The 461,373-nt window shown below is 45.3% G+C and carries 449 protein-coding genes, 4 tRNA genes, 1 other RNA gene, 6 pseudogenes, 2 riboswitches and 2 other annotated features (2 of these 464 running past the window's edge); of the genes and pseudogenes, 70 read left to right on the forward strand and 390 right to left on the reverse strand.

The window, feature by feature from the left end:
• From BM415_RS10740 to BM415_RS10770, 7 genes are all read right to left on the reverse strand, one after another.
• Positions 1-1,197 carry the 5' portion of a putative amidoligase domain-containing protein gene (locus BM415_RS10740; RefSeq protein ID WP_091157759.1) on the reverse strand. The gene continues 39 nt to the left of window position 1, outside the view, so 1,197 of the gene's 1,236 nt are visible here — the first part of the coding sequence; its start codon is at positions 1,195-1,197; its stop codon lies beyond the left edge, outside the window.
• Between the two features lie 109 nt (positions 1,198-1,306).
• Positions 1,307-1,867, reverse strand: a complete 561-nt coding sequence (locus BM415_RS10745) for an outer spore coat protein CotE (RefSeq protein ID WP_091157762.1) — start codon at positions 1,865-1,867, stop codon at positions 1,307-1,309.
• Positions 1,868-1,996: 129 nt separating this feature from the next.
• Positions 1,997-2,962, reverse strand: a complete 966-nt coding sequence (locus BM415_RS10750; protein WP_091157764.1) for an aromatic acid exporter family protein — start codon at positions 2,960-2,962, stop codon at positions 1,997-1,999.
• 179 nt (positions 2,963-3,141) lie between these two features.
• Positions 3,142-3,990: an ABC transporter permease gene (locus tag BM415_RS10755; protein WP_091157767.1), complete on the reverse strand. Its 849-nt coding sequence runs from the start codon at positions 3,988-3,990 to the stop codon at positions 3,142-3,144.
• A 9-nt stretch (positions 3,991-3,999) separates the two neighbouring features.
• Positions 4,000-4,773: an ABC transporter ATP-binding protein gene (locus BM415_RS10760; RefSeq protein ID WP_091159192.1), complete on the reverse strand. Its 774-nt coding sequence runs from the start codon at positions 4,771-4,773 to the stop codon at positions 4,000-4,002.
• A 31-nt stretch (positions 4,774-4,804) separates the two neighbouring features.
• On the reverse strand, positions 4,805-5,809 hold the full coding sequence (locus tag BM415_RS10765; protein WP_091157771.1) for an ABC transporter substrate-binding protein: 1,005 nt from the start codon (positions 5,807-5,809) through the stop codon (positions 4,805-4,807).
• Between the two features lie 187 nt (positions 5,810-5,996).
• Positions 5,997-7,514, reverse strand: coding sequence for a carboxypeptidase M32 (locus BM415_RS10770; protein ID WP_091159193.1), 1,518 nt, complete (start codon positions 7,512-7,514; stop codon positions 5,997-5,999).
• A gap of 260 nt (positions 7,515-7,774) precedes the next feature.
• Here BM415_RS10770 and BM415_RS10775 point away from each other — a divergent pair, with 260 nt between their 5' ends.
• The 5 genes from BM415_RS10775 to BM415_RS10795 all read left to right on the forward strand — a co-directional run bounded on the left by BM415_RS10775 (position 7,775) and on the right by BM415_RS10795 (position 10,347).
• Positions 7,775-8,116: an iron-sulfur cluster biosynthesis family protein gene (locus BM415_RS10775; protein ID WP_091157773.1), complete on the forward strand. Its 342-nt coding sequence runs from the start codon at positions 7,775-7,777 to the stop codon at positions 8,114-8,116.
• Between the two features lie 31 nt (positions 8,117-8,147).
• Positions 8,148-8,723: a beta-class carbonic anhydrase gene (locus BM415_RS10780; RefSeq protein WP_091157775.1), complete on the forward strand. Its 576-nt coding sequence runs from the start codon at positions 8,148-8,150 to the stop codon at positions 8,721-8,723.
• Between the two features lie 206 nt (positions 8,724-8,929).
• On the forward strand, positions 8,930-9,487 hold the full coding sequence (locus BM415_RS10785; RefSeq protein ID WP_091157777.1) for a PadR family transcriptional regulator: 558 nt from the start codon (positions 8,930-8,932) through the stop codon (positions 9,485-9,487).
• A 96-nt stretch (positions 9,488-9,583) separates the two neighbouring features.
• The gene (locus tag BM415_RS10790; protein ID WP_091157779.1) at positions 9,584-10,063 is read left to right on the forward strand and encodes a hypothetical protein; all 480 of its coding nucleotides are present in this window, start codon (positions 9,584-9,586) and stop codon (positions 10,061-10,063) included.
• A 5-nt stretch (positions 10,064-10,068) separates the two neighbouring features.
• Positions 10,069-10,347, forward strand: coding sequence for a YxcD family protein (locus BM415_RS10795; RefSeq protein ID WP_091157782.1), 279 nt, complete (start codon positions 10,069-10,071; stop codon positions 10,345-10,347).
• 68 nt (positions 10,348-10,415) lie between these two features.
• On the opposite strand, the gene BM415_RS10800 is transcribed toward BM415_RS10795, so the two are convergent.
• Positions 10,416-12,026, reverse strand: a complete 1,611-nt coding sequence (locus tag BM415_RS10800; RefSeq protein WP_091157783.1) for a thioredoxin domain-containing protein — start codon at positions 12,024-12,026, stop codon at positions 10,416-10,418.
• A 551-nt stretch (positions 12,027-12,577) separates the two neighbouring features.
• On the opposite strand from BM415_RS10800, the gene BM415_RS10805 reads away from it, so the two are divergent.
• On the forward strand, positions 12,578-13,372 hold the full coding sequence (locus BM415_RS10805; protein WP_091157786.1) for a hypothetical protein: 795 nt from the start codon (positions 12,578-12,580) through the stop codon (positions 13,370-13,372).
• A 143-nt stretch (positions 13,373-13,515) separates the two neighbouring features.
• Here BM415_RS10805 and BM415_RS10810 read toward each other — a convergent pair whose 3' ends face one another.
• On the reverse strand, positions 13,516-14,211 hold the full coding sequence (locus BM415_RS10810) for a Crp/Fnr family transcriptional regulator (protein ID WP_244533297.1): 696 nt from the start codon (positions 14,209-14,211) through the stop codon (positions 13,516-13,518).
• Positions 14,212-14,409: 198 nt separating this feature from the next.
• Here BM415_RS10810 and BM415_RS10815 point away from each other — a divergent pair, with 198 nt between their 5' ends.
• Positions 14,410-15,867: a 4-hydroxyphenylacetate 3-hydroxylase family protein gene (locus BM415_RS10815; RefSeq protein ID WP_091157791.1), complete on the forward strand. Its 1,458-nt coding sequence runs from the start codon at positions 14,410-14,412 to the stop codon at positions 15,865-15,867.
• An 11-nt stretch (positions 15,868-15,878) separates the two neighbouring features.
• On the opposite strand, the gene BM415_RS10820 is transcribed toward BM415_RS10815, so the two are convergent.
• Together BM415_RS10820 and BM415_RS10825 are read right to left on the reverse strand one after the other, a co-directional pair.
• Positions 15,879-16,610, reverse strand: a complete 732-nt coding sequence (locus BM415_RS10820) for a hypothetical protein (RefSeq protein ID WP_091157793.1) — start codon at positions 16,608-16,610, stop codon at positions 15,879-15,881.
• Between the two features lie 263 nt (positions 16,611-16,873).
• On the reverse strand, positions 16,874-17,290 hold the full coding sequence (locus BM415_RS10825) for a hypothetical protein (RefSeq protein WP_139236982.1): 417 nt from the start codon (positions 17,288-17,290) through the stop codon (positions 16,874-16,876).
• 196 nt (positions 17,291-17,486) lie between these two features.
• Between BM415_RS10825 and BM415_RS10830 the strand changes: the two genes are divergently transcribed.
• Positions 17,487-18,350: a class I SAM-dependent methyltransferase gene (locus BM415_RS10830; protein WP_091157798.1), complete on the forward strand. Its 864-nt coding sequence runs from the start codon at positions 17,487-17,489 to the stop codon at positions 18,348-18,350.
• Between the two features lie 4 nt (positions 18,351-18,354).
• Positions 18,355-19,077, forward strand: coding sequence for an RluA family pseudouridine synthase (locus tag BM415_RS10835; protein ID WP_091157800.1), 723 nt, complete (start codon positions 18,355-18,357; stop codon positions 19,075-19,077).
• A gap of 64 nt (positions 19,078-19,141) precedes the next feature.
• Here the strand turns inward: BM415_RS10835 and BM415_RS10840 are convergent, their stop codons facing one another.
• The 22 genes from BM415_RS10840 to BM415_RS10945 form a co-directional block, all read right to left on the reverse strand.
• Positions 19,142-20,656: a DHA2 family efflux MFS transporter permease subunit gene (locus BM415_RS10840; RefSeq protein WP_091157802.1), complete on the reverse strand. Its 1,515-nt coding sequence runs from the start codon at positions 20,654-20,656 to the stop codon at positions 19,142-19,144.
• A gap of 9 nt (positions 20,657-20,665) precedes the next feature.
• Positions 20,666-21,100, reverse strand: coding sequence for a MarR family winged helix-turn-helix transcriptional regulator (locus BM415_RS10845; RefSeq protein WP_091157805.1), 435 nt, complete (start codon positions 21,098-21,100; stop codon positions 20,666-20,668).
• A gap of 204 nt (positions 21,101-21,304) precedes the next feature.
• Positions 21,305-21,736, reverse strand: coding sequence for a MarR family winged helix-turn-helix transcriptional regulator (locus BM415_RS10850; RefSeq protein WP_091157807.1), 432 nt, complete (start codon positions 21,734-21,736; stop codon positions 21,305-21,307).
• A 205-nt stretch (positions 21,737-21,941) separates the two neighbouring features.
• Positions 21,942-24,395, reverse strand: coding sequence for a DNA gyrase subunit A (gene gyrA, locus BM415_RS10855; RefSeq protein ID WP_091157809.1), 2,454 nt, complete (start codon positions 24,393-24,395; stop codon positions 21,942-21,944).
• 12 nt (positions 24,396-24,407) lie between these two features.
• Entirely contained in the window at positions 24,408-26,375 is a 1,968-nt protein-coding gene (parE, locus tag BM415_RS10860; protein ID WP_091157812.1) for a DNA topoisomerase IV subunit B, read from the reverse strand.
• 273 nt (positions 26,376-26,648) lie between these two features.
• Complete coding sequence (locus tag BM415_RS10865) at positions 26,649-27,638, reverse strand: ABC transporter permease (protein ID WP_091157814.1); 990 nt, start codon at positions 27,636-27,638, stop codon at positions 26,649-26,651.
• A complete protein-coding gene (locus BM415_RS10870) occupies positions 27,631-28,596 on the reverse strand; it encodes an ABC transporter ATP-binding protein (RefSeq protein ID WP_244533211.1) in 966 nt (321 codons plus the stop codon). The genes BM415_RS10865 and BM415_RS10870 overlap by 8 nt, the downstream gene beginning before the upstream one ends.
• Positions 28,586-29,446 (reverse strand): GDSL-type esterase/lipase family protein, encoded by an 861-nt coding sequence (locus BM415_RS10875; protein ID WP_091157948.1) that lies wholly within the window; start codon positions 29,444-29,446, stop codon positions 28,586-28,588. Before BM415_RS10875 ends, BM415_RS10870 begins: the two co-directional genes overlap by 11 nt.
• Before the next feature lie 390 nt (positions 29,447-29,836).
• Positions 29,837-30,601: a CAP domain-containing protein gene (locus BM415_RS10880; RefSeq protein ID WP_091157949.1), complete on the reverse strand. Its 765-nt coding sequence runs from the start codon at positions 30,599-30,601 to the stop codon at positions 29,837-29,839.
• A gap of 316 nt (positions 30,602-30,917) precedes the next feature.
• Complete coding sequence (locus BM415_RS10885) at positions 30,918-31,382, reverse strand: GNAT family N-acetyltransferase (protein ID WP_091157951.1); 465 nt, start codon at positions 31,380-31,382, stop codon at positions 30,918-30,920.
• Positions 31,372-32,559, reverse strand: a complete 1,188-nt coding sequence (gene purT / locus BM415_RS10890; protein WP_091157953.1) for a formate-dependent phosphoribosylglycinamide formyltransferase — start codon at positions 32,557-32,559, stop codon at positions 31,372-31,374. Before purT ends, BM415_RS10885 begins: the two co-directional genes overlap by 11 nt.
• Before the next feature lie 134 nt (positions 32,560-32,693).
• Positions 32,694-34,547 carry an ABC transporter ATP-binding protein gene (locus BM415_RS10895; protein ID WP_091157954.1) on the reverse strand — a complete coding sequence of 618 codons (1,854 nt, stop codon included), beginning with the start codon at positions 34,545-34,547 and terminating at the stop codon, positions 32,694-32,696.
• Complete coding sequence (locus BM415_RS10900; protein WP_091157956.1) at positions 34,540-36,315, reverse strand: ABC transporter ATP-binding protein; 1,776 nt, start codon at positions 36,313-36,315, stop codon at positions 34,540-34,542. Before BM415_RS10900 ends, BM415_RS10895 begins: the two co-directional genes overlap by 8 nt.
• A 263-nt stretch (positions 36,316-36,578) precedes the next feature.
• Entirely contained in the window at positions 36,579-40,289 is a 3,711-nt protein-coding gene (locus BM415_RS10905) for a dynamin family protein (RefSeq protein WP_091157958.1), read from the reverse strand.
• Between the two features lie 194 nt (positions 40,290-40,483).
• The gene (locus tag BM415_RS10910) at positions 40,484-40,753 is read right to left on the reverse strand and encodes a hypothetical protein (RefSeq protein ID WP_047911189.1); all 270 of its coding nucleotides are present in this window, start codon (positions 40,751-40,753) and stop codon (positions 40,484-40,486) included.
• Positions 40,754-40,770: 17 nt separating this feature from the next.
• Positions 40,771-41,475: an endonuclease III gene (nth, locus tag BM415_RS10915; RefSeq protein ID WP_091157959.1), complete on the reverse strand. Its 705-nt coding sequence runs from the start codon at positions 41,473-41,475 to the stop codon at positions 40,771-40,773.
• An 89-nt stretch (positions 41,476-41,564) separates the two neighbouring features.
• Positions 41,565-44,288, reverse strand: a complete 2,724-nt coding sequence (locus tag BM415_RS10920; RefSeq protein WP_091157961.1) for an S-layer homology domain-containing protein — start codon at positions 44,286-44,288, stop codon at positions 41,565-41,567.
• A gap of 30 nt (positions 44,289-44,318) precedes the next feature.
• Entirely contained in the window at positions 44,319-44,987 is a 669-nt protein-coding gene (locus BM415_RS10925) for a GerMN domain-containing protein (RefSeq protein WP_244533212.1), read from the reverse strand.
• A gap of 150 nt (positions 44,988-45,137) precedes the next feature.
• A complete protein-coding gene (locus BM415_RS10930) occupies positions 45,138-46,529 on the reverse strand; it encodes an N-acetylmuramoyl-L-alanine amidase family protein (protein ID WP_091157963.1) in 1,392 nt (463 codons plus the stop codon).
• 320 nt (positions 46,530-46,849) lie between these two features.
• The gene (gene leuD / locus BM415_RS10935) at positions 46,850-47,452 is read right to left on the reverse strand and encodes a 3-isopropylmalate dehydratase small subunit (protein WP_091157964.1); all 603 of its coding nucleotides are present in this window, start codon (positions 47,450-47,452) and stop codon (positions 46,850-46,852) included.
• A gap of 59 nt (positions 47,453-47,511) precedes the next feature.
• Entirely contained in the window at positions 47,512-48,933 is a 1,422-nt protein-coding gene (leuC, locus tag BM415_RS10940) for a 3-isopropylmalate dehydratase large subunit (protein ID WP_091157966.1), read from the reverse strand.
• 177 nt (positions 48,934-49,110) lie between these two features.
• A complete protein-coding gene (locus BM415_RS10945) occupies positions 49,111-49,443 on the reverse strand; it encodes a DUF3889 domain-containing protein (RefSeq protein ID WP_091157967.1) in 333 nt (110 codons plus the stop codon).
• 188 nt (positions 49,444-49,631) lie between these two features.
• On the opposite strand from BM415_RS10945, the gene BM415_RS10950 reads away from it, so the two are divergent.
• Positions 49,632-50,546, forward strand: a complete 915-nt coding sequence (locus BM415_RS10950; protein ID WP_091157969.1) for a LysR family transcriptional regulator — start codon at positions 49,632-49,634, stop codon at positions 50,544-50,546.
• Positions 50,547-50,973: 427 nt separating this feature from the next.
• On the opposite strand, the gene BM415_RS10955 is transcribed toward BM415_RS10950, so the two are convergent.
• Positions 50,974-51,819 carry a carbon-nitrogen family hydrolase gene (locus tag BM415_RS10955; RefSeq protein WP_091157970.1) on the reverse strand — a complete coding sequence of 282 codons (846 nt, stop codon included), beginning with the start codon at positions 51,817-51,819 and terminating at the stop codon, positions 50,974-50,976.
• A 539-nt stretch (positions 51,820-52,358) separates the two neighbouring features.
• Between BM415_RS10955 and proB the strand changes: the two genes are divergently transcribed.
• From proB to proC, 3 genes are all read left to right on the forward strand, one after another.
• Complete coding sequence (gene proB, locus BM415_RS10960) at positions 52,359-53,465, forward strand: glutamate 5-kinase (protein WP_091157972.1); 1,107 nt, start codon at positions 52,359-52,361, stop codon at positions 53,463-53,465.
• Positions 53,466-53,535: 70 nt separating this feature from the next.
• The gene (locus tag BM415_RS10965; protein ID WP_091157974.1) at positions 53,536-54,783 is read left to right on the forward strand and encodes a glutamate-5-semialdehyde dehydrogenase; all 1,248 of its coding nucleotides are present in this window, start codon (positions 53,536-53,538) and stop codon (positions 54,781-54,783) included.
• 90 nt (positions 54,784-54,873) lie between these two features.
• Complete coding sequence (gene proC, locus BM415_RS10970; RefSeq protein WP_091157975.1) at positions 54,874-55,734, forward strand: pyrroline-5-carboxylate reductase; 861 nt, start codon at positions 54,874-54,876, stop codon at positions 55,732-55,734.
• A 140-nt stretch (positions 55,735-55,874) separates the two neighbouring features.
• On the opposite strand, the gene BM415_RS10975 is transcribed toward proC, so the two are convergent.
• From BM415_RS10975 to BM415_RS11090, 24 genes are all read right to left on the reverse strand, one after another.
• On the reverse strand, positions 55,875-57,152 hold the full coding sequence (locus BM415_RS10975; RefSeq protein WP_244533213.1) for a multi-tm2 domain protein: 1,278 nt from the start codon (positions 57,150-57,152) through the stop codon (positions 55,875-55,877).
• Between the two features lie 20 nt (positions 57,153-57,172).
• Positions 57,173-57,625 (reverse strand): hypothetical protein, encoded by a 453-nt coding sequence (locus tag BM415_RS10980; RefSeq protein WP_091157977.1) that lies wholly within the window; start codon positions 57,623-57,625, stop codon positions 57,173-57,175.
• The gene (locus tag BM415_RS10985) at positions 57,618-58,154 is read right to left on the reverse strand and encodes an RNA polymerase sigma factor (protein ID WP_244533214.1); all 537 of its coding nucleotides are present in this window, start codon (positions 58,152-58,154) and stop codon (positions 57,618-57,620) included. The genes BM415_RS10980 and BM415_RS10985 overlap by 8 nt, the downstream gene beginning before the upstream one ends.
• A 187-nt stretch (positions 58,155-58,341) precedes the next feature.
• A complete protein-coding gene (locus BM415_RS10990) occupies positions 58,342-59,049 on the reverse strand; it encodes a DnaD domain-containing protein (RefSeq protein WP_091157978.1) in 708 nt (235 codons plus the stop codon).
• Positions 59,050-59,066: 17 nt separating this feature from the next.
• Positions 59,067-60,362 carry an asparagine--tRNA ligase gene (gene asnS / locus BM415_RS10995; RefSeq protein ID WP_091157980.1) on the reverse strand — a complete coding sequence of 432 codons (1,296 nt, stop codon included), beginning with the start codon at positions 60,360-60,362 and terminating at the stop codon, positions 59,067-59,069.
• A 41-nt stretch (positions 60,363-60,403) separates the two neighbouring features.
• Positions 60,404-61,609, reverse strand: a complete 1,206-nt coding sequence (locus BM415_RS11000) for an acetate/propionate family kinase (RefSeq protein ID WP_091157981.1) — start codon at positions 61,607-61,609, stop codon at positions 60,404-60,406.
• Positions 61,606-62,475, reverse strand: a complete 870-nt coding sequence (locus tag BM415_RS11005; RefSeq protein ID WP_091157983.1) for a 3-hydroxyacyl-CoA dehydrogenase family protein — start codon at positions 62,473-62,475, stop codon at positions 61,606-61,608. The genes BM415_RS11000 and BM415_RS11005 overlap by 4 nt, the downstream gene beginning before the upstream one ends.
• 138 nt (positions 62,476-62,613) lie before the next feature.
• The gene (locus tag BM415_RS11010; protein WP_091157985.1) at positions 62,614-64,116 is read right to left on the reverse strand and encodes an AAA family ATPase; all 1,503 of its coding nucleotides are present in this window, start codon (positions 64,114-64,116) and stop codon (positions 62,614-62,616) included.
• Positions 64,109-64,636 (reverse strand): hypothetical protein, encoded by a 528-nt coding sequence (locus tag BM415_RS11015; protein ID WP_091157986.1) that lies wholly within the window; start codon positions 64,634-64,636, stop codon positions 64,109-64,111. The genes BM415_RS11010 and BM415_RS11015 overlap by 8 nt, the downstream gene beginning before the upstream one ends.
• A gap of 172 nt (positions 64,637-64,808) precedes the next feature.
• Positions 64,809-65,330 carry a cell wall elongation regulator TseB-like domain-containing protein gene (locus tag BM415_RS11020; RefSeq protein WP_091157988.1) on the reverse strand — a complete coding sequence of 174 codons (522 nt, stop codon included), beginning with the start codon at positions 65,328-65,330 and terminating at the stop codon, positions 64,809-64,811.
• Between the two features lie 30 nt (positions 65,331-65,360).
• Positions 65,361-66,662 carry an amidohydrolase gene (locus BM415_RS11025; RefSeq protein ID WP_091157989.1) on the reverse strand — a complete coding sequence of 434 codons (1,302 nt, stop codon included), beginning with the start codon at positions 66,660-66,662 and terminating at the stop codon, positions 65,361-65,363.
• A complete protein-coding gene (locus tag BM415_RS11030) occupies positions 66,649-67,308 on the reverse strand; it encodes a redox-sensing transcriptional repressor Rex (protein ID WP_091157991.1) in 660 nt (219 codons plus the stop codon). Before BM415_RS11030 ends, BM415_RS11025 begins: the two co-directional genes overlap by 14 nt.
• A gap of 44 nt (positions 67,309-67,352) precedes the next feature.
• Positions 67,353-70,223, reverse strand: coding sequence for an ATP-dependent DNA helicase DinG (dinG, locus tag BM415_RS11035; protein WP_091157993.1), 2,871 nt, complete (start codon positions 70,221-70,223; stop codon positions 67,353-67,355).
• A 133-nt stretch (positions 70,224-70,356) separates the two neighbouring features.
• On the reverse strand, positions 70,357-70,986 hold the full coding sequence (locus tag BM415_RS11040) for a hypothetical protein (protein WP_091157994.1): 630 nt from the start codon (positions 70,984-70,986) through the stop codon (positions 70,357-70,359).
• A gap of 92 nt (positions 70,987-71,078) precedes the next feature.
• Positions 71,079-71,462 (reverse strand): aspartate 1-decarboxylase, encoded by a 384-nt coding sequence (panD, locus tag BM415_RS11045; RefSeq protein WP_091157996.1) that lies wholly within the window; start codon positions 71,460-71,462, stop codon positions 71,079-71,081.
• Positions 71,455-72,351: a pantoate--beta-alanine ligase gene (gene panC / locus BM415_RS11050; protein ID WP_091157998.1), complete on the reverse strand. Its 897-nt coding sequence runs from the start codon at positions 72,349-72,351 to the stop codon at positions 71,455-71,457. The genes panD and panC overlap by 8 nt, the downstream gene beginning before the upstream one ends.
• Positions 72,348-73,226 carry a 3-methyl-2-oxobutanoate hydroxymethyltransferase gene (gene panB, locus BM415_RS11055; RefSeq protein ID WP_091157999.1) on the reverse strand — a complete coding sequence of 293 codons (879 nt, stop codon included), beginning with the start codon at positions 73,224-73,226 and terminating at the stop codon, positions 72,348-72,350. Before panB ends, panC begins: the two co-directional genes overlap by 4 nt.
• Before the next feature lie 412 nt (positions 73,227-73,638).
• A complete protein-coding gene (locus BM415_RS11060; protein ID WP_091158001.1) occupies positions 73,639-74,616 on the reverse strand; it encodes a biotin--[acetyl-CoA-carboxylase] ligase in 978 nt (325 codons plus the stop codon).
• Positions 74,606-75,919 (reverse strand): CCA tRNA nucleotidyltransferase, encoded by a 1,314-nt coding sequence (locus BM415_RS11065; protein ID WP_091158002.1) that lies wholly within the window; start codon positions 75,917-75,919, stop codon positions 74,606-74,608. Before BM415_RS11065 ends, BM415_RS11060 begins: the two co-directional genes overlap by 11 nt.
• Before the next feature lie 28 nt (positions 75,920-75,947).
• Complete coding sequence (gene bshA, locus BM415_RS11070) at positions 75,948-77,114, reverse strand: N-acetyl-alpha-D-glucosaminyl L-malate synthase BshA (protein WP_091158004.1); 1,167 nt, start codon at positions 77,112-77,114, stop codon at positions 75,948-75,950.
• 69 nt (positions 77,115-77,183) lie between these two features.
• Positions 77,184-77,612: a methylglyoxal synthase gene (locus BM415_RS11075; RefSeq protein ID WP_091158005.1), complete on the reverse strand. Its 429-nt coding sequence runs from the start codon at positions 77,610-77,612 to the stop codon at positions 77,184-77,186.
• 88 nt (positions 77,613-77,700) lie between these two features.
• On the reverse strand, positions 77,701-78,504 hold the full coding sequence (gene dapB / locus BM415_RS11080) for a 4-hydroxy-tetrahydrodipicolinate reductase (protein WP_091158008.1): 804 nt from the start codon (positions 78,502-78,504) through the stop codon (positions 77,701-77,703).
• 21 nt (positions 78,505-78,525) lie between these two features.
• Positions 78,526-79,062, reverse strand: a complete 537-nt coding sequence (locus BM415_RS11085; RefSeq protein WP_091158009.1) for a tetratricopeptide repeat protein — start codon at positions 79,060-79,062, stop codon at positions 78,526-78,528.
• A gap of 50 nt (positions 79,063-79,112) precedes the next feature.
• Positions 79,113-79,442, reverse strand: a complete 330-nt coding sequence (locus BM415_RS11090) for a nucleotide pyrophosphohydrolase (protein WP_091158011.1) — start codon at positions 79,440-79,442, stop codon at positions 79,113-79,115.
• Between the two features lie 198 nt (positions 79,443-79,640).
• Here BM415_RS11090 and BM415_RS11095 point away from each other — a divergent pair, with 198 nt between their 5' ends.
• A complete protein-coding gene (locus tag BM415_RS11095; protein ID WP_091159198.1) occupies positions 79,641-80,507 on the forward strand; it encodes a YitT family protein in 867 nt (288 codons plus the stop codon).
• Between the two features lie 71 nt (positions 80,508-80,578).
• On the opposite strand, the gene BM415_RS11100 is transcribed toward BM415_RS11095, so the two are convergent.
• The 46 genes from BM415_RS11100 to cmk all read right to left on the reverse strand — a co-directional run bounded on the left by BM415_RS11100 (position 80,579) and on the right by cmk (position 119,680).
• A complete protein-coding gene (locus BM415_RS11100) occupies positions 80,579-81,424 on the reverse strand; it encodes a sporulation protein YpjB (RefSeq protein ID WP_170862429.1) in 846 nt (281 codons plus the stop codon).
• Positions 81,425-81,472: 48 nt separating this feature from the next.
• A complete protein-coding gene (locus tag BM415_RS11105) occupies positions 81,473-82,087 on the reverse strand; it encodes a DUF1405 domain-containing protein (RefSeq protein WP_244533298.1) in 615 nt (204 codons plus the stop codon).
• Between the two features lie 124 nt (positions 82,088-82,211).
• The gene (locus BM415_RS11110) at positions 82,212-83,090 is read right to left on the reverse strand and encodes a menaquinol-cytochrome c reductase cytochrome b/c subunit (RefSeq protein ID WP_091158015.1); all 879 of its coding nucleotides are present in this window, start codon (positions 83,088-83,090) and stop codon (positions 82,212-82,214) included.
• Between the two features lie 18 nt (positions 83,091-83,108).
• The gene (gene qcrB, locus BM415_RS11115; RefSeq protein ID WP_047911153.1) at positions 83,109-83,780 is read right to left on the reverse strand and encodes a menaquinol-cytochrome c reductase cytochrome b subunit; all 672 of its coding nucleotides are present in this window, start codon (positions 83,778-83,780) and stop codon (positions 83,109-83,111) included.
• Positions 83,781-83,795: 15 nt separating this feature from the next.
• On the reverse strand, positions 83,796-84,338 hold the full coding sequence (locus BM415_RS11120) for a Rieske (2Fe-2S) protein (protein WP_091158017.1): 543 nt from the start codon (positions 84,336-84,338) through the stop codon (positions 83,796-83,798).
• A gap of 185 nt (positions 84,339-84,523) precedes the next feature.
• A complete protein-coding gene (locus BM415_RS11125) occupies positions 84,524-84,976 on the reverse strand; it encodes a DUF2487 family protein (RefSeq protein WP_091158018.1) in 453 nt (150 codons plus the stop codon).
• Positions 84,977-85,153: 177 nt separating this feature from the next.
• Entirely contained in the window at positions 85,154-85,333 is a 180-nt protein-coding gene (locus BM415_RS11130) for an IDEAL domain-containing protein (protein ID WP_047911150.1), read from the reverse strand.
• 51 nt (positions 85,334-85,384) lie between these two features.
• Positions 85,385-86,476, reverse strand: a complete 1,092-nt coding sequence (locus tag BM415_RS11135) for a hypothetical protein (RefSeq protein ID WP_091158020.1) — start codon at positions 86,474-86,476, stop codon at positions 85,385-85,387.
• A 105-nt stretch (positions 86,477-86,581) separates the two neighbouring features.
• Complete coding sequence (locus BM415_RS11140; RefSeq protein ID WP_091158021.1) at positions 86,582-87,181, reverse strand: histidine phosphatase family protein; 600 nt, start codon at positions 87,179-87,181, stop codon at positions 86,582-86,584.
• Positions 87,178-87,801, reverse strand: a complete 624-nt coding sequence (locus tag BM415_RS11145) for an anti-sigma factor family protein (RefSeq protein WP_091158023.1) — start codon at positions 87,799-87,801, stop codon at positions 87,178-87,180. The genes BM415_RS11140 and BM415_RS11145 overlap by 4 nt, the downstream gene beginning before the upstream one ends.
• Complete coding sequence (locus BM415_RS11150; RefSeq protein WP_047911146.1) at positions 87,798-88,391, reverse strand: RNA polymerase sigma factor; 594 nt, start codon at positions 88,389-88,391, stop codon at positions 87,798-87,800. The genes BM415_RS11145 and BM415_RS11150 overlap by 4 nt, the downstream gene beginning before the upstream one ends.
• 950 nt (positions 88,392-89,341) lie before the next feature.
• Complete coding sequence (locus BM415_RS11155) at positions 89,342-90,454, reverse strand: prephenate dehydrogenase (RefSeq protein WP_091158024.1); 1,113 nt, start codon at positions 90,452-90,454, stop codon at positions 89,342-89,344.
• Positions 90,455-90,462: 8 nt separating this feature from the next.
• Complete coding sequence (hisC, locus tag BM415_RS11160) at positions 90,463-91,560, reverse strand: histidinol-phosphate transaminase (protein ID WP_091158025.1); 1,098 nt, start codon at positions 91,558-91,560, stop codon at positions 90,463-90,465.
• Between the two features lie 49 nt (positions 91,561-91,609).
• Positions 91,610-92,428: a tryptophan synthase subunit alpha gene (gene trpA, locus BM415_RS11165; RefSeq protein WP_091158027.1), complete on the reverse strand. Its 819-nt coding sequence runs from the start codon at positions 92,426-92,428 to the stop codon at positions 91,610-91,612.
• The gene (gene trpB, locus BM415_RS11170; RefSeq protein WP_091158028.1) at positions 92,425-93,621 is read right to left on the reverse strand and encodes a tryptophan synthase subunit beta; all 1,197 of its coding nucleotides are present in this window, start codon (positions 93,619-93,621) and stop codon (positions 92,425-92,427) included. The genes trpA and trpB overlap by 4 nt, the downstream gene beginning before the upstream one ends.
• Positions 93,618-94,304: a phosphoribosylanthranilate isomerase gene (locus BM415_RS11175; RefSeq protein WP_091158030.1), complete on the reverse strand. Its 687-nt coding sequence runs from the start codon at positions 94,302-94,304 to the stop codon at positions 93,618-93,620. Before BM415_RS11175 ends, trpB begins: the two co-directional genes overlap by 4 nt.
• A gap of 8 nt (positions 94,305-94,312) precedes the next feature.
• Positions 94,313-95,104 (reverse strand): indole-3-glycerol phosphate synthase TrpC, encoded by a 792-nt coding sequence (gene trpC / locus BM415_RS11180; protein WP_091158031.1) that lies wholly within the window; start codon positions 95,102-95,104, stop codon positions 94,313-94,315.
• On the reverse strand, positions 95,094-96,143 hold the full coding sequence (trpD, locus tag BM415_RS11185) for an anthranilate phosphoribosyltransferase (RefSeq protein ID WP_091158033.1): 1,050 nt from the start codon (positions 96,141-96,143) through the stop codon (positions 95,094-95,096). Before trpD ends, trpC begins: the two co-directional genes overlap by 11 nt.
• A 16-nt stretch (positions 96,144-96,159) precedes the next feature.
• Positions 96,160-97,710, reverse strand: coding sequence for an anthranilate synthase component I (gene trpE, locus BM415_RS11190; RefSeq protein WP_091158034.1), 1,551 nt, complete (start codon positions 97,708-97,710; stop codon positions 96,160-96,162).
• A 450-nt stretch (positions 97,711-98,160) separates the two neighbouring features.
• A complete protein-coding gene (gene aroH, locus BM415_RS11195) occupies positions 98,161-98,538 on the reverse strand; it encodes a chorismate mutase (protein ID WP_091159200.1) in 378 nt (125 codons plus the stop codon).
• Positions 98,538-99,641 carry a 3-dehydroquinate synthase gene (gene aroB / locus BM415_RS11200; RefSeq protein ID WP_091158036.1) on the reverse strand — a complete coding sequence of 368 codons (1,104 nt, stop codon included), beginning with the start codon at positions 99,639-99,641 and terminating at the stop codon, positions 98,538-98,540. The genes aroH and aroB overlap by 1 nt, the downstream gene beginning before the upstream one ends.
• A 2-nt stretch (positions 99,642-99,643) precedes the next feature.
• Positions 99,644-100,813, reverse strand: a complete 1,170-nt coding sequence (gene aroC, locus BM415_RS11205; RefSeq protein ID WP_091158038.1) for a chorismate synthase — start codon at positions 100,811-100,813, stop codon at positions 99,644-99,646.
• Between the two features lie 180 nt (positions 100,814-100,993).
• The gene (locus BM415_RS11210; RefSeq protein WP_091158040.1) at positions 100,994-101,176 is read right to left on the reverse strand and encodes a hypothetical protein; all 183 of its coding nucleotides are present in this window, start codon (positions 101,174-101,176) and stop codon (positions 100,994-100,996) included.
• A 68-nt stretch (positions 101,177-101,244) separates the two neighbouring features.
• On the reverse strand, positions 101,245-102,045 hold the full coding sequence (locus BM415_RS11215; protein ID WP_091158041.1) for a CheR family methyltransferase: 801 nt from the start codon (positions 102,043-102,045) through the stop codon (positions 101,245-101,247).
• A 36-nt stretch (positions 102,046-102,081) separates the two neighbouring features.
• Positions 102,082-102,525, reverse strand: a complete 444-nt coding sequence (ndk, locus tag BM415_RS11220; RefSeq protein ID WP_091158043.1) for a nucleoside-diphosphate kinase — start codon at positions 102,523-102,525, stop codon at positions 102,082-102,084.
• 137 nt (positions 102,526-102,662) lie between these two features.
• Positions 102,663-103,637: a polyprenyl synthetase family protein gene (locus BM415_RS11225; protein WP_091158044.1), complete on the reverse strand. Its 975-nt coding sequence runs from the start codon at positions 103,635-103,637 to the stop codon at positions 102,663-102,665.
• Positions 103,634-104,497, reverse strand: a complete 864-nt coding sequence (locus BM415_RS11230) for a menaquinone biosynthetic enzyme MqnA/MqnD family protein (protein WP_244533215.1) — start codon at positions 104,495-104,497, stop codon at positions 103,634-103,636. Before BM415_RS11230 ends, BM415_RS11225 begins: the two co-directional genes overlap by 4 nt.
• A complete protein-coding gene (locus tag BM415_RS11235; protein WP_091158048.1) occupies positions 104,494-105,096 on the reverse strand; it encodes a UbiX family flavin prenyltransferase in 603 nt (200 codons plus the stop codon). Before BM415_RS11235 ends, BM415_RS11230 begins: the two co-directional genes overlap by 4 nt.
• A 3-nt stretch (positions 105,097-105,099) precedes the next feature.
• Complete coding sequence (locus tag BM415_RS11240) at positions 105,100-105,966, reverse strand: UbiA-like polyprenyltransferase (protein ID WP_091158049.1); 867 nt, start codon at positions 105,964-105,966, stop codon at positions 105,100-105,102.
• Entirely contained in the window at positions 105,959-106,687 is a 729-nt protein-coding gene (locus BM415_RS11245; RefSeq protein ID WP_091158051.1) for a demethylmenaquinone methyltransferase, read from the reverse strand. The genes BM415_RS11240 and BM415_RS11245 overlap by 8 nt, the downstream gene beginning before the upstream one ends.
• Before the next feature lie 26 nt (positions 106,688-106,713).
• A complete protein-coding gene (locus tag BM415_RS11250) occupies positions 106,714-107,574 on the reverse strand; it encodes a heptaprenyl diphosphate synthase component 1 (protein ID WP_170862430.1) in 861 nt (286 codons plus the stop codon).
• A gap of 147 nt (positions 107,575-107,721) precedes the next feature.
• Complete coding sequence (locus BM415_RS11255; protein WP_091158054.1) at positions 107,722-108,261, reverse strand: hypothetical protein; 540 nt, start codon at positions 108,259-108,261, stop codon at positions 107,722-107,724.
• Positions 108,262-108,375: 114 nt separating this feature from the next.
• Positions 108,376-108,600: a trp RNA-binding attenuation protein MtrB gene (gene mtrB / locus BM415_RS11260; protein WP_047911127.1), complete on the reverse strand. Its 225-nt coding sequence runs from the start codon at positions 108,598-108,600 to the stop codon at positions 108,376-108,378.
• A gap of 83 nt (positions 108,601-108,683) precedes the next feature.
• On the reverse strand, positions 108,684-108,956 hold the full coding sequence (locus BM415_RS11265) for an HU family DNA-binding protein (RefSeq protein ID WP_047911126.1): 273 nt from the start codon (positions 108,954-108,956) through the stop codon (positions 108,684-108,686).
• Between the two features lie 348 nt (positions 108,957-109,304).
• Positions 109,305-110,783, reverse strand: a complete 1,479-nt coding sequence (gene spoIVA, locus BM415_RS11270; protein ID WP_091158056.1) for a stage IV sporulation protein A — start codon at positions 110,781-110,783, stop codon at positions 109,305-109,307.
• Between the two features lie 401 nt (positions 110,784-111,184).
• Entirely contained in the window at positions 111,185-111,946 is a 762-nt protein-coding gene (locus BM415_RS11275) for a hypothetical protein (RefSeq protein WP_091158057.1), read from the reverse strand.
• Between the two features lie 50 nt (positions 111,947-111,996).
• Positions 111,997-112,350 (reverse strand): 2Fe-2S iron-sulfur cluster-binding protein, encoded by a 354-nt coding sequence (locus tag BM415_RS11280; RefSeq protein WP_091158059.1) that lies wholly within the window; start codon positions 112,348-112,350, stop codon positions 111,997-111,999.
• Positions 112,351-112,395: 45 nt separating this feature from the next.
• Entirely contained in the window at positions 112,396-113,010 is a 615-nt protein-coding gene (locus tag BM415_RS11285; RefSeq protein ID WP_091158060.1) for a hypothetical protein, read from the reverse strand.
• Positions 113,011-113,108: 98 nt separating this feature from the next.
• On the reverse strand, positions 113,109-113,288 hold the full coding sequence (locus tag BM415_RS11290) for a DUF2768 family protein (RefSeq protein ID WP_091158062.1): 180 nt from the start codon (positions 113,286-113,288) through the stop codon (positions 113,109-113,111).
• A 155-nt stretch (positions 113,289-113,443) separates the two neighbouring features.
• The gene (locus BM415_RS11295; RefSeq protein ID WP_091158064.1) at positions 113,444-113,719 is read right to left on the reverse strand and encodes a stage VI sporulation protein F; all 276 of its coding nucleotides are present in this window, start codon (positions 113,717-113,719) and stop codon (positions 113,444-113,446) included.
• A gap of 122 nt (positions 113,720-113,841) precedes the next feature.
• The gene (locus BM415_RS11300; RefSeq protein WP_091158065.1) at positions 113,842-114,882 is read right to left on the reverse strand and encodes an NAD(P)H-dependent glycerol-3-phosphate dehydrogenase; all 1,041 of its coding nucleotides are present in this window, start codon (positions 114,880-114,882) and stop codon (positions 113,842-113,844) included.
• Positions 114,875-115,495, reverse strand: a complete 621-nt coding sequence (gene plsY, locus BM415_RS11305) for a glycerol-3-phosphate 1-O-acyltransferase PlsY (RefSeq protein ID WP_091158067.1) — start codon at positions 115,493-115,495, stop codon at positions 114,875-114,877. Before plsY ends, BM415_RS11300 begins: the two co-directional genes overlap by 8 nt.
• 12 nt (positions 115,496-115,507) lie before the next feature.
• A complete protein-coding gene (gene der, locus BM415_RS11310) occupies positions 115,508-116,830 on the reverse strand; it encodes a ribosome biogenesis GTPase Der (protein ID WP_091158068.1) in 1,323 nt (440 codons plus the stop codon).
• A 206-nt stretch (positions 116,831-117,036) separates the two neighbouring features.
• Positions 117,037-118,257 carry a 30S ribosomal protein S1 gene (gene rpsA / locus BM415_RS11315; protein WP_091158070.1) on the reverse strand — a complete coding sequence of 407 codons (1,221 nt, stop codon included), beginning with the start codon at positions 118,255-118,257 and terminating at the stop codon, positions 117,037-117,039.
• A 131-nt stretch (positions 118,258-118,388) separates the two neighbouring features.
• Complete coding sequence (locus tag BM415_RS11320; protein WP_091158072.1) at positions 118,389-118,979, reverse strand: lysophospholipid acyltransferase family protein; 591 nt, start codon at positions 118,977-118,979, stop codon at positions 118,389-118,391.
• The gene (gene cmk / locus BM415_RS11325; protein WP_091158074.1) at positions 118,976-119,680 is read right to left on the reverse strand and encodes a (d)CMP kinase; all 705 of its coding nucleotides are present in this window, start codon (positions 119,678-119,680) and stop codon (positions 118,976-118,978) included. The genes BM415_RS11320 and cmk overlap by 4 nt, the downstream gene beginning before the upstream one ends.
• Positions 119,681-119,876: 196 nt before the next feature.
• Between cmk and BM415_RS25065 the strand changes: the two genes are divergently transcribed.
• Positions 119,877-120,041 carry a hypothetical protein gene (locus BM415_RS25065; RefSeq protein ID WP_170862431.1) on the forward strand — a complete coding sequence of 55 codons (165 nt, stop codon included), beginning with the start codon at positions 119,877-119,879 and terminating at the stop codon, positions 120,039-120,041.
• 40 nt (positions 120,042-120,081) lie between these two features.
• Here the strand turns inward: BM415_RS25065 and BM415_RS11335 are convergent, their stop codons facing one another.
• The 8 genes from BM415_RS11335 to BM415_RS11365 all read right to left on the reverse strand — a co-directional run bounded on the left by BM415_RS11335 (position 120,082) and on the right by BM415_RS11365 (position 125,548).
• Entirely contained in the window at positions 120,082-120,735 is a 654-nt protein-coding gene (locus tag BM415_RS11335; protein WP_091158077.1) for a flagellar brake protein, read from the reverse strand.
• A gap of 125 nt (positions 120,736-120,860) precedes the next feature.
• Positions 120,861-122,204 carry a germination protein YpeB gene (ypeB, locus tag BM415_RS11340; protein WP_091158079.1) on the reverse strand — a complete coding sequence of 448 codons (1,344 nt, stop codon included), beginning with the start codon at positions 122,202-122,204 and terminating at the stop codon, positions 120,861-120,863.
• A gap of 83 nt (positions 122,205-122,287) precedes the next feature.
• Positions 122,288-122,437, reverse strand: a complete 150-nt coding sequence (locus tag BM415_RS25070) for a hypothetical protein (RefSeq protein WP_170862432.1) — start codon at positions 122,435-122,437, stop codon at positions 122,288-122,290.
• 108 nt (positions 122,438-122,545) lie between these two features.
• A complete protein-coding gene (prsW, locus tag BM415_RS11345) occupies positions 122,546-123,241 on the reverse strand; it encodes a glutamic-type intramembrane protease PrsW (RefSeq protein WP_091158080.1) in 696 nt (231 codons plus the stop codon).
• 39 nt (positions 123,242-123,280) lie between these two features.
• Complete coding sequence (locus tag BM415_RS11350) at positions 123,281-123,898, reverse strand: genetic competence negative regulator (protein WP_091158082.1); 618 nt, start codon at positions 123,896-123,898, stop codon at positions 123,281-123,283.
• A 201-nt stretch (positions 123,899-124,099) separates the two neighbouring features.
• The gene (locus tag BM415_RS11355) at positions 124,100-124,459 is read right to left on the reverse strand and encodes a hypothetical protein (RefSeq protein WP_091158084.1); all 360 of its coding nucleotides are present in this window, start codon (positions 124,457-124,459) and stop codon (positions 124,100-124,102) included.
• Between the two features lie 109 nt (positions 124,460-124,568).
• Complete coding sequence (locus BM415_RS11360; RefSeq protein WP_091158085.1) at positions 124,569-124,958, reverse strand: hypothetical protein; 390 nt, start codon at positions 124,956-124,958, stop codon at positions 124,569-124,571.
• Positions 124,955-125,548: a CPBP family intramembrane glutamic endopeptidase gene (locus BM415_RS11365; protein ID WP_091158087.1), complete on the reverse strand. Its 594-nt coding sequence runs from the start codon at positions 125,546-125,548 to the stop codon at positions 124,955-124,957. The genes BM415_RS11360 and BM415_RS11365 overlap by 4 nt, the downstream gene beginning before the upstream one ends.
• A 646-nt stretch (positions 125,549-126,194) precedes the next feature.
• On the opposite strand from BM415_RS11365, the gene serA reads away from it, so the two are divergent.
• Positions 126,195-127,790 (forward strand): phosphoglycerate dehydrogenase, encoded by a 1,596-nt coding sequence (gene serA, locus BM415_RS11370; protein WP_091158088.1) that lies wholly within the window; start codon positions 126,195-126,197, stop codon positions 127,788-127,790.
• 90 nt (positions 127,791-127,880) lie between these two features.
• Here serA and BM415_RS25800 read toward each other — a convergent pair whose 3' ends face one another.
• The 11 genes from BM415_RS25800 to ytfJ form a co-directional block, all read right to left on the reverse strand.
• Entirely contained in the window at positions 127,881-129,569 is a 1,689-nt protein-coding gene (locus BM415_RS25800) for a collagen-like repeat preface domain-containing protein (protein WP_091158090.1), read from the reverse strand.
• Positions 129,570-129,768: 199 nt separating this feature from the next.
• Complete coding sequence (locus tag BM415_RS11380; protein WP_091158091.1) at positions 129,769-131,226, reverse strand: ATP-binding protein; 1,458 nt, start codon at positions 131,224-131,226, stop codon at positions 129,769-129,771.
• Complete coding sequence (locus BM415_RS11385) at positions 131,227-131,943, reverse strand: response regulator transcription factor (protein ID WP_091158093.1); 717 nt, start codon at positions 131,941-131,943, stop codon at positions 131,227-131,229.
• Between the two features lie 89 nt (positions 131,944-132,032).
• Complete coding sequence (ccsA, locus tag BM415_RS11390; RefSeq protein WP_091159201.1) at positions 132,033-133,265, reverse strand: cytochrome c biogenesis protein CcsA; 1,233 nt, start codon at positions 133,263-133,265, stop codon at positions 132,033-132,035.
• A gap of 32 nt (positions 133,266-133,297) precedes the next feature.
• Positions 133,298-134,974 carry a cytochrome c biogenesis protein ResB gene (locus BM415_RS11395; protein ID WP_091158095.1) on the reverse strand — a complete coding sequence of 559 codons (1,677 nt, stop codon included), beginning with the start codon at positions 134,972-134,974 and terminating at the stop codon, positions 133,298-133,300.
• Between the two features lie 24 nt (positions 134,975-134,998).
• On the reverse strand, positions 134,999-135,526 hold the full coding sequence (locus BM415_RS11400; RefSeq protein WP_091158096.1) for a redoxin domain-containing protein: 528 nt from the start codon (positions 135,524-135,526) through the stop codon (positions 134,999-135,001).
• A gap of 209 nt (positions 135,527-135,735) precedes the next feature.
• A complete protein-coding gene (locus BM415_RS11405; RefSeq protein ID WP_091158098.1) occupies positions 135,736-136,485 on the reverse strand; it encodes a pseudouridine synthase in 750 nt (249 codons plus the stop codon).
• 134 nt (positions 136,486-136,619) lie between these two features.
• Positions 136,620-137,153, reverse strand: coding sequence for a spore maturation protein (locus BM415_RS11410; RefSeq protein ID WP_091158099.1), 534 nt, complete (start codon positions 137,151-137,153; stop codon positions 136,620-136,622).
• A gap of 6 nt (positions 137,154-137,159) precedes the next feature.
• Positions 137,160-137,807, reverse strand: coding sequence for a nucleoside recognition domain-containing protein (locus tag BM415_RS11415; protein ID WP_091158101.1), 648 nt, complete (start codon positions 137,805-137,807; stop codon positions 137,160-137,162).
• A 34-nt stretch (positions 137,808-137,841) separates the two neighbouring features.
• Positions 137,842-138,930 (reverse strand): D-alanyl-D-alanine carboxypeptidase family protein, encoded by a 1,089-nt coding sequence (locus BM415_RS11420; RefSeq protein WP_244533301.1) that lies wholly within the window; start codon positions 138,928-138,930, stop codon positions 137,842-137,844.
• Between the two features lie 218 nt (positions 138,931-139,148).
• Entirely contained in the window at positions 139,149-139,589 is a 441-nt protein-coding gene (gene ytfJ / locus BM415_RS11425; protein WP_091158105.1) for a GerW family sporulation protein, read from the reverse strand.
• Positions 139,590-140,203: 614 nt separating this feature from the next.
• Here ytfJ and BM415_RS11435 point away from each other — a divergent pair.
• Positions 140,204-142,522: an AAA family ATPase gene (locus tag BM415_RS11435; protein ID WP_091158108.1), complete on the forward strand. Its 2,319-nt coding sequence runs from the start codon at positions 140,204-140,206 to the stop codon at positions 142,520-142,522.
• A gap of 73 nt (positions 142,523-142,595) precedes the next feature.
• On the opposite strand, the pseudogene BM415_RS11440 reads toward BM415_RS11435, so the two are convergent.
• The 17 genes and pseudogenes from BM415_RS11440 to BM415_RS11520 all read right to left on the reverse strand — a co-directional run.
• Positions 142,596-142,712 (reverse strand): annotated as a pseudogene (locus BM415_RS11440) (sporulation protein YtfJ); the annotation flags it as partial.
• Between the two features lie 99 nt (positions 142,713-142,811).
• Positions 142,812-143,510, reverse strand: coding sequence for a DUF2953 domain-containing protein (locus tag BM415_RS11445; protein ID WP_091158110.1), 699 nt, complete (start codon positions 143,508-143,510; stop codon positions 142,812-142,814).
• Between the two features lie 122 nt (positions 143,511-143,632).
• Positions 143,633-144,268: an SMC-Scp complex subunit ScpB gene (scpB, locus tag BM415_RS11450; protein ID WP_091158111.1), complete on the reverse strand. Its 636-nt coding sequence runs from the start codon at positions 144,266-144,268 to the stop codon at positions 143,633-143,635.
• Positions 144,237-145,034 carry a segregation and condensation protein A gene (locus BM415_RS11455; RefSeq protein WP_244533216.1) on the reverse strand — a complete coding sequence of 266 codons (798 nt, stop codon included), beginning with the start codon at positions 145,032-145,034 and terminating at the stop codon, positions 144,237-144,239. The genes scpB and BM415_RS11455 overlap by 32 nt, the downstream gene beginning before the upstream one ends.
• A 90-nt stretch (positions 145,035-145,124) precedes the next feature.
• The gene (gene ribE / locus BM415_RS11460; protein WP_047911095.1) at positions 145,125-145,592 is read right to left on the reverse strand and encodes a 6,7-dimethyl-8-ribityllumazine synthase; all 468 of its coding nucleotides are present in this window, start codon (positions 145,590-145,592) and stop codon (positions 145,125-145,127) included.
• 24 nt (positions 145,593-145,616) lie between these two features.
• Complete coding sequence (locus BM415_RS11465) at positions 145,617-146,861, reverse strand: bifunctional 3,4-dihydroxy-2-butanone-4-phosphate synthase/GTP cyclohydrolase II (RefSeq protein ID WP_091158115.1); 1,245 nt, start codon at positions 146,859-146,861, stop codon at positions 145,617-145,619.
• 32 nt (positions 146,862-146,893) lie between these two features.
• Positions 146,894-147,565: a riboflavin synthase gene (gene ribE / locus BM415_RS11470; RefSeq protein WP_091158117.1), complete on the reverse strand. Its 672-nt coding sequence runs from the start codon at positions 147,563-147,565 to the stop codon at positions 146,894-146,896.
• Positions 147,566-147,587: 22 nt separating this feature from the next.
• Entirely contained in the window at positions 147,588-148,688 is a 1,101-nt protein-coding gene (gene ribD, locus BM415_RS11475; protein WP_091158118.1) for a bifunctional diaminohydroxyphosphoribosylaminopyrimidine deaminase/5-amino-6-(5-phosphoribosylamino)uracil reductase RibD, read from the reverse strand.
• A 242-nt stretch (positions 148,689-148,930) separates the two neighbouring features.
• Positions 148,931-149,076: riboswitch (FMN riboswitch) on the reverse strand.
• Positions 149,077-149,314: 238 nt separating this feature from the next.
• Positions 149,315-149,749, reverse strand: coding sequence for a peptidylprolyl isomerase (locus BM415_RS11480; protein ID WP_091158120.1), 435 nt, complete (start codon positions 149,747-149,749; stop codon positions 149,315-149,317).
• Between the two features lie 249 nt (positions 149,750-149,998).
• Positions 149,999-151,330 (reverse strand): diaminopimelate decarboxylase, encoded by a 1,332-nt coding sequence (gene lysA, locus BM415_RS11485; protein WP_091158121.1) that lies wholly within the window; start codon positions 151,328-151,330, stop codon positions 149,999-150,001.
• A 149-nt stretch (positions 151,331-151,479) separates the two neighbouring features.
• Positions 151,480-153,039: a spore germination protein gene (locus BM415_RS11490; protein WP_244533217.1), complete on the reverse strand. Its 1,560-nt coding sequence runs from the start codon at positions 153,037-153,039 to the stop codon at positions 151,480-151,482.
• 43 nt (positions 153,040-153,082) lie between these two features.
• Entirely contained in the window at positions 153,083-153,505 is a 423-nt protein-coding gene (locus BM415_RS11495; RefSeq protein WP_091159203.1) for a stage V sporulation protein AB, read from the reverse strand.
• 2 nt (positions 153,506-153,507) lie between these two features.
• The gene (locus tag BM415_RS11500; RefSeq protein ID WP_091158124.1) at positions 153,508-154,152 is read right to left on the reverse strand and encodes a stage V sporulation protein AA; all 645 of its coding nucleotides are present in this window, start codon (positions 154,150-154,152) and stop codon (positions 153,508-153,510) included.
• Between the two features lie 166 nt (positions 154,153-154,318).
• Positions 154,319-155,074, reverse strand: a complete 756-nt coding sequence (sigF, locus tag BM415_RS11505) for an RNA polymerase sporulation sigma factor SigF (protein ID WP_091158126.1) — start codon at positions 155,072-155,074, stop codon at positions 154,319-154,321.
• A gap of 11 nt (positions 155,075-155,085) precedes the next feature.
• Positions 155,086-155,541, reverse strand: a complete 456-nt coding sequence (spoIIAB, locus tag BM415_RS11510; protein WP_091158128.1) for an anti-sigma F factor — start codon at positions 155,539-155,541, stop codon at positions 155,086-155,088.
• Entirely contained in the window at positions 155,538-155,891 is a 354-nt protein-coding gene (gene spoIIAA / locus BM415_RS11515; protein ID WP_047911086.1) for an anti-sigma F factor antagonist, read from the reverse strand. The genes spoIIAB and spoIIAA overlap by 4 nt, the downstream gene beginning before the upstream one ends.
• A 113-nt stretch (positions 155,892-156,004) precedes the next feature.
• Positions 156,005-157,192, reverse strand: coding sequence for a D-alanyl-D-alanine carboxypeptidase family protein (locus BM415_RS11520; protein ID WP_091158130.1), 1,188 nt, complete (start codon positions 157,190-157,192; stop codon positions 156,005-156,007).
• 538 nt (positions 157,193-157,730) lie between these two features.
• Between BM415_RS11520 and BM415_RS11525 the strand changes: the two genes are divergently transcribed.
• A complete protein-coding gene (locus tag BM415_RS11525) occupies positions 157,731-158,606 on the forward strand; it encodes a hypothetical protein (protein ID WP_091158132.1) in 876 nt (291 codons plus the stop codon).
• Positions 158,607-159,102: 496 nt separating this feature from the next.
• Positions 159,103-159,252 (forward strand): hypothetical protein, encoded by a 150-nt coding sequence (locus tag BM415_RS25075; protein WP_170862433.1) that lies wholly within the window; start codon positions 159,103-159,105, stop codon positions 159,250-159,252.
• Between the two features lie 153 nt (positions 159,253-159,405).
• Here the strand turns inward: BM415_RS25075 and BM415_RS11535 are convergent, their stop codons facing one another.
• The 10 genes from BM415_RS11535 to BM415_RS11585 all read right to left on the reverse strand — a co-directional run bounded on the left by BM415_RS11535 (position 159,406) and on the right by BM415_RS11585 (position 168,742).
• The gene (locus BM415_RS11535) at positions 159,406-160,704 is read right to left on the reverse strand and encodes a pyrimidine-nucleoside phosphorylase (protein WP_091158136.1); all 1,299 of its coding nucleotides are present in this window, start codon (positions 160,702-160,704) and stop codon (positions 159,406-159,408) included.
• Between the two features lie 461 nt (positions 160,705-161,165).
• Positions 161,166-162,023, reverse strand: a complete 858-nt coding sequence (locus BM415_RS11545) for a purine-nucleoside phosphorylase (protein ID WP_244533218.1) — start codon at positions 162,021-162,023, stop codon at positions 161,166-161,168.
• Positions 162,024-162,048: 25 nt separating this feature from the next.
• Positions 162,049-162,876, reverse strand: coding sequence for a purine-nucleoside phosphorylase (locus BM415_RS11550; RefSeq protein WP_091158139.1), 828 nt, complete (start codon positions 162,874-162,876; stop codon positions 162,049-162,051).
• Between the two features lie 64 nt (positions 162,877-162,940).
• Positions 162,941-164,134 carry a phosphopentomutase gene (deoB, locus tag BM415_RS11555; protein WP_091158141.1) on the reverse strand — a complete coding sequence of 398 codons (1,194 nt, stop codon included), beginning with the start codon at positions 164,132-164,134 and terminating at the stop codon, positions 162,941-162,943.
• 57 nt (positions 164,135-164,191) lie between these two features.
• Positions 164,192-165,085 (reverse strand): site-specific tyrosine recombinase XerD, encoded by an 894-nt coding sequence (xerD, locus tag BM415_RS11560; RefSeq protein WP_091158142.1) that lies wholly within the window; start codon positions 165,083-165,085, stop codon positions 164,192-164,194.
• A gap of 55 nt (positions 165,086-165,140) precedes the next feature.
• Positions 165,141-165,383 (reverse strand): DUF4227 family protein, encoded by a 243-nt coding sequence (locus BM415_RS11565; protein ID WP_091158144.1) that lies wholly within the window; start codon positions 165,381-165,383, stop codon positions 165,141-165,143.
• A gap of 284 nt (positions 165,384-165,667) precedes the next feature.
• Entirely contained in the window at positions 165,668-166,129 is a 462-nt protein-coding gene (locus tag BM415_RS11570; protein WP_047911079.1) for a ferric iron uptake transcriptional regulator, read from the reverse strand.
• 126 nt (positions 166,130-166,255) lie between these two features.
• The gene (gene spoIIM / locus BM415_RS11575) at positions 166,256-166,873 is read right to left on the reverse strand and encodes a stage II sporulation protein M (RefSeq protein ID WP_091158146.1); all 618 of its coding nucleotides are present in this window, start codon (positions 166,871-166,873) and stop codon (positions 166,256-166,258) included.
• Between the two features lie 78 nt (positions 166,874-166,951).
• Positions 166,952-168,157, reverse strand: coding sequence for an endonuclease Q family protein (locus tag BM415_RS11580; RefSeq protein ID WP_091158148.1), 1,206 nt, complete (start codon positions 168,155-168,157; stop codon positions 166,952-166,954).
• 3 nt (positions 168,158-168,160) lie between these two features.
• Positions 168,161-168,742: an NUDIX domain-containing protein gene (locus BM415_RS11585; RefSeq protein WP_170862434.1), complete on the reverse strand. Its 582-nt coding sequence runs from the start codon at positions 168,740-168,742 to the stop codon at positions 168,161-168,163.
• 96 nt (positions 168,743-168,838) lie between these two features.
• Between BM415_RS11585 and mciZ the strand changes: the two genes are divergently transcribed.
• Positions 168,839-169,009 (forward strand): Z-ring formation inhibitor MciZ, encoded by a 171-nt coding sequence (mciZ, locus tag BM415_RS11590; protein WP_091158151.1) that lies wholly within the window; start codon positions 168,839-168,841, stop codon positions 169,007-169,009.
• An 84-nt stretch (positions 169,010-169,093) separates the two neighbouring features.
• Here mciZ and BM415_RS11595 read toward each other — a convergent pair whose 3' ends face one another.
• Positions 169,094-170,221, reverse strand: coding sequence for a M20/M25/M40 family metallo-hydrolase (locus tag BM415_RS11595; RefSeq protein WP_091158153.1), 1,128 nt, complete (start codon positions 170,219-170,221; stop codon positions 169,094-169,096).
• Between the two features lie 97 nt (positions 170,222-170,318).
• On the opposite strand from BM415_RS11595, the gene prli42 reads away from it, so the two are divergent.
• A complete protein-coding gene (gene prli42, locus BM415_RS11600) occupies positions 170,319-170,420 on the forward strand; it encodes a stressosome-associated protein Prli42 (RefSeq protein ID WP_091158154.1) in 102 nt (33 codons plus the stop codon).
• A gap of 104 nt (positions 170,421-170,524) precedes the next feature.
• Here the strand turns inward: prli42 and lipB are convergent, their stop codons facing one another.
• The 5 genes from lipB to lpdA all read right to left on the reverse strand — a co-directional run bounded on the left by lipB (position 170,525) and on the right by lpdA (position 176,387).
• Complete coding sequence (gene lipB, locus BM415_RS11605; protein WP_091158156.1) at positions 170,525-171,223, reverse strand: lipoyl(octanoyl) transferase LipB; 699 nt, start codon at positions 171,221-171,223, stop codon at positions 170,525-170,527.
• 104 nt (positions 171,224-171,327) lie between these two features.
• Positions 171,328-172,716 carry a dihydrolipoamide acetyltransferase family protein gene (locus tag BM415_RS11610; protein ID WP_091158158.1) on the reverse strand — a complete coding sequence of 463 codons (1,389 nt, stop codon included), beginning with the start codon at positions 172,714-172,716 and terminating at the stop codon, positions 171,328-171,330.
• A gap of 72 nt (positions 172,717-172,788) precedes the next feature.
• Positions 172,789-173,775: an alpha-ketoacid dehydrogenase subunit beta gene (locus BM415_RS11615; RefSeq protein ID WP_091158159.1), complete on the reverse strand. Its 987-nt coding sequence runs from the start codon at positions 173,773-173,775 to the stop codon at positions 172,789-172,791.
• 1 nt (position 173,776) lies between these two features.
• Positions 173,777-174,805, reverse strand: a complete 1,029-nt coding sequence (locus tag BM415_RS11620) for a thiamine pyrophosphate-dependent dehydrogenase E1 component subunit alpha (RefSeq protein WP_280142858.1) — start codon at positions 174,803-174,805, stop codon at positions 173,777-173,779.
• A 160-nt stretch (positions 174,806-174,965) separates the two neighbouring features.
• Positions 174,966-176,387 (reverse strand): dihydrolipoyl dehydrogenase, encoded by a 1,422-nt coding sequence (lpdA, locus tag BM415_RS11625; RefSeq protein WP_091158161.1) that lies wholly within the window; start codon positions 176,385-176,387, stop codon positions 174,966-174,968.
• 148 nt (positions 176,388-176,535) lie between these two features.
• On the opposite strand from lpdA, the gene BM415_RS11630 reads away from it, so the two are divergent.
• Together BM415_RS11630 and BM415_RS11635 are read left to right on the forward strand one after the other, a co-directional pair.
• Entirely contained in the window at positions 176,536-176,826 is a 291-nt protein-coding gene (locus BM415_RS11630; protein ID WP_091158163.1) for a DUF2627 domain-containing protein, read from the forward strand.
• An 81-nt stretch (positions 176,827-176,907) separates the two neighbouring features.
• A pseudogene (locus BM415_RS11635) lies at positions 176,908-177,281 on the forward strand (potassium channel family protein).
• Positions 177,282-177,329: 48 nt separating this feature from the next.
• Here BM415_RS11635 and BM415_RS11640 read toward each other — a convergent pair.
• Positions 177,330-177,548 carry a hypothetical protein gene (locus tag BM415_RS11640; protein ID WP_091158164.1) on the reverse strand — a complete coding sequence of 73 codons (219 nt, stop codon included), beginning with the start codon at positions 177,546-177,548 and terminating at the stop codon, positions 177,330-177,332.
• Between the two features lie 372 nt (positions 177,549-177,920).
• Here BM415_RS11640 and BM415_RS11645 point away from each other — a divergent pair, with 372 nt between their 5' ends.
• Positions 177,921-178,514, forward strand: a complete 594-nt coding sequence (locus BM415_RS11645) for a thymidine kinase (RefSeq protein ID WP_091158166.1) — start codon at positions 177,921-177,923, stop codon at positions 178,512-178,514.
• 152 nt (positions 178,515-178,666) lie between these two features.
• Here the strand turns inward: BM415_RS11645 and BM415_RS11650 are convergent, their stop codons facing one another.
• The 26 genes from BM415_RS11650 to spoIIIAA form a co-directional block, all read right to left on the reverse strand.
• Entirely contained in the window at positions 178,667-179,140 is a 474-nt protein-coding gene (locus BM415_RS11650; RefSeq protein ID WP_091158167.1) for a hypothetical protein, read from the reverse strand.
• A 523-nt stretch (positions 179,141-179,663) separates the two neighbouring features.
• The gene (gene spo0A / locus BM415_RS11660; RefSeq protein ID WP_091158171.1) at positions 179,664-180,476 is read right to left on the reverse strand and encodes a sporulation transcription factor Spo0A; all 813 of its coding nucleotides are present in this window, start codon (positions 180,474-180,476) and stop codon (positions 179,664-179,666) included.
• 190 nt (positions 180,477-180,666) lie between these two features.
• Positions 180,667-181,998 carry a SpoIVB peptidase gene (gene spoIVB, locus BM415_RS11665; RefSeq protein WP_091158172.1) on the reverse strand — a complete coding sequence of 444 codons (1,332 nt, stop codon included), beginning with the start codon at positions 181,996-181,998 and terminating at the stop codon, positions 180,667-180,669.
• A gap of 119 nt (positions 181,999-182,117) precedes the next feature.
• On the reverse strand, positions 182,118-183,839 hold the full coding sequence (gene recN, locus BM415_RS11670) for a DNA repair protein RecN (RefSeq protein ID WP_091158174.1): 1,722 nt from the start codon (positions 183,837-183,839) through the stop codon (positions 182,118-182,120).
• A 142-nt stretch (positions 183,840-183,981) separates the two neighbouring features.
• A complete protein-coding gene (gene argR, locus BM415_RS11675) occupies positions 183,982-184,431 on the reverse strand; it encodes a transcriptional regulator AhrC/ArgR (protein ID WP_091158176.1) in 450 nt (149 codons plus the stop codon).
• 27 nt (positions 184,432-184,458) lie between these two features.
• Positions 184,459-184,944, reverse strand: a complete 486-nt coding sequence (locus BM415_RS11680; RefSeq protein WP_091158178.1) for a hypothetical protein — start codon at positions 184,942-184,944, stop codon at positions 184,459-184,461.
• 120 nt (positions 184,945-185,064) lie between these two features.
• Positions 185,065-185,889 (reverse strand): TlyA family RNA methyltransferase, encoded by an 825-nt coding sequence (locus tag BM415_RS11685; protein WP_091158179.1) that lies wholly within the window; start codon positions 185,887-185,889, stop codon positions 185,065-185,067.
• A 123-nt stretch (positions 185,890-186,012) separates the two neighbouring features.
• The gene (gene dxs, locus BM415_RS11690; protein WP_091158181.1) at positions 186,013-187,920 is read right to left on the reverse strand and encodes a 1-deoxy-D-xylulose-5-phosphate synthase; all 1,908 of its coding nucleotides are present in this window, start codon (positions 187,918-187,920) and stop codon (positions 186,013-186,015) included.
• Positions 187,921-188,018: 98 nt separating this feature from the next.
• Positions 188,019-188,873 (reverse strand): polyprenyl synthetase family protein, encoded by an 855-nt coding sequence (locus BM415_RS11695; protein ID WP_091158183.1) that lies wholly within the window; start codon positions 188,871-188,873, stop codon positions 188,019-188,021.
• A gap of 44 nt (positions 188,874-188,917) precedes the next feature.
• Positions 188,918-189,172, reverse strand: coding sequence for an exodeoxyribonuclease VII small subunit (gene xseB / locus BM415_RS11700; RefSeq protein ID WP_091158184.1), 255 nt, complete (start codon positions 189,170-189,172; stop codon positions 188,918-188,920).
• Complete coding sequence (gene xseA / locus BM415_RS11705; protein ID WP_091159208.1) at positions 189,162-190,523, reverse strand: exodeoxyribonuclease VII large subunit; 1,362 nt, start codon at positions 190,521-190,523, stop codon at positions 189,162-189,164. The genes xseB and xseA overlap by 11 nt, the downstream gene beginning before the upstream one ends.
• Positions 190,524-190,539: 16 nt before the next feature.
• Positions 190,540-191,397 (reverse strand): bifunctional methylenetetrahydrofolate dehydrogenase/methenyltetrahydrofolate cyclohydrolase FolD, encoded by an 858-nt coding sequence (gene folD / locus BM415_RS11710; RefSeq protein ID WP_091158186.1) that lies wholly within the window; start codon positions 191,395-191,397, stop codon positions 190,540-190,542.
• A gap of 76 nt (positions 191,398-191,473) precedes the next feature.
• Positions 191,474-191,926 carry a transcription antitermination factor NusB gene (gene nusB, locus BM415_RS11715; RefSeq protein WP_091158187.1) on the reverse strand — a complete coding sequence of 151 codons (453 nt, stop codon included), beginning with the start codon at positions 191,924-191,926 and terminating at the stop codon, positions 191,474-191,476.
• Between the two features lie 146 nt (positions 191,927-192,072).
• Complete coding sequence (locus BM415_RS11720) at positions 192,073-192,306, reverse strand: DUF2273 domain-containing protein (protein WP_091158189.1); 234 nt, start codon at positions 192,304-192,306, stop codon at positions 192,073-192,075.
• 13 nt (positions 192,307-192,319) lie between these two features.
• Entirely contained in the window at positions 192,320-192,862 is a 543-nt protein-coding gene (gene amaP / locus BM415_RS11725; protein WP_091158190.1) for an alkaline shock response membrane anchor protein AmaP, read from the reverse strand.
• A 93-nt stretch (positions 192,863-192,955) separates the two neighbouring features.
• Entirely contained in the window at positions 192,956-193,369 is a 414-nt protein-coding gene (locus tag BM415_RS11730; RefSeq protein WP_091159210.1) for an Asp23/Gls24 family envelope stress response protein, read from the reverse strand.
• 204 nt (positions 193,370-193,573) lie between these two features.
• Positions 193,574-194,917, reverse strand: coding sequence for an acetyl-CoA carboxylase biotin carboxylase subunit (gene accC / locus BM415_RS11735; protein WP_091158192.1), 1,344 nt, complete (start codon positions 194,915-194,917; stop codon positions 193,574-193,576).
• A 71-nt stretch (positions 194,918-194,988) separates the two neighbouring features.
• Complete coding sequence (gene accB / locus BM415_RS11740; protein WP_091158193.1) at positions 194,989-195,471, reverse strand: acetyl-CoA carboxylase biotin carboxyl carrier protein; 483 nt, start codon at positions 195,469-195,471, stop codon at positions 194,989-194,991.
• A gap of 140 nt (positions 195,472-195,611) precedes the next feature.
• Positions 195,612-196,352: a SpoIIIAH-like family protein gene (locus BM415_RS11745; RefSeq protein WP_091158195.1), complete on the reverse strand. Its 741-nt coding sequence runs from the start codon at positions 196,350-196,352 to the stop codon at positions 195,612-195,614.
• Positions 196,353-196,407: 55 nt separating this feature from the next.
• A complete protein-coding gene (gene spoIIIAG / locus BM415_RS11750; RefSeq protein ID WP_091158197.1) occupies positions 196,408-197,049 on the reverse strand; it encodes a stage III sporulation protein AG in 642 nt (213 codons plus the stop codon).
• A gap of 36 nt (positions 197,050-197,085) precedes the next feature.
• Positions 197,086-197,844 carry a stage III sporulation protein AF gene (gene spoIIIAF, locus BM415_RS11755; RefSeq protein WP_091158199.1) on the reverse strand — a complete coding sequence of 253 codons (759 nt, stop codon included), beginning with the start codon at positions 197,842-197,844 and terminating at the stop codon, positions 197,086-197,088.
• A gap of 1 nt (position 197,845) precedes the next feature.
• Positions 197,846-199,036, reverse strand: a complete 1,191-nt coding sequence (gene spoIIIAE / locus BM415_RS11760; protein WP_091159211.1) for a stage III sporulation protein AE — start codon at positions 199,034-199,036, stop codon at positions 197,846-197,848.
• A gap of 26 nt (positions 199,037-199,062) precedes the next feature.
• Positions 199,063-199,452, reverse strand: a complete 390-nt coding sequence (gene spoIIIAD / locus BM415_RS11765; RefSeq protein ID WP_091158201.1) for a stage III sporulation protein AD — start codon at positions 199,450-199,452, stop codon at positions 199,063-199,065.
• 34 nt (positions 199,453-199,486) lie between these two features.
• Positions 199,487-199,690 (reverse strand): stage III sporulation protein AC, encoded by a 204-nt coding sequence (gene spoIIIAC, locus BM415_RS11770; protein ID WP_091158202.1) that lies wholly within the window; start codon positions 199,688-199,690, stop codon positions 199,487-199,489.
• Between the two features lie 17 nt (positions 199,691-199,707).
• Positions 199,708-200,226: a stage III sporulation protein SpoIIIAB gene (gene spoIIIAB / locus BM415_RS11775; RefSeq protein ID WP_091158205.1), complete on the reverse strand. Its 519-nt coding sequence runs from the start codon at positions 200,224-200,226 to the stop codon at positions 199,708-199,710.
• A complete protein-coding gene (gene spoIIIAA, locus BM415_RS11780) occupies positions 200,219-201,205 on the reverse strand; it encodes a stage III sporulation protein AA (RefSeq protein ID WP_091158207.1) in 987 nt (328 codons plus the stop codon). The genes spoIIIAB and spoIIIAA overlap by 8 nt, the downstream gene beginning before the upstream one ends.
• 317 nt (positions 201,206-201,522) lie before the next feature.
• Here spoIIIAA and BM415_RS11785 point away from each other — a divergent pair, with 317 nt between their 5' ends.
• Entirely contained in the window at positions 201,523-202,260 is a 738-nt protein-coding gene (locus BM415_RS11785; RefSeq protein ID WP_091158209.1) for a 2-phosphosulfolactate phosphatase, read from the forward strand.
• An 87-nt stretch (positions 202,261-202,347) separates the two neighbouring features.
• Here the strand turns inward: BM415_RS11785 and BM415_RS11790 are convergent, their stop codons facing one another.
• The 5 genes from BM415_RS11790 to BM415_RS11810 form a co-directional block, all read right to left on the reverse strand.
• On the reverse strand, positions 202,348-203,601 hold the full coding sequence (locus BM415_RS11790) for an aspartate kinase (protein WP_091158210.1): 1,254 nt from the start codon (positions 203,599-203,601) through the stop codon (positions 202,348-202,350).
• A gap of 249 nt (positions 203,602-203,850) precedes the next feature.
• Positions 203,851-204,408 (reverse strand): elongation factor P, encoded by a 558-nt coding sequence (gene efp / locus BM415_RS11795; RefSeq protein WP_047911040.1) that lies wholly within the window; start codon positions 204,406-204,408, stop codon positions 203,851-203,853.
• 23 nt (positions 204,409-204,431) lie between these two features.
• Positions 204,432-205,502, reverse strand: a complete 1,071-nt coding sequence (locus tag BM415_RS11800) for a M24 family metallopeptidase (RefSeq protein ID WP_091158212.1) — start codon at positions 205,500-205,502, stop codon at positions 204,432-204,434.
• A gap of 39 nt (positions 205,503-205,541) precedes the next feature.
• On the reverse strand, positions 205,542-205,988 hold the full coding sequence (aroQ, locus tag BM415_RS11805; protein ID WP_091158213.1) for a type II 3-dehydroquinate dehydratase: 447 nt from the start codon (positions 205,986-205,988) through the stop codon (positions 205,542-205,544).
• 135 nt (positions 205,989-206,123) lie between these two features.
• The gene (locus BM415_RS11810; protein ID WP_091158215.1) at positions 206,124-206,609 is read right to left on the reverse strand and encodes a YqhR family membrane protein; all 486 of its coding nucleotides are present in this window, start codon (positions 206,607-206,609) and stop codon (positions 206,124-206,126) included.
• A 282-nt stretch (positions 206,610-206,891) separates the two neighbouring features.
• Here BM415_RS11810 and BM415_RS11815 point away from each other — a divergent pair, with 282 nt between their 5' ends.
• Both BM415_RS11815 and BM415_RS11820 read left to right on the forward strand, forming a co-directional pair.
• Entirely contained in the window at positions 206,892-207,896 is a 1,005-nt protein-coding gene (locus BM415_RS11815; RefSeq protein ID WP_091158216.1) for a DUF1385 domain-containing protein, read from the forward strand.
• Positions 207,897-207,905: 9 nt separating this feature from the next.
• Complete coding sequence (locus BM415_RS11820; RefSeq protein ID WP_091158217.1) at positions 207,906-208,235, forward strand: TcpD family membrane protein; 330 nt, start codon at positions 207,906-207,908, stop codon at positions 208,233-208,235.
• Between the two features lie 79 nt (positions 208,236-208,314).
• Here BM415_RS11820 and BM415_RS11825 read toward each other — a convergent pair whose 3' ends face one another.
• Together BM415_RS11825 and mntR are read right to left on the reverse strand one after the other, a co-directional pair.
• Complete coding sequence (locus BM415_RS11825) at positions 208,315-209,901, reverse strand: family 10 glycosylhydrolase (RefSeq protein ID WP_091158218.1); 1,587 nt, start codon at positions 209,899-209,901, stop codon at positions 208,315-208,317.
• Between the two features lie 136 nt (positions 209,902-210,037).
• Entirely contained in the window at positions 210,038-210,463 is a 426-nt protein-coding gene (gene mntR, locus BM415_RS11830; protein WP_091158220.1) for a transcriptional regulator MntR, read from the reverse strand.
• A gap of 205 nt (positions 210,464-210,668) precedes the next feature.
• Between mntR and splB the strand changes: the two genes are divergently transcribed.
• Positions 210,669-211,739 (forward strand): spore photoproduct lyase, encoded by a 1,071-nt coding sequence (gene splB / locus BM415_RS11835; RefSeq protein WP_091158222.1) that lies wholly within the window; start codon positions 210,669-210,671, stop codon positions 211,737-211,739.
• A 99-nt stretch (positions 211,740-211,838) separates the two neighbouring features.
• Here the strand turns inward: splB and BM415_RS11840 are convergent, their stop codons facing one another.
• The 23 genes and pseudogenes from BM415_RS11840 to BM415_RS11950 all read right to left on the reverse strand — a co-directional run bounded on the left by BM415_RS11840 (position 211,839) and on the right by BM415_RS11950 (position 236,309).
• Positions 211,839-212,552, reverse strand: coding sequence for a cytochrome c biogenesis CcdA family protein (locus BM415_RS11840; RefSeq protein WP_091158224.1), 714 nt, complete (start codon positions 212,550-212,552; stop codon positions 211,839-211,841).
• A gap of 52 nt (positions 212,553-212,604) precedes the next feature.
• Positions 212,605-213,408, reverse strand: a complete 804-nt coding sequence (locus BM415_RS11845; RefSeq protein ID WP_170862435.1) for a metal ABC transporter permease — start codon at positions 213,406-213,408, stop codon at positions 212,605-212,607.
• Between the two features lie 20 nt (positions 213,409-213,428).
• Entirely contained in the window at positions 213,429-214,178 is a 750-nt protein-coding gene (locus tag BM415_RS11850; protein WP_091158226.1) for a metal ABC transporter ATP-binding protein, read from the reverse strand.
• Positions 214,179-214,231: 53 nt separating this feature from the next.
• On the reverse strand, positions 214,232-215,371 hold the full coding sequence (locus BM415_RS11855) for a metal ABC transporter solute-binding protein, Zn/Mn family (RefSeq protein WP_091158228.1): 1,140 nt from the start codon (positions 215,369-215,371) through the stop codon (positions 214,232-214,234).
• 208 nt (positions 215,372-215,579) lie between these two features.
• A complete protein-coding gene (metG, locus tag BM415_RS11860; protein ID WP_091158229.1) occupies positions 215,580-217,577 on the reverse strand; it encodes a methionine--tRNA ligase in 1,998 nt (665 codons plus the stop codon).
• 450 nt (positions 217,578-218,027) lie between these two features.
• Positions 218,028-218,279 carry a membrane protein insertion efficiency factor YidD gene (gene yidD, locus BM415_RS11865; RefSeq protein ID WP_091158231.1) on the reverse strand — a complete coding sequence of 84 codons (252 nt, stop codon included), beginning with the start codon at positions 218,277-218,279 and terminating at the stop codon, positions 218,028-218,030.
• Between the two features lie 2 nt (positions 218,280-218,281).
• Positions 218,282-218,743 carry a Fur family transcriptional regulator gene (locus tag BM415_RS11870; RefSeq protein ID WP_091158232.1) on the reverse strand — a complete coding sequence of 154 codons (462 nt, stop codon included), beginning with the start codon at positions 218,741-218,743 and terminating at the stop codon, positions 218,282-218,284.
• A gap of 160 nt (positions 218,744-218,903) precedes the next feature.
• The gene (locus BM415_RS11875) at positions 218,904-221,273 is read right to left on the reverse strand and encodes a stalk domain-containing protein (RefSeq protein WP_091158234.1); all 2,370 of its coding nucleotides are present in this window, start codon (positions 221,271-221,273) and stop codon (positions 218,904-218,906) included.
• A gap of 168 nt (positions 221,274-221,441) precedes the next feature.
• Positions 221,442-223,028 carry a response regulator transcription factor gene (locus BM415_RS11880; RefSeq protein WP_139236983.1) on the reverse strand — a complete coding sequence of 529 codons (1,587 nt, stop codon included), beginning with the start codon at positions 223,026-223,028 and terminating at the stop codon, positions 221,442-221,444.
• Positions 223,019-224,839, reverse strand: coding sequence for a cache domain-containing sensor histidine kinase (locus tag BM415_RS11885; protein WP_091158237.1), 1,821 nt, complete (start codon positions 224,837-224,839; stop codon positions 223,019-223,021). The genes BM415_RS11880 and BM415_RS11885 overlap by 10 nt, the downstream gene beginning before the upstream one ends.
• A gap of 43 nt (positions 224,840-224,882) precedes the next feature.
• Positions 224,883-225,710, reverse strand: a complete 828-nt coding sequence (locus tag BM415_RS11890) for a carbohydrate ABC transporter permease (RefSeq protein WP_091159215.1) — start codon at positions 225,708-225,710, stop codon at positions 224,883-224,885.
• Between the two features lie 2 nt (positions 225,711-225,712).
• Positions 225,713-226,597 carry a carbohydrate ABC transporter permease gene (locus tag BM415_RS11895; protein WP_091158238.1) on the reverse strand — a complete coding sequence of 295 codons (885 nt, stop codon included), beginning with the start codon at positions 226,595-226,597 and terminating at the stop codon, positions 225,713-225,715.
• A 118-nt stretch (positions 226,598-226,715) separates the two neighbouring features.
• Positions 226,716-228,098 carry an extracellular solute-binding protein gene (locus BM415_RS11900; protein ID WP_091158240.1) on the reverse strand — a complete coding sequence of 461 codons (1,383 nt, stop codon included), beginning with the start codon at positions 228,096-228,098 and terminating at the stop codon, positions 226,716-226,718.
• 173 nt (positions 228,099-228,271) lie between these two features.
• Positions 228,272-228,590, reverse strand: a pseudogene (locus BM415_RS25550) (hypothetical protein); the annotation flags it as partial.
• Between the two features lie 109 nt (positions 228,591-228,699).
• Positions 228,700-229,083, reverse strand: coding sequence for a nitrite reductase (NAD(P)H) small subunit (locus BM415_RS11910; protein ID WP_091158242.1), 384 nt, complete (start codon positions 229,081-229,083; stop codon positions 228,700-228,702).
• Positions 229,084-229,292: 209 nt separating this feature from the next.
• Positions 229,293-229,901, reverse strand: coding sequence for a hypothetical protein (locus BM415_RS11915; RefSeq protein WP_091158243.1), 609 nt, complete (start codon positions 229,899-229,901; stop codon positions 229,293-229,295).
• A gap of 222 nt (positions 229,902-230,123) precedes the next feature.
• Positions 230,124-230,831 carry a hypothetical protein gene (locus tag BM415_RS11920; protein WP_091158245.1) on the reverse strand — a complete coding sequence of 236 codons (708 nt, stop codon included), beginning with the start codon at positions 230,829-230,831 and terminating at the stop codon, positions 230,124-230,126.
• A gap of 115 nt (positions 230,832-230,946) precedes the next feature.
• The gene (locus BM415_RS11925; RefSeq protein ID WP_091158247.1) at positions 230,947-231,510 is read right to left on the reverse strand and encodes an FAD-dependent oxidoreductase; all 564 of its coding nucleotides are present in this window, start codon (positions 231,508-231,510) and stop codon (positions 230,947-230,949) included.
• A gap of 51 nt (positions 231,511-231,561) precedes the next feature.
• Complete coding sequence (locus BM415_RS11930) at positions 231,562-231,879, reverse strand: winged helix-turn-helix transcriptional regulator (protein ID WP_091158249.1); 318 nt, start codon at positions 231,877-231,879, stop codon at positions 231,562-231,564.
• Between the two features lie 371 nt (positions 231,880-232,250).
• Positions 232,251-232,979, reverse strand: coding sequence for a ThuA domain-containing protein (locus BM415_RS11935; RefSeq protein WP_091158251.1), 729 nt, complete (start codon positions 232,977-232,979; stop codon positions 232,251-232,253).
• A gap of 21 nt (positions 232,980-233,000) precedes the next feature.
• Complete coding sequence (locus BM415_RS11940; protein WP_091158252.1) at positions 233,001-233,969, reverse strand: sugar phosphate isomerase/epimerase family protein; 969 nt, start codon at positions 233,967-233,969, stop codon at positions 233,001-233,003.
• Between the two features lie 89 nt (positions 233,970-234,058).
• Entirely contained in the window at positions 234,059-235,141 is a 1,083-nt protein-coding gene (locus BM415_RS11945; RefSeq protein ID WP_091158253.1) for a Gfo/Idh/MocA family protein, read from the reverse strand.
• Positions 235,142-235,217: 76 nt separating this feature from the next.
• Positions 235,218-236,309, reverse strand: coding sequence for a Gfo/Idh/MocA family protein (locus BM415_RS11950; RefSeq protein ID WP_091158255.1), 1,092 nt, complete (start codon positions 236,307-236,309; stop codon positions 235,218-235,220).
• A 146-nt stretch (positions 236,310-236,455) separates the two neighbouring features.
• Between BM415_RS11950 and BM415_RS11955 the strand changes: the two genes are divergently transcribed.
• Positions 236,456-237,277: an AraC family transcriptional regulator gene (locus BM415_RS11955; RefSeq protein WP_091158256.1), complete on the forward strand. Its 822-nt coding sequence runs from the start codon at positions 236,456-236,458 to the stop codon at positions 237,275-237,277.
• On the opposite strand, the gene BM415_RS11960 is transcribed toward BM415_RS11955, so the two are convergent.
• Together BM415_RS11960 and BM415_RS11965 are read right to left on the reverse strand one after the other, a co-directional pair.
• Entirely contained in the window at positions 237,274-237,573 is a 300-nt protein-coding gene (locus BM415_RS11960; protein WP_244533219.1) for a hypothetical protein, read from the reverse strand. The genes BM415_RS11955 and BM415_RS11960 overlap by 4 nt on opposite strands.
• A 29-nt stretch (positions 237,574-237,602) precedes the next feature.
• On the reverse strand, positions 237,603-238,553 hold the full coding sequence (locus BM415_RS11965; RefSeq protein WP_091158258.1) for a Gfo/Idh/MocA family protein: 951 nt from the start codon (positions 238,551-238,553) through the stop codon (positions 237,603-237,605).
• 160 nt (positions 238,554-238,713) lie between these two features.
• On the opposite strand from BM415_RS11965, the gene BM415_RS11970 reads away from it, so the two are divergent.
• Both BM415_RS11970 and msrB read left to right on the forward strand, forming a co-directional pair.
• The gene (locus BM415_RS11970) at positions 238,714-239,340 is read left to right on the forward strand and encodes a TVP38/TMEM64 family protein (protein ID WP_170862436.1); all 627 of its coding nucleotides are present in this window, start codon (positions 238,714-238,716) and stop codon (positions 239,338-239,340) included.
• A gap of 91 nt (positions 239,341-239,431) precedes the next feature.
• Complete coding sequence (gene msrB, locus BM415_RS11975) at positions 239,432-240,403, forward strand: peptide-methionine (R)-S-oxide reductase MsrB (protein WP_091158261.1); 972 nt, start codon at positions 239,432-239,434, stop codon at positions 240,401-240,403.
• Between the two features lie 115 nt (positions 240,404-240,518).
• Here msrB and BM415_RS11980 read toward each other — a convergent pair whose 3' ends face one another.
• Positions 240,519-241,316, reverse strand: a complete 798-nt coding sequence (locus tag BM415_RS11980) for a lipid II flippase family protein (RefSeq protein ID WP_091158262.1) — start codon at positions 241,314-241,316, stop codon at positions 240,519-240,521.
• Between the two features lie 83 nt (positions 241,317-241,399).
• Between BM415_RS11980 and BM415_RS11985 the strand changes: the two genes are divergently transcribed.
• A complete protein-coding gene (locus tag BM415_RS11985; RefSeq protein WP_091158264.1) occupies positions 241,400-241,819 on the forward strand; it encodes a DUF2188 domain-containing protein in 420 nt (139 codons plus the stop codon).
• A gap of 22 nt (positions 241,820-241,841) precedes the next feature.
• Here BM415_RS11985 and BM415_RS11990 read toward each other — a convergent pair whose 3' ends face one another.
• The 9 genes from BM415_RS11990 to BM415_RS12030 all read right to left on the reverse strand — a co-directional run bounded on the left by BM415_RS11990 (position 241,842) and on the right by BM415_RS12030 (position 252,084).
• The gene (locus tag BM415_RS11990) at positions 241,842-242,765 is read right to left on the reverse strand and encodes an ROK family protein (RefSeq protein ID WP_091158265.1); all 924 of its coding nucleotides are present in this window, start codon (positions 242,763-242,765) and stop codon (positions 241,842-241,844) included.
• 27 nt (positions 242,766-242,792) lie between these two features.
• Positions 242,793-243,671, reverse strand: a complete 879-nt coding sequence (locus tag BM415_RS11995) for a phosphotransferase enzyme family protein (RefSeq protein ID WP_091158267.1) — start codon at positions 243,669-243,671, stop codon at positions 242,793-242,795.
• 121 nt (positions 243,672-243,792) lie between these two features.
• Positions 243,793-244,656: a DUF421 domain-containing protein gene (locus BM415_RS12000; protein WP_091158268.1), complete on the reverse strand. Its 864-nt coding sequence runs from the start codon at positions 244,654-244,656 to the stop codon at positions 243,793-243,795.
• 88 nt (positions 244,657-244,744) lie between these two features.
• Positions 244,745-246,163 (reverse strand): pyruvate kinase, encoded by a 1,419-nt coding sequence (gene pyk, locus BM415_RS12005; protein WP_091158270.1) that lies wholly within the window; start codon positions 246,161-246,163, stop codon positions 244,745-244,747.
• 384 nt (positions 246,164-246,547) lie between these two features.
• Positions 246,548-247,048 (reverse strand): DUF1854 domain-containing protein, encoded by a 501-nt coding sequence (locus BM415_RS12010; protein WP_091158272.1) that lies wholly within the window; start codon positions 247,046-247,048, stop codon positions 246,548-246,550.
• Positions 247,048-249,054 (reverse strand): ABC transporter ATP-binding protein, encoded by a 2,007-nt coding sequence (locus BM415_RS12015; protein ID WP_244533220.1) that lies wholly within the window; start codon positions 249,052-249,054, stop codon positions 247,048-247,050. The genes BM415_RS12010 and BM415_RS12015 overlap by 1 nt, the downstream gene beginning before the upstream one ends.
• A gap of 218 nt (positions 249,055-249,272) precedes the next feature.
• Positions 249,273-249,539: a CD3324 family protein gene (locus BM415_RS12020; protein ID WP_047910997.1), complete on the reverse strand. Its 267-nt coding sequence runs from the start codon at positions 249,537-249,539 to the stop codon at positions 249,273-249,275.
• 903 nt (positions 249,540-250,442) lie between these two features.
• Positions 250,443-250,820: a VOC family protein gene (locus BM415_RS12025; protein ID WP_091158273.1), complete on the reverse strand. Its 378-nt coding sequence runs from the start codon at positions 250,818-250,820 to the stop codon at positions 250,443-250,445.
• A 373-nt stretch (positions 250,821-251,193) separates the two neighbouring features.
• Positions 251,194-252,084 carry a YitT family protein gene (locus BM415_RS12030; protein ID WP_348272313.1) on the reverse strand — a complete coding sequence of 297 codons (891 nt, stop codon included), beginning with the start codon at positions 252,082-252,084 and terminating at the stop codon, positions 251,194-251,196.
• Positions 252,085-252,634: 550 nt separating this feature from the next.
• Between BM415_RS12030 and BM415_RS12035 the strand changes: the two genes are divergently transcribed.
• Entirely contained in the window at positions 252,635-253,672 is a 1,038-nt protein-coding gene (locus BM415_RS12035) for a nucleotide-binding protein (RefSeq protein ID WP_091158275.1), read from the forward strand.
• Positions 253,669-253,899 carry a hypothetical protein gene (locus BM415_RS12040; protein WP_091158277.1) on the forward strand — a complete coding sequence of 77 codons (231 nt, stop codon included), beginning with the start codon at positions 253,669-253,671 and terminating at the stop codon, positions 253,897-253,899. Before BM415_RS12035 ends, BM415_RS12040 begins: the two co-directional genes overlap by 4 nt.
• Positions 253,900-253,957: 58 nt before the next feature.
• On the opposite strand, the gene BM415_RS12045 is transcribed toward BM415_RS12040, so the two are convergent.
• Complete coding sequence (locus BM415_RS12045) at positions 253,958-254,359, reverse strand: VOC family protein (RefSeq protein ID WP_091158278.1); 402 nt, start codon at positions 254,357-254,359, stop codon at positions 253,958-253,960.
• 237 nt (positions 254,360-254,596) lie between these two features.
• On the opposite strand from BM415_RS12045, the gene BM415_RS12050 reads away from it, so the two are divergent.
• Entirely contained in the window at positions 254,597-254,983 is a 387-nt protein-coding gene (locus BM415_RS12050) for a YhjD family protein (protein ID WP_091158280.1), read from the forward strand.
• A gap of 84 nt (positions 254,984-255,067) precedes the next feature.
• Complete coding sequence (cysK, locus tag BM415_RS12055; RefSeq protein WP_091158282.1) at positions 255,068-256,030, forward strand: cysteine synthase A; 963 nt, start codon at positions 255,068-255,070, stop codon at positions 256,028-256,030.
• A 144-nt stretch (positions 256,031-256,174) separates the two neighbouring features.
• Here the strand turns inward: cysK and BM415_RS12060 are convergent, their stop codons facing one another.
• The gene (locus BM415_RS12060) at positions 256,175-258,151 is read right to left on the reverse strand and encodes an ATP-dependent DNA helicase (RefSeq protein ID WP_091158284.1); all 1,977 of its coding nucleotides are present in this window, start codon (positions 258,149-258,151) and stop codon (positions 256,175-256,177) included.
• A 193-nt stretch (positions 258,152-258,344) separates the two neighbouring features.
• Between BM415_RS12060 and BM415_RS12065 the strand changes: the two genes are divergently transcribed.
• Positions 258,345-259,310 carry a GNAT family N-acetyltransferase gene (locus BM415_RS12065; RefSeq protein WP_091158285.1) on the forward strand — a complete coding sequence of 322 codons (966 nt, stop codon included), beginning with the start codon at positions 258,345-258,347 and terminating at the stop codon, positions 259,308-259,310.
• 272 nt (positions 259,311-259,582) lie between these two features.
• Positions 259,583-260,860: a right-handed parallel beta-helix repeat-containing protein gene (locus BM415_RS12070; protein WP_244533310.1), complete on the forward strand. Its 1,278-nt coding sequence runs from the start codon at positions 259,583-259,585 to the stop codon at positions 260,858-260,860.
• A gap of 71 nt (positions 260,861-260,931) precedes the next feature.
• Here BM415_RS12070 and BM415_RS12075 read toward each other — a convergent pair whose 3' ends face one another.
• Positions 260,932-261,900: a substrate-binding domain-containing protein gene (locus BM415_RS12075; RefSeq protein ID WP_244533221.1), complete on the reverse strand. Its 969-nt coding sequence runs from the start codon at positions 261,898-261,900 to the stop codon at positions 260,932-260,934.
• Positions 261,901-262,059: 159 nt separating this feature from the next.
• Here BM415_RS12075 and modA point away from each other — a divergent pair, with 159 nt between their 5' ends.
• From modA to BM415_RS12090, 3 genes are all read left to right on the forward strand, one after another.
• Positions 262,060-262,896: a molybdate ABC transporter substrate-binding protein gene (modA, locus tag BM415_RS12080; protein ID WP_091158289.1), complete on the forward strand. Its 837-nt coding sequence runs from the start codon at positions 262,060-262,062 to the stop codon at positions 262,894-262,896.
• Positions 262,893-263,570 carry a molybdate ABC transporter permease subunit gene (gene modB / locus BM415_RS12085; protein WP_091158290.1) on the forward strand — a complete coding sequence of 226 codons (678 nt, stop codon included), beginning with the start codon at positions 262,893-262,895 and terminating at the stop codon, positions 263,568-263,570. The genes modA and modB overlap by 4 nt, the downstream gene beginning before the upstream one ends.
• Positions 263,571-263,966: 396 nt before the next feature.
• Positions 263,967-264,104, forward strand: a riboswitch (cyclic di-AMP (ydaO/yuaA leader).
• 5 nt (positions 264,105-264,109) lie between these two features.
• Complete coding sequence (locus BM415_RS12090; protein WP_091158292.1) at positions 264,110-264,970, forward strand: C40 family peptidase; 861 nt, start codon at positions 264,110-264,112, stop codon at positions 264,968-264,970.
• A 147-nt stretch (positions 264,971-265,117) separates the two neighbouring features.
• Here the strand turns inward: BM415_RS12090 and BM415_RS12095 are convergent, their stop codons facing one another.
• The 9 genes from BM415_RS12095 to BM415_RS12135 form a co-directional block, all read right to left on the reverse strand.
• A complete protein-coding gene (locus BM415_RS12095; RefSeq protein ID WP_091158293.1) occupies positions 265,118-265,771 on the reverse strand; it encodes a cell wall hydrolase in 654 nt (217 codons plus the stop codon).
• A gap of 301 nt (positions 265,772-266,072) precedes the next feature.
• Entirely contained in the window at positions 266,073-266,714 is a 642-nt protein-coding gene (locus BM415_RS12100) for a cell wall hydrolase (RefSeq protein WP_091158294.1), read from the reverse strand.
• Positions 266,715-266,861: 147 nt separating this feature from the next.
• Complete coding sequence (locus BM415_RS12105) at positions 266,862-268,079, reverse strand: MFS transporter (RefSeq protein ID WP_091158296.1); 1,218 nt, start codon at positions 268,077-268,079, stop codon at positions 266,862-266,864.
• A 165-nt stretch (positions 268,080-268,244) separates the two neighbouring features.
• A complete protein-coding gene (locus BM415_RS12110) occupies positions 268,245-269,177 on the reverse strand; it encodes a hypothetical protein (RefSeq protein ID WP_244533222.1) in 933 nt (310 codons plus the stop codon).
• A gap of 8 nt (positions 269,178-269,185) precedes the next feature.
• The gene (locus tag BM415_RS12115) at positions 269,186-270,550 is read right to left on the reverse strand and encodes a nucleotide sugar dehydrogenase (RefSeq protein ID WP_091158297.1); all 1,365 of its coding nucleotides are present in this window, start codon (positions 270,548-270,550) and stop codon (positions 269,186-269,188) included.
• 72 nt (positions 270,551-270,622) lie between these two features.
• Entirely contained in the window at positions 270,623-271,429 is an 807-nt protein-coding gene (locus tag BM415_RS12120; protein WP_091158299.1) for a response regulator, read from the reverse strand.
• A gap of 37 nt (positions 271,430-271,466) precedes the next feature.
• Positions 271,467-272,852, reverse strand: coding sequence for a glycosyltransferase family 2 protein (locus BM415_RS12125; RefSeq protein ID WP_091159223.1), 1,386 nt, complete (start codon positions 272,850-272,852; stop codon positions 271,467-271,469).
• 31 nt (positions 272,853-272,883) lie between these two features.
• Positions 272,884-274,080: a HEAT repeat domain-containing protein gene (locus tag BM415_RS12130; RefSeq protein ID WP_091158301.1), complete on the reverse strand. Its 1,197-nt coding sequence runs from the start codon at positions 274,078-274,080 to the stop codon at positions 272,884-272,886.
• Positions 274,081-274,096: 16 nt separating this feature from the next.
• Positions 274,097-276,319, reverse strand: a complete 2,223-nt coding sequence (locus BM415_RS12135; RefSeq protein WP_091158311.1) for a hypothetical protein — start codon at positions 276,317-276,319, stop codon at positions 274,097-274,099.
• Between the two features lie 941 nt (positions 276,320-277,260).
• Between BM415_RS12135 and BM415_RS12140 the strand changes: the two genes are divergently transcribed.
• From BM415_RS12140 to BM415_RS12150, 3 genes are all read left to right on the forward strand, one after another.
• Positions 277,261-278,502: a DNA polymerase IV gene (locus BM415_RS12140; protein ID WP_091158342.1), complete on the forward strand. Its 1,242-nt coding sequence runs from the start codon at positions 277,261-277,263 to the stop codon at positions 278,500-278,502.
• On the forward strand, positions 278,499-278,840 hold the full coding sequence (locus tag BM415_RS12145; RefSeq protein WP_091158345.1) for a YolD-like family protein: 342 nt from the start codon (positions 278,499-278,501) through the stop codon (positions 278,838-278,840). The genes BM415_RS12140 and BM415_RS12145 overlap by 4 nt, the downstream gene beginning before the upstream one ends.
• 127 nt (positions 278,841-278,967) lie before the next feature.
• Positions 278,968-279,642: an SOS response-associated peptidase gene (locus tag BM415_RS12150; RefSeq protein WP_091158346.1), complete on the forward strand. Its 675-nt coding sequence runs from the start codon at positions 278,968-278,970 to the stop codon at positions 279,640-279,642.
• A 66-nt stretch (positions 279,643-279,708) separates the two neighbouring features.
• Here BM415_RS12150 and BM415_RS12155 read toward each other — a convergent pair whose 3' ends face one another.
• From BM415_RS12155 to BM415_RS12170, 4 genes are all read right to left on the reverse strand, one after another.
• A complete protein-coding gene (locus tag BM415_RS12155) occupies positions 279,709-279,996 on the reverse strand; it encodes a stage VI sporulation protein F (RefSeq protein ID WP_091158347.1) in 288 nt (95 codons plus the stop codon).
• An 87-nt stretch (positions 279,997-280,083) separates the two neighbouring features.
• The gene (gene recG / locus BM415_RS12160; RefSeq protein WP_091158349.1) at positions 280,084-282,129 is read right to left on the reverse strand and encodes an ATP-dependent DNA helicase RecG; all 2,046 of its coding nucleotides are present in this window, start codon (positions 282,127-282,129) and stop codon (positions 280,084-280,086) included.
• Positions 282,130-282,146: 17 nt separating this feature from the next.
• On the reverse strand, positions 282,147-283,010 hold the full coding sequence (locus BM415_RS12165) for a DegV family protein (RefSeq protein WP_091158351.1): 864 nt from the start codon (positions 283,008-283,010) through the stop codon (positions 282,147-282,149).
• A 25-nt stretch (positions 283,011-283,035) separates the two neighbouring features.
• On the reverse strand, positions 283,036-284,811 hold the full coding sequence (locus BM415_RS12170; protein WP_091158353.1) for a DAK2 domain-containing protein: 1,776 nt from the start codon (positions 284,809-284,811) through the stop codon (positions 283,036-283,038).
• A gap of 299 nt (positions 284,812-285,110) precedes the next feature.
• Between BM415_RS12170 and rpmB the strand changes: the two genes are divergently transcribed.
• Positions 285,111-285,299 carry a 50S ribosomal protein L28 gene (gene rpmB, locus BM415_RS12175; protein WP_047910965.1) on the forward strand — a complete coding sequence of 63 codons (189 nt, stop codon included), beginning with the start codon at positions 285,111-285,113 and terminating at the stop codon, positions 285,297-285,299.
• Positions 285,300-285,429: 130 nt separating this feature from the next.
• Here rpmB and spoVM read toward each other — a convergent pair whose 3' ends face one another.
• From spoVM to BM415_RS12255, 16 genes are all read right to left on the reverse strand, one after another.
• The gene (gene spoVM / locus BM415_RS12180) at positions 285,430-285,507 is read right to left on the reverse strand and encodes a stage V sporulation protein SpoVM (protein ID WP_091159225.1); all 78 of its coding nucleotides are present in this window, start codon (positions 285,505-285,507) and stop codon (positions 285,430-285,432) included.
• A gap of 168 nt (positions 285,508-285,675) precedes the next feature.
• Positions 285,676-285,939, reverse strand: a complete 264-nt coding sequence (locus BM415_RS12185; RefSeq protein ID WP_091158355.1) for a hypothetical protein — start codon at positions 285,937-285,939, stop codon at positions 285,676-285,678.
• Between the two features lie 7 nt (positions 285,940-285,946).
• Positions 285,947-286,609 carry a ribulose-phosphate 3-epimerase gene (gene rpe, locus BM415_RS12190; RefSeq protein WP_091158356.1) on the reverse strand — a complete coding sequence of 221 codons (663 nt, stop codon included), beginning with the start codon at positions 286,607-286,609 and terminating at the stop codon, positions 285,947-285,949.
• Between the two features lie 2 nt (positions 286,610-286,611).
• Complete coding sequence (gene rsgA / locus BM415_RS12195; RefSeq protein WP_091158358.1) at positions 286,612-287,520, reverse strand: ribosome small subunit-dependent GTPase A; 909 nt, start codon at positions 287,518-287,520, stop codon at positions 286,612-286,614.
• A gap of 109 nt (positions 287,521-287,629) precedes the next feature.
• The gene (gene pknB / locus BM415_RS12200; protein WP_091158359.1) at positions 287,630-289,837 is read right to left on the reverse strand and encodes a Stk1 family PASTA domain-containing Ser/Thr kinase; all 2,208 of its coding nucleotides are present in this window, start codon (positions 289,835-289,837) and stop codon (positions 287,630-287,632) included.
• Complete coding sequence (locus BM415_RS12205; protein ID WP_091159227.1) at positions 289,834-290,610, reverse strand: Stp1/IreP family PP2C-type Ser/Thr phosphatase; 777 nt, start codon at positions 290,608-290,610, stop codon at positions 289,834-289,836. The genes pknB and BM415_RS12205 overlap by 4 nt, the downstream gene beginning before the upstream one ends.
• Before the next feature lie 15 nt (positions 290,611-290,625).
• On the reverse strand, positions 290,626-291,717 hold the full coding sequence (gene rlmN, locus BM415_RS12210; protein WP_170862437.1) for a dual-specificity RNA methyltransferase RlmN: 1,092 nt from the start codon (positions 291,715-291,717) through the stop codon (positions 290,626-290,628).
• A gap of 130 nt (positions 291,718-291,847) precedes the next feature.
• Positions 291,848-293,248 carry a 16S rRNA (cytosine(967)-C(5))-methyltransferase RsmB gene (gene rsmB / locus BM415_RS12215; RefSeq protein ID WP_091158361.1) on the reverse strand — a complete coding sequence of 467 codons (1,401 nt, stop codon included), beginning with the start codon at positions 293,246-293,248 and terminating at the stop codon, positions 291,848-291,850.
• A gap of 44 nt (positions 293,249-293,292) precedes the next feature.
• Complete coding sequence (fmt, locus tag BM415_RS12220) at positions 293,293-294,255, reverse strand: methionyl-tRNA formyltransferase (RefSeq protein WP_091158362.1); 963 nt, start codon at positions 294,253-294,255, stop codon at positions 293,293-293,295.
• 12 nt (positions 294,256-294,267) lie between these two features.
• The gene (gene def / locus BM415_RS12225; protein ID WP_091158364.1) at positions 294,268-294,750 is read right to left on the reverse strand and encodes a peptide deformylase; all 483 of its coding nucleotides are present in this window, start codon (positions 294,748-294,750) and stop codon (positions 294,268-294,270) included.
• Between the two features lie 91 nt (positions 294,751-294,841).
• Positions 294,842-297,424, reverse strand: coding sequence for a primosomal protein N' (priA, locus tag BM415_RS12230; RefSeq protein WP_170862438.1), 2,583 nt, complete (start codon positions 297,422-297,424; stop codon positions 294,842-294,844).
• The gene (gene coaBC, locus BM415_RS12235) at positions 297,411-298,622 is read right to left on the reverse strand and encodes a bifunctional phosphopantothenoylcysteine decarboxylase/phosphopantothenate--cysteine ligase CoaBC (RefSeq protein ID WP_091158367.1); all 1,212 of its coding nucleotides are present in this window, start codon (positions 298,620-298,622) and stop codon (positions 297,411-297,413) included. The genes priA and coaBC overlap by 14 nt, the downstream gene beginning before the upstream one ends.
• 145 nt (positions 298,623-298,767) lie before the next feature.
• On the reverse strand, positions 298,768-299,004 hold the full coding sequence (gene rpoZ, locus BM415_RS12240; protein ID WP_091158368.1) for a DNA-directed RNA polymerase subunit omega: 237 nt from the start codon (positions 299,002-299,004) through the stop codon (positions 298,768-298,770).
• A gap of 10 nt (positions 299,005-299,014) precedes the next feature.
• Positions 299,015-299,596, reverse strand: a complete 582-nt coding sequence (gene gmk, locus BM415_RS12245) for a guanylate kinase (RefSeq protein ID WP_091158370.1) — start codon at positions 299,594-299,596, stop codon at positions 299,015-299,017.
• Between the two features lie 13 nt (positions 299,597-299,609).
• Positions 299,610-299,870 (reverse strand): extracellular matrix/biofilm regulator RemA, encoded by a 261-nt coding sequence (locus tag BM415_RS12250; RefSeq protein WP_006209218.1) that lies wholly within the window; start codon positions 299,868-299,870, stop codon positions 299,610-299,612.
• Between the two features lie 178 nt (positions 299,871-300,048).
• A complete protein-coding gene (locus BM415_RS12255) occupies positions 300,049-300,939 on the reverse strand; it encodes a YicC/YloC family endoribonuclease (protein WP_091158372.1) in 891 nt (296 codons plus the stop codon).
• A gap of 201 nt (positions 300,940-301,140) precedes the next feature.
• On the opposite strand from BM415_RS12255, the gene BM415_RS12260 reads away from it, so the two are divergent.
• Complete coding sequence (locus BM415_RS12260) at positions 301,141-301,536, forward strand: acyl-CoA thioesterase (RefSeq protein ID WP_091158374.1); 396 nt, start codon at positions 301,141-301,143, stop codon at positions 301,534-301,536.
• Between the two features lie 191 nt (positions 301,537-301,727).
• Here the strand turns inward: BM415_RS12260 and BM415_RS12265 are convergent, their stop codons facing one another.
• The 5 genes from BM415_RS12265 to BM415_RS12290 form a co-directional block, all read right to left on the reverse strand.
• Positions 301,728-303,593: a bifunctional homocysteine S-methyltransferase/methylenetetrahydrofolate reductase gene (locus BM415_RS12265; protein WP_091158375.1), complete on the reverse strand. Its 1,866-nt coding sequence runs from the start codon at positions 303,591-303,593 to the stop codon at positions 301,728-301,730.
• 480 nt (positions 303,594-304,073) lie between these two features.
• Positions 304,074-304,448 carry a hypothetical protein gene (locus BM415_RS12275; protein ID WP_091158379.1) on the reverse strand — a complete coding sequence of 125 codons (375 nt, stop codon included), beginning with the start codon at positions 304,446-304,448 and terminating at the stop codon, positions 304,074-304,076.
• A gap of 36 nt (positions 304,449-304,484) precedes the next feature.
• Positions 304,485-305,180, reverse strand: coding sequence for a copper homeostasis protein CutC (locus BM415_RS12280; RefSeq protein ID WP_091158381.1), 696 nt, complete (start codon positions 305,178-305,180; stop codon positions 304,485-304,487).
• Between the two features lie 120 nt (positions 305,181-305,300).
• Entirely contained in the window at positions 305,301-306,134 is an 834-nt protein-coding gene (gene dapF / locus BM415_RS12285) for a diaminopimelate epimerase (protein WP_091158382.1), read from the reverse strand.
• A 165-nt stretch (positions 306,135-306,299) separates the two neighbouring features.
• Positions 306,300-309,089 carry a calcium-translocating P-type ATPase, SERCA-type gene (locus tag BM415_RS12290; RefSeq protein ID WP_091158384.1) on the reverse strand — a complete coding sequence of 930 codons (2,790 nt, stop codon included), beginning with the start codon at positions 309,087-309,089 and terminating at the stop codon, positions 306,300-306,302.
• A gap of 263 nt (positions 309,090-309,352) precedes the next feature.
• Here BM415_RS12290 and BM415_RS12295 point away from each other — a divergent pair, with 263 nt between their 5' ends.
• Positions 309,353-311,098 carry an Rqc2 family fibronectin-binding protein gene (locus tag BM415_RS12295; protein WP_091158386.1) on the forward strand — a complete coding sequence of 582 codons (1,746 nt, stop codon included), beginning with the start codon at positions 309,353-309,355 and terminating at the stop codon, positions 311,096-311,098.
• Positions 311,099-311,258: 160 nt separating this feature from the next.
• Here the strand turns inward: BM415_RS12295 and BM415_RS12300 are convergent, their stop codons facing one another.
• The 9 genes from BM415_RS12300 to BM415_RS12340 all read right to left on the reverse strand — a co-directional run bounded on the left by BM415_RS12300 (position 311,259) and on the right by BM415_RS12340 (position 320,367).
• Entirely contained in the window at positions 311,259-312,107 is an 849-nt protein-coding gene (locus tag BM415_RS12300; protein ID WP_091159230.1) for a PHP domain-containing protein, read from the reverse strand.
• 48 nt (positions 312,108-312,155) lie between these two features.
• On the reverse strand, positions 312,156-313,070 hold the full coding sequence (locus BM415_RS12305) for a selenium metabolism-associated LysR family transcriptional regulator (protein WP_091158387.1): 915 nt from the start codon (positions 313,068-313,070) through the stop codon (positions 312,156-312,158).
• Between the two features lie 129 nt (positions 313,071-313,199).
• Positions 313,200-313,637, reverse strand: coding sequence for a hypothetical protein (locus tag BM415_RS12310; protein ID WP_091158389.1), 438 nt, complete (start codon positions 313,635-313,637; stop codon positions 313,200-313,202).
• A 271-nt stretch (positions 313,638-313,908) separates the two neighbouring features.
• A complete protein-coding gene (locus BM415_RS12315; protein ID WP_047910945.1) occupies positions 313,909-314,175 on the reverse strand; it encodes a YlbG family protein in 267 nt (88 codons plus the stop codon).
• Between the two features lie 211 nt (positions 314,176-314,386).
• On the reverse strand, positions 314,387-314,824 hold the full coding sequence (locus BM415_RS12320; RefSeq protein WP_091158391.1) for a YlbF/YmcA family competence regulator: 438 nt from the start codon (positions 314,822-314,824) through the stop codon (positions 314,387-314,389).
• A 119-nt stretch (positions 314,825-314,943) separates the two neighbouring features.
• Positions 314,944-316,836 (reverse strand): helicase-associated domain-containing protein, encoded by a 1,893-nt coding sequence (locus BM415_RS12325; protein WP_091158393.1) that lies wholly within the window; start codon positions 316,834-316,836, stop codon positions 314,944-314,946.
• Between the two features lies 1 nt (position 316,837).
• Positions 316,838-318,523 (reverse strand): DNA repair helicase XPB, encoded by a 1,686-nt coding sequence (locus BM415_RS12330; RefSeq protein WP_091158395.1) that lies wholly within the window; start codon positions 318,521-318,523, stop codon positions 316,838-316,840.
• A gap of 89 nt (positions 318,524-318,612) precedes the next feature.
• Complete coding sequence (locus tag BM415_RS12335) at positions 318,613-319,047, reverse strand: CBS domain-containing protein (protein ID WP_091158396.1); 435 nt, start codon at positions 319,045-319,047, stop codon at positions 318,613-318,615.
• Between the two features lie 129 nt (positions 319,048-319,176).
• Complete coding sequence (locus tag BM415_RS12340; RefSeq protein WP_091158398.1) at positions 319,177-320,367, reverse strand: M20 metallopeptidase family protein; 1,191 nt, start codon at positions 320,365-320,367, stop codon at positions 319,177-319,179.
• A gap of 163 nt (positions 320,368-320,530) precedes the next feature.
• On the opposite strand from BM415_RS12340, the gene BM415_RS12345 reads away from it, so the two are divergent.
• Both BM415_RS12345 and ftsW read left to right on the forward strand, forming a co-directional pair.
• Positions 320,531-320,878, forward strand: coding sequence for a YugN family protein (locus BM415_RS12345; RefSeq protein ID WP_091158400.1), 348 nt, complete (start codon positions 320,531-320,533; stop codon positions 320,876-320,878).
• A gap of 13 nt (positions 320,879-320,891) precedes the next feature.
• Positions 320,892-322,163 carry a putative lipid II flippase FtsW gene (gene ftsW, locus BM415_RS12350; protein ID WP_091158401.1) on the forward strand — a complete coding sequence of 424 codons (1,272 nt, stop codon included), beginning with the start codon at positions 320,892-320,894 and terminating at the stop codon, positions 322,161-322,163.
• 124 nt (positions 322,164-322,287) lie between these two features.
• Here the strand turns inward: ftsW and BM415_RS12355 are convergent, their stop codons facing one another.
• The 6 genes from BM415_RS12355 to BM415_RS12380 form a co-directional block, all read right to left on the reverse strand.
• Positions 322,288-322,650 carry an Asp23/Gls24 family envelope stress response protein gene (locus tag BM415_RS12355; RefSeq protein ID WP_091158403.1) on the reverse strand — a complete coding sequence of 121 codons (363 nt, stop codon included), beginning with the start codon at positions 322,648-322,650 and terminating at the stop codon, positions 322,288-322,290.
• Positions 322,651-322,874: 224 nt separating this feature from the next.
• The gene (locus BM415_RS12360) at positions 322,875-323,171 is read right to left on the reverse strand and encodes an Fpa/YlaN family protein (protein ID WP_091158405.1); all 297 of its coding nucleotides are present in this window, start codon (positions 323,169-323,171) and stop codon (positions 322,875-322,877) included.
• Positions 323,172-323,312: 141 nt separating this feature from the next.
• Positions 323,313-323,558: an HPr family phosphocarrier protein gene (locus tag BM415_RS12365; RefSeq protein WP_091158406.1), complete on the reverse strand. Its 246-nt coding sequence runs from the start codon at positions 323,556-323,558 to the stop codon at positions 323,313-323,315.
• A 100-nt stretch (positions 323,559-323,658) separates the two neighbouring features.
• On the reverse strand, positions 323,659-324,774 hold the full coding sequence (locus tag BM415_RS12370; RefSeq protein ID WP_091158408.1) for an aminopeptidase: 1,116 nt from the start codon (positions 324,772-324,774) through the stop codon (positions 323,659-323,661).
• Positions 324,775-324,878: 104 nt separating this feature from the next.
• Positions 324,879-325,709 carry a hypothetical protein gene (locus BM415_RS12375; protein WP_091158409.1) on the reverse strand — a complete coding sequence of 277 codons (831 nt, stop codon included), beginning with the start codon at positions 325,707-325,709 and terminating at the stop codon, positions 324,879-324,881.
• 120 nt (positions 325,710-325,829) lie between these two features.
• Positions 325,830-327,848: a sensor domain-containing diguanylate cyclase gene (locus BM415_RS12380; protein ID WP_091158411.1), complete on the reverse strand. Its 2,019-nt coding sequence runs from the start codon at positions 327,846-327,848 to the stop codon at positions 325,830-325,832.
• Positions 327,849-328,306: 458 nt separating this feature from the next.
• On the opposite strand from BM415_RS12380, the gene rpsD reads away from it, so the two are divergent.
• On the forward strand, positions 328,307-328,906 hold the full coding sequence (gene rpsD / locus BM415_RS12385) for a 30S ribosomal protein S4 (protein ID WP_091158413.1): 600 nt from the start codon (positions 328,307-328,309) through the stop codon (positions 328,904-328,906).
• A gap of 164 nt (positions 328,907-329,070) precedes the next feature.
• Here rpsD and tyrS read toward each other — a convergent pair whose 3' ends face one another.
• Entirely contained in the window at positions 329,071-330,321 is a 1,251-nt protein-coding gene (gene tyrS, locus BM415_RS12390; RefSeq protein WP_091158414.1) for a tyrosine--tRNA ligase, read from the reverse strand.
• A gap of 71 nt (positions 330,322-330,392) precedes the next feature.
• Positions 330,393-330,669: a binding site (T-box leader), on the reverse strand.
• A gap of 135 nt (positions 330,670-330,804) precedes the next feature.
• Between tyrS and BM415_RS12395 the strand changes: the two genes are divergently transcribed.
• The gene (locus tag BM415_RS12395; protein WP_091158416.1) at positions 330,805-333,891 is read left to right on the forward strand and encodes a transglycosylase domain-containing protein; all 3,087 of its coding nucleotides are present in this window, start codon (positions 330,805-330,807) and stop codon (positions 333,889-333,891) included.
• Between the two features lie 170 nt (positions 333,892-334,061).
• On the opposite strand, the gene acsA is transcribed toward BM415_RS12395, so the two are convergent.
• Positions 334,062-335,786 (reverse strand): acetate--CoA ligase, encoded by a 1,725-nt coding sequence (gene acsA, locus BM415_RS12400; RefSeq protein WP_091158417.1) that lies wholly within the window; start codon positions 335,784-335,786, stop codon positions 334,062-334,064.
• Between the two features lie 284 nt (positions 335,787-336,070).
• On the opposite strand from acsA, the gene BM415_RS12405 reads away from it, so the two are divergent.
• Positions 336,071-336,703, forward strand: coding sequence for a GNAT family N-acetyltransferase (locus tag BM415_RS12405; RefSeq protein ID WP_091158419.1), 633 nt, complete (start codon positions 336,071-336,073; stop codon positions 336,701-336,703).
• A 73-nt stretch (positions 336,704-336,776) separates the two neighbouring features.
• On the opposite strand, the gene BM415_RS12410 is transcribed toward BM415_RS12405, so the two are convergent.
• From BM415_RS12410 to BM415_RS12425, 4 genes are all read right to left on the reverse strand, one after another.
• Complete coding sequence (locus BM415_RS12410) at positions 336,777-337,472, reverse strand: 5'-methylthioadenosine/adenosylhomocysteine nucleosidase (RefSeq protein ID WP_091158421.1); 696 nt, start codon at positions 337,470-337,472, stop codon at positions 336,777-336,779.
• Positions 337,473-337,582: 110 nt separating this feature from the next.
• Positions 337,583-338,587 carry a catabolite control protein A gene (gene ccpA, locus BM415_RS12415; protein WP_047910927.1) on the reverse strand — a complete coding sequence of 335 codons (1,005 nt, stop codon included), beginning with the start codon at positions 338,585-338,587 and terminating at the stop codon, positions 337,583-337,585.
• Between the two features lie 93 nt (positions 338,588-338,680).
• On the reverse strand, positions 338,681-339,028 hold the full coding sequence (ytxJ, locus tag BM415_RS12420; RefSeq protein WP_091158422.1) for a bacillithiol system redox-active protein YtxJ: 348 nt from the start codon (positions 339,026-339,028) through the stop codon (positions 338,681-338,683).
• 127 nt (positions 339,029-339,155) lie between these two features.
• Positions 339,156-339,575: a hypothetical protein gene (locus BM415_RS12425; RefSeq protein WP_139236984.1), complete on the reverse strand. Its 420-nt coding sequence runs from the start codon at positions 339,573-339,575 to the stop codon at positions 339,156-339,158.
• 251 nt (positions 339,576-339,826) lie between these two features.
• Here BM415_RS12425 and BM415_RS12430 point away from each other — a divergent pair, with 251 nt between their 5' ends.
• The gene (locus BM415_RS12430; RefSeq protein WP_091158426.1) at positions 339,827-340,354 is read left to right on the forward strand and encodes a type 1 glutamine amidotransferase domain-containing protein; all 528 of its coding nucleotides are present in this window, start codon (positions 339,827-339,829) and stop codon (positions 340,352-340,354) included.
• Between the two features lie 142 nt (positions 340,355-340,496).
• Here BM415_RS12430 and ptsP read toward each other — a convergent pair whose 3' ends face one another.
• From ptsP to aroA, 4 genes are all read right to left on the reverse strand, one after another.
• Complete coding sequence (gene ptsP, locus BM415_RS12435; protein ID WP_091158428.1) at positions 340,497-342,221, reverse strand: phosphoenolpyruvate--protein phosphotransferase; 1,725 nt, start codon at positions 342,219-342,221, stop codon at positions 340,497-340,499.
• On the reverse strand, positions 342,218-344,104 hold the full coding sequence (locus BM415_RS12440) for a glucose PTS transporter subunit IIA (RefSeq protein WP_091158430.1): 1,887 nt from the start codon (positions 344,102-344,104) through the stop codon (positions 342,218-342,220). Before BM415_RS12440 ends, ptsP begins: the two co-directional genes overlap by 4 nt.
• Positions 344,105-344,288: 184 nt before the next feature.
• The gene (locus tag BM415_RS12445; protein ID WP_091158432.1) at positions 344,289-344,714 is read right to left on the reverse strand and encodes a CoA-binding protein; all 426 of its coding nucleotides are present in this window, start codon (positions 344,712-344,714) and stop codon (positions 344,289-344,291) included.
• 46 nt (positions 344,715-344,760) lie between these two features.
• On the reverse strand, positions 344,761-346,050 hold the full coding sequence (gene aroA, locus BM415_RS12450) for a 3-phosphoshikimate 1-carboxyvinyltransferase (protein ID WP_091158434.1): 1,290 nt from the start codon (positions 346,048-346,050) through the stop codon (positions 344,761-344,763).
• A 150-nt stretch (positions 346,051-346,200) separates the two neighbouring features.
• Here aroA and BM415_RS12455 point away from each other — a divergent pair, with 150 nt between their 5' ends.
• On the forward strand, positions 346,201-346,509 hold the full coding sequence (locus BM415_RS12455; protein WP_091158435.1) for a rhodanese-like domain-containing protein: 309 nt from the start codon (positions 346,201-346,203) through the stop codon (positions 346,507-346,509).
• A gap of 75 nt (positions 346,510-346,584) precedes the next feature.
• Here the strand turns inward: BM415_RS12455 and BM415_RS12460 are convergent, their stop codons facing one another.
• On the reverse strand, positions 346,585-347,097 hold the full coding sequence (locus BM415_RS12460) for a shikimate kinase (RefSeq protein WP_244533223.1): 513 nt from the start codon (positions 347,095-347,097) through the stop codon (positions 346,585-346,587).
• Positions 347,098-347,248: 151 nt separating this feature from the next.
• Here BM415_RS12460 and BM415_RS12465 point away from each other — a divergent pair, with 151 nt between their 5' ends.
• Complete coding sequence (locus BM415_RS12465; RefSeq protein WP_244533224.1) at positions 347,249-347,575, forward strand: hypothetical protein; 327 nt, start codon at positions 347,249-347,251, stop codon at positions 347,573-347,575.
• Positions 347,576-347,632: 57 nt separating this feature from the next.
• Here the strand turns inward: BM415_RS12465 and gndA are convergent, their stop codons facing one another.
• Positions 347,633-349,045, reverse strand: coding sequence for an NADP-dependent phosphogluconate dehydrogenase (gndA, locus tag BM415_RS12470; RefSeq protein WP_091158437.1), 1,413 nt, complete (start codon positions 349,043-349,045; stop codon positions 347,633-347,635).
• A gap of 249 nt (positions 349,046-349,294) precedes the next feature.
• Positions 349,295-349,894 (reverse strand): hypothetical protein, encoded by a 600-nt coding sequence (locus BM415_RS12475; protein WP_091158438.1) that lies wholly within the window; start codon positions 349,892-349,894, stop codon positions 349,295-349,297.
• Positions 349,895-350,216: 322 nt separating this feature from the next.
• On the opposite strand from BM415_RS12475, the gene BM415_RS12480 reads away from it, so the two are divergent.
• Positions 350,217-350,849 carry a YktB family protein gene (locus tag BM415_RS12480; protein ID WP_091158440.1) on the forward strand — a complete coding sequence of 211 codons (633 nt, stop codon included), beginning with the start codon at positions 350,217-350,219 and terminating at the stop codon, positions 350,847-350,849.
• 128 nt (positions 350,850-350,977) lie between these two features.
• Positions 350,978-352,453 carry an aminotransferase class I/II-fold pyridoxal phosphate-dependent enzyme gene (locus tag BM415_RS12485; RefSeq protein WP_091158441.1) on the forward strand — a complete coding sequence of 492 codons (1,476 nt, stop codon included), beginning with the start codon at positions 350,978-350,980 and terminating at the stop codon, positions 352,451-352,453.
• A 70-nt stretch (positions 352,454-352,523) separates the two neighbouring features.
• Here BM415_RS12485 and BM415_RS12490 read toward each other — a convergent pair whose 3' ends face one another.
• The 7 genes from BM415_RS12490 to BM415_RS12515 all read right to left on the reverse strand — a co-directional run bounded on the left by BM415_RS12490 (position 352,524) and on the right by BM415_RS12515 (position 355,372).
• Positions 352,524-352,838 (reverse strand): DUF1292 domain-containing protein, encoded by a 315-nt coding sequence (locus BM415_RS12490; protein ID WP_091158442.1) that lies wholly within the window; start codon positions 352,836-352,838, stop codon positions 352,524-352,526.
• 126 nt (positions 352,839-352,964) lie between these two features.
• Positions 352,965-353,522 carry a copper amine oxidase gene (locus BM415_RS12495; protein ID WP_091158443.1) on the reverse strand — a complete coding sequence of 186 codons (558 nt, stop codon included), beginning with the start codon at positions 353,520-353,522 and terminating at the stop codon, positions 352,965-352,967.
• A 185-nt stretch (positions 353,523-353,707) separates the two neighbouring features.
• Positions 353,708-353,902, reverse strand: coding sequence for a hypothetical protein (locus BM415_RS25555; RefSeq protein ID WP_091158445.1), 195 nt, complete (start codon positions 353,900-353,902; stop codon positions 353,708-353,710).
• Positions 353,903-353,930: 28 nt separating this feature from the next.
• Complete coding sequence (locus BM415_RS25805) at positions 353,931-354,053, reverse strand: hypothetical protein (protein ID WP_280142859.1); 123 nt, start codon at positions 354,051-354,053, stop codon at positions 353,931-353,933.
• Positions 354,054-354,231: 178 nt separating this feature from the next.
• Entirely contained in the window at positions 354,232-354,471 is a 240-nt protein-coding gene (locus BM415_RS12505) for a DUF3892 domain-containing protein (protein ID WP_091158446.1), read from the reverse strand.
• A gap of 118 nt (positions 354,472-354,589) precedes the next feature.
• Complete coding sequence (locus BM415_RS12510) at positions 354,590-355,033, reverse strand: GNAT family N-acetyltransferase (protein WP_091158448.1); 444 nt, start codon at positions 355,031-355,033, stop codon at positions 354,590-354,592.
• 117 nt (positions 355,034-355,150) lie between these two features.
• Positions 355,151-355,372, reverse strand: a complete 222-nt coding sequence (locus BM415_RS12515) for a hypothetical protein (RefSeq protein ID WP_091158449.1) — start codon at positions 355,370-355,372, stop codon at positions 355,151-355,153.
• Positions 355,373-355,513: 141 nt separating this feature from the next.
• Between BM415_RS12515 and BM415_RS12520 the strand changes: the two genes are divergently transcribed.
• A tRNA-Val gene (locus tag BM415_RS12520) sits at positions 355,514-355,586 on the forward strand.
• A gap of 135 nt (positions 355,587-355,721) precedes the next feature.
• Here BM415_RS12520 and BM415_RS12525 read toward each other — a convergent pair.
• The 5 genes from BM415_RS12525 to BM415_RS12550 form a co-directional block, all read right to left on the reverse strand.
• Positions 355,722-355,994, reverse strand: coding sequence for a hypothetical protein (locus BM415_RS12525; RefSeq protein WP_091158451.1), 273 nt, complete (start codon positions 355,992-355,994; stop codon positions 355,722-355,724).
• Positions 355,995-356,651: 657 nt separating this feature from the next.
• The gene (locus BM415_RS12535) at positions 356,652-356,954 is read right to left on the reverse strand and encodes a hypothetical protein (RefSeq protein ID WP_091158455.1); all 303 of its coding nucleotides are present in this window, start codon (positions 356,952-356,954) and stop codon (positions 356,652-356,654) included.
• Positions 356,955-356,977: 23 nt separating this feature from the next.
• Positions 356,978-357,112 (reverse strand): AgrD family cyclic lactone autoinducer peptide, encoded by a 135-nt coding sequence (locus tag BM415_RS24725; protein WP_139236985.1) that lies wholly within the window; start codon positions 357,110-357,112, stop codon positions 356,978-356,980.
• Positions 357,103-357,648, reverse strand: a complete 546-nt coding sequence (locus BM415_RS12540; protein ID WP_091158457.1) for an accessory gene regulator ArgB-like protein — start codon at positions 357,646-357,648, stop codon at positions 357,103-357,105. Before BM415_RS12540 ends, BM415_RS24725 begins: the two co-directional genes overlap by 10 nt.
• A gap of 610 nt (positions 357,649-358,258) precedes the next feature.
• The gene (locus BM415_RS12550) at positions 358,259-359,692 is read right to left on the reverse strand and encodes an O-antigen ligase family protein (RefSeq protein ID WP_091158460.1); all 1,434 of its coding nucleotides are present in this window, start codon (positions 359,690-359,692) and stop codon (positions 358,259-358,261) included.
• Positions 359,693-360,316: 624 nt separating this feature from the next.
• Here BM415_RS12550 and BM415_RS12560 point away from each other — a divergent pair.
• From BM415_RS12560 to BM415_RS25565, 4 genes are all read left to right on the forward strand, one after another.
• Positions 360,317-360,556 carry a hypothetical protein gene (locus BM415_RS12560; protein ID WP_211753657.1) on the forward strand — a complete coding sequence of 80 codons (240 nt, stop codon included), beginning with the start codon at positions 360,317-360,319 and terminating at the stop codon, positions 360,554-360,556.
• A gap of 99 nt (positions 360,557-360,655) precedes the next feature.
• Positions 360,656-361,054, forward strand: coding sequence for an ImmA/IrrE family metallo-endopeptidase (locus tag BM415_RS12565; protein ID WP_348272326.1), 399 nt, complete (start codon positions 360,656-360,658; stop codon positions 361,052-361,054).
• Between the two features lie 190 nt (positions 361,055-361,244).
• Positions 361,245-361,922, forward strand: coding sequence for a site-specific integrase (locus tag BM415_RS25560; RefSeq protein ID WP_244533225.1), 678 nt, complete (start codon positions 361,245-361,247; stop codon positions 361,920-361,922).
• Positions 361,923-361,937: 15 nt separating this feature from the next.
• Positions 361,938-362,306, forward strand: a complete 369-nt coding sequence (locus BM415_RS25565) for a tyrosine-type recombinase/integrase (RefSeq protein WP_244533226.1) — start codon at positions 361,938-361,940, stop codon at positions 362,304-362,306.
• Between the two features lie 224 nt (positions 362,307-362,530).
• On the opposite strand, the gene BM415_RS12575 is transcribed toward BM415_RS25565, so the two are convergent.
• The 6 genes from BM415_RS12575 to BM415_RS12600 all read right to left on the reverse strand — a co-directional run bounded on the left by BM415_RS12575 (position 362,531) and on the right by BM415_RS12600 (position 366,043).
• On the reverse strand, positions 362,531-362,932 hold the full coding sequence (locus tag BM415_RS12575; RefSeq protein ID WP_139236986.1) for a hypothetical protein: 402 nt from the start codon (positions 362,930-362,932) through the stop codon (positions 362,531-362,533).
• 97 nt (positions 362,933-363,029) lie between these two features.
• Positions 363,030-363,731 carry a hypothetical protein gene (locus tag BM415_RS12580; RefSeq protein WP_091158466.1) on the reverse strand — a complete coding sequence of 234 codons (702 nt, stop codon included), beginning with the start codon at positions 363,729-363,731 and terminating at the stop codon, positions 363,030-363,032.
• Positions 363,732-364,062: 331 nt separating this feature from the next.
• Complete coding sequence (locus tag BM415_RS25570; protein WP_091158468.1) at positions 364,063-364,479, reverse strand: WGxxGxxG family protein; 417 nt, start codon at positions 364,477-364,479, stop codon at positions 364,063-364,065.
• Positions 364,480-364,729: 250 nt separating this feature from the next.
• Positions 364,730-365,149 (reverse strand): hypothetical protein, encoded by a 420-nt coding sequence (locus BM415_RS12590; RefSeq protein WP_091158470.1) that lies wholly within the window; start codon positions 365,147-365,149, stop codon positions 364,730-364,732.
• A 29-nt stretch (positions 365,150-365,178) separates the two neighbouring features.
• Positions 365,179-365,847, reverse strand: coding sequence for a uracil-DNA glycosylase (locus tag BM415_RS12595; protein ID WP_091158472.1), 669 nt, complete (start codon positions 365,845-365,847; stop codon positions 365,179-365,181).
• A gap of 110 nt (positions 365,848-365,957) precedes the next feature.
• Positions 365,958-366,043 (reverse strand) — tRNA-Leu (locus BM415_RS12600).
• A gap of 759 nt (positions 366,044-366,802) precedes the next feature.
• Between BM415_RS12600 and BM415_RS12605 the strand changes: the two genes are divergently transcribed.
• On the forward strand, positions 366,803-367,021 hold the full coding sequence (locus BM415_RS12605; RefSeq protein WP_091158473.1) for a hypothetical protein: 219 nt from the start codon (positions 366,803-366,805) through the stop codon (positions 367,019-367,021).
• A gap of 134 nt (positions 367,022-367,155) precedes the next feature.
• Positions 367,156-367,377: a DUF2905 domain-containing protein gene (locus BM415_RS12610; RefSeq protein WP_091158475.1), complete on the forward strand. Its 222-nt coding sequence runs from the start codon at positions 367,156-367,158 to the stop codon at positions 367,375-367,377.
• Between the two features lie 8 nt (positions 367,378-367,385).
• Here BM415_RS12610 and BM415_RS12615 read toward each other — a convergent pair whose 3' ends face one another.
• The 22 genes from BM415_RS12615 to lspA all read right to left on the reverse strand — a co-directional run bounded on the left by BM415_RS12615 (position 367,386) and on the right by lspA (position 391,666).
• The gene (locus tag BM415_RS12615; RefSeq protein WP_244533227.1) at positions 367,386-367,676 is read right to left on the reverse strand and encodes a hypothetical protein; all 291 of its coding nucleotides are present in this window, start codon (positions 367,674-367,676) and stop codon (positions 367,386-367,388) included.
• Between the two features lie 6 nt (positions 367,677-367,682).
• Positions 367,683-367,883 (reverse strand): hypothetical protein, encoded by a 201-nt coding sequence (locus BM415_RS12620; RefSeq protein WP_091158479.1) that lies wholly within the window; start codon positions 367,881-367,883, stop codon positions 367,683-367,685.
• A 213-nt stretch (positions 367,884-368,096) separates the two neighbouring features.
• Positions 368,097-369,167 (reverse strand): hemolysin family protein, encoded by a 1,071-nt coding sequence (locus tag BM415_RS12625; RefSeq protein ID WP_091158480.1) that lies wholly within the window; start codon positions 369,165-369,167, stop codon positions 368,097-368,099.
• Between the two features lie 76 nt (positions 369,168-369,243).
• Entirely contained in the window at positions 369,244-370,548 is a 1,305-nt protein-coding gene (locus BM415_RS12630) for a hemolysin family protein (RefSeq protein WP_091158482.1), read from the reverse strand.
• A gap of 630 nt (positions 370,549-371,178) precedes the next feature.
• A tRNA-Ile gene (locus BM415_RS12635) sits at positions 371,179-371,252 on the reverse strand.
• Positions 371,253-371,297: 45 nt separating this feature from the next.
• Positions 371,298-371,371 (reverse strand) — tRNA-Met (locus BM415_RS12640).
• A gap of 95 nt (positions 371,372-371,466) precedes the next feature.
• A complete protein-coding gene (locus tag BM415_RS25095) occupies positions 371,467-371,631 on the reverse strand; it encodes a hypothetical protein (protein WP_170862441.1) in 165 nt (54 codons plus the stop codon).
• A 123-nt stretch (positions 371,632-371,754) separates the two neighbouring features.
• Positions 371,755-373,230 (reverse strand): ABC transporter substrate-binding protein, encoded by a 1,476-nt coding sequence (locus tag BM415_RS12645; protein WP_348272314.1) that lies wholly within the window; start codon positions 373,228-373,230, stop codon positions 371,755-371,757.
• 21 nt (positions 373,231-373,251) lie between these two features.
• Positions 373,252-374,106 carry an ABC transporter ATP-binding protein gene (locus tag BM415_RS12650; protein WP_091158486.1) on the reverse strand — a complete coding sequence of 285 codons (855 nt, stop codon included), beginning with the start codon at positions 374,104-374,106 and terminating at the stop codon, positions 373,252-373,254.
• A 1-nt stretch (position 374,107) separates the two neighbouring features.
• Positions 374,108-377,065 (reverse strand): ABC transporter permease, encoded by a 2,958-nt coding sequence (locus BM415_RS12655; protein ID WP_091158488.1) that lies wholly within the window; start codon positions 377,063-377,065, stop codon positions 374,108-374,110.
• Positions 377,065-378,171, reverse strand: a complete 1,107-nt coding sequence (locus tag BM415_RS12660; protein ID WP_091158490.1) for an efflux RND transporter periplasmic adaptor subunit — start codon at positions 378,169-378,171, stop codon at positions 377,065-377,067. Before BM415_RS12660 ends, BM415_RS12655 begins: the two co-directional genes overlap by 1 nt.
• Positions 378,134-378,877: an ABC transporter ATP-binding protein gene (locus BM415_RS12665; protein ID WP_091159234.1), complete on the reverse strand. Its 744-nt coding sequence runs from the start codon at positions 378,875-378,877 to the stop codon at positions 378,134-378,136. Before BM415_RS12665 ends, BM415_RS12660 begins: the two co-directional genes overlap by 38 nt.
• A gap of 322 nt (positions 378,878-379,199) precedes the next feature.
• Positions 379,200-379,841 (reverse strand): orotate phosphoribosyltransferase, encoded by a 642-nt coding sequence (pyrE, locus tag BM415_RS12670; protein WP_091158492.1) that lies wholly within the window; start codon positions 379,839-379,841, stop codon positions 379,200-379,202.
• The gene (gene pyrF / locus BM415_RS12675) at positions 379,838-380,572 is read right to left on the reverse strand and encodes an orotidine-5'-phosphate decarboxylase (protein ID WP_091159236.1); all 735 of its coding nucleotides are present in this window, start codon (positions 380,570-380,572) and stop codon (positions 379,838-379,840) included. The genes pyrE and pyrF overlap by 4 nt, the downstream gene beginning before the upstream one ends.
• 113 nt (positions 380,573-380,685) lie before the next feature.
• Positions 380,686-383,904, reverse strand: coding sequence for a carbamoyl-phosphate synthase large subunit (gene carB, locus BM415_RS12680; protein WP_091158494.1), 3,219 nt, complete (start codon positions 383,902-383,904; stop codon positions 380,686-380,688).
• 1 nt (position 383,905) lies between these two features.
• Positions 383,906-385,048 carry a glutamine-hydrolyzing carbamoyl-phosphate synthase small subunit gene (gene carA, locus BM415_RS12685; RefSeq protein ID WP_091158496.1) on the reverse strand — a complete coding sequence of 381 codons (1,143 nt, stop codon included), beginning with the start codon at positions 385,046-385,048 and terminating at the stop codon, positions 383,906-383,908.
• Positions 385,049-385,146: 98 nt separating this feature from the next.
• Positions 385,147-386,451, reverse strand: a complete 1,305-nt coding sequence (locus BM415_RS12690; protein ID WP_091158497.1) for a dihydroorotase — start codon at positions 386,449-386,451, stop codon at positions 385,147-385,149.
• Between the two features lie 87 nt (positions 386,452-386,538).
• Positions 386,539-387,453, reverse strand: a complete 915-nt coding sequence (locus tag BM415_RS12695; protein WP_091158499.1) for an aspartate carbamoyltransferase catalytic subunit — start codon at positions 387,451-387,453, stop codon at positions 386,539-386,541.
• Positions 387,450-388,004: a bifunctional pyr operon transcriptional regulator/uracil phosphoribosyltransferase PyrR gene (gene pyrR, locus BM415_RS12700; RefSeq protein WP_091158500.1), complete on the reverse strand. Its 555-nt coding sequence runs from the start codon at positions 388,002-388,004 to the stop codon at positions 387,450-387,452. Before pyrR ends, BM415_RS12695 begins: the two co-directional genes overlap by 4 nt.
• A gap of 763 nt (positions 388,005-388,767) precedes the next feature.
• Positions 388,768-390,021 carry an LL-diaminopimelate aminotransferase gene (locus BM415_RS12705; RefSeq protein ID WP_091159238.1) on the reverse strand — a complete coding sequence of 418 codons (1,254 nt, stop codon included), beginning with the start codon at positions 390,019-390,021 and terminating at the stop codon, positions 388,768-388,770.
• Positions 390,022-390,228: 207 nt separating this feature from the next.
• A complete protein-coding gene (locus BM415_RS12710; protein ID WP_091158502.1) occupies positions 390,229-391,170 on the reverse strand; it encodes an RluA family pseudouridine synthase in 942 nt (313 codons plus the stop codon).
• Positions 391,171-391,174: 4 nt separating this feature from the next.
• The gene (gene lspA / locus BM415_RS12715) at positions 391,175-391,666 is read right to left on the reverse strand and encodes a signal peptidase II (protein WP_091159240.1); all 492 of its coding nucleotides are present in this window, start codon (positions 391,664-391,666) and stop codon (positions 391,175-391,177) included.
• A gap of 223 nt (positions 391,667-391,889) precedes the next feature.
• On the opposite strand from lspA, the gene BM415_RS12720 reads away from it, so the two are divergent.
• Positions 391,890-392,624, forward strand: coding sequence for a TraR/DksA C4-type zinc finger protein (locus BM415_RS12720; protein ID WP_091158503.1), 735 nt, complete (start codon positions 391,890-391,892; stop codon positions 392,622-392,624).
• A 41-nt stretch (positions 392,625-392,665) separates the two neighbouring features.
• Here BM415_RS12720 and BM415_RS12725 read toward each other — a convergent pair whose 3' ends face one another.
• The 37 genes from BM415_RS12725 to BM415_RS12905 form a co-directional block, all read right to left on the reverse strand.
• A complete protein-coding gene (locus BM415_RS12725) occupies positions 392,666-392,962 on the reverse strand; it encodes a DUF5665 domain-containing protein (protein ID WP_170862488.1) in 297 nt (98 codons plus the stop codon).
• Between the two features lie 219 nt (positions 392,963-393,181).
• Positions 393,182-396,271 carry an isoleucine--tRNA ligase gene (ileS, locus tag BM415_RS12730; RefSeq protein ID WP_091158507.1) on the reverse strand — a complete coding sequence of 1,030 codons (3,090 nt, stop codon included), beginning with the start codon at positions 396,269-396,271 and terminating at the stop codon, positions 393,182-393,184.
• A 73-nt stretch (positions 396,272-396,344) separates the two neighbouring features.
• Positions 396,345-396,620 (reverse strand) — a binding site (T-box leader).
• A 77-nt stretch (positions 396,621-396,697) separates the two neighbouring features.
• Positions 396,698-397,207, reverse strand: a complete 510-nt coding sequence (locus BM415_RS12735) for a DivIVA domain-containing protein (RefSeq protein WP_091158508.1) — start codon at positions 397,205-397,207, stop codon at positions 396,698-396,700.
• Positions 397,208-397,343: 136 nt separating this feature from the next.
• A complete protein-coding gene (locus BM415_RS12740) occupies positions 397,344-398,126 on the reverse strand; it encodes a YlmH family RNA-binding protein (RefSeq protein WP_091158510.1) in 783 nt (260 codons plus the stop codon).
• A gap of 34 nt (positions 398,127-398,160) precedes the next feature.
• A complete protein-coding gene (locus tag BM415_RS12745; RefSeq protein WP_091158511.1) occupies positions 398,161-398,430 on the reverse strand; it encodes a YggT family protein in 270 nt (89 codons plus the stop codon).
• Between the two features lie 7 nt (positions 398,431-398,437).
• On the reverse strand, positions 398,438-398,905 hold the full coding sequence (locus BM415_RS12750) for a cell division protein SepF (protein ID WP_091158513.1): 468 nt from the start codon (positions 398,903-398,905) through the stop codon (positions 398,438-398,440).
• Positions 398,906-398,910: 5 nt separating this feature from the next.
• On the reverse strand, positions 398,911-399,600 hold the full coding sequence (locus BM415_RS12755) for a YggS family pyridoxal phosphate-dependent enzyme (RefSeq protein ID WP_091158514.1): 690 nt from the start codon (positions 399,598-399,600) through the stop codon (positions 398,911-398,913).
• A 6-nt stretch (positions 399,601-399,606) separates the two neighbouring features.
• Positions 399,607-400,476, reverse strand: coding sequence for a peptidoglycan editing factor PgeF (gene pgeF / locus BM415_RS12760; RefSeq protein ID WP_091158516.1), 870 nt, complete (start codon positions 400,474-400,476; stop codon positions 399,607-399,609).
• Positions 400,477-400,559: 83 nt separating this feature from the next.
• Positions 400,560-400,895, reverse strand: coding sequence for a YlmC/YmxH family sporulation protein (locus tag BM415_RS12765; RefSeq protein ID WP_091158517.1), 336 nt, complete (start codon positions 400,893-400,895; stop codon positions 400,560-400,562).
• 212 nt (positions 400,896-401,107) lie between these two features.
• A complete protein-coding gene (gene sigG / locus BM415_RS12770; protein WP_091158519.1) occupies positions 401,108-401,890 on the reverse strand; it encodes an RNA polymerase sporulation sigma factor SigG in 783 nt (260 codons plus the stop codon).
• 102 nt (positions 401,891-401,992) lie between these two features.
• On the reverse strand, positions 401,993-402,715 hold the full coding sequence (gene sigE / locus BM415_RS12775) for an RNA polymerase sporulation sigma factor SigE (protein WP_091158520.1): 723 nt from the start codon (positions 402,713-402,715) through the stop codon (positions 401,993-401,995).
• A gap of 12 nt (positions 402,716-402,727) precedes the next feature.
• Entirely contained in the window at positions 402,728-403,693 is a 966-nt protein-coding gene (gene spoIIGA / locus BM415_RS12780; protein ID WP_091158522.1) for a sigma-E processing peptidase SpoIIGA, read from the reverse strand.
• Positions 403,694-403,887: 194 nt separating this feature from the next.
• Entirely contained in the window at positions 403,888-405,006 is a 1,119-nt protein-coding gene (gene ftsZ / locus BM415_RS12785; RefSeq protein ID WP_091158523.1) for a cell division protein FtsZ, read from the reverse strand.
• Between the two features lie 87 nt (positions 405,007-405,093).
• Positions 405,094-406,365: a cell division protein FtsA gene (gene ftsA / locus BM415_RS12790; protein ID WP_091158525.1), complete on the reverse strand. Its 1,272-nt coding sequence runs from the start codon at positions 406,363-406,365 to the stop codon at positions 405,094-405,096.
• Positions 406,366-406,707: 342 nt separating this feature from the next.
• Positions 406,708-407,478 carry a cell division protein FtsQ/DivIB gene (locus tag BM415_RS12795; protein WP_091158526.1) on the reverse strand — a complete coding sequence of 257 codons (771 nt, stop codon included), beginning with the start codon at positions 407,476-407,478 and terminating at the stop codon, positions 406,708-406,710.
• Positions 407,479-407,603: 125 nt separating this feature from the next.
• On the reverse strand, positions 407,604-408,875 hold the full coding sequence (murA, locus tag BM415_RS12800) for a UDP-N-acetylglucosamine 1-carboxyvinyltransferase (RefSeq protein WP_091158528.1): 1,272 nt from the start codon (positions 408,873-408,875) through the stop codon (positions 407,604-407,606).
• Positions 408,876-409,142: 267 nt separating this feature from the next.
• A complete protein-coding gene (gene murG, locus BM415_RS12805; protein WP_091158529.1) occupies positions 409,143-410,249 on the reverse strand; it encodes an undecaprenyldiphospho-muramoylpentapeptide beta-N-acetylglucosaminyltransferase in 1,107 nt (368 codons plus the stop codon).
• Between the two features lie 5 nt (positions 410,250-410,254).
• Complete coding sequence (gene spoVE, locus BM415_RS12810) at positions 410,255-411,352, reverse strand: stage V sporulation protein E (protein WP_091158531.1); 1,098 nt, start codon at positions 411,350-411,352, stop codon at positions 410,255-410,257.
• A 49-nt stretch (positions 411,353-411,401) separates the two neighbouring features.
• Positions 411,402-412,823, reverse strand: a complete 1,422-nt coding sequence (gene murD / locus BM415_RS12815; protein ID WP_091158532.1) for a UDP-N-acetylmuramoyl-L-alanine--D-glutamate ligase — start codon at positions 412,821-412,823, stop codon at positions 411,402-411,404.
• A 3-nt stretch (positions 412,824-412,826) separates the two neighbouring features.
• Positions 412,827-413,795 (reverse strand): phospho-N-acetylmuramoyl-pentapeptide-transferase, encoded by a 969-nt coding sequence (gene mraY, locus BM415_RS12820; RefSeq protein WP_091158534.1) that lies wholly within the window; start codon positions 413,793-413,795, stop codon positions 412,827-412,829.
• A 12-nt stretch (positions 413,796-413,807) separates the two neighbouring features.
• The gene (gene murF, locus BM415_RS12825; RefSeq protein WP_091159242.1) at positions 413,808-415,217 is read right to left on the reverse strand and encodes a UDP-N-acetylmuramoyl-tripeptide--D-alanyl-D-alanine ligase; all 1,410 of its coding nucleotides are present in this window, start codon (positions 415,215-415,217) and stop codon (positions 413,808-413,810) included.
• The gene (locus tag BM415_RS12830; RefSeq protein ID WP_091158535.1) at positions 415,217-416,704 is read right to left on the reverse strand and encodes a UDP-N-acetylmuramoyl-L-alanyl-D-glutamate--2,6-diaminopimelate ligase; all 1,488 of its coding nucleotides are present in this window, start codon (positions 416,702-416,704) and stop codon (positions 415,217-415,219) included. The genes murF and BM415_RS12830 overlap by 1 nt, the downstream gene beginning before the upstream one ends.
• A 92-nt stretch (positions 416,705-416,796) precedes the next feature.
• Positions 416,797-418,779, reverse strand: coding sequence for a stage V sporulation protein D (locus tag BM415_RS12835; protein WP_091158537.1), 1,983 nt, complete (start codon positions 418,777-418,779; stop codon positions 416,797-416,799).
• A gap of 169 nt (positions 418,780-418,948) precedes the next feature.
• Positions 418,949-421,177: a penicillin-binding transpeptidase domain-containing protein gene (locus tag BM415_RS12840; RefSeq protein ID WP_348272315.1), complete on the reverse strand. Its 2,229-nt coding sequence runs from the start codon at positions 421,175-421,177 to the stop codon at positions 418,949-418,951.
• 20 nt (positions 421,178-421,197) lie between these two features.
• A complete protein-coding gene (locus BM415_RS12845) occupies positions 421,198-421,620 on the reverse strand; it encodes a hypothetical protein (RefSeq protein WP_091158539.1) in 423 nt (140 codons plus the stop codon).
• 24 nt (positions 421,621-421,644) lie between these two features.
• The gene (gene rsmH, locus BM415_RS12850; protein WP_091158541.1) at positions 421,645-422,595 is read right to left on the reverse strand and encodes a 16S rRNA (cytosine(1402)-N(4))-methyltransferase RsmH; all 951 of its coding nucleotides are present in this window, start codon (positions 422,593-422,595) and stop codon (positions 421,645-421,647) included.
• A 39-nt stretch (positions 422,596-422,634) separates the two neighbouring features.
• Entirely contained in the window at positions 422,635-423,072 is a 438-nt protein-coding gene (mraZ, locus tag BM415_RS12855) for a division/cell wall cluster transcriptional repressor MraZ (protein ID WP_047910860.1), read from the reverse strand.
• A 268-nt stretch (positions 423,073-423,340) separates the two neighbouring features.
• Positions 423,341-424,606: an adenosylhomocysteinase gene (locus tag BM415_RS12860; protein WP_091158542.1), complete on the reverse strand. Its 1,266-nt coding sequence runs from the start codon at positions 424,604-424,606 to the stop codon at positions 423,341-423,343.
• 13 nt (positions 424,607-424,619) lie between these two features.
• The gene (gene bshC / locus BM415_RS12865) at positions 424,620-426,254 is read right to left on the reverse strand and encodes a bacillithiol biosynthesis cysteine-adding enzyme BshC (protein WP_091158544.1); all 1,635 of its coding nucleotides are present in this window, start codon (positions 426,252-426,254) and stop codon (positions 424,620-424,622) included.
• A 299-nt stretch (positions 426,255-426,553) separates the two neighbouring features.
• Positions 426,554-427,492 carry an ABC transporter ATP-binding protein gene (locus tag BM415_RS12870; RefSeq protein WP_091158545.1) on the reverse strand — a complete coding sequence of 313 codons (939 nt, stop codon included), beginning with the start codon at positions 427,490-427,492 and terminating at the stop codon, positions 426,554-426,556.
• Complete coding sequence (locus tag BM415_RS12875; RefSeq protein WP_091158547.1) at positions 427,489-428,484, reverse strand: ABC transporter ATP-binding protein; 996 nt, start codon at positions 428,482-428,484, stop codon at positions 427,489-427,491. Before BM415_RS12875 ends, BM415_RS12870 begins: the two co-directional genes overlap by 4 nt.
• A 12-nt stretch (positions 428,485-428,496) precedes the next feature.
• On the reverse strand, positions 428,497-429,447 hold the full coding sequence (locus BM415_RS12880; RefSeq protein ID WP_280142860.1) for an ABC transporter permease: 951 nt from the start codon (positions 429,445-429,447) through the stop codon (positions 428,497-428,499).
• 3 nt (positions 429,448-429,450) lie between these two features.
• A complete protein-coding gene (locus BM415_RS12885; RefSeq protein WP_091158549.1) occupies positions 429,451-430,383 on the reverse strand; it encodes an ABC transporter permease in 933 nt (310 codons plus the stop codon).
• 193 nt (positions 430,384-430,576) lie between these two features.
• On the reverse strand, positions 430,577-432,241 hold the full coding sequence (locus BM415_RS12890; RefSeq protein WP_091158551.1) for a peptide ABC transporter substrate-binding protein: 1,665 nt from the start codon (positions 432,239-432,241) through the stop codon (positions 430,577-430,579).
• A 155-nt stretch (positions 432,242-432,396) separates the two neighbouring features.
• Positions 432,397-432,783 carry a DUF3397 domain-containing protein gene (locus BM415_RS12895; RefSeq protein WP_311285463.1) on the reverse strand — a complete coding sequence of 129 codons (387 nt, stop codon included), beginning with the start codon at positions 432,781-432,783 and terminating at the stop codon, positions 432,397-432,399.
• A 6-nt stretch (positions 432,784-432,789) separates the two neighbouring features.
• Entirely contained in the window at positions 432,790-433,761 is a 972-nt protein-coding gene (locus tag BM415_RS12900; RefSeq protein WP_091158552.1) for a ketopantoate reductase family protein, read from the reverse strand.
• A 127-nt stretch (positions 433,762-433,888) separates the two neighbouring features.
• Positions 433,889-434,533, reverse strand: a complete 645-nt coding sequence (locus BM415_RS12905) for an RsfA family transcriptional regulator (protein ID WP_091158554.1) — start codon at positions 434,531-434,533, stop codon at positions 433,889-433,891.
• Positions 434,534-434,816: 283 nt separating this feature from the next.
• Here BM415_RS12905 and BM415_RS12910 point away from each other — a divergent pair, with 283 nt between their 5' ends.
• Complete coding sequence (locus BM415_RS12910) at positions 434,817-435,053, forward strand: DUF2626 domain-containing protein (protein ID WP_091158556.1); 237 nt, start codon at positions 434,817-434,819, stop codon at positions 435,051-435,053.
• A gap of 182 nt (positions 435,054-435,235) precedes the next feature.
• On the forward strand, positions 435,236-436,321 hold the full coding sequence (locus tag BM415_RS12915; protein ID WP_091158557.1) for a hypothetical protein: 1,086 nt from the start codon (positions 435,236-435,238) through the stop codon (positions 436,319-436,321).
• A 9-nt stretch (positions 436,322-436,330) separates the two neighbouring features.
• Here BM415_RS12915 and BM415_RS12920 read toward each other — a convergent pair whose 3' ends face one another.
• The 7 genes from BM415_RS12920 to BM415_RS12950 all read right to left on the reverse strand — a co-directional run bounded on the left by BM415_RS12920 (position 436,331) and on the right by BM415_RS12950 (position 444,704).
• Positions 436,331-437,635: a hypothetical protein gene (locus BM415_RS12920; protein ID WP_091158559.1), complete on the reverse strand. Its 1,305-nt coding sequence runs from the start codon at positions 437,633-437,635 to the stop codon at positions 436,331-436,333.
• 183 nt (positions 437,636-437,818) lie between these two features.
• The gene (locus BM415_RS12925; protein WP_091158561.1) at positions 437,819-439,150 is read right to left on the reverse strand and encodes a PhoH family protein; all 1,332 of its coding nucleotides are present in this window, start codon (positions 439,148-439,150) and stop codon (positions 437,819-437,821) included.
• A gap of 373 nt (positions 439,151-439,523) precedes the next feature.
• The gene (locus BM415_RS12930) at positions 439,524-440,591 is read right to left on the reverse strand and encodes an LCP family protein (protein WP_091158562.1); all 1,068 of its coding nucleotides are present in this window, start codon (positions 440,589-440,591) and stop codon (positions 439,524-439,526) included.
• 188 nt (positions 440,592-440,779) lie between these two features.
• The gene (locus BM415_RS12935) at positions 440,780-441,082 is read right to left on the reverse strand and encodes a YlaH-like family protein (RefSeq protein WP_047910846.1); all 303 of its coding nucleotides are present in this window, start codon (positions 441,080-441,082) and stop codon (positions 440,780-440,782) included.
• 78 nt (positions 441,083-441,160) lie between these two features.
• Positions 441,161-443,002, reverse strand: a complete 1,842-nt coding sequence (gene typA, locus BM415_RS12940) for a translational GTPase TypA (protein ID WP_091158564.1) — start codon at positions 443,000-443,002, stop codon at positions 441,161-441,163.
• A 297-nt stretch (positions 443,003-443,299) separates the two neighbouring features.
• Complete coding sequence (locus tag BM415_RS12945) at positions 443,300-443,800, reverse strand: LiaF transmembrane domain-containing protein (protein WP_091158566.1); 501 nt, start codon at positions 443,798-443,800, stop codon at positions 443,300-443,302.
• Between the two features lie 238 nt (positions 443,801-444,038).
• Positions 444,039-444,704, reverse strand: a complete 666-nt coding sequence (locus BM415_RS12950; RefSeq protein ID WP_091158567.1) for a TerC family protein — start codon at positions 444,702-444,704, stop codon at positions 444,039-444,041.
• Positions 444,705-444,851: 147 nt separating this feature from the next.
• Between BM415_RS12950 and BM415_RS12955 the strand changes: the two genes are divergently transcribed.
• Entirely contained in the window at positions 444,852-445,535 is a 684-nt protein-coding gene (locus BM415_RS12955) for a TerC family protein (protein WP_091158569.1), read from the forward strand.
• A 135-nt stretch (positions 445,536-445,670) separates the two neighbouring features.
• On the opposite strand, the gene thiI is transcribed toward BM415_RS12955, so the two are convergent.
• The 12 genes and pseudogenes from thiI to BM415_RS25580 all read right to left on the reverse strand — a co-directional run.
• A complete protein-coding gene (gene thiI / locus BM415_RS12960) occupies positions 445,671-446,891 on the reverse strand; it encodes a tRNA uracil 4-sulfurtransferase ThiI (protein ID WP_091158570.1) in 1,221 nt (406 codons plus the stop codon).
• Between the two features lie 4 nt (positions 446,892-446,895).
• Positions 446,896-448,047 carry a cysteine desulfurase family protein gene (locus BM415_RS12965; RefSeq protein ID WP_091158572.1) on the reverse strand — a complete coding sequence of 384 codons (1,152 nt, stop codon included), beginning with the start codon at positions 448,045-448,047 and terminating at the stop codon, positions 446,896-446,898.
• Between the two features lie 130 nt (positions 448,048-448,177).
• Positions 448,178-448,942 carry a lytic transglycosylase domain-containing protein gene (locus BM415_RS12970; RefSeq protein ID WP_091158573.1) on the reverse strand — a complete coding sequence of 255 codons (765 nt, stop codon included), beginning with the start codon at positions 448,940-448,942 and terminating at the stop codon, positions 448,178-448,180.
• Between the two features lie 175 nt (positions 448,943-449,117).
• Entirely contained in the window at positions 449,118-449,492 is a 375-nt protein-coding gene (locus BM415_RS12975; protein WP_091158575.1) for a protein-disulfide reductase DsbD, read from the reverse strand.
• 62 nt (positions 449,493-449,554) lie between these two features.
• The gene (locus BM415_RS12980; RefSeq protein ID WP_091158577.1) at positions 449,555-449,770 is read right to left on the reverse strand and encodes a DUF1540 domain-containing protein; all 216 of its coding nucleotides are present in this window, start codon (positions 449,768-449,770) and stop codon (positions 449,555-449,557) included.
• Between the two features lie 606 nt (positions 449,771-450,376).
• Positions 450,377-450,943 carry an NADPH-dependent FMN reductase gene (locus BM415_RS12985; RefSeq protein WP_091158579.1) on the reverse strand — a complete coding sequence of 189 codons (567 nt, stop codon included), beginning with the start codon at positions 450,941-450,943 and terminating at the stop codon, positions 450,377-450,379.
• Complete coding sequence (locus BM415_RS12990; RefSeq protein ID WP_091158581.1) at positions 450,940-452,016, reverse strand: LLM class flavin-dependent oxidoreductase; 1,077 nt, start codon at positions 452,014-452,016, stop codon at positions 450,940-450,942. The genes BM415_RS12985 and BM415_RS12990 overlap by 4 nt, the downstream gene beginning before the upstream one ends.
• Positions 452,017-452,112: 96 nt before the next feature.
• Positions 452,113-453,201, reverse strand: a complete 1,089-nt coding sequence (locus BM415_RS12995; protein ID WP_091158583.1) for an LLM class flavin-dependent oxidoreductase — start codon at positions 453,199-453,201, stop codon at positions 452,113-452,115.
• 96 nt (positions 453,202-453,297) lie between these two features.
• A pseudogene (locus tag BM415_RS25575) lies at positions 453,298-454,052 on the reverse strand (LLM class flavin-dependent oxidoreductase); the annotation flags it as partial.
• A 332-nt stretch (positions 454,053-454,384) separates the two neighbouring features.
• Positions 454,385-454,960: an IS110 family transposase gene (locus BM415_RS13010; protein WP_348272327.1), complete on the reverse strand. Its 576-nt coding sequence runs from the start codon at positions 454,958-454,960 to the stop codon at positions 454,385-454,387.
• 196 nt (positions 454,961-455,156) lie between these two features.
• Positions 455,157-455,723 (reverse strand): NADPH-dependent FMN reductase, encoded by a 567-nt coding sequence (locus BM415_RS13015; RefSeq protein ID WP_091158587.1) that lies wholly within the window; start codon positions 455,721-455,723, stop codon positions 455,157-455,159.
• A gap of 191 nt (positions 455,724-455,914) precedes the next feature.
• Positions 455,915-456,382 (reverse strand): annotated as a pseudogene (locus tag BM415_RS25580) (DDE-type integrase/transposase/recombinase); the annotation flags it as partial.
• A 121-nt stretch (positions 456,383-456,503) separates the two neighbouring features.
• Here BM415_RS25580 and BM415_RS13025 point away from each other — a divergent pair.
• Positions 456,504-457,257 (forward strand): annotated as a pseudogene (locus BM415_RS13025) (IS3 family transposase); the annotation flags it as partial.
• A 181-nt stretch (positions 457,258-457,438) separates the two neighbouring features.
• On the opposite strand, the gene BM415_RS13035 reads toward BM415_RS13025, so the two are convergent.
• Entirely contained in the window at positions 457,439-457,933 is a 495-nt protein-coding gene (locus BM415_RS13035) for a YpuI family protein (RefSeq protein WP_047910837.1), read from the reverse strand.
• Positions 457,934-458,193: 260 nt separating this feature from the next.
• Between BM415_RS13035 and BM415_RS13040 the strand changes: the two genes are divergently transcribed.
• The gene (locus BM415_RS13040; protein WP_091158591.1) at positions 458,194-460,077 is read left to right on the forward strand and encodes a S8 family peptidase; all 1,884 of its coding nucleotides are present in this window, start codon (positions 458,194-458,196) and stop codon (positions 460,075-460,077) included.
• 49 nt (positions 460,078-460,126) lie between these two features.
• Here BM415_RS13040 and BM415_RS13045 read toward each other — a convergent pair whose 3' ends face one another.
• The 3 genes from BM415_RS13045 to BM415_RS13055 form a co-directional block, all read right to left on the reverse strand.
• On the reverse strand, positions 460,127-460,450 hold the full coding sequence (locus tag BM415_RS13045; RefSeq protein WP_091158593.1) for a hypothetical protein: 324 nt from the start codon (positions 460,448-460,450) through the stop codon (positions 460,127-460,129).
• Positions 460,451-460,665: 215 nt separating this feature from the next.
• Positions 460,666-461,076, reverse strand: an RNA gene (gene rnpB, locus BM415_RS13050) — RNase P RNA component class A.
• Between the two features lie 62 nt (positions 461,077-461,138).
• A protein-coding gene (locus BM415_RS13055; protein WP_091158594.1) for a Nif3-like dinuclear metal center hexameric protein crosses the window boundary here: on the reverse strand, positions 461,139-461,373 show its final stretch. Its footprint extends 881 nt past the window's final position; 235 of the gene's 1,116 nt are visible here — the last part of the coding sequence; its start codon lies beyond the right edge, outside the window; the stop codon is at positions 461,139-461,141.

Genomic DNA, 461,373 nt, shown 5'->3' on the forward strand with positions numbered 1-461,373 from the left:
CTTGGATTCATCCCACGTCTTCCCTTGATAAAGCGCCGTGATCAAGGGATTCACATATTTATGATGCCGGTTGTAATCAGGCAGAGCTGTCAATTCCTGCAGCAAGGGATGAACCAGTCCGCGAAGAATTTCTTTGTTCCCCTTATAGAATGCTTCATGATTCTCGGTGAGATCAAGCGGTCTACGTCGGAGCAGCCGGTAATTTGCAGCTACGAGATAAGCAATGGAGACCACCCCTTTGGCGATCATTGGGGATACCAAGAAGCTCGGAAGTGTTCTATATTCGAATCCGCCATAGGGCTGAATTCTAAAGTCACCCAAGTAGCCGTATTTCGGTCTTCGTCCACTGCTGCGAGGATCTTCCAATATGGCAATCGGGAGCGCCAAGTAGTTATCCAGTGCACGTAAGAGATCAAAGGTCAGCACCACTCTGCTGAAATGGACATGTCCGCCCAGCGGAAGCCCCTTCACAGGAAGTCCGCCTGCTCTCCATAACAGCGTGTGATCGGTAATAAGCGTTGAAGCGGTTAAGAATGCGTGCATCAAATGAGCAAGCAGCTCACGAGGTTCTGAGCTTGGCATGGGTCTAAGTTCCGCGACAGGATAAGATCTTCTACCGCCTCGCGTTATGGCGTCACACCCCGCCTCGCCTGTTCGTTCCAGAAATAAGGAAGCAGGAACAACTCTGTCCTCCTGTTGACTCACAAGCAGAAATTCGGGATCCATACCGAGTACGGGAGACGTGTGCAAATTTCTCTCCGCCTCGAGTGCAAGATGCTTCTCCATCATCGCCTGTTCGTACAAATCAGCTACTCCTTCTCTAATTAACCATGGCTGTGTATGAACGCTGCTTACGTTAATTCCTTGCTGCCCGCCTGCCTGCAGCACAACCTCCGCATGCTCCAGATTCAGTGCATATGCCGCACGAACTGCAGCTCGTTCAATCCGATTGTAGAGCGAAGTGTTGTCCTCTCTATGCAGTACAGTCCTGTTGCCTTCCCGAATTCCGGTAAAGCTTTTTTTGACGATTCTTAACGCACGTAGCTGGCTTATCAAGACTTCGTAAGTCACATGGAACTGAAGCATGTTCTCCTTAGGACGAATTAGGGAAGAACGAAGTCCTGAGCGGGTCAATCTTGCCTCACGCTCCTCCATTGTCATTGACTCATAATGCTCTGGATTTCGAATTATAACCATGGCATCTAGACCGTCCTTCCGCCAAAAAAGAAATAAAAAAAAGGAGGGCTGCCGCCCTCTACGCCGAAGGGTTCGGCGCATATATTGCCATATAAGTGAAGCTCACCATTTAGATCTCGTCATCCAGCAAGTCAGGATCAAGCTCATCAAAATCACCGTCAAGCGAGCCGAAATCATAATCTTTGTCTGCATCTTCACTGCAGTTGTTCGTGCACACGACGACACGAACCTTGGTTTCGGCAACCATTTCAGCTGCAAATTCACGTTCCACGCGGATGACAACACTGCCTCCGCCCGAAGCTACCGTCGCCTCTACACAGCTCGGCTCCTGCGTTGCATCCGCAGAGACCTCTACAGTGGAGGCACGATGCTTAGGATCCAGATAAGATAGTGGAATGTTCTCTACATAGGATATCGTCTTCTTTGCAACATCGGTTTGAGAGTTTTGGTCATAGGAATACCAAATGTTGATATCGTAAGTACCAATAACTTCAATTCCGTCTCCTGCCGGGACCGATTCGTACTCGTGGTTAATAATCCATGCCCCCAAAATACTGGTAGGATTATGTGGCGGAGTCACGGTATGTGTTACGGTAGAGAACTTACGACCCTTGCCGCAGATCGCCTTTGTTATAATCTCTCTACATTGATGTTTATGACTCAATGACATCTTTGAACCTCCTCCATACAATCATTCCATTTATATGTATGCAGGACATGGGCGTTTGTTACCAATTTAAAGATAAATATAATTGAAAAAGATAACTTTTAATTTAAGACGGCTTAGATGTTAATCAAGCTAATTTCCTTTAGCAGGGACAGGGAACGGAGCCTTGTCCTTTTTCGCAATCTTCAAGTACAAAGCGAGTTCTCGGCACAGCTGCCGGATCGAAGAACGAATCTCGAATTCTTCTCTTGTTGTGGGCAGATCCATTGTTCTAAACTCTTGCTCTACCATGCTTAGAAGTTTCTCGGTCCGTCCAGTATAGAATTCATTGCGTACATCATCACTTAGCTGCTCGAACAAATCGGCCACCATTTCCGCATGCGGCATGGTCGTATATACCTGAGATATCAGATGCATCATATGCTGAATAGAATCCAGCTGGGTTTTGCGCATATAAAAATACGCAGTCCACTCCTCATTCGGATGGATCACTTGATTCTCAAGATACAGCTTAGAGGCCGCGACTCCCTTATCAATTGACTTCTCAGCTTCCATCAATTCAGCACCGGTCCACACGAAAGAGGGATCCCTCAGCGTTCGTCCAAACTGTGTGAAAATAACCGAAAACAGCTCATCAATCTCATGACGGATGTTCGAGAGCATGTTATCCGATTTAGGCATATAGGCTAAATTGACAACCATGGCCGAACCAAGCCCAACAATGAGCAGCAATATTTGTGTCCAAATCACTTCAAGGCTCATCTCTCCTCCGCTAAACACGCGGAATACGACGACAGACCCTGTGACAATACCTTCCTTAAAGCCAAACCGAACAATGGCTGGAAATGCCGTCAGAATATAAATCGCAAGCACCCAGTAATGAAATCCAAAGAGAAAAAAAAGTACGGAAGCAAAAAGAAGCCCTACTACGGACGCAAAAAATCGCGCCGAGATCGTCTTAAGGCTTCTTTTACGTGTAACATCGACACCCAGAATAGCAAGCAACCCTGCCGACGTCGGACCTTTCAAGTGCATAGCATCAGCTATTAGCACGGCCATTAAGGCAGCAATAGCTGTTTTAATAACGCGGAAACCCATGTATGATAACCCTCTCTTCTCTCTATAAGGCGAGTACAATAAATAACAATTACATTATATTAGTGCCCAATCAGATCGTAGGTATCAATCGTACACGATTTTTCCTTCTGGAACAATGTGACATGTCACAGACATATTGTTTTGTGCCGGGATACACTAATAGTTCAAATAAGAATGAATTAATGCTCCCTGCCACTCATCAGCTTACGCTCGAGCCAGGCAACCACCTGATACATCACCGTCGCCACTACAGCAATGACAATGAGACTCGACATAACGAGTGTGAAATTAAACACTTGAAAACCATATATTATTAAATATCCCAAGCCTTCCTTCGCGACCAGAAATTCTCCCACAATGACCCCGATCCAAGCCAAACCTACATTCACCTTAAGTGTGGAGACAATCGCAGGGAAGGATGCAGGAAAGATCACTTTGCGAAAAATATGCTTCCGGTTTCCTCCAAATGTGCGTACAACCTTTATATAGTTAGCGTCCACTTCATTGAAGCTGTTATACACAACAAGCGTTGTAATAATAACGGTAATCGATATGGTCGTCATAACAATCGCTGTGAAGCCAGCACCAAACATTACGATAAATATCGGTCCAAGTGCCACCTTCGGCATACTGTTAAGTACTACCAAATAAGGGTCAAGCACCTTCGATAAGAAAGAGGACCACCAGATAAGCACAGCGATGAGCGTACCAAGCAGTGTGCCCAGCAGGAAGCCGACAATGGTTTCAAACACAGTAACTGAGGTATGAAGCCAAATTTCGCCGCTGACCATATCCTTCCACAGCTGTGCACCAATCTTGGAAGGATAGCTGAACAGGAGCACGTCAATCCATTTTAATCTGCCCGCTATTTCCCAATACAAAAACATCATGATAAGAATCGCAATCTGCGTTAGGCTGACATATCTTCTCCATCTTCTTCTCCGCTTCTTGTGCTGAAGATGAATATTTTGAATCCATTGCTCTTCCTGAGCCTTTTCATGAGTTGCTTCCCACGGTTTTGCTTCCATTATGCGTGATCACCCCTTTCCTCCGGAGTCATCAAGCTCTCCCCAAATTTCGTTAAACAGATCGTTGAATCCTACCTGCTCCCTTGCATGAAACGGCTTCGCATCCCTGATCGGTGCAGGAACTTCAAAGGTCTTGCGGATTCGCCCAGGATTTTTGTCCAGCACGATAACTCTGTCGCTTACCGCAATAGCCTCTGACAGATCATGTGTAACCAGAATGGCTGTCTTTCCCTGCTTCTTCAGCGTTTCTGAGATCAGATCCTCAAGCTGCAGTTTCGTCTGATAATCAAGGGCTGAGAAGGGTTCATCAAGCAGCAGCAAATCGGGGTTCGTTGCGAGTGTCCTTACGAGGGCCACACGCTGACGCATCCCGCCTGACAATGCCTGCGGATATGCATCCTCTGTGCCTGAAAGACCCATTTCAGCTAGCAGATTACGTGTTGCTTTCAGCGAAGCTTCGCTAAGCTGACCGGTAAGCTCAAGTCCAATGGATGCATTTGCCATAATCGTACGCCATGGATACAAGTAGTCCTGCTGCAGCATATAGCCGACTTGGGAAGAAGGTGACGTTACCTTTTCTCCGGCCAGACGCACCTCTCCCTTCGTCGGCTGCAGCAGGCCTGCAATCATGGACAGAATGGTTGTTTTGCCGCATCCGCTTGGACCCACCAGGCTGACAAATTCGCCAGTCGCAACTTCCAGACTAATGGAATCAAGGGCCAGTTTTGCCTCCCGCTCCGTTACATACACATGTGTAATTTGATCCAGTTCAATCCGTGTCATTTGTTCACTTCCTTTTTCTGAAGGGCGAACCTTACTTTCCAGCAGCTTCTTCAGCAAAAGTATTGTCTACAATCGCTGACGCAGGAACTCTCTCCTGCAGCTCGCCAGCATTCTCCATTACATCGAGCAGGTTATTCCATTCGTTATCATCAATAATCGGGTCCAATGCATACGTACCTTGATCCTTATAGCGCTGTACACTGCTCACAACAATGTCACGATCTGCGTCTTTGAAATACGGCATGATCACGTCGGCTATTTCTTGTGCTGTATGCTCTTCCACCCACAATTGCGCCTTGTGAATACTTCTAGTAAATTTGCTGACCACGTCTTTATTGTCTTTGATGAAGCTCTGTTTGGTCATAAATACGGTATACGGAAGATTGCCGCTCTCTACTCCAAATGAAGCAACGACCTTGCCTCTGCCCTCTTTTTCAAAGATAGATGCTTGCGGCTCGAACAGCTGTACATAATCGCCTGTACCCGATGCAAACGCAGAAGTAATATTGGCAAAATCAATGTTCTGAATCAGTGTCAGATCCTTATGTGGATCGATCCCCTTCTTACCTAGTGCGAACTCACCAGCCATTTGCGGCATGCCACCTTTTCTTTGGCCAAGGAATTCACTCCCCTTCAGCTGGTTCCAATCGAAATCGGCCGATTGATCTCTGGCAAATAAGAAGGTGCCATCCGTTTGCGTCAGCTGTGCAAAGTTAATGACCGGATCCTCTGCCCCCTGCTGATACACATAGATTGACGTTTCTGAACCTACAAGTGCAATATCAATGGAGCCTGCAAGCAGTGCTGCCATCGTCTTGTCTCCGCCTGCTGTCGTTTGAATCTCCACATCCAGACCTTCTTCCTCGAAGAAGCCTTGCGCGTGAGCGACATACTCGGGTGCATAAAATACAGAGCGGGTCACTTCGCCAACGTTAACCTTAACGTTACCGCTGCTGCTTGAACTGCAGCCGCTTAGGACTACGCTGAATAACAGCAGAAGAACTGCAGCAGGCATCCACCAAGCCTTTCCTTTCATTGAATAGCCCTCCCCTTAAAAATAAAGAATGTATGAAACCATATTTATGCAATCAATCGACATTTGGTTAATCAGCTCGATAAGGACTCTCGTAAATCACCCTATTATTCACGCAAAAAAAAGCTGAAGGACTCTTGTAGAGTCCTTCAGCTTGGCAAGATATATTGAGCGATATCTTGTCATCTCTTTATAGTTTATAGATTTCTTTATATTTATTCTCCAGATAATCTGCAAGGTAATCCGGATTCAGCTCTTCACCCGTAATAGCAACAATCAATTCGGAAGGCTTACGAGATTTGCCATATCGGTATACCTTATCGGTCAACCACTCTTTGAGTGGAGCCAGGTTCCCTTCCTTTATATAATTCTCGTATTCCGGAAGCTCCTTGGCCAGTGTATTCATCATTTGGGCTGCATACATATTTCCAAGCGAGTAGGAGGCAAAATAACCAAAGTCTCCTCCTGACCAATGAACATCCTGGAGAACTCCTGCTCCATCATCAGGAGGGGTAACGCCTAAATACTCTTTATATTTCTCATTCCATACCTGAGGAAGGTCCTTCACGTCCAGCTGTTCGTTAAAAAGCATTTTCTCGATCTCATAGCGGATAATAATATGAAGATTATAAGTGAGCTCATCGGCTTCAATACGAATAAGCGAGCTTTCCACCTTATTAATGGCTTCATAGAATTGATCCAGTGAAACGTTCTCCAGCTGAGCAGGGAAATAATTCTGTAATACCGGATAATAATGTTCCCAGAAAGCCCGGCTTCTGCCAATCATATTCTCCCACAATCTCGACTGCGACTCATGAATTCCCATGGATGTTCCTTCAGCAAGCAGTGTACCTGCCAAGTTCGAATCAATATTTTGCTCATAAAGAGCATGACCGCCTTCGTGCAGAGAGCTGAAGATGGCGCTTGCCACATCTTTGTCATAATAATGTGTTGTAATACGAACATCACCGGGATTCAATCCCATTGCAAAAGGATGTACACTCTCGTCCAATCGACCTGCCTCAAAATCATATCCCATTTCCTTCAATATATATTTACTGAACTCTGACTGCTGCTTAACATCAAAGGATTGATTAAGGAAGGAAGTATCCGGCTTATGTATAGATTGACTAATTGCTTCCTGCAAGGGAACAATTCGAGCTTTTAATCGGTTAAATACTTCATCCAGCTTCTCGACCGTCAAATCAGGCTCATACATATCCAGCAGCGTGTCATAACGCGTATTTTTCACACCGTAATAATCAATAAATTCACTCTGCATGGCAACAATACGAGATAAGTAGGGCTCAAAGGATGCAAAGTCGGCTTTCTCTTTGGCCACTTCCCATTTAGCTTGAGACTGGGCCGTAAGAACACTGAATTCGCGAACCTTCTCTGGTGGAACAGATTGTGTGCGGTCGAGCTCTTTCTCGCAATCATTTATCAATCGCTTATGCACATCTGACAGAGCTGCAAATTCATTCTCTTGTTTCAAATATGAGATCAAAGCTTTCATTTCTTCTGATGTCTGCAGTTTAAAAGCTTCCGATGACAGCATTCCTATCGTTTCTGAACGGGAATCAATCCCTTTACGCGGTGCACCCGTGCTCATGTCCCAGTGCAGGAGTCCAATCGCTTCATTATAGCTTTTGATTTTTTTGTTAAGATCCAGAAATTGCTCTAACTTAGCCTGTAATTGCTGGCTCATAATCGTCACCCCATCCATATATAATTCACCTTCCTATTGATCATACTTTTTGCTAAGATTATAATCAACATTTAAGAACGTTAACTAGGGCGTATCTTAGAACTCTAAAAGAAAACAGATTTGACTCCATTTTGATTATAAGCAAAGGTGCCTTTTCAGCTTTTAGCAGGCTTAGCAGTGGATGAAAGGTATTGAAATCTGCCTTTATGTGAGTTTTAAGACACGCCCTAAATGACCAAGCAAAGGAGTGGGCCTACATTATGAAAATCAATCTTAGTAAGGCAGCTGAAGAACTCCTGACCAAAGTTCTCGGTAACAGGCCAGGCTTCATTCGACTGATGTATGATAGCGAGGGGTGCGGCTGTGCGGTTAGCGGAGTTCCTTCATTTCGTATCGTAGATGAGCAAGAAGATGCGGATATCGTATTGGATACGAACGTTCCGGATCTAACGTTTATTTTGGACAGCCAAAAGGCTGTTTTTTTTGAAGAAGAGCTGAATTTGGCAACCGATCCGGGAGACCTGTCCTTACGTCTATCCAGCAGTGGTCAGCACTATGGCTTATACATTTTTCCACGCGATGAACGTACAGTCAATGCCTGAAAAAATTACTTATTAACTGGGGGTATGAACCATGAACAGTATTAGTCAAATTATGGAGCATAATCGTAGCTTCGTTGAAAAAAAAGAATATGAAGCCTATATCTCCGATAAATTCCCGCAGAAAAAAATGATGATCGTAACTTGTATGGACACCCGTCTTGTCGAGCTGCTTCCCAAAGCCATGAATTTCAAAAACGGTGATGTCAAGATCGTTAAGACGGCAGGCGCTATCATCTCACATCCATTCGGAAGCGCGATGCGAAGCGTACTAGTCGGCCTATATGAGCTGGGTGCTGAAGAGGTTGTCGTTGTCGGCCATCACGAATGCGGTATGGCAGCGCTGAACAGCGAAGCGATGCTCTCTCATATGGTGGAACGCGGCATCGACGAGAAAGTCCTTAAGACGATTGACCACGCAGGAATTAAGCTCGAACGCTGGCTGCGCGGGTTTGACAATGTAAGTGAAGGGGTAATGGAAACTGTGGAGTTGATTCGTAATCACCCACTACTGCCCCCAGGTACTCCTGTTCACGGCATGATCATTGATCCTAAGACAGGCGCTCTCGATCTTGTTGTGGATGGTTATGAGAACCAGGCATCTCTCTAATCCCTTGGGTCTGGATTGCTATATAGCAGTCCAGGCCATTTTTTATTAAATTTCTGTGACATTTATAACAACAGTTTATCCGTCATACGGCAAAAACGGTTGTCAAACCATACAGTTGTGGTGTACACTTTTAAACATATATAGTCCTGGAAAACGCTTTTACGCTATTATTCAAGGCTATAGTTTAGTAAAGGAGACATGTCCACTTGAACATACTGTCTTATGGTTTGCTCGGGTTATTGACACGTGATGAATCATCTGGCTATGATCTCATGCTGAAGATTCAGCCCCACTGGCCTGCTAAACACAGTCAGATCTATCCGCTGCTATCCCGTATGGAAGAAGATGAGCTTCTCTCTTCACGCTGGATCGAGCAGACAGATAAGCCGGATAAGAAGATGTATACGATCACGGATAAGGGAATCCAGGTATTACTGGAATGGATGTATACACCCGTGTCCACATCGCCTATTCGGGACGAACTGAGTCTTCGGCTGATTTGTTTTCAAATCACGAATCCGGAGCTGCTCAGGCAATGGATTGAAGAACGCAGACAGTGGTACCAGATTCGTCAAGAGTATTATGAAGATCTTCTCAAAGCTCTTCCAGACGAAGCAGTGCAGCCCACTCATTCCTATTTCGGTGATTATATTGTCAACACGAAGGCAGCAATGAAAGCCAAGGCAGGAATGGAATGGTGTGATTGGGTATCCGGATTGATCAGTTCCGGTCTTGCTGAACACGAAGCATCCAATTCACATTAATTTATGATTTCTTAAAAAATATGAAACCAACCTATTTTTTAAGCGTATGTAAGTTAGTAAACACTAAAAATCACTCTTAGGAGGAACATTTTACACATGAAAAAATGGTTCAGCTCAAAACGTCTTCTTATGGTCATGATGGCATTTACTTTGATCTTTTCAACGGTAGCCATTCCAGATAACGCAGATGCACGCCGTGGTGGCGGCGGTTTCAAATCCGGTACTAAATCTTATACAAATACACCGAATCGTTCCACTGATAATAATAGCAATGTTTCTAATTCCACTACGAATCGTAATAACAATGCAACAAATTCGACAACGAACCAAAACCGCGGATTTTTCAGCGGCGGATCACTCATGAAAGGTCTAATGATTGGTGGTCTTGCAGGTATGCTCTTCGGCGGATTATTCGGAGGTATGGGCTTCTTCGGAGAACTTCTGGGTCTTGCGATCAACCTGCTTGCCATCTTCGTGTTAATCAGCCTAGGTGTTGGTATCTACAGAGCGATTAAGAAACGTCGCGAAGAGAAAGAGAAATCCCGTAACATCTATGACGGAAACGGACGGTACTAAGCTTTATGGTTATTACAATGGATGAGATTGTTAATGCAATATGTCTTCACATCGCCGAACGTAAGCAGATCAAACCTACAGATGTACAGGTGGAGCTTAGTTGGGAAGAAGATACAGGCTACTCAGCCGAGGTTTGGGCTCAAGGCCGCAGCCAATATCTCATTGAATCTAACATGATTGAAGCTATTCTGCGATATGTTCATCAAGAGTATAATATCCGTGCATACCGTGAGGATGTCACACTGGAGCTTGATGAAGAAATTACAGCCAGAATTCGTACGTAGATTATTAACCATAACAACGAAACCGCCTCGAGCAATAAGCTTGAGGCGGTTTTATTTATTTTTATTCATCAGTTTACAGGCTTGAACTCTTCTCGAAGTTGTTCGGTTGAATTTACAGGGGCACTCCAGGAGAAATTTTGGCCAATGTACACGGTTCCCTCACCATTTATGGAGGGTTTGTCGTCTAAACCAGGAATAAGTTCTGACAAGGCATTCTCTGATTTGCCTTCATAATTAATAATAATGGAAGCATCTGGCGTATATGACTTATGGATGATGGAGATCATCTCCTGCATCTTGATATCATTCGTTCTTCCACTGATTATAATTTGGCGTCCTCCTTGACGTGCATAGGATATTCCAAGCAAATACATTGCATGACTGTCAGCATTGGAACTCGCAGCCCCTGCTATAGTATGGAGCCATTGTTCTCCCCTCTGCAGTAGTTCTTTATCCTGAGTTATAGCTGCCCATTTGGTGATATGGAGGAAGAGCCCCCTGCTACCTGGAGGCAAACCTTCTTTATCAATCCCGTTACTGTGAGTTTGTGGCTGCTCTTGACCTTCTCCTGACATATGGAAGCTCGCTTTTTCGGAGTCCAGGTATAGTCTGAACAGTACATCCTTAAGCTCCAGCGCTTGAGCCAAATAAGCTGGCTGCCCGGTAGCTTCATACAACTCCACTAGCCCCCAGGCCAAATAGGCATAGTCTTCTGCATTCACTGCATCCGTTAACTCTCCATCTTGATAACCAGAGAACAGATTGCCCTCATGATCTCGCAACTTGGTCCATATGAAATCTGCCGCATTCGCTGCAGCATCTACATATTTAGTTTGCTGCAAAGCTTTAGCACCCTTGGCCAGAGCTGCAATCATCAGACCATTCGAGGCTGTAAGTATACGGTTATCATTAACTGGGCGCACCCTCGTCTCACGATATTGGAACAGCTTCTGTCGATCTTCCTCCAGCAAATTGCGTAAGCCAAGCGGGTTTATTCCTCTCCGCTCCGCTTGCTCCTCAGGAGTTCCTTTCATCAGGCTAGGAATGCTCTTCCCTGTGAATTCACCCTGAGGTTCAATTCCGTATACATTACAATATCGATGCATCCCCTCTACACCCAGAACATCTGCAATCTCTTGCCGGGTAAATACATAATATTGCCCTGTCTCCCCTTCCGAATTTGCAGCTTCTGCGCAATAGAAGGCACCTTCAGACGAAGTCATATCTCTTAACACATAGGAGAAAATGGATTCTGCGACTTCCGAATACAGCTGATGTTCTGTCAGCTGATATGCTTCAAGGTAGGCCATTGCGAGCAGGGCATTGTCATTTAGCCTTTTTTCAAAATGCGGGACATGCCCTCTCTCATCTGCCGAATATGTGAAAAAACCGTAACCGATATGATCATATACACTGCTCTGGTACATGCGACGCAGCGTTTGTTCCACCATTTCCATCGCTTTGGGCTGACTATATACCTTGGCATAGTTCATTAAGAACATGAGCTCAACAGGTGAGATAAGCTGGTGCACCGCTTCGGTTCCTCCAAATGCGGAATCAAAGGCATTCTCCAACGAACGGTAGGCCTCGTGCAGAAGTTCTTCGTCAGCTGTAGCCGTGAATTTTTGGTTTTCGTGAAAGAATCGATTTAAATGATGACTTTGCGTTTTTCTAATCATAAAGCTCCTCCATTTCTGCGACAATTAGATCCCGTTATGATGAGTATTAATACGCTTATTCATTCTTCAACAGAAAGTCACAGCATGAAGCATTTAAATTGATACTACAACCATAATTTGAATCCCGCGCTCCCGTACTAATTAGGAACTATAACCCATGACTTCTGATGTTTCAAATCATAGTGGTACGCCGTTTACCTTCGTTATGTACCCTTTGTATCCCATGCAGCAGGAACAGAAATATATTTTTATCATAGTGTTTTTATTTCTAGTTAATAGTTTAATAGTATTTACATTCCATATACAAATGGATATTCAATAAACATCATTCGCCCTAATTAATTCAGCTAAACTAGCTTAACAGCTGAGTAAAGAGGTATATATCTAGTTAAATTGAACCATTTCAATCTAGATATAGTTGACTAATTGTTTTTCTAAGGTATTATGCAAAATCCTTATCTAATTAACTAACAATTTTCACGAATATATTGACCTTTGGTATACCTAAATGTAAAATAAAGTAAATTTGTGAGACTGAGGAGAAGGTGAGTATGGTCGAAGAGCCTGATATACTTGTTAGAGCTAACAATCTGGATTCTCTTATTAAAAGTATCGAAGCACGCTGTGCACACGAGGACTGGGAGGAAGTAATCACTTTATCCCGCGCTTTGTTACATGCTGCTGAACAGGTACATTTTGATATGGTACATCGAAATTGTCCCACCAATATATACAACAAGCATATCATCTACTATTTTAGCTATAGTCACATGATGACCAGCATATCGTACCAAAAGCTGAAACAGTACTCTGAGTCCATTAAATATATCTCTTTCTATTCGGATTTGAGCTGGCTTAGCGACTGTACCGAGGAGGGAGAAGCGGTAATTGAGGAATTCAAATCATTTGCTGCAGTTCACTTGTTAACATTGAAAATATTACGCGGGAATATAAGCAAGCTGTCCGAATTTGAAACTTATCTTGAGAACAATTCAAGTGATGCGTTGCTGATCGGTCTCTCGACATTGCTCGAGTCTGCGATTGAACATGAATACTGTATTGACCGACAATTATCGCTCTTTAAGCAAAATATCAACAGTTACAATTATTATGCAGACCGTAATATGGCGCCTCAATATTTATCTTATCAATACTTGCTCGCTCAGTATGAACAGCTGAACAATCAGCATTCTGAGGCGCTATGCACAGCAGTTTATACATTATGGGCAGCTGACAGACTTAATAATGACAATTATTTCAAAAAGGCAATCCACTTATTTGAGTCCTTGCGCAAAAATGCTTCCGTATCTCAGCTAACGGCATGCTTTAATCAGCCATTTTATTAAGCTAAGTGCGATTGCCATAGATAATGATTACTGATGACAGCAGATGGCTGTCATCTTTTATTTTGATTTCGCACCTGAATCAATTTCATAACTCATTAATACCCTTGATTTAAGCAGCTAAAGGTATTATGAAATTGATTCACCTACCTCTTTAAATACAAATCATCAGGAGCGATTTCTCTCAACTGTTGTTCATTCAACAATATAAGCTCACCTCGCCTGCGTTCGAGTATGCCGATCTCCGTAAAATGTTTGACCACCCTGTTTAGATGCCGATAGCTTGTACCAAGCAAATCAGCAATTTCGTTCAGGCTGCGGCTTGGTATTTTACTTAAGACAACACCCGACTCTGAATCCAACATCATGGATGTCAAATACCCCGCAAATTTCTTATCTAATGGATACAACAAATTAACACTGCTCGCACGATTCAGACTCGTCAGCTTATAACACATTTGTTCCAACAAGAAATGCAGAAATGCCGGCTGACTGATGTAATGCTGATTAAGTGCTGTATAGCTGATCCCAATCAGAATCGCGGGTCTTACACATTCCACTGTCGTACTCGCTTTATTCTTCGTAACCAGCTCCACGTCTCCGATCAAGCTGAGCGGATCGTTGAACCGGAGAGCAAGTGACTTTCCATTCGACATCGTCGTATAGACCTTGAGCCTGCCCTGTACCAGGAAAAACAAATGGTCGATCTCGTCTCCGCTCGAGCATACCCGATCCCCATGCGTAAGCTCATATAACTTCATGTCGTGAACACTTACGGTGTTCAGCAGTATATCCAGTTCATATGTTCGGATGAACTTCATTAGCAATTCTTCGCTATGCACAAGTTTCAAATTCCAGAAGCTCCTCTCGTGTATATGTGTAGGTTAACTATCATAATGCTTGTTATTCATGACCGGACAAACGCCCTTTCTTCTCTAAATAGCCCAGGTACAAGGTACTTATGAACTCGTTCTCCCGTACATTATGCTAAAAATAATAACGGGACGTATTAACGAACAGTACCCAAAGAGGTGAACGATATGCCAATTAAAAACGGTAAACAGTACATTGAACGAATCGATCGCCAAAACATTAATCTATGGTATAAAGGTGAACGAGTTACGGGTCCATTATCTAAGCATCCCGTATTTAGTGGACTTATTCAGACTCAGGCTAAATTGTATGACATGCAGTGCGATAATAAATATAAAGATCAAATGACTTACTTATCTCCTGATACTGGAGAATCCGTCAGTCTATCTTATCTACCTCCACGCAGCTTGGAAGATTTGCAGAAACGAAGAAAAATGATTGAGCTATGGTCAAGGGAGCATCACGGTTTTCTTGGAAGATCACCAGATTACATGAATACGGCCATAATGTCCTTCTATACCGCTGCACATACGCTGGAAGAGCATAACCCGGTATTCGCTCAAAACTTAAGAGACTACTATGCCTACTGCAGAGACCATGACATTACCCTGTCCCATGCCTTTATTCAACCACCTGCAAGCAAGTGGTCCGGACAATTCGATCAGCTCGAGGATTCTATCGCTGCAAAGGTTGAAGAAGTTACCGATGAGGGTTACATCGTCAGCGGAGCCTTTATGATGGCTACACAAGGAGCAACCTGTGACGAAATGATCGTCTTTCCTACCCCTTCCCTTGCACCTCTAGATGAAGTAAACCCCTATGCCTTTGCATTTGCCGTTCCGAATGATCTTGAAGGAATGACCTTTATTTGTCGTGAAAGTCATGCTTCCGTATGCACTTATGATCATCCTCTGAGCTCCAGATTTGAAGAGATGGACACATTAGTTATTTTTGACAGGGTACTGGTACCCCATAACCGTATGTTCTATTATGGGGATGCAACGATAAGCTTCAAGCTTTTTCATGAAGGCCACTTCCATACCCATATCGGACATCAAATTATATCACGTTACATTGCCAAAACTGAATTTCTCCTTGGTTTATTTGAAACTTTGGCAGACGAACAAAATGCTGGGATGGAGTCTCTTTCTATTGCAAATGTCTCAAAAATCATGACAATGCTGGAAAATTTCAAGGCTCTCCGACTTGCTTCTGAGACTTCTGCTGAGCTGGATGCACAGGGCATCTTGATCCCTTCAAGCAGTCCACTACTCGCTGCAAATGTTCAATTCCCCCCATTTTATCTTGAGGTAATCAATATGCTCCAATTGCTTGGATCCAGCGGCATCATTATGACCCCTATGAAGGATGATCTTTCGTCAGAACCAGGTCCATATGTAAATCAATATTTAAAAGGCCACACATCGGACGCCAAGGATCGTATTGCATTATTCAGAATGGTCTGGGAGCTTACTGCTGGCCCCTTTGGAGGAAGACAAAGTCAATTTGAACGCTTCTTTTTTGGAAGCGCCCAAACGGTTCATAATCGTATGTACAACAGCTATGATAATCATGAAGATTATCGCCAGCTGGTTCAAACCTTTCTAGCCCAGCAAGATACATGATCTCTGAGCTGTTAATTGACTTTGCTTGGAGCGTCGTATAGCGGAATATCCGACGCTCCAGCGGTATCTAGACACAGAGGCATAACGAGCTTAACATAGTCCAATGCCTCATTATATCTGTGCTCATCCGGGATTAAGGTTATCTTTCGCCGATCCAGCAAACAATTGACTTCAATTCGTTCCGGAATACGTCCAAAAGCATGGTAGCAAAATACAATCATCATGTTCTGGTAAGCCCGAATGACCTCTTCGTGATAATTGACGATATACTTTTGGATATACAGCCCTTCCTGACCCATTCGATCAGGCTGCCATGCAACCTGGTAGATAACAGACAGGTCCATATCTAAGTCTGATATATAAGCTTTGTGTTCTTCATTCAACAGGACAGGCTGCAATAGCTCGGTATACTGTGTCAGCATCCGGACAAGCTCCTCCGTTACGCCCCATTTCACATTCCAAAAATGATCGCTCGATTCAAAACCTGTAGGGTGTTTAGGCCATCTTTTTTCTAACAAATATTGAATGGGTACTTCTCTGCGCACCTCCGGAGTCAAGCTGTAGTAATCGTTTATCGTATGACTGACCGCATACTGAACACGATGCCTCCACTCCAGAACCTGCTGCTTGCCCTTAGCTAAATTTTTAAGTCGGCTAAGGGACCTTTCAGACCATAGCATTTCCTCCAGCTTATAAGCGGTTAATATCCTTTTATACGGTATCGCTTCAGAAGGTCTCTCCATTGATATCTCTCCTTCTCGCTTAAGCTCTTCTCCCATTTCTGTCTCTATCTAATTAGAGTCTAATTGATTGTCAACATTCAAAGAACGACAGCCTGATCCGCTACTCTACGACAAATGTATGACTATCGCATAGTCTCTTAAATATTCGACACCAAATAAGCCGCTTTCTCTTCGGAGAACACGGCTCAATTTGTCGTCGCCTCTTCTAATTTATTTATATTTATCCATTTATATCCTCTATATCAATACCATTCGCCACAGCATTAAACTCGTTCAGCGGTCATTTTTTGTTCTTTCGTCAGCAGAGGCTCAAATTCGTATACCCAGGTTCCATTCTCGGCAACCTTGATCTTCACAAGTCCTTTTTTTCGTAAGCTCGCGATGATCTGTTCTGCTTCCTTACTGTGAAGGTCAGTGTAGAGCGATATTTCAGATATCGTCAATAAATACTCATGCTTCATGGCAAGCTTCATGAGATCCTTCTCAAGGGCAAGCTCCCGTCTCTTCTTCATGGAAGAGAGCTCATACAGGCCATAAGCAAGCGGTGCAGCACCGAAAAGGAGAAATCCGAGGTCAAATCCGGATTGCATTGAAACAAATGAGTATGTATACAACACGATGGAGAATAAACCAAGGGCTACAAGAGTTACTGCGATCCATGTTCTGCTATTGCTCATCATTTAACCTCCCTTATCTTACTTTACCCCAAAATAGACGTTTAGGCACATTTCCCGTGTATCCAATCCTCTCCGATTCCATCTAAAGCTAATATAACGTAAAAAACGGGGAATACTGGCATGAAAACACGTAATTGTTGTACAATAGAACCTAATTGTAATTATTAAAAGCAAATGAACTTGAAGGATGGATTATTACATGTACGCATCACAGCAATGGAAAGATTATGAACTCATAGATACAGGCGGCGGAGAGAAGCTCGAACGCTGGGGAGATATTATTCTCCGTAGACCCGATCCACAGATTATATGGCCTCTTGAGAAAGAAACCGGAGCCTGGAGAAACGTCCATGGCCACTATCATCGCAGCTCCTCTGGCGGAGGAAATTGGGATATGAAAAAACCCATTCCTGAACGTTGGACAATCTCTTACGATGAGCTCAAATTCTATATTAAGCCAACCAATTTTAAACATACGGGTTTATTCCCTGAGCAAGCAGCGAACTGGAGCTGGATGATCGACAAGATTCAAAATGCCGGCAGACCTATCTCGGTTCTGAATCTGTTTGCTTATACCGGTGGTGCCACTGTAGCTAGTGCCTATGCAGGTGCCAGCGTCGTACACGTTGATGCAGCGAAGGGTATGGTTCAATGGGCTAAAGAAAATGTACAGCTCTCGGGCCTTGGCGACCGTCATGTCCGTTATATTACAGATGATGTATTCAAGTTCGTTCAACGCGAGCATCGCCGTGGTAATCGCTACGACGCTATCATTATGGATCCTCCGTCCTATGGACGTGGACCGAACGGTGAGACGTGGAAGCTGGAACAGAACCTTTATCCGTTCCTGGAGTCTTGTACAGGCATTCTGACAGATAACCCGCTGTTTGTCCTCATCAATTCGTATACAACCGGAATCTCACCAACCGTGCTATCCAATATGTTAACGATGACGATGCAAAACAAATACGGCGGCAAAATTTCAGCTGGTGAGATCGGGCTTCCGATTACAGCATCCAATATGATGCTGCCTTGTGGAATCTTGGGCCGCTGGGAGTCTTAATCCAATGAGTGATTTACAGCCGCTATCTATATTATACGAGGACAACCACCTGCTTGGTGTCGAAAAAATTGTCAATGTGCCAACACAGGCCGATGCATCAGGCGATATGGACATGCTGTCCATTCTAAAAGAGGATATCAAAGTCCGATTCTCGAAGCCGGGAAATGTTTATCTCGGCCTCGTTCACCGTCTGGATCGACCTGTTGGAGGAGCCATGATCTTTGCCAAAACATCGAAAGCTGCATCCAGATTATCAGACGCGGTCAGAACTCGAAAGTTTGAGAAGACCTATATGGCAATTGTTCATGGAGCCCCTCCTGCAAAACAAGGCAGACTTACGCATACACTTCTCAAGAATGAGAAAACGAATACGGTGTCCGTTGTTCCTGAAGGTACGTCAGGCGGAAAAAATGCGATTCTGGATTATTATGTACTGGGACAGACAGACAAGCTGTCACTCGTTCAGGTGGTACTGCATACAGGGAGATCACATCAAATACGAGTTCAATGTATGGCTATGGGCTGTCCTCTATATGGTGATCAAAAATATGGAGCTGAATTAAACAAGCCAGGACAGCAGCTTGCACTCTGGTCGGTGTCCGTAGGCTTCCCTCATCCGGTAACGAAGGAACACGTGCAGCTGATTTCCCTTCCGCCACGCCAGTTTCCCTGGAGTGAATGGCCTGAGAAAATGTATAAAAGTGCGGCTAGTCAGCCTTTTGTATAAAAAACGCATATATTAAAAATCCCGGTCTGCTTCTTACGCAGACCGGGATTTTTTTATTATTTCATTATTTATTTTCGCTCGTGCTGACTTCTGCCACTTTCATTGCCACGCCTTTTGCATCCTTCGGTACGGATCTCTTAATAAAGAAGGCGAGAACCAGTGCCACCACGGTAACCCCTGTCGCAATAATGAATGAGAAGTTTATACCGTTGATTTGCGCCTCATTTGCCAGTTGAAGCATCGCAGCTTGATCCTGTGGATTAATATCTGCCATATGCGTATCAAGAAAATGAGTCGTACGGTTGCTGAATAATGTGATAAAAATAGCAGTTCCGATTGCACCAAATACGGTACGCAGTGTATTTAACATGACCGTTCCGTGCGCATTCAGATTTTGAGGTATATCATTCAAGGCAGCGGTTTGAACTGGCATCATGAGAAGTGACATCCCGAACATCCGCAACGTATACACGATAATCAGCTGTGTATAAGATGTATCCATCGTTAACGTGCTGAATTCCCATGTCGTAATGATAGTAATGACCAGACCGATAATGCTCAGCCATTTCGCTCCAAATTTATCAAACAAGGAACCGGTGATTGGGGACATGATACCCATAACAATTGCACCTGGAAGCATCAGCAGACCGGAATCAAGAGCACTGATTCCACGAATCGTTTGCAAATAAATTGGCAGTAGGATCATGCCTGAGAACATCGCCATTGTTACAACAATGAGAACCGCTGTATTCAGCGTATACATTGGGTTCTTGAACACTCTGAACTCCAGCAGTGGAACATCCATCTTGAATTGACGAAGAACAAACAGCAGCAAGGAGATAGCACCTACGACCAAGCAGGTGATAACGATCGGATCATTCCAACCGTTGGAGCCTGCATCACTGAAGCCGTACAACAGTCCTCCAAAACCGATAGTTGATAAAATGACCGAAGTAACGTCCAAGGTTGGATTAGATACTTCTGTAACATTTTTAACAAACTTCATCCCAACAAACACCGCGATTATAGCAATTGGGAGAATAATATAGAATAACAATTTCCAGCTGTCAAAGGTTTGGACGACCCATCCAGATAATGTAGGTCCAATTGCCGGAGCCAGAATCATGGCAATACCGATCATACCCATTGCACGTCCACGCTGCTCGATCGGGAAAATATTAAGAATAACAACCGATAATAGCGGCATGATGACACCTGCACCTGCTGCCTGAATAACACGTCCGGTCATGAGCACAGCAAAGGTAGGGCTTAATGCACACAGAAGAGTACCTATTGTAAATAAACTCATTCCGGTAATAAAAATTTGTCTTGTTGTAAACTTCGCCATCAAATAAGCGGTAATTGGAATAAGAACCCCGTTCACAAGCATAAAACCAGTGGACAGCCATTGGACGGTGGTTGGGCCTACGCTGAGGTCCTCCATAATCTTAGGCAGAGCAACGTTAAGTAAGGTTTGGTTCAAAAAGGCAACAAACGCGCCAAGCAGCATCGCAAATAAGATTGGACCTTTTTTGAATTCTATCGTCTTCCCAGACTGATTTGCAGCAATACTACTCATATTAATAAATCATCTCTCTTTCTCCATCTTCTCAAGCATCAAGGAATGAATACGAAGCAAATTATCGATATCTTCCCTGGGTAAATCCATCATATGAGATACTTTCGACATCCATAGCTCATAGACTCTCTTCTGCACTTCTCTCCCTTTCTCCGTCACCTGAAGCACCAGCGACCTCCGATCATGCAGGCATCTTGCTCTCTCCACGAGTTCAGCTTTGACAAGACGGTCAACGACACCACTCGTTGTACTACTACCCATATGGCAGAGCTCCGCTAATTCAGCCAATCCAATGTTAGGATGCTCAATTAGAATGGATAATACCAGCATTTGAATACGTGTAATCTCCATCTCCTCTTCCTGTTTCCAGAATAATCGATGAAAGCTCTGGTTCACTTGACGAAAGGATGAAAATATCTGGTACATCTCATCGTATTCCAGCATTGTACTCACCTTTGCTACAAAATGATTATTTTACAAAATATTTCGTATACGAACTATAAGGACTACAAAGTATTATTATAGACCGATTTTAAAAATAGTCAACACCTTCTATATGTAATTATTTTCGTATCACATATATTGCCCAAACAAAAAAGGAATACGCAGCACGTATTCCTTTAGAAGGTGGAAATCGTTCAATTTCTATTAAGAGGTTTGCTTGGTTGGGGAGCTTTGGGAAGTAATCTTGGTCAGCAGGTACACGAGCAGCTGTTGATTGTGTGAAGAAATCTTGCCAAGGGTACCGCTAATAAAATCTTCACGGATAATCATCCCTCGCAGCGCCTCTTGCTTTCCTCTCTCTGTTAAAGTGACCCAAACAATTCGGCGATCGCGATCATCCCTGCTGCGAAGTATAAGTTCATTCTTTTCCATTCGGTCGAGCAGCATCGTTATAGCTGCAGGTGTTGTAGACAAATAAGGAATGAATTCGGACGGCTTCATACGGGGCTGCTCAGATAACAGTTCAAGCACCGTGAGCTGAGCCTCGGTTAATGCAGGAGCAAGGGCTTGATCCATATGGGCTTTGTAGTCCTTCGTAAGCCTTGCCCATAGTTTGGCGAATTCAGAAGAATGCATCTGTTCTTCTCCCCTCTCATGTAGAGAATAAGTGTTGGATCATTAACTATTTAGCTGATGAATCATTTCGCTCTTTTTGATGCAATTCCTTCCCCGTTTTGGCGACTCGACCGGTATCGACGAAGGTTCTTATACTTTGCATTGTAACGTCAAAAAAAGCCCCTGATGCCGTTTCCTGGCACATCAGAGGCTCTTATGACGTATTTTAGGATGTTGAGTCATCCGCCCGATTATATATTACTCGTACAATCGAGTCGTTCTTCTCTATGCTGACCAAGGCTTTGCCTATACTTCTCTTATCAGAGATCGGTGCCGACTCTGTAGAAAATCCAATCATTTTGCCTTGTTCTGTCAACGCGAGCAATTGCAGTGGTTCTTTAACATGGTATGCAGCGACGATACGGCTGCCATTCGGTTTGACACGTTTGCCCTCTTTGAATTCAAAGGTGGCAACACCTTTGCCGCCGCGGGACTGCAGTGGATAATCAAGTAGAAGTGATCTCTTCCCATATCCAAGGTCCGATATTGTAAAGATTTCTCCTTCATCCTCATCAACCCATACAGCGGAGACGAGCTCATCCTCGTCCTTTAATTGAATTCCTTTCACACCGCCGGATACACGGCCCATTGTGTTCACTTCATCCTCTAGGAATCTTACACTTTGGCCCAGCTTGGAGACAAGCAGGATGTGCCTTCCTCCCGTACTGAGATGGACACGAATAACTTCATCATTCGCTCCGACCTTGCATGCGGCAACTGCCGAGGAACGCTTGGTAATATAATCTTTCAGTGCAGTACGCTTGACCTGCCCTCTTCGTGTTACGAACACAAGGCTTGCTTCTTCTTGATCGAAGCTGCGTATCGGTATGATGCTGACGACTCGATCTTCCTTCGATAAGGGAATGACGTTAACGATGGCTGTCCCCGGGTCCTTCCATTTGAATTCCGGCACCTGATGTACAGGCAGGAGGTAGTATTGTCCCCGCTGTGTAAACACGAGCAAATTATCGAGAGTATTTACATCATAGTAAGAAGAAATCACATCGCCTTCAATCACACCCGAACTGCTCCGGTCTCCCCCTGAACGGGTAAAGGAGAGCATACTTGTGCGCTTGATGTAACCTTCATTGGACAATGTTACGAGCACATCTTCAGAATTGACGAGAACCTCAAGATTCACCTTCAGTTCTTCAACCTCTTCCTGAATAGAAGAACGGCGATCTATTCCGTACTTCTCCCGGATTTCTTTGAGTTCCTTCCGAATGATACTGATGAGCTTCCGATCACTTTCGAGAATACTCCGCAGTTCGGCGACTTTCTTCTGGATCTCATCCAGCTCTTTTTGCAGTGTCGTGATCTCCAGGTTCGTTAGACGATACAGCTGCAACGTAAGTATGGAGTCTGCCTGCCGGTCGGTAAAGCCAAACATCCATTCCAGATTGTTCTGGGCATCCTGACGATTCTTGGACGCTTTAATTGCTGCAATAACTTCATCCAGAATATTAAGTGCTTTTACAAGACCTTCCAGAACATGAGCCCGATCCTCGGCTTTTTCAAGATCGTACTGCGTTCGATGGGTTACAACTTCGCGCTGATGTGCAATGTAAGCATCAAGTATCGGCTTAAGTCCAAGCTGATGAGGTGCTTTATTAACAATTGCCACCATATTGAAGTTATACGTGACTTGAAGATCGGTTTTTTTGAGCAGATAGTTAAGAATGCCTTGGGCGTCCGCTTCTTTCTTAAGTTCAACGACGATACGCAAGCCTTCACGTCCGCTCTCGTCTCGAACCTCAGCGATACCCTCGATCTTCTTCTCCAAGCGAATCGTTTCCATCGCGGTAACAAGCCGTGACTTAACGACCTGATAAGGAATTTCGGTAATAATGATCTGCTGCTTACCGCCTCGCAAATTTTCGATATCGGTTTTGGAGCGAATATATATGCGGCCTTTTCCCGTACGATAGGCGTCCAGAATTCCGCTTCCGCCCATAATGATACCGCCTGTAGGAAAGTCCGGTCCTTTGATAAAAGTCATAATCTCTTCAAGAGAGATTGAAGGCTTCTCCATTACAGCAATACATGCATCAATAACTTCCCTTAAATTATGTGTCGGAATCTCTGTTGCAAAGCCGGACGAAATTCCGCTCGCCCCGTTCACGAGTAGATTCGGGAATCGGGATGGGAGAACTACAGGTTCTTTTGCCGTATTATCAAAATTGTCCTTAAATAGAACCGTACGCTTCTCAATGTCGCGCAGAATCTCCATGGCAATCGGTGACAAACGTGCTTCGGTATAGCGCATCGCTGCCGCCGGATCATCATCCTGTGAACCCCAGTTTCCGTGTCCGTCAATGAGCACATGTCCCATCTTCCAAGGCTGTGCCATACGCACCATTCCCTCATAAATGGAGGAATCTCCGTGAGGATGATAATTACCCATGACATCACCGACGGTTTTTGCAGATTTGCGGTACGGTTTGTCAGGCGTATTGTTTGAATCGTACATGGCATACAAGATACGACGCTGAACAGGCTTAAGTCCGTCACGCACATCAGGTATCGCCCGATCCTGAATAATGTATTTTGAATATCGACCGAATCGATCGCCTACGATTTCTTCCAGAAATGCCGGTAAAAATTGTTCAGATAAACTCATTCAAAGCACCTTCTATTCTTCGTACTCTGTAAAATCTACGTTTTCAACGATCCAGCGCTTACGCGGATCAACCTTATCACCCATTAATGTGGTTACTCTTCTTTCGGCTTTGGCTGCATCTTCAATCTTCACCTGCAGTAAAGTCCGGGTATCCGGATCCATCGTTGTTTCCCACAGCTGATCCGGATTCATCTCTCCCAGACCTTTATAACGCTGCAACTCGTAATTTTTGCCGAATTCCTTCAAGTAAATTTGCAGCTGATCCTCAGTAAATGCGTAACGAACCGTTTCAAGCTTGCCTGTCTTGCGGCTAATCTTATAGAGAGGCGGCTGTGCTATATACACCTTGCCTGCATCAATGAGCGGCTTCATATAGCGATAAAAGAACGTCAGCAATAATACCTGGATATGTGCGCCGTCTGTATCCGCATCTGTCATAATAATGATCTTGGAGTAGTTGCTGTCTTCCACTGCAAACTCAGTACCAATACCTGCACCGATAGCGGACATAATTGCCCGGTATTCCTCGTTCTTCATAATATCCGCCAGCTTCGCCTTCTCCGGATTCATGGGCTTGCCTTTGAGCGGCAGAATCGCCTGAATTTTGGAATCCCGCCCTTGCTTCGCCGAACCGCCTGCGGAGTCACCTTCGACGATGAACAGCTCATTACGAGAGTAATCTTTGGACTGTGCCGGTGTCAGTTTACCTCCTAGGTTAGAGCTTTCACTCCGCTTCTTGCCGGATCGCATATCATCTCTGGCTTTACGTGCCGCTTCTCTCGCTTTGGAAGCCTGCACTGCCTTTTTGATCAAGGTCTGTGCAACCTGTGGATTCTCTTCGAGAAAACGCTGCATGCTCTCTGTAACGACCTGATCCACTGTACTGCGGGCAGACGCACTGCCCAGCTGATCTTTGGTCTGGCCGACAAACTCCACTTCGGACATTTTAACACTGATTATGGCCATCATGCCCTCGCGCAGATCATTTCCTTCGAGATTTTTGTCTTTTTCCTTGATCATGCTCGTACGACGTGCATATTCATTCATGATTCGCGTATACGCCGTTTTGAAGCCTGTTTCATGTGTTCCGCCGCCGCGTGTAGGAATAGAGTTAACGAACGATACAATCGTTTCGGTATAACCCGCATTATACTGGATCGCGATTTCGACTTCGATATCCTCTTTTTCCGCATTAAAATGGATGACATCTGTCAGAAGATCCTTGCCTTCATTCAAATAGGCTACGAATTGACTTGCTCCTCCTTCGTAGTAATACTCATCTTGATTCCCGCTGCGTTCATCCTTAAGCAGTATACGAAGCCCTGAGTTCAGGAATGCAATCTCCTGCAGACGCTCAGCCAGCGTATCGTAGCTAAGAGAAATACCGGATTTAAAAACTTTAATATCCGGCTTGAATCTTACCTTGGTGCCGGTTTGTCGAGTATTTCCGATGACCTCAAGACCTGTAACCGGCTCGCCAACATGCTCGGTCCCTTTCTTATCCACCCAGTATTCAAAGCGCTGCCGATGAATTTTACCTTCCCGATAGATTTCCACCTCCAGGAACTCGGATAAGGCGTTCGTTACCGAAGCGCCGACACCATGAAGGCCTCCGGATTTTTTGTAACCGCCTCCGCCAAACTTGCCACCTGCGTGCAGTATCGTGTACACGACCTGAGGCGTAGGAATACCTGTCTTGTGCATTCCTGTCGGAATGCCTCGTCCATTATCCTGCACCGTAACGGATGCGTCTTTATGTAGCGTAATTTCAATCTTGTCACAGTATTTTGCTAAATGCTCATCGACAGCGTTGTCGACAATTTCCCAGACTAAATGATGTAAGCCAGAGCTACTTGTGCTGCCAATGTACATACCCGGTCTTTTTCGTACAGCGACAAGTCCCTCCAGCACTTGAATGTCGTCTGCTTCATAACCGGTATTACCGGATACGTCAGCAGATAGATCCATCTCTTGGGTCATGAATGCTCCCCCTCTTATGCCTTCACTCTTCATGAATGATCACACTGTTAAAATTTATTTAGATAAAATGATGAACTAGAATCAATTTCATAACTCATTAAAAAGGTAAATTTGAAACTATATAGACAAATAAAAATCATTTTGTTCTATATACCCTGATTTAAGCAGCTAAAGGTATTATGAAATTGATTCTAAAGAACGAATAAAGTTGTCTTCAAGCTATGCTGTTCTCATCCTAAAAATGCAAACAGATGTTTCTTATCCTTGTCCATTTTAATTCAAGATATCCCGTTTCGTAAAGACAAGGAATGAAACAACAAGCGAGACGATGCCCCACATGGTCAGCACACAGAGCGAAAATAGAAGCGTCATGCCTTCTATAGGCGGCAAATTCCCGGCTAAATAACCGGTCAGATTCAAATTTACCATGAATAAATATTTTGCGCTGTCCCATGAGGATGCCATATTAGTCAGTATGGTGCCGGCGATAAGAGCCGCCATCATAACGACGATACTTGCGGAAGTGCTTCTCACAAGAGTAGACACCATAAAGGACAGCACCGCAACTATGATACTGACAAACCATATCAATCCGGACTGCATAAGCAGGTACTCCCACTGCTCCACGACATGAACTCTGCTCATATCCACATCAGAGCCATTGATCAGAAACCCGGTAAAGATAGGGAAGGTAAAGCCCTTAAATCCGAAAAACAGACCTGCAATAAGATAACAAATAACAAATACGGCAAGGACAATAAGTGAAACAAACATAAGCAATGTTATTAGTTTGCTAAGCAATATCTTCCACCGTTTGACGGGCCTCGTCAGGAGCATCTTAATTGTCCCAGTCGTCCTCTCGCCCGATACAAGATCAGAAGCCATAGCGACCACGAGCAGCGGAATAAACAAATTGATTGAATTGTTCATGAACTCTCTCGTAAATGTAACGCCGCTCGGTTCATTCGGATTGATATCGTGATCCAAATAGTACTGAAGCTGTTGAATGTAAATTCGCCGATACTGCTTCCACTCTTCCGGTACACGATCACTGCCTAGTGAATTCTGATTATCCGTGATTGCCTGCTGCATTTCAAGCCGCCAGTCATTACCGAACTTTTCACGTTTTGTTTCAGATTCTCTCATCTGAGCATACGTAAACATCGGTGTTAGTACGACTAATACCAGCAGAATGACATAAAACCTCTTTTTCTTGATCATTTTGATCACTTCATTTCGAACAAGAGGCAGCAAACTATTCAAACCTTTCACCTTCTGTCATCTTCAAAAATAATTGTTCAAGCGTAGGGTTCACCTTCTGTACTCCTTCTACCTTAATCCCTGCGCGAACCATGGTTCTTACCAGATCCGGAATTAGTCCTTCGGGCATTTCAGTGATAATTGCGTTATTGCCCAAACTCGCTGTCAAAGTATCATCCAGCATGCTCGCATCCTCAAGCGCTCTAACCTGCGGATGGCTGAGAAGCCAGCGGACTCCCTCGTCCTTGGGAGATAAATGCCAGATCGTGATATTGCTATGATCCTCAATCAGTTCATCGACCTTGCCTACCGTGAGGATCTCACCGTTGCTTATAATTGCAACTCTGTCACACATGAGCTGGATTTCGCTTAGCAGATGGCTGCTGACAAACACAGCAAGTCCTTCATCCGCAAGTTTTCGTATAAAAGCTCTGAGCTCCTTTATCCCTTTCGGGTCAAGGCCATTGGTAGGCTCATCAAGAATTAATAGCTTCGGATCACCAAGAAGGGCTTGTGCAATTCCCAGCCTCTGTCTCATGCCAAGAGAATATGTACTGACTTTCTCGTGAATTCGCTGATCAAGACCTACAATCTCAGCTACTTCATTTATCCGTTCTTCCGTAATGCCTGGCTGCATTCTCGCAAAATGCTCTAAATTTTCAAATCCGGTCAAATAGGAGTACATTTCTGGATTCTCCACGATGGAGCCTACATATTTCAGCGCTTGCTCCGGTTGTCGATGCACAGGATATCCGCATACTTTAACAACACCGTCTGTGGGCTTGATCAGGTCAACCAGCATGCGGATCGTTGTTGTCTTACCCGCCCCATTGGGCCCTAGGAAGCCGAATACTTCACCAGCATGAACTTCAAATGAAACATCCTTGATGATCCACTTTTTCTTGATTCTCTTCTTCAAGTGCTCAACTGACAACACAATCTCTTTAATATTATTCGTCATCTGTTTCCACCCTCTGACCATGTACATCATTAATTCCCAACACTTCTACGATTCGTTCAGCAATTTCTTCATATCCCTGTGCATTGGGATGAAAATGATCGGAAGCCAGCAATTGGGGGACACTATGCTCAAATAGATCAAACGTTTCAGCCATCATCATCTGATCATCCGTATTAATGAGCTGCAGCGCCTGACTATTCCAAGCAGACACCACCGTATTGCCAAGCACCTTCATATCAGGCAAATCACTGAAAGGATTATACAAACCTACATATACAATCCAAGCCTCTGGATTAATCTCCGCAATTCTGCGCAAAATTTCTTTGAGACTAGCAGTCGCCCCCGGCAAAGTGTCATACAGCTCTTCGGCATCAGGAAGCTCTGTCACTCCCTGTTCATACGCCTGCGCAGCCTTGAATAGGTCATTGCCTCCGATGGACAGCAGAATCAAATTTGATTGTTTTAAAACGTACTGTACTCCCGTCTCATCGAGCTGAGGCAGAAGCCCTTCAGTAGTCAAACCATTGATGGCAAGATTGGCAGTAACTCTAACCTCGTTCTCTTCATCCTGCAGCATGCTGACCACACGTCGAATAAAGCCTTTGCCATCGTCATCTCCCGTCCCTTTAGCAAGAGAATCTCCAATGGCTGCTACTTTTATTTCTGTAGTTTGCTCCATAGGCGCTGCTAAGGGTACTTCTCGATCCGCCTCTTCAACTTCCGTAAGTACGGTATTCCCTGATGGAGCAATGATATCCTGCACAGCAAGGACAAAACCGGTAACGAGTACGATGGTCACTATAATCGAAGCAGTACTTACAATTGCCCATATTTTTGTTGAAGATTTCACAAAGGCATTCCCTCCACAACAATTTATTCATTTAGATTCCTCGACAAAGTACTATATAAGGTGAACAGTCAGAGAATGATTTTGTATCATTCGATTTTGATTATTAGGATTGTCAAATTTTACTCCGATTTAACAACCCTATAATGATAAACATAAAACTTCAAGCTTCTATTTGCAAATGACCGCTTTAGTCATTACTAATCAGCCCTTCTCTAAACTCCAAAAAAAAGAACCTCCGGTTACGGAGATTCCAAAACAAAGCATAATATGTTTGCACCTAAAAAATATGGCATTTTGCTTGAGATGACTTAAGGGTCATTTAAAGCCTTACTAACTGAATCCATTTCATAATACCTTATTAATGAGTTATGAAATGGATTCGACAACAACTTAATTTCCGATAAATTCCTGAGCCCAGTAACCATTCACATAACCTACACCAATGAGTGTAAAGTTCTTGTTCATGATGTTGGCTTTGTGTCCAGGACTGTTCATCCATGCTTTAACTACCTCAGCAGGCGTTTTTTGTCCCTTGGCAATGTTCTCACCAGCATAGCTGTAAGAGATTCCGAAAGTTTTCATCATATCAAATGGAGAACCGTAAGTTGGAGATGTGTGACTGAAGTAATTGTTGTCACTCATGTCCTTCGCCTTCGCTACTGCCATTTTTGTCAAATTCGTATGAATGGAAAGTGGTTTGAGGCCACCTGCTGCACGTTCCTTGTTAACCAAGGCAACTACTTCCTTCGCGTATGCCGAAACAACAGAGTTAGAATCTGTAGAAGTGTTACCAGAGTTAGAGTTGGAATCTGAGTTGGATCCTGTGTTAGATCCTGTGTTAGATCCTGTGTTAGATCCTGTGTTAGATCCTGTGTTAGATCCTGATTCAGAACCTGTATTTGAACCTGTGTTTGATCCAGTATCCGGTTTTTGAGTTGGGTTACCACCAATGTTGATTACTTTCCCGCCAATCGTAATGGTATTACCGTCAACCTTCACGTTATGACCATTTTCCTTCAGAAAATCTAAAATCGATTGCTGATAGCTTTCGAGCTTATCCTTAGCTGGAGAAGCGGAAGCTACACCAGCGCCTGGCAGAAGCATTCCTGCTGCAAGAACTGCACTCAAGCTACCAGCGATGATAGTTTTCTTCATAGACGATCTCTTCACAAATATCAGCTCCTAATCTGAAATATTACAATTTTGTAACTGGTACGCTTAGGATTATAACAGCACTTTTAAGATTTGTTAACCCATAAATTTTGGAAAAGGTTAAATTTAAGTAACCAAAATGTAATAATTCCGACAGCTTGAACGTTTCAATTCCATCCATTCAACTAGATCCATATCTCTACCTTAATAGATTCCAATATGCAAAATTGTGAATCAAAAAAACCTAACGATCAGAGATCGTTAGGTTATATTAGCAGTATCCTATTTAGGGCATACCTGGCATATAAATAAATATAACTTATATAGATTGCAGCTTCTTGCTGAACCGGTATCCATGTTTCGTAAAACCGAGATGCTCATAAAAACTGTAAGACGGCTTATGCTGTTCTCGATTGCCTTCGATAATCAGCAGTTTCTGACTGCCGCGCTCGCTTGCCCAAGATTCCGCATATTCCAAAAGTCTACGGCCAATACCTTCTCCGCGATGCGCTTTGCACACAATCAAAGATGTAATTTGTGCCGCTTGTTCTGGATCCGAATGCGTTTGAACACACTGCAGACCTAGCATTCCTACAACCTCTCCATCCATTTCCGCCACCAGCATACAGGTAGTATCATTCACCTGGGCAGATTCAATCCTCTCCCGCATAACTCCCGGCGTCGTTGGATAGCTGACCTCATGCATGAGATGTGTAACACACTCTGCATCCTGCTTCTCACATGAGCGAATGGTCAGAACTGGGGCTTCTACATTACTTAACATGGTTTACCTCCACTTTCAGCAAATTTGCGGCTTGTGTTGCCGTTTGGCGTGCTTCTTCAACACTGCTAGCTGCACTAAGTGCAACAGCCATTCTTCTTCCGGCCTTCGTCTCAGGCTTGCCAAAAATACGAACCTGGGTACGAGGCAAGGAGAGTGCTTCCGGAACACCTTGAATCGTATAAGATTCTGTAATTTCATCTGCCTTTAGCGTTGCAGACGCACCTGGTGTCAGTAGTTCAACACCTGTCACCGGAAACCCGAGAACTGCTCTTACGTGAAGGGCAAATTCCGACAAATCTTGAGTAACCATCGTTACCATCCCCGTATCATGCGGTCGAGGCGAAACTTCACTGAATACGACCCCTTCTTTCGTCAAGAAGAGTTCTACGCCAAACAAACCATATCCACCAAGTTCATCTGTAATTCGCTTAGCGATACTCTGTGCCTGGACCAGTTGTTCCTCGTTCATGAAATGGGGCTGCCATGATTCTACGTAATCTCCATCCTGCTGTATGTGTCCAATGGGAGGACAAAATACAGTTCCGGATGATGAACGAACCGTAAGCAACGTTATTTCGCTTTCAAATTCGACAAAAGCTTCCACGATGACTCGTGTTGTTGCAGCCCTTGCTCCTTCCAGTGCAGCATTCCAGCTTGCTAATGCATCCTCTTGCGCGCGGCATACAGTTTGTCCCTTGCCAGAAGAGCTCATAAGTGGTTTGACAACACAAGGCGCGCCGAGTTCTTGCAATGCCTCCTCTAGTTCCTGAAGACTATTTGCAAAACGATAGGCTGCCGTAGGCAATCCCAGCTCTTCAGCTGCTAACCTGCGAATACCTTCACGGTCCATCGTAAGTCTAGTAGCTCTTGCTGTAGGTACAACTCGAAATCCCTCTTGTTCAAGCTCTAGGAGCGCCTCTGTGGCGATCGCCTCGATCTCGGGAATGATAAAATCAGGCTGCTCCTTTCGAATCAAATCTTTAAGAGCTTCTGCATTCAGCATGTCAATACAGTAGGACCTATGGGCGACCTGCATAGCAGGAGCATGGTCATAGCGATCGACAGCAATCGTCTCTACACCCAGTCTCTGTGCCTCTATAACGACTTCTTTGCCCAGTTCACCGCTGCCAAGCAGCAGCATTTTTTTGGTTTCTGCCGAAAAAGGAGCACCCCACATTTTCTCTCTAATCCCCCTACTTGAGAAATCTATATCTATTTCTCTATTTTCGGGGAACTTGAGACATAATGCAAGAGTGCTCGACTTATTTCTTGTGAATATTACATGGAAATTTTAAATTTCGCGAATAAAATTTACAAAAATCTGAATTGAGCTTCAATCAAGCCATTGTAAATCCCTTGTTTTTGGATAAGCTGTTCATGATTTCCTTGTTCTTTAATTTCACCGTGATCAAGCACAATAATGTTGTCTGCATTACGAATGGTTGACAAACGATGGGCCACCATGAAAGATGTTCTTCCCTCGAGCAATACCTTCAGTGCATCTTGAATCTTGAGCTCCGTTTCGGTATCGATGCTCGCAGTAGCTTCATCGAGTATGAGTATCCGAGGATTCGCAAGGAGTGCCCTGGCGAATGACAGCAGCTGTCTCTGTCCCATGGAGAGAATGTTGCCTCGCTCCTCCACCTCGGTTTCATAGCCTCCAGGCAATTTCATAATGAATTCATGTGCATTTACGGCTTTGGCAGCGGCCTCGACTTCCTTGTCTGTCGCATCCAGTCGTCCAAACCTGATATTGTCGCGGATCGTGCCCGAGAATATAAAAGTATCCTGCAGCACGATACCGATTTGACTGCGAAGGCTGCGGATCGTAATATCCCGGATATTGTAACCGTCAATGGACAGCTTACCATCCGTTACATCATAGAAGCGACTCAGCAGATTGATGATCGTACTCTTCCCCGATCCTGTATGACCAACAAGAGCGATCGACTGACCTGCCTTGACATCGAGGTCAATACCTTTGAGAGCCTGACGTCCCTTCTCATATTCGAATATAACGTTCTCAAACTTGATATTTCCTTGAATCGTCGGAATCGGCTTCGCGCCTTTTTTATCAGCAATGCCCGGCTCCTCATCCATGAATTCAAAGATACGCTCAGAAGATGCCATCGCTACAAGGAGCTGGCTGTACATTTGACCCAAGCGGTTAATCGGATCCCAGAAGTTGCCGACGTAGTTGGCAAACGCCACAAGAAGTCCGATGGTAAGCTGATCTTGCTGAATCAAATAGGCACCAAACCAGAACAAGATAAGGGAGCCTACTCCGCCCGTAATTTCGATCAGTGGACCAAACGATTGGTTCATCGTCGAAGCACGGTTCCAGGATTTACGGCTCGTCATGTTCATTTTGTCAAAAAACTTCATGTTCTCTTCTTCTTGTGTGTACGCTTGGGTCACACGAATTCCTTGAATGGATTCGTTCAAGTGCGAATTGATACGGGAGTTCTTCATCCGTACATCCTGCCAAGCCCGGCGTATCTTCACCCGTAATTTGGTTGAAATAAAGAACATAAGCGGTACTGTCAGAACTACGGCCAGACCCAGCTTCCAGTTAATGAACATCAGAATAACAATAATTCCGACGAGCTGAACACAGTCAATCAGCAGATTGACTACCCCATTCGTAAACAAATCCTGCAGGGAGTTAATGTCGTTTGTAATGCGAACCATAACCGAGCCTGCGGGTCGTTTATCAAAAAACGAGAATGAAAGCTTCTGAATATGCTTAAACAGATCCGATCTTAGATCGTAAATGACGCGCTGTCCAATAATATTCGTATATTTGATGCGGATTGTGGCTGCTCCCCACTGGATAATGTAGAGAAGTAAGATTCCTCCAGCGATCCAATAGAGCAGCGTCAGGCTCGGACTACTTCCATCCGTCGGTGCGATCGCTCTGTCTATCGCCAAACTGGTAAGATACGGAACGGTCAATTTTGTGATTGTTCCTAATACCAACATGACAATAACGATGGGAAGCAGCTGCTTGGCATAAGGTTTCATGTAGGAAAAGAGTCGAGTAAACTGACCCCAGTTAAACGGTTTTTCAATGATTTCATCGTCCTGATAAACAAAACGCTCCTGAGCTTTTTTCTCATTCGCGCCCGGAATGTTTTGTTTCTCGACAGCTATATCGTTACTCATGTGTCACCTGCTTTCCAGGCGCCCGTTTAATACGGGCAATATGATCTGCGTATTGGATATGATATACATCTTGATATTGTCCAGGACTGCTGATGAGCTCTTCATGTGTGCCCCGCTGAACGACACGGCCTTCATTCAGGACAAGGATCTCATCCGCATGACGCAGTGAGGATATGCGATGGGCGATAATAAAGGTCGTTCTTCCCCGCATCACTTCCTGGAATCCGGACTGAATTTCATGCTCTGTCTCCATATCAACCGCGCTGGTTGCATCATCAAGGACAAGAATCTTCGGATTCAGCAGCAGAGCTCTTGCAATGGCGATCCGCTGTTTCTGTCCTCCGGACAATCCCATTCCGCGCTCACCAACAACGGTATCGTAGCCTAATGGCATCTCCATGATGAAATCATGGGCCTTTGCAAGCTTGGATACACGAATAATTTCATCCATAGACACGTCCTTCATGCCATATGCGATATTGTTACGGATACTGGAGGAGAACAGGAAGGTTTCTTGAAATACCGCAGCAATCTGACTGCGCAGGCTTTTGATGTTCATGTCGTTAATGTCTATTCCATCAATCTTAATCGTTCCACTCGTAATGTTATAGGCCCGCATAAGCAGCTGGATAATCGTCGATTTACCTGAGCCGGTGCCTCCCAAGAAACCGACAACCGTTCCAGGTGGTGCATCCAGATTGATATCAACGACTGCAGGAATTTTGTTGCCATAGGCGAACGTGACATGATCGAAGGTAACATGCCCTTTAACTTGCTCCGGCACAAGTGTAATAGGATCTTCTCCATCCTGTACGTCGATTGGCTGGTTTAGCAGTTCAAGCACGCGCTCACCAGATGCTTTGGACTGAGTATAGTTATTGATATGAAATCCGATGTTCCACATCGGTCCGATTATGTACCAAATTAAACTAAAGAAGGCAACAAGCTCACCTAGTGTCAGCTCCTGATGGATGACGAGTCTTCCTCCGATCACAAGCAGAAGAACAACGCTGAGGGATGCCAGCAGCTCCATTATAGGGAAGAACTTGGCCCACAGTGAGGAGGCAAAGATTTGATTCGATTTGTAGCGTTCATTGCGAAGCGAGAACTTATCTACTTCATGAGGTTCTCGGGCAAAGGATTTAACTGTACGTACCCCGGTGATATTCTCTTGGACAGCGGTTGTCAGAGAGCTCATGGCCATCCGCATTTCCTGAAATGCGGGATGAATCTGGGTTTCAAATTTCAGGGCCACGAATACCAGCACAGGCATAAAAATGAGGGTAAGTAATGTCAGCTGCCAGTTGATGGATATCATCATAATGGCTCCAAAGACCACCATAAGCACCATATTGAGAAGCTGGGCAAATCCAAACCCAATAAAGTTGCGAATGGCCTCCAAATCTCCGGTTAAGCGTGACATCAGATCTCCCGTTTTGGCTGTATCATAGTAGCGGAAAGACAAGAACTGCAGTTTCTCATAACATGCATTCCGCAGACGATACGCCAGGTAGTTCCCTAGTCTTGCACCAAAAAATCCGTGTAAAAATTGAAATGATGCTTTGATGATCACTACACCCAGTACCGATAGGGCAAGCATGGGAACGTATTCATAATTCCCTGGGGTAATGACATCATCAATCAGCACGCGTAGAAGGTTCGGGTACACGAGCCCGAGTGCAGTGGCAATGGCCAAACAAAGAATAGACATAAACATCAAATTCCGTTTTGACCAGAAGAAGCCCTGCAGCTGCCTGAGAACATCCATGTTTCTCCTCCTCAAAAGTCTTACTCATCTTGTATAAAATCTTATGAACATTAATGAAGTTTATCACCGGCTTAAACCCCCGGCAAAGCGAAAAAGACCCCATTTTCAGGCTTCTTTTGGTTTAAAAGGGCAATATCAGGAAATAATGGGCAACTCTCAATTAAATAGTCGGATATTCTCAGCTTAGCTAGGTGATGTCAACATAAAAGCATCCCTTTTCGGTTGCCCCGAAAGGAGGGATGCTGTTCAAGGTAATAAACAGTTTAAATTAAACTATCCTCGACATGAGTTAATCGAGAGGCCAGCTCTTCCAGTGTATGAATATCACTTGCATATTCCAGTGCACCGATAAGGCCTGCGATCTCCTCTGACCACTGCTCTTCCATTCGTTCTTGATGATCCAGCAGTGACGCACGAGTTAACTTCTGAAAATAAGTAATCAGATGCTCTTCGTTGTATTCGAGCTCCTGAAGAAGAAGGGCTTTTAATTCCGGCTCTAAAAGAGCCTGCAGCTGTTTTCTTCCAGGTCCTTCAAAAAAATGCTTTGGATTTTTGAAATATTTCCAGACATTTTTCCATGCAATCGGTTCTCTTACATCGGTTCGTCTTAGAGTTGGCGTGTCCCAATGACCTGAAGCTTCGGAATATACTTGAATTCCATCCGATATTTCAGCGAGTCGTCTGCTTGTTCGTTCTGCTTCCTCTTGCGTGAGCCGCTGGCCCTTGCTCTCCATCCGCAGGGTTGTAGCCAGCAATTCCTGCTCAATTTCGAGATACAGCATTCGAAGAAGCTCTCTTCCCGATGCAAGGAATATCCCTTTAAGATCTCCCTGGTCTTCTCTCAATACAGACGGATGAAACGCTTCAGACATAAACTCTGACATCCGGTAGCTGATACGCTGTCCCACATGGAATAGCAGCTCTTTCATTTCCTGGGCAATTTCCGCATCCTTGTTAGAGGAGCCATATGCCGATAACAGCTCAAGTCCGTGCTGTTTGATTTCAGTCAGCTTCTGCTTGCGGGCCAGGCGCTCCGCTTCTCCCTGACGGGCATCACGAATCCACTGCTCCACACGCTGCCGAACATGACCAACTTCCTTGCTGGCTGCATGGATCGCTAGATCAGGGAGCTCATCACCGGCAAAATGACTGAAGGCACGTTCAAATGCCGTGAAACGGGATGCCTCAAGCGCAGCTTCATCGCCTTGTTGTTTGGCCTGAAGCGCCAGCAGACTGGATACCGGATATACTTTAGGAACACGTACACCATTATGCTGCAGCTGGTTTGTTACATGCTCCTTGACCATTCCGAGCTCTTCTTCCGACGATGCCAAGTCTGCTGCATTGATAACAAAGAACATATTATCGAGTGACTTTGCATCCTTCACTCTTCCAAGCTGGTTCAGAAACTGCCTATCACCTTGCGAGAAAGCATGGTTGTAGTAAGTAACAAATACGAGAGCATCCGCATTCTTCATATAATTAAATGTTACTCCGGTATGTCTTGCATTGATGGAATCCGCCCCAGGTGTATCGACTAATATGATTCCCTGCTCGGTTAATTCACAGTTATAGTACAGATCAATTGAGTCCACGAAACAGGACTTCTTCTCCTCTGCCACGTAGGCACGATATTCGTCCATGCTGGCAATCCATGCACTTCCAAGCCTAGGCTCCGCTGCATCATATCCTGCAGCCGCTGCCTTGAGGAAGCTGTAATGCGGCCTTCCTGCCGGGTGTACCTGCTGAGGAGTCAGTGCTGCGACTTTCTCTCTCCAGGAATGCTCTTCTGCCTTCCCTAATCCAAGCAGATCAAAAGAGAAGGCCAGATCCTGCCATAAGGCATCGCGGGTCTTCATTGTGACCCGTGCCGTCCGGTGTGCCGCCCCTTCGGCCGGCGCCATAATCCGGTTGATCGCCGCTGTCGTTGGATGCGGCGATACCGGGAGCACAGCTTCGCCTAGCAAGGCGTTGGCGAAGGAAGACTTCCCGGCGCTGAAGGCACCAAACAGCGCCAGGGTAAAGGTACCGCCCGCAAGAGATGCCGCGCGGGCGGTGAGCCCCCGTACCGCCGATTTCATGGCGGCATACGGGGCTGCAAGGGCAGCCGCCTGCGTAAGGCCGGCTGCCGCTGCGGCTAGCCGCTCGTGCCTGCGAGCGGCCAAGGGCGCATGCGCGAGCCTCGTGCGGGGCTCGCGCCCTGACGCCGGGATAACATCAGCCATGTTCACTGAGGCTGATGTTATTCCGGCAGTGGCTGTGCCGAGGTCCTCAGGCACAGCAGGGGCCGGGACCGCAGGCAGGGCACCTGCGGTCAGCTGATCTTTCGCCGGCAGCAGAGCCTGCACGGCTCCAGACATAGCGGCGATCTCCTGCTCGATCGCCGCTAACGCCTCAGCTGCAGCGGATTGCTTGCGAAGCGCTTCCAGCTCGCTCTTCAACACTTCAAGTTGATCTGCAGCCCGCGACGTTAGTCCCTCCAGCAGCTGTTCGGCAATCTCCAGCGCAGACTTGCGATACCTTGCAGATAGCTCGGCTCGAAGCTCTTTACAATAATTCAAAACATATTCACCCGTCACCGCTCCGTCTGGCGTACTTTTCGAGGTGATTAGTGCTTGTTCGATGCTGTATAGCTGCTCATCAAGCTTGCGATCCCAATCCTCACTCCATAGCCCATGAGCGTTTCCTAATTGACGCAGCAATGTCTTCAAATGGAATGCTGCCTGGCCTTCTGCCTGCTTGCTGAATAATGACCAGAAGTGATTGAAGCGTTCCTGCTTCTCCTGTTCCGTCTTGCCCGCCGAAAAGAGAAAACCCACCTTAAAGCCAGGGCGCCGGCTCTCGATATACTTCCCAGCTGCCTCTCTTACATCAGCAGGAGTCAAATTCGCGTTATGAAGAAGACGATCTACTTCATCGCGAATCCGCTTGAGTTCAAGCTGCGGGAGTTCCCTGACTGCTTCCATTTCCTGTTCAATCGCTTCCTTACAGGCGGCAAGTCTGGCGGCACCCTCTTCTCCACCGATCTCTGTCAGTAGCCCCGCTTTACGTTCCTCACTTCGATCCTCAAACCTCATAAGAAACTGCTTCGAAATATGAATCGCAGAAGATGCCAGACTGTGATTCAACAGCTCAGTTCGAATGGATAGCAGCTCATTTATAATGTCCGGAAGGACACTTATCTGGTTGTATGGGTGCTCAGGTTTCCGTAACGTTGTAAACAGCAATCCAGCGTAAGAAACTTCCCATGCTTTAAATGCAGCTTCTACCGCAGCACGGTACTCCCCAAAAGACAGCTCCTCATCTCGATGCTTGTCGATTTGAGTTACGATTAAATAGAGCGGCTTGCCCCAATCTGACAGACTTTTCGCAAAAGAAAGATTATTCTCGGATTGGACATGGTTGTAGTCCATGACATAGAATACCGCATCGGCCAAATGTAGTGCTGAATCGGTCGCTTGCTTGTGAGCACCATCTGTCGAATCAACCCCGGGGGTATCCAGCAGTACTGCCTGTTCCTGAAGCAGCTTCACCTGCTCCCACACTTCAATAAAAGCATACTGCTCTCCGTTCTTGCAGTACTCGTCCAGCTCATCAGGTGACACTGTTATGGGACCAAGGCTTGCTCCACCAAGATGATTCGGCTGATCTGGAGAATCGACGCGATTTGAACGCGGCGCAGTTCGATAAATCTTCGCTTGCCTTGGCCCATTCCGGATAGCTACTACATTCGCACTTGTAGGCACCGGGCTTGAAGGCAGTACTTTTTTGCCGCATAAACGGTTAATGAGACTCGATTTCCCTGCCGAAAAATGTCCACAAAAGGCCAGGGTCAGTTCACCCGCCTCCGCCTTTCCTTGAAGATCAGCAATAGACGCGGCAGCCTTCGAATCTTCATGGTCCAGGAAGAGCTTCTGCAAATCTTGTAAACGCATACGTAAATCATCGTTCTGTCTCTTTACACTCGTCAGCATGTCCTCTAAAGACTCCTTCTCTTCATCTCGTTAAATATGTATATTTTATCACTGACCTTGGCAGAATTGAACCTCTACGTCTCAAAATCTTCTTCATAACAAATAACCGGGACCTAATGAAAGGTGCCCGGCTATCATATGATCTGTTCCTATAATTGCTCAGCCATAGAATAGCTTAAGCATCAATCGTTAAGTTATACCGCATTTTCCATCGCAGGAAGCAAGATTTCAAACACTTGTCCATGCTGAAGAATGGTAATATTTCTACTCTTATCTTTCATAACAACCACTTCAGGCTTCTGAGACATGCGCTCCAAATAATGCTCAGGTACATCTCCGGAGTGGCTCACCGTAATGCCCTCGATCTCTTTTTCTTCATTCTCGCTCATTTCAGTTGAAACGATCTCTTCAAAAATATCAGAAAAAGCTTCAAATTGGTCAGTATACACGGAAATACATTTCATGGTTAACTCATCCTCTACTATTCATTTGCAATTTTTTTAGGTAAAGCAGATGAACTACGTTCCTTATCTTTCCTGATTTGGGACGTTTTCATACGCTTCTTGCCCTCACGACATACATCGAGAAGCGGGCATACCTGGCATTTGGGAGACTGCGCTTTGCAATGGTATCGACCGAAGAAAATCAATCGATGATGCGTAATCGTCCATTCATCTATTGGAACTCTCTTCATCAGCTTCTTCTCAACCTCAAGCACAGAATCTTTCCAATTCACCAACCCAAGCCGTTTAGATACACGTTCTACATGGGTATCTACCGCTATGGCTGGGACTCCGAATGCGTTTGAAACGACCACGTTCGCTGTCTTGCGACCCACTCCCGGGAGCAGAACCAGCTCATCATGCTTGCTTGGAACTTCTCCTCTGTACTGTTCAATCAGAATCCGGCACAAATTTTGTATATGCTTTGCCTTGTTCCTGTACAATCCGATTCTCCGAATATCCTGCTCGAGCTCTTCGAGCGGGACGGAGACATAGTCCTCCGGTGTTTTGTACTTCTGGAATAAATCGGCTGTCACTTTATTCACAGTCTCATCCGTACATTGTGCAGATAACAATACAGCAATGGTGAGTTCAAACGCGTTGCTGTGGTTTAATTCACAATGAGCGTCTGGAAACATATTTGCGATCGTATCAAGAATGTGACGTACTGTCGCTGCATTCATGAAGAGCTTACCTCCCACAAAAAAAACGTCTTGATACGTTTGGTCCGTATCAAGACGGTCATTCTTTCGCTTGCCGTTTAAAGAAATGACTACTGTTTAGAAATCTCGATAACTACGTTATTGAGCAGATACACTACAATATTATCATTATCTTTGAGAGATTGCACGCTTAAAGTCGTGTCACCTTCATGAATGTAAACATTTGGTGACAAATTAAAGCGATAGTTGTTATCTGACATGGATGCACGCTTTACCTGCAATTCATTTGCTGCAGCATTGTACTTCCAGAACGTTTTGCTGAGCGGAGTCAGCACTTGGAATACAGGTGTTCCATCAGCATCCTTAGTGACAATCACATGGTCTCCGTCAATCAGTGTACTAATGCTATTCGATGTGCTTCCATTCTTGACAATTTTCACTTTACTGCCCGCATTTATCGTCTCATTTGAACCGGTCGTCGTCTTATAGGTTACAACTCCACCATTGATGGAACTGATTTCACCCCATGTTTGCTTGACTACAGATACGGCAGTTGGTGAAGTACCATCAAAAGATACGTTAATCAGCATCCCCTTCTGGAGATCGGAAGGCTTGATAACAGCTCCGTTATCATTGGTGATTGGAAGACTTTCCACATAAATGGAACTGGTCACCCCGTCTTTTTTTACTTCTGCTCGGTAATTTGAACTATTCAGTGATACAAGCTCAAACTGAGCAGCCGATTTGACATACAGTTTGCTTAAGTTATCCTGGTTGCTGCTAAGCATTGCCGTCACTTGATCTCCGATACTGACATCAGACAAGGATGCCGAAGCTTTGCCATATAGCTCAACCGTTGGTGTCGATTGATACGGGATGCTGATGCTTTGCCCATTGGGCTGAATCAGCTTTACTGTTTTGGAGGATGTATTTATCTCCGACACCGTACCTTCATATTTGTACACGATGCTAATGGAAAGTGCTCGAGTTCCAATTGTGGTCAGGTTCACCTTTCTTCCATCCGTCAAATAAGGCTCAATCCCGGATAATGTCGGCTTGGTGCTGTTATAGTCTACTTTGGTTGCATCGTTCAGTGTAAATACATGCGGCTTCTCGCTAGAGTCAAGCACAGTCAGCAATTTCGTCTTGCTGTTATAGGATACGACCGTAACCATATTCAGCGGCTCCATTTGGCGGTTAAGCACTTCTATTTTGGTTACTTGATCCTCTGCATTCAGTGTAAGCTCTACTTCATCGCCAGAGGTTTTGTCAGCGAGTAAATCTGTAAGCTTAGGAGCGTCCATCCCACTAATTACAATTTGCGGATCTGATGCAAGCAGCTTCACTTCAAGTGATCCGTTCCGATCATAAGTAATGGTTGAAAGATTTGAGCCCAGCTCATATAGGGTTCCACGTACCGTACGTTCAACACCAGCTGTAACCTCGATGGTTTGGGTAACACTGTCTTTTATCGAATATTTGATGACAGTGCCTGCTTTAAGCTCAGATAAAGCTACGATCTCGTTATGATAACGAATGACAGTCGTTCCTTCTTGGATCTTTAACACATCCGTTGTACCGGTACTGTTCGTCACTGTTATAGTGCTGGCAGATGGATCAATGGATTGAATGGTGCCCTCTGCCGATTTGTTTACCATACCGGATTTAACTTGTACAACGACCGGGTTCTTAGCTGAAGTAAAGGTTTCACGCTGTAGTTCCACGATGCTGCCGGCTGTCATGTTTTCCGGCTTAATCACTTGTCCATTCTGATCATAGAAAACGGTACGATCCGTATATGCATACTCTTGATACGTATCTCCGGTGAACATCCATAATTTGTTGCCTGATAGACGTTCAAAGCTGCCTTCAATGACTTCGACTTGAGGAGTATCGCTTGTGCTCTCTACATACGCTGCATTGAAATTTGGACCCGATACCATTAATTCTGTGTACAGCTTAATGTCGGATGGCGCAATTTTGGATGATGAAGAATGAGTATAGAATGGTGTAGCTGAATTAATTGTAAAGCTGACATACTCGCTTCCTGTGTACAAAGTTAATTTGCTGTCTGTTCGTTCGGTTATGTATCCTTTGTACTGATTGTCATATTGATAATCGGTGTATTCACTTCCGCGGTTGAAGAACGCAGTTATTTCAGCTCGAGTTACAGTTCCTTGCGGATTAAATTTATTGCCTGTTGTTCCTTGCGCAATTTCAAGCTCTGCTGCCAGATTAACATAAGGCTTGTTGGCTGCAGTGATCTGATTGTCATCGGTAAAGCTTGAGCTCACATTTCCTGCAGCTTTTGCTTCCGATTCTTTACCAATGGCTCTTATGACAAGCTTCGCGATCCATTCTCTTGAAGCTGCCTGTTGTCCCCAGATCCCTTTCTCTGATGAGCCTTGGGATTCCTCAGCTTCTTCTAACAGACCCAGCTCAAAAGCAAGAGATACATAAGATTTAGCATACTCACTCGTGCTAATGCCCGCAGGCAATTTAACACTGCTGCCAGCAGGGAGGCTGGATTTCTGGTTCATGAATCGAATGGCTATCGTTACAGCTTCCTGCTTGGTCACCGCATCTCCTGGCCTAAACAGACCTCTGTCTCCAACCAAGATGTCCAAGGATGCAAGTTTGTATATGTGCTTCTCTGCCCAGTATCCACTCTTCACATCACTGAATGCGCCTTGAGCCGCCGTCGTGACAGCAGCGGGAGCTGTGTCAGCTCCCGCCACTCCCGCACCGGCACTAAGTGCCATCAGACTGGCGAGCATGGCAGATACCATTTTTTTGGAGTGCTTGGTATTGATATCGCTAGGTTTGAAAGTCAAAATTACTTCTCCTCTCTGATTCGCCTAAGTCTATTCTCTTGTCATGGGATGCTCTAATTCAACATGTCCCATTAAACTTTCTTTTTGCTGACCATCGACAAGCAGCTCGAGTGATTCCACTTCCTCAAACTGGAAGAAGGTCTGCTTCAGTGCATCAATGGCAAAGGATTCTCCACTTGAACCCAGATTTGCGGTCGCTGGAATTTTTAGATCAAGAGTAATTTTCCCTCCATCGACTTCCAGCTTATTGATGGCAATCTCTTCAGACCACAACGGAACAAGCTCTTCGCTGTCACTCTTCTGAAGTGCCTTGAATGCAGCTTCATACTTACTCCAATCCGTTTTGTAAGAGATCGTTTGAGTTGCAGACTTCATCTCAAGCAGCTCCGGATCCGTATAATACACCTGAATGCTTGCTTCCTTAGTCTCTACATCCTCAGCTTGCTCACCAGAGCCTCCATTCGCGCCGCCAGAGCTTGTCCCTCCATTTCCAGGGGTATTGCTCTCTTCGGGAGGCGTTTGATTATCAGACGGCTCGGTTTCCCCTTGTGTATCATCGGTTTGCGGGTCAGTTTCACTGCCTGTTTGCTGTTCCGAATCGGAATTCGGTGGAGAGGCGGTTGGATTGTTACCGCAGGCTGCAAGTGTAGTCAGTGATACAGCCAGTAATGCGACCATCCACCATTTTTTTCTCATCATCTCTATCACCCTTTTTTGTCAGCTATTAAATAGTTTGAACGAAAATTTACTGTCTGCTTATTGTAGAGACGTATAAGGAGTTTCATTTCTTCCATTCATTCGATCTAGTTACTACATACATTTGAATTTGATTACTATCTACTGTGAATACTACAACCCCAAGTATTCTTTAATACCTTTCACTACACCTTCAGATACACGATTCTGGAAGGTCGTATTAAAAAGTGCCGCTTCATCGTTCTTGTTGCTGAGGAATCCGACCTCCAGCAATATTGCCGGCATGGTCGTATCTCTGATGACTGCAAAGTTCCCCGTTTTCACTCCCCGGTCTTTAAGACCAGCCGCCTGTACCATGTACTTGTGCACCGTATTCGCCAGTGACTTGCTGTTGGAACGGTTATAGTATGTTTCTGAGCCGGTAGCAGCGGCCGGTCCAGCGTTCGCATGGATAGACAGGAATAGATCAGCCTTCGCATTGTTCGCTACTTTGACTCGCTCTGACAGCTCAAGGAACGTATCATCATCACGTGTCATAATGACGTTGATGCCGGATTCCTTCTTGAGCAGCTGTTCAATTTTTAATGCCATCGACAAGTTGAAATCCTTCTCTCTTTTGCCCGTTACGCCGATTGCACCTGGATCCTGATCACCATGTCCTGCATCAATGACGACCGTTTTCTTCTTCGTTGTCGGTGGTGTCGTTGTACCACTGTCCGTATCAAGTGAGACGGTAATCATACCCGCATTCGAAGATGTCATCTTGTAATTCATAGCGTAGCCAAGATCGATGACAACTCGAACGGTAGAAGGATCATTGCTGAAGAGCGCATATCTTACTTTCTCTACCCCTTCATAACCGTCGACAATAATTTGACCAGCGATACTCTTGGTAATGTCGAGCGCTTGAGTATCTGCGAACAAGCTGCTGAATTCAGCATTTGGTATGTCTACGACAATGCGGTCTGGTGAAGACATTTTGAATGCAGTAGGAGCTGCTCCTCCACTAGTCGCGATCATGAGCTTGCTGTCCGTAAAGCTGATACCGTTGACCTGAATCAAGTCCGTATTACTGCCATTACCGCCTGCAGGAGGTATTTCACTCCCGCCTGAGCCGCTGTTTGAATTGAGGTATACAGTTTTGGTTTGATTGTTCCAACTCACCTGTAATCCCATGGTCTCGCCGACGAAGCGGATCGGTACAAGCGTTGTACCATTTTTGATGATTGGCGCAGCGTCAAGATTGACGGTAGAACCATTGACGGTCGCCGACTTCTTGCCAGCTACCATTTTAATTACTGTTTGATCTTGCTTTATAGTAACCGTCTTCGTCTTCTGCTCCCAACCGACACTGTAACCTAACTTTTCTGAGACGACACGAATGGGTATCATTACTTTGCTGTTAATATTCTCTGCCTTTACGCCAGAGGGAAGACTCAACTGACTGCCATCGAGAACGATCTTGATGTCTGTCGCTGCTTGTCCTAGACCAGGGAAGATCCACATGAAGCATAGCAAAGCGACCCATACTTTTAACTTTTTCATCCGTCACCCTTCCAATTCTGCATTTTTTTGAATTTAGCCTGCTCTCTATCAAATATAGAAAGAATCCAGCTATTAACAAAATATTAGACGACAGAAATGGATAAAAGTTGCGGATCTATCTCATCATATCAAAAAAGTATCCACTGTGGTGCTACGAATTTGTCATATTTTAGTATGCCAGCTATCAACTATGTTACTTTGATATGACATTAACGAGAAATATTGTTCAGATGTGTATAAAAAAACAAGTCCGGATATCTCTACCCAGACCTGCTTACTGAAATGATTATTCTATTAAGGTATTAAGAAAATGGATTCTATTATGCAAACAATTTGGCAGCATGTTTCTGCTCGTATGCGGAGATTGCGTCCTCATGCTGGAGCGTCAAGCCGATATCATCAAGTCCTTGCAGCAGGAATTGTCTGCGGTGCTCATCCAAATCAAATGAGATCGACAAGCCTTGTTGATCTGTAATGGTCTTGTTCTCCAAATCTACATTCAGTTCATAACCCGGGTTCGCATTTGTACGCTGGAATAAATCCTCTACTTGCTCCTCAGACAGCTTAATAGGAAGGATGCCGTTCTTGAAGCAGTTATTATAGAAGATATCCGCGAAGGAAGGTGCGATGACACAGCGGAATCCGTAGTCCAGAATTGCCCATGGAGCGTGCTCACGAGACGATCCGCAGCCAAAGTTGGCTCTGGAAATGAGAACGGACGCCCCCTTATACTGATCTTGGTTCAAGGAGAAGCTGGGAATTTCATTTCCCTGTTCATCAAATCTCCACTCATAGAACAAAAACTGTCCAAATCCCGTACGCTCAATTCGTTTTAGAAATTGCTTCGGAATGATCGCATCCGTATCCACATTCACTCGGTCTACAGGTGCAACACTGCCTGTTAATTTCGTAAAAGCCTCCATGCTTGTATTCTCCTCTCGATTCAAAAGATAGCAATTCCATCCGATTTAACTGCTGATCACTAGCTCGTTACTTCTTCTTTGATCTTCCAGTCACGAACATCGACAAACCGTCCCTCAACAGCCGCAGCTGCAGCCATTGCAGGAGATACCAGATGTGTTCTTCCTCCGCGCCCTTGACGGCCTTCAAAGTTCCGATTGGAAGTTGATGCACATCGCTGACCCGGTTGAAGTACATCCGGATTCATCGCAAGGCACATACTGCAACCCGCTTCCCGCCATTCAAATCCGGCTTCTTTAAATATAACATCAAGTCCTTCACTCTCTGCTTGAAGCTTAACTCGCCCAGAGCCTGGAACAACAATTGCCGTTACCCGTTCAGATACTTTGTAGCCGCGTGCGACTTCTGCAGCAGCCCGTAAATCCTCGATCCGTCCATTCGTGCATGATCCGATGAATACATAGTCGATTTCAATTTCAGACATCGGCGTGCCTGGCACTAGACCCATATATTCAATTGCCTTCTCCGCTGCTTTGCGTTCATTCTCCGTCGGAAGCTCCGCTGGAACAGGCACACGGGAAGTAATATCCGTACCCATACCTGGGCTGGTTCCCCAAGTAACCTGAGGGATAAGGGATTCAACATCAAACTCTACAACTAAATCAAATTCAGCGCCTTCGTCTGTTGTTAGAGCGCTCCATCTTTGTTTTGCTTCTTCGAAGCTTTCACCTTGAGGAACATACTGCTTGCCCTGAAGATAAGCATAGGTTGTTTCATCGGGAGCGATCATCCCTGCTCTAGCGCCGCCTTCAATGGACATGTTGCAAACGGTCATTCTCTCTTCCATGCTGAGACTTCGAATGGCTTCTCCCGTATATTCAATGACATAACCTGTAGCGAAATCCGTACCGTACTTAGCGATAACGCCCAGAATCATATCTTTAGCCGTTACTCCAGGCTTACGATTGCCTACAAAGCGCACTTCCATCGTTTTGGCTTTGGACTGCTGAAGGCACTGCGTTGCCAGCACATGCTCAACCTCACTGGTACCGATACCGAATGCAAGTGCTCCAAAAGCGCCGTGTGTAGATGTATGACTGTCACCGCACACGATTGTCTTGCCCGGATGAGTAAGTCCAAGCTCCGGTCCCATTACGTGCACAACCCCTTGATCAATCGTATCAAGGTCAAACAACGTTACCCCAAAATCACGGCAGTTCTTGGACAGAGTATCAATCTGCTGCTTAGAGATCGGATCCTTGATGTTGAAGCGGTCTTGTGTTGGCACGTTATGATCCATCGTTGCAAAAGTGAGCTCTGGGCGGCGCACCTTGCGCCCGCTGAGACGAAGGCCCTCAAATGCTTGCGGGGAAGTTACTTCATGTACAAGGTGCAAATCAATATAGAGGATGCTTGGTTTTCCTTCCTCCTGCGTAATGACGTGATGATCCCAGATTTTCTCGAACATCGTCTTTTTGCTCATTATTCTCACCTCAAAGTTATTATTCGATCTATTTGTGACGGCAATGTCATGCCGTTCTTTATTAGACCCAATATAACATGAGCAAGACATATTGTTCCAAGATATAAAAACTATAGATGTGATAGGATTGCCCTATAGACAAATTCCAGATCCATGCACTATTTCCACATCATTTCCTTATTCGCTGAATTGTACATCGATAAGCTCATTGCTGCTCGAATTAAATTTTACGATAACCGTAACTGGAAACTCTGTGCCGTCCTTTTTTACTATTAAACGGAACCTTTCTTCCGCCATTTGGTCAGTCAGTACCGTGCGCCCTAGATGCTGATATTCGGTAATCGAAGCATTATAATGCTTCTTTGCCTCCAGAACGGCTAGGTTACCCCACTTCGCGTACTCAGGTACGGATGCTTCTGCCGTTGAGGGACTGATCATAACGTCCGAATAGGCAGTAAACAGACTTATAATCAAGATCCCCGTTACCATGCAGGAAAAGATCATTTTCATACTATATAACCCCTTTGTCAGCTTAATCAGATTATCTGGAAATAATCTACTTATTGTTCTGCAAGGATGAAGATATTATGCCTTATTGATTACAGTGATTAGTTGATTATCGATTTAGAGGAAATTCCTATATAATAGACTTGATGGTATTAGAGATTCGGAAATTTCATTAAGGACGTGACCTTCCCATGGAACTTCGACAATTACAATACGCCTTGCAAATCGCATCCGAAAAAAACTTCTCAAGAGCGGCTGAGAAGCTGCATATTGCCCAGCCTTCACTTAGTCAGCAGCTGTCTAAGCTGGAGAAGGAGCTTGGCGTACTCTTATTTCAGCGCAATACAAGCTCGGTGGAGCTGACACATGCGGGAGCTTCTTTTGTATCCAAGGCAAGCGATATTTTAGATGCTGTGGAGCTGCTCAAACAAGAGATGGCTGACATTTCCCAAGTTAGAAAAGGCAAAGTCATCTTTGGCAGCATGCCGATTACAGGGTCTCATCTATTACCTTATGTTCTCCCGGCTTTTCGTGAGAGTTATCCGGATATTGAAATTACGCTGCTGGAGGACTCTTCCATGAATCTGGAAAAATTAACAGCGATCGGCAAAACTGATCTAAGCCTGCTCTCTCTCCCGCTTCAGGAGCCCTCCCTCTCTTATGTGGAAATCGCGGAAGAACAGATTGACCTTGCCGTTCCGAAGGAGCACCCGCTTGCACGTAAATGGAAGGAACATCCTGACTTAACGGTCGACATCGCGGAGCTCATAGATGAATCGTTCATTGTACTTAAGAAAGGACAAGGCTTTCGCAAGCTGACCTTTGATCTGTGTCAGCAAGCGGGCTTTGAACCCAAAGTCGTGTTCGAGAGCAATAATATGGAAACTGTTAAATCACTGGTCGCTACCGGAATGGGCATTACGCTCGTCCCTCGCTTTATCGCAAGAGCGCCCCGAAGTGAATTTGTTCCAGCTTATCTCCCTCTAACCGCACCTGCACCGAGCCGCACACTCGTTATTGCTTATCGACAAGGCCGCTACTTATCAGGTGCTGCAGAAGCGTTCATTCAGACTTTTAAGGAGACAATGCAGGAGATGTCGGACTAACGCCCCGTACTTTAAGATGATGTGCTAAGAAATTGCAGCATGAAATCAGCACAGGCGGCCCGGGATACATTCCCGAGCCGCCTGTCTATTTTGTTACAGCATATTTACTTACTAAGGACGAAGAGCGTCAATCATCATTTGTAGGTTTGAAATCTTTTACCGGAATCCAATCAGTTTGATTGATTCGAATCCGGCGGTTCAAAGTATTCACGGGGGTGATAAATCTCCCTCACGGCTCTCTAAGAAAGGCCTGTGCCTATCATCTCTTACGAATTTGTGAACCTGTCGCCTGAGTTTGTCTTCCAGATGGTTAGCCTTGCGGTAATCCATGGTGATCATCCTCCTTTGGTGACGGGATACTATTCATTAACCTCTCCCTAGGAAAAGAAACAGCTTCAATCAAACTTTTTTATACAAAATCCTCATTTTAGAAATAGAGTTCTGGTCTTCTATCCTCAAATACGGGAATGCGTTCTCTCACTTCGTCTACCATAGCCGGATCTATGCTTCCCACCAAAATCTCTTCATCCTCATTTCCTTCAATAACAATTTCTCCCCACGGGTCAATAATCATAGAATGGCCGAAAAAGGAAGTGCTGCCGCTTGATCCAACCCGGTTGCAGGAAATAACATACATCTGGTTTTCGATAGCTCTCGCCATAAGCAGAGTCCGCCAGTGATGCAGTCTTGGTTGAGGCCACTCAGCCGGTACAAATAGCATTTTCGCCCCTTTAAGAGCGAGCGACCTTATAAGTTCAGGAAAACGAATATCGTAGCAGATCGATGCTCCGCAGGACCATTTTTCATCTAAGGTAAAGGTAACGTGTTCATCTCCTGCAGCAAGATACTTCTCCTCATCCATTAGTCGGAACAAATGAAGCTTTGCATAACGTGCAATCTGTTCTCCATTCTTGTCAAACACGTACATGGTGTTATATATATTCCCATCCTTTTTCTCCGCAATGGAGCCTGCGACAATGTTCACTTTGTAGCTTGCAGCATATTCGCTAAGCCATTTACGTTCGATTCGTCCCTCATCATCGACGATTTCACGAATTTCGGTCAAGGCATAGCCGGTATTCCACATTTCAGGCAGAAGGATAACATTCACATCAGGTTGCTTTTGCATCGTTTCATGAATCAGATGCTGCATTCGTTCCCGATTAGCTGAGGTATCTCCGATCGTAATATCACACTGCAGCAATGCCAGTTTTATTTTGTCATCCTGCTGTGCTGTCTGTGCTGTTTCTGTATCCAAACTTAGAATATTCATCTTGCACCCCTTCCCAGCTCCCTGAAAACTCTTCATCTCTGTACCGGAGTGATGAAATGAATTCTGCCCAAGAATACTTCACTGCCTCAGCATTTCATTCATTTCATATCGAGCCTCAAGGGTAATGAAGAACTTACCTACTCAATTTTTTGCTGCGCTCGTTCAAAAAGTCAACCAAGAAATTTCTGCAGGACACGATATCATTAATTCAGATTTTTTTTGCATCATGTAAGGTTCCATGGTATTCTATCATTAATTTATATTGCGAAAACGTGTTGACAGGGACCAGTAAGAAAAACGAATTTCGTGAATGCAGAGAGTAAATTCCAGTAGGCTGAGAGAATTTACCACGGATTTTTCTGAAACCTACCCCTTGAGCGGCCTCATTATACAGGACGTTGCCTTAACGTTATAAGGTCTAAGAGTCGGATGATACCCTCATCAATAAAGGTGGTACCGCGGAAGAATAAACTTTCGTCCTTTGCTAAGCAGCCAAGGATGGGAGTTTTTTTATAATACAGAAAGGATGTTGATGCTTCTTGTCATCTAGAATTGTCGTCAAGATCGGCAGCAGCTCACTCACCACCGAGTCCGGATCACTGAATCACAAGGCCGTGTCATTTTACGCTTCCGAAATCGCGGCTCTTCATCAAGCCGGGCATGAAGTTTTGCTTGTCACCTCCGGCGCGGTTGCTGCAGGATTTGGACATATCGGATATGAGAGCAGACCTAAGCTGCTTCATGAGAAACAAGCCGCGGCCGCTGTCGGTCAGGCACTGCTTATGCAGGCATATCAACAGGCTTTTGCGCATCACCACATCAAAACGGCACAGATTTTGCTTACACGTACTGATTTTACGAATCGAAAACGAATGGGTAATGCCGGAATGACGATAGATGAGCTTCTCAAACAGAACGTGATTCCGGTTATTAATGAGAATGATACCGTGTCCGTCGACGAGCTCAAATTCGGGGATAATGACATGCTGTCTGCCCTGGTTGCGGGCCTAACCAAAGCCAAGAAACTGATCATATTAACCGATACGGACGGATTGTACACAGCAGATCCAAGATATCAAGCTGATGCGAAGCGCTACGATCGCATTGATGAAATAACTGCTGAAATTTACGAAATGGCCGGAGGAAGCGGCTCTGCGGTAGGCACTGGCGGTATGCGTTCCAAAGTGGATGCAGCCAAAGTCGCTACCCGGGGCGGTGTCCCTGTATTCGTAGGACGCGTAAGCGAGCCCGGCGATCTTCTCGCCGCTACAGCGGCCCATGGCAAGGGTACTTATTTTGACACGCGCCTGAACTCACTTTCTCGAAAAAAACAATGGCTTGGGTTCATTTCCTCACCATTAGGATCAATTCACGTCGACCAAGGTGCTGAAGAAGCTCTCATCTATGGCGGACACAGTCTGCTTCCGGTGGGTGTCAGACGGGTCGAAGGACAATTTCATGCAGGTGATGTTATCGAGGTCGTTAATCTCCAAGGTTCGCTGATTGGACGTGGTATCGTCAATTATGATGCGGAACAGCTGCGGAGCATCCTCGGGCTGCCAAGTCCTGATGTGCTTAAAAAACTGGAGGGAACTCTTCACAGGCTTGAGGTCGTTCATAGAGATGAGTGGATTACTTTGAAGTGACCGTACTGCTTAGGTACTAATATCTACAAAATGATTATATTCATTTAATACAGTTAGGAGTGTAAATGTGATGAGTGAAGTAAATGATAAAGCAAGACTTGCCAAAGAAGCTTCTCTGGTGCTTGGCCGCTTGAGCTCAGACAAGAAGAACGCCGCTCTGTCGGTGATGGCCGATGCTTTGATTGCTGAAAAGGCATCCATAATAGAAGCGAATGCAGAGGATCTTGAACGAGGCAGACAGAACGGAACTGCTGTACCGATGCTGGATCGGCTCTCCCTCACAGATGAGCGCATCGAAGGAATTGCATCAGGACTGCGTCAAATCATTGATTTGCCAGATCCGATAGGTGACGTTCTGGAAGTCATCAAACGGCCTAACGGGCTTCGCATTGAGAAGGAACGTGTTCCTCTGGGACTCATCGGCATCATCTATGAAGCCCGTCCCAACGTGACGGTTGACGCTGTCGGTTTATCGCTCAAGACGGGAAATGCTGTTCTGCTGCGCGGCGGCTCCTCTGCCTTGTCATCCAATAAGCAGATCATCAAAGTGCTTAAGCAAGCCTTAGTTAAAACAGATCTGCCTTCTGATGCAATACAGTTAATTGAGGATGCGAATCGATCTTCCGTGGATGAGATGTTGAAATGTAATAAATATCTTGATGTCATCATTCCAAGAGGTGGAGCCTCCTTAATACAAAGTGTCGTGCAGAATTCGACAGTTCCTGTCATCGAAACCGGTGCTGGTATTTGCCACACCTATATCGATGCTGCAGCTGATCCAGAAATGGCATTGCAAATTGCACTTAACGCAAAAGTTCAGCGGCCCTCTGTGTGCAACGCTATGGAGACACTGTTGATTCATAGCGATTATGGTAATGACTCTATCATAGAGCTTGCGGAGCGATTCAAAAACGCCTCTGTCGAGCTCCGAGGCTGTGAATCTTTCGTTAAACTGGTGCCTTGGGCAGTAGCTGCAACCGAGGAGGACTATGCTACCGAGTATAACGACTATATCTTAAATGTTCGAATCGTCGATCATATGGAAGAGGCGATTCATCATATCCGAAAATATGGGACGATGCACTCCGAATGCATTGTGACTAGAGATCCTGATGCAGCAGCTAGGTTCATGCAGGAAGTGGATGCCGCTGCAGTGTACCATAACGCCTCCACTCGTTTTACAGATGGGTTCGAATTTGGCTTTGGTGCAGAAATCGGCATCAGTACTCAGAAGCTGCATGCACGAGGTCCAATGGGTCTTCCGGCACTGACATCTACGAAATATCGAATCTACGGTTCCGGGCAAATCAAACATTAAACATAAGGGATTCAGATGAAATGGATACCCACTAGATACGGCAGCTAGAACACTTGCCCAAAATATCGAATTTATGCTGGAGGAATTAATATGAGTGGAACCCAATCTTTGATCAATCGTAAGATTACTTTTTTTGGTGCAGGAGCTATGGCTGAAGCCATAGCAAGAGGTCTCATCGCGCGAAAAGTGGTCTCTCCTGAGAAAATAACGATGTTCAATCGCAGCAACCAAGACAGACTTGTGGAGCTGCATCGTAAATATAACGTCGCAACGGCGGAAGATGCCGCAAGCAAAGAAACTGCGCTTACACAAGCTGATCTAATCATCTTGTCCATGAAGCCTAAGGATGCGGCTGAATCGCTTCGATATTTGGGACCTTTGCTATCGAATAAACAGGTTGTTGTTTCTGTAATAGCCGGGCTTACCATAGAAACAATTCAGAACCTGCTTGGACGTACAGCAGCAGTCGTTCGTACGATGCCCAATACATCCAGTTCCATCGGACTCGGTGCTACAGGGATTGCCTTCTCTCCTGAAGTTACGGAGGAGGATCGTCAAATTGTAAACACTGTATTTGAAGCGATCGGAACGATTACCTTAATTGAAGAAGAACACTTTGAAACCTTGACCGGAATTTCGGGCAGCGGCCCAGCCTATATCTACTATATGATGGAGGCGATGGTGGAAGCAGGCGTAAAGGGCGGCCTGACAGCAGAACAAGCGCATGACCTCACGGTTCAGACCGTGCTTGGAGCGGCTCGCATGGTACAGCAGACAGGCGAGGCACCTGCTACACTGCGGAGGAATGTGACATCACCTAATGGTTCGACCCAGGCTGCCATTGAAGTTCTGGCAAAGGGTCATTTTAGTGAAACGGTTATTGCAGCAGTCCATCGATGTGCAGACCGTTCACGTGAAATGGGAGAAGAATTGAAGGAAGCCGCAAGGTAAGATGCAGAATAAATAAACAGATCATCTTCATGAATCATTACTTGAAGGCTACCCCTTTTCTGGCCTGAATAAATGGAAGACCGGAGGAAGCATCACCATAACACAAGGTGATATTTCCTCCGGTCTTTTTTATTTCTCTCTTATTTGCGATCATCAGAGAATGGCGATGCTTCCAGATCACGTTCCAAATCTCTAAGCAGCTGTTCCCCATCATACTCTCTTCTGCTTGGCTTAAACAACAACTTTATACCTCCTCCAATCAGCAGCAAGGAGACGATAATCGTGTTCATATGCGACTGGATACGATCAATGTAAAATCCAAACTGATCTCCGAACTCAGGAACGACAAGCCGAATTAGTATATAGTAGACACCCAGGAACAAGAGTGCGATCCCGATCCATCTCTGATACCTGGTCCAGCTCTCAATAACCGGTTTATCATACAGAGGCTCTCTTCCGTACTTGCTCGATTGCTGAAGTCCATCAAAAAAGCTATAGAACCATATGATTGGGATGAGAAAGAGAAACAAGGACAAACCTAGTAAGTCTAAAACATAGATGCTTCCCAGGAAGATCAGCATCAGCTGCAGTCCTCTTTTTTGCAGTCCAAGATACATATGCCCTGCTCCTGGAAATGCTGCCAGCAGATTTGCAATGACTTTGCTCTTCTTACCTGTGCTTCTGCCATGTTCAAGCTGTTCAAACAACGTCTTATCCTCCAGAATCTCACCGGCCTGCTTCCGGTTCACATGCTGGACCGCATCAAACATACAGTACAGCCACATGATCGGCAGCAGCAGCAGGAAGAGAAGAAAAATTTCCTGTCTCGTAATAGCAGTGACAAAAAACAGCATAATTCCCAGTCCAAAGAACCCGATGAGGAAGGATAACCCCCTCTGCAGCAGACCGAGATGCAAATGACCTAAGCCTGGAACAAAGGATAGGAGAATGGTGTAGAACCGCTCACTTTCCTTGCCGCGTCCCCTTCCTTGATCCGGGTATACATATCCTTCACGCGGCGGAAATCCGTATGGTGCTGAGGCTTCCGGATCTTCTGGATTATGAAATGGAAGATCTGGTTCACCTTGTGCTCCTGCATGTCCGTAGAACATTTTCTCATGCGGGATATGCCCCTGGTATCCAGGATAATGAGCATAATGCGCCGACGGATCCGGCTCTCGGATGAGCTTGATGACAAGATCAAACATACTAATTAACCATATCATCGCTGCTGCAAAAATAAAGAAGAAAGAAATCCCCTCTTCACCCCCAACGAGCGAAAGAAAACCGATCCCTAACAGCCCGAAAAATATAAATCCATAAATAAATCCCTTCACCCGGCTTCTGTAGTAGTAATACCCCAAGCCAGGTACCATGTTAAGCAGAAAAGCCAGCAGCTTGCTGCGATCTTGCTGCACATCCTTCATTCCTTTCACATCTAATTTTTGTATGGGTCAGGTTTAATTTCATCAAGCCAATGGGTTGCTTTCTTCACCATTTGTTCGCTGTATGGCGGTTTAACGCTTGAATCTACGTTTAGCTGTCCGGGTAACAATCGGTCAAATATGCCTGTAGATAAGAACAGCATCGTAAAGGAGGCGGCAAGGGTATAATGGACCAGCTTGTTATTCAACCATTTTCTAAACTGGATGGTTTTGCGACTAGAACTTGTTTGTACTTTCTTGTACTCACGCTCAATATGACTCATCACTTGCTTCTCAAAGACTTCTGCATCCTGAAGCCTTGCGTCTGAGATGTGTTCAAGGACTGCCATATAAGCCTCAAGAGCTTCACTATCCTCAAGCAGCCGTTTGTCCATGGCTTCACGCTCGTAGTCCGGCAATTCGCCTTGAATATATCGTTTCCAGTCCTGATGTTCTTGTTTATTCACGCCATGATCCCTCCTTCCAATGCGATCTAATCCACTGACGTGCCCGATACAGTCTGGATTCTACTGTTTTTATTGCGATTTGTGATTCTTCTGCAATTTGTTCATAATTTTTTTCTTTCAGATAGAAATCAACAATAATATCACGATGCTGAGGCGGAAGAGAAGATATCTTATGAAGAAGAGTTTCTCTTCTCTCCTTCTTTAACAGCTGATGTATAATATCTGCCTGGTGATCAATAATTTGAACAACCTCATTCTCACGGACGATCACTTCCGCTTCCCTACGATTCAATTTTCTTTTTGCATCAATTGCCTTATGTAGAGCAATGCGGGTGATCCATGTCTTGAATCCTTCTGATCGGTACTGGGGGAGAGATTTAAAGACTTGAATAAATGCTTCTTGTGCTGCGTCCTCCGCATCCTGTGCCTGGTGAAGCACGGAGTAAGTTACCTGATATACATGCCTGCCATAGCGGTCAATAATTTCGCGAAACTTGGCATGGTCGCCCTTCAATATTTGATCGATCAAACTTGCTTCATCAATGGCTTCTCTCCTCCTTCCCCACTTTAATAGACGACCGCTATTTATTTAACCCTGCATGTATTAAGAAAAATGATTTATACCATTTATTTCTCTATGGTTGTTATTCTGAAGTATTGCAACAAAAATAGACACCCCTCAAAATAAGGAATGCCTATCTCTATAAACAACTTGATTAACGGCCTCCATTGCGGAAACGAGCTGCATAAGCCTTAACATCCTGTGGAGTTCTAACCCGGTTGCGGCTCCATTCAAGCAATATACGGTCGATATACGTAAAGTGGACTTTGCCGGCAAACACCGCTTCTTTTAGCGCCAGCAGAATTAATTCATCAGGATAACGATCTTGATCCAACCAGCTGGAAATCCGTTCAAGCTCCATTGGAGATAAGGGTCTACCGAATTCCTTCTCAAAAATACGGAAGATGTTCTTCTCCTCATGTTCTTCAGCAGACGGATTCAAGGCATTCTCCATAGAGCGGCTGCGAACAGATGACTTCGGAAGAGCAGCTGTTCGATCATCTGACAAACACTGAGCCAATATGGTATATAATCCAATCAGATTATATCGTTCATACTGAATGTCTTGCACCGCATCCATGCCCTCATCAATCCGGATAAATCCTTCCTTCATGAGCCGCTGAAGCCGTTTAGCTACTTCATCGGGCATGATGCCCATTCGATCGGCCAGCTCTTGAAGTGTTGGAAATTCATTTCCTTCCACCTGCTGAAATCCAAGCAAATGCTGTATAAGCAGCATTTCTCCTTCTGATAATCCCAGTCGGGCATGATAACGAAGCAGTGCATAGGGAAGCTGGACGCTTCCCATTGCCATGCCGTAAGCGACACCGTCCGCCCAAGTTCCTACGCTAGGTTCGCTCATTCACATTCCTCCTGGACTTAAGGGTATAGACGATACAGCATCCGTGGGAACGGAATCGTTTCACGAACATGATCAAGTCCGCAAATCCAAGCCACCGTCCGCTCAAGTCCAAGACCGAATCCGGAGTGAGGCACTGAGCCGTACGTGCGAAGATCCAAGTACCACTGATAGGCTTCCCGTGAGAGATTATGCTCCTCAAAGCGCTCTTCCATCAGCTTCGGATCATCAATCCGCTGGGAGCCCCCAATGATCTCTCCATAACCTTCAGGAGCAATCATATCGGCGCATAGAACAACCTCAGGCCGATTTGGATCTGGCTTCATATAGAATGCTTTGATTCCAGCCGGATAATGCGTAATAAATACAGGCTTGTCATACTTCTCTGCAATCGCAGTCTCATGCGGTGCACCAAAGTCTTCACCCCAAGGAATATCAAAGCCTTCTCCTTGAAGGAAATGAATTGCATCATCATATGTGATCCGCGGGAATGGAGCTGTAACATTCTCCAGCTTGGAAACATCACGTCCAATACTTTCCAGCTCTGTACGGCAGTTCTTCACTACGGACTGAACTACATGGGAAATGAATTGCTCCTGGATACGCAAACTTTCTTCATGATCTACGAAGGCCATCTCCGGTTCAATCATCCAAAATTCAATCAAATGACGGCGTGTCTTGGATTTCTCTGCACGGAATGTCGGTCCGAAGGAATACACTTTACCAAGCGCCATCGCTGCAGCTTCCATGTAGAGCTGACCGCTCTGCGTTAAATATGCATCCTCATCGAAATATTTGATATGAAATAGATTCGTTGTTCCTTCTGCAGAAGAAGGCGTCAGAATCGGAGGATCGACGATCGTAAATCCGTTCGTATCAAAATACTCCTGAACCGCACGAATGATCTCCGCACGGATAATCATAATCGCACGCTGCTTGGAAGAACGAAGCCACAGATGGCGATGATCCATAAGGAAGTCAACCCCATGCTCTTTTGGAGTAATCGGATAGTTCTCCGTTAGATGAATGATTTCAATATCCGTCACGGTCATCTCATATCCGGATTGACTACGTGGCTCCTCGCGAATCACACCTGTTACATATAGTGAGCTTTCCTGAGTCAGGCTCTTCGCGTTATTCCAGATTTCCTCAGAAACTTCGCTTTTTACGACAACCCCTTGGATATAGCCCGTACCGTCCCGAAGTTGCAAAAACTGTATTTTGCCGCTGGAGCGCTTATTGTTAATCCAAGCACCGATCGTTACCGCTTCTCCAACGTGCTGACTGACATGGCGAATGTCGCTCTTTGTGCTCATGTCTTATCTCTCCCCGTTCTATTAAAATTCTAATTTCGATGTTACTTGGAAGCTTCTACAATACGATTCGTGTCGCGAGCAATAACAAGCTCTTCATTCGTCGGAATGATCAAGACTTCGACTTTGGAATTCGCAGTAGAAATACGGCGAGGCTCTCCAGAACGAATCTTGTTCAGCTCCTCGTCAAGCTCTACACCCAGATAAGTCAATTGCTCCAGAACTCTTTGACGAAGGATTACAGAGTTCTCTCCAACCCCTGCTGTGAAGACAATAACATCTACTCCATTCATTGCCGCAGCATAGGAACCGATGTATTTGCGGAGACGATATTCATACATGTTGAATGCAAGTGTAGAATTCGGATCTCCGTTCTCCATACCCTCTGTAATTTCACGCATGTCACTGCTGATTCCAGAGATGGCAAGCAGTCCGCTATGCTTGTTAAGCATCGAATTCACTTCGTTCAGCGTCAAATCCTCTTTGTTCATAACATATGGAACTATCGCAGGGTCAAGATCTCCACTGCGCGTACCCATCATAAGCCCTTCCAGTGGGGTCATTCCCATTGATGTATCGACAGACACGCCATTTTGAACTGCTGTAAGACTTCCCCCATTACCTACATGGCAGGTAATGATCTTCATGTCTTCGATCGGACGCTCCAAGAATTCTGCAGCGATTTGGCTAACATAGTAATGGGACGTACCATGTGCTCCGTAACGACGAACCTTGTACTTGTTATACAGTACACGTGGAATCGCATATAGATACGCAGATTCTGGCATGGTTTGATGGAATGCTGTATCAAATACGACCACTTGCGGTACACCAGGCATATTAGATTCAGCGGCATTGATACCCATGATCGCAGCCGGATTGTGAAGCGGTGCCAGATCAATCAATTGACGGATTTTAGCTTTGACTTCATCTGTTACGAGGGCAGACTCATTAAAGAATTCGCCGCCATGTACAACACGATGTCCAACAGCTTGAATCTCTTCAATTGAAGACAATACTCCATGCTCAGCATGTACGAGCTTGTCCAATACTTTGCGGATCGCTGTCGTATGTTCAAGAATCTCGCTTACTTCGGTCACTTCTTCTTTGCCTGTCGGCTTATGTGTAAGGATGGAAGAATCCATACCGATCCGCTCAACCAAACCTTTTGCAAGAACAGACTCGTCAGTCATGTCATACACTTGATACTTCAGGGAAGAACTTCCCGCATTAATAACTAGTACTTTCATATCCGGTCACCATCCTTGTCGTACTTGAAGAAGCCTTCGCCCGTCTTAACACCCAGTTGCCCAGCGCGAACCATTTTCTTAAGTATGGTGGAAGGTCTGTATTTCAGTTCACCGAATTCACGGAACATGCTGTCAAGGGCTGCATGAACGGAATCGAGGCCAAAGCGGTCAGCCATTTCAAATGGACCGTGTTGGAATTTGTATCCAATCCGAACTGCTTGATCGATATCCTCAGCCGATGCCACTCCTTCTTCAAGCAGATGAAGAGCTTCATTGATATGAAGGCAAATAAGGCGGGAAGTAACAAATCCAGGGGACTCATAAACCATGACGCCTTTCTTCTCCAATACTTCCTCAGCAAAATTCTTCGTGAATTCAAACGTATTATCTGATGTTTTAAGACCACGGATGATTTCAACAACGTCAATACTCGATACCGGATAAATCCAGTGCAAGCCGATTACGCGTTCAGGATGATTTGTAGCACTCGCAAGCTCAGTCAAGCTCAGCGTAGAAGTATTACTTGTCAGAATAATATCTTCTGACACAATCTCCTCAAGTTGTTTGAACAATTTGACCTTCGCTTCCAGATCCTCAGTAATGGTCTCTATAATCAAATCACAAGCAGACAGATCACTAAGATTCGATCTATGAATTCTAGATAAGATCAATTTCTTCTCTGCTTGGGTAATCGCCCACTTCTCCAGCTTTTTATCTAACCCTGTCTCGATCATTCCGATGGAATAATCAAGCTTATTCGGGGAAAGCTCTACCAGCAGAACGTCGAGGCCTTTAGCTGCCAGCATTTCGGCAATACTTTGACCCATCGTACCTCCGCCGATAACTCCTATCTTTTTAAACAACATGGTTACTGCTCCATCCCTTCCTGGTCTCTTCTAAGTAGTGTGTATCCTTCTTTGTCGAAAAATACATTTTTATGACCCAACATATAATAATATCTTAGCATGAATCAAAAGTAAAAAAAAATAACCAGCATAAATAATTTATGCTGGCAAAAGTGCATTTTTCTTAAATAATTCACGGAATTGACCACCGGACAATACTTCCTCCTTCATGAGGATGTCCAGTGACTTATCAAAAATGTTAGCATGCTCATGCAGCAGCTCTTTTGTACGGGCAAACAGCTCATTCAAAATGTAGTTATTCTCTCGCATCAATTCTTCTTGGGATACCATGTCGAGGTTAACAATCCCGAGCGAAGTCAGTCCAGAGCTGATCATGGTTTTGACAATATCAAGCGATTGTTCAAAATCATTTCTGGAGCCGGTACTGCGCCCTCCATAATAGATCTCTTCCGCAGCCGCACCACCAAGTGCAATCATAATCTGAGCTTCAAGAAATTCCTTAGTATATAAATACTGCTCTTCCTGCGGATTATGTCGAACATAACCCAGAGCCTGCCCTCGCGGACTGAGTGCTACCTGGCCCACGCTGTTCGGTCGAACCGTTTCTGCTGCAATCGCATGTCCCAGTTCATGAATGGCAACCCGCTTCTTCTCATCTTCATTTGACTCACGATCTGTCTTCTCACCCATCATAACCTTATCAATTGCCATGGATAAGTTTCTCTGCGTAATAAACTCTAGACTATCCCGCATCGCATATATTGCGGCCTCGTTCATTAAGCTCTCGAGCTGGGCGCCGGAGAAACCGTATGATTCCTCTGCAATTTTGTCAAGGCTTACATCCTCGGCAAGCGGTTTATTTTTGGCATGAAGCTCCAGAATATGCTTACGCCCTTTCTTGTCCGGCAGCTCCACTTGGATATGCCGGTCAAAACGACCCGGACGAAGAAGCGCACTGTCGAGCATTTCCTTACGGTTTGTCGCCGCGATGATCAGAATCCTTGGTGCATCTGAATTGTATATACCGTCCATCTCTGTAAGCAGCTGGTTCAGTGTCTGGTCATACTCGCGCTGCTGACCGCCTTCTCTTTTGCCGCCGATGACATCGATCTCATCAATAAAAATAATCGCATTTTCTTTATTTTCCTTGGCAGCTCGTGTTCTGGCATCTTTGAATAATTCACGGATACGTCCTGCCCCAACACCGACATACATTTCAACAAATTCACTGCCGGCAGCAGCTATAAATACGGAATTCGTGTAATGTGCAGCCGCCTTCGCCATTAATGTCTTCCCTGTACCCGGAGGGCCTGTCAGCAAAATACCCTTCAGTGGGCGAATGCCAAACTTCTGAATTTCATCGTGCCTTACCAAAAAATCCAGCGCTTCACGAAGCTCCTGCTTGGCGCTGTCCTGTCCTCCAATTTCCTCGAAGGTGAGCTTGGAAGGTCCCGCCTTTTTGCGCTTCTTCTCACTGCTAGCACCTACGGCTAGTCCACCGCGTGTCTGCATCAGGAAGACTACACCGCCTGCGAGCAGGGCAATGAGCAGTACTGGAATGATATTAACTCCTATAAAGACTAGAAACAGAAGTACGACCGGAACAACCCCGATTAAAATCTCCTTTAACCAATTAGGCATTAGGCCACACTCCCATCGTAGCCGGCTGTCTCGGCAGAATAATATACTTGCTTGCTTCTCCATCTGACAAGCTTACATATACGTTCTCATTATCAATATCGTAGTCAACCTGAATGCTGCCTTCACTCATTTCCTTCAGCTTCTCAGGAATTTGCGTATACTGTCTAGTCTCCATTGCTTCGGCGACGGTAAATAAAGCACTGGACCAGAAATCATCAAGCGTTTCCGTCGAATGATCCTTAACCTCCAGCTTCATCGTTCTCCCGTTCAGAAGTTCCTTGCCATCTGTGCGGATATAATCAACAAGACCTCTTATATTGGTATTCGGTTCGAGATCGAGATTCAAAGTAACCTGATTCTGTTTAATATCTAATTGAACATCATTTACGCCGTCATACTCGGCAACCAACTTTTCAATTGGCTTCTCAAGAGCCACCTGACGGTACACAAACCATCCTCCAAACAGCAGCGTAGCCGTAACCATAACTGTAATTGCTATCCGAATAGGACGTAATTTCAAGTGACAACCTCCTCATCTATTTTGCCCACTCTATTACAATCAAAATGGGTATAGATATAGCATACCATATACAGCCGTCCAAATCTAAACTATGAATTATTTTTCAAAGTTTCCAATCCAAATAACCCCGAAATGGCCAAAGACGACCACTTCAGGGTATATTTTATGTGCTTTATTCTGTGACCGGCAGTTGAAATCCGTCATCTAGTTCAGTTCCATCACTAAAACGATAAAAACGATAGTAGTAACGATTATTCTCTTTATAAAACAACTGCCAGACGTATGTCTCATCATAAACTGCGGGCTGAAGTCTGACGATTTCGATACCAGGCAGCTGCGAGCTGATCTTGGACCGCATTTCTTCCTCAGATGTTCCTTCTTCGATCTTCTCACTGTGTACACTATTTTCATCTATCACTGGCTTCTTGTCCATACCGTATCGTACCCACACCATAATGGGTTCATTGTCAGCATTTATACCTTCGATTGTCCAATAAATGGCATCCTCAGACCAAACCGATTTTTGTGTCTTGGTTACCGTAACCAGATCTTCTTTTTCCTTGGCAATGGCTATTGCAGCTTCCTCTTCTACCCATGTATCCTTCATTACATATTCATAAAATAGATAAATGCCTAACAGCACGAGTAAGAAAGCCACAATGCTGATGAGTATCCACTTTCTTTTTTTTCTCAAGGCTGAGCTCCCTTCTTGCCCCTATCTCATTCAGCGGGACGTCAGTCCTTCGAAAGCAGCTTGTGCTTCGTGTTTAATCCGTTCTTCATCCATCGTGAGCATCTCACCGTTCTTAACTAACTGCTTGCCATCCACCCAGACATGCTGAACATCCTTGCTGCTCGCAGAATAGATTACATGTGATATCAAATCGGTATAAGGCAGGAAATGGGCCTGATCCAGATCAATTGCAATAAAGTCGGCTTTTTTGCCTGTTGCCAGCACTCCCGTATCCTTGACGTAGATGGACTGTGCACCATATTCTGTTCCCATACGAAGCGCTTCTGTAGCAGGCACTGCCGTCGGATCGCCGCTGACTCCTTTGTGTATTAATGCAGCTAGGCGCATCTCCTCAAACATATCCAGATTATTATTGCTTGCCGCACCGTCTGTAGCAAGGGAGACGACCACCCCGGCTTTCAACAGCTCAGGTACTCTAGCAACGCCGCTTGCCAGCTTCAGATTGCTTCCAGGATTATGGGCAACCCCCACATTGTATTTGGCAAGCACCTCTATTTCTTCATCCGTTAAATGTACGGCATGAGCCACGAGAGAAGGTCTGGAGAAGAAGCCGAGTTTCTCTAGATGAGCTACGGGACGCAGCCCATACTCTCTTACATTCTGTTCTACTTCAGCGGCCGTTTCGGACATGTGAGTATGGAGGGGTAAGTCCAGCGCATGCGCCGCTTCTACGAACTTCTCAATAAACTGTGGTCCGCATGTATATGGCGAATGCGGTGACAGCATCGTCGTGATACGTCCGTCAGCCTGATTATGCCATTCCCGGGCAAAGGTCGTTGCTTCCTTCAGCTTGAATTCGCGCAGCTCATCTGAACCGAAACCGATTGCTCCCCGCATGAGACTTGCGCGAATGCCAGACTCCTCTACCACTTTTGCCACCTGATTCATCTGATCATACATATCTAGGAAGGCTGTAGTGCCCCCTTTGAGCATTTCCAGCACAGATAGCGATGTTCCCCAGTACACATCCTCAGCTGTAAACTTTTCCTCCATCGGCCACATTTTTTCTTGAAGCCAGACTTGAAGAGCAAGATCGTCTCCATAACCTCGGAGAAGGGACATTGCCGCATGACCATGCGTGTTAATAAGGCCAGGAATAAACAGCTGATGCTTGCCATCGTGAACCGGGAGCCCTTCTGCTCCTTCGGGCAAATCTTCACCTATATAAGAAATACGGTCACCATCAATCAGCATATAGCCGCTGACAATTCGCCATTCAGGATCGCTTACCGCAAATTTACCATTCTTGATGAGCCACTTATGACTTGACATCCTCTTCCTCCTCTTTTCCTGCTTCATTCTCCAGATAATAAGCCAGACTAAGCAGATCCGTAGTGAAATCCGCTGTATGAATCCGGATATGAGCAGGCGCCTTAATAATAATCGGGGCAAAATTAAGGATGGCTTCGACTCCCGCCTCAACCAGGTAATCCGCCACACGCTGTGCTTCCGAATCCGGAACCGTTATAATGCCGATTCTAATGTTCAGATCATTTACTGTCTTAACCAGTTCTTCCATCGGTTGAACAGTTAGCGTATTGATCTTGGTGCCAATCTTTGAGGGCTGAGAATCAAACACGGCGACAATCTTCATATTGTCTTTTACGTATCGGTTATAGTTCGACAAGGCATGTCCGAGGTTACCGGCACCAACAAGTGCTACATTGATCTGTTGATCCAGCTTCAATATTTGTCTGATCTTATCAATGAGATAAGCCACATCATAGCCGATGCCCTTGCGTCCAAAATCCCCGAAATAAGCTAGGTCCTTACGGATTTGCGCCGGATTTAAATCGAGTCTGAGACCAAGCTCCTGTGACGATACCGTGGTCACTTCTCTTTTATACAGCTCTTGTAAATAACGCAGATATACAGGCAGTCTTCTTACGACAGCCTCTGAAATTTTCTCCGACTTCAATTATTATTCCCCCTCACACCTGCAAGCAGTATCCGTGCTTTCTATTACTTCTCTTCATATGTCACATGTTCCTCTAACCACTCGCTTATACGCGGAACCATCTTGTCCGTTGTCATATGTTCCATTTTAGGACCTGGCAGGGAATATAAAAAATACTTGCCATAATATGATTCAATCACTCTTGTATCATACACGATAACGATGCCTCGATCCTTTGCGGTCCGCACCAGTCTTCCAAAACCTTGCTTAAACCTTATAACCGCCTGTGGTACCGAGAGCTTCATAAATGGATTCTTCTTCTCCTGCTGGAGCAGCTCGCTCTTTGCCTCCACGACCGGATGATTAGGCGGCTGGAAAGGCAAACGCACAATGGCCAGACAGGATAAGGCTTCACCAGGAATATCGACACCTTCCCAGAAGCTGCTCGTTCCAAGCAGCACAGAAGCTTTGGCCTCCTGGAATCTTCTCGTCAGCTTTGTCCTACTCCCACTGTCCACTCCTTGTCCAAATACGGAAATATCACTTGAAGCAAGGGCTTCCTTCAGCGGCTCATGTACTTGTCTCAGCATCTTGTAAGAGGTAAACAGGACGAGCATTCTGCCCTTAGTAGCCTGTGCGGCCTCTGACAAAGACTTGACGAGCATACTGACAAAGTGATCATCACCTACACTGCCCTTCACACTCGGGAAATCACGTGGAACCACAAGAAGTGCTTGTTCCCGGTAATTAAAAGGAGAAGGCAGCTGTGAAGTGAGTAATCTCTGCTGCTCCTGCGCCTCGGTTAGTCCAAGCTGATCTATCATAAACTGGAACGATTTATCTACCGATAAAGTAGCAGAGGTTAGAATAACGCTTCGTTTCTTGTCAAAGAACATTTCCTTCAGCTGAGGACTTACATCTACTGGTACTGCATACAGCTGAAGCGACTTACTCTTGAATTGTCCGCTAGCCTCAAGCCAGTATACGGTGCCTGCATCATCTATGCGCATGAAATGTCTTAATTGGTCTTTGAATCCAGCCAGATCCTTAACAAGCCCGGTAACGTCGGTTATTAGGCTGTCCGCCGTATAATCATCGAGTTCTTCTCTTACTTCACCAAGGACCTTATCTGCCTTCCGAACCAAATCAGAAACGGTCACATAGAACTGATTCTCAACCGCTGCGAGCCTATCCCACTTCTTAGGTTTGCTCTGCGGCTTCAGTCTTAATGTGAACTGTCCTGCTTCGCCAGGGGCAGCATCACTTCGTTCTGGAAGTAGACTAAACAGCATCTCACTGAGCTGATCCCAGGTTTCCTTCGCTTCAAGCGCTGATGGAAACAGCTGATCAATTGCAGAGGTCCATTCGACCATCTGCTCATGGCTGGACTGCGCTATTTTTTGACGCAGAGCAGGGAATTGACCGTTCCGACTATCCTTGAACAACCGGGTAAGGGCATGAACCACCGTGAAATATTTCATATGAATTCCAAGATGCTTACCGGCGACCTCCTCGAATTGATGGGCCTCATCTATAACGAGATGCTCATAGGCGGGGAGCAATTGATGACTCGCCTTGACGTCCGTGAACAGCTTGGAGTGATTGGTAATGACCACATCAGCAATTCCTGCCTCATGTCTTGCACGATGGTAGAAGCATTTCTTAAACCAAGGGCAGCTTCGCCCCAGGCAGGAATCGGAATCGCTTTGGACAGTCTCCCAAAAATCACCGCCGCGATGACTCAGATTGAGCTCCTCATCATCTCCGGTTTCTGTTTGCGTGAGCCATACAAGCATCTGCGCAGCAGTAAATACGTCTTCCTTCGGAGTTACAAATTCCTTGTTGTTCAGCTTCTGTTCAAATTTGCGCAGACACAGGTAATGCCCTCTGCCTTTAAAGACAGCTGCTTTGAACGGAAAAGGAACCACCTCCGTAAGAAGCGGGATATCCCGCTCACGAAGCTGCTCCTGAAGATTGATCGTATGTGTGCTAACTGTTACCTTCGTCTCCTGCCTGACGCTATGATAAATTGAAGGCAGCAAATAACCGAGTGACTTACCGGTGCCTGTCCCGGCTTCAATCAGTAAATGCTTATCCTCGTCCATCGCTTTCGTCACTTCTGTGAACATCAAATTCTGGGATTCGCGTTCCTCATAATGAGGCAGCGTCTGTTTCAGACGGAGCTGAACCTCATCCATATATTCTTGAAAGGTCAATTTTTCTAATGGATTGGGTTCATGCTCATCCCTAGGCGGAGCAATCTGTGACCAATCGTCAATCTTGAGAGCGAGCTGTCTATAGTAAGTCTGATTGTCCAGATCGTGAATAGGCTCCATTTCTTTCTCTGCAAGAATCCCATCAAAAAACCAGCCCAGATCACTATCCTCTGCAGCAAACAGATCAGTAAGCCGCTGTAATGTGATCAAAGGCAGGCTCTTCAGCTCCTCAAGACTCTTTAAGAAAATATGCGCTGTAGCAAGAGCATCACTATCCGCCTGATGAGGACGGTCATGAGTAAATCCGAATTCGCTTGCTACATATCCCAGCTGATATGAGGATAAAGAGGGAAAGCAAATTTTCAGTAAATCCATGGTGTCCAAAATCCGGCCTGTAAATGGCAGGTAACCACATCGGTCAAGCGCATTCTGTAAAAAATGAAAATCAAAGCTTACATTATGTCCTACAAGTACCACATCATCCAGCAATGGAACGAGCTCCATCATCGTTTCTTCAAGCACAGGAGCATCCTTTACGTCCTCGTCTGTAATTCCCGTCAAACCCGTAATAAAAGGTGGAATGGAAGCGCCGGGATTTACATAAGAGCTGAACGTTTCTTTAATAGTAAAATCATGATCTATGATGGCAAGTCCAACTTGGATGATTTCACCAAGTGACTGAGTACCTGTTGTTTCAAAATCAAGCACAGCAAATTTCATGATGAGTAAACGTTCCCTTCTACAGTCTCTTTAGTAGCATAGCAAAAAAAAAGACTTTTGAACATGAAACAGACAAAAAGGCGATGTCTTATCAGGACATCGCCTTTTGCGATTGCGCTGTTTCAGCATGTACTTAGGAGAGGGCAAGCAGCTGTGTTCCATACTGCAGCACAGCATTTTTGGAGCGGCATGCTTCCAGATTGTAGAGCGGCTCAGGCAAGGAAGGATCATGTTCCAAAGCAAGTGCAAAACAGGATTGGGCCTGCTTGAGCTCCATTTGCTTCGCATGAACACAACCTAGGGCATTGTACGCCATGGCTTTCATTCTGGGCTGATCACAGGTTAGAAGTATCCGATTCAGCTCCTCAGATGCGGTATGCATCTGTTCCAGGTTGAGATAGCACATGGCCAGGTATAGCCTCGACAACAAGCTTTCCGGATATACTGCTACCACTTTGCCGAACTCCTCTGCAGCATGCTGGTACATGAGCAGTTTGAAATATCCAAGTCCTTTAACAAAGGCATGAAGTTTCAGCTCCGGAATGGAAGTAAAGGGATCTGTGCCTCGGAAAATTCCACTTTCGCGAATTTTGGCCATTTTTTCTTCAAATGACATCCATTCATCGATAATGCCGTCGCTCATTTTCTTAAGCAGGTTCCATCGCTGTCGCATTTCCTGTTTCTTCTCGACTGGTGCGGCAGTGTAGTAATTGGCAATCTCATCAAGCGATTGATTCATTTCCGCAAATAGATGTTGAAACATGGCATGCATCCCACCCTTAGCAAAATGGATTAGTGCAGTAACCTAATCACATTTTTTGCGCTTTGGGCACTTTTCATTCTTCATTCCATGGATTACAAGATTGTCGCGTGAACTTCCTCACGCATCGTTTGAACCGGCTTATTCTGTCCATCTACGAATACAACAGTCGGTTTGTGCTGAACTGCTTCCTCACTCGACATCATCGCATAAGAAATAATAATAACCGTATCTCCAGGCTGAACCAGCCGTGCGGCAGCACCATTAAGACAAATCGTACCTGTACCGCGTGGTCCAGGGATGACATAAGTCTCCAATCTTGCCCCATTGTTATTATTCACAATTTGCACCTTTTCATTTTCCAAAATATCTGCAGCATCCATCAAATTGCGATCAATGGTTATACTACCCACATAATTCAAATTTGCTTCCGTCACCGTTGCACGGTGAATTTTAGATTTCATTAATGTTCTAAACACGGGAGAGCACCTCCGTTTTTTGGAGCCGATGGTTATCGATCAGCCTTGTCTTTCCAAATTTAACAGCCAGAGCAATAATAACATCTTCCGGCTCAGTAATCCGCACACGGTCTTCAATCGGCTCAAGTGCTGGAAACGTTAGAATATCCACATAATCAATAACAGCCGTTTCTGACGTGTTGATCTCATCTATAATAAGCTTGCGAATTTGACCCACAGTAGCATCTTCCTGCTCCTCGGTCTTCATTTGGGCTAGCTTAAGTGAGCGGGATAATGCAAGAGCTTCCTTACGTTCCTTCGAGCTCAGATACACGTTACGTGAACTGAGTGCAAGCCCATCCGCTTCGCGGACAATCGGGCAAGGCACAATATTTATCGGCATATTGAGATCTGATACCATCTGCGACAACACGGCCACTTGCTGAGCATCCTTCATTCCAAAATAAGCGTTGTTCGGCTGTACAATGTTGAACAGCTTCGCTACCACGGTGGTCACACCATCGAAGTGACCTGGGCGTGATGCACCGCATAGGCGGTCTGTAATATCAGCTACTCTGATCTTGGTCTTCGTGGGATGAGGATACATGACTTCTACTGTCGGAATAAACACGATGTCTATTCCTTCTTTGTCTGCAACTCCCAGATCCCGCTGCTCATCGCGCGGATACGTTTCAAAGTCTTCGTTCGGGCCGAACTGAATAGGATTCACGAAGATGCTAAGAACAACAATATCATTATTCTTTCGAGCTTCGCGCATCAAGCTCGCATGTCCATCATGCAGGAATCCCATCGTTGGAACGAGCCCGACAGCCGGTTCTTTCCCACGAATGTTCTTTTTCATGGAGGCTATTTGTGCTCGCAGCTCTTCAATATTTCGAACTGTTATCATGATCTATTCTCCACCTTTGCTTGGCTGCTTCCGTATAAGGAGTCGACTACACCGTCTTCAGCAGTGAACACATGCTCCTCAGCAGGAAAAGATTTATTTTTGACATCCTGTACATAATTCCCGATGCTATCACGAATAATGGTTCCTACATCTGCATAAGTCTTCACAAATCTTTTAGGCATATATGGAGATGCATATTGCAGAACATCGTGGAAGACCAGCACCTGACCATCTGTACCACGCCCTGCGCCAATTCCTATGGTTGGAATTGACAGGTCGTTAGATATTGCCTCGGCAACTGCCTCGGTAACCAGCTCCAGAACGATGGCAAATGCTCCGGCCTCTTCAAGTGCCTTCGCATCTTCAAGCAGTCGTTTGGCATCTGCAGCATCCTTCCCTTGTACCCTGAAACCGCCGATTTGGTTTACTGATTGCGGGGTAAGGCCAATGTGTCCAAGCACGGGTACGCCAGCCTTCACGACGGCTCTCACGGTGTCTGCTATTTCGGCTCCGCCTTCAAGCTTCACTGCATGGGCATGGCCTTCCTGCATAATACGTCGAACGGCTTTTAGGCTCTCATCTATTCCGCCGTGATACGTCATAAACGGCATATCCGTTACGATAAATGTATTCTGTGCACCTCTTGCAACGGCACGGGAATGATATACCATATCATCAATCGTAACCGGGATGGTGGAATTATATCCGAGTACAGCATTTCCAAGAGAATCCCCTACCAGGATCATGTCTACGCCAGCTTCTTCAGCCAGCACAGCAGAAGGATAATCGTATGCTGTGAGCATCGTAATCGGATCTTTATTTTCTTTCATTTTTTTCATTTTAACAATGTTAAGCGGTTTTTTGGTTGCTGCCATACAAGTGGCTCCCTTCTGTTCTGAAATACCGTAAGTATTGATGCCATGTCTAAATCTGTGATCCTACGGATGCTCTTCAGCCAATTTAACGGAGATGGCGCCTAATAAGACTAACGAATAACCAGACGCACAAAAAAACCTTTTAGTATCAAACTAAAAAGGTCCCATAAGTCAAAAAAGAGTCACTTGCGATCGTCCCTTCTGTCTCGGTCCTCTTCGGCTCAGAGCAGAATCCAACAACTTGGCATAAGATTCAATTGTACAAAGCTTAGGTAATCTGACTGACGAGTGCAGTTCGATACAGAATCAATACCGCCTCATCAAGAAAGTATACCAAAAATAAAGGAATTGTCTATGCCTCGAATGAATTTCATAATACCTTAAGATTCCAAGCAGCAGACTTAACAGCATACTACTGCTTTATAATCTCAATCTCACCGGAATAAACTACCCTCTCCTCGCCACTTGGCGCGGCAATAACCAGTCCTCCGCTCGGATCAAGTCGTTTGGCGACACCTTGTATCGTCTCCGTCAATGTCTCCGTCCGTACGGCTTGACCAATAGATACGGAATGCTCCTCCCATTCCACTTGGATAGGTGTGAATCCTTCACTTGTATAACGATCGTAGAGAAGCTCCATTTCGTTCAGAATTTCGGCTATCAATAACGCACGATCTATAGTATGTCCTGTCTCCAGCTTGAGCGAGGTGGCAATCTCCGTTAATTCTTCCGGGTAATCTTCTGTGGAGAGATTGACATCAATCCCAATTCCAGCAATACAGTATTTTACTTTGTTATCCTCGGTGGCCGATTCTAGAAGAATTCCGCACACCTTCTTCCCCTGAATCAAAATATCGTTTGGCCATTTGATTGCTGCTTCCGCTCCTGTAACGCTGCGAATTGCCTTGCAGACAGCAACTCCCGTCAGAAGTGTAAGCTGAGGCATGTATCTGATAGGAAGCTCCGGCCGAAGCACCAGACTCATCCAAATCCCTTTGCCTGAGGGAGAGAACCATTTTCTGCCGAGTCTTCCTCTTCCGGATGTCTGTTGTTCAGCAATGAATAGTGTTCCTTCAACGGCACCGCTCTCGGCCTGGGTCATGGCGTCCACTTGTGTAGAAGAGGTCGTCTCAATTATATAGATCTTATTACCCAATATTTTGGTATTTAAATTCGCCTGAATATCTGTCTCTTTATAAAAGTCCGGAATAAACGTCATTCGATATCCCTTCCGAGATACCGCCTCGAATTCATAGCCCATGTCTCTTAATTGGTTGATTTGTTTCCAGACAGCCGTCCTGCTGATTTTGAGTCTTCTGCTAATCTCCTCGCCCGAAATAAAGGTCTGGGATGAATGCAGGAATAAATCAAGCAGCAATTTATTTTTCATCCGATATCACCTTCTTTGCCGCATCAAGCAAAATGTCATGTTTGTTAACTAGTTGTCCTGTTACTACCTGCCGCAGCAGCCAATTCATCGTTTCACCAAGCCAGGGTCCTCCCTTGCGCCCTGTGACACGGAGCAGATCAGAACCTGACAGCTCAAGCTCCTTCAAGCTGTAGACCCCCATCTCATTCCTCCATACCTCTGCGTGCTCCACCAATTCCTTCAGCAGAAGATATTCTTCCCCAGACATCTCATAGAATGACTGAGGCAACAGACGATGGATGACATGCCAGTCTTCACTTGCCGGAACACCGTGCTTTAGAAGCGATAGTTTCCATTCTTCTCTTAAATGTCTACTGCGAAGTCCTTGCTTGTGATCCTTCGTAATCTTTGAAAGATGGTTCATCACCTCTTCATGAAGTCCAAGAAATCTCGTCATTCTGTCCTTCACTTTTCCGGAATAGGTCCAGGCTCTAAGCTTATGATCCGCATCCGCAGAATTTGCGCCAAGCAGCAATAGCAGCAACCCTAATCGGTATTCCGTAGTTTGTGGCAGTTTATCTAACAGGCTGAGAACAGAACGGTCCAACCTGGATAAATCTACTGGAGCCTTAATATAATGGAGCAGCTCGCTATCCATAAGCAGACCGATTCCTCTTGCGGGATAAGGACCAGCGAGCAATTTGTCCATTTCATTCCGTACTCGTTCCATTGCGATGTGAGAAAGCTTGTCTCGCTCCGCTAGGAGCCCGTCCCAGGTTAAGGAGTCAATGTCAAAATTAAAAATGGATGCAAAACGAACGCCTCTTAACATCCGAAGGGCGTCTTCTCTAAATCGTTCTTCAGCAAGACCGACAGAGCGAACAATGCCCCGTGCGATGTCAGTTACACCATTAAAAGGATCAATGATATGGCCTGCATAATCACGAGCAATGGCGTTCATGGTAAAATCTCTGCGCTTTAGATCCTCTTCTACCTGGTCTACAAAGTGAACCTCAGATGGCCTGCGAAAATCTTCATAACCGCTCTCCGTACGAAAAGTCGTCACCTCAAAATGATAACCGTTCATTCGAACGGTTACTGTTCCATGCTGCAGCCCTGTCGGTATGGAACCCTCAAACAACGCCATCACCTCTTCAGGCTTAGCCGAAGTCGTTATATCCATATCCGTTACAGGCCTCTTCATCATCTCATCTCGAACACAACCACCTACAAAAAAGGCTTGATGGCCATGATCATTAAGCCTTCTAAGCACTTCTTCACCCTGAATAGCCATGGCAGGATCGACATGCTTCCAATTGTTCATTTCCGTTACCCCTTTATAAATCTCCCGATCAATGCTCGAGGCCAACCCCTACATTTTGCTGTGTAAGGACCCGGCGGTATATTTGCTCATACTCAGCTGTAATTTTATCGATATCAAAATGAGAGCTTGCTCTGTCAAGACAAGCCTGTTTGTAGCTCTTCATCATTTCTTCGTTACGCAGCAGCATTAATGCATATTCTGCCATTTGCTTCGTATCTCCAATACCTGAAAGGAGCCCGGTGCTTCCATGCGTAACAAGCTCAGGTATCCCACCGGCTGTTGAGCCGATGGTAGGAATTCCACAAGCCATGGCTTCGAGTGCTACAAGGCCAAAGCTCTCTTTTTCTGATGGGAGCAGCAGCAGATCAGCCATAGAAATGACCTGAGCAACATCATCTTGTTTGCCTAACAAATGTACTCTGTCCGTCAGTCCCATCTCCTGAATTCTACACTGAATCTTGGGCAGATCAGGGCCTTCTCCGACCAAGATAAGCTTTGTCGGAAGTTCTCTATTTACCCGAGCAAAGATGTCAACGACATCCAGCGTGCGCTTCACAGGACGGAAGTTGGAGATATGCATCAGCACCTTCTCTTCCTTGGAAGCGTACTCTGCTCGAAGTGAAGTGCTGTTGCGCGGATAATAAGTTTTGCTATCTATAAAATTGTAGGTCAAGTCAATTTTTTGTTTGATATCAAGGAGTTCATGCGTCTCACGGATAAGATCCTGCGATACAGCTGTCACCGCATCGCTCTTATTAATAGCGAGCTCAATCAAGTCCTTCAGCGACTCATCCTGGGCTAGCACGGTAATATCCGTGCCATGCAGCGTTGTCACTACCTTCAGATCATCAGGCAGCATTTGTTTAGCCAGGTATGCACAGACAGCATGGGGAACTGCATAGTGAACATGGAGCAAATCCAGCTGCTGTGTTTTGGCAACCTGTGCCATCTTGGTAGCTAATGATAAATCATAAGGTGGGTAACGAAAAACGTAATAGTCATTTACTTCCACTTCATGGTAAAAGATATTGCGATGGAATTTGCCCAGTCTGAAAGGTATGCTGTTCGCAATAAAATGAACTTGGTGCCCTTTTTCGGCGAGTCGCTTTCCAAGCTCTGTTGCTACAACTCCGGATCCGCCAAGTGACGGATAACAGGTAATCCCGATTTTTAGATGTTTGCCCGCTTGATTCAAAGGGAAGGGCCTCCTTTATGATAATGTATATAAACAATGCTGGTCATAATTTAATGTGTTAGTAATGAATTAGACTTCTATATCTGAACCTGGTTTATATTTATGTACAAGCTCGCGCCAACCAAAATCACCACGTTCCAAAGCCTTAACAAGTATTTCAGCCGTTGCTACATTTGTAGCCAGCGGTATTCCCTGCACATCACACAGTCTCAGAAGGGCGTTAATATCCGGTTCATGCGGCTGTGCCATTAGCGGATCACGAAGGAAGATAATTAAATCCATCTCGTTCTTCGCCACAAGCGCCCCGATCTGCTGATCGCCGCCCAAAGGTCCAGACATAAACCGATGAATCTTCAAATTAGTGCCTTCCATAATACGTTGACCGGTAGTTCCTGTAGAAAACAAGTTATTGCCTTCAAATGCTTTTTCATAAGCCGTTACAAAGTTAACCATTTCGTCTTTCTTACGATCATGAGCAATAAAAGCGATATTAAGCATATGCATGTTCTCTCCCTTTTGATATCTATATAATGACATATTTATACCTTTAAATGAAGCAACTAAGGGTATTCTAAAATTGATTCAGTTAGTCAATAAAATGATCAAAACCGTAAATCATCCCGGAAAAACCCATGACCTTCTGGATACCTATCTTAACGCCAGGCATGTATCCGGCCCGTTCATAAGAATCATGTCTAATCTTCAGAGTTTGTCCGAAATCGCCAAAAATCACTTCCTGCTGTGCAAATACCCCTGGCAGCCTGACACTATGAATCCGGAATCCGTTGTAATACCCGCCTCTTGATCCTTCAATCGTTTCCTCTTCCTTCGGGTTACCTTGGCGAAGCTCCTCTCGGTTCTGTGCAATCATCTCGGCCGTCTTAATCGCGGTTCCCGAAGGTGCATCCAGTTTCTGATCGCCATGATACTCAATGATTTCGAGATTAGGCATATATTTGGCAGCTTGTGCTGCGAATTTCATCATTAGAATAGCCCCAATTGAAAAGTTTGGTGCAATGAGCCCGCCAATTCCTTTATCTTGGCATTGCTTGTCCAAATCTTGAATTTGCTCTGGGGTAAATCCCGTTGTCCCCATTACGGGTCTTACACCGTATGAAATAGCGAGGGAGGTATGCTCATAAGCATATTGGGGTGTAGTAAAATCAACCATCACGTCTGCATTAGAGTCTCTCAGCGCATCCTCCAACTGATCTGTAACAAGTACGCCGCAGGGCTCTAGACCAACCAGCCTGCCTGCATCCTCGCCTGCTCTGGAACGATTGACTGCTGCAGCCAGTTCAAGTTCTTCATCCAGAAGAACAAGCTTGACGACTTCACGCCCCATACGCCCTCCCGCGCCTACAACTACAACCTTTAACTTCTCTGCCACTTAAGAAACACTCCTTATATTCTAGGTTGATGATTTATTCTTATTAGACTTCATTCGTTTGTGAAAATCCTGCAACAATTGTGTTAATTGATCATTCTGTGGTTCCAGCGATATGGCCTCTTTCAGTACAGCGATCGCTAGGATGTATTCATCCAGTTCGGCATAAGCAATGGATAGCCATACGTAAGCATCTGTGAAGAGCGGATCAAGCTCAATAGACTTCTTCAGCTGTGCGAGTACATCTTCTCTGACCTTAGACAAATTAGACGCAGATGCTTCGATGAGCAATCGTGCACCTGCAGTCAGCTTCTTCGCCTCAAGACTCCCTAGATGCATTATATACTCACCATGGTCTGGAGAAAGTTCTGCTGCTTTTTGAGCATGAAGTAAAGCTTGCTCCAGCTTCCCATTGCGTGCATAGGTAATGGAGCAGCGATAATGGATTTCAGCATTGTCGGGTTCCTTCTCAATTGCAGTCTCGAACCAAAAGACCGCAAGCTCGTAATCACCATGCAAAATAGCTTTGTATGCTTCTTGGATATAAGGATAAGATTTCATGCTTGCTGTCCCTCCCGAATATCGGTTAGTACAGCATATGTAAGGATGGATTATTCGGTGTCCTTTTTGGTCCAGCGATTCGCATCCCTCGTATTAAATTTATGCATCACTTTGTTGTGAGCCTCCGTCAGATCAATGCCGAGTGAATTCGCAAAACAAAGGGTAATAAATAAAATATCCCCGAGTTCAAGCTCAATGGAGTTGTCAGCCTCCGTAGATTTCTTGGGCTTCTCTCCATATTCGTGATTGACCTCACGGGCGAGCTCGCCTACTTCCTCTGTCATTCTCGCAAGCATCGTCATCGGGCTGAAATACCCTTCCTCGAACTGTGAAATGTAACGGTCCACTTCCCGCTGGATTTCTGCAAGACTTTTCTCCATACAAGTTGTAGCTCCTTACCGATAAATTTGCTTTATTCCAATGTTAACGTATTGAGATAGTGAAAACAAATCATTTTTTTAATCTGAGGTTGAAACAGGCATACTATGTTAGTACACCATTCTGTACATGTTTAAAGCGTAAAAATTGCTCTTTAAATGAATGTAAAAGAACAATCATCTAGCGAGGTATATATGATTATGAAGAATAAATGGATTATCCAATTGAGAATCATCCTTCCGATTATGCTGGGAACCGCCATATTTGCTTTTGGACTACTGTACTTCATCATTCCAAATCAGCTTATGGAAGGCGGAGTAACCGGAATTACCGTTCTGCTAAATTATGCGTTTGACATCTCTCCCTCCTTGTCAACCTTGGTGATCAATATCCCGCTATTCATCCTGGGATGGAAGGTTCTTGGGGGAAGACAAATCCTCTATACCGGTATCGGAATTGCCCTGCTTACTTTCTTTCTTGGTCTATTCGAGAGACTGATTGAAGCAGGTTATATTGTACCCTTTAAGACAGAGCATGATTTCCTGCTCGCGGCATTGTATGCAGGCGTCACTATTGGAACAGGTCTAGGAATCGTTTTTCGCGCGGGAGGCACAACAGGCGGCTCAGATATCATTGCAAGAATCTTATCCCGCAGATCGGGGATCAGTATCGGAAAAGTGATGCTCGGTATTGATATTATCATTATTGGTTCTTCCCTTTTTTTCATTCCTCTGGATAAGATCTTATATACGCTGGTGTCTGTCTTCATCAGCTCTAAGGTTATTGATTTTATTCAAGAGGGAGCATACTCGCTTAAATCCTTTACCATTATAAGTGATCAGGCAGATCAAATTGCACAGACCATTACGGTTGAAATGGATAGAGGGGTCACATTGGTGCCTGCTGTCGGGGGTTATTCTAAACAAGCAAAGCATGTAGCCTATTGTGTTGTTGCGAGACAAGAGGTACGACAGCTGCAGGAAATCATCAAATCTGCAGATGCCAGAGCATTTGTTATTATCTCAGAGGTGCACGATGTATATGGCGAGGGTTTTAAAGAGGAATAGCCCGGATAACCGGGCCATTATTAGATGCTAAGTACAGGACAGACATAAGACGGAGTACCGAAATCCCGCAACTATCGTCTTGTAAATGGAGTCGTTTCGGTGCCTTGAAATTTGCGATATCCTACATAAGCCAATACCGCCATAATTGTAGAACCTATAAACAGCTCGGCAGCCCAAGGCTCAGGACCACTCGCAAACGGAGTAAAGGCCGTTTCATCCTTTTCCTTGCCGAACAGGGCATTTACAAATTCATCTCCTTGCTGTAAGGCTTCAGCAACCGCTTCATAATTAGGCTCTGAACGCATGGTCAGTCCTTTTAAATAAGACATCCAGGAGTCAAACCGTTCAATTTCATAAGGCTGCTTCTTTATGATGGCCGCTGGACGAATGGTTTCGTAATGCTGCTCAAACTCTCCATATGTAACCATGAGTGAATCAGCTCGATGATTCAGTGCTCCTTCTTGAACAGCTGCGATATCCTCTTTCAATATTTTATAATATTGCAGCCACAGCGGCTTATCAGGATGAGCAAGACTATCCACAGCCAGCCTTAATTTAGCTGAAGCATGCTGCAGCGAATCAGCAGCTGCATCCGTACTGGCGGATGCCTCCTTGACTTCAACGATCGTTTCGGTCAGTGCGTGCATCCCCTCCACACTTGTCACCCCGTCATAGGACAATTGCCCAACCTGGGTTGTTATTAACTGCACATCCTCCCGAACTCCTACTAAATTGTTCTCGAGGGATTTCCGGTACAATGAAGTTGCTGTATCGTTCAGTTGCTTCATAAGCTCTAGATCAGATTGTGTCTCTTGAACACTTGCAGCAGACACGTTGGATACAATAGCACCACTGAACAGCGTACAGCAGAGCATAGCCGTAATCACACAGGAAGATCGTTTGATAAACGAAAACATGGACATCCCCTCCTACCTTATCGTATGAGGGGATGTGGAAGCCTAGTACTATATTCGTTTGGTTTGTTTAAGTGCGATGAAGCCGGTAAGGATGGAAGCAAGTGAGAGCGCTACTGTAAAATTTCGAACGCTGTTGATGTAGACGTCAATAGCATCCGGAAGACCAGGATATATGCCTTTCGTGTAATCCAACGTATCATTAAGTAACGTCCATACACCAGCAAAGATAAGACTGCCCAGTCTAAAGCCGAAAAATCGAGCATACAGCAGCACTTCAACAGCCATGGCAAGGTGAGAGGCAATCAGCATAAAATCCGACCAGATCATATCTACTCCGAGAGACCAGCCTGCTACAATCATTACAACTGCCCATATACCGTATTTAAATGAAGTGACAAAAGCCAAAGCTTGAATCACATGTCCTGTATTCTTTAACCAAGACGATGAAGCAGGATACAATAAGAACAGAAGTGATATGGTAAAAAATAGGCTGGCTGTAGGGCTGTCAGGAACAAATACAATCAGCCATACCGGATAATTGTCCAATGTGGACTCTAGCTGCCCTCCATACCATATATAACCGTAAACCGTTCCTAATAAGTTACACCCGAATAGTAACCAGAGAAAGCCTCGATGCATGAGAAAGGCCCGGCTCCATAACATAGAAATCGAAAACACCTGTATCCTCCTCTTACAGTTGCAAAGTAAAAATAGTATGTACATTAATTCTATATTCCGAAAAAGCCTGACTGCGGCTGCAGTCAGGCTTTCAGCTATAACCTATATTTTACTGTTCCGCTTTCTGAAGTGCAAGCCACTCTGCCAAGGTGTTGATATCTTCGTCCGTGAGACCTTGGGCAATGTTAGCATCATACTGTGGCTGCATTCCGCCTATGCCTTCTTTAATAATCGTGAGAATTTCTTCCTGGCTATGCTTGTCACCGATTCCAAGCAGCGCCGGAGCACCCTGTCCTTTCAGATCTACCGCATGGCAGCTCACACAGGTTGCTTTCTTATAAATTTCTGCACCCGCAGCATCAGGCTCGACAATCGCGATCTCCTCCTCCTGCTGTGATGGAGCAAATGAGGTGGATTCTCCTGCTGCATGCCTTTCTTCCGCTTCCTTCTCCCGCTGAATATGCTCCGGCTCCTGTTCAGAAGCTTCAAGCTCATGCTTGTAGTGTGTCCAGGCAACATTCGTCAAATAGATAACCGACACAATCGATAACAGCATGAGTGAGGAGGCAATCGGTCTTCTATAGAAGCGGCGTTCCTTACCCGTGTCAAGAAAAGGGGCCAGAAGCAGCGCGCCGAATGCAACCCCGGAAACACCAAGGGTACCAAGAACGACATAATCCCCTGAAGCATACGGATATTTCAAGTATTGGTATAAGAATAAGAAGTACCAGTCCGGCATCGGAATGACGTTAGCGCTTGGATCAGCTGGATATCCGAGTGGAGCAGGCTCCGAAATGGTAAGTACTAAAAAACCAACCAGTACGACAACGCCTACCATCCATTCTTTCAGCAGAAAGTTAGGAATGAACGCTTCGGACTTTCCCGGATATGACGTATAGTCAGGTGGAGTAATAAAGCCCTCTCCCTTGCGAACCCGAGAATCACCAACATACACAACCTTCTCATCAGATTTCTTCCCGTGTGCCATAGGCCTACCTCCCTTCGATTATAGTGGTCCGGAAATTCCTTGTCTGCGAATCATAATGAAATGCCCTACAAGCAGTATGAGCAGAACAGCCGGTAGGAAGAATACATGCAAAGCAAAGAATCTAGTCAAGGTCTCCGCTCCGACAATGGACCCGCCTTGTAACAGTTCTTTGATTACCGGGCCAAGTACAGGTACCGTGTTCGCGATCTCAAGTGTAACCTTCGTTGCAAAATACGCTTTGTTATCCCATGGCAGAAGGTATCCTGTTAATCCCAGTCCAAGCATGACGAAAAAAATCAGCATCCCGACGACCCAGTTCATTTCGCGAGGCGCTTTATATGAACCTGTAAAGAACACCCGCATGGTATGTAGAAACATCATAACTATAACTAGACTCGCTCCCCAGTGGTGCATGCCCCGTACAATTTGACCAAACGCAACCTGGGTTTGCAAAAACTCTACGCTCGCATAAGCGTTAATGATGTCCGGTACGTAATACATCGTGAGGAACATGCCGGATAGAATCTGTATTACCGTAATGAAAAACGTAAGTCCGCCGAAACAGTATACAAAAGCCGAGAAGTGATGGGCGGGATTCACGTGTTCAGGAACTTCATGGTCAGCAACGTCACGCCAAATCGGGGTAATGTCCAGACGTTCGTCGACCCAGTTGTAAATATTCTTAAACATCTACTCACGCCCTCCCTATTGGACTCTAGTATTTGGAACAATGGATCCGAGGTACACCCAGCCTTCCTCTTCCTTAACGGTGTATTCATCAAGCGGCGCTGAAGCAACCTCCAGCTGCTTGCCTTCCTTCGTATAATGCGCACCATGACATGGGCAGAAATATTCGTCTGGATATGTCGGGTTGTTATTGTATCGCACGGTACAACCCAGATGCTTACAGATCGGTGATAAAGCGTAGATAACTCCATCTTCCCCTCTCCTGATCCAGGCAACCAAGGACGAATTGCTTAGATACCAGCCATCTTGCTGCTTAAGCTCAAAGTTCACTTCCTGAGGCTCATCGGTGACCTTGCTCACTTCAATGACTTTCACAAAATCGCCTTCGTCGTCCTTCTGCAGTATCGGGTCTACAGCAAAACGGATCATCGGCAGAGCTGCACCCGCAGCCATATAAGCCGTCGCACCGCCCAAAGTGTAAGTTAGAAACTGTCTCCGTGACATCTCTTTACGACCGGGTGGTTTAGGCAGTTGGTGCTCTTTGTCTTTGTGATTGCTCATCCTCTTCCAACCCCCTTTTTCATCCAAATATTTCATTGTTCATTTAAAATATTCCACAAATTACTAGGACATACATAATCATATATTAGCCTCCATTGACCGTCAAGAATTTGTCACACATTTTAAATCAAAGAATGGAAGCGTTATATTGAAAATGTTGGTATTTTGTCACAATTAATTTAGATCTACTGTAATCCCCATAATCGATACACCTCACGATGTATTTTCTGTGACAATTGATTGATTTTTTCTGATGCCTCCTCCTTACTCTTGCTCACTAAAATTTCACATTTGGGGAATGTAAATATCAAATCTGAAGCAGAAACCGAAGAAGGCTCTATCTCTTGTCCAGTGCTCATTATAATGACAAACCTAAAACCGCTGGACTTCAGCTGTATACATATATTATTCAAGGAATCCAAGCGGTCTCCCGCAGTATAATGAAATGCCGGATAAGTGACAACTCGTCCTTTGAATGGAATTTCTACAATATCAAGAAAATCTCTCAGATTTTCTAAAGCGACTACAGCTTCAAGAGGAGATTCCTGCCCCGTCAGGCCGGTATATGGGATAATACATGTATCCAAATAAGGCTTCCATTCCATCCATTCTTCTTGTCTGATCTCGCTGAATTTCAAGCCTGTATTCCTCCTTCTAACTCTATATTTTTCTATATTATAATATTTGTCTTCCTCTGTTGGAAGAAGATTCAAGTGAATGAATCAATTACATATAAACACAAAAAACCCTCTTATTTATATGGTGGAACTCCAGCCATAAATAAGTAGGGTAATTTTAGAATTTATGCAAAATTCTCAGTTGATTAATCTCAGTTCATCCGTCAGGTTACGAAAAGCCACTTCATCCCCCGATGCCAGTGCTTTATCAATTTCATCCAAGAGCTTTTCACTTCGATGTTTCTTTAATGCCTCGTCCCACACCATCTCAGCAGCCAGTCCTAACATGACCTCGTAAGTAACTTTCATTTTATCCATAGGATGCACCTCCAACCAATTGTTTGTTTTATCAAATTCTTTTTCCGTTAATTAGGGAAGGATGATATAGGAGCTGGATATTTTGCTCCCCCAGGCTGTTATTTGTATAGCCTGCCCTTCTTGTTCGGAATCTCCGCATCGTATCATCCCCAGATGCATTAGCATCTGTAAAATACGCTGCTTAAAAACGACTTCCTTGGAATCATAGTAGAATGGATGTACCAAATCCCCTATACTTTCCATTAGCGAGGATACTGTGACCCACCTCTCAGCACACCTGCCAATCCAATAAACGACGGATGCTACATTTGGTATAGCCCCTTTATACTGTCTTAACCAAAAGCGGAATAGCTGTATCATCTCTTCTTCTAGAGCTTTCTCCATCGAGGCGCTGCCCTCTGCAGTCAGTTCAACCAGTCCATTATGTTCAGATACATAACGATGATGGAACGCATAGTCGTACAGGAGAGCCAATCGGTCCGGGTATTCTTTATAAGTGCGGCCATATCCAAAGCGCCACCCTCCCTTTCCGAGCAGAGATTCCTGAATGTTCAGAAATTCCATCAGCTGTTGTTGAGTACGCTTGTACATAAATCCTTCCTGGTTCAAAGGAATCTCATATTGAGAGATGAACTTTAACATCTGTCTAAGATCCTGGGCCAGCAAGTGATGTTCATCTCGATAAGCAGAAGGTTCATTTATGATTACCATCATCTGTTTAAATCTTTCCTGCAATATGCGAAGAAATTTAACTTTTAAATCGTTCGGTACTTGATATAAATACCGGGTCTGATGAGTCGAGCCATTAAATAACCATCCGGATTTGGTAAAATAGACAATGATCTCTCTAAAGAAAGAGACGGGTTGTCCGCCTTTTGGATCAATAGCTTGTCTGGCCAACGCAGTCAGTTCTTCCATACTGAAGCTGGCTCTTGTGTCGAACAACAACGCATTCAATAAACAAAGATGACTAATCGGAAGCTTCTCCACCTGTTCTTCAACAAAAGATGTGCTGCCGAGCGTAATTAGAATGCTCTGAATCAATTCATGTTTTGAATTGGTCTTGCTTGAGCACTCATAATGGTTCGCAATGCGGTTCAGCTGACCGATATCGGCATATGTGAGAAGATCTGCTAAATTCATTGTTCCATCGCCTCGCCGTTTTACTACCATTATGGGAATTATTACAACATTTATTCCAAATCCGCAAAAAAAATAACCCGAAATATGATCGGGTTACCGTTTAAGCTATTTCTTGTTAACTGAATCTGCTGCAAGTAAATGCTTAGTACAATTATACAATAGTGGATTCCATTCCGACTCCGCCTTCTCCAGAATCGTTAGTGACAAATTGCCAATCCGCTCGGAGTACTGATCTTCATACAAAGCTCTGTACAACTGCGCAAGCAATGCACCATGTGATATCACGAGAATTTGATGATCAGGGTATTTCTCTGCTAAGTCATTCATGAAAGACAAGATTCTTGCCTGCATTGCGGGTTCTTTCTCTTGTCCCAGATCCTGCAGGTTCCAATCCATGCCCCATTTCTCTTCACGCTCTAGAGCAGTAAGGCCTTCAGCCTGCCCAAAAGCTGTTTCTTTGAGTCGCTCATCTGGAGGCAGCATAGGCGTATTCAAAATGCCAGAAATGATCTCACCAGTCTCCTGCGCCCGTGACAATCCGCTCGTAATAATGTAATCCCACTTGTAAGGCTCTTCTAATAGCCTGCTGCCGAGCAATCTTGCTTGCTGCCTGCCTTCCTCGTTCAGCGGAATGTCACTTTGACCTTGTATGCGGCCGAGTAAATTCCAGTCAGTTAATCCATGACGAATCAGACCTATTCTCATTGCTTACTCCCTTCTCTAGAAGTTATCGCCCGTCCATTATGAATGCGGCGAAGAGAGAATAAGGCCACTCCCAAAGCAATTAGAGACAGAATCATCCAATGTTCAGGATATGCCTTCATTCCAACCACCAATGGATCCATTATACCGCTGGTTCTACTCTCTTCATGTTGCCAAATAGATAACGACGGAGAAGTACTTGCTACAGCCGTCGGAACAATACCAGATTGCTGGTTGGCGACTTCGCCCAAGCCAGAGTCCAAACTTGAAGTCATAAAGACAACACTGCACAGAAACAAAGCTAGACATGCAGAAATCCAGATCGACAACCGATGATTAACGGTCTGTGACATTAATGGATAGTTTCTCACAACACTATTCTGAATATTCGGATTGTCCTTATAGATCCGATCCATGACTTTGGTATGCATGGATTGAATCTTCTTCTCAGGTATTTGATCAGCAGTCAAAGGGATCAGCTCATACAATTCAGTCCATTCCTCATACTCTGACCCGCATGCTTTACATCCCTTAATATGCTGCATAAATTCAAGCCTTATTGGGTGATGTGCAGGCAGATCCCAAATCATTGCCATATGCTCCCGGGCATCGCTGCAATTCATTGATTCTTCATCCCCTCGTATTCCTCGTAAATCGGTTCAAAGAAATAAGACTGCAATTGATTCTTGACACTCATTCGAGCACGAAACAACAAGGATTTAACAGAACTTACCGTCTGTCCTAAAATATTTGATATTTCTTGATAGTCTAGTTGGTCATACTCTCTTAAAATGATTGCAGTACGCTGCTTGTCAGGCAAATTGTTGATTGCTTCACGCACCTTAACAACACGCTCACTCGTAAGCATCGCCTGTTCAGGGGCAGTGTCTGCCGAAGCGATTGGCATAAAGCCGCTCTCTTCCAGAGGAATGTTTGCAGTTCGTTGTTTGCGAAGCTCGCTAAGAACCGTATTTCTAGCAATAGTATACACCCATGTAGAGAAGGATGCATCAATTTCACGGAAAGAATGCAAGCTCCGGTAAGCTTTGTAAAAAGTTTCAGATACTAGATCTTCAGCTAAATGTTCAAGCCCTGAACTTCTCAACATGTGATATACAAAAGCATACATTTTGCGCTCATAGCGTTTCATTAATTCTGAATATAAATCAATGTTCCCCTCTTTTATCTCCTTGATCAGCTCTGAATCATCCATTAGGCCTAAGCTCCTCCTTGCCTATCCTTAGCCTGCTCCCATGTAAGGCATCTAAGAACAACTTATAAATGAATTGGGATCACGCATTTCTATAATTACGTCTAACAATTAGTTATGAAGATAGACCGCTTGAAACGGTAATGCATATGACCTTGAAAGGAACTTTCACACCTTCATCTAAATTGAAGAATTATAAATAAATTACAAAAATGTAATGTCCGTAAGGAGAGCCAGCATATTCTTGCTGTATATTTCCATCCCATATGTAGTAACACTTTCCTAAACATGACTTTATGACCAAGGAACATTATACCATACAAGCGACCATAGTTTCCCAATAAAATAGTTAAATTTTTGTAAACTTCGTTTACTACCCTACTTTCAGCCTATGTCAGTCCTTTTCTTGTTATCCCTTCTATTGAACAGTTACTAAATAAGAGACGGAAATCAATTGGAAATAGTTGCAGGTAAATTGGAATTTAATTTTTATCAAGTAAATCAATTTCATAATACCCTGAGTTCATGAGGAAGGGATGTCATGATGATAAAAAAAGCCGCTCGTTATGAGCGACTCTTCTGTAATACAAATATTCAGCTTCTCTTACATGCGACTCTACTTACATTTTCTATTTTATGTGAGGTGTCATGTGTTAAAATGGCGTGTTTATATAGGGAGTTCACTGAAGCGAATGACAACAAGCTCTTCTTCTAAAAAAAGAGGTCGTGAACCGAGTTCACGACCCGTTGCCCATTTTCAGAGCAACTCAGTTATTGGATAGGAGTGGAGAGAAACCATACTGTACTTTTATTATATGTATACGTTTTCATTTTGTCAACCATTATTATACATTAATTTATTTTCCTGTTCATTTGCTCAGTTAAAGCGATTTTATTAGGTTTAAAATGCACGAAAAGATAATATAAAAAGCTAGAAAGCAGCTACACGCTTCCTAGCTTCTAACGGTGTAATTCTTGGAGATAAGCAGCCGGGCTGCACGCTCCATGTCTTCTTCCTGCCTGAATGACAGTCTTAAAATCCCCGGAACGTCCTCCCGGCTTTCGATAATCTGCATATTGCTCAAATTGATAGCCGCCGTGCCTAGCTCAGTTGCAATTTTACCAATAATCCCCGGCGTATCCGGCACATCAATATAAATATCAAACAAAGAGATGATGACGCCTTTTCTTCTCTCTGGAAGCTGATTGCGAAACGCGCCTGCGGTCCGGAATGACTCTTCAATCGCTTCACCATTTTGATGCTCAAGAATATCGGTAAACCGCTGAATTTGCATGTTCCAATCCTTGAATAATCGAAGAAGCACTTCCCGGTTACTCAACAATATATCTCTCCATACGAGAGGATCACTTGATGCAATCCGGGTAATATCCCGGAAGCCTCCGGCAGCAAGCAGCTGATACAACGGTTCTGTCTCGTTATACTCGCTTACCTGATTGACCAGAGCTACCGCGATAATATGCGGCAAATGACTGATGGCCCCAACGATATCATCATGATGCTTCGGATCAACACGAATAACCTGTGCCTTCGTATGAGCAAGTAACGCCTTCAGCGAATTATATACATGCTCAGGAATCCCTTCTAAGGGGGTTAATACGTAGTATGCATTCTCAAACAGCAAGGCAGAAGCCGCTTCAACACCAGATCTTTCTGATCCTGCCATGGGATGTCCGCCGATAAAGTATGCATCCTGAAAATCAAGTGAGTTGGCGGCCGAGGTGACCGAAGCTTTGGTGCTTCCGACATCCGTAATGATGCAGCCTTTCTTGAGTGGAAGCTTGCTAAGAAGTTCAAGATAATAATTCAGCATTCCTACAGGTACGCTTAAAAATATATAATCAGCATCCATTGCCGCTTCTTCAATCGACAACGTTACTTCATCCAATACTCCGCTCTGAATGTAGCGTTCTTTGAGTTCGGGTTCGTGTGCATATCCTACGACGGTAATTCCGGGTTTTCCTCTGAAACACAAGGCAAGGGACCCACCAATGAGTCCCACCCCGAAAATGGCTATTTTTTGTGTATGATTCTCTGATTCATTCATGGGCAGCGTTACACTCCAGTAGTTTCAGCCTTCAGCACATTTTCCAGTGCCCTGATGAAAGCCTCATTCTGCTCTTTAGTACCCACAGATACTCGGATATATGTCGGATATATTTGAAAGCCAGGACGAACAATAATCCCTTGTCTAAGCAAGGCATCAAACATCTCTCCGGCAGGTCTGCCTGCTTCAACCATGATAAAGTTGCCATGTGTAGCAAAATAGTGCAGTCCCAGACGCTCAAATTCGCCCTGCAAATACGTTACTCCTTCACGGTTCAAATCACGGCATTCGGTAACAAAAGCCTGATCACTCAGAGCTGCACGGGCCGCATACTGTCCCAGTCGGTTCGTATTAAACGGCTCTCTTACCTTATTGATGAGCGAGATAATCTCCGGCTGTGCGACACCATAGCCAATGCGAAGCGCAGCAAGTCCATATATTTTAGAAAATGTACGAAGCACCACAAGATTAGCGTATTTAGCTAGAAGAGGAATCGTTTGCGGATACGCTGTATCCGTTACGTACTCATAATATGCTTCATCAAGCACGACCATAATATCCTGCGGCACTCGGTCCAGGAAGGATACGAGCTCGGCTTCCGTTACAATTGTTCCTGTAGGATTATTCGGGTTACATACCCAGATGATCTTCGTATTTGAGGTTACTTTCTCCAGCATTCCTTCAAGATCATGCTTACCGTCGACTAGGGGAACCTCAATGCTAACGGCGCCTTCAATATCAGCATTGCTCTTATAAACGGAGAAGGTTTGATCAGCCATGATTGTCTCATCACCACTCACAAGAAATGCTCTTGTAATAAGCGCAATGACTTCATCCGAGCCTGCTCCAAAAATAATCTGTTCCCTGCTCACGTTAAGATGTTCAGCAAGATCAGCTGTCAAATCTCCGGCACTTCCATCGGGATAAATACTTAAATTCATCAGCTCAGCCTGAATCGCTACTCTTGCTGTGGGTGAAGTGCCATAAGGGTTCTCATTGGAGGCAAGCTTGATAACTTCGCTTAACCCTAGTTCACGTTTGACTTCTTCAATAGGCTTCCCTGGTTTATAGACGGGTATATTAACGATCTGTGATTTAGGTTTCAATGTTAAAGCCCCTCCTCTGTATGCTTAATAAGAATAGCTGCAGCATTCGCTACAGCTTTAATTGTGCCACAAAATTCCGGATTTGCAAAAGCCCCTCTTGCTTGGTCGTAGGGTCTGTCAATAATGGAATACTCGTCTCAATCTGTCTAACGATTGCACTCCCTACAACAACGCCGTCACATAGCTTCGAGAACCTCTCCACCTGCTCACGGCTCGAAATACCGAACCCAACAGCAACGGGGAGACGAGTGTACGATTTTACCGTGTCAATAAACGCCTCGACTTCTTGATGGAACGAGGATCTTTCACCAGTGACACCGAGAGATGAAACACAATATATAAATCCTCTCGCTTTTTTGACGATGTTCTCTATTCTAGTCTTAGAGGTTGGCGCCACCAAAGGTATGAGATGTATATTCGCCTTGTCTGAGTAGGCCCTAATTTCTTCCGATTCCTCAATTGGCAAATCGGGAATAATGATGCCACTGATATCATGCTCTTTCAACAATTCAAAAAAAGTTTCAAATCCGGTTTGAAGAACAGGATTATAGTAAGTGAACAACACAAACGGTAGCTTGGATCCTGCTTCTCTGGCTCTTCTTGCCGCCTCCATGCATGTGCGAATGGTAATATGCTGCTTCAAGGCACGCTCGGAAGCCCGCTGTATAACAGGTCCGTCTGCAAGAGGATCCGAGTATGGAACACCAAGCTCGATGACATCAGCTCCCGCTGCTTCCAGCTCAAGAATAATTTCGATACTCGTCTCGATGTCGGGATCACCAATCGTGAGAAAAGGAATCAGTGCCGTTTGGTTTTCAGATTTGAGTCTTTCAAAGGCAAGATCCATTAAATTTAATTGTATGCTCATGAGAGATGACCTCCCGTGTATTTCATGATGGATTCGACATCCTTGTCACCACGGCCGGATAGACAGATGACAACGATCTGTTCCTTCTCCATGCTTGGAGCAATTTTAGCTACCTCGGCCACCGCGTGGGCTGATTCCAATGCAGGAATGATCCCTTCCGTCCGGCTGAGCAATTGAAGTGCATCCAGCGCTTCCTTGTCTGTAATCGGCACATACTGAGCACGCTTAATCTCTTTGAGATAAGAATGCTCAGGTCCTACCCCTGGATAATCCAATCCGGCTGAGATCGAGTGCGCTTCCTGAACTTGTCCGTATTCATCCTGAAGCAGGAAGCTCATCGAGCCTTGAAATACGCCATGTGTTCCTTTGCTCATCGTGGCTGCGTGAAATTCCGTTTCCACACCTTTGCCTGCAGCTTCACAGCCAATGAGCTCAACGGAGTCATCATTTATAAAAGGATAAAACATACCGATTGCATTAGAGCCTCCACCGACAGCTGCCACGATCTTATCAGGCAATCTTCCTTCGGCTTGGACAATCTGTCTTCTTGTTTCGTCTCCAATGACACGCTGAAAATTACGAACCATCAGCGGATAAGGATGGGGTCCCACAGCTGAACCGAGAATGTAGAAGGTATCCTCCACATTGCTGACCCAGTACCTGAGCGCCTCATTCCCCGCATCCTTCAGCGTCCGAGTTCCCGATGTGACCGGAACGACCTCGGCTCCCAGCATATTCATGCGAAATACATTAAGCTGCTGACGCTTCGTATCCTCTTCGCCCATAAACACCTTGCATTCCAAGCCTAAGAGTGCCGCAACGGTCGCCGTTGCCACCCCATGCTGTCCTGCGCCCGTTTCAGCGATGACTTTTTTCTTACCCATTCGTTTAGCAAGAAGTCCTTGTCCAAGCGCATTGTTAATTTTATGGGCGCCCGTATGGTTCAAATCCTCGCGCTTTAAATATATTTTGGCCCCGCCCAGCTGCTGGGTTAAATGTTCTGCATAATAAAGAGGGGTTTCCCTGCCCGAATACTGCTTCAGCAAATAGTTCAATTCCTCATTAAACTCAGGATCCTCTGAAAAACGCTTGTATTCCTTCTCCAATTCGATTAGTGCATTCATTAGCGTTTCCGGCACATACCGCCCTCCAAAAGGACCAAAACGACCATATTCATCCGGTAATTGCGTCATGCCTTCTTCACCCTCTCCACAAAAGCTGTCATTTTAATGATATCTTTATGTCCATCTGTCTCAACACCGCTTGAAACGTCCACTCCATCCGGAGCATAACGGCGAACAAGCTCTGTTACGTTATCTGCATCAAGGCCGCCGGCTACAAACAGCGGAATTCCCGTATCTTCAGCCCACTGCTGGTAAGGCAGGCTCTTATCCCAAGCAAAGGTCTTTCCAGATCCGCCGCCGTATACTCCATCATAGGTATCGAGCAGAATGGCATCTACCTTACCTTTATACGGGTTCAGCTGATCATGGACGCTAATGTTTGGAGTCTGGTTGTCATGAATCGAGAAAGCCTTAAACACCTGTACACCAAGCTCTGCTCTGACTTTATGACAAAATTCCGGGGATTCCTGTCCGTGCAGCTGAATCACATCGAGTGGAGCTTGATCAAGTATGGCTGTAAGCTCTTCCCATTCAGGATTAACGAACACTCCTGCTGATTTGGGGGAAGGTGCAGCTTCCCATTCACTCAGTACCTTACAGAGCTGTGCAGCATGATCCGCAGATACTTGGCGCCTCGACTTAGCGAATACAAAACCAATAAAATCGATAGTTAAGTGCTTCATTGATTTTAGCACTTCAACGTCCTGAAGTCCACATATTTTTAAAAGCGGTTTACCTCTTTGTATCGTCATTTTCTCACCTATTTCCCTGCACCCATAAGCTCAAGAACAGCCTGGCTCACATTATCCTGACGCATAAACTGCTCGCCTACAAGGATTCCTTTCGCACCTGCCTGCTTCACATAATCCACATCTTGCGGTGTACGAATGCCGCTCTCGCTAATTAAGGTTACATACTCAGGCACAAGTCCTGCGAGCTCAGCCGTCGTCTCCAGGCGAGTTTCAAATGTGCGAAGATTTCGGTTGTTAATCCCGATCAGAGATGCACTGCCGATATCCAGAACGCTTAATAACTCTTCCTTATCGTGGACTTCGACGAGTGCATCTAGACCCAAATCCTTGGCGTAGCTAATATATCTGGACAGTTGTGCAGAACTGAGTATACTTGCAATCAGCAGAACGGCATCCGCTCCAATGATGCGTGCTTCCGCGATTTGTATCTCATCAATTATAAAATCTTTGCGCAGAAGTGGAACGCGCACTTGCCGGCTGATTTCCGTTAAATACTCGGGTTTCCCCTGAAAATAGTTGACATCTGTCAGCACCGACATACAATCCGCACCTGCATTTTCATAAGCCTTCGCTATATCAACAGGATCGAAATCACTCCGAATTAGTCCTTTTGATGGAGAGGCTTTTTTTACTTCAGCAATCAGACCCATTCCTCTTACATGTTCCTTGGACAATGCTTTTTCAAAGCCTCTCGTCGCCGGCAGTGCTGCAATTGTTTTTTCTGCCTCAGTCCTATTAAATAGGCTGGATAAAGCCGCAACCTCTTCCTTCTTCGTTGCCACAATTCGATCAAGATACATATCCATACTCTCCCGTCTTCTGAATAAGCTGCGTCAATTTATCGGATGCTTTACCAGAATCAATGGCATTTTTGGCCAAGTGAACCCCTTCTGCGATACTTCCCGCAAGTCCTGCTACATAGATGGAAGCCCCTGCGTTCGCAAGCACGATATCCCGATATCCTCCCTGCTCCCCTGAGAGCACACGTTTAATAATGTCAGCATTCTCGGCAGCCGTTCCTCCGAGTACCTCCTGCAATGGATGCACCTTGAGCCCCAAATCATCGGGGTGAATTTCGTAGGTTTGGACAGCTCCGTCCTTTAATTCCGATATCTTGGTTCGGTCTGAAATACTGATCTCATCCAGTCCATCATAGCTTGCAACAACGAGTGCTCTCTTCAGCCCAAGTCTGCCAAGCGATTCTGCAATGGCTTCAGTTCGGGATACGTCATATACACCAAGCACTTGGCGGTCTGCTCCAGCTGGATTGGTAAGCGGTCCAAGTAGATTGAAGATCGTCCTTACACCCAGCTCTTTACGCGGTGCAGCCGCATACTTCATGGAAGGATGATATACCTGAGCGAATAAAAAACAAATGTTGATGGCATCCAGGCAATCTCTCGCCTGTTCTTGATTCAAATGGATGTTTACACCTAATGCTTCGAGTACATCAGCACTTCCTGCTCTTCCGCTTGCAGAACGATTCCCGTGCTTTGCAACCCTTACCGATAAAGAGGAGGCGATGATTGCGGAAGCCGTCGAAATATTGAATTTGCTGATCCCTGATCCTCCTGTGCCACAGGTATCCAGCAGATTGTTCTGTTCTGTGTGTACTCTGGCACAGGATTCACGCATCGCTTCAGCAAATCCGGTGATTTCGTCAACCGTTTCTCCTTTTAGCCGCAAAGCCGTTAGCAGTCCGCCAATTTGTGCAGCAGTCGCTTCTCCGCTCATAATGTGACCCATGACATTCCTAGCTTCAATCTGCGTCAGATCTTTGCCTTCCATGATATTCATGAGTCCTTGCTGAACCGCATTTCCTTTTATGATGGTGCTCATCGTGATCTCCTCCTTATCAATTAGGTGTATAAATATAATCTTGATTCGTGTAGCTCTGTATTACAGCCGCTTTAGGAAACATTTGCTCAGCATAACGGATTGCCGTTAGAAGTGCCTTCGCTTTGTTTACCGTCTCTTCATATTCCATTTCGGGAACCGAATCCCATACGATTCCTGCCCCTGCCTGAACATAGGCCTTGCCTTCCTTGAAAATAATCGTTCGAATCGTGATGCAGGAGTCCATATTCCCGCTGAAACCTAAGTATCCGATTGCTCCAGCATAGGCACCGCGCGCTTCACGTTCCAGCTCAGCAATGATCTGCATGGCTCTCAGCTTCGGCGCACCAGATACGGTGCCAGCAGGAAGACAGGATAGAAAAGCATCAAAGAAATCTTTGTCCTCTCTTATCGTTCCGGATACATTTGTCACCATGTGCATGACGTGAGAGTATTTCTCGATCTCCATAAATGAGTCACATTTTACGGTACCAAACTGACTGACCTTCCCGATATCATTACGGCCCAGATCAACGAGCATCAGGTGCTCTGCACGTTCCTTCTCGTCCTGAAGCAGTTCTTCGGCTAAACGTTCATCCTCCGCATTTGTTGCTCCTCTCGGTCTCGTGCCCGCGATTGGCCTTGTCTGTACCCTTCCGCCGTCGACCTTGACAAGCGCCTCTGGCGAGGTGCCAACGATCACTTCTTCTCCCAGCTTTAAATAATACATATACGGCGAGGGATTCAGCGTTCGGAGCACCCGGTATACCTGAAGAGGAGATACCTCGGTCTCAATATGGAATCGCTGGGACAGCACCACTTGAAAAATATCACCTGCACGGATATACTCTTTCGCCTGTTCAACATTGGAAATAAACTGATCTTTTGTCAGATTCGACTTCACATCACCGAGTTCAACTCCACTTGGCATAGCATGGCGATTAGCATTCTCCTTCGGTCCCTCATCTGCCAAGACCCTTGCGAGCTTCTCCAGCCTCTCATCCACTTGTTGATAATTGCGCAGGATATCCTCATCCCGATCACCTGGTGCAACATGTACGTTTCCAATTAAAAGCAGCTGCTGCTTCACATGGTCAAATACGATGACCTGATCACAGAACATAAACTGAATATCATCCATTTGGAGATCATCCACCGCATGCTTCGGCAGCTTCTCGTAATACTGCAGCAGATCATATCCGAAAAATCCGATGGCTCCGCCTGTAAACGGCGGCAATCCGTCCACCATAGGACTGCGATACTGTCTAAGCAGCGCCTTTAGCTCTTCTATCGGTTTACCTTCCATTTGTTGTCTTCGTCCATCATGTTCTACAGTAATGACTCCATTCTTACCGGATATCGTAATGAAAGGGTCCGTCCCGATAAATGAATATCTCGCCCAGTTGCTCCCGCCTTCCACACTCTCTAGTAAAAATGCGTATTCCTGCTCTGCGAATCGGCTGAACAATCGGATTGGTGTCTCCATGTCAGCGAGAATTCGCTTAACGACAGGAATCAAATTATATTCCCTGGCTTGCCTTAGTACCTCTTGTGCTTCTATATTCAACATCCTTATAACACTCCCTTGAGCTTAAGATGGGCGCAAGATGAAGTTCAAGAAGTATGCGTGTATGCAAAAAAACCTCTACGAGATTGTAGAGGTTCATTAACGAATATATGAGTAAGTAAGCATAAGAAACCTAAAGAAAATATACTTACCCCATAGAGATAGCCGAATAATAAAGTACTAGAATATATTCTCAATCCTGTACTTACAGCTAATAAGGGTATCTATATCCTTCATGCTTCTCAACTTTCAAAAGCCTTGCCTTATGCTTAAAGGCCAAGGACTTCTCCCATCTCACCAGCCATGCTACCGTCATGCCTTAGACACTACCGGCCACAGCCTTCTGAAAATGGCTAAGCTCTGCTCTACTCATCAAACGTCTTAACTCTTCTCATCTCTGCTACAGTTCACTATACATAGTTTAATCTGTTTTGGCAAGGTGCTATTTGCCCCTTAGCTTCCAGAGGAAGCGGCCAAATCTGGACGCAATGCCTTCGCGCCATTTAAATATACATGCAGAATATCTTTTTGTGATTTCTCTGTATTCACATGGATCATAAAGCGAATACACTTCTCCAGCGCACCTTTGACCGGAACCTCCAAAGAACACATTAAGGGTACGAGCTCCCATCCAGCCAGTTCACGGATCGCCTTTGCCGGAAATGCAGCATCAAGATCTTGGGTAAGTGTAATCCATACACTGCAAATCGCTTCCGGCTCAAGCCGATTACGTTCTACGATCTCTTGAAGCAGCTTTGAAGTTTCCTTCATGATCTCCACTTCGGTGTTGCTCGTTACCGTCGTTGCACCTCGTATACCTCTTGTGTACATCATGCGTTTACGCCTCTTTCCTTCAGCCCGTCGATAACATCCCTGACGTCCTGTACCCGAACATCATTCGCTACTACAACTTCACCGATCTTGGTCGGGATGATAAAGACCATCAGGCCTTCTCTAAATTTTTTGTCATGCATCATGGCTGCAAGAATATCATCTGTACTCATGTCTGCTGGAAGTGAGGTAGGCAAATTCAATGATTCGAGCATGCGCTTTGTCGTTGTGTATAGCTCCGGATCGGCCCCTCTTAATACACCAAGCCGAGCTGCGCCAACCATCCCGATTGAAATTGCCTCACCATGCAGAAATTTGCCATAACCTGCAATCGCTTCAATCGCATGTCCGATCGTGTGACCCAAGTTAAGCGTTGCCCGAATTCCATTCTCTCTTTCGTCCTGGGATACGATATCAGCCTTGATCGAACAGCCGCGTAACAGACCATACACAAGTGAATCGTTATCTAAGGAGAGCAGTTTATTCGCATGCTCTTCACACCAAAGGGCAAAAGCCTCGTCTTGAATTAGTCCATGCTTTAACATTTCTGCAAGGCCAGCAGAAACTTCACGTGGAGGCAGCGTCTTCAGCGTGTCCACATCATACAGAACGAACTCGGGTTGATGGAATGCACCGATAATATTTTTGGCAAGTGGGTGGTTAACCGCTACTTTGCCCCCTACACTGCTGTCATGAGCTAGGATTGTTGTCGGAATCTGTACAAAGCGTACTCCCCGCATATATGTAGCAGCGACGAAACCAGCTAAATCACCGACTACGCCGCCGCCAAGCGCCAGAATAGCCGAGCTTCGGTCAAGGCCGCCTTCGATTGCCATTGTCATCATTTCCGTGTATACGGAGAGAGACTTGGACGTCTCTCCACTTTGAACTACGGCGGATACAACCTTGTAGCCTGTTTGCTCCAGGGAATCCTTCACGATCTGCAAATAATGAGGAGCTATGTGATCGTCAGTAATGACCATGATCGGACTCTTACTACTCACCCCATGCTGAGCCAGATGGCTTCCTGTCATAGCAAGCAGCCCGCTGCCAATATAAATAGGGTAAGAGCGCTCACCCAAGTCCACATTCAGCGTCTTCATGACTAGTAACGCTCCAATTGGGCGTTATAGTTCTCCAGGTTGGCTCTGATCTCCTCAATGGAATCACCGCCAAATTTCTCCAGAAATGCCTTAGCAATTTCCCAAGCAACCACATGCTCCATAACTACGCTGGCAGCAGGAACCGCACAAGCATCCGAACGTTCAACTTGAGCTGTGAAAGGCTCTTTTGTATCAATATCCACACTTTGCAGTGGTTTGTATAACGTAGGGATCGGCTTCATTACACCGCGTACAACGACAGGCATACCGTTCGTCACGCCACCTTCAAACCCGCCCAAGCGATTGGAGGCACGATGGTATCCTTTCTCCTCACTGTACAGAATCTCATCATGGACCTGTGATCCCGGAATCGTACCCGCTTCAAATCCAATACCGATCTCGACACCTTTGAAGGCATTAATCGACATGACGGCTTGCGCAATACGTCCATCAAGCTTACGATCATATTGCACATAGCTTCCAAGTCCGACAGGAACACCTTCCACGACACATTCTACAATACCGCCGATCGAGTCCCCTTCTTTCTTGATCTGATCAATGTAAGCTTCCATCTTCTTTTCTGTTTCAGGATCGGTTACACGAACCGAGGATGCTTCTGTGCGGCTGCGAAGCTCTTCAATAGACAGTTCCTCATAGGGAGCTTCTATCTCACCAATTCGCAGCACGCGCCCAGCAATCTGTATGCCGAACTCAGCCAGAAGCTGACGTGCAATGGCTCCTACCGCCACTCGTACCGTCGTTTCCCGAGCACTGGAGCGCTCGAGAACATTCCTGAGATCCTTAAGGTTGTATTTAAGTCCGCCATTCAGATCAGCATGTCCTGGCCTTGGACGATGAACTCTGCGCTTCTCTTCATCAGTACCTTCAATCGGCTCAATGTTCATTATGTTGCGCCAGTGCGTCCAGTCTTTATTTTCCACGACCAGTGCAACCGGTGCTCCTGTTGTATATCCATGGCGAATACCGCCAACAAATTCAGCTGTATCTTTCTCAATTTGCATACGACGCCCGCGTCCGTATCCCTTCTGGCGGCGATGCAGCTGAAAATTCAGCTCCTCAAAATCCACTTTCATATTACTTGGAAGTCCCTCTACGATTGCTGTCAATTGGGGTCCGTGCGTTTCCCCTGCGGTTAAATAACGAAGACTCATAATACGTTCCCCCTTTATACTGTTAAGCTTTAAACTGCTAAAATGTTTAATCTTTGCTCATTATAGTATAGCATGTGTTGTTTGACAAGAATGGATCTGATATCGCCTGTTCCGGCTAATCGGATGACGATTACAAAGAAACGCCTATCCTCACATTAGGACAGGCGTTTCTTTGTACGCTCATGACTTGCCAGCAGATAGTCCAGCCCGCCATGACAGCTCATGACGATCAGAGTCAGGCTGAGGCTTGATCTCACCAAGCATCCGCTCCATTTGAAGCGTATCTAGCCCAATGATTTGGGCACATTCCCGGATATTGATAAGCCCTTGTCTGTATGCAGCAATTACAGTTCGTTTATCCAATTCTTTTACCTCCAAAAAGTCTTCAGACAGATAGTTCCAGTATAGGGCAATTCATACTCGAACTATACTTATATAGACTTTTGGTAAAAAAAGGTGTCCACCGAAACGAGATCATATTGGCTGGGAGAAAAGATCTGCTCTGTGCTTCCCACAAACAATATCCCGCCTGGCCTAAGCGCTCTGGCAAACTTCTGATACAGCAAATGCTTGGCCTCTTCCGTAAAATAGATCATCACATTACGGCAAACGATAAGATCAAAGCCTTCTTCAAACGTATCAGACAGTAAATTCTGCTTACTGAAGCGCACCGCCTGTTTAAGCTTACCATCAATATGATACTGAAGCCCATCCTCGGTAAAGTAACGTCTGCATACGGACTCAGGAACCTCTCTCAGTGAACGCTCCAGATATGCACCCTTGCTGGCTCTATCCAATGCACCTTCATCAATGTCAGTAGCAAGCAGATCTGTCTGGCTTAATAAGCCCAGCATATCAACAATCATGGCCAATGTGTAAGGCTCTTCGCCTGTAGAACACGCGGCGCTCCAGATCTTGAGCTTCTCATGATTCCGGCTCAGGCTGGGCAGGATCGTATCCTTAAGTACTTCCCATCTGTTCCGGTTGCGCCAGAATTCGGAGACATTGATTGTCATTCGATCCAGAAATTCAAGAAATAAAGCTTTGTTGCGGGTCATTTCCTCAAAAAAGGATGCAAAGCTCTCATGCCCGTGCTTGTTACGAAGCGTCGTAAGCCTTCGTTTCATTTGGGCTTCTTTGTATTGCGATAGATCAATACCAGTGGCCTGTTTAACATTACGAATAAATAGCATGTAATCGGATGGTGTTGTTGAAACCTCTAGATTGGACACATGAAACCTTCTTTCTTAGGAAAAGAACCGCACATTTTATGTCCAGACAGCAATCGTTTTGTCATACGCAACAAGTTCGTCTTCTTCAAAGAAATTACGGAGTTCTCTGGCCGCACTCTCTGGTGAATCAGAGCCATGAATCAAATTATGTGGTGTGATCGCCGCGAAATCTCCCCGAATTGTCCCAGGAAGCGCTTCTTTCACATTCGTCTTGCCGATGAGCATTCGCGATAGAGTGATGATGTCCTCACCTTCCCATACCATGGCAAATACAGGTCCGGAAGTAATGAATGACACCAAATCATCAAAGAAAGGTTTGCCATCATGCTCGGCGTAGTGACGTTTCGCTTGTTCAACGGTTACCTGCACAAATTTCCCGGCCACCAATTTAAATCCCTTGTCTTCAAACCGGCTCATAATTCGCCCAATCAGTCCACGCTGAACCCCATCTGGTTTCACCATTAAAAAAGTACGCTCCATCGTCTATTCCCTCCAGGCTTTGTTTAAGAATCAGGGCGTGTCTTAAACTCTAAAAAACAGATTTCACTGAGTTTTAAGACACGCCCTAGCTACCTGCATAATGACTTTCGACTTGCTTTCTTGATGTTCCTGCCAGGTTAATATGAACGTTTTACAACAAAATGAGCGATATCCCGTAGATTTTTCTTCGTCTTAATGTCAGGAAGTCCTTCCAGCGCATCAAGAGCTTTATTCATATATCGGTCAGCCAGCGCCTCTGCTTTAGCCATTCCATCGCTTTCACGAATCATGCCCACTGCAGCTTGCACTGACCCCTTGTCTCCATCTTCATGGATCCGGTTAATAAGCTGGAGCAAATCCTCACGAATGCGCTCTTCCTGCAACGCGAAAATAACGGGTATCGTAATATTGCCCTGAAGCATATCGCTTCCCGGCGGTTTGCCGAGCTGCTTCTCTGTGCCTCTTAGATCAAGCAGATCATCCTGGATCTGAAAGGCCATCCCTACGTTGTAGCCGTAGCTGTAGAGTCTCCTGCACACCTCTTTATCCGCACCGGCTGCCACCGCCCCAAGCTGACTGCTGATCGCGATGAGGAGTGCCGTTTTGCGGCGTATTCGCAGCAAATAGTTACGCACACTTTGATCGGTGTTAAAGAAGTCCCTGATCTGTTCCATCTCGCCGATCGTCATTTGTACCATGGCCTTCGCCATCGTCTGATGGATCAGTGGGTTGGGCAGCTCCGCTATAATTGACATGGCACGTGCATAGATATAGTCACCGGTATACATTGCAATCCGGTTGTCCCATTTCGATTTGACGGTAAGCTGACCTCGTCTTGTTTCCGCATTGTCGATTACATCATCGTGAACAAGCGACGAGGAGTGGATCAGCTCGAGTGGAACTGCCACGTGCTTGAGTACCTCGATATCATAGTTTCCGAACTTCCCCCCAAGCAGCACAAAGACCGGTCTGAGGCGTTTGCCGCCTGCTTTGAGTAAGTGCAGCGACGTTTCAGCAAGCAGAGGCTCACTCGTTTCTACACCACGGTATAATTCTTTTTCTATATAACTAATATCCTTCTTTAGTGCTGTCAAAATATCAAGTAGTTTCATTCCGTCACCCGTATCAGCTTATTCTCATTCCAGAGATCCACCTGGACCTCGTGCTCCATGAGACCAAGCTCATGTGCATAACGGAAATACAGTTGCAGCCCCTGCAACTCATTTTCACCAAAATCGTAAACCAAATTTCTGAAATATGCATACCAGTATGCTTCAGAACCGCCAATTTGCTGTATTGCCTGTTTAACAACAGGTGCCAGATCTCGCAGACTTGCTGTCTTACTATTATAAAATGCCTGGACAATCTCTTGAACAGCCTCTCCATTGTTATCCGCTAAGCTGCGACTTACAGCCCACACTGCATAAGTCATGCTGTGTCCGGTATACTGGTACCATAACTCTCCAAGATCGTATACAAAATAATGATGATCTGCCCAGGATGCTTTGATAGCATGGTCTCCAATAAGCAGAGCAGCATCTGCATTCTCCATCATGTGCTCAAGTTCAGGCTCCATCGTAATATAATCAGGTTTACCCTCGTAGAACTTTGTCATAATCACTTTGAGTAAATTAACTGAGGTTGCTGAAGTGTTGGTCAGAGCAATCGTCCGGTTTCCAATGGAATCAATGGGCTCCTTGCTAAATAGCAGGATAGACTTCACTTCTCCCTGGCTGCTGACTGAAATATTCGGCAACAGGAGCAATCGATCAGATGCCATCCCATATGCAAAAGACGACATCGCGCTTAAATCCAGCGTTCCTTCTTGTATACGTTCATTTAATCTTGCAGGCACCTCGGTGATCAGCTCTGCCGGATACGTAAGGGCAGCCGGCTCGAAGAAGTGATAGATCGGCCATGCATTGGTGTAGCTTATTTTCCCGATGGTGGTTGCGTGTTGTAATTCCTTCAATTCTCCTCCCCCCATCTCTTAAACAAGTTATGCTCGATGTGAAGAACATCCAGTACTTTTCCCACCAAGAAATAGATAAGATCATCCAATGTTTCAGGATGATAATAGAATGCCGGCATAGCTGGAATCATTTTGACACCAAGCCGGCTCAGCTTAAGCATATTTTCCAGATGAATAGCATGAAGCGGCGTTTCGCGGGGCACCAATACGAGTGGACGCCCTTCCTTCATCATGACATCTGCTGCCCTGGCTATCAGGTTATCCGAGGCCCCGTGCGCTATCGCTGACAATGTCCCCATTGAACACGGCATGATGATCATTCCGTCCATCAAGAAGGACCCGCTTGCAATGGAAGCTCCTATATCGCTAACAGGATGATATATAAGAGAACCGGGACGGTTCCCGAACTTCTCGTTCAAAATCCCTTCCCGGTCCGAAACATTCCAGCCTAGTTCTTCTTTTAACACACGCCAGCCTGCATTCGAAACGACAAGGTGTATCTCGTAATCCTGATCAAGCAATGTCTCAATCAGTCTGACTCCGTATATGCTACCGCTCGCGCCGGTTATGCCGACAGCGAGTCTTCTTAATCTATTCATAGGTTAGATCACCACCGCGTCGATCAGAGTAAACAATAGAATGACCATGCTGACCCAGCTGTTCAGCGTAAAGAATGCCGTCTGTACTCGGCTCATATCGTTTGGTGACACAATCATATGCTCGTATATAAGAAGTCCGCATGATATTAGTATACCGATTGCATATATCCAGCTCAAATCGGTCATGAAAAATAAGGAAATAAATCCGATAGCCGTTATAATATGAAAATATTTTGCGATATTCAGCGCACCTTGGGTTCCAAATCGCGAAGGGATGGAATACACGCCTTCCTTCTGATCAAAATCGATATCTTGGCAAGCATATATAATATCAAAGCCGGCCGTCCAAAAAGCGGCAGCTAGGTATAGCACAATGGCATCGAGATTAATTTCTCCGGTCACAGCGACCCACCCGCCGAGCGGGGCTAGTCCAATCGTCAATCCAAGCACAACATGGCACAGCCACGTAAAACGTTTGGTGTACGAGTAAATAACGAGCATAAACACCGCGATAGGCAGCAGCTTCACCGATAAGGGATTGAGCTGTGATGCGGCCCAGAATAACAGAATAAAAGATATGATTACAAAGATAACAACCTCACTTATCTTAAGCAGCCCTGCAGGTATAGCTCTTCCAGCCGTACGCGGGTTTTTGCCATCGATAACTCGGTCAATCATTCGATTTAACCCGAAGGCTGCACTCCGAGCTCCCACCATCGCGAGCAAAACCCAGCCAATCTCGGCCCAGAAGGGCAGCCTTCCATTAATCTCTGTAGAGCCAAGAATGGCTCCCATAAAAGCAAATGGCAGAGCAAATAAAGTATGCTCTATTTTAATCATTTCCAGAAAAATACCGATCTTCTTAAACATGCTGACTCTCCTTGCTCCCAATATGTAATGCTGCGATTCCGCCAGTCAGCGGATAGGACTTTACATCCTTAAGTCCAGTTTCTCTGAAGATTTGCTCGAGCTCTTCTCTTCCAGGAAACATCGCTAGAGAGTCAGGCAGCCATTTGTACTGTTCGTAGCGTTTAGCAAGAAGCTTGCCCATAAAAGGCAGAATACGTCTAAAATAAAAATAATAAATCCCCTTGAAAGGCTGCCAAGCAGGCTTAGACAGCTCCAGACATACGACCTTTCCACCTGGCTTGACGACCCGCTGCATCTCTGACAGCACTTGTCTTAAGTCTGGCACATTGCGAAGACCAAAGCCAATGGTTGCATAATCAAACGTATGATCTTCATAAGGAAGCTGCATCGCATTGCCCTGAACGAGCGTTATTTGCTGATCTCGGCCTTGCTGTGCTACCTTCTCCCGTCCGACCGCAAGCATATTGCTGCTGAAATCCAGACCATTGATGTGACCTGTTTCACTTGCTTCTGCAAGGCTGATCGTCCAATCACAGGTTCCGCAGCATACGTCCAGTGCCGTTTGCCCTCGCTGCACATTCATCTTCTTCATTGTGAACTTTCGCCAAGCTTTGTGACGCCTGAAGCTGAGCGTATCATTCATAAAATCGTATTTAGTAGCAATGCTTTGAAATACCGAATGAACGTGCTGCTCCTTCGGATTCTCCCCTTCATGCTGCATGTTCGAACCACCCTTTTATTCACTTATCAAACAACTTTGCCAGGTGCTCTATATGTACGGTACACTTCCATCATCTTCATGATTTCCTGTACAACCACCTGATCAATAACTTCATTCTGAATCAATCGTTCCGTATCACTCACAGCATGACTCAGCTTTTCCGTTAGATATTCCTGTATTCTGTGCTTAAGCGTAAGCTGAATCCATTCATTAGGCTCAAGCTTATTCCCGTAAAGGGCTTCCCTAACACTGGAATCCGTATGGCTTAGAATTTGATAATAAGCGAGACGATAGCGAGAACGATCCATATCCTTCACATGTTCAATCTCCTCAATGAGCATATCAAACAGACTGAATGCACTCAGCAGTCGATCAAACAATGAGACTTCTTCAGCTGCAATCATGCTCTGAAAAGAAAGAAACAGCTGCTTCTTCAGCTGCACTGATTCGTTAACGTATTCCTCTGCTGTAACCAGCTGTCGTCTCATGCGGTTATACAAATTCATTTTCCGTTCGTTCACGATACAAATTCCTTCACTAAGTGATGCGACAACGGAGATTTGCCCTGCTGCAGCCAGCAGTTGATAGAACCTTGCACTGAAATAATCTCCACCGAGTACTTTGAGCTGACGAGATCGCATCTCCTGCTCCTTCAGCTCTTCCTCATGAATATCAATCATCTCATGTGTATCCAGACCCATTTGCACAAGGGCAGTAACAAGGGAGTATAACTCACTATGCTCCGCTGACCGAACCGGTCCGCGATTCAAAAAAAACGCAAGCAGCCGTACACGGCCATCAGGAAAATTCGGAATTTCCGTATGCCGCTGAATCATATCGTAGTTTGTATATTTTTTTGCAAGATTAGGTACGCGGTATGTAGTCATCCTGATCCTCCGAGCCATTAAATAAGTAGCGAATCAATTTCATAACTCATTAAAGGTATTATGAAATTGTTTCAAATAGAATATATTCACAATCTTATCTATTATAGCATACGATCGAAATGATCGCACAAGCATCATTAACCCTTTTCAGCGTAAAATGAACTGTCTGCGCCATAAATTCGTTTCCGACATATGAAACCGTTGTTTGAGGTCGTCAGGAAGCTCAGCGCTTTTCCATGTTTTGAGCAATTGCAGTGCTTCAAGATTCCACTCGCTCCGCCTAATATCTGCCGATAACAGCAAATGACGGCTTCCCATCCATTCATCCTCAGCCATTACCCGAAGCATCAGCTGCTGCACATTGACGGTCTCCTCAAAAGAAAAAGAAGCAACCGTCGCTATATCTTCATAAATATCAGATGGATCACTCGATTCATCTGCTGCTCTCAAATCAATAGTCAGAACACCGCTGTTCCACTTCACTTTGCTGATCTGTGCCGCAAGCTTCAATTCATGCAAGTAATCGACCAGATTATGATCCTCCAGCTTGACCGGATTGCTGCTCTGCAGAACCTCGCGGGAGACCTCCTGCATGGAGTCTTTTTGAATGGTGACAAAAGTGGCCAGCAGCATGAGTGTACTTAATGAGATGGAAAGGACTATGAGAATGACTTTTTTCTTCTTCAAAAAATTCGCCTCCCATTTCCTGTTGTGAGCTCGTGAGACAAGGCCCATACCTCATTGTACAAAGAAAAAAAGCAGGCTATGCCTGCATTTTAAAGTTGAGTGAAAATAAGCCGTTTATTGATCCGTTTCGATCTTCCCATGTTTTGTCATCACTTCTGCTTTGCCCCGTACTTTGATCGCTGAAGTGTGATCTGTGAATTGGGCAATCATGACTTCACCTTTATCCAGCTTCTCGGTGTGATGAAATCTTGTATCATGTCCTCGGGTCAGTCCAATGACGTGCACACCGTTCTCTTTTGCCTTAATCACGATATAATCGCCGCCTAATGGAATTTCCATGCTCACTGCCCCTTTTCAATTAAATGAAAAAAGCCGTGAACGTATTCACGGTCTTTTTGGTTACCTGGTCGTATGTAGAAATCTTATTTGATTCCGTCTTTGAGCGCTTTGCCTGGTTTGAAAGCAGGAATTTTGCTCGCAGGAATTTCGATTTCCTCACCTGTCTGCGGATTACGTCCTTTACGTGCAGAACGCTCGCGTACTTCAAAGTTACCAAAACCAACGAGTTGAACTTTGTCTCCGTTTTGCAGAGCTTCGGAAATAGCTTCAAATACAGCATCCACTGCTTTCGTAACATCCTTCTTCGACAATTCAGTTGCCTCTGTAACTTGTGCAATCAGATCAGATTTATTCAAGTGTATTCACCTCCTGAAATATCTTAAGTGTTATACTGTGTTTCCGTTTTACCGCAAAATATACGTGGCTAGGCTATTTTTATACTAATAGGTTTATATGCCCGGCTCATTTACATCCGCTGCCAAGAGGAGTAAGCATCTAGTCGCAGGACTATATTTCTCTTAAACGGACAAACTTTATAGTAATACAGTCAGAATACAATTTCAAGTGAATTCAGCGCTATATATAGTTAAAATTGATAGAATCTTATCCTTTTTAAGAGTCAATGAGCAATCATACCATTTTTGACAAGCAAAATAACCGAAAAGGATATATCCTTTCGGTTATTTTAGTAACTAGCTCAGGTATTACAGTATGATGGCGATCAGTCCGCCAGAGCCCTCGTTAATAATGCGGCCAAGCGTTTCCTGCAGCTTGTATCTGGCGTTATCAGGCATCATGGCAATCTTGCCTTGAATGCCCTCACGCACGATGGAATGAAGCGAACGGCCAAACATATCTGAATCCCATACCTTGATCGGATCATTTTCAAAGTCCTGCATGAGATATCGAACAAGCTCCTCGCTCTGCTTCTCTGTGCCTATAATCGGTGCGAATTCGGACTCGACATCCACTCGAATCATATGGATTGAAGGCGCTGTTGCTTTCAGTCTGACGCCAAATCTTGTTCCCTGACGGATCAGCTCCGGCTCATCAAGCGCCATTTCAGCAAGAGAAGGTGCGGCTATGCCATAGCCTGTCGTTTTCACCATCTCGAGCGCTTCGGCAAAGCGATCGTATTCTTTTTTCGCATGAGCAAAGTCCTGCATGAGCTGTAACAGATGGTCCTTACCTCTAATCTCAATGCCAACCACTTCATATAGAATCTGGTCATACAATTCATCTGGTGCGTAGAGATCAATCTCAGCAACGCCCTGCCCCATATTCATGCCGCTGAGCCCAGCTCGATCAATGAATTCATATTCCATGAACTGAGAAACAACACGATCCACATCTCTCAATCGGCGAATGTCCTTGACCGTGTCACGCACGGAATTTTCATAATTCGAACGCAGCCAGTGATTCTCGTTCAACACCATGACCCAGCTCGGCAAGTTGACATTCACTTCATGAACCGGGAACTCATAGAGCACTTCTCGCAGTACGCCGGTTACATCATCTTCCGTCATGGTCGCTGCGCTTACAGCCATCACCGGAATATCATATTTCTCTGCGAGCTCGGCGCGAAGCTGCTGTGCTTCTTCACTTTTTGGCTTGATGGAGTTGATGATCAGTACAAACGGCTTGCCGACTTCTTTGAGCTCTGCAATGACTCGCTCTTCGGATTCCACATAAGACTCGCGCGGAATCTCGGCAATTGTTCCATCTGTCGTTACGACAACACCGAGTGTAGAATGCTCTTGAATTACCTTGCGTGTGCCAATTTCAGCAGCTTCCTGAAAAGGAATAGGCTCTTCAAACCATGGCGTGGATATCATCCGAGGTCCATTCTCATCCTCGTAGCCTTTCGCTCCTTCTACGGCGTAGCCTACGCAGTCTACCAGTCTCACATTAACATCAAGGCCATCAGCCACTTTGATCTGCACCGCCGTATTTGGCACAAATTTCGGCTCTGTTGTCATGATAGTTTTACCTGCAGCGCTCTGCGGCAATTCGTCTACTGCACGGACACGATCGGAATCACTCGTAATGTTTGGCAATACGATCGTTTCCATGAAGCGTTTAATGAATGTGGATTTTCCTGTTCGAACTGCGCCGACAACACCAAGATAAATGTCCCCGCCAGTGCGTTCGGCAATGTCTTTGAAAATGTCTACTTTTTCCAAGTGAAATCCCCTCCTAAAAATACTCCGAAGGAAAAATGCTAAAGAGCATCCGCTTCGTTTTCAATCAGACGTTAAAACCCTGTAAGCGGTAGAACAGCTTATAAAAATTGCCCGGAAGTCGTCCGCCGCCGACAATCACATTCTGATCAAAGAGAGAAGATGAGCGGCGTAACTCGTACATGCTTTTGGACTAGTATCATAGTATGTACATGACCACTGCGGTATGACGCCTTTTCTAAAATTTCTATTATCAGACCTGATCGCCCTGATGATAGACGTCACCCTCTGCAGTCCATCCACACTGAATATATGAGTCTCGGCAGCTTTTTAGAACGTTCGGCAAAGTTCCTTCGGGCCACAATAAAAAAAGACCGCCAATCTGGCGGTCATCAGATATAAACTTATTGAAGTACGGCAATGGGGGCAGAGCCATCCCAATGATAAGGCAGTGATTTCACAGGCACATGATGTGATCGCTCCGTGAGCAGCTCTCTGAGATCCTCAGTTTTTGAAGGGGCAAGCTTCTCCCGCTCAATTACCTGCATGATATCAATTGCATAATCGGCATATACGTTTCCATTTTCATCGAGCAAATATGGAAGGGCTTCACCAGAATATACGCTCTGTAATTCCTGCAATTGACTGGCTCCGCTCTGCAGCTTGTCTATATCAACCCGAGATACACCGGGTGATACCTCCTCTGACACAGGCCATTCATCATGTGTAGACTTGTACGTCTGAGCTAAACGCTGAACATCGTTTACACGCTGCACCGTCGTAAGATCCATCACCTTCACAACAGGGTCTGATTCTTCATTCTGAAGCAGATAATACACACTGCCTCCTTTTTCAAAGGCGGTATTCGGTATATCATCCAGGTATCCCTGCTGCTCCAGCTTGTTTAAATCGATTCGAAACTTTTCGTACCTTGGAGTCTCATTGCCTGCAGTAATCATAGGTAATATATGCTGGTCTGTCTGGAAGGAATCAATTGCATGCTGTATTCTGCTAACACTATCATCATAGTTTACAATTACAGGTTCTGATTCACTGCTTGTCCCTGGATACATACAGCCTGTCAGCATGACCAAGACCAAGAAAAGTGTGCCGAGAATTACATATCGAAGCTTACCTATACCGAATCGTACTTGACTCTGTGACATCGCTAAGTCCATCCCATTTCTAGATCATTATAATGATGTACCAATAAGGCTTACCACAATTCATCACGTTCCGCCTGCTGTTTCTCAAGCTGCTTGCGGATTGCGGCCTTTAATTTGTCCTCTGGAAGTTCTACGACGACTGAATCATGGATGACCGCCTGACAAGCAAGCCGGGTTCCATCATTCAGCCATGTTCCCAACTTGTTTATTTCAGCCGTACTCGGCTTACTCAAGTTCTTGCGTTCCTGCTCTTGAACCTTCACCTTGCACATCAGGCAGCCTGCCTTCCCCCCGCAACGGGTAGGAATATGGACTCCTGCTCTTTGCCCAGCTTGAAGCAACGTTGTGCCCTGCTTGACTATAATTTCTTTGCGCGCCGGCAAAAACGTTACCTTCACACTCATAATTAACTTCCTTCCTGCAGCAATTTCATTCCCGAAAACTCGCTTTTAGAGTCTAGTATTCAGGAGCTCCTCTACCCTACTTAAATCTTGATCAGACCATACATTCCTCGCAATGAGCTCTCTAATGAGGGGCAGATGCTCCTTCAAGTCCTCAGTGATTTTTGTTGCAATGGGGATGTAACGATCCTCTCTTTGGCGCAGTACATTGAACAGCAGCTCATGACTGAGCGGAGTTAACTTCACCTTGCCTGCTGCTCCCTGGACGCTGTAAAGCGCTGCATATGAGCTTAGCAGCTCGACTTCTGTGCGGTAAAATGACCCCTCAGTACATATCTCAAACCCTCCGGACAGCTCGATAGCGGAATCCTCGATACGATAATGGCTTAACAGGGAAGTGTAGGTGCCGCTGCGGTCCAGGACCTGTTCGTCTATTTGCCTGCCTGATGCAAGTCTATGCAGTAATTTGGCAACCCGAAGATCAGCATAGATATCAATATCATTGGGTGGTTTAGCGAGTCCAACACCTTGGAGCATTAAACTGCTGCTGCCTCCCAGTAACCAGAGATGGTCATTTGTATTCCATATGTTGATCAACAATCTCAAAGATCTATCCAACACCTCATCATGACTCCAATCATTTGGTGAAAATAGCCCTGCCAATCGGCTCACCTTCCCTTTATCCTCTAAGTACAAATCTTGATGCTTAAGTAAGCTTGCCGCATATATGTTATAGCAGGGATAAATATCATTCATAGCTGCTACATGATTGACACTACGCCGCTAAAGAAACCAATTAACATAATAATAAAAGCGATTACGGATAAAACCCCTTTTATTATACCCTTAGTTTTGGCTCTGGCAAAAGTAATGAGAAAAACAGATACTCCCATAATTAAAATTGCGATAATGGACAGCCACATTTTATCCATTGCACTCATGATCTGCTCCCTTTCACTGCAACATTATTTAGGTACGTTTGTCCATAAACACGACTTATTATATCATGAAAAACGGAACTGAACTTCCAAATAAAAGAAAAAAACAAAGAAACAGGCTGCTGCCTCTCTCTTTGTTTTATATTGATTGTTAGAACTTATTTCTTTTTCATCATCATTTTCATGAGTGCTTCCATGTTGCTTGGATTCATACCGCTTTTTTTAACCGCATTAACGATATCTTTAATTGTTTCTTCACTGACCGGTATATTGGCCATTGCAGAGACCTGCTTGATTAATGTCCGCAGTTGGGCTTCATTTTGCATTGTAGAAGGCTTAACCGTGCTGGCCAATTTTTTGACGGCCCCTTCGGATATTTTCTTACCGGTCTTTTTGTTAATTGCATCCAAAGCATCCTTAGAAAAATCTCCCATTTATTCCCCTCCTTAAGACAAAAACTCAACATATCATATGAGCTGTCTTAGAGAAAGGTGATGACTCCACAATTCAAGAGGCTCCAGCCTACGGAAGAGAGCGAGCCAGCTAAATAATTCAATTATTTATGCCATTGTTCCCAGGTCTCTAGCTTCATAACTTCCATCTCGGTCTTCGGATCACGCCCCATAAGGGCTTCTACCGCCGTACGACTGTCTTTGCCTGTGAACAGCACTTGATAGAGCTGATCGGCAATCGGCATCTGTACATTAAATTTGATTGATATGGCATGAGCGGCCTCCGTTGTGCGGATACCTTCCACAACCATCCCCATCGCTTCAAGCACTTCATTAAGCGGTTTGCCTTGACCAAGGGCATACCCCGCCCGCCAGTTCCGGCTATGCTTACTTGTCGCTGTTACGACAAGATCCCCAACACCGGCAAGGCCAGAGAAGGTGAGCGGATTTGCTCCCATCTGGACGCCTACTCTCGCTATCTCGGCAAGTCCCCTTGTTATAATCGCGGCTTTGGCATTATCTCCAAAGCCCAGACCGTCCGACATACCGGCACCGAGAGCAATGATGTTCTTGAGTGCTCCAGCCAGTTCAACACCTACTTGATCCCGGTTGGTGTAGACTCTGAAGTTAACATTCATGAACAGATCCCTTGCGTAATTCGCCTTCTCATCGTTTAATGCTGCCACAACAATTGTTGTAGGATTCCGCTTCACTACTTCTTCAGCATGACTCGGTCCTGACAAGACGACAATATCGCCCTCCGTACATTCCAATTCTTCTGCAATCACTGTGGACATCCGTTTGAGACTGGGAAGCTCAAACCCCTTGGTTGCATGAATAATGAGCGTATCCTTAGCGTAGTGTGGCTTCAGCTGCTGAACCACAGCCCGCATTGCAGAAGAAGGTGCGACTATAATAATAGCGTCGGTACCCTTTACTGCTGCTTTCATGTCACTGGTGGCTACGATACGATCTGACAGAGTAATGCCGGGCAGGTAACGGCTGTTTGTACGCTGCAGATTGATTTCTGCCGCCTGCTGTTCACTTCTCGTCCACACAAATACATCGTGCCCATTATCAGCCAACACGCTTGCAAGTGCAGTTCCCCAGCTTCCAGCTACCAATAGCGTTACTTTTTTAGACAACCCGGTTTCCTCCTTTCGCTGAACTCGAACCTATCTTATTCTCCTTACCTTGAATTAACTTCATAATATTTGTACGATGTCTCCAAAATGCAAAGATACAAATAATTAGGCTTGACCAAAAAACAGGCCATGGATATAGAAGAATTAGCAAAAATAATGGTGTCAAAAAGACGAAAATTAATGAGCCGAGCGAAACGTATCTTGTGATGAAAATAGACAGAATCGCGATAATCCCTGCATACAAAGCAGGCAGAAAGCAGAGGGTAGCTAGCACACCAATGGCAGTCGCGATCCCCTTTCCACCACGAAATCGGAAGAAAACGGGCCAGTTATGACCTATAATTGCACTGATACCGCAAAGTGCAGGCACCCAGGCTGAATCGCCGCCCAGCGATCTGCCAATCCATACGGCAGCAATCCCCTTTGCAATATCCAGCGCTAGTACAAGAATAGCCGGCCATTTGCCAAGCGTTCTGAGCGTATTTGTAGCTCCTGCATTTCCACTTCCATGATCACGAATATCGATACCCTTCATCATTTTGCCAAGTAAAAAGCTGAAGCTTACCGATCCCAGAAGATAGCTTACGATTACAGCTGTGATTGACCAAACCACATTGATTCTCTCCTAACTCTCATCAGACTTGCGCCGAGTATATATCCTGATCGGTGTACCTTCAAAATTAAAGGCAGCACGGATTTTGTTCTCCAAGTAGCGCTCATATGAGAAATGCATTAATTCTGGATCATTCACGAATACAACGATTGTCGGCGGTTTGACGGCTACTTGTGTTACATAATTAATCCGCAGCCTTCTGCCTTTATCCGTTGGTGGTGGATTAATCGCTACCGCATCGGATACGACATCATTAAGCAGATGTGTTTGTACACGCATAACATGCTGCTGAGATACATGCTGTACAACAGGAAGCAGCTTTTGTAAACGCTGTTTCGTTTTGGCAGACAAAAATACGATAGGAGCATAAGTCATGAAAAGGAAATGATCGCGGATCTTCTTCTCAAATTCATGCATCGTTTTGTCATCCTTGTCTACAACATCCCATTTATTCACAACAAACAAGGAGGCTTTACCTGCCTCATATGCATACCCTGCAATATGCTTGTCCTGCTCGATAATGCCTTCTTCACCATTAATAACGATGAGAACAACATCTGCTCGTTCAATGGCACGCATAGCACGCATCACGCTATATTTTTCGGTCGTTTCATATACCTTCCCGCGCTTGCGCATTCCCGCCGTATCAATCAATACATAACGTTGTCCATCTTTTTCAAACGGAGTATCGATTGCATCCCGGGTTGTACCCGCAATGTCACTGACAATAACTCGTTCCTCGCCCAAAATAGCATTAACCAGTGATGATTTCCCTACATTCGGACGCCCAATAAGAGCAACGCGAATAACATCCTCATCGTACTCATCATCTTCAAGTTCAGGCAGATTGTTCGTAATTGCATCCAGCAGATCGCCAATCCCTGTACCATGACTTCCTGACACACCAATCGGATCACCGAAACCTAACGAGTAAAACTCATAGATCAAATCACTTCGTCCAATGTTGTCCACCTTGTTTACCGCTACAATTACCGGCTTGCCTGAGCGATACAGCATTTGGGCTACTTCTTCATCTGATTGTGTAACACCTGTCTTGGCGTCACACATAAATACAATAACATCCGCTTCTTCGATAGCTAGCTCTGCCTGCATACGGATGGATCTGATAATAACATCCTCACCGTCAATTTCGATACCTCCAGTATCGATGACGCTGAAAGGCTTGCCGTTCCATTCTGCAACACCATACAGTCTATCACGTGTGATGCCCGGCTTGTCTTCCACAATGGCCAGCCGGTCGCCGATGATACGGTTAAAAATCGTTGACTTCCCCACATTCGGTCGCCCGACTATAGCCACAACGGGTCTTGCCATAAATACACTCCTCCTGTCACATCTTACGCTCATATCATAGCAAAAAATAGTTCATTTATATACATAGAACTAAAGATTCAAGACAAAGCGTGAATATTTTAAATTAAAAAACACGTTTCGAACGACAATCGGCGAACCCCGGAGGGTTCGCCAATTCTATTAGCCATTATACACTGCCAGTTATAAATCTTATGTTAAAGTAATGATCATTTAAATTTGCTTAATTTGTCGCCAAAACGCTCACCAAGTGTAATGCTAAGGCCTTGGTTGCTCAGTGATACGTTAGGGTTGTCAATTTCCTCACGAGGTGCATTTTTGGATTTTTCTGCACGAGGAGCAGGAGCAGGTGCTTCTTCTGTTTCCTTGATGCTCAAGCTAGCACGCTGTTCTGCAGTGCTCAATTCCAAAATTTTCACTTGTACTTCTTGACCTTCTTTTAGAACTTCATTTGGAGTTCCGATATGCTTATGGGAGATCTGGGAGATATGAACTAGGCCCTCTACGCCTGGAGCAATCTCTACAAATGCACCAAATTGCACGAGACGTTTAACAACACCAGACACGATGTCACCTGTGTTGAATTGTGCAGAAGCCGTTTCCCATGGACCCGGTTGGGCTGCTTTGATACTAAGGCTGATCTTGCCTTTCTCAGGATCCACTTTCAGAACCTTAACATTCACTTTGTCGCCTTCAGAAAGTACATCAGCTGGTTTATCCACATGATTCCAAGCAATCTCAGATACGTGAACCAGACCATCAACGCCGCCTACATCAACGAATGCGCCAAATTGAGTCAAACGCTGTACTGTTCCTTCAATTTCTTGGCCTTCTTTCAGCTCAGCGATAACTTTTTGTTTGTTCGCTTCAAATTCAGCTTCCAGCACATCTTTTTGGGAAAGAATAACTTTGTTCGCTTCACGATCAAGCTCTTTAACTTTGACGCGAAGTGTGCGTCCTTTGTAGTCGCTGAAATCTTCTACGAAATGGCGCTCCACCATCGAAGCCGGAATAAATCCGCGTACGCCTACGTCTGCTACCACGCCGCCTTTAACAACGTCGGACACAGTAACTTCGAATACTTCGCCAGATTCAAAGTGTTTCTCAAGCTGCTCCCATGCATTTTCGCTGTCAATTGCACGTTTGGAAAGAACAAGTCTTTCTTTCTCGTCATCGATGCTTACAACCTTGCACTCTACCTCTTGGCCTACTTGTACAGCATCGCCAATGTTATCCACATGCAGTGAAGAAAGCTCGCGAACTGGAATCACACCGTCATATTTATATCCAATGCTCACATAAGCCTGGTTATCCTCCAATTTGACAATGGTTCCTTTAACAGTATCCCCTTTTTTCAAAGATACGAATGAATCCAGTTCATCTTGGGTTGCAGCTTCTGTTACTTCTTGATTTTTAATCTCTTCCGACATATCAATACCCTCCTCAATTCAAAAACCCCATTTATTTAAACCTGCCAAGGGCAGAGTTCAAAACAATTACAGCATAAACCTGATCTTTCGTAGCTTTCCATAAAATATAATGAATCATGCATTTGCGTTTATTATGGCTGAGAAGGTATGCCCGTCTTGGTCATCTCGTCAATCTTGGACATGATCTTCTCTGTAGCCCTTTCCAGCGCATCCCCTGAAGGATCATCTTTAAATTCATCCAGATTTACAGGTTTACCGTATACAATTTTCATTTTGCGGAACAGCTTATATTCACCAATAATTGCGGCTGGCACTACTGCTGAACCGCTGCGTAAAGCGAAGCTGGCTGCACCTTTCTTGCCAATTCCTCCATCATTATTGCGGCTGCCTTGAGGAAAAATGCCGAGCACTTGTCCGTCTCGTAAAATTTTAAGGGCAGTTTTGATGGATTCTTTGCTGACGCCTCCACGCTTTACAGGGAAAGCACCGACAGCCTTCAGGACTGGACCGAGCACTGGAATATCAAAGAGCTCGCTCTTTGCCATAAACCTTACCTTGCGTTCAATTTTAATCCCAAGTGTAGGCGGGTCATAATTGCTGATGTGATTACAGCATAACACTACTCCACCCTCTCGGGGAATATTTTCTCTTCCTACAGCTTCTAAACGGAATAATACTGTATAAATGAATCTCAGCAAACCCCGACAGATTGAATAAATCATAAATCGACCTCTCTCCCGACTTCGTAACAGCGTGATACAATATACTCAACGACTTCATCAATACTCATCGAGGTCGTATCTAGTACGATGGCATCATCTGCTTGACGGAGTGGAGAAATCTCCCGTTCCTGGTCAAGCTTGTCCCGAGCAGCAATATCTGATTCAAGCTGTTCCAATGTCAGGTCATCGGTCTTCTCCAATTCATTGAACCTTCGAAGTGCACGTTCCTTAACGCTGGCAGTCATAAAAATCTTCACTTCTGCATCTGGCAACACGGTAGTACCTATGTCTCTGCCATCCATAACCACTCCTTTGCGGAGTGCCATAACTCTTTGCAGTTCAACAAGATGCGTTCTCAAATCTTCAATCTGAGAATATAGAGACACAATCCCGGTTACTTCCCTTGATCGTATAGGTCCCGACACATCTTCACCGTTAAGGAGTACTTTCTGCCCATTCAAATCCGGGACAAGCTCTATGCTGAGCTCCCGTAAGTGCTTGAGGACCGAATTTACATCTTCCGGTTCAATTTCATGGCGAAGCATATAGTAGGTAACCGCTCGATACATTGCTCCGGTATCTACGTATATGTATGAGAGTTCACTCGCCACACGTCTGGCTACAGTGCTCTTCCCCGCACCTGCCGGACCGTCAATAGCCACATTCAATCTCCCGTTCTCTGCTGCTTTCTGGCTTGTCAACGGGCCATTCCTCCTCAAACTTAAGCCTCAAGAAAAAAGCAGGCATTGCCTGCGACGTGAAAATTATACCACACAACCTACGCTGATGCAAAAGCGTTCAATCTTCATTACCCTTTATTTCAGAACGTAAAGCGGGATGAAGTGGAATTCCTTCCATGTTCAATACAGGGGAAAATAAAGGAGCAATTCCGGGAATATGAAGCAATATTTGGATAATAACCAGAAGGGTTATAAGGCTGATGATTACCCTTTTGATAACACACTCCATTTTATTGCTGAATTCGGCAAACAACTTCTCATATTCTTGACTGACTTCCTGATCGCGGCTCATCTGCTATCCCTCCGACTTAAGGTTTGGTAAATTATCCCCTAAGAGAGACAAGCTTATTCCAAATTCTCTTTTATCTTCCTCGAAAATCCAATTGACGTTCAAAGCAGTATTTGATTACTTTTTGTCGCTCCATATTCGTAATTTTAGTAAACTCTATCATTACTAAACGGCGCCCGCTCTCCAGATCTTGGATTCTTACTACTGCAGCTTCAAAGGGAACATGCTCGATCTCTCCATTTTTGTACGGAAGCAATAACCAGCACGACAGACTCTGTCCTTGTTCTACGCTGTAGCTGCTGTGTTCAAAAAACGAAAGTCCGCCTCCGCTCACATCATCTGTATAGGCTATGAATCTTGTGAAGTCATATTTAAATTTGACAGCGATCTCCAGCTTCGCCTGAACGCGTAAATAATTGCGCCGTTGAATTTGAGAAATCTCATCTTTTGAAGGTCTGCGTATCTTGATTAGTCGAATAACATCCTCTTTAAATCCAGTTACATATGTATTAAAAAAATGCTTAACTCCGCCCTCTGTTACAAAACAGGCAGCCAGTTCATCTCCTATTCTAAGTCTGTGCAAATATTTACCCTCAAGCATGGGAATTTCCATACAAATATGGTCTTCTTCAACCTCTGCGATTCTAGACTTGTATTCCAGCTTCTTCTCTTTGTTATCTGTTGAAGGGATTTGAACATATAAAACTTCATTCACTTTCGGATTCAATGCCGATCTCCACCTTAGGTCTTATTCATATCACTAAGGGATATTATACCATGTGATGAAGATCATACGTATATGCAAATAAGCTCCTCTCATTTGCAAGAGAGGAGCTTATTTTTATTGTAAAGCTATAAGCGGCCGGTTTGTCCAGGCACAACTTCTACTGCTTCTTCTAGACCTGTATCACTGTTTAGGTAGATCCGATACTGCGAACCATTGATCTTGCCCACAAACTGATAGCACATCACTTCATCACTAAACTCATTTTTAATGAGCGCCTTACGAACCATGCTAACTTTGAAGTCAGGATTCAGCTTCGCTTTTGCATCCTTCATTTTCATCTTCGGCGCAGGGAATTCCCGATCTTCCTGATGCTCATTTAGAAACTCTGTGGCCTGCAGACCAATGACTTCACCGTTGTCAAGAGCAACACGCACTGTAATTTTCTCTGGATATACCAGTACATCCTCATGCTGACGAACATACGTGAAGTTCCCAAGATTATCGTATTCATTGTAAGCAACGGCCTGCATCTCTCGGTAGCCCTTATTCTCCAGGAATTGATCTGCCTTATTCATTGCCGTCTCACGGTCTACCTTCTTTGGACCCACTTCTCGTTCATCATTGTAAGAAATGAGCAAGCCGCCGTCAGCTGTGAAATCCATACTAACCATATTTCCTCTCGGGTGAACGGCAGAAGCGGTATAAGATCTGTAATCTGTACCCCTCCCGTTCTCCGTCACCTGAATCTCTTCTTGATTTAGGTCTGCGAATTTTTGCGCTTTGCGTTTGACATCGGCGGTTGTTACCGGTACTCCGCTCAGTTTGCGAACCTTGCGCTGCTCATACAAGCTCGATACCGAAGGTCCCCATTCAAGCGGCGGATATTCACCGACTTTTTTATTGACCGAGCGGAATCCATCAACAATTCCGTTCTTGACTTCCTTTTCACTCGTCATTGCCATTTCAGCATCCGACCACTTCAGGTGATCATTCAGAACGCTCATTTGTACATTATCCAGATCCTTGTTAATCTCTTCTGTATTTTTGTACAAGGTTTGCAAGTTCTTTTTCTCTTGATCCGTCAGCGGGTTTTTGGTTAAATCACGAATCGATGCTTGGTAAGCAAATTTGGAGATTCGAGATAACAGCTCCTCTGTTTCATTAAATGGAACCATGCTGAGCGGTAGCTGTGCTATTTCGTTCTGTGCCTCACTGCTCAATCGCCAAACATTCATCAATCCCTTACGGTGCATTCCTTCCGATGCAGAGCTTACCGCAAGCGTATTTCCCAGTTCGGAGTGAATACGATCCATATTATAGGATAAGTCGTGAAACGCTCTTTGATATTGATTTTCAGATTGAATCATGACGCTGTTCCTTTGCTGGTTTATCTGATATCCCCAGATGATAGTACCTATGAGCAGCACTGTCACAATAGGAAACAGAACCGAGCTTAATCGTCTGTACATCTTATTCGTTACTCCTTTCTTCAAGTAAGATGTCCTTATTGTGACAAGAAGAAAGGAAGCTTATGCATCATTGTGCTTAAAATTCAAATAATGTCTTCTTCAATTTCAAACCGATCTTGATTATCGCAAATGCATTGCTTGAAGCCTGTTTCGATCTTCCCCCGTTCCTTCTTTCCCCGAAGTACAAATCTTTCACCACACTGCTTGCAGCGGATTCTCACCTTTACTCTCATTAGTAAGCCTTCCTTCTCATCATGATTAGATAGTTTAGACAACAAAAAAACACACTCATTGTAAGCAGCTATAAAACCGCTCGAATACAACAAGTGTGTCCATATAAATTACAGATTAACCTCTTCTTCTCGCTTAACGAATCGAAACGGAGAGCGATTGTTTGCCCGGTATACCTTGCCCATCCCTCCATACCAAAGAATAACCATAATGGGAACGATAAACCAGTACCAGCCTCCGCCCTTATTAAGCACGATATCATATATTGCATGCCAGAAAACAGGCAGGATGAGAGACATAGCAAGGAACTTATTTCTAAGTTTCTGTGAATCAGAGAACTTGGCTCTACCTGTGTAATATCCCATGATAACACCAAACATCGCATGTCCCGAGACAGGTAATAGAGCGCGAAACAGCATTAGTCCAAATGAAGCATTACCAGCCCATGAATACAATACATTCTCAACTGTAGCAAATCCGAGAGAAATGGCTACCGCATAAAGAATACCATCGTAAGGTTCGTCAAACTCCGTGTGGTGATAAATAAAATGAAACATAACGAGCCATTTAAACCCTTCTTCCACACCTGCTGAAATGAGCCCAGCATGAAGGTACGGATTATGACCAAGCCATAGTTCAAGACCCCGCTGGATAATCATAATTGGGAATACGGTCAGCAGACCGAAAAAGAACATCCGAATAACGATATGAAGCGGCTCTGCATCGTAACGGTCTTTGAGATAGAAATATGTCAGCAAGGCGAGTCCCGGAGCAATTGCTGCGGTTAAGACCGAAAACAGAAGCACCGTTCATCCCTCCAAATTGTTTTCCTTAACATTTATTTATTATGCGTCATGACGATTAAAATGCTCACAAATTGTGGCGATCGCATTCTCCGCCATAACTAGCTTTCCATATTCCTGAAGGACTGCCGTCGTAACTGAGCTTCCTTCTCCAAATTCAGCAAGCAGAGCAATTAACGCACCGTGCTGCTCTGTGTCAACTTCATCCGGTTCAAGGTGCAGGAACCATTTGTCCTGATAATGATACAATTGACCGGCTCCAGTCACTTTATTGCGAAGCATATGGGCTGCTTCAATCAGAACTTCAAAATCCTTGAAAGTGTACATGACTGAATCACTCTGTTCCAATGTCACTTCCATTTCGTAAATTTCATCCGCGATGTCATCCTCATGCCCTGCGCCATAACGTTCGCGATCATATTTCCCCCTGGTCACAATAACGACCATTCCTTGAGCAGGCAAAGCAAAAACTTCAACAGCTAGTGGGCCTGTAGCATCAAATCCAAGTTCTGTATATGCTTGATCCATCATTTCTGTAAACAGTTCGTGAACTTTAGGCTCCTCTTGCCACATATCTTCCTTTTGGATGCCTCGCTCGCTTAAATCATCAAAAGTAAGGAAAATCCGTATCTTATCGTGGCTTAAGCGTTCTATTTTCATACAGGATCCTCCCCTTGTATCATGCATGTGTTAAAAATAAAATATGTTGCTATTTATTGTTGTGTGCTGAAAATGGATTATGTAAGTATGTTATCATTTTATACCCACAATTGCACGCAATAAAAATGACAAAAAAAGAATCATTAGCAGCCCTAATAAAAAGGATCTGTAATGATTCCATGTCAAATCCCTTGCTTCTTTTTACATGCCTGGAATCACAGTATGTGATTCTTTAAGCACTTGCTCCACTTCATTCTTGACATCCGGGTTGGATCTAATAAAGGATTTGATCAAGTTCATGTTCTCTTCTCTTTCCTTCGGTGAAACCTGCTTCTTGACGACTGTGCTGTGGCTGTTTTTTGCATCAATGACATGTGAGTCAATCCCTGCTTTGCTCAGCATGCTTCCCATACCAGGAAAGGACATGTCCATCATCTTTTCCTTCGTGTTGTTCAGCATTCTGCGAGCATCCTTAGACGTAGGCATGTGTACATTTCTTGCGAGCAGCGAGCTTGCGACAGCACCCAGTGTAATACCGAGCAGAAAAGAAGATGTTCTCATATTGATAAAAACCTCCTTGTATGATTGATGCACTTCTATTGTTCGCTTAAGGCGACAAACTCATGCGTAATAAAAACAGGAAGTTCTACAAATTTTAAAACACCATAAGTCAGAACAACGTTCGAAGCGGAGGAGCACCAATAATTCCCCAATACACAAGGGCTCCGGTAAGCAATATAAAGATAATAATCAGTGAATTAACAAACCATTTGCTTAGACGTACTCGTTGCGAAGGAAATACATCAGATCTTGTAGGGAGAATTCCTGCTTCTTGTGTCTGATGCGCTGATTTTTTTGTATTCGACTGCTGTTTTTTCTGCACTCTTGATAGTGTAACTGGCGCAGAAGCTGTCTTCTTTGATAAGTTATGCTTTGTGCTCTGCTCCTTGTCCTTGCTGCGGAGCGTTTTATCAGACTGATTGTCCTTCTTGCTCCGCTGCTTTGTCTCTCTCTTTTTACGATGGCCGTAAGTTTCCGCTCTGCTTAGTTGATTAGTCATTTTCCCCTCCGAAAACGAATGGCGAGTCCGGATATCAAATCGATTAAGAAATGGCACAATATTGGAGCCCATAGTGTTCCGGATTGCTCATAGATGTATCCCAAACCATAACTTGACAAGAATACCCAACCTGTTGGGAGCCAATGATTAAGGTATCTGAAATGAATCAATGCAAAAATAATACTTGTCCAATAGGGACCAAAAGCATGCTGAATTGCTCCTCTGAACAACAGTTCCTCGCAGACGGAGACAATAGCTGCAATGCATACAATATGCCAAATCGGCCTGTTTTGAAATAGCATATTATTAATTCCACCATCATCCATACTGTCCTCTGGCATGAAGGATGACAAGAGAAAGTCAATGACAAGCATGACCGCAGCAAGCCCTAGGCAGTATATTACGAATCTCCACCCATCCGGTAATGCAAGGATATCGAGCGGATTTCGCTGCTGAAAAAAGATCCATACAAGTCCAATGATTAAGGTAAGTCCCTGAGTCAAATACAAGTTGATGAGCAAAAGGCGATCTGTCAGTTGGTGAGGCTCTATCCTTTGTAACCTAAATTTCCTACGCTGTTGTTTCTTCATATATCGCCTCTTCTTACTCCTATTCTAGAAATTGAATATATCAGCTTAATTAAATGATAGCCAAAATAGATGAGAGATTCAAGAAACACATCCAATGAGCTGCCTAAACAAGAGGCAAATCGTCGTTTAAGCAACTTCATTTGATTCGCCCGTCAACTATTGACATGGTGATGTAACCATGATACATTATGAAAAAATTCAATATGAATGCGAAATACGAAGACGGAGAGAAGGCCCGGGTAATATAACAGAGAGCCGATGGCAGGTGGAAATCGGTAATTAATCGGAAAACCTTTAGCACTCCTGAGTTATTGCATTGAACGCTAACGTAGATGCAATCGAATGATTCCCGTTACGAATCCGGTCATACATAAATGACCATTGAGGCTTTTGCTTGTGAGAGCAATTGCGAATTAGGGTGGTACCACGACAACTCTCGTCCCTTACTACGGAGATAGTATGAGGATTGGGAGTTTTTTTGTGTATCCGGAATCTATCCAAATGTTCAAATCCGTGCAGCATGATACTCTATTACTGCGACGCATTACTATTTTACCGAGTTTATGAAATGGCCCAGCTCTAGATCCATATGAGAGCGCCGCTTCTTAATCTATATTAGTTACAATGATCAAGGAGGAAGAGATTCATGTTAAAAGTATTGGTATCTGATCCGATCAGTGATTTGGGAATTCAGCAGCTGGTGGATGCTGAAGATGTAACGGTTGACAAGAAAACGGGACTTAGCGAAGAAGAGCTCGTACAAATTATCGGTGATTATGATGCACTTCTTGTCCGCAGTCAGACGAGAGTAACACGTAAAATTATGCAGGCAGGAAGTCGCCTGAAGGTTGTTGGGCGTGCAGGTGTAGGGGTCGATAACATTGATTTGGAAGCTGCTACGGAAAGAGGAATTATCGTTATTAATGCACCTGACGGCAATACGATTACCACTTGTGAACATACCTTTGCAATGATGATGGCTCTGGCCAGACATATCCCTCAAGCTTATGCCAAGACCATTAACGGGACCTGGGACCGTAAAACCTTCCTTGGCGTTGAACTAAGAAACAAGACGCTTGGCGTACTCGGCATGGGCCGAATCGGAAGTGAAGTCGCGAAGAGAGCAAAAGCATTTGGTATGAACATCCTGGGCTATGACCCATTCCTTACTCAAGAGCGTGCTGAGAAGATGGGAATCACCCTCGCTACCGTGGATGAAATTGTGCGTCAGGCCGACTTTATGACGGTGCATACACCACTGACACCTGAAACCAAGCATATGATTGCCCGTCCTCAATTCGAGGTAATGAAAAGAGGCATGCGTATCATTAACTGTGCTCGCGGTGGGATTATTAATGAAATGGCACTCGTTGAGGCGGTTGACGAAGGCATTGTGGCAGGTGCTGCTTTTGACGTATTCGAAAGCGAGCCTCCTCAAGCGGATCATCCGTTCTTGACTCATCCCAAAATTATTGTAACTCCGCACCTTGGTGCATCCACTGTAGAGGCGCAGGAAAATGTAGCAATTGACGTATCGGAGCAGGTGCTTCATATCTTGCGTAACGAACCGTTCAAAAACGCGGTAAATATGCCTCCTGTTGCAGCAAGTGTCATGAACGTAATCCAGCCTTATTTCAAACTGGGTGAAACTCTGGGTAGTTTTGCTGCTCAAATCGCAAATGAAGCTGTACAGGAGATCCATGTTGATTATGCAGGAGAATTGTCTGAGGTGGACACTCAGCAGTTGACACGGTACATCCTAAAGGGGATTCTTGAGCGTCATCTTGGAAGCGAAGCGAATATCGTTAACTCCCTGCACCTTGCCAAGACTCGGGAGATTAATGTAGTAGTATCTCAAGCACCTCGTACAAAAGGATTTACAAACCTGATTACTGTAACGCTCAAAAATCAGAAGGAACAGGAGCGTCGTATTGCCGGAACCTTACTGGCGGGATACGGCGAGCGGATCGTAAGACTTGATCATTTCCCTGTCGACTTTGCACCGGAAGAGCATCAGGTCTTCATCTCACATAATGATAAACCGGGTATTATCGGCCGGGTTGGTACTCTGCTTGGTGAAAACGATGTTAACATCGCATCCATGCAGGTAGGACGGAAAATTGTGGGTGGAGCAGCCATCATGATCCTGACTGTCGACAAAGAAGTTCCTAAAGAAGTCCTTGAGAAACTAACTCAGTTGCCTGAGCTGAACTCTGCAAAAGAAATTGTTCTCAAAAAATAGGACTAAGCTGTCATATTCATAGATTATGTAGTAAAAGAGCTGGCCAATCGGCCAGCTCTTTTTTTAGATATAACCTATACTTATAGGATGTTACGAAATACGATGAATGGACCAGACAATTCCTGGAGTACCTGCTCCACCAAGATCCAAAGCAGCAGTTAAACCATTGGCTGCGTAGAAGAGCCCTATAACGTCCCCTGCCGTAAGCTCTAAATCTCCTGTTAGTGTGACAGTTCCATTTCCAAGAATAGCTCTTAACGTAAGAACTAAAGCCACGTTAACGTTGAGAACAGGGAACAATCCACTAATGAGCTGTGTAGTTGTTGGTGAGGTTCTTTGTACAACAAATGCGGGATTAACTCCTTCTTCTAAGGATATGGAGAGAGATGCAGCTGTAGAATAATTGATGGTCGCATTAATCGTATAACGACCTGTGGTTGGAACTGTAAAGTTTCCTGTAGCTTCATCAAATGTGGCGCTATCATAATAAGGGGGAGTGACCGTCCAACCTGCCAGCTGAATACTAGTTGCAGTCGACAGCGCAGGAAGAAACGCTGAGAATCCATCTATACCAACGATTGTCCCTGTTGCTCCTGTTGCTCCTGTAATTCCGGTAGCTCCCGTGAGACCCGTTGCTCCGGTTGTACCTGTAGCTCCTGTTAGGCCTGTGACTCCTGTCGCTCCTGTTTCTCCAGTTATTCCCGCTGTCCCTGTTGCTCCTGTACCTCCTGTTAGGCCTGTGACTCCTGTTGTACCTGTCGCACCCGTAACGCCTGCTCCCGTTGCACCTGTACTGCCTGTTGCCCCAGCTCCCGCAAGCAGCGTGTAGTCCGGTGACATACCCGGTATACCCATCGGTGCGGTCACATTGGTTATATACGTACTTCCGAGATACGTAACCACCTGACATGCTGGGTATCCCGGTGCCGCGAGTGGATCATACGTTATTACTCCACTCAAACCTACTCCTGTTGCTCCAGTTATCCCAGCCGATCCTGTGGGTCCGGTAGCTCCGGTTTGACCAACACTTACGAAGAGCGTAAAGTCAGGTGAAATTCCTGGTATACCCGCTGGATTCGCTGTGTTTACAATATATGAGCTTCCTTCAAAAGTAACAATTTGATCCGACTCATAAGAACCAGAATCTACTGGATTAAATTCAACCGTCCGAGTTAAGCCTGGAGGCCCTGCAGGACCGACCGGTCCCGGAATACCTTGCGAACCTGCAAATCCAGGAGCGCCTTGAGGACCCGCAGGTCCTGGAGGCCCTGAAGGGCCGGCAGGGCCTTGACCACCACCGCCGCCTAATCCTTCCGAAGCTGTGGTCAGCGCCACACCTGTGGCTCTTATGATTCCGACCAAACGGTCCTTCTCTTCAGGTAAAATGAACAGTAGCAAAGTAATTTCTAACAAGTCATCCAACAAATCTTGAATATTAATTATGGTATTCAGTTTAACGAAGGGTGTTACCTCTGAACTGGCAATGGAAAGCTCCAGAATGGACTGTAATTGTGCTTTTATGACTCCAGGTAATGAGGAATTGTTGACAAATTGCAGCAGATCCCTCAAATTTCGCTGAAGCGCAGTGATGTTCAATATAATCGACTGTGATATGGCAGCTGGAGCTGTTTTTTGTAAGGCGGTCAAGAGCTGACTGTAACGTTCCAATTCTTCAAGCGGAATCGGGATTCCTACAAATCGGTCATTTGAGGAGTTACCATCAGAGCCTCTCCCTAGAAACGATCGAATACTGACTCGTTTTCGTTTTTTTGACATCATTCTCAACCTCCCTACATCATGACGATGTCGTATTAAATCCAATATTTACCTTCACATGCTGTTCTGAATATATTCGAGAAAATTCAAAAATGTTCCACGGTGAACAAGATTTATCTCTATTGTTCAACAAAAAAAGCACCCCTTAAGGGTGCTTCATAAAATGCATGTACTATATTTCGAATCTAATTGACCTAAAGATCTAAGCTTTGTGATGTAGAGCAGCCTGAACGGGAAAAATTAGACGAAATTCTGTACCTTGCCCTGGGATACTGTCGACCTCGATCGTTCCTTGATGCGCGTCAACAATATGCTTAACAATAGCCAGTCCTAGACCTGTACCTCTGCCCACATCCCGCACTCTTGCCTTATCTGCTTTGTAGAAGCGTTCAAAGATAAAAGGAAGGTCATCACGCGGAATGCCTTTGCCTTCATCCTTGATTCGAATTTCAATGAAGCTTGCGTTGATCTGTTTTGCAATAATTTGAATCCTTTTGTCTGAAGGTGTATGTCTGAATGCATTATCAAGCAGGTTCGTAAATACTTGCTCCAACTTATCTTCATCCGCCGCTTCTAGTACGAGGCTCTCATCTTGATGTGGATACTCTAAGATCAATCCTTGCTCCTTGGCTGCTACACTGAACTTCCGATACACTCTATCCAGCATTTGATTCAGATCAACTCTCCGCAAATTAATATCCGTATGTCCTGCTTCCATTCGGGCCAAATCCAGCAAGTCTTTAACCAATCTGCCCATCCGCAGCGATTCATCATGAATAACCTGTAACAGCTCCTCACTTTCTTTGGGAGAGGCCGCCATGCCATCCAGCAGAGCTTCACTATAGCCCTGAATCATGGAAAGGGGTGTTCGAATCTCATGTGAAATGTTTGCGATAAAATCACTCCGCATTTTTTCCAAATGCGCTTCTTCTGTCACATCTCGAAGCACCGCAACCGCACCTCTGCTTCCCTGTTCGACATGTAATGGCGCCATTTGGATCGACCATACGCTTTGCTTGACATGAAGCTCTGCACTCTGGTCCTGAGCCTCTGTAACTACGGCATAGAACAATGGCCTGAGCGGTGGAGGTACATCCTGAATGTTTGAAAAAGATTGGCCCTGTGAAGTATATTTCTCATCAGATTCATTCCAGTCGATGCCTTGCCATATCGACATCACTTTTGCTCCAGGAGGGTTGGTCGATATCAGTCTTCCTTCTCCATCGAAGGATACGACGGCATCCGTCATGCTCCGTAGGACACTTGCTACACGTTCCTTCTCATGATTCAGATTCCGGATCGTATCCTCCAACTCATCAGCCATATGATTAAATGTACTGGCAAGTTCGCCTATTTCGTCGCTCGTTACAAGCGACAGTCTTGTTCCATAGTTCCCTTTTCGGATTTCATTCGTAGCTTGGATAAGCTGCTGCATAGGCTGGGTAATTTTGGTGAACAAAAACAGCGCAAAGAACGTCGTCAAGCTGAACCCAATAATACATACAAGCACAAACATTCTTTTGATTTCACCGGATTCATCCGCTGAAAAATTAATGTCAATATAAGGAAGTAGAAACACCCCTAAAGTCATTAGAACACAGGCGACGAGCAAAATAATCGTATACCACAGTTTTCCAACGAGTGATTTCCAAAAGTACACTTATTTAGGAACCTCCAATTTATAGCCAACGCCCCAAACGGTTGTAATCATGGAAGCCGCTTCCGGAGATACACGATTTAATTTTTCGCGCAGACGTTTAACATGGGTATCTACGGTACGCAGGTCGCCGAAAAATTCATAATTCCAAACATCCTTCAAGAGGTCTTCACGTGAGAACACCTTGTCCGGAGAAATGGCCAAATAATGAAGCAGCTCATATTCTTTGGGTGTTAAGCTGATCTCTTCTCCGTTCGCTGTGACCCGGTGGGCATCATGCTCGATCAGTAAATGTGGAAACACGATGTTATTGCTGGAGTTATTCTCCTTAGATAGATAAGCTGTTTCAGATGAACGGCGAAGAATCGCCTTAACTCTGTATATGACTTCCCGGGGACTGAATGGCTTGACCACGTAATCGTCTGCACCTACTTCAAATCCTTGAACTCGGTTAATCTCTTCACCCTTTGCTGTCAGCATGAGAACCGGGGTTGATTTGGCTTGCCGCAGCCGGGTACATACTTCAATCCCGTCAATACCAGGCAGCATAACATCAAGCAGAATCAAACCATAATCTTCAGTTGTCGCTTTATGCAGCGCGGTTTCTCCATCCTCAGCTTCGTCGATCTCATAGCCTTCCTTCTCCAAATACATTTTCAACAATCTTCTAATTCTTTCTTCGTCATCGACGACCAATATTCGGTTCTCATGTTCTGCCATTAGCAAGATTCGCCCCACTTTCCCAAAATCCAGTCTCCGTAGTATGCGCTAGTTGAATGTACAATAAATAGAATATGACGGTGATTGCATTATTCTGTTCCTGCATAGGAGTGGAGACCTGAGATAATTAAATTCACGCCAACTAATGTAAACATCACAATTAAAAATCCGATGACTGCAAGCCACGCTGAATTTCTTCCCTGCCAGCCTTTCGACAGACGCAGATGCAGATAAGCACTATAATACAGCCATGTAATTAAAGCCCAAACTTCTTTAGGGTCCCATCCCCAGAAACGTCCCCATGCGATTTCAGCCCAAATCATAGCAAATATGAGTGCCCCGAGCGTAAAGATCGGGAAGCCAATCGCTATAGCACGGTAACTGATTTCATCCAAATCATCCGGATCAATATCTTTCAAGTGAGGACTGATCGTTCGGCCTAGAGTCTTGCGAACAATAAGACGCAATAATCCATATAAAACAAGACCAGAAATAACGGACCATATCACTGTATTAAGCTTGCGGCCTGCATTAACACCATCCATCCAGGAAGGAGCTTCAAATATAGGTTCCTTCATACCGAGGAATGAAGTGTAGCTTTCGGTTTCACTATTGTATGGTGCCACAATCGGCGGCATATGATAAATCACTTTTTCTATTGTACTATTATCGGTCCCCCCAGTGTCAACGTTAGCCGCTTCCTGCTGCGTGAAGACCGCTTCGTATCCACTTGCCCGAAATGCAAACACGGTACCGATAAAGCCTATTACAATAATAATAACAATCAGCGTGAATTCAACCCATCCTTGCTGTCTCTTATCAGATTTCGCAGAACTGTCAAATTTGACGGTCCGCAAAAGATACATAAGACCTGCTGCAAAACCAACGGCAAAAAAGGATTCTCCAAGCGCCGCAAGAGTAACGTGTATATTGAGCCAAATCGACTGCAGAGACGGAACAAGCGGCTGGACCTCCTGTGGAAATACTGCTGCATAAGCCATCAGGATAATGGTAATCGGAAGAGCAAACAGTCCCAGAATTGGTGTTTTGTATATCGCATACAAGACAATAAAAGCGATGATGACCATCATTGACAAGAAAGACATAAACTCATACATATTACTCACAGGAATATGCCCCGCACCAATCCAGCGAGTAAAGAAGTAGATCAATTGACCAACAAGCGCGATAGAGGTTGTAATCAGTCCGATTTTACCCCATTTCTTGACATGGACGATTGGATCTCGATTGCTGAATTTACGGCCCATAATTGCTATCGCATATACAATAAAGGCAGCACAGTATAAGAAAAATGAGATCATAAACGCATTGCTGCTAAGATCGAGTAAGTTGTTCACGCTTTGTTTCCTCCGTTATCCAAGAGTTTTTCGTCAACGATAATATCTAGCTGCTGTAGCACATCCGCTACTTCTCGCCTTAAACCAAACCAGTTCTTGTTCGTATGTGCACCCAGCACGAGAGTTCCGTTATCCATTCGAATCCATACTCTCCGATGCTGCCAGTAGAATCCGAGAACTAGACCAAGCATAACAATGGAAGCTCCAACCCATACAAACGGCATCGCCTTGTCAATTCGTATATTCAAATATGAGGTCGATTCGATAATATCCACATTCTCCATCCCATCCACGTTCAGCTCCAGAGGCATACGGCCTCCGTTAAGACGTTCATTGATAACATCTTGCTGGAAACGCTCCTTATCAATTTCGAGTGGAAAATATAAATATTGAATTCCTTCTTCCGGCAGGTCAGGTCCGGTAATGGCGAATAAAAAGGCTGGTGCATTCGGATTTGGTGACTTAGACACAGGTATTCCTTCATCATTCAGACCAAAATCCATGTACTTCTCTTTCAGTGTTAGTGAATAGGGCCCTGCCTCAAAATATTGTTCCGGATTCTGCATATCCAATTGAATCTTGCCATAGGAGGTTCCTGACGCAAGATCGATGACCTCAGGAGATACGGAGCGAAGGATCGGCGTAAGGTCAAAATCATACTGATAGGCCTTCAATCCCTCATAATCCAGCGGGTCGTTAACTCGAATAAAGTGATGCTTCACCTCTTGAAGCTGAGGCATCTTGGACGGATCTGTACAATCCGCAGTACACTCGTACAATTTGGCTTCCGTTTCAAACAGCTTAGGTACAATCCTGCCGAGATTTCTAAATTCCTCCGGAGTTTCCTCTTCCGAATAATACTCCACTCTAAAATCAATGTTCTCCAGATACAATGTGGTATCAGGAATATTCTTGATCTCTCCTTGCGGAAATGAAATATGCTTGTCCATGTGCAGCCCAGGCAGCCCTCTGGCAAGAACGGCCAGCAGGAATATGATCAGACCAATATGAATGACATAAGGTCCCCAACGGCTAAATCGATATTTCTCAGCAAGCAATGCGGTACCGTCTGTTTTTACCCGATAACCTTTCTTTTTGAGCGGCGCAACCGCTTTCTTAATCCACTCTTCTGCTTCCTCATCAGGAAATTCAGTTTGGTATGTAACACGCTGTCTGGTTAAGAATTGAATATGCTTGGGGATACGTTGTTTGCTCAGTGCCTTGTATAGCGGCAGTACCCTGTCCAAGCTGCATATGACTAGTGAAGCACCGATCATAACAAGCAGCAGGATGAACCACCAGGATTCGTATGTATGAGACAAGCCTAGTAAATAATAAATATGCCCAAGTGTTCCGTATGTCTCTTTGTAATAAACAGATGGATCCATATTGATAAAGGCATTTTCCTGCGGATAAATGGTACCCAGCATCGCTCCGAGTAAAGTTATTACAATGAGATAGATGGCCACTTTGACCGAGGAGAAAAAATTCCAGACGAGATCGACGATGTTCGGATTACTCTTCTGTGAACGTCTGGCTATCCCGTCATACCTCATTTCCAGCGGTTCGCTCGACTCAAGATCCTCCTGCAGTTGAGGTTTGCCGCATGCTTCACAGAGTACTGTCCCTACTGGATTTTGATGGCCGCATTCACATTTTGTATTTTGGATCATGATGTCTCAAATCCCCCTGTTTGCTCAGTTTGAATTCACCAGTTGCTGGATATGATACTCGAGCGTGTCTAAATTCAGCTGACCTTCAAATATTTCGGAGATCTTCCCATCCTTGGCAACAAAGAAAGTGGAAGGCATCGGACCTACAGCAAACCGACTTGTCGCGATCTTTTTTTCGTCGTACATAATTGGAAAATCAACACCAACCTGACGCACAAAATTGTTAACCGTCATCTTGTCTTCACCTACATTGATACCGATAAAAGCAACGCCCTGCTCTTTCCACTTCTCCCACTGCTCCTGCAGCGCTGGCATTTCATCAACACAAGGCTCACACCAAGTCCCCCAAAAATTAATGACCATCGGCTGACCTTTAAATTGATCCAGTGTATGAACAGCCTCATCGATGCCTAACAATTCGAATTCAGGAACAGAGTCCCCTACAACGGGTTTGCCATCCGATTTGGCCGTAGAAGAGAATATTGCATATGCGCCTAAAATGACAATGAATATCAAAATAATAACCTGAACGGTTCTCTTTGATCGTCCCATCGTAAATACTCTCCTTTTATGACAATCTTGTCCAATTAAACTTCTAGCCTAATTATAACGAATATTGTCACAAATCTGCGTCTGTTTTTTGAAAATTATGTGTCTTGGATTTGTTATCCTGGAACGAATACAAAAAAGAACTAAAGCATCAAGGTTAGCTGCACTTTAGTTCTTTTCTGTCAATGTCTTTATTACCGGCTATTTCATTGTTATCTGCGTGATTTCTTCTTCGAAGGATCGGATTTGGCAGCCTGAAGAAGGTTGTTGATCTCCTCTGCTGTCAAGTGGCGGTATAAGCCCCGCTTCAAATTCTGTAGCAGCAGCCCTCCGAAGGAAATCCGCTTCAGTCTGGTCACGGGATGATTGATAGCATCAAACATCCGTCTGACCTGACGATTTCTTCCCTCATGAATTGTTATTTGAATAACAGCCTCATTTTTCTCCGTATCTACATCCTTATACTCCACTTCTGCTGGAGAAGTCATCCCGTCTTCGAGCATAATTCCATCGCGGAGCTTGTCCAGTGATGTTCCATGCGGGACTCCCTTAACCGTTGCAAGATAGGTCTTCGGCACATGGTGCTTTGGATGTGTCAGTAAATGAGCAAACTCACCATCATTCGTAAGCAATAGAAGCCCTTCTGTATCGTAATCAAGTCGGCCTACAGGATATACGCGTTCCTTGATTCCCTTGAGATAATCCGAAACAATCTTTCTCCCTTCAGGATCAGAAGCGCTTGTGATGACACCCTTTGGTTTATTCATGACCAGGTATATCTTCTTCTCGCTTCGAATCGGTTTACCATTCACTGTAATGATATCTTCATCGGGATTCGCCTTCGTACCGAGCTCTGTCACGACTTCACCATTCACTTCTACTTTGCCGGACAGTATGAGCTCTTCGCTCTTGCGTCTTGAAGCAATACCCGCCTGTGCGATAATTTTCTGTAATCTCTCCATTTTAAATAAGTCACCTCAGGGATTAATGATACCCATCAGACAGAGAAATAACAAGGTCTAGAGCAGGAAAATAGCCCCTGAACCTCTCACCCGGTGTGTGAAATGTATTCAGAAGGCCATTTATTGGGCAATTCTTATCCAAATACGAGAAGACAAATCATAATTGCAGCCACAAATCCAACGATATCGGAGAATAATCCTACCTTTAAGGCATATCTGCCATTCCGAATTCCAACGGCCCCAAAATAAACAGTTAATACATAAAGTGTCGTGTCGGTACTGCCTTGGACGGTGGAAGCGATTCGGCCAATCATGGAGTCGGGACCATGAGTTTGGATGAGGTCTGTCGTAAAAGCAAGGGACCCCGTCCCCGTTAACGGTCTAAGAATACCAAGCGGAAGCACCTCCGGTGGAACGCCCATCCATTGAAAGAGAGGTGCTACAAGTCCTATAAAAAAGTCCAATGCACCTGATGCTCGAAATACACTGATGGCTACCATCATAGCGACCAGGCTCGGAATGATCGATATCGCCGTGCCAAAGCCTTCCTTTGCCCCATCGACAAATGATTCGTATACTGGCACTTTTCTAAAATAGGCATATACTGGAATGAAGGCAATAATGACAGGTATTGCCCATGTTGAAATGAGATTGATAAAGGACAACATGATTGCTCACCCTTTCGAGGATGATTCAATGATCGGCTTATTAAGGTGATTTTTTGGGGGCGCTGGTGCTTTAGGCGTTGGAGTTCTGCTTCGGAAATATCGATCAGCTGCGATAGCCGCAAATGTAGCAATGGCTGTCGCCATCAGTGTGGTGCCTACGATTTCAGCTGGATTAGCCGAATGGTAATTCAGCCGAATCGCAATTAGGGTGGTGGGTATAATGGTTATACTCGCTGTATTCAGTGCCAGCAATGTGCACATGGCTGGACTGGCCGTCGTTTTGTCCGGATTCAGCTCCTGAAGCTGCTGCATCGCTTTAATCCCCATGGGTGTTGCCGCGTTTCCGAGTCCAAACAGGTTGGCGCTCATATTGGATAAAATATATCCCATTGCAGGATGCTGTTTCGGAACATCCGGGAACAGATAGGATACAATCGGGCCTAGAAGCTTCGCCACTTTATTCAGCAGACCGGAATCTTCCGCGATCTTCATCATTCCCATCCAGAACACCAGAACGCTGATCAGTCCAAAGCATACCGTAACTCCCGTTGCTGCCCCATCAAAAGCCGCCTGGGTAACGAGCTCAATATTACCCTTTGCTGCGGAAAATACAAAACCGATAACGATCATGGCAAGCCAAATCAGGTTTATCATTCGCGATCCCTCCCACTTCGATCACTTGCTCATTCTAATTAAAGAGCTGGTCAAGCACTCTCTTTAGAGAGCTGAACAGGGAATTCCCTTTTAACTGATCAAAAGGAAGAGCAATAGTTTCTGCTGCTTTGTCCTTTGGAATGAAGCTGCCTTTTTCATAGACTGGAACTTCACCGATCTTAGCTCCATCTAATAGAAATTCAATTCTGCCCCTCAGTCCAAAATTGTTATCCGCCGCTTCGTCCCGAGGGCCTGATTCCTTCTGCTGATTGTAAAGTACCAGCTTGGTTCGGACATCACTCGTTTCAGTCTTGAGAAGCGGATATTTAAACGCATTTCCTATAATGTACTCATATTGCTGAATGGATTGCCCCTTCGCTGCCAGCTCGTTCAGCGGATAATGCTCAAAGCCGTAATCCAGCATATTCGCATGATCATTCCAATCATTCCCGTCATTTAGCGTAACGGCAACTAACTGCTGACCATTTCGTGTTGCAGAGCTTACTAGACAGCGAAAGGCTTTTTTGGTATAGCCGGTCTTCACTCCATCTGCACCTTCATACAAACGAAGCATCTTATTTTTGTTGTGCCAATCGTAGTCCCAGGATTCCTCGGGATTGGGGGCCTTGTGTTCCTGTGTAGCTACAATCCGTTTAAAGTCAGCGTTACGCAGTGCATAAGCGGTCAGCTTGGCCATATCCTCAGCGGTCGAATAATGACCTTCAGCATCCAGTCCATGCGGATTCCTAAACTGGCTATGTACAAGTCCGATCTCGTCAGCCTTCATATTCATCAGATATACAAAGCCTTCCTCCGAACCACCGATATGCTCTGCGATGGCCGTTGCCGCATCGTTGCCTGAACGCAGCATTAATCCATAGAGCATATTCTCAAGCGTCATCTTCTCACCCAATTTCAAAAAAATAGACGAGCCTTCCTTACCGGCTGCATTTTTACTGACCGTAACGGTGCTCTTCAAATCGCCCTGCTCGATCGCCACAATGGCTGTCATGATTTTGGTCAAGCTGGCTATTCGCATTTCCTTTTCTCCGTCTTTGCTGTAAAGAATCCGGCCTGAGGTGACATCAATGAGAGCAGCCGTCTGTGCATGTGTATCGAGCATAGGCGCTTCATGACCAGGTTTATGGTCAGCATGGGCTGTAAATGGAGCAGTAAATAACGATAAAACCAAGGGCAATACAGTCATTTTTTTTAAGAGATTCATTTGCTTCCCTCCGGCTCCTTCGAGTCATCTTGTACTATTCTATGTATGGACAGGCAGATGTATGTCCAACAAAAAGTCCCCTCCAAATGCATGAGCGGCGGAAGGGACTAATCTGATTACACTTCGTAAGTTGGAGCCGTAGACGTTGCCATCCCTGAACCCGCATTGTTCTTCTGGAAAATGCTTTGAATTTGATCAATGACCTGCGGTGCAGAATCAATGATCTTCTCAAACAGATGGGTTTGATTATCCAGAGGTACAATGTGAACACCCTGATTGCCTACAACAAGAAATGCGATAGGTCGGATAGATACACCTCCACCGCTACCGCCCCCGAATGGGTTAGGCTTGCCGTTGCTGCTCTTTGACTCAGCTTCAGCATCGAGATGAAAATCGCTTCCTCCTGCTGCAAAGCCAAATCCAACACGGCTGATCGGCAGTATTACCGTACCATCCGGTGTCTCAACTGCATCACCTACTATGGTGTTGACATCGACCATGGCCTTAATGTTTTCCATGGCTGTTTTCATTAATCCTTGAATTGGGTGATCTGACATAATGATTCCTCCTTTGTGCGATATAGATAAGGACTTACCTACTTTCTGTATTGTGCGCACCGATGAGAAGGATTATGTATTGATCACATTACTCTTGCTGCAACATCGCAATGCGACGTAATTGGTGTTTTAATTAGCTGGATCTTTTACCAACTACACAAATGTTATCAAATCTAAATATGTGTTACCTATGTCATCTACAACAGTATTAACATCTATTACATTTCAGACATTGACTGAATATCCGATCTTTGCTTCGCTTTCATCATTGTTAAGATCTTTATAAATCGTTCACATGCTTCTGGAGATGGACTACCGTTTACAACAAGGATGGAATGATGAAACTCTATAATCGTAACATTATTGATTTCATCAATTGAAACCAAAGCCCCTTTCATCAGTTCTTCCATAAATATAAGTAAGCATTTAATCTATTTAAACTGTAACTCCAATCTCTCTCTCTGCCCATAATTAAATCCCTTCTATTATCCCCATCCCCATGTAATATTCTAGAAAAACGTTCGATAGGATTTTACCCAATGATTTTCTTTATTAGGTATTTCCTACTATGTTAATATAATACAAGAGTAGATTACAGTAGAGGGGTCAATAAGATGATAAAAAAAATTGTCAAAATCAACAACACAGGTAAATTTAGATCATATGCATCTAAAGGTGAAATCCAGTTTAATAAAATGAATCTTATTTATTCTGAAAACGGACGGGGAAAAACTACACTTTCGAATATTCTAAGATCACTTCATGATCAAAACAACGATTTGATATTGGGAAGAAAAACTTTGGGATCCAATGAAGAACAAAGCATAGATATCCTAACAGACAAAGGAATGATTAAATTTAAGGGTAACGTGTGGTCAGAGAAGCCAACTTTCGATATTGAAATATTCGACTCACATTTTGTAAATCAAAATGTTTTTTCAGGATACATTGTTGAACACGATCAAAAGAAAAAAATGTATTTATTCACTATTGGAAAAAAAGGAGTTGAATTCGTAGATCAGCTTGTACATGTTGACGAAGAATTAAAAGTGGCTAACAATTTAAAAAAGCAACTTGAAAAAGACATTGTATCAGGAATTCATAGTGTTATCACATGCTCAGAATTCATATCTTTAAAACCTATGGATAATCTTGATATCGAGATATCAAAACAAAAGATGATTCTCAAGGGAATCGAGAAAGAAACAGAAATCAAAGAGACGCCTACATTAAACCTCATTAACCTCCCTCCATTCGATAAGAAAAGATTTCTATCCAACTTTGAAAGAACAATTCTTAAGCATCTAATGCACGATGCGGAAGTTTTAACAAAAGAACATATACATAATAGGTTAGACACTTCTAAAGGAGAAAAATGGTTAGAATACGGTGTCAAGCAAATTACTAATGATGCATGTCCTTTTTGTGATCAAGATATAAGTCAAATTAACATCGTAAAAGCATTTCAAAGCTTCTTTAGCCAAGAATATAACGGAGCAAAAGAAATTATTGCAAATTTAGAATCATCATTTAATCAAATATTTAGCTCAGAGAAAATATTCGCTTTACAAAATGCTGTTAGTGCCAATATTGAGTTATCAAATTATTGGAAACAATATATTCCTTTTGATAAAAAACCTAATTTCAACCTAGAATTTTCACAAACAACTTGGAGAGCATTCACTGAAGAAATTACTTCATTAATCAAGGCTAAAAAATCAGCACCATTAGAAGAGATAACTATACCTGAATCATTAACAATCCAAATAAGCAATTATTTATCTTTACTTGATGAAATTCAAACATACAATAATGAAATAAATGAAATTAATGTTCAAATTGAACAAAAAAAGAAGAGTATCGATACCATCAACATACAAAACACTAAAACGAAATTAAATTATCTTCTAAATATCGAACTACGATATTTAGAAGATAAAGTAACCATAATAAAAAAATATCAAGAACATCTAGATATATTACGCTCTTTGGAAGAAAGAAAAAAACAAATCAAATTAGATCTTAATGCATATACAGAAACTATTTTCACAAAATATGAGGAAAGAATTAATTTTCATTTAAATAAATGCGGGGCAAGTTTCACAATAACAGGATACAAATCGAGTTTCTTAGGGGGAAAACCAAGCAGTAACTTTGCACTCACAATTAATGGTTGCAAAGTTGATCTCGGTAACGAAAAATCACCAATATCAAGGCCTTCATTTAGCAATACCCTGAGTGAAGGGGACAAGAGTTGCCTGGCATTTGCATTTTTCCTTGCTAAATTGGAAACTGATTCAGATGTTCAAAGTAAAGTTGTGATATTTGATGACCCAATATCGAGTCTAGATAATCACAGAAAAAACTACACCGCTGACCAAATTTTAAGATTTAGTAACTTAGCTAAACAAGTTCTCGTTCTAACACATGACTCTTATTTTGCAAGAATACTATGGCAAAAATTTGCTGATAAATCATCACTGCTTACGCAACTATGTATACGAAGGGATGGGATAACAGATAGCAAAATAGACATCTGGAATATTGAAGAAGAAACAAAGAATGATTACTATCAGGGTTATTTCGTTTTAGCTGACTTTTTAGAAGGGAATTCTAAACTCGATCTTCGAGCAGTTGCCAGATGCATCCGTCCACTAATTGAAGGAAACCTCAGAATTCGCTTTCCAAAAGATTTTAAGAATGATGAATGGTTAGGTAACTTTATAGATAAAGTTAGAAATGGAGCTTCTCCTGCTGTCATTCAAATGCAACCTCAATTATCGGAACTTGAGGAAATCAATGATTTCAGCAAAAAGTACCATCATGATAAAAATCCGTTTGCGGATAGTGAAACATTGAATGAAACTGAATTGCAAAGTTATGTTGAGAGAACTCTAAATGTAATTCGTGGAGTTCATACAATATCTGCATAAAATAAAGGGACATGCTTACTTTTGGCATGTCCTATTTTTTTGGGGTTTAGCACCGCATACTGACTCTTTTGCAGACGACACACCCATCCGGTGTCTCAACTGCATCACCTACTATGGTGTTGACATCGACCATTGCCTTGATGTTTTCCATAGCTGTTTTCATTAATCCTTGAATTGGATGATCCGACATGATGAATTGCCTCCTTATAACAATGGTTTGACATCTATAGGTTTCCCAAGATACAGGAGCAGTATGTGCAAAAAACAAACTGGAAAATAAATTACTTTATTAAGCCTCTTCCTCCAAATCTCTGCGCCAGGATAGAATACCTCCATGAGCGTCTGCTAAACGCTTGGTGAGCATATTGCTGAGTCGCATCGCTTTAACAAAGCGGATACAGGCTTTTATTTCAAAATCCGTCTTCAGATCCCATTGCTCTGTCCAATTCGCCGCGACATTAACCTGTGGTATTTCTAGAAGCCTCACCTTGTGGGACAACCAGCCAAACACGGTATTCTTGATCCCCCACAAGATACCTGTTAATACAGAAGTGAATACAACATCCTCTGTCCCTATACGGGTATTCCATTTCAGTTCCAGAATCCGAATCGAGGCAAACGGAGCCGTATCCCATATCTTCAAAGCATAGGCACTCTTGAGCAAAGCTCCGGACTGATACAATATCCCTTTCTTCCCATGCTTCTCATCAGGCGATTCCTCTTCTTGTTCCTCGTTGCTGCCGGCCAGCTGGCCTGATAATGCACCCTCGAGCTTCTTGAGCAGCTTTGCTTTGAACTCCTGAATTTTCTGTTCTGGGACTTCCTTGGTTATTCTGAGGATCCCGTACATCATTTTAAGCTGAACATGTACCTCCTGCTTATGATTTGTAGACTTCACAACGAGATGGATATGTATTCTTGATACAAGTACGAACACAATAAGTAGAATTATAACGAGCAGTATACCTGCGCTAATCCAGATCCACACGAGACTTCCCCCTGGTATATGTAAAATTAAAACTCCCTTTTAGTATGTTCTCAAATATGGAAAACATGCGAATCCTTTGGCATAAAAAAAACGATGCCCTTTAAAGGGCATCGATTCTACAACTACTCAGCTCTATTACGTTCATTGTCAATTGGAACTTCACTCGAAGACTCTTCCTCAAACATATTCTGCCCCAGCTTGCTGAACAAGAGCTGTGTCTCTTCTTCGAGCGGGTCAGAATCTTCAAATACGGACGGTTCTGGCAAATCTTTGATCGTGCCGAGACCGAAATAATCAAGAAAGGCCTTCGTTGTCCCATATAAAATAGGACGGCCGATGGCCTCTGCTCGTCCAACCTCTTCAATCAAATCCTTACTCGTCAAAGTATGGAGTGCCCGTTCTGCCTTAACTCCGCGGATCTCTTCAATCTCCACTCTCGTTATCGGCTGCCGGTAAGCAATAATGGATAACGTTTCAAGAGCGGCTTGAGAGAGTGAGGATCTGGAAGGGGAGTAAGCAAGCTTCTCAAAATAGACGGCGTGCTCAGGCAAGGTTCCCATCTGATAGTTTCCTGCAATCTTTAATATCTGCAGTCCTCTTCCCTGCTTGGTATATTCCCTTTTCAGTTCCTCTAGCGCATCAGTTACGACTTCTGGACGCTGATCGACAATTTCGGAGAGCTGCTTGACACCTAGTCCTTCTTCACCCGATAAAAATAACAAGCCCTCAATAATCGACTTCAATGCCGGAAAGTCCATCGCTTTCGTTTTCCCCTCTCCACTCCATCACGATATCTTCAAACAATCGTTCCTGGTAACATACAATTTGTTTCATTTTCATTAACTCCAAAATAGCCAAAAAAGTGACGACGATCTCTTGGCGATACATATCCTCATTGAACAGCTTGGAAAATAGCATTTTGCCGCCATATCCTTTACGTCCTAGCGTACCGGCTACATCCCGAATCCGATCCTTAACCGATATTTCATCACGGTGAATCCTAGCCACCGTCGTATTTCTCGAAGCCCGGCCGAGTGCTTTTTGAAAAGCCACAATCAAATCTGATGTATGCAGCCCTTCAACCGGATTCGACGGTTCATGATGAACATAAGGCGTTAAATCCTCAGGCTCTTTGGAGAAAATAAGACTTCTAACCGATTCGCGTTCATGCAGATGACGCGCGATGCTCTTGAATTTTCGGTATTCAATGAGCTTCTGAACCAATTCGGCACGAGGGTCTTCATCTTCTTCCTCCATGAAATGATCGTCTTCAAATTCATGAAATACAGGAGGCTTGGGCAGCAAAATTTTACTCTTGATCGCCAGCAGTGTAGCTGCCATCACCAAAAACTCACTTGTAATATCAAGCTCCAGCTCTTGCATGGTATGAATATAATCCATATATTGGTCCGTTATTCGGCTGATCGGTATATCCTGGATGTCGATCTCATGTTTGTCAATCAAATGTAATAGAAGGTCCAGTGGGCCTTCAAACGATTCAAGCTTATAAGTCACAACCGTCAATGGACGCATCCTCCCGCAAATGTTACAAAATACGTAAAGCCCTGCCCCGGCTAAGAGAAGCCTGAGTACAGGGCTTATATTAACTAAGCACTATTTCAGCTGTTTCGTCAAGTTTGCCATCTCAATTGCTGCAACAGCAGCGTCCCAGCCTTTATTTCCTGCTTTCGTTCCAGAGCGTTCGATGGCTTGTTCAATATTCTCAGTAGAAACAAGACCAAATATGGTCGGCACGCCTGTCTTCAAGTTAATTGCAGCAACGCCCTTAGCCATCTCATTACAAACATAATCATAATGGGTGGTAGAGCCGCGGATTACAGTTGCGAGGGTAATGACCGCATCGTATTTGCCGCTCTCGGCCATTTTTTGAGCAATCAGGGGAATTTCAAAAGCACCAGGCACCCATGCAACATCAACCTCATCATCTTGTACACCATGACGTTTAAAAGCATCCAGGGAAGCGGACAGCAGCTTGCTCGTTAAAAATTCATTGAAACGTCCAACCACAACACCATATCTTAATCCTTCAGAGACTAAATTACCTTCAAAATAGTTAGCCATTATTATTCATCTGCCCTTCTTAACTTAAGATTTGATTTCCTGCTCGTTCTGCTCAATATCATCAAATTTCAGCATATGCCCCAGCTTGGACTGCTTGGTATGCAAATAGGATGAATTATCTTTATTTTCTGTAATTTGAATCGGTATTCTTGACACGACTTCGAGACCATATCCCTCTAGCCCTTTAATTTTTCGCGGATTGTTGGTCAGCAGGTTAATCTTGCGAATTCCCAAGTCTTTGAGAATTTGTGCGCCGATTCCGTAATCGCGAAGATCAGCAGGGAATCCCAGCTTCAGATTCGCATCCACCGTATCAAGTCCCTGCTCCTGCAGCTTATAGGCCTTGAGTTTATTAATCAGCCCGATACCCCTGCCTTCCTGACGCATATATAGCAGCACGCCGCTGCCATTCTCATGTATCTGACGCAGGGCAGCTTCGAACTGCGGACCGCAATCACAGCGGTGAGAATGGAATACATCTCCGGTCAAACATTCGGAATGAACACGCACGAGAACCGGCTCTTCCGTATTAAGTGTGCCTTTGACAAGAGCCACATGCTCTTTGTGATCCACTTCATTCGTATAAGCTATCGCTTGAAACTCGCCAAAATCAGTCGGCATTCTCACCGAAACCTCACGAGTAACCAGATTCTCCTTGGCGTTGCGATACGCAATCATGTCCTTGATGCTGATAAGTTTCAGATCATGCTGCTTTGCAATTTCCTTCAGATCGGGCAGTCTGGCCATCGATCCGTCTTCCTTTATAATCTCACAGATCACACCTGCAGGATAAGATCCACTCATTCTGGCAAGATCTACAGCAGCCTCCGTATGTCCTGCCCGCCGAAGCACTCCGCCTTTCTTGGCGATCAGTGGAAACATATGGCCGGGCTTTCTGAAATCCGCTCCGGAAGCTTCCGAGTCGATCAGTGCTTTGACCGTAATTGAACGTTCATGTGCTGAAATTCCAGTTGTGGTTAATTTATGATCGACGGACACGGTGAAGGCTGTACCATGAAAATCCGTATTTTGGTGAACCATGGGTTTAAGGTCAAGCTCTTCTGCCCGTTCTTGCGTAATCGGCACACATACGAGTCCTCTGCCCTCTGTAATCATAAAATTGATGACTTCCGGAGTAGCTTTATCCGCCAGAGCCACGAAATCACCTTCATTCTCACGGTCTTCATCATCAACGACGATGACCACTTTGCCTTGCTGCAGATCCTGAAGTGCTGCTTCTACTGTATGAAAAATGGATTCCTCATCCATGTCATCACCCTCCTTGTTACTGCTCATTTATATCAGTTAAATCCGTGTGAGCTTAGAAATTCAAAGCTTAATTTCGACTGTTCACCTGTTCCGTCCGCTGGTGAGGCACCTTGTCCATACTGCAGCAAATGATTCACGTACTTGCCAAGAATATCGCACTCGAGATTGACAATATCCCCTGTATTGCGATGAGCAAGCACCGTCTCACCTAATGTATGCGGTATGATGGATACGGTAAATGAGGAAGCCGTCGTATCGACAACAGTCAAACTAATTCCTTCAATCGTGATGGAGCCTTTCGGAATAATAAACCGGAATACATCACTGTTAACCGGTGAAATTTCGAATACGACCGCATTCTGGTCTCGGGATATCGCAGTAATCTTGCCTGTTCCATCCACATGGCCCTGTACAATATGTCCTCCAAAACGGCCACTCGCTGACATTGCCCGTTCGAGATTAACAGGACTGCCGCTCCCCAAATGACGAAGGGTCGTATGACGAAAAGTTTCGGGCATCACATCAGCCAGGAAGCCGCCGGATTCTATGGATGTTGCAGTCAAGCATACTCCGTTGACAGCAACACTGTCTCCAATCTTAAGATCATCCATGATTCGCTTTGCGCTGATTCCAAGGACCATTGCTTCCCCTTTACGGCCAACGCTGCGAATTCTTCCCACTTCTTCAATCAGCCCAGTAAACATGGCATTCACTCCTTAATCAGCCTTACGGCCACACAGGTAAACCTGTCACACAAATATTATCTCCAATGGTCTCGACTTCAAGTTTATTTAATTGAATTGCATCATTCATTCGGTCCACGCCTTCAAATCGGAAGCTGCCTGGTGTCTCGTATCCCCCAACGATCTTAGGTGCAATAAACATCAGCAGCCGGTCGATCAGTCTGGCCTCCAGCATTGCGCCGTTCAAAGTGCCGCCGCCTTCAAGCAATATAGAGCCAATCTCCATTTCACCTAACAAGCTCATAGCTCTTAATAGATCGACCCTCGGTCCCGGACCACACCGGATTACTTCTACACCATAACTTGCCAGCACCGCCTCACGTTCAGCCGCTGCTTCATCAGTCGTCAGGATCAAAGTCATGGCATTTCCATCACGAACCAGCTTGGTATCTATAGGGATTCTCAGTCTCGAATCCACAACGATCCGAATCGGACTAATCCCATCTATAGATAACCGGGTTGTTAACTCGGGATTGTCAGCAATGACGGTCTCCACCCCGACCATAATACCTTGGTGACGATGTCTGAGCATATGAATATGTTCTCTCGCTTGCTCGTTAGAAATCCATTTGCTGTCTCCACTCTTGGTTGCGATCTTTCCGTCTAATGTTGAAGCCGTCTTGAGCGTTACAAAGGGTAGACCCGTCGTAATATATTTGATGAATTTCTCGTTGAGCCGTCTAGCCCGGTCTCTCAGTACACCGACTTTGACTTCGATTCCGTGTCTGCGAAGCATATCAAATCCCTTGCCTGCTACCTGTGGATTAGGGTCTTCGCAAGCGACAACCACTCTTTTGACCTTCTCACTGATTAGCCTTTCGCTGCATGGAGGTGTCTTGCCATAGTGACTGCAGGGCTCAAGCGTGACATAAACGGTGCTTCCTTCCGCCTCACTGCCAGCCATGTTCAAGGCATGAACCTCGGCATGCCCTGTACCCCTTTTCAAATGAGCTCCAAGACCAACCATTCGTCCACCCTTCACGACGACACAGCCGACAACTGGATTGATACCCGTTTGCCCCTGCGCTCTTTCTGCCATATCCAGAGCAAGCGACATGTAAAATTCATCATTCATCATTTCCATCATGCTTACCTCTTTTCAGCAAAGACATTGAATAAGAAACATTTCATTAAAAAAGCCCTTAACCGGTCGAAATGCCGGACAAGGGGCTTGAGAGTTTAATAGAAAGTGCAGCAGAACACTACCGTTACCTCAGGTTTGAACCGTTAAAGGTAAGGCAAATAACCATGTGCATCATCATCACTGACACACAGGCAGAAGTTCCGCTGGGTACGCCAACAAATAGAGTCATCTGTTATGTACCTATTCTCCTTCTCTCATCCAGACTATACTGTCGGTTCTGGAGTTGCACCAGATCCACCGATAGCTTCCAGCTAACGGGTCACGGACTAAGACTTGAGTTCAAGTCATCACCGCCGGTAGGGAATTTCGCCCTGCCCCGAAGGATTACAGCATATGAAACGAAGTAATAGAAAAATAGTAGCATTCCCATTATGAAAAATCAACAGCTGAGCTTAACACCCGCTGTCGTGCAGGCGCTTTTTTATTTGAATTTATTCTTCCTCCTGAACCGAATTCAGCTGCACGCCCCAAGGCTCGAGATCCATCGACTATGTAATAGAACATCCCACATATAAAATATGCGGGATGCCGTAATTTGCTATTGCAACAATTCTAGCAGCCTAAACTTAAGCGTCAAATACGGATACACTCTTCATTTTGTCGCCTTGCTTCACGCCATCAATGTATTCCATACCTTTGACAACTTTACCAAACACGGTATGAACTCCATCCAAATGCGGCTGCGGCTCATATACGATGAAGAACTGGCTTCCGCCTGTATTTTTGCCGGCATGTGCCATAGAGAGTACGCCTTTTTCATGCTTCGTTGTGTTTGTTGCCGTTTCACAATCGATGGAGTAACCAGGGCCGCCTGTACCATTGCCTACTGGGCATCCGCCTTGTGCTACGAAGCCTGGAATTACACGGTGAAAGCTAAGACCGTTGTAAAAACCGCTGTTAGCCAATTTCTCAAAGTTTGCTACTGTATTTGGTGCTTCTTCTGGCAGGAATTCGATTTCTACGGTTCCGCCATTTTCAAGTTCAATAATTCCTTTTTTCATATGCGTCACTTCCTTTTAACTATTTTCTAAGGCAGACCAATGGTATGTACATAAGCCTTGTCCTTAATTCATGCATCACTATCTGATTGTATCTACTTTGACTTCAATTTGCAATTATTCGTAGGCTTCTGAGCAGGAACCATGTCAGCCCGATGTAAAAAAACACTCCCCCAAGCCGTTGATCTAGACACAGCAGCTTGCAGAGAGTGAATAAAAATGTTAGCTGATTCAATGAGTTATAAAATGGATTCAGCTGTTAATTGTTTGTTTGCTGATTCTCGCCGGAATGATATCGTTACGCACGATATCTTCATGACTTTCGCGGCGAACAACGAGATCACATTCACCGTTCTGAACGAAGACAACGGCTGGACGACGTATCCGGTTGTAATTGCTAGACATGGAATAGTTATAAGCACCTGTGCAGGATACTGCCAGCAGATCACCTGTTTCCACCTGAGGAAGCTCTAAATCCCAAATCAGCATATCTCCGCTCTCACATGCCTTCCCTGCAATAGAGACGGTCTCTTCTGTTGCTTCATTCGCGCGGTTAGCCAGTATCGCTTCGTATTTGGAATCGTAGAGAGCTGGACGCGGGTTATCTGTCATGCCTCCATCCACCGATACATACTTGCGTACACCAGGGATGTTCTTAACTGCTCCAACCGTATACAACGTTGTACCGGCTTCGCCTACCATGCTGCGGCCCGGCTCAACCCATATTTCCGGAAGCTCTTCGCCAATACCTGCAAAATGAAGCTTAACTCCATCCGTAATTGCCTTGACATACTGGGATACCTGAAGTGGTGTATCTCCTTCGAAGTAACGGATACCAAAACCGCCGCCAAGATTGACAACCTGGAACACAACGTTCAGTTTACTCTTCACTTCTTTGGTAAAAGAAGCGACCCGCTCTATGGCCATTTGGAAGCCTTCCACTTCGAAGATCTGGGAACCAATGTGGGAGTGGAGTCCAAGGAGCTTAAGGTTCGGCTGCTTCAATGCCTGTTCTATGGCTTCAAAGGCAGCTCCGTTTCCGATATCAAACCCGAATTTCGAGTCGGTTTGTCCAGTGGAAATATACTCATGCGTATGAGCTTCAACACCCGGAGTTACGCGTAGTAAGATATTAACCTGTTGATTCTTCTCACTAGCCATCGCTTGAAGCAATTGAAGTTCTACAAGATTGTCCACGACGAAGCAGCCGATGCGCGCATCTAGCGCCATTTCAATTTCATTCGGCGTTTTGTTGTTCCCGTGAAAGTGAATGCGCTCCGTCGGAAATCCAGCCAGCAGCGCTGTGTAAAGCTCTCCATCCGAGACAACATCCAGAGATAGACCTTCCTGCTCGGCAAGTGCGCACATGGCCGTTACGCTGAACGCCTTGCTCGCATAAGCTACCTGAAATTTCAGACCTGAGGCTCTGAATGCGTCCATATATTCTCTAGCCCGCTTGCGGACAAGTATTTCATCAACGATATATAGTGGAGTCCCATATTCTTCTTTGAGTTGAACTGTATCGCATCCACCAATTTCGAGATGTCCTAAATCATTAATTTTGCTAGTACCGTGTAAATACATAATTCGCTAGTCCTCCACTTTTCCTGGAATGAAAAAAGATTCCATCGAACTTTACATCAGTATAGCAGACTCTTGTTTTTGATAGAAATGGATTATTCGGCAGATCATTTGTATTATATTCATGGACACAAGCCTTATAGCTGTTGGCTTTAGGGCATCTTTGTATTATCCCTAGGCTTGTTAAACGAAGGTCTCTTCTTATTTGTTAGCACTGGGGAACGAACGAATGTGGCAACCAGCCCCTTTGCATTAAAGGGTATAAATGGCCACAGATAGGACGAATTGTAAGATCGATGCAGTGCTAGTCCAATAATGATCGCAGTGGTCCCAACCACCAGCCCAGGCACTTTAAAGATAGCCACGAGTACGAGTAGAATCAGTCTGACCATACGATTTGCCAGCCCAAGCTCATAGCTTGGGGTTGCGAACATCCCAATCGCTGCTACCGCCATATACAGCAGAACCTCATTAACGAACAAGCCTGCCTTTACCGCTACATCCCCGACTAATATAGCCGCAATAAGACCCATTGCCGAGGCAAGCGGTGTTGGTGTATGGACGGCGGCCATTCGCATTAAATCTATCCCCAATTCTACGATGAGAAATTGCAGTATGATCGGAAGCTTTACATTTTCCTGAGGACCAATAATGTCCAGTCCCTCCGGTTTCAATCCAGGATCAATCACAAACAGCATCCATAAAGGAAGCAAGAACAACGAGGCTAATATCCCTATGAGTCTTACTATCCGCAAATAAGAACCCATGAACGGTGTCTGTCTATTCTCTTCGGCATGCTGACACAGATCAAAGAAGGTCGTAGGCATAATCATAACACTAGGGGAAGTATCCACGAACAGTACTACTCTGCCCTCAAGCAAATGGGAAGCAACCGAATCTGGACGCTCTGAATAACGAACAAGTGGATACGGATGCCAACCTCGATTAATGATGATTTCCTCAAGCTGCTTATCGGCAAGCGGAATACCATCAATATCAATGCTCTCAATTTTTTTGCGGATCGTCTCAACCTGAACCTTGTCCACGATATCGTCAATATAAGCAAGGCACACATCTGTTTTGGTTCTTTCCCCGACTCGAAACAGCTCCAGTTTAAATCCGGGGTCATGCAGCCGTCTGCGGACAAGAGACACATTGGTCAGCATCGTTTCTGTAAACCCGTCTCTGGCTCCCCTGACGACTCTCTCTAATGAAGGTTCTTCAGGACCGCGCGAAGGATAACTACGGGTGTCAATGATCAGCGCTGTTGTTTCGCCTTCCACAAAGAAGACGCTCATGCCGCTCATTGCCTGGATGAAGGCTTCGCTAAGTTTCGTTACCTTGGATACTTGGATATGGGGAATGTAGAACTCAAAGTACTTTTCCAGAGCATCAGAAGACATCTCATCCTCGGGCACATAGGACAGCCTTTTTAAAATTTCAGTCAGAATCGTATCTTTGGAAAGTCCAGTTATGAACAAAAGCCCGGTATGACGCCCACCAAAGGTCATCTCACGGAAATTGACATCAAAGCTTTCTCCAAAGCCCATCACATACTTGAGCGTGTTCCGCAGTACGTCAAAATCCGGATCAATGACGTCCTCATTCTGCCAATATTGAATCGATTCCTCAATGGAATCTGACATTTCTCTTTCCTTTTTTTCTTGGAGCTGCTTCTCTTCTTCAGTCATTTGTTGCGATTCATCTGACATTTTATTCTTGATGCCTCCTACTTCTGTTGTATGCATTCAGCTGTTATCTGGTGTACACAAACCAATCAAATAATGAACCGGCTACCTTACCGAATACCATAGCCATTAGTAATCCAAATAAATAAGATTTCATTCCCAGTCTCTTGGCAAGTATGGGCAGGACGTTCAATACCTCAGTTAAGGCTGCCGCCAGCAAACCGATAAATATACCGCATAGCAGACCTACGAATATCGAGATAATCGGGAGACCATATACTTTCAGATTCCATAAGTCAGCGACTGTACCAATGAATGAACCGGCAATCATTGCACCTTCATAGGCGTAAGCCTTGTCATACGAGCGTGTAAGCTGTGCTAAGCGCGGGATCATGTCCAGCACGATGAAGAGAGCAATGACTCCACTCCCTACAGCGATTCCTGATGCAATACCCAGTACAATCAGTATGCAGCCGTCCAGAACCGTCATCATTATTTTTGACCTGAAGGAGCATGCTCTTTTTTGATTCGCTCGTACTCTTCATTAACTGCATATTGATCAACATTTTGCTGATACAGGTACATCTCGACCTCCAGCGGAGTAGGCTCATCATTCCATTTCTTCTTGAACAAATGATTAAAAAAAACAGCCATGCCAAAACCGATACCAATGGAGTATGCTGTCTGGAACAAGTAAGGATTCTCATCCCGATATCCCGTCAGCATTTCAACAATTCGAATATGCACTTCTTTCATGTTTACATCAGCGTGAAAATTCATAATGGTCAGCGCTGAGCCAAAAAAAAGCAGCAGCCAAACAAGCACAAACAGCGATTTGGACGGCGGCCGATCATGAGGGATCAGCTCAACAAGCGTATGGCTGCTGCCTAGTGTTTCAATCGTTGCTCCTGGCACAATCTCCTTTATTCGCCCAATGATCTGAAGAACATCAACTAGCAGCAGGCTCCCGTCCTTTTTCTCAGTCTGCAGCAGCTCCGCTTCCAGCACCTTGTCTTCTAATCCAGGCGGATCTGAGAGCACATGTGCCACATGTCTGATCGTAAGTGTTATACCAAGCTTTATTTTGATCCGGCTATGCAGCCTTACATAAATGATAGGAGTGGATGGTACGGTCATCCTAACCTCACCCCTTTATACTGTGAAATTATTCATAGTATGGAGACTCCTCCTCTTTTCTATTCCCTCTGAGATGGATATCAAGATAAATCAAAAAAAGAGCCTTTTCTCTGACGAGAAAAAGACTCTTATATCATGTTTATTCATTGTTATATGCATTTTGTATTTACTGAGCAATTTGTTCACGGATAATCTGCAGTATTTTCTTCTCCAATCTGGACACTTGAACTTGCGAAATGCCCAGCCTTGCCGCTACTTCAGATTGCGTCTGATCCTTGTAATACCTCAGATAGACGATCAGTCGCTCCCGCTCAGACAGATTTCCAATGGCCTCATTAAGTGCCATCTTGTCAAACCAACGCTCTTGTGATTCATCTGCAATTTGATCCATAAGCGTAATCGGGTCCCCGTCATTCTCAAATACCGTCTCGTGAATGGAAGTGGGAGGCTTATTTGCTTCCTGAGCGAATACAACCTCCTCAGGGGTAATTCCCAGCTCGTCTGCAACCTCCTTGATGGTGGGCAGCCTGTCTAAATATTTAGAGAGCTCATCTTTCTTCTTGCGAACCTTGTTGGCGGTCTCTTTCAGGGAACGGCTGACCTTCAGCGTTCCATCATCACGAAGGAAACGCTGAATCTCGCCGATAATCATGGGAACCGCATAAGTCGAAAATTTGACATCGTAGCTGAGATCAAATTTATCTACGGATTTGAGGAGCCCGATGCAGCCGATCTGAAACAGATCCTCCGGCTCGTATCCCCGGTTCATGAACCGCTGAACGACAGACCATACAAGACGTATGTTACAATTGACAAGCGTGTCACGCGCCACCTGGTCTCCGCTTTGGGAAAGAGCGATAAGACGCTTGACTTCCGCATCTTCCAGATACGTATGTGAAGTTTGTTTCGCTTCTGCTTCCATAGGTCCAACCCCTAATTATACAGTGCTTTCTTGGATTCTATCCGTTTCTTCATCATGATCGAAGTACCTCGCCCAGGCTCGCTCACCACTTCACATTCATCCATAAAATTTTCCATTATTGTGAATCCCATACCAGAGCGCTCCAGCTCAGGCTTAGAGGTGTACAGAGGCTGCTTCGCCAGCTCCAAATCCTCAATTCCCTGACCCTGGTCTTCAATGACAAGTGTGATCATGTCTCCAACAATTTCAGCCTTAATGGTTACAATTCCCGCAGAGTCATTGTTATAACCATGGATGATGCTGTTCGTCACGGCCTCAGATACGACCGTTTTCAAATCACTCAGCTCGTCCATCGTCGGGTCCAGCTGAGAAATAAAGGATGCCACCGCCACTCTCGCGAACGATTCATTCTCCGACTTGGCAGCAAACTGCAAATTCATAAAATTCGATAGCTGCTCGCTACTCATGAGACCACCTCCAGATCCGAGAGGGCGCTTCCCTCGTTTTCGAACACCGGCATGATTTTGAACAAGCCTGACATTTCAAGCAAACGATATACAGCAGGATTTGCTCCAGATATGACCATTTTTCCACCTTTATGATGTATCAACTTATAGCGTCCAAGAATGACACCAAGTCCTGAACTGTCCATAAAGTCAAGGTCTTTCAAACTGAGAATCAGATGCTTGCTGTTCTGCCTTGCAATCGCTTCATCCATCTGAAGGCGAACCAGATCTGCTGTGTGGTGATCGAGCTCCCCCGATAATCGTACAATAAGCACCCCGTGTGCATATTCCATACTGACCTGTAAATTCATGCTTGCTCACTCTCCTCCCTGTCATGACCAACCATTTCTACGCCGATTTACAGCTTTCCTGCACTCCGACAAAACTAGAAGAAAAGTCTCATGAATCAACAAACTTGCTTATTTTAGCGGAAAAGATCAGAGGTTGTCCGTTTAAAGAGCTTCCAGAAGCCTGCTTTTTCAACGTCTACCGCGGCTGTAATATCAAATTCCTTCAGCACCTTGCTATCCTGGGATACAACGAGCTTGCCCAGCACCTGGCCCTTTTTGATCGGGGCCTTGATTTCGGTAGGAACGGTCAGCTGCTGCGTGGTCTCTCCGGCGCTGCCTTTTCTCATAAGCACACTGTAAGGTACTTCGGCCACCAATTCCAGCTCTTTGATGTTTCCTTTCTCAATGTTCACTTTACCGATAACGTCCCCTTGTTTATATATAGGCTTCATCGTATATTGTGAAAAGGCGTAATCGAACATATTCGACACTTCGCTGTTTCTCGTCTTCGTGTTAGGCTCACCCAGCACAACGGCTACCACACGCATACCATCCTTCATCGCTGTGGCGGATAAGCAAAATTTGGCTTCAGAGGTATAGCCCGTCTTCAGGCCGTCGGCACCGGTATAGAAACGTACAAGCTTGTTGGTGTTCACGAGCCAGAACGGCTTGGCAGTGTCTTTCCGCAGATAGTCCTGATAGGCTCCGGTATATTTGGTAATGTCTTTATGTTTAAGCAGCTCTCTGCTCATAATAGCAATATCATGTGCTGAAGAATAATGATTCTCTACCGGAAGACCATTGCAATTGGCAAAATGAGTATCATTCATGCCCAGCTCTTTTGCCCGATCATTCATCATCTGCACAAACGCTTCTTCAGAGCCGGCAATTTTCTCAGCCATAGCTACAGAAGCATCATTTCCAGATGCCATGGCAATGCCCTTTAACATCTCATCCACGGTCATCTCTTCGCCCGATTCCAGGAAAATTTGAGATCCACCCATGGAAGAGGCATATTCACTCGTTCGAACCTTGTCAGTCCACTTCAGCTTACCGGAATCAATTGCTTCCATCGTTAACAGCATGGTCATAATCTTCGTGATACTGGCAGGAGGCAATTTCTCATGGCCATTCTTCTCATAAATAATGGTTCCAGTATCCGCATCCAGCATGACCGCTGATTTTGCATTTTGCGCAAGATCCACTGCCGGAGTCGTATTCTCCGTTTTCGGTCCTACAGGCTCTTCCGCATATGCGCTGCTTGGAACGATCAGTGCGGCCGATAGCATCATAGCGGTCAGCAGCCTTACTCCTTGTTTCATGGCAATATTATCCTCCTCATGTGAATGCTACATTGTAGCTTGAATCGTTATACTGCTAATCATTGTCGTCAAGAATCCTCCAAATTATTCCTAGTCTGTATAATGAAAAATAGCAGTGCCTTCAATTACAAGATAATGAACTGGACATAAGGGGTAAGTACAATGAAGAGGTTCGCACTAGGTGGTTTGAGGGCTCATAACACAAAGCCTGACCCTCCTTGCTGACGCAGGACACACGCTAAGCGCCGGAATCGCGCTGGCACTCGCTCTTTTTGCACGAAAGATGCAATTGAAGGTTAAATGTGAAGACAGAGCTTTTTAAGTCATGAATGACTCACGATATCAAAAAGAAGCTGGAGGGACAGTAATATTGCCCTTCAGCTTCTTTTTGCGTTTATATCTAATTATCAGACAAAATATATTCAATCTAACACCTCCTTAACATTTAAACAAATTAGTTTACATTCTATTGACCTACTGAATTTTGTAATGTAAAATAAAGTAAATTATATGAAATTATTGGTAAGGAGAGGGAGTAATGAATGAAATTTATCCTATTAATGAACCTCTGGACTTAGACACATTAGTACAACATATTAAGGTAAGCTATTCTGTTGAAAATTGGAATGATGTCATTTCAATATCTAATGAGCTCTTGGAACTAGCAAAAGAAATCCACAAAGAGCTTCTTGAAAAAGGTTCAACTTCTCACGTATTTGGTAAACATATAATCTACTACTTCGGATACAGTTACCTAATGACTGGTCTTTCTTATCAAAAGTTAGGTGTATACACCAAGTCCAAAGAGTATATTTCTTTATATGCAAATCTAGATTGGCTAGATGACTCAAGTGAAACTGGAAAACTCATCATTCAAGACTTTAAGTTTTTTGCTTCTGCCAATAGCCTTCAAATTGATGTGCTGGACGGAAAGCAAGAGAAGATAGCTGAATATGTAGAATTCTTAGATAATAATCCCGATCAGGTGCTTCCAGGTATGATAAACATTCTCCGATCAGCAAATCATTTTAACTATAATGTAGATTCAGAGATTTCTCAGTTATCTAAACATATAGATGACTATACTCAATATACTGAAAAAATTAAGTCCGCATATTACCTCTCATATCATTATCAGTTAGCACTTTACAGACACAAAAGGGAAGAACATGAATCTGCAATCGATATCACTCTACATGTCCTTGTTGCTGCAGATAGATTGGGTAACGACAAATATTTCAAAAAAGCTATTTCTTTATTTGAAATTCTTAGAAAATTCGGGAAAACCTCCCAACTTAAGACATGTTATGATATACTTAATGATATAATTATGAGGGGAGACCTATTAAATGAAAAAGACCACACTTTCACTAATGATCACACTGGGTCTGTTAGTTTTTATAACTTATCCTAGTATTATCCCAACTCAGATGTACATATCAGATCATGGTGCTGATTACGAAGGTCGTTAAGCAGCATTTTGACATAATTTAATTACATAATCTGAAACCAATCATTCTTCATTGTGATTGGTTTTTTTGTTTCACTCAACCCATTTCCTATAATTCTTATCCAATACGCCTTTCATCTGACAACAGCTAGCATTTTATTGCCATATCAACCAAATAATCCGTGTTAATTTTTCTCTTCGGTGTATGGTTCATAATATCGAAGCAATTCTTCTTCTGTTATCGGACGAGTAAAGAGTGTCTTCTAATTTAATTTCCATATTAGCTCTCCCTTTTTAATAAAATCTCACTTTCACTTAAATTCTCTTAAATGCACATACTCCATTGTTACAACTTCGTCCGAGGATTTTAGTTGTTGAACGTCTCCTCCAGTTCGCTCTTTACCTTATCTAAGTAAATTCGATTCTGATTATGATTCAAGCGGTCGGAAAAGTATTTGGCTTGGAATTGACCGCAGAGCAATATGATGAGTTGATGATTGCTGCAAATAGTGTTCTAGGTTTTCTCTTGGCTGCAGGTATTATCAATAAGACTGTTAAAACTAATGCCGCTAAAAAAGCAAATACAGACGAAAATCAGCCTTCTGAATAATTCAAATGAATTAGTAATTATATAAAGAAAATAGGCTTAAAAAATGTTGATATGACGCGTTTTTTTGAAGGTTAAAATTGAAAAATGAGTAGAAATACAACTATACCCCTCTTTAGGAAGTGATTTTCCTATTGAGGGGTATTTTTTCGTTTTTTATGAGATTACATCAAAAACAATGTCTTTACTTTCTATTTGCTCATTTGAGATTTCATAAGCATCCAGAATTAGAGTCTTACTCTCGCTGTCCTCGCTGTTGCAATGGAGAATTGCTAAGACATCGCCTTTAGCTACTTTGTCACCAGTTTTTGCTTTCAGTGTAATTCCAACTGAATGGTCTATCGGATCAGCCTTAGTTTTACGACCAGCTCCTGCCATCATAGCAGCGAGTCCAATTTTTTCAGCATCAATGAAACCGACATAACCATCTTTAGGACTTACAATTTCAAAATGGTTCTTAGCTTGAGGTAGTTTGTCAAGATTATCAACAAATTCAGGATTGCCGCCTTGTGCAGTAATAAATTCTTTGAACTTGTTAATGGCTTGTCCATTCTCAATCAGTTTTGACATTTCAGCATATGCCTCATCATAAGAATCGAACTTTCCACCTAAAACAGCCATATGTGAAGCCAATGTTAGGCTTAATTCGGTAAGTTTCTTCTCGCCCTGACCTTTTAAGACTTGAACTACTTCCATAATCTCGTTCGCATTCCCAACTTCATGACCAAGAGGCTCATCCATATTGCTTAATACAGCAACAGTGTTACGATTTAAACTCTTACCAATGGATACCATTATGCTACCAAGTTTTCTAGCTTCCTCAATTGTCTTCATAAAAGCACCTGAACCAACTTTTACATCTAGAACAATTGCATCTGCACCTGAAGCTATTTTCTTGCTCATTATTGAACTTGCAATCAAAGGAATAGAATCAACCGTAGAAGTTGCGTCTCTCAGCCCATACAGTTTTTTGTCGGCTGGGACTAAATTTGCTGTTTGACCAACAAGAGCCATTCCAACATTATTTACGTTATCTATAAACTCTTTATTAGTGAGTTCAATTTTAAAGCCCTCTATTGCCTCTAATTTGTCTAGAGTTCCTCCGGTATGTCCTAAGCCTCTCCCAGACATTTTAGCCACAGGAACGCCCACAGAAGCCACCAAAGGAAGTACGATTAGACTAGTCTTATCTCCCACTCCTCCAGAAGAGTGTTTATCAACTTTAATTCCCTTGATCGGAGACAAATCCACTGTTTCACCCGAAAAAGCCATAGCATGTGTTAAGTTAGCCACCTCATCATCGTTCATACCGTTGAAAAAGATAGCCATCGAAAGTGCAGACATTTGGTAATCAGGAATATTGTCAGACACATAATTTGAAATAATAAACCCAATTTCATCTTTTGACAGTGACTCGTTATTCCGTTTTTTATGAATTAAATCAATCATTCTCATTACGCTTTCACCTCAGTGCTTTTAGCCTTGTACAGGTTTTTGTTCTGCCAGTTCTCGACCATTTTATAATGTCAAAAGTGAGATCTAGTTCTGTAGTTATCTTCGCATACTTTAAAAAAACATCCGGTGTTTGATTTAACCCATTTATAATTTTCAAGAAGTATTCTTTTTGAGGAGCTACATTATAAACAAGATAGCTCTTCATTGAATACTGGCTAACCCCTGTAATCAAAGATAACCTTTTAGGTTTCTGTTCTAATCCTAAATCATTTATTGTATGCATTAGCCATGGTTTAAAGTGTGCCCTTATAAGAGTCGTAGATATTCGTAGCCCATTCTTTGAAGTTTATACCTGCAATAGGAGATAAATCTACCTGATCACCGGATTAGCCATAGTTAAATCTCCGGTTTCCTTGGCTGTCATGCCCTGAAAAAAGACAGCCATCGCCCAATACAAAGACTTACACTCGGCTCACAAAGGCACGCACCAGTCCAATGAATTTCGGCTTCGTCCGGTTTGCTACAGCTACGACTTGCTCATGAGTCAGCGGCTCAAGTTCCTCGCCAATTGCCATGTCGGTAATACACGAGATACCGAGAACACGCAGCCCGGCATGACTTGCGGCGATCACTTCGCCCACTGTAGACATCCCGATCGCATCCCCGCCAAGCAGGGCAAACATCGTGGATTCTTTAGGGGTTGAATACGTAGGTCCACTGATGCCACAATAGACACCTTCCTGGAGCTCAAGTACGGATCCATCCTCACCATGTATATCTTTAGCCAGCTCCTTCGCCAATATGCGATATTCAGGATCATATGCGGCTGACATATCTGGAAAACGAACACCCAATTTTGGATCATTTGGTCCGATGAGCGGGTTAGCGCCTGTCATATTGATATGATCGGATATGAGCATGAGATCCCCTGCCTTAAAGGCACGGTTCATGCCGCCGGCTGCATTTGTTAATACGAGTGTCTGAATGCCAAGGCTCTTCATTACATATACGGGCATAACAACCGTGCGCATGTCATATCCCTCATAGTAATGAAAACGACCCTGCATAATAATGACATCCTTGCCTTCGAGCTGACCGATGACAAAGCGGCCTGCATGTCCCTCAACTGTAGATTTAGGAAAATGCGGTACTTCATCATAAGGAATATATACAGCATCTTCGATTTGATCGCCTAAATCTCCAAGTCCTGAGCCCAGCACCAAGCCAATTTTTGGGGAGTATTTACCCAGCTTGCTTGTTATGTATCCAGCAGCTTCTTCAATATTTCCAGCATACATCGTCGTATTCTCTTGATTCATTGTCATTTTCCCCTCTTCGTCAAATTTACATGTATGGGATCAGCGCCATAACTAATCCGAGGAATTTCCCTTTTACTTGTTCTGCCGTTTCCATAACCTCATCATGCGAGAGAGGCTGATCCAGAATTCCGGCTGCCATGTTCGTAATACAGGAGATTCCGAGCACTTCAATACCTGTATGACGGGCTACGATAACTTCCGCTACGGTTGACATGCCAACCGCATCAGCACCAAGTCTGCGAAGCATCACGATTTCGGCTGGAGTTTCATAGTTGGGGCCGAGAAGTCCTGCATACACCCCCTCCTGAATGTTGAAGCCCTGCGCTTCAGCTGTCGTTTTAGCCAGTTTGCGCAGTCTTTCACTGTAAGCTTCTGACATGTCAGGGAAGCGCACTCCAAATGCAGACTCATTAGGTCCAACCAGCGGGTTGCGGCCGGTCAGATTCAGATGATCGGAAATAATCATAAGATCCCCAGCATTATAATTGGTATTAACTCCACCTGCCGCATTAGTCACCAGCATTTTTTGAACCCCGATCTCCTTCATAACCCGAACCGGAAATGCAGTCACTTCCGGGCCGTAGCCTTCATACATGTGGAATCTGCCCTTCATCATGACGACTGGGCGGCCTTGTATGTTACCAATCAGCAGCTCTCCCACGTGACCCTCGACCGTCGATATCGGAAAATGAGGGATTTCTTCGTACGGAATAGCTGCCGCATCCTCAATCAGCTCGGCTAATATTCCAAGTCCAGAACCAAGGATCAGCCCAATTTCGGGCTTTACACTTGTTTTTTCTTTAATAAATGCTGCTGCCTCTTGTACCATGCTTTGTGTTAGTATTCTCACCATTTTGCTAAATAGCCCCTTTTGCTTGAATTTCAATCCATCCATATTGCGTATTCTACAAGCAGCCCTACTTCAATTCATTCAAGAAGCTTGCCCCGTGAAGCGGTGCGGAAGCACCGAAATTATCGGAGATCGTAGCACCCAGATCCGAATAAGTCTCCCGTACTCCAATCGTGTCACCCTGCTGCTTGAGAGCCGGGCTGTAAATAAGAACCGGTACATACTCACGCGTATGATCCGTTCCGCGATGAATAGGATCATTCCCATGGTCAGCCGAGATAATCAATAGATCCTCTTCGCTGATACGTTCCATAATCTTAGGAAGCTCCTGATCGAATACTTCCAGTGCGCCCGCATATCCTTCCGGATCTCTGCGATGTCCGTATAATGAATCAAAATCGACCAAATTCGTGAACAAGAGACCATTGAAGTCTCTTCCTAGCTGCTCAATCGTGACTTCAATGCCATGCTCATTGCTTTTTGTCGGATAAGCTTCCGTCACACCTTCACCATCGAATATGTCGTTAATCTTGCCAACCGCAATAACATCATACCCTGCGCTGTGCAGCGCATTCATGACCGTAGGCTCTGGCGGCTTGACTGCATAATCATGCCTGTTGGAAGTCCGTTTGAATGCACCCGGAGTTCCGATGTACGGACGTGCAATGACGCGCCCTACTGAATGCTCAGGAGCGAGAGTCAGCTTGCGGGCAATCTTGCAAGCCTTGTACAGTTCCTCGAGAGGAATGATATCTTCGTGAGCCGCGATCTGGAATACACTGTCCGCCGAAGTATACACTATCCAAGCCCCCGTCTTCATCTGCTCTTCACCGTATTCATCAAGCACTTCTGTTCCCGAAGCGGGCTTGTTGCAAATGACCTTGCGGCCTGTCTGCTTCTCAAACTCGGTGATCAGATCTTGAGGAAATCCATCAGGATATGTATTGAAAGGCGTGTCAATCTTAAGTCCCATAAGCTCCCAATGGCCTGTCATCGTGTCTTTGCCTGCCGACACCTCTTTCATCTTGCCATAATAAGCCCGAGGCTCGTCCACTGGCTCAAGCGGAGGAATTTCAGCTATATTACCAAGCCCCAATTTCTGCATGTTCGGCAGCTTCACATGGGGAACACGTTCAAGAATGTGTCCTAATGTATGAGCACCTTCGTCGCCAAATTCGGGTGCATCCGGCAAGGCCCCAATACCAACACTGTCAAGTACGATAAAGCATATGCGTTTGAATCTAGGTTTATTGTTTGTCATGATGTACGTAATACCCCTTCCTCTATTATCAATTCAATCTCAAATTCAAGACATCAATTACGCTCTGGGATGATAATGATCATATACGTCCTTCATATTTCGTTTCACCACATGGCTATACATCTGGGTCGTCGAGATATCTGCATGTCCCATCATTTCCTGTACCGATCTTAGATCAGCCCCATTCTCCAGTAGATGAGCAGCAAAAGAATGCCTTAACGTATGTGGCGTAATCCTTCCTTCGCCAAGTCCAGCACCGGCTGCATACTTCTTAATCATCTTCCAGATTCCCTGCCTTGTCAGCCTTGCCCCATTCGTATTAACGAACAACGCCTCTTCTTCTCCATTCGCCTTCAACAGCGCACTTCTGGCGTTGTTCACATATTCCGCGGTCGCTTGGGCAGCGATACCTGTTATAGGGATTACCCGCTCCTTAGCACTGTTGCTGCCGGTTCTCAAATACTTCAGCTGCGGATTTAAATCCTTCACATTAAGCTGTACCAATTCAGAGACTTTAATCCCCGTGGCATACAGCAGCTCGAGCATGGCTTTGTCTCTGGCCCCAGAGGGTGTTGAAGAGTCAGGCAGGGATAGAAGGCTGTCCACTTCCGCAATGGAAAGTATCTTGGGAGGAGACTTCTCTAATTTAGGTGAGTCCAAATGATACGTGGGGTCTTTTTGTACAACACCCTGATACATCAAATAATGAAAAAAAGAACGGATCGATACCACATTACGAGCAATCGTTGAAGCTGCCTTCTTCTGCTTCTTTAAATATCCCATGTACAGGACAATCTGATTGCGGGTAACGTCCTGAGCCTGTGTTATTTGTTCATTATCCATATACCCAATAAATTGCTCTATATCACGTCTGTAGGATTCCAGTGTACTTAAGGAAGATCCCTTGTCTTCCTGTAAATAATTCATGTAAGGCTGCACATAATTCCTCATCGGCACATTACGCTCCCTTACTACAAATTTTCATTATGACATTAGATAATCGCCTTTATTCACCATACCAATAAAAGAAACGCAGCCGTTCAATCATACTCGTCTTCTCCATAATAAGACCTGCGCCTTCCTCGTGATGAAATACTTTAAGCGCATTTCCCTCTGGAATTTTGTAGTGGTCAACAGGTGTAATCCATTCCGAAAATAGATTGAACACATTATAGAACATGTATACAAGTGCAGCAAATACGATAAGAAACCGAAATAGTCGAAACATTCTGCGGAGTGAAAAAATCATGAATTATCCCGCCTTTCATTCACGTCTTGTCCTTTGTTTACACGGATAGTCTTCCCAGCATACACTTATGCTATGTCTAAGCTATGACCGATCCGCTTGCTTTATGACGAACATGAAATTTCAAGGAAAAACAGGCTTTGTATCACTCTATCTCCATCTTACCTAACGGCAAACTAAATGTATATCTCAGAATAGAAGCTTACCACATATTTATGAATAAGAACGCTAAAAAGCTCCCCCGAACAAAAGCCGGTGAGAGCTTGTCTGATCTGCTAGTCTTTATGTTATTGATTAGGCTTCTGGTCGTTCTTGTCTTTACAGCGGAAGCAAATCCCCTGAAAATCAAGCCTATGGTCGAGAACTGTAAAATTAAACTCACGTTCCAGGCGTTCTTCAAGCGGTCCGAGCCAATCTTCGCGTATCTCATCCATGCTGCCGCATTGAACGCATATCAAATGGTGATGATGATGCTTGTTCGTATCACCGCGCAAATCATAGCGTGCTACTCCGTCACCAAAGTTAATCTTCTCAACGACATGCAGCTCATTTAGCAGCTCAAGGGTTCGATATACGGTAGCAAGACCGATTTCGGGAGCTTTTTCCTTGACGAGCATAAACACGTCTTCTGCGCTCAAGTGATCTTCTTCATTCTCTAGCAAGACTCTTACCGTGGCTTCCCGCTGGGGCGTTAATTTATAGCCTTGGGATTGTAATTGCTGCTTTATTTTCTCGATTCGTGCTTCCATCTTCTCCCTCCCCCTAGGAAATCACTGCATCATGATCGAAAACTCACTTGTATTATTATAGGGTCTCATCTTTAATAAAGTCAACTATATCAAGCGATGAGAGAGAGGGCTGTTCAACTTGTCACATTATACAAACAAAGGTGCAACCCACTGCATAAGCAGTGGCGTAATCCAAGTCTCAAATGATGAGATGGCAAGCATTAATCCGGCCATGGCAACCGTTAGCCCGATATAGCTTGTCAGTGGTCTCTTGACACCGCCGTTTCTGTTCATGAAGAAACGACTCTTGATCATATGAAGCGAGAAGGTGATTGCTGCCACACTGCATATAAGAATAACGGGTATGACGAGCAGATTATGCGGTGCTACAGATACCATGGCGAGGAGAAGCCCTTTCCAGGAATACTGTCCCACCATATAGCCGACGGTAAACCCGATAAGTACTCCCTTTAGAAAATCCAAAATAAGTATACCCGGTAGTCCGATAACGGACAGACCAAGCACCCAGATCAGACCAACCCATTTTAAATGAAGCATCGCAATATCCATATATGTGCTGCCCGAACTATTTCCTTGATTCATCGTAACAAAAAAGTTGTCCAGATACCCTGCCAGGTCTTGCTGCTGATCAAGGGTAAGTGCACCCACCATTAATGCACCAAAGATGACCCCGACTAAAAACAGAACAGCGACAAATACATAGAGCGGAGTTTGATCCCGGAAGGTATGCTTGAGAAATAACATCGTTAAGGTCGTCCCCTTTCTCATTACATACCTTACATTATGAACTTGTCCGTTACTCTATGACTCTAAAGATGAAATCTATAGAGAGACTCTTCCATAGGTTCCTCCGCCACCAGCCGATAAACCGAGCTCACCATTCCTTGCCATGACGATAAGTCTGGCTAACTCGTTACCCACTACGCTTGCCAATTCCAGCTCGGATACACGGTGCAATATAGCCATCTCAGAACCAAAGGCCTCGAGCAGCAATCGGAGCTTCACCTTGCCAAGGCCAGGAATGAACTCCAGGGGAACCTGATAATGATATCGAGGTCTATGATCGGATGTAAGAGGGACTTCGCGGTCCGAGATCGATAGAACACGGTCCAATACCCCGTGAATCAATTTGGTGCTTCCGCAATACGGGCATCGTTCTCCCGAGATTTGCTCTTCATCTAATATACTGCTGCAGAGGCCGCAGTAGGTCCTGTGATATTTACCAAGGCGCGGATTCAGACCGTAGTTTGCTTTAATTCTGCGTCCCGCTTGTGACTGAAGCGCCAGCTTAAATTCATCGAATGAAGCCTGAGCCAGAGCCAGCTCATTATACTCTCTTCCAATCTTGGCAAGGGAGTGGGCATCCGAATTCGTCAAGAAGGGATAACGGTCCAATTCACTAATGTAGCCGGCCATTTCGGTATCCGCACTGAGTCCCAGCTCAACTGCAGAGATCAGGCTTAAATCAAGCACCTCTTCCATTCGATGCGCCGTACTCCCGTAGATCCCTTTATGAGGAGTAAAAATATGTGCAGGGATAAATATCCCACCACGAGATATAATTTCCTTCTGTAATTCAATCGCCGGCACATACACACGCTGCGAGCTGAGATTCACATTTTTCATATAACGAGAAATATAGTCTGTGAAGGATTCCATCTCCTGCAAAGTTCTGAAATAAGCTAGGAGATGAAACTCTTTCCGTCCCGGCTCCCTCACCTCAAGCTCTGTTCCCAGCAGAATCACTGTATCCTTATAACCAATTCCTCCGCCATCGATCTCTGTCATTTCACCCGAATCCAGCGCTTCTCTAATATCCCGCTGAACGACTGGAGAATGGGCATCAATAATGCCAATTAGATCGATGCCCTTGCGGTCAGCTGCCTCCTTGGCAATGCCCACAAAGGTCAGATCACGGCTTCCACTAATCTTTACAGCATCGCCATAACGGGTCCTCCCGATATGAATATGAAGATCAGCATAGTATGTAGTCAGCGCAGGATCAGTCAATGTAACTTTCTGATTCATGATTTATATCTTCCCTGTTAATTGATACAAGTGCCATGCATATACAGCAACAATGGTCTTGGCATCACTAATGCGGCCTTCCCGGATCAGCTCATACGCTTCATCGAGAGTCACCTCGAGCACTTCCAGAAATTCATCCTCATCCGGCTGCATACTGCCTGCTTCAAGCTGCTCTGCCATAAACAAATAGATGATCTCATCTGCAAAGCCTGGTGATGTATAGAAAGCCGGTAGAGGCTTCAGCTCCGGAGCATGATAGCCTGTCTCTTCTCTCAGCTCTCTTCCTGCAGCTTCCATCGGATCTTCTCCAGGATCAAGCTTGCCTGCTGGAATCTCAACCTGGGTTCTTCCAAGCGCCTGTCTGTACTGATCCACTACAAGCATCTTGTCACCCTTGAGCGCAAGGACTGCGACAGCCCCGGGATGCTTAATAATTTCACGTGTACCGGTTTGTCCATTGGGCAGCTTTACGGTGTCTACTTGGAGTGAAATGATCTTGCCGTCAAAAATTTCTTTGCTTGATACGGTTTCTTCTACAAGTGAGGGATTCGATTTCGGATGTTTGATATATGGATTTGAGTTCAAAATAAAGACCTCCCTGGAATTAATTCATGTGTATAGTTCAAGGGCCGTGGGCATACGGTGTAATATGAATCCCAATTCGAAGGAGTGGCCCACCTTATGAAGAGCTATAAGACAAATAATGGCGTGTTTATGATTGGACAAGCGGATGAAATAAAAATGACGCTGAAACACTGGATTTCGGATCACGGACCTGACACTCATCTCAAGGAGCTGATGAAGGGCGGACAAGCCGTATCTCCGCTTATACAAAAAATAAAGAAATCATGATTTCTTATGATTTTCTTTTGTGTTTTCAAAAAGGCCTGGAAGGAAACGCCCCTTTCCAGACCTGCAGATGAACAAGATATCAATTTATCGCTTAGCAGCTTCCTGCACGATGGATACAACGACCTTCGCTGCATCAACAAGGCTGCTTACCTTAATTCGTTCGTTTGTCGTATGGATATCTTCATATCCCAAAGCAAGATTGACGGTTGGAATTCCAAATCCGTTAAATATATTGGCATCACTGCCGCCACCGGATGGGAAAGTCTCCGGTGTCAAACCAACGCTTGAAATCGCTGCTGCCGCAAGCTGTACCACCTCATCTTGTTCAGTCAGCTTGAACGCAGGATAAGCAATTTCGCTCTCAAATACACCTGTTGCACCATACTCGCGGCAGGTATTAAGCAGTGATTCCCTCATGTGATCCACCTGATGCTCCACTTTCTCCTGTACAATGCTTCTCGCTTCGGCAGCAATTTCCGCATAATCACACACCACGTTCAGCGGGCCGCCGCCCGAGAAGCTGCCAATATTGGCTGTTGTCTCATGATCGATACGCCCCAGCTTCATGGCTGCAACGGACTTTGCAGCGACTTGAATGGCACTTATTCCGTCTTCCGGATTAACACCCGCATGCGCGGATTTGCCAGTGATCTTCATCTTGATTTGAGCCCTAGCCGGTGCAGAGACACAAATACCGCCTACTTCTCCGGTTGAGTCCAGAGCAAAGCCCAGCTCCGCATCAATTGCATCACGCTCCATACCTCTTGCACCGATAAGACCCGATTCTTCTCCGACCGTAATGACGAATTGAATCTGTCCATGAGGAAGTTCATTTTCTTGAATGACGCGAATAGCTTCAAACAAGGCAGAAATTCCTGCCTTATCATCTGCACCGAGAATGGTCGTTCCGTCGCTGCGAATATAACCATCTTCGGATACGACAGGTTGAATGCCTACACCAGGCGCTACAGTGTCCATATGGCAGGTGAAAAATATGTTCGGTGCTGACTGCACGCCTTGTGCCTTCCATGTCACAATCAGATTGCCTGCTCCATGTCCTGTACGCCCTTTGGATTGATCCTCTGTAACTTCGAGTCCCAGCTTATTAAATTTGTCTGTCAACACTTTAGCAATGTTTTGTTCGTTTGTAGTAACGCTGTCTACTCGAACAAGCTCTATAAATTCTTCAACAATCCGTTCTTGTTTAATCATGGTTAACTTCCCTTCTTCAATTACTTCCACATCGAGTGCAGATACGTTACAATAGAATTTATTATACCTCATTCGAAATATAAAGGAGCTTTAATGAATGCAACAGAAAAAATGGTTCAAAATCATTGTCTATCTCATGCTCATCGCTATGGTTGCATCTACTCTATTGATTGTCATTGAGCCTCTATTATATGGATAATCAATACCGTGTTCTCATTAGAAAGCTTTCTTCTCGCACTTAGGGGAAGAGAGCTCTTTTATGCGGTAATAAAACTCGGACCCATCTTATCATGCGTTACTCATTTATTTTGAAGCCATAACCTGCACCCAAGTCGGCTTAAATGAGAACAAGCTTGCAAAGATGGTTACCAGCTCATCCGCAACTTTCTTTACTGAGAAGGTTTCGCCTGTGCAATCCTCGAGCGAAGTGACACCATACTCCTCAATTCCGCAAGGAATAATACCCGAGAATCCCTCATTCTGAATCCCTGATTTAATATTAAATGCAAAGCCATGACTCGTAATAAATCCTCTGGTCCGCCTACTACGATTAAATTTAACCCCGATTGCGCATATTTTATGGTTGTCCACCCACACTCCTGTATACTGCTCCTTACGGCCTGCAGCAATACCATATCGGCCTAAATACTGTATGATGACTTCTTCAAGGAGCCGCAGATAACCATGCAAGTCAACATTCTCTTCTCTACCGAGTCGAAGAATTGGATAACCAACCAGTTGTCCGGGTCCATGATATGTAATATCGCCGCCGCGATCGATTTGAAATAAAGCAATGCCCCTGTTCGCAAGCTCTTCTGAGCTATACAGTAAATGCTCTGGATGACGCTGTGTTCCCATTGTATATGTCGGTGGATGCTGCAGGAGCAGCAGATGTTCCTGCTGCTCCTCTTCACCCAACGCATTAACCAGCTTTTTCTGCAAATTCCAAGCCTCTTCGTAATCCATCAACTCTGTGTAGTTCACAACAAGCGGTCTGCTCATGCGCATTTACACCCTTTCGAAAAAATTACGTTTCTAGAATTGCTGTAAAAAGTTATATTGAAACAAATTAATAAAGCTTCGTTTCGAGCGAGTAGCTCTCCATTTTAGTAAAGCTTGGTTTCGAGGGAGTAGCTCTCTAAATTTTCTTTAACCCGCTGCAGGAAACGACCGGATATGACCCCGTCCAGAATCCGATGATCCAGCGATAAACAGAGATTGGCCATTGAACGTACCGCAATCATGTCATTAATGACCACAGGCCGCTTCACAATGGACTCAAATGTTAGAATAGCCGCCTGCGGATAGTTGATAATCGGGTAGGATAGGATCGATCCGAAAGATCCTGTATTGTTTACCGTAAAGGTTCCTCCCTGCATATCATCCAGCTTCAATGTTCCTTCTCTCGTTCTTCTCGCCAAATCGTCAATCTCGTGTGCTAGTCCTGCAATATTCTTCGTATCTGCCCGTTGAATGACCGGTGTCATCACGGAATCTTCTGTTCCTACCGCCAGAGCTATATTGATGTCTCTCTTGACGATAATCTTATCCACTGCCCACACGGAGTTCATAATCGGATAATCCTTGATTGCATTAACGACTGCTTTGAGCAAAAAGGCCAAGTAAGTCAGATTAATGCCTTCGCTGCGCTTGAAATCGTCCTTCAGCTTGTTGCGAAGGGTCACCAGGTTAGTGACATCTACCTCAATCATCGTCCAAGCATGCGGAATTTCAGAGACACTCTGGCGCATATTCCGAGCGATGGCATTGCGTACAGGTGTAACATCAATGTACTGCTCAGCTCTGCCTTGAGGGAAGCCCTCCATCTCGATTTTTGGAATCCTTGGTGTCTCAGACAAGTGAATTCCAGAATGACGAACAGGCATCTCCGATTCTGCTGAATATCCGGTGGTATCGGAAGCAAGACGCGTATCCTCTTGTCTCACGTTAGTCTCTGCTTGGATGGATTGACGGTTCGCATGATTAGATATAGCCGCCTTCTGATTCAGATGCGAACCTTCTTGAATATAACGCAATACATCCTTGCGAGTAATTCTGCCATTCATCCCTGTACCAGGCACATCCTCCAAATTCAGACCATGCTCTGCAGCAAGGCTCTGCACTGCAGGTGAATAGCGTCCACGCATAGAGCCGTTTGATTCTTGATGTTCGGAATCAGACGGAGCAGTATGGCCGCTTTCTTTTGTCGAAGAATCTGCAACAATCCCTGTACCAGCAGCCGCGTGGACCTCCATACGACAGATCAGCTCGCCTACAGCCACCGTTCTTCCTTCCTCTGCTGCAATCTCGCCCATTATTCCTTCGACCGTTGAAGGAATTTCAGCATTAACCTTATCTGTAATCACTTCGCAGATCGGTTCATATTGCTCAACAGGATCGCCTGGCTTTTTCAGCCATTTTGCGATGGTAGCTGACACTAATGATTCAGCCAGCTGAGGCATCACGATCTCAATCCATTTTTTTTGTCCTGCCATATTGTTTCACTCCAATCAAGTCACTTTACCTTAAATGGCCTGCTCATCGAAACCGAGAGTAGGCCATTTATTTTAATACATCGCCAGTTTAAGCATTGCGTCCTTCACTTTGTCTTTACTAAGCATATAAAATTTTTCCATCGGAGGGCTGATCGGCATGGCCGGGACATCCGGACCACATAGACGCGATATTGGTGCATCCAGATCAAATAAGCACTCCTCATTAATTATAGCAGAAACTTCAGCGCCTACCCCGCCGGTTTTGTTATCCTCATGAATAATGAGCACTTTTCCTGTATGCTTGGCGGCTGCAGTAATCGCTTCCTTATCGAGTGGCTGTAATGTACGAAGATCCAGAACATGGGCTGTAATCCCTTGCTCCTTCTCCAGCTCCTCTGCTGCCTGCATAACAAAATGCAGAGGCTGGGAGTATCCGATCACGGTAATATCTTCCCCTTCACGCAGCAGATTGGCGACACCGATCGGTACGATGTAATCGTCCTCAGGCACCTCTTCTTTTGTTAAGCGATACATTTTTTTATTCTCAAAGTAAAGGACAGGGTCGGGATCGCGCACTGCCGCTTTCAGCAAGCCTTTGGCATCATATGCCGTAAAAGGAGCTACAATCTTGAGTCCAGGGGTTCCAAAGAAAATGGATTCTGGACATTGAGAATGATACAGTCCTCCAAATATGCCTCCACCAATCGGGGCACGAATAACAACCGGACAGCTCCAATCATTATTCGAGCGATATCTGATCTTGGCAGCTTCACTGATGATTTGATTCGTTGCCGGAAGCATGAAATCTGAATACTGCATCTCGGCGATCGGCTTCATTCCGTACATGGCCGCACCTATCGCAACACCTGCAATCGCTGATTCGGATAACGGGGTATCCATTACCCGCATTTCGCCGAACTGATCTTGTAGACCTTTGGTCGTGGTGAACACGCCGCCTTTAACGCCTACATCTTCTCCGAGCACAAATACGGATTCATCCCGCTCCATTTCCTCTTTCATAGCCAGTCTAATTGCATCAATATACTCCATAACCGCCATCTTATTGTCCTCCTCCCAAATGATCGTCAGCATACACATGAAGCAGTGTATCTTCCGGTTTTGGATAAGGGGCCGCGTCTGCAGATTCAGTCGCTTCTTTTAATTCGAGCGCAAGCTGTGCCGCCAGATCAGCATCACGCTCTTCATTCCATATACCACAATCAATGAGGTATTGCTTCATTTTGACGAGTCCGTCTTTCTTCCAATTTTCCTCAACTTCCTCTTTGGTCCGGTATGCCAGATCATTATCTGAGGTGGAATGGGGAGAAAGTCTGTACATCATGGCTTCAATTAAGGTCGGACCTTCGCCTGCAACCGCACGCTCTCTGGCTTCCTTGACGGCTGCGTAAACTTCAAGGGCATCGTTGCCATCAACTCTGAACCCAGGGAATCCATAACCTAGAGCACGATCGCTTACTTTACCGCTCAACTGCTTATGAACAGGCACAGAGATGGCATACTGATTGTTCTCCACCATAATAATGACCGGCAGCTTGTGTACGCCAGCGAAATTGCTTCCTTCATGAAAATCTCCCTGGTTACTGGAGCCTTCACCGAAGGTAACGAAAGAAACGAAGTCTTTGTTCTGCATTTTTGCAGCCAGTGCAACGCCCACTGCATGCGGGACTTGTGTAGTCACTGGACTCGAGCCTGTTACAATCCGCAGCTTCTTGCTTCCAAAATGGCCCGGCATCTGCCGTCCCCCGCTGTTCGGATCCTCAGCCTTGGCAAAAGCCGACAGCATCAGATCGCGAGGCGTCATTCCGACGGCGAGAACAAAACCATAATCACGATAATAGGGAAGGAAGTAATCCTTCTCACGATCCAGAGCAAAGGCAGCTCCAACCTGCGCAGCCTCCTGACCGATTCCGGATACGTGGAAATTGATCTTCCCAGCTCTTTGAAGCAGCAAGCAGCGTTCATCGAACTTCCGTGCAAGCAGCATATATTTGTACATATCAATGACTTGACCGTCTGAAAGTCCAAGCTTCGTATGTTTGTGTTGTTTAGATGTCGTGTCTGAATTCAAACTTCAAACCTCCTTTTGAGAGCAGTTCAAGATGAAGTACCGTCTTGTCTTAAAACCTGGTACTAAGACTTGGCTTAAATTCATTATACTCGTTTTCTTTCCAAAAAGAAAAGACGTTTTGAAGTATGTTGATATTTCATTTTAATACAGGTACGAGATGTTACATCCCAATTGCATTACCATCCACGTTCAGCATGGCTTCGCCAATAATTTCGGACAAGGATGGATGCGGGTGAATAAGCTGCCCGACTTCCCATGGAGTAGCATCTAGCAGTATGGCCAGCGCAGCTTCACTAATCATATCCGTCACATGCGTACCGATGAGATGGACCCCTAAAATATCATTTGTGACTTCGTCTGCTATAACCTTGGCAAAACCGTCTCGGTTGCCGTAAACAAGCGATTTTCCAATCGCTTGAAAAGGAAATTTCCCTGTCTTGACCGAGAAACCCAGTTCCCTTGCCTGCTGTTCCGTGTAGCCCACACTCGCCGCCTCTGGTCTTGAGTAGATGGCACGCGGAATGAGGTGGTCAGGTGAAACATGCATGGAAACACCTGCGATGTGATTGACGGCACGAATGCCTTCATGGCTCGCAGCATGAGCAAGCTGAAGTCCTCCTATGCAATCACCGATTGCATAAATATGCGGTTCTCCTGTCTGCAAATGGCCATTCACTTGAATATATCCATTCTTTGTCTTGATATCGGTATTCTCTATACCAATTCCTTCCACATTTGCAGTACGTCCAACCGATACGAGTATTTGAGAAGCAGCAAGCGTTTCCGTACCCTTCTTGGTCTTTATCTCGATAGTAGCTTGCCCATCCTGAATACCATATGTAGCGGGATCGACGGCTGCGCCGGTAATAACCTTCACTCCACGCTTGGTCAAAAGACGCTGCATCTCAGCAGCGATGTCTCCATCCTCCTGCGGCAATATTTGATCCGCAGCCTCCACCACGGTTACCTTCACATCAAAATCATTCAGCATAGAAGCCCATTCAATCCCTATAACGCCTCCGCCTACGATCATTATCGATTCTGGAAGCTCTTCCAGATTCAGCGCCTCGTCACTGCTGAGGATGTACCGACCATCCGGCTCTAATCCTGGTAATATTCTCGGACGGGAGCCTGTCGCAATGATAAGATGGTTGGGAACCACATTCTCCATCTCTCCATTATCCAGCTCCACTGCTACAGCTCCGCTCTTAGGAGAGAAGATGGATGGGCCAACAACTCTGCCTTTTCCTTGCAGCACTGTGATTTTATTTTTGCGCATCAGATACTGAACTCCTTGGTGAAGCTGTTCCACCACCGCATCCTTGCGTTCCTGGACCTTCGAAAAAACAAGCGTTGCCTCTGAGGTCTCTATACCGTAGCTGGCACTTTCTTTAATCTCTGCATAAACTTCAGCACTCCGCAGCAAAGATTTACTCGGTATGCAGCCCTTATGAAGGCATGTTCCGCCTAATTTGTCCTTCTCGATAAGAACAACCTCTTTGCCAAGCTGTGCAGCGCGAATCGCGGCTACATAACCGCCCGTTCCCCCGCCTAATATAGCGACATCGCAATGAATTGCCATGATTATAAAATCCTCCAATCATATCGTTACTAAACATTATTGTACTCTTCCTCTTATTGAATAACAAAAAACCCGTTTCCAATAGACAGTAACTAGAAGACAAGGTATCATATAGAAAATACGTACGTATGAAATGGGGTATTTCCTTATGCGGCTAATGCTTTCCCGATTTATCGCCATTATCATTCTTGTCATTCCAGGTCTTGGAGCCATGAAAGGCTTCCTTATGATGAAAGACTCCTTGTTTCACTATTATGCCGAGCATGGCAATGAGCAGGTAGCGAGACCTGCCTTTGAATGGCTTTCTTTTTCGCTCGGGCTTGTACTATTTGGCTGCTGTATGACGTTTCTTGGCGGCTGGATCTTGTTCCGTGACCGTAAACGTAATTATGTAGGCCCGCGCTTCAAAAGGAAACAAAACACCGATGCTACCTCATAATGAATACATGGCTTAACCTTCTCCTCGTACTCCGGTATAATGTTCTATTAACATCTTATACGGATAGGAGACCGTGTTTACATGATATCCTTCATACTGACCCTCAAAAGATTGCTGCAAGGTATTTATCACGGTTGCAAGGACAAGAAGTTCCTTGCACTTTTCGTTGTCATGCTCGCGACTTTGCTCTCGGGCACCATTTTTTATTCCAGCGTGGAAGAGTGGGACTGGATTGACGCTTGTATTTCTCCGCTGTTACATTAACAACGGTGGGTCATCCAGAGCTTTCTCCACAAACGAACTTTGCCAAAATCTTCACCATTATTTATATGTTTGCAGGCATCGGTATCACATTTGGAATGATCGCGCGAATCACCCTTGGCATCATCGTTCCTGATCGTCTATCCAGCGAACCCAAAGAAGCCGTGCCTGATGAATCTCTTGATGAAAAATAAGTCACACTCCATCTCTTCCACAAGGAAGAGATTTTTAATTGAACAGCCCTATTCCATCAGAGCATCCCGCAATTTCGAATTCATTCTATTGCTGTTCGAGGATTGCTTGAGAATCACTTTTCGAAGCCGTTCATTCTGACCTGCAGCGTGCTCCAGCTCGCCGAGTATCACTTCAAACAATGTTGATGCCTGCTCTGAGAGTTCGCCATGATGGAGCAGCTGTTGATACTTTTCTCGTAACTTCTCTACATTATTGTCGTTATTCATTGTTATTTCACCTCAACTTTAAAACAATACCATGCGGCATGCTTCACTTCCAAGTATTACTTTCTAATTGACTATAAAATAGTGGATTCAACACATTTGGATATGTTAATCTTGATAGATTGAATTAAAGAACTAACAATGCCTTAATTCATTCTATCTTGATAGATTGAATTAAAGAGCCAATAAAACTTTAATTCATTCTATCGGGATAGATTAAATTAAAGAACAATGATATCTTTAAGCATTTGTTCTATCTTAAATGTCACTTTTTATCATAAGTAAATCAATTTCATAGCTCAATAAAAAGATGAAATTGATTCAAGAAAGTAGAGTTTCAAGCGGAATAGTAACAGAGAGAGGAAGATTATTACCGTGCCCAAAGGTCGCATTACTGTCATTACAGGTCCCATGTTCAGTGAGAAATCAGGTGAGCTTATTCGACGCTGTCAAAAATTAATCAAGTATGGCCGACGCAAAGTAGTCGCTTATAAACCCGCAGAAGATGATCGTTTTGAAGTCGATGAAATCGTAAGCCGAATTGGTTATAAGCTGCCTGCCATTCCCATTCCTAAACAGCTGACTCCTGAAATTGTAAAACAAATCATGACTGAAACCGAAGATGCTGATGTGGTTGCTTTTGATGAAGTACAGTTTTTCAGCCGTGAGATTATGGATATCGTGGAGGAACTGGCCTACTGTGGAAAGCACGTCATTGTCGACGGATTAAATATGGATTATCGTGGGAAGGAGTTCGGCTATATCGGCGGATTGCTGGCCATCTCCGATGACATTGAAAAATTAACAGCCTTTTGTGCTGTATGTGGAAGTTCTGAAGCCGTATTCACACAAAGAATTGTTAATGGAGAGCCCGTGACTCTCGGACCCGTCATTATGATTGGTGATTCAGAAGCGTATGAGCCGCGATGCAGAAAATGCTTCGTACCTCCCCATAAGGTAAAGTGCTAGATACCCTTTAGAAAACAATATTTATCCGCTCTTCTTCAAGCCTCGGCAGCGATCAGAGCCCTAATAAAAAGGAGTGTCCGTATGAATGTCGGTCACTCCTTTTTATATCTCAGCTGTCAGACAAGCGTAAGCACCATATTGGCCTCGCATGACTAGTCTCTGGTCACAAAATATTTATTGGTCATGTAATATGCATCTCCCCGCGAGGTTTCCACCATGCCCTTCTTCATATCGAGGAATACAATTTCCTTACATTTAGTGCAGTACCACTTCGTTCGCTTATAAGGAGATTCCGTTACATAAGCGGTTCCACATTTGCAATCAATCTTCATCAGAATTTCGTTCGCACGATATGCGGTAGATAAACGATCCATGTTGTCTTGCTGTACCGGCATGATCACGTTCTGATAATCTGAAAATTGATTATGCACTTTAAAATCCGATACGAGTGTCGGATTCAATCCAAAGAACTCTTTGCCAATCTCTGCGATAAATTTCGTATCACTCTTATAGCAATGGAGCCAATCCTGGATTTGTTTGCTAGACAAAGGAACGGTTCCCTTGATACCGCTGCTTAGTGTGTATGTCATGATGTATAACGTATCGTCTTGTCTACTTGAGTACATTAGAATCCTCCTTATTCTCTGCTAATGTACTACAATTGTAAATCGAAAGCAAAACAAAATGTAATGTAATAACCACCAATAATACCATAACGCTCCTTATGTGGTTAATTGTCATAGCGGAAGCATTTTTTGAGTGTTCATATTCCCTTCACACTCTTTACATATACCGGAAACATTTCCACTTGAATCTGAGTAAAATTGAAGCTTACTTTTTTTGTTACATTTGGAGCACTTTTGTAATGTACGCTGTTTTCGAACATTTTTCAAGTAAATGACATTGTTCTTTTTCTTGGATCGCTGTCTGCTCTTCCATCTCAAGGCAGTAATGATCATAACAACAGCCGCAACACCAATCATCATATACATCATCAGCGTACCCTCGCTCCCTTCTGTCTTTTCCCTAGAAAAAGCGCCTACCTACAATTTCGGCAAGCGCATGAATATTTATTCATTTACGTCTCTCGGTTTCAGAACTAGGGAAAAATGATAAATAAACAGCCAGTGCTTATTTATCTCTATCCTTTCAAGACACTTTATGTTCGATTCTCAGCTTATCAGCTACCATCGCAATGAATTCGCTATTGGTCGGCTTGGATTTACTGATGTTGATGGTGTATCCAAATAAATGACTTATAGAATCAATATTCCCTCTAGTCCAAGCCACTTCAATCGCATGACGTATAGCGCGCTCAACACGCGATGGAGTGGTCTTGAATTTCTCAGCGATGGCTGGATACAACGTTTTGGTGATCGCACCTAGGATCTCAATATTGTTGTAAACCATTGTAATGGCTTCACGCAAATACTGATAGCCCTTGATGTGAGCCGGTACACCAATTTCATGAATAATGGATGTAATGCTTGCATCCAGATTTTTTGTTTTTCCAATTGGAACGACATTTGACTTGTTGGAGGAGGAGATTACTTGTGAGCTACCGCTGCTTGTAATAGTTTGAGTACCAATGAGCTGACGAACACGATTTGCCAACACTTCCATATCAAATGGTTTCAGAATGTAATATGAAGCTCCTAATTGAACAGCTCTTTGCGTAATGTTCTCCTGACCAAATGCAGTTAACATAATGACTCTAGGCTGCGGTGACAAATCCATTTCGCGCAAACGCTCCAGCACACCAAGGCCATCCAAATGCGGCATAATAATATCTAGTATCAAGACGTCAGGAACGGCTCTTCCGTCACTAATCAGCTGAAGAACTTCCTCGCCGTTATAAGCGATTCCTGTTACCTCCATATCCTCTTGCTCCGATATATATTCAGCTAGCAGATTCGTGAACTCCCTGTTATCATCAGCCAATAATACTTCGATTTTTTGCAAGTGTATTTCCTCCCTTAGACAATTATTGATTCGTCATTCCCTTACCCCTTAGATTTTCGACATAGGGGAGGAAATTCCTTCTGTCGAAAATTATTTTTCTTTATTTTTTATATCCGTTGATTTATAATATTGTATTTTATTTCAATTTATGATTAAGTTCTTATTATTTCGACAAAAAAATCTTAAGGCTCTAACTGGCCTTAAGATTTGTTGTTTGTTTTTTCTGAGGAATGACGACTCCAGCATCCTGCAGCATCCACTCAATAAAACATCCATATCCTGACGTCGGGTCGTTAACGAATACATGAGTGACCGCGCCAATTAATTTCCCATTTTGCACGATCGGGCTTCCACTCATACCTTGTACAATTCCACCCGTTTTGTTAATGAGACGTTTATCTGTAATTCGAATAACCATCCCTTTGGTTGCCGGCTGAGACTGATCAGATACATGAACAATATCAACAGTAAAGCGTTCAACCTTCTGCCCGTCGACTACGGTAAGAATTTCTGCCGGTCCTTCCTTTACTTCATGAGCGAAGGCGACAGGAATCGGTTTACCATACAGGCTGTGCTCCGGATTATCTGACATTTTGCCAAAAATACCGAAATGAGTATTGCGCTCAATGTTACCAAGGATTTTGCTCTCTTTGAAGAAATGAGCTCTCTTCTCTCCAGGATCCCCAGACTCACTCTTGGATATAGAGGTAACATTGGATTGTACGATTTCTCCACTTCCTACGACAATCGGTGTTTGTGTGTTCATGTCTGTAATAACATGACCTAATGCTCCGTATACACCTTGATCGGGAGCATAGAAGGTTAAGGTCCCCACACCTGCTGCTGAATCTCTAATGTAGAGTCCGAGTCGCCATGTTTTATCTTCCTCGTCAAATGCGGGGGAAATCTTGGTATTTATGACTTTTCCCTGACGAGTCAGCGTAATCTCAATAGGCTTCTTGGACTTTCCAGCTTCGAGCACTGCATCTGCTACTCCACTTACCCCAGTTAACGACTTCCCATTCATATGAGTGATCAAATCACCGAGCTTGATACCTGCTGTTTCACCAGGAGATATCGGTGTCTCATTAGCGGAACGAACCAAGTGATGACCTACCACTAATATTCCTGCTGACTTGACTTTGACACCAATAGTTTGGCCACCTGGCACAACCTTGAGATCAGGAACGACCGTGACATCCGTTGTTTTGAACGGAATTTTACCGAATAGCTTCCAGGTAAGTTTAGTGGCTCCTTCACGCTGCGGATACAGATGAACAGAGTGGGACTTGGATTCATCCTTAAGACTCTTGCTAAGATTAACTTGCAGAACTTCAGGATGTTCAGACACGCTTGGATCGACTGGAGCAGCTACTTCAAGATCTGTTTCACGTCCGGCCAACAGATGAAGCTCATCCGGCAATGATGCGTAACTAAATACGGGCAATAGGGTCTGTCCAATGAGACAGATAGAGAAGACAACAATAAGACCGATTAGTTTCATTCCAAGGCTAGGCTTCAAGTGGCTGTCACACTCCCTTTGCTTCGTTCGCCTGACGAAAGGTGGTCGCCAATTGCGTAACTATAACATAACCTTGGCCAGGTCCTTTTATTACTGTCAATCATTGTTCCGAACAGCAGTTATGCCCCTTTTTTGGCTTCAGCAAGTTTCAGCATTTCTTGAGCATGATGCAATGTCTTTTCTGTAATTTCAACACCACCCAGCATACGGGCTAGCTCTGTCACTCTTCCCTGCTCTGATAAGGACTCCACCTGAGTCATTGTCCGTTCATCGTGAACATTCTTCTCAATTAGATACTGATGATCTGCCATACATGCAACCTGAGGCAAATGGGTTATTGAGAATACTTGGCAAGTTGAAGACAGGAGAAACAGTTTCTCGGCAATAGATTGAGCTGCCCTGCCGCTGACACCTGTATCCACTTCATCAAATATGAGCACAGGTATTTGATCATGGCGTGCAAATATACTCTTTAATGCAAGCATAATTCTGGACATTTCACCGCCGGATGCAATTTTGCCCAATGGACGAAGGGGCTCTCCAGGGTTGGGTGAAATAAGAAACTCTACATTGTCAATCCCATGCTTAGTAATTCGAATACGCTTTCCTTTCCATTCCACACCTTTTGGATCTTCCATAATGGAGATCTGGGCACGCATTGAAGTTCGCTCCATCTGCAGATCCTTGAGTTCTTGTTCTACCTGATTGGATAGCTCTTCAGCACAAATCTTGCGTGCCTCGCTCATTTCTTCTGCTGTTTCCAACAATCCCTCTAATAATTGATTACGCTCTGCGATCAGTTTCTCCAAGCGTTCATCCTTATTCTCCAGATGATCGGTTTCTCGTTCAATTTGAACATAATACTGAAGTATGGATTCTACACTTTCGCCATATTTGCGCTTCAATCCGGTAATCATATTAAGGCGCTCTTCGACCTCGGATAGCCGAACCGGATTAAATTCAATTCCATCCCGGTAGCTGCGAAGCTGAAAAGCCGCATCCTCCAGTTGATAAAATGCAGATTGAAGCTGTTCCAGAATTGGGTGTATTCCTTTGTGATCGTAATCATTAATATCTTCCAGCTTCGAAATGGCATAGCTCACTGCTTCGAGTCCCTGTGAACCGTGAAGCAGCTCATAAGCACCTGATACCGAATCCATCATCTTTTCACTATGGGATAGTTTGACCCTTTCTTCGGCAAGGGATTCATCTTCACCAGGAACAAGACCTGCAGCTGCAATTTCTTCCAACTGGAATCGGTACATATCAAGCATTTGGTATGCTTTTTGACTGGATTCCTGAAGCTGCCTAAGCTCCTTCTCCACTTTGACAAAAGCACGGTATTGCTCACTATATTTTATTTTGATAGGTCGAATTATCGTTTCTCCATATGTATCGAGCAGACCTAAGTGCTTCTCTGCTCTAAGTAAACTCTGGTGCTCATGCTGTCCATGGATATTGATCAATTGTTCTCCAATTTCGCGAAGCATTGTCAGATTCACGAGCTGACCATTGATCCGGGATACACTCTTACCCGAAACTGTAAGTTCACGGCGAATAACCAGATGTTCATCCGCCTCCGCCTGTATTCCCAGCTCCGAAAGCGTGTTCCATACGGGATGTTGAACAGAAAGCTCAAATAAGGCCTCCATCTCTGCCTTGTCACAGCCATAGCGGATTAAATCTGCTGAGCCTCGTCCTCCCGCTATCAGTCCCAAAGCATCTATTATGATTGATTTACCTGCGCCCGTCTCCCCGGTCAACACGTGAAATCCTGAATTAAAATGTACATCAACTGCTTCGATAACGGCTAAATTTCGGATTGATAATGTGGAAAGCATGTTCCAACACCTCCAATGATAACTGTGTCACCCTTCTACAGCTAGAAGGGAACACTTGTTGCTATTTTCATCTTCGATGTATACTTTACACTATTTCTCACCAAAAAGAAACATACGTTCGTCTGTTTTTTTGAAATTATGATTAAGAAATGTAACTCATGATTTGATTAATGACGGTCTTGCTGTTCTCTTCTGTTCTGCATATCACCAGGATCGTATCATCACCGCTAATTGTGCCCATAACCTCTGGCCACTCAATGCTGTCTAGGAGTGCGGCAACTGAATTGGCTGTGCCTGGCAAAAACTTCATAACCACCAGATTCGTCGTATAATCCACGCTGAGAAAATTATCGACCAAGGCCCGTTTCAATTTCTGCCCCGGATTATATCGTTGATCCGTAGGCAGTGAATACTTATACCTTCCATCATCGGTTGGAATTTTAATAAGCAGTAATTCCTTGATATCGCGTGATACCGTTGCCTGAGTTACCTGATAACCCGCTTGTCGTAAAGCTTCGACAAGGTCGTCCTGCGTCTCAATGTCATTCTGACTAATGATTTCCCTGATTTTAATATGTCGTTGTCCCTTCATACCTGCCTCCATCCAATGATCTATAAATTAATATTCATCTTCATGCTCCCAAATATAATCATCTTCATCAATAAGCGTTATTAGCTTCAAGTTATTATCGTCTGTATCAACATACAATAAACCGTTACAGTTCGGGTACAGCAGCAAATAAGGTAGAAGGCGATCTCTAAGTCCAGAGCCTGTCCATTCTTGCGGCATCCGGCTTCTCGAGGTCTTCACAATGAATACCTCATCCTCCTTCTCAGCTACATAATCAATAAACAGCCGGCTGTACAGCGTTTGCTTGTCGACCTGAAAGGTCAGCGGGACTTTGAGCCTCCCTCCGATCACCTCATAACCCTCTCTTTCCAAAATTTCGAGTGCAGGATGTTCTTGAATTTCTTCATTGAGTACAAGTTCTGGAAGCTGTTCAGGAACCGGCTCCTGAAGCCATCTGCGAATCCCATACAACACCCAGAATACAATAATGATCCCAAGAAACGCGATAACAATTTTATCATATTGGCCTTCCATGCATCTCACCTCTCACAAGGAGATATTCGTTAGCCAAAAAAAATATCCTCTTGAGAAATATGGGAATCAGATGGTTTTATTTATATCCAGCAAAAGAAACCCATCTTTATAAGATGAGTTTCAATGAAAGGTATGGTTCGCTTCGTTAACCACGGACTCAATCAGATGATCAAAATCAGGCTCAGCGGATTCCACACGATCTCCGTTCAGACGCCAATGGGCCAAAAACTCAATATTTCCTTCTCCACCTGTAATAGGCGAAAATGTCAGATCAGACAGTGTAAGACCAAGCTCATGTCCGTATCCCAGAATGGAACGCAGAACCTCCGCATGTACCTTTGGCTCTTTGACAACCCCTGTCTTCGGTACTTTTTCTCTTCCCGCTTCAAACTGCGGCTTGATCAGGGCTACAATATCAGCCGGCTGTTTAAGCAGTTGAATTAGGGGAGGAAGAATTATTTTTAATGAAATAAAGGATACATCAATGCTTGCGGTATCCGGCGTAGGACCCGTCAAATTCTCAGGTGTCACATATCTAAAATTTGTTCTTTCCATGACAGTGACCTGTGGATGGTTGCGAAGCGACCAATCCAATTGATTGTAACCTACATCTATCGCATAAACATGCGCAGCACCATGCTGAAGAGCACAATCTGTAAAGCCGCCCGTTGAGGAACCAATATCAAGCATGGTTCGACCTTCCATTGAAATATCGAACTGCCGAATTGCTTTTTCCAGCTTAAGTCCTCCGCGTCCCACATAAGGATGTACCGCGCCTTTCACTCGAATGGCAGCCTCGCGCGAAACCTTCATTCCCGGTTTTTCAATTCGTTCTTCATTAGCATAGACCAGACCGGCCATAATAGCTGCCTTTGCCTTCTCACGGCTTTCGTAATATCCCTGCTCTACGAGCAGGACATCCATTCTTTCTTTTGGGACTGACATAATTTCTCCTGTCCTAAACCAAAAAGCTATAGAGTCCAATATGAGTATATCCCATCCCATTTGTTGGACTCTATAATTCTCCGGACTTGTAATTTATTCATCTTCTAAATTTTGACGTATTCATCATGAAGGTGTGCTGGTCTTTGGAAGATCATAAGCGAACGTAAGCTTCAACTTACGCAGCTCTTCACTAACCGCCTGCACAGTAAGTCCAACTTCCTCACGCTGCTCCTTAACACTTCCATGCTCAATGAATTCATCCGGAATCCCCATAATATGAATCTTGGTATCGTATAGCGCTGCTTCTGAATAGAATTCAAGAATGCTGCTTCCGAGGCTTCCCGCTGCGGATGCTTCTTCAAGCACAATCATTTTCGTGTCTTTCGCATGTAAGGATATAAGCATTTCATGATCCAGCGGTTTAAAGAATCTGGCGTTAATGACACTAACCTGCATTCCTTCACGTTTCAGCAGCTCTGCCGCTTCTTCCGCAATTGGAATCATAGGCCCTGCTGAAATGATGGCGTAATGCTCTCCTTGCCGCAATGTCTCCCACGAACCTATCGGAATAGACTTAAGCTCTTGATCAAGCGGCACACCTAAACCATTCAGTCTCGGATAACGATAAGCAATTGGACCCTCATTATAATCCAGTGCTGTCTTCATCATATGCCTCAGCTCATTCTCATCCTTCGGCATCATCACAACGATATTTGGAATATGACGTAAGAATGCTACATCGTAAACACCTTGGTGAGTTTCGCCATCCGACCCAACAAAGCCTGCGCGATCAATAGCAAATATAACGTTCGCATTATGCCTGCAAATATCATGAACGATCTGGTCATAGGCACGCTGCATGAAGGTGGAGTAGACTGCAAATACCGGCTTTAATCCTTCCATTGCCAGCGCTGCGCACATCGTAGCCGCATGCTGCTCGGCGATCCCAACATCAACCATCCGCTCAGGAAATTCCTTGCTAAATGGAATGAGACCTGAACCTCCCGGCATGGCAGGAGTAACAGCGACAATCCGCTCATCTTCTCTGGCGAGCTCAATGAGTGTTTCTCCAAATACATCGGTATACATCGGATTGCCTACAGATTTGAGCACTTGTCCAGATTCAATCTTATACGGTGAAATACCGTGCCATTTGAAGGAATCGGCTTCAGCCGGTTTATATCCCTTGCCTTTGGTTGTTAGAACGTGAACGAATACCGGGCCATTAACGTTGTCCGCCTGTCTGAAGGTTTCGATCAGCTTAGGCATATCATGACCATCAACAGGTCCAAGATAAGTAAAGCCCAATTCCTCAAACAATACACCCGGAACCATCATATATTTCAAGCTGTCTTTGAGTCGGCCTGCAGACTTCGCAAGTGTACCGCCGATAGCAGGAATCTTGCGCAATACAAGCTCAACTTCATCCTTGGCTTTCAGATAATGTCTGTCAGAGCGGATCTTGCTCAAATAGTTATGCATGGCTCCGACGTTAGGAGCAATGGACATCTCATTATCGTTTAGAATGACCATTAACTTCTTCTGTTCATGTCCAATATGATTCAACGCTTCAAATGCCATTCCGCCAGTCAAGGCTCCGTCCCCAATAATTGCGATGACCTTGTTGTCTTCGCCTTTGAGGTCTCTTGCATAAGCCATTCCCATGGCAGCTGACAAAGAGGTACTGCTATGTCCGGCTTCCCAAACATCATGTTCGCTTTCATTACGCTTAACGAAACCAGACAGCCCCTTATACTTCTTGAGCGTATCAAATTTGTCCATTCGTCCGGTTAATATTTTATGAACGTAAGCCTGGTGGCCTACATCAAATATCATTTTATCTTTAGGGCTGTTATAAGCGTAGTGCAGGGCGATCGTGAGCTCTACCACTCCCAAATTGGATGCAAGGTGCCCTCCTGTACGAGAAATTGTTTCTATCAGGAACTGACGAATCTCCCCCGATAACGAAACAAGTTCATCCACAGACAATGATTTCAGATCGTTTGGTCCCTTAATTTGTGGAAGGAGCACGTGAACCCCCCGCTTTCCTTCATAAATTTTTGTAAATTAGTTATTCTCATAGGGTATATTATACCACAATCCACTTTAAATCATAAATCTCGCCAACTCTAATGATCTCTTTTCATCAAATAATCCGCCAATTCCAGCAGCCGAGATGGATCAGGAATACGGCCTGTTATCAGTGCTTCTTTTGCGGAAGCCGTTAAACGCTCTACTTCAGCCAGGGATTGGTCCATACCTATAAAGAACGGGTAAGTTACTTTTTGCTGATTGACATCACTCTGTGTCTTCTTCCCCAGCTTCTGCTCATCTCCAATGAGATCAAGAATATCATCCTGAATCTGAAAGGCAAGACCGAGATTTCTGCCGAACGAACGGAGAGCCTCCAGCTGTACATCATCTGCACCGCCAATTCTACCTCCAGCCATAAGAGAGAAGATGATTAGGTCACCCGTCTTATGGAGGTGGATATATTCGAGCTGTGATAAGGATGTCATCCCCTGCTCGCCCTCCATATCTGCCACCTGTCCTCCAACCATGCCTCGTGCACCTGCATGCAGAGAGAGCTCCTCAACAATGGTAAGCACGCGATCTGATGGAATATTGAACCTGCGAGCTGTTTGGATTACACTGTAAAAGGCGTGAGTGAGCAACGCATCACCCGCTAGAATAGCCATCGCTTCCCCGTAGACCTTATGGTTGGTTAAACGCCCCCTGCGATAATCGTCATTATCCATGGCGGGCAAATCATCATGAATCAACGAGTATGTATGTATCATCTCTACAGAAGCAGCAACCGGCAGAGCGGCTTCCCGCTCCACACCAAATGCTTCACATGCTGCGATAACAAGCGCTGGACGAAGCCTTTTGCCTCCGGCCATAAGCGAATACTGCATTGACTCTTTTAAATGTTCAGGAATATCCCAGGCTTCGGGAAATACGGTTCTCAACTCTCGCGCCATTAAGTCAACCACATCCTGAATATACAATTCTATGGATGGTCTAGTCACAAAGAGACACCGCCCTCATCTTCATTACCTCCAAAAGGCTGCTTCCGAAACTCTCCATCTTCTTCTACGATCATTTCAATCTTACGTTCCACTTGTTCGAGCTTTTGATTACAGATCTGAGACAGCTTCATTCCTCTTTGAAACAGCTCGATTGCCTGTTCGAGAGGAACGTCTCCCCGTTCGAGCTGGTTCACGACTTCTTCTAGCTCTGCCATCGCAGCTTCAAAATTCAGCTCCTTCTCATTTGCCATCTTCGTTTGCCTCCTTTATCTCCCAGACCTGGCATGCAAGCTGTCCATCGACCAGTTTAATTTTGACCAAGTCACCAGGAGCGACCTCTTTGGTTGATTTCACTAACTTTTTATCCTGTTCATCATACACAAGACTATAGCCTCTTGACATTACTTTTAGCGGACTCAATGCATCGAGATGCCTCATATTCGCGCCTAACTGCTGTCGACTTGCCTTAACAAGAGAGGCCATCGAGGTCTCGAGCTGCTTTCTATACGAAGTAATCTCCCTCTTCGCAGAAGACACCTGTGCAGAAGGGTTAAAACGAACGAGCGACATACGCATCCGTTCCTGCTTCTCTCTTGCAAACCTTTTCCTCGAATCCATTGACCTTGATAACCTCATATGAAGCTGATCCAATCTCTCGGTATGCTGCACCAAACTTCTGCGTGGATTGATAAGAACGGGTGACTTGGATAAACGTTCGAGCTTATCACGATTGTGCTTCGCTCTTGTTATCAAGCTCTGATTCAGCCTACGCTGGTAACCAGCAAGTTGTTCCTTCAGCTCCATCTGATGAGGCACAGCAAGCTCTGCCGCAGCTGTCGGCGTTGCTGCCCTCACATCTGCAGTAAAGTCAGCGATCGTAAAATCCGTTTCATGACCGACTGCAGAAATAACTGGAATTTGTGATCTTGCAATCGCTCTTGCTACCATTTCTTCGTTAAAGGCCCATAGCTCTTCTAAAGAGCCGCCGCCACGCCCAACAATAATGACGTCAACTTCTGCCATCTCATTGACCAGATCAAGCGCACGTACTATTGAAGGCGCGGCCGTCTTCCCTTGGACAAGCACAGGGTATAAATAAACCTCAGCCAGTGGATAACGGCGAGTAATGGTCGTAATAATATCTCTCACTGCCGCTCCAGTCGGTGAGGTAATCACGCCTATGGATTTGGGATAGCGGGGCAGAGGTCGTTTGCGTAGAGCGGCAAACAAGCCTTCCTCGTCCAGCTTTTGTTTTAATTGCTCATATGCCATGTACAGGCTGCCGACACCGTCAGGCTGCATATGTGTTGCATAGAATTGATATTGTCCATCCCGTTCATATACGGATACATTTCCCCGTGCAATAACACGGGCACCTTCCTTCGGAATGAAAGGGAGCCTGCGATTATGTGTCGCAAACATAATAGACTTAATCCGACTTCCTTCATCCTTAAGTGTAAAATACATATGCCCGCTGGAATGATGCGTGAAGTTGGAGATTTCACCACGGATCCACACATCAGTCAGTACAGAATCGGATTCCAGCTTCATACGTATATAACGATTCAAATCTTTAATTGAATAAATTCGTTCTTCAGCCAGAGGAATCACTCCCTTTTTAGACGAGACCGTGAGCACGCTTAGCAGACAGCAGAGTATTCTGCATCAGCATCGTAATTGTCATAGGGCCTACTCCGCCTGGAACAGGGGTAATGGGTCCTGACACCTCACTAGCACTCGCAAAATCCACATCACCTGCAAGCTTTCCGTTCTCAAGCCGATTCATTCCTACATCAATGACAACGGCACCTTCCTTGATGTAGCTTGCATCGATGAAATTAGCCCGTCCTATAGCCACGACAAGAATATCTGCCTGACGCGCAATTTCTTTCATATTTGAAGTACGAGAGTGGCACATCGACACCGTAGCATTTTCACGCTGAAGGAGCAGTGATACCGGTTTGCCGACAATGTTACTGCGTCCGATGACGACAGCGTGCTTGCCTGCAATCTCAATCCCTGTACGTTTGATCATTTCTATAACGCCTGCAGGTGTACATGGAAGGAGACTATCGTCCCCAATTACCAAATTACCCACATTTACAGGATGGAACCCATCCACATCTTTTTCAACCGCAATGGCATTAATCACTTTCTTCTCATCAATATGACCAGGCAGCGGCAATTGAACCAGAATACCGTTAATGCTCATCTGACGGTTCAGTTTGTCAACAAGAGCAAGAAGATCCTCTTCACTTGTATCACTTGGAAGACGATGAACCTCTGAATAGAAGCCCAAATCATGGCATGCCTTTTCCTTATTGCGAACATACACTTGTGATGCAGGATCTTCGCCTACCAATACAACGGCCAGACCAGGCACAATATCTCTTGCCTTCAGCTGCTGAACTTCTTCTGTAATCGAACTGCGAATATCTTCTGAAATTTGCTTTCCGCTAATAATTGTTGCCGTCATGTCTCTTCTCTCCCTTGAATCCAAACTTTATAAACAACCGTTATTATTTAATAAAGAAATCGTCGTAACTAAGAAATTATTTAACACGAGCCTTCAGAGCTTCAACATCCTGAATCATTTTTCCTAATACACCATTCACAAATTTCCCTGATTCTTCTGTCCCAAAATGTTTAGACAGCTCAATCCCCTCGTTAACAGCTACCTTCGCAGGGACGTCTTCACGATACAACATCTCGTAAGCAGCGAGTCTCAGAATTTGGCGATCCACGCGGGACAAGCGGCTGACCTGCCAGCCCTTCAAATAATCAGCCAGCAGACCGTCGAGTGCTTCTTTGTTCTCCCAAATGCCGCGGACATGCTCAAGTACATAGGCATGCATCACCGGTTCATTCTTAATGACAACTCCACTCTCGTTTTCTTCTGCTGCTTCTTCAAACAGCATATCTACTGCAGCCTTAGCCTCAACCTCATTCATTTCCATCTGATACAGACTTTGAACCACAATTTCCCTTGCCAAACGTCTTTTCATTTCCTGCCTCCTGCTTTCATATCTAATCTATCCCTAATTTGCAATTCATTCTTCACACAAAAAAACCTGTGCTTATGCTATTCTTCCCAAAAACGGGCATGAAGACTGCAGCTCTTTTTTGGAGTAAGAAAAACATATCACAGGGTTCATTTGAACGGACGCCAAACATTCAGCAAATAATCAAGCCAGCTTCGCCATGGAATGACGCTACTAAACTTCTGATCGCTTCTTCTGCCAAGCGTATATCCGATAAACACTACGAGTGCAAAGAACAACATATCCCAAAAACCAACAATCAAATAAATGATACCTAAAAAAATACCACCGGAAATGCCTACAATCCGGCCTTTATAAGTGTCCCAGATTTCCTTCCACGGCATCCATCAACCACCTCTATTCCACTCGACTCTTATAGTTCGGTGATTGCACAAGATTGGCGATGTATACCGATACAACTGCTACCGGAATCCCAGTAATGTCTTGTACATGATCATGTACTGCCTTTTGAAGCTCGCTTGTCAGCTCCGGAATGGAACTTTCACCGTCAACTACAGCACGAATTGTAATTTCAAGACCGGACTGGGCGACCTGGATACGCGACTTCACCTCACGCACGCCACGGAATTTGGATGAAGCTTTCAGACATAGATTTTCAATCGTCTCCATGGATATTTGTATATCCCCATATTCCGTCTTCTGATCAACCGAAGGATAAACGTTATGATCCCTCCGTACAGAAATATAGAAGAAACGGATACTAAGCAGAAACAAGATAATCGCCACCGTCAGGATTACTACCATCAGCATCTGTTCATTCTGAATATATATATCCAAATTAGGTACAAGTCCGCTAAACAAGAGAATGATAATTACTGATACCACACCAACAACCAAGCTGTATATAAATAACAGAAGCCTGTCCAGTATTTTAGCCACGAACGTATTCAACCTCCAACATCAACAACTGAGTATTAAAAAGATGGACTAAACCCCAGGCGCATGACGCCGGGGGTTTATAGTTAAATTATTTTATTTCACGCGCTGAGGGCTGATCTCAGGTTGATCGTCAAGCTTCTCCTGAGTCTTGAATTGAACATCGTGAATTTGAACGTTCACTTCCACGACCGTAAGTCCAGTCATATTCTCGATTGAGCGTTTTACATTTTGCTGAATTGCAGAAGCTACTTCAGGAATACGATGCCCGTATTCAATAATTACGGAAACATCAACAGCAGCCTCGCGCTGGCCTACTTCAACTTTGACGCCCTTGGAGAGGTTCTTACGTCCAAGCAATTCCGCAAATCCACCTGCAAAACCGCCGCTCATGCCTGCCACGCCGCCAACCTCTAGGGTTGCAAGTCCAGCAATGACTTCAATGACTTCCGGCGCAATCTGGATCTCGCCAATGTCAGTTCTCTCAAATTCAGTCGGCACTGTGCTCATCTCATTTAACACACCTTTCATAGTAAGTTTCCTCTCGTCCACAAGAAAGACATGCGCACTTATTATTCATACTATAGCATTCGAGGGACATTATGACAAACAAGCTCAATATGAATCCATTTCATAACTCATTAAACATCTAATTTGTAACTATATAGTCTTGATTGAAGCAACTGAAGGTATTATGAAATTGATTCTTGCCAATTAAATCTCATTTTCCTCCAAAAATTTGATATCAAAATCACCTTTGGAGAAGGCTGGATGATCCAGCAGTTTTAGATGAAAAGGAATCGTTGTAGGGATCCCCTCTACAGCAAATTCGGACAAGGCGCGCTTCATCTTAGCGATCGCTTCCTCACGAGTCGGCGCCCACACGATCAGCTTGGCAATCATGGAATCATAGAAAGGCGGAATGGTGTAGCCTTGATAAGCTGCGCTGTCTACCCGAACACCAGGACCTCCCGGAGCAAGGTAGAAATCAATCTTACCAGGGGCAGGCATGAAGTTCCTGCTTGGATCCTCTGCATTGATTCTGCATTCGATCGACCATCCGTCAATGATGACATCCTCCTGTGCAAAGGACAGCGGACTTCCTTCAATGACCGAGATCATTTCCTTAATCAGGTCAATTCCTGTGACCATCTCGGTTACCGGATGCTCAACCTGAATACGTGTATTCATCTCCATAAAGTAGAATTCCCCGTTCGGACTTAGCAGGAATTCCAGTGTACCCGCTCCAGAGTAATCGACAGCGAGTGCTGCACGAACTGCGGCGTCGCCCATCTTCGTGCGTGTCTCTGTGTCCAGTACTGGACAAGGAGCTTCTTCAATGAGCTTCTGTCTTCGGCGCTGGATTGAGCAATCTCTCTCACCTAAGTGAACCGCATGCCCGTGCTTGTCAGCAATGATCTGGATCTCAACATGCTTCATTCCAGTCAAAAATTTCTCCAGATAAACACCAGCATTGCCAAAAGCCTTCTGAGCTTCCTGCTGAGCTGCCACGATCTGCTTCACCAGATCTTCCTCGTCTTCAGCAATTCGGATCCCTTTACCTCCGCCGCCAGCAGTAGCCTTAATAATTACAGGATAACCGATATCTCTAGCGATCATAACCGCTTCTTCGACACTCTCCACTAGACCATCGGAGCCCGGAATGACAGGAACACCTGCATCCTTCATCGTTTGTTTGGCTACCGCTTTATCCCCCATCTTCGTGATGGCATTAGCGGAAGGGCCGATAAAGGAAATATTGCAGGATTCACAAATCTCTGCAAAATCTGCATTCTCAGCCAAAAAACCGTAGCCAGGGTGAATTGCATCACATTCAGTTAATGTGGCTACGCTCATAATATTGGTTATGTTAAGGTAGCTGTCCTTTGATAAGGTCGGACCGATACAATAAGCCTCATCAGCAAGTCTAACATGGAGTGCGTCACGATCCGGTTCTGAATAAACAGCCACCGTTGCAATACCCATTTCCCTGCAAGCTCTAATAATCCGAACGGCGATTTCTCCGCGGTTTGCTACCAATATTTTTTGAAATTTCATTAATACCACATCCTCCTTTGGAGCATTGACCTGTTCAAGCTGCTTTTTATAGTCATTTCACCAACAGGAGCTTACTCCGGTTTGACCAAGAACAAAGGCTGACCATACTCAACGAGCTGTCCATTCTGTACAAGAATTTCAACAATCTCGCCTTTCACGTCAGCTTCAATTTCATTCATCAGCTTCATCGCTTCCACAATACAAACGGTAGTCTTCTCTGTTACCTTGCTGCCAACATTGACAAAAACGCCAGCTTCAGGCGAAGGTGCAGAGTAGAACGTACCGACCATCGGTGACACAATTTTATGTAAATTGCTGTTTGCAGTCGCTTGTTCCTGTACAGACGAAGAAGCCGGTGTTTCGATAGCTTGTGGCACGGGCTGAATCTGGTTCGTTACAGGATAAGCATTGACAGAAGCCGCAGCTTGGACAATTTCAGTCTTGCCTGGTTTGCGAATGGTCAGTCTGGACCCTTCATTCTCAATTTCAAGCTCCTGTACGGAAGACTCGTCAATGACTTTAATTAATTCTTTGATTTCATTCAATTTAAACATTTGTTATTTTCACTCCTTCGGCATACTGCCTTATTCACTCGGACAGTCATAACTTTATGTATTATATCACAAACGCTAAAAATGGAAAGAGCCCAAGAATTAAGGGATTCTGGGCGCTTCCCAACTTGCTTGCAGCTTATTTATTCTTTGACATATTGAACGCTGACTTTGTCCTGTGTTACATCAAGCTCGCTGATGACCAGATCAACAATATTTACAGCGTCGATCGCCGCAAGCTTCTCACTGATGACAACTACCTTGTACTCATCTTCTTCCTCTTGAACAATCGCGTTTGCATACTGCTGGGAGAGCTGTTCCTCAATACCTAGTATTTTCTCATTTTTTTCCTCTAATATACGCAGTTGCTCCAAAGCTTTTGCATTTTCTTCCGGTGTCTTTGTCGCGTCGGATGCCGCAGCCGTCAGTTCATTCTCAAGCTTGCTATTCTCTGAAGAACGTTCCCATTGATAATTTTCGAAAACAGTGATTGCTGAATTCGCTTCATCTTGAGATTCCAGCTGGTTAAGCACATCCTCGTCAGTCTTGGCTTCCTCCGTTGTTGTGTCAGCATCTGTGCCTTCAGTGCTCGGTACGGACGCATCCGTTTGTTCACCACTTGCAGCTGATTCTTCCGCAGGATCTACCGGTGCTCCCATTTCGTCCGTCTGCTCACCTGTTGCTTGTTCTTCCGTTACAACTTCGTTCAATACAAATCCTTCCAGCGGATTTTGAGCAGAAGCTTCTTCGGCATTCCCCATCTGTCCGGACTCTGCTGTCTGATTGGATGATCCTGAATCATCAGTGAATAAGTAATAAGCGGATAGAACAACCATCAGACTAAGCATCGATACGAGCCATATCGTTTGTCTTTTGTTTTTCATTTTTGAATTCCTCCCACATTGGATCAAGATTAAGGTCAAGCATTAGATGTATACTTTATTGCTGTTTTCTAGGCACTACTGAAATTCTGTACGACGGAACGTTCAGACCTTTCTCCACTGCTTCCACGATAAGATCCTTAACAACTTTGTTCTCTGCACCCTTGGCAACAACGAGCACTCCTCGCACCTGAGGCTTGATCTTCTTCGTAATGATCGGTACCTCATCACCGGATTCGTTGTAAGTAACAATTTCACCGTTGCGGGTATATTGTGTGATATTCCTCTCTCCGCCATTTGCGTCGGTCTCCTCCGTATTTTGCTGAGAGTCCTGCATGTTACGTTGAACGATAATCTCTTCGGTAGAATCAATGGTCACCATAATATCCACGGTTCCCACACCAACGATTTGCTCAAGGATTCCTTTCATTTTATCCTCAAACGATCTTTCGATCGTATCAAAAGGGGTGGCTTCATTAACGGCAGACTCAAAAGCTGACTGTACACTGGTCTCCTGCGGCGGTTCTCGTCCAACGTTCTCTGGTTCAATCTCTTTGACATTAACAAATGAACTGAGGATCACGATGGCAACGCCAATCAGACCCACAATGATTAACCAGCGAAAAGTCTGTCCGCGCTTTGCCGTTCCATCCTCGCCTGATCCAAGCCATTTATTTACTTGATCTCTTAGCTTTCCCATTCTCTCACCTCGCTTATATCATCCTAAGTTCAAAAATCAATTATCTGTAGAAGGAATAAGGACCCGAACCCGCTCAGGATTCACTTCCCATTCCTGTTCAAGCAGCTCTTCAATGAGGTTGATTTCTGTCGTTGTCATGGCCGAAATAACCTCGTCATCCGTAGTTGTTTCTTGGTCAGGCGTACTCATTGTCTCCGATGCATTCACTTGAATATCACTCGTCTCGACAGGCTGAATATAGATGGGTCCAAGCTCATTCGTCTCTTCTAGAGGATTTTGCTCCCCTGTATTGCCCTGCTGTCCTTGCTCTGCCTCCTGCTCCGAATAGGTCTCAGCAATGACGACTTCCACGCTTGTAATCCCTGTCTCCTCTGACTTCCTTCCGGATTTCTCAAGAGCTCCGAGCTGCACAGTAACAGACTTTACGGGCATCTGCGATTCCTGCTCAATCTGTGCCTTCATCTGATCCGCAACTTCGGCGGCTGCCCAGTTCATGGCACTCATTTCATGCTGCTGTGTTAACTCTCTACCTTTGTCCATAATCTCGGCAAGTGTCATGTCCTGCTCCTCTGTAGAGCCTCCGCCCCAATCCGTTAAGGCGGCACTTAATCTCTCATTTGATTCCCGGTTAAATAAATTGATGATCGGTGAAATCAGTGTAAGCAGAATAAGCAGACTCAGCACTAATTTTACATATCGTTCCATGGATTTGTTCGGTAGAAGCATATCCACAAATGTGGAAAGAAGTACCACCAATATTATTTCCCTGAGCCATCCGCTGAGCCATTCCATCATCTCACCTCAACATCACCGTCATATTTCCTGCTGTCAGCATAATCGTAATGGCCAGAAAGAACATGAGACTCACCGCCGCCAGAGCAGCGAATACGTAGATTAAGCTTTTACCTATGGCCTGGAGGCATCCAACGATCGGAGTATCGCCAAGAGGCTGCATGATCGCTGCCGCTACGTTATAAATAAGTGCCAGTGTCAGAATCTTCAACGCTGGAAAAGCACATATGAACAAGATGATAATGACTCCCGCCAGTCCAATCGAGTTCTTCACGAGAAGCGAGGCAGAAATTACAGTATCCGTTGCATCGGCCAGCACCTTCCCCACGACAGGAACAAAATTGCCGGACACATATTTGGCAGCTCTAATCGTCACGCCATCGGCTACTGAGCTGGTAGCCCCCTGCACTGAGATGACACCTAGAAAGATCGTCAGGACCACACCGAGTAATCCTACTCCGATCATGCGGAGCAGATTCGCCAGCTGCGTAAGCTTGAATTTGTCAGTTAATGAGCTGACCAGATGTAAAACCGCTGAGAAAAACAGCAGAGGAAACACAATTTTATAGATCACCATACTGATGGTGTGTATCATGAACACAATCAGTGGATGAGTAACAGATACGGTAATGATATTTCCCATGGAAGCCAGAAGCGCAAACAACAGAGGAATCATGGCAAGCATGAAGTCTATCATCTGATCGATCGCACCTTTTGCATACCCTATAGCAACGTTAAAGCTGTTGATCGAGATCACAACAATGACCATATAACAGATTGCATAAGCCACCTTGCTGATCGTGCTCTTCTCAAAAGCCGTCTGGAGAGTTTCTAGAATCATGCTCATAATGTTCAGCATAATAATGGTGACCAGCAGCTTTCCGTTAAACAAAATTTCATGGAGCAGAAATCTTCCGATAGCGGTAAATATATTTTTAAGGCTTAGTCCTTCTCCGCCGGGAAGAAGCATGTCCATGAAGGAGGGCAGCTGTCCCTCAGGAAAAAAACCGCCATAGTCATTAATTAGGGACTGCCAATATTTCTCGACCTGCTCAGTGGGCAGCTGTTCCAGTTGTTCTCCAGCCCAGTCCGTAACAGGTGAGCTTGCGAATACATTCGTACCCAAGGCAAAGAAAAAACAGATGACAAATACGATAATGATTCGTTTATCCTGACGGTGATGGGTCTTGTTTATCACATCCTTTATCCTCCGCCTCTATTTCAAACCGGCAGCAGCTTCATTACCGTTTCGATAATAATGCTGATAATCGGCACAGCGAGTACCAGAATCAACACCTTGCCGGCAAGCTCGATTTTTGAAGCAATGCTTTCCTGGCCTGCATCTCTTACAATCTGTGCTCCAAACTCTGCAATATAAGCAATGCCTATAATTTTGAGAATGGTCTTCAGATGCACTTCATCCATTCCCGAGGATTCAGCCATTCGTTCCAGCACTCCGATGACGCTGCCAATCTTGCCAATAACGAACAGAAAGATAAGAATCCCGGCTGTGGTTGCAATCAGAAAAGCAAACATTGGCTTTTGCTCTTTAACAATCAAGATCAGGATGGTCGCGACTAGTCCAAGTCCTACGATTTGTATAATTTCCATGTTTTGATCACCTTTTGTTCACCTTAAGCCTGCTTTAATAGAACAAGAATATAGACTTGATCTCCTGAAGCAAATTGTCGAGCATGCGAACAACCATGAAGAGCACAACGACAAATCCGATCACGGTAACCCAGTGTGCCATATCTTCTTTGCCCATTTGCTTGAGCACCGTATGGATCATCGCTATGATAATACCGATGCCTGCGATCTGAAATATTGCGTTTACTTCTAAATTCATTTGAGTATGGCACCTCGCTATAGGATCAGGATGACGATCAGCGCCCCGACCAGAAGTCCAAGACTGCGGCTCATCTTTTCATACTTTATTTGATCGTTTCGGGCCGATGATTCCTCATGATTCAGCTGCTGGATTGCAAGGGTGATATGTTTGTTCTGCTCTTCCCGGTCGCTCGTTCCAAGGCTGTAGCTGAGCTGACGAATCGCTTCTTTTTCCGGCTGCTTCATCGCCGTTCGGCTCCAGTAGCGATTCATCGCTTGCTGGAAGCTTTCTTGGGCTGACAGACCTTGTGAAGAATTCATATATTCGGCAGCAGAGATAAACAAACGTCCCAGCGGTTCACTTGCCTGATTGCCAATTTTGTTCAAGGCTTCTGCAAGCGGTCTGTAGCTGTAATTGATCTCTGTCAAGAGTCGCTGCAGCATCAATGTCAGCTCCCTGATCTGCTTCGGTCGTGATGCAAATTGATTCGCCTGATAAAATCCTGCAAGTGTCCCTGACAATAAAATGAGGACGGAACCTACCAGCTTAAGCATAAGTGCCTCCTGTGGTAATCCCTTGCTGATGCATGCCTTGATGATGCATACTCTTCTGCTTCGTATCGGAAATTTTGTACTGAAACCTTTTTCCTGTTCGATCTAGAATGACGATTAATTGGAAATAATCTTCGCTCATCAGCTCCTGCAACGCAGGTCTGCGTTTAAGCTCGGAAATATCTCTTCCATGGGCTGAAGCGATTATGGATATCCCTGCACCCAGTGCTTCCTTGATCGCCCCTGCGTCTTCCTCCCGTCCGATCTCATCCACGATGAGCACTTCCGGTGACATGGAGCGAATCAGCATCATCATCCCCTCAGCCTTCGGACAGGCATCCATCACATCAGTTCTTGGACCAACATCAAAAGTCGGGACCCCTTTATAGCTGCCTGCTATTTCTGAGCGCTCGTCCACAATGCCTACCTTAAAGCTCTTTCGTTCATTGCTTCCCGCACTGATCTGCCTTGACATATCGCGAAGGAGCGTTGTCTTTCCCTGCTGCGGAGGAGATAGGATAAGAGTATGCTTGATTCGTAAGGACTGTCGGTCCAGAATGTGCGGCATCAGCCTGTCAGCTGCTCCTCTGATTTCCTTCGCAATTCGAATGTTGTACCCGCTAATATCTCTCAGATGCTCAACCTTCCCTCCCTTTAAAACGGTTCTGCCAGCTAGTCCAATCCGGTGTCCTCCTGGAACCGTAATAAAGCCTTTTCTCAATTCTTCTTCCAATGTATAAAGGGAATGGTTGCTGATCAGATCTAGAAAACGATAGGTGTCATCTCTTGAAGGCTTGTACGCTTCACTCGGATTTTTAGACGGCTTACCTTGTTTCGTAACGAAATAATGTTCGCCATTTGTATTGATCTCCATCGGTCTGCCTTCCCGAATTCTTATTTCTTCAAGCGTTTCTAGCAGCTGCTGAGGAATATATTCCAATATTGTTTTTAATGGAGTCGGGAACAGGTCCAACCATTTCATATAAGCACCCCCTTAACTCGTACACTTTTCTGAGAGCTACTCCGGTTCGTTTTTGTTGGTCTTAACCCATATGTATGCCTGTATCTGTTTTTTATGACGGGAATCTATCAATTTTTTATACATTAGTTAAGAGGAAAAATAGCACTGTCTATATCACCTCTATTAATCCGGGAGACATTCTTAGATCCACTGATATAAATAACGAGCAAGAGCTGAGACTCCATAGGCACCTGCCCTGTTCATTGTGCATATGGTAAGTTAACAGACTCCCATTTCATTGACTGAGGTGGAAGAAGCGCGTAAGGGAGGTGATTTTTTTGCGCATTGATGTCGTTGCAAGTGTCAGTGAGATAAGATCTGAAGATCTGGTACACCGAAGCGCCGTCGTTATTGATGTATTTCGAACTTCCAGCACCATCGTTACGGCGCTCGCCCACGGGGCAGCCTGTGTGATTCCGGTTGAAACGGTGCCACAGGCCAAGCAGCTTCAATATGAAGATATGTTTCTTGGAGGGGAACGATTCTGCAAAAAAATAACGGGTTTTGATGCGGGCAACTCACCTTTGGAATATACGAAAGAATTGATACAAGGAAAAAATGTGATTCTGACGACGACAAATGGAACAAGAGCGTTAATAAAAGCCGCTAAAGCTCTAAACGTCTTCTCTGCATCCTTTCTCAATGCAAAGGCGTGCGCTGACGCTTTGGTTCATCTAGATCGCGATGTAGTACTATTATGTGCAGGAAGCCAGGATCGATTTGCCCTTGAGGATGGATTATGCGCCGGAATGCTTATTGATGATCTGAAACATATGACCCAGCAGCAGGTGCGTTCTAACGATCTCGGTATAACGGTCCATCAAGCATACCTTCACAACAAAGATCAGCTGAAGAAGGTACTGTATGAAGGCAACGAAGCAAAACGTCTTATCAAGCAAGGCCATGCCTTGGATGTGGATTACTGTTTGGAGACCAATATCTGCTCTATCGTGCCTGTACTTGAGAGCGACCAAGTGATCAGACCTTGGACAACAAAAAAAGATCTGCACAATTAATGTGCAGATCTTCCAGGCTGTCCGATAAGTTCTTGACAGCTATTAATTAACATGTAACAAGTAAAACGTTGTGCTTCGCACACTTCGTTATCTGCGATCCTGCGGACCACCCACAAATGCCTTGACATCCGTGTCCAGATTATAAGCCGTATGCAGCGCTTGAATGACTTCGTTCAGCTTGTTGCCTTCAATGACACAGGATACTTTAATCTCAGATGTACTCACCATTTTGATGTTGACGCCCTGTTTAGAAATAACATCAAACATTTGAGCTGCAACTCCTGGATGGCTGACCATACCTGCTCCAACGATGGATACTTTAACCAAGTTCTCTTCAAAAGTAACTTCACGGTAAGGAAGCACCAGCTTCATTCCATTGATGACCTCAATTGCACGCTCGCGATCATCCAGGGCTACAGTGCAGGAGAAGTCGGCTTTGCCGTTACTGATACCGCTCTGTACGATAATATCAACGTCAATTTGGGCTTGAGCCAATGCACCGAACATGCCGGCTAGCACACCCGGAATATCCTCTACTCCTAGAATACTGATTCGTGCTACGTTTTTATCATAAGCAATTCCGCTTACCACTACTCCCTGTTCCAATGCAGCTTCCTCCTTCACAACCGTTCCTTCATTATAGTTAAAGCTTGAACGTACAACCAAAGGCACCTTAGAATGCTTCGCATACTCTACTGCCCGCGGATGCAGAACCGCTGTACCGAGGTGAGCCAGTTCAAGCATTTCATCGTATGAAATTTCTTTGAGCTTGCGAGCTACTTTGACGATCCGAGGATCTGTCGAATATACACCATCTACATCGGTATAAATCTCACAGGCATCCGCCTTAATTGCAGCGGCTAGAGCTACAGCCGTCGTATCCGAGCCGCCTCGGCCTAGTGTCGTAATTTCACCATCTGCCGTAATACCCTGGAAACCTGCCACAATAACGATCTTGCCTTCATCAAGTGAACGCAGAACCTTCTCCGGATTAATATCCGTAATTCTCGCTTTGCCATGTACCGGCTCCGTCACAAATCCTGCCTGCCAGCCTGTATATGAAACCGCTTCTCGGCCGAGCTGCTGTATAGCCATGGACAGCATCGCAATTGAAATTTGCTCACCTGTCGTCATCAGCATATCCAGTTCCCGTGCCGGAAGCTTGTTATTTAACAATTTCGCTTGATCAATTAAATCGTCTGTTGTATCTCCCATTGCTGAAACGACAACTACACATTTATGCCCCTCATCCTGTTTCTCGGCAACACGTTTGGCTACCCTCTGCATCCGTTCTGTATCTCCAACAGAACTGCCTCCGAATTTCATTACGAACAAAGACAAACCGAACTCACTCCCTACAGTATGTAACGTAAGATTGTAAACCATAAGCAAGCCTAAAGCTTACCTTGCTTCTAAACAGTATAATACGAATAGCGCTATGTTGTAACCCTTTTTTACGGTAAATCAGTAAAGATGCTGCTGTAAAAATATTGAATTCATCATAATAAAACAATATCCCCTGCCGAATGAATCTTAAGCAGAGGATAGTGCCGCATTATACTAATTGATTAACTTACAAGTGTCCATCATTTACGCGCGGGAGTTATATTTACCTTCGCGAGTATCGATGATCAGAACATCGCCTTCGTTAATGAAGAGAGGAACCTGTACGTTCAGACCTGTTTCCACTTTTGCATTTTTGGTAGCACCAGTTGCTGTATTACCTTTGATTCCAGGCTCTGTTTCAACAACTTTCAGCTCAACAGAGTTAGGCAGGTTAATACCCAGGATCTCACCTTGATAGCTGATGATGTTTACGTTCATGTTCTCTTTGAGGAAGTTGAGTTCCCATTCGAGCTGATCGCTAGTCAGTGTAAATTGGTCATATGTTTCGTTATCCATGAAGGTATGCTCATCACCGCTTGCATAGAGGTAAGATACACCGCGGTTATCGATTTGAGCGCGTCCAATCGTTTCACCAGCGCGGAAAGTTCTCTCTACTGTGTTGCCGTTACGCAGGTTTTTAAGCTTAGAGCGAACAAATGCCGCACCTTTACCTGGTTTAACGTGCTGGAAATCAAGGACCGTAAAGATATCTCCGTCAACCTCTACTGTCAAGCCTGTTTTAAAATCGTTTACTGAAATCACTAAAAAACCCCTCCTAATAATAGTTACAGCTTCAAAAGTTCCTTTTTGGAATGCGTGAGCAGGCGAATCCCTGATTCTGTAATCACGACATCATCCTCAATTCGTACACCGCCGATACCAGGCAGATAAATACCCGGCTCCACGGTAACGACCATACCAGGCTCAAGAATATCATCGCTCAGCTTGGACAGCCTAGGAGATTCATGAACCTCCATGCCTAGTCCATGTCCGGTACTGTGACCGAACTGGTCTCCATAGCCATATTTCGTAATAATATCTCTTGCGAGAGCATCCGCTTCTCTTCCTGTCATACCCGGCTTTATATGTTCCAAAGTATGTAATTGGGCTTCCAATACAATATCGTAGATCTCTAGCAGCTTGTCTGCAGGATTGCCGATTGCAATGGTCCGCGTTAAGTCCGAACAATATCCGTCAAGAAGTGCTCCAAAATCAAAAGTAACAAAGTTTGACGTTTCAATCACTTTGCCGCTGGCAACCCCATGTGGCATTGCCGAACGTTCGCCAGAAGCTACAATCGTATCGAACGAAGATGATGCTGCACCATTTTTGCGCATGAAGAATTCCATTTCCAGATCCACTTCACGCTCTGTCATTCCCGGCTTGATCACATTCAGGATATGTGAAAAAGTCAAGTCAGCCAAATCCGCAGCACGCTGCATGATGGCAATCTCGTTCTCATCCTTGTATATCCGCAGCTTCTCAACCAGGCCGCTGACAGGCACAAGAGAAACTGGCTTCAGCTGCTCTGAATACAACCCATACGTAGAGAAAGTGACCAAATCCTGTTCAAAACCGAGAGACTTAATCCCTTCTTTATCCAGCAGCTCTTTAACTGTAATCATCGGCTTCGCTGCATGTTCCACTACCGTGTAGCCTGCCGCCTGCTGAGGAGCTTGTGTCATGTAACGGAAATCCGTAAGCAAATAGGCTTGCTCAAGCGTAATTAATACATATCCTGCTGAACCCGTAAACCCGGTCATGTATCGTCTATTAATAGGACTGGTGACCAAGAACGCTTCCAGCTGAGACTCTTGCATCGCCTTACGCAATTTCAACACTCGGTTGTTCCCCATGATTATACCTTCTTTCTTCGCCACGTTCCTTCGATCGATCTAACAGTCTTGGATCTCCAAATAGCGGTACATCGCGTTTAGAGCATGTTCATAGCTGTAAGCCCCGAAACCGGAAATTTGTCCGATCGTTACCGGTGCAATGACCGATGTATGTCGGAAAGACTCACGCGCATGAATATTAGACAGATGAAGTTCAATGGCAGGAATTTTAACTGCGCCCAAAGCGTCGCGAATAGCGTAGCTGTAGTGAGTAAAGGCACCTGCATTCAGCAATATTCCGTCAACTTCCCCCAAGGAAGCATGAATTCGGTCGATAAGTTCCCCTTCATGATTCGATTGATAAAAAGTAATGGATACGGAAAGCTTCTCTGCCTGAGCACGAAGCATCTCTTCAATGGATTGAAGACTCTGCTTACCATAAATACCAGGCTCACGCACACCAAGCATATTCAGGTTCGGGCCGTTCATGACCAGAATCCGCTTCATACCCCCGCGCACCACCTTTCCTGCAAATAACCATCTGCTATTTTACCATACCGGATATTGGATTGAGAAGCTTTTTTGCTCCACGTCAGCAGTGATGAGCGTTCGGTGAATAGCATATTACCTACTCGTTTATCATTAGACCATTTCTGGCTCTCTTTTACGTTCATCCGTAAACTCCATCGCGACGCTGTAACCTATGAACAATCCCCACAGCAGAAACAAGCAGACTTCGCTAAAAATGGAATCCCAGGTCAGCTGGTTTAAAGGCTTCATCATCCCTGTCCAAGGGCCAATCCATACAAAGAGAATGATCCACCAGGCAAGTCCATAGATCAGTCCGGGAATAGGCCCCTTCCGCTTTCGGAACAGGTACGTATAAATAATGGAGGCAAGCAGTGAAAAGACGATGAAAAATAACCACCCGATAAAATGTCCCTGAACTTTATATATATAAGCATGCTTAAAGAAAGGCTCCGCCAAAAAACCGATCGGTACGACAGTAAAATTAAAATAGTAAAATATCCACTGAATGCCTCCCCATATCAAGCCTGCAAAAAAGCCGATCTCCAAGGCAAAAGCAAATGGATTCGTAATTTGTCTTCGCTGTTCTATGTGATTCATAAAATCCTCCCGCAGCTTATGTAATTATATATCTTCGATCTAAGAGACCCGCAACTTTTTGTGCTGCAGCTCGTACATAAACACAACCACACTATTGCATCTGATAACCAACAGCTATGTATGACTCGAGCTTCAGCAACTGACAAGAAATACGCTCTCGTGAAGAACCTTGTTACAACTTGTAGTATGTTCAAATTACTGAAGACTAGTCAGAACTAGAAATTGCTGGCGGAATTCGATACAATGTAAACAATCGAAGTTAAGAATAGGAAGGTGAGCTCTTTGCCTCAAGAATCAAAGCCAATGGCTTATGGCGGTCAAGCCGTAATTGAAGGGGTCATGTTCGGCGGGAAGCACGTGAATGTCACTGCAGTACGTCGCAAAAACCAAGAAATCACTTTTCTTGAAGTGCCTAAGCAAGACAAGTCCTGGGTCACCAAATTGCGGAAAGTCCCTTTTCTGCGGGGAATTGTGAGTCTGATTGATTCCAGCGCCAAGGGAACCAGGCATTTAAATTATTCGGCAGATGCATACGCAGACGACGAGCTGACACCAGAAGATCGTGCGAAGTCTCAAGAGGATGAAGATTCTGGCTGGAGTTTGTCGATGATTATCGGCGTTGCTGCCGTGGGTATCTTATCCTTTGTATTTGGCAAAGTGGTATTGACGGCGGTTCCGGTATTTATAGAAGATTTTCTATTTGGCAGCCTGTCGATCAGCCGGTTCGGTCATACTTTTATTGAAGGAATTATTAAGATCCTGCTTGTCTTTGCTTACCTCTACTTCTTATCCATGACACCAACCATTAAGCGATTGTTTCAATATCATGGTGCGGAGCATAAAGTAATAAGTGCATATGAAGCTGGCGCTGAGCTCACACCGGAAAGTGTGCAGAAATTCAGCCGTCTCCACTACAGATGCGGAAGCAGCTTCTTGGTACTCAGTGTTATTGTCGGTGTTCTTGTCTATTCTGTATTCTCGATTCCATTCCCTTACGATAATGTATGGGAACGTGTAGGACAGCGGCTCATGCTCTTGCCGATCGTACTCGGTGTTTCATTTGAAGTATTAAAGTTTACAAACGCAGTAAGAGATATACCGGTTCTTCGCTTCCTTGGTTATCCGGGTCTGTGGCTTCAGCTCCTGACAACGAAGGAACCAACGAATGAGCAGGTTGAAGTATCGATTGCTTCCTTTAACCGTATGCGCGAGCTTGATGCGGAATTTGAAAAATCACCCGCAACGTTCAGTGTAACTAGCGGTAATCTTGATCCTGTGAAAGGATGAGGATCTGACATGATTAAGCATGCTTTGGTTTTTTGGACCATCATCATATTGGCGGTCTTCGGTTTATATGAGCATTTTCAGCGGGGTGAATGGGCTGCCTTGATCTTTCCCCTGATTCTGGGCGGACTCATCTTCTGGTTTTATAAGAGACCACCACGGGCATTGACTGGCAGACATCCCAAGGTTAAGCCTTCCAAGGCAACGATGGCAAAGCTTGAACGGAACAAGTCAGGACATAGATCCGGACCGTCAGCGAATAAGCGCAAGAGCTACCCATTTCATGTCATTGAAGGACAAAAGAAAAGCAAAAATGACGATGAGCTACCAAAATATCATTAGCATAAAGTCCTTTGACCTTAAGCAGGTCAAAGGACTTTTTAGGTTGGGGCTCAAATTTTTAGGAATCCAAAATATCAGTTCATTTGCCGTAATAGTTTTGCAGGGCCTCAACCAAGCCGAGCGGATTCTTGGTCAGATATTGTGCACTAAAGTAAATATCGCCATCTACTTCTGGATATTGCTCATTGTATTTGAGCTGATTAATAATTTCATTCGCTGTATGCCAGCCTGCTTCTGAAGTTCCCAGCTTATATGGTGAGTGACCAATATACAGATCTACGTCCGTCCCTGTCACCTCATCAACCCACCAGTCAACCAGAATATCGTATCTCGCAGCTGGAAGCGACAAGCTCCAATAGATTTGCGGAGCAACATAATCAATCCATTCCTCCTGTATCCAGGTACGAACATCGGCATGCATGTCATCATAAGCTGTCACGCCAGCTTTCGTATTCGAGCCTGTCGGGTCGTCTGCGATATTTCTCCACACGCCGAAGGGACTAATCCCGTACTCGACTCCAGGTTTGGAGGCTTCGATTTGTTCCCCAAGTGATTGAACGAACCTATTAATGTTATCTACACGCCAGTCATTAATATCTTTATAGTTGTTGATATTGTACGCTTTGAAGGCAGCAGCATCATTAAAGGTAACATTTGATGGATAGAAATAATCGTCCAAATGAACCCCATCAATGTCATAGCGATTCACAACTTCCATAATGGCATCAATAATATGCTGTCTTGCTTCGGGAATGCCCGGATTAATGTACATCTGATTCTTTGCTGTAACGATCCATTCCGGATGCTGGTTCACTACATGCTTGGCTGCGTTCTTGCTGCTGTCGGCTGTCGTATTAGCTCGGAAAGGATTAAACCAAGCATGGAATTCCATCCCCCGTTTATGTACCTCCTCAATCATAAAGCTGACAGGATCATATCCTGGATCTACACCTTGTGTGCCTGTCAATACCTTGTTCCAGGGAACAAGTGTGGAAGGATATATTGCATCGGCAGCGCCTCTCAATTGAACAAATACGGCATTGATGCCCATAGATTCCAGCTTATCGAGCTCCTGGATAAAGTCTCTCTTTTGCTTCTCGACATTGTTCACTGAGCCTGATTTCGGCCAGTCACCGTTAATGGTGGATATCCACGCGCCTCTCATATCATGATCCTCCGGTTCTCCAGGTACAATCGGAATTTCCGGATCAGTCGGCCACAAATTTGTAGAAGTGAGGTGAATGGTCTTGGCCGATTGATTCCATTTCACAATAAGGCCCAGATGCTCGCTGACAAAACGAATCGGCACCATCACACGGTTTTGAGTGTTGGTCACATTCGCGGTCAACTGCACCGTTCTTCCATTTACAATCGCCGTGGTCTTCCCTTGTGTCAGCGACAAGTCATTGCCAAACCCCTGAATCCGAACTGTTTTGGACGCCTGATTCCACCCTACCGAAGCGCCAATGCCTTCACTAATTACACGAAGCGGCACCATCGTGACATTGACTTTAGGCACAATATAAGGGGCAACGTCCGTCTCCAGCTTCTCTCCATCCAAATAGATTGTAATTGCTGACGTACTGGCTGCGAATGTTACAGTTCCCCCTTGAAATGCCAGCAAACAGACTAGCAATAATGCGATGCATTGTTTCAATCTCCTCATACAACCCTTGTCCTCCATAGCATTGGTATTTAGAAAAATAAACCATTTCCTATGAATATAGACGCGGGTTATATTCGGTTAGTTGCGGATAAAAAGAAAAACACCGGTCCCGGAATTTAATCAGGACGGTGTTCCTCTATGATTCGTTTGTCAATTCTTTGTGCACATTCTGTAAATCCTCTAACCTGGCGTTGTCTCTGCGAAAATACTCGACAAGTGTTTCGATGCATGTAATGGAATCCCAGCTCAAATGATGCTCTATCCCTTCAACATCTGTATAGATATTCTCTTTCTTGACGCCAATCATCGTTAAAAATTCCTCAAGCAGCTCATGACGGTCCATTAGACGCTTGCCCATCTTTTTGCCTTTTGGCGTCAGCACGAGTCCGCGGTATTTTTCATAGATCAAATATTCGTCTTTATCCAGCTTCTGGATCATCTTGGTTACAGAGGAAGGATGGACTTCCAGCCCCTCAGCTATATCGGATACACGCGCATAGCCCTTCTCGTCAATTAACTTATAAATTCGCTCCAAATAATCTTCCATACTGGGCGTTGGCATTTGCCTTACCTCTTTTCATTTATGAACTAGCGTCTGATTCGATCGCACAACTTTGCTCTTGTAATGATACATGTTATCACTTGCGATTTGCAAGTCTTAAAGCCTGACAAGCGCTCCTTACATGACTTAACTTACCACGCTTAATGTGAACACACCGATGGCACAATAACAAAGAATTGAATATAGGGAGAGGAGCCAACAACCCATGACGTTACTCGTTCCGGAAAAGCCTAAACGCAAGCTTAAGCCTACAGCTCCCTTTGTTCCTGATTTAGTTTATTTTGAACCACAGGCACTTGAATATGATAAAGGCAAACGCATTATGGAATGGGTCAAAGCTCATAATATTGAATATCGAATGACCACTTCGCACAACCGAATTACGAATCTGCCAGGGGAGACGGATCAGGAGAAATACCGTATTGCCAAAAGAACCCTCGTGGTTGGCCTCCGCAAAACGCTTAAATTCGATCAATCTAAGCCCTCTGCCGAATATGCGATTCCGATATCTACAGGATGCATGGGACATTGTCACTACTGCTACCTGCAAACCACGCTTGGGAGCAAGCCCTATATTCGTGTATATGTGAACACAGAGGATATACTGCATGCGGCGAAGGATTATATTGAAGTACGCAAGCCGGAAATTACCCGGTTTGAAGCTGCTTGTACTTCCGACCCTGTCGGGCTTGAACATATTACAGGGAGCCTTGGCGATCTCATTCGCTTTATGGCTGATGAAGAGTTTGGACGACTTCGGTTCGTTACCAAATATCATCATGTAGATCCACTACTTAACATTAAGCATAACGGCCATACGCGTATTCGATTCAGCGTGAATGCCGAGTATGTGATTAAGAATTTTGAGCCTGCCACTTCCCGATTCGAAGAACGTATTGAAGCCGCAGGAAAAATAGCTCATGCCGGTTATCCGCTCGGATTTATTATCGCCCCTATTATTTGGTATGACGGCTGGGAAAAGGGCTATAGCGAGCTGCTGGAACGGCTTAAAGAAAACCTGCCACAGGATGCGACAAAGGATTTAACATTTGAGATGATTCAGCATCGCTTTACCAAGACAGCCAAAAATGTAATTGAGCAGCGCTATCCCAAATCCAAGCTGGAAATGGATATAGCCAAACGCGAGACCAAATGGGGGAAGTGGGGACAATATAAATATGTATACCCCAAAGATCAGCAGCAGGCTCTCCGTGAATTTATTACCGAACGCATCTTCGAAGCTTTCCCTCAAGCAAAGATCGATTATTTCACCTAAGTTCATGGTAAAAAGCCGTTGAATGCATGATCAATCCGCAAATGCAAAAAAACCATCAGTCATCGACTGATGGGCTTCTATACATACCTAAAGTACCATTTAGAAAATCATCCACTCTGGCGTAATCCGTTGCAGCCAAATCGTAATTTGGGTCATTCGGTCTGTAAAGAGCAATATGCCCATCAGCACCATGACACTGCCGCCGACTTTCATCAGTACACCTGAATATTTGCTGATAAACCTTGTTGTTCCAACAAAAAACGCCAGCAAGAAAAAAGGGAGCGCAAACCCTATTGTATATCCTGTAATAAGGGTAACCCAGGTGCCCGGCTCAGTCGCTGCCATAGCAATAATGGCAGTAAGAATAGGACCAATGCAAGGGGACCACCCTGCGGAAAAGCCAATGCCGAAAATAAAGGAACCGAAATAACCGGCTGGCTTCCATTTGACATCAAGCTTTCTTTCCTTCATTAATAACTGCGGCTGAAACAGCCCAATTAGAAATAACCCCATCACCATAATAAGAATCGCGGACAGCATCCGAATCAAGTCCTTATACTCGTGAAAAAATTCGCCAAAGATGCCGGCGCCCAGTCCGAGTGTGTAGAATACGACGGAAAAGCCCAGGGTAAATGCCAGTGTATGGCTTAATGTACGCATACGGACCTCACGCTTGTTCTGCTCATGCTTCAGCTGTTGCACCGATAAACCCGTTATGTAGGACAGATATGATGGATACAGCGGCAGACTACAGGGCGATAAGAAGGAAGCGACCCCTGCTAAAAAGGCTAATAATACGTTCACATCAGGCATGACTACAACGCCCCCCTAAGAACGAATGTAAGAATTCGGACAAGATAATATCTTAAGCCCGAATTCCTTTTTTACCGAGCATAATGACAATAAGCATAGCGATAAGCAAGAGAACAATCGTTGCTCCAGGGGCAAGGTTCCAGACACCTGCAATGACAAGTCCTGCAATGACGGCAATTTCTGAAATTATGACAGATAGTATAATAGAAGATCTGAAGCTTCTCGCAATCAAGAGACTGACAGCAACCGGAATGGTCAATAGTGCCGATACAAGCAGCGCACCAACGATCTTAATTGCTGTACTGATCACCAGTGCCGTCATCACGGTTAGCAGCATGTTCAAAATCTTGGTAGGAAGACCGGTAACAGCTGCCGCATCCTCCTCAAAGCTAAGCAGGAAGAACTCCTTATGAAAAATAGATACTACCGCAATAACAATAACGGTTACGATTCCAACAACCGTCAGATCGGTTGTATCCAGCGTATAAATACTTCCAAATAAATAACTCATTACATCCCCATTATAGCCTTTACCAAGAGTAAAGAATAAGGAAGCAAGCGCTACTCCCCCGGACATAATTATAGCAATTGATAATTCAGCGTAACTCTTGTAGGCTTTACGCAGCTTCTCTATAGCAAATGAAGCCAAGACCGCAAAGATAAGGCCTACTGCAATCGGGTATACACCCAGTAAAAAACCAAGGGCCACCCCCGCAATCGTTACATGCGACAAGGTGTCCCCGATCATCGATAATCTGCGAAGCACAAGAAACAAACCAATCAGCGGGGCTGTGATACCAATAAGTATCCCGCCAGCCAGCGCCCGCTGAAAAAATTCACTCATTAGAATTTCCAATTTCCACGACTCCTTAACCCTTATAACAATGAATGCTGTAAATCTGTCTGAGCACAGTTCTCCAGATCATGTGAATGACGAGCATAGAACTTGATCTTGCCGTTCTGCTGCTCGGGTTCTTTTCCAAGGTATCCTTCAATCATATCAATATCATGAGATACCATTAAGAAAGTCATATGATGATGCTGATGCATGTGGGTAACGAGCTCGAAGAAGCTCGCCTGTGTCTCAGCGTCAATGCCTACTGTAGGCTCATCAAGGATAAGCAAATCTGGACGGTTAATCAGCGCCCGGGCCAAAAAAGTACGCTGCTGTTGACCACCAGACAATTGACCGATCCTCTTATCAGCCAAATCCTGAATCCGCATGACTTCAAGCGCATCATCGCATTGCTGCTTATGCTTTTGACTCATTCTTCGGAATATATTTTTGTTGTTGTACAGCCCCGACTGTACGACTTCTCTAACCGTAGCCGGAAACAATGGGTTAAAGGCGTTCTTTTGCGGTACGTATCCAATGCGTTCCCAATCCTTGAATTTTGCGATTGGTGTGCCAAACATTCGAATATCACCAGACCCTTGGGGCAACAGTCCAACGAGCATCCGCATCAGCGTCGTTTTCCCTGCTCCGTTTGATCCAATCACGCCTACGAAATCCCGTTCTTTCACGGTCATATTCAGATCCTTGATCACTTGCTGTTCACCGTATGAGAAGCATAAATTGTTAAGCTCAAGGACAGGATCATGGCATAGTGCTGTAGCTGGTTGCATCAAGAGTTCCATCCTTTTAATTTATATTAATATAATCCTATCATTTTCTTAGTCTATTTTAAAGCTGTGACTAAATTTTGTAAGTTTTTCTCCATCAAAGTAACGTAAGTTTCACCGTTCTGCAGCTGCTCCTCTGTTATGCCTTCTACCGGATTAAGCACCATCGTATCAACACCCGCTTCAGAAGCAAGCGTCTTGGCCAGCTTATCAGATACCATCTCTTCAAAGAAGATATATTCGATCCCTTCTTCTTCAACCAGATTAGCTAAATTCATAATATCTTGTCCTGTTGGTTCTGCATCAGGAGATAATCCCATAATCGGGTGCTGGGTCAAGCCGTAATCACGGGCAAGATAACCAAACGCTTGGTGAGATACTACGATCTCTTTGTTAGGTACTTTTGAAAGTTCCTCTGTAAATTTGGCATCCAAATCCTCTAACTGCAGTCTCAGTGCCTCATAGCGTTCTTCATAGCCTGCTTTGTGCTCAGGATCTGCTTCAACCATGCTGTCCTTGATATTTTCTGCCATAATCATTGCTGATTTAGGGCTTACCCAAGTATGCGGATCGGTGGAACCATGGTTATGTCCGTCGTCCGATGCTGGAGCTTCTTCTTCATGAGTGTGCTCCTCTTCATGTGCATGTTCATCTTCTTGAGCGTGCTCTTCGCCTTCATGAGCGTGCTCTTCACCTTCATGAGCATGTTCATCTGCAGCTTCCTCTTCACCTTCATGAGCATGTTCATCTGCAGCTTCCTCTACACCATGATCATGTGTATGACCTTCCGAATCAATAAGCTCGATCCCTTCGGTTACTTCTACGGATTTAACATTAGAATCGCTGTCCAATCCCTTCAAGAAGTTCGGTACCCATGCTTCAAGTCCGGCACCATTGTAGAGAAACAATCCTGCATTGGAAGTAGTTACAATATCCTGACTACGTGGAGTCCAGCTATGAGGTTCAACCCCCGCTGGCTGCAAATTAATAACGTTGGCATCTTCCCCGCCTATAGTCTTAGCGAATTCATATATAGGATAAAAGCTCGTAACGACATTAAACTTGCCCTCTTCAACTTGCCCTTGTGATCCGTTGTTCGCTTCATCGCCGCATGCCGCTGTAAATATCATCACAGCGCTAAGCAATATTCCCCCGGCTAAATTCCGTACTTTTTTCCCAGACAAACTATATTTCATAATAACCTCCGCATCGAATTAATCGTAATCATTATGATTACTAACAGATAGTAGTATAGGCATACCTCCTAAGTTTGTCAATAACTATTTAGAACAAAAAAAGAGCGTCCACAAAAGGAACGCTCTTCACATTTATAAGCTTTAAATCCTCTTTTTATGATTATGTGCAGGATGAATCGATTTCATAACTTACGAAAATATAGGCCTCTTACTTCACAATTGCTCCATTCGGCATATTTTCAGGCACCGTAGCCAGCGTCAATTGATCTCCATGGGAGGCAGCAAGAATCATCCCTTGCGACAATTCGCCGCGCAGCTTCACCGGCTTCAAGTTCGTAACACAGATGACTTTCTTGCCCACCATTTCTTCTGGTGAATAGAACTTCGCAATACCGGATACGACCTGACGCTGCTCGTAACCAAGATCAAGCTGCAGCTTCAGGAGCTTATCCGCCTTTTTCACCGGCTCGCACGCGGTAACCTGAGCAACACGCAGTTCTACTTTGGCAAAGTCCTCAATTCCGATCTCCGGCAGATCTTCCGGTGCTTCCACGCTGGCATCTGCTTCTTTGGCCGGCTCAGCTTTGGTCCCTCCGGACATGGCACCCGCAATATAAGCAACCTCCTGCTCTACATCCAGTCTCGGGAAGATCGGCTCGCCCTTGCGAAGCTCATTCCCTTCTGGAACAAGTCCTGCTTGCTTGGTGCTGTCCCAGCTGGTAAGTTCTCCTTCCTGAATGTTGAGCTGCTCCCAGATTTTGCGCGGAGCCTGAGTTAAGAACGGCTGCAGCAATATGGATGCTACACGCAAGCTCTCCACCAGATGGGCCATAACAGAAGCGAGCTCCTCACGTTTCGCCTCATCCTTAGCAAGCACCCATGGCTGAGTTTCATCAATGTACTTGTTGCAGCGGCTGATGAATTGACCAATTAACGTCAGTGCCACAGAGAATTCCAGATTCTCCATTGCCTCTTCCACTTTTTCTACAGTACTCAGCGCAAGCTCTTCAATGGTGCCGTCAAATTCAGTCACTCTGGATTGGTATGCAGGCGTCTTGCCTTCAAAATATTTGTGCACCATCGCCACTGTCCGATTAAGCAGATTGCCAAGATCATTTGCGAGATCCGAGTTGACACGCTCTACGAAGCTCTCGGGAGTAAATGTTCCATCAGATCCGAACGGTACCTCACGCAGCAAATAGTAACGTAGGGAATCCAGTCCGTAGCGATCAATCAGCGTCACTGGATCAACGACATTCCCTTTGGACTTGGACATTTTGCCGTCTTTCATGAGCAGCCATCCGTGGGCGAATACTTTTTTCGGCAGGGGAAGATCCAGCGCCATCAGCATAATCGGCCAATATATCGTATGGAAGCGTACGATTTCTTTACTCATCAAATGAACATCTGCCGGCCAGAACTTATCGTACAGGGAAGCATCATCACTGCCATATCCCAGAGCTGTAATGTAGTTCAGAAGCGCATCAATCCATACATACACCACATGCTTAGGATCACTGGATACTTTGACTCCCCATTCATAGCTAGTGCGGGATACGGCCAGATCCTCAAGACCTGGCTTGATGAAATTGTTAATCATCTCATTCTTGCGAGATCTCGGCTGGATGAAATCCGGGTTCTCTTCATAGTATTGAAGCAGCCGATCTGCATATTTGCTCATTTTGAAGAAGTAGCTTTCCTCTTTGACGAGCTCTACCGGATGACCACTGTCCGGGCTTTTTCCCCCAATAATCTTGCCATTCGCATCTTTTTCGGTATCCACCAGCTGTGTCTCCGTGTAATAGGTTTCATCAGGGATACTGTACCAGCCTTCGTATTCACCTTTATAGATGTCTCCCTGCTGAACCAGACGCTCAAACACGTCCTGAACGATGGATGTATGTCGCGGCTCCGTCGTACGAATAAAATCATCATTTGAGATTTCGAGCTTTTTCCACAAATCCTGAATTCCTGCGACAATATGATCAACAAACTCCTGCGGCGTTTTACCTGCTGCCTTGGCTTTTTGCTCGATTTTTTGTCCATGCTCGTCTGTACCTGTCAAGTAACGAACCTCGTAGCCTCTTAGGCGTTTGTATCTTGAGATCGCATCCCCCGCTACGGTAGTGTAAGCATGACCGATATGCAGCTTATCGCTGGGATAGTAGATCGGTGTTGTAATATAGAACGTTTTCTTGTCTGTCACTTTTGTATACCTCCTAATGTTTAATATGTAACTAAGGGATTACAGCACCATGCAAAACAATACAAAAAGACCCTCATCCCATATGGGACGAGAGTCTGTTAAACTCACGTGGTACCACCCAAATTCCCTGATCCCTCCCATTCAGGTAAGAAATCAGGCTCACACCAGTCAAGATCCATTGCTTAACTGTGCCCGCTAACGCTGGCATGCGCCGCTCCCTTACCTGTCAATCTTAATAGGATTGATATGGCTCGAAAGCAGTTCCTCCAGGACCATTTTCCGAATCTTGCTTCAGACCGGTTTGCAGCTCCCCCGGCTCTCTGTACTAAAGCATATATGATCGTACTTATCCCTTCATAGGAAAAATATGCGTATAAGTTACATCTATAATATTGAGCTTATTCACAAAAATCATACAAAACAGCATCATTAATGTCAAGGCGCAATAGCCTAAGAGGAAGTATTACCTTCGCTGCCCTTCTTGGGAGGTACCAGATCAACTCCCCCTGGGTGCAGAGGATGACACTTTGCTATCCGTCTCGCCGCGAGCAAAGACCCCTTCACAGCACCGTGCACCTCAATCGCTTCGAGTGCATAAGCAGAACAGGTCGGATAAAAACGACAGCTGGGCGGCTTCAGCGGTGAGATGAATTTTCGATAGAATTTGACCGGTGCCTTCGCGATCAATCTAGCAGGCTTCATTATTAATGACCTTTAGAAGCAGACTTTTTCATATTTTTATCGGCTTTACCTTCTGTCTGACAGTCTCTGCAATATCCAAACACTTCAAACTTATGTTCAACAACCTGAAACTGGTCTGGTGTGTCTGTAAGCTTCATTGGACAGAACTCGATCGGCAGTGTCTTCTGACAGTTCAGACATATCAAATGATGATGATGATGACCACTGCTGCACGAAGCTTTAAATTTAACCCCGTCTTCAAAGATGACCTGCTCCAATACGCCGAGTTCCTGCATCACTCTCAAATTGCGATAGACCGTATCAAAGCTTAATCCGCTGTATGATTTGCCCATATATTCGTAAACATCTTTTGGTGACAAATAACCTTCTGATTCGGCAAAAAGTCTTGCCAGCGTCTTGCGCTGATCTGTAATTCGAAGTCCTTGACCGGACATAGCTTCAATAATTTGATCCGTGGACAGCATGACTCTTACCCTCCTGTCATACCTATTTGTGTCATACCCTTATAATGCCTGAAATCAAGAGTCACGTCAACGAACACGTCTTTCGTGGTTCATCTAAGAACAATTCCGTTAACAAAAAAAGAACTCTGATATAGAGCTCTTTCCTTGTATGAACGAATTCTTATTCCTCAACCTGCGGCAATGCCGTAAACAACAGGTTGATTGGAAGACTGCTTGCTGGCGCAGCAGTAAACCAAATTTCGACCTTTTGCTCATAATTGCCTGTCCGATATAATACAACCTGCTCGTTCGGAGCACTTACTCCTCCGCTCTTTGCGAGAGGAATGGGCATTCCATTTACCATCGCATAACCGGAATAGGTCCCTCCGCGTGGATTAAAGGAGATCAATGTATTCGGAGCTACTTTATCCAAAGTGATCTTGTACAGGACACCAAAGTTACCGGAGTTTGAAGCCGTTACTCCTACCATGGGATCTACACCGGACACGTTCGGATCATCCTTGTTATCGCCGATAACAAGACGCTGTGACTCTTCACCAATCGTCTCGCTGTATTTGATAATGCGAGTCGGATTATCATAAGTACCGCGGTTGTGGACACCATCCCGATCAAGAACAGGCAGCTTCTTCACTGCAGTCAAAGGATCCAATTTCTCATCAATCATAATGACCTTATAGTCTATCGGATAATTGCTGTAAACATCAGAAAATAGTGAAATAATTTGACTCTGACCCAAGCTGGACAAGCTTAGATCTGTAAGGATCAGCTTACTTTCACCCGGCTTCAGCTGAGTAGTCGACCATTTTGTGCCATCCTGCATCGTTTCAAAATATCGTTGTACCGCTTTTTTGCCTGCAGCCTGAGCAATGTTGGTCGGACCTGCAAGACCTAGATTCTCAGTGCGGAGTGTAGCTGTTGCCGAGTTGTTATTGGTTGCAACCACGTACATCTTCACTTTTTTACCGGTGTTATTTAGATGGTGGAGCAAAAATCGAGTACTGCCGACTGCACTGTCCTGATATAGAATCCCTTCACGATTGACCGTTTCAGGACTATTGCTTCGTATCAGTGTACCTGGTTGATCCGTGTAAGTATAATTTACTTTGTCCCAAGTAGGCACGATCGAACCGTCAAAGGAGAATTCCTCTCCAATCGGTGTAAAAAGACGGTTAAACTCATTCAATGTATACAGCGTTTCATTTGTGATAATGATCGTTTTTTCGTAGGTGCGGCTTGCACCTTTATTATCCGTAACCGTTAAACGAATCGTCTTGGGTCCAGGTGTAAAAAATGCTGATGCGTTATTGTCCCACTGCGTATCAACAATATACTCGTCGTCGGTGCTCTCGTCCTTGTACGTAATCAGTTCGCCCATCTTGTATTCTTCTTTGTCCGTTGTAAACATCGGGATCGGCGGCTGATTTGGTCGCTCTACATTAATAGTAATTGTATATGGATCACTCCATGTACCGCTCGAATCCTGAACATAATAGCTAACCGTATAGTTCCCTTCCGCTTCAAATACATCCTGTCTGCCTTCCCAGCGCTCATTGATAATGGCAAGGCCCTTTGGAGAATAAGGAGCCGTTACATAAGTTACCGTATCTCCTGCGTACACTGTGCTCGGCTGAATGCTGAATTTAGCAACCGGCTTATTCGACAGATTTAGAATAATCCGTTTATTGATGTTATCCACACTGTAAGTAATGCCAAGTGCTTGGGTGATCGATGTCAGTGGCACCATAAACGTATTGTTCGTCTGGTAGGAAGCACCCTTCATGCTCTTCGAAACGCCGTTAACAGTATAGCTGCTGCTGTTCGTTTTGAAGCGAAGTTCGTTGTTGCCCTGAATAATCAGCGTTTCTTTGGTCGCATAGTTGTACGAAACCTTGTATCCAACACGATCAACCAATGCGCGAATCGGCACATACGAAACACCGCTCTTCACAACCATCGGCTGTGGAGCGTAATAAGTTACACCGTCCTGAATCATCTTGCTGCTATTATAAAATAAGATAAGCTGGCTTGCGTTGACAGCTGTATTCGCTGCTGTATTAGTCTTAGCCGAGCTTACCTGCTGAGATACCGACTGCTGCTCTACAGCTTCTGACTCCGTGCGATCCTCTTCGGAAGGTGAAGTCTGCTCCTTCTTCTCTGTAGATTCTGCAGCTTGAGACTCATCTAACTGCTCACCGCTGTCCTTATTACCAGGTTCAGCATTATTGCCTGATTCTGCTGTATTCCCAGAATTGGCCACATTGCCCGTTTCGGTGTCACCTGATATGTCTTGAGCTCCGCTTACGGATTCTTCTGCGGGTTCTGTGTCCTGATTCACTTCAACATGGGTATCAGAAGAGTTCTCGTTATTCTTTACGTCATGAGACAGGCTTCCTTGCACACTTTCTGTTTGTTGATCAAGGGCTTGTCCCTGCTGAAGTCCGGCATTGTCTGATTGTGCACTCACCGGAAATGCCATCAGTACCTGTGAAGCGGCAAAGACGGTGAGAATAGATAATTTCTTGAAATTCATTCCTCGACTCCTTCTAATCGCTTAGTTGTATCACGCTACATGTCTCATTATTAGACGCAGTTGTAACTAAAAAGTTGCTCTCCACATTCTAAAAAATGACAAAAAGCAACATCCCCCAAATCGGAGAAGCTGCTCTTATGTCGTCATTTACTTATGTTTTCAAAGATTTCAGTTTGTCTTGGCTGCCATCTCACGATATTCAGAAGGCTTCATCCCATAATATTTATGGAACACTTTTGAAAAATATCTCCGTTCCCGATACCCGACCGCCGCTCCGATGGAAGCGATGCTCCGGTCTGTTCCGGTGAGCATCGCTTTCGCAGACTCCATTCTTTCTCTCGTTACATATTCAACAAATGTGACGCCAAAATGGCTTTTGAACAACTGGCAGAAGTAGCTTGAACAGATTCCAAGCTGATCTGCCATCTCTTCAATCCCCAAATCTTTATCAAGTCTTGCCGCGATATAATCTCTTGCGGATGCAACCAGTTCTCCTGCCGTGCGCCTCGGCAGCTCGCTGACGCATGCTTCTGCCAAGGTGAGAGACAGCTCATAATACTCGCGGAGCGTAAGCGTCTGTAACATCACATTCCATATTCGTTCTTCTGCATCTGTCTGGAGCAGCTTCATTTCGTGCAAATCACGGAGCATGAGAACGACAATGTAGTGAAAATACTTAATGGCCTTGCCGTTATTCCCACCATTATCGGTGCACATCAAACTGTAAATCTGCTTCAGTACCGCTATAACCTCATTTTTGTTTTTCTGGCGAACAGCCAGTGTCAATCGATCCGACCACACACGGGACATCCATTCCAGCTCCTCGCCCGACTCCTGCTCATCCCTGATTTCATGCCGTGTGCCGGATTGCTCAGACATCATCATCGCTCGCTGAGCATCTCTGTATTCTTCGGCAAGCATGTAATCATAGACGATCTTGCCAGAAGCATACAATTCCGCGGCCATGCCGGATGCATCTGCAAACTTACGCTCCAAATCTTCAAGTAGAACAGGAATCATAGATCCTGTCTCAGGCAGTAAGGAATCATGTTCAATGACAATACACCATTCCCCATCCCGTGTCTGGATCACTTCTCCTGCTGTCCCAGAGGAGGCCAAATGACTTTCGATTACAGCGCCAACAGACTCATGCCATTCCTTACGCTCCTCCTCAGGCCATAGCAAAGAATTCAGGAAATAATCCTGTGCATCAAGTCGTATTAGAGAATATCGAGATCCATCTGCGGTGGACTTCACATCCATACAAGGATTGGGACTAGGAGACTCTCCAAGCAATACTTCCTGCAGCCATTTTCGACGAATCCACTTGCTCATGTGGAGCTGTCGCACCGTACCCTGCTGCTCCTTGTACTTCTTCTTACTGATACTGCTTGCAAGCACACCAATCTTTGACTCCAGCTCCAAATAATCGATCGGCTTGCATATGTATTCACGAACGCCTTGCTGCAGCGCTAGTCTGGCATATTCAAACTCCTGGTAGCCGGTAAGCAGCAGAATCTCTGCTTCCCCGCCTCGTACACGGTATTGTTCAATGAACGTTAAACCGTCCATGACAGGCATTCGAATATCACATAAAATGAGATCAGGCTGAACATGGGCGCTAAGCTCCAAGGCTTCACTTCCTGTACGGGCAACTCCAGCCACCTTGATTCCGAGCGTTTCCCAGTCGATAAACTCCTTCAAATTATCAAGTATAGGCTGTTCATCATCAATCAGCAGCGCACTCAGTTCCAAGACGAATCCCCCCAATCGTTTTTGGGTAGTACACACCGGATCATCGTTCCTGCCCCACTCGCAGAGCAGATAAATATACCGTAATGATCTCCATATTGAATGCGAATTCGGTCGGCTACACTCCGAACACCAAGACCGCGACGTTCAGACATCGCCGGAGATATAGGTTCATCCTCCATTTCCGTCGTCTTCGCCATGTATTCAAAGCGTTCAAGGACGTTGTTATCCATCCCGATCCCATTATCCCGCACTTCAAGCACAACTTTACCCATATCTTCCCATGCAGTTACCCGGATGACTCCTTTGTAATCAATTCCTTCAAATCCATGCTGAATGCTATTCTCGACAAGGGGCTGCAGGGTGAGCTTAAGGATGGGAAACGTTTCGAGCTTCTCCGGAATATCAATCTCATATTCAAATAGATCAGCAAACCTGTATTTCTGAATCGCCAAATAGTTCTCTAGATGCCTCACTTCCTCCTTGATCGGAATTTCTTCCACTTCCTGAATGCTGATACGTAAAATACTGGCCAGCCTGTTTACCATCTCACTGACCTTCCTTCTTTCGCCACGAAGAGCAAGTCCATTAATGGACTCCAGTGTATTGAATAAGAAATGCGGCTTAATCTGCGCTTGCAGCACCCGAAGCTCAGCTCTTGTCTTCTGCATCTGCTCTGCCTTGACTCTGCGGAACAAGCTGCTGATTTTGTCCATGAGATCATTGATGCCTTGTGCTAGCAGCTGGAGCTCATCGTAGCCTTTGCCCTCGATCCTTGCACTGAAATCTCCGTCTTCCACTCTGCGCATAAACCTTACAAGTACCGCGATCGTGCCTGTAATCCGATTCATAAAAAAGACGTTGAACATAAGAGCGGCAAATAGACAGCAAATAATAATAATCACATACCAGCTGACAAGCTGATTCGTTTCTTTTGCCAAGGTGTTCCATTCGGTTACAGAAACAAGCTGCCATGGGTATCCCTTCATTTGGTACTGTGAAAGTATGCTCTCTCTTCCGTCGAAATTCAGCCTGGTGCTGTTGTATCCTTTTTTGCTTGCAAAAGTTTCGCTCATCAGCTCCGACATATACCGCCCAATATAAAAACCGGATGGATCATATACGACAAGCCCATCTTGGTTTACCATCATGAATTCCGTATCCTGATTGCCGCTCATGCTGAGATTACGGAAGATCCGGTCAATTTCCCAATTCTTTATCTGTACAACCAGAACACCGATGTTTTGAAAAAAGCTAAGCTCCTTTACAAGCCTAATTTGTGTAAATACAGGCTCATATCCTGTGAATTCTGGATGCTCCAGTGGAGCAATCCACAGGGGAACACCGTTTAATTCTTTCACTTGATTGTATAGTGGATGATTGGTGAACTCCCCGAAGGGAAGTGCCTTGAAGTCTTCTTTTGTAAAAATGGAGACGATCCGCTCGCTGGTGGAATGCTCCAAATTATAGAGAAAGGCATAGCTGATCGCAGGGTAATTATAGAGCAGGCTGCGAAAATTCCGCTGACTCGCATTCAGATAGAGCTGATCGCTTTCACCGAGGTTCACAGGCTTCTCAGATTCGAGAGCCATCTGAAACACAGACGTAGCAATTCCATTGTCCGTTACATTGTTCATTTCCTGAAACACGCTTTCGATGCTGTAGCTGATCGACTTCAGCGCATACTCAGCCTGCTCGCTGTATTTTTTCTCAATTGTACTCGATGTCACGAGAAAGGTTCCGAAGCCCATGACACACATTGGGATGATGATCAATGCCAGAAACGCCACAACAAGTTTGCTACGCAAGTTCAAGAACGCATTTCTCCCCGGTCGAAGAGCATAAGCGTAAGTCTCGTCACCCTTTGACGCTACCTGCGGTTACACCTTCAATGATCTGCTCTTGCAAAATGGAATAAATAATGATAACCGGCACGACACTGTAAACAATACCCGCTGACATCTGAGCGTAGTTCATCTGGTACTGATCTCTGAACTGCACCATTCCTACAGGCAGGGTACGAAGTGTGTCCGTGGATAAAAAGTAATTGGCTAGAAGAAATTCATTCCAGTTGCCAAGAAAGTTAACAATGAATACCGTAACGATCGCTGGAATGGTTAGAGGTAACACTATTCTAGCAAAAATACCCTGTGCCCTCAACCCGTCCATAACGGCAGCTTCCTCAATTTCACTTGGGAGCGACCGCATAAAAGCAGCCAGAATAATAATCGTAAACGGAAGCGCATTTGCAATATAAGGAATGATGAGCGCAAGATGCGTATCCAGGATACCAAGCTTGCGGACAAGCAGATAGATGGGCAGCATGAGGGAATTGTTCGGAATGAGCATGCCGATCAGGATCAGGCTGAAGAAGGCAGCGTTCCATTTTCCATGCTTCATTCTTGTTATCGCAAAGGCAAACATCGCTCCGAGCAAGATTGATACCACCGAGGCCAGAATTGAAATATACAAGCTGTTAAAAAAGTAGGTTCCGATCTTGGCATTAACCCAGGCTTCCACATAATTTTCAAATGCAAACTCTTGGGGGATGCCAAACGGATTAAGCGCAATTGCATTGTTATCCTTCTTGACGGACGAGAAGATGACAAAAAGAAATGGAAACAAAATAACAAGCAAGTAACTGAGCAGAAATACATGGGGGATTGATTTACTCAAGCTTCGCATCATTAGTATTCAATCCTTTCACTGCGGCGGGCAATCAGCACTTGATAAAGAGCCGTCAGAATGAGTGTAAATACAAATATGAGGACAGCAATGGTATTTCCGTAGCCGTATTTAAAATTTGTAATCGCATATTTAATCATATAGGTTGCAAGCACGTCTGTTGATCCGGCTGGTCCGCCTTTTGTCATAACAATAACGATATCTGCCGCCTTCATGGCACCCGCAATGGACAGCATGATGACTACAGAAATGATAGGCTTAATCAGCGGCAGTGTAATGGACAATGCCCTTTGCAGCCGGTTCGCTCCATCGATCTCAGCAGCTTCGTCCAGATCACGCGGGATGGCGAGAATCGCTGCGAGTACCATAATGATGTAGAAGCCAGTCCACTGCCAGGCATTCGTCAGCAGGATGGAGAACATGGCATATTTCTCGTCTGACAGCCAGTAGATCGGTTCGATACCGAACAGACTGAGAATCTGGTTTAACAACCCGATATTCGGTTCATAGATGAAGCCCCACAATATCCCAATAACTGCTGTAGACATAATTGAGGGAAGGAATACCGCCGTTTTGTACAGACCCTTGAGCCGCTTCACATTCGCAATAAGAAGAGAGAAGAATACAATCAGTGGAACCTGAATACCGCACGAAAAAAGAATAAACCATCCATTATTCAATGCCGACTCCCAGAACCTCTCATCTCCAAATGCTTTAGTATAATTTTCAAAACCGATAAATTTCGGATTTTCAGATACGCCATTCCAGCTGGTAAAGCTGTAGTATATCGAATTCAAGATCGGATAAATAAAAAACATAATAAACAATATCAAGGCAGGTAATATAAACATCGAGTATACCCAAGGGTTCTTGAGTGATTTGTTCATGTGCCAACAGCCTCCCATGGAAGAGCCAATAATGTACAGCCTCATACCCATTTAGTGTGTAAAAAAACCCCGGACGCTGTCCGGGGTAAGCAGTCCTGTTATTTCATCGTAACGATTGCTATTCCACTGCTGCGTTTGCTTCCTCTTGCACTTTCTGCAGATCTTCTGCCATTTGCTCAGGGGTCGTTTGGCCGCCGATCAGCTTCTGAATCTGGATATTACTGATTTCTGTCGTTACATCGGCCTGAACAAGCGAGTCAAATGCAGGGAAAGAAGTAGCGGAAGCATTAAGTACAGCTACAATCTCCTTCATCAAATCATCCGTAATACTTTCGGTCAGAACAGCTTCATCGAATTTCATCGCTGGCAGCACGCCGTCTTCAACCAAGCCTCTAATTTGCATTTCTTCATTAAACATATTCTTAATGAATGATTTGACTGCTGCCAGCTTCTGTGGATCGTCTGCAATCGAAGCCGCAAATCCGTATCCATTATTCACATCACGCATCAGAGAAGTTTGATCTCCGACTCCTCCATCTACCGGTGGCAAGTTGAAGAATCCGACCTTTCCAATCAAGCCCTCTCCGGACTGCCCTTCTTTGAATACCGATGATTTCCATGTTCCATCATACATCAGAATGGCTTCACCGCTCGTAAATTGAGTCGTATACTCCGCATACTCAAATCCAAGCTCGCCTTTCTTGAAGTATTCCTTATCAACCCATTCCTGGTGTTTAGCAAAGGCTTTGACAACTCCTGGATCGGTCCATGCCGCTTCCCCGGTAACAAACTTGTTTGTAACATCAGAGCCTGCGTAGCGGGACCAAAGATGGTTCGTCAGCATAAGCGGTACCCAGCCTGCCTTGGAAGCTCCTGCCAGCGGTACTTTACCATCTGCCTTAATATCAGCCAGCTGCTGCTCAAACTCGGCAAAGGTAGCTGGCGGCTGCCAACCCTTCGACTCGTAATATTCCTTGTTGTAGAAAAATCCTTCACCCGATCCCCCGACAGGAAGACCATACACATTGCCTTCATAAGTGAATGGCTCAAGCGAAGAGAATTTGTCTTGAATGCCCAGCTCTTCTAGAATTGGCGTCAGATTAAGAAGCATGCCTTCTTTGGCATATACCTTAGCATCCGGACTGCCGAAGAGGTCGAAGATATCCGGCGGATTGCCTGCGGCCATTTCCCCCCGCAGCTTTTCTTTGCGGTTTACGTCTGAATCAACCCCATCTAGCGTAAATGATGCGCCTTCGACTTCCTCCTCCACTTTCTTAACCACGTCCTGCAGGATCGCAAGCCTGCGTTCCTTGTCCGCACCGACCTGGGTATGCCTAAGCGTCATTTCAAACGGCTCAGCCGAAGCTGCCGGCGGCGTTTCACCAGAAGTTCCGGGCTCCGCAGCAGGTGTTTCTGTATTAGAGCCACCTCCACAACCTGCCAGTGTTAGTGATACAACCAGCATTAACGACATCATAGAACCAAACTTTTTCTTCAACATCCGTTTGCCCCCGCTTTCTATGAGCTTGTATTGTATGTAACTTACTTGCTTTACAATTTACATTATAGAAACAATGCTGTTCTTCCGATAGGACCACAATTTAAAGATCGAGGGATAAAATCCTCGAAAAAATACATAAAAACTCCCTTCGCATGTAAGAAGGGAGTTCGTTATCACGACAACATATCAAATTTGTTTTTTGCTTGCTCCTTCCGTCCAGTCTCAATTAGATGGTAAGCACGGTCTATTTCATCTTGTTCAGAAGAGGGGACACCCTCAAGCGGATATTCTTTGCCTAGCAGCTTCCATTTATAGATTCTTCCATTTATAGATTCCCATTTGATGATAAGGAAGAATCTCGAATTTATCTACCCCCTCCAGTGTCCCTATAAACCGGCCCAGACTCAACAGATCGTTCTCATCATTATGAATGCCAGGGATATATACATGTCGGATCCACATCTTCTTGCCATGATCAGACAACCGGCGTGCCCTGTAGAAATTTGCAGAATTTAGAGCCTATACAAAAAAGCCGACTTTCTGATTAAGAGAAAGATTCGGCTTCTTTTTATATATGAAATGATATAGACCATCCATTGATTCATCCAACAACAATATATAATTTGCCCTTCATGTTATGCACCCTATATGTTTGCACCTTGGTAATATTAAAAGCTTCTCTTATGACATCTCCCGTTTCCAGGTCAACCTTCCAATCGTCAGAAGGATCATAAACCGTATGTCTAGACACAATCCCCTCCGTCAGCCTTATTCCCTCTGGATTTATGCGGACATTATCGAGAGCAAACAGACCACCGTCACTTGTTCTGAACACGCCAATTTCTCGGTCATTTAGAGTAACCTTACGTCCGATCAATGAATAGAAATCCCGCTCGTTTCCAATTGGATAAGCCCTGGCCTTAATGAATTCAGACACACTAACAGGCACCTGTTGTTCCTTAATTCTCCCTTTGATCACACCCATAGGTTAACCCTTCTTTCCAAGATACGGTAATGTCTTCATTTCTGAAATGAAATTGATTCACCTAATTATTTTAAATTAAAGATTCTGAAATGGGAATCAAATTTTGACGAATATTTCAAAATGATACCATGGTAGGATGTTTTGTTATGTGAATATTCTCACTATGGATGTTTTAGGTCTTTTTATCGACAAAAAAAGCCTGCCGACGACTACTGTCGTTCAGCAAGCTCTAATCTAACTTCATCCCTCGGACTAAGAACCATATCTAGTCCATATTCCATTAGTTCTTTATTATTCACTTCAATTTTCCATTTTTCCGTAATTAGCGGGACATAACCATCAATGGAGTGAATGAATCTCTTGTTATCTGTCAGCTGGACCCGCTCATTCTTCTCGAGAATATCTCGTACCGTCAAATTAGGAAAATAAAGACTTGCAATCGAACCCCGCAAATCTGGCTGACTTACTCCACCATAAATCGTTAATGTCACAGCCGATGGCTCCATATTTTCAATCTGGACAATAGGTTGAATGTATAGAATTAGTGAATCTTTGCTATCTAAAGAATGTCCCCATGCATCAGAACCAATATCTTCATCATTTAATTTTAATCTCCACTCAAGAGACTCATCTAATACATATGAGCCAACTGAAGCAATTGCATTCGAACCTTCAGCAAATTCAGCGACTCGATCGATTGCTTCATGTACTGTTAGTCCTTCATTAATTCTAATTTGTACAGGTTGAGTTAGTGCGGGTATGTAGTTGCCGCCTTCTACACGGAGTTCAACAGATCCCGGAGTTTGGTCCTCCGCCATGCTTGTCCCCTTGTCTATCGAACTGCAGCCCGTAAATATGAACAAGAGTAGAATTATTGCTGAAATTGTAAATGAGTACCGCACTTTCATGCAATCACCGCCTTACTTTTTTTTGCATTATTCTACAATCTATTTATATAGCATACTATTTTCTTATGTTTAACTTCAACTCAAATAGAAAAAAGCCCAAAATTGGGCTCTTCTTATTTGACCTGTCTGACATTACTGAACTGCTGCTTGCATATATATTCGTTTACCGCTCATATTTTTCAAATATGGACCAAGCCCCTTAAATTGCAGACCTGATACATAAACTCCCGTCATAAGCTTACCTTCCATCGTTCCCCACTCTGAATCAAAAACGACAGATGGGGCAGGCACATCCTCTTGATAAACGGTAACTCCGTTATCTCTTCTTCGATAATGGATTCCACTCTCGTACAATGGTCTCTCCGTCAAATAAGTCGGCACAAAGTAGGCTGCAATGACATCCATCTCTTCACCCGTATAGAATGATTCATCTCCAAGAAACGGATGGAACAATTGAATCTCTTCATACTGTGACCATATGAATGCCTGAAGAATTAAGCTGGCAAAGGAGCCGCCAAGTCTCGCAGACAATGCTGTAGACTCGCCAATGCTTGTATCCGTTTTCAGATCAGCTAATGAAGGATGGTCTTCTGCTTGTTCATACTGATATTCACTTCCGATGAATTTCCATCCTTTGCTCGTGTGGATCCACTTTTGAAAATATGAGCGCTGGGACTGCACTGTTGCCTCAAGCTTCTCTGCTGCTGCTGGAGAAAAATACTGCTTCACCATTCTAGCTGCCTTCTCATAGATAGACTGAACGCGGAGGGATGCTTGCTCAAGCTCGGCAACATCTTGTTTAAAGTAATTCACTTTACGAGACACGACGATTTTGTTCAAGTAGATCGCCCTCCTTCTATGCCTTTTCGACCTTTCTGCAATTATACTACGAAAAGCACCGACTTGTGCAAGGACGATCCTTTATCTTTCTTCAGAAAAATAAAAAGTTTGGTCATTACTTAAGCATATCGTGGTCAACATACCGTTCACCGTTAAGCTCACTGAGCACCTCAATGGCCACCCTTGCTCCGTCACCGGACGTCACGATCGTATGGACACTGACTCCAGCAATGACACCCGCAGCCCACACACATGGCATACTGGTTCTGCCGAGACGATCCACCTCAATAACTGATTTTATTCTTGGCTCACGTCCTTCAATCATACGAATCCCGCTATTTGCCGCCAGTTCAGGATTAGCACCGGTCGTTAGAATCGCATGCCGTGCCGTGTATTCCTTGCCCGATTCTGTTGTAAGCCTGACCTGACCACTCTCAGAAGTAATCAGAGTTACCTTCTCATCGTAGAAAACAGCGCCAAACTTCTCCGCCTGTTTTCTGCCTGATGTTAATAGATCCGGCCCTGAAATGCCCTCGGTCCCATAGTGGTTCTCTATCCAGGCGCGTTTCGTCATACTTGCACCGCTATCAAGAACGATCGTTTCTTTGCCTGCCTTAGCCGCAAAAATAGCTGCACTGCCTCCTGCAGGACCTGCACCAACAACAATAATATCTGCCATGAGTTTCATCCTCTCCACACAAGATTCATGACGCCACGAGCTTAGCTTCGGCTATTCAACCCATTGTTCCGCCCACTGCTGAATTCCTTGCATTACAGGTTGGAGTGCCTTTCCTTTGTCGGTAAGCTCGTATTCAATTCTCACAGGTGTCTCTGGATATACATGTCTGATCAAAATGCCTTCGCTCTCCAGATCCTTCATTCGCTCTGACAGCATTTTATCACTCATTTGAGGTATGAGATTCGAAATATCTTTAAATCGTTTAGGACCATTCATTAATGTTTGAATAATGAGACCATTCCATCGTTTGCCCAGGAATGAAAAGGCCGACTCAAATCTTGGACACATCTTCAGATGTTGACCTTCCATTATATTCACCTCTTTAAATAATTCCATTAACCCAAACTTACAATTAGTTAGTACATATCATAATAGCACATTTCGTGGTATATGGAAAGAAACTATACAATATCCCCTGAAGTATACTATAATCATTAACCAAAAATGAAGCTAATGACATGTAAAATCAGTCAACCGTTTCAATTAAAAAAGACCATCCTAAGACAGTCCATCTACCTCTGTGCGTACTTTGAATTTTCCCTGCAAAATCGGGATTCATAAGCATTTTTATTATACCACGCTGATTTTTGAATAACCAGTTCTTTATACCTATATAATTTTTATAAAAAAACCATGGACTCACTTCACTGTAAGTCCATGGCACGATATACTGAATTTTCTTATACAAGTACGTTACCTAATGCTCTGACGGGCTCGCTGTTTCCAAATACAGGTTTGGTATGATGTAGAGGATAAGCCCATCGGATGGAATTGCTGATGACTCTTAGAATTTCCGGACGGTAGTAGGTTGGATACGTTTCATGTCCTGGTCTGAAGTAGAAAATCTTGCCTTCGCCTCGCTTGAACGTACATCCGCTTCTAAACACTTCCCCACCCTGGAAATTACTCAAGAATACTAGCTCATCCGGCGTTGGAATATCAAAGAATTCACCATACATTTCCTCATGTTCCAATATAATATGGCTGTCGATCCCCTCTGCAATCGGATGACTCGGATTTACAGTCCATATAATTTCTTGTTCGCCTGCTTCCCGCCACTTCAGGTCACAGGAAGTCCCCATCAGCTCTTTGAACGGCTTGGAGAAATGTGCTGAATGAAGAACAACAAACCCCATACCGTTTAATACTCTCTTCACAACCTTGCTAACGATTTCGTCGCTTACTCTGTCATGAGCCATATGCCCCCACCAGATTAATACATCTGTCGTATTCAAGACCTCATCCGTAAGACCGTGCTCCGGCTCATCAAGGGTCGCTGTACGAATCGCGTATCCTTCTCCAGAAAGACCATCAGCAAGTGCTTTGTGAATGCCTTCCGGGTATACTTCTCTAACCTCATCATGGATTTTTTCGTGAACAAATTCATTCCAGATGGTGACGTTTATCATTCTTATTTCCCCCTATTGATGTTAGACCCACCACATATCGCCAAGCGGTTCCTCAATAAGAACTTGCTTGAGATTGTGGACGGCTTTTGAAAAACCTTCCTCAACGGACATCAGTCCGTCTTCATGTTCGATACTGACAACATAATCATATCCGACAAGTCGAAGGGCGCTGATAATATCTGCCCAGGTTTTGATATCATGACCAAATCCAACAGTGCGGAATTGCCATGCGCGGGTTTGCATATTTGTATAATCCTGCATATCGGTAAGACCGTGCATATTTACATTGACAGGATCAATCGTTGTATCCTTGGCATGGAAATGGTGAATGGCTCCTTCACGGCCCAGAATTTTAATGGATTCCACAGGATCAATACCTTGCCACCACATGTGAGAGGGATCAAGGTTTGCCCCGATGACTTCACCAGCTGCCTCACGCAACTTAAGCAATGTAGCTGGAGTATGAACCGAGAATCCGCCGTGCAATTCGAGTCCGATTTTTACATTGTGGTCAGAAGCGAATTTACCCCATTCCGTCCAATATGGTATCAGTTTATTCTCCCATTGCCATTTCAATACTTCCTGGAAATCATTGGGCCATGGGGCGACAGGCCAGTTCGGATATTTAGCATCCTCATGATCACCAGGCAGGCCTGAGAACGTATTAACAACTGGAACTTCAAGCTTCTCAGCCAGTTTCACCGTGTCAACAAAATCATCATGGAACTTCTTAGCAATTTCCTTTTGCGGATGAAGCGGGTTACCATGGCAGCTGAGCGCACTAATGATCAGGCCACGGGATTCAACCGCCTTCTTGAATTCTTTCAATGCTGTTTCATTCTCCAGGAGCTCAGCCGGTTTACAGTGAGCATTACCTGGATGTCCTCCTGTACCGATCTCAATAGCACCCAGACCTTTGGACGCGATGTAATCTAATGCATCTTCAAACTTACGACCACCGAATAGTACTGCAAATACGCCTAATTTCATAAACTAAAACCCCTCCTGTATTGTAATGTGTACTTCAACTTCAACTATAATTAAACTGCTGCTTCTAAATGAATAAGGAAGTTTGCTTATTACTCGAAATATACCGCTTTTCCAGTACGTGCTGATTCATAGATAGCTTCAAGTATTTGAGTTACGACGTAAGCCTGTTCTGGTTTGACAAGAGGTTCCTTATCTTCCTGTATCGCCTCTATCCACATTCTGGCTTCCCGATCTGCGTCACTCTCGCTCTCACCTGCAAAGAAGGCAACTCCACCGGCGTTAAGGTCAATATTCTGCTCATAAAGCCTGCTTAATTTCTCACCATTCAAACGAAGACCATTCTTCATATCGGCTCCGCCTTCTGTCCCTGCAAGTAGGGTCTGTGCCTCGCCTGTCTCCACCACATTAAGAGCCCAGCTCGCTTCCACCTGAATAGTAGCCCCGTTCTCCATCGTCACAAAGCCGAAGGCTGAATCTTCAACGTTGAACTCCTTAGGATCCCAAGGACCAAATGCATTCGCTGCATTTTCCCGTCCGCTCAGCTTGTGGAATACAGAACCCATTACACTCTTAGGTTTGTAGTTATCCATCAGCCATAAGGTTAAATCAAGCGCATGTGTGCCGATATCGATCAAAGGTCCGCCGCCTTGCTTCTCTTCGTCCAGGAATACGCCCCAAGTCGGAACACCTCGGCGGCGAAGCGCAATCGCTTTGCCATAATAGATATCCCCGAGTTCTCCGGTTTCTATAAGCTCCTTCAAATAGAGACTGTCATTGCGGAAACGGTTCTGATAAGCGATCGACAGCTTCTTGCCCGTCCGTTTCGCCGCTTCGATCATTTCAAGGGCCTGCTCCGATGTTTTGGCCATTGGCTTCTCACACATGACATGCTTGCCTGCTTCTAGTGCCGACACGGTAATGACCGAGTGGGAATCGTTTGGCGTACACACATGGACAACATCAATGCTCTCATCCTTGAGGAGCTCTTGATAATCTGTGTATACCTTCGCTCCCTCGGCACCAAATTTGCTTGCTGCTTCTTCTGCGCGGGATTCGACAATGTCACAGAATGCAACCATTTCAGCATTCTTTTGTTTAAAAAGGGATGGCATATGTTTACCGTTTGCGATACCTCCACAACCGATAATAGCTACTTTTAATGTTTGGGTCATGAACTTTACCTCCGCCTGCAGCTTGTTAATTTAATTTTTGTTTAGCAAGTCCTCTAGATCATTGAGCCGGTGTAAGTTAGTTGTTTGATAAAAGCTCGGGTTCCTTATGAACTTCGATCGTACTCTCCAGCAGTACATGTCTGCCTTCAATTGAAGAGCACTCAAACGCATGCATCGCTTCAAGCACATGGTATCCAAGCTTACCACTCGCTTCAGCCTCGCTTCCGTTACGAATCGCTTCTACCATCTGGTTCAGACCGAGACCACGCTCATTCTGCTCACTTACCGTTACAGGCTGGATCACTTCCCAGACGTCCGATCCAATTCGCTTCACTTTAACATCGCCGTTAAAGAAATTCGGATCTGGCACTTGTAGCGTTCCTTCTGTTCCATGGATCTCAATCAGCGGCAGTCCTGAACCTGCGCGAACATCAAAGCTTGCGATCATGGTACCGATAACTCCACTTGCGAAATCCATGGTTCCTGCCAGATGGGTAGGAGTTTGTACCTGAAGTTTCTGCCCTTGCTTCGGTCCTGACCCAACAACACGGTCTGGAATTTGAATTCCGGTTGAAGCGCTTACCCTACGGATTGGTCCTAACAGCTTAACAAGTGCTGTCAAATAATACGGTCCCATATCCAGCATCGGTCCCCCGCCGTAGGCATAGAAAAATTCCGGATCAGGATGCCAGGACTCAGGCCCGCCCCCCATGAAAAAAGCGGTTGCAGATACCGGTCTTCCAATGACTCCGTCTTGTATGGCTTTGATTGCAGTCTGAATACCCGATCCCAAGAAAGTATCAGGGGCGGTTCCAACATAAAGCCCTTTTTCTTCTGCCAGCTCAAGCACTCTGCGCCCATCTTCAAGAGAGATGGTGAATGGTTTCTCGCCGTATACGTGCTTACCAGCCTCAAGTGCAGCTATATTGGTTACGGCATGACTGCCGGGTACCGTCAGATTTAATACAAGCTCAATTTCATCATTTTGCAAAAGCTCGTCAACAGTGTAAGCGTTTGCTATCCCGAACTCGGCTGCTCTTGCTTCGGCGCGTTCCATAATCAAGTCCGCTACCGCCACAACTTCAATTACAGGACTCTTCTTCAGGTTCGTAAGGTATATGCTGCTGATATTCCCGCACCCGATAATGCCTGCCTTCATTTTTTCCACTGATCTTGTCACTCCTCTGGTGATTGACCTTCAAGGTAATTCTTAACTGGTACTATAGTATTCGATTCGTTTATAAATTAAAATGAAGTATATGATCAAAACATGAACAATCTGGTCAATATTTTTATTTCAAGGAGTCAGTACTTATGTCAGTCGAACAATCCTGCCAAGTTCTTACAGCCGGCTTTTCATTTCATCGGAAACCTTACTATTTCTCACAGCCTGAAGGAGTTAAAAATTATTTGTTCCGTCTTCAAACCGACGGGAGGTGCAGAGCCCGGGTCGATGACCAAATGACCTTTATAGAATCAGGTGATCTGCTGTTATTTCATCCGACAGAACCGTACGAACTCAAGATTGACAATGAGGAGAACGGTGCCGGCAATTCACTTGTCGAAAGTGGAGATTATCATATTTTTTTCACAGGAGATTGGGCGGATGAATGGTGGCATAAAAAGAAGCGTCCGACGCGGATCAAGGTTGATCTGACCGAAAGCCTACTTAGCCTATTTCGTCAAATCGTTCTCGAACAGCGCCGGATCGCAAATCCATTTCCGGAGATCCCAAGCTATTATATGCGCATATTATGCCTTGAAATTGATCGTTTACTCTCAGAGCATCCGACAACGACACAAACCAGCTATTTGGCTTATCAAATTAAAAATTACATTGTAGAGAATGCTTCTACCCTGTTTAAACTTGAAGATGTGGCTTCCAGCATAGGCATCAGTGTCTCCAGAGCCGTTCATTTGTTTAAGGAGGCATTTGATACAAGTATCATGCAATACACACTGGATATCCGGTTAAATATGGCGCGGGAGCGCATTATTTTTAGTCCTATGTCACTCGAGCATGTCGCTGAATCCTCAGGCTTTAACAGCTATACTTACTTCCATCGCGTGTTTAAGGCCCGATTCGGAATGTCGCCGAGGGAATTTCGCTCAATTCATCGAGAACAACTTCTCTAACGCTTGCGCTGCTCGATAACCTCAGCTACAACCATAGCAAGATCGTCATTACCATATAATGACAGGACACCAAGGAGTGTATCGTCAGCAATATCGCCTGCTTCCTCCTTAGGAACGACGAGGTTCAGCACATGCTGAAGACGTTCGTTGTTCTGTTGGGCAGGATACGCTCTGCGATACAGCTCCTCGGGGTTCTGTTCATTGTTTGTACACCACTGAGCAAAGACGAGAATCATCATATCCTCATCCTGTCTGTAGCTTTCAATGATTTGTTCTTCCATTTCCTTTTTGTTCAAGGCTCATATCTCCTGTCTTGTATGATTTATCATGAATGGTTCTGTATCAGAAGCTCTTCACACAGCTCATGGCTTGCAAGCACACGGCCGGCATGAAGCTCGCAGCCTTCCGGATCTTTGCCGAGAAAGTCCAGAAAATGCTGTACGCAGCCAGTGAATCCTCTGCGGGTGAGGACCGATTCCCAGCTTCCCGGTGTTCTAATGATGGCTGGTGCACCTGCTGCATAGAGTTGCAGCGATTCCATTTGATAGATAAGTGCCGTTCTTCCTGCTCCATGAAGCTCTATCGTCTCGGTGTCAGCCCCTGCAAAACGCACCATGCCAAACGAGCCGACTCCTCTATTTCCTGTCACAATACTGCCCGAAGCCTGGAGCAGCGCACCCTGATCGTTCATCCTCAATTGATGTGATACGAGCTCACAATCCTCACCGCCAAGCCACAATAGGGTATCAATCATATGAATTAGATCATCATAAACGGTAATACGGCTTGAGCGGCTGTCAAGCTTCATGCGATGCTTATTGCAGACGATGCTCTCAACCTCGCCAGATTGGCTGATCCAATCTCGTGCCTCTCGGTATAGTGGAGCAAACCTTCGATTGAAGCCGACCGCAAGCAGAACACCCATCGATTCGGCAAAAGCCGCCATTTCTATGGATTCTTTAAGATTATAGGATAAAGGCTTATCCACATATACGGCAATCCCCCGCTCTATACAGTTCATCACAATCTCATGGTGAGATTCTGTTGAGGTATGTACAAAAACGGCATCCGGCTCCCAGCTGAACAGCTCGTCAAGATGGGTTGTTCCCCGATCAAGCCGATATAGAGAAGTGATCTCCTCTACCTTAGACAACGATCGGTTCATCACTCCGACAACCTCCACTTCAGGATGAGCCGTAAGCAGCGGCAGGTATACTTTATTTGCGATGTCACCCAAACCTGCGATCGCAATTCTTTTTCGATGTGTTATTTTCATCTGGATCTTGACTTCCTCCTGTCTCCCTGATAATCACCTGCTCTAGTGTAACAAGGGCCGGTACAACTAGCAAAGTGAAGTTACATTTGCGCATGGCTTCGTTATGTAAGTCTTGCACCATCCGGTATAATAAATGAACAATGAATTTTCCGAGGATGATATGATGAAAAAATGGCTTCTCCTTACGCTGCTCTATTTGCCAGCGCTTGTATTTCTTCTATTATATCGCAATGAAGTCATGTCATGGGCACAGGACCATGCTAATTACATGAACTTGACGCTGATTGCAACCTTATTCGCTCTGTTTCCCGTTCTTCCCTATAAGCTTGTGATCGGGCTGCTGGGGTACTCCTTCGGTGCTGTTATGGGCGGAGTTGTTACCTGGCTTGGGACAACGATTGCCTCCATTGTGGTGTACCTGATGTTCAGATGGTTATTTCAGGACAAGGGCCGATTATACCTGGAGCGTATTCCCGTCATTTCCAGGCTCACCACACTGTTCGAGCAGCATACCTTCAGTACGATACTTCTCGCTAGAATGCTTCCAATCGTTCCACAGATGGGGGTCAATATCTACGCGGGAACAGCCTCACTGCCCTTCTGGAGCTATCTGCTGGCAACCTCCGTTGGCAAGCTGCCCAGTATTGCTCTGTATGCCTATGCAGGAGGGAACTTGTTAGAGCATCCGCTTCAAACCGCAGGCGTAGCTCTGATTTATATTATGATGCTCGTTATCGCGTTTGCCGTTTATAAAATAAGGTTAAAGCAAATACAAGGACCATGTTAACCTCTCTATTTGGTTAATATCGTTTTTTTAAGATATAATACTTCAAGGACAAGTTGATCTAATTATTCTTGTAGAATGGAGTGAATATAGAATGGAACCACTATTTACAGAAAAGGCTACATTTGCGGGAGGATGCTTCTGGTGCATGGTCTCTCCCTTTGAGGATCTTCCCGGCATTTTGAAAGTACGGTCCGGCTATACCGGAGGTCATACGGAAAATCCGACCTACGAAGAGGTATGCTCCGAAACGACAGGTCATGTGGAGGCTGTTCAGATCACATATGATCCTAAATTATTCCCTTATGAGAAGCTGTTAGCGTTGTTCTGGCAGCAGATTGATCCAACCGATGCGGGAGGCCAATTTCATGACCGCGGCACTTCGTATCAAACTGCCATTTTTTATCATACAGAAGAGCAGAAGGTAAAGGCAGAAGTATCCAAACAGGCGCTGGAAGCAAGCGGAAGATTTGATAAACCGATCTTTACCCCTATTCTTCCTGCCCAGACGTTCTATGAAGCTGAAGAGCATCACCAAGATTATCATAAGAAAAATCCAGGGCATTATAAGCGTTACCGCAAAGGCTCAGGTCGCGAGGATTTCATCGAGAACCATTGGTCCCGTCCTATGAGCAAGGAACAGCTGAAAGAGCAGCTGAGCCCGATGCAATATAATGTCACTCAAAATAATGGCACCGAGCCTCCTTTTCAGAATGAATTCTGGGATCATGAAGGAGAGGGAATCTATGTAGATATCGTATCCGGTGAACCTCTCTTCAGCTCACGTGACAAATACGATGCAGGCTGCGGCTGGCCAAGCTTTACGAGGCCCCTTCGGGACTACAGTATTAAAGAGAAGACGGATTTGTCTCATTTCATGATCCGTACAGAAGTCAGAAGTCGGGAAGCTGATTCTCATCTGGGGCATGTGTTTGATGATGGGCCTGGAGAGAATGGACTGCGATACTGCATCAATTCTGCAGCGCTGAGGTTCGTTCCAAAAGAGGATCTGGAGAAAGAGGGCTACGCTGAGTATGTCCATCTATTCGAGAATACAAATAAATAAGCCATCAGGCTTGTTAGAATTAGAAAACGCAGGAGCTATCTATATAGCCCTGCGTTTTTGGATGTTCCGCTTTTTTAACGGCCCTGTTTGACTAGCACCTGTATATTCTGCTGTTCTAGATCCAGCCAACCACAAGACTAATCCACAGGGCAAAGGGTACTAGAAGCAGCTGGGCTAGCAGCGTACCTGCAAGACGTGACATCAGCATGCAGCCATACACTCGGTTCATCTGCTCCAGACGAATATCTCCACGTAGTGAGCGATCACTTAGAAGTGCAATCCGAGGGTCAATCAACAGAGTCAGCAGAATCGTTGCCATACCGTTAATTAAGCCTGACGATTGCGAAGCAGCCATCGCTTGCTCAGGATTTAAATAGGCTGCATATAAAGTGGCAAGAACTCCAACCGTATAAATAGCCGTAACCGACATGTTAAGGACCATCAGCCTTCTCGGTAAATTTCCACCGAAACATGTCTGGAGCATGGAAAATCTAGGCCAAGAAATATAGTGGAGTGCATTTTTCATCGTGTTCTTAGAGCACAGAGAAGCAAGCATGCCAGGAATCGAGCCTGACTTCTCCAGGTGAACCACCAGCCTTGAGGACCATCTTACCATGGTCGGAAACATAAGAATTGCGATGAGTGTTCCCACTGCTGCCGCTCCTAATATCAAATGAAGCTGAGTTTGAAGCATGCTGCTGTCTGTACCATTGGCTTTATCAACCATTGAACCAAGAAGCGGCCCCTGTGCCATATTAGAAGTTCTTGAGACGAGGAGCAGCACACCAGATAAAGACAAAGCGATCGTAATCCGCTTCGTTCTTAACCCGCCCAGCCTCAGTGCATAGGACAGGCTGTCTGCAGCATGAATAATCATCGTAAACAGAAACGGCAGAGCAAGTTGCAGCAGCATGATCTATTCACTCCTTATGTTTTTGATATTTTGTTATCGGGTAATAAATAGATGAGACATCTTAATGAAGGGAGAGAAACATTATGCCATGGAGCAAACACGACTACCCTCCATCCATGAAAAATCTTGACCCCAGAATCCGCGAGAAAGCTGTTGAAATTGCAAATGCTTTGCTGGAAGACGGATATGAGGAAGGCCGGTCCATTGCCATCGCTACTGCTCAAGCCAAAGAATGGGATGAGAATCATCCTGAAGCAAATAGCAGCTCTGACAGCAGCAATGACAGGCCTGTTCATTCTTCTGGTGATCACCGGAATCTTCATGTTGTTCCCTTTGAAGATGGCTGGGCAATCAAAAAAGAAGGCACAAACAAGCCAGAGGATACCTATCGATTAAAAAATGAAGCAGAGGATGCGGCAAAAAAAATCGCATCAGGCAAGGAAATGAGAGTCATCATCCATGATAAACAAGGTAAGATTATGACCTCAAAAATATATAATTGAGCTTGTTACTTGAGCAGCTAAGCTATGTAAGAATCAGCTTGGCTGCTCCTATGATTCCTGCCTTATTTCCTAATATGGCTGGTAAGATAGGGAGCGGCGGATGATCTGCAAATCCATCCATGGTGTACCTCTCTATTTGTTCGCGTACCGGACAGAGCAAGGCATCCCCTTGTTCTGAAATCGCACCCCCGATGATAATAGCCGCTGGATTATAGAGATGAATGAGATTCGTCAAACCGATAGCGATGTATTCGGCATAGTCACGGATAAGGTTCTTTGCAGCTTCGTTTCCTGCCTTGGCTTCTATAAACAGTTGTCTGGGATCATCAGCCCAAGCAGGCTGTCCTGCTTCCAATACCTGTCTTTTTAGTGCTGTAACTGATGCATACTGCTCCCAGCAGCCTTTCGAACCGCATGTACATGGCTTTCCACCCATTTGGATTACCTGATGTCCAAAGGCACCTGCATACCCGCTTCTTCCCCGGTAGGTACGGCCATTCGTTATCATGCTGCCGCCTACTCCCGTTCCAAGACTAACACATAGAAATTCGGACAGACCTCTTCCTGCACCCTGCCACATTTCCCCAATCGCCAAGACGTTTACATCATTCTCCAGCCTTGTAGGCAGGTGAAGTCTTCTCTCCATTTCTTCTCTTAGCGGAGTTCCTTTCCAGTCTGGCAAATTCGCTGTCGCACTGCCAATTGCCCCGTCTATGGTAATGAACCCTGCCGTTCCCATTCCAATGCCTGCTACTTTTATATTTAGACTCTTAGCCTTGCTAGTACAGCTTGCAGCAGCTTCGGCAATGGAGGCAAGCAGTTGATCCTTGCCCTTATCTGCATTCGTTGGGACAATCATATCGTATAGAATGACTCCATCATCTCGTACAAGCCCGGCCTTGATATTCGTTCCCCCAATATCCAACCCCACTGCGCCCTGATGCATGACTGTCTCCCCCTTCTTTTCATGCATTTATCCCAATAGTCTGTTGTATTTTGTTAGGTCTGCAATGATATGATCAACGTAATACGTCGTTTGTTCTGTTTCTCCATACTCAGCAAGCACAGTTGCCGCTCCCCTTATCAACCACAGGATCATATTTTCTAAAAGTACGGACTGATCTAGCTGTAGACCGCTCTGTTCATAACCTTTTTTAAAGTCAAAAATAGAAGCAGCAGCTTGTTGATCTGTCCATGCCTTACCAATCGACGAAGTTAATAACGCAGCTGCATCGAAGTGATAATCACCTGTTCTTGCTTCTCCAAAATCAATGATATACACCGAAGCTGCATGAAAAATGACGTTCCAGATGCCCAAATCAGCATGGATACATCCTTCCATTCGTTGGTTCATCTCTAGACAAGCCGTTACATATTTTTCAAGAGACGCGTTTAAATTATCGGACATGTTTTGAGTTGCTTCGTTCCAGCTGTATTCCAGAGAAAAACGATCTTCTTGATCATGAACTGTCGTATTTCTCAATACGGTATGTAGGATGCCTAGTGCTTTGCCCATTTGCAGGAACATGTGCTGAACAGGAACCTTGTCCGGCTTCAAATAGTGCTGAAGATTGTATACGTTGCCTTGAACCTCTATAAATCCGTTTTCATTACGACCTGGAAGAATATATGGAGTAACGTAATGCGCTGCAGCTGTACTAGAAATTTCATATTCGCAAGCCGCTTGAAGCTTGCTTCTTAGTCGTCTTAAAACGAATTGATGTCCTTGCATCGTTTCTAACCGGCAGGCATGAGATGTATGCCCCGAGGATATAGGAACAAGCCCGCTGGCTTCTCCAATCTCATAGTGCTCTTCTAAACTTCTAAGCAGGAACCCTTCTGAAATTTGCACATTGTTTCTCCTTTATGGAATTCTAGCAAGACTTCGCCCTTTATCCCCTCTATGTTATCCTTTTTATCCAGAATAAGTAAAGTATTTAAAGGGAAAAAGAAAAGCCGCACATTCAAGAATGTTACGGCTTTTGTGGGGATTTATATGCATTCATTGCATTTTTCAGCTGATCTAATGCCTGCTGGTATTGCAGCTTGTCTTTCTCTGAAGCCGATAACTGTCTTCGCATGGTCAAATCATCCTGCAGCCGCTTGACCAGCTCTGCGATTTGATCGTTTGGTTTAGAGGTCGTCGGTTTAGGCAAAGATTGTTTTCCTGTCTGTACTGTAAGCTCTCCTCGGCTGTCCACCTGTCCTACAAATACCTGCTTCAGCGGAAGCCCCAGTCTGCGCAGCTCTTTATGAACCCAATCTTCATTATGGCCCGAAGCGTTTAACGAATCGGGTAATATATGTCCGTCGATGATAATTGTTCTTGGCTCTTGCTCGGAAGACAGCTGATATCCTAATAGATCCGCAGTAAGAGGCTGATGCTCTTTTTTGAGCATTACATTAATCTCACCACTCTGCTCCATTATCGCAAACTCTACATCGGCTACCCTGAATACATCTTTTTTACGCAGCTGCTCTAAAAATTCATCCACCGTCAGGCGTTCTTTTTTCAGGTTATCTCTGAGCAAGGCGCCCCTTTCAACCAACACAGTTGCTTTCCCGTCTACGATGTCCCTGAATTTTTTACTCTTCATGGTAAAATACTCTGCAACAGCAGATACGACAACCCATACAAACAGGGCTACAAATCCTAGATACCAGGTATTATCAAGATCAAGAGAAATGTAACCCACCAAGTTTCCCAAGGTGATACCTGTGATATATTCAAATAACGATAACTGGGAGATTTGACGTTTTCCTAATATTTTCGTGATCAGAAAAAGGACGGTTACTGCTGCCAATGTTCTGATCGAAACCTCCAGCCAATCAGGCATGTTCGTTCGCCTCCTAATCGATGGTCGTTTAGTGATTCTTTTTTGCTTAATTGCTGAATTATTTACCCTTTGTTTTTGGGAAAATAATTCAGCATACCTCAACAATTTTGATTAAATTCGTCGTTCCCGATCTTCCAATCGGTACCCCTGCTGACAACACCACAGTATCCCCCGGCTCCACAAACCCCTTCATTGCCGCGTTTCGAGTCACCGATTCAAACATCTCATCTGTTGTTGTTACCTTTTCACCCAAGTATGGGAACACTCCCGAGTACAAGCATAATTTAGGCAGCACCTCAGGATTGGATGTGATTGCCAGGATAGGCGCTTCCGGACGATACTTCGATATCATTCTTGCGGTAAACCCGCTGCCTGTGGATGTAATAATCACCTTTGCTCCGAGCTCAAGTGACGCACTTACCGCGCTTTGGCTGATAACCTCGGTTATTTTGGTCGCATGCTGCTCTCTCTTCTTAAGGAAGCCACTTCTGTAATCAATAAGTGATTCAGCCTTCTTGGCAACGGCAGCCATGGTGCGAACTGATTCCACCGGATACTTCCCGGCAGCAGATTCTCCCGACAGCATCACAACATCGGCTCCCTGCAGAACTGCATTGGATACATCGCTGACCTCGGCACGGGTGGGACGAGGATTCACTTGCATGGAATCCAGCATATGTGTAGCCACAATGACAGGCTTCCCTGCCAAATTGCATTTTTGGATAAGCTCAATTTGAACCATTGGAACATCCTCAATCGGCACCTCGACACCCAAATCACCCCGAGCTACCATAATTCCATCCGATGCTTCAATAATCTCGTTGATCCGATCTACGCCCTCTTGGTTCTCAATTTTGGCATAGATTTGAACATGCTCTGCCTTGTTTTGTTTGAGGATAGACCTGATTTCCTCAATATCTGCTCCTTTGCGCACGAAGGACGCTGCAATCATTTCCACCTTGTTCTCGAGCCCAAAAGCAATATGCTTCTTATCTCGTTCTGTTACCCCTGGCAGTGTCGTTTTAATTCCTGGGAGATTAACTCCTTTTCTAGGCTTTAGCACACCACCATTCAGGATTCTGCAGTGTATATCCGGCCCAGTTACCTCCATCACTTCCAGTCCAATCAGTCCGTCATCAATAAGTACGATGTTTCCCGATTTAACAACCAGATTCATCTCCGCATAATTCACACCTATACGTTTGGCATCACCCAATACTTCTTCTGTTGTTAATATGAGTTCTTCCCCGGTCACTAGCTGGACAAAAGCTTCCTTAAGTTTGCCGATTCGTATCTCGGGTCCTTTAATATCTATCATAATCGGTACAAATGTGCCCAACTCCTCTGCTGCCTGACGTACTTGCTTCATTCGCTGGACATGCTCATGTGGTTCGCCGTGTGCCATGTTCAGACGTGCCACGGTCATCCCTTGCTGAATCATTTGCTTTAACCGATCAATGGAGTCGCAAGCAGGCCCCATCGTACAAATAATTTTCGTCTTAAGCATTCTTTCTCCTCACTTGTCGATAAAATTTAACCGTCACAAAAAGGTTCCTTTGTGAAGTATGTGTTCTCTCTTTATAAATCATGTATAAGGACGTTCCATTTGTCCGTTTCATTTTTGGCTCCCTCTCAGTCGTTCCATTTTTGGCCCCCTCTCAGTCGTTCCATTTTCGGCCCCCTCTCAGTCGTTCCATTTTCGGCCCCCTCTCAGTCGTTCCATTTTCGGCCCCCTCTCTCCGGTTGCTTCGCAAAAGTCGTTCGGGCTCCAAAAATTCCACTAAGGTCTAAACTACTGCGTTCCATACTGGTGCTGAGCTAAAAACAGACAAGACAAAGAAACCGATACATCACACCTCTGTATCAGTCTTTGTCAAAATGATAACGATATTTAAATTACATCTGTCAGCTGTTTTCTACTATGCTGATCAAGCTCTCTCCAATCAAGAATTTCGCAGCGCTTACCATTTATATCCGTTAATATCAATCGTCCTTCTTCAGGATATTGCACATGCTCGTGCAAATTACGCATTGCCATTCGTGTAGGGCCAAGCGTCGTCTGCAGCTCCCATACCCAGAGCTCTGATTTTTCTTTAACACTGTCAACTCGGGTTACTCTCGGCAGGAAATAACGAAATTGCAATTCTCTCCCCAATTCCTCTACACTTTCAGCATCCAGCTGACTTATATCCCTAATAATTCCGAGCTCATCTCCCTTCGCATTACGAATGGAAATATACTGAGAAGTGTACTTAAAAGGAAAAGTTCGATAGACTAGAATTTCATCATACAGTGCGCCTTCTACAACTCCCTGCAATACGCCTCCCGGCCCCCGACTAAACATGACAGCAGGCGGCTGAAGAAAATGAATATCGTAAGGATCCCGTTCCATTAGCCTTCGACCCCCTTGATCTTCGACAATTCTTGCTGTGCATCAACTAGCTTACGATAAGCTCCCTCTTCGATCGCGAGCAATTCTTCATGTGTACCCACTTCAACGATTTTCCCTTTGTCCAATACTACCAAACGATCGGCATTTCGCAGAGTTGACAGACGATGTGCAATGGCAAATGTCGTTCGTCCCTGTATAAGTCTCGAAATGGCTTCTTGAATCTGACGTTCGGTCTCTGTATCGACGGAAGCCGTTGCTTCATCCAATATCAAAATTCGTGGGTCATGTATAATTGCCCGGGCAATAGCAACACGCTGTTTTTCTCCTCCAGACAGCCTATGCCCTCGTTCACCAACACGTGTATCATATCCATCCGGCAGACGAACAATAAAATCATGTGCGTTAGCAATCTTGGCTGCTCGCATTATTTCATCCGGTGTAGCATCAGGCTTGGAATAAGCGATATTATCTGCTATTGTTCCATCGAATAAGAACGTCTCTTGGAGCACCACCCCGATCTTATTCCGAAGATCAATTTGAATAATCTCTGTTAGCGGAACTCCGTCGATGAGGAGGCTTCCTTCATCTGGATCATAGAAACGGCAAATCAGATTAATGAATGTCGATTTACCTGCTCCTGAATGTCCAACCAGCCCAATCATTTCTCCCGGCTGAACCTCCAGACTCACCCTCTTTAATACGGGATGATGCTTCTCATAGCCATAGGTTACCTCATTGAACTGGACATGTCCCTTCATACTGCCAATATCACGCGGGTTCTGAGCATCAGGCACATCCGGTGTCGTATCAAGAATTTCGAACACTCGGTCTGCAGCAGCCAGTGCATTACTGGACCAGTTAATCATCTGGCTAATCCATTGCAGGGGACCAAACAGCATACCAAGATAGGATATTAGAGCCATGAGTACACCTAGCTGAAGCTCGCCTTGTATAACCGATGCTCCGCCATAATACCAGATGAGAAGTGTCCCAATACCAGCGATCAAGGAGAATAAAGGGAACATTCCCTGCCACAATCCCTCAATACGAATGTTGTGCTTCACAAGCTGTTCATTTACTTCACTATATCGGGATATCTCTGCCTTCTCTTGTCCAAAAGCTTTTACTACTCTTATCCCCTGAAGCGAGTCACCAACAATGACGTTCAGACGAAAAATAGATCTCCACTGCTGATACCAACGCCGCCCGAACTTCGGCCATAGAGATAAGGACACGAACACCATTACAGGCATAGGCAATAGCGCAAAGAGAGTCAGCTTCCAGTCGAGTCCAAACATAATAGCAAAGATGGCAACCACTCGAAGAGATTCCCCGGTTACCCAGATAATACCGTCTGTCATGAATTGCCGCATCGCCTCCGAGTCACTGTTGACCCGGCCAATAAATTGCGAGGTTTGTCTGCGGTCAAAGAAGGACAGGGACAGCTTCATTAATGCGTGATAGATATCCTTTCGAATGTCCCCCATTAACTTGGAACCGACCCATACTCCCAGCAATCCGCGAAACGTTTGCATGACCGATGTGACCAGCATCGCAGCTCCTAAGCCGACGACTAGCCACAGTAATGAGTCTGCTATTGAATCCGGTTTCAAGACATCATCTATCATAATCTTCGTTAAATAAGGCGGGATTAGTTCGACAAGAGTAGTTAATACAAGTAAGATTCCAGCCACAATCATTTGTCCTTTATACGGCTTTGCGTACTGGAGCATGCGAAGAAGAACTTTCCCATTATCTTTGCAGACAGGACATGTCTGCGTTCCTTCCGCCAGTGGATGCTCGCAATTCGGGCAATATCGCGGAATTTCTTTTTCCGAAGCAGTTGGCAGCTCTTCCTGCTGAATCACTGCACATATCAGCTTAGCTGCGAAACTATAGACCGCCGTAAGGGCGGCCGTATATCTCGCTATAACAACAGGACCTTTGGAAGTATCGGCAATTAAGGAGCCGCCGCTTATTCCGCTGACGGCTCGGGCTTCTGTCATTTGCTGTACTTCCAGCCTGCTTATATTGACTCCTTGTGGAGTCCAGACCGTGACCTCTTCCCTGGTCGATCACGATCCACTGTTCTCCAAAATGTCCATTGTGTAATAAATCTGTCCGTGCGCTGAATAACAATGGATCTTCAATTTGACTTCCGATCGAACTCGGAAGCCCTTGGACTATCGACAATGAAGACACTCTCCCATCCTAAGCATCCTAGTTACCTGGACTTCACAACGATTTTGCGAATGCTCTCACTGGATAGATGATACTTCTGCTCCAGCTCCGAAACAGACCATCCTTTGGAATAATACAGTGAAATCTCTGCGTTGCGCTGAGCTAGCTGCTTGCGGGCTCCGCTCTTTTCTCCCCAGCGTGCACGCTCTTCGGTAGCTTTTGGGATGTAGATGAGATCTCCTTGAATATACTTTTGAATCTCTTTCAGCAAGCTAGGGGGAAGCGCATCTCTTCCATTTTTGTACATCACGATAAATATCCTCCTCGAATACGGTTCTCTGGCCACTCACGTCATCACTTACAAACACATTTAAAATCATGTTCGCATCTCCTTTCGTTCATTTTTTGGTTGTTGTAACCTTCTCACGGAAACTATGCCCTCAAAAAAATAAAAAAACCCTGAACGTTTACAAATGTCCATAGGCAGTCCTCTTGATTATTCATAAGCTAAACATTACACACATCATCCATCTCACGCTTCATTCAAAATTCCTTGTCATGATCGCGTATCGGTATAGAGGTACCTTGCTTTGAGCATATTCAGTTGTTCCTGTCGTTGAAGTTTGAATGACGGCTGCATTGTACTTTCTCCTCTCTTCTTAAGATTAGATTTCGCCTGATATTCAGCAAGTTAGCATGTGGCAAAATCTTCAATATGTAAAACTAAACTTATTATAATGAAAGCATTGTTATATAGGCAAGAAATAGTTTTTAAAATTTACAAATTTTATAACTCCGATCAAATGGAATCAAAGAATTCCGATACACACGTTTCCTAAGAAGAATGACACTTTCGTAAGCTTCCATGCGATCTATAGTTAATTAATGAGAGGAGACATTAGCCTCCTCCCATGCTAAACGCACAACTTCCGCACTTAAGCGAAAGTCACCTCGCGCTCATTGATCAATTGGATCATCTCCTTTCCTTGTATTTCGTCGGCCCCGACAACTACATTATATAATCCGTGATTTCCATCAGGGTAGAGAAAGAAAAGTTATAACTAATCTTTACCGTAGTCGATTCTAAAGACCTGATTTCCATATAAATCGTAAACCCGCTAACAGCGAAAATCCTGATAACGAAAGCGGTTCCAGCTTGGAACTAGCTTAATCATCTATTTCTCCATCCAGCCACCCTGATTGAACGTTTTTTTCATCTGCTAAATTCAAGAAATTCAATTCTGTTGCCAAATGGATCATGGACATAGAAACGTGTGATACCTTCTTCTGTACGTGCCTCGTCATGAATAATGGTTACATTTTGCCTCGCTAGATGCACCTTTAAAGCTTCTATATTGTGAACATGAAATGCAGGATGGGCTTTGGTAGCGGGGGTAAAATCCTTCTGAACCCCAATATGTACTTCATGAATACCACATTTAAACCAAACACCACCTCGTTTCTGTAATGGCTCCGGCTTTGGAATTTCGGTCCACCCTAATATCTCTTTAAAGAAATGACGTGCTTCTGATTCACGGCCTTCCGGTGCAGCAAGCTGAACATGATCAAGACCAACAAACCTAAACGACATCGTCCTTCTCCTCCTTATGAACGCAATTTACGTTTCATTAGATGAAACTGAGTTTTAATTAATATCGTAATATTATTTTACCTAATTCGGACGGAAAGAGCTATCGCGTTTTTTGGTCTTGCAGTGCTACCTCAGAGTAAAGATGAAAAGCCTCGGACTCTTGTTCGTTATAAGTTACTTTGTAGGCGATAATCCCTGGAAGCAAATCGGTTATTCTAAAAGAATATAGACTGATCCTCAATGACATTTATGGATCAATTTTGAGATTTGTGGAATTGGTTGGTGAAGACAACGCAAAAAGGACCTGCAAACATGCAGATCCTTCTATTCTTTCGTATACTGTTCAACTGTATCATCAATACCAAATAATCTTCTATCCTCCGGCAGCACTTGACTTCTTGACCCGGGTGGTGGATACGTGATGCTTGGTATCCTTAGCGCTAATAGGTAAATACGTTACGTACGCAGTTGCAGGCTTCGGTATCGGTAATAGCCCAACATCGGTCTTTGCCGGCTTCGGCTGCAAGATTTCCCTCTCATATTCGGGCAGCTTCTTCTTCGCTGCTGCTTGAGTAATCAGAGTTATGAACTTACTTGCAATCCATACAGCTAGCACCGTATACAACGTTTCTTTGAGTGGCATAAAGAGAAGCGACAACAGCAATACAATTCCGTCAAAAATAAAGAACACTGATCCGATCTTCATCCGGCTCCATTTGCTGAGGATCACCGCCAAAATATCATCTCCGCCTGTCGCGCTTCCGCTCGCAATAACAATCCCTGCTCCCACTCCGGTTAAAATACCGGAAATGAGGGCCGCTGCCAGCAGACTTCCCTGCAGATCAATGACCAGGGGTGAATACCGTTCGCACCATTCATAAAATAATGAGAAAGATAAGGCTCCGAGCATGGCTTTGAGCATATACTTTCGGCCCATAAAATACCATGCAATCAGAATGACGGGAATATCCAGCAGCAAGCTGGTGAGCGCAGGAGACCAACCGGCAACATAGCTGCCAAGCAGGGCTAATCCTACAAATCCGCCTTCCGACAAATGATTTACATAGTTGATGTGATAAAAAGCAAACGCCATCAGCATCGTCCCAAAAAGCATCATTCCGATACTTTTCAGCTCATTCCGATTAAACATCGATCTTACGGCCTCGGTTACAGCCGTCCTTTTTCTGTTTTCGAATGAAACAGGTTGTTCTTGTGATATTACAGCCGCCTTATTCCAAAACAGAAGTTTTTGCTTTGTCCTCATACAGATTCCCTCGCATTGTTTGTAGTTTGGTCAGAAACAGACCGAAACTAACGCGTAAGGAAAGCTGAGAGGAGTTCATCCTTCGAATATTCATTTTGCTTACCTCTCCCTACGCATAGTTGGTCATTTTACAAGTGACTTTTTACTAATCGCGTAAGGGAAGCTACGTATACGAGGAATCATTTCGTTTCCAAATTGTCCTTTGGGGCTTCATCCTTCGGGGACTCATGGTATCCAGATCCTTTCTGTTAGTAATCATATATTCGTGCATATAGTCAGTTCTTTAATATATGATTAAACTAATTATAACATACCAGAAACGGTGCCTGCTTGGTATTTTATACTCACTTTATTACATGCTCCATGTCCATTTCATGTAGCGGCGAATAGACTATTAATATTCAACCCATCGTCTTTAGTCGCATACCTCTAGTTCTTACGGCTCTTTCTTCAGGATGTGGTGCTTTTCGGTTCGTCAAATTCGGGTAAATGGTATAATATAGAAAAAGATCTTAAAAAAACATATCCCGTAAGCGAGGCGGAGCGGACTATGAAGACGATTAAGCCTAGAGCGTTCATCGGATGTTCCCTTGAAGCGAAGCCTATTGCCGCAGCTGTACATGAAAATTTAAGGTATGCTGCTGAAATCACTCCTTGGTATGCCGGCGTATTTAATCCGAGCAGCTATACGATGGAGGATCTGGATAAGCAGGTTCGAAGCAGCGATTTCGCCATTTTTATTTTTCACCCGGATGACATCACCAGGATTCGGGGAAAAATGTACGCAACGGTACGGGACAATACCCTGTTTGAAATGGGTCTTTTTATGAGCCGATTGGGAAGAGGACGCATATTCTTTATATTACCTGAACATGTTAACGAGCTGGATAGCAGTATGGATATTGAAGGCATGCGAATGCCCAGTGATCTTCTTGGTCTAGGGTCCCTGACTTATGAAATTCGTTCAGATGGCAACTGGGCACCCGCTGTATCGGTAGCGTGTCACAAAATTGCTGATATGATGGAAAGATTAGGCCCTTGGTCAGATATGTATTTAACAGAGAAAGTGAATAAAGTAAAGCAGGAGGAAGAGAATAAACGCATTCAGCTGCTGAAGCTGCTTCGTTTCTTTCGCGAACTACTGCGTTCCCGCAAAATTGATGATCAAATGCTCCACCGTATGAGCGATACACTGCGAACGGCTTTTGTATCACGGCCGCATTTTCTCGTACGCGGTACCACGGTGCACCGGGTTTCTCTATCTGGATATATTGAGCAGGTAGCTGGAAATGTCGGTGAGATTGGAAGGCGTTACTCCATGAATATCAATGACGGCAAACCGCCGGATGATCCCAGTCGAATCATGGTCGTTGATGCGTACAAGGAGAACAAAATCAAGGTAAATCTGTATGATGATTATCTTGAGAAAGAGTATATGCTGTGCTATCCTGTAGCAAGTGGTTATGTATTTACCGTACATCTTGTTGGACACCTCGAGGCAGGTGATGATCTATTCCAGCAAATTGACCGTGATAATCGCCAACTATTTAGTGCTATTCACGACCTGTTAGGAGGAGAGTTGGGATGAAACCAATCAGACAGAGGCTCAACAAAAAAAGAGGAGCCCCAAAGGTACGTCTGAGTGCCGCGCGCGAAACAACCGGATCTGTACCGGAAGGTGACAGCGGCAACAGTTTCAAGAAGCCCGAGGTGCCCATTGTCACGCTTGGCCCTTCCTTGAAAGGCAAGGAACGCCCGTACAAGGTCATATTAGAGAAGGACGCACTCTACGATAAACCGCAATATATGACATAATTTTAGGCAGCATCGATCTTCAATGATCGATGCTGCCTTTCTCTTATTTAAGAGAGCGTTAAATGTTTGTACTCTCTGATGGTGCTGTAAGCTCTACCTTAATTCGGTCAGGATCTTCAAAATATACAGCGTAATGCTGCTCTCCTCCCGCATAGGGGTGAAGATTCTCGTATAAGATTAGGACTCCTCTATCCCTCATCTGACTGGTGAGCGAATCTACATGTGCTCTAGATTCGGCGTAAAAAGCAAGATGATTAAGCCCTACCCTGCACCTGTGATACGGCACATCAAGGAATCGTTCTTCTGCCTGTACAAATACGAGATAAGCCGTTCCGCATCTCCAGCTGATTCCCCTCTCCCATTTCTGATACTGCTCATACCCCAGCTCCGTTAGAAGCCATCCCCAGAATTCAGTGCTTCTCTTCAAATCAGAGACATAGATCTCTAGATGATGAATCATCGCTTATTTCAAGCTCCTCTCCCCATCTGTATACAATTTCCATTTGTCAGAAAGCATAAACAGATCTTATATTGAATATAATAATACAGGAACGTATGTTCTGTAAATATGACAGAAACTGAATCAATTTCATAACTCATCAAAACGATAAATACGATAACTATATCCTCTTAATTAAAGCAACTTAAGGTACGATGAAATGGATTCAATGACATATCATTTAAGGAAGTGAACGGGATGTCTACACCATTCACTGCCCCGATCCCCAGTGAAGCAGACCATTTGCTGGTCAAAAAATATATGATGCTCATTCTCATGCTGGATGTGCTTGAGCAGGACATCCACACCATACAGCATGTGTCTCTGCATATGCCACAGCTATATGTCCATCATTTAACCCGGATCCAGATGGATGTAACCCGAAATTTAACGGACATCCGAATTCTCATGCGTAGAAGCGGCATCCGCATCTACGAGGAGAACAAGCAGAAGGAAGGTTTTGAAATGCGCTACCTGTGCCGGGGATATCACCGTCGCTTATATTTACTGTGGACCTTCTGCAAAACCGAAGTAATGAAGGAAATGAGCGAACGACTGGGCATTGAGCTGACGGAACTGTCTTGACTGGGCAGCCGTTCAATTCGTATGATGTTAGGAAGATATATTCCTAGTAAAATTATAGGTTATTAAAATAAAGGGGACTTTCACATGCATGCTCAAAATAATCCTGCCGCTCCTCATGCTGACAAGCGTCTCGTTGTAAACAATGTAACCGAATTGATCGGTAATACTCCGATCGTCAGGCTGAATCGTCTACCGGAAGCTTACGATGCTGATGTATTCGTCAAGCTTGAATACTTCAATCCTAGCGGCAGTGTAAAAGACCGCGCCGCAGCTAATTTGATCAGGCAGGCGGAGCTCAGAGGCCTTCTTCAGCCTGGCGCCACCATTATAGAGCCTACCAGCGGAAACACAGGTATTGGTCTGGCTATGAATGCTGCCGCCAAGGGCTACAAAGCGATTCTTGTCATGCCTGATAACATGAGCAAGGAACGAATTAACATACTCAAAGCCTACGGCGCAGAGGTTGTGCTCACTCCTGCTGCGGGGCGTATGCCCGGTGCGATTCAGAAAGCACTGGAGCTAAAAGAAACAATACCGGGAAGCTTCATCCCCCAGCAGTTTGAGAATCATGCCAATCCGGATGCACACCGAACGACAACTGCACTCGAAATCATGACCCAGATGGACGGGAGACTGGATGCTTTTGTAGCCACTTCGGGAACCGGTGGAACCATTACAGGAACCGGCGAAGAACTCGGCCGTCAGGTCCCCGGCATTCAGATATTTGCGGTTGAGCCTGCCGGATCACCCGTGCTGTCCGGTGGCGAACCCGGTCCCCATAAACTGGTCGGAACAAGTCCCGGGTTTATTCCTTCCATTGTGAACACCGATGTGTGGAATGAGATTATTCAAGTAACGGACGAAGATGCTCTTGATACCATGCGGCAGCTGGCGGCAAAGGAAGGACTCCTGCTCGGTCCGTCGTCCGGCGCATCGGTATGGGCAGGACTGCAGATCGCCAAACAGCTGGGAGCTGGACACAAAGTGCTCTGCATCGCACCGGATACAGGTGAACGCTATCTCAGCACAGGCTTTTTTGATAAGTAAGAAGCTCATATCCTATACAAAAAAGATCAGTAAACTGCTCCTAACCCGAAGTCTGCAAGACTGGCGAGGAACAGATTACTGACCTTTATTTTGTTCAGGACCGTTTCAATCCAGAAAGAGTCGATGGATTGCAGCTCAGTTACATTAGAGCTTCTCTACTCTGAGTACCGCTCCTTGAGGGAGCACGGCTTCCACCCGTTCTCTGACCTTCGAATCAGCGACAATTTCAGGATCAAGCACAGCGGCAATTCCTTGATCTGACGACGAACGAATCAATCGCCCGAGTCCCTGCCGCAAACGAAGAAGCATATAAGGCATGTCCACTTCCTCATAGCTGGATTCTGCTGCTTCCCGCTTGGCCATAAATACTGGATCTTCCGGCGGATAAGGCAGTGACCAGATTATGACATTGGATAAGGAAGGTCCCGGTACATCAAGTCCTTCCCACAAGCTCGTTGCACAGAGTACGGTTTCCTCATTGTTCTGGAAATCTGCAATCAGACTGCTGATCTCCCCGTCCCCTTCGAACAGCATCTTATATGAAGTGAAATAAGGGTGCTGGGCTGCAGCTTGTTTGAATCTGCGCAGCTCTTCCATCGTGGTGAACAGTAGGAGAGCACGTCCTTCAGAGTGTGCGAGCAGCTTGGCGGCACTCGCCAGCTTTTTGGCAAAGAGAACTTCGCTTCGAGGCTCTCCCGCATCGCAGAGCTCTTCTGGAACGATCAGTCTCATCTGATCGGCATAATTATAGGGTGAATTCACAGAGAACGCTAAATAATCGGTAATGCCAAGACTATTAGCTACATAATCAAAAGACTGTCCTACCGATAGCGTTGCAGAAGAGAAAATGATCGGCATGTTTAGCCCAAATACTCGCTGCTCCAACACTTCCTTGACCTTTTGCGGCATGACGGCTAACGTTACATCCCCATCCTCGCTCTCCTCTGCCCAGCAAATATAGCTGCCAGGCTGCCTGAACAGCTGCAATGCGGTTTGAATCATCTCGAGATGCTCCTCAACAATTCGAAGCTTATATTCATTGAGTGTGTGCAGGCCGCTCTCGAACACCAGCTCCTCGTCAATCGCCTCCAGCGTATCATTCCAGCGATTTAACTGTATCAGCAGAGCCTCATTTACGCCCACTCTTTTTCGATCTGATCCCGGAATGCTGGTGCTGAGCTCTTGAACCAAGCTGAATACCACTTTACTCTGATCAATGGCGTCCTCCACCCGCTCTGCAAGCGTTTCGCGGATTTCCCCATCCAGGAGTCTTGTAATCATTTCTTCGAAGGCAGTGTGCTTCAGCTTGTAGCTGAGGGCATGCTGTGCAGCAGATTCCAGCAAATGACCTTCATCAAACACGACAGAGCTTTGCTCAGGAAGCAGTGGAAGCTGACCTTCCCTCTTTCTCCCTTCATAGGTCCAGACATGCTCCATATAATAATCGTGAGAGCAAATGATGAGATCCGTCGACTTACGGTAATGATCCCTCGAGAGGGTCATCCCGCAGCGGTGCCTTTTGTCGCATACAAAACAATCCTGGAAAGAGTCCCAGCTGATTTTGTCCCATTGTTCATCGTTCAGATGGGGATATTCCTTCCTGTCCCCATAAGGTGAGAAGGACTGCAGCGTTCCAGGCGAATGGACGAAGTCCGGCAGACTGTCATATACTTCTTCAATGACGTTGGCATCCTCATCCTTAAGACGGGCGCCGTCCATCTTTTTAAGACAAATATATTGATCCGGGGATTTCCCCAATCTCGCGTCAATATTCAATCCCAGGTAACGTGCAAGCTTGGCAATGTCACCTTCCGGCTTGACGAGCTGTTCAATTAACGACTCGTCCGCACAAGCAATGACAGCCGGCTTACGGGTATAACGGGCATAGTTCACCGCATACAGCAAATATACAAGCGTCTTCCCTGTACCCACACCTGCTTCTGCAAAAATCGTCTTCTTGTCGGCATAAGCTCTTTCCAGCTGATACGCCATATAAATTTGTTCATCCCGCACTTCAAAACCGTGCTCGGGCAACATATCATAAAATACATCCGCCACCCAATCGCCCACTTGCTTCACGAAAGGCTCGGTCGGATTATAGGAGAAAGGATATCGCTCCATGGTTACTCCCCCACATTAACATTTTTCTTATAAGGCGAAACTGATTCAGGCAAACATTGATTATCTCATAAACACAAGCTGATAGCAATTCTTTATATTTGTTATTCAGATGCATTAAAATGAACTTGCTAGCTTAAGCTATGCTCAAAAGTAACCAGGCACTCTTTGATATAGAAATGGGGCGCTATAAACAATGAATTGGACAATCCGCCAAGAGTATCCGTCAGACTATTATGCCATTACAGAACTGCATGCCCTCACTTTCTCATACAGCTACGGAATGGGTGAAGCCGTTCTTGTCAATATGCTGAGAGCACGGAGCACTTTTGATCCGGAGCTGTCTCTCGTTTGCGAGCTGGATGGGCAAATTGTAGGCCATATTTTATTCACTCCCCAGTCTATTCGCATCCAAGGCAGCACCTATCATGCCCTTATTCTGTCTCCGCTGGCGGTTCATCCTAATTATCAGAAACAGGGCATCGGCTCCGCCTTGATTCATGCCGGCCATCTTCGCGCATCACATAAAGGCTTCGTCTTATCCGTTGTGCTGGGTCATCCACATTACTACGTCCGCTTCGGTTATCAAGGAAAGGCGTGGATGGACGAGCAGATCCGTATTCCTTTGGAGAGCATCTATACAGATCATACTGCAGTAGTAAGGGAACGCCGTATTGAACAGGGAGATATTCCGTCTTTCGCACGGATGTGGGATCATATGCATGTATCCTCTTCGCTGGCACTTATTCCGGGACAATCTATTCTGGATTGGATCAGCCCCGGTGCAGGTACGATCAGCTCTGCCTTGTTAATTGATGAGAAGCTTGGCGGCTATATCAGGTACTCTAAAACTGACCCCGAAATAATCAGCTTCATTGTGGCACAGGACAGTCATTCCCTGCTCCTCATTGCAAATTATTTAAAACAAAAACTTAATCCGCTTACCGCTTCTCATTTATCCCTGCCGTTACCGGCAGCCTCTTTTTTGCTCGAGCGGTTTGGTACAACCTTTGATGTTAACATCAGCACTTACGCTGAATATATGGTTAAAGTAATGGAGGGTCCCGATCGCTCCAAGCTGCACAATCATTTCTCTGCTGTTGAAGAAGGTAATATACCGCGCGGCTCCATTATTTGGCCTGTTGAATTTGATTTGTGCTAATAACATAAAGAAGTAACATCTGATGCAATGATTATGATGATGTGGGATCTGTAACGATGGAGTCGCTATTTACTGCTATAGTCTCTATCCCTTATGAACAGTGGAGATGATTATTCCAGCACCCCTCCATATCACGTATGATTCACATTGCAACCGCTGCCAACACACGGGTGCCAATTTAAATCATAGGAGGAATCGTAGTGACGAAATTGAACCTGCATGACCACTCAACAAAACGGAAGTCTATCGTCTTCCGAACGCTTGTATCCGGTATCAGCTTGTCCCTTGCACTTCCCTTGCTTCCCCTAACGAGCTTATCCGCCGAGAGCATCCCTGCTGTAATGACTGCCGAAGCTGGACCACAGAATACACAGGCTGTTACAGCCGCCGGGAATTTATATGTAGCTCCGAATGGGTCCGCCAGCAATCCTGGGACACTTCAAAGCCCGACGACCCTTGAACATGCACTGACCCAGATTGAAGCAGGCTACACCATCTATCTACGCGGCGGTACTTACAGCTATTCCTCTACCATTACGATTGATCGAAATAACAGCGGAAATTCTGCGACTGCAAGAAAAACGCTGGCCGCCTACGGAAATGAAAAACCAATCCTTGATTTTTCAGCCCAGTCCTTTGCGTCAACGAATCGTGGTCTGCAGCTGTTTGGCAGTTACTGGCTTGTGAAAGGTCTGGAGATTAAAGGGGCGGGAGATAACGGACTTTATATAGCCGGAAACTATAACCGTATTGAGAATATAGAAGCGCATCATAACCGGGATACGGGAATTCAGCTTGGCCGCTATGCCTCCACTGCCGGATACAGCGAATGGCCCGCTTATAATGAAGTCATTAATTCATATTCCCATGACAATTACGACCCGGATAACGGCGAAGATGCAGACGGTTTTGCTGCCAAGCTCACGGTCGGCCCGGGCAACGTATTCGATGGATGTATTGCCGCTTATAATGTCGATGATGGCTGGGATCTCTATACGAAGGACGATACAGGCGCAATTGGAACGGTAACGATTCGCAACAGCATTGCCTATAAGAATGGTCAGACCTCGGACGGAACGTCCACTACGAGCAGTGATGGCAACGGATTCAAGCTGGGTGGTGAAGATATTGCGGTGAACCATACCGTGGTGAACAGTATTGCTTTTCAGAACAAAAAGCACGGCTTTACGTTTAACAGCAATCCCGGCTCCATCAACTTCAAGAACAATACATCCTGGAGCAATGGACGAAGCAATTTTGCATTTGATGAGGGTACGCACATCTTTACGAACAATTTATCCTTTGCCGGAGGAGCAAGTGATAAAACAAGCGGAACGGATGTAGCATCAAGCAATGTATGGTGGAAAAACAAAATAAGCGTCAATGCGAAGGGACTTCTTGCCAGCAGTGAAGATTTTCAGTCCCTCGTCCCAACTGTTACCCGTGACACAAACGGAAATCCGGTACTGGGCAATTTCTTGAAACTGGCTGCAGGCAGTGATTTGGTCGGAGCCGGGACACCAAGCGGCACCAATATTGGAGCACGTTGATCGTCTAATGGATACATGCAAGAAGGAGCCAAAGCATTCATTCGGCTCCTTCTTGCATGTATTTACTGATTTCAAGCTTCAAACAGCACTTCCCCTGTTCGGGTTAGATCATATCCCGATATCGAACCCAGCTCACGGATAAAGGACTCGGAACGCAATATATCAAGAACGGCGTGTATAAGCCCCTCATTCTCCGGCTTGTTCATAAGTACAAGATCGTATCTTTCTATCGTTAGCGGAATAAACTCCACTCCTTGCACAATGGTTGCCGCCTTCTCGATGCCTACTCCAACATCTGCCTGCTTGGATGCGACCCTTCCAGCTACAGCCAAATGATTGGATTCCTCATCATGGTACCCCATCAGTTCTCTAGCAGCGATTCCATGCATGCGGAGCTGTTCCTCGAGAAGCACCCGTGCTCCCGCCCCCCGCTCCCGGTTCACCATACGGATTCCCGGCTTAGCCAGATCCTTCCACCCATGCAGTTCATGAGGATTGCCAGGCTGAACATATAGCCCTGCTCGTCTGCTCATTAAGTTCACAACTTTATAAGAGCAGCCTATCAGCAATTTGCGTATATAGGGAATGTTGTATTCTCCCGTATCCCCGTCCAGCAAATGGGTACTGACAATATCGGAATGTCCCTGATACATGGAAATTAAACTGTCCAGGCTCCCTACGTAAGATCTAAGCGGCCTGATACCGGGCGAGCGCTTCTCTATATGCCGAACCAAAATATCGAGGCTCATATCTTGTCCTGTGATCACCACTTGCCTAGCCCCTTGAGTCGTCCCCTGAACAGCCACAGGAACCGCAGGAGCATCGATCACCGGACTTAAGGACCTTATCTCCTCACTCGAATGCAGGCCAACACCTTTGGAGCGCTGCTTGTACACCTCAAGATCTGAGTGGTCGATCCGCATCTGCTTGCCGACCCGATAGGCTGTAAGCTGCCCCTTCTTGATTAAATCGTACACCGTTAATTTTGATATTTTTAGTAGCTGGGCGATTTCCTCGGTTGTATAGGAGATATCGGTCACATTTGCCACCCCTCTTGTCAGGTATGCAATAACGAATGATTGATGCAATTGATTGTACCATACTCTTTTCATTCCATTGGATTGTAATTGCTTCAAGAACCAATATAATATATTTAATTATATCTAATTATAATCAAATATAACGATTGGATGGAGATTATGTTAAAACAAGCGAAGCTTAGTATGATTTCTTTCTTCCTTCTCGCCCTGATATTCATATCTGCCTGTGCATCATCGAACGCTTCGTCACCGGACGATGCCGATTCGGCCAGCAGTGCATCCTCACTCCCGCCTTCCGAACGCACTGAGCTAACGATCTCAGCGGCTGCAAGCCTAACCGATGTGCTGGAAGAATTACAGCCCATCTTTGAAGAAGCTCATCCCGCCATACAGCTCAGCTTCAACTTTGGCGGTTCCGGCTCCCTTCAGCAGCAAATCGAGCAAGGGGCTCCGGCTGATCTGTTTCTGTCAGCAGCTGAGAAAAATATGCAAGCCCTAATAGATAAAGGTCTCATTAATACAGAAAATACGACTACACTGTTAACCAATGAGCTCGTCCTCATTACATCTAACAACAGCGACCAACCCATCACCTCTGAGCAGGATCTCACTGCTGAAGATATCAAGATCGTTGCCCTTGGCATACCTGAAAGCGTACCTGCCGGAAGCTATGCACAGGAGGCTCTGACTTCGCTTGGCTTATATGAACAGCTGCAATCCAAAATAGTCCAGGCCAAGGATGTGCGACAAGTATTGCAGTATGTCGAGACGGGGAACGCCGATGCCGGCTTCGTGTATAAAACAGATGCACTTACTTCCAGCAAGGTGAAGATTGTACACACCGTCAATCCGGCAAGCTATACATCAATTACATACCCTGCTGGTGTGGTATCGGACAGTAAGTATCCCGAAGCGGCAGAAACTTTCTATGACTTTTTGCAGTCTCCTGAAGCACAAGCCGTGTTTACTAGTTACGGATTTTCGGTGCCTGAATGATGGCAGCTTCATTTGACTGGCATAACTTCTGGGCACCTGTCCGCTTATCCTTACTTGTTGCATTCTTGTCCAGTATAATCACGATTGTACTTGGCGGGCTTACTGCGAGATGGATGTCCAAGAGCAGGTTCAGAGGAAAGTTGCTGCTTGAAACGGCATTTATGCTGCCGATGGTCCTTCCGCCCACGGTTGTAGGCTTTCTACTGCTCGTCCTGCTGGGGAGAAACAGCTGGATTGGAGCTTTAATTGAGACCATCTTTGCCGCACCTGTCGTATTCTCGTGGACAGCCTGCGTTATCGCCTCTGTTGTTGTCTCCTTTCCACTGGTTTATCAGACAATGAAGGTCGGCTTTACGTCCATTGATTCCGAGCTCGAAGCTTCCGGACGCTCGATCGGTGCTAATGAATGGCAGGTATTCCGGTATATTACCCTTCCGCTCATCTGGCCTTCTGTTATTACTGCGTATATTCTCGGATTTGCACGGGCACTTGGTGAGTTCGGCGCAACGCTGATGATTGCAGGCAATATTCCAGGTAGAACACAAACGGTCCCTACTGCCATTTACATTGCCGTTGACAGTGGGAATACGGTCATGGCCTGGGCCTGGACGATTGCGATCGTACTTATTTCGTTCCTGTTGCTGCTTCTAACAGGGCGCAGAAAAAAAGATTAGCATTGGACTTTTGCCCATTTGGAACCAATCAAGTTAATAGGCTGGACGCAGTTGCAGCAGCCTTGATCATTTATCAAACCAAACCCTTATGTGATTTTAAAATAAGGGTTTTTAGTGTTCGCTTAATTAATATATTATTGTTTTGATATTTTTACAATATATGGATATACATACGGTGTTCATAAGGATTTATTTAGTTACAATATTGTTACTTTAATACACGCCTGTTTCAAACCAATGACAATTTATTATCCGACTTAGCGGAAATTTCGCAAAAAAATCCGGTTCTTTCTACGTTTTATTCCAGTAATTGGTGTACAAAAAGTAAAACAATGATTACATTTTTGATACTTATTAACCTTGTTTTGATATATATTAATTACAGTTAATTCATATTAAAAAAGTGTGCCGAATCTATCAGAATAGTACGGGGGACGATTTACAACATTTGGGGTGAATGCAGCAATGGAAAGATGCTAGAGTACCTTCTACTCGAACCCGACAGCTAACCTCGGAGGCAATTGGAGGAAATTTTAAGAATGAAGAAGTTTGGTAAATATATGTTGTTCTCATCTCTGCTCGCAGCTGGGTTAATTATGGGGAATGGACAAGCAGATGCCTCCTCATCAAGTACAAATACAGTAAATATTCAAGTGAATAGCAATCTGATCGATTTCCCAGATGCGGAGCCATTCTTAGATCAGAATTACAGCACTCAAGTACCAGTCCGCATGCTTGCTGACGAAATGAACTATACGATTAAAGTATTTAAGAGCGGTAAAGAAACGGTGGTCAAGCTGTCCAAGGGCGGTACAACCATTCGCATTCAAACCAATCAGACGACAGCGGTCGTCAACAGCAGCAAAGTAAGCCTCGGCACACAAGTGTTTATCCGAAATGACCGTACATATGTACCCATTCGTTTTGTATCAGAAGCAATGGGCTATGACGTAACTTGGAAAAAGGATCTTATGCTGGCCATGATTAGCACAACCGGTAAAACATACAGTCCCGCACTTGTTCCAAACGACCATGTCAAAGGCACAAGCATTGTAAATGAAGCGATGAAGCATATCGGCGTTCCTTATGTTTACGGCGGTTCGACAACAAGCGGGTTTGACTGCTCTGGTCTGGTTAAATATGTATTCGATAAATACGGAGTGTCCCTGCCGCGTACCGCAGCTACCCAATATAACCAAGGCTCATCCGTATCCAAAGGGAACTTGCAGCAAGGCGATCTGGTCTTTTTCAAGACCACAGGAAGCTCTATATCCCATGTCGGCATCTATGTAGGAAACAATAATTTTATTTCAGCTACCAGCTCCTCTGGCGTAAAAATCGATAGCCTGGACAACACCTATTGGGGTCCTAAGTACGCCGGCGCGAAGAGAGTTCTATAAATAAACATATATCTAATAACCCCCCTTTGCTGCTTGCCGGCAAAGGGGTTCTATCTATGATGGGTGTACTCAGAAATATTCTCCATGTAAAGAAAGAAGCTGACACAGATATTTGTGGCAGCTTCTTTCTTTACATATATGATTGAATTAGTTCGTAAACAGATGATTACCAATCTTCTTGATCGCAGGTCGCTCCATGCTCCATTCGGAGGTCGCAATCTCCGGATTATAATAGTACATAGCTCCTCCAGACGGATCCCAGCCATTCAGAGCACTCTTTGCCGCCTTTAGCGCGGTCTCATCGGGAGCCAAATTGTATTGACCGTCATCTACTGCAGTAAATTGTCTTGGCTGCAGAATCACCTCTGTGATCGAGTCCGGGAATTCATCCGATTGCACTCGGTTCAAGATCACAGCTCCGACGGCTACTTGACCTTCAAAAGATTCTCCCCGCGCCTCACCATGGATAGCCTTTGCCAGTTGATTTAACGCGGTTTGGTTAATTGGTGCTTTTTTCTCCAGCACACGGATAGTCTCTGGACCGGCAATCCCATCTACCTTGAGTCCAAATTGCTTCTGGAATGAGCGGACAGCCTTCTCAGTTGCCTGGCCATAATATCCGGTTGTTCCTGTATTCATGAAACCAATGCTGCTTAGTCTTTCTTGCAAATTAAGCACATCAGCGCTCTGAATCCCCTGTTGCATGATTGCAGCACTTGCACCTGCAGGTGCTGCAGTCGCCGTTCCATAAGCACCCAAGAGTGCGGCACATATCATAAGTCTTTTCGTCAGTTTTCTCATTGATGTCATTCCTCCAGTTGTGATTGAATGGTCAGCGATGTAACACCGTCATAATGATGCATTCAATCAAATATATCTATAAATATAGATTAATGTATATATAGATTCATTTGGATGCAAATCACCTATGATAATTATAATGTCACATTATATTTATTGCCGATATATTTCATCAATCCGCTGAAAGATACCTGAATGCGTATGATCTCCTTCAGCGGATGATTCCTTTTCATTACAGTACAATATCAATCTTTACAGTAAGCTGTTTCACATTATAGAGAAAGCGAATTGTGTCTATCCGCTATTTCGTAAACACATGATTTCCAAGTCTTTGCGTCACAGGTCTGGATTTCATCCACGACGAGGATGCTGTTGTCGGATTATAGAAATATAGAGCACCCTTGGAAGGGTCGTAACCTGTCAGCGCCCTGCGGGCAGCCTCATAGGATGCAGCCGTCGGACTGCTGAGCTTGCCGTCCATTGCAGGTGTAAATTGATTCTTCTGGAATATGACATTCGTTATGGAGTCCGGAAAAGCATTGCTTTGAACCCGGTTCAGAATAACGGCACCCACCGCAATCTTACCTGTCAAGGATTCACCTCCGGCCTCATCCTGTATGATTCCTGCCAAATGCCGAAGCACTTTGTTGTTAATTGGGGCAACAGCTTCAAGCTTGGACTTCGTATTAGATCCAATAATACCATCCACACTTAGTCCGTAAGCTCTCTGGAATGATTTGACGGCAGCTTTCGTACGGTTACCATAGTAACCGCTGATTCCAGCCGTAAAGTAACCTTTGCTATGCAGTCTTTCTTGTACTTCAACCACCTCTGCGCTTTGACTGCCAAGCCGAAGTGTTGCTGCGTTCGCTGATGTCGCTGAGCCCAGCACGGAAAGCGCACAGGCACATGTTATTAATAGTGTTGTTATTTTCTTCTTCATTAAAATCAGATATCCTCCAGTTTCATTCATGTTAGTCTGTATCATCAAGGACGACTGACTTCATTACGTGAAAAGGCGGAACAAAAACGTTCACCTACGAATTACACTATATCACAGGTTACAAATTTGTCATATCTGACAATGGTCCTAATCTTCGAGCTCAAGCCCTTTTGTCTCTCTTCCAAGGAAGAGAACGGCCGCTGCACCTATTAGCACGGTAACAAAAAACAATACGAAGATGGACTCCACGGCAACCCCGTTTTGCACCAATAGTCCTACGAGCAGCGGTGCAAGGATTCCTCCGACGCGGCCGATCGAGGCCGAAAGACCGACACCTGTTGAACGTGCCTTAAGCGGGTACAGCTCCGGTGTGTAGGCGTACATTCCTCCCCAGGCTCCAAGGTTAAAGAACGATAATGACATCCCTGCCAGAATCAGGCTGAATTCCGATTCCGCATTACCGAACCACAGCGCACTTACTGCGGTCATTACCAAATATACAACGAGAACAAATTTGCGCCCGAACTTCTCGATGAAGTAAGCCGCTGTAAAATATCCCGGTAGCTGGGCTAATGTCATAATCAGCACATACTGAAAGCTCTTGACCAGCTCAAAGCCCTTGATCTGCATAATGCTCGGCAGCCACAGGAACATGCCATAGTAAGAAAACACAACCGTAAACCATAGAATCCACAGCATCAGTGTTGTCTTGCGATGCTCAGTGGACCACACGGATGTGAATTTTTCGCGAAACGAAACTTGGCGCAGCTCCTGCTTGTTCTGAAGCCGTGGCGAATCCTCGATGGCTCTTCGCAAGTAGAGCGCATATAGTGCAGGCAGCGCTCCAATCAGAAAGGCTACTTGCCACCCGTATTCGGGAATAACGAAAAAGGAGATCAGCGCAGACAGAATCCAGCCCGCTGCCCAGAAGCTCTCCAGCAGCACAACCGCTCGTCCCCGCTCTTTGGCCGGAACAGACTCCGATACGAGCGTAGAGGCTACGGGAAGCTCTCCGCCAAGACCGACTCCGGCAATAAACCGGATAATGCACAGAAATACGTAACCTGTAGCCAGTGCCGAGATTCCACTTGCTACAGAGAAAATAAGCAGTGTCCACATGAGGACTGCCTTGCGTCCATACTTATCCGCCATCGTTCCTGCCAGCAACGCACCCACAGCCATGCCGATGGAGGTCGAGCTCGATACGAGTCCAACTTCACCAGGAGTAAGCAGCCACTCCTGCGCCAGAGCCGCAACGATAAAGGACATCATGCCGACTTCCATCGCATCGAACATCCAGCTGAGCCCTGCACTGAACAGCAGCTTGCGCTGCTTCGGATTTCGCAATACTTCTAAATTACTCATTATAAGGTTCTGCTCCCTGTTTATGTATTTGGAGATTAGTATCTTACCTAACCCATCAAACTATTTATAATGGATTCTGCCAAACTGTCAACCTTTTTTTAATATAAAAAGGAGAACAGTCAGCCTCTTAGCTACTGTTCTCCTGTGCTTGCTCATGCAAGCCTGCTACTCTTTTTTTTGCGCAAAGGTTAAATCCCCTGTTATCTTTCGGTACCAGGCCTCGTAGTGATGAATCGCCAGCCCTGCGAAGGAACGGTGGGTCGTGCCCAGCTTGCCTGCGATTTCAATCTCCGATTCCATGTTCGTTACCGGCTTTCGGAAAAAGGTTAAATGCTCGCCTTCGTCGGTATGGCCCAGCTCTGCACCGATCCACACCTTCTTATCGAGCTCGTCCGCCTCGGCAAGCTCCTCCTTGGACAGCTCATACATCTGCTCTCCGCTGTCCCTATAAGACATAATGGCGATGGCGTCAAACCGGTCAATAACCCAGCGGCTGAACGTTCCGCTGCCATCGGGAGCTTCCTTGGAGTCAAGCCAGAACGGTACAGCTGCACTCATGTACAACCCGGCTTCCGTACCTGCCTGGCTCCATTCCTCCATGTTCTCGCTCCATTCGGCAATGACGGCTGCTTCCTCCCGCCCCCATCTTCTTAGCTGGTAGGGCTCCACATCGAATTGAATGCCGTCGAACTTCTCTTCAGGTGCTGCATCTCCATTGTAGGACTTCACCCATTCAATCCATGCTGTTCCTTCACTACGCTTTTCCGTATAAGCCCAATCTGCATGGCCGTTCAGCGCATGAATCGTAATTCCTGCAGCATGCGCTGAACGGTTGAATGACCGATAAGCCTCATCACTTACTTCTTTTTGAGTCTGGAGAAAGACCGTGTCCACCTCTTGTTCATCCAGGAATTGCACGATCTCCTCCGTATGCTGCTCAATAAGTGAGGCATCCCAAAGCCAGGTTGCTTTTTTCTCATTCATGACCGGTGACTTCAGCATAAAATACAGAATGAGTAAAAATACAACGATGACCATCATGAAGCTCCATTTTACCCATGCAGGATATGCATTCCATGCTTTTCCTCCTCTAATCACGGCAGGTTTTATGCGAGTACCGCTTCTTCCTGCTGTGTCACCGGATGTTGTACGGAATGGCCAATTTTATAAATGTGAGGCAGCGGATAATCCTTGAACGCATTCCGAGTATCCAGCACTGGCACACCAAGGGATGCAATAACGTCGTATTCCAGATCCTTGTGGTTCGTAATCAGCACGATGCAGTCGTATGACTTGAACTTCTCTGGATCATATTTCACACTGTGTACGGTGGAACCATGTTTGTCACGGAATGTGTCTGCAAACGGATCATAGTACTCGACATTTGCTCCTGCTTCCTTGAACAGCTCGTACACTTCAAGTCCAGGGGACTCACGCAGATCGGCAATATTCGGCTTATAGGCCATACCGAGCAGCAAGATGTTTGATTTGCGAACCGATTTGGCATACTCGTTCAAGATCGTCGCTGTCTTGTTCGTTACATAGTAAGGCATATTATCATTTGTGTTTTGTGCAAGCTCAATGAATTGACTATAGAATCGGAAGCCCTTCGCTTTCCAGGACAGGTACATCGGATCAAGCGGGATGCAGTGCCCACCGATTCCAGGACCCGGATAGAATGGCATAAATCCGAATGGCTTCGTTGCAGCCGCATCAATGACTTCCCAAATATCGATGCCCATACGGTCACACATCATAGCCATCTCGTTTACAAAGGCAATGTTTACACTGCGGAACGTATTTTCCAGCAGCTTGGACATTTCAGCCACCTTCGGATTGGACACAGGAACGACTGTCTGTACATATTTGCTGTACAGGGCAACACCCAGCTTCAGACATTCCTCCGTCGTGCCGCCGATAACCTTAGGTGTATTGAATGTCGTAAACCTTCCATTGGAAGGGTCAACGCGCTCCGGCGAGAAGCACAGGAAGTAATCCTCACCTACTGTATGACCGATCGCCTCAAGCTCCTGCTCGATCAGTTCCTCGGTTGTACCTGGGTAAGTTGTACTCTCTAGTGTAATCAGCATGCCCTTCTTCATATGCTGCTTGATATTATCTACAACAGTCTCGATATAAGATGTATCCGGATCCTGATTCTCGCTAAGCGGAGTCGGAACACAAATGCTCAGTGCATCAATGACACGAAGCATGCTGTAGTCCGTTGTTGGTTGAAAACGTCCGCTTTGCATCACGGTCTTCAGATCTTCGGAAGTAATATCATGGATGTAGGAATCTCCTTGATAAATTCGTTCCACTTTGGATGGGTCCAAATCAATACCGATGACGGTAAAACCTTGTTTTACCATTTCTACGGCCAGCGGCAGCCCAACATAACCTAATCCTACTACTCCAAGCACCGCTTTCTTGTTCTCAATCGCATTCATTAAAGTATGGAATTGCTCTGTCACAGTACTTCACCCTCCAGATGGAAATTTATGATATATATGTTTGAATCCGTGTTACCTAATTAAGAAACTGCATTATTGGAAGCAGCGGCGAATGCGCGCATCCAGCTCAACCGGAGAGTACGGTTTGGTAACATAGTCGTCTACTCCTTTTTCGAAGCACTTGCTGATCGTGTCTTCAACCCGCTGGTCTGTCAGCACGATGACCTTAGGCTGTGTCTTCAGCTCAAGGCTCTGAATCTGATGGATAAACGACAGTCCGCTTACCCCATACAGATTAAGCTCCGTCAAGATCAAATCCGGGTTAATCTGTTTTGCAAGTTCTATAGCGGAGAGACCGTCAATCGCTTCAAAGGTTTCATAGCCCTGCAAGGATAGACGTATTCTCAAAAACTCGCGTGTCGTCTCGTCATAATCAACGATCAGAATCTTGCCCGGTGCTGTCATAGTCTCGTTCTTGGTATATAGCTGAATGTCAGTGCTTTGACTAAGCTTCGCTGACTCTGCCATATTTTTGAGCATGTGCTTGCTTGGGCTGCCCATCTCCGGGAAGCTGGCAATCGTCAGCCGCGGATCCGCCTCGCCGAGACGTCCCAGGAGCTCCTGCTTGATGAGCAGTGCCTGATAATGTGTAGCGTTCAGCGTCAACCCGGGAAGAAACACGGCGATGGTGCTCGTCTTGCTGTCCTTCCATAGCTGAAATTCTGTCTCGCATGTACGTTCGAGAGCTTCATTCACTTCAGCCTCCGGCTGCTGCTCCATGTCCTTGCAATGTACAAACACGACACCGCTGGGCTTGCTCACCATCCCTTTCAGCTGCTCCTCTAGAATGTCGTACACATTCACCGTCATTTGACGCTCAAGCGTGACCGTATTTGCCAAAGTTATTCCATCCTTTCATCTGTTATTACTGTGATATTCAAGCCGCCTCTTCCACTTTCGGCTCTTCCCAGCTTTGTCTTGTCATCGCGCCCCAGGAGTTGTTGTTCTGCATGTATTGGATATGCCCCTGCACCCTCCACAGCACGCCAAGCTGGTGATAGCCTACGAATTTCAAGGCGGAGAAGGTTAACATTTTTACAAGATCAGCCGGCTTCGGATAACGGCGGAAAGCAATCTCTTCAAGGATCAGCGCAGCTACACTGAGAAGATATCCGCTTAAGAAGTTCAGCAGCCCGAAGATAACAAGTACAGGCCAAGCCGTCATATCCAAGGCTACATAACCGGCTAGAGCGAGCAGCCCTGTAATCCGGAAATAAGGGTTGAGCGCTTCAAAAAAGATGTTGTAAGGCATCGTCAGCAGACCCATGGTTTTATATTTTGGTCTAAACATCATATTGCTGTTCTCAATCATATTTTTTAAGTTACCGCGGCCCCAGCGCTTGCGCTGGTTGGAGATGATCTTGTACGTGTCAGGCGCTTGAGTCCAGCATACCGCTTCTGGGCAAAAAGCAACCCGGTATTTGATCTTGTTCTCCAGCATGTAACGATGAAGCTTGATAATAATGTTCATGTCTTCCCCAGGATATCCCCCGCGGTACCCGCCGACAGCGATAACCGCCTCTTTACTGAATAAACCGAAGGCTCCTGATACGATGATGAGTCCATTTAACTGGCTCCAGCCAATCCGGCCCCCCAGAAAAGCTTTCAAATACTCAATCGATTGAAACATCGGCCACATCTTCCTAGGCAGTGACACTTCCTTGACTGCACCGTTCTCAATCTTGCAGCCGTTTGCGATTCGTACATCGCCGCCGATGGCCACCGTTTCTTCCGGATTCTCCAAATACATGCGGGCCATGCGAATCAGTGCGTCCTTCTCCAGCAGGGAATCTGCATCAATGGAAGAGATCAGCGGATAATGTGAGAAGTTAATCCCTGCATTAAGCGAATCCGCTTTTCCTCCGTTCTCTTTATCAATCAGATACAGGAATGGATATTCCGGATTGTGATATACCCCGCGGACAGGCTCGACATTAATGGTGCCGCGGAAGCTTGGATTTTTGATTTCCTTAAGGCCAAATTCTTTGACAAGCACCTGAACGGTTCTGTCGCTTGATCCATCGTTGATGACGATAACTTCATAAGTAGGATAATTTAAGGTCATCAGACATTTTACATTTTCGATAATGGTCAGCTCTTCATTGTAAGCCGGCACCAGCAGCGATACCGGAGGCACCACGTCTGATCCTGCAAGGCTCTTATAGCTTGAAAATTCAGACCTGCGCCGGATGGACCATATATCCTTGTATGAGAAGCAGAGAATACCAAAATACAGGACAGTAACGAATACGACGTAGTATATAATGATTGTGCCGTAACCCAGCAAAATATCTCTAAGCAGTGAAATCTCCTCCAATCACGCCGGACATCCGGTTTGCATTTGCTTGCGGCGCCGTGCCGAAGTAACGATTGTAGATCAGCCTTTTCTTGTTGAAGGTCATCATCTTCTCGATCTCCTCATGCTCGTTCGTCTCTTCTATTGCACGTTCCGCATATTCAAGTGCAGTCTCCTTGGCGGCTCCTGTTCCCTTCAAGGCGGTCTCGCATAGAGCCTCATAGCCTTCCTCACCAAGCTGCATAAGGCTGTTCGCACTGTTGTGTCTCACGAGCCAGTCCTCATCTCCAAGTGCATTTCTCAGGAGAGGGATGCTGCCGGCCTGATGGCCTGCCCCTAACGTCTTCGCCATTTCGGCTCTGACTTCTGCCACAGGATCTCCCATCCACTCTACAATAGTCCGTTCCTTAAGCACTGGATTCGTACCGAGATACAGCTTGACCGCTTCAGAACGAATATGCTGATCCTTGGAGCTAAATAGCTGTGTTACTGCCGGCATCACTTCTGGAATCGCATGTCCATACATTGCGACAATGCCGACTTTGATGAAATCCGGATCTTCAGATTCCAATAATTCATATAGCAGCTTGCTTGGTTCAAGACTTGTTTCCATCAAAATATCTGCGGCTATGCGGTGTACAGGCTTGCCTTTATCGAGCAGAGAGCCCAGCAATTCCTTCAACTGCGCAGGACGCTCCGCACATCTTGCTGCCGCTCGGGCGTAGATAATCGCGTAGTTCACCTTCTTCTCTTCTTTTAATAGCTCTAGAATCGACTCTGCCGCCTCGGTGCTTCGCATGCCGCCCAGCCGGTAAGCAGCCTGTATAGCCTTGCCTGTCCAAGAGCTGTTCAGCAGCTTCAATTGCTCATCTACGAAGCCCGCCTCCCGGGTCAGATCACGCAGCTTGTCTGCATGCTCTCCCTTCAGCTGGTCAATCCATGCAATACACTTGTCCATAATGACTTCCCTCTCAAGCTTAGTAAGCTTGGTCGTCGGAAACCTGATGGGTTCACTGCCTGTCAGATTGGCTTGAACATATACGAAGTAATCTTGGTGCTTCTTTGTGTACAACTCTTTTTTTCTAAGCTTTGAATTGTGAGAATTTTTTAACGCGAACAAAATGATGATGCCTGCTACGATCAGTCCTGCGCACAGGTACAAGAACGTGTACGCTAGGGCTATATTTGAAAACATGAGTATGTGTCCTCCTTTATCGTTCCTGCTCCGAAATATCCACGAAGGCCTTCTGTATCGAGTAGTAGCTCTCTTTGAGGCGCTCACTGTACTGGACAGCTTCCCACGACTTCCATGTATATGGAGTAATCGTTGTCAGATCAAGACTCTCTTCTGCACCACCGGGCCAGGATACTGCCTCTGTCTTTCTCTCTGTAAGCCAAGGGATGAATCTTATTCCTTCTGTAGTAACCGTCTTGAAGACACGCTCCTCGCCTACCGAACTGTAATCAACCACCTGATGCGAGCTCGGATCGCCAAACCCAAGCAGCATCCACGGGATACGCAGTTCAATTTCTCGGCCTTCATACTGCCATAAGGTAAGGGAATCGAAGTCTTCGGACGCTGGGTCCGAGTTCCCTCTATTCAGCGTACCTATCACTTCATCCATGTAAGGATGAGCAAATTTGGTGTCCGGTGGTGACATCTTCAGACTGATGGCCAGTCTCCATGGGACAAAGGAAGGCGTGTTTGTGGGCTGTTCCTCGAGCATCCAATATCCTTCAGGTCCATACAGCCGCTGATTGAAATCATAGCTTTTTGCGATGTTAACAGCTGATTCCTCATCCTTGCCCACCGTAATGACCGTTTCCAAATCACCGCCTTCAATCGTTTTGCCAGGCAGCTCCTCAGCAGGCTGATTTCCACCGACTAGTGTGTCGGTCCCAATACTGAGCTTTGTTTTATCCGGATCAAAAGCTTCATTGAGCGTAATTCCGATATATACGTAAGCTTCATCGTGAGTCATCTTCATGCTTTCGATGCCCTCAACATCTCCCTGCCACTGCTGGACCTCTCCTTCGACAACCGAGCTCCAATCGTCGAGACTGCCATCGATAAGCAGCTGATTCTGCTTCCCAGCTTCCATCGCGAGAACGCCAAACATCTTCTCGTTCGTCAGCACGTTCAGCCAGAACGATCTTCGGTCTGCAGGAATTTCAATCGGCATCGTGTTCCACGTTTTCTTGAACCACTCATCCTGCCACATGAAGAGAATGGCTCCAGAATACCCCTGATCATATATATCCTTGGTGAGTGATGCATTGATTTCGCCCTGCTCCTGCTCGTTGTGTCCGCCTTGATCCTTCCCGCCTGATCCATAGTGGGATATTCCCAAGGAAGCCGGAACACCGTATTCTGTAATCATTACAGGCATATCGGTAAACTCGGATTTAAGCTTTTGCAAATAGGCTTTGTAGGTGTTGTACTCCCCATTATCATCCTTAATTGTCTGAAGTGTTTCATCGGTGCGGAAGAAGTCAGGGTAGTACGGGTACACATGGTATGCCGCAAAATATCCGCCCTGCCAATCCAGCGGCTCGATGTGTCTGGCATCCACACTGACCAGATCCTCTTCAAACAGCGGCTCACCTGGATGTGAGAGTACATCGGTGGTGACCCAGTTCGTAAAGGTCATCGGATGCTCCCAGCCATATTGCTGCTCTTCGCTCGCTACGTGATCGAGCAGCTCCGCAAGCCAGTTCTCAAACGGAGTTGCATCTTCCGTACCGGCAAAATGCTTGCCGACATAACGAGGATGATCCTTATACTGCTTGTTGGTGTTATCCACCATATGTGGGTCCCATTCCGTTCCTAGATGCCATGCCATCAAATATTGTCCCGCATTCGCTGTGTACTTTCCGCTCGACTCTCCTTTTACAGGGGGGATATCGGCATTACCGTATACTGCCGAAACGGCTTTTTCAATCTCTGACTTGAACTTCTCCTGAATGCCTTCCGCATATGCATCCCGCTGCTCGATAAGCTGTTCCTCAGGCGACCAAATGCCCTGGATAAAATATAGGGGATGCTCTTCCCCTTTGTTGTATTCAACAAGTGCGGAATAAAATACAGGCTGATGGACAGTGTATACACGAATGACATTTGCACCCATTTCCTCAATCTGTTTAAACCATTTCAGGTAGTCCTCTTTCTCTAGAGGAAATTCACCCGGATAATGCCCCGGCTTGGTAGAGCCCAGATTAACTCCTTTGACGAACAGCTCCTCCCACACTCCCTCTTGGGTGTACTGCAGGAATCGATCGCCTTCCGTCCTGAATTTCATTCTCGTCCCATCTTCAGCAGCATAGGTAAGCTGAGTCGGTTTAAGCAGAATATATCCAAGCCCTCCTCCCCCGCCGATCAGCAGGACGCCTGCCAAAATCCATAGGGCAAGACGTTTTCTCTTTCGTTTGCTCATGGCTTTTGTTTCGCTCCATCTCTCTAAATTTGTTTCGCTCCATCTCTCTAAATTGTGAGTTCCCCGTATCAAAACATGTATCTCATGCTGATCGTTCAACTGCCTTAAAAATTTTTGCTTACTTTTTTAAGATAACGCTCGAATGCGTTTCTCTTAAATCCAGCCCGTGACACCTGCACGGTTCATAAATAACTATATCGTCATGCTTTCACTTTTGTAACTAGGCTAATGGAAGGAAAGATGGAGATGGATACTAATGCCCATTTTGCTTGATGTCTGCCTAAGACCTTGCCTCTTCCTCCCCAAGCTCCCCCTCTGCCTATAGCCCATCCCATGTCCCAGGATATTTACGAACCCTGCACCCTTCTACGATTCGCAGCGAAAAATCGTCTGAGCGCCTGTGTTTACTACGCCGACCCGTTCCATATCACTTATGCAGAACGATGATTTTAGGAATCGGTTTACGCTGTCCTCCTATAGTTTAACGCATAGCATTACCCAAAGTTACTTACTTTTTTACATTTTTAACCATAGTTATTACAAAATTGATACAATAGTCCGATAAAAAAACGGCGAAAAAGCCTGATATATCAACATTTTTGATTTTTTTCGTTTTTATCAAAAAAGGACGTGAGTCCTGCATAGGCATGGTCCATATTTAATATTAATTTACATTCCTATTTTTGTATGCCTTTTCATAACTCAAAGGTCTCAAATAACTAACATGATATGTAAAAATACAAGTCTATTTTCCTAATTCGCTGTTCTGTTTGACAAACTTTTGAACTTTCATATGTTTTCAAAAAAATTCCGGTTGCTGTATGTATATTTCTCCGTTATCCTAATAAAATAAGAACATGTGTTCCGTATAATCTGAACTCTGTACTACTAGTCACGTTCCTTGGTTCAAGTTATATGCAAAATGGAGGGGAGCCTGCGTTATGGAACGAATTAAACGCGTTATTATGCTGGCAGATTGCCAATCCTTTTATGCGAGCGTGGAGAAATCGGCCCATCCCGAGTATGCAAACCGGCCGCTTGTCGTAGCAGGCGACCCTGCCCGGCGTTCCGGAATTATACTGGCAGCCTGCCCTATTGCGAAGTCCTACGGAATTACAACGGCAGAACGCCTGTCGGACGCGCTTGCCAAATGTCCGGATGTGGTGGTGGTTCGGCCCCGGATGTCAGAATATATTCGCGTCTCTCTCCATATTACGGATATTCTCCAGTCTTATACTGATCTCGTTGAGCCCTATAGTATTGATGAACAGTTTCTTGATGTTACCGGCAGCCTCGGCTTGTTCGGCAGTCCTGAGGAGATTGCTCTCCGTATTCAGAAGCAGGTCATGCAGGAAACCGGCGTATATGTAAGACTGGGCATCAGCGATACAAAGGTTGTGAGCAAGATGGCTTGTGATCTTTTTGCCAAAAAAAATAAAAACGGCATCTATGTTCTTCCCAAAGAACGTATTGCGGATAAGCTGTGGCCGATGCCCATTCGGGAAATGTTTATGGTCGGCTCCCGGATGTCACGCCATTTTTACAAGATGGGGATCCATACGATCGGCGACTTGGCCCGCACTCCTCTCCCGAGACTCCGTGACCGCTGGGGAGTTAACGGCGAGGTGCTGTGGCGCATCGCGAACGGCATGGATCAATCGCCTGTCATGCCCAGCACCTTCCACCAGCAGCAAAAAGGTATCGGCCATCAAATGACGCTGCCAAGGGACTATACGACCTGGTCAGAAATTCAGGTGGTACTGCTCGAGCTATGCGAGCTGGTAGCCAGACGCTCCCGGGAGAAAAGCCTCATGGGAAGTGTCGTTTCTGTAGGCTGCCGGGGCATCGACTTTGATAAACCGACCGGCTTCTCGCGCCAGATGAAGATTGAAGAGCCTACTCACATTACCGATGAGGTCTATGAAGCGGCCAAAACGCTCTTCCTGCGTCACTGGGATGGTGAGCCTGTACGGCGGATCGGCGTATCACTGACAGACCTTGTACCTGATACAGAATATCAGCTGACCTGGTTCGATGAACGTGAACAGAAGCGGGAGCTGGAGAAGGCAACCGACGAGATTAAACGAAGATTTGGAGACACCGCTATCATGCGTGCTTCCTCTCTGCAAAAGGCCGGGCAGGCACATGATCGTTCTCGTAAAATTGGAGGTCATTACCGATGAGTAAAAAGTTAGAACGCAATGGATTGTTTGAATCCTCACGCATGATGCTTCCTGAGCACCGGGAAGCCTATGTTTCGCATCAGCAAAGGCTCGCGCCCAAGGCTCGCCCTCAGCTCGATCCTCAAGCAGCTGAAGAAATGTCGCGTTTGCTTGCTGAGTCTCTTATGCTGTATACAGAGATAACCGTTGTCCTCTTTGACGAGCTGGATGATATACTGATCAGCGGCATCGTGGTCAAATTCGATCAAGCTTCACGCTCCATCCGCCTTCAGGATGAGGAAGGCATGCTTCATGAAGTTCGAATGCGACATATTATCGAGGTGCGCTCTGGCCGTTAAATACGTTATACTCTAATCGTATTCCATAGTCAGAATACTTAGTCAGAATGCCTAAGACCCTTTTACAGGAGATTTGGACGAAGGATAGACAGCGATTGCTGCTTGGAAATATAGGAGGGCTTCACCGATGTGCGGACGATTTACGCTTGGAATATCACTTGAGGAATTGATGCTCCGCTATATGCTGGAGGAGATTCCGGATTATATTGACTATAGACCTCATTATAATATTGCGCCGACACAGCGAATTATGGCTGTGATTCATGATGGATCACAAAGACGTGCCGGTACGCTAAGGTGGGGACTGGTTCCACATTGGGCCAAGGACCTCAGCATAGGAAGCCGAATGATCAATGCTCGCAGTGAAACTGTGCTGGATAAGCCTGCTTTTCGGGAGTCGTTTCTTCGCAAGCGGTGCCTTATTCCCGCAGATGGCTTTTATGAGTGGCTGAAAGAGGAGAACGGCACCAAAACGCCTTATCGCATCATTCCCCGGACGGGCTTGTTCAGCTTTGCCGGGCTGTATGATACATGGGTTGATCCTGAAGGACAGCGAATCAGCACCTGTACCATTCTGACTACAAGCCCAAATGCGCTTATGAGCCGTATACATGATCGGATGCCGGTCATTCTCCCTCCTGGCCTAGAGCAGCTGTGGCTGGATCGCACCGTTCAGCAGCCAGGAGAGCTCCTTCCGCTTCTCCGCCCTTATCCGGAAGAAGAGATGGAGGCTTATCCCGTATCACGTGCCGTGAATCGGGTCGCTAATGACAGTATTGAATTAACACATCCTTTGGCTTAGACCCAGCTATAGGACCAGTTTGAAGAAAAACAAGGGACCTCGCAGAAATTGCGAGGTCCCTTGTTTTTAACGAAACATCCCCCACAGCTTGATTAAATGCAGGGTATTATTCGGATCAATTTTTTGATCAATCACGAATTTAACGAACTTATCTTCATCTGCCGAAGTCATTTTTTCATTCAGTATGGCTGCAGATGATTTGACCAACCGTCTGACCTTCGCACTATTTTGCAAATCGGCCTTGGTCACGCCATCAATCAACACTTTAATTTTTTCCTTCATCACCGGGTTCTTCATTTTGGTCTTCACCCGTTCCACCAACTGTGAACTAATACCATATTTTTGATAGCTCAACAGAACATCGCACCTCCCCCGCCTAAATCGTAGTCCTCCACTACTATATGCCGGGGGAGCTCGTACACTTGACCTTATTTTTTTATGCTAATCCATCACTTCGCCCTGGAATATCTGCTCTCGCTGCAAATAATCGCGTAGCGGTGCATAGGCAGGCGAAGTCCAGAACGCTTCATTGCCAACAAGCGAGGCTGCATCATCTCTGGCCATTTCAAGCACTTCGAAATCACTGACCATGTCCGCGAGCTTGAAATCGGGCAGCCCGCTTTGCTTCGTACCAAAAAAGTCACCTGGACCACGAAGATCCAGGTCACGTCTCGACACCTCAAAACCGTCCTCCGTCTCGGTCATGACCTTCATTCGTTCTTGGCCCACCTCCGATTTCGGATCAGCAATCAGAATACAATAAGAGGCATGGGAACCCCGACCGACACGACCGCGAAGCTGGTGCAGCTGAGATAAGCCAAAGCGCTCTGCATCCATAATGATCATAAGCGTGGCATTGGGAACGTCGACTCCAACTTCCACGACCGTTGTAGATACCAACAGCTGGGTTTCATTTTCATAAAACAGCTTCATCGCCTCATCTTTTTCGGATGGAGTCATCCGGCCGTGCAGAAGACCCACCTTATATTGTGGAAGCGCCTGCTGCATGGCGACATGCAAATCTATTGCATTCTGAACATCCAGCTTGTCCGATTCCTCTATAAGCGGGCAGATCAGATATGCCTGGCGTCCCAGCTCCAGCTCCCGGGTAATAAAGCCGATGACCCGATCCATCATGTCATGCTTGACCCAATACGTCGAGATCGGAATCCGGCCCTTCGGCCGCTCGGAGATGGTAGAGACATCAATATCCCCAAACGCCGTAATAGCCAGCGTTCGCGGGATCGGCGTTGCCGTCATGGTCAGCACATCCGGGTTATAGCCTTTGCGCCTGAGAACACTTCGCTGATTGACGCCAAATCGGTGCTGCTCGTCTGTAACGACAAGTCCAATATTTCTGAAGTACACATCCTCCTGAATTAGAGCATGTGTGCCAACGACGACATCAATCAGCCCCATTTGCAGGGCGGACAGAATTTCTTTTCGCTTCTTCCCAGGCGTGCTTCCTGTCAGCAGAGCAACTTCAATTCCGAACGGAGTGAACAGCTTCTCCAGGGATCGCATATGCTGCTCAGCCAAAATTTCGGTCGGCACCATCAAGGCTCCTTGAAATCCGGATCGTACAGCGGCATACAGAGCAATAGCAGCAATCACCGTTTTGCCTGAACCCACATCGCCTTGAAGCAGCCGGTTCATACAGTGGGGAGAACGCATATCCTGCAAAATTTCAAGCTCTACCCTCTTCTGGGCATCTGTCAGCTCAAAGGGCAGGCTGCGTACAAACTCACGGATCGTTGCATTCGAAGCGGTATGTACGATTCCGTCGGTTTTCCCACGATTGATGGCCCGAAAAGCCTGCATTTTTAACTGAAACAAAAAAAGCTCTTCAAACACCATACGGCGACGAGCTTCTTGTCCCAGCTGAGGATCACCTGGCTGGTGAATCAGGGCAATTGCCTTTTTCCGGGGCATTAGCTTGTACTTCCTCAGCAGCTCCTCTGGAAGCAGTTCGGGCACCATCTCTCCAAACTGAAGCAGCGCCTGGTTTATCGTCTTGCGCATCCAGTTCTGCGTTATCTTTCCCCCCACAGAATAGACAGGCTGAACGGAGCCCGAGCGCACGGCCCCCTTATCGGGAAATTCCGAATCCGATACCGTCATTTGCATACGCTTTTGGTCCCATTTGCCGGTAAGCGTAATCTCCCGGTTCGGCGTCAGCTGATCCTTCAAGAAATGCCGGTTAAACCAAGTCGCCGTAAACATAAAATCCTCTGCCATCATTCTGCAGGTCAGTCTTGATTTCTTACCGTATCGTTGAAGCACGGGCACACCCATGATTTTGGCCTGAACCGTAACCCGGTCCCCATCCTTCACCTCTGTCAGTGATTTCAGACGGTAATCCTCATAACGAAATGGAAAATACTCAAGTAAATCCTTAATCGTATAAATGCCAAAGGCGTGAAGCTCTCCTTCCTTAAGAGCACTCACGCCGCTGACCTGCTTCACCGATGTTTCTTCTAACAACATAAAGCATCCCTCATATCTTATGCCGGCCACACAAAGATCGCGATGGTTCCGAATCCGACATGACTTCCAATGACGGCGCCGATGTTCGGATACACCACTTCGTTCAGCTCAAACCGGGTCTTCATCAGCTCCACGAAGGTTTCTGCCGATGCCGGATTTGCGGTATGACCGACAGCTATATTGATTCGTTTCCCGGCAAAATCACTCTCGAACATTTGGACGATGCGTTCCATTGCCTTCTTCTGACCTCTTACCTTCTCAACGGCATAAATCACGCCCTCTTCATCAATAGAGAGCACAGGCTTAATGTTCAGCAATGTACCAAGAATCGCAGAGGCTTTGCCAATACGTCCGCCTTTTTGCAAATATTCCAGTGTATCGACTAGAAAATAGAGCTTGCGTTCCTTATGAAGCTTAAGAACAGCTTCTGAAATCTCAGCCGCGCTCTTCCCTTCCGAGGCAAGCCGGGCAGCATGCACCACAAGCAGCCCGTATCCATAGCTGGCCGACTTCGAGTCAATTACGGTAATATCTGCTTCACTCTCGTCTTCAAGCATGGATTTGCCAAGCATAGCAGATTGGTACGTACCGCTCATCCCGGAAGATAAATGTATAGAAACAATCTGACAGCCCGGATGGGTCTCGTTGAGTTCCTTGTATACATTCATAAATTCGATTGGGGAAGGCTGGGAAGTTGTCGGCAGCTCCTTAACTCCCCCAAGCTTCTCATAGAACCTGGATGCACTCAGTTCAATTCCGTCGAGATAGGACTCCTGTTCACTAAACACGACACGCAGGGGCACGATCTTAATTCCGTACTGATCCACCACCTGATCTGGAATATCAGCAGTACTATCCGTGACAATAAATACTTTGCTCATGAAGCGCAAGCCTCCTTATCTAATTTCAGGCTTCAACAGCGAACAGATAAGAATAGACAGGCTGTCCTCCCTGATGCACTTCCACTTCCGCATTAGGATATTCAGCAGCAAGCCATGCCGCGAGGCGTTCCGTTTCCGTCTCTATCGCTTCTTCACCTGCAAGGATCGTAATGACTTCATCACCGCTTACAATCATCTTATGGAGCAATTGCTCGCATGTATCCAGAAGTCTTTCCTCGGTAGCCACGATCTTGGAGTCATGAATCCCTATGAAATGGCCCGCTTTGATCTCAAGATCATCAAACGTAGTATCTCTCACCGCATAAGTCACTTGTCCCGAACGGACATGTGCAATGGCTTCAAGCATATTTGACTCGTTTACTTCTGCACTTTCATCTTCCTGGAACGCGAATGCAGCCGAAATCCCTTGCGGAATCGTCTTGCTAGGAACAACCGTTACCTCACGCTCGCCTTCCAGTAGATCTCGAGCCTGCTTGGCCGCCAGCACTATGTTCGAGTTGTTGGGAAGGATAAAGATGTGCTTCGCATCAATAGAATGGATGGCCTTTACAAAATCCTCTGTACTCGGATTCATCGTTTGTCCACCGGACAATACAATATCAATCCCTAGACTCTTGAACACATCAGATATTCCCTGCCCGGATGCAACCGAAATGAAACCAAACGGAGCAAGCTCATCGGCAGGAGGAATGGACGGCTCAGGCGCTTCCTCGCGTTCTGGAGGAATATCAGCAAACAATTCGGGTGCCGGCGCAATGTCCATTCCAGCCGTAAGCAAATCACGGTGCTGCTCACGCATGTTCAGAATATGGATCTGTGTGATCTCACCATAGCGAAGCGCCAGATTAAGCACGTCTCCTGGAGCTTTGGAATGGACATGGACCTTAATCACTTCATCATCAGAAATAATAATGATCGAATCTCCATTTACTGACAGCGCTTTCCTAAAATCTTCCTCATCAAAATTCGTCTCACCTGCATCTCCGAGCTGACGATTGATAAAGAATTCCATGTCATATAAGAATTCAATATCTTCTGTCTCAAGTCTTGCCTGTGCCGATATCGGCATTTCAGGAGAAATCGGAGTCTTTGGTGCCGGAGCCGGAATTACAGGCGCTGCAGGCACTTCCTTCACTGGCGTGGAAGCCGTAGTTTTGCCCTCCGTGTTCAGCAGGTAGTCCATGAAACCTTCATAAATATATACAAGACCTTTTCCACCCGAATCTACAACACCAACCTGCTTCAGCACAGGCAGCATCTCAGGGGTCAAGGCAAGAGTTTCGTTTGCTTTCTTAAGCACTTCGCTCATGAGTTCCGTAATGTCGTTGGTCCGTCTCGCATAATAACCGGCATGCTTCGCAGCTTCCTTCGCGACAGTAAGAATCGTGCCTTCTACGGGTTTAACTACTGCCTTATAAGCTGTATCCACACCGCTTTGCAAAGCAGCAGCAAACTGAAGAGTATTCAGCTCCTCATATGGGGCAGCGTAACGGCTAAAGCCCCGGAACAACTGCGATAGAATAACACCGGAGTTTCCGCGTGCCCCCATAAGCAGGCCTTTCGATAAAATACCTGCACAGCTGCCGATGGAGCTTGCGCTGTTTCTTTTTAATTCGGCCACACCGGCACTCATCGTCAAATTCATATTCGTTCCTGTATCACCGTCTGGGACAGGGAATACATTAAGGGAATTGACGTGTTCAGCATGCTTCTGCAATTGATCCGCTCCGGCCAACACCATTGCGTTAAAATCTGTTCCATTTAAAGAACGTTTACTCAAGTGAGAATTCCCCTTCCTAGCATGATGCATAAGTGCACAACCAATACCAAAGACTTAGTATGCACTTAACATCCGTTGTTCCCGTCATCCGACGGGCAGCGGCTTTCTTCCGCAGTATTATGGACTATACATCATTGTACTATAATCAAGTATAGAAATAAATAAAGTTTTTGTTTTTATTGACTAAGCTTTTTCCTATATGATATTATATTTAAGTATTGTTTTATGCAGGTATATTGGATTGATTACAACCATTGACTTGCGGATAACGGTTACTTTCAGAATAGGAGGTGTAATCTATGTCTCGCAAATGTTATGTGACAGGTAAGAAACCTGGTAGCGGTAACCACGTGTCTCACGCTAACAACCGTAACCGCCGTTCCTGGGGCGTAAACGTTCAAAAAGTCCGCATTCTGGTGGACGGTAAACCAAAACGCGTTTATGTTAGCACTCGTGCTCTGAAAGCCGGTAAAGTTACTCGCGTATAATTGATTTTGAATACAAAGCAAAAAGCACCTTGCCATTATATGACACAGGTGCTTTTTTCGTACCCGTATTCGCCTGCGATCCTTCAACTGCAGCCTTTTTTACGTTATTAGAAACCCCTTTTTGAATCTGTTATTTCTGGAACGTGTTAAGGATCGCTTTTACAAAACCCCCCAAAAACTTCGGAAGCTTAAATGTGTAAAATTTCATAGTTCACCCTCCCATCATCCTCATGCGCTCCACCTTTTATCGTGCCAGAAGCCTCTCCTTCTTACCGCTATCCCTAACTGCAACGATGCAAACGAAAAAAAGGCTACATGAGAATCGCGCTCATGTAACCATGTTTATGCAGTATGTGTTCAGCCTATTCCATAGAGACTAGCTTAATCCTTCTGAAGGATTGGTCATAAAAATATAAGCAGATAAAACAAAGATAAACAAAATGAAATATAGTACGGTGAACACAATAAATGAAATTCTTACTGACTTCTTATCGAACTTCTTAAAGAACCATATGACCAAAATAACACCAAGTAAGGAAACAACTGCATTGATTGGAGAAGGCAGCAGTGTGAATGACCCCAGCAGAATTCCTGTGACCAGACTGGCAAGCGAAGTCCATAGTGCTTCTTTTAGTGTCATTGGTTAGTTATCCTCCAATACTTTGCCGGATCTCATTGATGGCCTCTGCACGGTCTGTACGGCCAAATACCGCGCTGCCGGCAACCAGAACGTCAGCCCCTGCCTCGACGACCAGAGGAGCTGTCTCCTTCGTAATGCCTCCATCTACTTCAATATGAACGTTTGAACGTCCCAATTCATTAAGCTCATTCCGAATTTGTCTGATCTTCTGGATCGTTCTCGGAATGAAGGCTTGTCCTCCGAAGCCCGGATTGACTGTCATTACAAGGACCATATCAACATCCCCCAGCACTTCGCTAATCGCGCTTGCTGGAGTTCCTGGATTAATGGCTACTCCAGCCAGGATACCCTGCTCTTTGATCATATGAATGACTCTGTGCAGATGGACACAGGCCTCGGCATGAACTGTAATCATGCCTGCTCCTGCCTTGACGAAGTCAGCTATGTAATTCTCGGGATTCTCAATCATCAAATGGACATCCAGCAACAAGCTGGTATGCGGCTTGATGGACTGTACAATGGGAGCTCCCAGCGTAATGTTTGGAACAAAATGGCCATCCATAACATCAACATGAATCCAATCTGCGCCGGAAGCCTCCGCTTCGGCAACTTCTGCGCCCAGCCGGGCGAAATCTGAGGACAGGATAGATGGTGCAATTAATACTGACATGTTTAGTACCTCCGTTTCTTATCTTTCATTTCCTCCAAGAACTGCACATAGTGTGTGTATCTGCTCTCGGCAATGCGGCCTTCTTCTTTGGCTCTAATCACTTCGCAGCCTGGTTCATGTGTATGAGTACAGCCGCGAAATTTACACCCTCCGGCATACTCACGGAATTCTCTGAAGCAATCGCTCAGCTCCTCTACGCCAATCTCCAGGAAATCAAGCTGACTGAAGCCAGGAGTATCTGAAACAAACCCGCCGTTATTCAGCGGGATGAGCTCTACATGACGGGTTGTGTGCTTGCCTCTGCCCAGCTTCATGCTTATAATACCCGTTTCAAGCTCCAGCCCTGGAAGCAGAGCGTTGAGAAGCGAGGACTTGCCTACACCTGATTGACCCGAGAAGACACTGATCTCTCCAGCCAAGCGCTGCTTCAAGCGATCCATTCCAGTGCCTTGACGTGAGCTGGTAATTATAACTTCATAGCCTATAGACTCATACAGACGGACAAGCTGGGCGTAACGATCATCAGACTCGTCAGCAAGGTCCATTTTCGTAAGGCAGATTACCGCTTGAAGACCCGCCTGTTCAATATGAACGAGGAACTTGTCCAACAGCTGAACATTCATTTCCGGTTCCTTGAGCGAGAATACCAATACGGCGAGGTGCGCATTGGCCACGGGAGGGCGGATCAGTTCGGTGTCTCTTGGTAGAATTTCTTCAACCGTTCCTTCCCCGTTTTCGGTAAGCGTATATTTTACATAGTCACCTACAAGAGGAGTAATCCCTCTTTTCTTAAAAATGCCTCTAGCCCTGCATTGAACAGCAGATACATCTGTATCCGGTGTTCCGCGATCGAGAGCAGGTTTAACGTAATAATATCCGCTTAACGCTTTGATAATAACTCCCTCCAGCATAGTTCACCGCCCTTATAGGTTTGAAAAAAATTGATCTCTGATCTAATGAAGAACAGGCGCCCTTAAGGCGCCTAGAATGAGGGATGCAGCTAAATTTCCAGTAGCCAAGTCACTCTTCACCGTCTTCATCTTCATCTTCATCTTCATCTTCATTCTCGTTATTTCCCCGGCCCTTGCCGTTATTGCCATTGTTATCGTTGTTTCCATTGCCTTCATCATTATTGCCATTGCCATTACTACCGTTATTGTTCTCGTTACCCGAATCATCTGGATTAGGTTCCTCATCTGGACCTGAGCCTTCCTCGCCATCTCCTGCATTGTTATCAGGAGTGACCGCCGGGCCAATCTCAGGTGTTGTAACCGTTCCGTTCTTCGCATCAAAATATCTGACTTCAAACGTATCCATGAGCTGGTCATCACGGTACACAGATACAACTCCATCCTTGTTCGGAGCCAGAATGAGCGGTACTGTCAGCGTCTTTGTCTTGTTAATCGTCTTCGTACCATGCTCTTGATTCTCTCCTCTGGCATCCGTGAAGGTAATACGGATCTTGCTGTCTTTGCCTTCTTCATGAGGAGCTACCGAAATATTATAATTATACTCGATCGTCTCTGGTGAAAACCCCGTGCTTACATAGATCGTAATCTCCGTACCCGGAACAACCGGGGCCCCAGCTTCATATGGCCACTGCTGAGTAACTCTGCCTTTCTCCACCTCAAAGCTTGACTCTTCTTTGACCGGTGCGACAGTCAGTTTGTTCGCTCGAATCAGCTCTTCGGCTTCTGCACGGGTCTTGTTAATCAAATCAGGCATTTCGACCATTTCCTGGCCTTTACTTACTCTCAGTGTAATTACATCTATTTCTGGATCGAAGGGCTGTCCTGCCGCAATGGACTGTCCAATAACTTCATTGACAGACTCATCACTGAATTCCTCAGATGTTTTGATTCGATCTTCACTCATGCCAAGTGCAAGCAATGCCTGAACTGCATCTTCATAGTTTCGACCCGTAAGCTCAATCATGTCTTCCGTCGGCTTCTCTACACTTACCGTGAGGTCAATTAGCGACCCCTTCTTCACCACGGCGCCTTCAGGCCTGCTCTGCTCGTAAACGATTCCCGGATCGACACCTTCTTTATATTCCTGAAAGACCTGGTTTACCTCTATTCCCTGGTCCGCGAGCAAGGTTCTGGCTTCTGCTTCGGTCTTATCTATAACCCGAGGTACGGTTACTTCCGGCACGACAAGCGCACTCTCGACGTACCATACGACACCAGCCAGTGCAACTAGAATAATCAGCGTCAGCGTGACCCAAAAAGCTGCCCGCTTCTTCGATTTTTTCTTCTTGGACTTGCCATCTGTCACCGCTTCGTCCGGAGCCATTTCAGGCGCATCCGTATAGGCTGTCCCGCGTGGTTCCGGTTTGATCGCAGGAATGATACGAGTTTGATCTGTATCAAACTCATCATCGAATATGAGCTTCTCCTCATTCAGTCGATCCGGCAGCAAGCAGGTCTCCAAATCGCTGAGCATTTCAAGCGCAGATTGATAACGCTCATTCGGATTTTTGCGCATCGATTTAAGAATAATATTCTCTACGCTCTGCGGAATAAGCGGGTTAACGACACTCGGCTCCTCGAATTCCTCCTGCAGATGCTTCAGTGCTACACTGATTGGACTCTCCCCAAGAAACGGTAGCTGTCCGGTCAGCATTTGATAGATGACAATACCCAGTGAGTACAAGTCGGATTTCTCACCCGTTACAACACCCTTGGCATGCTCAGGGGAAAAATAATGCACCGAGCCGACAACCGAACCTGTCTGAGTAATCGTCGTCGAGGTCACAGCACGTGCTATTCCGAAATCTGTAACTTTGACCCTTCCATTTTTGCCAATCAGAATATTATGCGGCTTAATATCGCGATGAATAATTTGATTATGATGGGCATGATCCAGTGCATCCGCAATCTGTGCAGCAATTCTGACAGCTTCATCGACTTGAAGCGGAGCACGCTCTTTTATAATTTCATTCAGGTTCTGACCTTCAATGTACTCCATCACAATGTAATGGATGTCTTCTTCCTGACCTACATCATAAATACTAACTACATTCGGATGAGACAAGGATGCAGCCGATTGGGCTTCTCGTCTAAACCGACGAATAAACTCCTCATCATGAACGAATTGCTGACGAAGAACCTTGATCGCTACATTACGTCCGAGCAAAATATCGTGCGCTTTGTATACCAGGGCCATTCCGCCTCCGCCGACGCGCTCAATCACTTCATAACGTCCGCTCAGCTGATGTCCGATCATGATTCAACCCCCTCTTCCGCTACGCTTAAAGGGCCCGCTGGCATTTCAAACAGAGCAACTGTAATATTGTCGTCTCCTCCGGCCAGAAGTGCAAGCTGCAGCAGCCTGTCTGCCCGTTCAGACAAAGGCAGATCAGCTTGGCCAATCACTGTTGCCATCTGCTCACTGCTGACCAGATTGCTTAGGCCATCACTGCACAGCATAAGCACATCCCCGGCTTCCAGAATGACAGGGTATAGATCCACGGACACATCTTCATCCGTCCCAAGCGCTCTGGTAACGACATTTTTTAGTGGATGTACATGAGTCTCTTCTTCACTGATCTGCCCATTCTTGTACAGCTCATTAACTAGTGTATGATCCTCTGTCAACTGTAGTACCTTATTGGCTGTTATCTTGTAAGCACGGCTGTCGCCAATGTGGCCAATGATGCCGGAAGCATCACTCATGAGGAGAGCAACGACAGTCGTCCCCATGTTGTGAAGCTTCTCATCCCCAGCCGCTGTGCGATAGATGACTTCATTCGCGTGCAGAATGGCATCGCTTAGTGCAGCGCTCAGCGATGCACCTGACAAACCAGGCTCAAGCACCGCGAGGTCTTCGGACACCGTTTCTACGGCCAGTCTGCTTGCTGTATCTCCGGCAAGATGTCCACCCATACCATCTGCCACAATACCTAATATATATCCCTGGTCCAGATGCCTGATCCAGGCGGAATCTTCATTTACCGAACGAACTCGCCCTATGTGGCTCACATGCACTGTATTCATCACAGTCATATTCTCACCTCAAGCTTCCTTGTGCTTCTCCATATGCTTCGCACGCAGCTGACCACAAGCGGCTGCGATATCATGACCCTGCTCTCTGCGGATCGTAACGTTCACTCCATGATCAGCGAGGATACGCTGAAACTGGAATATATCCTTGCGAGCGGTTCTGATATACTTACGCTCCGGCACATAGTTTACCGGGATCAGATTGACATGGCACAGCATGTCCTTCAGAACTCCAGCAAGCTCTTCAGCATGCTCCGGCTGATCGTTAACGCCGCCGATCAAAGCATATTCGAATGTAATGCGTCGTCCCGTCTTGCCTTGATAATAGCGAAGAGACTCCATTACATCATCAAATGGGAACCGGCGGTTAACAGGCATCAGCTTCGAGCGCAGCTTGTCATTCGGTGCATGGATGGAGATGGCCAGGTTAATCTGGGTATCCTCATCTGCAAATTTATAAATATTGGGAACAATGCCGCTTGTCGAGACCGTGATATGGCGCTGACCAATATTCAGGCCTTTCTCATGAATCATAGTTCTGAGGAACTTCATTGTCTCATCATAGTTCTCAAACGGTTCACCCGTACCCATAATTACAATACTGCTCACACGTTCATTGCGTTCATCCAGAATTTGCTGTGAGCGCACGACTTGAGCAATGATCTCACCGGCAGTCAGGTTCCGCTTCAAGCCGCCAAGCGTTGAGGCGCAAAAAGTACAGCCGACTCTGCAGCCGACCTGTGTCGTCACACATACACTGTTGCCATAGTTATGCTTCATGATGACCGTCTCAATCGCATGGTCGTCATGCAGTCCGAACAGAAACTTCACTGTACCGTCCTTGGACTCAAACTTCGTAATTTCAGAAAGCGTCACGAATTGGAACTGAGCATCAAGCTTCTCGCGCAAACCTTTCGAGAGGTTCGTCATTTCTGAAAAGTCATTCACTCTTTTTACATAAACCCAGTCGTAGATTTGAGCAGCACGAAACTTTGGCTCCCCATTCTCCATTGCCCACTGCTCCAGCTCTTCGAGCGTGTAATCATATATAAAAGGCTTTGTCATTTCATTCACACCTGTTCTTTCCAATTGATCTATAGACATATTATTACTCATTCTACCCATTTTAGCACATAATTCAGTATTCATCTATGCAGGTCTTTAGGCCACCAACTGCAAAAAGCCGCCAATACCTGACGGTTACTGGCGGCAGTCTTGTTTATTAATCCACTTTTTACGATGATTCAAGCCGTGTCAGTCTTGCAATGTAGAATCCGTCGCTATGAAACTGGTGAGGCAAAATTTGAACTCCGTACTCGTCCATTGTTGCAGAGCGCTGCAGCTCTTCTCTCATCACCAGATGACCCGCAGGAGCAAATTGATCATTCTCCTTCAAGAAGCGTTCCACGACACCGCCATTCTCCGCATGCTCTGTAGTACAAGTACTATATACAAGCGTGCCTCCAGGCTTCAACAGTCTGGATACGCGGCTCAGCAGCTCATATTGCAGCGCGCTGATGGCTTCAACATCCTCTGGGGATTTAGTCCACCGAAGATCCGGCTTTCTGCGAATCACCCCGAACCCAGAGCAAGGCGCATCGAGCAATATGCGGTCAAACGAAGCTTCCTTGTAGCTGGCAGCCAAATCAAGCGCATCATGACATACGGTCTCAATGCTGGCGAGCCCCAGCCGTTCCGCCTGTCTATGAATAAGCTCTACTTTGTGAGGATGAATGTCATTGGCAATAATATGTCCTCGATCCTCCATCTTCTCACCCATATGCGAGGTCTTGCCTCCGGGTGCAGCACAGCAGTCCAGAACGGTCATGCCAGGCTTCGGGTCCACCGCTCCTGCCACAAGCATGGAGCTTTCGTCCTGGACAGAGAGCATCCCTTCCTTATACCAGTCGGTAAGAGCCATATTCCCCCCGCTCTTGACGATAATCCCATCATCACTGAGAAGGGAAGGCTCCACTACCAGTCCTTCCTCCTGCATCTCATTCATCAGCTTCTCTCTTGAGATCATGGTCGTATTCACCCGAACACTGACCGGAGGCGCCTCGTTATTCGCCATACACATCGCTTCAGCTTCCTGCTCCCCGTACTGCTCAATCCAGCGCTTAACAAGCCATTCAGGATGGGAGTGCGTCAGTGCGATGCGTTCTGCTGCAGGAAGGTTCTGAGGAATCGTCAGCTTGTCCCGATTTCTCAGAATATTGCGCAGCACCCCGTTCACCATTCCGGATATGCCCTGATGGCCCTTGCGCTTGGCAATATTTACCGCTTCACTTACCGCCGCATGATCCGGCACCCGATCCAAATATATAATTTGATACAGACTCAGCCTAAGCAAACTTCGAACCCAGGGCTGAAGCTTGGCAAGACCTTTGGCTACATAGGATTCAAGATAATAATCCAGTGTCTTTTGCCGTGCAATGGTGCCATATACCAGCTCCGTGGCTAGTCCCGCATCAGCGGGATTGAGATTCGCCTGTTTCAGCACTTGATTCAGAAGCAGATTGCTGTAAGCCCCTTCCTGCTCCACAGCAGCCAAGATTTGAAGAGCCGCCTCTCTGCTGGATACCTTGCGCTTACCAGAAGCAGCAGACTGAGCACCGCCCTTACCTTTATGCATACTGGATGTATTGCTGTGGCGAGGATTTTTGTTGTCTCCTGACTTCACTTCAGCACCGTCCCTGTCTTAAGTGATCCGCCGCGGGCAAAATCACCGGCAGCCATCGCCTTTTTACCCGCAGGCTGCACCTCTGACAGCCACAAAGAGCCGTCACCTGTCTTCACTTCAATGCCCAGCTTGGACACCCCAAGCACCGTCCCCGGCTCTTCATTCATAGTAGCATCAGACGCCTGAAGGTATGGCTCAGGGAGTTTAGAAGGATTAATTGTGCCCCAGACCTTAAATACCTGCTCGTCCCACAATGTAAACCCGCCAGAGTATGGAGTGAGTCCCCTGACCTGGTCGTAAATTTGACGTGATTGACGAGACCAGTCGATCTTCTCATCCTCTCGGGATAAGTTCTTTGCATAAGTCGCCTCATCCTCATTCTGGGGAGTGGCCTGCACTTTTCCCTTAATCAAATGAGGCATCTCGCTCATCAGCAGCTCCGCTCCAGCAAGACTGAGCTTCTCAAACATAGTACCCGAAGTATCCTCGTCCTCAATAGCGACCTCTACCTTGGAGATCATATCACCGGTATCAAGACCTTCAGCCATGTACATGAGCGTTACACCCGTAACCTTCTCTCCATTAATGATCGAACGCTGAATCGGTGCACCTCCCCGATATTTCGGCAGTAACGATCCGTGCACGTTAACACAGCCAGAGTGAGGCATATCCAGCACTGATTTCGGCAAGATTTGCCCAAAAGCAGCAGTAATAATGAGATCCGGCTTCCATTTGGCAAGCTCAGCTACAGATTCTTTATCACGAAGCCTTGCCGGCTGAAACACGGGAATACCGTGCTTCAGCGCAGCTTCTTTGACAGGAGGCGGTGTCAGAACCTTTTTTCGTCCTTGAGGTTTATCCGGCTGAGTGACCACAAGGCTGATGTTGTATCCTTCCTCAAGCAGTCTTTCGAGCGAAGGCACAGCAAAGGCCGGTGTTCCCATAAAAACGATGTTCATTTTCATACCTCCTTATTTACCGCGGTTCGGTTCAGCTCCAATTTCATACACTTTTTCTGCGAGGTCCGTAAACAAAACGCCGTTCAAATGATCGATTTCATGCTGGAACGCTCTCGCGAACAAACCACTGCCCGTAACCGTAAATTCTTTGCCATCGCGGTCAAGACCTTTTACCGTAACCGTTTCGGCTCTGCGAACATCCCCGTTATAGCCTGGAATGCTCAGACAGCCTTCGGGTCCAAATTGCTCTCCTTCCGAGCTTACAATCTCAGGGTTGATCATTTTGATCAGACCGTGATCATCCCCTACATCCACTACAATTAGTCGTTTTAAAATGCCGACCTGCGGTGCAGCGAGACCCACACCATCCGCATCATACATCGTCTCCGCCATATCATCGAGCAGTTTCTGTACATTAGGTGTGATCTTCTTTACTTCCTTGGCTACTTTGTGCAATACTTCATCCGGTTCTTTTACAATCAATCGAATTGACATGCTGCTAAACACCTTCCTATGAACGTAAATATTTCAGGATTTCATCATCCTGCTTCATGTTAATTTATATGTTATGAATCCCGATCCTGAACTACATCAGCATCTGTGGATCGACATCAAGGCTTATAAGCAAATCCTTACCCTGAAAATCCTGCTCCATCTTGCTCGCCATATTTTTCACAAGGCCGATGGCATCAATTTCCCCACGCCATTTTATCATACATTGAAACCTGTATCTATTTTTTAATCGCGGCATCGGTGAGGCGACCGGACCCAGAACATCAAAGGCATCTGAACTAAATCGATCCAGACTGCCGAGCAGCCCCATCTTCTGTGCCTGCTCCTTGAGAAGTCTCGTGTAATTCTCGGCTGCCCTCACAAGGACAGGAAGCTGTTCATGTGAGAATGTCACCAGGATCAGCCGGCAATACGGCGGATACTGCAGAGCACGCCTGTGGCCTAGTTCATCCTTGATAAACGAGAGATAATCATGGCTCCCTGCATGCACAATCGAATAATGATCTGGTGTATAGGATTGCACGAACACCTCTCCCGGCAGCTGATGGCGGCCCGCACGACCGGCAACCTGAGTCAGCAGCTGAAATGTTTTCTCAGCAGCCCTGAAGTCAGGCAAATTCAGCGCTGAATCGGCGGTTATAACACCAACCAGCGTCACGTCCGGGAAATCAAGCCCTTTGGCCACCATCTGTGTTCCAAGCAAAATATCTGCCTTTTTCTCACGAAAAGCTTTGAGCAGCTTCTCGTGGGAGCCTTTTTCGGTCGTTGTGTCCACATCCATCCGAATCACCCGCACGCCAGGGAACAGCTTCGCCAGCTCTTCCTCTACTCGCTGAGTCCCCGTGCCAAAATAACGGATATGCTCGCTGCCGCAATCGGGACAAATCTCAGGAGCGGCCTCCGCATAGCCGCAGTAATGACATCTTAGGTTATTGCTTCGCTGATGAAACGTAAGAGAGATATCACACTCCGGACAACTTGCAACATAGCCGCAGCTACGGCACATCACAAAGGTTGAATACCCGCGGCGGTTCAAGAGAAGTACGGTCTGCTCTCCGCGTTCAATCCGCTCCGCAATTCCTTGATGCAGGGCTCTGCTGAACATCGACCGATTACCGTCCTTCAGCTCCTCCCTCATGTCAATGATCCGTACCTTCGGGAGCTCATTGCCCAAGGCTCGGTAGTTCATCTCCATTAGAACCGGGGCAAACTCATCACTAGCTTGTGACCTGGCAGCATAGTAGCTTTCAAGTGATGGCGTTGCGGAGCCCAAGATAACTGCTGCTCCGTGCTGCTTGGAGCGTTCTACTGCCACATCTCTTGCATGATATTTCGGCGTCTCCTCCTGCTTATAGGAGGTCTCATGCTCTTCATCAATGATGATCAGTCCCAGTTGATCAAACGGAGCAAACACAGCAGATCGTGCACCGATGGCCACTTTAACCTTGCCTTCACGGATTTTTCGCCACTCATCATATCTCTCTCCGCCTGATAGCCTGCTGTGCATAACGGCAACCTGGTCACCAAAACGTCCCTTAAATCTTTCAACCATCTGCGGTGTAAGTGAAATCTCAGGAACGAGCACAATGGCCTGACGGTTCTGCTTAATGCATCGCTGAATGGCCTGAAGATATACTTCCGTCTTACCGCTGCCTGTCACGCCATGCAGCAGAAATACGCCCTGCTCACGTTTATCCAGTTGTCTTGCAATCCGGTCATAGACTGCCTGCTGTTCCGCGGTGAGCGGAAGCGGCTCAGTTGGCTTGAAATCACGTCCACGGTATGGGTCGCGGAACACTTCCAATTCAGAGATCAAGATCAATCCCTTGTCTTCAAGCCCTTTCACTGTGGCGGCAGACACTTGGAGCGCAGACAGCACATCTTTAAGCGGCATTGGGAGCAGTTCCTTCGCTTCAAGCAAAAAAGATAAGACCTCTTTTTGCCGCTTGCCTTTGGCCGGAAAGTCAGCAAGCGCCTCCTCAGCCTCTCTATCGCTTACAGCAAGATTAACCGCCTTGAGCATCTTCTTCTGCAGCTTGTCCTTGATCATCTGTTCCTCATGCAGGAGGCCGCTGCGAATCAATCGCTTGATTTCCTTTGAATAATCCGGATACCGATGACTGAGATGATCCAGTGTCACCTGTTCCTTGCTCCGTACATATCGAATGATTTCATCCTGGATGGATGGTTCCTCCTGCCGTTCCGGGAGCGCAAATAATACAGGACTGTCATTTGCAGCCTGTGATACCTGCACGGTCTGCTCCTGTAATGGCTCGAACCCTTCTGAAACAGAGATATAACGCTTGGATTTACCCTTCAGCGCAGTCGGAATCATCGCCTGCAAGGCCATAATGGCACTACAGGCGTAATGCTGGCTCATCCATCTGCCAAGCTCAACCAGATCAGGCGACAGCGGCGGAACCAGATCCAGGAGCTCGGCAATCGGCTTCAGCTTGAAGTCTGTGGTTACTGCCTCTTCCAGCCCTACAACAAAGCCCTGAACCGTTCGATGTCCAAAAGGAACACCGACACGACTGCCTACCTCTACCCAGCCCTGAAGCGATTCGGGAATCAAGTAATCAAAAGTGCGGTCCACGTCTTTGGCTGGCACGTCTACTATCACTTTTGCAATATTCACAAGCTCACTTCCTCCCATCCATTCGGGAGGCTGCGATCAGCAGTACTTGTCGTGCTACTTCTTCTTTGGCAGTCACAGGAATTTCTTTAACCAAGCCCTGCCTGTCAAAAATTTTAACCGCATTTGTGTCTGTCCCGAACCCAACACCCTCTTGGGTAACGTCATTAGCAACGATCAGGTCCGCATTTTTACGCTCCAGCTTGGAAGCCGCATGTTGCTCCAGGTCATTCGTTTCTGCAGCAAAACCGATCAAGTATTGATGCGTTTTGGCTTTTCCCAGAGATTCGAGAATATCAACCGTCTTGACGAGCTCAAGCGTCAGTGTCTTGCCGCTCTTCTTGATCTTCTGCTTGGCCGCCTCCAGCGGACGATAGTCAGCAACTGCAGCCGCCTTAACTACGATATCACTCTGATCCCAATGCTCAAGTACTGCTCGATACATATCATCTGCAGACTGGACAGGAACAACCGTTATTCCTTCTGGATACTTTACTTGCATATTTGCCGCTATTAGCGTGACCTCGGCTCCCATGGCTTTGGCTGTTTTGGCAAAAGCAACCCCCATTTTGCCCGAAGAATCATTGGTAATGTATCTAACAGGGTCAATTCGTTCAATGGTACCGCCTGCTGTAACTACCATTTTTTTGCCAGACAGGGTCTTGCTCGCTTCATCCTCTTTAAAAAAACGCTCAATTACATCCACGATCGTCTCAGGCTCTTCAAGCCGCCCTTTTCCGATATAACCGCAGGCTAGCTGACCTACCCCCGGCTCAATAAAATGCACACCACGTGAATATAAGGTATTCATGTTCTCGATCACGGCTGGATGCTCATACATGTGTACATTCATGGCTGGAGCAACCATCACCGGAGCCGTCGTTGCGAGCAGTGTTGTTGTCAGCATATCATCTGCAAGTCCATGAGCCATCTTGGCAATCACATTCGCTGTTGCCGGTGCAACAAGGACCAGATCTGCAGTGTCTGCCAGGTGAATATGTGAGACAAACGATGCATCACGTTCATCAAAGGTATCTGTATATACCGGATTTCGTGATAAGGACTGAAGGGTCAGCTCTGTAATGAACTCCTTGGCGGATGCCGTCATGATGACGTGCACCTCTGCCCCCTTCTGCACCAGCTTACTCGTCAGCGCAGCCGCCTTATAAGCTGCAATCCCTCCTGAAACACCGAGCACGATTTTTTTACCGTTCAGCATATGTGCTCCCCCTGTTCTTATTAAGATTTGGGACTTATGCGAATTACGCGTCTAAAGAAAAAAATAACAACCTTGCGGTTGTCACTTTTATTAGGGCTGTACATTATTCGTATTTCGAATATAGGTTATGACTGGCTGTCTTGTTCTACTTCTTCTGGCTGTCTTGTTCTACTTCTTCTTCTTCGTCATGGCCTTTCTCTACACGTATAAAATCACCATAAATTTCTTCAAGTGCAATACCGACTTGTTTATGGGATTTCGGGTTTCTGAGCTCGGACTTCTCACCTTCGCGCAGCTGTCTGGCACGTCTGGAAGCTGCAACCACCAGAGAGTATTTACTGTCTACCTTGTTCATCATTTCATCAATAGATGGATATAGCATGGAGCATTCCTCATTTCGATTTACTATTTATTTTACAATGTTCGGCGATGATGATCGATTCTATTCGTTTGCAGGCCAAATCAATTTCATCATTGACGACTGCATAATCATATTGCTGCAGCAAACTGATCTCCTGCTCGGCAACGGACATGCGGTGTTCAATTGTCGCTTGATTCTCGGTGCCTCGGCCTTGAATTCGATCCTTCAATTCATCAAGAGATGGAGGCAGCAGGAATACGAAAATACCTTCCGGGAACTTTTCTTTTACTTTTAGAGCTCCTTGGACTTCAATCTCCAAAATGATATCTTTGCCGGAATTAAGGGTCTCCTCTACGAAATCACGCGGGGTTCCGTAATAGTTGCCCACATACTCCGCATGCTCCAAGAGCTGATCCTTCTCGATCATATCAAGAAACTGCTCTTGACTCTTGAAAAAATAATTGACTCCGTTCTCCTCACCAAGTCTTGGTTGGCGAGTTGTAGCTGACACAGAATAGATGAGTTCAGGAACTCGTTTTCTTAGAGCCGTGCATACGGTTCCTTTTCCAACACCGGACGGTCCTGATAATACAATTAGTAATCCCTTAGACATATTACACTCCATTTTATTCGTCGTTGTCATCGTCTTTAGAAGATAAACGATGGGCAACCGTCTCCGGCTGCACTGCAGACAGGATCACATGATCACTGTCCGTAATAATTACTGCACGTGTTCTGCGTCCATATGTAGCGTCGATCAACATGTGACGATCCCGTGCTTCCTGTATAATTCTTTTGATTGGGGCGGATTCAGGACTAACAATAGAAATGATGCGATTCGCCGAAACGATATTACCGAATCCTATATTTATGAGTTTAATTGCCATATTCAGGTTCGTCCCCCTATTACTGGTGTAATCTTTGCAAAACTGAATCAATTTCATAAATCATTAAAAGGTGAATTTGAAACTATATATAGACAAACAAAATCATTTTGATCTATATATACCCTCAATTGAAGCAGCTAAAGGTATTATGAAATTGATTCAACTAAGTGTTCATTGCCTATTCTAAATTCGCAGCTTGTTCTCTGATCTTCTCCAGCTCGGCCTTCATCTCGACCACCAGATTAACCAGCCCCAGGTGGTGAGCTTTGGTACCGATGGTGTTGACTTCACGATTCATCTCCTGGATCAAGAAATCAAGCTTGCGCCCTATAGGCTCACGCATGGTGAGCAGCTCTTCGCACTGAGCCATATGACTAGAGAGACGAGTCAGCTCCTCATCTATGTTGGATCGGTCGGCAAAAATCGCGATCTCCATGCCAAATTTATGTTCATCGAATGGTGCATCAGAAATTTCGGTTAATCGCTGTTTCAGCTTGCTTCGATACTCCGTCACTACAGCAGGTGCTAATTGGATCATCGCTGCATGATGAGCCTGCAGACTCATTATTCGCGACTTCAGATCAGCGGCGAGATGATTTCCTTCACGAGAGCGCATATCAAGCAGCTCGTCAAGTGCAAGTGCAAGACCTTCCTGCAGCGCAGTCTCCCAGTTCTGGTCCTCAAAGACCGAGAGACTGCTCATCTCCTCAGAATTCACAAACACACCAGGCAGCTGCAGCATTTCTGAAATGGTCAGATTCCCCTTCATCCCGAAGCTGGACTCAAGCTCCCCTGAGGCCTCGAGATAGGAAGCAACCATCTGCTTATTCAACACAGTGCCTCTGCTGCTGCTGTCATCAAATTCCCTCGTAATGAATACATCAATCCTGCCTCGTGCAAGTTTACGCTGTACCATCCTGCGAAGCCCGTCTTCGAAACGACTCCATTCCCTTGGCATCCTAAAGACGACTTCACAATATCTATGGTTTACGGATTTGACTTCAAATTGTACCTTATACCCGCCATAGCTGAGCAAATATTGACCGTATCCGGTCATACTGAATGACATCGGCATCACATCCATTATACTATTGTATCGGATAATACAGGCTTAAACAAGTACGATAATCAAGGGGGATTAGCCATTAATTCATACCATTATTGCCTAATTCAGGGCTTCCTATTAGAATCTACATACATTATTTATTTGCACTTCATGCACGGGCATCCTCTAAATGACCCATCAAAAACTTAAACAGGAGATCTGCATATGAAAACAGAACTGAAACTTATTGTTCGTCCTACCGAGATTGATGTCAACGGCCACGTAAATAATGCAAAATATCTAGAATACCTGGAGTGGGCACGAGATGAATGGTATGAAGCTGGAGAGCTGTCTTACAAAACGCTGCTTGAGCTTGGCTGTCAGACGGTCACCGTTAATATCAATATTAACTATCGCAAGGAATGCCTTCAAGGTCAGCTCCTTACCGTGACAACAGAACAAGACAGCGCCCGGAATTCAAGTTATGTGCTCAGGCAAACGATATTAAATGAAGCCCAGGAGATCTGCGCAGACGCTCTCATTACAAGCGTAACCATCGACCCTTCCACTCGAAAAAGCAGACCGATACCGGAACAGCTGCGGAACCTTTTCTCTTCATGATCGAGCATGTACTGGATCTTACCATTTATATGATGATTAAAAAGCAACAGCACAAAAGCCCGTACCTGCTATATTCAGCTCAGCAGGCACGGACTTTTTTCTCACTCGTGATACTCTATTTGGTCGTTCTTATAAATAAACTGGCAACGTAAATATCGGCTGTTGCTGTATATCTAAATCTGCTTATTTTTCTATGCCTTAATCGCGCGGCCTGACTTCTCCCACACATAATGAGTCAGCTCTTCACTCATTCCATAGAACATGAACGGAGTCATAATATAGATTCCATTAAAATGCTCCATCGCCACATCCAGCAGTTCCTTCGCTATCGTCGTACCCACCTTGCGGCCCTCTTCGCCTTCAAGCCCTGCCATTCTCTCTCTGACTTCATCCGATAATTGAATCCCTGGTACCTCGTTGTGCAAATATTCCGCATTCCGTCCACTGGCAAGCGGCATAATTCCAATAAATATCGGAATGTCCAAATGGCTCGTTGCTTCCTTGAGCTGTACAATCAGCTTAGGATCATAGATTGGCTGGGTCATAATATAATCTGCACCGGCAGCAATCTTCTTCTCCAAACGCTGTACTGCCTTCTCCAGATACTTCACATTGGGATTGAATGCGGCACCTACAACAAAGTCTGCCTTCTGCTTAAGCGGTTTACCGGAGAAAGCTATTCCGCTGTTCAGCTGCTTAATCATCCGTATAATTTCAAATGATGTCAAGTCATACACCGAGCTTGAATCCGGCAGGTCTCCGAATCTGGAGGGATCTCCGGTAACCGCAAGCACATGATCAATGCCCAGGGCATCAAAGCCCATAAGATGAGACTGTGTTCCAATCAAATTCCGGTCCCGGCAGGCGATATGAATCAGCGGTCTCAGTCCAATCTGCTCCTTCGCCAGATAGCCGAGCGCCATATTGCTCATCCGGGTTACTGCCAGAGAGTTGTCAGCCAGCGTCAATGCATCGACACCAGCCTTCTTCAGGGTTTTGGCCCCTCTTAGAAATTTTTGAATATCAAGATCACGCGGCGGATCAAGCTCTACGATGACGGTGTGGCGTTCTTTAACCAAATCTACAATCGTAGGCTCTGTTCGAATCGTGCCTGCTGAGCTTCCATCAGCAAGTATCTCGGTGACAGAAACCGGAATTGGCAGAAGCTCTTCATCCACTACGGTTAGTGGAGCTGGCACATAATTATCAAGTGCTGAAACCATTGCCTTGATGTGCTCCGGTGTCGTACCGCAGCATCCGCCGATAATCCGTGCATTCAAGTCAGCAAACCGGACTGCGTTCTGACCAAAGTACTCCGCAGAAGCACCATACCGATACACCCCGTCAACATACTCCGCCAGACCGGCATTCGGGAATACCGACATCGGAATCCCTAGATTCTGAACCGATTCCATTACCCTCATAATGCTGCTCGGGCCTGTCCGGCAGTTAAATCCGATCACATCCGCGCCTTCTTTATATAGAATGGAAAAAGCTTCGGGCATCGTGAATCCGTCAAACGTGCGACCGATATCGTCAATAGCAAACTGGCAAATAATCGGCAGCTCGGTTAATTTCCTGACCTGTCTTATTGCAATTACAAGCTCCTCCACGTCATAGAACGTTTCCAGGAGTACACCATCGATTCCCTCATCAACAAGAACAGAAATTTGCTGTTCAAAATTAAAATTCAGCTTAGCAGCCGAAATGTCTGCTCTCTTTCCTGCACGAATGGCTCCGACAGCACCTACAACAAAACCTTTATCGCCCATCGCTTCTCGTGCGACTCTCACACCGGCTCTGTTAATCGCTTCAACTTGATCTTCAAGACCATACTTGGATAAGTTAACGTAGTTAGCTGAGAACGTATTTGTTTCAATAAGTCGTGCTCCTGCCTCAATGTATCTGGAATGAACATCACGAACCATATCGGGCGATATCAAGTTCAATTCTTCGTATGAAACTCCGACCGGAACGCCCATTTTATAAAGCTCTGTCCCCATGGCGCCATCGCCTATAATGACTTCATTTTTCAACACCTCACGTAAATCCGCCATCGTTCTCCTCCCGCCAATTCCAATTTGTTCACACTAATGTAACACATATGGGAGGATTGTTTAAGCAATGATTTTGCATAAATTCCAAATACAACAATAAAATCGACTATTACGATAGGTAATTAATGAATTAATATTATTTTATAAGGCCCAAGGTAACAATTTCACATGCCCCAACTGGCATGTTGATCACAGCGGATCTCTCGAAATTCTCCGGAGTAACCTGTTCTTCTCGCTCTTCAAGAATATTTCTCTTATAGCAGGAGCTATAACTATTACTCTTTAATTCCAGTGCTGTTTCATTGGCACTCATGTTATACCAGCGAAGCATCAAGTCATTCGACTCTTCATTTACCTTCTATAGAAGAAAAGGCCAGGTTCGGGCTGTCCCAATTGATCACTGCATGGCTGGGTGCAACTGTACCTGTATGCACATCGGTTTGAACCGCTGTCCATGGAATCTGAAACTGGTCAGACTTACTAAAGATTGCTGATGCTGCGTATTGCTCGGATTCTCCCATTCTGCAGCAGGATGGTTATCCCGCTCAGCAATTTCAAACATTGAGTCGGCATGATGAACAGAGGACGCATATCCGTAGGAAATAAAATCCGCAGCCTGTGATCCTTTGCCTGATTATTGAAGGTGGTCTCGATCTTCACTGCTTTTCCACTTCGTTCAAGTGACAGAATCGTACGGATCGCAAGAGGAATCATCTGTTCTGTGCGTCCTGATGTCCGATTCGGATAATAGATCAGCTCCCGTTGTTCTAAATCCAGCGTATCCTCTGCAGAGGCAGGGACTTCCCACTCATGCGCAATTTCAATGGATGCACGATAGGATGTATCCTCCAGCACGCATACTTTCGGCTCAGCAGTCGACCTCCAAGAGGGCTACTGCCCATACTCATGGATACAGCCCGAGAGCGCCTTAAGCTCGGCTGAATCGATCGGCTGTAGACCAGACTGATCATGGCGTACCCCCGAGCCGAAGTGAATCTCAGTTACACCCGTTTGCTCAATAAAGTCCATGATCGTCTCCCTCTTCAAGCCACTGCCGGCTAAAATACGGAGCTGGCTGGCTGCTGTCTGTTCCACAAGTCTGCGAATTTGCGGAATCGACTGAGGAGCAGGATTTGGACCACCCGAGGTCAGTACTCTCGTTACTGCAGGATACTTCGCAAGAGTACGGAGGCCTTCCAGCTGATCCTCCAGCTCATCAAAGGCGCGATGAAACGTCACCTGCATATCACCAGACGAGCTCAACAGCTGTTCCAGTGTTTGTTCGTCAATCTTTCCATCTGGCGTCAATGCACCAAGTACAATACCTGCCGCCCCCGTCTGTCTAATGGCTTCAATTTCGGAGACCATCGTTTCCACATCGGACTTACTATAAACGAAGGAACGGCTATGCGGACGCACCATGACATGAACAGGAATGCTCACAGACTTCACCACTTGTGAAACAAGACCGATTCCTGGGGTCAATCCGCCCTCAGTAATGGCCGTAATCAGCTCCAATCGATCTGCACCGTACTTCTCGGCCGTAACAGCATCATCCACCGTCGTTGCTATAATCTCTAACAGCATCAATATCCACTCCTTGTCTAACACCACTATTTAATATAATTCCATAAAAAAAGCACGCCCATCAACCAAAACGATAAGTTGATGGGGATGCCTTCAGATTTACAAAGTAATTCGATTACATTAGTTCGTAGTTCCTGTATATACAATCTCAGCAGGTCCGGTCATGTACACGTGGTTATTTGCCTCACTCCATTCAATATACAGGTCTCCGCCCTTGAGACTGATCCATGCTTCACGATCCGTTACTCCGTTCAGAACAGAGGATACCAAGGTAGCGCAAGCGCCGGTTCCACAAGCAAGCGTAGGTCCAGCACCGCGTTCCCATACACGCATATCTACATGCCTGCGATCCTTCACCGTTGCGAACTCAACATTCGTTTTGTTAGGGAACAATGGATGTACCTCCATCTTGGATCCCCAAGCGGCCAGATCAAAGTTGACTGCGTCATCAACATAAATAACACAGTGCGGGTTACCCATAGATACTGCAGTGAACCGGAAGCCGCTGCCTCCGACCTCAATAGGTTCATTCACAACTGGGTTAGCATCAATCGTCGTCGGCACCTTAAGGCCGTCAAGTACAGGTTCTCCCATATCAACCCGCACCGTCTCCACTTTGCCGTCCTTTACAGTCAGCTGAACGGGCTGTACACCTGCACCGATCGTAAGGATCGTAATCTCTTCCCGGTCTATATGCCCGTTATCATATACATATTTGGCAACACAGCGAATAGCATTGCCGCATTGTTCAGCCTCCGTACCATCAGAATTAATGATGCGCATTTGGAAATCCGCAGCATCGGAAGGCAAAATATATACAAGGCCATCTGCACCGATCCCAAAGAACCGATCGCACCATTTTATCGCCAGCTCTGCCGCGTTTGCGGGAAGCTCTTGTTCTCCATAAATGACAACAAAGTCATTTCCTAGCCCATGCATTTTCGTAAATTCCATGAAGTAACTCCGCTCCTTTTGGCATTCCAGATCGAACTAACCCCTATTATAAATGGCTCATTCTATCTAGCCAAGCTGTTCATCTCAAGCATCCTCCTAATATAGGATAAGCATTCGACTTTTTTCTTCAGGATAGCATATCTCAAGGAGCGAAGGAAATCTACTTTATGCTGAAAACTTTGTACTTTTCGGTGTGTAGCCTCCGGTTGTCAGTCTCCGGCGATTACGGCGTCCACCCCATACACTGCCGATTCCAAGCAGGAATGTAGGAATCCCGGCGGCAACGATGACGAGAGCCCATTCTCTGAGGTCAAGCGGTACCGTTTTGAAGATCGGCTGTAACTGAGGTGTGTACATCACGACAAGCATGAGAATGACAGATGAGAGAACCGCAAGAACCAAATATTTATTCTGCAGCGGATTGCGATGGAATATGGATCTTGAGCTTCGGCAGTCAAATACATGGATAAGCTGTGCCATAACAAGCGTTGCAAAAGCAACGGACTGGGCCTTAACAAGCTGCCCTTCACTATCTGGTGCGGCCTGCAACGTTAGCCAGAATGCCCCCAGCGTACATAATCCGATCAGCACACCACGGCTAATTATCTTCCAGCCCAGTCTTCTTGCAAAAATATTTTCTTTAGCAGAGCGCGGCTTATGCTCCATTAGATCTTTTTCCGGCTGGTCAACACCTAGCGCCATAGCTGGCAGACCGTCGGTCACGAGATTGACCCATAGAATCTGAATCGGCAATAGTGGCAGCGGAAGACCCGCCATCATGGCGAAGAACATCGTCAATATCTCTCCGACATTGGAAGCCAGCAAATAACGAATAAACTTCCTAATGTTCTCGTATATATTTCGCCCTTCCTCAATAGCTGAGACAATGGTAGAGAAATTGTCATCACTTAATATGAGAGCAGAGGCTTCCTTGGTTACATCCGTACCTGTTATCCCCATCGCAATCCCAATATCTGCGGCTTTGATCGCAGGGGCATCATTCACTCCATCTCCTGTCATAGCAACCACATGACCTTTGCGCTGAAGTGCTTTTACGATTCTAAGCTTATGCTCCGGAGATACTCTTGCATAAACATAGGTTTGCTCGACTTCATTGTCCAGCTCATCATCACTTAGTGAAGCAAGGTGCTGACCTGTCAGTACCTTGCCATCCCGCGGCAATATCCCAAGCTGATGCGCAATCGCCTCCGCTGTCATGGAATGGTCTCCCGTAATCATGACCGTCTTGATTCCGGCTCTTCTGCATGTTGCGATGGCATCGCGCACTTCCTTGCGTGGAGGATCAATCATCCCTGCGAGACCAACAAAGATCAACTGGCTTTCCGCTTTATGCTCACTATCTACGTGTTCCTCCGGCTTCACGTCACGATAGGCCATGCCAAGCACCCTCAAAGCTGAGCTTGCCATTCTCTCTCCCTCTGCGGTCACTCTCTGTCTCAGCGTCCCGGTAAAAGGCACCACCTTGCCTTCCCACATGATGTAGGTGCATTCCTGTATTAACACATCCGGTGCACCTTTAGTAAAGATAAGCCTTCCGCCTTGATGCCTCATCATCACTGACATCAGCTTCCGTTCCGAGTCGAATGGGAACTCCTGCACACGCTCATATAAGCCAGACAGGCTTTGCGGAGATACACCCGCTTTGGAGGCAAGCGTAACCAGTGCCCCTTCCGTCGGGTCTCCCTTCAGCCTCCATTCCGTCTCCTCCAGCATCTTCTTGCCGTTTCGCATATCTCCCGCCTGAACCTCTTCAATCTGCGCATTGTTGCAGAGCGCACTGATTTGGAACAGTCTGCGAAGAGATTGATCACTCTTGAGATCTACGAGTTGGTCTTGATACGTAATTTGTCCGGAAGGGCTGTAGCCTTCCCCGGACACCTTCAGATGACGGCCGCCCTGCCAGACATCCGTCACCGTCATTTTGTTCTGCGTCAGCGTTCCTGTCTTATCCGAGCAAATAACCGAAGCGGAGCCTAGCGTTTCAACCGAAGGAAGCTTGCGGACAATCGCCTTTCGTTTAATCATACGCTGTACACCCAGTGCAAGTGCAATCGTTACAATCGCCGGCAGTCCTTCAGGGATTGCAGCGACCGCAAGACTCACCCCTGCCAGGAACATCCCTATTGCCGGTTGTCCATGCAGAATACCTGCCACAACAACCAGAACAGTAAGCACCAGGGCAACAACGATTAATATTTTGCCTAGCTGCTCGAGTCTGCGCTGCAAAGGCGTCTCCTGCGCTTCGGTATTCTGGATCAGATCAGCAATTTTACCCATTTCGGTATCCATACCGGTGCGAATCACGATTCCCTTTGCTGTTCCTCTGGTCACCATCGTGCCCATGAAACCGATATTCTTCTGATCACCGAGCGGAATATCCTCTTGCTGAATGATTCTGCTATGCTTACTTACTGGCACAGATTCTCCCGTAAGCGCAGATTCTTCAACATCACAGTTGCTGGCTGCAACAAAGCGAATATCTGCCGGAACGCGATCCCCGCTCTCCAGCATGATAATATCTCCCTGGACCAAATTTTTGGCCGGTATCTGCAGCACCTTGCCGTTTCGCAGCACTTTAGAAGTCGGCGCAGACAATTTCTTCAGCGCGCTGAGCGATCGCTCGGCACGAAACTCCTGTACAAAGCCAAGGATTCCATTCAGCAGAATAATAGCGATAATAGTGATTGCATCCAGATATTCGCCCAGCAGCCCGGATACAAGCGTGGCCCCAACCAGAACAAGCACCATAAAATCCTTGAATTGATTCAGGAAAAGGGTGATCGGTGAGATCCCTTTCCCTTCGGACAGCTCGTTTGCTCCTGATTTTTTTTGCCTCTCTTCCGCATCTGCCTCTGTCAGACCTATCTGCGGGTCAACATCCAGGCTGGCCCCAAGATCCTCTATGCTCATCTGATGCCAATTCTTATGCTCCATCACGTACAGTTTCCCCTCCCGGTCTTTAGTCCTGTGCCTGTCCAGTGTCATGACGTGCCCGAATCAAAATAGGATTCATATACTTCATAAGCAGTGCCAATCCTGCCGGACAAACTTCTAACATTACTGTATTCGGACAAGGGCTGAATTATCACATCTAAAGAGCTCTTAAGTTTTTATCAAAACTATGGCATGATAGTAAGAAGTGGATCTAGCCTTATCTCGGCTACGAACCAAAGCTTAAGATGGGAGAACACTAAATTATGGCACTAGACGGAATCGTCGTCCGCGCTATTGTAGACGAACTGCAAGCCTGTGTTGGCGGACGCATCAATAAAATACATCAACCGAATACGCATGACATTGTGATCAGCCTTCGCGCAGGTCGGGAGAATGCCAAGCTGCTGCTGTCGGCAAGCCCAACCTATCCTCGCGTTCATTTTACAGAACAAACATTCATTAATCCGACGGAAGCCCCCATGTTCTGTATGCTGATGCGCAAGCACTGTGAGAGTGGAATTATTGAAAAGATCAGTCAGGTCGGTATGGAAAGAATTATTCACATCGACGTAAGGCAGCGAGACGAGCTGGGGGATGTATCTGTAAAACGGATTATTATTGAACTGATGGGACGGCACAGCAATATTATATTGCTCGATCCTGCATCAGGCACCATGATGGATGGGATACATCATGTCACTCCCGCCATTAGCAGCTATCGAGTGATCATGCCCGGATTTTCTTATACCGAGCCGCCTCAGCAGAACAAGCATCATCCATTAACAGCCGACTCATCCGTCTTCGAGGCCTTCACAGCCTATGAAGGGACAGCTGCCAAGTGGTTTGTCGACACCTTCAGCGGTATAAGTCCGCTCATAGCCGAGGAAATTGTGTTTCGCGCGGGGCTTAGCGGAGAGTCGAAGTCTGAGGCGCTGCCAAGATTGATCCAAGCCTTTGGCGAGGTGATGTGCCTTGTCTCTGCATACCAGTTCAGCCCCGTCATCGGTCAAAATACGAAGGGGAAGATGGTCTTTTCGGCCATTCCTCTTACACATCTGAGCGGAGAGTCAACCCCGTACTCATCCATCAGCAAATGCATGGAGGCCTATTATGGTGAAAAGGCTGAGCGAGACGCGGTCAAACAGAAGGTGAGCGATCTGCTCCGCTTTTTGCAGAACGAGCGCAACAAAAATGTGAAGAAGCTGGACCACTTACAGAAGGATCTTGCCGAAGCAGATGATGCTGATCAATATCGAATCTTCGGTGAGCTTCTATTCGCATCTCTGTATGCTATTCAGAAGGGGGACAAGGAAGCTGTACTTCCTAACTTCTATGATGAGGAGCAGAAGGAAGTGAGAATTCCGCTTGATCCGCTTCTTACACCTTCGGACAACGCACAGCGCTACTTCAAGAAGTACAACAAATATAAGAATAGTCTGCAGATCATCGAGGATCAGCTGAAAAAGACACGTGAAGAGATTGATTATATGGACAATTTACTGCAGCAGCTGTCCATTGCCTCCATGAACGATATAGAGGAAATTCGCGAAGAACTGGTGTCGCAGGGATATCTACGGGATCGCAGCAAGAAAGGCGCTAAGAAAAAGAAGAAAAACAATTTGCCAACACTGCATGTGTTCACTTCATCGGAAGGCATTGAAATCTGTGTGGGCAAAAACAATCTGCAAAACGAATACTTGACGAACCGTCTTGCAAGCTCAGGAGATACCTGGCTGCATACGAAGGATATTCCCGGCTCGCATGTTGTCATCCGGTCGAGTACTTTTGGTGAGGTGACTCTTGAAGAAGCTGCTCAGCTGGCGGCATATTACAGCCAAGCCAAAGAATCCAGCAGTGTTCCCGTTGACTACACCCTCGTCAGGCATGTGAAGAAACCCAGCGGCGCAAAGCCCGGTTGTGTTATTTATGATAACCAGAAGACGTTATTTGTTACGCCTGATGAGGAGCGAATCAAACAGCTCCCGAGTGTTATCAAGAACGGATCCTGACTTAGATAAGCTAATTTGAATAAGTGAAGATTAACAAAACACCTTCAAGAAAATGTACCCTTTTCACAAGGAGCGCACTCTTGAAGGTGTTTTTTAATATTTGAGATGATTCAGATGCTTCAGGTATTTTAGGTGCTTCAGCTTCACGTTACGCTGCAGTTTACTTCCCGCTTAACTGTTCCAGAACTTCTGCATCCACGGTCACGCTGCCCAGATCTCCATGGAACACGACACCTTGTCTCTCCCCATGAAAATCTGACCCGCCTGTCATGACAAGGCTGTATTTTTCAGCCATAGCTCTGTATCGCGTTTCTTCCGCAGGGCCATGATCAGAGTGATAGACCTCAATGCCCTCGGGCTTACCCTGCTCAATCATTTGGTTCACCAGCTCATCGTCCCCGTACAGTCCGGGATGAGCAAGAACAGGCTTACCGCCGGCCTCTCTAATCCATTCCATAGCTTCAGCAGGGGATATACGCGGAACACTGACGAATCCCGGCTTCCCTTCAGCCAGATAGAGATCGAACGCTTCGCGCATGTTCTTTACATAGCCTTTATGAACGAGTGTATCCGCAATGTGTGGACGCCCAATCGTCTCATCCTTATCCAAAGGTCTATTCATTACGCCGATCACATCATCCATCGTCACCGATAGTCCAAGCTCCTGCAGCTTCTCTAGAATACGCGTATTCCGCTCTTCCCTGGTGCGCCTTAGTGATTCGAGCCGCTCAAGAAATTTGGAGTTGTGTATGTCAACAAAATAGCCAAGAACGTGAATATCCTTACCTCCGGCCCGGGTACTGATCTCAACGCCTGGAATGACCTGGATGCCGTATTGTACTCCAGCTCTCACGGCTTCCTCCACACCGGAGACAGTGTCATGATCCGTAATAGCCACAGCAGCAAGACCTCTGGCTGATGCAAGCCGGACATTGTCTGTAGGTGACTGCATGCCGTCTGATGCCAGCGTATGGGTATGCAAATCGCAGCGATCTGTTCTCTTCTCCATAGACATATTAAGAATACTCCTTTCAATTAATCCGCTCATTAGAAACGTTTAATCGTAGCTCTCGTCTAATGAATGAGCCTGCTTTTTTAAGTAATTCAAAAAGGTCACCGCCGAAATGGGCAGCATGGATGATTTAGAATACACCTCATAAAATTCTCGTTTGAACTCAATGTCCTTCAGCTCCAATATCTTTAAGAGACCGAGTGTGACTTCATGCTTCACAGAAGAAGGAGAAATAATCGTAATTCCCACACCGGCCTCGACAGCTGATTTAATAGCTCCAGTGCTGCCAAGCTCCATCACGGTGTTCAGCTTTGCCGGGTCCACTCCATGCTCACGGATTGCATCCTCCATGACTTGCCTTGTCCCAGATCCCTTCTCACGCACAATAAATGGATATTCAAGCAGATCATGCAGCCTAATCTCTTCCTTATACGTCAATGGATGATTGCCTGGAACAATCAGCTTCAGCTCATCATGCATGGCAGGCTGAACGATCAAATCCGGGTGAGAGAGCGGCGCTTCAATCATTCCAAAATTCAGCTGATGCTTCATAATCCCATCAATAATCTGAGTTGTATTCATCACATTCATGACAATAGATATGTCAGGATGCTTCTTGCCGAAGGGTCCAAGCAGACGGGGCAGGACATATTCACCAATCGTCAGGCTGGCGCCGATTAACAATCTTCCCTGCAGCTTGTCCGTAAAGGAAGACATGGCTTCATCTGTTTCACGGAACAGCTCCATGCTGCGCAAGGCATAAGGGAGCAATGCTTCTCCTGCCTCCGATAATTCGATCTTCTTCGTTGAACGATGAATCAGCTTCGTTCCGAAATAATCCTCCAGTGATTGAATTTGCATCGTCACTGCTGGTTGTGTCATATGTAAAGCCTGTGCCGCTGCAGAGAAGCTCCCTTTATCCGCAACGGTATAAAAAATATGTAGCTGGTGAAAGTTCATCTTGGTTTACTCCCCCTTAAACTCTTCCCTTATTGTAACCGATCCACAAAAAAAAGTGTGCAGATCTGATCTGCACACTTTTAAAACGAAGCTATTATTCAAACGAAGCTATATCGTCTAGGCTCACTGCTACTTTCTCTTACGACTGTTCTTCACTAGCGTCATCCGTCTTGAATGCCGCAGCCAGGAATAGTAGGTCTTCAAGTCGCGCAGTTCAATCGTTTCTGACATCCGTCCAAGGAAAGTGACAATGATCATTTTGTGAAGCGGATTCCCTGTAATATCATACTCACCAGGCAATTCAGAGAATTCAGCAACCACGACCAGATCGCCATCAATGAGATAAACGTCTTGCTCATTCCGATAGTAGGGTGAAATCCTGTTCTGCTTGAGGCACTCCCAGAGCCATGCTGCGATGTTCTCAATATCGTTATTATCCTGTCTTACTCGGTCTACAAATCTTAGCTTAGCATGGTTCGTAATGACAATATCAGCTACTCTCTTATCACCTAGAGCCACATAAAAAGGTTCGTAAGTGCTCCAGCGCTGCATCAACTTGTCTCGCATGGGATATCACTCTCCACAAGATAGGTCTTTCTATCTACATATTTATCCAATATATTACAACATAAGTCCCGATAGCTCAAGGCAAAATTGCTTCATTTGATGAGAAATTTGAGTTATTAGTATGTCAATCGAAAAAATCATCCGACGACAGCCCTATCTGACACCCAAAAAAGCGTTGTTTCATCAGAAAATTATAAAAATAAAGAGCGGCCTATTGGGCCGCTCCGCCGGATTGTATATGAAATTCCCTCCTGATGTCTTTAACACCAGGTTAAATCCCGCCATAAAAGCTGGTTTTGTCCGGAATGTCTTTACTGTACTCCGTTTTAATCTCATTTCGGTATGAACGTTCAATCTTGCGAACATAGGAGAGTCTTTTGACATTCTTCATTGTATCCTCTGCACGTTCTGCGTTCACATACATTACTACGTAATGCATTCTTCTTGAGATGTAATGTACTGTTCCATATTTTTCAAGATTGCGAGCAGCTTTTAGATCACTGACCCATATGATATATCCTGTTCGCTGTGCAAACATGCGAAATTCCCCTCTTCTTCAGATTTTGCAAGTCTTATGAATCAATTTCATAATACCTTTAGCTGCTTCAATCAAAGGTATATATAGATCAAAATGATTTTATTTGTCTATATAGTTTCAAATTCACCTTTTTAATGATTTATGAAATTGATTCAATATCTGTCTATTGCAAAATCCTCCCTATCCCGGCATCGGCGTTCATCAGAACAAGTCAGCCGCAGCCGCAGCTTCCGCCCCCGCTACAGCCGCGCTTTGGTGAAGGATCGTTGCTAGGAACTTTAATGGAATTTGAAACGGAAAAAGCGATCGTTTCAGACATCTGATGCAGCATATCGTCTAGCTGTGCCTCAGCTTCCTTAAAACGTCTAACCTCTTCAAAAGCTTCAAGCTGATCTTCCACAGCCTTAACTTCGTCTTTGGCACTATGATAATTGGGGTGGAAATGCCCAAAGCGCTCCGTTTCCGCAAATAGTTCCTTCTTGTCAGAAAGACGTCGGACCCATTCTTGTATTTCCGGATTCTGCCGAACCCGCTCTTTCCAATATAAATAATCTGTTACTAACGTAGATTGGTTAATCATATCGCCTAGTTCATAGGCGTATGACAGCACTTGGGCCATATCAACCGTATTTAGCTCAGATACGCTCATGAAAATTCATCCCGATCTATATCAAAGTTCCATTTCTCTTAGGAAAAGGACTATATATATCATAACATAAGAGCCTATACATAAGAAGAGTTTTGTCTTCATATTGCTGGCTAATTAACTTATTTTGGTAAAATAAGGGACATTTTTGTCCATTCTGACGGTACAAGTGTACTCTTCTCAGCTACGTTTATCGCTCGACCCGGTGCAAAATAGCCGTTTACAGACCAAGGTTTTCCTCTGCCAATGGACTCAGGAATAAATTCTCTTCGTGTTCCTGCATATTCTAAGCCTAGTCTGATACGCCATGAAATCGCCTGCTGAACAATTTGCTTAGCCGTTGAAGGATGATATTCCCTCCATTCCTCATACCAGGATTTCGGGATGGACTTGAAGTCAGGCATCAGGCTTGAAATGTCGGGTGTATCCTCCACCATTTCATAGTAGTGTAAATTGTTTCCGGTATATACGAACCCTTGTTTGCCTGTTTCTGTATGAAATCTCATAGGGAGCTCCGCCCTCTCATTCGTCAGCGGATAGGCGCGTGTATCAGGACTAAGGCCTTTAATTCCCTTCGCAGGGGCGAGACCCATGGAAGCCAGATTTTTTTGTATTTCGCTCAGCTTGTCCTTGTTTATAATGAAATGATTCGGGCCAATACGTTCCACATCTGTACCCCACATCGAATAGGAGGGATGAGCTTCAATAGCATCCGCATCCTTCTGATTGGCACAGCGCAGCAGAATAACAGCTTCCAAAGTCGTCTTTCCGAGCTCTGCTCCCCATTGCTCAAGCGCTAATCGAACATGTTCTGGTACACTGGTCTCGCTGTATTGTTCAAGCCACTCCATTACCGTATCCGGGCCGAGACCATGCTCAGCCGCCAGATGAAGCCGTTCCTTCGTCAATTTGTATATGGACATTCGATCCCTGGACCGGAGCTCTGCACAGCCCTCCAGAATCCACCTTAAACGTTTGGAAGTGTTTGGCGGCACCATAACTTCATAGTCGGGTTGTACGAAGATCCCTGAACGATCCTCTTCTGGATCCTCGCCCTGTCCTTCTTCATAATCAACAGGCTCCTCGAATCGAAAATAAGGAGTGCCGTTCTCAGAGGAACCAAATTCTCCATAGCCAAAGGCAGCAAGCAGACGTACCCAGCCTTTGGCAAAATCAGCAAGCTGAGTGTATGTCATCTGCCCTGCAAATCCGTTATCCACTATGCATGTACAGAGCATATCCAGACTCAGCCATGACAGTCCAGCCCCCCTTCTTCCACAGCAGGTAAGCAAACTGCGAAAATGCTGAGCTCCTGGGCTTGATGATCCATATCTCTCCACCGCAATATGATAAATGTTCTGCCTCATCTGCTCATTAGACAGGTACAGCCAGCTGTCCAACACATGTTCATCAATAGTGATCTGCCCTTCCTCCTTTCGTACCAGACCCAAGCTAAACAGCAGATCCATGATGACTGCGATATGCACCGGATAGACATCGGGATGGGCATACGATAGAGAAAGCTCTTCGAAATCGGAAGATTGAAAAATGGTCATTTCCCCCAGCTTGCCCAGCGTCTTCTTATGTATCGTCCCTTTTGCAGTCAGAGGCATTCCGTGAATCGCAATATAGGACAGAATATGAATGACTTCACCTGTAATATCCGATTTCGCTTCAAGAAGGACATGCTCCACTATCGAATCATGATCATTGGACAGGGGCAGCATAGGCAGTAGGGTTAGTTCTGTCAACCATATTAAATACGCAGAAGGAATATAGTAGATTTGCTCCCCCCACGTTTTTTTCACCGTCTTCAACAAATGAAGCTCTCTTAACCGAAGGACTGCGAGATCCAGCTCCAGTCCGCTAAGCTCACTGGCCAGCTCCTCCCGTAGAGTATCCAGCTGCAGCGCTGAACTGCCAAACAGCTGGAAGGCTGTCAAATACAGCTGCCTCTCCTTCTGCTTCAATTGCTTCATATTTTCCTCAAACGCAATTTGTTCTGGATTAGGCATTTTATAAGGTGGCCTCCTTCTCTCCGGCTACATGATATTCATACCCCTGCTCAATAAGGAACATCTGCCTCTTTAACGCAAAATCCTGCTCTCTTGAATCCTTGGTTACCAATGTATAGAAATAAGCTTTATTAGCCCCTTCCTTGGGCCGCAGTATTCTTCCAAGACGCTGTGCTTCTTCCTGACGTGAGCCGTAGCTTCCTGATACCTCAATTGCGAGTGCAGCATCAGGTAGATCAATGGCAAAATTAGCGACTTTTGAAACAATCAGCGTAGAAATTTTTTTTCTTCGAAAATCGGCAAACAAACGGTTTCTCTCCTGCTGAGAGGTAGCACCCGTTATTAGCGGCACCTGTAATTCTGCGGCAAGAAGCTTCAACTGACCTACATATTGACCGATAATGAGGGCAGGCAGATCTGGATGACTCTCAAGCAATCGCTTCACTACAGGGAGCTTGGCTGGATTCTCAGAAGCCAGTCTAAATTTCTGTCTCGGCTCGGCATACAAATATTTTTGCTTCAGCTCGTCCTCCATCGGCACCCGTACCTCTCTGCAATCCACCTCAGCGATCCAGCCCTGCAGCTCAAGCTCTTTCCAGGGCATGTCATAACGCTTCGGACCAATGAGGGAAAATACATCCTGCTCGCAGCCGTCTTCCCGGACCAAAGTTGCGGTGAGACCAAGTCTTCTCGTAGCCTGGATGTCTGCCGTAGCCCGAAATACAGGAGCAGGGAGCAAATGCACCTCATCATATATGATGAGCCCCCAGCTGCGCTCCCCGAACAATTTCATATGTGTAAACTCATCATTTTGATTTTTTCGATGGGTCATAATTTGATAGGTTGCCACGGTAACAGGCCTTACTTCCTTCGTCTGCCCCGAGTATTCGCCTACAGAGGCTTCCGGAATGGTTGTCTTCTCATTAATCTCCCTGATCCATTGTCTTACAGAGGTTGTATTGGAAGTCAGAATGAGAACCTCACATTGCAAACGTTCCATGACTGCGATTCCGATAATGGTCTTGCCTGCGCCACAAGGGAGAACAAGCACACCACTTCCTCCAAGGCCATCTGTTCCTTCAAAAGCATTTGCAGCTTCCATCTGATACTCGCGAAGATGAAATTCATTGTTGTCCTTGCCCTGTTCCATGGATTTCCACGAGAAGGCAAGCGGACTGCCATGCTTATACCCAGCCTGGTCCATAACAGGATAACCGATACGAATAAGCTGCTGTTTGATCAGCCCGCGGTCCTTCTTCGAAATTTGAAGCTTCGTATCGGACAATCGTTCAAATGAATATGAGGATAACGACTTATGTGACTGGATCTGGTCAATCCATTTGGCCTCTTCACTAACAAGTATGCATTCTCCGGTTTCATCATCAGATTGCAGCCTTAATTTTCCATACTTCTTTACAATGTCTCTAATATCCTGAATAAGCGAGGCAGGAATATTCCATCTGGACACCATCACAAGGCTGTTCAAGACATCGTCAGCGCTGTATCCCATAGCAGCAGCACTCCACAGTGTGAGCGGCGTCATTTTATATGTATGAAAGGCAGGAGGGCTCTTCACCAGCTCCGCATAAGGTGCGATTAATTCTCTAGCGGTTTCATAGTTTGGATGGCCCGTCTCAAGTAAAATGGTGAAATCCCGCTGCACAATACAAGCTTTGTCTGCGTTCATATCTCTTCTCCTTCCAAAGCAAGAAAAGTCCAAATTCGCATGGGCGAAAATGAACTTTTCTGGCACATTTCATGCAAGTGGATGCTGTATCAATGTAAATGCTCCGAAATCTGTGTCAATGCCTCACCAGCATTATCAGTAAGCAGATGAGTAACCGCCAAATCACCCAAAGATACGATACCAATCAATTGATCCTGCTCCATAACCGGAACTCTTCGAATCTGGTATTTGGCCATCAACTCAGCTGCTTCATCTGCTGTTGTATCCTTCGTAACGGTATGAACCTTCTTCGTCATGACCTCTTCAACCCCGGTTGACCCGGAATGCTTGCCCGCATACCCCCGGAGCACAAGATCGCGATCTGTCACGACACCCACCAGCTTATTGCTATTCTCGGTTTCTACGATTGGAATAAAGCCTGTATCCTGATCCTTCATCATAACTGCGACATCATAGATATGTTTATCTGCCGAAACTGTCGCTACTCCGGTAGACATCACTTCGGACACCATTTTCTTCGTCATCATAAGCCCTCCTAATTATGAAATTCAAGCCTTCTCATCATTAGGTTAACCAGAATAGGCAGCCCTAATTCCCGCATATCCGAAACAGCAACTTAAGGGTATTATGAAATGGATTCGTTCTATTAAACATTATGCATGCACGCTTGTTGTAATATACTCCTCAGAATAGCTTTTTGTCATTTGTATGAATAATTGCATGGCATGAAGCATGGCTTGCTCGTCAAAGTCAAACTTGGGATGATGATGCGGATAGATTGCTCCGGTATTATCGCTACCCGCCCCCACAAACATGAAGCAGCCTGGAATCTCCTGCAAATAATAAGCAAAATCCTCAGCTGGCATAAGTTTGGGAGTTACACTTACTCGCTCTGCACCAAATGCCTTCGTCGCTGTATCAAAAAAACGGGCTGCTTCCTTGTCATCATTAACGACTGGCGGGTAGCCCATCAAATAATTAATGTTGCAGCTTGCTCCATAAGCAGAAGCAACCTGTTCCGTAAGCTGATGGACGCGCTCCTTCATTACGCAGCGTGTCTCGTCATCAAAAGTACGAACCGTACCACTGATCGTGAAGGTCTCTGCAATCACATTTTGCGCAGAGCCGCCTTGAATTGTACCGATTGTAAGTACAGCAGGCTGCAACGGATCCACCGAACGGCTGACAACGCTTTGCATCTGAAGCACGAGTGATGCCCCAGCTACAATGCTGTCAATGCTAGTATGCGGCATTCCTCCATGTCCGCCTTTTCCGGTTAATTCTATATAAAAGTCGTCCGCCGCCGCCATCATTGCCCCAGGAGTACTGGCATATTTGCCAAGAGGGATGGGTGTCCATAAATGAATACCGTAAATGACGTCCACATCATTTAATGCCCCGTCCGCTATTACTTTTGCAGCTCCTCCCGGCAGCAGCTCCTCCGCAGGTTGGAACAAGAACCGTACTTCGCCAGTGAAATCCTCTCTGTGTTCGCTCATATATGCTGCAGTAGCCAGCAATGTTGCCATATGCCCATCATGTCCGCAGGCATGCATTGCTCCGTCCACTTGAGACTTATAAGAGGTCTCCTTCTCATCCTTAATGGGGAGTGCATCCATATCTGCACGAAGCATAATGACAGGTCCTGGCTCATTTGTTTGCAGGATACCGATTACACCGTGCCCACCTACATTTTTCACAACATTAAGACCAAAGGATTCGAGCTGTTCCGCAATAAATCTCGACGTATTCACTTCATGAAAGGAAAGCTCCGGATTCTGGTGAAGATAACGTCTCCAGACGATCATTTGTTCAAGCCATTCATCTAAATTACGCTCTCTCATAAACGCTCTCCACCCTTTCTAATGTTTTCCTATCATTGTATCAGAAATTATGCTTAAACGATATGAAATGGCAGGTTATGGAAAGCTTGCACATGCTGAGGAAACATACTATCATGATATTTGTGAACATTATGGAGCATTGTATAAGGAGGGTTCATCTTCTATGATATTTGAGAACACGGGCTTGGACGGTCTCAAAAGCGACCTTGCGTACTTAGACGAAAGCGCGGAGAAGGCTGGTTTTGTTCGTTGGCAGTGGGAATACTACCGTGCTACATACGACTACAAAATTGAAGATACCAAATCAAAAAATGAATATTTCTTACGGATCAACACGCGTGTAATCGAGGGCAAGCTAGAGAAACCAGACACCATTTTATCTGTAGAAGCTGTATATATCGGAAGAGCGACTTTTCCTCACGGCCTGGAGTACGAAAGTGAAATTCCTGCCCCTGTGATGAGCCTTGCTAACGAGAAGATTAAGCAGCTCAAGGAACTGCTTGAAGCATAATCAGGAACGGCCTATGAAGACCAAAGAAACAAGGCCCGTGCGAAGAGGTTTGCCTGATTTTCAGTTACTCATCCTCACCTTGTTATTAGTAGGCTTTGGATTGATCATGGTTTACAGCTCGAGCGCAAGCATAGCCCTCGTCTCAGACAAATACGACAATGATGCTCTTTATTTCACCAAGCGACAAGTGGTCTTTGCAATACTCGGAGTTATCGGCATGTTCGTAGCCATGAACATTCCTTTTGCAAAGTACAAGCAATTATATATCCCTTTGTTTCTCCTAACGGTCATATTGCTGTTAGCCGTGTTAGTTGTAGGTGTTGAAATCAACAATGCGAAGAGTTGGTTCGCCTTGGGGCCGATCAACCTTCAGCCTTCTGAAATTGCTAAGGTTTCTCTCATTCTATATCTATCCGCACTGATTACCAAGAAGGGCGAACGGTTCCGCGATCTGCGAACCGGTTATATTCCGGTCATGATCATTGTCGGCTTTGTCGCCGGACTGATCATGCTGCAGCCCGACTTTGGTACCACCTTTATTCTAGTTGCTACCTGCGGCCTCATTATCTATGCGGGCGGCGCAAGCATGAAGCATATTATGGGTTCAATCGGGCTGCTCATTGTAGGTGCAGGCATTGTCATCGGTACAGGATATCTTATTGACTTGATGACAGGCAATACATCCGGCAATTCCGGCGGTTACCAGCTCGCACGGTTTACGTCATTCCTGGACCCGCTCTCTGACCCTACCAACGCATCGTATAACCTGCTTCACTCCTTGACTGCAATTGGACAAGGCGGGCTGACGGGGACAGGCATTGGTCAAGGCATTATTAAGCTCCACTATTTGCCAAATGCCTTTAACGATTTTATATTTGCTGTTATCGGAGAGGAATTAGGGCTGATCGGAACGATACTGTTCCTTGGGATTTATATTTATTTTATCTGGCGCGGCTTTATTATTGCATTGCGCTGTAAGGACTCCTTCGGGACTCTTGTAGGCGTCGGCATCATGGGACTTATTGCAATCCAGGCCTTCATTAATATCGGAGGAGTAACACAGACTATTCCTGTAACTGGAGTTACCCTTCCTTTTATTAGCTATGGAGGAACGTCCCTGCTCATTTCCATGACCAGCATTGGAATCATGCTAAGTATTTCCCGAGAAAATAGTCTCGATATGACTCAGGAAAGAGTCAAGTCCGTTCGCACCATAACGGAGGAGCAGCGAACATCGCCTGCTCTCGTTAATCGCAGAACGCAGAAGAGAACAACATCGAAATAAATGTTGTCATAACGACAAAAGGACAGTGTTGGTCATATTTATTGACCAAACTGTCCTTTTTTTGTCATTATCCGATTCCATTGCAGAAGACCAGAAAGTTGCCGCTTCGTTACCTGTAACAGACTTACTGCTCATCTCCCTTGAATGACACGCCTTCGACTTTCACATTAACTTCAACTACCCGCAGCCCTGTCATGCTCTCTACGGCTACACGTACATTCTGCTGAAGCATCCGGGACACCTCGTGAATTGGTGTTTCATAAAGGACGATAATTCTTAGATCAATTGCCGCCTCTGTGGAACCAACTTCGACGGTTACACCCTTCTGTACATTCTTACCGCTGAAGCGCTTGGCCCAGCCTTCGGATAACCCTCCGGACATTGCTGCAATTCCCGGAGTTTCCAGTGCCGCAAGACCAGCAATTTTAGCTACAACATCATTGGATATACGTATGTTGCCTGTTTCGATTTCGAGCTGTTCTGCCATGCCGAATCCTCCTTTGGCTTCATTACCCATATTTTAAAGCCTTTCACCCCTAAAAAGCAAATCTATATATCTCATCCCTTACATATGCTGGCTGGCTCCTATTTTCGCGGATTGTGGACAATTTATGTAAAACGGATTCAAGTAAAACTGAGATTCAAATGAGTATTTGCGGCACGAAAAAAGCATGCATCTCTCTATGCATGCTTCTATAGATACCTTGAAGCTTATTCCACATTTCCTTTATTATTCAACGCTTCATAGAGAACTGCCAAATTCCGTTCAAGGTTATTCACCAGCTGCTTACCTGTTTCTGCTGGAAGAAGTCCTGCACGAACAGCAAAATCAACTTCTTTGGAGAAACCAAACACTTGGGTATCTAATACTTCCTCATAGAGAGGGCAGTAACGTGTTGCCAAGTTCTCCATCTGTACTTGAATAAGCTTCTTTATTTTATCTGCATCTTCTTCAAGAAGACTAATCGCTTTGGAACTCAGATGTTCTTGCAGATTTGATGAAGTCATGCACTCTTCCCCCCTATGTCCAGAATCTTGTACGACCATATATCATTAATATTAGACGAAAACCTCGCCCAAGACAAGAACCTGCTAAAAAAAGCACCTTTACCATCAAGGTAAAGGTGCTTTCAATCGCTGCATAAACTGTTATTCGGCGACAACGTCCACCGTCAAACCATGCTTAGCAAAGACTTCAGAGATTTCACGTTTCGCTTCATCGGCATCCGGTCCATGAACATGCAGTTCATAAGTCTTATTGCCCACAAGCGTAGTAAACAATCCAAGAATGCTTTTTACATCAATGTACTTGCTGTCTGAGTGAAGTACGATAGAAGAAGTGAACTTACTCGCAGTTTGAGCAATTTCTACAACCGCTGCATTGTTACTCGACATAGGAATCCCTCCGTCTAATATCAGATCTCTAATGTAATATAACCAGCTTTATGATACCTTGAATCCGCTTTCTTAGCAACTGATTTTTCCATTACATCCATTAAACGAGATTTTCCGGATTCAAACCTTCAAGCTCTGGAATGACAAACAATCCGTCCTTGCGAATGAGGATATCATCAAAGTAGATTTCTCCGCCACCATACTCAGGACGCTGAATCAGAACGAGATCCCAATGAATGGATGAGGAGTTTCCGTTATCCGTAACATCATATGCCTGACCTGGCGTAAAATGAAGACTTCCTGCGATTTTTTCATCGAACAAAATATCTTTCATCGGATGCAGTATATGCGGATTGAAGCCAATTGCAAATTCACCAATATAACGTGCTCCTTCGTCCGAATCCAGAATTTCATTCAAACGCTTCGTGTCATTGCTCGTTGCTTCAACAATCTTCCCATTCTCAAAGCGGAATTTGATGTTCTCAAACGTTATTCCGTTATACAGAGTTGGAGTGTTGTAGCTGATGGTACCATTTACAGAATTACGCACAGGCGCGCTGTAAACCTCGCCGTCAGGGATGTTTTTCTCCCCTGCACATTTCTCTGCACCGATGGATTTAATCGAGAAAGTAAGATCCGTACCCGGTCCTGTAATGCGAACCTTGTCCGTTTTGCGCATAAGCTCTGCCAGCGGATCTTGAGCCTTGTCCATTTTGGCATAATCGAGATTGCATACATCAAAATAAAAGTCTTCAAAAGCTTCTGTACTCGTATTAGCCAGCTGAGCCATACTTGCGTTCGGGTAACGCAGAACGACCCATTTGGTGCGTTTAACACGTTCTTCACTATGTACGGGATGGGAGTACAGTGAATTATACATTTTCATTTTATCCTCAGGTACATCGGACAGATCATTCGCGTTCTCGCCAGCTCGAATACCTATGTAGCAATCCATCAGCTCCATACGCTTCAAATCAATCTCTGCCCATGTCTTCAGCATTTCTTCTGTAGCATTCTTAAGCATTGCCCGTTGTACGGTCTTATCTGTAAGCTGAACGAAAGCATTACCACCTGCCTTGCCAACCTCTTCAATAATGGCGTTAATAAGATCTCGCTCAGAACCGATCATTTCTACAAGTACGTTTTCGCCTGGCTGTACATTTACTGAATAGTTCACCAAATTTTGCGCCAGCTTTTGAATTCTTGGATCTTTCATTAATATTGCTCCTCCTTCAAGTTGGTTCATGTCTATTGTAGCACCCCATTGTGATTTGGGGTATCTCCCTTTAGCCAACTTGGAATTCATCCACATTCACTAATTTAGTGATACTTACTGAAATAGATGTCTGTAATGAGCATCTCTTTCTTTTCCCTATTATCCTTATAGCTGACCTCATTTTCAGCAGAGAGCCTGATCGGCAAGCTTGACTTCTTATTCACTGTAAGATGATAAACAGATTTGACTTCTATGTTCTTCACTCTTTCGTTTAGTCCATCATTCTCCTCGTTCCATATCCTCTCCAGCTCCTTCATGCACTGCTGGCGTTTGCTATTGTCCACCTGATTTACGAGCTCCGGCAGCTCATCATGCAGAATCTGCATTTCTTTCTTCAGTTGATCGGCTACCCATTTACTGGCCTCAACTTTCTCAAGCTCAATCCGAATCATATGAGTCCCCCGAGGGGTTCCTGATTCACTGCTGAACGTTTTCCCTTTCATATAACCGATCTTCTCCAGCTGTTCTACCGGGTTCAATCGGGTCAAGCTGCCATATGAGCTGTCCTCCATACGCTCCGATATCCTCCACATGCCGGCCTTACGCTCCATATTGACAGGATGAGAGTCTGTCTCGGCCTTATTGTTGCTGCTCGGCTCAAACGGGTCGTATTCCTGACTTGATACGACCAGTTTGTTATGGTTAGATAAAGTACCCTTGTATTCAAAGTGCTCAGTAAACTCACCTTGATCAGAGGTTCTGAGTCCTGCATGTCCTTCGAAGGTCATTTCTTCCTTCCCGGCAAGTCCTGCAAGAGCTCGATGAAATGTTTCCTCAGGATCAAGCGGATTGTTGAATACGCCGCATCCACTGATATGAAATAGGGATAAGCTCAGAATCGATATTAGTATAGTACGTAATCTTAATCCTCGCATGATAAGTCACTGCCCTTCAGGCTATTAGTATCGTCGGTTGTTAGGTTTGCCTAGAAACATCGCTAATATCCAGCAAGAACGATAAAAAACATCCGCCGTTTTGCTTACAGCGAATGTTCATTAGCGATCCATCATTTTATGCTCCACTACGATTCGGTTCCGGCCTCCATTTTTGGCTGCATAGAGCGCCATGTCCGCACGATAAAATAGTGATTCCAGGCTAACCTGATCATCAAGCCAGCACCATTCCCCAATCCCAATGGATACTGTTATGGAAGGGTTCGTTAATTCCGGAACCCGCTGTCGGATCGTTTCTGCCATCATTTTGGCCTGCTCACTGCTTACCTGAGGCAAATAGATCGCAATCTCTTCGCCTCCCCATCTCGCACAGAGATCATTCGGTCCAGCCGCCTCTCGAATAATATTTCCTACCTGCTTGAGAACGGCATCTCCGACCTGATGACCGTAGCTGTCGTTCACTTGTTTGAATTGATCAATATCAATAACGATAAGGGAGCCGCAAAAGTCTGTGCTCTGTCGTTCCTCTATCATTCGGTCGACATAATGTCTGACGTATAATCCTGTCAGTGCATCAACAGTAGCAAGCCGCTTTACTTCAGCGTGCAGCGTTGCATTTGTAACAGCCAGTCCAATATGAACGGCAAGCATGTCCAGAAATCGAAAGTTGTTATAAGAGAAATATTGCTTCTTCTGATGAGCTACGAGCACCGTGCCTTCCACCTGCCCACTGATTCTCAAAGGAACCGCCATCATCGACATCGAGCCTGTTGTCTCCATGAAGAAGGAACTTGGGCCGTTGTAGCTCTCATAATTAAATAATATAAAAGGCTCACCGCTCTTGTATACTTGCCCGCTGATTCCCGATAATGAAAACGTCTCGTTCCGAAGTGCAGGAACATTGGAGAACATCACATGAAAACGCTGATCCTCTTGGTCCAGCTTAAGTATACAGCAGGATTGGGCTTTGAATATGCGGATCAGCTGGTGAACTGCATACTCATATATATCCGTGAGCTGCAGACTCTGGTTCAGACGTTTGGTCAGCTCATCAATCATTCGCAGCTCTTGAATAAGGGTGCCGGATTGTTCATGCAGCTTGGCATTCTCATAAGCAGTCCCTGCCGTGTCCGCCATCATGGTAATCAGCTGCAGATCTACATCTTCAATCCATTCCTGATTGGCTTCAATATGAAATACTCCATAAGTGCCTTGCTTGCCTCTGAATGGAATACCGATCTCATATTGATGCCGAGTGGAAGGCTGGGTAATGATCCGTTCTTCCGTATAGGCACGAAAACATACAGAACTGTTGTCTCCATTCAGATACAGAGGCTTGACTCTCGGGTCATCCATGCCTCCATCCTGGGACATGTAAAGCGTCAAATTTACCGCTGGAAAGAGAAACGCAACACTGTCGAACACTTCTTCTAGTACTGCTCTCACATCCATCTTTTCCTGCATCCGCTGCACAATTTGAAGAAGAATCGATCGGCGCCGGTTCTCATTGTCAGACAGCTTGTGAATATGAAGCATATCCGCTAGAAAAAGATGTTCAAACCGCCGGTAAAAACAAGATCGATAGTGATACTTGGAGGATAAGAGCAAGTCTGCAAATCCCTCTGTCACCCTTTTCTTTGAGACAGCAATACATAACACCCCTAATTGTTTCTGCTCGCTCCGGGAATGCAGAGAAAGGGTAAACAGACTGTATTCTTCAGCAAATGATTCTTCTGAGCAGCTATGTTCGATTACCGCTTCCGAAGGCTCCAAATCCCCCATTGGCTCCGATAAAATTTGATTAACCTTCTGCTTAGCCGCCTTCTCTACAGAAGATACCCTTTCACCCTGGGCAGCAAGACATATACCACTTCCGCTCCATATAGAAAAAATGGCTCCTTGCAAGGAAGGTATCGTAATCATATGATTAAACCATTCCTCAAAAGCATCCTTAAGAATCCGTTCGATGTGGTTAGTATCAAATACGTTCACGTCCAAAAATTCCAGCCAGTGTTGTTCTATATGGCGAACGTTAGAGTTATGGTCATACTTCCCCCGTTCAGGTCCCTCCAACAAGAGATCTTCCAACTCATAGGCAGATTTATAAAGGTGTTCTGTCATAAAAGCGGCACTCCTTTGCACCTTTCAGTTCACAAACTACAACGAGATGACCAGCATTGTTTTAATGTACATGACTGTTTAATTAAAACACAAATCTATTTTACCCTCTTTTATTACAATTTGCACGGAGTTTAAGAGAAATTCGTCCTATTTTTTTAGGTCCTAAGCCCTATCGACAAATTTAGACAAATTCCAGATAATCTTTTTCTTTGCTTCATTGACACATCTTCTTGACTTCACTAGTACATTTAATATAATATATATTGTTGAATGAGACCGATATGGTCTTTAAATTTGGGCGTAACGTTGTGTCACCCTCACAGCTATTTGTAACTGAACCGGACAGCGGCTGAACTTTCTGGATCTGAATGTATTGCCTTACAAGGCTTGCGATACAATTAGCGGCGCAAATAGAGCCCCATCATATGAAATTTATTATAAAAGGAGTTACTATAACAATGGCACGTTACACTGGTCCTAAATTTAAATTGAGTCGCCGTCTCGGCATTTCCCTGAGCGGAACTGGTAAAGAATTGAAACGAAACTTCCCTCCGGGTCAACATGGTCCTAACCAACGCAGAAAAATCAGCAACTACGGTATGCAGCTTCAAGAAAAGCAAAAATTGCGTCATATGTACGGCTTGGGTGAAAAGCAATTCCGTACTTTGTTTGCAAAAGCACAAAAAATGCAAGGTATTGCCGGTGAGAACTTCATGTTCCTCCTGGAAAGCCGTCTTGACAACCTTGTTTACCGTCTTGGTTTCTCCAACTCTCGTGCAGGCGCGCGTCAGCTGGTAGCTCATGGTCATGTGACTGTTAACGGTAAAAAAGTAGATATCGCTTCTTATGCAGTAAGCATTGGCGATGTAATCGGTCTTCGTGAAAGAAGCCGCGGTCTTTCCTCTATCAAAGAAGCTTTGGAAAACCGTGCACACCTTCCATCTTACCTTGAGTACAACGAAGCAGCTCTTGAAGGCAAGTTCATCCGTCTTCCAGAACGCGCTGAGCTCTCTCAAGATATCGATGAGAAGCAAATCGTCGAGTTCTACAACCGTTAATATTTAACTGGAGAACAATCATCCCTCGAAAGCAAGCTTTCGAGGGATTTTTAGTTGTTCCTGTAAGCATAAAAAAGAGTGCCCGTCATGCTAATATGACGCAGGCACTCTTTTTTTATAATCCAGCTTTTTATAATTCAGCTTATAACCACTCGCTTAATACTCTACAGCTTGATTTTGGCAAACTTACGTTTACCAACCTGAACAATATCGCCGTCTTGCGGAGTGTAATCACTGTTCGGGTCGCCCCATTTTTCTTCATTAATTTTTACTGCGCCTTGTTGAATGCTCCGTTTAGCTTCACCGTTAGAAGCGGCAAATCCGAGTGTAGTCAGCAAGCTGATCAGACGTATATTCCCATTCTCCAGCGATTCAGCCGGAATCACGACCTCTGCAATATCATCCGGCAATGCGCGCTGCTGAAATACAGTAATAAAGTGCTGCTGAGCTGCCTCAGCCGCTTCTTCTCCGTGGTACATACGGACAAACGTGTAGGCAAGCTTCATTTTTGCATCGCGCGGATGAACACTTCCGTCTGCAATGCCCTGCTCCAGCGCATTCAGATCCTCGGTACTCAGATCTGTAGCCAGCGTGTAGTATTTCAGCATAAGCTCGTCTGGAACAGACATCGATTTACCGTAGATTTCGTTCGGCTCCTCGTCAATACCGATGTAGTTGCCAAGGCTCTTGCTCATTTTCTGGACGCCATCCAATCCTTCCAGAAGCGGGAGCATGATGGTCGCCTGCGCTTCGTCTCCATTTTCTTTTTGCAGCGTACGCCCCATCAGGAGATTGAACTTCTGATCCGTACCGCCGAGCTCAATATCGCTCTTAAGAACGACAGAATCCGTTCCTTGCATTAACGGGTAGAAAAATTCGTGAATACTGATTGGCTGGCCGCTCTGGAAACGTTTAGTGAAATCGTCACGCTCCATCATCCGGGCAACCGTTACCTTCGCAGCCAGATTAACGACTTCAGAGAAGTTCATCGGCGCAAGCCAATCGGAGTTGTTGTATACTTTTGTTTTGTTCGGGTCCAAAATTTTGAACAGCTGCTTCTTGTATGTCTCCGCATTGCGAATTACATCTTCCTCGCTCAATTGCTTCCGTGTCTCGGATTTACCTGTCGGGTCACCAATTCGGCCTGTGAAGTCCCCGATGATCAGCTGCACTTCATGACCAAGATCCTGAAATTGACGCAGCTTGTGCATCACTACAGTGTGACCAATATGCAAATCGGGTGCGGACGGATCCATTCCAAGCTTCACCTGAAGCGGTACCCCGCTGACAACCGATTTCATGATCTTCTGCTTCAATTCCTCTTCAGGAACTATTTCGGATACTCCTCTTGATATCACATCCAGCTGACGGTTCACTTCCTCCTGCTGAGTCTTGCTCAATTCTTCCCATTTCATCCTAAACGTACCTCCTATAATATATTCGATCCTGCTCGATCGATTTGGACACAAAAAAGCTCCTTCTCATCCCAAGGGACGAGAAGGAGCACTCGCGTTACCACCCTAATTAAAGTACCTGCTCGATAATTACAAAGATAGGCACTTTCACTTCATTGACATAACGGGATTTCAACCCGGTACCAGACTAATCCTTCAATAGCTTATGGTAATTTCAACCTGCTATTCCTGTTCATCTGGACAGCTCCGGACGGTAATTCGACAAGCGGCACATTCCGGTTCACACCACCCACCGGCTCTCTGACTATGTGTTATCCGCCTCCTACTGGAGTCCTTCACAGCTTTTTTCGTATCAAGTTTTGATTTTATATATAACATATTCCGAGAAGTGATGTCAATTTCCGACCCTTGCCACCATTTGCGGGGATTCAAAAGAGTTATTTTATGCTATAATAATGCCTGTTAAAAGGAGGAAGACATTTGATGGTTGATGATAAGGATAAAAAACCTGATGAGCAGCCTTCCCGCAAAAGAAAATTCTTAAGCAGGTTAGGTAGTTTTGTGAAATGGATGGTCGTTCTTGGCTTCGTAGGTATCCTGTTTGTCGGCGGTGCACTCACAGGTTACATAGCATCCATTGTTAAAGACGAGCCTGTCCGATCCAGAGCTGCAATCGAACAAGCGGTGAGTGAGAATGCACTGACGGGTTTTGCTTATTTTGCAGACGGTTCAGCAATCGGTCAACTCAGGACAGAAGAAGACCGGCGTATTGTGGAACTGGAGGACATTCCTCAAATCGTACTTGATGCAGTGACTTCAATCGAGGATGACTCTTTTTATGAACATAAAGGCGTAGACATAACAGGTACTCTAAGAGCTGTCAAAGAGAGGGTGCTTAACGAGCCTGTACAAACCGGCGGAAGCACGCTGACTCAGCAGCTGGCAAGACGGGTCTTCCTGAGTCTAGACAAGACGGAAGATCGAAAAGTGAAAGAAATTTTATTATCCCTGCGTTTAGAACGGTTCTTGACCAAGGATGAAATCATTACGGCTTATTTAAATAAGGTTCCTTTCGGGAACGGCTCCAGCGGATATAACGTATACGGAATCAAAGCTGCAGCTAAAGGCATTTTTAATGTCAACGATCTGAATGATTTGAACATCGCACAGGCTGCCTATTTGGCAGGCCTTCCTCAGCTTCCTTCCGCCTACTCCGCTTTTAACGGAAAAGGGGAGTTTAACGAGGACAATTTCAACAATGCGATTGAGCGTCAGCAGCGTGTACTCGGGCGTATGCTTGCTTTGGGCAAGATAACGCAGAGCGAACATGATGAAGCTATGGCATTTGATCTGAAGTCATCGCTCGCACCAAGAGTAGCCAAGGCATACAATACGTATCCTTACCTTATGCTTGAAACGGAAAGACAGGCTGCCAAAGCGCTGATTGATGTCCTCTATCCTGAAGGAGAAGTACCGGATAAATCAGACAGCGAGCTGACAGAGGAAGCGCTGCAGAAGCTTCGTACCGGCGGATATCGCGTCTATACGACAATTAATAAGAATGTCTACAAGACGATGCGCGCCATCGCCGAGGATGACAGCAACTTCTCAGCGTATAACGAGAGCAAAGGCTTAGAGCAGACTGCTGCCATGATGATTGATCACAAAACTGGAAAAATTCTCGGCATGATCGAAGGTCGTGATTTTAATGTTGAGAATATGAACTTTGCAACACAGATGGTGAGACAGCCAGGCTCGGCCATGAAGCCGATCGCTGCTTATCTCCCGGCGCTTGAAGAAGGAATCATACAGCCTGCCTCCATTCTTGATGATTCGCCGATCATTTTGAAGGACGGTCAAAAAGGCTATCATATTCCGAAAAACTCAAACGGAAATTATAACGGGCTAGTAACCGCAAGATACGCGTTAAATCAATCTCTTAATATTCCAGCCCTCAAAATCTTCAATGAAAAGCTGGGACTTGAGAAGGCTTGGGATTTCGCGAAAAGTCTTGGCATCACTACCTTGACAGATGTGGACTATACGAATGCAACGACTGGTGTACTTGGAGGTCTTACTTACGGTGTATCCGTAGAAGAGCTGACCAATGCTTATGGTGCGATCGCGAACAATGGTGTATTTAACGATGCCTACATGATTGAGAAAATTGTTGATTATCAGGGAAACATCGTATACTCCCATGAAGCAGCACCGAAGGAAGTCTTCTCTAAGGAAACAGCTTATCTGATGACAGACATGTTAAGTACTGTTATTTCAGACGGTACAGGTAAGCTCGTTAGAGACAACTTCAATAAGTATGGTGAAATTGAAATTGCCGGGAAGACAGGAACGACTCAGAACTATGCAGACGTATGGTTCCAAGGATATACACCGGATGTGACTCTCGGCGTATGGGTGGGTTATAACAATAAAGAGACTTTATCCACACTATCTAAAGGTGCTGAAAGAGAACGGGCCCGCAGACTCTGGGCTAAAATATTGAACGACGTAAACGAGGCTGAGCCAGACCTGTTCCCTACGAAGACCTTTACGAAGCCTGAAAATATTACAACCAAGACGGTATCAGCATACAGTGGCAAGCTGCCGACTTCGCTTACCGACAAATTTGTAACGGATATATTCAATACGAAATATGTACCGACCGATAGCGACGATGCAGTTGCTAAATCGAAGTACATTACTTACAACGGTGTGAATTATATTCCTAGAGACGAAACACCTTCAGATATGCTGAAGGAACAGACGGTTGTGAAGCGTGAGCGTCCAATATCTGAGCTGATTAAGCAGCTGCAGGAAGCATTTAAAGTAATGGCCGAGCATGAGCCATTATCCTACTATATGCCGGACGATGCCGATGAAGACATGCCTAAGGAAGTTGATCCTCGTAAGGACGATGGAGCGAATCCAGATGCTCCTGGCAATGTCAGAATGACGGTGAACAACGGAAATGCTGTCATCACCTTTAATCCAAGCGCAGCTGGCGATGTCGTCGGTTACAGACTATATCGGAGCACGAACGGTGGTCCGTTCCAGAATCAGGGTAAGGTCGTGCTTGCAGGCAATCCGACTTCATTCAGCAGCTATACCGGCAGCAGCGTTCAGTTCTACATTGTTTCGGTTGACGTAGCTGGCAGAGAATCAGCACCTAGCGCGATCGTCAGTGGTGGAAACGGCCAGGTTCCACCTCCAGTGGAAGAAACACCTGACACTCCTATTGAGGTTCCAGGTACGGTCGTTGATCCGAATGAGAGCCAGGACGGTGATGTTGGAACTAACAACAACACCGACGCGTCAGGTGCTCCTGCAGCGCCTAGCGGCGTTTCTGCCCAGATTACAGAACAAGGCATTGTCATCTCATGGGCTGAACAGGAAGGTGTAACTGGATTTAATGTTTACTATAGTGAAACGGGCCAGGAACCTTTCCAACATGTTGGAACCGCTGGTTTCACGGCATTCACTTACAATAATGCGGAAGCCAAGGGCGCATTCAGAGTGACTGCGGTTAACGAGGCTGGAGAATCCACTCCTTCAGCTCCAGTAAGTCCTTAAGATAGGATATAGAAGCAAAAAAAGCTAACGTAAGTTCTATACTTACGTTAGCTTTTTTATATGTTCACTTGAATCAATTTCATAAATCATTAAATAGGTAAATTTGAAACTATATATACCCATGATATAAGCAGCTAAAGGGATTATGAAATTGATTCACTTAATAAAAATTAATCTTCTATTGTAGACAAATCACCAGCAGGTAAATCAAGCTCCCACGCTTTAAGTACCCTTCTCATGATCTTCCCTGATCGAGTCTTCGGCAATTTATCCTTAAACTCAATTTCACGAGGGGCTGCATGAGCTGACAAGCCTTCTTTTACAAAACGGTAAATATCGTCCTTCAATTCCTGCGTAGGTTCATATCCTTCCCGTAAGGAGACAAAGGCCTTAATAATCTCTCCTCGAACGAGATCCGGTTTGCCGATCACGCCCGCTTCTGCAACTGCCGGATGTTCTACGAGCTTACTCTCTACCTCAAAAGGACCGATTCGTTCGCCTGACGAATTGATGACATCATCAATTCTGCCTTGAAACCAAAAATAACCGTCCTCATCCTTATAAGCTGAATCCCCAGATATATACCAGCCAGGAATACGAAAGTATTCTTCATATTTGGGTTGATTGTTCCATACCTGTCTCATCATGGAAGGCCACGGCGTCTTGATCGCCAGATTGCCCATGGAATACGGAGGAAGCTCCTCCCCTTGGTCATTAATGATTGCAGCCTCAATACCCGGAAGCGGCTTGCCCATTGAACCTGGCTTAATCACCATACCTGGATAGTTACAGATTAGCTGAGCCCCGGTCTCTGTCATCCACCAGGTATCATGAATTCGCTGATTGTAGGCTTTAGTTCCCCATCTCACCACCTCAGGATTCAAGGGTTCTCCTACGGATAGTACATGACGCAGTGTAGACAGATCAAACTGCTTAATCAGTTCGTCTCCTGCACTCATCAACATTCGAAAGGCAGTAGGAGCACTATACCACACCGTTACTTTATTGCTGGCAATCGTTTGATACCAGTCCTGGGGACTGAATCTGCCTCCTCTGATCACATTCGTTACTCCATTGAGCCAAGGAGCAAATATACCGTAGGAAGTACCCGTAACCCAGCCAGGATCCGCGGTACACCAATAAATATCATCTTCTCGTAAATCCAATACGACTTTCCCTGTATAATAATGCTGAATCATTGCGTTGTGAACATGATAGACCCCTTTGGGCTTGCCAGTTGATCCGGAAGTATAGTGCAGAATCATACCATCTTCAAGACTGAGCCACTCCAGCTCTAGCTCATCTGAAGCTGCTGCCATCTCTGCATCGTAGTCAATGAAGCCCTCTTCCTCCTGTGCTCCGCCGCCTACAACAAAGATATGCTTCAGCTGGGGCAGTTCGTCACGATTGATGCGTGGCAGCAGCTGCGGAACGGTAATCAATGCTACTGCTTCACTATCAAGCAGACGATCCTTCACTGCCGTTTCCATGAAGGCTTCAAATAATGGACCCACAATAGCTCCGACCTTCAAGGTTCCAAGCAGACTCAAGTACAGCTCAGGGCTTCTAGGCATAAAAATAAAGACCCGATCACCCTTGGATATTCCGTACTTACGAAGCACATTACCAAATCGATTGGAGCCTTCGCTAAGATCCAGGAAGCTGTAGCCTTCCTCTCTGACTGCATCACTGTACAACAGCGCTGTACGTGTTCCATTGCCCTCGTCCACGTGACGATCAATGGCTTCATATGCCATATTTACTTTGCCTGTTTCATACCACGTAAAGTGCTTCTTCACTTCTTCCCAGCTAAATTGTTTACGAGCCTGTGTGTAATCTCCCAGATTACTACGATCTACGACAGTTGCGATAAATTCATTTTGATCATGACTCATTGCCTTCAGAGCCTCCTCAGTTACATTTTCACAATGTACAGGTTAGTTAGCGCTTACAAATTTGTAATTACCTGAACCAAATTTATAACTCCCTATAATGAATTTGATTCACCTTACCATCGTATCCGAGTTACTGCGGCTGTTGCTGAAAATGTGAAAACTATATGTCTGGAATATTATAGCATAATTTGCGATTGTGTTAATATTTCCTTTTCATTTTTTTGTATATTTGTTATAAGTAGAGAGAACACGCTATGACACTCCAAAAGGAGCACTGATGAACAATGAACCATACCAAACATCACCACGCTCACTTACTTGTTAAGAACAGCAGGGAAATTGTTATAGAAGGCCCTGTTCCTGCTGCGCTGCTGCAAGATCTAGTCATGCACCCGGATCTTGATGCGTTTAGAAGACCTCATGAGCAGCAAGAGGCACTCATTCAAATATCTGAGCTTCCGGAAGGAAGAATTGTCATTGCCAGAGAGCAAGATACGATTATCGGCTATGTTACTTTTCATTATCCTGATGAGATGGAACGTTGGTCTGAAGGAAATATGAAGGATCTTATTGAGCTAGGAGCGATTGAGGTTGCAGATGATTACCGCTCTTACGGGATCGGGCGTGCACTTATTCAACATGCTTTTGTACATGAACAGATGGAGGAATATATCGTCTTTACGACGGAATATTACTGGCATTGGGATTTGAAAGGAAGCGGACTAACCGTGTGGGACTACCGTAAAATGATGGAGCGCCTTATGAAAACGGTGGATATGGTCTGGTACGCTACCGATGACCCTGAAATTTGTGCACATCCTGCTAATTGTCTCATGGTGAGAATCGGCAGCAAGGTCCCCCTTGCCTCCAAAGAACAATTCGATCATGTACGGTTTAAACAGCGCTATATGTACTAATAAGACAGGAGCTTGGTCCCGGAGAAACCCGGGCTGCTTCCTGTCTTTTATAATTTAATCATCTGATCTCTTGTTACATATACGCCAGCATGTGTTCCACGATACGATGGGATTTCCGTGAGGATTCAACTGTAAATTCGGCGAAATTCACGTGGGCGGAGCCATCTGCCTTATCCGACATGGCACGTAGAATAACATAAGGGACTTTATTCATGAAGCAGACCTGTGCAACCGCAGCCCCCTCCATCTCTGCACACGCCCCTTGGAACTCATCGCGCAGACTGCTCACGATTTCTTTGCTTGCAATAAACTGGTCTCCAGACAACACGATTCCTTGAATATATCTCGCTGACAACTTCTCACACGCTTCAGCCGCCCGTTTGATCAAATCTGCATCTGCTGGAAAAGCCGACGTTTCCTGGTAAGGAATTTCTCCCCGCTTGTAACCTAGAGGTGTAACATCTATATCGTGATGAATACATGCCGTCGAGATGACGATATCTCCAATCTCCAAATCCGGGTGGACTGCACCAGCTACCCCTGTAAAAATAATATGAGACACTCCAAACTTCACGATCAAAATTTGAGTAGTCACAGCCGCATTCACTTTTCCTACACCTGATTTGCATACGACTACATGCTTGCCATAGACATCACCTTCGGTATACGTTATGCCTGCATAATCTGTACGTACGATATTCTCCATATCGGACAGCAACAGTTCAATCTCTTCATCCATCGCTCCAATGAGTCCAATCGTTTGCGCCATAACTTAACATCCATCTCCTTTGGATCGGTATATGATCAGCACATTATATATTCAGCAAAAAAGCTCCGCAACACGGAGCTTTCTACCGATAAACTTATGCTGTTTCTATTTTACACATGGCTGACTGACAAACGCAAAATCGTTTCGTGTGGCAGAATAACGCGTGGGTTCTCCACGTTTTCTTTTTTCATCAGCTTGGTGAGCAGACGCATCGCTACCGCTCCAAGATCGTACATTGGCTGAGCTACAGTTGTCAGCTGTGGACGAACCATGGAAGCCATTCGGATGTTATCGACACTGATGATCGAGAAGTCGTCTGGAACTTTGAGTCCTTCATCCTGTATACTGTGGATCGCGCCAATCGCCATTTCATCTGTTGCACTGAATATTGCGGTTGGTTTTTTCTTCAAACCAAGGAAGTACTTCATCGCTTCCACACCAGACTCGTAACGATAGTTGCCAATGCGCACCAAATCTTCCTGGTACTCGATACCGGCTGTTTCAAGCGCACGCTTGTAGCCCTGGAATCTCGCATAACCATTCGCCGGGTCCTGAAGGGTCCCGCTAATCATCGCAATTTCGCGATGACCGTGGCGAACCAGTGTGCTTACCGCATCAAAAGCCGCTGCTTCGTGATCAATATCAACGGAAGGGAACGTCCCCTTCTCATCACTCGTCGCACAAAGAACGATCGGCACTGCCGCTGTTTGAAAAGCTTGAATATGCTCATCTGTTACTGTACCGCCCATGAACAGAAGCCCGTCCACTTGTTTTTCAAGAAGGGTGTTAATAACACGAATTTCCTTCTCCTTCTTCTTATCGGCGTTACATAGGATAATGTTATAATGGTACATATTTGCGATGTCTTCGATTCCCCGAGCAATTTCGGCAAAAATAGAATTCGAGATATCTGGAATAACTACGCCGACTGTTGTCGTCTTCTTACTAGCAAGCCCCCTTGCTACTGCATTCGGACGATACCCGAGTCTTTCTATGGCTTCATATACTTTTTTACGCGTTTGTGGCTTAACGTTGGGGTTGTTGTTCACAACCCGCGAAACCGTTGCCATAGATACTCCGGCTTCACGTGCTACGTCGTAAATGGTTACCGTCACATTCCTTCTCTCCATTTGCAATAAATTTTCATTCCCATTTTCATGTTAAAAATTATGATACGACATATTATTGCGACATGCAATAAACAGGCTTTAAGTCGAGCTCAAAACGGAACTAAGGTCTCTTGAAGTGATTCCGGAGTGCGAAGTATGCCAAACTGGAAGACCATTTTTCACAAGAATCGTCTGCGGAGACTCGTGCCTAATTCCCAAACGTTCTGCTGCTGCTGTAGATACGGCCCGGTCCTCGATGACCAGTACGATTGAATAATTAACTTGCTCATTAGGAGCCGCTTCCAGATAGGCTTGTACCTCTTCATATGCATGTGCACTGATGGGACAACGAGTACTATGTTTAAATAGCAAAAGCGGATTCTCTGAAGATTGTGTAACCGCTTCTTCAAGCTGTTCTATATTTATCAGTCTTGTCATCGTTTTCATTGCCTATACATCCCCCTTGTCACTTCAGCCTTTCGTTTTCATACTTTTCAGAAAAACTTACACTCCCAATATATTAACAAAAAACGAGTCGAAAAGCCAATTTTCATAAGATTTGGTACTGACAGAATCAGCCTGCCTCTGAAAAGTGCTCTTCCCAACGAAATTGAGAGAGCTGTTCAAGTCTTCGCTCGACATCACTCATCCAATGTTCATCGCCGGCGTTTAGCGCATATTGATACAAATCTAAGAGCAGATTGATCCTCTCTTGTTTGGCTAGTTCAATCTCCTTGCCCATTGCTTCTATGTCGATATCAGAATGATGCTCTAAAATTTCTTTAATCAGCTTGGCAACTTCATTCGAATCTGCAAAGGAAATGGAGTCATATTCCCTTCCAGGCACTAAGCTTCCTATCAGTTTAACCAAATCCGGTTTGACAGGCTTAAGGACCTCATAGGTTGAACATGTCATGCAGGAAAATACGGGGACATCTCTGATCTCCACACTTTTAGCATAGATTACGCTTCGGAGCTCTAAGTTCATTGTCAATTTACATTTGCACCATCTACGCATAACCCAAACCCCACCCATCTGATCCAATCTCAATATTCACGTTTTTTCGACTTCATCTCATCTTTTAACTTCTTTACTTCGACTAATGTAGCATAAATCCTCCCATATGAGGGATGTACTATTTTCCATAATGTATTTATTCCTCTCCCCTGACAGCATGATTTGGTTTCACGCTTCGTTTCAGTTACAATGTCACTGTATACGATAAGGAAGGAGTGTTACGACACATGAGATTAGCAGGCAAAAAAGTAATTGCCCTTGTGGATGAAGAGTTTGAAGATTTGGAATTATGGTATCCTGTTCATCGGGTGCGTGAAGAAGGAGCCGAGGTTCATCTTGCCGGAGAAGTAAAAGACAAGACCTATGTAGGCAAGTACGGTGTCCCCGCCAAGGCGGAGTACAGCTTCAGCGAACTGAACAGTCAGGACTACGACGGTATACTTGTTCCCGGCGGATGGGCACCAGATAAGCTGCGGAGATACCCTAAGGTCATAGAGCTTATTCAGGAAATGCATCAGGATCACAAGATCATCGGTCAAATCTGCCATGCCGGCTGGGTATTGATCTCTGCCAAAATATTGCAGGGGGTTACTGTCACTTCGACACCAGGAATCCGTGATGATATGGAGAATGCGGGTGCGATCTGGAAGGATGAGCCTGTGGTCATTGATGGAAACATTGTATCTGCTCGCAGACCGCCTGACTTGCCACCATATGGAAAGGCCTTCTGTGATCTGCTCGCAGATGAGTCTTGATACTCATATGAACGACAAAGAGGATGAATTCAGGCAGTGTGCCTTATATTCATCCTCTTTTTGGTATAGCTAACTGCTTGATCGTATTGTATCTGCATGTAGTTACAAGGGCTTGTCTCTCATATTAAGACAGGGAGGTGCTTTATGTCGAATTCCGTTTATACTTTTCAAGCTCTGCCTCAATTTCTTTGCCGGTCGACATGGTTAGACAAGACTTCGCTACCGTTACAGCCTCCGCTGCCTCAGTATTAAGCACACGGTGCTTCACTCTCAGAAGAGATTGGGGAGACATGCTCAGATTGTGAATGCCCAGCGCCAGCCAGATCGGAACCGCTCTTTCATCACCCGCCAGTTCTCCGCAAACACTGACACTGATCCCTGCTGCATGCGCAGCCTCTGCCGTCATACGAAGGAGTCTTAACACGGAAGGATGAAACGGCTGATACAAGTGTGCAATTTGTTCATTCATGCGATCAACAGCCAGGGCATATTGAACAAGGTCATTTGTACCAATGCTGAAGAAATCCACCTCTTTGGCAAGCAGATCAGCGATGACTACGGCAGCGGGCACTTCAATCATAATTCCAACCTCAATGTTGGGATCATATGAAATTCCTCGCTTCGACAGGTTTGCCTTTGCTTCATTCAAGATCTGATTCGCTTCCCTAATTTCATCAAGTGATGAAATCATAGGATACATAATTTTAACCTTGCCATGTACGCTGGCCCGCAAAATGGCCGTTAGCTGCGTCCTGAACAGATCCTTAAGCTCCAGGCTGATTCGGATCGCCCGATACCCAAGGAATGGGTTGTCTTCTTCCGGAAGAGGGAAGTAATCGAGCTGTTTATCTCCGCCAATGTCCAATGTTCGTATGACTACAGCATTTCCGCCTGTCTTCTCCACTACACGCCGATAAACTTCGTACTGCTCCTCTTCACTCGGGAATGAATGACGGTCCATATATAAGAACTCTGTACGGAATAGTCCAACCCCCTTAGCTCCGGATCGAAGCGACATGTCTAGCTCTTTGACAGAGCTGATGTTGGCTGCCAGATTCAGCTGTGTTCCGTCCTTGGTTACAGCATCCACTTCCGCCAGCACTTGAAGCTGCTCCTTCTTACGAAGCTGCTGGTCGCGGATTTGTGTATATTTCTCGATAATAAGAGAATCCGGGTTAACGTACACAATTCCCTCATCGCCATTAATGACAAGAACATCCCCTGTTTGAACCGGAAGATTAACGCTATTCTCAAGCCCTGATACCATAGGGATTCCGAGAGCTCTGGCCATAATTGCCGAATGTGAGGTCTTGCCGCCGATCAGCGTCACGATGCCCAGCACATAACTCGGATTCAAGTGGGCCAATTGGGATGGAGACAGCTCGTTCGCTACCAAAATATAAGGCTGTGTATCAAGAGGCAATGTGATCTCTGGAGCACCCAATAGATGCTTCAAGAGACGGTTTCCTACATCCTTGATGTCCATTGCCCGTTCCTTCATATATTCATCATCCAAGAGGTCAAACATCGTTACAAAGTGATCAATCGCTTCCTTTACTGCCACCTCTGCCGCTTTATATTGCCGCTCAATAATCCCCTGAATCTCGTTCATGAACACAGGATCTTCTAATATGGCCAAATGAGCGTCAAAAATACTCGATTCTTCAGGACCAACCACTTCATTAAATTCCTGCTTAATATGCTGAATCTCATCACGGGATGTCTTAATCCCCTCGTACAGCCGTTCGAACTCCCGAGCCATGTCTACAGCGTCCATCTTCTGATCCGGTAAATCCCACTCCCAACTTGGAAGAACAAATGCTTTGCCGATGGCTACACCAGCCGCTCCTGAGATGCCTTGTATCATGCTTCTACCCCTCCAACATTCCTATCTTCATATAGTACGACTGACATGACAGATGCCTGGCCTTTTCTAACGTGCTTAAACGGTGCATAACTCCATGACTTCACCCGATCCGGATTGGTAATGACCATTGGAGTGACGAGAGACGGTGCTTCCTTGAGCAAGGCAGCATAGTTAAAGCGAATGAGCAGCTGACCTGGCTCTACGGTATCTCCTTCACTGACGACAGCTTCAAAATTTCCCTTGAGCTGTGAGGTATCAATACCGATATGAAGCAGAACTTCAAGCCCCTCTGGAGTTTGAATACCAATCGCATGCATGGTCGGATACAAATGCATTATCGTCCCGTAGACCGGTGACAGCAGCTCTCCATTCTCCGGCTCAAAAGCGACTCCGTCCCCTACCAGCTTGCCGGCAAATATTTTGTCAGGCACCTCTTCAATGGGCAGCATCTTCCCTTGCACCGGACTGCTGAACAGTACTTGAGGCAAATCACGCTCAAGCAGCTTGGCAATTTCTTCACGAATTAATTCGGAGTAGGTACCGAAGACGACCTGCACATTGCCTGCGCCCAGCTTGATGAGACCGGCCGAACCGAGTGCTTTCATCGCGCTGCTGTCAATAAGCCGATCATTATGCACCGTGAGCCGCAGCCGTGTAATACATGCCTCCACCTGAACAATATTCGTCTTCCCTCCAAGCGCCTCGACAATAAGCGGTGCTTGATTAGGTATACTTCCTGCCCAGTCCTCAAGCACTGAGCCTTCCTCTCGTCCCGGGGTCGGGATCTGGAATCTGCGAATGGCCCACCGGAATAAAAAGTAATATACCAGTCCATAAATGATCCCGATCGGAATCAATAAGAGTGCATTTTCAGACAAATGGAAATTCAGTATGTAATCAATAACACCTGCTGAATAAGAGAACCCATGCCTTATTTCAAGTACATAGCTGATCCATAAGGCAAGTCCTGACAGAACGGCGTGTACAAAAAACAGATAAGGAGCCGCAAATAAAAAGGCAAACTCGATCTGCTCTGACACCCCTGTTAGAAAACAAACGAGCGCAGATGTCATAAAGGTCTTATGTATCTTGGGTTTCAAATCTTCCCGTGCTTCCTGAATAATGGCAAATGCAATCGCAGGAATGGCGAACATCATGATCGGGAACAATCCCGACATAAAGTAACCTGCTGAAGGATCCCCAGCAAAAAACCGCGGCAAATCTCCAGTCATGATCTGTCCTTCCGGCGTCTCATATGAACCGAGCTGAAACCAGAACACATTATTGAGCAAATGATGCAGTCCGAATGCGACAAGCACCCGGTATAGAATACCGTACAAGAACAAACCGAATCCGCCAAGGCTGTATTCCATGGATGCAATTAAATCCAATAGCTGCTGCAATAGAGGAGCTAAGCCGAGCATAATGCAGGAGAACAAGGCCGAGAACAAGCCAACAATCAGTAGAACAAATCTGGACCCGCCAAAAAACTGCAGAATCTCCGGCAGCCTAATGCTTTTGAAACGGTTATGAGTAAACCCGGCGATCGCGCCGAGAATAATTCCGATCAGAGATGCGGGCTGGACAGCCCCGTTACCAAAATTGCTTACGACTTGATCATAAATGATCATGCCTGCAAGCGCTGCAAGTCCTGCTTGACCCGCCTGATTGGACAGTCCGAGCGCAACACCGACAGCAAACAGATAGGGCAAAAAATAAAACAGGCTCTGTCCTGCGACGGTAGCTATTCCGCTTACACTTTCAAATCCCCATGATTCCCAAGGAAGACTTCCTAAGCTTAGCAGAATCGCCGCTGCAGGCAGTACCATCGTCGGAAGCATGACAGCTCTTCCAAGCTGCTGCAAGGATCCGAGCCAATTCATGGCGATCCTCTCCTTTCTATCATTGATGGTAAGCGTTAGGCGTCTTTTTGTCAAAATGAGAAATATACTTGAATCGATTCATACTCGCAAGGTATTGTAAATGAATTCCTCCGTTTGAATTAAGCATATGAAGAAGGCTGTCTCCACAGTCTTCTTCGTGGAAACAGCCTTACTTAGGGTTAGACTATATTGTTCTGGGTTGAAGAATTGAATCCTCTACTTTAATGCAGCGGTCCATAATAACCTTCATTCCATGCTCTTCTCCGATTTGCCCAGCTTCTTCATTAACAATGCCTAACTGCAGCCACAATACCTTGGCACCGATCTCTGCCGCCTCTCTTGCCACATCCGCACAGTATTCGCTGCGGCGGAAGACATTCACGATATCGACAGGCTCTGGAACACTTTTCAAATCGGGGTAGCATTTCTCTCCCAAGATAGTTTCTGCTCCAGGATTTACGGGGATGATTCGATAACCTCTGGATTGCATCGCCTGCGACACCATATAAGAGGTTCGGTCCGGTTTATCAGACAAGCCAACGACCGCGATATTGCCTGCAGAAGCCAAGATTTCTTTGATCTCTTCACGTGAAGGATTAACAAAAGTCATTTGAGCATTCGCTCCTCTCATAACAACTAATAATACATATATCGTATTATACCCATTCTACATTAGCGCCAAGCGTCTGCAAATGGTCAAAATAACCCGGATAGGATTTGGCTACATGATGAGCATCCTTAATGCGAATCGGCTGCTTTGCGCGAAGCCCAACAATCGTTAAGGCCATAATAACCCGATGATCATAATGGGCATTGATTTCCACTCCGCCTTCTACGCCTTCCGGTCTTCCATGCACAATAATCTCGGCCTGCTTCTCTTCTACTTTGGCTCCGGCTTTTGCCAGTTCAGTCAAATAGTCTGTAATCCGGTCACATTCCTTATATCTTAAATTCTCAACATTATAGAAGCGGGATGTCCCTTCTGCAAATACAGCAGCGGCAACCATAGCAAGCACAGCATCGGTTGCAGCATCCCCATCAAACTCGACGGCCTTCAATTTGCCGTTGCCCTTGATGGTGACCGTATTGTTCTCATGCGTAAGTGGAACCTCCATCATACGAAGCACATCAACAATGGCACGCTCTCCCTGTTTACTCTCTTCCATCAGTCTTGTTACCGTAACCTCAGACTTCGTAACCGCTGCCGCAGCCAGTATGGCGGCTGATCCCGGGTAATCACCTTGCACCGTGTATTCAGCAGGCTTGTATTTTTGTCCGCCCTTCACTTTGAAGAACGTATAATCCTCATCTGCATGAATTGTAATGCCAGCCTGCTCGAGAACCTCCAGTGTCTGTCCAATGACTACTTTGGACTTCAAATCCCCCAGAACTTCAATCGTACTGTCCTCAGGCAAGAGCGGTGTCAGGAACAGTAATGCACTCAAATATTGAGAGCTGACAGAACCAGATACCCGTATGGCCCCGCCTTGAGGTTTCCCTCCGCGAATCGTAATCGGCAGTCTTCCATCCTGGTGCTCCACTTCCACGCCAAGCTGCTCAAGCGCATCAATGAGATCCTGATGTGGACGTTTCCCTAGTGATTCGGGGTATGTATTCACAAAATGAATTTCTTCACCAAGCGCTGCTATACCCATAAGAAACCTTAGTACAGCCCCCGCGTTACCTACATTAAGTTCAGCAGCCTGCCTTGGGGAGGCGCCAAAACCGGTGATCGTTATTTTCTCCTCATCCTCAATCAGCTCAGCACCCAGCTCTTGTATACAGCGGCGCATCGCATCACTGTCCTCACTGTGAGCCGGATAGTAAATGGTGCTGGTTCCTTCTGCAAGCGCACATACCAGTAAATACCGGGTCGTATAATTTTTGGAGGAAAGTGCATTAATCTCTCCGGCGAGTGAAGGGGTATTGTTTACTAGAACATCCATCGTGTCATTGCTCCTTTTTATGACAGAATATATCGGGTGTGGAATCCATCAATAAATTGACATGCTCCATCTGTCTTCGTTATCATTGAATTGTTGTGAACTCGTGAACTAGCCTATCGTTAAATTACATAGAAGAGAGGTTTCTACCTTATGAATCAAGTACCTGAAATTACACCTTCTGAGCTGCAATCCCGTCTTCAATCCGGTGAAGCTCTCCAAATGATTGATGTCCGTGAAGAGGAAGAGGTCGCAGCCGGTATGATCTCCGGAGCCAAGCATATTCCTCTCGGCCAAATTCCGGACCGTCTCTCTGAGATCGAGAATACGGGCGAAATTATCTTCATCTGCCGCAGCGGCTATCGCAGCGAAAGAGCCTGCGAGTATTTGGCTCAGCAAGGCTTCGACGGATGCACCAATCTGGTAGGCGGAATGATCGCCTGGAACGAACAACAAGGCTAATAAGCTAATGGGCAGGCATTCAAGCCTGTCCTTTTTTACTTATCATACAACAACAGACCTTAAAAGCACAACAGCTTAAACGCGGTAATGCGCTAAAATATGACGAACAACCTCTTCCGGCTCCATCTCTGATGTATCAACTGTAATATCTGCAAAAGAATACTTCGACTGGCGCTCCTGCATGATCTGATGCACACGCGCTTCCACATTTCCTGCTAACAACGGACGATCACGATTGGCAGAAACCCGTCTTATAATTGCCTCTGCGCTCGCTGTAAGTGCAACCACCCACCCAGCCTTCTTCATTGCGTCACAATTAAGCGGCTTCAGCACTGAGCCACCGCCTGTGGATATAATCTGTGAAGAGCGGTCAAGTACACGAAGTAATACACTTGTCTCTACCTCACGAAAATACGCTTCTCCTTTTTGTTCAAACAACACCGGAATCGGGCAGCCTTCCTGCGCTTCTATGTCAGCATCAATATCAACAAGCTTATATCCCAGCCTATCCGCCAGCAGACCGGACACTGTTGTTTTCCCTGTTCCCATCATCCCGATAAGGACGATATTCCCATTTTTCCTGCTCAAAGACCTCTGCCACCCCTTTAATAGAACTATCAGTCGCTATTTTTCATTTAAACATAACACAGATAAAAACATCCGCCAAGAAGTCATAAAAGAACATCCTTTCGCGTACTCATGATAAAAATGAGTTGTCTATAGCATACCTGTGGGGAGTGTGAACAACATCCAAATTACAACAAGCCTCGAAACAGCTGTCAAAAAGCCTTCGTCCAGCCGGATTTCTCGAATTTTCCAGACAGGTCATGTCATCTGCAGAGATGACGTTCTATTCGTGCTTTATTATGTACAACAAAAAGTGGCTTCGGAGGATCCACTTCTCGTAGATCTCCCAAAGCCACGTCTTATCCAGAGCTTCCAATATTTCAGTGAAGCTTCCCTGCTGCTGTTAGATGGGCATGCTTCCCATCACTGCACACAGGAAAGGTTAAGGAAGTGCCTTAAGGAAGCACTGTTCGGCCTCTATGAAGAACACAGCCAATAGCCTCTATAACAGAATTGCTCAGACTCAATACAGATTCAAGACGGACGGACGATAATCTTAATTCCCCATCCAGTTGTAATGGAATGTACCTTCTTTATCCACACGCTTGAAAGTATGCGCACCGAAATAGTCACGCTGTGCTTGCAGGAGGTTTGCTGGAAGTCTCTCCGTCCGATAGCTGTCATAGTAAGACAGCGCGCTTGCAAAACCAGGTACCGGAATCCCATTTGCTACGGCAACGGAGATGACTTTACGCCATGCATCCTGATAAGACTCAACCACATTTTTGAAATATGGATCGAGGAGCAGATTTTTCAGCTCGGCATCCTTGTCATAGGCATCTTTAATGTTTTGCAAGAACTGTGAACGAATAATACAGCCACCGCGGAAGATCATTGCGATATTGCCATATTTCAGGTTCCAGCCGTATTCGTCAGAAGCAGCGCGCATTTGTGCAAAGCCTTGAGCATAAGATACGATTTTACTTGCAAATAGTGCTTTGCGAACATTCTCAATAAATTCCGTTTTGTCGCCTGTGAATGCTTCAGTCTTAGGACCGCTCAGCACTTTGCTTGCTGCAATACGCTCTTCCTTCATCGCAGACAGGAAACGGGAGAATACGGATTCTGTAATCATGGACAGAGGTACTCCAAGATCCAGGGCGCTTTGGCTTGTCCATTTGCCCGTACCTTTTTGACCCGCAGCATCGAGGATAACATCGACCATCGGCTTGCCCGTCTCTTCATCATATTTCGAGAAGATATCCGCTGTAATTTCGATCAGGTAGCTGTCGAGTTCCCCTTTGTTCCACTCGCTGAATATTTCGTGGAATTGTTCAGCGTTTAGTCCAAGCACATCCTTTAACAGATGGTAAGCTTCACCAATTAGCTGCATATCGCCATACTCGATACCGTTATGCACCATTTTTACATAATGGCCTGCACCGTCAGGACCAATGTACGTTGTGCAAGGCTCGCCATTCACTTGAGCTGCAATCGAAGTCAGAATCGGCTTCACGAGCTCATATGCACTTTCTTGTCCACCAGGCATAATGGATGGACCTTTCAGAGCGCCCTCTTCACCACCGGAAACACCTGCACCGATGAAACGGAAGCCTTTTTCTTCAAGCTCCTTGCTGCGGCGCTGTGTATCAGGGAAGTAGGCATTTCCTCCATCAATAATAATATCGCCTTGATCCAGATGCGGAACGAGCTGCTCAATCGTCGCATCCGTCGCAGGACCGGCTTGTACCATAATCAATATTTTGCGAGGAGATTCCAAAGATTGTACAAATTCTTCTATAGAGAACGTTCCTACCAAGTTTTTGCCATCAGCTTCTTTTACAAGATCTTGCGTTTTCTCCGGGGAACGGTTGAATACGGAAACTGAGAAACCTTTACTTTCAATATTCAAGGCCAGGTTCTTGCCCATTACGGCGAGGCCAATTACACCAATTTGTTGTTTTGCCATTGGTTCTCCATCCTTTGCTTCGTATTTTTTGACTTCAACTGTTTATCGCCTTCATCAGGAAGCAATGCGTCTGCAGTCCTTATCTATGTAGTATAATGAAGAGCGCTTCAATTATATCCCTATTCTACCGTGTTTGGATTTGGAAGTAAAACTCCGATGCCTCCGAAGCAAGGGTAAAACACCTCTGTTCACGAGGTGTTCATTAAATGCTCATACTCTTTGTTCTTACCTTATAAGATTGTGACAGTCTCACCATTCAAGCATCAGCATTCGATCCTGCATTTGAAAAAGTTTGGCGCGGCATTTGTCTGCCCTTGTTGTATCGCTTGCACCAATTGCCTCATACAGTCGTTCTAGCTCATCATCGATCTCCATTCGAAGCAGTGTAAGTCTTAATTCCCCCTCGATCGAAGTGTACATTTCTTCCATTTCCTCGAGCGTCGGCGCCGGACCCTTCTGATAGATCACCTTCTGCTTGAAGCCTGACACTTCGACAAGCCTGATGACCTCACCGAACAAAATATTTTCTATAACGATAATATGATCCTTGAATCTGCGAACGACAGCATGCCCTCTCGTGTCTCCGATCAATTTCTCCATATATTCTGCAAGCTTTGCATCCTTGATTATATAGTCACCAATCAACTTATAATCACCGGTTCTCATTTGTTGAAATTTCAGCTTTACCAATTTGCGGCCTGTACGTACGGACAAAATAAAGTAATCTTCATCCTCGCTCCAATATAGCGAATATCCTTCCTGAATGAGATCCTTAATGAGCTGTTGGATACGAAGGCGGCTAAACCGGAGCTCTAAATTGCAGTATTCCACTTCATAGCTCTTGTTCATGGCACTTCCTCCTCCATTTTTTTACGATCATGTAATCCGGATCATACTTATTGGAAATGTAAATTGCAGCCTTGGTATTCTTGCCATTCTTCGCTCCACCATAAGTCTGCTTACCCTATTTTATACTGACTTCAAGGGAAGCGTACTTAGTCGTTTGACCATTTTTTCACCCGATAATCTTCATAAACAATCCAGCAAAAGTACAAACTTGAAGAGAGGGAAGCGGGTACTCCTGTGTTATAATGAGTCGCGTAATATTGTGTATACTATTATATTGGATAGAGTTTAGGTTCATGCTTACCTATAAGGAGGATTACTTATAATGTCACAACTCACATATCCCTCACTAAATGAAGCGGATTTTGAAGTATTCGAAGTACCCGGACTGGAACCCCGTATGGAGCTGCTGATTGAACGGATTCGGCCGAAGCTTGAGGCCATTGGGACGGCTTCTGCGCCATTCTTAAGCGAGCTGTGCGGTGAAGACATGTTTGTTCACGTCGCAAAGCATGCACGCCGGAAAGTTAATCCGCCGAACGATACCTGGGTTGCAGTAGCCAACAATAAAAGAGGTTATAAGGCTTACCCCCATTTTCAAGTTGGCATGTTCGGTACACACGCGTTCGTAATCTTCGCCATCATATATGAGAGCAGCAATAAGGAAGTGTTCGCTGATGCATTGTCCCGTCAGTTGGAAGAAGTGGCACAAAATATACCTGAATATTTCTATTGGTCTACCGACCATATGATTCCGGAAGGAACAAATCATGCAGATATGACGAAGGAAGATTTCCAGCGTATGGCGGAACGTCTGAAAAATGTGAAGAAATCCGAGGTTTTATGCGGCCTTCGTATCGATAAGGATGATCCGATCCTCCAAGATGGCCATAAGTTTGGCAAGACGATTGAAGAGACTTTTACAGCGCTGCTTCCGTTGTACAAAATGTCTTTTTAAAGCGATTATCTTCCATTATTTACAAATAAAATGCCGGATCATAAAAAATCCATTTTCATTCCCTTTTCATTTTGCTATACTCATCTAGGTTTAATTATTCTTAATAATGAAAGGTTGTGACAGCATCCATGGATCACCGTCGTACGCCGCTCTTTACAGCAATTAAGAACCACGCGGCTAACAATCCGGTACAGTTTCACATCCCTGGTCACAAAAAAGGACTTGGAACGGACTCAGAGTTTCGCGAATTCATTGGGGATAACGCCCTTTCCATAGATTTGATCAACATCGCGCCGCTTGACGATTTGCATCAACCGACTGGAGTAATTAAAGAAGCACAAATGCTAGCTGCCGATGCATTCGGGTCAGATTACACCTACTTTAGTGTACAAGGGACAAGCAGTGCGATTATGACCATGATCTTGTCCGTCTGCGGACCTGGCGAGAAGATTATCGTGCCGCGGAATGTGCATAAATCAGTCATGTCTGCCATCATCTTCTCCGGAGCCAAGCCTATCTTTATTTCTCCGGTCAGTGACGAAAATCTCGGCATTGATCACGGAATTACGGTTGGTTCGGTCCGCCGGGCATTGGAACGCCATCCTGATGCGAAGGGTGTGCTTGTCATTAATCCAACGTATTTCGGCGTTTGTGCGAATTTGAAGGAGATTGTAGAGCTGGCTCACAGTTACCAAGTGCCCGTTCTTGTGGATGAGGCGCATGGTGTACTGATTCATTTCCATGAGGATCTTCCTATGTCTGCTATGGAAGCTGGTGCAGATCTAGCTTCTACGAGTGTGCACAAATTAGGCGGCTCCATGACGCAAAGTTCGGTCCTGAACCTGAATACCAAGAACGGATTCGTTAATCCAGAGCGTGTACAGACGATTATCAGTATGCTGACTACAACCTCTACATCTTATATATTGTTGTCTTCACTGGATACGGCAAGACGCAATCTTGCACTCCATGGACACAGCATGGCTCAAAAAGCGATTGACCTTGCAGAGTATGCTCGCCGGGCGATCAATGATATCGAAGGGCTATACTGCTTTGGTGAAGAAATACTAGGCGGCGAAGCAACCTATAGCTATGACCCGACCAAGGTCACCATTCATGTTCGCCATCTGGGTCTCACCGGCTATGATACAGAGAACTGGCTTCGCAAGCATTACAACATCGAAGTGGAAATGAGCGATATGTACAACATTCTTTGCCTGATCACACCAGGTGATAATGATGATTCCGTTAATACACTCCTTATTGCACTTCGCGAGCTGTCGGATACCTATTATAATGTGAACCAAGCCAATGAGCTTGTCGTCAAAATTCCGGAAATTCCACAGCTGATGCTGACGCCACGAGAGGCTTTCTACGGTGACACCGAAGTGATTCCGTTCAAGGAATCGGAGGGCCGCATTATTGCTGAATTTATCTATGTATATCCGCCAGGTATACCGATTCTATTGCCTGGAGAAGTCATCTCTCAGGATAACATTAACTATATCATTGAGCATGTTGAGGTCGGTCTGCCCGTTAAAGGGCCAGAAGATCGGACGATTCAGAATGTTAAAGTGATTGTCGAAGCGGAGCCCATTTTTTAATAAGTGCTGCACAAGCAAAAAAAAGACCAGACAACTTGTCTGGTCTTTCGTCTATGACAGAACGTGTCAATTACTCGTTCTCAATCATTTCGTTGAAAGCCGCTTCAACACGGTTCCACTCTTCTTCGTCTTCGATTTGATACAACGCAACCTCTTCGTTCTCTTCTTCAAGGCGGAGAATCAATCCGTCAGCTTCAGGATTGTCGCGCTCCAGTAGTACCGCGTACTCTTTGCCGTCTACGTCAAAAGTTTGTGCCAAGATCATTTCGACTTCTGCACCATTCTCGTCAGTCAGTGTAAGAACAGCCATTTCGTGTTCATGATCGTGTTCATGATCGTGGTCATGGTTGCAATGTTCGCCGTGAACATGGTTGTGATCGCTCATGAGAATACCTCACTTTTAAATTTATATTGTAATCATACGATAGGCATTTGTAACATCATAGTACGGTCGCACTTGTAATCATACGGACGTATCGTAACACTATTACGGGACAAAATCAATGAAACTCTAATTCAATGCCGTAATCACTTTTTCCGAAACGAGGAAGAACGAATTACTGCCTGACGGTTTCATATAGAACCCTACTATATAATTCCCGCTTTTCTTAAATTCATAAGTAAAATCATTCGTTTTGAACCAGAAATTATCCTTCGAGCCGCTGCCGAGCTTCTCGGATTGTATATTTTTCACGTTTCCGGAAGGGTCGGTAATCGCTACTTTGACCTCGGAAATCTTCCCATCCAGACTATCGACCTGACTTAACACGTTAAATTTCAATTTACCCACATTAACATTCCCAAATACCGTCTCGCCTTTAAACAAAGTGATGTGCACATTCGGCTTAGTGACGGTAACCTTGCCATTTCCTGAATCCCATGAAGCAAGTCCGCTGATCTCACGGACAGGAGCATATGTCGTACCATTTATAAAGTAACCACCACCGCTTACTTCTTGCCCATTAATAATGACACGAATTCGTTCGGTAACCGAGTCAGCAAACAACATGGAGCCGCTGCCCAAGAGCGAGAACACAATCGCAAGGGCAAGCGTTCTTTTCCACTTCATAAGCTCTTGTTCCCCTCCAGCTATGAGAATATAGTATGTCTATTTATACTTCATCCCAGAGAACAAGTTGCGGTGCGTTTGGAAAATTTTTCTGAAAAATTTACGAAATATGTAACAGAGGCTTCTTCTATGCCGGGTTAAACATGCACCGTTCCTAGAAAGGGTCCGGTGCATGGTACTTTTGTCTAACCTTTGGGTTTGGTCAAGATGCAAGGGACGCCCTTCCCTACAGCTCCCGGTTCCCGCATGCGCTCTGCGTATGCCATTCCACGTTCACACGGTGTTTTACAGACTTCACACACGTCGGACGTCACCAGTTTCATACTTGTCCGTACCTTTTCCTTGCTTGACCCGCCTTTGCTCACCTTCCCTTTTGCCATTTGTGATACCCCTCTTTCTTGTAGGTGTTCAAGGCATGCTCATCTGCAGCTTCGTGCCTGGTAATGCCATTGTATGGGGATTTGCGGTGAAGGTGCATGGGGCGTTCATTTGATGCGCTCCAATTTTTTGACTCCCTCTCGGGCGCTCCATTTTTTGGCCCCCTCTCTCCAGTTGCTTCGCAAAAGTCGTTCGGGATCCAAAAAAATTCCGCTGGGGTGGTAGGGACTAGACTATGTCCTGCAGAAGACATCATTTTCGTTAGAATTTCTAATAAACCAAAAAAAGGGAAGCCCTGTACTCGGGCTTCCCTTTGAACGCTCAAGATATTTTATTGGAAGATAGGCAATTGATCCAGGTTATTCGTCGGATCTCCATCCGCATCTCCGCGAATGCGAAGGGAGCCATCTCTTGCTTTGAATACATTGACTCCTGCAATGGAGCCCGTTTGAATCTCATTCAACGCTTGATTGTAATCAAGCACTCTGCCTGTTGACGTCTTAAATGCGGTCAAATCTCCGTCTCCGTTTTTCTGAACGGCAACAAATTGCTCGCGTGTGTTATTTTCCATAAGAACATACACTCCTTTTTGCAGCCATAGTTTGTAACCTGCTCGGATTCAGGGTAAGCTGATCTCCGACACCTATGATTATGCCCAATTGGATGTCTTCTTATGAAAGATACATCTCTTATAGCTTTTTCTGCATCCGTACGTGCAGTATACCTGCATCATAGAAAGGCTCGTCTGAGATAACTTCATATCCGAGCTTTTTATAAAAACCTTCAGCCTGACACTGTGCATCCAGCAAAGAATAGGCTAAGCCGAGGTCTTTAGCTCTTTCTTCTAATGCCATAATCAGTACACGACCATATCCGTTAACCCGATAAGGCTTCAGGACAGCTATTCTTTGCAGCTTTGCTGTATCTTTTTTATAATAAATCAAGCGGCCGGTCGCCACCATCTCTTGTCCATCCTGAATTAATATATGGTGTGCATCCGGGCTCAGCACATCATATTGGTCAATTTCCTCTTCTTCTGGAACGTTCTGTTCCTCTACGAACACCGTTCTGCGAATGTTCAGCCCAGCTTCAAGCTGTTCTTGTGTTGTAACATTAATAATCTCGGCTGGCATAGTCTCCTCCTCTTACTATCCAAAAATGCAAAAATCCAAACCATTATACACTACATAAGCAGTGATCGTATAGTCTGTCTTAGATATGGATAATTAAAGCAAGCATTTGTGCCTTTTCTACGGTAATAATGTTTCTTCATTTGATGGTTTGGAGTAAACCTCATCTCCTACGGATCTCCGATATACATCATCAATAACCGGAAGATCCGATTCTGAAGGCTCAATCAGCTGCAGATTAATTGTTTCTTGCGATGGAGCTAACGTGCATCCCGTTATGTTGGCAAATACAATCCCGCAGATCATAAATTTGCTTAAATTATTGACTAGTTTATTATTCATAGAACCCCCACCACCCTACGGTTGTTATTTTCATCCTTTTAAGGTTGCTCAAATCAGGATAAATTAAACATAGGACAGGGATTGACATCACATATCAAAGCCTGATAATATAGGATTATTCCTTTTTTATAATTATTCCATGATCTGTTAGCTCAGCTGGGAGAGCACTATCTTGACAGGGTAGGGGTCAGTGGTTCGAGCCCACTACAGATCATCACTGAAGACCCTTGAGGCGTAAAGCTTCAGGGGTTTTTTCCTGTTTTATTGCTGTCGAATTAATTAATTGGGGGAGGATTGGGGGAGAACAAAAAAATCTCGGAGTTTTTCTTTCCGAGATCTCTTTTTGACATTATCTTAGGTTTTTACCTATCTCGATTCCTTCTGAAATAGCTAATGGATAAATGTATTCTGTATCAATTCTTGTTTTGGTGATGAACAAGTTTTCTATTTGATCAGTTACTGTGGCCAGATCGGGATTTGATTTCTTAATCTCCTGTAATAAATTAACAAGTTTTGAATAGCATTCTTCAGTACTTTCTTCGCACTGTTCAGCTACCTCTTCCGTTCGTTTTTCTAATGCTATTTTTAGCCAATTCTTAATTACACTTTCTTCATCGATCATAAGACAGCGGCGCCCCCATTCATCCCAATAAATTGATTTACTTTTAACATTTGTTTACCATAAAGTTAGAAGAGTGATATAATTAGCTCGCCATACCACCCACCACATAAAGGGGTTTTAGAGGTGAAAATCTCCCGAGGGAGATGCTTACTTCTCAATCTCATAAAGGCACAAGGATGGACTCATGCTGAATATGCTGACCGAGTTGGCCGACATCCTAGAGTCATTTCCCATTTTTGTAACGGCAAGCGAGTAATGCAACCCGAGGATATATACATAGCCACCCTTATATTTAATTGCGGTATTGAAGACCTTTATGAGTGGATCATTGAGAAGTAGGGCTGCGGATTTTCATCCGCCTCTCCGGTTGGTTTCAGACCCATTAGTTCCGAAGCTTATACATTAAACAGAACCACCGTTCTGTCCTTGTATATATTTTATAGTCTTTAGCATTTATTGTAAAAGGGAACTAAAACTTTCGAATTTCCTTGCATCAGCACGAAATTATGACAGACTTTGACATTTAAGTTAGTGTATAATCCCGAAAAAATGGAGTAACTTAGTAGGCGCTCCATTTCGTGGTCTCTAAACTTAAACGTATGCTCGGATTTATACTTATAAGGGCTTCGAGTGTTTCCTGGTACTTCTTTGTAGTATTCATAGGCAATAAAGCTTGTCATCAAAGCCGATCCTTTTATAAGATCCAGTATCAATCCATTTTACATTCTTAGCATTTACAAGGTTGTAACGATCCACCTCATAAAATGTATCCCCGTGAGATTTCACTAGCGCCTGCGACCAGAATTTAAAAGGTCCAGTGAGATAGAATTTTCTCCCCCAGACTGTATGCACAATGATCCGCTTGATTCCAGCAGACCACTCCAGGAATAACACGTAATCAAAGGGGATTATCTCTACACCTGCTTTACCGCTTTTGTCTTTCGCTGCGGTTATTTCCATGACGAAATACCTCCAAGTATTTATTACTTGTACATTTCTTCAGGGGCATTTGCTTCGTATACATAAACTATACTTCTTTTCTTAACTACCGACTTTCCAAATTTGGACAGCATAGTAGCCAGTGCATAAATAAGATTTTGTTTAAATGTCATTTCCATGGAATCCTCACCTCCTTTCCTAGAATTAAGGAGAAGGCTTGTGTAAGAAAACTGATGGCTAAGGTGTCGGATACAATGAAGAAATTAATCGATACTAATAAAGCAGAAACAACTCTCAAAAGGGGGTAGTATTTCTCTGGTACATTTCGTTGATTCTCAAAATTAGAAGGGGCATAAATTAAAACGATCAGCAAAGCAAGAAATGTAAGAGAATGGATAATAACTATTTCTGTAAGATCGATGAAGGATAACAGGGTGAACAACGCACTTGTATACAATGCACAACTTGTGCCCGATTTTAAGTGGAACCCTCCTGAGAATCGCCTTAACAGTGGAAATGAAATAAGTAGTATAATTACTTCTTTTAGATTCCCAGTAACTAGTGTAACTAGTGATCCCAGCAGTGTTATTAAAACAATAGAAGCTACATTTAAAAAGAGTCCGATGGATGTTTCAAGTACTGCTATTGAACTAGGGTGGTGAGGAACTTGGTTTTTGATATAGACACTTATCTTTTTGGCCGCTGTATCAATCATGTATCTTCATTCTCCCTCTGTATAGCAAAGTATGTAAGGTACCCAGCAATTAAGGCGAAAAAGACTATGTTTATCCAAAGCTGATTTATGTAAAAAATTGTAGTGATAAGACAAAAGAAAACAATGATCAACAATAAAACAGTTATATCTTCAAACTTAAATCGCCGTCTCTCGAAAGGGAAGGAGAATCCTTTACCAAGTCTGTATAAGACCTGAGCTAGTACAAGAAAGGTAACACTGCTTACAGTCTGCAGCGCATACCCATCTGCTGCAGTTTCCATTCCAGCAACTGACCCAAACATGACTTGGAGTAGTACTGATTGCAAAATCGCATAAAGACCGTACCTTAATATCGTACAAATAATTGACCAGATAAAAGGTATTCCCACCATTACACTAAAGAACAGAATGAAGATAATGACAACTATTAATGGAACAAGGTAAGGTAAGTGCAATTCTGTTCTTAGAACAAAACTCTGAAGGCTGATCAGTAAGATTACAAAAAGAATACGTAGGGCAAACTGGGCAGCGGCTTTTCAGATAAGAAGAAAGAATAGATATCTGTAACCCTCCCGAATTGGGAGGGGGTTCTTTACATAGAAAAAAAGCCCTAGCGTTCCAGGGCTTCAGATCGGTCCTTCATATATTTGATTGCGGCCGCTAACAATCCGAGCTGCAGCCAGAAAAAAGATAAAGTATGAGCTGTCGTGAAGCAAGTTGCAATTATAGCCATGAGAGATCCGCAGTATATTGATATTATGTAAGGACGATTCTCGCCTTTTGCTGTAATAGATAATTTGAATCCCGTGACGATTAGAGGAATTAGAAGACCTAATGCAATGATCATCCCGATGATACCTGTATCATGAAGAACTGCTAATGGGCTGCTCACTATCCAAGCGGTAGGGCTTGTTTCTTTTAGCGAGAAGTATCCTCTACCGAAGAACGGGCTTTGCTCCCACCGGCTCATCGTTATGTCAAAAATCATTGCCCTGAATGAACCTGATCCATTTTCAGTACTTGCAAAGTTTGTAATCTTACTCATGAAGTCCACGCCGTTTGCATTGAAGGATTGGATCACAATAAAGCCAACTGGCACCAATAAACAAACCATAAAGACAAGCTTGAAGATAAACCTGGGGTGAATAACAACTTTCTTCTGAAATAAGACGATTAGTGGAATGACAATAAATAAGCATATGGCAAGAGATAACCACACAGCCCGAGTCCAACCTAATAGGATTGCTGCAGCAAAGATCAAAGCGGTAATAGGATTATATAATTTTGACTTGTATTTTGTTTTCTGTGCCATATGAGTAAGGCAGAGTATGAAGCAGAATCCCATTAGCACAGAAAACAAGTTAGCTTCAAAGAATAATCCGCGTAATGTGAGAGACGTGGATAGTTGTCCTGTCATGATCGGAGTGGAGAACAGTACATTGTCAGGATTGTAAAAAATGTAGCCTAGAAAGCCGTACAGAGCCTGAAATAGTCCGACCACAACTAAAACATCCGTAAATGCTCTGACTTCCTTCATCGATCCAACCTGAGCAATTATGAACATGGTTCCTAATGAAGATAGAGTAAGCTGCAGGATACCAGGTTTGGACCAGACCCATGTATGATTGAATAAGAAATAGGAGACAAACAAAGTGAACATAATATAGAGCATTACGAGTATTGTTTCTTTATTAAGTACTATCTTTCGCCTTTTGACTAAAGCGTGAATCAATAAAGATGCGACACTAATCAATAAGCCTAATGTCTCTACCCGTATAGCGTATGGCCCGACTGCAAATTCAAAAAGGTTCATTGTGCAGGCTGCTATAAAAATGCCTAGGCTGAATTCAAAATACTTCAATGCAAAGAATGCTACGACTGCAATAATCAAATAGGTTGCTAAATCAACAGGATCGAATGATGATGCTAATGTAGCAAGTGCTGCTGTTAATAATGCAAGCCCAGCTACCATAATCTTTCGTCTTAGTTCAGAAACATCCCAATCTATCCTAGGCTTTTTCTTTTCGGTTCTTTGTACCAGCATGGCCGATCAGTCCCATCCTTCTATTTTTTATATGATACAAATTGTATCATAATCCTTATCTAAACGGCTAGGTCGTATTCTTATTAGTGTAAGTAAGACCATGATCTCGCAACCATAACTCGTGGCGAGTAAGTTCAATGTACCCTCTCCCACGGCAATGAGTACAAAGTGCTAATGAATTATATCTCTCTCCGAAGCATTCTTCGCACTCTATGTGTAACAATGGATTAAAAGGAGGGATCACTTCTGGGTGGAAAATCTCATCAAACATAGCTTTTAAATGTTTCTTAATATTCATCATAATGCCACTCCTTGCAGGGGGATGTTTTTGTTGAATATATATCAAAAACCATTTACTGTAAATACATATTGTATCATTTCAACTTAACTTCTAAACTATCCAGCGGTACTTCTGGATAGCCATACAGATAGTAGTCACCTTTGTGCTCAATCCGTGTTCGTACCCATTGTTCTCCGTTAAGGAGGAATTCAACATACGTGTTCGGTGTTAGATTATAACCTAGACCTGGTATTGTAAAACGACCTGATGATGTGCGTTCAAGTAGCCCTTCGAATTGCCGGTACAACGCTTGGGAAAATAATATATCCAAGCCTGATATTGATATGATCAGGCAGCTGGCTACTTTCCATAAGGTGTCAACAGATTATTTACTTCTGGGTCATGACAATACTGAGAATCTCATTCCTGATTGGGCAACTTCAAGAGATAAACGTGATTTTAAACGGATGCTCGAGGAAGATTCTGAAATTATGTTTGATGGTGTTCCAATTTCAGATGATGAAAAGGAAAAGATCATCCGTGTAATGGAAGCCATGTTTTGGGATGCTAAGAAGAAAAAATAAAAGAAATCCTGTAGATAAGTAGTACACCTGGGGGTCGCTGCGTATAGACACGTTTGTTTCCAATCTAATCCAAAACATAAAACTAACGATCCATTCATAATTGCACAAAATCTTAACATAACAATTATGTTTGAAGATTTAGGCGAAAGAACCAGAGGATTTTACTATCGGAAATTAAGGCGAAGGTATATCTGTATCCATCACGATCTATCTGATGAATGGAAAAAGTTTGTTTGTGCTCATGAACTTGCTTATGACAGACTACACAAAGGAGTTAGCCGTTTTTGTATAGATGAAAACTCTTTTTTCTCACCAGGTAAGTTCGAAAGACAAGCAAATGAATTTGCTGTTCTGTTGCTGCTTAAAAACGAAAAAATAGAGCACGATGAATCGATTTATAATTTCTTGAAGCGAAACAATATCCCAGTCAAAATGGCAGAGTATCTAAAATCTTATAACAGTGTATTGATAAAAATAAATGGAGACTTGTCGTCATAACTGGATATAACTCTGACAATACCCAGAACAGAGAACGTAAAAATATAACAATAGACGATCCAGATATTTTGAAGTCGTCTAAAAAAATAGAAAAGTACTTGCAGAGGGAACTTGTTTCGTTTGAGAATTTGGTATTATCGGGAAACTACTCAACACCTGAGAAAATGCTCTTGTCCAAGTTTATTGATGAATGGCGCGAAAAGTATGCCAAGGACAATCTTTCCCCATCTACATTAGTGTCTACGAAAATCACATTGAATCACGGATAATCCCCCATTTCGGTCATTCTCGTATCGATCAGATTAAACCTCTTCATGTATTGAGTTTCTTTAAAGAACTTGAGAAAACTGGAGCACGCAAAGACGGATCGGACAAGCCATTAGATGGCGGTACTATAAATTACATTTATCGAGTTTTGAAAAACATCTTCAGTCGTGCTACCGAATTGAAGGTTATCACTGAGAATCCTATGGATGGAGTTGCCAAACCAAAAGAGAAAAACGCCAAGGAAAAACTACTTGAGAAAAAGTCTAATCCTCAATTTTATGATGAAGTTGAAGCTCAGGAAGTAGTTAATGCCTTATACAAAGAATCTAGGAAATGGAGACTGTTGATTTTCGGATCTATGTTTGGTGGCTTTCGTCGTGGAGAACTTCTCGCATTAGAGTGGCATAATGTGAACTTTGAAGAACAAACACTCATAGTTGAGAATAACATCCCTATAACAGTCAAAGGAGCTGCAATTGAAAAAAGCCCTAAATCAATTGCTTCGTATCGATCGGTGGACATGCCTTCATGGTATATGGTCGAAATGGAGAAGTATTATGGTGAGTGGCTGCGTGAAAAAGACAAACTTGGAAATAAATAGGCTGGGAAAGATAGAATGTTCGTCTTCCATAACGGAACTGGAACTCCATACTATTATCAGCACCCGTACAAATGGTGGAAAAGATTTTGTGCACGGCACGATATACGGTTTATAAAATTTCATGGCTTAAGACATAGCTCTGGCACTCTTCTTCTTGAGGATGAGGATGAAAGCAATTTCGATTCGATCTTAAAGGCAATTCAAGAAAGACTTGGGCATTCCAGGCTTTCGACTACAGCTGACATTTATGTCCATTTAACCAAGAAAGTCAAAAAGAGAACGGCAGGTAAGTATGACAAATTCGGCATAAAACCTTCAGAAAAAGAGGGGGAGGAATTCGGGGGAGAATTGGGGGAGGAATCAAAATTAAGACGCATCAAGTGAGCCTATTCAACCCTAATGCAATTCAAAGAAATCCTAATCTACCAATAATTTACCTAATCCAACAGAATGTACCGGATACACAAATTGACTTTGACAGGGTAGGGGTCAGTGGTTCGAGCCCACTACAGATCATCACTGAAGACCTTTGTGTATCAAGGGTCTTCTTCTTTTTTCAGCGTCTGTCTCCTACTCCAAATACCCATCGACACGACTGTCTCTTCCCATTACACGTACAACTGAAAAATATTGCCGTTTTCTTTAAATATATGTACTCCCCGCATCTCGCCAATCCCATCCAGCGTTACTCTTTCTCCAGATAGAACTGGCCTTTTCTCCACAACCACATGGAGTTTTGATGCCTTCCAAAGATCTGTCTCATAGTAAGAAACAACAGGCTGCTGTATCAAGAATTCGTCGATGCCGAGGGACACTTTGACATAGTTATGATGAAGAAGCCTGCCAGGCAGTGCATCTATATTTTGCGGATCGATGCTCTTCACGGCAATAATTCCTTCAATAATTACGTGAAAACCTGCACTCTCTTCAAACGATTTGAAGGCAGCGATCCTGTTCGCTTTAACATATTCTACGGTTGTCTCTGTCTCTTCACTTACATTAATATCCATTATCCTAGCTTGCTCTACCTGGGTAACATGGGATTTTAGAAAATCATACAGACAATCCTCCGATTGTAAAAAATCCTGCTGCCATCCTTCTAAGAATTCATCTAGCAACAAGCATATCCACAAGCCCGAGTAGTAACAACTTCTTCTTAAGTGAAGCGAAGCGGCTTCTGAATGAATTAATTTTCGTCCATATTGATCCAATAATGATCCCCATGAAAGAGGTGACTCTTCGGCATTTGCCTTCAGCTCCACATAATATGCAGGCCCCTCTATGGTCTCTACCTTTGTCTCGTATGTAAAAAAAGGACCCAGCAACTCTTTTCTCATATCCCGAAGTTGAATAAATTTGTACAAAATGAGACTCCCTTTCCTGTAGATCCCTTGCCTCCAGCGCATCAAAAAGACACTGCCTTTCTCGACTTCTTAGCTCCACGTTCTCTTCAAGAAGCGGGTATGTTACCCCCAGGAGTTCATCTGGAAACCTCTTTTCTTCACGAAGATACTGAAATCCATGAAATAGCTCATGAACAAGAAATGACTTGATGCTCGCCATATCCTTAATCCCTTCAATGTTTACTATTGCTGTAGGATAGTGTTCATACATGATTACGGTATTGCCCGCGAATGTTCTGTCCCACCCTAATTTATGAAACGTCTGGTTTTGAAATTTGGGATGGTGGAATAGGAAAACTTCGCTCGAGTTATATATCGCGTAGGCTACTTTTTGAAACCCATACCAATAGGGTTCTATATCTAGCCCAAGCAATTCATCTGCAGCCGATTGAATGTTAATTTCCATCCTTCTTCCTCCCCATTTCCTACTCGAGGAGATTATAACAAAAAAATAAAGGATCCGCAGGTTCCTGGGATCCTTTATTTTCGGTAATTAGTAGAGGATGGTTTTGGAGATGATGACAAGAAGAATGAAAAGAACAAGGATTGCTCCGATGGAAGACCAACCATTGTATCCTCCACAAAATCCGGATCTAGATACTTCACTCATGCTGCTCTCCTCCTTATCTCTAAGGTATGAGATAGTATATGAATACCTAGATTAGATGACAGGGCGAGTATCCTGATCTTTTAAAACTGCTTATCACTTTTCTCCAAAATACATGGTTTACTGCCTTTTATTTCACGTGATGAGGTGTTCCTTCATGCTTCTCTTTGCGAAGACCAGCGAGACCGAACAGACCTAATAATCCAAGCCATCCCCAGCCATTTCCGCGATTTGTTGCAGCGTTCGCTCGAATGTTATTGGTGCCGTAAGTACCATTGTTATAAGCATTGGTATTGTAGGTACCCGTTCCAGTGCCTCTGCCATCGTACATGTTATTGTTCATGTTGTTCATTGTGCGAGTACGATTCATGTTCGTAGTGCCATTGTCTGTCCCATCAATGCCTAGATTTTTTTCCAGACGATTGACCGAATTTTTAACCGGATTACCGTTCATTTGGTTTGCGTTCGTATCAGCCATCGCTGGAACGGCAATTACCATAGAAATGCTTGCAGCAGCTAATGTGGCTGCCCATTGTTTTTTCATCATTATTTCACCCCTCATTTTATTGTTTATGGCCTGTCGCTTGTATAATCCCCTCCTTAATTTAAAGTTATACAAGCAGATACTTGGGTGAAAAAAGGGGTTTTATCCAATATTTTATATACAGCAAAAAACCCACCGTTTGCAGCCGGTGAGTTTTTATATATAGAATCATCTCTTGAAGGGACGATTACAGATTACTGTATGATTATTAACACAGGATGATACAAACATAAAATTTTAATTAAAATTAGCGTTATCCTCGCCTTGACCTTACAACGAACGTATACAACTCCTTATCAAGGACTGTCCCATCTTCAAGCACTACATTATTGTTATCATGTGAGCTGATCGTTGTCCGGTACGTAATAAGCTTAACCCCTTTCCACACCGTTACCACAGAATTAAAGTAGATTGCATTATCAAATTGAATCGGCTGCCGCATTACGTATCCGACCGTATGAACAGAGGATCTTGCTCTTTTCTTGCCTTTTCCAAAGGCATCCTCTGGCAATGGATGGATTCGTACAATTTGGCTAAACGGAATCTTGACTCTTTTCGCTCCAACGACAATGATTTCGGCATCTGCATCCCACTTTAGCAATATCCCTTGAACGGGATCTTTACGACCACCTGCTCGTTCCACCAGCACCCTTTGGCCTACCCAGTGCTTCATTTCTCCCGTTCACCTCCGTGTTCGTTTTATTAATTGTCCGAAATTGACCAGTCCACTTGCTTGATTCCTTCTGATTCCAAATAGGCGTTCGCTCGAGAAAACGGATGGCTTCCAAAAAAACCATGCCGAGCTGCAAGCGGACTCGGGTGAGATGATTCAATGACCAGATGACGAGATCGGTCTATGAAAGCTCCCTTCTTCTGCGCATGGCTGCCCCATAACATAAACACTACAGGCTGCTTCCGGACATTCAATTTCTCAATCACCGCATCGGTAAACCACTCCCATCCAATATGGCGATGTGAAGTCGGCTCTCCCTCTCTTACAGTTAATACGTTATTCAGTAAGAGGACACCTTCTTCCGCCCACTCTTTTAAAGAACCATGTGAGGGAATGGGTACTCCAAGATCACTATGTAATTCTTTATATATATTTCGCAAAGACGGAGGTATTCTAACCCCTTTTTTGACGGAAAAACTTAAACCTTCCGCCTGACCCGCTCCATGATATGGATCTTGTCCAATGATTACAACCTTTGTATTCGCATAAGAGGTCAGCTTCAATGCATTGAATATATCTTCCTTCGGAGGATAGATCGTTTGCGTCTTATATTCAAAGGCCAGCTTCTTTCGAAGCTCCTGTATGTAATCCTTATTCATTTCGTCCTGCAGCAGTACATCCCAGTCATTATTAAACATATATTTGCTCTCCTCATCCCAAACTCGCTTTGCTACATGAATTCTACATATAGATATCTAAAAAAATAAGCTGGACTCCTATTAGGAGCCAGCCTATTTCATGTAATGTATGCCGAGGACGGGGGTCGAACCCGTACGATGGTCACCCATCGCAGGATTTTAAGTCCTGTGCGTCTGCCAATTCCGCCACCCCGGCGTATGTGTATAGACTGTCTAACCAAACTCGCTGTAAAGTTAAAGAACAATCCACGACCACTTCTGGATTTCCCAGTAGATCTTCTCAAAAATCCGGTATCTCTTATTATACATGAACAGCCACGTTTTGACAAGCTTTGCGTATACTTTTATATGAGAATTTTGCATAAATCCTTAACAGAATGTGCAAAATCCTGATATGAAATCTTGATAAAACTTAGCATACAAACTAAAAATAAAGCCCACCTTTTCGAGATGGACTCCCTAACGTATACATAGACCTCAAGAACAATTTATTCTTCCTGGTCTAAGCGCAGGCTTGGTACAGTTTGCCTTCATGTTCAACATGGATAAGCCAGCCTTCATTCTGGTTTATTCTTCCTTATACCCTTTTTTTCTGCTCGCCATTCGCATCCACCAAGCGATGCCTCCAACACCCGCAGCAATAATTACGGAAAATATAACGATATACCATCCATGAATATTCATTGTGCATTCCTCCTATGATAGTTATACCCATATTATCCGCCACATTAAACTTTTTCACTTATTTCTTAAGATTGTCTCCAAATGTTTAGGCTTCATCCGAATTGGTTTATTTAACTTTAAGATATTTTTTGGATTATTGTAGAAATTTAGAACTAGTTCTGATAGACTACTTGTAGAAATGAAAGTGAAAAACGTGTGATTAAACAACCAGTTTGCAATGTAATTAGACCTGTTTTATTACATTAATTACTGGCATAGGGAGAATAGGCTTATGAATAAAGAAGCGATTATAGCGATGAAACGCAATCAGCAGATTATGGTAAGAAGCAAAGATGGAGCTACATTGACTGGGTTTCCTGTTCCTACAGACCATGCATCCCGGCTCGTGTTAAGAACAACCTGTGGTCCGGTTTGGATCCCTTATGAGGAAGTAGAGCAAATCACCCGAATTATCAGCATTAACCGCTCGAGAAAATTAGCTTTATCTTAACAGCTCTATATAATGTTATCTTACAATGTACGGTTCATAAAATTATAATGAAATGCAGATCATAGATATGGATTAGCTGGGGCTTGGCATCATGGCTCTGGCTATTTTATTATTCAATGAGGTGAGCAAAAGAGATGAACAATATGCCGAAGCTTCTAATATTCCTTGGTGTTGCACTAATTGCTGTCGGATTGATCTGGATGTTTCTAGGAAGATTTATTCAACTTGGTAAACTACCAGGAGATATCTATGTAGATCGAGGAAATTTCAAATTCTATTTCCCCATTGTTACTTGTATCGTTATCAGCCTTATCCTTACGCTTATCTCCTGGATCATCCGTCACTTTATGAAATAAAGCAGCAGTTAGTATTTCGTCCAATAATCCATCCCATCTGATAAAGAGGGCATCGAACGCACCGACTTCTGCTCTTCAGGCTCCCAACCCTTGAGAATCACGATGTGTTCCGTAGATGATTGGTCCTGCCACGTAATCATCCCTAGTCTTTCTAACTCTCTCAGCGCCTTCCGAATCCCCCCTTCTGTTCTCCCTGTCTTGACTTCCAATTCAGTCATTTGAGGCATACGTCTCCGTTGTCCACAAAAATTGTATAGTATTCGCAGCAGCTTGCGTTCAAAATCAGGCAGCATCATCATCACTCCCTAAGCTGTTATTGCTGCTCTAACAGGTCGCCAAGCCAGTACATTCTCCTCGTTAAAAGTTCTAGGAGCCCCTGTATGAAGACATGTGGAATATATTCTGCCCTTTATTATTCGATGAATTTCAATATTACGCTGACTAACCTTACCTGCTCGATCCAGATACACGATCTCTACAACCTTGCCTATATATTTACGCGGCATTTTCTCACCCCAAATAAGAACGTTTGTTTGTGTTTATTATATACGAACAATTGTTCTTTCATCAACTGTAAAATATGGCTACTCTCATGAATTCCACCCTTTGAAAGATACACCTTGCAAGCCGTACAGCAAAAAGACCCTTGCATCATAAGATACAAGGGTCTGTCTATCTGCTGAATGTCAACTATTTAACTTCCAAGTAACATAACGTTCTTAATGGGCAGGAACGCTATTCACTGAGACATTATCGTATTCATCATTGATATCTCCCACGATTTCTTCCAGTATGTCTTCCATCGTAACGAGCCCTGTAACTTGGCCGCTGGCATCTGTCACAACTGCAATATGAACACGATTCTGCTGCATTTTTGTAAGAACATCCTTAATTGGTGAGGTCTCCTTAAGACTTGGCATTGGATGAATAAAACCGCTCAGATCAAAATCTCTGCCTGCAGCAATGCTTGTCAGCATTTCCTTTGTATTAATAAAACCGAGATATTGCTCATTATTCCCTTTATTAATTACAGGGTAACGGGTGTACTCATACTGATGAATGACATCAAGTATGCTCTCCAGTGACATATCACTACTAAAGGTAGCTATTTTACCTTTCGGGATCATAATTTCCTTCAGTATGCGCTCATCAAAATCAAAAATATTTTTCAGATAATCAAGCTCTGTCTGGTTAATTTCTCCGCTCTCATAGCTGTTGTTTACGATTAGCCTCAGTTCTTCTTCTGAATACACGATATCATGACCTGCAGGCTTCACGCCAAAAATCTTTAGCAAGAGGCGAGCAGAATTGTTCAGCGCAGTAATAACAGGATACATAATCTTACCGAACCAATACAGCGGACTTGCCAGAAGCAAAGTCATTCTCTCTGAGAATTGAATGGCCAGTGTCTTGGGAGCAAGCTCACCGATGACAACGTGCAAGAAGGAAACAATCGACAAGGCAATGACATAGGACAATATCGTCGAGAGGGCTGCCGGCAGATTCCAGCTATCAAATACCGGATGAAGCATCTTCTCGACCGTTGGTTCACCCAACGCTCCCAGAACGAGCGCCGTAATCGTGATCCCTAACTGACACGCCGATAAATAATAATCCAGGTCATGGGCGACCTTTTTGGCCAGAACAGCCTTCTTGTTGCCTTCCGCAATCAATTGGTCGATTCGTGACATCCTTACCTTCAGAATCGCAAATTCAGCTCCGACGAAGAATGCCGTCAGTCCAATGAAAACAGCTATTAAAAACAAATTTAATGCAATTATTCCGTCCAATGATTTCCCTCTTTTAGAGGGATTCACCTCCAGAGTGATATAGTATTTTTTATTTTATGATCAAAAATAGAACTATTTAAAGTTGGATTTTACGAAGTACGACCTGCTTAATTTGGAAATTATCCATTTCCTTGACCTTCCATACCTGCTCATCTTGTTCTACGATATCGCCTTCTTCGAGGGATGCACCTCGTTTGGATTGCATCCAGCCGGCAATGGTATCTACCTCATCAGCCCCGTCAAAGATGAAGCCGAACTGCTTCTCCAGCTCATCCAGCAAGACACGTCCACTGATCAGGTACTCATTGTCTCCGAGCTGCTGAATATCAGCCTTTTCATCACTATCAAATTCATCGCGAATCTCGCCTACGATTTCCTCTAGAATATCCTCCATTGTAAGAATCCCGGAAGTACCGCCGTATTCATCAATAACGACTGCCATATGCACCCGTTGCTGCTGCATTTTGATCATCGCTTCCTGAATCGGTGTAATTTCTGAGACATAAGGTAGTTCACGAACAAATTCTTCAAGGCGATGCTCACGTCCGTCCACGATATGAGGGAGCATCTTCTTCACGTTAACCACACCGATAATTTTATCCTTATCTCCAGCTTCAACAACCGGATATCGCGAATAATTATACTCGTCAAAAATAGGAACAATATCCGCATAAACCATGTCGATATCAAGCGTTACAAGATCCACGCGCGGAACCATGATGTCTTTGGCGTCTCGTTCATCAAAGGAAAAAACATTCTCCATATAAGAAAGCTTCGTCTGATTGATCTCGCCGCCTTCGTAGCTTTGATTCATGATGATCTTGATCTCATCCTCGGAATACGCCTGTTCATGACCTGCAGGCTTAACCCCAAAAGCACGCAGCATAACACGGGAAGAACCGTTCAGCGCCCAAATGAATGGAGACATGATCTTACCGAACCAATGTAGGGGTGCTGCGAGCAGCAAAGTCATCTTTTCCGCGAATTGGATCGCCAATGTCTTAGGTGCCATTTCTCCTACAACAACATGCAGGAAGGTAACCAAGATAAATGCAATCGCATAAGAAGCCACAGATGAAACAGCCTCTGACAATTCAAAGTAGTTAAACACCGGGTATAGCAAGCTCTCAACTGCCGGCTTACCCAAGGCACCGAGACCAAGTGCAGTGACCGTAATACCCAGCTGACAGGCAGATAGATAGTAATCGAGGTCAGTCGCCACTTTTTTGGCAACCACCGCTTTCTTGTTCCCTTCGGCGATCAGCTGATCGATACGCGACATCCGAATCTTGACTACAGCAAATTCAGCAGCAACGAAAAACGCAGTAAGCGCAATTAATATGACAAGTAATATTAAATTGGTAATCGTGATAATGTCCAATAATTTCCCTCTTTAGAGGGATTCACCTCCAGGAATATTTACAGCATCTCTAATGAATACTGTATTTAAATTTAGAATCAAATTAAATATTCACTTAAAAACGTCGGCCGATGAGGGGCGGTGTTCATGAGAAGAACCCTGTTCATTTCATCTTGGCCAGCCCGCGTCCGCTTGAATATTTCCCCAGCAATTAATTCCGTCTGCGGTTCAAAATACAATAACGCCTTCCCAATGTGTCCACCTCCCTCCGTAATATTCCTGTAAGTATATCATGATTGATTGCTAACCATCCAGTTCTACGTTATGGTTGAAACGTTATAATTGCAGCCGATACCTTATTCTCTTATAAAAGAGAGCCTATTAAAGGTACTTGGTAAGAGTACAGCCTGTTAGTTTATATAAAACTCAATAACCACAATATATTGAAAAGTCTAAATAATATAAACCATATATAGCCCTTTTAAACAGTGTATTACGAAGGCTGGAACTAAATGCAGAGCCCCTTATTTGTAATGTACTTAATTGTCTTCTTCCCTGCTATGTGGAACGCTTACGCTTTACTTACAATATTGTAAGAGAGAAAAATGAAATAAAAAAACCTTTGCGTATTACGCAAAGGCTGTTCAGGAATGGGCCCTGAGGGACTCGAACCCCCGACCAATCGGTTATGAGCCGACCGCTCTAACCAACTGAGCTAAGGGCCCTGAATCAATATTCTATTACACATATAAGTACGCTGTATGTAACAATTGCGGGGGCAGGATTTGAACCTGCGACCTTCGGGTTATGAGCCCGACGAGCTACCGAGCTGCTCCACCCCGCGTCAGCAAAAACTTAAAACAGCGACATCTAATAATATACATGATGCGTAATAGAATTGTCAAGGCACTTTTTTGGGAGAGAAAAGAATGTTACTCATTACGGAATGAAACGGACGCCATACCGCCCCTTGCGAGATTTGTATACCTCCACCTGCTGCGGCTCATCATGTCCATAGATCCATCCGTCCTGCTCCATTCTTTTCGCGAAGCAGCCCGCCTGAAATTTGCTTCCATATAATCTTGAATAATATACCCATTTCACTCTTATTCATCTTCCTTTGACTCCATAATGGATGCTGTTTCCTTTCTAAGATTAGGATACCCAAAATGCACAAAAATAGCCGCAAGATGAAATTTAATCAAGCGGCTATTCTGATAATTTTATTTAATTTGCGCCTAATTTATCTTCGAAGCTCGCATTTGGATCTGTCTTCAGCTTCTGCAGCATTTCATTTCCATCCTGCTCCCAGGCTTCCAGTGCTTCCTTCGGTGTCTTCTTATTCTCTACGACTTCATTGAAATATTTCTGTCCCACGGAGTCCACCTGCCATAAATTCGGCATCTTCTGAAACAGTGTGTTCATATCTGTACTTGTCGGCGGTACTGGCTTTAATGTGTAAAAAGCAGCGATGTTATAGTCCAGTCCATCCTTAGGCTGGATATAACTCTTACGTGATACCATCTCATAGCTGCTTCTTGCCTTGACTTTGGCCCATTCTTCACCGTTCAGGAACTTGATGAATTCCCATGCATCCTCTGGATTTTGGGCGTTGCTATTAATGGCCATTAGGCTGCTTAAATATACATTCCCGCCAATACCCGGTTTTTCCTGATGCACAGGAGGAGTCACTACATCCCAATCGATCGGGTCAAACTGGTCATCCGTCTCTGCATATTTGTTGTCACTAATTAGCCTTGTGACATAACTGTAGTCCGAAACAACCATAGCGAGCTTTCCTTCCATAAACATATTGCCTTGAAAAGGATTAAATTCAGTTTGATCCGTCTGATATTCAAAAACCTCCTGACCAGGGACAATTTGGTCCCGAGCCAGAGTGGCCACGGTATCCCATACTCTCTCCCAAGAGTCATTGTTGACTGTCATGGTTTCGGCTTTGTCATCAAATGTACGCAGCTGCAATGGGGAAGCATACATTTGGACATTGTAGAAAGGATCTCCGGCATATTGACTGAAGGAGAAGCCATATACCCGATCCTCTCCTTCTCCACTCGTCGCTCGTCTTGCTTTATCAAATATATCTTCCCATGTCGCTCCATCAGTCGGTGGTTCTACACCTGCTTCTTGAAAGATCGCTTTGTTATAAAATAAAGCAGAGGATGAGAATGTTGGTGTCAGTGCGTACAGATTGTTGTCTCCCATATCCTTGATCCCGTCCAGCACGGTCGGCACAATATCTGTAGTATCAAACTCATCCTCGGCAATAAGCGGATCAAGCTGTGTCAGCATATTTTCCTGAATAAGCGACTTGAATAGTGAGGTATCTCCGACAATAACATCCACCGGATTCTCGCCTGTCATCAGCTTCTTGACTGCTTCCAAGGTATCTGGCTGCTCAGGCTGTTCATTCTTGGTATAGTCAAAATACTGATACTGATTCTGGTCGACTGCAGGTACGATTTCAATCGTAATATTGTCATTCAGTACCTCAAAAATATCTGTATACTGCTGTCTAAAATAGGTGTCATCGTTACTTCCATACACGGTACCGATTCGAAGCACTCTTTCCTCTTGATCATCAGATGGTTCGTTAGAAGTACATGCTGCAAGAAGTGGAGTCAGCAAAGTCATACATGTCAGCATCGCGATGACCCGTCGACTAAATACAGATTTCTTTATCATTCCCATTCTCCCTTTCTATGGTTACTTCGGCTGCGTAATGACAATTCGCTCACCATCAAACTCAAGAGTGGCCCGATTATCAATAGACAGCGCTTCTAGATACTCTCTCGGCACCTGAAGACGACCTGCTCTATCAATAATGACAAAAGCTTCATGCACCTCGCCCATTCCCGGAACAACCTCTGTGTCCAAATTTGCGTTGCGTTTAACAAATTCGGTGCTTGTAAGTCCGTCACGAATGGCAACTATTCGGTCCACCTTATTGGCTAGTGCCAGATCATGGGTGACGATGACAACGCTGACGGCCAGTTCTCGATTCAGCTTGCGAAAAATAGCCATGATCCGGTCGCTTGTCTCGCTGTCAACAGAACCTGTAGGTTCATCAGCAAGGAGTAGGCGCGGCCGATTGGCAAGAGATATCGCAATGGCAACCCGTTGCTGCTCTCCCCCAGATAATTGGTGAAGTCTGCTGTGCATTCGATGCTCAAGCCCTACCCATTCAAGCAGCTGTTTTGCATAGCTCCGATCATATTTCCCCCCAAGCATCATCGGTGTTTCAACATTTTCGAGAGCTGTCATATAGGGGAGCAAATTCCTGCCATTGTTCTGCCAGATAAAGCCGACGGTATGTCGCTTGTAATCCACAAGCTGCGCTTCCGTCATTTTGAGCAGATCCCAATCACCTACGACAGCAGTTCCAGCAGAAGGGCGATCCAGTCCCCCCAAGATGTTGAGCAGTGTTGATTTGCCACTACCGCTGTTGCCGATAATTGCCATCATCTCACCATCCTCAACAGTCAGGTTCAGACCTTGAAGAGCAACCACTTCAACCTCGCTGGTTTTATAAATCTTGACCAATCCTTCGCAGTGAATCATATCAGCGCTCCTCTCCCATCTTCACAGCCTGGTGTACTCTGAGTCTGCGAATTTGCCATAACAGCATCACTGCTCCAATGAAGAGCATCACTCCGGTTACGATGTACAGCTGATAGGTATCACTGGCTTCGAACACGATCCGAAACGGAGGGACCTGAGTCTCTACATTATCGGTCGTTTGCAGGAATGGAAGAAACAATCTGCTTGCCAGCTGACCTATACCGATCCCTAATGCAATGGATAATCCTGCCGTAAATACCTGTTCAAGCAGCAGCATTCCGCTGAGCTGACCTCTGGATAGTCCCATGGCCCTCAGCACACCAAACTGAACCACCCGGCCAGACAGGTTAAAGAACCAATACAGTACATAACCAATTAACGAAATAATAATAGAAACAAGAAATCCAAGGCTTAATATTCCAAAAACTCCGCCTCTCGAAGGATGCTTGCTCTCTGCCACGAGCTCGGTGCGGACATCCTTTACTGAGGACAATTCGATCCCTGCATCGGCTAATTCAGTCATTAACGGAGCAACTAGAGCATCCGGCTCCATCTTGAGCCACACCTCGTATGGAATCATCGGCACCTGGTCGTAGATATAATCCAGATTTGTAATAAAAAACGGGGTCTGATCCGGGTATTGTGCCGGCCAGTAGGGCAGAACACCAAATACCACAAATTCAATCATCTGCTCCTGCAGAGCAATGGATATGATATCTCCACTTTCCAGCTGGTATTTCTCTGCAAGATTGGAAGGGATAATGACGGCCCCTTCATAATGACCAAGCAGATCAAGATAACGATGAGGATGAGCTGGAAACAGATCATTACGGAACCAGGCCACCTCGGCAAAATCTACATTATCGATACCTACAATCATTCCCTGACCTGCTGATTTACCCGATACAATGACATTGCCTTTGGTTTGGAGGACTCTGGCAGCATGCTCCACGCCAGGCAGCTGCCTGAATACTTCAAACGGCGGCTCAGAGTAGATCATTCTTCCGGGCGCAGCGCCTCCACCCATGCCCGGATTCCCTCCACCACCGGGATTGCCCCCGCCTCCTGGACTTCCTCCGGAATTGCCGCCTGTATTAACTCCATTGTTATTTCCTCCGACACCAGGGCTGCCTCCAGGCTCGTTCGGATTGCCTCCTCCTCCTGAATTCCCTCCATTTACTGGAGTCAATTCAGGAGAACCTTCCCATACGGTCTGCATAACGACATCCGTACCATATTCATACAACGTACGTTCTGTTGAATTCAGATCAATGGTTCTTGCAGCCGATGCATTGTAAACGCCAAGTCCCAGAGTCAAAACAAGCAGGATCATAAGCGGGTAATAAGAAGATGAGGACCGAGAGAGCTGAGTCAGCGTCAGATAGAGCGGAACCGGAAAAATTTTGCGGCCGATCCACTGGATCAGTTTTAGAATCAACGGAAATAACCGGAGAAAGAACAGACCTAATGCAAATATCGCGATTGCGGGTACAAAAAATAAAAAAGGCTGCACCTGCAATTGGTCGGTTGTCATTCCCGTTTGAAAGGTAAGCATTTGGCGTTCATAGAACAAATAGTAGCCATATCCTGAAATGCCAAGCAGTAAAATATCGAGATACCATCGCTGCCATATCGGCTTGCGATCACTTCTCGCCTGCCGGCGCTTGGCATCCACAATCGTCGATCTGGCATAATTAATTGCCGGGATAACCGAAGCGATCATGGAGGCAATTACCGCAACCAGCCCCAGCCACAGGGCATCCTGCGTCACCCCTACAGGTATGGCTTTTCGATCGACGAACTCCAGAAATCCACTGGCAGATCCTATGCTCTTCGCCATGAACCAACCGAGAAATGGACCTGCCATCATAGCCAACGTGCCAAGAATCAGACCTTCCAGCAAGTACAATAGAATAATCTGTCTGGCAGAGGCTCCCCGGCTTCGAAGAACAGCAATATCACTTTCCTGCTTCTGAAGCGATTGTCTGGCGTTCATAACGATAAAATAGAAGACCATTGCAATCATCGGAACCGCAAGCGTAAACAGCATAGTCTGCAGCTGCAGGCTCTGGGCTCTAAAGTTAGCAAGCAAATCACCGAAGGAAATATCGACTTTGGTATCCTTCAATCGTTGATACAGCTCAATATCCAATCGTTCGAGCGTTCTCCCTAGACCTGGCAGCTGGCTCGTTTGAATCTCACTCAGATCAAAGGCGTAATACCATCTGGAGGTCTGAAGCGGAACTCCTTTTTCACTCAGCAAATAAGCGCTCATTACTTCTGGATCGATGTACAGTCCATTCATCATTCCTTCAAATCCTTGAAACCAATAAGGGGCGGTCAGATCATCCGGAGTAAAGACAGCTGTAATCTTGACCCTCAGCGTCAAATCCAGTCCACTGTATACGGGATATTCCAGTATGTCACCGACATGCAGATCATTTCGATACATTCCTTCTTCAAGCATCGCTGCCTCAATCACGTTATCCCGCACCTGATTCCCTGGCATGACACCTTGAGTCACTGTTACATGATCTGTCAAATCGGTCATTGAGCTAACGGTCATCGTCCTGATTCTGCTGGCATCGACTTTCGTAGGGTCTTCAGGACTCACTTCCGTGCTGCGAATCGTGCGGACATTAAGATAAGTACTGTGATCAAATCCGATACTGCTCGAAACGTCTTCCCTGATATATCGATCAACTTCGTTCAGCGAGACAAGGTCTGTCTTCGTCCCTCCTGCCGCCTGATAGCTCATGAGCAGAGAACCTGCAGGCATACCACTGCTCTCTTCCTCCAAAGACTGAGCGACGACACGCTTCAACGCTCCATCTGCATACATGGGAATGCTGACGGTGAAACCTACAGCCACAATAAGACCTAGTAAGGTACTTAGCGTAAGCCATCTTGTGTTCCATATTTTTCGAAACAAGAGGCGCAACAAGGGCATTCCTTTCATTACCTTCCGACCACCTTCTGTCCGGGTGTCAGACCTTTGAGGATTTCAACATCCGTAGATGTCTGCTGACCTACCTCAACGTCAACCTCCCTCTTGCTACCATCCGCCTCTACAACTTGTACATAAGTTCTTGATCCGATAGATCGAAGTGTGGAGATCGGTATTAAGACGGCATTCTCCTTGCGCTGTGTTACAATCGATACGGTAAGGGGTGTACCGCGATTTAACCCTTCAGGCCAATCATCCAGCTCAACAATGACAAATTGGTCGAGTGATTCCTGAGCAGGAGGCGTGCCTGTTCCTCCTTCTCCTCCGGAACCCGTGTCTTCTGCCATTTCCACAGGCATGACCTGAATGGTACCGGTATGCGTTCCAGCCGCGTTGATATCCACATCTGCCTTCATTCCTTGTGCAATCACTTCCAGATCCTTCTTGGCAAAAGTAGCGGCGACAACCAGATTGGATGTGTCTGCAATGGTTGCAATCGGATCGTACGCCTTCACAGCAGCTCCTTTTTCCACCTGAACACTTAGCACGGTGCCCGCGAAAGGAGCTGACAGCGTAGATTTGCCTACCTGCTCCTCAAGATCCGCCAGTTCTTGTCTTTGCTCTTCAAACGTGATTACAGCCTCTTCATATTCAACAGGGTCCATCTCGTCTTTTTTGCGAAGTGTTTCCTTCATCTGAACTTCCGCTTTACGAATCTGCAGCTTCTTCTGGCGAATCTGCTTCTCCAGCTCCTCAACATCCAGCACAGCAATTTGCTGTCCGGCCTTCACCTTGTCTCCCGGTTTGACGTACAGCTCCTTGACATGCATGCCATCCAGTGTAAAATAAACCTTCTCCTCTCTCTGACTCATCAGCTTGCCGGAACCCGAAACCTTGGTTTCGATCGTTTCTGTACGAACCTCATATTCCGGCTTCTTGGATATGGTCGGCGGTGTAATCGGAGGCAAGACCTCCTCTTCCGGTTCTGCTGGCAGCAAGGAACAGCCGCTGAGAATAAGACCTGCCGCACCTATTAGTGCAATGGCTCGAAGACGTCTCTTCCAGCTGGCATAGGATTCGTTATGTAATGAATTTACCGTCCACCATCTCATGAACATGGTCTGCAACCTCCAAAATCGTAGGATCATGTGTCGTCATGCAGATCGTCACTTGCTCTGTTGCAATCATATTTCGAAAAACCGCCATCACTTGTGCTCCCATCTTGGAATCAAGCTCTGCCGTTGGTTCATCAGCGAGCAGAAGCTTCGGACGATGAGCTATGGCCTTGGCTATTGCGACTCTCTGCTGCTCTCCACCCGACAGCTCAAAAGGTCTGTGCTTCGCCCGCTTGCTGAGGCCCACCATATCAAGGCAATATGCCACCCTCTCCTTCCATTCACTCTTTGGAACATTCGCCATCCGCAGGGATAGCTCTACATTCTCCCATGCAGACAGCAAGGGCATCAGAGCATATGCTTGAAAAATAAATCCAATATCCTGCCTTCTAAGCTTTGTCCGACTTCCATCTCCTGTATCGTGCAGAGGCCTGCCATCAAAATAAATCTCACCGCTAGTCGGCTGATCGAGACCTCCCAGCATATTTAGCAAGGTTGTCTTCCCCGAACCTGACCTCCCTCTTAGCATAACAAGCTGCTCAGCATTGACCTGCAGATCAATCCCTTTTAGGACATGGATCGCCTTGCCTCCCGTCTCAAAACTGCGATGAACATTACACACCTTAAGAATGGGTTCGCTAGAGTCCGGTCGGGATGGATCCGAATCCGGGCTGCCTATAGCCTCGTTCTCCTGTTCTATGCTGATCATCTCAAGAGCAGGCTCTCTCTCTGGCAGTACATCATCCTTCTCCTGCACAAATATAGAAGAACTCTTATGCTCATCCTGCTCTTTTCTGCTGCGAAATGGTATTCTTATAACAACTCGCCCCCAAACATTACAAGGAAATAACTAGAATATAATTACAAATATTTCTACCTGCATTATAAACGACATAAAACAGAAATAAGTTACAACCTTTTAAAGATAATTTTGATTTGTTCTCATAGAGCTGCCAGATGATGAATTAAACTTAAGAACATAACAAAAAACGGCCCTCAGCAGGGCCGCCTGTCTATAGAGACTTTTTATATTACACTCCAAATGAACTCGGATCTTCACGCCAGGAGCGAAGCAATTCCAGATCAGCCTCGGCAATTGCTCCTTCACGCAGAGCAACCTCAGTCAGCGCTGTATAATTGGACAAGCTTTGCAGTGGAATTCCCGCTTCTTCAAAGGCCTGAGCTGCACGATCTAGCTGATAGCTGAAGATCGCAAGCACGGCAAGCGCCTCTGCTCCAGCTTCTTGTACCGCCTTCGCGGCTTTTAACGAGCTTCCTCCCGTGGAGATTAAATCTTCAATGACGATTACCTTTTGACCTTCTTTAACGAGACCCTCAATCAGATTCTCTTTCCCGTGCCCTTTGGCCTTGTCCCGAATGTAAATCATCGGGAGACCCAGCTTCTGTGCAACGAATGCGGCATGCGGAATGCCTGCTGTTGCTGTTCCAGCGATCACTTCTGTATCTGGATACTGCTCGCGGATAACAGCTGCAAAAGATTCGGCAATCAGATCACGAATTTCGGGATACGACATCGTGAGTCGATTGTCACAATAGATCGGAGATTTAATGCCGGAGGTCCAGGTAAAGGGCTGATTCGGGCGCAGTGCCACTGCCTTAATTTGTAACAGTTTGGATGCCAGCTGTTCAGGAATTTTCGTTAATGTTGTCATTGATTCATCATCTCCTCAATAATTTGCTCTGCTGCCGCTCTCGGGTTCTCACTGGCTGTTATAGGCCTGCCTACAACGATATAGCTGCTTCCCCCTGAGATTGCTTGTCCGGGCGTAAGTATTCTGGACTGGTCGCCTACTGCGCTTCCCGCAGGGCGAATCCCGGGTGTAACCGTATAAAAATCATGACCGCATGCTTCTCTAATTGCGGTTACCTCCAGCGGTGAAGCAACCACTCCGTGAAGTCCCGCTTCCTTCGCGAGTGAAGCATAACGTACAACAACCGCTTCTACATCGCCTGGAATGCCAATTTCATTGTTCATCGTGGCTTGATTGGTACTTGTCAGCTGTGTCACTGCGATAATCGTTGGAACCGTAAATCCTTCCTCTTCCGCTGCCTGTTTGGCTCCTGCGAGTGCAGAGGACATCATCTCCTTGCCCCCAGCTGCGTGAACGTTGAACATATCGACACCCAGCCGGGTTACGCTATGTGATCCACCCTTCACCGTATTCGGAATATCATGCATTTTTACATCCAGAAATACTGAGTATCCTTTCTCCTTAAGCTCTTTCACAAAGGACGGCCCTGCCGTATAAAACAGCTGCATTCCGACTTTCATGTAACAAGGTATTCCCTCAAGACGGTCTATCAGCTGTCTGGCACTGTCTGCATCGGGATAGTCCAAGGCTACCATCAGGCGCCCGGCCATCTCTTTATATTCAGAAGTCAATTGCATTTTCCATTCTCCCCCATTCCATTTCTTTTGTTCGTTATAAAGGACATCGGATAAAGCCCTTTGATTCCGAGCTTTATCGATGTCCTTCAAGATATTGTTTATGAGGATCAGCGGCTGAACGTTGGCATGGATTCTGAGGAGAAATTAATCGTCTCCAGCATTTGCAGAAGCGCGCGTACCGTATCCAGAGAAGTCATACATACAACCCCGTTCTCTACTGCTTCACGGCGGATACGGAATCCGTCACGCTGCGGTGTTTTACCTTTTGTCAGCGTATTAAATACGAAGTTGGCTTCACCTGTACGAATCATATCCAGAATGTTTGGCGTACCTTCGCTGAGCTTGTTGACCGTTTGGACCGGAATTCCCGCCTTAGCCAGTGCTTCGGCGGTACCGCCTGTTGCAATGATTTTGTAGCCCAGCTTGTAGAAGCCGCCGAGCAGGGATACAGCCTCGTCTTTGTCTTTATCAGCAACAGTTGCGATGATGGCACCGGAAGAAGGAATCTTCATGCCCGCTCCGATCAGTCCTTTATACAAAGCCTTAGCGTAGAGCACATCACGGCCCATAACTTCGCCCGTGGATTTCATTTCAGGTCCCAGAGTGGGTTCTACACGGCGCAGCTTCGCAAAGGAGAAGACCGGTACTTTAACCGATACATGATCGCTCTCCGGCCATAGGCCATCCACATACCCTTGATCAGCAAGCTTGTTGCCAAGAATCGCCTGGGTAGCCAGATTCGCCATTGGAATACCGGTTACTTTGCTTAGGAATGGAACTGTTCTTGAAGATCTAGGGTTAACCTCGATGACATACACATCATCTTGATAAATAACGAACTGAATGTTAACGAGCCCGATCGTTTTGAGTTCCTTCGAAATTTTGATGGTGATATCTACAATTTTTTCTTTCAAATGTGCTTCCAGGTGCTGTGGAGGATATACCGCAATCGAGTCACCGGAGTGAACCCCTGCACGTTCCACATGCTCCATAATTCCCGGGATCAGGACAGTCTCACCATCACAGATTGCATCGACTTCTACCTCTTTACCCAGCATATAGCGGTCAATCAGAACCGGATGCTCAGGATTAATCTTGACAGCCTGCTCCATATAGCTGAGCAGCTCGCTGTCGGAGTAGACGATCTCCATCGCACGTCCGCCAAGTACGTAGGAAGGACGTACCAGGACCGGATAGCCAAGACCATGCGCTGTTCCAACAGCCTCATCCACTGAAGTAACCGTGCTGCCTTGCGGCTGTGCAATTGACAAGCGGGATAGCAGTGCCTCGAACTTCTTGCGGTCTTCGGCTTCGTCAATGCTTGCCAAGTCCGTACCAAGAATCTTCACTCCTGCTGCCGCAAGCGGCGCAGCCAGATTAATCGCCGTTTGTCCGCCGAACTGTACGATGACGCCAATCGGATTCTCCTGCTCTATGACGTTCATTACATCCTCGAAGAACAAGGGCTCAAAGTAGAGTCGGTCAGACGTATTGAAATCCGTGGATACTGTTTCAGGGTTGTTATTGATAATAACCGCTTCGTATCCCGCTTTTTGAATCGCCCATACGGCGTGAACTGTTGAGTAGTCAAATTCGATGCCTTGGCCGATTCGGATTGGACCCGAACCCAGTACGACGATCTTCTCCTTGTCGGAAGGCAGAACCTCATTCTCCGTTTCATAGCTGGAGTAGTAATAAGGTGTTGTTGCTTCGAACTCCGCTGCGCAGGTATCTACCATTTTGTATACTGGACGTAAATTTTGCGCTTCACGCATTTCACGGACTTCGCTTTCCTTCGTATGCGCAGTTCCTGGTTGACTCTCAGCACGCAGCTCGGCAATGGCGCGGTCTGTAAAGCCCATACGTTTTGCTTGATACAATGTTTCCCCAGTCAGTTCACTCTCCGACCGGATTTGGTCTTCGAATTTGACGATTGCTTCAATCTTATCAAGGAACCACCAGTCGATCTTCGTAATATCCTGAATCTCTTGGAGCGTGTAGCCGCGACGGAACGCTTCAGCTACTAAGAACATACGCTCATCATCCGGCTTAGCAAGGCGGGTTCTAAGTACCTCATCTTCCAGTGTTGCCGCTTCTTTCAGATAGATGCGGTGTACACCAATCTCGAGAGAACGGACTGCCTTATGAATGGACTCTTCAAAAGTACGTCCAATCGCCATAACCTCGCCGGTTGCTTTCATCTGAGTACCCAGCTTGCGGTTGGCGGATGTAAATTTATCGAATGGCCAGCGCGGGATTTTGCTTACGATATAATCCAGTGTTGGCTCAAAGAATGCATAGGTTTGACCTGTTACCGGGTTGATGATCTCATCAAGTGTGTAGCCGAGTGCAATTTTGGCTGCCATCTTGGCAATCGGGTATCCCGTTGCTTTGGAAGCCAGAGCAGAAGAGCGGCTAACGCGCGGGTTAACTTCAATAACGTAGTACTGGAAGCTTTGCGGGTCCAGTGCAAATTGTACGTTACACCCACCCTCAATGTTCAAGGCGCGGATAATTTTTAGTGATGCCGAGCGAAGCATTTGATATTCGCGGTCAGACAACGTTTGACTTGGGGCAACAACGATACTGTCGCCTGTATGCACGCCTACTGGGTCAAAATTCTCCATGTTGCAGACAACGATACAGTTATCGTTAGCATCCCGCATCACTTCATATTCGACTTCCTTCATTCCGGCGATACTCTTCTCAACGAGACATTGTGTAATTGGGCTGTAACGAAGACCCGAAGCTACGGTCTCAAGAAGCTCTTCTTCATCTGCACAGATACCGCCTCCAGTTCCACCGAGCGTATAAGCAGGACGAACAATGATTGGGTATCCAATCTCATTAGCGAAGCTTACTGCTTCTCCCACTGTTGTTACAATCGTGCTTTCTGGTACTGGCTGCTCCAGCTCACGCATCAACTCACGGAACAGATCACGATCTTCTGCTTTTTCAATGGAAGTCAGCTGAGTTCCGAGCAGTTTGACATTTTCACTTTCTAGTACGCCGGCACGAGCCAGCTCAACCGCCATGTTAAGACCGGTTTGGCCGCCAAGCGTCGGAAGCAGTCCGTCCGGACGCTCCTGACGAATGATTTGAGTTACAAAGTCGAGTGTGATCGGCTCGATATATACTTTGTCCGCCATATTCGTATCCGTCATGATTGTAGCTGGGTTGCTGTTGATAAGAACAACTTCCACGCCTTCTTCTTTGAGCGCTTGGCACGCTTGGGTTCCAGCATAGTCAAACTCAGCTGCCTGACCGATGACGATCGGACCGGACCCGATGACAAGAATTTTCTTGAGGTCGTTATTAATAGGCATGTTAGCGTGCTCCTTTCCCTGCTGCGGCAAGAACGGCTTGGCGCGGCTTCTGCGGGTTGTTTTGTTTATGTTCGCGGATCATGTCAAGGAAGCGGTCGAATAGATAGGAATTATCCTGTGGACCTGGTGCCGCTTCCGGATGATATTGTACTGAGAAGGCAGGGTATTTGGTATGCTTCAGCCCTTCAATCGTTTTGTCATTGTTGTTGATATGTGTAATTTCCAAATCTGTTCCCTTAATGGAATCTTCGTTAACCGTATAACCATGGTTCTGGGAAGTAATATAGCAACGTCCTGTTTCAAGCTCCTTCACCGGATGGTTGCCACCGCGGTGTCCGAATTTCAGTTTTTCTGTATTTGCGCCTGCTGCCAGAGCAAACAGCTGATGTCCCAGGCAGATCCCGAAGATCGGATATTCACCCAGAAGCTCAGATACCATCTCGACTGCATGAGGCACATCTTTTGGATCCCCAGGGCCGTTGGAGAGCTGAATTCCGTCCGGATTCAATCTGCGAATCTCATCGGCTGTAGTGTCATGAGGAACGACCACAATATCACAGCCGCGCTTGTTCAGTTCACGCAAAATCCCTGTTTTTGCGCCGTAGTCAACAAGTACGATTTTTTCGCCGATGCCAGGGCTGTTATACACATGCTTAGTTGATGTCAGAGGCACCTGGTTGCGAAGCTCATCAATCGTTATGTCACTCATCATTTCGAGAAGCTCTTCAACCGGCTTGGAGCCAGTTGTCAGAATCCCCTTCATGGTTCCTTGGTGACGAATGCGGCGTGTCAGCATCCGTGTGTCGATATCGCTGATTCCGATAATTCCGTGTTCTTTAAGCAGCATGTCGATGCTGTATTCTGCGCGCCAGTTGCTTGGCACGGGTTCGTAACGGCGGGTTACAAACCCATGCACATAAGGACGAATGGATTCAAAGTCATCCCGGGTAATTCCGTAGTTTCCGATCAGCGGGTAAGTCATTGTTACAATTTGTCCGCAGTAAGAAGGATCAGAGAGCACCTCTTGGTAGCCCGTAATTCCTGTATTAAAAACGACCTCGCCTGTTTGCTCACCTTCAGCTCCGAATGCTCTGCCTGTGAACAATGTGCCGTCTTCTAGTAATAATCTTGCCTGTGCCTGCATCCAACTCACTCCTTCGTTGTATCTCTTTCATATTTAAAATGTGCTTGTATAATGAATTGATATTATAAAAGTGCGTTAACCATATTGATTATGCTTGATTAGCTTAATGTTGGATCGGAATATACCTTCTTGCCGTCTACAAAAGTCATAACCGGCCAGCCTTTCAGTTCCCAGCCTGTGAATGGAGTATTGCGTCCTTTGGTCGCAAAAACGTCCGGATCCACAGCGCGAAGTCCTTCGAGATCAATGATTGTGACATCCGCAATGGCATCCTTCTCAAGGCGGCCAGTATCCAGTCTGAATACTCGGGCAGGCTCAGCTGTCATTTTGTCGACGAGAAACTTAAGCGTCCATTTGCCCGTTTCCACAAATTTGGTGTAGAGCAACGGGAAGGCTGTCTCAAATCCGACGATTCCGAACGGTGCGAGCTCCATCCCTTTGGCTTTCTCTTCCTCGCTATGCGGCGCATGGTCTGTAACGATCATATCGAGTGTTCCGTCCTCAAGCCCCTTGATGCAGGCTTCAACATCACGGCGGGATCGAAGCGGAGGATTCATTTTCCAATTCGCATCCAGACCCGGGATGTCTTCATCTGCCAGTATCAGATGGTGCGGGCACACCTCAGCGGTTACTTTTATTCCGATCTCTTTGGCCTGACGAATCAGTCTTACCGATTGCTCTGTACTTACGTGGCAGACATGGTAGTGAACGCCTGTTGCTTCAGCGAGCAGAATGTCGCGTCCTACATGAATGGCCTCAGACTCGTTTGGAATTCCTTTGAGTCCATGCTTTCTTGCAAACTCTCCTTCAGCTACACATGCACCTTCTACCAGTGAATTGTCCTCACAATGTGCTATCACCGGCATATCCAGCGAAGCTGCCAAGGCCATCGCATCCTTCATCATTTGCGCGCTTTGCACACCAACGCCGTCGTCTGTAAAACCGATCGCCCCTGCTGATTTAAGTGCTTCAAAGTCGGTCAGCTCACGGCCCAGCTCATTGATCGTAATGGCTGCATAGGGCAGCACTTTTGCCAGATTCGCTTCCTGTGCTTTTTCCAGCACCAGCTGCACCGTTTCCGGGTCATCCGTTACCGGTCTTGTATTCGGCATGCAGGCGATGGTTGTAAATCCACCTTTTACAGCAGAACGGCTGCCGGTCTCGATCGTCTCTTTATGCTCAAAACCCGGCTCTCTAAGGTGTACATGCATGTCAATCAGGCCTGGTATAACCAGCTTGCCTTCAGCGTCAATCACTTCAACATCTGTATTTTCCGAAGCAAACACGCCCGCGTTCTCATCCATAATGTCGAAAATTTTGCCATCCGCTATCATGATGCTTTTCTGTCCAAGTTCCCCTTCTTGATTCAGCACACTTGCATTCTTTATAAAATAGGCTTTCATTTATATCCTCCGCTCCGGTCTGTTTGTACCTGTTTAATGTTCAAAGCTTGAAATTTTGTCTGTCTCGTCTTCTATTCTCAAGCCTAATTATAGAAGCAATGCGCGTTCCATAACCGCCATCCGGATTGGAACTCCGTTCGACATTTGCGGGAAGATCCGGGAAGCCGGACTCTCTACAACCGCGTCATCAATTTCAACATTCCGGTTTACCGGAGCAGGGTGCATAATAATTGTGCTTGGATTCAGCTTCGCGGCACGTTCTACGGTAAGTCCGAACCGCTTACGATACTCATCTGCCTTCATATCAATGCCTTTATCATGTCTTTCCAGCTGAACTCTGAGCATCATTACAACATCTGCCTTGAGCGCTTCATCGATGCTTATATAGGGTGCGTGTATTTCAAGCTCTGGAGCCTTCATCATGTCTGGAGCACAGAACGTGACGTTCGCGCAGAGTTTTTGTAAAGCCCACAGATTGGAGCGAGCTACCCGGCTGTGCTTGATATCGCCGATGATGGAGACATTCAGTCCCTTGAGACTGCCAAAGCTCTGTCGCATTGTGTACAGATCCAGAAGCGCCTGTGTCGGGTGCTCGTTGTTCCCGTCTCCTGCGTTAACCAGAGGCACTTTCACTTTCTCAGCAAGCTGTGCGAGTACCCCTTCCGGCTTCAAACGGATCACGCCAGCGTCAATCCCCATCGATTCAAGCGTACGTACCGTATCGTAGATCGACTCTCCCTTGGCTACACTTGAAGCCGCTGCAGCGAAATTCAACACCTCAGCACCCAGGCGTTTCTCAGCCATTTCAAAAGAGAATCTCGTTCGTGTGCTGTTCTCAAAAAATATATTCGCTACAAATTTGGAAGCAAGAACCGGGACAAGCTTCTCTTCTTGTTTATCCCAGTGTGATGCCCGGTCCAAGATCGACTCTATCTCACTTGCAGCTAGTTCCTTCAGTCCCAGCAAACTGCGCTCTTTAATACTTTTTGCGGTTAGTATCATGCTTCATTCCCCCGGTTCTGATTAATGGTGACTTCGTCTTTACCATCAACTTCGATCAGAGCAACCTCGATCGATTCCGATCTTGAGGAAGGAACATTTTTACCGATAAAATCAGGTCTAACCGGCAGCTCGCGATGTCCGCGGTCTGCAAGTACTGCAAGCTGTATCATTTGAGGGCGGCCGATATCCATCAAGGCATCCATTGCAGCACGAATCGTTCTGCCTGTGTAGAGGACATCGTCGAACAAAATTACTTTTTTATTGTGAATGTCAATGTCCAGCTGCTTCTTCATGCTTTGTCTTACATCTGCCTCCACATTCCGGTCATCCCGATAAGGAGTGACGTCGAGGTCAATGCAGGGAACCTTTGTCCCTTCAATTTCCTCAATCTTTGCTGCAATGCGTTCTGCGAGATATACACCGCGTGTGCGGATGCCGACAAGAATACAGCCTTCAATCCCTTTATTTCTCTCCAAAATCTCATGTGCAATCCGAGTGAGTGCTCTGCGAATTGCGATCTCATCCATGATGACGTGTGCTTCACCGCTCATGTGTTTAACCTCCTCCTGGGCTTCCTTGCTTTCTTATAGTCCCGTGACGAGATAAAAAAAACTCCCTGCCGCAAAACTTAGGCAAGGAGTCTCAAAACCGCGGCTACGCACGCCGGGTCTGTAAGCTCTAAAGGACATACCGAAACAGTAGCCGCAGCTAAGATCCGGGTCCAATCACGTTACCTTGCCAGTCTCACGGGACTGATTTAAAGGTGCTATTCATGTTATTGCATGAGCGTGTAACCTCTCTGGATTACTCATGTACCCAAGCAATTTTTCATCGACATGAATTATGACAGAAAGCTTATCCTCTGTCAACACCTTAACCAAATAGAAGCAACAAGCCTAGAAGTAAACATTACACAGCGATGAGATTTATGCAAAATCATCAGAGAAATATACATTAAACATTCAATATTTTTAATAATTATACAATAAGTTCGTATATTTATCCACTGTTGTTTTTGATGCTTGAATCCAGAAGAAATTCAAACACCACAATATATGCAAAATACGCAAAAAAAGAGACCCTGCATAAAGGGTCTCCTATCGTCCGTATTTATTAATTAATGGTCATCCTTGGCAAGTCTGAGGAACATAGCTGTAATACCGATTCCGCCCAAGACCATAATAACTGCGATCAATGCGACAAATTCCATAAAATTATGCCTCCTTCATGGATTACTTATATATCTAGTCTACCTCAATTTGGAGGACTTTTATTAGACAATCCGTGACAAAACTATGAAAGATATGATTTGGATCAGAATTCAAACTGAACATCACTTAGCCGGCGTTTCATTTCACCGATCACGCGCTTCTCTTCTTCATCACCGTTCGCTTCAAATGTAACAGAAAAACGGACAAAATGGCCAGCATCGTCCCACGGTACAGAAGAGATCAATTTCTCACGAATGAGGAACTGGGAGAAATCTTCACCTGATTCGAAACGCCGCCCCCCGGCAACTCCTAACGGAACCTCAACGTACAAGAAGATGGAGCCTTTTGGTTTCTCCACTCTGAAGCCCAGCTCATTCAAGGCTAGTACAAGCATGTCATGACGACGGGAGTATTTCTCTACTAATTTCACTGTAATATCTGGATGAGCAAGTCCATAAGCCGCTGCTTTTTGAATAGCAATAAATTGACCGGAATCATTATTGTCCTTAATTTCGCTGAACGCCTTAACAACGAGCGGATTACCCGCCACAAACCCAATACTCCAGCCTGCCATATTGAAGGATTTGGAGAGAGAATGAACCTCTACGCCCACATCTTTGGCACCCGGTATAGACAAGAAGCTGAACGGCTTGAGGCCATCATACGTCAGAGCTGCATAAGTTGCATCATGTATAACAATCACGTTGTATTTCTTAGCCCACTCGATCACTTCACTAAAGAATTCCGTCGTTGCACTTGCGCCTGTTGGATTGTTCGGATAGTTCAAATAGATTAGCTTCGCACGAAGGGCGATTTCCTCTGGAACAGAAGCTAGGTCAGGCAGGAAGTTGTTCTGTTTAGTCAATTGGACATTGTAAACCTCTCCGCCTAGATACTTCGTATGTGTACCCATTACCGGGTAACCCGGAACGGTTAGAATCGCCACATCACCTGGGTTGATAAATACAGAAGGGATCATGGCAAGAGCCGGCTTAGAGCCGCTGGAATGAACCACCTCATTTACAGGATCAATATCCTCTACACCGAATACTTCTGCAAGGTATGTTGCAGCCGCTTCTTTAAATTCCGGTATTCCATTATCCGCATATCCCCGATTCTCTGGCTTCGCAGCCTCTGCAGCAAGTGTCGCAACGATCCCTGTGTCAGCCATTTCGTCAGGAGCATAAGCTCCAAGGTCAATCAGTTCAATGTTCGGGTAATCTTTCTTGGCTGCTGATGTAGCACGTTTGATTTTTTCGAATTTATTGCTGTTTGCCCCTTTACCATAGTTAGCACCACCGATACGATCAGCAAAACAATTCTGAATATAAGTTTCTTGATATTTGTCAATGCTCATGAGTGTCCAACATCCTCCCTTGTAGCCAGTTTTCATATTGTAATCCTGTCCACACTTATTACCCATTCGGTACAAGTTTTCCACCAGTTTGCATTCAAACACCATGAAATATTCAGCATTGCTCAAGTTTCTCTTCCCGGAATGAACAACAAAAAAAGAGCCGCACATCACCTGCGACCCTTTTGATTTCTTTAATACACTACAAGCTTATCGACTTCTAAGCGAAGCCAATACATCTTCCATATCTTGAGGCAGAGGAGCATTAAATTCCAATGTTTCTCCTGAATCGGGATGAACAAAACCAAGCGTTGCTGCATGCAGTGCTTGTCCATTCATCTTCACACCCTTACTTCGTCCATACATCGGATCTCCGACAAGCGGATGACCAATAAATTTCATATGCACCCGGATTTGATGTGTTCTGCCCGTCTCCAGCTTGAGTTCCAGCAAAGTGTAGTCCCCAAGACGTTCCATCACCGAAAAATGAGTCACTGCATGCTTGCTGTTGCGCTCCGTCACGGTAAACATCTTCCGATCATGCGCATCACGGCCAATCGGTGCATCAATGGTCCCTTGGTCATGCTGAACATGTCCGTGGACTAGTGCAATATAACGCCTGTTTACACTATGGTCTTTGAGCTGTGCCGCAAGCGATGCGTGGGCTTTATCATTCTTGGCAGCCATTAGCAGCCCTGACGTATCCTTATCAATCCTGTGCACAATGCCGGGACGCAGTTCACCGTTAATGCCAGAGAGGTCATGGCAATGATACATCAGCGCGTTCACAAGAGTGCCGGAGGCGTGTCCTGGCGCGGGATGTACAACTAGACCTCTCGGCTTGTTAACAACAATTACACTTGAATCCTCATAGACAACTTCAAGCGGGATGTTCTCCGGCAATATCTCGACCGCGGCGACCTCGGGGACAACTAGCTCAATCTTGTCTCCAGCTGCCAGTTTATAGTTTGACTTTACTTGGTTACCGTTCACTGTCACATGGCCATCACCAATCCAGATTTGGACTTGAGATCGTGATACGTCATCCATGCTGTCAGCTATATATTTATCAATTCGTTCCTTAGCAAAATCCGCCTCGACGGTCCATTCTTGAATGTCCTGGCTAGATTCCTGTTCGGACCGATCTGTCATAAATTTATTCCTTCCCTTCGTCCTGACTCTGTGTCAGCTGCTTCTCACGTCTTGATTCAAGCAGAGTATCTAATATGATTAAACCTACACCGACGACTATTGCAGAGTCGGCAATGTTAAAGATCGGAAATGTGTAGCTTCCAAAATTAAATTTAAAAAAGTCGACCACCTCACCCGTCAGCAATCGGTCGATAAAGTTGCCAAGCGCGCCGCCAAGCACCAGAGCAAGAGCTACCGGCAATATTTTATCCGGTTGTGATTTAACTTTGTTGATATACCAGATCAAGGCTATCACTACAATCGTCGTTACTACGATAAAGAACCAAGTTTGACCCTGCAAAATGCCGAAGGCTGCTCCACGATTCCGATGGGAAGTAATCAAGAAGAAATCTCCTATGACTGATATTTCCTCCCCTAGGGTCATCCGAGTTGCAACAAGCCATTTTGTACCCTGGTCCACTAGAAAAACAATTAGTGCAATGACATAATATATCACCTTTTTTGTCACTCCGATCCATCTCTTTTACCATTCCATGGGTAATGCCTTGTATATTGTAGCACAAGGTCACGAACAGCGTCTATTTTAAGCTGGCTCAGCAGAGGAGGGACGCTCATGGAGAATATTTATGCAAAATCCTCCTTCTCTAAAATTGAACAAATCAGCACACTCTATACAGACAACCGATGAAGGAAAAGTTCAAGTAAAGGAGTAGACCGCCATGACGCATCTGACGAAGCAGGAATGGAACAGCTTGAAGAAACAGCTTCTTGAGCAGCAACACGATATCGAGCAGCGCGAAAAGGAATCCGACCATTACGGGCTCAGCGGCTCAACACGATACGAAGCCGGAGAGTTGACTACTTTTGATAATCATCCAGGTGATGTTGCAACCGAAATGTATGAACGCGAAAAAGATATTTCTCTAAATGAACACGATGAATTTATGCTTGAACGAATCAAGAGCGCGCTGAATCATATGGAAGAAGGCGATTACGGAAATTGTGCAGTATGCAGTAAGCCCATTCCTTATGAACGCTTAAATGCGGTACCGTATACCATTTACTGCAGAGAGCATGCTCCTGAAACCTCGGTATCGGAGGATCGTCCGATTGAGGAGGAATTTCTGAGTCCACCATTCGGAAGAACAAGCCTTGATGAAAAGGATACCCAGAATGGATTCGATGGTGAAGATACCTGGCAGATTCTTGAGAACTACGGAAATTCCAACACTCCCGCACTTCAGGAAGGCAACAATAACGATGATTACGATGCCATGTACATGGAGGCTGCCGAGGAGATTGATGGCTGTGTTGAAGCATATGAGAGCTTTCTCGCAACCGATATTTACGGGCAGAATGTATCCGTTGTACGCAACAAGCAGTACAGAAGGTATCTGGAGAATCATGAGGGCATGAGCATTCTGGAACCAGATGTTATCGAAGATGATTTATAGAATATAGATCTAAAGTAAATTCATTCTAACGATTGGGTTCTCTAATAAGTATCCAATTCTAATTGTCTCTGTACAATGCGAACAATATCGGCAATGTAATCACCGACAATCGGCAAATTCAGTGCACCAAGCAGCTGAAGAACATAGACGATCGTCGCAGCAAAAAAGGTGAATCCGATCGCAATCCCAACTCCTCTTGCTGTACCGGATAACAAATTAAGCCAGATCAGTCGAAAAGGCTTATGCAGCAGTCTTGTATAATCTGCAATCCTTGATTTCTCCAGATCGAGAGCAAGCTTCTGGAGAACACCATGCATCTCATCCATCTGTTCATCCATTTGCTTCACTTCTGCGGAGTAATGCTGACGAATGCGTGATCTTCGCCGAATATTGTTCATAAAGTAAAAGGCCTCATTCCTTCAATTTTCTCAGAAATATGAAACGAGCCGTTAGACGAGGGAGTACACCTCGGCATTATCGGCTCGCTTTCACATGTAATTCTTTGCTATTATGTCCGCTTTACCTGTATTTTAGCCGGCAAAGCTTCCTTATTTTTTCTAGTGAATCTTAACGCCAATCGTTCTGGAACCGGCTTCGACCTGTTCCATATCCTCCGATGCACCAAATGCCAAATCTGTAACCAATACGTTCTCTCGAAGGACCGATTCAAAAGCCTCGATAGCTGCTCTCAGCTCACTATCGACATCCAGAGTCAGGTTTACGCGCTTCTCAATCGGAAGATCAAGCTTCTTGCGAGTGTCCTGTACTGCACGGACCACCTCACGAACCAGCCCTTCCTGTTCAAGCTCAGGCGTAATTTCCGTGTTCAGCGCAACGGTCAATCCATAGCCGGAAGCTGCCGCAAAGCCTTCTTTTGCTTTTTTCTCAATCAACAGCTCTTCGCTTGTTACTTCAAGCTCAGCTCCGTCCGGCGATACGATATTGAACTGGCCTGCTTCAACAACAGAGCGGGTATCTTCTGCACTCATCGCTTTAAAATGATTTTGCAGGAAGCCTACATTCTTGCCGTATTTCTTACCTGCAACTTTCAGATTAAGTTTAAGTGTAAAGTCTACAAATCCGCTATCGCTCGTCTCAACCTCAATACTCTTGACGTTGATCTCATCCTTGATGATCTCTTCATAGCCAGGGAGATCAAAGTCATGGCTCAGCGATACAATTAGGGCTGATAACGGCTGACGGGTCTTGATGCCGGTCTCGTTACGGACATTCCGTGCAAGCTCAACAATGTTGCGTGCCGTTTCCATATCCTGCTCCAGCTTCTCATCAATCAGCGATTCGTCTGCTACTGGATAATCGGTCAGATGCACGCTTCCTTTTCCTCCAAGATTACCGTAGACGTCTTCGGACAGCATCGGTGTAAATGGAGCCATCAGCTTAGACAGCGTCAAGAGGACCTCAGTCAGTGTGCCATAAGCTGCAAGCTTATCCTCGGTCAAGCCGCTGCCCCAGAACCGATCGCGGGAACGGCGGATATACCAGTTACTCAATTCATCGACAAATACTTCTATCGCTTTGGCCGCATTCAGGAAGTCATTCACCTGAAGTCCTTTGCTTACTTTTGCAATAAGTGAGTTCAGACGCGACAGCACCCAGCGATCCAGTTTATTCTCCGAACCTTGGAATGGATGATTCTCTGGATCATATCCATCAATGTCAGCGTATAGCGCAAGGAATGCATGTGTATTGACAATCGTGTCAATCACCTTGGATTTCGCTTCTCCGACGATGCCCTTGGAGAAACGCTTGCTGTTCCATGGAGCACTGTCTGCAAGGAGAGCCCATCGGAATGCATCCGTACCATACTCTTCAATGATTTCCCAAGGATCAATCACATTTCCTTTGGATTTGGACATCTTCTGCCCGTTCTCATCCAAAATATGACCTGTTGCCATAACCGCCTTATAAGGCGCTTTTCCTGTAAACAGGGTAGAAACAGCCAGCAAGCTGTAGAACCAGCCGCGTGTCTGATCAATTCCTTCACAGATCATATCCGCAGGATATTGCTGTTCAAAGGTCTCTTTGTTCTCAAATGGATAGTGGTGCTGTGCATACGGCATTGATCCGCTGTCAAACCACACATCAATCACTTCTGAAGTGCGTTCCATAACACCACTCTCACAGTGTGTACAACGTACCTTCACTTCATCAACATAAGGCTTATGCAGCTCAAGCTCCGGGCTTACTTCAGAAACCGCATGCTTACGCAGCTCTTCGTGGCTGTGAGGAGCGAACTGCCCTCCACAATCCTGACACACCCACACGTTAAGCGGAGTACCCCAGTAACGGTTACGACTGATATTCCAATCCACCAAATCTTCAAGGAACTTACCAAAACGTCCTTCACGAACGTGTCCTGGGTACCAATCCACCGTATTATTGTTAGCGATCAGTTGATCCTTCACTGCCGTCGTTTCAATAAACCAGCTGTCCATGGCATAGTACAGGAGTGGAGATTTGCAGCGCCAGCAGAATGGATAGCTGTGCTCAATTTTTTCTTTGCTGTACAGCAGTCCCTGCTCGGACAGATGCTTCACAATATCCAGATCGCAATCTTTAACAAACCGTCCTGCAAAATCGGTAACTTCCTCCGTATACTTCCCTTCCGAATTCACGACACTGACAAAGCTGATTCCATTCTCACGGCAAGTCTTGTAGTCATCCTCACCATGTGCCGGAGCCATATGAACAATCCCTGTACCGCTTGCATCCGTAACAAAGCTTGCCCCGACCACGATATTGGCTTTTTCGGCTGCAATGTAGTTAAACGGCGGAGTATAAGTTAAGCCGACAAGCTCGGAACCCTGCAAGCTGGACAATACCTCGTAGTCACCCTTCATCACTTTCTCGACGAGATTTTTGGCAACAATATAGATTCCGTCTTCCTGCTTAACACGTGCGTATTCCATCTCCGGGTTAACAGCCAGCGCAACGTGAGATGGGAGTGTCCAAGGGGTAGTTGTCCAAGCCAGGATGTACTCATCACGATCATGAAGCTTGAATTTCGCTGTTGCACTAAGGTCCTTCACATCCTCATAACCTTGCGCTACTTCGTGAGAGCTGAGTGTCGTTTGGCAGCAAGGGCAGTAAGGGCTTACCCGATGACCCCGATAGAGCAGGCCTTTGTCATGAATCGTAGCCAGAATGTTCCAGACACTTTCGATATATGTGTTATCCAGCGTTACATAAGGATGATCCAGATCCGTCCAGTAGCCGATTGCTTCCGTTAGCTCACGCCATTTATGCTCGTATTCGAATACACTCGCTTTACATTTCTTAATGAATGCTTCCACACCATAATTCTCAATTTCTTGTTTGCCGCTGATGCCCAGCTGCTTCTCGACACCAAGTTCAACCGGAAGACCATGCGTATCCCAGCCCGCCTTGCGGACAACCCGGTATCCGTTCATCGTCTGATAGCGACCGACAAAGTCCTTAATTACACGGCCCAGCACGTGGCCAATATGTGGCGCCCCATTCGCTGTAGGTGGTCCCTCGTAGAAGACATAATTAGGTCTGCCTTCACGATTCTCAATTGATTTCTTGAATGTATCCTCCGCTTGCCATTTTCCCAGGATTCGCTGCTCACGAGCGCGAGCCTTCTCCTTGATGTCAACTCGTTTCATCCATCTCTTCCTTTCATCAGTTACCTATCGTGTTGATTTTGCTCCAAGAAAAAATAAAAAAGCCTCGCCCCTAATAAGGGACGAGACTGTTCTCGCGTTACCACCCTAGTTCCGCAATTTGTCTTACGTGTGACAAATAAACGGCGCTCTAATCCTTATGTGACTACCATAAGGAGCCGATATAACGTTCGGCATACGGTTCGGCTTAATTGCAGCTGCTATAGCATGCTTTCGGCTTCACTTCTCCGGGATGATATTCAGCCATGTTCCGTTTCATTGGCTCGCACCCACCGCCAACTCTCTGTAAACGAATGCTCATGAGCTTACTGGTTCCCATCATCAAACCTTTATTATGAATTACATATAACAATATTTATAGCCTCTTTACAGCAAAAAGTCAACCTGACAGATGACCCGTTGTTTATGTTAGTAAATTTCCTTCATTTCGCGTTCGCGCTCACGAACCTCCTGCTCCCGGTTCTCAAGAGCTTCCCAGCCATCCACATTCAACAGCTCCAGCTGAGCTTCAACAAGAGTGCGGAAACGAGCACGGTAAATGGAAGCCTGCTTCTTCAGCTCCTCAACTTCAAGCGAAATTTTGCGCGACTTGGATAGAGCTTCGTTCACGATCCGGTCTGCATTCTTCTCTGCTTCCTTCACAATCAGCTGTGCTTCCTTCTTCGAATTGTTCTTTACTTCATCAGCAGCTTCCTGCGCAACAATAATAGTCTTGCTGAGAGTTTCCTCAATATTTGCAAAATGATCCAGCTTCTCCTGCACGGACAGCAACTGTGTGCTAAGCTCCTTGTTCTCACGGATAACAGCCTCGTAGTCTTTGATTACTTGATCCAAAAACTCATTGACCTCATCCTCATCATAACCACGAATACGGCGGGCAAATTCCTTATTATGTATGTCCAGCGGCGTTAGTGGCATGCTGTCCACCTCCTATAGTATTAACCTCTTGATAAGAGAGGCATTAAACTTCATTTTATTTATCGGTCCAGTACATCATTTCATAAACTCTGACCTAAAGATTTCGACAAGAAAACATGAATTCCTGCATATATATCTATACAAATTTACCCACTTTCACACGAAACCGACCTTTTTTGGTCATTCCATCGGTTTCCATCACTTTAAAACGCCCCAAGCCTTGAACGGATACCACATCCCCTGCCTGCAGCATTTTGGATGGGTCCTCTGCCACCTTCCAGTTCACTTTGCAGCGTCCTGCCTTAATCGGGGTAAGTATCTTGCTCCGGCTCAGTCTGTATACATCACTTGCAATTCCGTCCAAACGCAAAGAAGCCACCGTCAGATCCATCATCTGGAGAGCTACATCACTCGTCCGCAGCTGATCTACCGGCAGTATGTCAGTAAATACATTCATTCGATGCACCTGGTGAAGGTGAAGCGAGAAATAGTCTGCAATTTCCTTGGCAACAACCGTGTGGCATCCATCATCCAGAACATGAATGTCACCGAGCTTTCCCCGTTTGAGCCCAAGGCTTAGCAGTGCTCCCATATAATCCCCATGATCGAGCTGCAGAAATTTTTGATCCGCCGAAGTTATGCTCAGAACTGCAAGTCCCATATCCTGATCATCCAGATAAGCATAGTCAGGGGCAATCAGTGCTCTTTGACGCTCCGCATTTGCAGATCCGCCCTCCATACGCACTTGTACATCCCCTCTACGATTCGCAAGCGTATCCAAAATATAGGCCTGGCGCGGGTCCAGAAAGTCCGTCAGTTTCATCTCATGATACTGTCCAGCATGTTCTACCCACTCCCAGGCCTTATCTACAAAATCCCGTTCATCGGGGTGAAAATGTTCATAAATGTCTGTACGCATTTCATAATCACCCTGTATATAATATTGAACTTGTCTAAGTGAAAATCCCTTCCAATATTGCGCTTAGTCCGGTCGCAGCATACCTCAAAGCAATGATGGCTATGATCGGTGAAATGTCGAGCATTCCGAAAATAGGCGGTATGAATCTGCGGAAAGGAGCAAGATAAGGCTCTACAATCTTGCCTAATATTTCTCCAAACTTAGACTCTCTAGCATTAGGAAGCCAAGACATCAGGATGTATATAATAATCATCCAGTAGTAAATGTTAACCAAGCTGTTAACCAACTGTAATACAATTTCCAAAAACCTGTCACCTCATTCTGTTGTAATCTGCTTCGCTGTCGTGATCTGTAAGTATTTCCGCGATGGTTCCTTGTATTTCAACGGTGTCGGGTGTACAGAGAAAAATGTTTCCACCGATTTTGGAAATGCCTCCGCCAAGTGCATAGACGGTACCGCTTAGAAAATCAATAATGCGAAGAGCCTGATCCTTTCGCACACGCTGCAAATTGACAACAACGGTCCGATGGGATTTAATATGATCGGCGATCTCCTGTGCTTCATCGTAACTACGCGGCTCGTACAGAACGACCTTTACATTTTTTTGGGAATGAATGCTTACCACATTATTGCCCTTCTGGTTTCTACGTTTATCAAAGCTCGGCGTTTCAACTTCTTGTTCGGGCTCATCTACGCGTGAATTGACTTGCTCACGTTCTACAACCTCTTCTTCTTCTTGAAGACCGAAAAAATTCATAAATTTATTCACTACACTCATCTCCTTTAGCCCTCCTCTTTACCTACGAGAACACTTCCCAGCCTCACCCAGGTTGCACCTTCCTGAATCGCTATCTCAAAATCATTGGACATCCCCATCGACAAATCGGTCAACGGTTCATGGGTCAAGGCTTGTCTATTCAAGTCGTCTCTAAGTTCACGAAGTCCGCGAAATACGGGACGCGTCCGTTCCGCTTCTTCTTCAAAGGGGGCCATTGTCATAAGTCCGGCGACTTGAATATGATTAAATTCACGAATTTCTTTGAGTAGCGGAACGACTTGCTCTGGCTGAAGACCATATTTCGATTCTTCACCTGAGATATTAACCTGCAGCATACACTGTACCTTAAGGTCCAGCTGTGCCGCCTTCTTCTCGATCTCACGAGCGAGAGACAGTCTGTCTAATGAATGGATGTATGGAAATTTACCGATTACATCCTTAACTTTGTTCGTTTGCAAATGACCGATAAAATGCCATACACCCCGATGTCCGAGGGCTTTCCATTTCTCCTCGGCATTTTGCCATCGGTTCTCGCCAATATGTATCAGTCCGCTGCCAAGCACTTTCTCTGTCATTTCGACAGAGACATACTTGGTTACCGCGATTACATTGACACTATCTTTATTGCGGCCGCTTGCCTCGCAAGCAGCTTGGATGCGTTCATCCACATGCTGTATTCTCTCCTCCAGTGACAAGGAGGGTCACCTCTCTTCCAATCCAATCCAGCTTGCCATTCTGCCTGTAATGCCACCTTCCTTACGATAACTGAAGAAAAGTTCAGGGTGGCAGCTTGTACACCATGATGTACATTCGATATGATCCGGCAATATTCCTGCTTTCATCATAATGTGTCGATTGACTTCTTTCAAGTCGAGCATGCATTTTCCTTCTGGTGCAGGCTGATGTGCCTTCCTGTATGCAGAATCTTCATATTCATCTTTACCCTGTTCAAGTTCGTACAAAACCTTCACACGGTCCATCACATAATCATCAACCTCATAGCAGCAGCTTCCAATCGATGGGCCAATCGCCGTCAGTATATCACTCCGCTTACATCCATAATGCTCTTCCATCTGCTCAATCATACGTTCTGCAATCTTCTGAACCGTCCCCTTCCATCCGGCATGGGCCAAGCCAACCACTTCTTTGACCGGATCAAAGAAATACAGCGGAACACAATCCGCGTAAAATGAAGTCAGCAGCACACCGCGAACGTTCGTCAGTAATCCGTCTGTATCCTGGATCGCCGACTCGCGATCGAAGAAGCCCTTGCCTCGATCTGCTTCAGTTACAATGGCAATCTCGCTCTTATGTACTTGCTCGCCGCAAGTCCAAGCCTCTGGCGGTATTCCAATCTTCTCGGCAATGCGTCTGCGATTATTAATTACATCTTCAGGGTTGTCACCCACATGAAAAGCACAGTTGAGACTGCTGTATGGCGCATTTCCGACACCTCCAGCCCGGCTTGTATATCCCGTCATAAGTCCCTTACTCCTCGAATAGGAAGTCCAGGGCTCTATTGCAAACAGCTTCGGTCCACTGTCATTATCATTCAGCACAAAAGGTTCCATGCTTGTGTATCACCTCGTTCTTCGTTAGAAACATCTATACACCAGTGTACCAAAAAAACATCCCTTAGTCTCTTTAGTGGAGACTAGAAACCCTTTCGTTCTCCTTCACGCCGCTCAGTACGTTCGTTATATACATCCTCGGGCTTCGCTTCCTTCACTTCATCCATCTTCACTAGCACGACATCCGAACCGATCTTGACGATATTGCGCCAAGGGATAATCAGATCTGCTCCTCCTCCGAACAACCCCATGAATCGGCTGTAGCTCGGTACAACAATGGCCTCAATGCGCCCTTGCCGAAGGTCCAGCTCAAGATCACTGATCTGACCCAGTCTTTTCCCATCCACAATATTAATGACATCCTTGGTTTGAAAATCCGATATTTTCATTGCTCTCACCGTCAGATCTCCTGAGCTCATCTTATCCTCACATCCCGCTCTTATGAATTGAATCCTTATATCAATATCAATATATGTTCTGAACGCCCAAAATGTCCTTTTTTTTATGAGAGCTTGGTCACTCCGGACAATAATAAAACCTCTAGTTCCGCGCTGCTTACGCGAAAGTAGAGGTTATTTTGAATGATGATGCACCACTAACCATGTTTGAATCAAGATCTTATTTCTTCGGTTTAGATTTTAACGTGTTTTTGCATTTGCTGAATGGCTGATTTTTCAAGTCTTGATACCTGCGCCTGGGAAATACCGATCTCATCAGCCACTTCCATCTGAGTCTTTCCTTCGAAAAAGCGCATGGATAGAATCATCTTTTCCCGCTGCCCAAGCCGCTGCATTGCTTCCCTAAGCGCGATCTCCTCGATCCACGACACATCCTTGTTCTTGTCGTCACTGATCTGGTCCATTACATAGATCGGGTCACCACCGTCATGATATATCGGCTCAAACAAGGACACTGGGTCCTGAATCGCATCAAGTGCGAATACAACATCCTCTTTAGGCACATTGAGCACTTCGGAAATTTCAAAAATGGTCGGCTCACGCGAGTTCATATTGGTCAGAGCATCTCTGACCTGCAATGCCTTATATGCAATATCCCGGAGGGATCTGGAAACTCGAATCGGGTTGTTATCCCGCAGGTATCTTCGAATTTCACCGATAATCATCGGTACTGCATAGGTGGAGAACTTTACATTTTGAGACAAATCAAAGTTATCAATGGCTTTCATGAGGCCTATACAGCCAACCTGGAATAAATCGTCAACGAATTCTCCCCGGTTATTGAAACGTTGAATGACGCTGAGCACGAGGCGCAGGTTCCCATTCACTAATTTCTCTCTAGCTGAGCGCTCATTATTTTGCTGAAGATTCGTAAATAACTCACGCATTTCTACGTTGGTTAGGACCGGCAGTTTCGACGTATCCACGCCACAAATCTCGACTTTATTACGGGTCATCGTGATTTACCTCCCAAGGAGAAACATTAATGTACATTATCTCCGGGAGAGGTATTTTTATTCCATTTCCATGAGCTTACCAGTTATACCCAAGACTTGATTTTACACCATTTTGTTGAACTCCTTGCGCAGTCGCTTAATGATTCGTTTTTCAAGTCTGGAGATGTAAGACTGGGAGATGCCCAGCATGTCTGCGACATCTTTCTGGGTCTTCTCTTCCCCATCCTGAAGACCGAAACGAAGCTCCATTATCATCCGTTCCCGTTCCGTCAGCTTGTCTAATGCTTTGTGCAGCAGCTTGCGGTCGACCTGTTCCTCTATATTGCGATAGATCGTATCATTCTCCGTACCGAGCACATCAGACAAGAGCAGCTCATTGCCATCCCAATCAATATTAAGCGGCTCATCAAAAGAAACCTCGGTTCGTATCTTGCTATTGCGGCGAAGATACATTAGTATTTCGTTCTCGATACAACGAGACGCATAGGTTGCCAGCTTGATTTTTTTCTCCGGATCAAAAGTGTTCACGGCTTTAATTAAACCGATCGCACCGATCGAGATCAAATCTTCAATGTTAATACCCGTGTTCTCAAATTTGCGGGCAATGTAGACGACAAGTCTGATGTTGCGCTCGATCAGCATCGCCCGAATGGCTGGATCTCCCGTCTTCAGCTTTTGCAACAAATAATCTTCTTCTTCCCGAGTCAGTGGCGGCGGGAGAGCTTCACTCCCCCCAATATAGTATATCTCCTCACTCTTCAGCCCGAACAAAAACAGGAACCGGTAATACTGAAGCTGTGCGGCGAGTTTCCATTTCACAAGCATGTACGCTTCCTCCTATACCACGTTCAGCGGCTTTTCTGTTTGACTGGATGATGGTTTGACAATGGGGTCCTGCACATATTCCGGATGAATGATCGCCCTGTATTTCCCTTCAGATGAGAGCGTTCCACCATCAAGACCGATCAGTGTGCGAGCCGGAGTATAGCACGTCCCATTCATCTTGATCATGACCGAGTCGGGTTTAATTGCAAGCATAAACGACGTTCCTTTATTGATTCCCCGGAAGGGGATAAGCCTTAATCGATCCTGCCATTCGAATCCATCGCCCAGCTCCATAACAAGCTGATCAGCGGGAACCTGTGATATCCTTCCTTTCCAAGTCTCCGGCAGGTAAGAATCCCATAACGTGGCTTCCATGACCATGACTGGCGTTCGGGTCAACGGATCTGTGAGCTGATTGCCTGTATCCACAAGTCCCGTGCAGCTCACTTCGACTTCCCCAATGCGTACGTTTACTTCACCGAAAAACACTGTCATTTGATCTGCTTTTTTCTTGCTCTTATGAACCGCTCTAAAGATGAATAGAACACAAAAGAAGACAATAAACATAAACCAGAACCCTATTTGCAGTTCAAACGACACGCCGCCAGTTGTAGTGAACAATATTCCATTGAATAACTCACCTGAGCTTTGGAGTAAATAATGCAACCCGAGTATACCGCCTGCAGCCACAAAATTGATTACGTAAAAGGAACCTATCGTCTTCATGAAGCTCTGCAGGCTATGGAATCCGAAGGAGGTCCAAATCATCAATAATGACAAGCCGAACTTAATGAGAAAGGTGTACAAAAAGGTAAGCTCGGGTACGAACATCATGACAACATAAAGCGCTCCAATGACCGCAGCAATAACCATTCGCCACCACTTTGGCCTCTGACGCTGCATCCAAGCTGTTAAGAATAACAGAACCCAGTCAATCAGCAGGTTGGTCAGAAAAATCAAGTCGATGTATACAACCAGTTTTTCTCACCACCCTTATCTTATATCTTCGAATCAAAGAATATAACCAGTATAAGGAGGGAGACTTTCAAAGTCTGTCTAAACTTGGGAGGAGGATTGCAACTTTTTTTGTCGGATTTTTCAACTTATTCAAAGTGGGAGTGACAGGAAACAAAAAAAATGCAGCCTTATGCAGGCTGCATTAATGAATCGTATTATTCGTTGCTATTGCCGTTGTTTCTAGTGCGATTCCGCAGGAACGTCGGAATATCCAATTGATCAGAGCTAGGCTGATTACCAAATGGCTTCAGGTTAGTAGAACGATTCTCCTGCGCTTCCGGCTGAGAAGGCTTGCGTGCAGGCGGTGCAGCTGCAGCAGGCTTATTCTCGAATCCTGTCGCAATAACCGTAACCTTAATTTCTTCCTTCAAATTCTCATCGATAATGGCACCAAAGATCATGTTCACTTCTGGGTCCGATGCAGAGGTTACAATCTCGGCTGCTTCATTCACTTCGTAAAGTGACAGGTTAGCCCCACCTGTTATGTTCATGATTACACCGCGAGCCCCTTCAATGGAGGTTTCAAGCAGCGGACTCATGATGGCTTTGCGGGCAGCCTCAGCTGCTCTGTTCTCACCTGTTGCCATTCCAATTCCCATCAAGGCTGAGCCGCGTTCAGTCATAATCGTCTTCACATCAGCAAAGTCAAGGTTTATCAATCCAGGAACAGCGATAAGGTCGGAAATACCTTGTACCGCTTGGCGAAGTACGTTGTCTGCTTCACGGAAGGCTTCCAACATAGGAGTCTTCTTATCCACAATCTCAAGCAAGCGATCATTCGGAATAACGATCAGCGTATCCACTTTTTCTTTCAGCGCTTCTATACCATGCTCTGCTTGATTGGAACGCTTGCGTCCTTCAAACGTAAACGGGCGAGTAACCACACCCACCGTTAGTGCTCCACATTCTTTGGCGATCTCTGCGATCACAGGAGCTGCACCCGTTCCTGTACCTCCGCCCATACCTGCCGTCACGAATACCATATCCGCGCCTTTAAGTGTGTTAGCGATAAGGTCACGAGATTCCTCGGCTGCCTTCTTACCAACTTCAGGATTAGCACCAGCACCAAGCCCTCTTGTCAGCTTATCGCCGATTTGCAGTTTGTGTTCAGAACGGGCAAGATGCAATGCTTGAGCATCCGTATTCACCGTAATGAATTCAACTCCCTGCACACCATTCTCAATCATTCGGTTCACAGCGTTGCTTCCGCCGCCACCGACACCTATTACTTTTATCTGAGCCAAGCTCTCCATCTCGAAATCAAATTCCAACATACTTTTCCATCTCCCCCTCATGTGTGCATGGATGGCTCGTCCACTTATCAAAAATGAATCTGTCCATTTCATATATCGACGAACAGTCTATATCAATTCACTGAACATATTTTTTATGCGTTCGAAAAACCCCGGTTTATGTTCTTCTTCCGGAGCCGGATTCGGCTTAACACGATTCGTAGGTTTCTTGTTATTGCTTCCTCCGCCGCTCGTTGGTGCTGCGGGTCTGATTTTAGCACTGCGGATCACGTTATGCAAGATGCCCACACCGCTAGTATAACCCGGGTCGCGCACCCCGATAAAGTCTGGTACAGCCACTCTTACTGAAGCCGCAAGCTCATGTCTAGCAACTTGCAAGACACCCGGCATAGCCACCGTACCGCCCGTTAATATATAACCTCCAGGAAGCTCCGTGTAACCGAGTCTCTTCATTTCCTGATGAATCATCTGGAATATCTCTTGCACACGAGGTTCAATAATGGCTGCCAGATCTTCCTGAGTAAACTCCTTATCCACATTGCTGCCGATCCGAGTTACTTTGAATACGACATCTCTGGCTGCATCATCAAGCCAAGCACATCCATACTTCAGCTTTACTTTCTCTGCTTGTTCAGTCAATGTACGGAGACCGTAAGCAATATCATTGGTTACAAACTCTCCTCCGATCGGAAGTGTAGAAGTGGCGACAATCGAGCCTTCCTCAAACACCGCAATCGTAGTCGAGCCTGCACCGATATCGATCAGTACAGATCCCATACCCTTTTCATCTTTGGACAGAGACAGCAGCCCTGCTCCGAGAGACATGAGTACAAGGTCCTTCACTTTCAGACCCGACTTCTCTACGCAGCGAAGCAAGTTATGTATGGCGGTCTTGGCACCTGTAATAATCGTCGCTTCAACCTCAAGTCTTACACCGATCATGCCGCGCGGATCCTGAATGCCTTCAAGACCGTCCACAACGTACTGTCTTGCCACTACATCGATGATCTCACGTTCCGGCGGAATAGCAATCACTTCAGCCGCTTTCAACACCCGTTCCATGTCTTCTTCACCGATCTCACGGTCTTCATTCGATACTGCCACAACGCCGTGACTTGTCATAAGTCCGATATGATTTCCGGAGATACCGACATATACTTCGGATATTTGAATACCAACCATACGCTCCGCATGATCTACTGCATTACGGATGGACTGTACAGTTTGGTCAATGTCTACAATTGATCCCTTACGAATCCCCTCTGAGTCGGCAGATCCAACTCCAATAATATTAAAGGTTCCATTATTAATTTCCCCAATAATAGCTCGAACTTTGGATGTACCGATGTCCAAACTAACAATGATGTCATTGTTGCTCAAGTCTGTGGCACCTCCTGACTCCGATAGTAATATACGTTCTCAAGTTACAACACTCTCTACATATTCAACACGTTTAAGGCTTTCCCTCTTTTTTCTACAAATTTTTTAGGTGCCACCATCTTAGGTGTAATTATGAACTTTACGCTTGTTTTCAAGCCTAATAGCTGCATGATTCACTCTCTTATATGTCTATATCTGTTAACGGTATAAACCGTCTCGATGATTCTATTAAATTATGAAGAAAAAAGAAGGATACGTTAGCAAGATGCACATAGCTTAAAGTGTAACATTTTTTTAATCAATCAGAAAGTGCTATCTTCATAGGCTGTCAATTCAATTAATTTAGGGTGTGCTTCCCGCCTCGTCTTCTCCTGTTTCCTCTTCGTCCGGCTGAAACGGTTCATAGGAATCGGCCTCCAGCATTATGATAAGACCGGGTTCTTCTGTTTCAATGACTTGGTTTAGATAACTCACCTTATCTCCAAGCAAAGAAATCGTTGTAATGACCTCAAACTGCGATTTGGTATACAGCTTGATCCGGTCGGGAAACGAAGGTGTTGGCGAAGGGAGAATCTCCGAAATATCTGTTGTCAGCTCATTCGGAATTTCTTTGAGCACATTAGAGAGCTCTGTCTTCAGCGGATCGTCTGCTTTCCACTGGGTAAGAATCGGTTTTTCCACTGCAATGCCTCTTCCCTCCAGATTGACGCTGGTACCGCTGGATAGTATGGCTTGAATTTGACCGTCTGACGCTAATTCATAGGCCACAGTATCATATTCTTTAACATGTATGGATATCTTGCCAGGGAACTGCTTGTCCACCGTTGCTTCAGAAATAAGAGGACTGTCCTCCAGCACCCCTTCAATATCAGATGCATCGGCACCGAAAAAAGGACTACCTACCTCTAGACCGCTCTTTAATAAAATTTCTTCTCTAGTACTAAACACATTCCCTTCTATCTGAAACTGGGAAATTTTGCTCACGGGAGATCTAAAAAAGATAACAGCAAAAATAACGGTAAATAACAACACCAAAATAAAGATGATTTTCCGGCTTGTTTTCATTTTTGGCGTGCTCTCTTTTTTGAGAGCTGGAATTTGACCTTTTGGCATTGACGTTCGCTCCATAAAAGCCTTAAGGTCCCCTCCAAAAAGAGGGGACTTTCAGGGCAATATTGTGCTTAAATCTGATTTAGCATGAATATACTTGAATATAATCACCATGAAGGTATTCGAATCTACGGCGCAACGAAACTTACGGGCTGGCGTTCTACAAAAGCACCCAGGGACTGAAATAATTGTTCAATCCGGTCGTATCCGCGATCGATATGGTGTACCTGCTCCACCACCGTTTTGCCCTGCGCTGCCAATCCCGCTATGACCAGTGCTGCACCTGCTCGCAAATCTGTAGCTTCTACCGTTGCCCCATACAAACGAGGCACGCCGCGGATAAATGCGGTGTTCAAATCCACTGAAATATCGGCTCCCATCACGTTAAGCTCATCCACATGCTTGAATCTGGCCTCGAAGACTGTTTCCTTCATAATACTGAATCCATCTGCCAAACTAAGCAGAACCATAACCTGTGATTGAAGATCTGTTGGAAATGATGGATAAGGTGACGTAACGATACGATCGACTGCCTTGGGTCTTCCCATGCAGCTCACGGTTATTATATCATTGCATACACTTGTTTGAACACCGGCTCGCTTCAGCACGTGTATAAGCGAAGTGAGGTGTGCTGGATTGCTGCGCGTTAATGTAACATTGCCCCGTGTTGCAGCCGCAGCAATCAGCACAGTACCTGCCACGATTCGATCGGGAATAATCTCATACGTGCAGGAAGTCAACCGATCAACCCCATGAATGGTAATTGTACTCGTGCCTGCTCCAATAATATGAGCGCCCATCGCATTGAGGAAATTTTGAAGATCCTGAATTTCAGGCTCTCTAGCCGCATTTGTGATTGTCGTTGTGCCGGAAGCCGTTACTGCAGCCATCATGATATTCTCTGTTGCACCTACGCTTGGAAAATCAAGCTGAATATCTGCACCAATCAGTTTCTTCGCACGACAAGTAATCTGTGAATCCTTCTCCTCAATAACAGCTCCAAGTGCTTCGAGACCCCTCAAATGGAGATCAATCTTGCGTTCTCCGATTGCGCAGCCACCTGGCTGATAAATTGACACTTCGCCAAATCTCGCCAGCAGCGGACCCATCAGGAAAATAGATGAGCGCATTTTGTTCATCAAATCTTCCGGAACTCTTGATGAGCTAACCAAAGAAGTATCGAGCGTTACAATACCTTGTTCATGTCTCGTATTGCAGCCGAGCCTTTCCAGGATTTGCAGCATTACTTCAATGTCGAGCAAGTGAGGAACATTGTGAAGCTCGGTGTTCCCTTCCGCCAGCAGGCTTGCCGCCATGATGGGCAATGCAGCATTTTTCGCTCCGTGGATACGTATGGATCCTGATAGGGGGTTCCCGCCTTCAATCACCAATTTGTCCAAGTGTATCACCTCCGAGTTTACCGCTCCCCTGACTATTAACGCCTATAAATTCTCTTGCGCACACCGTCCGATTAATATGCGTTTTGATTAGGCAGTTATAGGGAATGAACGTCCTTAAGCGGATAAGAAATTTTGTTGTAACACACTGTGGACTTTTCTTAGCCCAGAGTGATTGTCACATTTGATAAGGTATCTTATGTAAAGAGGCCTCTGTGTGTGACAATCGCCCACTGGACTGTTTCTTGCGTATCCATGAAAACGTTAGGTTTATTTCTTAACAATCCTTCTCATCTCCGCGACAAGTACAGCCGCTGAATCAGGCTTCCCGAGTTGCTTAGAGATGCTGGACATTGAGCGCTTGCGGCCCTCATCGCCGATGATGGCCTCAATCGAATGGAACAGGGTATCTCCGTTCATATCCTTCTCCAGAAGCACATGCGCCGCTCCAGCCTTCTCTAGCGCCCTTGCATTGGCCTCCTGATGGTTGTTTGTTACATTCGGAGACGGAATCAGAATAGCCGGTATGCCAAGGGATGTAATCTCGGCAAGAAAGGAGGCCCCTGCCCGACTCACAATCAGCGAGGTTGCTGCAAGAACCTCAGGCATATTATTCACATATGGCAAAATGTGCATATGGCTTGGAATGTTACCCAAACGTTTTTTCACAGCCTGAAGTGTAGATTCGTAATAGGAATCTCCCGTAACATATACCATATGGACGTCCTTAAGCTCTGATACACGTTCACTCATGTCGATCATAGCCTCATTGATCGCTTTCGCTCCCCGGCTTCCGCCTACGACAAGCACTACCTTACTGCCCATTGGAACCCCGAGCGAAGCAAATCCGCGTTCGCGGCTCGCATGTTGCACGGTAGTCGCACGCGGATTGCCTGTGTAGATTACATTTTTCACACCGGGAAAGTGCTTCTCTGAGCCCTCAAAGCTTACAGCTACGGTATCCACATAACGGCTCAGAAATTTATTGGTCAAACCTGGAATCGCGTTCTGCTCATGAATAATGCTCGGAATGCCGAGCTTCGCTGCGGCATAGACAACGGGACCACACACATATCCTCCTGTGCCTATCACCACATCGGGTTTGAACTCTCGCAGCAGTTTCTTGGATGTGCGAACCCCCTGCAAAAAGCGGATTATGGTTCTTACATTGTCCATCGACAGCTTACGGCGAAAACCAGTAATATCAATGGATTCAAACCGAAGCTTTTCCTCGGGAACGAGTTTGCTCTCCAGTCCCCTTTTCCCCCCTATATATAAAAACTCAGCGTTCTTGTCCTCAGACTCCAGCTGCCTTGCGACAGCGACAGCCGGATAAATATGTCCGCCTGTCCCGCCGCCTGTAAGTACAACGCGCATATAAGTCACCTCGCATAACGTGATAAATTAAGTAGTATTCCCAGTGCTGTAAGCATCAGCGTCAGAGATGAGCCCCCATAACTGATTAAGGGAAGTGTGATTCCCGTTACCGGCATAAGGCCGATAACAACTCCAATGTTAATCACAACCTGTACGGCAACCATACCAACGATCCCCACGCCCAGCAAGCTTCCGAACGCATCCGGCACCGTCATCGCTACCCGCATCCCTCTCCATACCAGCAGCAGGAAGAGCAGTATTACAATCAAGCCACCAATAAAACCGAGCTCTTCGGCCAATATGGAAAATATAAAATCGGTCTGCGGCTCAGGCACATAGCTGTATTTCTGCCTGCTCATGCCAAGACCAAGTCCTCCAAGTCCCCCTGGACCGATCGCATATAACGACTGAATAATTTGATAGCCTGTACCCAGCGGATCAGACCACGGGTCCAGGAATCCGGTAATACGTCTTAGACGATAAGGAGCTGCGAGAATCAAGCCGGCAAAACCCAATACACCGCCAAGCGCCAGGAACATTAGATGCTTCATCCTTGCCCCTGCCGTAAATATGATCAGCATTGATGCGCCAAGCATAACAGCACCCGTTCCCAGGTCCGGCTGAAGCATAATAAGGCCAAAAGCAAGGCCAATAAGACCTAGCGGAGGAAGTAAGCCGGTAGTGAAGTTTTTAATAGCGGCAGGATCCTTGCTGAGCCATTTAGCCAGGAACAGGATCATGCCAAGCTTCATAAACTCGGAGGGCTGAATACCGAACGAACTAATGCCGAGCCAGCTCCTTGCGCCGCCACGAACGACGCCGATGCCTGGTATCAGTACGATGATGAGTAGAATAAAGCAGAGGATGAGTACAAACTTTGCGTAGTTGCGCCATATCCGATAATCCACATTTGCCGTAAAGAACATGGCGAATAGCCCAAGCCCCGCGAACAGCAGCTGCCTCTTCACAAAATAGAAAGAGTCGCCGTGTTCACGAAAGGCAAGGACGGCACCTGCACTGTATACCATCACGATTCCGATGGAGAGCAGCGACACAATGCAGATAACGAGCCACAAATCAGGCGCCGGTCGGGTCTGTTTCATTAGGAGGCCACCTCTTACATTAGTAGTAGGGGCTTATCCACCCCCCTACTTACAGATTATGCACCGCCTCTTTAAAAATGCGTCCACGCTCTTCATAGGAGCTAAACATATCCCAGCTTGCGCATGCAGGAGATAACAGAACGACATCACCCGATTGTGCAAGCTCGGAAGCATATTTAACCGCTTCGACAAGCGCTGCGGCGGCATCCTCCCCATTATCGACAATCCGAATATCCTTTAGTCCGGCAAGTTTCGCAACCTCAGAAAGTTTATCTTTGGTCTGCCCCAGCAAAACGACAGCTTTTACTCTCTCTTTGAACACTTCCAGCAGATCCATATAATCGGATCCACGGTCAAGTCCCCCTGCAATCAGCACGATAGGCTCTTTGAATGAGGTAAGCGCCATCAGCGTAGCCTTCGCATTCGTCGCCTTGGAATTGTTGTAGTATGCTGCACCCGCATGGTTCCGTACATATTCCAAACGGTGCTCCACACCGTGGAAAGTCGAGAGAGAAGTCGAAAGTGCTGTAGGAGCCGCACCCGCTGCTAACGCAATAGCACAAGCTGCCAGCGCATTATCGACGTTAAACCGGCCCGGAAGTCCAATCTCATTGACAGGAATAATAGGATGGATACCTCCATCCATATCACGGTACATGACTGTTCTCTCAATGTCATCTTCTACGTCCGGTATGTAAGGAGGGTCTGCGTATACACCGGCTTGCAGTGTTTCTGTCAGTGAGAATGGCAGGATTCTGCCTTTAATATAAGGCACAAGCTGTCTGCATACGGGATCATCCCAGTTGATAACCGCATAGTCCTCAGCTGTTTGATTGTTAAACAGTTTAGCTTTGGAAGCAATGTAGTCCTCCATCCCGCCATGATAATCAAGATGTGTCTCTGAAACGTTCAGCAGGCAGCTGACCGCAGGACGAAAATCCGTCGTTCCTTTGAGCTGGAAGCTGCTAAGCTCAACCACCATGATATCGTCTTTCTTTGCTGCTTGCGCTGCCTCGGATAACGGAGTACCAATATTGCCGGCAACAATGGGAGACAAACCAGCATGCTCGAGCATAAGCCCTACCCATGTCGTTGTTGTTGTTTTACCATTAGAGCCTGTAATACCAATGATAGGCGCTTTGCAAATATGATAAGCCACTTCAACTTCAGTGACGACTTCGATGCCCAGCTCCAGCGCTTTTTGAATCGGAGCAACCTTATAGGGTATCCCCGGATTCTTGACCAGAAGCTGCACCCCAGGATGAATCAGGTCATCAGGGTGTCCTCCGCATATAACAGAAATTTCCAAAGCCTCCAGTTCGGATGCTTCGGGACACTGTGCTCTGTCCTTCTGATCGTTAACGATAACATGGGCTCCAGCCTGATGCAGCACCTTAGCCACCTGTACGCCGCTCTTGGCTAGGCCAAGAACAACGACGTCCATTCCTTTATAACTCTCCGGATGATTCATGAACTACAACCCCTTGTTGATATAAAGTCCGAGACCAGCGAGCAGCAGTCCTACGGCCCAAAAAGTAATTACTACACGCCATTCAGACCATCCCGACAACTCAAAATGGTGATGAATCGGGCTCATTTTAAACACACGCTTGCCTCTTGTTTTGAAAGATACAACTTGAATAACGACAGACAGCATCTCAATAACGAATATACCGCCGATCACGAGGAACAAGAGCTCTGTCTTCGTGACAATTGCTATAGCTCCGATGGCTCCCCCGATCGCAAGTGAACCTGTATCCCCCATAAATACTTTGGCTGGATGCGCATTGTAGACAAGGAAGCCAAGTACTGCTCCAATCATCGCTGCTGCGCAAACGGCAGCTGGAAGTGAAGTAGCCTGCATCGCTACAATAGCAAACGCCCCAAAAGCAATGGCACTTACGCCGGATAAGAGTCCGTCCAGACCATCCGTGAAATTCACGGCATTACTTATAGCAAGCATCATAAGAACAATAAATGGATAGTAGAACCACGGTCCAAGGTCGAATGCCCAGGATGTTCCGGGCACTGCAATCTCCGTACTGTGACCATTCTGAATAAGCAAAAAGCACATAATTGCCGCAAATAGCAGCTGGCCAAACAGCTTCTGCCTTGCGGTTAGACCAAGTGAACGTTTAAACACAATTTTAATATAGTCATCCAGGAAACCGATCAAGCCAAAGCCTAAAGTTGCCACGATCAGCACATAAAAATCCGTATTCTTCGCAGGAGCAAACTTTAAGAAGGCAAGCGTAAAGGCAAGCACGATGACGACGCCGCCCATAGTCGGCGTACCCGATTTCTTAAGATGGCTCTGAGGTCCATCTTCTCTAACCTGCTGACCGAATTTCATACGGCGCAGGAGTGGTATCAGAATCGGTGCAGCAATCACCGCTAGGATGAATGATACACCGATCGTTAGCAGCATTAATTGAAAATCCATGATAACACCTCTCTAGTCAACTTCGATCTGTAATGGTTCATTGATTAGTGCGTTAGCAACTTCCTCCAGCTTCATGCCCCTGGAAGCCTTGACAAGAACAACATCCTTCGGTGTCATTGTTGCCTTCAAATGGGCAGTTAAAGCAGCCTTATCCTCAAAAGCAAACACCGCATGGTTCGGCATATTTAGTAACGCGCCTTTCGCGATGTTCGAAGACAAGGAACCATATGTGAATACCAGATCAAGCTTGGCCGGTGTCAGATAGTGTCCAATCTCCTCATGAAGCTCTTCTTCTCTTGGTCCAAGCTCCAGCATATCTCCAAGGACAGCCGCTTTGCGTTCATAGCCTGCAAGTCCGCTAAGTGCGTCAATAGCAGCCTTCATCGCCGTCGGGCTTGCATTATATGCATCGTTCAGCACCGTAATTCCACTGACGCCCTTGGTAACTTCGATGCGCATTCCCGTCAGCTTCACTTCCCCCAAACCTTTGCGCATATCATCATGAGATACGCCATAATGCCTTGCGACGGCAAGCGCAGCTAGTGAGTTAACCACATTATGATGACCTATAAGCGGTATTTGCATTGCCTCCTCGCCTGAGGAAACCGAAGTAAAGATCATCCCCCCGGCATGATTCGTAATTCCCGTCGGGAAATCATTGTTTGTCTGATTCATTCCAAACGTAAATCGTTTGAATTCCTTCGGCTTCTTCGTAGTCGGCTCGGCAAGAACACGGTCAGCAAGTGAATCATCACCATTGTAGATGAGCAAACCGTCGTTCTTCAGTCCGCTTACGATTTCGAGCTTGGCACGTGCGATTTCCTCCCTGGAACCGAGCTGCAGCAAATGAGCTTCTCCGATGTTCGTAATGACCGCAACATCAGGACGTGCAATTTCCGCCAGTCTCTCGATTTCATGTCGACTGCTCATTCCCATTTCCAGGACTGCAATCTGCGTATCTTGAGGCATGTCAAGTATCGTTAGCGGCAGACCAATATGATTATTGAAATTCCCTTGTGTCTTATGCACCTTATAGGTGGTGGATAATAGTGAGTACACCATATCCTTGGTGGTTGTCTTGCCGTTGCTCCCCGTAATTGCCACTACGGATGCTCCACTTTCCCTCAAATATGCCGCAGATAACTCCTGCAGTGCAAGAAGGGAATCCTCTACAACAATAACCGGCCCTTCAGGAGGTGTACCATGATCCTTCTGCCACATGATACCGACCGCACCAGCAGCCAGACACTCTGCAGCATACTCATGCCCGTCAAAACGTTCACCAGCCAAAGGAACAAACAACCGTCCTTCAGCAGGCATCCGTGAGTCTGTATATACACCATTTATATTCAATTCACTGTCTTGATCTCTCAAGAGTGTGCCGCCGCACATCTGTGCAATTTGATATAACGTTCTTTTTATCACTTTGCTATGCCCCTTATCGCTTCTTTCGCCACCAGACGATCATCGAAATCCGTTTTTGTCGTTCCCAGAATTTGATACGTCTCATGACCTTTACCCGCAATCAATACTACATCGCCAGAGCTTGCCTGCTCAATAGCACGATGAATAGCCGCCTTTCGATCCACGATAAGCTCGTATTTATCAGGCTGGGTGCCGACGTCGATCAGTCCTTGTTTAATATCTTCAAGAATGGCATCCGGATTCTCTGTACGGGGATTATCGGAGGTAACAAATACCTTGTCACTGTATTTAGCAGCAATCTGCCCCATAATCGGACGCTTTGTACGGTCACGATCTCCCCCGCATCCAAAGACGCAGAGCACTCTCTGTTCAGCAAACTCATTGACGGTTCGAAGCACATTTTCAAGTCCATCCGGTGTGTGGGCATAGTCAACGATAACTGCAAAGTCCTGACCGCACGCAACCGCTTCAACCCGTCCATCCACGCCCGGAATGGATTCAAGACTTTGTTTGATCGCTTCAAGTGAAATGCCTTCCAGAAGTGCAGCCGTTGTTGCAGCCAGTGCATTGTACACATTAAACTTGCCCACCATGCGAAGCTCAATATCTGTACTGCCCTTGAATGTATCTACATGGAAAAATGTGCCTTGTGCTGTGATCTTGATATGGGATGCTTTTACATCGGCTTCTGTATCAATGCCGTAAGTCACTACTTCCGCTGCTGTCAGGCTGGCAAAATACTTCGATGCCTCATCATCAGCGTTCAAGACTGCATATTTACGCTTCGAGATTTCCTCTGTAAACGCGTTGCCCAGTCTTGCAAACAAAAGTCCCTTGGCACTTCGATAGGATTCCATCGTGAGATGGTAATCCAAATGGTCCTGCGTAAGATTAGTGAAGACCGCTGTGCGGAAATCCGTACCCTTGACGCGTCCCTGTTCAAGCGCATGTGAGGAGACCTCCATAACACAGTTCTTAACCCCTTCCTGCACCATATGGTGAAGGCTGCGCTGCAAATCCAGCGCTTCCGGTGTCGTTCCTGACATAGGGAACTCTTTGCTTGCGTAACGCATTTGTATTGTACCGATGAGTCCTGTACTTTGGCCTGCATCGTTTAATATTTTCTCAATAAGATAAGACGTTGTCGTCTTGCCATTCGTACCGGTTACTCCGATCATGTTCAAGCGCTGGCTTGGCGATTCGAAATAATAATTTGAAAAGACGGCCATCGCTAAACGGCTGCTATTCACGATAATTTGAGGAACTGGAGCTTCGAGCTCTCGTTCAACAACAAGCGCAGCAGCTCCTTGATCCACCGCTGTCTGAGCGTAATCATGCCCATCTACCGTGTGACCAGGCAGACAAATAAACAGATCTCCTGTACCCACTTTTCTAGAATCTGTTTGTATTCCTGTAATCTCCGTATCCCCGTTGCCTACGACTCTACTTGTCTGCAGCAAGGAAGCAAATTGTTTTAAGAGCACATGTATTCCTTCTTTCCCTAAATTAAAACGTCATCCTTCCCTATTGTATCCGTTACCTAGCATTATGGTCCATAGGAAGCGAAGTAAAAACATCAACTTCCTTCTTTTTCACTGCCAGAGGATGTATTGGTGTCATGCTCATGAGCGTCTTCCGGATGACTTCCCATATAAATCCGTATGGTGGAGCCTCTTTCCACCCGGGCTCCTGGTTTTGGTGCCTGACTGATGACCGTATTGCCAGTTCCTGATTTTACGAGCATAAAGTTCATATTCAAATCTTCATACAGATCTTGTACTGTTGCTCCTGTGAGGTCTGGTACGGTTACAATCGGTGTTTCCCCATACTTGTAATTCTTCTCAAGCTGATCCTTCCGCTGCGGGACCTGCAAATAGTGTAATGAATCCTCTAATATGTTCTGGACGATCGGAGCCGCAACGACGCCCCCGAATTGAATCCCCTTCGGATTGTCTACCGCGGTATAGACCACAATTTGCGGATCATCCGCTGGAGCAAAACCGATAAATGAAACGATATGTTCTGTTGTTGAGTAACGACCGTTAATTACCTTCTGAGCTGTACCTGTCTTGCCTCCTACCCGATAACCGTCGATAAAAGCAGGGCGTCCTGTCCCCTTAGCAACCACACTTTCGAGCGCTTCCCGAACCTGCTTGGAGGTCTCCTCCGATATGACCTGTCTTACCATCTCTGGCTCGGTTTCATTGACAACTTCGCCGGTCACGGGATCGACCCATGCTTTGGCAACAAACGGTTTGTATAGCTTTCCGCCGTTTATCGCTGCAGAGACCGCGGTAATCTGCTGAATCGGAGTTACAGAAACACCTTGACCAAAGGCGGTCGTCGCAAGCTCTACAGGTCCAACCTGGGAAAGCTTGAATAGTATTCCAGAAGCTTCTCCACTAAGGTCTATTCCTGTCTTTGCACCAAAACCGAAGTTTTTAATATACTCGAAAAGCGTCTCTTTGCCAAGTTTGTTCCCTAAAGCGACAAAACCCGGATTGCATGAGTTTTCCACAACCTGTAAAAAGGTTTGGCTGCCGTGTCCGCCCTTTTTCCAGCAGCGAAGCCGGGCTCCAGCGACCTCAATATAGCCTGGGTCAAAGAAATGATCATTAACGAGATCAACCTTCTTCTCTTCCAGGGCTGCGGCCAGCGTAATAATCTTAAAGGTAGAACCCGGCTCATAGGTCATCCATACGGGTAAATTGCGGTTATATATTTCTGCAGGATATTCCTGATAATTACCCGGCTCATAGCTTGGACGACTCGACATTCCAAGAATTTCTCCGGTCTTTGGATTCATCGCGATCGCGAGGGCAGAATTCGCCTCGAATTTGACCATCGCCTGATCCAGCTCACGCTCGATAATAGATTGGATCGGCTGATCGATGGTCAGCTGAAGGTTTAGCCCGTCCTTTGGCGCAACATATTCATCTGATGATCCTGGCATCAGCCTGCCTGCTGCATCCGACAGGTACTCAATTCCTCCTCCAATGCCCTTGAGGTTATCATCGTACTTCTTCTCTATTCCGGTTAACCCCTGATTATCAATTCCTGTAAAGCCAAGAATATGCGCCGCCAAAGCGCCGTAAGGATAGAACCGCTTATTGTCCTCAGCTACAACAATGCCCGGAAGCTCCAAATCACGAATTTCCTGTGCTTTCTCCATCGTAATTTTTCGGCCCCCGGGCTTTATCTCGACTATTCTTTCGGTCTTGGAAATGATGCCAAGCACCTTCTCCTGCGTCATCCCAAGAAGCGGCGCTAGGGCTTCAGCCGTTTTTTCCTTTTCCTTCACCTGAACCGGAATAGCCATAACGGTCGGTGTCGTAATATTATAAGCAAGTGCTGTTCCGTTACGGTCAAGAATCTCACCGCGCTTTGCAGTATATGGAATTTGCCTCCGCCACAGATTCTCGGCTTCCTCCGCCAATTCCGGTCCTCTGGCAAGCTGAACATACGCTAGACGGATGGCAAGCGCCGCAAAAAGAATGAGCAGTATCAGCATGCACCACAGCAAGCGGCGGCGAAGCGTCACGCTGGATACTTTGGCCATATATATCTCCCCCCTACTTGTCTTTCGTATTCACAATGACATGCTTAATCATGAATATTCGGGACAACCAGGGAATAGAACAAGCTTTATTACTATTAAGTTACCATCTCATTCTTCTGGGCTGCCTGCATCCGTGCTATATGTCTCAGCATCTTCTGAACCGGAACGGTCAGGCGTCAGGACTGTCTGCCTGTTCATCGGCTGCGCTTCCTTCTTCATCTGCTAAGCCGTCGGTGGATTCACCAGTTACGGCATCCTTCGCCGTCTGAAGCGTAAGCACTACTGTACGATTCTCTCCTGTTACTTCCACTTTCTGCTTGGAGACATACCCCTCACCCTCAACTCTTACTTCCACTTTCAGCAAAGTTAACACTTCAAGCGCATCACGCAGAGATTCGCCGGTCAAATCCGGGATTTCCATGGTGTCACTTTCCTCGGTGAGCAGGTAGATTCGCTGACCTGTCGTGAGCTCGGCTCCTGCTTTTGGATACTGCTGGATCACTTTGCTTCCCTTACCGAGTGTCTCATAGGCGATGCCCTCTTCCAATAGCTGTGTACGAGCATCCTTGCCGGATTTGCCGACCATATCAGGCGCTTTTTTGCGTACCAATGGCTGTGTATTCTCTGCTTCATCCTCGCTGGTTACCGCTTCCTTCGGAACGCCGAGATAAGTGAGGGATTTAGACATAATTTCTTTGAATATCGGGGCCGCACCTGAACCGCCTCCCAGGTTTGGATCATTAGGTTCATCAATCATGACCAGCATTGCAATTTTAGGATCATCCACTGGTGCATAGCCAATAAAGGAAACGACGGACTTCGTATGATCATATTCCCCGTTAATGTATTTAATTGCCGTCCCTGTTTTGCCGGCTACACGGTAACCATCAATATAGGCATATCTGCCTGATCCATGATCCTGATCCGCAACAACCTGTTCCAAATAACTGCCCACTGTTCTTGCTGTTTCCGATGATACCACCTGACGTACTTCTTTTGGCTGAATAGACTCTACCTCACCGCTGTTTGGATCCGATATTTCTTTCACCAGGTGCGGCTCGAGCAACTTACCTCCATTAGCTATGGCTGAAATGGCTGCCACCTGCTGAATAGGGGTTACCTGTACAAGTCCATGACCATAGGAGGCAGCAGCAATATCTGCAGCATATACCAATTCCCTAATTGGCGAGGCGGACTCAGTTGGAAGATCGATGCCTGTCTTCACACCGAAACCAAATTTATCAATATAATTGCGAAGTTTCTCTCCACCAAGCATTTTGTAACCGAGGTTGACAAAGGCAACATTACTGGAACGTTTTACACCCTCCAAGTAGCTGATCGTCCCCCAGTTGCGGCTAATATCACTAATGGTTCTGCCACCCACCTGAATACTCCCTGATTCAAAGGTCGCATTCGGATTAAACAATTTCTCCTCAACCGCTGCAGCCAGGGTCACAATCTTGAACGTAGATCCAGGCTCATAGATGGATTGAATCGCATGATTATAATAATTGTCCGGTGTTTCCCAATAGGAGTTCGGATTATAATTCGGCAGATTTGCCATACCCAGGATCTCCATCGTCTTCGGATCGGCTGCAATGACCGTCATACTGATCGGATCATATTTATCGTAAGCTTCCTTCATTGCTTCCTCGATGTAATATTGAATCGTATCATCAATAGTCAGCTTTAATTTTTTTCCATTCTGCGGAGCCGTATAGGTGCTGTCCGAGTTGGCCAGCTCTAGTCCTACACCGTCCTTCTGATATAGAAGCTTGCCTTCCGTTCCTTTGAGCTCCTCATCATAGTACAGCTCCAGCCCATAAACCGGGTCTCCCTCTTTATTCAAGTAACCAAGCACATGGGAAGCCAGATTGTCTCTCGGATAAAAACGCTTGGACTCATCCATCAATACGATGGCATTCTTCGCTCCGTATTCCTTGTCCAGCTCATTTCGAAATTCTTCAACCTTATCCTTCAACTCCTGATCAATCTTGTATCCTTCGCTCCGTACTTCTCTATGAGGCCTGAGGCTTCCGTTCTCCCTCGTTGCAGTGACATCCTCCCTCAGTCCAGCTTCATCCTTGCCCAGCAATTCATGCAGGCCCTGAACGACAACGTCCTCGATCTCCTTCTCATGAATAAGCTCAGGATTTACAGCTACCGTATAGGCAGGTGCATCCGTGGCCAGAACATTGCCATTGCGGTCTGTAATTGTCCCCCTCTTCGCTGGGATGGTCTTTGAATTCTCTATCAATTCAGCAGCGTAGTCCTGCCAAAAGCCTGCATTGACCACTTGAATCCAGAACACTTTGCCCATAAGTACAAGAAAAAAGAGGGTGATGATCCCTCCAATGAGTAACGTGCGAAGTTTTATTCTTTTATTCATTTTCCCCATAGACCAAAACCTCACATTCCTTACTTGCCGTCTGATGAACCTTGTTCAGATGAAGTAGGACGAACTGTAGTTCTCGGGACTCGAATCACTTCGCGATCCGAAGTTGGCTCCACGTATCCAAGCTCGCGCGCTTTCGCTACAATTTCGTTCTCCAGCTTCTCCTTATGAACGTCCAGAACAGCAATTTCTTTATTGGCTAATACCGTTGCTTGTTCGACAGCATGTGTCTGCTTGTTGAGATCATAGATATTTACATATCTGCCAACCATAACACTGACAATAATGACACATACGATCACAGACATCAGATACAGAAACTTCTCTCTTGTCGGCAGACCTGTCCTGCGAGTAACGACTTTCGTCGTCTCTTTATACCGCTGGGGCTGTGCTTGCTGCTCCTGCACTCTTTCCTTAACTGCCAGGTTGCCACGTGTATAGGCCATATTCGACTCTCCTTACGTTTCTTATTACAATTTTTCCGCTACACGCAGCTTAGCTGAGCGCGCTCTGGGGTTCTGCGCAAGTTCCGACTCGCTCGGCACAATCGGCTTTCGATTAACGAGCTTGAGTGTTCCTTTACCGCCGCATACACATAACGGGAAGTCAGGTGGGCATGTACATTTCTCCAAATAACTGCTAAAAATCTGTTTACATATCCTGTCTTCCAGGGAATGAAACGTAATAACAGATACTCTGCCGCCTGGTTTCAAGCAGCGAACTGCTTGATGCAAAGCCTCCTCAAACGCACCGAGCTCATCATTCACGGCGATTCGTAAAGCTTGGAAGCTCCGTTTGGCAGGATGTCCACCCGTTCTTCTGGCAGCTGCCGGAATACCTTCTTTAATGATATCGACCAATTCGCCCGTAGTTTCAATAGCTGCAGATTGCCTTTTTTCAACTATTACCCTAGCAATCCGTCTAGAAAACTTTTCTTCGCCATAAACATACAAAATTCGAGCAATTTCTTCTTCAGTCCACTCATTTACAATGTCTCTTGCTGTCAGATCACCAGACTGATCCATACGCATATCAAGTGGCGCATCGTGATTGTAGCTGAATCCCCGCTCGCCTTCATCGAACTGTGGAGAAGATACTCCAAGATCGTACAGAATGCCATCGACTTGAGGAATCCCTTCGGTCATTGGAACATCCTGTTCACTTAATACCGCAGTGAGGTCTCTGAAATTGGTTTTGACAAGTGTAACCTTGGACCCAAATTCTCCAAGCCTTTCTTTTGCATTTTCAAGTGCCCAGTCATCCTGATCGAATGCGATCAGTCGTCCCTCGGGTCCTAGTCGTGAGGCAATAAGCGAGCTATGTCCTGCCCCGCCTAATGTGCAGTCCACGTAAATCCCGTCCTGCTTGATGTTAAGGCCTTCGGTTGCTTCTTCTTTGAGTACGGTAATGTGGTGAAACACTTGTTTGTCCTCCAGACATTTTTGTGATGTGCATAAATCCTAAAACTCAAAATTGAAATCGACCAGCTTTTCGGCAATGTCGTTAAACGTTTCTTCAGATTGGCTGTAATATTGTTCCCATATGCCTTTGCTCCAGATCTCTACCCGATTGGATACACCGAGTACGACGCACTCCTTGTCCATCTTGGCGTAATCCCGTAAATTCATCGGTAAATTTACCCTGCCCTGTTTATCGAGCTCGCATTCAGTCGCTCCTGAGAAAAAAAACCGGGTAAAGGCACGCGCATCGGATTTCATAAGCGGCAGAGCTTTCAGCTTCTGCTCCAGAATGGACCATTCATTCATCGGATACACGAACAAGCACTGGTCCAATCCACGTGTGACAACAAAGCTCGGGCCGAGAGCGTCACGGAACTTGGCCGGTATAATCATTCGGCCTTTATCGTCAATGCTATGCTGGAACTCCCCCATAAACATTGTCTACCACTCCTTAGCTCCTGCTCACCACTTTGCTCCACTTTCCACCACTTAAGCATAATTGATTCGCTTTGAAAAATCAAAACCCTTCTCTCCATATGAAACTTTTTGGAAGAGATGTTAGAGAGCTACCTTGACTCATGGCGAAAAATAGGGTTAGTTGAAGCAAAAAAAGAGCGATGCCAAAAGCCAGATACGGCTTCTATAAGCATCACTCTTCGGCGTTACAATTTAGTTTAATCATCCATTAAACATTCCAGCCTATATGCTAGACGTTCCAGCTGTCCAAGTATTGAATTTGCTCTTCGGTTAACGTGTCTAGCTCAATGTTCAAGCTCTCCAGCTTGTACCTGGCTACCTTCTCATCAATTTCATAAGGAACGTTAATCACAGCAGGGTTGAGAGTTTCATAATTTTCCCTTACATACCGGAGCCCCAGTGCTTGTAGGGCAAAAGTCGTGTCCATAATTTCAGCCGGATGCCCATCTGCCGCGGCCAGGTTCACGAGACGCCCTTCTGCTAACAGGTACATTTTACGTCCATCTGCAAACCGATATTCCTCGATATTTTTCCGCACCGTGCGTACCGATGTAGAACGCTTCTTCAGCTCAGGAATACTCACTTCCACATCGAAGTGCCCTGCATTCGCCAGCACTGCGCCATCCTTCATAACATCAAAATGCTCACCTGTAATAACAGCTTTGTTTCCTGTTACCGTGATGAAGAAATCACCCAGCTTGGCCGCCTCGACCATCGGCATGACACGGAATCCATCCATGTGAGCTTCGACAGCCTTGATCGCATCCACTTCAGTTACGATTACATTGGCACCAAGTCCCTTGGCGCGCATCGCTACTCCTTTGCCGCACCAGCCGTAGCCGACGACAACGACCGTACTTCCGGCAACGACAAGATTTGTCGTCCGAATAATCCCATCGAACGCCGATTGCCCTGTTCCATAACGATTGTCGAATAGATGTTTGCAATATGCGTCATTAACAGCCACCATTGGCAGGTTCAACACCTTCTGTTTTTCGAGGGCCTTCAGCTTAATAATACCGGTTGTCGTTTCTTCTGCTCCACCGCGAATCGTCTCTAGCAGATCCGGACGCTCGGAATGAAGAATGGTTACAAGATCTCCACCATCATCGATAATGAAGTCAGGCTTCGTTTCTAATGATCTCAAGATCAATTGCTTGTATTCCACCGGATCAGGATTATATTTGGCGAACACCGTAATACCGTCCTCCACCAGTGCTGCACATACATCGTCCTGAGTAGACAGCGGATTGCTTCCCGTAATGGTTACTTCAGCTCCACCCGCCTGAATCACTTTTGCGAGATAAGCCGTTTTGGCTTCTAAGTGAAGGCAAATCGTCACTTTAAGTCCTTTGAATGGCAAATCTGCTTCAAACTCTTTGCGTACCCGGTTCAATACCGGCATATGAGCCTCCACCCAATCAATCTTAAGATGTCCTTCCGGGGCCAGGTTCATATCTGCGACGATACTGTTCTTAATCACATCCGTGCTCATCTTGTTCCTCCAATTATATATACAGAATATGATGGATGCCGCTCATATCAGCAGGAACCTCCATTAACTCTTTCAACCAGTCCGTTCCATACCGGTTAACGTAATAGTAAACATTGTAGACTCTTTCCTGCGGGCGTTTTGAAGGAAAAAGCGATCTTTCTACATAATCCCATTGCTTAAGCGAAGCTTCATGTCTCTGTGCTATGGCCTGCTTCGTTCTTTTTTGCATATATTCGATCTGCTCTTCTATTTTCTCGCTGTTGGTTATTCCTAGGCGACCCAGCCCCGACTCCAGCTGACCGAGCTGTTCAAGTAATGGCGCATATAGCTTGCGGAAAGAAGTCTTAAGATCTTCAAACTGTCCGTTCACATCAAATTCATCCAAGCTGAGCAGCCAGGTCTCTTTCTTCTCATCAAAGGAGAACTGGATATCAGCGAAAGTCAAATCATATTTATCCATCAGCTTCTGTATATGATGATCCAAAATCGTATATGACAAACGTGGCATAAGTATTGGCATGCGAAGACCCATTCGATGAAATGCGTCTTTGGTCAGCGCCCAGTAAGCAATCTCGGCATGCCCGAGCACCGTTGACAGCACCGGGAATATAGAATCCTGCATTAAAGGCCGGGTCAGAACATTGTTACTGAAGCGTTCCGGATGCTGATGGAGAATTTCAAGCAGCTCTGTTTTGGAAAAAGAAACATAGCCTTTGCGATCGACAAATCTACCGTCTTCCTTAAACAACAGCAATCTGGATCCCTCATGGATATAGAACAGATTTGCTCCTCCGGAGGCGACATCCGCCTGCATCGTAAAGCCGCTTGTTACAACTCGGCCGGAAGACTCGTGGTAACATTGTTCAAGCATGTCGTTATCTTCTATAATACGCTCAAATACAGGCACTTCGAGCTTTCTTAACTCCGGATCTGCCGAGTCCATAAGTACGAGTCCATATGAGCCGAACAATTGCCCTAGCAATTTGGCGAATACATCACTCAAGCTTATATACTCGTCCTGAACCGCTTCTCTAATAGAAGCAATAATTTCCGGTTTGTTCTCCGAATCAGGTAATAGCTCTTCCAGCTCCTGAATAGCAGCAATCCAATGCTCCTTCTCCACGGCAACGTCACTCACGGAAGAGCGCCCTTCATATTTTCCAGGCATTTTGACTTTAGTTACCGAGAGATCTGAACTCATTAAGTAAGTATGGTCCACCTCATCCCAATCATGGTCCTCACCGGCAATCCAGAATATGGGCACAACAGGACGTCCAAGCTTCTCTTCTGCGGTCTTGGCCGCTTTAATAATCGTTGCTGCCTTGTATATAACAAGCAAAGAGCCGGTGAACAATCCGCTCTGCTGACCGCCGGTAATAACTAAAGCGTTCTCCTGTGCCAGCCGGTCCAGAGATGCCTTAACTGCAGGATGCGGATTTCGACTTTCATTATATAAACGCAAGCAAGTAACCATTGCCTGCCGGTCTACTCGTGTGTCTCCGGTTCGATCAAGCCACTCGGCACGCGCTATGTAGCTGGAATAATCGCGAAAATTATATTCGTACAAATGATGCACGGTTTCATCGTAACGCAAATAATGTTCCGCTAGAGGTGATCCACTACGCAGCGCCTCAGGAATTAGATTCATGAGGTCATCCTCCTATTCATTTAAAGCCTTATTCGATTGTACCGAATGCTTTATATTCCGTCAAAGTAATAATTGTATACATTGAATCAATTTCACACATGTTTAGGTAATGGAATTGATTCAGAATCAATTTCATACATGTTTAGGTAATGGAATTGATTCAGAATCAATTTCATACACGTTTAGGTAATGGAATTGATTCAGAATCAATTTCATACACGTTTAGGTAATGGAATTGATTCTCCGAATCAAAAAAACCGCCGATTATAACATCGGCGGCACGAACTAACATATCTTGATCAAGCGTAAGGTTCAGCCACAAAATGGCCTTTGGATACTTCAATCAGCTTGGCATTATCCAGGTTAAAGGCGCTCTTCGCTGCCTCTCCCTCATTACCTGAACTGATTGGGCCCGAATTGTCCTCAGGCATAATAATACGCTTTTTATTCGCTTCAATGTCCGGATCCGGAATCGGAATCGCGGATAGAAGCATTTTGGTATAAGGATGGATCGGGTTTGCATACAGCTCTTCACTGTCCGCAAGCTCTACCATTTTACCCATATACATTACAGCAACCCGGTCACTGATGTGCTTAACCATGGAAAGGTCATGGGCAATGAACAAGTAAGTCAGACCCAAACGATCCTGAAGATCCTTCAGAAGGTTAACCACCTGTGCTTGAATGGATACGTCAAGTGCGGAAATCGGCTCATCACAAATGATGAATTTAGGATTTACGGCAAGAGCACGGGCAATCCCGATCCGCTGACGCTGTCCACCGGAGAATTCATGCGGATAACGGTTCGCATGGTCTGAATTAAGGCCTACAAGATCCAATAGCTCCTCGATCCGTTTCTTGCGCTCCTTGCTGCTTCCAGCCATATTGTGAATATCCAGAGCTTCACCAATAATATCAGAAACGGTAAAGCGCGGATTGAGCGATGCATACGGATCTTGGAAAATCATCTGCATGTCACGGCGCATGGCTTTCATCTTGTTCGGTGAGAGCTTGTAGATATCTGTGCCGTTAAAGCGCACACTGCCTGCTGTAGGCTCATACAAACGAAGGATTGTACGTCCAGCTGTTGATTTACCACAGCCGGATTCTCCTACCATTCCGAGAGTCTCGCCTTCACGAATATAAAAGTTAAGATTATCTACGGCTTTGAGCGTACGATTCTTCCCTACATTAAAGTATTTCTTAAGACCTTCAACCTCAATTAAGTTCTTGCTCATGAAGAATGTACCTCCTTCGCCATAGGATGCAGCTCCCAGCAGCGTGCCATGTGAGTGTCACTGAATACCGTAGCACCAGGATCAATACGCTCGCAGATGCTCATTGCACGATCACAACGCGCTGCGAATGGACAGCCAAGCGGTGGCTTGATCAAATCCGGCGGTGTACCCACGATCGGAATGAGCGGCTCGTCCTTCTTCTGATCAAGACGAGGCATGGAACGCATCAAACCTTTGGTATACGGATGCTGCGGATTTTTGAATATTTCATATTTCGTACCTGTTTCTACCACTTCTCCAGCATACATAACGATAACGCGGTCTGCAATACCGGCTACTACGCCAAGGTCATGTGTGATCAGGATAATGGAAGTGCCCAGCTGTTCCTGCATGTCTTTCATAACGTCCATGATCTGAGCCTGGATCGTTACGTCAAGAGCCGTTGTCGGCTCATCGGCAATCAGCAGGGCCGGCTTACAAGCAAGTGCAATTGCGATCATCGCACGCTGACGCATACCGCCGGAGAATTCATGTGGATATTGATTGAAGCGTTCTTCTGCATTCTTAATACCGACCATTTTGAGCATTTTAACCGCTTCTTTAGCTGCCTCATCCTTGGACATGTTCTGATGCTTGATCAATACCTCAGTAATCTGTTTACCGATCTTGATGGTCGGGTTCAGCGATGTCATCGGATCTTGGAAGATCATGCCGATATCTTTACCACGAATGGATTCCATTTGCTTATTGGTCTTCTTCAGCAAATCCTGTCCTTGGAAAATAATTTCACCTTTATTAATGATGGACGGTGGAGAAGGAATCAAACGCATAATGGTTTGGGCTGTTACACTCTTACCACTACCGGATTCACCGACAATAGCAACAGTCTCACCCTTGCCGATTTCAAAATTCATGCCGCGTACGGCCTTTACCTCGCCGTCTCTTACTTTAAATGAAACGTTAAGATCTTTAACCTGCAACAACGGATCCATTATGTCCACCTCCTATTTTTTCAGTTTTGGATCTAGTGCGTCACGGAGTCCGTCACCGAAGAGGTTGAACGCTAGCATGATTAAGCTGATCAGACCTGCCGGGAACAACATCCGCCAAGGGTAGTACATCCATCCTGTAAGTGCGTTCTCAATCATGGAACCCAGGGACGCTCTTGGAGCTTGTACACCAAGACCAAGGAAGCTCAGGAAAGCCTCACTGAAGATCGCACTCGGTACGGATAAAGTCAGTGTTACGATAATTGGCCCTACTGCGTTTGGCAGCAGGTGTTTGAAGATAAGACGAGACGAGTTTGCACCCATGGATTTGGAAGCAAGCACGAATTCTCTGTTCTTGAGCTGCATAATTTCGCCCCGTACGATCCAGGCCATATTAATCCAGCCGGTTATACATAGGGCTATAATAATCGTTCCCACGCTAGGCTCGAGGACGACTAGAAGCAAAATAGTGACAAGCAGATAAGGGATTGCATACAGGATCTCAGAGAATTTGTTCATGATTTCTCCGACACGTCCACCGTAGAAGCCCATGATTCCGCCGTAGATAACCCCAATACAAAGGTCAATCAAGGCGGCTGCAAAACCGATAATTAGTGAGATCTGCGCACCTGACCAGGTACGTACCCACATATCGCGGCCAAGATCGTCCGTTCCAAACCAGTGCTCTTTGGAAGGAGGCTGATTGGCGTTCATCAGATCATTCGTCTGATAGTCATTGCTGGACATCAATGGAGCAACTATCGACATAATAATAATGATAACGAGGATGACTAGGCTGGTCATCGCGAGCTTATTTTTAAGAAGCCGCTCCCATGCATCGCGCATAGCTGACACACTTTGACGCTGAATGACCTCTGCTTGCTTCTCATCCGTCCCGATTCTTCTAAAATCTTCAGGTGTAAGCTGAGTGTTGTTTGGATCGATGCTAGATTGATTTGCAGACACTACCTAGCCCTCCTTTCCATTCGAAAGTTTGATACGCGGATCAATAAGAACATATGCAATATCCGTTAGAAAACGAGCAAACATGAGAATAATGCCATAGAATATGGTGATTCCCATAATCATGGTATAATCACGTGTCGTAATACTTTCGACGAATACTTTACCAATACCGCCGATACCGAATACACGCTCGATAACAACAGAACCTGTAACCACGTTAGCCGTCATTGGTCCAACATAAGTCACAACAGGCATGATGGCATTACGGATAATATGTCTGAACATAATGGTGAAGCTGTTCAAGCCTTTGGCTTTCGCCGTTTTAATATAATCGGCGTGTAATACCTCAAGCATGTTGGAGCGTGTCAAACGCGCGATATAGGCAATAGGCTGGGCAGACAGCGCCGCAACCGGCAGGACATAATCGAGCGGACCGTTAAGTCCCATTACTTTGAATATTCCCAGCTCTTGCGCCAGATAGAATTGCAGGAGTGATGCGAGCACGAAACTCGGGACTGCGATTCCAATAACCGCAAGCACCATAGCCACGTTGTCAATTATCTTCCGATGGTTCATCGCTGCAACCATTCCAAGCAAAATACCTACGATAACAGCTACAACGATAGCAACAAGTCCAAGCTTAAGTGACACACCAAAGGTTTGGCCGATAATATCGGTCACATCTTGGTTTAGTCGCTTCATGGAGATTCCGAAATCTCCTGTGATGATATTACCGAGATAATCAATATATTGCATGAACACCGGCTTATCGAGGCCGTATTGTTCCATAAGTCTGGCTTGAATTTCAGGTGATGTCGCCTTCTCACTCATAAACGGGTTACCCGGAATCGCCTTCATTAGGAAGAACGTAGCGGAGATGAGAATAAATAGAGATATCAGCATGAAAATCAGCCTATTGATCACGTATCTTATCATGATCCTGGACACCCCCCGCAAATTAAAATAACAGTTGTACAATTACAATTTTATAAAAACTAGAGGATTAAATCTATTCTAGTTATTTGCGAATTTTACTATTACTTTCCAATTATGAACGACATACAAAAAAATCGGGATATATAAGGGTTAGCCCGCATATATATCCCGAAGCTTCTATACAGTTATATCCTTACTTACCCTCAACAGAAGCTCTAGTGAAGTCAATTGCTCCACTGAAATCAAGGCTAACGCCTTTAAGGTAAGGCTTAGTTAAAGAAACATTTGTATAGTAGTACAACGGTGCAATAACCATGTCCTCTTCAACGAGCATTTTCTCAGCTTGAGCAAAAAGATCATTACGTTTAGCTGCATCTTGCTCTACAGCTGCTTGCTCGATAAGCGCATCGTACTCAGGGTTTGCATAACCAGAATCATTGTTACCGTTGCCTGTAGTCCACATATCCATGAATGTCATTGGATCATTGTAGTCAGCAGACCAGCCAGCACGTGCTACTTGATAGTTCAGGTTCTTACGAGTTTCAAGGAACACACCCCACTCTTGGTTCTGAGTGGCAACTTCTACGCCAAGAGCGTTTTTCCACATATCCGCTACAGCTACAGCCAGTTTTTGGTGAGCTTCACTGGAGTTGTAGATCAGAGTAATTTTAGGAAGCGTTGTGTAGCCTTCTTCCTTCATACCTTCTTCAAGCAAACGTTTTGCTTCTTCTGCATTCTCTTGGAAGTATGCATCTTCAACTTCGGTACGGAACTCATCAGAAGCACCTTTGATACCTGGAGGTACAAATCCAAATGCTGGCAGCTGTCCGCCAAGAGTTACATTGTCAACGATCGCTTGACGATTGATAGACATTGCAAAGGCTTTACGGATTTTAGCATTTTGGAAAGGCTCAGCTGTTACGTTAAACATATAGTAGTACGTACTAGCGATACCTTTTACATTAAATTCTTCAGGCAATTCACTTTGAACACCTTTGATTTGGTCTGTAGGGATTTCACCGTTAGGTGCACCAGCATAATCGATTTCACCATTTCTATAAGAAGAAAGTTCTGTCGCACCGCTGTTTGTCAAAGACATATCTACACGAGCAAGGCTGATGCTGTCTTTGTCCCAATATTGTTCATTCTTCGTAACTTGAATCTTTTGACCTGTTGTCCATTCAGTAAGCGTGAACGGTCCGTTAACAACCATCGAATCTTTGTTAGTCGCCCATTTGTCATTACCCTCAACAGAGGAATGAACTGGGTAGTAAGTGTAGAAGGAAGTCAGACCCAAGAAGTAAGGAGTTGGGTTAGCCAGTTTTACTTTAAGAGTCTTCTCGTCTACTGCTTCAACGCCGACTTGGGAGAAATCTGTGATTTCGCCAGTGTTGAACTGTTCTGCATTCTCGATGTAGTACAGCTGATAAGCATAAGGTGGAGCCGGTGTAGAAGCGGGATCAAGGACGCGCTTCCACGCGAACACAAAATCGTTTGCTGTTACTGCATCGCCATTGCTCCATTTAGCATCTTCACGAAGTGTGAAGACGTATTCTTTGCCATCTTCAGAAATTTCCCAAGATTCCGCAACACCTGGAACTGGGTTACCATCTTCGCCCATACGAACTAGGCCTTCATACATAAGCTTCAATACCGTGTTAGTCTGGCTGTCTTGAGCTTGAGCCGGGTCAAAAGTCGGCGGTTCAGCACTCAAATTAATGTTCAAAACCTGTTCTGCTGGTGCATTTCCTTCACCAGATTGACTGCCTTCATTGCTATTGTCAGAACCGCACGCTGCAAGTACGGAACCAAATGCAAGAACTAGCGTCAAAAGGACTAACAAACTCTTCCTTTTCATCAAGCATTTCCCCCTAAAAAGATGATGTGGTATATATGTTTATAGATTATACAACCAGCGGTCAAAAAAATCTACATAACTTTTTCTGAAAAATGACTTTTTTTCACCATTCGACACATTCGACACATTTTGCACACAATTCGCGTTATGTTTCCTTACATTAAATCTAGTATGTAGCTGAATAATCCAAAGGCTAAAAGTACTATATAGCTGAATCCCATTGCGACAAAAGCCATGCGCCAAACGGCTTTTATCATCCTTCTGTAGTTAATCTTCCCCTTTAGACGAGTTTGTGCGCTTCCAATTAAACCCAACGAGATGAGCAGAACCAGCAAGATCAGATAGAAGCCGAAACGTAAATCAAAAGTGCTATTAAACAACGCGGCAACAGCTGCGATCAAAAAGATTGTCGTTACATCCATTGCCGTATGAAGAGCCGTCTTCTTCGGTTTCTTAAAATAAACCATTCCGTAATACACGATCAAAAACGGAAAAAACGGAAGCATGCTAAGTACAATAAGAAATGATCCGATAGCGTTCAATTCCCTTTACTCCCTCCTTAGTGGCATTCCCTCAATAAGTTTCCATACGAGCTGATGACCTTCCGCACGCATTTCCGCCTCTCTTGCCATAGCGACAATACTGCCGTTAATAGCAGCAATCTCGGTTGGCCTGCCATGGAGGACATCCATACACATGGAAGACCAGTTGCTCGAGGTCGATTGACAAACAGCAACAACTTGTTCCCATAGATTTGCATCATATTCAATCCGATGAGCATCATAGACAGCCACAGCCTCAGTGTAGAGCTGCTTCATCGCCTCCATTCTCTCTTGACTTGCCAGTAATTCCCCGTTTGGTATTTTCCAGAGAGAAGTCAGTGGATTAATTACCGCATTAATGACCAATTTCCGATAAATCAATCTATCGATTTCATTCGACGATTTTGTATCAAATCCTGCTTTAAGCAATTTATGGACTAAAGTGTCCACCTCTGCCTCAATAGGTGCTCCTGCGCGATATGACCAGCCGATGTGCGTCTCTCCGTAACCAGCCCTTGTCACTTCGATCTCATCTATTCGTTTGGCACCCTCCGTTGTAATTGCAGCATACACCCGGGCTGAAGGAAATGCTTCGGTAATGACAGGGATATGTCCCGTTCCATTCTGAAAACAAAATATAGCCGTATCCAGCTTGCTGACCTTAGTCAGCATCTCCATTGATTCCTGAAGACCTCCTTGTTTCGTCATAAGCATGATTATATGTCCGGGCTTCTTCCTCCATTCCTCTGGTAGGGATACAAGCTCTCTCGCTTCAAATCTCCCAGCTTGTACGCTCCATACTTGTCCGTCCGGCTGGTTTATAGTAATTCCATTTTCAAGTAAACGTGCAGCCTGTGCTCTCGTTCTAGTCCAGAACCTTACTTCTTCTCCTGCATATACGAGGGCTCCGCCATACATAAGACCAAGAGAGCCCGCACCAATGACATCAATAACCAAATTCGTTCCACCTCCAAGCATACCTTTCTCTCTTACTATATATTAGTTAGAAGCATATGACAAAAGCCCATTTGACCACGCATTACGCGGTCAAACAGGCTTTGAGTTCCACAATCCCACTTCTAGACTTGTTACTGGATATCCAAGTTTATTCAATACGTTCTAGGTTACCATTCGCATCCATTTTGAACCGAGTTTTATCTTCTTCTTCCTCAGATAAAAAAGCGAGTCTTCTGGCACGATCCATAATTTGAATGAGCGCTTTATAATCATCGTTTACTACCCGATAATCGGTTTGTACTTCGCTGACTTGCTTGGATAAGCGATCATTCTCAAATCTAAGCTCGTTCAATTCTTCTTCTTTTTCGCGCAATTCCTTCTCGATAAGCTTCAGCTGTCTAGAATTTTCCTGAACAATCCCCTTCCATTGCCTTAAGAAGCGGATTACAGCGTCAATAGACAAGGTTTCCTCAGAGAACCCCTCTGTTCTGTACATAAGCTCATCGGTTTCCATTACCGATAATGCTGCAACTTGAGGCTGAACAGCAGCATCTCTTTTCGAATAGCTTCGTTTTTGGCGCTGAGCCTTGGCAATGCCTATAGCTTCATCGTACTTCTTGCGAACGAAGCTGTTCCAGCGGAAACCGCATGCAGCCGAAGTTCTACCGATTTTTTCACCTACTTCCTCAAAAGCGGCAAGCTGAGTGCTTCCTTCCCGGATATGGCGAAGCGTAACATCAGCCAGGATCAAATCATCCTCCGCGCTCCATGCATCCTGTCTAACTGCAGTCATGCTATAAACCTCCTAACGACATCCATAATCACAGCCTCACCTTACAGCACAAATCAAGCTATGAGATGAAAAGCCGGTTATAAAATTCAGCTTTAATCATTCTTATGCCCTTCATAGAGTTCATAGAATCTATTTCATACTAAAATGTATTTCCAAATTGCTCCCTGGACATACCCTAAAAGATTTCGCTTTCATATCCATTTTTTATTTACATCATTTTCCTTAACAGATATAATGTTACTTAGTAGTTAGACGAGCGTTCTTAAGAGAGGGGGTAGTCATCGTGGCGCGCATGTTTCGTGTGCTGGGATTTTTCACTCTAACGATTGGTCTTATGGCCTTTGCAGGTAATATGTTGGAGATGGCTTTGTTATTTTTCCTTCAAACCGCTTTTTTCGTCATTCTCGGTTATTTGAAATTTACGGAGAGAACCTATATTTTATTGTTCTGGGCTTACATGATTATCACCTTTTCAGGCTTCAGCTACTGGACTGTATTCGAAATGGGCAAACCTCTATAGCACATCTCATTAAACAAATAAAGAACGGATCAGCCAAGTTAAGCTGATCCGTTCTTTATTTGTTTTCTTTTTCATATGTATGTTTTAAGTATATGATACAGGAAGTTTGTAACTTGGTGGCTATCTCAATGCTATCAAGCTTTAGACCCATTTTACTAGTACAAGCTATAGGGAGGAAATATATGAGAAACCGTTCTATATATTATGTGACCATCTGCTGTTCTATTCTACTGTTATTTCACCATATCTCCCCTATCCAGGCTGAACCCACCTTGGACGAGAATACGAGAGAAGTTCTGCAGAACAGCCTGTCTATCGTTGAAATTGATCACGAGATCGAGCGCATAGAAGTACAGCAGCAGCAAATCGAAGAAAGCCGAGGGTCACTTGAAGCCGAAATGTCTGTACATAAGGAAGAAATGAAAGATCATCAGGAACGTGCTGCCTCTATTGTGAGGTCCTATTATATGGGGGAGCGGGATCAATTGCTGCATATTTTTTTGAAGGCAAAGTCGCTGCGCTCCATTCAAATCGTGGCAAGCTATTATGAAATTATCATAGGCAGAGATCATGAGGTACTTCATGCTTATCATTCGAGGCAGCAGGAGCTTGAAGAAATGGCAGTTAGACTGGATCAGAATGACGCAGAGCTTCGCATGCTTAAACATAATTTACAGAGTCAGCGGGAAAGAGTACTCTTGCTGGAGCAGGAAGTTGAGGATACGCTGGCGAGCAATGGTAACCGGGAACTGATGGAGAAGCTGATTGAGGAACTGAACACTTACTGGAACAATGTAGGCATTCATGAGGTGAAGCGGTACTTCGGCGCACTTGCCTCCGCCATGAATCATCTGCCCGATTTCGTCCAACAGGAAAAAGGCATCATTTCAACAAATGGCCGAACCTATTCGATTCGAATCAATGAAGAGCAATTAAACAATTTTCTGAGAGCGGAGAATGAAATATTCAACGATTTTGCTTTTGAATTTACCGATGATTATATCATCGCCAGTGGAAAAAGAGACAATCTTGAGCTCGCTGTACAAGGTCATTACACCGTCATTGATGAGCCGACTAACGGTCTTCTATTTCATGTAGACAAGCTCGTATTTAACGGCTTTGAACTTCCGGATACAACGCGGAGCATGCTTCAGCAAGAATTTGATCTGGGATTTTACCCGCAAAAGCTCATGTCTTTCATCAAAGCAACCGATGTCTCGACAAAGGACCAGACGCTGGAAGTGACGCTCGAATTAGCCTTGAAATAATACACCCGCTCATGGCTGTGGATTCTGCACAGACTCACTCGGCATTTCGTCCTCTCCCTGTTGTGAGAACAAGGACTGCACACGTGAATAATATACCTCAGCAGTTATATCGCCACGCAAAAACTGTGTGATCAGGGGCTGTGCACTATTGAGCAAGTCTCCATTAAGCAGGTCATTACGATAAGCAGCCTCAAGGCTCTGTTCTAGAGCCTGAACAGGAATGGCTCTTGTAACGTCCCGCATCTCCAGCTCTTCATAAACGGATCTATAAATCGGCAGATTCCCTGTTTCTTCAAACCAGTCTTGTGCAGTTTCAGGGGATGTCATTGCCTTAATCCATTCGGAAGCCAGGTCCATTTGCCCTGTTCTAGAGGAAATGGCAAAGCTGCGGCCCGTCACCGTAAGGGCCTGTGTTTCCACATCATTGTTAATGTACTCGGTAAGTTCTCCACGATACTCAGGCAGCATATCAGACAGCTTAACAATTCCAGATATCCAGTTCAAATGACCGGAAGCAGAATTCTTGAAGTCTGTCTCAATATAAGGAAGGAGCATCTCCAGTTCTTGAAGCCTTGACTGCATTTGTTCATTCTGCTCATCAGGGTTGAAGAGATCTTCTGTTTGACGGATAATTCCTCGAAATTCAAGCCAGGAGGCAAAGGCCAGCGGATCTTCCACATCCAAAAAGAATGGCTTGTCGTCCGTCTCTGACCATGCTGTCATTCGGTTCATCCAATCCTCATCAGTGCTCATTGATTGCAAGGGTGGTGACGACGCATTGTCTCTGCGGGCTTCAGCATAGATATATGGATCAATATCAAGAGGAACAGCCCAGCGATATTGATTCCATTCATTTACCGTAATCACCTGCGGAAATGGATCTGCAGCCATTCCATTCAGGTCATTCCCTATGAACGGTCTCAAATAGCCTTGCATGGCAAACAACCGAACATGACGATTATTCAGCAAGGTAATGTCTGCACTGTCACCTAACATAAAACCTTCACGTATGGCTTCATACTCATCGCTTTCACTAGTTTCTTTCATATTATGTACTTCAACGCCGGTACCGATCCTATTTCCGATCTCCACAGCGAAGCGCTGAAAAACTGCAAATTCCTGCTCCTTCATCGACACCGTTATTTTCAATGGCTGCTGCTCCTGTGGAACTTGAGGAGCTGGACGATATAACGGATCCGTGCTCTGATCGTCCTCATCCGTTACAGGGTCACGAGATATTTCAAGGCTTGGAGACAATATGGTCAAGGACAACAATAACACGACAAACAGTATCCACTGGTTTCTTCGCTTCACAGCTTCGGTACCTCCCCTAGAAATATCCAACCTTTCCCCATTATTGTACCAAATGGATAGTCTGCTTGTCCTACTAACTTCTCTTTCATTCTCCATTCTGGTTACTAGTCTAGTCAAAGAAAAGAACCGGAATGATATCCGGCTCTTCTCAGCGATTTCTTCATTTTCCGGGAAATATATAGCCTACAAGAGATCAGCTGCCAGCTGAGCGAGCTTGGAGCGTTCGCCTTTTTCAAGCATAATGTGTCCGCTGATCCCTTCCTGACGAAACCGTTCAACAATATATGTTAAACCGTTGCTTGCTGAGTCAAGATATGGATGGTCTATTTGCTCTGGATCACCCATCAGAATAATCTTACTTCCTTCACCTACACGAGAAACAATGGTCTTTACTTCATGCTTCGATAAATTCTGAGCCTCATCAATAATGATAAACTGCCCAGGAATCGATCTGCCTCGAATATAAGTGAGCGCTTCTACTTGTATACTGCCGAGTCCCATGAGTATTTTATCGATGTCACCCGCCTTTTTCGTATCGAACAGAAACTCCAGATTATCGTATATCGGCTGCATCCAGGGACGAAGCTTCTCCTCTTTCTCCCCTGGGAGGTAACCAATATCCTTGCCCATCGGAACCACCGGTCTTGCGATGAGAAGCTTTTTGTATTTATGCTCATCCTCGACCTTCAGAAGTCCTGCTGCAAGGGCGAGCATTGTTTTCCCCGTTCCGGCCTTACCTGTAATTGTTACCAGCGGTATATCATCATTCAACAATAACTCTAAAGCCATTCTCTGTTGTGCATTGCGTGCGACGATTCCCCAGACCGGATCATTACTGAGATATAGAGGCTCCAGCTTGGTAGCTTCCTGATTCACCTTAAGCAGGGCAGATTTACCCGTGCCCATCTCGTCCTTCAATATAATAAATTCGTGTGGATACAGATTATAATTTAGCTGCAATGGTTTAATTGGCAGAAAACGATACGTATAAAATTCATCGATTACGGAAGGATGGACTCTAATCGCAGTATACCCCGGATACAATTCACTTGGATCTGCGGTACGATCAGACAAATAGTCCTGAGTGTTAAGACCAAGCACATCTGCCTTGATTCGTACGAGTACATCCTTGCTGACTAAAACAATGTCTCGTGGTACCTCCTTATGCTCCTGCTCAAGCTGATAATTGAGCGCAACTGCCAGTATGCGATTATCATTTGTAACTTCACCAAACATCTCCTGTACTCTAATGAAACTGCGGTGATTTAGTTCTACCTTTAAGTTTCCGCCATTCGGTAAAGGTACTCCACTGTGCAAATGTCCGTGCTCCCTTAATCCATCTAATGAACGCGAGACATATCTCGCATTTCTCCCTATTTCATCTGCATTACGCTTTTTGGAGTCGATTTCCTCCAGCACTACGGCAGGAATTACAACTTCATGCTCGTCAAAAGCATAAATGGCGCCCGGATCATGAAGCAGCACATTCGTATCCAACACAAAAATTTTTTTCATTGGTATCCCCTCCAAGGCGGCGTCGTTTAAGTACAGCTAGGGCAAGCTATGGGCAGCGATAAGGACAATCGTGTATCCCATATCTAAATGTATTCGACCGGGAGCAAATAATTGTACAATTTCCTGAAAATATCCGTGGAATATGCATCGTTCATCACATTAAATACAAAGAGCCCAGTGAACAGGGTTCACCGGGCTTGTATTCATGACAAAACAGTGCATTTGTCAGCATATTCATATGAAGAGAGCGATATTCCATTCGATTAGCATAGTTGGACATAGACAGGACCTCCGCTAATGAATTCCATCTATGGGATACATCCACATTATATCACTACTTCTTCAAGGTTTGAACAGATATTTTGCAGATGATTTAATTTCCAGAAGCTTCAGCTGCTCCAGAAGAATGCTCGCCTGCAAGCTCTTTCGCTAGTGCTTGCTTCGCTTGGTCTAACTCCCCTTGATTAATATATACATAGGGGCTATTCCATGTTCCTGTCACCGGCACAAAGTTTACACTTTCCTTCGGAAGATTCCAATAGGTTGAAATGAAATTCTTAACCTGATCACTCTCTACCGTTGTCGTCATATTATCATCTACAGCACCGACGACTTTTCCAATCTTCGTAACACCGCCAAGAGACTTCATTTGATCCATTAACGAGTGAAGAACTTCACTTTGACGCTGGTTGCGGGAGAAATCGTCCGAAGCTGGCGTCTTAGGTTCACAGTTTGATTTGCGGTAACGAACATACCCAAGCGCATCCTCGCCATTCAAACGCTGAGGACCGGCAGTCAGATTAATGTCGGTATCATCCGCGGTATCCTTATAGCACATATTCTGATTCACATTAACTTCGACTCCGCCCAGGGCATCCACAATCTCTTCAAATGCCTTGAAGTTCAGCACGGTGACGTAATCAATATCGACATCCAGGTATTTGCCAATCATAACCCGCATTTCTTCCTCTGCAGAGATGCCTGATTCTTTCGCCGCAGCTCTAAATCGAGGATAGAATTCATTCAGTTTCCTCTCGGTATAACCTTCGAGCTGAACCAGAGTGTCACGTGGCAGAGATACGATGGTCGCGGATTTCGTCTCCGGATGCAGCGAGGCTACCATCACGACGTCAGACAGGTGGGTGCCCGTCTCCTCTCGATAGTCCGTTCCCAAGATCAGCATCGTCTGCGGCTTCACTTTGGCTGAATCCTCAGCTGCCACAGGATTATTATTCCCCGTGTCAATGACATCATTAAATACCATATACAAATACCCAATACCCGCGATCAAACCAATAACAATTAGAGATAGTACCCATTTCATAAATGTTTTGATCGGACTTTTCTTCTTTACTTTCTTCTTGGTCGTTGTCTGCGCTGCGTTGTTATCGCTGCTCTTGCCACCTCTGTTGCGTGGAGGCAGTCCGTTAGATCCACTCATATTATAAGTTCAACACCTTTATATATTTCTTTGGTTGCTCTTTACATATTACCGCCACCGCTGATGCATTTCAAATATGGGTATATGTTCCACATAAATAAAAAATTTAAACAGCTCCAAAAAAACGGAAAGACCGCTGATTAGGGCGGTCTCTCTAATGTGTGCATTTGAAGTTATCTTTACTATAGCTACATTTTACTTGTCTCTCCAGAAGACTCCGCTTTTTTCTTTTGCCGAGCCTCCACAAAATAGCGGATTCTGACCAGCAGCATTAGTGCCACCGCGACAAGTAAGCATTGAATGATCGGTAATTTATCAATTTGGAAAACGAGCAGCATGAAGGAGCCGATGGCCATCAAAATGTACAGTAATATCTCTTTTAGTAACGGCATTTTCTGCTGTGGGCGAAATACCTTATTGTAGACATAAGTAATCAGTACAAATATAACCACATAACTAACGATCGGGTGTGACGCAAACCATGCCTGCATGGTGGCGTTCATCTCCTTTCAAGTTCGTGCTCTCTTTTCCACATTCATTATTTGGATGAATCAATTTGATTCAAATTATTAAAGATTAGCTTGGGACATCTTGCGATGCTTCTCAGCACGCTCGCGCTCACTCTTATTCAAGAGTTTCTTACGGAGACGAACGGACTTCGGAGTAATCTCACACAGTTCATCATCATTCAAGTACTCAAGAGCTTGCTCCAAGGAGAAGATTATAGGAGTCTTCATCTTAACCGTATCGTCCTTGGTTGCGGAACGTACGTTAGTCAATTGTTTCTCCTTACAGATGTTCACGACGATGTCATTGTCACGATTGTGTTCACCAACGATCATTCCCTCATAAACTTCCGTTCCTACATCAAGGAACAGCATTCCGCGGTCCTCAACACCAATCATACCGTAGAATGTTGATGTTCCATTCTCACTGGATACGAGCACGCCCTGATGACGTCCGCCAACTTGACCGCCTACGAGTGGACCATAGCTGTCGAATGCATTGTTCATTACGCCATAGCCGCGAGTCAGAGTCAAGAAGTTCGTACGATATCCAATCAAGCCGCGTGCAGGGATCAGGAACTCCAGACGAACCTGGCCGTTACCGGAATTGATCATGTTGACCATTTCGGCTTTACGGGAACCCAGGCTTTCCATTACCGCACCCATGCTTTCTTCAGGAATATCGATCATAAGGCGCTCAATTGGCTCCATCTTCTTGCCATCAATCTCCTTGATGATAACTTCCGGCTTGGATACCGCAAGTTCATAGCCTTCACGGCGCATGTTCTCGATTAAAATACCAAGGTGAAGCTCACCACGGCCAGATACGACATAAGCATCCGGGCTGTCTGTTTCTTCAACACGAAGACTCACGTCAGTTTCAAGCTCTTTGAACAGACGGTCACGAAGTCTGCGGGATGTGACCCATTTTCCTTCTCGTCCGGCAAAAGGACTGTTATTAACAAGGAACGTCATTTGAAGTGTCGGCTCATCAATCTTGAGAACCGGCAGAGCTTCAGGATTCGCTGGATCGGCAATCGTTTCACCAATATTAATATCCTTGATCCCTGCTATGGCAACGATATCGCCTGCACCCGCTTCAGCTACTTCTACCCGCTTTAGTCCTTGGAATCCAAACAATTTCTCAATACGTGCAGATTTATTAGATCCGTCACGTTGAATAACGGTTACAGCCTGTCCTTGACGAATTACGCCTCTGTTAACACGTCCAATTGCGATACGTCCCAGATACTCATTGTAATCCATCAGTGTGACGAGGAACTGCAATGGCTCATCAACACTTTCAATCGGATGAGGAATGTGATCAACGATCGTCTCATACAGACTCATCATGTTATCATCTTGTTTCTCCGGATCCATGCTTGAAGTACCGTTGAGTGCAGAAGCATATACAACTGGGAAATCAAGCTGCTCATCATTGGCTCCAAGCTCGATGAACAGGTCAAGCACTTCATCAATAACCTCAGCCGGGCGAGCTGCCGGACGGTCAATTTTGTTAACAACTACGATTGGCGTCAGGTTATGCTCCAGAGCCTTGCGCAGTACAAACTTGGTTTGCGGCATGCAGCCTTCATACGCATCGACAACTAGCAGTACGCCGTCAACCATCTTCATAATCCGTTCTACTTCTCCGCCAAAGTCGGCGTGTCCTGGTGTATCAACAATATTGATAAGGAAATCTTTATAATTGATCGCAGTATTTTTGGCAAGGATCGTAATCCCGCGTTCACGTTCCAAATCATTGGAGTCCATGGCGCGTTCTTGTACGGCCTCATGTTCGCGGAAGGTTCCGGATTGTTGAAGCAGTTTGTCTACAAGTGTCGTTTTGCCGTGGTCAACGTGGGCAATGATCGCAATATTGCGAATATTCTCTCTTACATGCATGGTTTATATCCATATCCTTTCCAAAATCATTTTCTATTTGAATCAAATTCATATTAACAAGCCATGAAATTGATTCTTGAATCAAATTCATAGTAACAAGTCATGAAATTGATTCTTGAATCAAATTCATTATAACAAGTCATGAAATTGATTCTTGAATCAAATTCATAGTAACAAGCCATGAAATTGATTCTTGTTATATATAACGACCTTACTCACAAAAGAAGCGCCGGGTGATAACTCCGACGCACATATATCCCTTATATTATAGACGAAAAACGCTAAAAATCAAGTAGCTTATCGAAAGCGCCGCCGATTAGGTTTAGGTCTTCCGAAGATAAGCCAAATACCCACGAAGATAAGTATCGCAGCAATAACATATATAAATCCGGTTGTGAGCATGGTTATGAACAGGAGAACGATAGACACCCCAAGCAAAATAATGGACGTCCGGTAGATCACCGCAGGCCGTGGATATTCGAATAAGGCATATTCAAACATGCCCAGTGCAACCCCTATTATAAAAACAGGCCAGAGAGATGCAGTCAGATGCCATCCCCAAATGCTGCATATCAGGAAGAAAATACCATACACCGTCATTATTCCTGCCGGCACCAAAATAACCGCACTCGTATTTCTAAAGAAATACAAAAGATGGAGAATAATTCCTGGAATGATTAATATCAGAGGCCAGAAATTTCGCCCAAGAAAGCTGAAGAAACCCAATTGACCAAGTAAGATGACAAGACCGGCAATGACGATAAAGATGCCAACCAACCTTTCATTTCTTCCCTTCACTTCACACTTCACCCCGTTTGTATGATTATCTGCTTCTATCCAAGGTAATCCATGATCTACGTTCACTGGGAACTGTATTAGCATGTATAATTCTAGTTTATCCGATGTTTTTGCAAAAAACTACTGTCATGCTTCATATTTGACAAGAAGATCCTGTCCCCCACTCCGTGCCTTGCATAACTTGTTCCAACAATACTAAAAAAACCGGCTTCGAATTGCCGGTTTGTGATTAATCCATTTATGTATCTACCCGATATCTTAATACTTTGAAAAATGCACCGCCAAGCATAACCAAAATAACACAAAGTGCGGGCAGCAATGTCTCATAACCTGCAGAAATCTCTTGAAGCCATAACCCCAGCTTCGGATCACGAAGAACCATCTCGCCGGAAGTATAAGCTAATATGGCTGATCCGGCAAAGACCAGAATCGGAAAGCGGTGCAGCAGCTTAACAACAATACCACTGCCCCAAACGACAATGGGAATGCTAATCGCGATCCCGATCACGATAAGTGCTAGATCACCGTCTGCGATGGCAGCAATGGCCAGAACATTGTCCAGACTCATGACAAAGTCTGCGACGAGTATCGTGTATACAGCACTCCATAAAGTTGTAGATTGTTTAATATTAACATTCCCGTCTTCTTCAAACAGCAATTTAAACGCAATGTACAGCAGCATAATACCACCAGCCGCTTGTATAAACGGAATGCCAAGTATGAGCACCGCAATAAAGGTTAAAATACATCTTAATAAAACTGCACCAAAAGCCCCCCACCATACGGCTCTATTGCGGCTCTGCTCAGGCAAATTACGGCTTGCCAAAGCAATGACGACGGCGTTATCGCCGCTTAAAACAAGGTTAATCATTAGTATCTGAACTATAAGCCAAATATCATCCATGAACAGGGTAAACACCTCCATACCCTAGATGTATGCCCTGGTTGTCCGAGCTATGCTTGACGCTGAGAAATCAGAGGAATATAATGAACTCCGATTTATGCAATCGAACGATTCGGAATCATGGTTAGAGTAAAGGAGTGACAAGACTTGGATATCGGTCAGTTTTTAATCAGCTTGCTGCAAATTGTTTTTATCGATTTAATCCTTGCCGGGGACAACGCTATCGTGATTGGACTAGCTGCCCGTAATCTGCCGCAAAATGTACAGAAGAAAGCGATTGTGTATGGTACTGGCGGTGCAGTTCTGATTCGTATTTTTGCAACAATCATCGTACTATGGCTGCTGCAAATTCCATGGCTGCTGCTGGTTGCCGGGCTGCTGCTTGTAGGAATTGCGTACAAACTGCTGGCTGACCAAGGTGCCGACGAACATAGCGATATCAAAGTCGGGAGCTCTTTATGGTCGGCTGTACGCACAATTATCATCGCTGATGCGGCTATGGGGATTGATAATGTAATTGCTGTTGCTGGCGCAGCGGAGCAAAATCTTATTCTCGTTATTTTGGGTCTGCTGATCAGTGTTCCTATCATCGTATGGGGTAGTACCTTGTTTATCAAGCTCATTGATCGTTTTCCTTGGGTTATGTATATTGGCGCTGCTGTACTGGCCTATACGGCCTCGAATATGATTACGGAAGAACAAAGATTTGAAACCTTCTTTATCTCGCATCCCGTTCTTCGGATCCTATTTATTATTCTTGTTATCGGCGGAGTTTTGTTCGCCGGCTATCGGAAACAGCAGAATATGAAGAGGGAACACTCCTACTCTTAAGACAAGAGCAAAAAGATTTGATAATTGGACAAGCTTCTAGCCGTCACATTCACACTAAAAAAGCCTATCGCTGACAATAACAGCGATAAGCTTTTTTTAGTTTTATCAAAATAACACTATATATCTATGGAATCCTTAGAACCAGTCTTCCTGTATCGAATCAGGCATAGCTGTATCGTCATTGCTGCGTAGGACCAGCGTCTCCGTCTGCTCTACCGCACTCGCAATTAATTGAGGAAGCTCCGGAAGGGATGCCTCAATCTTTTCGACAATTCGCAAATTCGGGTTCGTTGTCGGAGACTTGGGTACAAACAAGGTACAGCAATCTTCATAAGGTAAAATGGATGTAGAGTACGTACCGATGTCCTCAGCAATCTTTACAATTTCACTCTTATCCATCATCACAAGCGGCCTTAACAACGGAAGATCGGTTGCCCTCCCAATAACGTTCATGCTTCCAAGAGTCTGGCTGGCTACCTGACCAAGGCTATCTCCGCTTACAATAGCCAGTGCCCCTTCTCGTTCCGCCAGCTGAGTTGCGATTCGTAGCATCGAACGACGCATTAGCGTAATCATTAGATTATCCTGCCCCGTCTTCGTAAACGAGGTTTGAACGTCTGTAAAAGGAACCAGATGAAGCTTGACTTCACCTGCATGATCAGCAAGAATTTTTGCCAGATCAATAACTTTGTCCTTTGCCTTTTGGCTTGTAAACGGGAAGCTGAAGAAATGAACCATTTCCAGCTCTAATCCGCGGCGCATGGAAGACCATGCGGCAACGGGGGAGTCAATCCCTCCTGACAACAGCATCATGGCTTTGCCGTTAGATCCGCGTGGAAAACCTCCGACTGCAGGAACGGATTCATAATACAAATAAGATCTCGCCTCGCGAATTTCAATCTTAAGCTCAATATCCGGATTTCTCACATCCACTTTAAGTGCGCTGAATTGTCTTAGAATGGGGGCCCCGACCAAATGATTCATTTCATGAGAAGAATGCTCGAACGCTTTCCAGACCCTTCTTGCATTTACCTTGAAGGTCGTTCCTTGCTGCGGATCAAGCTCTTCCATAAAACTAAGGGAGGCTGCCACAATCTCATCTGCTACAGACGGAGTTACCTTAACAGGACTAATGGAGACAATCCCAAATACTTTGCGTAAACTATCCGTTATAGCGAGGTGATCATTGCCACCCAGGTCTACGTACATTCTCCCGTATTCCTCAATAATGGAAGTTCCCGGATAGGCCTTCAATTTGGACTTAACATGCTTAATGACGGTTCGCTCAAACCGCTTTCGGTTCTTACCTTTAAGTGTAAACTCTCCAAAGCGGAGCAATAACATATCGTATTTCATCGGTTTAACTATTCCACCCTTCAAAAGAAGCAAGCCTTTCCTTCATCTGTCTCATCGCCTGAATCAGCTGTAATATGTCTTGCTCTGTATGTTGATCTCCGAGACTAATTCGAATTCCGCTGTCCGCAATCGCCTCTGACTTGCCCATTCCCAGCAGCACCCGGCTTGGAATGGCTTGTTTGGAGGAGCAAGCCGATTGAGTAGAAACAATGATATCCAGCTGCTCTAATGTGTGCAGCATCACTTCAGCTTTCATGCCAGGATAAGAGAAATGGACAATATGCGGAGCACCTTCTTCCGAGCTGTTCAGTACCCACTCCGGATGTTGGCTTATTTCCTCAAGAAGCAGGATTTGCAGCCTTTCTAGGCGTGCTTTTAGCTCAGGTTGACGTTCGCGGGCAAGGCGCATGGCTTTGGACATACCTACAATCAGCGGAATATTCTCCGTTCCCGCACGTCTTCCCTGTTCCTGAGAACCACCTGACATTAAAGGTGTCAGCTCCAGACCAGAACGAATATATAAGAGTCCCACGCCTTTGGGACCGCGGATTTTATGTCCCGAAATACTATATAGATCAACGCCTGACCCTGCTAATTGAACAGGGATTTTGCCATAAGCTTGAACTCCGTCCACATGAAACACAATCTTTGGGTGCTTGCGCTTTAGAGCCTGCCCTATTTCAACCACAGGATGAACAGCACCCGTCTCATTATTTACATGCATCAGACTTACAAGAATTGTCTCTTCGCAGATCGCATTTAACACATCCTCTGTCTTCACTCTGCCCATCGCATCTACCGGCACATAGGTAATATCATAACCGATTTCGGACAAAAACTTGATACTTTCATACACGGAGGCATGCTCTGTCCTGGTCGTTATAATATGACGGCCTCTGGAACGGTAACGTAACGCAGCTCCTTTTAAAGCAAGGTTATTGCTCTCGGTAGCTCCTGATGTGAAAATAATTTCATCCGGTTTAACATTCAGAGCCTCGGCACAAACCGAGCGAGATTTGTTCAGCAGTCGTTCTGCGTTTTCCCCGTAAGCATGAATAGAGGAGGCATTTCCATAATGCAGCTTCATTACCTCTGACACCGTTCGGATTACATCTTCATATGGCGGTGCTGAAGCCGCATAATCAAAGTAAAGCATATTGTATCAACTAACCTCCTTTCTTAAACGTGAAAAAGACCAAAAATGGACAAGTCAGCTGGTTCATTATACCGCCTGTCCAAGTTGATCTTTTGTTCAGATCCGATAACTATACGTCTTTTCTTGTCGTTTATGCTCTATATACCGCTTCTGCTTTTTCTATTTTAGCAATATAATCTTGAGTTTCCTTAGGTAATAAATGGAGTACACTCATCAGCTGTTCATCGGTCGATACCTGCAGCTGGCCTACACGGCCTGGGCCCGCATTGTAAGCCGCGAGAGCAAGCTTCACTTGTCCGTCAAACCGTTCTAGCTGGTAAGATAAATATCTGGTGCCTGCATCGATATTCTGCGCAGGGTCGAATGGATTCGTCACACCTAAGCCTGCTGCGGTTCCATCCATGAGCTGCATGAGCCCTTTGGCTCCGGCTCCAGATACTGCATTCGAATTAAATGCGGACTCTGTATCAATGACAGCCTTAATGAGGGATGCAGGTACGCCATACTTCTCGCTCGCTTCCTGGATCATCGAATCATAGGCAGTTCTTCCAAGCTGTGAAGACTTCACTGGTGAAGATGAAGAGATGCCTAAGTCCGAAGAGGATACGGAACTCGAATTCACCGTCCTGTCTGAATTTATATCGCTCGGACCGCCGGAGACTTTACCGGTTCTAAGATTGATCCAAAGCAGTCCGTCTGTGGACAAGTAAGAGCTATTACTGCTTCTATCTTCTTGGCTATCTGTTGATGGATCACGCTTAACTTCAGCCCATATCTCTGAGAATTCAGGCGTAGAAGCCGTTGTTGATGCTAAGGAATCTGCGGATTTGGAATTGACCCCTGAAGAAGAGGAGACATCGTACCATAGCGATTTTCCTACAGGATCGATTTGCATATGTAAACAAGCCCTCCAATTATACTAGCGATCCAAATCAATTTTATAATGAAATTGATTCATTCATTGATCTATTGTAACAATTGCCTTCCTGCATGCCAAGTCTTGTTTTTCATAGTCGAATACACTAAACAGGCAGCCCCGCATTATGAAGAGCTGCCTGCATTACTTTTTTCTAATAGTAAGTGAACATTACTAGGAAAGCGTAGCTCACCAGAGCTGCAATCCCGATGCCCATTGCCCAGCCGCCAGCTGTACGTCTTCCTTTGCTGAAGGCGTAATACCCGAGAACGATACCTATGACACCTACCACATAAGACCATAAAAACAAGGACACAATAGATACGGCAAGAGCCAGATAGCCTATTCGCTTAGACGTTGTGTCTTCATCTCGCTCACGAGCCCTTGAAGTTGCCTCAGTAGAATCTACCCTTACTGAAGGGCTGATCTCGGCTGCGTACTCCTCCTGATGCTCATGATGCTCTTTCCGAGGAAAATCGATACGGTCACGACTTCCCTTTGCTTTGTTTTCTTGGTTTGGTTTGTCCATTTTTCGCACCTCCGAAGCATTAGAGTGCCTGTCAGGTTATGAAGCCGCAGAATGCTGAAGACTTAAGCCTTTGGTTTGAACGTATGACAACAAGTCGCTGAAGAAGTTTTTGCATGATCATGATGTTCGGAATCGAATGTTTCTCCTGCATACTCTTCCTTGAGATGGTTTCTGGCATGCGCATCAATGTCAATCATAATTAAATCCGCTTTGCATTCATTTTGTTCTCCCCAATAGCTGCAGTTCGATACGCTACATTTAACGATGGGTACAGTCATTATTATCACCTCAAATGGTATGATACCCTCATCGCCTATACCTTATACTCCAGCATAATCATGCATTGATGCCTTTTGTTTGCAAATAAAAAAGAGGCTGTCCCAAAAGTAGGTTCGTTCGCTTGAGGCGACAGCTCTCATTATGTCTAAATCAGTAAAAATAAAGAAATGGCGGTGCTAGAGCTGTTATCCCTGCATCGCCATTTTGGTTTTCGGTCTCTAGCTGCCTTCTTGAGTAAATTGACTCTCGCTTTGATAATGCCGTTTCCTTACCACATATCTCAGCGTGGACGCTTCGCCGAGTTTATGCAAGGTCTTGCCCCGCTTGGGCCTGCTCTATGGTAGCTGTCTCTACCTCCACCGGGGTAAGTTTCCTTGAAGATCTTGTCGTCCAAGCGATTGTGAGCCCCGTCACCCGTCGCGCTGTCATAATGATGGATCGTTCCGTCGATAATGTACGAGATCGTCTCGAACCCGCGGGTGCACGTCGAAAGCTTCTTTTTGAAATTTATCCTCCGCCATCAATAGAAACGGATCGAAGTCCTCCCAGTGACCTGGCTCCAAAAGGAGCGCAGCAGTATGAATAGGGCTGTTTCTCCATTCATGTTAAAAACCGTATTCCGCTTCTTTGGCTTCGCGAATTTTGGTATAGGTCTCTGTTAAAACGAATGTATCTTCCACCAAGCGCCGGATTCGAAACAGGACATCATCATTGGTAATTTCTTTGCGGTAGAAATCCTTTTCCTCGATAAACACGTAGGTTTGGACAATTTGTGCTTTCATATAGGTCAAAATGGGCTTGAGTTGTTGTTCTGCAACCAGGAAATGTTTAGCAGATCCTGCAGTTACCAGTATACCGACAATTTTATCACGCAATGCCTGAGGAGCAAGCAAATCAAATATATTTTTCAACGTGCCCGGTATGGAGGCTTGAAAAATGGGGGTTCCGATAATGATCGCATCGGCCTCCATGATCGTTTGCGCCACGTTTCGGGTATCACCCTCGTATTCCATGTAATTGCGCCCGTCGCTGAACTGAACGTTGTAGTCCGCCAAATCAATCAATTTCGCATCTGCATCGGGATATTTTTCAGCGATGTCTTTCATGGCGTATTCGATTGCCGTTCTTGTCTTCGATCCTACGATGGATCCGGATAAACCGACGATCTTCATTCCGTTTCCTCCTTGTGCTTCTTAGCGGTATACTTTTTAACAACCGGTAATATTTTCGTTGCAATCAACTCGATGTTTTTCTTAACCCTGTCGAAAGGTACGCCTCCGAAATCGATTTGAGCGATATACCGCTGATGGCCGAACAGCTCATGCTGATAAAGCATTTTCTCGATGATCTGATCGGGACTGCCGACGTTCATGACATCGTGCGTATCCGAGCCTTGTGCGAAATGCTGTTTTGGATAGCTGCGCCCGTTAATGAGCTCCAAGAAGACATTCGCGTGAGTATACGCTTCTTTAAGCGCCTGTTGGCTCGTGTCGGCGGCATGGAACATACCTGCTGTCGCAATCGGCAGTAGGGCCGGATCGTGTCCATTTTGCTTCGCAGCTTCGCGGAAAGCATCGATCGACAGTTTAAACGAGGTTGCTGGGCCCCCTAAAGTGGCCAAATACATCGGGACGCCCGCATAACCGGCCTTGATCGCACTGGCGGGAGGTCCGCCGACGGCGCGCCATATCGGCATCCAGCCGTTTTTCGGCCGCGGAAGCACTTTCGCGTTTCGCAGAGGAGCGCGGTATTGTCCGCTCCAATTGACGACTTCCTGTTCGTTAATCTTTAACAGCAGTTCAAGCTTTTCCTCGTACAGCTCTTCATAATCGCGGACGTCGTATCCCAACAACCCGAAGTTTCCGACACGCGAAGCACGGCCGGCGATGATCTCAGTTCGACCATCGGAAATCAAATCGATTGTCGCGAAGTCCTCATACACCCGTACCGGATCCAATGTGCTGATGATGGTCGAAGAGCTGCCTATCTTGATTTTCTTGGTCGCCTGGGCAATCGCCGATATCACGACAGAGTGCGCCTGCGTCGTGAAATAGTCCTGATGGCTTTCCCCAACGCTGAAAAAATCGATGCCCGCCTGCTCGGCCAGCTGGGCATATTCAATGATTTCATGAATTCTTTGCTGTGCCGAAATGCGCTTCCCGGTGTGCGGGTCCGGAAGATGATCGCCTAACGTATAGATGCCGAATTCCAGCCCTGCATCTGGATTGATGCGATATTTCTCCATTGCTTATCCCGACCTTTCCCTTAGTCTTCCTACTTGTTAGCCCGTAGCTACAAATATATTAAAGTTACTTATAAATCTATTGAAATCCGACGATCTTCATTCCGTTTCCTCCTTGTGCTTCTCATTGTGCTTCTTAGCGGTATACTTTTTAACAGCCGGTAATATTTTCGTTGCAATCAACTCGACGTTTTTCTTAACTCTGTCGAAAGGTACGCCTCCGAAATCGATTTGAGCGATATACCGCTGATGGCCGAACAGCTCATGTTGATAAAGAATTTTCTCGATGATCTGATCGGGACTGCCGACGTTCATGACATCGTGCGTATCCGTGCCTTGTGCAAAATGTTGCTTCGGATAGCTGCGCCCGTTAATGAGCTCCATGCCGATGTTCGTGTGAGGATACGCTTCCTTCAGTGCCTGCTGGCTCGTTTCGGCGACATGAAAAAGACCGGCAGTTGAAATCGGCAGCTTTGCCGGATCATGTCCGTTTCGCTGCGCAGCTTGGCGGTAAGCATCAATCGACAGTTTAAACGAGGTTGCTGGGCCCCCTAAAGTGGCCAAATACATCGGGACACCCGCATAACCGGCCTTGATCGCACTGGCGGGAGGTCCGCCGACGGCGCGCCATATCGGCATCCAACCGTTTTTCGGCCGCGGAAGCACTTTCGCATTTCGAAGAGGGGCGCGGTATTGTCCGCTCCAATTGACGACTTCCTGTTCGTTGATCTTCATAAGCAGCTCTAACTTTTCCTCGTACAGCTCTTCATAATCGTGGACGTCATATCCCAACAAGGCGAAGTTCCCTATCCGAGAAGCGCGGCCGGCGATGATTTCGGTCCGACCATCGGAAATCAAATCGATCGTCGCGAAGTCCTCATATACACGTACTGGGTCCAACGTGCTGACAATTGTCGAGGAGCTGCCTAGCTTGATTTTCTTGGTCGCCTGGGCAATTGCCGAGATTACGACAGAGTGCGCCTGCGTCGTAAAATAGTCCTGATGGCTTTCCCCAACGCTGAAAAAATCGATGCCCGCCTGCTCGGCCAGCTGGGCATATTCAATGATTTCATGAATTCTTTGCTGTGCCGAAATGCGCTTCCCGGTGTGCGGGTCCGGAAGATGATCGCCTAACGTATAGATGCCGAATTCCAGCCCTGCATCTGGATTGATGTGATATTTCTCCATTGCTTATCCCAACCTTTCCCTTAGTCTTCCTATTTGTTAGCCAGTTTCCATAAATATATTAAAGTTACTTACAAATCTATTGAAATCCGACAATCTTTATTCCGTTTCCTCCTTGTGCTTCTTTGCGGTATATTTCTTAACGGCCGGCATGATTTTTGTCACGATCAGCTCGATGTTTTTCTTGAGCCTATCGAAAGGCACGCCTCCGAAATCGATTTGAGCAATATACCGCTGATGGCCGAACAGTTCATGCTGATAAAGAATTTTCTCGATAATCTGCTCGGGAGTGCCGACATTCATGACGTCGTGCGGATGTGCGGCTTGTGCAACAAGTTGCTTGGAAAGCTCCGTCCGTTAACGAGCTCCGTGCCCGTATTCAAGTGGGGATACATTTCTTTTATCGCCTGCTGGCTCGTTTCGGCGGCATTGAACAAACCGGAGATCGTGAGCGGCAGCTTTGCCGGATCGTGTCCGTTTCGCTGCGCAGCCTCACGGTAAGTATCGATCGACATCTTTACGGTGGTTGCCAGGCCGCTTAACAGGCCCGTAACGATCGGAACACCCGCGTAACCCGCCTTGATCGCGCTGGCGGGAGTTCCGCCAACGCCCGCCAGATCGGCATCCAGCCGTTTTTCGGCCGCGGAAGAACTTTCGCGTTCCGAAGAGGAGCGCGGTATTGTCCGCTCCAATTGACGACTTCCTGTTCGTTAATCTTTAACAGCAGTTCAAGCTTTTCCTCGTACAGCTCTTCATAATCGCGGACGTCGTATCCCAACAACCCGAAGTTTCCGACACGCGAAGCACGGGCGGCGATGATCAGTTTGACCATCGTAAATCAAATCGATCGTCGCGCGGACCATTAAGTCCGCGAGGGTGTAATTCTGTAAAGATCTAAGCAATTGTTGCTCAACATCATGCGTAATCTCTTCAAAAACTTGATCGAAGAGGCTACAGGTTTCTCCGTGATCCGTTGGATTTAAATTTGAGATTGTCTCAGTGTTTGTGATCAGAAAAATCTCAGCGAGCGTAATATGTGTGGGATCTGTTTTGAGCACATATCCACCGTCACGCCCTTCCCTTGCCTCAACCATTCCAGTTTGAACGAACGGAAACAAAACTCTTCTCAGAAAAGATGCATTGATCTGAAAGCGTCCCTGCCAGAACAGCACTGGACTGAACATCTTTAAGTAGGAGGATGAGCGCATGGATAAGGAGAAACTTCGTCAGCAATGGATGGAGCGTCACTCAATATCGAAATAGCGGGTCGACCATGAAAGCTTGGTGTGAGCAACATCGTGACGGGAGGATGGATTTGTTGTCGCAACAAAAACTTGATTAATCGCTGTCTTGCACGATGTAAGTCCTCCCTTGCATCGGATCGCGTTCGAATCAGATCTCGTAGTGCTTCATCCTCACGAGTTGGGACGTAAATAGATGTTAGTTCCCCGGCACGAAATAGCTGCGCCAACTGCAATGCATCACGGCGATCCGTTTTAATGCGATCCCCTGCACGCTTGGGAATCAGCGTAGATGCGATTACACAACATTGTGCTCCCATCGACGTAATCCAACGGTAGGCTTCATAACAAAAGGCCAGCGTTTCTTTATTTCCCAGCTGTTTAATTAATTTTCGAAGCGCCTTAGCGGTATGTGGAATCGTACCGTACCATCTAGGCTCTTCTCGACCTGCTTCAGCAATGGCAATAGCAATTTTTTCTTTTGAGACATCTAAACCAATGAATTTTGTGGCAGACTGTATACTAACAGCTCCTTTTGCTTAGTAGCTCTGAAATGGTTGGTTTCCCTATTTTCCATTTTAACCTACGATTTTCAGCAAATAGGAGCTGCTTCACGTTCATCTTAACTTACGGCAGTTCTACGAGACTACTTGTCGATCGAAAATAACGAGCAAGGACCACCTTCAACTGTACGTATTTTAGGTGCTTGGGACCCGGTTACGCCTCTGTTCGGAGAGGCTTGAGAGCACCACCCCAGGTGATCACTTGATCCAGCATCGGCCCTACTTCAGCGTCATGCCGTGGATGTGGCTTGAACGTTGTGAAGTTTTCAAAGTCGGTAAAAATCGATAGCGTCACATGCGCCGAAACAGTAGCAACCTGTAGAAATGCCAACACGTTTCGCAGATGCTCCACCGCGCGTACACCTCCAACGCCCCCATAGCTGACGAAACCAGCTGCCTTGTTGTACCATTCAGGAGTCAAAAAGTCGATAGCATTCTTGAGCGCACCGGATAGACCATGGTTGTACTCGGGCACCACGAAAATGTAGGCATCGAAGCTCTTGATTTTCTGCGACCACGCTTTTGTATGCTCATGAACGTATTGTTGTCCGGTAGACGACGGCATGGGTTCGTCTAGCATCGGGAGGTTATAATCGGCAATGTCGACAATCTCGAATTCGGCATCCTTGCGTTCCTTTGCCAGGTTGTACACCCACTTTGCAACACCGACATTGACACGACCTGGACGGGTACTTCCAGTAACGATTGCGATTTTCAGCATACTTAATCATTACTCCTTATGTCGTATTCCACAAGCTGTGGATTCCTCACTTACTGTTACCGAGTGAGTACAGAATCAGTTTAGCAGAAATACTGATTCTGTGCAAATGTAGTTTCTGTTTTGCAGATGACGTTCGCGATTCTGTAATGTCCCCCCGTTGTCAAGACACGAAATCCAAAATGCTAAGATAAATCCTCCTTATAGAGCCTCTCCCATTTGTAGCTGCGGAAAAGACGTTCCGTCCTGGTATTGTCCTTGGCACGGCCTTTTCCGTCCATGCTGATCTTAATATTTTCATAGCTTTTGATGCAGTTGATATAATCGTTTGAAGTAAACTGACTGCCCTGGTCACTATTGATGACTTTAGGTTTTCCATGCGCCCTTATCGCCTCTTTGACGGCTCTTACAATGAAGTCGGACTGCATGGTATTGCTATCGGCGTAGCCGACGATATACCGAGAATACCAGTCGATGATGGCAACCAGGTACACAAAGCCTGTGGGGGTTCCACAGTAGGTGATATCTATGCCTCAGACCTGGTTCACATGCATAATGGGAACGCCTCGGAGCAAATAGGGATACGTGCGTGCTTTCAAGTCCCGTTTGCTTAGATTGGGACCGGGGTAGAAGGCGATGATCCCCATCTCCTCCATTATTTTTCAAGGAGCGATTATAAATGAAGGAAAACTTTAAATACAACGACATTGTGAATTCTTTGTGGAAAAAGACGAAAAACTGTTCGACATATAACACAAGCTTGTACATGGATAGGGATTTCACGCTACTTATTACCGTTGGAAAGTTAATTATGGTCAAGAGAAGAAGGATTCTGTAGTGGAAAAGATTCATGAACTCTGTGTACAGCATAAGTTTCGCTGTGGATATCGGAAGATTACGGCATTATTTCGAGCAGAGCATAAGGTAAATCACAAACGAGTGCAACGAATTATGCAACAGGAACAACTTCAGTGTCGTGTCAAAGTGAAGAAACGGAAACCAACCGGACAACCTATTTATATTGCAGAGCACCTGTTAAAGCGTCAATTTCAGGCGGACAGACCTATGCAAAAGCTCGTTACTGACATTACTTATTTGCCATTTGGAGGGAAGACATTGTACCTTTCGATTATCTTAGACTTGTTTAACGGAGAGATTGTAGCGTACAGTATAGCAGACAAGCAAGACACGTCATTTGTTCTAGACACGTTAAGCCAACTGCCCATTTTACCAGGCGCGATGCTTCATAGCGATCAAGGCAGCGTCTACACGTCACAGTTATATCAGGAAGCTGTAAAAGGAAAAGGCATTGTCATGAGCATGTCCCGCAAAGGTACGCCTGCTGATAATGCCCCCATCGAATCGTTTCATTCCACACTAAAGTCTGAAACGTTCTATCTCGAAGGGGCTAACCTGCACAACGACGGCAATCGTTGAACAGACCGTTCAAGACCATATTACATACTACAACTCAATTCGGATTCAAACGAAACTAAATAACCAGTCGCCGATTCATTATCGACGACTGGCTGCATAACTTGAAAGGTGTTTTGATCCCTGTCTCAATAACGGGGGTCAGTCCTACCTCCATTTTACCAAGGGAAGGTTTCTTTTTGTTATACAAATTTAAAAAAAGGGCTGTACCAAAAGTCTCTTACGAGACTTTTGGTACAGCCCTTTTAGCATGACTTGTATTAAAAAAATCGACCCAGCAGCGCTTAAGCTCTGCTCTTCATTCTGCGCTGAGTCAGATAATCACTTTCGTAATAGTTCAGGTCATCACGCAGTTCTTCATAAGTCTTAGTAATTTCCATGATGATATCGCGAGCAGGTCTTACCGGCTTAATCCGGAAACGAATGGCATCTTGACCTGTATATGCGTAACGCCCATCCTCAGAGTAGCATTCATTCTTTGGATAGAAGAAGCTGTTAATACCCTGATGATAAAGGTTATATAATGCTTTCTCCGCAAAATCAACGTCAAAATTCGCACGACGAAGTGCCGTTCCGAGCTTCTCATACGATACCTCAGAAAAAACGAGCAGGTGCCGAAGGTCGGAAAGAAATCCTTTGTAAAATGGAATGGTCTCCTGATCCTGGTCAGCGGCAAGCTGAGCAAGTGAGTTTTCGTTTAGAAATGTTTCCAGTTTTTCAATTGCGGGTTTCAATTTCTCTCGTGCCGATTCACACAACTTCTGCACATTTGCTGACATAAAGGTAGTTCCCCCTTAAAGAATAAGTCCCTCATATAGACTTCTTATAACCGGCCAAGATTTAACTGCATCTACTGACCATTATTTCTCAGCTACTATCCTACCATAAAAATGTGACGAGCGGTACTTAAATAACCCTAAAGCCGGTAATTCCATCCCCTGTTTATTCTCGTCAGGATTGCAAAATCCTCTCGTATAAAAATAGCCTTATCTTCTCACGCTATAGATATTATATAGACAGCAGGAGGAATACAAAAATAATGGCTAGAAGCAATTGGACATACTGGGCTATTGGCGCCGCCGCTGCCGTTCTGGTGATGACCACCATCTTACTACCTGGGGAAGAGAATACGGCTGAACAGCAGCAGACCCCTAATAAGCCACAGCAGGAGCAGCTGCTCAAACAACGAATCAAAGCACAGGATGTTCGAGCAACCGATCATTTATCCCGTATGGATGCCCAAATGCATCTGCAAAAAATGCTGGAGGAATTGAAAGCTTCGGATAGCAAAGAGCTGTCAGCTTATATGGATCAACTGGAAACAACGCACAGTCACATTCACACCTTGCTGTGGATGGATCTGGAGCAAGATAAGCAGCAGTCCTTCAGTATTCAAAAGGATGCGGAAATGCTTCAGAAGAACAAACAGCTTCAATCAAGCATTGGCTCCGCTAAGCAAGCTCTTCAAAAGCATAAGTCCTATGAATCTACTTCGCTTACGCTCGATAAGGATAAGTATTTTGTCCTTGGCGAACCATCTTCTGACGGTAAGCATGCTGTTATCGCGGTAATGAGTCAGCACATCCTTAATGATGTGGAGGAGCATCAGCGCCGGAATTTAAGAATGATACCTTATCCCAAAGAAGGCAAGTACAGCGTAGAATCTGTTCTGCCCAACACATTACAGGATATTACAGTCAAAACGGGTCACGATAATCAGAACGCAAGTCATTATTACGAAGATGAGATCGTCGTTAGATTTAAAGAGAAATTAACATCAGAGAAGCTTACCCAGATCGAGAAAGATATTGATCTGGATCATACGCATCAAGTTGGCCAGGCGTATGTTTTTCGATCCAAGAAAATGGATTATCCTAAGCTTCAAACTTATTTTCAGAAAAAATGGAATCCCGAGTACTCCGAACCCCACTATTTATATTTAACCAACGAAACTGCACCTGAAAATGAGCTGGCTAACAATATTCCGAACGACCTGCTCTTCTCTCGTTATCAATGGAATCTGCCTGCGACAGAAACAAACAAGGGCTGGGCATTGTCCAAAGGCAGTGAGGATGTTATTGTAGCCGTTATTGACACAGGCGTAGATCTTGATCACCCTGACCTGGAGGGGCAGCTGGTTGAGGGGTACAACGTTATTGATGGGGAAGCAGAACCTTATGATGATGTCGGCCATGGTACTCATGTTGCGGGAATTGTATCTGCCAAAGTGAATAACAATGAAGGCGTCGCAGGCATGACCTGGTATAACAAAATTATGCCTGTTAAAGTACTGGATCAATCCGGTTCCGGCTCGAGCTATGCCGTAGCTGAGGGAATCATCTGGGCGACCGATCACGGTGCAAAGGTTATAAATATGAGTCTTGGTAATTACGCAGATGCTGAATTCCTGCATGATGCCATCAAATACGCCTATGACCATGATGTCGTTCTGATTGCGGCGACGGGTAATGACAATACGGAACGGCCGGGCTATCCAGCTGCCTACCCCGAAGTATTTGCTGTATCTGCCACAGATGCATCCATGAATCGGGCTGACTTTTCTAATTATGGTGATTACGTTGATGTGATGGCGCCAGGTGCAAGCATCGCCAGCACTTATCCGGGTAATCAATACGCCGCACTGTCGGGAACGTCTATGGCAAGTCCTCATGTTGCCGCACTGGCGGGACTGATCCGCTCATATAATTCTGATCTGTCAAACGAAGAAGTGATGGATTTGATGCGCAGCAGTGTAATCGACCTTGGAGACCCCGGATATGATAAATACTTCGGTTATGGTCAAATCGATGTATATAAGGCGCTGGAAGCTGCAGGAGCTTCTGGAGAGCAAGCACCGCTTCAATTATGGCCTCAGCATGTTCGCGACAAGCTGGAGGATACGATAAACAAATTTATGAAATAAAACAAAAAGAGCAGACGAGATTAACTCGGCTGCTCTTTTTGTTGTTTAATTATCTGCGGCCTCTTTTGCCACGGTCAAGATGGTAGCCTTTACCGTACATGCCGCCTACACCGTTCATCATGCTTGTTCCAGCCACACCGTTCATACCATTCATGCCAGTGCTCATGCCGCCTACACCTTCTTCAGTTTCAGCAACTACCCACTCATGAACTGGTATAGGTACAGGATGATGCTTGTTGATGATTTGTACAGGATGAATTACAGGCTGAATTTGTGGATGATAGTGTTCTTTTACTACATTAACAGGAGCACAAACGATTGGCTTAAGAGGAGGAAAACATTTTTTCATGTGGTGACCACTACGTTGAGACATACTGAACAACTCCTTTTCAAGTGATAGTATAATCTATTCCCTGTTCACTTAATGGCTTGGATGTTCGTCCATAGTTAAAATAATTAAGAAAAACGTCTATTCGATAAAATTTGGCATAGCAGCAAGGCGTTCTGCCCAACAACAAAAAACGGTAATTTGTTCTGCACTAGGCAGGCAAATTACCGTTATATCATTTTCATATGCTGTGTTGCAGTTTGGAAAGTTTTACGTAAGCCGGGTTCTGTGCTCTTCGTGGTCATAACGGGAACTACCCTCCCACCACAAGCGACAATCATCTATCTAGGCCATTCATTGCTGAACAGCTCAAGCGACCAACCTAGACACACCTCGGGCTAAGGCTGCCTCCCTTACGAAAGGCGGTGTCCCTTTAGGTCTTGCTCCAGATGGGGTTTACCAGGAACGAAGTCACCAGCGTTCCTCGGGGTCTCTTACACCTCGGTTCCATCCTTGCCTGTGCATAGCATATAGCCAGCCATCGGCGGTCCATTTCTGTGGCACTATCCTTCAACTCGCGCTGACTGGACGTTATCCAGCATCCTGCCCTATGGAGCCCGGACTTTCCTCTCGTGGCAACAAAGGCCACCAGCGATTGTCTGTCAAACTTTCCGACAACATTCATATTATACTAGGACTCGCTCCATCATTCAAGTGAAATTACTGGGATCGACTATACAAATTGGAAAGGCTCCGTGTTAATCGCAGATATATGAACCTCTGTTGCATAACGGCCTTTCTCCAGCTTCTCTATGAGCCACTTTGCCGTGTTTGGCTTCATGATCTTTTCGATATTATGACCTGGGTCAATAATAGCAATCCCCGCCATCAGCGCATCCTGAGCGGTATGATAGTCAATATCGCCTGTAACAATGACATCCGCACCTCTAAACAGCGCATGTTTCACA

Source organism: Paenibacillus sp. 453mf (assembly GCF_900116105.1).
GTDB classification, from domain to species: Bacteria; Bacillota; Bacilli; order Paenibacillales; family Paenibacillaceae; genus Paenibacillus; species Paenibacillus provencensis.

What these genes read in the sequence shown, in the direction of transcription:
- BM415_RS11085 (WP_091158009.1), bottom strand. Translation starts at nt 79,062, where the DNA reads ATGAAATCTTATCCTTATATCCAAGAAGCATACAAAGCTATTTTGCAT.
- BM415_RS12560 (WP_211753657.1), top strand. Translation starts at nt 360,317, where the DNA reads ATGATCAGGCAGCTGGCTACTTTCCATAAGGTGTCAACAGATTATTTA.
- BM415_RS12885 (WP_091158549.1), bottom strand. Translation starts at nt 430,383, where the DNA reads ATGATAAGATACGTGATCAATAGGCTGATTTTCATGCTGATATCTCTA.
- BM415_RS12580 (WP_091158466.1), bottom strand. Translation starts at nt 363,731, where the DNA reads ATGGAAATTAACATTCAATCGGCTGCAGATGAATTGCTTGGGCTAGAT.
- BM415_RS12490 (WP_091158442.1), bottom strand. Translation starts at nt 352,838, where the DNA reads ATGAGCGATCACAACCATGTTCACGGCGAACATTGCAACCATGACCAC.
- BM415_RS12310 (WP_091158389.1), bottom strand. Translation starts at nt 313,637, where the DNA reads ATGCGAGACAAGTTGATGCAGCGCTGGAGCACTTACGAACCTTTTTAT.
- BM415_RS11595 (WP_091158153.1), bottom strand. Translation starts at nt 170,221, where the DNA reads ATGATTAAACAAGAACGGATTGTTGAAGAATTTATAGAGCTTGTTCGA.
- purT (WP_091157953.1), bottom strand. Translation starts at nt 32,559, where the DNA reads ATGTGGGGTGCTCCTTTTTCGGCAGAAACCAAAAAAATGCTGCTGCTT.
- BM415_RS10775 (WP_091157773.1), top strand. Translation starts at nt 7,775, where the DNA reads ATGAAAATCAATCTTAGTAAGGCAGCTGAAGAACTCCTGACCAAAGTT.
- ytxJ (WP_091158422.1), bottom strand. Translation starts at nt 339,028, where the DNA reads ATGAAAACGATGACAAGACTGATAAATATAGAACAGCTTGAAGAAGCG.
- BM415_RS11925 (WP_091158247.1), bottom strand. Translation starts at nt 231,510, where the DNA reads ATGGCAGATATTATTGTTGTTGGTGCAGGTCCTGCAGGAGGCAGTGCA.
- BM415_RS25805 (WP_280142859.1), bottom strand. Translation starts at nt 354,053, where the DNA reads ATGGAGCGCCCGAGAGGGAGTCAAAAAATTGGAGCGCATCAAATGAAC.
- ribE (WP_047911095.1), bottom strand. Translation starts at nt 145,592, where the DNA reads ATGGCTAACTATTTTGAAGGTAATTTAGTCTCTGAAGGATTAAGATAT.
- lpdA (WP_091158161.1), bottom strand. Translation starts at nt 176,387, where the DNA reads ATGGCAATTCATTGCGATGTCGCTATATTAGGCGGGGGAACGGGCGGT.
- BM415_RS12035 (WP_091158275.1), top strand. Translation starts at nt 252,635, where the DNA reads ATGAAGACGATTAAGCCTAGAGCGTTCATCGGATGTTCCCTTGAAGCG.
- BM415_RS11320 (WP_091158072.1), bottom strand. Translation starts at nt 118,979, where the DNA reads ATGATTTATTCAATCTGTCGGGGTTTGCTGAGATTCATTTATACAGTA.
- BM415_RS11120 (WP_091158017.1), bottom strand. Translation starts at nt 84,338, where the DNA reads ATGAGCAATCACAAAGACAAAGAGCACCAACTGCCTAAACCACCCGGT.
- BM415_RS11355 (WP_091158084.1), bottom strand. Translation starts at nt 124,459, where the DNA reads ATGAGAACATCTTCTTTTCTGCTCGGTATTACACTGGGTGCTGTCGCA.
- spoIIIAF (WP_091158199.1), bottom strand. Translation starts at nt 197,844, where the DNA reads ATGATGGAATGGCTCAGCGGATGGCTCAGGGAAATAATATTGGTGGTA.
- BM415_RS12970 (WP_091158573.1), bottom strand. Translation starts at nt 448,942, where the DNA reads ATGCAAATCGATCCTGTAGGAAAATCGCTATGGTACGATGTCTCCTCT.
- BM415_RS11395 (WP_091158095.1), bottom strand. Translation starts at nt 134,974, where the DNA reads ATGATCCAAAATACAAAATGTGAATGCGGCCATCAAAATCCAGTAGGG.
- spoIIIAC (WP_091158202.1), bottom strand. Translation starts at nt 199,690, where the DNA reads ATGAATTTAGAAGTAAACGCAATATTTCAGATCGCAGGCATCGGTATT.
- BM415_RS10895 (WP_091157954.1), bottom strand. Translation starts at nt 34,547, where the DNA reads ATGAGTAACGATATAGCTGTCGAGAAACAAAACATTCCGGGCGCGAAT.
- BM415_RS11090 (WP_091158011.1), bottom strand. Translation starts at nt 79,442, where the DNA reads ATGGAGAAAAGTCTTGCAGAAATCCAGCGGGAAGTGGACCGTTACATT.
- spoVE (WP_091158531.1), bottom strand. Translation starts at nt 411,352, where the DNA reads ATGAAACAGACCCGACCGGCGCCTGATTTGTGGCTCGTTATCTGCATT.
- ftsZ (WP_091158523.1), bottom strand. Translation starts at nt 405,006, where the DNA reads ATGTTGGAATTTGATTTCGAGATGGAGAGCTTGGCTCAGATAAAAGTA.
- BM415_RS11535 (WP_091158136.1), bottom strand. Translation starts at nt 160,704, where the DNA reads ATGAGAATGATTGATTTAATTCATAAAAAACGGAATAACGAGTCACTG.
- recG (WP_091158349.1), bottom strand. Translation starts at nt 282,129, where the DNA reads ATGTTGTTAGAAGAAACATCGGTGAAGCAGGTCAGCGGCGTGAGTGCT.
- BM415_RS12380 (WP_091158411.1), bottom strand. Translation starts at nt 327,848, where the DNA reads ATGACAGAACACCTTTATAAATCTGCCTATGAGTTGGAAGATCTCTTG.
- BM415_RS10745 (WP_091157762.1), bottom strand. Translation starts at nt 1,867, where the DNA reads ATGTCATTGAGTCATAAACATCAATGTAGAGAGATTATAACAAAGGCG.
- BM415_RS12145 (WP_091158345.1), top strand. Translation starts at nt 278,499, where the DNA reads ATGAGTAAAAAGTTAGAACGCAATGGATTGTTTGAATCCTCACGCATG.
- ccsA (WP_091159201.1), bottom strand. Translation starts at nt 133,265, where the DNA reads ATGATCTCATTTTTCTTATACTGTGCTGCCTTTATTGTATATGCGATA.
- BM415_RS11980 (WP_091158262.1), bottom strand. Translation starts at nt 241,316, where the DNA reads ATGCTGCTGCAACTTGCTCTGCCGTTTCTGTTTACGATGATTATTCAT.
- pyrR (WP_091158500.1), bottom strand. Translation starts at nt 388,004, where the DNA reads ATGAGCGGTGAAGCACACGTCATCATGGATGAGATCGCAATTCGCAGA.
- spoVM (WP_091159225.1), bottom strand. Translation starts at nt 285,507, where the DNA reads ATGAAATTTTACACATTTAAGCTTCCGAAGTTTTTGGGGGGTTTTGTA.
- der (WP_091158068.1), bottom strand. Translation starts at nt 116,830, where the DNA reads ATGGCAAGACCCGTTGTGGCTATAGTCGGGCGACCGAATGTGGGGAAG.
- modB (WP_091158290.1), top strand. Translation starts at nt 262,893, where the DNA reads ATGATGGCAGCTTCATTTGACTGGCATAACTTCTGGGCACCTGTCCGC.
- BM415_RS12870 (WP_091158545.1), bottom strand. Translation starts at nt 427,492, where the DNA reads ATGAGCAAGAACTTAATTGAGGTTGAAGGTCTTAAGAAATACTTTAAT.
- ileS (WP_091158507.1), bottom strand. Translation starts at nt 396,271, where the DNA reads ATGAAACGAGTTGACATCAAGGAGAAGGCTCGCGCTCGTGAGCAGCGA.
- murD (WP_091158532.1), bottom strand. Translation starts at nt 412,823, where the DNA reads ATGAATCATCCGGAGAGTTATAAAGGAATGGACGTCGTTGTTCTTGGC.
- BM415_RS11140 (WP_091158021.1), bottom strand. Translation starts at nt 87,181, where the DNA reads ATGAGAATAGGTCTGATTCGTCATGGATTAACTGACTGGAATTTACTC.
- BM415_RS12100 (WP_091158294.1), bottom strand. Translation starts at nt 266,714, where the DNA reads ATGAAGAAGAAAATAACAACACTATTAATAACATGTGCCTGTGCGCTT.
- gndA (WP_091158437.1), bottom strand. Translation starts at nt 349,045, where the DNA reads ATGGCAAAACAACAAATTGGTGTAATTGGCCTCGCCGTAATGGGCAAG.
- priA (WP_170862438.1), bottom strand. Translation starts at nt 297,424, where the DNA reads ATGGGAGGAAGTGAGCTTGTGAATATTGCAAAAGTGATAGTAGACGTG.
- ytfJ (WP_091158105.1), bottom strand. Translation starts at nt 139,589, where the DNA reads ATGTCAGATCACCCAATTCAAGGATTAATGAAAACAGCCATGGAAAAC.
- BM415_RS11235 (WP_091158048.1), bottom strand. Translation starts at nt 105,096, where the DNA reads ATGAATAGATTAAGAAGACTCGCTGTCGGCATAACCGGCGCGAGCGGT.
- BM415_RS10800 (WP_091157783.1), bottom strand. Translation starts at nt 12,026, where the DNA reads ATGATTAGAAAAACGCAAAGTCATCATTTAAATCGATTCTTTCACGAA.
- BM415_RS10965 (WP_091157974.1), top strand. Translation starts at nt 53,536, where the DNA reads ATGAGTGAAGTAAATGATAAAGCAAGACTTGCCAAAGAAGCTTCTCTG.
- BM415_RS10815 (WP_091157791.1), top strand. Translation starts at nt 14,410, where the DNA reads ATGCCAATTAAAAACGGTAAACAGTACATTGAACGAATCGATCGCCAA.
- BM415_RS11295 (WP_091158064.1), bottom strand. Translation starts at nt 113,719, where the DNA reads ATGGGAGATTTTTCTAAGGATGCTTTGGATGCAATTAACAAAAAGACC.
- fmt (WP_091158362.1), bottom strand. Translation starts at nt 294,255, where the DNA reads ATGAACATCGTTTTTATGGGAACACCGGCCTTTGCTGTGCCTTCGCTC.
- typA (WP_091158564.1), bottom strand. Translation starts at nt 443,002, where the DNA reads ATGCATGTAAGAGAGAATATTCGCAATATTGCGATCATTGCCCACGTT.
- modA (WP_091158289.1), top strand. Translation starts at nt 262,060, where the DNA reads ATGTTAAAACAAGCGAAGCTTAGTATGATTTCTTTCTTCCTTCTCGCC.
- BM415_RS11130 (WP_047911150.1), bottom strand. Translation starts at nt 85,333, where the DNA reads ATGGATAAAATGAAAGTTACTTACGAGGTCATGTTAGGACTGGCTGCT.
- rpmB (WP_047910965.1), top strand. Translation starts at nt 285,111, where the DNA reads ATGTCTCGCAAATGTTATGTGACAGGTAAGAAACCTGGTAGCGGTAAC.
- BM415_RS12610 (WP_091158475.1), top strand. Translation starts at nt 367,156, where the DNA reads ATGAACAATATGCCGAAGCTTCTAATATTCCTTGGTGTTGCACTAATT.
- BM415_RS12835 (WP_091158537.1), bottom strand. Translation starts at nt 418,779, where the DNA reads ATGGCCAAAGTATCCAGCGTGACGCTTCGCCGCCGCTTGCTGTGGTGC.
- BM415_RS11420 (WP_244533301.1), bottom strand. Translation starts at nt 138,930, where the DNA reads ATGCTCGATACACATGCACAGACGGCTGCTCTCATTGATGTCACCTCA.
- BM415_RS11640 (WP_091158164.1), bottom strand. Translation starts at nt 177,548, where the DNA reads ATGAATAACGACAATAATGTAGAGAAGTTACGAGAAAAGTATCAACAG.
- parE (WP_091157812.1), bottom strand. Translation starts at nt 26,375, where the DNA reads ATGACCCAAGAGATGGATCTATCTGCTGACGTATCCGGTAATACCGGT.
- BM415_RS25570 (WP_091158468.1), bottom strand. Translation starts at nt 364,479, where the DNA reads ATGATGAAAAAACAATGGGCAGCCACATTAGCTGCTGCAAGCATTTCT.
- leuD (WP_091157964.1), bottom strand. Translation starts at nt 47,452, where the DNA reads ATGGAGGCTTTTACGAAATTAACAGGCAGTGTTGCACCTGTAGACCGA.
- BM415_RS12050 (WP_091158280.1), top strand. Translation starts at nt 254,597, where the DNA reads ATGTCTACACCATTCACTGCCCCGATCCCCAGTGAAGCAGACCATTTG.
- BM415_RS12330 (WP_091158395.1), bottom strand. Translation starts at nt 318,523, where the DNA reads ATGAACGCAGACAAAGCTTGTATTGTGCAGCGGGATTTCACCATTTTA.
- BM415_RS10900 (WP_091157956.1), bottom strand. Translation starts at nt 36,315, where the DNA reads ATGGATGTTCTCAGGCAGCTGCAGGGCTTCTTCTGGTCAAAACGGAAT.
- aroB (WP_091158036.1), bottom strand. Translation starts at nt 99,641, where the DNA reads ATGAAGACGCTGAATGTGGACTTGGGTGAGCGCTCTTACCCTATTTAT.
- spoIIIAG (WP_091158197.1), bottom strand. Translation starts at nt 197,049, where the DNA reads ATGGGAAAGCTAAGAGATCAAGTAAATAAATGGCTTGGATCAGGCGAG.
- ftsW (WP_091158401.1), top strand. Translation starts at nt 320,892, where the DNA reads ATGAAGACCAAAGAAACAAGGCCCGTGCGAAGAGGTTTGCCTGATTTT.
- aroH (WP_091159200.1), bottom strand. Translation starts at nt 98,538, where the DNA reads ATGTACACAAGAGGTATACGAGGTGCAACGACGGTAACGAGCAACACC.
- BM415_RS12840 (WP_348272315.1), bottom strand. Translation starts at nt 421,177, where the DNA reads ATGGGGAAAATGAATAAAAGAATAAAACTTCGCACGTTACTCATTGGA.
- BM415_RS12620 (WP_091158479.1), bottom strand. Translation starts at nt 367,883, where the DNA reads ATGCCGCGTAAATATATAGGCAAGGTTGTAGAGATCGTGTATCTGGAT.
- BM415_RS11550 (WP_091158139.1), bottom strand. Translation starts at nt 162,876, where the DNA reads ATGGTGAGAATACTAACACAAAGCATGGTACAAGAGGCAGCAGCATTT.
- gyrA (WP_091157809.1), bottom strand. Translation starts at nt 24,395, where the DNA reads ATGAGTTTATCTGAACAATTTTTACCGGCATTTCTGGAAGAAATCGTA.
- gmk (WP_091158370.1), bottom strand. Translation starts at nt 299,596, where the DNA reads ATGTCTAAGGGATTACTAATTGTATTATCAGGACCGTCCGGTGTTGGA.
- BM415_RS12185 (WP_091158355.1), bottom strand. Translation starts at nt 285,939, where the DNA reads ATGACACTAAAAGAAGCACTATGGACTTCGCTTGCCAGTCTGGTCACA.
- BM415_RS12320 (WP_091158391.1), bottom strand. Translation starts at nt 314,824, where the DNA reads ATGAGCGTATCTGAGCTAAATACGGTTGATATGGCCCAAGTGCTGTCA.
- BM415_RS11480 (WP_091158120.1), bottom strand. Translation starts at nt 149,749, where the DNA reads ATGAAAAAAGGAATTATTGAACTTGAAAATGGCGGAACCGTAGAAATC.
- bshC (WP_091158544.1), bottom strand. Translation starts at nt 426,254, where the DNA reads ATGAATCTAATTCCTGAGGCGCTGCGTAGTGGATCACCTCTAGCGGAA.
- BM415_RS12290 (WP_091158384.1), bottom strand. Translation starts at nt 309,089, where the DNA reads ATGGAGCATAAGAATTGGCATCAGATGAGCATAGAGGATCTTGGGGCC.
- BM415_RS10795 (WP_091157782.1), top strand. Translation starts at nt 10,069, where the DNA reads ATGGTTATTACAATGGATGAGATTGTTAATGCAATATGTCTTCACATC.
- BM415_RS12765 (WP_091158517.1), bottom strand. Translation starts at nt 400,895, where the DNA reads ATGAGCTCAGGAGATCTGACGGTGAGAGCAATGAAAATATCGGATTTT.
- BM415_RS11385 (WP_091158093.1), bottom strand. Translation starts at nt 131,943, where the DNA reads ATGGCAGAACATGAGAACCGAATATTGGTCGTCGATGACGAAGAAAGA.
- mciZ (WP_091158151.1), top strand. Translation starts at nt 168,839, where the DNA reads ATGAAGAGCTATAAGACAAATAATGGCGTGTTTATGATTGGACAAGCG.
- BM415_RS12540 (WP_091158457.1), bottom strand. Translation starts at nt 357,648, where the DNA reads ATGATTGATACAGCGGCCAAAAAGATAAGTGTCTATATCAAAAACCAA.
- pyk (WP_091158270.1), bottom strand. Translation starts at nt 246,163, where the DNA reads ATGCTTAAGACGAAAATTATTTGTACGATGGGGCCTGCTTGCGACTCC.
- BM415_RS11065 (WP_091158002.1), bottom strand. Translation starts at nt 75,919, where the DNA reads ATGAACAATTGGAAGCATGTCGATCCTGCCATGGCTATTCAGGGTGAA.
- BM415_RS12975 (WP_091158575.1), bottom strand. Translation starts at nt 449,492, where the DNA reads ATGGACAAACCAAACCAAGAAAACAAAGCAAAGGGAAGTCGTGACCGT.
- BM415_RS13045 (WP_091158593.1), bottom strand. Translation starts at nt 460,450, where the DNA reads ATGTCTCAACGTAGTGGTCACCACATGAAAAAATGTTTTCCTCCTCTT.
- leuC (WP_091157966.1), bottom strand. Translation starts at nt 48,933, where the DNA reads ATGAGCAAAAAGACGATGTTCGAGAAAATCTGGGATCATCACGTCATT.
- murG (WP_091158529.1), bottom strand. Translation starts at nt 410,249, where the DNA reads ATGCGCGTTGTACTTACAGGCGGCGGGACAGGCGGACATATTTATCCG.
- BM415_RS11825 (WP_091158218.1), bottom strand. Translation starts at nt 209,901, where the DNA reads ATGAGGAGATTGAAACAATGCATCGCATTATTGCTAGTCTGTTTGCTG.
- splB (WP_091158222.1), top strand. Translation starts at nt 210,669, where the DNA reads ATGACGTTACTCGTTCCGGAAAAGCCTAAACGCAAGCTTAAGCCTACA.
- BM415_RS11935 (WP_091158251.1), bottom strand. Translation starts at nt 232,979, where the DNA reads ATGATAAACGTCACCATCTGGAATGAATTTGTTCACGAAAAAATCCAT.
- BM415_RS10910 (WP_047911189.1), bottom strand. Translation starts at nt 40,753, where the DNA reads ATGAAATGTATTTCCGTGTATACTGACCAATTTGAAGCTTTTTCTGAT.
- rpsA (WP_091158070.1), bottom strand. Translation starts at nt 118,257, where the DNA reads ATGTCGGAAGAGATTAAAAATCAAGAAGTAACAGAAGCTGCAACCCAA.
- trpE (WP_091158034.1), bottom strand. Translation starts at nt 97,710, where the DNA reads ATGTTGAATATAGAAGCACAAGAGGTACTAAGGCAAGCCAGGGAATAT.
- trpB (WP_091158028.1), bottom strand. Translation starts at nt 93,621, where the DNA reads ATGACGCAATTACCGGATGAATATGGTCGTTTTGGTCCTTTTGGAGGG.
- BM415_RS12510 (WP_091158448.1), bottom strand. Translation starts at nt 355,033, where the DNA reads ATGCCAGCCGAGATTATTAATGTTACAACACAAGAACAGCTTGAAGCT.
- pyrE (WP_091158492.1), bottom strand. Translation starts at nt 379,841, where the DNA reads ATGACAACATTAACGAAAATTCCTGAACAGCTGGCATCCAAACTGTTA.
- BM415_RS25565 (WP_244533226.1), top strand. Translation starts at nt 361,938, where the DNA reads ATGTTCGTCTTCCATAACGGAACTGGAACTCCATACTATTATCAGCAC.
- BM415_RS11945 (WP_091158253.1), bottom strand. Translation starts at nt 235,141, where the DNA reads ATGACCCAAACATTAAAAGTAGCTATTATCGGTTGTGGAGGTATCGCA.
- rpsD (WP_091158413.1), top strand. Translation starts at nt 328,307, where the DNA reads ATGGCACGTTACACTGGTCCTAAATTTAAATTGAGTCGCCGTCTCGGC.
- BM415_RS12985 (WP_091158579.1), bottom strand. Translation starts at nt 450,943, where the DNA reads ATGAAGATCGTCGGTTTATCCGGATCCATCGTAGGATCGAAGACAAGA.
- BM415_RS10870 (WP_244533211.1), bottom strand. Translation starts at nt 28,596, where the DNA reads ATGACGAATAATATTAAAGAGATTGTGTTGTCAGTTGAGCACTTGAAG.
- BM415_RS12525 (WP_091158451.1), bottom strand. Translation starts at nt 355,994, where the DNA reads ATGATCGATGAAGAAAGTGTAATTAAGAATTGGCTAAAAATAGCATTA.
- BM415_RS10780 (WP_091157775.1), top strand. Translation starts at nt 8,148, where the DNA reads ATGAACAGTATTAGTCAAATTATGGAGCATAATCGTAGCTTCGTTGAA.
- BM415_RS25065 (WP_170862431.1), top strand. Translation starts at nt 119,877, where the DNA reads ATGAAGCAATATTTGGATAATAACCAGAAGGGTTATAAGGCTGATGAT.
- BM415_RS10850 (WP_091157807.1), bottom strand. Translation starts at nt 21,736, where the DNA reads ATGCATTCTTCTGAATTCGCCAAACTATGGGCAAGGCTTACGAAGGAC.
- BM415_RS11820 (WP_091158217.1), top strand. Translation starts at nt 207,906, where the DNA reads ATGATTAAGCATGCTTTGGTTTTTTGGACCATCATCATATTGGCGGTC.
- BM415_RS11360 (WP_091158085.1), bottom strand. Translation starts at nt 124,958, where the DNA reads ATGACTAATCAACTAAGCAGAGCGGAAACTTACGGCCATCGTAAAAAG.
- BM415_RS11870 (WP_091158232.1), bottom strand. Translation starts at nt 218,743, where the DNA reads ATGCTGTCCACGGATCAAATTATTGAAGCTATGTCCGGTCAAGGACTT.
- BM415_RS12340 (WP_091158398.1), bottom strand. Translation starts at nt 320,367, where the DNA reads ATGAGAGAGCGTAATTTAGATGAATGGCTTGAACAAATGATCGTCTGG.
- ndk (WP_091158043.1), bottom strand. Translation starts at nt 102,525, where the DNA reads ATGGAGCGTACTTTTTTAATGGTGAAACCAGATGGGGTTCAGCGTGGA.
- BM415_RS13035 (WP_047910837.1), bottom strand. Translation starts at nt 457,933, where the DNA reads ATGTCAGCAAATGTGCAGAAGTTGTGTGAATCGGCACGAGAGAAATTG.
- accB (WP_091158193.1), bottom strand. Translation starts at nt 195,471, where the DNA reads ATGTTTAAATTGAATGAAATCAAAGAATTAATTAAAGTCATTGACGAG.
- BM415_RS12430 (WP_091158426.1), top strand. Translation starts at nt 339,827, where the DNA reads ATGAGATTAGCAGGCAAAAAAGTAATTGCCCTTGTGGATGAAGAGTTT.
- BM415_RS11850 (WP_091158226.1), bottom strand. Translation starts at nt 214,178, where the DNA reads ATGCAACCAGCTACAGCACTATGCCATGATCCTGTCCTTGAGCTTAAC.
- BM415_RS12720 (WP_091158503.1), top strand. Translation starts at nt 391,890, where the DNA reads ATGACGCATCTGACGAAGCAGGAATGGAACAGCTTGAAGAAACAGCTT.
- BM415_RS11410 (WP_091158099.1), bottom strand. Translation starts at nt 137,153, where the DNA reads ATGTTGTCCTTTATCAATCTCATTTCAACATGGGCAATACCTGTCATT.
- BM415_RS12040 (WP_091158277.1), top strand. Translation starts at nt 253,669, where the DNA reads ATGAAACCAATCAGACAGAGGCTCAACAAAAAAAGAGGAGCCCCAAAG.
- BM415_RS12030 (WP_348272313.1), bottom strand. Translation starts at nt 252,084, where the DNA reads ATGAGGACAAAGCAAAAACTTCTGTTTTGGAATAAGGCGGCTGTAATA.
- BM415_RS12495 (WP_091158443.1), bottom strand. Translation starts at nt 353,522, where the DNA reads ATGAAGTGGAAAAGAACGCTTGCCCTTGCGATTGTGTTCTCGCTCTTG.
- BM415_RS12010 (WP_091158272.1), bottom strand. Translation starts at nt 247,048, where the DNA reads ATGGAACGGGATCCTTACGATATTCATTTTCTTCAGCCGCCTGCTGTC.
- trpA (WP_091158027.1), bottom strand. Translation starts at nt 92,428, where the DNA reads ATGAGCATACAATTAAATTTAATGGATCTTGCCTTTGAAAGACTCAAA.
- BM415_RS12515 (WP_091158449.1), bottom strand. Translation starts at nt 355,372, where the DNA reads ATGAATAATAAACTAGTCAATAATTTAAGCAAATTTATGATCTGCGGG.
- BM415_RS12345 (WP_091158400.1), top strand. Translation starts at nt 320,531, where the DNA reads ATGATATTTGAGAACACGGGCTTGGACGGTCTCAAAAGCGACCTTGCG.
- BM415_RS12250 (WP_006209218.1), bottom strand. Translation starts at nt 299,870, where the DNA reads ATGGCAATTAAACTCATAAATATAGGATTCGGTAATATCGTTTCGGCG.
- BM415_RS13040 (WP_091158591.1), top strand. Translation starts at nt 458,194, where the DNA reads ATGGCTAGAAGCAATTGGACATACTGGGCTATTGGCGCCGCCGCTGCC.
- BM415_RS12445 (WP_091158432.1), bottom strand. Translation starts at nt 344,714, where the DNA reads ATGACTTTTGTTAATCCTTCACGTGAAGAGATCAAAGAAATCTTGGCT.
- BM415_RS12655 (WP_091158488.1), bottom strand. Translation starts at nt 377,065, where the DNA reads ATGAAAGGAATGCCCTTGTTGCGCCTCTTGTTTCGAAAAATATGGAAC.
- BM415_RS12615 (WP_244533227.1), bottom strand. Translation starts at nt 367,676, where the DNA reads ATGATGATGCTGCCTGATTTTGAACGCAAGCTGCTGCGAATACTATAC.
- BM415_RS25070 (WP_170862432.1), bottom strand. Translation starts at nt 122,437, where the DNA reads ATGAGAGTAAAGGTGAGAATCCGCTGCAAGCAGTGTGGTGAAAGATTT.
- BM415_RS12355 (WP_091158403.1), bottom strand. Translation starts at nt 322,650, where the DNA reads ATGGCAGAACAGCTCGAAATCGAAACAGGCAACATACGTATATCCAAT.
- BM415_RS12990 (WP_091158581.1), bottom strand. Translation starts at nt 452,016, where the DNA reads ATGGAGAAATATCGCATCAATCCAGATGCAGGGCTGGAATTCGGCATC.
- BM415_RS11895 (WP_091158238.1), bottom strand. Translation starts at nt 226,597, where the DNA reads ATGAACAAATCACTCAAGAACCCTTGGGTATACTCGATGTTTATATTA.
- BM415_RS10770 (WP_091159193.1), bottom strand. Translation starts at nt 7,514, where the DNA reads ATGAGCCAGCAATTACAGGCTAAGTTAGAGCAATTTCTGGATCTTAAC.
- coaBC (WP_091158367.1), bottom strand. Translation starts at nt 298,622, where the DNA reads ATGCTGAACGGTAAAAAAATCGTGCTCGGTGTTTCAGGAGGGATTGCA.
- BM415_RS12060 (WP_091158284.1), bottom strand. Translation starts at nt 258,151, where the DNA reads ATGGAGCGATATCCTTTCTCCTATAATCCGACCGAGCCTTTCGTGAAG.
- spoIIIAA (WP_091158207.1), bottom strand. Translation starts at nt 201,205, where the DNA reads ATGAAATGGTTGGACCTGTTCCCGACTCCATTAAAAACAATATTGGAA.
- BM415_RS11615 (WP_091158159.1), bottom strand. Translation starts at nt 173,775, where the DNA reads ATGGCGGTTATGGAGTATATTGATGCAATTAGACTGGCTATGAAAGAG.
- xseB (WP_091158184.1), bottom strand. Translation starts at nt 189,172, where the DNA reads ATGGCAAATGAGAAGGAGCTGAATTTTGAAGCTGCGATGGCAGAGCTA.
- ypeB (WP_091158079.1), bottom strand. Translation starts at nt 122,204, where the DNA reads ATGTACAGACGATTAAGCTCGGTTCTGTTTCCTATTGTGACAGTGCTG.
- BM415_RS11435 (WP_091158108.1), top strand. Translation starts at nt 140,204, where the DNA reads ATGATAAAAAAAATTGTCAAAATCAACAACACAGGTAAATTTAGATCA.
- nth (WP_091157959.1), bottom strand. Translation starts at nt 41,475, where the DNA reads ATGAATGCAGCGACAGTACGTCACATTCTTGATACGATCGCAAATATG.
- tyrS (WP_091158414.1), bottom strand. Translation starts at nt 330,321, where the DNA reads ATGAAATGGGAAGAATTGAGCAAGACTCAGCAGGAGGAAGTGAACCGT.
- trpC (WP_091158031.1), bottom strand. Translation starts at nt 95,104, where the DNA reads ATGTATCTTGATCGAATTGTGGCAACGAAGAAGGAAGAGGTTGCGGCT.
- BM415_RS11495 (WP_091159203.1), bottom strand. Translation starts at nt 153,505, where the DNA reads ATGACGGTTCTGGACGGCTGCATACTGATTGTACTGGGTATTGCATCA.
- rsgA (WP_091158358.1), bottom strand. Translation starts at nt 287,520, where the DNA reads ATGCTGGAGGGAGTTATTATCAAAGCGTTAAGCGGATATTATTACGTT.
- scpB (WP_091158111.1), bottom strand. Translation starts at nt 144,268, where the DNA reads ATGGACTTTCCGGCATTGAAGTCGATTATTGAGGGCTTGTTATTTTTA.
- spoIIAA (WP_047911086.1), bottom strand. Translation starts at nt 155,891, where the DNA reads ATGAATTTACAGGTCAGTATGGAATATGCACACGGGGTGCTTATTGTA.
- pgeF (WP_091158516.1), bottom strand. Translation starts at nt 400,476, where the DNA reads ATGGAACCTTTTGTGCTGAATGATAATGACAGTGGACCGAAGCTGTTT.
- BM415_RS12015 (WP_244533220.1), bottom strand. Translation starts at nt 249,054, where the DNA reads ATGACAGAAGCCCGAGCCGTCAGCGGAATAAGCGGCGGCTCCTTAATT.
- qcrB (WP_047911153.1), bottom strand. Translation starts at nt 83,780, where the DNA reads ATGTTTAAGAATATTTACAACTGGGTCGACGAACGTCTGGACATTACC.
- BM415_RS10845 (WP_091157805.1), bottom strand. Translation starts at nt 21,100, where the DNA reads ATGCTGGAATACGATGAGATGTACCAGATATTTTCATCCTTTCGTCAA.
- BM415_RS12065 (WP_091158285.1), top strand. Translation starts at nt 258,345, where the DNA reads ATGAATTGGACAATCCGCCAAGAGTATCCGTCAGACTATTATGCCATT.
- BM415_RS13015 (WP_091158587.1), bottom strand. Translation starts at nt 455,723, where the DNA reads ATGCTGAAAATCGCAATCGTTACTGGAAGTACCCGTCCAGGTCGTGTC.
- BM415_RS12575 (WP_139236986.1), bottom strand. Translation starts at nt 362,932, where the DNA reads ATGGATATTAATGTAAGTGAAGAGACAGAGACAACCGTAGAATATGTT.
- BM415_RS12980 (WP_091158577.1), bottom strand. Translation starts at nt 449,770, where the DNA reads ATGACTGTACCCATCGTTAAATGTAGCGTATCGAACTGCAGCTATTGG.
- folD (WP_091158186.1), bottom strand. Translation starts at nt 191,397, where the DNA reads ATGACGGCAACAATTATTAGCGGAAAGCAAATTTCAGAAGATATTCGC.
- BM415_RS10885 (WP_091157951.1), bottom strand. Translation starts at nt 31,382, where the DNA reads ATGTTAAGTAATGTAGAAGCCCCAGTTCTGACCATTCGCTCATGTGAG.
- BM415_RS11630 (WP_091158163.1), top strand. Translation starts at nt 176,536, where the DNA reads ATGCGGCTAATGCTTTCCCGATTTATCGCCATTATCATTCTTGTCATT.
- BM415_RS10790 (WP_091157779.1), top strand. Translation starts at nt 9,584, where the DNA reads ATGAAAAAATGGTTCAGCTCAAAACGTCTTCTTATGGTCATGATGGCA.
- BM415_RS12260 (WP_091158374.1), top strand. Translation starts at nt 301,141, where the DNA reads ATGAAAACAGAACTGAAACTTATTGTTCGTCCTACCGAGATTGATGTC.
- BM415_RS11280 (WP_091158059.1), bottom strand. Translation starts at nt 112,350, where the DNA reads ATGAGTGTGAAGGTAACGTTTTTGCCGGCGCGCAAAGAAATTATAGTC.
- BM415_RS12300 (WP_091159230.1), bottom strand. Translation starts at nt 312,107, where the DNA reads ATGGAGAAGAGAACAGATCGCTGCGATTTGCATACCCATACGCTGGCA.
- carB (WP_091158494.1), bottom strand. Translation starts at nt 383,904, where the DNA reads ATGCCTATTAATAACGACCTCAAGAAAATTCTTGTCATCGGGTCCGGT.
- BM415_RS12370 (WP_091158408.1), bottom strand. Translation starts at nt 324,774, where the DNA reads ATGAAAGATCCAAGAATTCAAAAGCTGGCGCAAAATTTGGTGAACTAT.
- BM415_RS11800 (WP_091158212.1), bottom strand. Translation starts at nt 205,502, where the DNA reads ATGGGGAACAACCGAGTGTTGAAATTGCGTAAGGCGATGCAAGAGTCT.
- BM415_RS11175 (WP_091158030.1), bottom strand. Translation starts at nt 94,304, where the DNA reads ATGACGATACAAAGAGGTAAACCGCTTTTAAAAATATGTGGACTTCAG.
- BM415_RS12650 (WP_091158486.1), bottom strand. Translation starts at nt 374,106, where the DNA reads ATGATTCACTGCGAAGGATTGGTCAAGATTTATAAAACCAGCGAGGTT.
- spoIIIAB (WP_091158205.1), bottom strand. Translation starts at nt 200,226, where the DNA reads ATGCTTAAGCTGGTAGGTTCCGTCCTCATTTTATTGTCAGGGACACTT.
- BM415_RS11075 (WP_091158005.1), bottom strand. Translation starts at nt 77,612, where the DNA reads ATGCTTAATATCGCTTTTATTGCTCATGATCGTAAGAAAGACGAAATG.
- acsA (WP_091158417.1), bottom strand. Translation starts at nt 335,786, where the DNA reads ATGAGTCATGATCAAAATGAATTTATCGCAACTGTCGTAGATCGTAGT.
- rsmB (WP_091158361.1), bottom strand. Translation starts at nt 293,248, where the DNA reads ATGCATAAAGGTAAGGGCGGTGCTCAGTCTGCTGCTTCTGGTAAGCGC.
- BM415_RS12965 (WP_091158572.1), bottom strand. Translation starts at nt 448,047, where the DNA reads ATGCTTTACTTTGATTATGCGGCTTCAGCACCGCCATATGAAGATGTA.
- BM415_RS12475 (WP_091158438.1), bottom strand. Translation starts at nt 349,894, where the DNA reads ATGAACAAGAGCTATGAAGTGGAATACTGCAATTTAGAGCTCCGGTTT.
- BM415_RS11275 (WP_091158057.1), bottom strand. Translation starts at nt 111,946, where the DNA reads ATGTCACAGAGTCAAGTACGATTCGGTATAGGTAAGCTTCGATATGTA.
- rpoZ (WP_091158368.1), bottom strand. Translation starts at nt 299,004, where the DNA reads ATGCTATATCCATCTATTGATGAAATGATGAACAAGGTAGACAGTAAA.
- mraY (WP_091158534.1), bottom strand. Translation starts at nt 413,795, where the DNA reads ATGGATTTTCAATTAATGCTGCTAACGATCGGTGTATCATTCATCCTA.
- BM415_RS11680 (WP_091158178.1), bottom strand. Translation starts at nt 184,944, where the DNA reads ATGGAAGGCCAATATGATAAAATTGTTATCGCGTTTCTTGGGATCATT.
- BM415_RS12795 (WP_091158526.1), bottom strand. Translation starts at nt 407,478, where the DNA reads ATGCCAAAAGGTCAAATTCCAGCTCTCAAAAAAGAGAGCACGCCAAAA.
- BM415_RS12295 (WP_091158386.1), top strand. Translation starts at nt 309,353, where the DNA reads ATGGCACTAGACGGAATCGTCGTCCGCGCTATTGTAGACGAACTGCAA.
- BM415_RS12405 (WP_091158419.1), top strand. Translation starts at nt 336,071, where the DNA reads ATGAACCATACCAAACATCACCACGCTCACTTACTTGTTAAGAACAGC.
- BM415_RS11415 (WP_091158101.1), bottom strand. Translation starts at nt 137,807, where the DNA reads ATGATAAACCTGATTTGGCTTGCCATGATCGTTATCGGTTTTGTATTT.
- BM415_RS11910 (WP_091158242.1), bottom strand. Translation starts at nt 229,083, where the DNA reads ATGGGTGTGATCAAAGGGAGAATTAAGGAACAACAGGTGCCTGTTAGT.
- BM415_RS12735 (WP_091158508.1), bottom strand. Translation starts at nt 397,207, where the DNA reads ATGCCACTAACGCCGCTGGACATACATAATAAGGAATTTGCCCGCCGT.
- proC (WP_091157975.1), top strand. Translation starts at nt 54,874, where the DNA reads ATGAGTGGAACCCAATCTTTGATCAATCGTAAGATTACTTTTTTTGGT.
- deoB (WP_091158141.1), bottom strand. Translation starts at nt 164,134, where the DNA reads ATGACAAACAATAAACCTAGATTCAAACGCATATGCTTTATCGTACTT.
- BM415_RS12000 (WP_091158268.1), bottom strand. Translation starts at nt 244,656, where the DNA reads ATGCCTGATTGGCTGGAGGTTTCGATCAGAACATTGGCAGCAGTAACC.
- BM415_RS11000 (WP_091157981.1), bottom strand. Translation starts at nt 61,609, where the DNA reads ATGAAAGTACTAGTTATTAATGCGGGAAGTTCTTCCCTGAAGTATCAA.
- BM415_RS11145 (WP_091158023.1), bottom strand. Translation starts at nt 87,801, where the DNA reads ATGAATTGCAGCGATGCCCGGGAGCATATGGCAATGATTTGGGATCTG.
- BM415_RS12690 (WP_091158497.1), bottom strand. Translation starts at nt 386,451, where the DNA reads ATGAAAGCCTATTTTATAAAGAATGCAAGTGTGCTGAATCAAGAAGGG.
- BM415_RS11110 (WP_091158015.1), bottom strand. Translation starts at nt 83,090, where the DNA reads ATGGCACACGGGAAGAAATCTGATGAGAAGGTTGTGTATGTTGGTGAT.
- BM415_RS10805 (WP_091157786.1), top strand. Translation starts at nt 12,578, where the DNA reads ATGGTCGAAGAGCCTGATATACTTGTTAGAGCTAACAATCTGGATTCT.
- BM415_RS11135 (WP_091158020.1), bottom strand. Translation starts at nt 86,476, where the DNA reads ATGAATTTAGCAGATCTTCTCACATATGCCGATATCGGTCAGCTGAAC.
- BM415_RS25560 (WP_244533225.1), top strand. Translation starts at nt 361,245, where the DNA reads ATGGCGCGAAAAGTATGCCAAGGACAATCTTTCCCCATCTACATTAGT.
- rpe (WP_091158356.1), bottom strand. Translation starts at nt 286,609, where the DNA reads ATGTCAGTATTAATTGCACCATCTATCCTGTCCTCAGATTTCGCCCGG.
- BM415_RS12875 (WP_091158547.1), bottom strand. Translation starts at nt 428,484, where the DNA reads ATGGATCCGTTGTTGCAGGTTAAAGATCTTAACGTTTCATTTAAAGTA.
- BM415_RS10925 (WP_244533212.1), bottom strand. Translation starts at nt 44,987, where the DNA reads ATGATGAGAAAAAAATGGTGGATGGTCGCATTACTGGCTGTATCACTG.
- aroC (WP_091158038.1), bottom strand. Translation starts at nt 100,813, where the DNA reads ATGAGTCTTCGTTATTTAACCGCAGGGGAAACGCACGGACCCCAATTG.
- BM415_RS11610 (WP_091158158.1), bottom strand. Translation starts at nt 172,716, where the DNA reads ATGGCAGGACAAAAAAAATGGATTGAGATCGTGATGCCTCAGCTGGCT.
- mntR (WP_091158220.1), bottom strand. Translation starts at nt 210,463, where the DNA reads ATGCCAACGCCCAGTATGGAAGATTATTTGGAGCGAATTTATAAGTTA.
- BM415_RS11240 (WP_091158049.1), bottom strand. Translation starts at nt 105,966, where the DNA reads ATGTTTAAGAAGATCGGTATTTTTCTGGAAATGATTAAAATAGAGCAT.
- BM415_RS12165 (WP_091158351.1), bottom strand. Translation starts at nt 283,010, where the DNA reads ATGAGCAAAGTATTTATTGTCACGGATAGTACTGCTGATATTCCAGAT.
- BM415_RS12365 (WP_091158406.1), bottom strand. Translation starts at nt 323,558, where the DNA reads ATGTCGAGTAACAATGCAGCGGTTGTAGAAATTGCTCAAACTGCGAGT.
- BM415_RS12645 (WP_348272314.1), bottom strand. Translation starts at nt 373,230, where the DNA reads ATGATAAAGAAATCTGTATTTAGTCGACGGGTCATCGCGATGCTGACA.
- accC (WP_091158192.1), bottom strand. Translation starts at nt 194,917, where the DNA reads ATGAAATTTCAAAAAATATTGGTAGCAAACCGCGGAGAAATCGCCGTT.
- BM415_RS12950 (WP_091158567.1), bottom strand. Translation starts at nt 444,704, where the DNA reads ATGGATGATATTTGGCTTATAGTTCAGATACTAATGATTAACCTTGTT.
- aroA (WP_091158434.1), bottom strand. Translation starts at nt 346,050, where the DNA reads ATGGATGTTCTAGTAAACAATACCCCTTCACTCGCCGGAGAGATTAAT.
- BM415_RS10760 (WP_091159192.1), bottom strand. Translation starts at nt 4,773, where the DNA reads ATGACACGGATTGAACTGGATCAAATTACACATGTGTATGTAACGGAG.
- BM415_RS12090 (WP_091158292.1), top strand. Translation starts at nt 264,110, where the DNA reads ATGAAGAAGTTTGGTAAATATATGTTGTTCTCATCTCTGCTCGCAGCT.
- BM415_RS11730 (WP_091159210.1), bottom strand. Translation starts at nt 193,369, where the DNA reads ATGAGCACAGTGCCGACTGAATTTGAGAGAACTGACATTGGCGAGATC.
- BM415_RS12360 (WP_091158405.1), bottom strand. Translation starts at nt 323,171, where the DNA reads ATGACTTCATCAAATCTGCAAGAACATCTGAGTTCCAAAGCGATTAGT.
- BM415_RS12935 (WP_047910846.1), bottom strand. Translation starts at nt 441,082, where the DNA reads ATGCAGGCATGGTTTGCGTCACACCCGATCGTTAGTTATGTGGTTATA.
- BM415_RS12105 (WP_091158296.1), bottom strand. Translation starts at nt 268,079, where the DNA reads ATGAGTAATTTAGAAGTATTGCGAAATCCGAAGCAGCGCAAGCTGCTG.
- BM415_RS11465 (WP_091158115.1), bottom strand. Translation starts at nt 146,861, where the DNA reads ATGGATGAGGAATCCATTTTTCATACAGTAGAAGCAGCACTTCAGGAT.
- BM415_RS12925 (WP_091158561.1), bottom strand. Translation starts at nt 439,150, where the DNA reads ATGAAAAAAATTTTTGTGTTGGATACGAATGTGCTGCTTCATGATCCG.
- panB (WP_091157999.1), bottom strand. Translation starts at nt 73,226, where the DNA reads ATGGCAGCAACCAAAAAACCGCTTAACATTGTTAAAATGAAAAAAATG.
- BM415_RS11650 (WP_091158167.1), bottom strand. Translation starts at nt 179,140, where the DNA reads ATGTACTCAAGTAGACAAGACGATACGTTATACATCATGACATACACA.
- recN (WP_091158174.1), bottom strand. Translation starts at nt 183,839, where the DNA reads ATGCTTTCCACATTATCAATCCGAAATTTAGCCGTTATCGAAGCAGTT.
- BM415_RS11500 (WP_091158124.1), bottom strand. Translation starts at nt 154,152, where the DNA reads ATGACCGTACCATCCACTCCTATCATTTATGTAAGGCTGCATAGCCGG.
- BM415_RS11365 (WP_091158087.1), bottom strand. Translation starts at nt 125,548, where the DNA reads ATGAAGAAACAACAGCGTAGGAAATTTAGGTTACAAAGGATAGAGCCT.
- BM415_RS10945 (WP_091157967.1), bottom strand. Translation starts at nt 49,443, where the DNA reads ATGAAAATGATCTTTTCCTGCATGGTAACGGGGATCTTGATTATAAGT.
- BM415_RS11350 (WP_091158082.1), bottom strand. Translation starts at nt 123,898, where the DNA reads ATGAAAATAGAACGCTTAAGCCACGATAAGATACGGATTTTCCTTACT.
- prli42 (WP_091158154.1), top strand. Translation starts at nt 170,319, where the DNA reads ATGCAACAGAAAAAATGGTTCAAAATCATTGTCTATCTCATGCTCATC.
- BM415_RS11965 (WP_091158258.1), bottom strand. Translation starts at nt 238,553, where the DNA reads ATGAAAATAACACATCGAAAAAGAATTGCGATCGCAGGTTTGGGTGAC.
- BM415_RS11720 (WP_091158189.1), bottom strand. Translation starts at nt 192,306, where the DNA reads ATGCCGTGGAAGGAAATCTGGGACACTTATAAAGGCCGGATTGTAGGC.
- mtrB (WP_047911127.1), bottom strand. Translation starts at nt 108,600, where the DNA reads ATGGAAATTCCATTAGGCGGCGATTATATCGTGATTAAGGCAAAAGAG.
- carA (WP_091158496.1), bottom strand. Translation starts at nt 385,048, where the DNA reads ATGCAGGCACAGGCAAGATTATTACTAGAAGACGGCACATTGTTCACA.
- BM415_RS11060 (WP_091158001.1), bottom strand. Translation starts at nt 74,616, where the DNA reads ATGAAAAATAAATTGCTGCTTGATTTATTCCTGCATTCATCCCAGACC.
- BM415_RS11695 (WP_091158183.1), bottom strand. Translation starts at nt 188,873, where the DNA reads ATGGCGCGAGAGTTGAGAACCGTATTTCCCGAAGCCTGGGATATTCCT.
- lipB (WP_091158156.1), bottom strand. Translation starts at nt 171,223, where the DNA reads ATGAGCAGACCGCTTGTTGTGAACTACACAGAGTTGATGGATTACGAA.
- BM415_RS12140 (WP_091158342.1), top strand. Translation starts at nt 277,261, where the DNA reads ATGGAACGAATTAAACGCGTTATTATGCTGGCAGATTGCCAATCCTTT.
- sigF (WP_091158126.1), bottom strand. Translation starts at nt 155,074, where the DNA reads ATGGAAGCAGAAGCGAAACAAACTTCACATACGTATCTGGAAGATGCG.
- aroQ (WP_091158213.1), bottom strand. Translation starts at nt 205,988, where the DNA reads ATGAAGCGGATTCTGGTCATGAACGGCCCGAACCTGAATATGCTTGGT.
- dinG (WP_091157993.1), bottom strand. Translation starts at nt 70,223, where the DNA reads ATGAAATTTGCTGTGCTTGATTTTGAAACAACAGGTACTCAGTCACTT.
- BM415_RS12315 (WP_047910945.1), bottom strand. Translation starts at nt 314,175, where the DNA reads ATGTTTGCACAGCGAACAGGATATATCATATGGGTCAGTGATCTAAAA.
- spoIIIAD (WP_091158201.1), bottom strand. Translation starts at nt 199,452, where the DNA reads ATGGAAATTATACAAATCGTAGGACTTGGACTAGTCGCGACCATCCTG.
- BM415_RS10840 (WP_091157802.1), bottom strand. Translation starts at nt 20,656, where the DNA reads ATGAGTAGTATTGCTGCAAATCAGTCTGGGAAGACGATAGAATTCAAA.
- pknB (WP_091158359.1), bottom strand. Translation starts at nt 289,837, where the DNA reads ATGATCGGACATCAGCTGAGCGGACGTTATGAAGTGATTGAGCGCGTC.
- BM415_RS10765 (WP_091157771.1), bottom strand. Translation starts at nt 5,809, where the DNA reads ATGAAAGGAAAGGCTTGGTGGATGCCTGCTGCAGTTCTTCTGCTGTTA.
- BM415_RS12130 (WP_091158301.1), bottom strand. Translation starts at nt 274,080, where the DNA reads ATGTTTTCAAATATAGCCCTAGCGTACACGTTCTTGTACCTGTGCGCA.
- BM415_RS11525 (WP_091158132.1), top strand. Translation starts at nt 157,731, where the DNA reads ATGAATGAAATTTATCCTATTAATGAACCTCTGGACTTAGACACATTA.
- BM415_RS12905 (WP_091158554.1), bottom strand. Translation starts at nt 434,533, where the DNA reads ATGACTGCAGTTAGACAGGATGCATGGAGCGCGGAGGATGATTTGATC.
- BM415_RS12665 (WP_091159234.1), bottom strand. Translation starts at nt 378,877, where the DNA reads ATGATCAGCATAGAACAGGAGAACGAGGCTATAGGCAGCCCGGATTCG.
- BM415_RS25800 (WP_091158090.1), bottom strand. Translation starts at nt 129,569, where the DNA reads ATGATGTCAAAAAAACGAAAACGAGTCAGTATTCGATCGTTTCTAGGG.
- BM415_RS12265 (WP_091158375.1), bottom strand. Translation starts at nt 303,593, where the DNA reads ATGGCGGATTTACGTGAGGTGTTGAAAAATGAAGTCATTATAGGCGAT.
- BM415_RS12325 (WP_091158393.1), bottom strand. Translation starts at nt 316,836, where the DNA reads ATGCCTAATCCAGAACAAATTGCGTTTGAGGAAAATATGAAGCAATTG.
- BM415_RS12930 (WP_091158562.1), bottom strand. Translation starts at nt 440,591, where the DNA reads ATGAGTGGATCTAACGGACTGCCTCCACGCAACAGAGGTGGCAAGAGC.
- ptsP (WP_091158428.1), bottom strand. Translation starts at nt 342,221, where the DNA reads ATGATACAAGGCATCTCAGGAGCGGCTGGTGTAGCCATCGGCAAAGCA.
- BM415_RS12305 (WP_091158387.1), bottom strand. Translation starts at nt 313,070, where the DNA reads ATGAACTTTCACCAGCTACATATTTTTTATACCGTTGCGGATAAAGGG.
- rlmN (WP_170862437.1), bottom strand. Translation starts at nt 291,717, where the DNA reads ATGTCTATAGATCAATTGGAAAGAACAGGTGTGAATGAAATGACAAAG.
- cysK (WP_091158282.1), top strand. Translation starts at nt 255,068, where the DNA reads ATGCATGCTCAAAATAATCCTGCCGCTCCTCATGCTGACAAGCGTCTC.
- BM415_RS11955 (WP_091158256.1), top strand. Translation starts at nt 236,456, where the DNA reads ATGTCAGTCGAACAATCCTGCCAAGTTCTTACAGCCGGCTTTTCATTT.
- BM415_RS10905 (WP_091157958.1), bottom strand. Translation starts at nt 40,289, where the DNA reads ATGCTGACGAGTGTAAAGAGACAGAACGATGATTTACGTATGCGTTTA.
- BM415_RS11250 (WP_170862430.1), bottom strand. Translation starts at nt 107,574, where the DNA reads ATGACTACATACCGCGTACCTAATCTTGCAAAAAAATATACAAACTAC.
- BM415_RS10930 (WP_091157963.1), bottom strand. Translation starts at nt 46,529, where the DNA reads ATGAAAAAGTTAAAAGTATGGGTCGCTTTGCTATGCTTCATGTGGATC.
- BM415_RS10820 (WP_091157793.1), bottom strand. Translation starts at nt 16,610, where the DNA reads ATGGAGAGACCTTCTGAAGCGATACCGTATAAAAGGATATTAACCGCT.
- BM415_RS11010 (WP_091157985.1), bottom strand. Translation starts at nt 64,116, where the DNA reads ATGCCTAATTGGTTAAAGGAGATTTTAATCGGGGTTGTTCCGGTCGTA.
- BM415_RS11490 (WP_244533217.1), bottom strand. Translation starts at nt 153,039, where the DNA reads ATGTCAGATGAATCGCAACAAATGACTGAAGAAGAGAAGCAGCTCCAA.
- BM415_RS11155 (WP_091158024.1), bottom strand. Translation starts at nt 90,454, where the DNA reads ATGAATGAATCAGAGAATCATACACAAAAAATAGCCATTTTCGGGGTG.
- sigG (WP_091158519.1), bottom strand. Translation starts at nt 401,890, where the DNA reads ATGACCCGTAATAAAGTCGAGATTTGTGGCGTGGATACGTCGAAACTG.
- BM415_RS11875 (WP_091158234.1), bottom strand. Translation starts at nt 221,273, where the DNA reads ATGAATTTCAAGAAATTATCTATTCTCACCGTCTTTGCCGCTTCACAG.
- BM415_RS12725 (WP_170862488.1), bottom strand. Translation starts at nt 392,962, where the DNA reads ATGGATGAACAGATGGATGAGATGCATGGTGTTCTCCAGAAGCTTGCT.
- argR (WP_091158176.1), bottom strand. Translation starts at nt 184,431, where the DNA reads ATGAAGGGACAACGACATATTAAAATCAGGGAAATCATTAGTCAGAAT.
- BM415_RS12535 (WP_091158455.1), bottom strand. Translation starts at nt 356,954, where the DNA reads ATGGAAATAACCGCAGCGAAAGACAAAAGCGGTAAAGCAGGTGTAGAG.
- mraZ (WP_047910860.1), bottom strand. Translation starts at nt 423,072, where the DNA reads ATGTTTATGGGGGAGTTCCAGCATAGCATTGACGATAAAGGCCGAATG.
- BM415_RS11290 (WP_091158062.1), bottom strand. Translation starts at nt 113,288, where the DNA reads ATGAGTGCAATGGATAAAATGTGGCTGTCCATTATCGCAATTTTAATT.
- BM415_RS12485 (WP_091158441.1), top strand. Translation starts at nt 350,978, where the DNA reads ATGGATCACCGTCGTACGCCGCTCTTTACAGCAATTAAGAACCACGCG.
- spoIIM (WP_091158146.1), bottom strand. Translation starts at nt 166,873, where the DNA reads ATGTTATTTCTCAAGCATACCTTCCGGGATCAAACTCCGCTCTATGTA.
- BM415_RS12660 (WP_091158490.1), bottom strand. Translation starts at nt 378,171, where the DNA reads ATGTTCATGAGATGGTGGACGGTAAATTCATTACATAACGAATCCTAT.
- BM415_RS11565 (WP_091158144.1), bottom strand. Translation starts at nt 165,383, where the DNA reads ATGATTTTTTCACTCCGCAGAATGTTTCGACTATTTCGGTTTCTTATC.
- BM415_RS10830 (WP_091157798.1), top strand. Translation starts at nt 17,487, where the DNA reads ATGTACGCATCACAGCAATGGAAAGATTATGAACTCATAGATACAGGC.
- BM415_RS11025 (WP_091157989.1), bottom strand. Translation starts at nt 66,662, where the DNA reads ATGTCAAGTCATAAGTGGCTCATCAAGAATGGTAAATTTGCGGTAAGC.
- dapF (WP_091158382.1), bottom strand. Translation starts at nt 306,134, where the DNA reads ATGGAATTTACGAAAATGCATGGGCTAGGAAATGACTTTGTTGTCATT.
- BM415_RS11040 (WP_091157994.1), bottom strand. Translation starts at nt 70,986, where the DNA reads ATGTTTCAACATCTATTTGCGGAAATGAATCAATCGCTTGATGAGATT.
- BM415_RS11520 (WP_091158130.1), bottom strand. Translation starts at nt 157,192, where the DNA reads ATGAAACAAGGAGTAAGGCTGCTGACCGCTATGATGCTATCGGCCGCA.
- BM415_RS11005 (WP_091157983.1), bottom strand. Translation starts at nt 62,475, where the DNA reads ATGTTGTTTAAAAAGATAGGAGTTATCGGCGGAGGTACGATGGGTCAA.
- BM415_RS12440 (WP_091158430.1), bottom strand. Translation starts at nt 344,104, where the DNA reads ATGAATTGGCTCGGATCCTTGCAGCAGCTTGGAAGAGCTGTCATGCTT.
- BM415_RS12135 (WP_091158311.1), bottom strand. Translation starts at nt 276,319, where the DNA reads ATGAGCAAACGAAAGAGAAAACGTCTTGCCCTATGGATTTTGGCAGGC.
- yidD (WP_091158231.1), bottom strand. Translation starts at nt 218,279, where the DNA reads ATGAAGCCTGCTAGATTGATCGCGAAGGCACCGGTCAAATTCTATCGA.
- def (WP_091158364.1), bottom strand. Translation starts at nt 294,750, where the DNA reads ATGTCAATTCGATTGATTGTAAAAGAACCGGATGAAGTATTGCACAAA.
- BM415_RS11855 (WP_091158228.1), bottom strand. Translation starts at nt 215,371, where the DNA reads ATGAAATATAGTTTGTCTGGGAAAAAAGTACGGAATTTAGCCGGGGGA.
- BM415_RS12480 (WP_091158440.1), top strand. Translation starts at nt 350,217, where the DNA reads ATGTCACAACTCACATATCCCTCACTAAATGAAGCGGATTTTGAAGTA.
- BM415_RS12375 (WP_091158409.1), bottom strand. Translation starts at nt 325,709, where the DNA reads ATGCGAGGATTAAGATTACGTACTATACTAATATCGATTCTGAGCTTA.
- lysA (WP_091158121.1), bottom strand. Translation starts at nt 151,330, where the DNA reads ATGTATTTACACGGTACTAGCAAAATTAATGATTTAGGACATCTCGAA.
- BM415_RS25555 (WP_091158445.1), bottom strand. Translation starts at nt 353,902, where the DNA reads ATGGCAAAAGGGAAGGTGAGCAAAGGCGGGTCAAGCAAGGAAAAGGTA.
- BM415_RS12915 (WP_091158557.1), top strand. Translation starts at nt 435,236, where the DNA reads ATGAGAAACCGTTCTATATATTATGTGACCATCTGCTGTTCTATTCTA.
- msrB (WP_091158261.1), top strand. Translation starts at nt 239,432, where the DNA reads ATGGAACCACTATTTACAGAAAAGGCTACATTTGCGGGAGGATGCTTC.
- BM415_RS11970 (WP_170862436.1), top strand. Translation starts at nt 238,714, where the DNA reads ATGATGAAAAAATGGCTTCTCCTTACGCTGCTCTATTTGCCAGCGCTT.
- BM415_RS10955 (WP_091157970.1), bottom strand. Translation starts at nt 51,819, where the DNA reads ATGAATATTCTAAGTTTGGATACAGAAACAGCACAGACAGCACAGCAG.
- BM415_RS11580 (WP_091158148.1), bottom strand. Translation starts at nt 168,157, where the DNA reads ATGAATCAGAAAGTTACATTGACTGATCCTGCGCTGACTACATACTAT.
- BM415_RS24725 (WP_139236985.1), bottom strand. Translation starts at nt 357,112, where the DNA reads ATGGAAATGACATTTAAACAAAATCTTATTTATGCACTGGCTACTATG.
- BM415_RS12455 (WP_091158435.1), top strand. Translation starts at nt 346,201, where the DNA reads ATGAATCAAGTACCTGAAATTACACCTTCTGAGCTGCAATCCCGTCTT.
- BM415_RS11405 (WP_091158098.1), bottom strand. Translation starts at nt 136,485, where the DNA reads ATGGAGAGATTACAGAAAATTATCGCACAGGCGGGTATTGCTTCAAGA.
- BM415_RS12550 (WP_091158460.1), bottom strand. Translation starts at nt 359,692, where the DNA reads ATGCTGGTACAAAGAACCGAAAAGAAAAAGCCTAGGATAGATTGGGAT.
- BM415_RS11685 (WP_091158179.1), bottom strand. Translation starts at nt 185,889, where the DNA reads ATGTCAGTCCCAAAAGAAAGAATGGATGTCCTGCTCGTAGAGCAGGGA.
- BM415_RS12095 (WP_091158293.1), bottom strand. Translation starts at nt 265,771, where the DNA reads ATGAGAAAACTGACGAAAAGACTTATGATATGTGCCGCACTCTTGGGT.
- BM415_RS12900 (WP_091158552.1), bottom strand. Translation starts at nt 433,761, where the DNA reads ATGCTTGGAGGTGGAACGAATTTGGTTATTGATGTCATTGGTGCGGGC.
- BM415_RS11400 (WP_091158096.1), bottom strand. Translation starts at nt 135,526, where the DNA reads ATGGGACGATCAAAGAGAACCGTTCAGGTTATTATTTTGATATTCATT.
- BM415_RS10755 (WP_091157767.1), bottom strand. Translation starts at nt 3,990, where the DNA reads ATGGAAGCAAAACCGTGGGAAGCAACTCATGAAAAGGCTCAGGAAGAG.
- BM415_RS11225 (WP_091158044.1), bottom strand. Translation starts at nt 103,637, where the DNA reads ATGAAACTACTTGATATTTTGACAGCACTAAAGAAGGATATTAGTTAT.
- BM415_RS12150 (WP_091158346.1), top strand. Translation starts at nt 278,968, where the DNA reads ATGTGCGGACGATTTACGCTTGGAATATCACTTGAGGAATTGATGCTC.
- BM415_RS12705 (WP_091159238.1), bottom strand. Translation starts at nt 390,021, where the DNA reads ATGAGCATTGACAAATATCAAGAAACTTATATTCAGAATTGTTTTGCT.
- BM415_RS11985 (WP_091158264.1), top strand. Translation starts at nt 241,400, where the DNA reads ATGCCATGGAGCAAACACGACTACCCTCCATCCATGAAAAATCTTGAC.
- BM415_RS10750 (WP_091157764.1), bottom strand. Translation starts at nt 2,962, where the DNA reads ATGGGTTTCCGCGTTATTAAAACAGCTATTGCTGCCTTAATGGCCGTG.
- xerD (WP_091158142.1), bottom strand. Translation starts at nt 165,085, where the DNA reads ATGAGGAATTATGTGCAGCCTTACATGAATTATTTACAGGAAGACAAG.
- BM415_RS12695 (WP_091158499.1), bottom strand. Translation starts at nt 387,453, where the DNA reads ATGATACTAACCGCAAAAAGTATTAAAGAGCGCAGTTTGCTGGGACTG.
- BM415_RS11745 (WP_091158195.1), bottom strand. Translation starts at nt 196,352, where the DNA reads ATGAAAAACAAAAGACAAACGATATGGCTCGTATCGATGCTTAGTCTG.
- serA (WP_091158088.1), top strand. Translation starts at nt 126,195, where the DNA reads ATGTTAAAAGTATTGGTATCTGATCCGATCAGTGATTTGGGAATTCAG.
- BM415_RS11810 (WP_091158215.1), bottom strand. Translation starts at nt 206,609, where the DNA reads ATGAATCACATAGAACAGCGAAGACAAATTACGAATCCATTTGCTTTT.
- sigE (WP_091158520.1), bottom strand. Translation starts at nt 402,715, where the DNA reads ATGCTTGTGAAATGGAAACTCGCCGCACAGCTTCAGTATTACCGGTTC.
- BM415_RS12860 (WP_091158542.1), bottom strand. Translation starts at nt 424,606, where the DNA reads ATGAGCACGGATGTGATTAAGAACAGTATCGTCGCAGATATGAACCTG.
- BM415_RS12335 (WP_091158396.1), bottom strand. Translation starts at nt 319,047, where the DNA reads ATGACGAAGAAAATGGTGTCCGAAGTGATGTCTACCGGAGTAGCGACA.
- BM415_RS12505 (WP_091158446.1), bottom strand. Translation starts at nt 354,471, where the DNA reads ATGGAAAATAACACACGCGAGCAATTTGTTGCCGTTCAGAAAAACGGA.
- BM415_RS11095 (WP_091159198.1), top strand. Translation starts at nt 79,641, where the DNA reads ATGAAGAATAAATGGATTATCCAATTGAGAATCATCCTTCCGATTATG.
- BM415_RS11990 (WP_091158265.1), bottom strand. Translation starts at nt 242,765, where the DNA reads ATGCATCAGGGCGCAGTGGGGTTGGATATTGGGGGAACGAATATCAAG.
- thiI (WP_091158570.1), bottom strand. Translation starts at nt 446,891, where the DNA reads ATGAAATACGATATGTTATTGCTCCGCTTTGGAGAGTTTACACTTAAA.
- BM415_RS10825 (WP_139236982.1), bottom strand. Translation starts at nt 17,290, where the DNA reads ATGATGAGCAATAGCAGAACATGGATCGCAGTAACTCTTGTAGCCCTT.
- BM415_RS11840 (WP_091158224.1), bottom strand. Translation starts at nt 212,552, where the DNA reads ATGCCTGATGTGAACGTATTATTAGCCTTTTTAGCAGGGGTCGCTTCC.
- BM415_RS12890 (WP_091158551.1), bottom strand. Translation starts at nt 432,241, where the DNA reads ATGAAAAGGAAGAGTTTGTTAGTCCTTTTGACGCTAGTTCTTGCATTT.
- BM415_RS11105 (WP_244533298.1), bottom strand. Translation starts at nt 82,087, where the DNA reads ATGTTATGGAGCCGGGCCTTTCTCATGCATCGAGGCTTTCTCTGGTTA.
- BM415_RS12045 (WP_091158278.1), bottom strand. Translation starts at nt 254,359, where the DNA reads ATGATTCATCATCTAGAGATCTATGTCTCTGATTTGAAGAGAAGCACT.
- spoIIAB (WP_091158128.1), bottom strand. Translation starts at nt 155,541, where the DNA reads ATGAGTAGCGAGCAGCTATCGAATTTTATGAATTTGCAGTTTGCTGCC.
- BM415_RS11245 (WP_091158051.1), bottom strand. Translation starts at nt 106,687, where the DNA reads ATGCAGCATGAAGGGGAGAATCCGAAGGAGCAGCACGTTCATTCGGTA.
- BM415_RS10880 (WP_091157949.1), bottom strand. Translation starts at nt 30,601, where the DNA reads ATGAAGAAAACTATCATCGCTGGTAGCTTGAGTGCAGTTCTTGCAGCA.
- BM415_RS11900 (WP_091158240.1), bottom strand. Translation starts at nt 228,098, where the DNA reads ATGTTGAAGAAAAAGTTTGGTTCTATGATGTCGTTAATGCTGGTTGTA.
- BM415_RS12395 (WP_091158416.1), top strand. Translation starts at nt 330,805, where the DNA reads ATGGTTGATGATAAGGATAAAAAACCTGATGAGCAGCCTTCCCGCAAA.
- asnS (WP_091157980.1), bottom strand. Translation starts at nt 60,362, where the DNA reads ATGAGCACAAAGAGCGACATTCGCCATGTCAGTCAGCACGTTGGAGAA.
- BM415_RS12280 (WP_091158381.1), bottom strand. Translation starts at nt 305,180, where the DNA reads ATGCTGTTAGAGATTATAGCAACGACGGTGGATGATGCTGTTACGGCC.
- BM415_RS12595 (WP_091158472.1), bottom strand. Translation starts at nt 365,847, where the DNA reads ATGTTTAATAATGACTGGGATGTACTGCTGCAGGACGAAATGAATAAG.
- ribD (WP_091158118.1), bottom strand. Translation starts at nt 148,688, where the DNA reads ATGGAAATGATGAATGATGAATTTTACATGTCGCTTGCTCTGGATATG.
- BM415_RS12750 (WP_091158513.1), bottom strand. Translation starts at nt 398,905, where the DNA reads ATGAGTGTAGTGAATAAATTTATGAATTTTTTCGGTCTTCAAGAAGAA.
- BM415_RS11940 (WP_091158252.1), bottom strand. Translation starts at nt 233,969, where the DNA reads ATGAAATTAGGCGTATTTGCAGTACTATTCGGTGGTCGTAAGTTTGAA.
- BM415_RS10835 (WP_091157800.1), top strand. Translation starts at nt 18,355, where the DNA reads ATGAGTGATTTACAGCCGCTATCTATATTATACGAGGACAACCACCTG.
- BM415_RS12025 (WP_091158273.1), bottom strand. Translation starts at nt 250,820, where the DNA reads ATGTCGTTTAGGTTTGTTGGTCTTGATCATGTTCAGCTTGCTGCACCG.
- BM415_RS12255 (WP_091158372.1), bottom strand. Translation starts at nt 300,939, where the DNA reads ATGTCATTCAGTATGACCGGATACGGTCAATATTTGCTCAGCTATGGC.
- BM415_RS11915 (WP_091158243.1), bottom strand. Translation starts at nt 229,901, where the DNA reads ATGGCGGAGGACCAAACTCCGGGATCTGTTGAACTCCGTGTAGAAGGC.
- BM415_RS11570 (WP_047911079.1), bottom strand. Translation starts at nt 166,129, where the DNA reads ATGGAAGCACGAATCGAGAAAATAAAGCAGCAATTACAATCCCAAGGC.
- BM415_RS11100 (WP_170862429.1), bottom strand. Translation starts at nt 81,424, where the DNA reads ATGTTTTCGTTTATCAAACGATCTTCCTGTGTGATTACGGCTATGCTC.
- BM415_RS12845 (WP_091158539.1), bottom strand. Translation starts at nt 421,620, where the DNA reads ATGGCCTATACACGTGGCAACCTGGCAGTTAAGGAAAGAGTGCAGGAG.
- BM415_RS12590 (WP_091158470.1), bottom strand. Translation starts at nt 365,149, where the DNA reads ATGAAGCACTGGGTAGGCCAAAGGGTGCTGGTGGAACGAGCAGGTGGT.
- BM415_RS11890 (WP_091159215.1), bottom strand. Translation starts at nt 225,710, where the DNA reads ATGCGAAGCTTGAGTAAATCAATCCCCCATGTATTTCTGCTCAGTTAC.
- BM415_RS11545 (WP_244533218.1), bottom strand. Translation starts at nt 162,023, where the DNA reads ATGAATCAAGAGAATACGACGATGTATGCTGGAAATATTGAAGAAGCT.
- panC (WP_091157998.1), bottom strand. Translation starts at nt 72,351, where the DNA reads ATGATAACAGTTCGAAATATTGAAGAGCTGCGAGCACAAATAGCCTCC.
- nusB (WP_091158187.1), bottom strand. Translation starts at nt 191,926, where the DNA reads ATGAAAAGACGTTTGGCAAGGGAAATTGTGGTTCAAAGTCTGTATCAG.
- BM415_RS12605 (WP_091158473.1), top strand. Translation starts at nt 366,803, where the DNA reads ATGAATAAAGAAGCGATTATAGCGATGAAACGCAATCAGCAGATTATG.
- trpD (WP_091158033.1), bottom strand. Translation starts at nt 96,143, where the DNA reads ATGAGCACCATCATAAAAGGAAATGCGGTTCAGCAAGGACTCATGAAT.
- BM415_RS12740 (WP_091158510.1), bottom strand. Translation starts at nt 398,126, where the DNA reads ATGCGTACAGACATTTATGAACATTTTCACCCCGATGAACGGGATTTT.
- BM415_RS12995 (WP_091158583.1), bottom strand. Translation starts at nt 453,201, where the DNA reads ATGGAGAAATATCACATCAATCCAGATGCAGGGCTGGAATTCGGCATC.
- BM415_RS12710 (WP_091158502.1), bottom strand. Translation starts at nt 391,170, where the DNA reads ATGACAGATCGGTCCGAACAGGAATCTAGCCAGGACATTCAAGAATGG.
- BM415_RS11930 (WP_091158249.1), bottom strand. Translation starts at nt 231,879, where the DNA reads ATGGAAGGTCAACATCTGAAGATGTGTCCAAGATTTGAGTCGGCCTTT.
- BM415_RS11150 (WP_047911146.1), bottom strand. Translation starts at nt 88,391, where the DNA reads ATGGATGATTCAGAGCTGATCAAGGAGATAAAAGAGGGGAACATTGAT.
- BM415_RS10990 (WP_091157978.1), bottom strand. Translation starts at nt 59,049, where the DNA reads ATGAGCGAACCTAGCGTAGGAACTTGGGCGGACGGTGTCGCTTACGGC.
- ribE (WP_091158117.1), bottom strand. Translation starts at nt 147,565, where the DNA reads ATGTTTACTGGGCTGATTGAAGAAGTGGGAAGAATTCGCAGCGTTGGC.
- BM415_RS12410 (WP_091158421.1), bottom strand. Translation starts at nt 337,472, where the DNA reads ATGGCGCAAACGATTGGACTCATTGGAGCGATGGATGAAGAGATTGAA.
- BM415_RS10950 (WP_091157969.1), top strand. Translation starts at nt 49,632, where the DNA reads ATGGAACTTCGACAATTACAATACGCCTTGCAAATCGCATCCGAAAAA.